General features: G+C 65.0%; 432 protein-coding genes, 7 tRNA genes, 1 other RNA gene and 2 pseudogenes (2 of these 442 cut by a window edge). 227 read left to right on the top strand and 215 right to left on the bottom strand.

Translation table 11 applies throughout. The annotated features are described in order from the left end of the window. From dxr to HNQ08_RS06365, 3 genes are all read left to right on the top strand, one after another. Window positions 1-1,025, top strand: the 3' portion of a protein-coding gene (gene dxr / locus HNQ08_RS06375) for a 1-deoxy-D-xylulose-5-phosphate reductoisomerase (protein ID WP_184128617.1). Its footprint begins 136 nt before the window's first position; only the last 1,025 of its 1,161 coding nucleotides appear in the window; its start codon lies off the left edge, out of view; the stop codon is at window positions 1,023-1,025. Beyond that, a complete protein-coding gene (locus HNQ08_RS06370) occupies window positions 1,022-2,152 on the top strand; it encodes a M50 family metallopeptidase (protein WP_184128615.1) in 1,131 nt (376 codons plus the stop codon). Before dxr ends, HNQ08_RS06370 begins: the two co-directional genes overlap by 4 nt. A 218-nt stretch (window positions 2,153-2,370) precedes the next feature. After that, a complete protein-coding gene (locus HNQ08_RS06365; RefSeq protein WP_184128612.1) occupies window positions 2,371-3,213 on the top strand; it encodes a hypothetical protein in 843 nt (280 codons plus the stop codon). A gap of 112 nt (window positions 3,214-3,325) precedes the next feature. On the opposite strand, the gene HNQ08_RS06360 is transcribed toward HNQ08_RS06365, so the two are convergent. After that, the gene (locus HNQ08_RS06360; protein ID WP_184128609.1) at window positions 3,326-3,889 is read right to left on the bottom strand and encodes a peroxidase-related enzyme; all 564 of its coding nucleotides are present in this window, start codon (window positions 3,887-3,889) and stop codon (window positions 3,326-3,328) included. Window positions 3,890-3,939: 50 nt separating this feature from the next. Here HNQ08_RS06360 and HNQ08_RS06355 point away from each other — a divergent pair, with 50 nt between their 5' ends. After that, window positions 3,940-4,578: an MBL fold metallo-hydrolase gene (locus HNQ08_RS06355; protein ID WP_184128607.1), complete on the top strand. Its 639-nt coding sequence runs from the start codon at window positions 3,940-3,942 to the stop codon at window positions 4,576-4,578. A 344-nt stretch (window positions 4,579-4,922) separates the two neighbouring features. Here the strand turns inward: HNQ08_RS06355 and HNQ08_RS06350 are convergent, their stop codons facing one another. From HNQ08_RS06350 to ahbA, 4 genes are all read right to left on the bottom strand, one after another. Next, window positions 4,923-5,411 carry a PaaI family thioesterase gene (locus tag HNQ08_RS06350; protein ID WP_184128605.1) on the bottom strand — a complete coding sequence of 163 codons (489 nt, stop codon included), beginning with the start codon at window positions 5,409-5,411 and terminating at the stop codon, window positions 4,923-4,925. 28 nt (window positions 5,412-5,439) lie between these two features. Continuing rightward, window positions 5,440-6,027, bottom strand: coding sequence for a DUF2231 domain-containing protein (locus HNQ08_RS06345; RefSeq protein WP_184128603.1), 588 nt, complete (start codon window positions 6,025-6,027; stop codon window positions 5,440-5,442). Window positions 6,028-6,096: 69 nt separating this feature from the next. Further along, window positions 6,097-7,065, bottom strand: a complete 969-nt coding sequence (locus HNQ08_RS06340) for a CobW family GTP-binding protein (protein WP_184128601.1) — start codon at window positions 7,063-7,065, stop codon at window positions 6,097-6,099. A gap of 363 nt (window positions 7,066-7,428) precedes the next feature. Next, on the bottom strand, window positions 7,429-8,502 hold the full coding sequence (gene ahbA / locus HNQ08_RS06335; protein ID WP_184128597.1) for a siroheme decarboxylase subunit alpha: 1,074 nt from the start codon (window positions 8,500-8,502) through the stop codon (window positions 7,429-7,431). Window positions 8,503-8,620: 118 nt separating this feature from the next. On the opposite strand from ahbA, the gene HNQ08_RS06330 reads away from it, so the two are divergent. The 3 genes from HNQ08_RS06330 to HNQ08_RS06320 all read left to right on the top strand — a co-directional run bounded on the left by HNQ08_RS06330 (window position 8,621) and on the right by HNQ08_RS06320 (window position 10,856). Further along, a complete protein-coding gene (locus HNQ08_RS06330; protein WP_184128594.1) occupies window positions 8,621-8,884 on the top strand; it encodes a hypothetical protein in 264 nt (87 codons plus the stop codon). A 287-nt stretch (window positions 8,885-9,171) separates the two neighbouring features. Continuing rightward, window positions 9,172-9,474, top strand: a complete 303-nt coding sequence (locus HNQ08_RS06325) for an Lrp/AsnC family transcriptional regulator (RefSeq protein ID WP_184128589.1) — start codon at window positions 9,172-9,174, stop codon at window positions 9,472-9,474. Window positions 9,475-9,677: 203 nt separating this feature from the next. Continuing rightward, window positions 9,678-10,856 carry a M20 family metallopeptidase gene (locus tag HNQ08_RS06320; RefSeq protein WP_184128586.1) on the top strand — a complete coding sequence of 393 codons (1,179 nt, stop codon included), beginning with the start codon at window positions 9,678-9,680 and terminating at the stop codon, window positions 10,854-10,856. 97 nt (window positions 10,857-10,953) lie between these two features. Here HNQ08_RS06320 and HNQ08_RS06315 read toward each other — a convergent pair whose 3' ends face one another. After that, window positions 10,954-12,063, bottom strand: a complete 1,110-nt coding sequence (locus HNQ08_RS06315) for a LacI family DNA-binding transcriptional regulator (protein WP_229789686.1) — start codon at window positions 12,061-12,063, stop codon at window positions 10,954-10,956. A gap of 139 nt (window positions 12,064-12,202) precedes the next feature. Here HNQ08_RS06315 and HNQ08_RS06310 point away from each other — a divergent pair, with 139 nt between their 5' ends. The 4 genes from HNQ08_RS06310 (at window position 12,203) to dnaX (ending at window position 17,537) form a co-directional block, all read left to right on the top strand. Next, complete coding sequence (locus HNQ08_RS06310) at window positions 12,203-13,429, top strand: MFS transporter (RefSeq protein ID WP_184128583.1); 1,227 nt, start codon at window positions 12,203-12,205, stop codon at window positions 13,427-13,429. A 249-nt stretch (window positions 13,430-13,678) separates the two neighbouring features. Continuing rightward, window positions 13,679-14,653 carry a ferritin-like domain-containing protein gene (locus HNQ08_RS06305; protein WP_184128580.1) on the top strand — a complete coding sequence of 325 codons (975 nt, stop codon included), beginning with the start codon at window positions 13,679-13,681 and terminating at the stop codon, window positions 14,651-14,653. A gap of 230 nt (window positions 14,654-14,883) precedes the next feature. Continuing rightward, window positions 14,884-14,968 (top strand) — tRNA-Leu (locus tag HNQ08_RS06300). Between the two features lie 259 nt (window positions 14,969-15,227). Then, complete coding sequence (dnaX, locus tag HNQ08_RS06295; RefSeq protein WP_184128577.1) at window positions 15,228-17,537, top strand: DNA polymerase III subunit gamma/tau; 2,310 nt, start codon at window positions 15,228-15,230, stop codon at window positions 17,535-17,537. 10 nt (window positions 17,538-17,547) lie between these two features. On the opposite strand, the gene dtd is transcribed toward dnaX, so the two are convergent. From dtd to HNQ08_RS06275, 4 genes are all read right to left on the bottom strand, one after another. Further along, entirely contained in the window at window positions 17,548-17,988 is a 441-nt protein-coding gene (gene dtd / locus HNQ08_RS06290; RefSeq protein ID WP_184128574.1) for a D-aminoacyl-tRNA deacylase, read from the bottom strand. After that, window positions 17,988-18,260, bottom strand: a complete 273-nt coding sequence (locus tag HNQ08_RS06285; protein WP_184128571.1) for a DUF1844 domain-containing protein — start codon at window positions 18,258-18,260, stop codon at window positions 17,988-17,990. Before HNQ08_RS06285 ends, dtd begins: the two co-directional genes overlap by 1 nt. A 161-nt stretch (window positions 18,261-18,421) precedes the next feature. Then, a complete protein-coding gene (locus HNQ08_RS06280) occupies window positions 18,422-19,123 on the bottom strand; it encodes a uracil-DNA glycosylase (RefSeq protein ID WP_425321335.1) in 702 nt (233 codons plus the stop codon). Beyond that, the gene (locus HNQ08_RS06275; RefSeq protein ID WP_184128568.1) at window positions 19,092-19,481 is read right to left on the bottom strand and encodes a hypothetical protein; all 390 of its coding nucleotides are present in this window, start codon (window positions 19,479-19,481) and stop codon (window positions 19,092-19,094) included. Before HNQ08_RS06275 ends, HNQ08_RS06280 begins: the two co-directional genes overlap by 32 nt. Window positions 19,482-19,869: 388 nt before the next feature. On the opposite strand from HNQ08_RS06275, the gene HNQ08_RS06270 reads away from it, so the two are divergent. The 6 genes from HNQ08_RS06270 to HNQ08_RS06245 all read left to right on the top strand — a co-directional run bounded on the left by HNQ08_RS06270 (window position 19,870) and on the right by HNQ08_RS06245 (window position 25,598). Continuing rightward, on the top strand, window positions 19,870-20,496 hold the full coding sequence (locus tag HNQ08_RS06270; protein WP_184128566.1) for a C40 family peptidase: 627 nt from the start codon (window positions 19,870-19,872) through the stop codon (window positions 20,494-20,496). 129 nt (window positions 20,497-20,625) lie between these two features. Next, window positions 20,626-21,618, top strand: a complete 993-nt coding sequence (gene galE / locus HNQ08_RS06265) for a UDP-glucose 4-epimerase GalE (RefSeq protein ID WP_184128563.1) — start codon at window positions 20,626-20,628, stop codon at window positions 21,616-21,618. Between the two features lie 9 nt (window positions 21,619-21,627). Continuing rightward, complete coding sequence (locus tag HNQ08_RS06260; protein ID WP_184128560.1) at window positions 21,628-22,998, top strand: M20/M25/M40 family metallo-hydrolase; 1,371 nt, start codon at window positions 21,628-21,630, stop codon at window positions 22,996-22,998. A gap of 264 nt (window positions 22,999-23,262) precedes the next feature. Continuing rightward, a complete protein-coding gene (locus tag HNQ08_RS06255) occupies window positions 23,263-24,837 on the top strand; it encodes a 2-isopropylmalate synthase (protein ID WP_184128557.1) in 1,575 nt (524 codons plus the stop codon). Between the two features lie 114 nt (window positions 24,838-24,951). After that, window positions 24,952-25,245, top strand: coding sequence for an antibiotic biosynthesis monooxygenase family protein (locus HNQ08_RS06250; RefSeq protein WP_184128554.1), 294 nt, complete (start codon window positions 24,952-24,954; stop codon window positions 25,243-25,245). Beyond that, window positions 25,242-25,598 carry a low molecular weight protein tyrosine phosphatase family protein gene (locus HNQ08_RS06245; protein ID WP_184128551.1) on the top strand — a complete coding sequence of 119 codons (357 nt, stop codon included), beginning with the start codon at window positions 25,242-25,244 and terminating at the stop codon, window positions 25,596-25,598. Before HNQ08_RS06250 ends, HNQ08_RS06245 begins: the two co-directional genes overlap by 4 nt. A 54-nt stretch (window positions 25,599-25,652) precedes the next feature. Here the strand turns inward: HNQ08_RS06245 and HNQ08_RS06240 are convergent, their stop codons facing one another. The 4 genes from HNQ08_RS06240 to HNQ08_RS06225 all read right to left on the bottom strand — a co-directional run bounded on the left by HNQ08_RS06240 (window position 25,653) and on the right by HNQ08_RS06225 (window position 29,487). Further along, a complete protein-coding gene (locus tag HNQ08_RS06240) occupies window positions 25,653-26,093 on the bottom strand; it encodes a hypothetical protein (RefSeq protein ID WP_184128549.1) in 441 nt (146 codons plus the stop codon). An 88-nt stretch (window positions 26,094-26,181) separates the two neighbouring features. Then, complete coding sequence (purU, locus tag HNQ08_RS06235; RefSeq protein WP_184128547.1) at window positions 26,182-27,066, bottom strand: formyltetrahydrofolate deformylase; 885 nt, start codon at window positions 27,064-27,066, stop codon at window positions 26,182-26,184. A gap of 201 nt (window positions 27,067-27,267) precedes the next feature. Then, window positions 27,268-28,113, bottom strand: a complete 846-nt coding sequence (locus HNQ08_RS06230; protein ID WP_268239997.1) for a phosphotransferase family protein — start codon at window positions 28,111-28,113, stop codon at window positions 27,268-27,270. 153 nt (window positions 28,114-28,266) lie between these two features. Next, window positions 28,267-29,487, bottom strand: coding sequence for a toxic anion resistance protein (locus tag HNQ08_RS06225; RefSeq protein WP_184128544.1), 1,221 nt, complete (start codon window positions 29,485-29,487; stop codon window positions 28,267-28,269). A 336-nt stretch (window positions 29,488-29,823) separates the two neighbouring features. On the opposite strand from HNQ08_RS06225, the gene HNQ08_RS06220 reads away from it, so the two are divergent. The 3 genes from HNQ08_RS06220 to HNQ08_RS06210 are packed head-to-tail and all read left to right on the top strand — an operon-like array spanning window position 29,824 to window position 31,225. Next, entirely contained in the window at window positions 29,824-30,285 is a 462-nt protein-coding gene (locus HNQ08_RS06220) for a DMT family transporter (RefSeq protein WP_184128542.1), read from the top strand. Next, a complete protein-coding gene (locus HNQ08_RS06215; protein WP_184128539.1) occupies window positions 30,282-30,734 on the top strand; it encodes a DMT family transporter in 453 nt (150 codons plus the stop codon). Before HNQ08_RS06220 ends, HNQ08_RS06215 begins: the two co-directional genes overlap by 4 nt. Then, window positions 30,731-31,225: a MarR family winged helix-turn-helix transcriptional regulator gene (locus tag HNQ08_RS06210; RefSeq protein WP_184128537.1), complete on the top strand. Its 495-nt coding sequence runs from the start codon at window positions 30,731-30,733 to the stop codon at window positions 31,223-31,225. The genes HNQ08_RS06215 and HNQ08_RS06210 overlap by 4 nt, the downstream gene beginning before the upstream one ends. A 4-nt stretch (window positions 31,226-31,229) precedes the next feature. Here the strand turns inward: HNQ08_RS06210 and HNQ08_RS06205 are convergent, their stop codons facing one another. The 12 genes from HNQ08_RS06205 to HNQ08_RS06150 all read right to left on the bottom strand — a co-directional run bounded on the left by HNQ08_RS06205 (window position 31,230) and on the right by HNQ08_RS06150 (window position 44,184). Further along, window positions 31,230-32,357 (bottom strand): PQQ-dependent sugar dehydrogenase, encoded by a 1,128-nt coding sequence (locus tag HNQ08_RS06205; protein ID WP_184128534.1) that lies wholly within the window; start codon window positions 32,355-32,357, stop codon window positions 31,230-31,232. 82 nt (window positions 32,358-32,439) lie between these two features. Next, entirely contained in the window at window positions 32,440-33,765 is a 1,326-nt protein-coding gene (aroA, locus tag HNQ08_RS06200) for a 3-phosphoshikimate 1-carboxyvinyltransferase (protein WP_184128531.1), read from the bottom strand. A 70-nt stretch (window positions 33,766-33,835) separates the two neighbouring features. Then, complete coding sequence (locus HNQ08_RS06195; protein WP_184128528.1) at window positions 33,836-34,825, bottom strand: 3-oxoacyl-ACP synthase III family protein; 990 nt, start codon at window positions 34,823-34,825, stop codon at window positions 33,836-33,838. Beyond that, entirely contained in the window at window positions 34,822-36,144 is a 1,323-nt protein-coding gene (locus tag HNQ08_RS06190; protein ID WP_229789690.1) for a F390 synthetase-related protein, read from the bottom strand. Before HNQ08_RS06190 ends, HNQ08_RS06195 begins: the two co-directional genes overlap by 4 nt. After that, window positions 36,137-36,982 (bottom strand): MBL fold metallo-hydrolase, encoded by an 846-nt coding sequence (locus HNQ08_RS06185; RefSeq protein ID WP_184128525.1) that lies wholly within the window; start codon window positions 36,980-36,982, stop codon window positions 36,137-36,139. Before HNQ08_RS06185 ends, HNQ08_RS06190 begins: the two co-directional genes overlap by 8 nt. Before the next feature lie 10 nt (window positions 36,983-36,992). After that, window positions 36,993-37,955, bottom strand: a complete 963-nt coding sequence (locus tag HNQ08_RS06180; protein WP_184128522.1) for an NAD-dependent epimerase/dehydratase family protein — start codon at window positions 37,953-37,955, stop codon at window positions 36,993-36,995. Window positions 37,956-38,040: 85 nt separating this feature from the next. Then, entirely contained in the window at window positions 38,041-38,604 is a 564-nt protein-coding gene (locus HNQ08_RS06175; protein ID WP_184128519.1) for a DUF1572 family protein, read from the bottom strand. Further along, window positions 38,601-39,023: a hypothetical protein gene (locus tag HNQ08_RS06170; protein ID WP_229789692.1), complete on the bottom strand. Its 423-nt coding sequence runs from the start codon at window positions 39,021-39,023 to the stop codon at window positions 38,601-38,603. Before HNQ08_RS06170 ends, HNQ08_RS06175 begins: the two co-directional genes overlap by 4 nt. Beyond that, on the bottom strand, window positions 39,020-40,195 hold the full coding sequence (locus tag HNQ08_RS06165) for an amidase (RefSeq protein ID WP_184128516.1): 1,176 nt from the start codon (window positions 40,193-40,195) through the stop codon (window positions 39,020-39,022). The genes HNQ08_RS06170 and HNQ08_RS06165 overlap by 4 nt, the downstream gene beginning before the upstream one ends. Window positions 40,196-40,296: 101 nt before the next feature. Next, window positions 40,297-41,091: an FAD binding domain-containing protein gene (locus HNQ08_RS06160; protein ID WP_184128513.1), complete on the bottom strand. Its 795-nt coding sequence runs from the start codon at window positions 41,089-41,091 to the stop codon at window positions 40,297-40,299. A 115-nt stretch (window positions 41,092-41,206) separates the two neighbouring features. Further along, window positions 41,207-43,603 (bottom strand): xanthine dehydrogenase family protein molybdopterin-binding subunit, encoded by a 2,397-nt coding sequence (locus tag HNQ08_RS06155; protein ID WP_184128510.1) that lies wholly within the window; start codon window positions 43,601-43,603, stop codon window positions 41,207-41,209. An 83-nt stretch (window positions 43,604-43,686) separates the two neighbouring features. Then, window positions 43,687-44,184: a (2Fe-2S)-binding protein gene (locus HNQ08_RS06150; RefSeq protein ID WP_184128507.1), complete on the bottom strand. Its 498-nt coding sequence runs from the start codon at window positions 44,182-44,184 to the stop codon at window positions 43,687-43,689. Between the two features lie 404 nt (window positions 44,185-44,588). Between HNQ08_RS06150 and HNQ08_RS06145 the strand changes: the two genes are divergently transcribed. Further along, a complete protein-coding gene (locus HNQ08_RS06145; RefSeq protein WP_184128972.1) occupies window positions 44,589-45,728 on the top strand; it encodes an NAD(P)/FAD-dependent oxidoreductase in 1,140 nt (379 codons plus the stop codon). 60 nt (window positions 45,729-45,788) lie between these two features. Here the strand turns inward: HNQ08_RS06145 and HNQ08_RS06140 are convergent, their stop codons facing one another. After that, window positions 45,789-45,935, bottom strand: coding sequence for a hypothetical protein (locus HNQ08_RS06140; protein ID WP_184128504.1), 147 nt, complete (start codon window positions 45,933-45,935; stop codon window positions 45,789-45,791). 72 nt (window positions 45,936-46,007) lie between these two features. On the opposite strand from HNQ08_RS06140, the gene HNQ08_RS06135 reads away from it, so the two are divergent. After that, complete coding sequence (locus HNQ08_RS06135; RefSeq protein WP_184128501.1) at window positions 46,008-46,376, top strand: DUF202 domain-containing protein; 369 nt, start codon at window positions 46,008-46,010, stop codon at window positions 46,374-46,376. Window positions 46,377-46,505: 129 nt separating this feature from the next. Here HNQ08_RS06135 and HNQ08_RS06130 read toward each other — a convergent pair whose 3' ends face one another. Beyond that, complete coding sequence (locus HNQ08_RS06130; protein ID WP_184128498.1) at window positions 46,506-46,952, bottom strand: TlpA family protein disulfide reductase; 447 nt, start codon at window positions 46,950-46,952, stop codon at window positions 46,506-46,508. Window positions 46,953-46,995: 43 nt separating this feature from the next. Here HNQ08_RS06130 and HNQ08_RS06125 point away from each other — a divergent pair, with 43 nt between their 5' ends. Beyond that, on the top strand, window positions 46,996-47,763 hold the full coding sequence (locus HNQ08_RS06125; RefSeq protein ID WP_184128495.1) for an ABC transporter substrate-binding protein: 768 nt from the start codon (window positions 46,996-46,998) through the stop codon (window positions 47,761-47,763). 92 nt (window positions 47,764-47,855) lie between these two features. Here HNQ08_RS06125 and HNQ08_RS06120 read toward each other — a convergent pair whose 3' ends face one another. From HNQ08_RS06120 to hisB, 6 genes and pseudogenes are all read right to left on the bottom strand, one after another. Continuing rightward, entirely contained in the window at window positions 47,856-48,563 is a 708-nt protein-coding gene (locus tag HNQ08_RS06120; RefSeq protein ID WP_184128492.1) for a hypothetical protein, read from the bottom strand. Between the two features lie 90 nt (window positions 48,564-48,653). Then, entirely contained in the window at window positions 48,654-48,920 is a 267-nt protein-coding gene (locus HNQ08_RS06115; RefSeq protein WP_184128488.1) for a hypothetical protein, read from the bottom strand. Window positions 48,921-49,702: 782 nt separating this feature from the next. Continuing rightward, window positions 49,703-51,568: pseudogene (locus HNQ08_RS06110) on the bottom strand (1,4-alpha-glucan branching enzyme); the annotation flags it as partial. Window positions 51,569-51,676: 108 nt separating this feature from the next. Next, window positions 51,677-52,729: a branched-chain amino acid aminotransferase gene (locus tag HNQ08_RS06105; protein ID WP_184128485.1), complete on the bottom strand. Its 1,053-nt coding sequence runs from the start codon at window positions 52,727-52,729 to the stop codon at window positions 51,677-51,679. Window positions 52,730-52,798: 69 nt separating this feature from the next. Further along, window positions 52,799-53,440: an imidazole glycerol phosphate synthase subunit HisH gene (hisH, locus tag HNQ08_RS06100; protein ID WP_184128482.1), complete on the bottom strand. Its 642-nt coding sequence runs from the start codon at window positions 53,438-53,440 to the stop codon at window positions 52,799-52,801. Then, window positions 53,437-54,042 carry an imidazoleglycerol-phosphate dehydratase HisB gene (gene hisB, locus HNQ08_RS06095; RefSeq protein ID WP_184128479.1) on the bottom strand — a complete coding sequence of 202 codons (606 nt, stop codon included), beginning with the start codon at window positions 54,040-54,042 and terminating at the stop codon, window positions 53,437-53,439. Before hisB ends, hisH begins: the two co-directional genes overlap by 4 nt. Window positions 54,043-54,258: 216 nt before the next feature. Here hisB and ddrA point away from each other — a divergent pair, with 216 nt between their 5' ends. Next, window positions 54,259-54,861 (top strand): single-stranded DNA-binding protein DdrA, encoded by a 603-nt coding sequence (gene ddrA, locus HNQ08_RS06090; protein ID WP_184128476.1) that lies wholly within the window; start codon window positions 54,259-54,261, stop codon window positions 54,859-54,861. Between the two features lie 142 nt (window positions 54,862-55,003). Here ddrA and HNQ08_RS06085 read toward each other — a convergent pair whose 3' ends face one another. The 3 genes from HNQ08_RS06085 to HNQ08_RS06075 form a co-directional block, all read right to left on the bottom strand. After that, window positions 55,004-56,173 (bottom strand): serine hydrolase, encoded by a 1,170-nt coding sequence (locus tag HNQ08_RS06085; RefSeq protein WP_184128472.1) that lies wholly within the window; start codon window positions 56,171-56,173, stop codon window positions 55,004-55,006. A gap of 52 nt (window positions 56,174-56,225) precedes the next feature. After that, window positions 56,226-57,065 (bottom strand): DegV family protein, encoded by an 840-nt coding sequence (locus tag HNQ08_RS06080; RefSeq protein WP_184128471.1) that lies wholly within the window; start codon window positions 57,063-57,065, stop codon window positions 56,226-56,228. Window positions 57,066-57,166: 101 nt separating this feature from the next. Further along, window positions 57,167-60,382, bottom strand: a complete 3,216-nt coding sequence (locus HNQ08_RS06075; RefSeq protein ID WP_184128469.1) for a heterodisulfide reductase-related iron-sulfur binding cluster — start codon at window positions 60,380-60,382, stop codon at window positions 57,167-57,169. A gap of 297 nt (window positions 60,383-60,679) precedes the next feature. On the opposite strand from HNQ08_RS06075, the gene HNQ08_RS06070 reads away from it, so the two are divergent. The 5 genes from HNQ08_RS06070 (at window position 60,680) to HNQ08_RS06050 (ending at window position 65,673) form a co-directional block, all read left to right on the top strand. Continuing rightward, window positions 60,680-61,705, top strand: coding sequence for an ATP-binding protein (locus HNQ08_RS06070; RefSeq protein WP_184128467.1), 1,026 nt, complete (start codon window positions 60,680-60,682; stop codon window positions 61,703-61,705). Between the two features lie 147 nt (window positions 61,706-61,852). Further along, window positions 61,853-62,971: a vWA domain-containing protein gene (locus tag HNQ08_RS06065; protein ID WP_184128465.1), complete on the top strand. Its 1,119-nt coding sequence runs from the start codon at window positions 61,853-61,855 to the stop codon at window positions 62,969-62,971. Beyond that, window positions 62,971-63,819 (top strand): NAD(+) diphosphatase, encoded by an 849-nt coding sequence (gene nudC, locus HNQ08_RS06060; protein ID WP_184128463.1) that lies wholly within the window; start codon window positions 62,971-62,973, stop codon window positions 63,817-63,819. Before HNQ08_RS06065 ends, nudC begins: the two co-directional genes overlap by 1 nt. Further along, window positions 63,803-65,206 carry a hypothetical protein gene (locus HNQ08_RS06055; protein WP_184128460.1) on the top strand — a complete coding sequence of 468 codons (1,404 nt, stop codon included), beginning with the start codon at window positions 63,803-63,805 and terminating at the stop codon, window positions 65,204-65,206. Before nudC ends, HNQ08_RS06055 begins: the two co-directional genes overlap by 17 nt. Next, the gene (locus HNQ08_RS06050) at window positions 65,203-65,673 is read left to right on the top strand and encodes an NUDIX hydrolase (RefSeq protein ID WP_184128458.1); all 471 of its coding nucleotides are present in this window, start codon (window positions 65,203-65,205) and stop codon (window positions 65,671-65,673) included. The genes HNQ08_RS06055 and HNQ08_RS06050 overlap by 4 nt, the downstream gene beginning before the upstream one ends. A 45-nt stretch (window positions 65,674-65,718) precedes the next feature. Here the strand turns inward: HNQ08_RS06050 and HNQ08_RS06045 are convergent. The 5 genes from HNQ08_RS06045 to HNQ08_RS06025 all read right to left on the bottom strand — a co-directional run bounded on the left by HNQ08_RS06045 (window position 65,719) and on the right by HNQ08_RS06025 (window position 68,843). Further along, window positions 65,719-65,794: transfer RNA gene (locus HNQ08_RS06045), tRNA-Phe, on the bottom strand. A 27-nt stretch (window positions 65,795-65,821) separates the two neighbouring features. Then, window positions 65,822-65,897 (bottom strand) — tRNA-Asp (locus HNQ08_RS06040). Window positions 65,898-66,048: 151 nt separating this feature from the next. Beyond that, a complete protein-coding gene (locus tag HNQ08_RS06035) occupies window positions 66,049-66,810 on the bottom strand; it encodes a metallophosphoesterase (RefSeq protein ID WP_184128455.1) in 762 nt (253 codons plus the stop codon). A gap of 154 nt (window positions 66,811-66,964) precedes the next feature. Beyond that, window positions 66,965-67,450: a pyridoxamine 5'-phosphate oxidase family protein gene (locus HNQ08_RS06030; protein WP_184128452.1), complete on the bottom strand. Its 486-nt coding sequence runs from the start codon at window positions 67,448-67,450 to the stop codon at window positions 66,965-66,967. A 118-nt stretch (window positions 67,451-67,568) separates the two neighbouring features. After that, entirely contained in the window at window positions 67,569-68,843 is a 1,275-nt protein-coding gene (locus HNQ08_RS06025) for an MFS transporter (protein ID WP_184128451.1), read from the bottom strand. A 159-nt stretch (window positions 68,844-69,002) separates the two neighbouring features. Between HNQ08_RS06025 and HNQ08_RS06020 the strand changes: the two genes are divergently transcribed. The 3 genes from HNQ08_RS06020 (at window position 69,003) to HNQ08_RS06010 (ending at window position 72,665) form a co-directional block, all read left to right on the top strand. Next, complete coding sequence (locus tag HNQ08_RS06020; RefSeq protein ID WP_184128448.1) at window positions 69,003-69,950, top strand: aldo/keto reductase; 948 nt, start codon at window positions 69,003-69,005, stop codon at window positions 69,948-69,950. A gap of 68 nt (window positions 69,951-70,018) precedes the next feature. After that, a complete protein-coding gene (locus HNQ08_RS06015; protein WP_184128445.1) occupies window positions 70,019-72,259 on the top strand; it encodes an ATP-dependent helicase in 2,241 nt (746 codons plus the stop codon). Window positions 72,260-72,335: 76 nt separating this feature from the next. Next, the gene (locus HNQ08_RS06010; RefSeq protein ID WP_184128442.1) at window positions 72,336-72,665 is read left to right on the top strand and encodes a cyclic-di-AMP receptor; all 330 of its coding nucleotides are present in this window, start codon (window positions 72,336-72,338) and stop codon (window positions 72,663-72,665) included. Window positions 72,666-72,687: 22 nt separating this feature from the next. Here HNQ08_RS06010 and HNQ08_RS06005 read toward each other — a convergent pair whose 3' ends face one another. Beyond that, the gene (locus HNQ08_RS06005; protein WP_184128439.1) at window positions 72,688-73,287 is read right to left on the bottom strand and encodes an HAD family hydrolase; all 600 of its coding nucleotides are present in this window, start codon (window positions 73,285-73,287) and stop codon (window positions 72,688-72,690) included. Between the two features lie 240 nt (window positions 73,288-73,527). Between HNQ08_RS06005 and HNQ08_RS06000 the strand changes: the two genes are divergently transcribed. Continuing rightward, window positions 73,528-74,850 (top strand): Nramp family divalent metal transporter, encoded by a 1,323-nt coding sequence (locus HNQ08_RS06000; protein WP_184128436.1) that lies wholly within the window; start codon window positions 73,528-73,530, stop codon window positions 74,848-74,850. Window positions 74,851-75,028: 178 nt separating this feature from the next. Here HNQ08_RS06000 and HNQ08_RS05995 read toward each other — a convergent pair whose 3' ends face one another. From HNQ08_RS05995 to HNQ08_RS05985, 3 genes are all read right to left on the bottom strand, one after another. After that, window positions 75,029-75,502, bottom strand: coding sequence for a hypothetical protein (locus tag HNQ08_RS05995; RefSeq protein WP_184128433.1), 474 nt, complete (start codon window positions 75,500-75,502; stop codon window positions 75,029-75,031). A 186-nt stretch (window positions 75,503-75,688) separates the two neighbouring features. Continuing rightward, window positions 75,689-78,454: a DNA polymerase I gene (gene polA, locus HNQ08_RS05990; protein WP_184128430.1), complete on the bottom strand. Its 2,766-nt coding sequence runs from the start codon at window positions 78,452-78,454 to the stop codon at window positions 75,689-75,691. A gap of 45 nt (window positions 78,455-78,499) precedes the next feature. Continuing rightward, complete coding sequence (locus tag HNQ08_RS05985; protein ID WP_229789694.1) at window positions 78,500-78,991, bottom strand: hypothetical protein; 492 nt, start codon at window positions 78,989-78,991, stop codon at window positions 78,500-78,502. A 275-nt stretch (window positions 78,992-79,266) separates the two neighbouring features. On the opposite strand from HNQ08_RS05985, the gene glgP reads away from it, so the two are divergent. From glgP to HNQ08_RS05970, 3 genes are all read left to right on the top strand, one after another. Beyond that, window positions 79,267-81,792, top strand: a complete 2,526-nt coding sequence (glgP, locus tag HNQ08_RS05980; RefSeq protein ID WP_184128426.1) for an alpha-glucan family phosphorylase — start codon at window positions 79,267-79,269, stop codon at window positions 81,790-81,792. Between the two features lie 101 nt (window positions 81,793-81,893). Further along, complete coding sequence (locus HNQ08_RS05975) at window positions 81,894-82,634, top strand: alpha/beta hydrolase family protein (RefSeq protein ID WP_184128423.1); 741 nt, start codon at window positions 81,894-81,896, stop codon at window positions 82,632-82,634. 98 nt (window positions 82,635-82,732) lie between these two features. Beyond that, window positions 82,733-82,921: a hypothetical protein gene (locus HNQ08_RS05970; RefSeq protein ID WP_184128420.1), complete on the top strand. Its 189-nt coding sequence runs from the start codon at window positions 82,733-82,735 to the stop codon at window positions 82,919-82,921. Window positions 82,922-83,014: 93 nt separating this feature from the next. Here the strand turns inward: HNQ08_RS05970 and HNQ08_RS05965 are convergent, their stop codons facing one another. Further along, window positions 83,015-83,488 (bottom strand): OmpH family outer membrane protein, encoded by a 474-nt coding sequence (locus tag HNQ08_RS05965; RefSeq protein ID WP_184128417.1) that lies wholly within the window; start codon window positions 83,486-83,488, stop codon window positions 83,015-83,017. 96 nt (window positions 83,489-83,584) lie between these two features. Beyond that, window positions 83,585-84,073, bottom strand: coding sequence for an OmpH/Skp family outer membrane protein (locus HNQ08_RS05960; RefSeq protein ID WP_184128414.1), 489 nt, complete (start codon window positions 84,071-84,073; stop codon window positions 83,585-83,587). Window positions 84,074-84,213: 140 nt separating this feature from the next. Here HNQ08_RS05960 and HNQ08_RS05955 point away from each other — a divergent pair, with 140 nt between their 5' ends. Continuing rightward, window positions 84,214-84,837, top strand: a complete 624-nt coding sequence (locus tag HNQ08_RS05955) for a CBS and ACT domain-containing protein (protein WP_184128410.1) — start codon at window positions 84,214-84,216, stop codon at window positions 84,835-84,837. Between the two features lie 84 nt (window positions 84,838-84,921). On the opposite strand, the gene HNQ08_RS05950 is transcribed toward HNQ08_RS05955, so the two are convergent. Next, a complete protein-coding gene (locus tag HNQ08_RS05950; RefSeq protein ID WP_184128406.1) occupies window positions 84,922-86,082 on the bottom strand; it encodes an aminotransferase class V-fold PLP-dependent enzyme in 1,161 nt (386 codons plus the stop codon). A 121-nt stretch (window positions 86,083-86,203) separates the two neighbouring features. Here HNQ08_RS05950 and HNQ08_RS05945 point away from each other — a divergent pair, with 121 nt between their 5' ends. Then, on the top strand, window positions 86,204-86,959 hold the full coding sequence (locus HNQ08_RS05945; RefSeq protein ID WP_184128404.1) for a M23 family metallopeptidase: 756 nt from the start codon (window positions 86,204-86,206) through the stop codon (window positions 86,957-86,959). Continuing rightward, window positions 86,956-87,918: a TolB-like translocation protein gene (locus HNQ08_RS05940; RefSeq protein ID WP_229789696.1), complete on the top strand. Its 963-nt coding sequence runs from the start codon at window positions 86,956-86,958 to the stop codon at window positions 87,916-87,918. The genes HNQ08_RS05945 and HNQ08_RS05940 overlap by 4 nt, the downstream gene beginning before the upstream one ends. A 239-nt stretch (window positions 87,919-88,157) precedes the next feature. Here HNQ08_RS05940 and HNQ08_RS05935 read toward each other — a convergent pair whose 3' ends face one another. The 8 genes from HNQ08_RS05935 to HNQ08_RS05900 all read right to left on the bottom strand — a co-directional run bounded on the left by HNQ08_RS05935 (window position 88,158) and on the right by HNQ08_RS05900 (window position 94,026). Then, window positions 88,158-88,436: a hypothetical protein gene (locus HNQ08_RS05935; protein ID WP_184128401.1), complete on the bottom strand. Its 279-nt coding sequence runs from the start codon at window positions 88,434-88,436 to the stop codon at window positions 88,158-88,160. Between the two features lie 235 nt (window positions 88,437-88,671). Then, window positions 88,672-89,241 carry a DUF2726 domain-containing protein gene (locus HNQ08_RS05930; protein WP_184128398.1) on the bottom strand — a complete coding sequence of 190 codons (570 nt, stop codon included), beginning with the start codon at window positions 89,239-89,241 and terminating at the stop codon, window positions 88,672-88,674. A 417-nt stretch (window positions 89,242-89,658) separates the two neighbouring features. Further along, window positions 89,659-91,116, bottom strand: a complete 1,458-nt coding sequence (locus tag HNQ08_RS05925; protein WP_184128395.1) for a recombinase family protein — start codon at window positions 91,114-91,116, stop codon at window positions 89,659-89,661. Next, entirely contained in the window at window positions 91,113-91,985 is an 873-nt protein-coding gene (locus tag HNQ08_RS05920) for a DUF6414 family protein (RefSeq protein WP_184128392.1), read from the bottom strand. Before HNQ08_RS05920 ends, HNQ08_RS05925 begins: the two co-directional genes overlap by 4 nt. Beyond that, complete coding sequence (locus tag HNQ08_RS05915) at window positions 91,939-92,160, bottom strand: hypothetical protein (RefSeq protein ID WP_184128388.1); 222 nt, start codon at window positions 92,158-92,160, stop codon at window positions 91,939-91,941. Before HNQ08_RS05915 ends, HNQ08_RS05920 begins: the two co-directional genes overlap by 47 nt. 73 nt (window positions 92,161-92,233) lie before the next feature. Beyond that, window positions 92,234-92,845: a hypothetical protein gene (locus HNQ08_RS05910; protein WP_184128385.1), complete on the bottom strand. Its 612-nt coding sequence runs from the start codon at window positions 92,843-92,845 to the stop codon at window positions 92,234-92,236. 25 nt (window positions 92,846-92,870) lie between these two features. Further along, the gene (locus tag HNQ08_RS05905) at window positions 92,871-93,536 is read right to left on the bottom strand and encodes an ImmA/IrrE family metallo-endopeptidase (RefSeq protein WP_184128381.1); all 666 of its coding nucleotides are present in this window, start codon (window positions 93,534-93,536) and stop codon (window positions 92,871-92,873) included. Continuing rightward, complete coding sequence (locus tag HNQ08_RS05900) at window positions 93,523-94,026, bottom strand: helix-turn-helix domain-containing protein (protein ID WP_184128378.1); 504 nt, start codon at window positions 94,024-94,026, stop codon at window positions 93,523-93,525. The genes HNQ08_RS05905 and HNQ08_RS05900 overlap by 14 nt, the downstream gene beginning before the upstream one ends. A 99-nt stretch (window positions 94,027-94,125) precedes the next feature. On the opposite strand from HNQ08_RS05900, the gene HNQ08_RS05895 reads away from it, so the two are divergent. The 16 genes from HNQ08_RS05895 to HNQ08_RS05825 all read left to right on the top strand — a co-directional run bounded on the left by HNQ08_RS05895 (window position 94,126) and on the right by HNQ08_RS05825 (window position 101,273). Beyond that, window positions 94,126-94,377 carry a helix-turn-helix transcriptional regulator gene (locus tag HNQ08_RS05895; RefSeq protein ID WP_184128374.1) on the top strand — a complete coding sequence of 84 codons (252 nt, stop codon included), beginning with the start codon at window positions 94,126-94,128 and terminating at the stop codon, window positions 94,375-94,377. After that, on the top strand, window positions 94,374-94,547 hold the full coding sequence (locus HNQ08_RS05890) for a hypothetical protein (RefSeq protein WP_184128370.1): 174 nt from the start codon (window positions 94,374-94,376) through the stop codon (window positions 94,545-94,547). The genes HNQ08_RS05895 and HNQ08_RS05890 overlap by 4 nt, the downstream gene beginning before the upstream one ends. Window positions 94,548-94,604: 57 nt before the next feature. After that, the gene (locus HNQ08_RS05885) at window positions 94,605-95,030 is read left to right on the top strand and encodes a hypothetical protein (RefSeq protein ID WP_184128367.1); all 426 of its coding nucleotides are present in this window, start codon (window positions 94,605-94,607) and stop codon (window positions 95,028-95,030) included. Further along, window positions 95,027-95,218 (top strand): hypothetical protein, encoded by a 192-nt coding sequence (locus HNQ08_RS05880; RefSeq protein ID WP_184128364.1) that lies wholly within the window; start codon window positions 95,027-95,029, stop codon window positions 95,216-95,218. The genes HNQ08_RS05885 and HNQ08_RS05880 overlap by 4 nt, the downstream gene beginning before the upstream one ends. Continuing rightward, complete coding sequence (locus HNQ08_RS05875; protein WP_184128361.1) at window positions 95,215-95,382, top strand: hypothetical protein; 168 nt, start codon at window positions 95,215-95,217, stop codon at window positions 95,380-95,382. Before HNQ08_RS05880 ends, HNQ08_RS05875 begins: the two co-directional genes overlap by 4 nt. Further along, window positions 95,379-95,675, top strand: a complete 297-nt coding sequence (locus HNQ08_RS05870; RefSeq protein WP_184128358.1) for a hypothetical protein — start codon at window positions 95,379-95,381, stop codon at window positions 95,673-95,675. The genes HNQ08_RS05875 and HNQ08_RS05870 overlap by 4 nt, the downstream gene beginning before the upstream one ends. A 68-nt stretch (window positions 95,676-95,743) precedes the next feature. Continuing rightward, the gene (locus HNQ08_RS05865) at window positions 95,744-96,169 is read left to right on the top strand and encodes a hypothetical protein (protein ID WP_184128356.1); all 426 of its coding nucleotides are present in this window, start codon (window positions 95,744-95,746) and stop codon (window positions 96,167-96,169) included. Next, on the top strand, window positions 96,166-96,414 hold the full coding sequence (locus tag HNQ08_RS05860) for a hypothetical protein (RefSeq protein ID WP_184128353.1): 249 nt from the start codon (window positions 96,166-96,168) through the stop codon (window positions 96,412-96,414). The genes HNQ08_RS05865 and HNQ08_RS05860 overlap by 4 nt, the downstream gene beginning before the upstream one ends. A gap of 2 nt (window positions 96,415-96,416) precedes the next feature. Further along, window positions 96,417-96,695, top strand: coding sequence for a hypothetical protein (locus HNQ08_RS05855; protein WP_184128350.1), 279 nt, complete (start codon window positions 96,417-96,419; stop codon window positions 96,693-96,695). After that, complete coding sequence (locus HNQ08_RS05850) at window positions 96,692-97,723, top strand: hypothetical protein (RefSeq protein ID WP_184128347.1); 1,032 nt, start codon at window positions 96,692-96,694, stop codon at window positions 97,721-97,723. The genes HNQ08_RS05855 and HNQ08_RS05850 overlap by 4 nt, the downstream gene beginning before the upstream one ends. Continuing rightward, window positions 97,720-98,643 (top strand): ATP-binding protein, encoded by a 924-nt coding sequence (locus HNQ08_RS05845; protein WP_184128344.1) that lies wholly within the window; start codon window positions 97,720-97,722, stop codon window positions 98,641-98,643. Before HNQ08_RS05850 ends, HNQ08_RS05845 begins: the two co-directional genes overlap by 4 nt. A gap of 4 nt (window positions 98,644-98,647) precedes the next feature. Further along, complete coding sequence (locus tag HNQ08_RS05840) at window positions 98,648-99,019, top strand: VRR-NUC domain-containing protein (protein WP_184128341.1); 372 nt, start codon at window positions 98,648-98,650, stop codon at window positions 99,017-99,019. A gap of 31 nt (window positions 99,020-99,050) precedes the next feature. Beyond that, window positions 99,051-99,380, top strand: coding sequence for a hypothetical protein (locus HNQ08_RS05835; protein WP_184128338.1), 330 nt, complete (start codon window positions 99,051-99,053; stop codon window positions 99,378-99,380). Window positions 99,381-99,382: 2 nt separating this feature from the next. Beyond that, window positions 99,383-99,505: a PDDEXK family nuclease gene (locus HNQ08_RS27855; protein WP_268239998.1), complete on the top strand. Its 123-nt coding sequence runs from the start codon at window positions 99,383-99,385 to the stop codon at window positions 99,503-99,505. Between the two features lie 44 nt (window positions 99,506-99,549). Further along, window positions 99,550-99,915, top strand: coding sequence for a hypothetical protein (locus HNQ08_RS05830; RefSeq protein ID WP_184128335.1), 366 nt, complete (start codon window positions 99,550-99,552; stop codon window positions 99,913-99,915). Then, window positions 99,912-101,273 carry a hypothetical protein gene (locus HNQ08_RS05825; RefSeq protein WP_184128332.1) on the top strand — a complete coding sequence of 454 codons (1,362 nt, stop codon included), beginning with the start codon at window positions 99,912-99,914 and terminating at the stop codon, window positions 101,271-101,273. Before HNQ08_RS05830 ends, HNQ08_RS05825 begins: the two co-directional genes overlap by 4 nt. On the opposite strand, the gene HNQ08_RS05820 is transcribed toward HNQ08_RS05825, so the two are convergent. From HNQ08_RS05820 to HNQ08_RS05805, 4 genes are all read right to left on the bottom strand, one after another. Then, a complete protein-coding gene (locus tag HNQ08_RS05820; RefSeq protein WP_184128329.1) occupies window positions 101,254-102,309 on the bottom strand; it encodes a hypothetical protein in 1,056 nt (351 codons plus the stop codon). The two genes, HNQ08_RS05825 and HNQ08_RS05820, sit on opposite strands and share 20 nt — an antisense overlap. Before the next feature lie 269 nt (window positions 102,310-102,578). Further along, window positions 102,579-103,589, bottom strand: a complete 1,011-nt coding sequence (locus HNQ08_RS05815; RefSeq protein ID WP_184128326.1) for a DUF4365 domain-containing protein — start codon at window positions 103,587-103,589, stop codon at window positions 102,579-102,581. 257 nt (window positions 103,590-103,846) lie between these two features. After that, on the bottom strand, window positions 103,847-104,269 hold the full coding sequence (locus HNQ08_RS05810; RefSeq protein ID WP_184128323.1) for a hypothetical protein: 423 nt from the start codon (window positions 104,267-104,269) through the stop codon (window positions 103,847-103,849). 177 nt (window positions 104,270-104,446) lie between these two features. Continuing rightward, a complete protein-coding gene (locus HNQ08_RS05805) occupies window positions 104,447-104,854 on the bottom strand; it encodes a hypothetical protein (protein WP_184128321.1) in 408 nt (135 codons plus the stop codon). A gap of 105 nt (window positions 104,855-104,959) precedes the next feature. Between HNQ08_RS05805 and HNQ08_RS05800 the strand changes: the two genes are divergently transcribed. Further along, window positions 104,960-105,256: a hypothetical protein gene (locus tag HNQ08_RS05800; protein ID WP_184128317.1), complete on the top strand. Its 297-nt coding sequence runs from the start codon at window positions 104,960-104,962 to the stop codon at window positions 105,254-105,256. Here HNQ08_RS05800 and HNQ08_RS05795 read toward each other — a convergent pair. Beyond that, the gene (locus HNQ08_RS05795) at window positions 105,253-105,786 is read right to left on the bottom strand and encodes a YfbU family protein (RefSeq protein ID WP_184128314.1); all 534 of its coding nucleotides are present in this window, start codon (window positions 105,784-105,786) and stop codon (window positions 105,253-105,255) included. The genes HNQ08_RS05800 and HNQ08_RS05795 overlap by 4 nt on opposite strands. A gap of 101 nt (window positions 105,787-105,887) precedes the next feature. On the opposite strand from HNQ08_RS05795, the gene HNQ08_RS05790 reads away from it, so the two are divergent. Together HNQ08_RS05790 and HNQ08_RS05785 are read left to right on the top strand one after the other, a co-directional pair. Next, window positions 105,888-106,103, top strand: a complete 216-nt coding sequence (locus HNQ08_RS05790) for a hypothetical protein (protein ID WP_184128310.1) — start codon at window positions 105,888-105,890, stop codon at window positions 106,101-106,103. Window positions 106,104-106,389: 286 nt separating this feature from the next. Further along, entirely contained in the window at window positions 106,390-106,944 is a 555-nt protein-coding gene (locus HNQ08_RS05785; RefSeq protein WP_184128307.1) for a hypothetical protein, read from the top strand. 70 nt (window positions 106,945-107,014) lie between these two features. Here HNQ08_RS05785 and HNQ08_RS05780 read toward each other — a convergent pair whose 3' ends face one another. After that, window positions 107,015-107,242, bottom strand: a complete 228-nt coding sequence (locus HNQ08_RS05780) for a hypothetical protein (protein WP_184128304.1) — start codon at window positions 107,240-107,242, stop codon at window positions 107,015-107,017. Window positions 107,243-107,277: 35 nt separating this feature from the next. Here HNQ08_RS05780 and HNQ08_RS05775 point away from each other — a divergent pair, with 35 nt between their 5' ends. From HNQ08_RS05775 to HNQ08_RS05585, 39 genes are all read left to right on the top strand, one after another. Then, the gene (locus tag HNQ08_RS05775) at window positions 107,278-108,720 is read left to right on the top strand and encodes a hypothetical protein (protein ID WP_184128301.1); all 1,443 of its coding nucleotides are present in this window, start codon (window positions 107,278-107,280) and stop codon (window positions 108,718-108,720) included. A 14-nt stretch (window positions 108,721-108,734) separates the two neighbouring features. Then, entirely contained in the window at window positions 108,735-110,120 is a 1,386-nt protein-coding gene (locus HNQ08_RS05770) for a hypothetical protein (protein WP_184128298.1), read from the top strand. A gap of 111 nt (window positions 110,121-110,231) precedes the next feature. Beyond that, the gene (locus HNQ08_RS05765) at window positions 110,232-110,762 is read left to right on the top strand and encodes a hypothetical protein (RefSeq protein ID WP_184128295.1); all 531 of its coding nucleotides are present in this window, start codon (window positions 110,232-110,234) and stop codon (window positions 110,760-110,762) included. 75 nt (window positions 110,763-110,837) lie between these two features. Then, window positions 110,838-111,008 carry a hypothetical protein gene (locus HNQ08_RS05760; RefSeq protein WP_184128292.1) on the top strand — a complete coding sequence of 57 codons (171 nt, stop codon included), beginning with the start codon at window positions 110,838-110,840 and terminating at the stop codon, window positions 111,006-111,008. Between the two features lie 10 nt (window positions 111,009-111,018). Next, complete coding sequence (locus tag HNQ08_RS05755) at window positions 111,019-112,320, top strand: hypothetical protein (protein ID WP_184128289.1); 1,302 nt, start codon at window positions 111,019-111,021, stop codon at window positions 112,318-112,320. A 55-nt stretch (window positions 112,321-112,375) separates the two neighbouring features. Then, window positions 112,376-112,750 carry a hypothetical protein gene (locus HNQ08_RS05750; RefSeq protein ID WP_184128286.1) on the top strand — a complete coding sequence of 125 codons (375 nt, stop codon included), beginning with the start codon at window positions 112,376-112,378 and terminating at the stop codon, window positions 112,748-112,750. An 82-nt stretch (window positions 112,751-112,832) separates the two neighbouring features. Then, window positions 112,833-114,035 (top strand): phage major capsid protein, encoded by a 1,203-nt coding sequence (locus HNQ08_RS05745; RefSeq protein WP_184128283.1) that lies wholly within the window; start codon window positions 112,833-112,835, stop codon window positions 114,033-114,035. 41 nt (window positions 114,036-114,076) lie between these two features. Continuing rightward, entirely contained in the window at window positions 114,077-114,574 is a 498-nt protein-coding gene (locus HNQ08_RS05740; protein ID WP_184128280.1) for a hypothetical protein, read from the top strand. Window position 114,575: 1 nt separating this feature from the next. Further along, window positions 114,576-114,950 (top strand): hypothetical protein, encoded by a 375-nt coding sequence (locus HNQ08_RS05735; protein WP_184128277.1) that lies wholly within the window; start codon window positions 114,576-114,578, stop codon window positions 114,948-114,950. After that, a complete protein-coding gene (locus tag HNQ08_RS05730) occupies window positions 114,947-115,285 on the top strand; it encodes a hypothetical protein (protein WP_184128274.1) in 339 nt (112 codons plus the stop codon). Before HNQ08_RS05735 ends, HNQ08_RS05730 begins: the two co-directional genes overlap by 4 nt. Before the next feature lie 2 nt (window positions 115,286-115,287). Further along, window positions 115,288-115,722: a hypothetical protein gene (locus HNQ08_RS05725; RefSeq protein ID WP_184128271.1), complete on the top strand. Its 435-nt coding sequence runs from the start codon at window positions 115,288-115,290 to the stop codon at window positions 115,720-115,722. A 2-nt stretch (window positions 115,723-115,724) separates the two neighbouring features. After that, window positions 115,725-116,396: a hypothetical protein gene (locus tag HNQ08_RS05720; protein WP_184128268.1), complete on the top strand. Its 672-nt coding sequence runs from the start codon at window positions 115,725-115,727 to the stop codon at window positions 116,394-116,396. A 167-nt stretch (window positions 116,397-116,563) separates the two neighbouring features. Next, on the top strand, window positions 116,564-117,181 hold the full coding sequence (locus HNQ08_RS05715) for an SUKH-3 domain-containing protein (protein ID WP_184128265.1): 618 nt from the start codon (window positions 116,564-116,566) through the stop codon (window positions 117,179-117,181). Between the two features lie 179 nt (window positions 117,182-117,360). Beyond that, on the top strand, window positions 117,361-117,792 hold the full coding sequence (locus HNQ08_RS05710) for a hypothetical protein (protein WP_184128262.1): 432 nt from the start codon (window positions 117,361-117,363) through the stop codon (window positions 117,790-117,792). Beyond that, window positions 117,792-118,118, top strand: a complete 327-nt coding sequence (locus HNQ08_RS05705) for a hypothetical protein (protein ID WP_184128259.1) — start codon at window positions 117,792-117,794, stop codon at window positions 118,116-118,118. The genes HNQ08_RS05710 and HNQ08_RS05705 overlap by 1 nt, the downstream gene beginning before the upstream one ends. Then, on the top strand, window positions 118,115-118,576 hold the full coding sequence (locus HNQ08_RS05700) for a hypothetical protein (RefSeq protein ID WP_184128256.1): 462 nt from the start codon (window positions 118,115-118,117) through the stop codon (window positions 118,574-118,576). The genes HNQ08_RS05705 and HNQ08_RS05700 overlap by 4 nt, the downstream gene beginning before the upstream one ends. 678 nt (window positions 118,577-119,254) lie before the next feature. Then, entirely contained in the window at window positions 119,255-119,803 is a 549-nt protein-coding gene (locus HNQ08_RS05695) for an HNH endonuclease (RefSeq protein WP_184128253.1), read from the top strand. Window positions 119,804-120,022: 219 nt separating this feature from the next. Then, window positions 120,023-121,231 carry a hypothetical protein gene (locus HNQ08_RS05690; protein WP_184128249.1) on the top strand — a complete coding sequence of 403 codons (1,209 nt, stop codon included), beginning with the start codon at window positions 120,023-120,025 and terminating at the stop codon, window positions 121,229-121,231. A 113-nt stretch (window positions 121,232-121,344) separates the two neighbouring features. Continuing rightward, window positions 121,345-122,196 carry a toll/interleukin-1 receptor domain-containing protein gene (locus HNQ08_RS05685; RefSeq protein WP_184128246.1) on the top strand — a complete coding sequence of 284 codons (852 nt, stop codon included), beginning with the start codon at window positions 121,345-121,347 and terminating at the stop codon, window positions 122,194-122,196. A 406-nt stretch (window positions 122,197-122,602) separates the two neighbouring features. Then, complete coding sequence (locus HNQ08_RS05680; protein ID WP_184128243.1) at window positions 122,603-128,716, top strand: hypothetical protein; 6,114 nt, start codon at window positions 122,603-122,605, stop codon at window positions 128,714-128,716. Beyond that, complete coding sequence (locus tag HNQ08_RS05675) at window positions 128,716-129,102, top strand: hypothetical protein (protein WP_184128240.1); 387 nt, start codon at window positions 128,716-128,718, stop codon at window positions 129,100-129,102. Before HNQ08_RS05680 ends, HNQ08_RS05675 begins: the two co-directional genes overlap by 1 nt. Next, window positions 129,102-129,455 (top strand): hypothetical protein, encoded by a 354-nt coding sequence (locus tag HNQ08_RS05670; RefSeq protein WP_184128237.1) that lies wholly within the window; start codon window positions 129,102-129,104, stop codon window positions 129,453-129,455. The genes HNQ08_RS05675 and HNQ08_RS05670 overlap by 1 nt, the downstream gene beginning before the upstream one ends. 3 nt (window positions 129,456-129,458) lie before the next feature. After that, entirely contained in the window at window positions 129,459-131,711 is a 2,253-nt protein-coding gene (locus tag HNQ08_RS05665; RefSeq protein WP_184128234.1) for a hypothetical protein, read from the top strand. Further along, window positions 131,701-131,925, top strand: a complete 225-nt coding sequence (locus HNQ08_RS05660; protein WP_184128231.1) for a hypothetical protein — start codon at window positions 131,701-131,703, stop codon at window positions 131,923-131,925. The genes HNQ08_RS05665 and HNQ08_RS05660 overlap by 11 nt, the downstream gene beginning before the upstream one ends. Then, window positions 131,922-133,937, top strand: coding sequence for a hypothetical protein (locus HNQ08_RS05655; protein ID WP_184128228.1), 2,016 nt, complete (start codon window positions 131,922-131,924; stop codon window positions 133,935-133,937). The genes HNQ08_RS05660 and HNQ08_RS05655 overlap by 4 nt, the downstream gene beginning before the upstream one ends. A gap of 7 nt (window positions 133,938-133,944) precedes the next feature. Then, window positions 133,945-134,391 (top strand): hypothetical protein, encoded by a 447-nt coding sequence (locus HNQ08_RS05650; protein WP_184128225.1) that lies wholly within the window; start codon window positions 133,945-133,947, stop codon window positions 134,389-134,391. Continuing rightward, window positions 134,391-135,095, top strand: coding sequence for a hypothetical protein (locus tag HNQ08_RS05645; RefSeq protein WP_184128222.1), 705 nt, complete (start codon window positions 134,391-134,393; stop codon window positions 135,093-135,095). Before HNQ08_RS05650 ends, HNQ08_RS05645 begins: the two co-directional genes overlap by 1 nt. Before the next feature lie 71 nt (window positions 135,096-135,166). Further along, window positions 135,167-135,580 (top strand): hypothetical protein, encoded by a 414-nt coding sequence (locus HNQ08_RS05640; RefSeq protein WP_184128219.1) that lies wholly within the window; start codon window positions 135,167-135,169, stop codon window positions 135,578-135,580. After that, a complete protein-coding gene (locus HNQ08_RS05635) occupies window positions 135,577-137,532 on the top strand; it encodes a hypothetical protein (protein ID WP_184128216.1) in 1,956 nt (651 codons plus the stop codon). Before HNQ08_RS05640 ends, HNQ08_RS05635 begins: the two co-directional genes overlap by 4 nt. Window positions 137,533-137,624: 92 nt before the next feature. Beyond that, complete coding sequence (locus HNQ08_RS05630; RefSeq protein ID WP_184128213.1) at window positions 137,625-139,217, top strand: right-handed parallel beta-helix repeat-containing protein; 1,593 nt, start codon at window positions 137,625-137,627, stop codon at window positions 139,215-139,217. Further along, a complete protein-coding gene (locus tag HNQ08_RS05625; RefSeq protein WP_184128210.1) occupies window positions 139,218-139,559 on the top strand; it encodes a hypothetical protein in 342 nt (113 codons plus the stop codon). An 11-nt stretch (window positions 139,560-139,570) separates the two neighbouring features. Next, window positions 139,571-140,092: a hypothetical protein gene (locus tag HNQ08_RS05620; RefSeq protein ID WP_184128207.1), complete on the top strand. Its 522-nt coding sequence runs from the start codon at window positions 139,571-139,573 to the stop codon at window positions 140,090-140,092. A 1-nt stretch (window position 140,093) separates the two neighbouring features. After that, window positions 140,094-140,414, top strand: coding sequence for a hypothetical protein (locus HNQ08_RS05615; RefSeq protein WP_184128204.1), 321 nt, complete (start codon window positions 140,094-140,096; stop codon window positions 140,412-140,414). Beyond that, on the top strand, window positions 140,411-141,184 hold the full coding sequence (locus HNQ08_RS05610; RefSeq protein ID WP_184128201.1) for a glycoside hydrolase family 108 protein: 774 nt from the start codon (window positions 140,411-140,413) through the stop codon (window positions 141,182-141,184). The genes HNQ08_RS05615 and HNQ08_RS05610 overlap by 4 nt, the downstream gene beginning before the upstream one ends. Window positions 141,185-141,447: 263 nt before the next feature. Beyond that, entirely contained in the window at window positions 141,448-142,119 is a 672-nt protein-coding gene (locus tag HNQ08_RS05605) for a hypothetical protein (protein ID WP_184128198.1), read from the top strand. A 4-nt stretch (window positions 142,120-142,123) separates the two neighbouring features. Beyond that, window positions 142,124-143,272: a helix-turn-helix domain-containing protein gene (locus tag HNQ08_RS05600; protein ID WP_184128196.1), complete on the top strand. Its 1,149-nt coding sequence runs from the start codon at window positions 142,124-142,126 to the stop codon at window positions 143,270-143,272. Between the two features lie 145 nt (window positions 143,273-143,417). Then, entirely contained in the window at window positions 143,418-143,822 is a 405-nt protein-coding gene (locus HNQ08_RS05595; RefSeq protein WP_184128194.1) for a hypothetical protein, read from the top strand. Further along, window positions 143,819-144,043, top strand: coding sequence for a hypothetical protein (locus tag HNQ08_RS05590; RefSeq protein WP_184128191.1), 225 nt, complete (start codon window positions 143,819-143,821; stop codon window positions 144,041-144,043). The genes HNQ08_RS05595 and HNQ08_RS05590 overlap by 4 nt, the downstream gene beginning before the upstream one ends. Further along, on the top strand, window positions 144,040-144,417 hold the full coding sequence (locus tag HNQ08_RS05585) for a hypothetical protein (RefSeq protein WP_184128189.1): 378 nt from the start codon (window positions 144,040-144,042) through the stop codon (window positions 144,415-144,417). The genes HNQ08_RS05590 and HNQ08_RS05585 overlap by 4 nt, the downstream gene beginning before the upstream one ends. Before the next feature lie 186 nt (window positions 144,418-144,603). Here the strand turns inward: HNQ08_RS05585 and HNQ08_RS05580 are convergent, their stop codons facing one another. The 4 genes from HNQ08_RS05580 to HNQ08_RS05565 form a co-directional block, all read right to left on the bottom strand. After that, the gene (locus HNQ08_RS05580; RefSeq protein WP_184128187.1) at window positions 144,604-146,532 is read right to left on the bottom strand and encodes an NACHT domain-containing protein; all 1,929 of its coding nucleotides are present in this window, start codon (window positions 146,530-146,532) and stop codon (window positions 144,604-144,606) included. Between the two features lie 193 nt (window positions 146,533-146,725). After that, on the bottom strand, window positions 146,726-147,508 hold the full coding sequence (locus HNQ08_RS05575; RefSeq protein ID WP_184128185.1) for a hypothetical protein: 783 nt from the start codon (window positions 147,506-147,508) through the stop codon (window positions 146,726-146,728). A 380-nt stretch (window positions 147,509-147,888) separates the two neighbouring features. Beyond that, window positions 147,889-148,785, bottom strand: coding sequence for a YDG/SRA domain-containing protein (locus tag HNQ08_RS05570; protein WP_184128183.1), 897 nt, complete (start codon window positions 148,783-148,785; stop codon window positions 147,889-147,891). A 30-nt stretch (window positions 148,786-148,815) separates the two neighbouring features. Further along, entirely contained in the window at window positions 148,816-149,565 is a 750-nt protein-coding gene (locus HNQ08_RS05565; RefSeq protein ID WP_184128181.1) for an HNH endonuclease, read from the bottom strand. Window positions 149,566-149,856: 291 nt separating this feature from the next. Between HNQ08_RS05565 and HNQ08_RS05560 the strand changes: the two genes are divergently transcribed. Continuing rightward, complete coding sequence (locus tag HNQ08_RS05560) at window positions 149,857-150,024, top strand: hypothetical protein (RefSeq protein ID WP_184128179.1); 168 nt, start codon at window positions 149,857-149,859, stop codon at window positions 150,022-150,024. A 151-nt stretch (window positions 150,025-150,175) separates the two neighbouring features. Next, window positions 150,176-150,769: a restriction endonuclease gene (locus HNQ08_RS05555; protein WP_184128177.1), complete on the top strand. Its 594-nt coding sequence runs from the start codon at window positions 150,176-150,178 to the stop codon at window positions 150,767-150,769. Between the two features lie 192 nt (window positions 150,770-150,961). Here HNQ08_RS05555 and HNQ08_RS05550 read toward each other — a convergent pair whose 3' ends face one another. Next, a complete protein-coding gene (locus HNQ08_RS05550; protein ID WP_425321334.1) occupies window positions 150,962-151,630 on the bottom strand; it encodes an NADPH-dependent F420 reductase in 669 nt (222 codons plus the stop codon). Window positions 151,631-151,846: 216 nt separating this feature from the next. Here HNQ08_RS05550 and HNQ08_RS05545 point away from each other — a divergent pair, with 216 nt between their 5' ends. From HNQ08_RS05545 to HNQ08_RS05525, 5 genes are all read left to right on the top strand, one after another. Beyond that, window positions 151,847-152,968 carry an acyltransferase family protein gene (locus HNQ08_RS05545; RefSeq protein WP_184128173.1) on the top strand — a complete coding sequence of 374 codons (1,122 nt, stop codon included), beginning with the start codon at window positions 151,847-151,849 and terminating at the stop codon, window positions 152,966-152,968. A 234-nt stretch (window positions 152,969-153,202) separates the two neighbouring features. Further along, window positions 153,203-153,478: a DUF3006 domain-containing protein gene (locus tag HNQ08_RS05540; RefSeq protein WP_184128171.1), complete on the top strand. Its 276-nt coding sequence runs from the start codon at window positions 153,203-153,205 to the stop codon at window positions 153,476-153,478. A gap of 110 nt (window positions 153,479-153,588) precedes the next feature. Further along, window positions 153,589-153,963, top strand: a complete 375-nt coding sequence (locus HNQ08_RS05535) for a hypothetical protein (RefSeq protein ID WP_229789699.1) — start codon at window positions 153,589-153,591, stop codon at window positions 153,961-153,963. Window positions 153,964-154,249: 286 nt separating this feature from the next. Continuing rightward, a complete protein-coding gene (locus tag HNQ08_RS05530) occupies window positions 154,250-155,035 on the top strand; it encodes a hypothetical protein (RefSeq protein WP_184128169.1) in 786 nt (261 codons plus the stop codon). 12 nt (window positions 155,036-155,047) lie between these two features. Then, window positions 155,048-155,149, top strand: a complete 102-nt coding sequence (locus HNQ08_RS05525) for a DinB family protein (protein ID WP_229789700.1) — start codon at window positions 155,048-155,050, stop codon at window positions 155,147-155,149. 256 nt (window positions 155,150-155,405) lie between these two features. Here the strand turns inward: HNQ08_RS05525 and leuS are convergent, their stop codons facing one another. After that, complete coding sequence (gene leuS, locus HNQ08_RS05520; protein ID WP_184128167.1) at window positions 155,406-157,883, bottom strand: leucine--tRNA ligase; 2,478 nt, start codon at window positions 157,881-157,883, stop codon at window positions 155,406-155,408. A 259-nt stretch (window positions 157,884-158,142) separates the two neighbouring features. Here leuS and HNQ08_RS05515 point away from each other — a divergent pair, with 259 nt between their 5' ends. The 3 genes from HNQ08_RS05515 (at window position 158,143) to crtI (ending at window position 162,150) form a co-directional block, all read left to right on the top strand. Beyond that, window positions 158,143-159,645: a serine hydrolase gene (locus HNQ08_RS05515; protein ID WP_184128165.1), complete on the top strand. Its 1,503-nt coding sequence runs from the start codon at window positions 158,143-158,145 to the stop codon at window positions 159,643-159,645. Window positions 159,646-159,737: 92 nt separating this feature from the next. Beyond that, window positions 159,738-160,316: a flagellar hook assembly protein FlgD gene (locus HNQ08_RS05510; protein ID WP_184128163.1), complete on the top strand. Its 579-nt coding sequence runs from the start codon at window positions 159,738-159,740 to the stop codon at window positions 160,314-160,316. Window positions 160,317-160,419: 103 nt separating this feature from the next. Next, a complete protein-coding gene (gene crtI, locus HNQ08_RS05505) occupies window positions 160,420-162,150 on the top strand; it encodes a phytoene desaturase family protein (RefSeq protein WP_184128161.1) in 1,731 nt (576 codons plus the stop codon). Between the two features lie 449 nt (window positions 162,151-162,599). Here the strand turns inward: crtI and HNQ08_RS05500 are convergent, their stop codons facing one another. Both HNQ08_RS05500 and HNQ08_RS05495 read right to left on the bottom strand, forming a co-directional pair. Continuing rightward, entirely contained in the window at window positions 162,600-163,517 is a 918-nt protein-coding gene (locus HNQ08_RS05500) for an aldo/keto reductase (RefSeq protein WP_184128158.1), read from the bottom strand. Window positions 163,518-163,559: 42 nt separating this feature from the next. Continuing rightward, entirely contained in the window at window positions 163,560-164,492 is a 933-nt protein-coding gene (locus HNQ08_RS05495; RefSeq protein WP_221284006.1) for a hypothetical protein, read from the bottom strand. A gap of 127 nt (window positions 164,493-164,619) precedes the next feature. On the opposite strand from HNQ08_RS05495, the gene HNQ08_RS05490 reads away from it, so the two are divergent. After that, window positions 164,620-166,266, top strand: coding sequence for a methylmalonyl-CoA mutase family protein (locus HNQ08_RS05490; RefSeq protein ID WP_184128156.1), 1,647 nt, complete (start codon window positions 164,620-164,622; stop codon window positions 166,264-166,266). A 48-nt stretch (window positions 166,267-166,314) separates the two neighbouring features. Here HNQ08_RS05490 and HNQ08_RS05485 read toward each other — a convergent pair whose 3' ends face one another. The 4 genes from HNQ08_RS05485 to HNQ08_RS05470 all read right to left on the bottom strand — a co-directional run bounded on the left by HNQ08_RS05485 (window position 166,315) and on the right by HNQ08_RS05470 (window position 169,052). Continuing rightward, the gene (locus HNQ08_RS05485; protein WP_184128154.1) at window positions 166,315-166,719 is read right to left on the bottom strand and encodes a DUF4259 domain-containing protein; all 405 of its coding nucleotides are present in this window, start codon (window positions 166,717-166,719) and stop codon (window positions 166,315-166,317) included. An 80-nt stretch (window positions 166,720-166,799) separates the two neighbouring features. Continuing rightward, window positions 166,800-167,231, bottom strand: a complete 432-nt coding sequence (locus tag HNQ08_RS05480; RefSeq protein ID WP_184128152.1) for a hypothetical protein — start codon at window positions 167,229-167,231, stop codon at window positions 166,800-166,802. Next, complete coding sequence (gene ispG, locus HNQ08_RS05475; RefSeq protein ID WP_184128150.1) at window positions 167,206-168,432, bottom strand: flavodoxin-dependent (E)-4-hydroxy-3-methylbut-2-enyl-diphosphate synthase; 1,227 nt, start codon at window positions 168,430-168,432, stop codon at window positions 167,206-167,208. The genes HNQ08_RS05480 and ispG overlap by 26 nt, the downstream gene beginning before the upstream one ends. A gap of 32 nt (window positions 168,433-168,464) precedes the next feature. Next, the gene (locus HNQ08_RS05470) at window positions 168,465-169,052 is read right to left on the bottom strand and encodes a TetR/AcrR family transcriptional regulator (RefSeq protein ID WP_184128148.1); all 588 of its coding nucleotides are present in this window, start codon (window positions 169,050-169,052) and stop codon (window positions 168,465-168,467) included. A gap of 53 nt (window positions 169,053-169,105) precedes the next feature. Between HNQ08_RS05470 and HNQ08_RS05465 the strand changes: the two genes are divergently transcribed. Both HNQ08_RS05465 and HNQ08_RS05460 read left to right on the top strand, forming a co-directional pair. Then, complete coding sequence (locus HNQ08_RS05465; RefSeq protein WP_184128146.1) at window positions 169,106-169,438, top strand: YrdB family protein; 333 nt, start codon at window positions 169,106-169,108, stop codon at window positions 169,436-169,438. Next, window positions 169,435-170,160, top strand: coding sequence for an MBL fold metallo-hydrolase (locus HNQ08_RS05460; RefSeq protein WP_184128144.1), 726 nt, complete (start codon window positions 169,435-169,437; stop codon window positions 170,158-170,160). Before HNQ08_RS05465 ends, HNQ08_RS05460 begins: the two co-directional genes overlap by 4 nt. Window positions 170,161-170,202: 42 nt before the next feature. Here the strand turns inward: HNQ08_RS05460 and HNQ08_RS05455 are convergent, their stop codons facing one another. From HNQ08_RS05455 to HNQ08_RS05425, 7 genes are all read right to left on the bottom strand, one after another. Next, window positions 170,203-170,958, bottom strand: coding sequence for an ABC transporter ATP-binding protein (locus HNQ08_RS05455; protein WP_184128142.1), 756 nt, complete (start codon window positions 170,956-170,958; stop codon window positions 170,203-170,205). 123 nt (window positions 170,959-171,081) lie between these two features. Further along, window positions 171,082-171,855: an ABC transporter ATP-binding protein gene (locus HNQ08_RS05450; RefSeq protein WP_184128140.1), complete on the bottom strand. Its 774-nt coding sequence runs from the start codon at window positions 171,853-171,855 to the stop codon at window positions 171,082-171,084. Beyond that, on the bottom strand, window positions 171,852-172,859 hold the full coding sequence (locus HNQ08_RS05445) for a branched-chain amino acid ABC transporter permease (RefSeq protein ID WP_184128138.1): 1,008 nt from the start codon (window positions 172,857-172,859) through the stop codon (window positions 171,852-171,854). Before HNQ08_RS05445 ends, HNQ08_RS05450 begins: the two co-directional genes overlap by 4 nt. Continuing rightward, complete coding sequence (locus HNQ08_RS05440) at window positions 172,856-173,743, bottom strand: branched-chain amino acid ABC transporter permease (protein WP_184128136.1); 888 nt, start codon at window positions 173,741-173,743, stop codon at window positions 172,856-172,858. The genes HNQ08_RS05445 and HNQ08_RS05440 overlap by 4 nt, the downstream gene beginning before the upstream one ends. A gap of 92 nt (window positions 173,744-173,835) precedes the next feature. Next, window positions 173,836-174,996: an ABC transporter substrate-binding protein gene (locus tag HNQ08_RS05435; RefSeq protein ID WP_184128134.1), complete on the bottom strand. Its 1,161-nt coding sequence runs from the start codon at window positions 174,994-174,996 to the stop codon at window positions 173,836-173,838. Between the two features lie 79 nt (window positions 174,997-175,075). Continuing rightward, window positions 175,076-176,245: an ABC transporter substrate-binding protein gene (locus HNQ08_RS05430; protein WP_184128132.1), complete on the bottom strand. Its 1,170-nt coding sequence runs from the start codon at window positions 176,243-176,245 to the stop codon at window positions 175,076-175,078. Between the two features lie 43 nt (window positions 176,246-176,288). Next, the gene (locus HNQ08_RS05425; RefSeq protein WP_229789701.1) at window positions 176,289-176,909 is read right to left on the bottom strand and encodes an FCD domain-containing protein; all 621 of its coding nucleotides are present in this window, start codon (window positions 176,907-176,909) and stop codon (window positions 176,289-176,291) included. A 290-nt stretch (window positions 176,910-177,199) separates the two neighbouring features. Between HNQ08_RS05425 and HNQ08_RS05420 the strand changes: the two genes are divergently transcribed. Further along, a complete protein-coding gene (locus tag HNQ08_RS05420) occupies window positions 177,200-179,017 on the top strand; it encodes an alpha-amylase family glycosyl hydrolase (RefSeq protein ID WP_184128130.1) in 1,818 nt (605 codons plus the stop codon). Here HNQ08_RS05420 and HNQ08_RS05415 read toward each other — a convergent pair. Further along, a complete protein-coding gene (locus tag HNQ08_RS05415; protein WP_184128128.1) occupies window positions 178,974-179,525 on the bottom strand; it encodes a EutP/PduV family microcompartment system protein in 552 nt (183 codons plus the stop codon). The genes HNQ08_RS05420 and HNQ08_RS05415 overlap by 44 nt on opposite strands. A 79-nt stretch (window positions 179,526-179,604) precedes the next feature. Here HNQ08_RS05415 and HNQ08_RS05410 point away from each other — a divergent pair, with 79 nt between their 5' ends. Continuing rightward, on the top strand, window positions 179,605-179,982 hold the full coding sequence (locus HNQ08_RS05410) for an NADH-quinone oxidoreductase subunit 15 (RefSeq protein ID WP_184128126.1): 378 nt from the start codon (window positions 179,605-179,607) through the stop codon (window positions 179,980-179,982). Window positions 179,983-180,054: 72 nt separating this feature from the next. Here the strand turns inward: HNQ08_RS05410 and paaD are convergent, their stop codons facing one another. From paaD to HNQ08_RS05385, 5 genes are all read right to left on the bottom strand, one after another. Continuing rightward, the gene (gene paaD / locus HNQ08_RS05405; protein WP_184128123.1) at window positions 180,055-180,555 is read right to left on the bottom strand and encodes a 1,2-phenylacetyl-CoA epoxidase subunit PaaD; all 501 of its coding nucleotides are present in this window, start codon (window positions 180,553-180,555) and stop codon (window positions 180,055-180,057) included. 31 nt (window positions 180,556-180,586) lie between these two features. Then, window positions 180,587-181,366, bottom strand: a complete 780-nt coding sequence (gene paaC, locus HNQ08_RS05400) for a 1,2-phenylacetyl-CoA epoxidase subunit PaaC (RefSeq protein ID WP_184128121.1) — start codon at window positions 181,364-181,366, stop codon at window positions 180,587-180,589. After that, window positions 181,363-182,016: a phenylacetic acid degradation protein gene (locus HNQ08_RS05395; RefSeq protein ID WP_184128119.1), complete on the bottom strand. Its 654-nt coding sequence runs from the start codon at window positions 182,014-182,016 to the stop codon at window positions 181,363-181,365. Before HNQ08_RS05395 ends, paaC begins: the two co-directional genes overlap by 4 nt. 80 nt (window positions 182,017-182,096) lie before the next feature. Further along, window positions 182,097-183,062: a 1,2-phenylacetyl-CoA epoxidase subunit PaaA gene (paaA, locus tag HNQ08_RS05390; protein WP_184128117.1), complete on the bottom strand. Its 966-nt coding sequence runs from the start codon at window positions 183,060-183,062 to the stop codon at window positions 182,097-182,099. Window positions 183,063-183,242: 180 nt separating this feature from the next. After that, window positions 183,243-184,232 (bottom strand): polyprenyl synthetase family protein, encoded by a 990-nt coding sequence (locus tag HNQ08_RS05385; RefSeq protein WP_184128115.1) that lies wholly within the window; start codon window positions 184,230-184,232, stop codon window positions 183,243-183,245. A gap of 117 nt (window positions 184,233-184,349) precedes the next feature. Here HNQ08_RS05385 and HNQ08_RS05380 point away from each other — a divergent pair, with 117 nt between their 5' ends. Continuing rightward, window positions 184,350-185,333, top strand: coding sequence for an alpha/beta fold hydrolase (locus tag HNQ08_RS05380; RefSeq protein ID WP_184128113.1), 984 nt, complete (start codon window positions 184,350-184,352; stop codon window positions 185,331-185,333). 78 nt (window positions 185,334-185,411) lie between these two features. Here HNQ08_RS05380 and HNQ08_RS05375 read toward each other — a convergent pair whose 3' ends face one another. From HNQ08_RS05375 to HNQ08_RS05360, 4 genes and pseudogenes are all read right to left on the bottom strand, one after another. Then, entirely contained in the window at window positions 185,412-186,647 is a 1,236-nt protein-coding gene (locus HNQ08_RS05375; RefSeq protein WP_184128958.1) for an ABC transporter permease, read from the bottom strand. A gap of 31 nt (window positions 186,648-186,678) precedes the next feature. Continuing rightward, window positions 186,679-187,413, bottom strand: a complete 735-nt coding sequence (locus tag HNQ08_RS05370) for an ABC transporter ATP-binding protein (protein WP_184128955.1) — start codon at window positions 187,411-187,413, stop codon at window positions 186,679-186,681. 398 nt (window positions 187,414-187,811) lie between these two features. Further along, a pseudogene (locus HNQ08_RS05365) lies at window positions 187,812-187,997 on the bottom strand (helix-turn-helix transcriptional regulator); the annotation flags it as partial. A gap of 5 nt (window positions 187,998-188,002) precedes the next feature. Further along, window positions 188,003-188,440 (bottom strand): hypothetical protein, encoded by a 438-nt coding sequence (locus HNQ08_RS05360; protein WP_229789702.1) that lies wholly within the window; start codon window positions 188,438-188,440, stop codon window positions 188,003-188,005. 539 nt (window positions 188,441-188,979) lie between these two features. Here HNQ08_RS05360 and HNQ08_RS05355 point away from each other — a divergent pair. The 5 genes from HNQ08_RS05355 (at window position 188,980) to HNQ08_RS05335 (ending at window position 193,398) form a co-directional block, all read left to right on the top strand. Beyond that, a complete protein-coding gene (locus tag HNQ08_RS05355; protein ID WP_184128111.1) occupies window positions 188,980-189,486 on the top strand; it encodes a transcription initiation factor IIE subunit alpha family protein in 507 nt (168 codons plus the stop codon). Between the two features lie 133 nt (window positions 189,487-189,619). Next, window positions 189,620-189,799 carry a hypothetical protein gene (locus tag HNQ08_RS05350; RefSeq protein ID WP_184128109.1) on the top strand — a complete coding sequence of 60 codons (180 nt, stop codon included), beginning with the start codon at window positions 189,620-189,622 and terminating at the stop codon, window positions 189,797-189,799. Between the two features lie 8 nt (window positions 189,800-189,807). Continuing rightward, the gene (locus tag HNQ08_RS05345) at window positions 189,808-190,578 is read left to right on the top strand and encodes a monofunctional DNA glycosylase (protein ID WP_184128106.1); all 771 of its coding nucleotides are present in this window, start codon (window positions 189,808-189,810) and stop codon (window positions 190,576-190,578) included. Between the two features lie 144 nt (window positions 190,579-190,722). Continuing rightward, window positions 190,723-192,258 (top strand): B12-binding domain-containing radical SAM protein, encoded by a 1,536-nt coding sequence (locus HNQ08_RS05340; RefSeq protein WP_184128104.1) that lies wholly within the window; start codon window positions 190,723-190,725, stop codon window positions 192,256-192,258. A gap of 111 nt (window positions 192,259-192,369) precedes the next feature. Continuing rightward, on the top strand, window positions 192,370-193,398 hold the full coding sequence (locus HNQ08_RS05335) for a GNAT family N-acetyltransferase (protein ID WP_229789703.1): 1,029 nt from the start codon (window positions 192,370-192,372) through the stop codon (window positions 193,396-193,398). Here the strand turns inward: HNQ08_RS05335 and HNQ08_RS05330 are convergent. Next, window positions 193,367-194,866, bottom strand: coding sequence for a CHASE2 domain-containing protein (locus HNQ08_RS05330; protein ID WP_184128102.1), 1,500 nt, complete (start codon window positions 194,864-194,866; stop codon window positions 193,367-193,369). The genes HNQ08_RS05335 and HNQ08_RS05330 overlap by 32 nt on opposite strands. Then, complete coding sequence (locus HNQ08_RS05325) at window positions 194,850-196,457, bottom strand: FecR domain-containing protein (protein ID WP_184128100.1); 1,608 nt, start codon at window positions 196,455-196,457, stop codon at window positions 194,850-194,852. The genes HNQ08_RS05330 and HNQ08_RS05325 overlap by 17 nt, the downstream gene beginning before the upstream one ends. Before the next feature lie 61 nt (window positions 196,458-196,518). Between HNQ08_RS05325 and HNQ08_RS05320 the strand changes: the two genes are divergently transcribed. Further along, window positions 196,519-198,435 (top strand): ABC-F family ATP-binding cassette domain-containing protein, encoded by a 1,917-nt coding sequence (locus HNQ08_RS05320; protein ID WP_184128098.1) that lies wholly within the window; start codon window positions 196,519-196,521, stop codon window positions 198,433-198,435. A 78-nt stretch (window positions 198,436-198,513) separates the two neighbouring features. Here the strand turns inward: HNQ08_RS05320 and HNQ08_RS05315 are convergent, their stop codons facing one another. From HNQ08_RS05315 to HNQ08_RS05305, 3 genes are all read right to left on the bottom strand, one after another. Further along, window positions 198,514-199,452 carry an Ig-like domain-containing protein gene (locus HNQ08_RS05315; RefSeq protein ID WP_184128096.1) on the bottom strand — a complete coding sequence of 313 codons (939 nt, stop codon included), beginning with the start codon at window positions 199,450-199,452 and terminating at the stop codon, window positions 198,514-198,516. A 412-nt stretch (window positions 199,453-199,864) separates the two neighbouring features. Further along, window positions 199,865-201,271: an MDR family MFS transporter gene (locus HNQ08_RS05310; RefSeq protein WP_229789704.1), complete on the bottom strand. Its 1,407-nt coding sequence runs from the start codon at window positions 201,269-201,271 to the stop codon at window positions 199,865-199,867. Between the two features lie 205 nt (window positions 201,272-201,476). Continuing rightward, the gene (locus tag HNQ08_RS05305; RefSeq protein WP_184128094.1) at window positions 201,477-201,863 is read right to left on the bottom strand and encodes a hypothetical protein; all 387 of its coding nucleotides are present in this window, start codon (window positions 201,861-201,863) and stop codon (window positions 201,477-201,479) included. A gap of 33 nt (window positions 201,864-201,896) precedes the next feature. Here HNQ08_RS05305 and HNQ08_RS05300 point away from each other — a divergent pair, with 33 nt between their 5' ends. After that, window positions 201,897-202,637 (top strand): carbonic anhydrase, encoded by a 741-nt coding sequence (locus HNQ08_RS05300; RefSeq protein WP_184128092.1) that lies wholly within the window; start codon window positions 201,897-201,899, stop codon window positions 202,635-202,637. Between the two features lie 280 nt (window positions 202,638-202,917). Here the strand turns inward: HNQ08_RS05300 and HNQ08_RS05295 are convergent, their stop codons facing one another. From HNQ08_RS05295 to cobA, 3 genes are all read right to left on the bottom strand, one after another. Continuing rightward, the gene (locus HNQ08_RS05295; protein WP_184128090.1) at window positions 202,918-204,153 is read right to left on the bottom strand and encodes an aminopeptidase; all 1,236 of its coding nucleotides are present in this window, start codon (window positions 204,151-204,153) and stop codon (window positions 202,918-202,920) included. A gap of 105 nt (window positions 204,154-204,258) precedes the next feature. Next, a complete protein-coding gene (gene rpmF, locus HNQ08_RS05290) occupies window positions 204,259-204,441 on the bottom strand; it encodes a 50S ribosomal protein L32 (RefSeq protein ID WP_039684420.1) in 183 nt (60 codons plus the stop codon). Between the two features lie 175 nt (window positions 204,442-204,616). Continuing rightward, the gene (gene cobA, locus HNQ08_RS05285; protein ID WP_184128088.1) at window positions 204,617-206,146 is read right to left on the bottom strand and encodes a uroporphyrinogen-III C-methyltransferase; all 1,530 of its coding nucleotides are present in this window, start codon (window positions 206,144-206,146) and stop codon (window positions 204,617-204,619) included. A 56-nt stretch (window positions 206,147-206,202) separates the two neighbouring features. Between cobA and HNQ08_RS05280 the strand changes: the two genes are divergently transcribed. Continuing rightward, complete coding sequence (locus HNQ08_RS05280; RefSeq protein ID WP_184128086.1) at window positions 206,203-206,934, top strand: GNAT family N-acetyltransferase; 732 nt, start codon at window positions 206,203-206,205, stop codon at window positions 206,932-206,934. Window positions 206,935-206,937: 3 nt separating this feature from the next. Here HNQ08_RS05280 and HNQ08_RS05275 read toward each other — a convergent pair whose 3' ends face one another. Genes HNQ08_RS05275 through HNQ08_RS05260 form a run of 4 tightly spaced genes read right to left on the bottom strand, consistent with a single transcriptional unit; the run spans window position 206,938 to window position 210,602 of the window. Beyond that, window positions 206,938-207,393, bottom strand: a complete 456-nt coding sequence (locus HNQ08_RS05275) for an NUDIX hydrolase (RefSeq protein WP_229789705.1) — start codon at window positions 207,391-207,393, stop codon at window positions 206,938-206,940. Then, window positions 207,390-207,839 carry an NUDIX domain-containing protein gene (locus tag HNQ08_RS05270; protein ID WP_184128082.1) on the bottom strand — a complete coding sequence of 150 codons (450 nt, stop codon included), beginning with the start codon at window positions 207,837-207,839 and terminating at the stop codon, window positions 207,390-207,392. Before HNQ08_RS05270 ends, HNQ08_RS05275 begins: the two co-directional genes overlap by 4 nt. Before the next feature lie 9 nt (window positions 207,840-207,848). Then, window positions 207,849-208,751 carry a P1 family peptidase gene (locus tag HNQ08_RS05265; RefSeq protein WP_184128080.1) on the bottom strand — a complete coding sequence of 301 codons (903 nt, stop codon included), beginning with the start codon at window positions 208,749-208,751 and terminating at the stop codon, window positions 207,849-207,851. Between the two features lie 45 nt (window positions 208,752-208,796). After that, on the bottom strand, window positions 208,797-210,602 hold the full coding sequence (locus HNQ08_RS05260; RefSeq protein WP_184128078.1) for a M3 family oligoendopeptidase: 1,806 nt from the start codon (window positions 210,600-210,602) through the stop codon (window positions 208,797-208,799). Between the two features lie 171 nt (window positions 210,603-210,773). Here HNQ08_RS05260 and HNQ08_RS05255 point away from each other — a divergent pair, with 171 nt between their 5' ends. From HNQ08_RS05255 to HNQ08_RS05240, 4 genes are all read left to right on the top strand, one after another. Next, window positions 210,774-212,015 carry an ABC transporter substrate-binding protein gene (locus HNQ08_RS05255; RefSeq protein ID WP_184128076.1) on the top strand — a complete coding sequence of 414 codons (1,242 nt, stop codon included), beginning with the start codon at window positions 210,774-210,776 and terminating at the stop codon, window positions 212,013-212,015. A gap of 128 nt (window positions 212,016-212,143) precedes the next feature. Next, window positions 212,144-213,082, top strand: coding sequence for a carbohydrate ABC transporter permease (locus HNQ08_RS05250; protein ID WP_184128074.1), 939 nt, complete (start codon window positions 212,144-212,146; stop codon window positions 213,080-213,082). Then, a complete protein-coding gene (locus tag HNQ08_RS05245) occupies window positions 213,079-213,933 on the top strand; it encodes a carbohydrate ABC transporter permease (RefSeq protein ID WP_184128072.1) in 855 nt (284 codons plus the stop codon). The genes HNQ08_RS05250 and HNQ08_RS05245 overlap by 4 nt, the downstream gene beginning before the upstream one ends. Window positions 213,934-214,115: 182 nt before the next feature. After that, window positions 214,116-215,243 (top strand): LLM class flavin-dependent oxidoreductase, encoded by a 1,128-nt coding sequence (locus tag HNQ08_RS05240; protein WP_184128070.1) that lies wholly within the window; start codon window positions 214,116-214,118, stop codon window positions 215,241-215,243. 81 nt (window positions 215,244-215,324) lie between these two features. Here the strand turns inward: HNQ08_RS05240 and HNQ08_RS05235 are convergent, their stop codons facing one another. The 4 genes from HNQ08_RS05235 to HNQ08_RS05220 all read right to left on the bottom strand — a co-directional run bounded on the left by HNQ08_RS05235 (window position 215,325) and on the right by HNQ08_RS05220 (window position 218,926). Continuing rightward, window positions 215,325-215,840, bottom strand: a complete 516-nt coding sequence (locus HNQ08_RS05235; protein WP_184128068.1) for a hypothetical protein — start codon at window positions 215,838-215,840, stop codon at window positions 215,325-215,327. 86 nt (window positions 215,841-215,926) lie between these two features. Continuing rightward, on the bottom strand, window positions 215,927-217,300 hold the full coding sequence (gene glmM, locus HNQ08_RS05230; protein ID WP_184128066.1) for a phosphoglucosamine mutase: 1,374 nt from the start codon (window positions 217,298-217,300) through the stop codon (window positions 215,927-215,929). 55 nt (window positions 217,301-217,355) lie between these two features. Next, window positions 217,356-218,447 (bottom strand): DNA glycosylase AlkZ-like family protein, encoded by a 1,092-nt coding sequence (locus tag HNQ08_RS05225; protein WP_229789706.1) that lies wholly within the window; start codon window positions 218,445-218,447, stop codon window positions 217,356-217,358. 2 nt (window positions 218,448-218,449) lie between these two features. Continuing rightward, window positions 218,450-218,926 carry a peroxiredoxin gene (locus HNQ08_RS05220; RefSeq protein ID WP_184128063.1) on the bottom strand — a complete coding sequence of 159 codons (477 nt, stop codon included), beginning with the start codon at window positions 218,924-218,926 and terminating at the stop codon, window positions 218,450-218,452. Window positions 218,927-219,045: 119 nt separating this feature from the next. On the opposite strand from HNQ08_RS05220, the gene HNQ08_RS05215 reads away from it, so the two are divergent. The 3 genes from HNQ08_RS05215 (at window position 219,046) to rpsI (ending at window position 221,238) form a co-directional block, all read left to right on the top strand. Continuing rightward, entirely contained in the window at window positions 219,046-220,173 is a 1,128-nt protein-coding gene (locus tag HNQ08_RS05215) for a deoxyguanosinetriphosphate triphosphohydrolase (RefSeq protein WP_184128061.1), read from the top strand. A 202-nt stretch (window positions 220,174-220,375) separates the two neighbouring features. Then, complete coding sequence (gene rplM, locus HNQ08_RS05210) at window positions 220,376-220,834, top strand: 50S ribosomal protein L13 (RefSeq protein ID WP_184128059.1); 459 nt, start codon at window positions 220,376-220,378, stop codon at window positions 220,832-220,834. Between the two features lie 2 nt (window positions 220,835-220,836). Further along, window positions 220,837-221,238, top strand: a complete 402-nt coding sequence (gene rpsI / locus HNQ08_RS05205) for a 30S ribosomal protein S9 (protein WP_184128057.1) — start codon at window positions 220,837-220,839, stop codon at window positions 221,236-221,238. Window positions 221,239-221,324: 86 nt separating this feature from the next. Here rpsI and HNQ08_RS05200 read toward each other — a convergent pair whose 3' ends face one another. Then, window positions 221,325-221,795 carry an NfeD family protein gene (locus HNQ08_RS05200; RefSeq protein WP_184128055.1) on the bottom strand — a complete coding sequence of 157 codons (471 nt, stop codon included), beginning with the start codon at window positions 221,793-221,795 and terminating at the stop codon, window positions 221,325-221,327. A gap of 2 nt (window positions 221,796-221,797) precedes the next feature. Further along, window positions 221,798-222,718, bottom strand: coding sequence for an SPFH domain-containing protein (locus HNQ08_RS05195; RefSeq protein ID WP_184128053.1), 921 nt, complete (start codon window positions 222,716-222,718; stop codon window positions 221,798-221,800). 75 nt (window positions 222,719-222,793) lie between these two features. On the opposite strand from HNQ08_RS05195, the gene HNQ08_RS05190 reads away from it, so the two are divergent. Continuing rightward, window positions 222,794-224,218, top strand: coding sequence for an ATP-binding cassette domain-containing protein (locus HNQ08_RS05190; RefSeq protein ID WP_184128051.1), 1,425 nt, complete (start codon window positions 222,794-222,796; stop codon window positions 224,216-224,218). 51 nt (window positions 224,219-224,269) lie between these two features. On the opposite strand, the gene HNQ08_RS05185 is transcribed toward HNQ08_RS05190, so the two are convergent. Continuing rightward, window positions 224,270-225,205 carry an SMP-30/gluconolactonase/LRE family protein gene (locus HNQ08_RS05185; protein ID WP_184128049.1) on the bottom strand — a complete coding sequence of 312 codons (936 nt, stop codon included), beginning with the start codon at window positions 225,203-225,205 and terminating at the stop codon, window positions 224,270-224,272. A 157-nt stretch (window positions 225,206-225,362) separates the two neighbouring features. Between HNQ08_RS05185 and HNQ08_RS05180 the strand changes: the two genes are divergently transcribed. The 4 genes from HNQ08_RS05180 (at window position 225,363) to HNQ08_RS05165 (ending at window position 230,321) form a co-directional block, all read left to right on the top strand. Beyond that, window positions 225,363-225,938: a hypothetical protein gene (locus HNQ08_RS05180; protein WP_184128047.1), complete on the top strand. Its 576-nt coding sequence runs from the start codon at window positions 225,363-225,365 to the stop codon at window positions 225,936-225,938. A 358-nt stretch (window positions 225,939-226,296) separates the two neighbouring features. Further along, a complete protein-coding gene (locus tag HNQ08_RS05175) occupies window positions 226,297-227,982 on the top strand; it encodes a bifunctional metallophosphatase/5'-nucleotidase (RefSeq protein ID WP_184128045.1) in 1,686 nt (561 codons plus the stop codon). Window positions 227,983-228,170: 188 nt separating this feature from the next. Further along, a complete protein-coding gene (gene malQ, locus HNQ08_RS05170; protein WP_184128043.1) occupies window positions 228,171-229,727 on the top strand; it encodes a 4-alpha-glucanotransferase in 1,557 nt (518 codons plus the stop codon). A 114-nt stretch (window positions 229,728-229,841) separates the two neighbouring features. Next, on the top strand, window positions 229,842-230,321 hold the full coding sequence (locus tag HNQ08_RS05165; protein WP_184128041.1) for an FKBP-type peptidyl-prolyl cis-trans isomerase: 480 nt from the start codon (window positions 229,842-229,844) through the stop codon (window positions 230,319-230,321). A gap of 173 nt (window positions 230,322-230,494) precedes the next feature. Here the strand turns inward: HNQ08_RS05165 and aspS are convergent, their stop codons facing one another. Next, a complete protein-coding gene (gene aspS, locus HNQ08_RS05160; RefSeq protein WP_184128039.1) occupies window positions 230,495-231,844 on the bottom strand; it encodes an aspartate--tRNA(Asn) ligase in 1,350 nt (449 codons plus the stop codon). Window positions 231,845-232,081: 237 nt separating this feature from the next. Beyond that, window positions 232,082-232,657 (bottom strand): ankyrin repeat domain-containing protein, encoded by a 576-nt coding sequence (locus HNQ08_RS05155; RefSeq protein ID WP_184128037.1) that lies wholly within the window; start codon window positions 232,655-232,657, stop codon window positions 232,082-232,084. 174 nt (window positions 232,658-232,831) lie between these two features. Here HNQ08_RS05155 and HNQ08_RS05150 point away from each other — a divergent pair, with 174 nt between their 5' ends. Then, on the top strand, window positions 232,832-235,375 hold the full coding sequence (locus tag HNQ08_RS05150) for a U32 family peptidase (RefSeq protein WP_184128035.1): 2,544 nt from the start codon (window positions 232,832-232,834) through the stop codon (window positions 235,373-235,375). Window positions 235,376-235,454: 79 nt separating this feature from the next. Then, a complete protein-coding gene (locus HNQ08_RS05145) occupies window positions 235,455-236,006 on the top strand; it encodes a DUF402 domain-containing protein (protein ID WP_184128033.1) in 552 nt (183 codons plus the stop codon). Between the two features lie 187 nt (window positions 236,007-236,193). On the opposite strand, the gene HNQ08_RS05140 is transcribed toward HNQ08_RS05145, so the two are convergent. The 6 genes from HNQ08_RS05140 to HNQ08_RS05115 form a co-directional block, all read right to left on the bottom strand. After that, entirely contained in the window at window positions 236,194-236,874 is a 681-nt protein-coding gene (locus HNQ08_RS05140; RefSeq protein WP_184128031.1) for a TetR/AcrR family transcriptional regulator, read from the bottom strand. 228 nt (window positions 236,875-237,102) lie between these two features. Continuing rightward, complete coding sequence (locus HNQ08_RS05135) at window positions 237,103-237,453, bottom strand: hypothetical protein (RefSeq protein WP_184128029.1); 351 nt, start codon at window positions 237,451-237,453, stop codon at window positions 237,103-237,105. Between the two features lie 363 nt (window positions 237,454-237,816). Continuing rightward, window positions 237,817-238,302 (bottom strand): MaoC family dehydratase, encoded by a 486-nt coding sequence (locus HNQ08_RS05130; RefSeq protein ID WP_184128027.1) that lies wholly within the window; start codon window positions 238,300-238,302, stop codon window positions 237,817-237,819. Continuing rightward, the gene (locus HNQ08_RS05125) at window positions 238,295-239,164 is read right to left on the bottom strand and encodes an HpcH/HpaI aldolase/citrate lyase family protein (protein WP_184128025.1); all 870 of its coding nucleotides are present in this window, start codon (window positions 239,162-239,164) and stop codon (window positions 238,295-238,297) included. The genes HNQ08_RS05130 and HNQ08_RS05125 overlap by 8 nt, the downstream gene beginning before the upstream one ends. Before the next feature lie 100 nt (window positions 239,165-239,264). Continuing rightward, a complete protein-coding gene (locus HNQ08_RS05120; RefSeq protein ID WP_184128023.1) occupies window positions 239,265-240,839 on the bottom strand; it encodes a hypothetical protein in 1,575 nt (524 codons plus the stop codon). Then, entirely contained in the window at window positions 240,836-241,621 is a 786-nt protein-coding gene (locus HNQ08_RS05115; RefSeq protein ID WP_184128021.1) for an ABC transporter ATP-binding protein, read from the bottom strand. The genes HNQ08_RS05120 and HNQ08_RS05115 overlap by 4 nt, the downstream gene beginning before the upstream one ends. Window positions 241,622-241,699: 78 nt before the next feature. Here HNQ08_RS05115 and HNQ08_RS05110 point away from each other — a divergent pair, with 78 nt between their 5' ends. The 5 genes from HNQ08_RS05110 (at window position 241,700) to infB (ending at window position 246,436) form a co-directional block, all read left to right on the top strand. After that, on the top strand, window positions 241,700-242,317 hold the full coding sequence (locus tag HNQ08_RS05110; RefSeq protein WP_184128019.1) for a septum site-determining protein MinC: 618 nt from the start codon (window positions 241,700-241,702) through the stop codon (window positions 242,315-242,317). A gap of 196 nt (window positions 242,318-242,513) precedes the next feature. Then, window positions 242,514-243,029: a ribosome maturation factor RimP gene (rimP, locus tag HNQ08_RS05105; RefSeq protein ID WP_184128017.1), complete on the top strand. Its 516-nt coding sequence runs from the start codon at window positions 242,514-242,516 to the stop codon at window positions 243,027-243,029. Window positions 243,030-243,081: 52 nt separating this feature from the next. Next, window positions 243,082-244,269: a transcription termination factor NusA gene (gene nusA / locus HNQ08_RS05100; RefSeq protein ID WP_184128015.1), complete on the top strand. Its 1,188-nt coding sequence runs from the start codon at window positions 243,082-243,084 to the stop codon at window positions 244,267-244,269. 3 nt (window positions 244,270-244,272) lie between these two features. Further along, the gene (locus HNQ08_RS05095) at window positions 244,273-244,593 is read left to right on the top strand and encodes a YlxR family protein (protein ID WP_184128013.1); all 321 of its coding nucleotides are present in this window, start codon (window positions 244,273-244,275) and stop codon (window positions 244,591-244,593) included. Further along, complete coding sequence (infB, locus tag HNQ08_RS05090) at window positions 244,586-246,436, top strand: translation initiation factor IF-2 (protein WP_184128011.1); 1,851 nt, start codon at window positions 244,586-244,588, stop codon at window positions 246,434-246,436. Before HNQ08_RS05095 ends, infB begins: the two co-directional genes overlap by 8 nt. 77 nt (window positions 246,437-246,513) lie before the next feature. Here infB and HNQ08_RS05085 read toward each other — a convergent pair whose 3' ends face one another. Continuing rightward, complete coding sequence (locus tag HNQ08_RS05085) at window positions 246,514-247,092, bottom strand: hypothetical protein (RefSeq protein ID WP_184128009.1); 579 nt, start codon at window positions 247,090-247,092, stop codon at window positions 246,514-246,516. A 170-nt stretch (window positions 247,093-247,262) separates the two neighbouring features. On the opposite strand from HNQ08_RS05085, the gene HNQ08_RS05080 reads away from it, so the two are divergent. The 5 genes from HNQ08_RS05080 to HNQ08_RS05060 all read left to right on the top strand — a co-directional run bounded on the left by HNQ08_RS05080 (window position 247,263) and on the right by HNQ08_RS05060 (window position 254,108). Continuing rightward, window positions 247,263-247,625 carry a hypothetical protein gene (locus HNQ08_RS05080; protein WP_184128007.1) on the top strand — a complete coding sequence of 121 codons (363 nt, stop codon included), beginning with the start codon at window positions 247,263-247,265 and terminating at the stop codon, window positions 247,623-247,625. A gap of 112 nt (window positions 247,626-247,737) precedes the next feature. Then, on the top strand, window positions 247,738-250,050 hold the full coding sequence (secD, locus tag HNQ08_RS05075; protein WP_184128005.1) for a protein translocase subunit SecD: 2,313 nt from the start codon (window positions 247,738-247,740) through the stop codon (window positions 250,048-250,050). A gap of 251 nt (window positions 250,051-250,301) precedes the next feature. Then, on the top strand, window positions 250,302-251,297 hold the full coding sequence (locus tag HNQ08_RS05070) for an aldo/keto reductase (protein WP_184128003.1): 996 nt from the start codon (window positions 250,302-250,304) through the stop codon (window positions 251,295-251,297). A 179-nt stretch (window positions 251,298-251,476) separates the two neighbouring features. Beyond that, window positions 251,477-252,703 carry an MFS transporter gene (locus HNQ08_RS05065; protein ID WP_184128940.1) on the top strand — a complete coding sequence of 409 codons (1,227 nt, stop codon included), beginning with the start codon at window positions 251,477-251,479 and terminating at the stop codon, window positions 252,701-252,703. A gap of 130 nt (window positions 252,704-252,833) precedes the next feature. Then, a complete protein-coding gene (locus HNQ08_RS05060; RefSeq protein ID WP_229789707.1) occupies window positions 252,834-254,108 on the top strand; it encodes a S41 family peptidase in 1,275 nt (424 codons plus the stop codon). A gap of 7 nt (window positions 254,109-254,115) precedes the next feature. On the opposite strand, the gene HNQ08_RS05055 is transcribed toward HNQ08_RS05060, so the two are convergent. After that, window positions 254,116-254,373, bottom strand: coding sequence for an NAD(P)H-dependent oxidoreductase subunit E (locus tag HNQ08_RS05055; RefSeq protein ID WP_184128001.1), 258 nt, complete (start codon window positions 254,371-254,373; stop codon window positions 254,116-254,118). Between the two features lie 96 nt (window positions 254,374-254,469). On the opposite strand from HNQ08_RS05055, the gene HNQ08_RS05050 reads away from it, so the two are divergent. Beyond that, entirely contained in the window at window positions 254,470-255,447 is a 978-nt protein-coding gene (locus HNQ08_RS05050; RefSeq protein WP_229789708.1) for an EamA family transporter, read from the top strand. Window positions 255,448-255,478: 31 nt separating this feature from the next. On the opposite strand, the gene HNQ08_RS05045 is transcribed toward HNQ08_RS05050, so the two are convergent. Both HNQ08_RS05045 and HNQ08_RS05040 read right to left on the bottom strand, forming a co-directional pair. Next, the gene (locus HNQ08_RS05045) at window positions 255,479-256,084 is read right to left on the bottom strand and encodes a TetR/AcrR family transcriptional regulator (RefSeq protein WP_184128000.1); all 606 of its coding nucleotides are present in this window, start codon (window positions 256,082-256,084) and stop codon (window positions 255,479-255,481) included. 163 nt (window positions 256,085-256,247) lie between these two features. Continuing rightward, window positions 256,248-258,092, bottom strand: coding sequence for a 30S ribosomal protein S1 (locus HNQ08_RS05040; protein WP_184127999.1), 1,845 nt, complete (start codon window positions 258,090-258,092; stop codon window positions 256,248-256,250). 317 nt (window positions 258,093-258,409) lie between these two features. On the opposite strand from HNQ08_RS05040, the gene HNQ08_RS05035 reads away from it, so the two are divergent. Both HNQ08_RS05035 and treS read left to right on the top strand, forming a co-directional pair. Then, a tRNA-Gln gene (locus HNQ08_RS05035) sits at window positions 258,410-258,483 on the top strand. Window positions 258,484-258,826: 343 nt separating this feature from the next. Continuing rightward, window positions 258,827-260,485 (top strand): maltose alpha-D-glucosyltransferase, encoded by a 1,659-nt coding sequence (treS, locus tag HNQ08_RS05030; protein WP_184127998.1) that lies wholly within the window; start codon window positions 258,827-258,829, stop codon window positions 260,483-260,485. A gap of 131 nt (window positions 260,486-260,616) precedes the next feature. Here the strand turns inward: treS and HNQ08_RS05025 are convergent, their stop codons facing one another. The 3 genes from HNQ08_RS05025 to HNQ08_RS05015 all read right to left on the bottom strand — a co-directional run bounded on the left by HNQ08_RS05025 (window position 260,617) and on the right by HNQ08_RS05015 (window position 264,547). After that, window positions 260,617-261,939 (bottom strand): Glu/Leu/Phe/Val family dehydrogenase, encoded by a 1,323-nt coding sequence (locus HNQ08_RS05025; protein WP_184127997.1) that lies wholly within the window; start codon window positions 261,937-261,939, stop codon window positions 260,617-260,619. A 91-nt stretch (window positions 261,940-262,030) separates the two neighbouring features. Further along, a complete protein-coding gene (locus HNQ08_RS05020; protein WP_184127996.1) occupies window positions 262,031-263,275 on the bottom strand; it encodes a Glu/Leu/Phe/Val family dehydrogenase in 1,245 nt (414 codons plus the stop codon). A 297-nt stretch (window positions 263,276-263,572) separates the two neighbouring features. Continuing rightward, window positions 263,573-264,547 carry a polyprenyl synthetase family protein gene (locus tag HNQ08_RS05015; RefSeq protein WP_184127995.1) on the bottom strand — a complete coding sequence of 325 codons (975 nt, stop codon included), beginning with the start codon at window positions 264,545-264,547 and terminating at the stop codon, window positions 263,573-263,575. A gap of 191 nt (window positions 264,548-264,738) precedes the next feature. Here HNQ08_RS05015 and HNQ08_RS05010 point away from each other — a divergent pair, with 191 nt between their 5' ends. Both HNQ08_RS05010 and HNQ08_RS05005 read left to right on the top strand, forming a co-directional pair. After that, entirely contained in the window at window positions 264,739-265,338 is a 600-nt protein-coding gene (locus tag HNQ08_RS05010) for a hypothetical protein (RefSeq protein ID WP_184127994.1), read from the top strand. A 368-nt stretch (window positions 265,339-265,706) separates the two neighbouring features. Then, entirely contained in the window at window positions 265,707-266,399 is a 693-nt protein-coding gene (locus HNQ08_RS05005) for a Bax inhibitor-1/YccA family protein (protein WP_184127993.1), read from the top strand. A 94-nt stretch (window positions 266,400-266,493) separates the two neighbouring features. Here HNQ08_RS05005 and HNQ08_RS05000 read toward each other — a convergent pair whose 3' ends face one another. Next, window positions 266,494-268,065, bottom strand: a complete 1,572-nt coding sequence (locus HNQ08_RS05000; protein ID WP_229789712.1) for a phospholipase D-like domain-containing protein — start codon at window positions 268,063-268,065, stop codon at window positions 266,494-266,496. A gap of 72 nt (window positions 268,066-268,137) precedes the next feature. On the opposite strand from HNQ08_RS05000, the gene HNQ08_RS04995 reads away from it, so the two are divergent. Next, window positions 268,138-268,812, top strand: a complete 675-nt coding sequence (locus HNQ08_RS04995) for an MOSC domain-containing protein (protein ID WP_184127992.1) — start codon at window positions 268,138-268,140, stop codon at window positions 268,810-268,812. Here the strand turns inward: HNQ08_RS04995 and HNQ08_RS27095 are convergent. The 3 genes from HNQ08_RS27095 to HNQ08_RS04985 all read right to left on the bottom strand — a co-directional run bounded on the left by HNQ08_RS27095 (window position 268,802) and on the right by HNQ08_RS04985 (window position 269,703). After that, the gene (locus HNQ08_RS27095; RefSeq protein WP_221284004.1) at window positions 268,802-269,017 is read right to left on the bottom strand and encodes a VOC family protein; all 216 of its coding nucleotides are present in this window, start codon (window positions 269,015-269,017) and stop codon (window positions 268,802-268,804) included. The genes HNQ08_RS04995 and HNQ08_RS27095 overlap by 11 nt on opposite strands. Window positions 269,018-269,070: 53 nt before the next feature. Next, window positions 269,071-269,223: a VOC family protein gene (locus HNQ08_RS27090; RefSeq protein WP_221284003.1), complete on the bottom strand. Its 153-nt coding sequence runs from the start codon at window positions 269,221-269,223 to the stop codon at window positions 269,071-269,073. A 66-nt stretch (window positions 269,224-269,289) separates the two neighbouring features. Then, window positions 269,290-269,703, bottom strand: coding sequence for a hypothetical protein (locus HNQ08_RS04985; RefSeq protein ID WP_184127991.1), 414 nt, complete (start codon window positions 269,701-269,703; stop codon window positions 269,290-269,292). A gap of 144 nt (window positions 269,704-269,847) precedes the next feature. On the opposite strand from HNQ08_RS04985, the gene recO reads away from it, so the two are divergent. Next, entirely contained in the window at window positions 269,848-270,597 is a 750-nt protein-coding gene (gene recO, locus HNQ08_RS04980; protein ID WP_184127990.1) for a DNA repair protein RecO, read from the top strand. A gap of 81 nt (window positions 270,598-270,678) precedes the next feature. Then, complete coding sequence (locus tag HNQ08_RS04975) at window positions 270,679-272,463, top strand: sensor histidine kinase (protein WP_184127989.1); 1,785 nt, start codon at window positions 270,679-270,681, stop codon at window positions 272,461-272,463. On the opposite strand, the gene HNQ08_RS04970 is transcribed toward HNQ08_RS04975, so the two are convergent. Continuing rightward, window positions 272,460-273,161 carry a 16S rRNA (uracil(1498)-N(3))-methyltransferase gene (locus tag HNQ08_RS04970; protein ID WP_184127988.1) on the bottom strand — a complete coding sequence of 234 codons (702 nt, stop codon included), beginning with the start codon at window positions 273,159-273,161 and terminating at the stop codon, window positions 272,460-272,462. The two genes, HNQ08_RS04975 and HNQ08_RS04970, sit on opposite strands and share 4 nt — an antisense overlap. Before the next feature lie 22 nt (window positions 273,162-273,183). Beyond that, window positions 273,184-273,987, bottom strand: a complete 804-nt coding sequence (locus tag HNQ08_RS04965) for a 50S ribosomal protein L11 methyltransferase (protein WP_184127987.1) — start codon at window positions 273,985-273,987, stop codon at window positions 273,184-273,186. Window positions 273,988-274,179: 192 nt separating this feature from the next. Here HNQ08_RS04965 and proC point away from each other — a divergent pair, with 192 nt between their 5' ends. From proC to HNQ08_RS04945, 4 genes are all read left to right on the top strand, one after another. Then, on the top strand, window positions 274,180-274,971 hold the full coding sequence (gene proC, locus HNQ08_RS04960) for a pyrroline-5-carboxylate reductase (RefSeq protein ID WP_184127986.1): 792 nt from the start codon (window positions 274,180-274,182) through the stop codon (window positions 274,969-274,971). Between the two features lie 82 nt (window positions 274,972-275,053). After that, on the top strand, window positions 275,054-275,629 hold the full coding sequence (locus HNQ08_RS04955; RefSeq protein ID WP_229789714.1) for a hypothetical protein: 576 nt from the start codon (window positions 275,054-275,056) through the stop codon (window positions 275,627-275,629). A 110-nt stretch (window positions 275,630-275,739) separates the two neighbouring features. After that, window positions 275,740-276,309 (top strand): orotate phosphoribosyltransferase, encoded by a 570-nt coding sequence (gene pyrE / locus HNQ08_RS04950; RefSeq protein WP_184127985.1) that lies wholly within the window; start codon window positions 275,740-275,742, stop codon window positions 276,307-276,309. A gap of 103 nt (window positions 276,310-276,412) precedes the next feature. Next, on the top strand, window positions 276,413-277,288 hold the full coding sequence (locus HNQ08_RS04945; RefSeq protein WP_229789716.1) for an EamA family transporter: 876 nt from the start codon (window positions 276,413-276,415) through the stop codon (window positions 277,286-277,288). Window position 277,289: 1 nt separating this feature from the next. Here HNQ08_RS04945 and HNQ08_RS04940 read toward each other — a convergent pair whose 3' ends face one another. Further along, a complete protein-coding gene (locus tag HNQ08_RS04940) occupies window positions 277,290-278,063 on the bottom strand; it encodes a methyltransferase domain-containing protein (RefSeq protein ID WP_184127984.1) in 774 nt (257 codons plus the stop codon). 112 nt (window positions 278,064-278,175) lie between these two features. Here HNQ08_RS04940 and HNQ08_RS04935 point away from each other — a divergent pair, with 112 nt between their 5' ends. The 3 genes from HNQ08_RS04935 to HNQ08_RS04925 are packed head-to-tail and all read left to right on the top strand — an operon-like array spanning window position 278,176 to window position 279,940. Continuing rightward, entirely contained in the window at window positions 278,176-278,883 is a 708-nt protein-coding gene (locus HNQ08_RS04935; protein WP_184127983.1) for a 5'-methylthioadenosine/adenosylhomocysteine nucleosidase, read from the top strand. Beyond that, complete coding sequence (locus HNQ08_RS04930; protein WP_184127982.1) at window positions 278,870-279,274, top strand: CidA/LrgA family protein; 405 nt, start codon at window positions 278,870-278,872, stop codon at window positions 279,272-279,274. The genes HNQ08_RS04935 and HNQ08_RS04930 overlap by 14 nt, the downstream gene beginning before the upstream one ends. Next, window positions 279,275-279,940 (top strand): LrgB family protein, encoded by a 666-nt coding sequence (locus HNQ08_RS04925; RefSeq protein ID WP_184127981.1) that lies wholly within the window; start codon window positions 279,275-279,277, stop codon window positions 279,938-279,940. Here HNQ08_RS04925 and HNQ08_RS04920 read toward each other — a convergent pair. Together HNQ08_RS04920 and HNQ08_RS04915 are read right to left on the bottom strand one after the other, a co-directional pair. Continuing rightward, window positions 279,937-280,497, bottom strand: a complete 561-nt coding sequence (locus HNQ08_RS04920) for an MOSC domain-containing protein (protein WP_184127980.1) — start codon at window positions 280,495-280,497, stop codon at window positions 279,937-279,939. The two genes, HNQ08_RS04925 and HNQ08_RS04920, sit on opposite strands and share 4 nt — an antisense overlap. An 86-nt stretch (window positions 280,498-280,583) precedes the next feature. After that, window positions 280,584-281,189 carry a DoxX family membrane protein gene (locus HNQ08_RS04915; RefSeq protein WP_184127979.1) on the bottom strand — a complete coding sequence of 202 codons (606 nt, stop codon included), beginning with the start codon at window positions 281,187-281,189 and terminating at the stop codon, window positions 280,584-280,586. Between the two features lie 138 nt (window positions 281,190-281,327). Between HNQ08_RS04915 and HNQ08_RS04910 the strand changes: the two genes are divergently transcribed. Beyond that, window positions 281,328-281,912 carry a TetR family transcriptional regulator C-terminal domain-containing protein gene (locus HNQ08_RS04910; protein ID WP_184127978.1) on the top strand — a complete coding sequence of 195 codons (585 nt, stop codon included), beginning with the start codon at window positions 281,328-281,330 and terminating at the stop codon, window positions 281,910-281,912. Here the strand turns inward: HNQ08_RS04910 and HNQ08_RS04905 are convergent. After that, window positions 281,909-282,715, bottom strand: a complete 807-nt coding sequence (locus HNQ08_RS04905) for a helical backbone metal receptor (RefSeq protein ID WP_184127977.1) — start codon at window positions 282,713-282,715, stop codon at window positions 281,909-281,911. The two genes, HNQ08_RS04910 and HNQ08_RS04905, sit on opposite strands and share 4 nt — an antisense overlap. A 117-nt stretch (window positions 282,716-282,832) precedes the next feature. On the opposite strand from HNQ08_RS04905, the gene HNQ08_RS04900 reads away from it, so the two are divergent. Together HNQ08_RS04900 and HNQ08_RS04895 are read left to right on the top strand one after the other, a co-directional pair. After that, on the top strand, window positions 282,833-283,549 hold the full coding sequence (locus HNQ08_RS04900) for a c-type cytochrome (protein ID WP_184127976.1): 717 nt from the start codon (window positions 282,833-282,835) through the stop codon (window positions 283,547-283,549). A gap of 131 nt (window positions 283,550-283,680) precedes the next feature. After that, complete coding sequence (locus HNQ08_RS04895) at window positions 283,681-285,291, top strand: S49 family peptidase (RefSeq protein ID WP_184127975.1); 1,611 nt, start codon at window positions 283,681-283,683, stop codon at window positions 285,289-285,291. A 92-nt stretch (window positions 285,292-285,383) separates the two neighbouring features. Here the strand turns inward: HNQ08_RS04895 and HNQ08_RS04890 are convergent, their stop codons facing one another. From HNQ08_RS04890 to HNQ08_RS04875, 4 genes are all read right to left on the bottom strand, one after another. Beyond that, window positions 285,384-285,983 (bottom strand): single-stranded DNA-binding protein, encoded by a 600-nt coding sequence (locus HNQ08_RS04890; protein ID WP_184127974.1) that lies wholly within the window; start codon window positions 285,981-285,983, stop codon window positions 285,384-285,386. 84 nt (window positions 285,984-286,067) lie between these two features. Then, entirely contained in the window at window positions 286,068-288,416 is a 2,349-nt protein-coding gene (locus HNQ08_RS04885) for a penicillin acylase family protein (protein ID WP_184127973.1), read from the bottom strand. Window positions 288,417-288,752: 336 nt separating this feature from the next. Beyond that, a complete protein-coding gene (locus HNQ08_RS04880; RefSeq protein WP_229789718.1) occupies window positions 288,753-289,460 on the bottom strand; it encodes a response regulator in 708 nt (235 codons plus the stop codon). Beyond that, a complete protein-coding gene (locus tag HNQ08_RS04875) occupies window positions 289,457-291,070 on the bottom strand; it encodes an ATP-binding protein (RefSeq protein ID WP_184127972.1) in 1,614 nt (537 codons plus the stop codon). Before HNQ08_RS04875 ends, HNQ08_RS04880 begins: the two co-directional genes overlap by 4 nt. Window positions 291,071-291,272: 202 nt before the next feature. Here HNQ08_RS04875 and HNQ08_RS04870 point away from each other — a divergent pair, with 202 nt between their 5' ends. From HNQ08_RS04870 to HNQ08_RS04860, 3 genes are all read left to right on the top strand, one after another. Then, window positions 291,273-292,229 carry a Bug family tripartite tricarboxylate transporter substrate binding protein gene (locus tag HNQ08_RS04870; RefSeq protein ID WP_184127971.1) on the top strand — a complete coding sequence of 319 codons (957 nt, stop codon included), beginning with the start codon at window positions 291,273-291,275 and terminating at the stop codon, window positions 292,227-292,229. 136 nt (window positions 292,230-292,365) lie between these two features. After that, window positions 292,366-292,878, top strand: coding sequence for a tripartite tricarboxylate transporter TctB family protein (locus HNQ08_RS04865; RefSeq protein WP_184127970.1), 513 nt, complete (start codon window positions 292,366-292,368; stop codon window positions 292,876-292,878). Further along, window positions 292,878-294,368, top strand: a complete 1,491-nt coding sequence (locus HNQ08_RS04860) for a tripartite tricarboxylate transporter permease (protein WP_184127969.1) — start codon at window positions 292,878-292,880, stop codon at window positions 294,366-294,368. Before HNQ08_RS04865 ends, HNQ08_RS04860 begins: the two co-directional genes overlap by 1 nt. A gap of 139 nt (window positions 294,369-294,507) precedes the next feature. On the opposite strand, the gene HNQ08_RS04855 is transcribed toward HNQ08_RS04860, so the two are convergent. Then, complete coding sequence (locus HNQ08_RS04855) at window positions 294,508-296,898, bottom strand: transglycosylase domain-containing protein (RefSeq protein ID WP_184127968.1); 2,391 nt, start codon at window positions 296,896-296,898, stop codon at window positions 294,508-294,510. Window positions 296,899-297,051: 153 nt separating this feature from the next. Here HNQ08_RS04855 and ttcA point away from each other — a divergent pair, with 153 nt between their 5' ends. Together ttcA and HNQ08_RS04845 are read left to right on the top strand one after the other, a co-directional pair. After that, a complete protein-coding gene (ttcA, locus tag HNQ08_RS04850; RefSeq protein WP_184127967.1) occupies window positions 297,052-297,921 on the top strand; it encodes a tRNA 2-thiocytidine(32) synthetase TtcA in 870 nt (289 codons plus the stop codon). 171 nt (window positions 297,922-298,092) lie between these two features. Continuing rightward, window positions 298,093-298,632 carry a hypothetical protein gene (locus HNQ08_RS04845; RefSeq protein WP_184127966.1) on the top strand — a complete coding sequence of 180 codons (540 nt, stop codon included), beginning with the start codon at window positions 298,093-298,095 and terminating at the stop codon, window positions 298,630-298,632. 125 nt (window positions 298,633-298,757) lie between these two features. Here HNQ08_RS04845 and HNQ08_RS04840 read toward each other — a convergent pair whose 3' ends face one another. The 5 genes from HNQ08_RS04840 to HNQ08_RS04820 all read right to left on the bottom strand — a co-directional run bounded on the left by HNQ08_RS04840 (window position 298,758) and on the right by HNQ08_RS04820 (window position 302,480). Beyond that, window positions 298,758-299,195, bottom strand: a complete 438-nt coding sequence (locus tag HNQ08_RS04840; RefSeq protein ID WP_184127965.1) for a hypothetical protein — start codon at window positions 299,193-299,195, stop codon at window positions 298,758-298,760. 5 nt (window positions 299,196-299,200) lie between these two features. Next, complete coding sequence (gene ygfZ, locus HNQ08_RS04835) at window positions 299,201-300,073, bottom strand: CAF17-like 4Fe-4S cluster assembly/insertion protein YgfZ (protein ID WP_184127964.1); 873 nt, start codon at window positions 300,071-300,073, stop codon at window positions 299,201-299,203. Window positions 300,074-300,158: 85 nt separating this feature from the next. Continuing rightward, window positions 300,159-301,277: a glutamyl-tRNA reductase gene (hemA, locus tag HNQ08_RS04830; protein ID WP_184127963.1), complete on the bottom strand. Its 1,119-nt coding sequence runs from the start codon at window positions 301,275-301,277 to the stop codon at window positions 300,159-300,161. After that, entirely contained in the window at window positions 301,274-301,834 is a 561-nt protein-coding gene (locus HNQ08_RS04825; protein WP_229789720.1) for a bifunctional precorrin-2 dehydrogenase/sirohydrochlorin ferrochelatase, read from the bottom strand. Before HNQ08_RS04825 ends, hemA begins: the two co-directional genes overlap by 4 nt. An 85-nt stretch (window positions 301,835-301,919) precedes the next feature. Continuing rightward, window positions 301,920-302,480, bottom strand: a complete 561-nt coding sequence (locus tag HNQ08_RS04820) for a DUF2721 domain-containing protein (protein ID WP_184127961.1) — start codon at window positions 302,478-302,480, stop codon at window positions 301,920-301,922. Between the two features lie 220 nt (window positions 302,481-302,700). Here HNQ08_RS04820 and HNQ08_RS04815 point away from each other — a divergent pair, with 220 nt between their 5' ends. Beyond that, window positions 302,701-303,123, top strand: coding sequence for a hypothetical protein (locus HNQ08_RS04815; protein ID WP_184127960.1), 423 nt, complete (start codon window positions 302,701-302,703; stop codon window positions 303,121-303,123). A 95-nt stretch (window positions 303,124-303,218) separates the two neighbouring features. Here the strand turns inward: HNQ08_RS04815 and HNQ08_RS04810 are convergent, their stop codons facing one another. From HNQ08_RS04810 to HNQ08_RS04800, 3 genes are all read right to left on the bottom strand, one after another. After that, window positions 303,219-303,956 carry a metallophosphoesterase family protein gene (locus tag HNQ08_RS04810; RefSeq protein ID WP_184127959.1) on the bottom strand — a complete coding sequence of 246 codons (738 nt, stop codon included), beginning with the start codon at window positions 303,954-303,956 and terminating at the stop codon, window positions 303,219-303,221. Window positions 303,957-304,123: 167 nt separating this feature from the next. Continuing rightward, window positions 304,124-304,627, bottom strand: coding sequence for a flavin reductase family protein (locus HNQ08_RS04805; RefSeq protein ID WP_184127958.1), 504 nt, complete (start codon window positions 304,625-304,627; stop codon window positions 304,124-304,126). A 35-nt stretch (window positions 304,628-304,662) separates the two neighbouring features. Next, window positions 304,663-306,531, bottom strand: coding sequence for a glycoside hydrolase family 10-like protein (locus HNQ08_RS04800; protein WP_229789728.1), 1,869 nt, complete (start codon window positions 306,529-306,531; stop codon window positions 304,663-304,665). Between the two features lie 300 nt (window positions 306,532-306,831). On the opposite strand from HNQ08_RS04800, the gene HNQ08_RS04795 reads away from it, so the two are divergent. The 4 genes from HNQ08_RS04795 to serA all read left to right on the top strand — a co-directional run bounded on the left by HNQ08_RS04795 (window position 306,832) and on the right by serA (window position 310,754). After that, window positions 306,832-307,929 (top strand): LysM peptidoglycan-binding domain-containing M23 family metallopeptidase, encoded by a 1,098-nt coding sequence (locus HNQ08_RS04795; protein ID WP_184127957.1) that lies wholly within the window; start codon window positions 306,832-306,834, stop codon window positions 307,927-307,929. A gap of 34 nt (window positions 307,930-307,963) precedes the next feature. After that, on the top strand, window positions 307,964-308,395 hold the full coding sequence (locus tag HNQ08_RS04790; protein WP_184127956.1) for a PaaI family thioesterase: 432 nt from the start codon (window positions 307,964-307,966) through the stop codon (window positions 308,393-308,395). Between the two features lie 38 nt (window positions 308,396-308,433). Next, window positions 308,434-309,054: a leucyl/phenylalanyl-tRNA--protein transferase gene (gene aat / locus HNQ08_RS04785; protein WP_184128916.1), complete on the top strand. Its 621-nt coding sequence runs from the start codon at window positions 308,434-308,436 to the stop codon at window positions 309,052-309,054. A gap of 77 nt (window positions 309,055-309,131) precedes the next feature. Then, entirely contained in the window at window positions 309,132-310,754 is a 1,623-nt protein-coding gene (serA, locus tag HNQ08_RS04780; protein ID WP_184127955.1) for a phosphoglycerate dehydrogenase, read from the top strand. A gap of 94 nt (window positions 310,755-310,848) precedes the next feature. On the opposite strand, the gene HNQ08_RS04775 is transcribed toward serA, so the two are convergent. Beyond that, window positions 310,849-311,472 carry a superoxide dismutase gene (locus tag HNQ08_RS04775; RefSeq protein ID WP_184127954.1) on the bottom strand — a complete coding sequence of 208 codons (624 nt, stop codon included), beginning with the start codon at window positions 311,470-311,472 and terminating at the stop codon, window positions 310,849-310,851. 208 nt (window positions 311,473-311,680) lie between these two features. Here HNQ08_RS04775 and HNQ08_RS04770 point away from each other — a divergent pair, with 208 nt between their 5' ends. Next, complete coding sequence (locus tag HNQ08_RS04770) at window positions 311,681-313,363, top strand: chloride channel protein (RefSeq protein ID WP_184127953.1); 1,683 nt, start codon at window positions 311,681-311,683, stop codon at window positions 313,361-313,363. A 57-nt stretch (window positions 313,364-313,420) separates the two neighbouring features. On the opposite strand, the gene HNQ08_RS04765 is transcribed toward HNQ08_RS04770, so the two are convergent. The 3 genes from HNQ08_RS04765 to HNQ08_RS04755 form a co-directional block, all read right to left on the bottom strand. Further along, window positions 313,421-314,152: a DUF4388 domain-containing protein gene (locus HNQ08_RS04765; RefSeq protein ID WP_184127952.1), complete on the bottom strand. Its 732-nt coding sequence runs from the start codon at window positions 314,150-314,152 to the stop codon at window positions 313,421-313,423. Window positions 314,153-314,189: 37 nt separating this feature from the next. Beyond that, entirely contained in the window at window positions 314,190-315,698 is a 1,509-nt protein-coding gene (locus tag HNQ08_RS04760) for an NAD(P)H-hydrate dehydratase (protein ID WP_184127951.1), read from the bottom strand. Between the two features lie 108 nt (window positions 315,699-315,806). Continuing rightward, entirely contained in the window at window positions 315,807-316,667 is an 861-nt protein-coding gene (locus HNQ08_RS04755) for a tetratricopeptide repeat protein (protein ID WP_184127950.1), read from the bottom strand. Between the two features lie 160 nt (window positions 316,668-316,827). Here HNQ08_RS04755 and HNQ08_RS04750 point away from each other — a divergent pair, with 160 nt between their 5' ends. Beyond that, complete coding sequence (locus HNQ08_RS04750) at window positions 316,828-317,196, top strand: hypothetical protein (RefSeq protein ID WP_184127949.1); 369 nt, start codon at window positions 316,828-316,830, stop codon at window positions 317,194-317,196. A 66-nt stretch (window positions 317,197-317,262) separates the two neighbouring features. Here the strand turns inward: HNQ08_RS04750 and HNQ08_RS04745 are convergent, their stop codons facing one another. From HNQ08_RS04745 to HNQ08_RS04730, 4 genes are all read right to left on the bottom strand, one after another. Next, window positions 317,263-318,957 (bottom strand): VanW family protein, encoded by a 1,695-nt coding sequence (locus HNQ08_RS04745; RefSeq protein WP_184127948.1) that lies wholly within the window; start codon window positions 318,955-318,957, stop codon window positions 317,263-317,265. A gap of 158 nt (window positions 318,958-319,115) precedes the next feature. Beyond that, the gene (locus HNQ08_RS04740) at window positions 319,116-320,378 is read right to left on the bottom strand and encodes an aspartate aminotransferase family protein (protein ID WP_184127947.1); all 1,263 of its coding nucleotides are present in this window, start codon (window positions 320,376-320,378) and stop codon (window positions 319,116-319,118) included. An 86-nt stretch (window positions 320,379-320,464) separates the two neighbouring features. Then, window positions 320,465-321,343, bottom strand: coding sequence for a DMT family transporter (locus HNQ08_RS04735; RefSeq protein ID WP_184127946.1), 879 nt, complete (start codon window positions 321,341-321,343; stop codon window positions 320,465-320,467). Beyond that, a complete protein-coding gene (locus HNQ08_RS04730; RefSeq protein ID WP_184127945.1) occupies window positions 321,340-321,969 on the bottom strand; it encodes a pyridoxamine 5'-phosphate oxidase family protein in 630 nt (209 codons plus the stop codon). Before HNQ08_RS04730 ends, HNQ08_RS04735 begins: the two co-directional genes overlap by 4 nt. Before the next feature lie 61 nt (window positions 321,970-322,030). Here HNQ08_RS04730 and pdxR point away from each other — a divergent pair, with 61 nt between their 5' ends. Next, complete coding sequence (gene pdxR / locus HNQ08_RS04725) at window positions 322,031-323,518, top strand: MocR-like pyridoxine biosynthesis transcription factor PdxR (RefSeq protein ID WP_184127944.1); 1,488 nt, start codon at window positions 322,031-322,033, stop codon at window positions 323,516-323,518. A gap of 21 nt (window positions 323,519-323,539) precedes the next feature. On the opposite strand, the gene HNQ08_RS04720 is transcribed toward pdxR, so the two are convergent. Next, on the bottom strand, window positions 323,540-324,112 hold the full coding sequence (locus HNQ08_RS04720) for a cob(I)yrinic acid a,c-diamide adenosyltransferase (protein WP_184127943.1): 573 nt from the start codon (window positions 324,110-324,112) through the stop codon (window positions 323,540-323,542). A gap of 79 nt (window positions 324,113-324,191) precedes the next feature. On the opposite strand from HNQ08_RS04720, the gene HNQ08_RS04715 reads away from it, so the two are divergent. Beyond that, window positions 324,192-325,382 carry a molybdopterin molybdotransferase MoeA gene (locus tag HNQ08_RS04715; protein ID WP_184127942.1) on the top strand — a complete coding sequence of 397 codons (1,191 nt, stop codon included), beginning with the start codon at window positions 324,192-324,194 and terminating at the stop codon, window positions 325,380-325,382. Between the two features lie 21 nt (window positions 325,383-325,403). On the opposite strand, the gene HNQ08_RS04710 is transcribed toward HNQ08_RS04715, so the two are convergent. From HNQ08_RS04710 to HNQ08_RS04700, 3 genes are read right to left on the bottom strand one after another with little or no spacing between them, the layout of a single operon-like run. Further along, window positions 325,404-326,306 (bottom strand): adenylyltransferase/cytidyltransferase family protein, encoded by a 903-nt coding sequence (locus tag HNQ08_RS04710; RefSeq protein WP_184127941.1) that lies wholly within the window; start codon window positions 326,304-326,306, stop codon window positions 325,404-325,406. A gap of 13 nt (window positions 326,307-326,319) precedes the next feature. Beyond that, window positions 326,320-327,783 carry a nicotinate phosphoribosyltransferase gene (locus HNQ08_RS04705; RefSeq protein WP_184127940.1) on the bottom strand — a complete coding sequence of 488 codons (1,464 nt, stop codon included), beginning with the start codon at window positions 327,781-327,783 and terminating at the stop codon, window positions 326,320-326,322. Beyond that, window positions 327,780-329,147: an MFS transporter gene (locus tag HNQ08_RS04700; RefSeq protein WP_229789736.1), complete on the bottom strand. Its 1,368-nt coding sequence runs from the start codon at window positions 329,145-329,147 to the stop codon at window positions 327,780-327,782. The genes HNQ08_RS04705 and HNQ08_RS04700 overlap by 4 nt, the downstream gene beginning before the upstream one ends. 141 nt (window positions 329,148-329,288) lie before the next feature. On the opposite strand from HNQ08_RS04700, the gene nadE reads away from it, so the two are divergent. From nadE to HNQ08_RS04675, 5 genes are all read left to right on the top strand, one after another. After that, entirely contained in the window at window positions 329,289-330,134 is an 846-nt protein-coding gene (gene nadE, locus HNQ08_RS04695; RefSeq protein WP_184127939.1) for an ammonia-dependent NAD(+) synthetase, read from the top strand. 64 nt (window positions 330,135-330,198) lie between these two features. Then, on the top strand, window positions 330,199-331,119 hold the full coding sequence (locus HNQ08_RS04690; protein WP_184127938.1) for an Ig-like domain-containing protein: 921 nt from the start codon (window positions 330,199-330,201) through the stop codon (window positions 331,117-331,119). 130 nt (window positions 331,120-331,249) lie between these two features. Beyond that, window positions 331,250-332,017 (top strand): sulfite exporter TauE/SafE family protein, encoded by a 768-nt coding sequence (locus tag HNQ08_RS04685; RefSeq protein ID WP_184127937.1) that lies wholly within the window; start codon window positions 331,250-331,252, stop codon window positions 332,015-332,017. After that, window positions 332,014-332,277, top strand: a complete 264-nt coding sequence (locus tag HNQ08_RS04680; RefSeq protein ID WP_184127936.1) for a hypothetical protein — start codon at window positions 332,014-332,016, stop codon at window positions 332,275-332,277. Before HNQ08_RS04685 ends, HNQ08_RS04680 begins: the two co-directional genes overlap by 4 nt. A gap of 288 nt (window positions 332,278-332,565) precedes the next feature. Continuing rightward, window positions 332,566-334,230 carry a VOC family protein gene (locus tag HNQ08_RS04675; protein ID WP_184127935.1) on the top strand — a complete coding sequence of 555 codons (1,665 nt, stop codon included), beginning with the start codon at window positions 332,566-332,568 and terminating at the stop codon, window positions 334,228-334,230. A 6-nt stretch (window positions 334,231-334,236) separates the two neighbouring features. On the opposite strand, the gene HNQ08_RS04670 is transcribed toward HNQ08_RS04675, so the two are convergent. Beyond that, window positions 334,237-334,932 carry a DUF2259 domain-containing protein gene (locus tag HNQ08_RS04670; RefSeq protein ID WP_184127934.1) on the bottom strand — a complete coding sequence of 232 codons (696 nt, stop codon included), beginning with the start codon at window positions 334,930-334,932 and terminating at the stop codon, window positions 334,237-334,239. Window positions 334,933-335,094: 162 nt separating this feature from the next. Here HNQ08_RS04670 and HNQ08_RS04665 point away from each other — a divergent pair, with 162 nt between their 5' ends. The 3 genes from HNQ08_RS04665 (at window position 335,095) to HNQ08_RS04655 (ending at window position 337,791) form a co-directional block, all read left to right on the top strand. Next, complete coding sequence (locus HNQ08_RS04665; protein WP_184127933.1) at window positions 335,095-337,038, top strand: heavy metal translocating P-type ATPase; 1,944 nt, start codon at window positions 335,095-335,097, stop codon at window positions 337,036-337,038. Window positions 337,039-337,215: 177 nt separating this feature from the next. Then, window positions 337,216-337,425, top strand: a complete 210-nt coding sequence (locus tag HNQ08_RS04660; protein WP_184127932.1) for a hypothetical protein — start codon at window positions 337,216-337,218, stop codon at window positions 337,423-337,425. Window positions 337,426-337,461: 36 nt separating this feature from the next. Beyond that, complete coding sequence (locus HNQ08_RS04655) at window positions 337,462-337,791, top strand: hypothetical protein (RefSeq protein ID WP_184127931.1); 330 nt, start codon at window positions 337,462-337,464, stop codon at window positions 337,789-337,791. Between the two features lie 58 nt (window positions 337,792-337,849). Here the strand turns inward: HNQ08_RS04655 and HNQ08_RS04650 are convergent, their stop codons facing one another. The 4 genes from HNQ08_RS04650 to HNQ08_RS04635 all read right to left on the bottom strand — a co-directional run bounded on the left by HNQ08_RS04650 (window position 337,850) and on the right by HNQ08_RS04635 (window position 341,218). Next, entirely contained in the window at window positions 337,850-338,911 is a 1,062-nt protein-coding gene (locus HNQ08_RS04650; protein WP_184127930.1) for a type III polyketide synthase, read from the bottom strand. A gap of 102 nt (window positions 338,912-339,013) precedes the next feature. Continuing rightward, window positions 339,014-339,919: an aldo/keto reductase gene (locus HNQ08_RS04645; protein ID WP_184127929.1), complete on the bottom strand. Its 906-nt coding sequence runs from the start codon at window positions 339,917-339,919 to the stop codon at window positions 339,014-339,016. 100 nt (window positions 339,920-340,019) lie between these two features. Then, window positions 340,020-340,838: a nitroreductase family protein gene (locus HNQ08_RS04640; RefSeq protein ID WP_184127928.1), complete on the bottom strand. Its 819-nt coding sequence runs from the start codon at window positions 340,836-340,838 to the stop codon at window positions 340,020-340,022. Window positions 340,839-340,900: 62 nt separating this feature from the next. Then, the gene (locus HNQ08_RS04635) at window positions 340,901-341,218 is read right to left on the bottom strand and encodes a hypothetical protein (RefSeq protein ID WP_184127927.1); all 318 of its coding nucleotides are present in this window, start codon (window positions 341,216-341,218) and stop codon (window positions 340,901-340,903) included. A gap of 57 nt (window positions 341,219-341,275) precedes the next feature. Here HNQ08_RS04635 and HNQ08_RS04630 point away from each other — a divergent pair, with 57 nt between their 5' ends. From HNQ08_RS04630 to HNQ08_RS04615, 4 genes are all read left to right on the top strand, one after another. After that, window positions 341,276-341,764 (top strand): hypothetical protein, encoded by a 489-nt coding sequence (locus HNQ08_RS04630; protein ID WP_184127926.1) that lies wholly within the window; start codon window positions 341,276-341,278, stop codon window positions 341,762-341,764. A gap of 203 nt (window positions 341,765-341,967) precedes the next feature. Next, the gene (locus tag HNQ08_RS04625; RefSeq protein ID WP_229789738.1) at window positions 341,968-342,675 is read left to right on the top strand and encodes a YqjF family protein; all 708 of its coding nucleotides are present in this window, start codon (window positions 341,968-341,970) and stop codon (window positions 342,673-342,675) included. A gap of 111 nt (window positions 342,676-342,786) precedes the next feature. Next, a complete protein-coding gene (locus tag HNQ08_RS04620; RefSeq protein ID WP_184127925.1) occupies window positions 342,787-343,308 on the top strand; it encodes a MarR family transcriptional regulator in 522 nt (173 codons plus the stop codon). Beyond that, on the top strand, window positions 343,301-344,554 hold the full coding sequence (locus HNQ08_RS04615; RefSeq protein ID WP_184127924.1) for a cytochrome P450: 1,254 nt from the start codon (window positions 343,301-343,303) through the stop codon (window positions 344,552-344,554). Before HNQ08_RS04620 ends, HNQ08_RS04615 begins: the two co-directional genes overlap by 8 nt. A gap of 55 nt (window positions 344,555-344,609) precedes the next feature. Here HNQ08_RS04615 and HNQ08_RS04610 read toward each other — a convergent pair whose 3' ends face one another. Together HNQ08_RS04610 and HNQ08_RS04605 are read right to left on the bottom strand one after the other, a co-directional pair. Beyond that, a complete protein-coding gene (locus HNQ08_RS04610) occupies window positions 344,610-345,617 on the bottom strand; it encodes a GNAT family N-acetyltransferase (protein ID WP_184127923.1) in 1,008 nt (335 codons plus the stop codon). A gap of 64 nt (window positions 345,618-345,681) precedes the next feature. Beyond that, window positions 345,682-346,680 carry an asparaginase gene (locus tag HNQ08_RS04605; protein WP_184127922.1) on the bottom strand — a complete coding sequence of 333 codons (999 nt, stop codon included), beginning with the start codon at window positions 346,678-346,680 and terminating at the stop codon, window positions 345,682-345,684. Between the two features lie 99 nt (window positions 346,681-346,779). Between HNQ08_RS04605 and HNQ08_RS04600 the strand changes: the two genes are divergently transcribed. Both HNQ08_RS04600 and speA read left to right on the top strand, forming a co-directional pair. Then, window positions 346,780-346,855: transfer RNA gene (locus HNQ08_RS04600), tRNA-Asp, on the top strand. Window positions 346,856-347,392: 537 nt separating this feature from the next. Beyond that, a complete protein-coding gene (gene speA, locus HNQ08_RS04595) occupies window positions 347,393-349,321 on the top strand; it encodes a biosynthetic arginine decarboxylase (RefSeq protein WP_425321333.1) in 1,929 nt (642 codons plus the stop codon). 88 nt (window positions 349,322-349,409) lie between these two features. Here speA and HNQ08_RS04590 read toward each other — a convergent pair whose 3' ends face one another. Together HNQ08_RS04590 and HNQ08_RS04585 are read right to left on the bottom strand one after the other, a co-directional pair. Continuing rightward, entirely contained in the window at window positions 349,410-350,219 is an 810-nt protein-coding gene (locus tag HNQ08_RS04590) for a metallophosphoesterase (RefSeq protein WP_184127921.1), read from the bottom strand. Further along, window positions 350,216-350,482 carry a hypothetical protein gene (locus HNQ08_RS04585; RefSeq protein WP_184127920.1) on the bottom strand — a complete coding sequence of 89 codons (267 nt, stop codon included), beginning with the start codon at window positions 350,480-350,482 and terminating at the stop codon, window positions 350,216-350,218. The genes HNQ08_RS04590 and HNQ08_RS04585 overlap by 4 nt, the downstream gene beginning before the upstream one ends. Before the next feature lie 92 nt (window positions 350,483-350,574). On the opposite strand from HNQ08_RS04585, the gene HNQ08_RS04580 reads away from it, so the two are divergent. Further along, on the top strand, window positions 350,575-351,468 hold the full coding sequence (locus HNQ08_RS04580) for a metallophosphoesterase (protein WP_184127919.1): 894 nt from the start codon (window positions 350,575-350,577) through the stop codon (window positions 351,466-351,468). Window positions 351,469-351,530: 62 nt separating this feature from the next. Here HNQ08_RS04580 and HNQ08_RS04575 read toward each other — a convergent pair whose 3' ends face one another. From HNQ08_RS04575 to HNQ08_RS04565, 3 genes are all read right to left on the bottom strand, one after another. Continuing rightward, window positions 351,531-352,478 (bottom strand): acetyl-CoA carboxylase carboxyltransferase subunit alpha, encoded by a 948-nt coding sequence (locus HNQ08_RS04575; protein ID WP_184127918.1) that lies wholly within the window; start codon window positions 352,476-352,478, stop codon window positions 351,531-351,533. Then, window positions 352,475-353,329 (bottom strand): acetyl-CoA carboxylase, carboxyltransferase subunit beta, encoded by an 855-nt coding sequence (accD, locus tag HNQ08_RS04570; RefSeq protein ID WP_184127917.1) that lies wholly within the window; start codon window positions 353,327-353,329, stop codon window positions 352,475-352,477. Before accD ends, HNQ08_RS04575 begins: the two co-directional genes overlap by 4 nt. Window positions 353,330-353,462: 133 nt before the next feature. Next, complete coding sequence (locus HNQ08_RS04565; protein ID WP_184127916.1) at window positions 353,463-353,960, bottom strand: LapA family protein; 498 nt, start codon at window positions 353,958-353,960, stop codon at window positions 353,463-353,465. A gap of 141 nt (window positions 353,961-354,101) precedes the next feature. Here HNQ08_RS04565 and cutA point away from each other — a divergent pair, with 141 nt between their 5' ends. Beyond that, the gene (cutA, locus tag HNQ08_RS04560; protein ID WP_184127915.1) at window positions 354,102-354,413 is read left to right on the top strand and encodes a divalent-cation tolerance protein CutA; all 312 of its coding nucleotides are present in this window, start codon (window positions 354,102-354,104) and stop codon (window positions 354,411-354,413) included. Between the two features lie 66 nt (window positions 354,414-354,479). Here the strand turns inward: cutA and HNQ08_RS04555 are convergent, their stop codons facing one another. From HNQ08_RS04555 to HNQ08_RS04545, 3 genes are all read right to left on the bottom strand, one after another. After that, window positions 354,480-354,818: a cupin domain-containing protein gene (locus HNQ08_RS04555; protein ID WP_184127914.1), complete on the bottom strand. Its 339-nt coding sequence runs from the start codon at window positions 354,816-354,818 to the stop codon at window positions 354,480-354,482. Window positions 354,819-354,917: 99 nt separating this feature from the next. Beyond that, on the bottom strand, window positions 354,918-358,424 hold the full coding sequence (locus HNQ08_RS04550; RefSeq protein ID WP_184127913.1) for a diguanylate cyclase domain-containing protein: 3,507 nt from the start codon (window positions 358,422-358,424) through the stop codon (window positions 354,918-354,920). A gap of 188 nt (window positions 358,425-358,612) precedes the next feature. Next, complete coding sequence (locus HNQ08_RS04545; RefSeq protein ID WP_184127912.1) at window positions 358,613-359,041, bottom strand: hypothetical protein; 429 nt, start codon at window positions 359,039-359,041, stop codon at window positions 358,613-358,615. Between the two features lie 328 nt (window positions 359,042-359,369). Here HNQ08_RS04545 and HNQ08_RS04540 point away from each other — a divergent pair, with 328 nt between their 5' ends. Then, window positions 359,370-360,521 (top strand): AI-2E family transporter, encoded by a 1,152-nt coding sequence (locus HNQ08_RS04540; protein ID WP_184128904.1) that lies wholly within the window; start codon window positions 359,370-359,372, stop codon window positions 360,519-360,521. A 189-nt stretch (window positions 360,522-360,710) separates the two neighbouring features. On the opposite strand, the gene HNQ08_RS04535 is transcribed toward HNQ08_RS04540, so the two are convergent. The 3 genes from HNQ08_RS04535 to HNQ08_RS04525 all read right to left on the bottom strand — a co-directional run bounded on the left by HNQ08_RS04535 (window position 360,711) and on the right by HNQ08_RS04525 (window position 363,578). Beyond that, window positions 360,711-362,168, bottom strand: a complete 1,458-nt coding sequence (locus HNQ08_RS04535; RefSeq protein ID WP_184127911.1) for a HAMP domain-containing protein — start codon at window positions 362,166-362,168, stop codon at window positions 360,711-360,713. Window positions 362,169-362,295: 127 nt separating this feature from the next. Further along, complete coding sequence (locus HNQ08_RS04530; RefSeq protein ID WP_184127910.1) at window positions 362,296-362,700, bottom strand: DUF8082 domain-containing protein; 405 nt, start codon at window positions 362,698-362,700, stop codon at window positions 362,296-362,298. Next, window positions 362,697-363,578 (bottom strand): hypothetical protein, encoded by an 882-nt coding sequence (locus HNQ08_RS04525; protein WP_229789739.1) that lies wholly within the window; start codon window positions 363,576-363,578, stop codon window positions 362,697-362,699. The genes HNQ08_RS04530 and HNQ08_RS04525 overlap by 4 nt, the downstream gene beginning before the upstream one ends. Window positions 363,579-364,041: 463 nt before the next feature. Between HNQ08_RS04525 and HNQ08_RS04520 the strand changes: the two genes are divergently transcribed. Further along, complete coding sequence (locus HNQ08_RS04520) at window positions 364,042-364,458, top strand: organic hydroperoxide resistance protein (protein WP_184127909.1); 417 nt, start codon at window positions 364,042-364,044, stop codon at window positions 364,456-364,458. Window positions 364,459-364,519: 61 nt separating this feature from the next. On the opposite strand, the gene abxC is transcribed toward HNQ08_RS04520, so the two are convergent. Next, complete coding sequence (gene abxC, locus HNQ08_RS04515) at window positions 364,520-365,173, bottom strand: monothiol bacilliredoxin AbxC (protein ID WP_184127908.1); 654 nt, start codon at window positions 365,171-365,173, stop codon at window positions 364,520-364,522. A 127-nt stretch (window positions 365,174-365,300) separates the two neighbouring features. On the opposite strand from abxC, the gene HNQ08_RS04510 reads away from it, so the two are divergent. Next, entirely contained in the window at window positions 365,301-365,522 is a 222-nt protein-coding gene (locus HNQ08_RS04510) for a hypothetical protein (RefSeq protein WP_184127907.1), read from the top strand. A 4-nt stretch (window positions 365,523-365,526) separates the two neighbouring features. On the opposite strand, the gene HNQ08_RS04505 is transcribed toward HNQ08_RS04510, so the two are convergent. The 5 genes from HNQ08_RS04505 to HNQ08_RS04485 form a co-directional block, all read right to left on the bottom strand. Next, window positions 365,527-366,465 carry a class I SAM-dependent methyltransferase gene (locus HNQ08_RS04505; protein ID WP_184128898.1) on the bottom strand — a complete coding sequence of 313 codons (939 nt, stop codon included), beginning with the start codon at window positions 366,463-366,465 and terminating at the stop codon, window positions 365,527-365,529. A gap of 37 nt (window positions 366,466-366,502) precedes the next feature. Continuing rightward, a complete protein-coding gene (locus HNQ08_RS04500) occupies window positions 366,503-367,420 on the bottom strand; it encodes an MraY family glycosyltransferase (RefSeq protein ID WP_184127906.1) in 918 nt (305 codons plus the stop codon). Window positions 367,421-367,577: 157 nt separating this feature from the next. Continuing rightward, window positions 367,578-368,039, bottom strand: coding sequence for a hypothetical protein (locus HNQ08_RS04495; protein ID WP_184127905.1), 462 nt, complete (start codon window positions 368,037-368,039; stop codon window positions 367,578-367,580). A gap of 83 nt (window positions 368,040-368,122) precedes the next feature. Beyond that, window positions 368,123-368,737 (bottom strand): GNAT family N-acetyltransferase, encoded by a 615-nt coding sequence (locus HNQ08_RS04490; protein WP_229789741.1) that lies wholly within the window; start codon window positions 368,735-368,737, stop codon window positions 368,123-368,125. 147 nt (window positions 368,738-368,884) lie between these two features. Continuing rightward, window positions 368,885-369,325 carry a 23S rRNA (pseudouridine(1915)-N(3))-methyltransferase RlmH gene (locus HNQ08_RS04485; RefSeq protein ID WP_184127904.1) on the bottom strand — a complete coding sequence of 147 codons (441 nt, stop codon included), beginning with the start codon at window positions 369,323-369,325 and terminating at the stop codon, window positions 368,885-368,887. 152 nt (window positions 369,326-369,477) lie between these two features. Here HNQ08_RS04485 and HNQ08_RS04480 point away from each other — a divergent pair, with 152 nt between their 5' ends. The 4 genes from HNQ08_RS04480 (at window position 369,478) to pfkA (ending at window position 372,175) form a co-directional block, all read left to right on the top strand. Then, window positions 369,478-369,906 (top strand): hypothetical protein, encoded by a 429-nt coding sequence (locus HNQ08_RS04480; protein WP_184127903.1) that lies wholly within the window; start codon window positions 369,478-369,480, stop codon window positions 369,904-369,906. After that, entirely contained in the window at window positions 369,903-370,163 is a 261-nt protein-coding gene (locus HNQ08_RS04475; RefSeq protein ID WP_184128994.1) for a hypothetical protein, read from the top strand. The genes HNQ08_RS04480 and HNQ08_RS04475 overlap by 4 nt, the downstream gene beginning before the upstream one ends. Continuing rightward, window positions 370,156-371,106, top strand: a complete 951-nt coding sequence (gene rsmI / locus HNQ08_RS04470) for a 16S rRNA (cytidine(1402)-2'-O)-methyltransferase (protein WP_184127902.1) — start codon at window positions 370,156-370,158, stop codon at window positions 371,104-371,106. Before HNQ08_RS04475 ends, rsmI begins: the two co-directional genes overlap by 8 nt. 61 nt (window positions 371,107-371,167) lie before the next feature. Next, window positions 371,168-372,175, top strand: a complete 1,008-nt coding sequence (gene pfkA, locus HNQ08_RS04465; protein WP_184127901.1) for a 6-phosphofructokinase — start codon at window positions 371,168-371,170, stop codon at window positions 372,173-372,175. A gap of 64 nt (window positions 372,176-372,239) precedes the next feature. Here pfkA and HNQ08_RS04460 read toward each other — a convergent pair whose 3' ends face one another. Further along, on the bottom strand, window positions 372,240-373,394 hold the full coding sequence (locus HNQ08_RS04460; RefSeq protein WP_184127900.1) for a branched-chain amino acid ABC transporter substrate-binding protein: 1,155 nt from the start codon (window positions 373,392-373,394) through the stop codon (window positions 372,240-372,242). A gap of 710 nt (window positions 373,395-374,104) precedes the next feature. Between HNQ08_RS04460 and ffs the strand changes: the two genes are divergently transcribed. The 9 genes from ffs to HNQ08_RS04415 all read left to right on the top strand — a co-directional run bounded on the left by ffs (window position 374,105) and on the right by HNQ08_RS04415 (window position 385,029). Then, an RNA gene (ffs, locus tag HNQ08_RS04455) (signal recognition particle sRNA small type) lies at window positions 374,105-374,203 on the top strand. Between the two features lie 178 nt (window positions 374,204-374,381). Next, window positions 374,382-375,455 (top strand): N-acetyl-gamma-glutamyl-phosphate reductase, encoded by a 1,074-nt coding sequence (argC, locus tag HNQ08_RS04450; protein ID WP_184127899.1) that lies wholly within the window; start codon window positions 374,382-374,384, stop codon window positions 375,453-375,455. Between the two features lie 221 nt (window positions 375,456-375,676). Then, on the top strand, window positions 375,677-376,864 hold the full coding sequence (gene lysS / locus HNQ08_RS04445; RefSeq protein WP_184127898.1) for a homocitrate synthase: 1,188 nt from the start codon (window positions 375,677-375,679) through the stop codon (window positions 376,862-376,864). Window positions 376,865-376,886: 22 nt separating this feature from the next. Next, entirely contained in the window at window positions 376,887-377,684 is a 798-nt protein-coding gene (locus HNQ08_RS04440) for a PhzF family phenazine biosynthesis protein (RefSeq protein WP_229789743.1), read from the top strand. A gap of 62 nt (window positions 377,685-377,746) precedes the next feature. After that, the gene (gene rlmN, locus HNQ08_RS04435; protein WP_184127897.1) at window positions 377,747-378,787 is read left to right on the top strand and encodes a dual-specificity RNA methyltransferase RlmN; all 1,041 of its coding nucleotides are present in this window, start codon (window positions 377,747-377,749) and stop codon (window positions 378,785-378,787) included. A 116-nt stretch (window positions 378,788-378,903) separates the two neighbouring features. Further along, on the top strand, window positions 378,904-380,559 hold the full coding sequence (locus HNQ08_RS04430; protein ID WP_229789745.1) for a tetratricopeptide repeat protein: 1,656 nt from the start codon (window positions 378,904-378,906) through the stop codon (window positions 380,557-380,559). Window positions 380,560-380,922: 363 nt separating this feature from the next. Further along, on the top strand, window positions 380,923-382,083 hold the full coding sequence (locus HNQ08_RS04425; protein WP_184127895.1) for an SPOR domain-containing protein: 1,161 nt from the start codon (window positions 380,923-380,925) through the stop codon (window positions 382,081-382,083). Then, window positions 382,083-382,811: a redox-sensing transcriptional repressor Rex gene (locus HNQ08_RS04420; protein WP_184127894.1), complete on the top strand. Its 729-nt coding sequence runs from the start codon at window positions 382,083-382,085 to the stop codon at window positions 382,809-382,811. Before HNQ08_RS04425 ends, HNQ08_RS04420 begins: the two co-directional genes overlap by 1 nt. 289 nt (window positions 382,812-383,100) lie before the next feature. Then, window positions 383,101-385,029: a phage tail protein gene (locus tag HNQ08_RS04415; RefSeq protein WP_184127893.1), complete on the top strand. Its 1,929-nt coding sequence runs from the start codon at window positions 383,101-383,103 to the stop codon at window positions 385,027-385,029. A gap of 69 nt (window positions 385,030-385,098) precedes the next feature. Here the strand turns inward: HNQ08_RS04415 and cpdB are convergent, their stop codons facing one another. The 5 genes from cpdB to glcF form a co-directional block, all read right to left on the bottom strand. Then, window positions 385,099-387,021 (bottom strand): 2',3'-cyclic-nucleotide 2'-phosphodiesterase, encoded by a 1,923-nt coding sequence (cpdB, locus tag HNQ08_RS04410; protein ID WP_184127892.1) that lies wholly within the window; start codon window positions 387,019-387,021, stop codon window positions 385,099-385,101. Window positions 387,022-387,130: 109 nt separating this feature from the next. Further along, a complete protein-coding gene (locus HNQ08_RS04405) occupies window positions 387,131-388,399 on the bottom strand; it encodes a lactate 2-monooxygenase (RefSeq protein ID WP_184127891.1) in 1,269 nt (422 codons plus the stop codon). Window positions 388,400-388,481: 82 nt separating this feature from the next. Then, window positions 388,482-389,147 carry a DUF5639 domain-containing protein gene (locus tag HNQ08_RS04400; RefSeq protein WP_184127890.1) on the bottom strand — a complete coding sequence of 222 codons (666 nt, stop codon included), beginning with the start codon at window positions 389,145-389,147 and terminating at the stop codon, window positions 388,482-388,484. Then, window positions 389,140-390,570 (bottom strand): FAD-binding oxidoreductase, encoded by a 1,431-nt coding sequence (locus HNQ08_RS04395; RefSeq protein ID WP_184127889.1) that lies wholly within the window; start codon window positions 390,568-390,570, stop codon window positions 389,140-389,142. Before HNQ08_RS04395 ends, HNQ08_RS04400 begins: the two co-directional genes overlap by 8 nt. Window positions 390,571-390,622: 52 nt before the next feature. After that, entirely contained in the window at window positions 390,623-391,900 is a 1,278-nt protein-coding gene (glcF, locus tag HNQ08_RS04390; protein WP_184127888.1) for a glycolate oxidase subunit GlcF, read from the bottom strand. Between the two features lie 194 nt (window positions 391,901-392,094). Between glcF and HNQ08_RS04385 the strand changes: the two genes are divergently transcribed. Together HNQ08_RS04385 and HNQ08_RS04380 are read left to right on the top strand one after the other, a co-directional pair. Continuing rightward, on the top strand, window positions 392,095-393,135 hold the full coding sequence (locus HNQ08_RS04385; protein ID WP_184127887.1) for an LLM class flavin-dependent oxidoreductase: 1,041 nt from the start codon (window positions 392,095-392,097) through the stop codon (window positions 393,133-393,135). A gap of 441 nt (window positions 393,136-393,576) precedes the next feature. Then, a complete protein-coding gene (locus tag HNQ08_RS04380; protein ID WP_229789753.1) occupies window positions 393,577-395,115 on the top strand; it encodes a sensor domain-containing diguanylate cyclase in 1,539 nt (512 codons plus the stop codon). 341 nt (window positions 395,116-395,456) lie between these two features. On the opposite strand, the gene HNQ08_RS04375 is transcribed toward HNQ08_RS04380, so the two are convergent. From HNQ08_RS04375 to HNQ08_RS04355, 5 genes are all read right to left on the bottom strand, one after another. Further along, entirely contained in the window at window positions 395,457-396,260 is an 804-nt protein-coding gene (locus tag HNQ08_RS04375; RefSeq protein ID WP_184127886.1) for a CPBP family intramembrane glutamic endopeptidase, read from the bottom strand. A 107-nt stretch (window positions 396,261-396,367) separates the two neighbouring features. After that, window positions 396,368-397,342, bottom strand: a complete 975-nt coding sequence (locus HNQ08_RS04370) for an alpha/beta hydrolase (protein WP_184127885.1) — start codon at window positions 397,340-397,342, stop codon at window positions 396,368-396,370. Between the two features lie 241 nt (window positions 397,343-397,583). Continuing rightward, window positions 397,584-400,469, bottom strand: coding sequence for a PAS domain-containing protein (locus HNQ08_RS04365; protein ID WP_184127884.1), 2,886 nt, complete (start codon window positions 400,467-400,469; stop codon window positions 397,584-397,586). Beyond that, on the bottom strand, window positions 400,462-401,112 hold the full coding sequence (locus HNQ08_RS04360) for a response regulator (RefSeq protein ID WP_184127883.1): 651 nt from the start codon (window positions 401,110-401,112) through the stop codon (window positions 400,462-400,464). Before HNQ08_RS04360 ends, HNQ08_RS04365 begins: the two co-directional genes overlap by 8 nt. Window positions 401,113-401,115: 3 nt before the next feature. Continuing rightward, window positions 401,116-401,511: a VOC family protein gene (locus tag HNQ08_RS04355; RefSeq protein ID WP_184127882.1), complete on the bottom strand. Its 396-nt coding sequence runs from the start codon at window positions 401,509-401,511 to the stop codon at window positions 401,116-401,118. Between the two features lie 378 nt (window positions 401,512-401,889). On the opposite strand from HNQ08_RS04355, the gene HNQ08_RS04350 reads away from it, so the two are divergent. From HNQ08_RS04350 to HNQ08_RS04335, 4 genes are all read left to right on the top strand, one after another. Next, window positions 401,890-402,555: an NAD(P)H-dependent oxidoreductase gene (locus HNQ08_RS04350; protein WP_184127881.1), complete on the top strand. Its 666-nt coding sequence runs from the start codon at window positions 401,890-401,892 to the stop codon at window positions 402,553-402,555. 193 nt (window positions 402,556-402,748) lie between these two features. Beyond that, the gene (locus HNQ08_RS04345) at window positions 402,749-403,699 is read left to right on the top strand and encodes an ABC transporter ATP-binding protein (protein ID WP_184127880.1); all 951 of its coding nucleotides are present in this window, start codon (window positions 402,749-402,751) and stop codon (window positions 403,697-403,699) included. Then, window positions 403,696-404,514 carry an ABC transporter permease subunit gene (locus HNQ08_RS04340; RefSeq protein ID WP_184127879.1) on the top strand — a complete coding sequence of 273 codons (819 nt, stop codon included), beginning with the start codon at window positions 403,696-403,698 and terminating at the stop codon, window positions 404,512-404,514. The genes HNQ08_RS04345 and HNQ08_RS04340 overlap by 4 nt, the downstream gene beginning before the upstream one ends. A gap of 224 nt (window positions 404,515-404,738) precedes the next feature. Then, window positions 404,739-408,047, top strand: coding sequence for a BTAD domain-containing putative transcriptional regulator (locus HNQ08_RS04335; RefSeq protein ID WP_184127878.1), 3,309 nt, complete (start codon window positions 404,739-404,741; stop codon window positions 408,045-408,047). A 59-nt stretch (window positions 408,048-408,106) separates the two neighbouring features. On the opposite strand, the gene HNQ08_RS04330 is transcribed toward HNQ08_RS04335, so the two are convergent. Next, entirely contained in the window at window positions 408,107-409,483 is a 1,377-nt protein-coding gene (locus HNQ08_RS04330) for a fibronectin type III domain-containing protein (RefSeq protein ID WP_184127877.1), read from the bottom strand. A gap of 222 nt (window positions 409,484-409,705) precedes the next feature. Here HNQ08_RS04330 and HNQ08_RS04325 point away from each other — a divergent pair, with 222 nt between their 5' ends. Continuing rightward, window positions 409,706-410,323, top strand: a complete 618-nt coding sequence (locus HNQ08_RS04325; protein WP_184127876.1) for a hypothetical protein — start codon at window positions 409,706-409,708, stop codon at window positions 410,321-410,323. A 297-nt stretch (window positions 410,324-410,620) separates the two neighbouring features. Here the strand turns inward: HNQ08_RS04325 and HNQ08_RS04320 are convergent, their stop codons facing one another. Both HNQ08_RS04320 and HNQ08_RS04315 read right to left on the bottom strand, forming a co-directional pair. Next, on the bottom strand, window positions 410,621-412,021 hold the full coding sequence (locus HNQ08_RS04320) for a hypothetical protein (RefSeq protein ID WP_184127875.1): 1,401 nt from the start codon (window positions 412,019-412,021) through the stop codon (window positions 410,621-410,623). Between the two features lie 194 nt (window positions 412,022-412,215). Beyond that, window positions 412,216-414,318: a tetratricopeptide repeat protein gene (locus HNQ08_RS04315; RefSeq protein ID WP_184127874.1), complete on the bottom strand. Its 2,103-nt coding sequence runs from the start codon at window positions 414,316-414,318 to the stop codon at window positions 412,216-412,218. A gap of 1,223 nt (window positions 414,319-415,541) precedes the next feature. Here HNQ08_RS04315 and HNQ08_RS04310 point away from each other — a divergent pair. The 3 genes from HNQ08_RS04310 (at window position 415,542) to HNQ08_RS04300 (ending at window position 423,908) form a co-directional block, all read left to right on the top strand. Next, window positions 415,542-416,210 (top strand): hypothetical protein, encoded by a 669-nt coding sequence (locus HNQ08_RS04310; protein WP_184127873.1) that lies wholly within the window; start codon window positions 415,542-415,544, stop codon window positions 416,208-416,210. A 130-nt stretch (window positions 416,211-416,340) separates the two neighbouring features. Next, window positions 416,341-418,278: a hypothetical protein gene (locus HNQ08_RS04305; protein WP_184127872.1), complete on the top strand. Its 1,938-nt coding sequence runs from the start codon at window positions 416,341-416,343 to the stop codon at window positions 418,276-418,278. 95 nt (window positions 418,279-418,373) lie between these two features. Beyond that, entirely contained in the window at window positions 418,374-423,908 is a 5,535-nt protein-coding gene (locus HNQ08_RS04300) for a DNA repair ATPase (RefSeq protein WP_184127871.1), read from the top strand. Between the two features lie 669 nt (window positions 423,909-424,577). Here the strand turns inward: HNQ08_RS04300 and HNQ08_RS04295 are convergent. From HNQ08_RS04295 to HNQ08_RS04280, 4 genes are all read right to left on the bottom strand, one after another. Continuing rightward, window positions 424,578-424,652, bottom strand: a tRNA-Val gene (locus HNQ08_RS04295). 29 nt (window positions 424,653-424,681) lie between these two features. Continuing rightward, window positions 424,682-424,757, bottom strand: a tRNA-Ile gene (locus HNQ08_RS04290). Between the two features lie 124 nt (window positions 424,758-424,881). Then, entirely contained in the window at window positions 424,882-425,532 is a 651-nt protein-coding gene (gene hisG / locus HNQ08_RS04285) for an ATP phosphoribosyltransferase (RefSeq protein WP_184127870.1), read from the bottom strand. Then, entirely contained in the window at window positions 425,529-426,686 is a 1,158-nt protein-coding gene (locus tag HNQ08_RS04280) for an ATP phosphoribosyltransferase regulatory subunit (protein WP_184127869.1), read from the bottom strand. The genes hisG and HNQ08_RS04280 overlap by 4 nt, the downstream gene beginning before the upstream one ends. A gap of 159 nt (window positions 426,687-426,845) precedes the next feature. On the opposite strand from HNQ08_RS04280, the gene HNQ08_RS04275 reads away from it, so the two are divergent. From HNQ08_RS04275 to HNQ08_RS04265, 3 genes are all read left to right on the top strand, one after another. Then, a complete protein-coding gene (locus HNQ08_RS04275; protein WP_184127868.1) occupies window positions 426,846-427,442 on the top strand; it encodes a hypothetical protein in 597 nt (198 codons plus the stop codon). A 5-nt stretch (window positions 427,443-427,447) separates the two neighbouring features. Next, window positions 427,448-428,074 carry a YczE/YyaS/YitT family protein gene (locus tag HNQ08_RS04270; protein ID WP_184127867.1) on the top strand — a complete coding sequence of 209 codons (627 nt, stop codon included), beginning with the start codon at window positions 427,448-427,450 and terminating at the stop codon, window positions 428,072-428,074. Window positions 428,075-428,158: 84 nt separating this feature from the next. Then, window positions 428,159-428,740: a hypothetical protein gene (locus tag HNQ08_RS04265; RefSeq protein WP_184127866.1), complete on the top strand. Its 582-nt coding sequence runs from the start codon at window positions 428,159-428,161 to the stop codon at window positions 428,738-428,740. Window positions 428,741-428,762: 22 nt separating this feature from the next. Here the strand turns inward: HNQ08_RS04265 and HNQ08_RS04260 are convergent, their stop codons facing one another. The 7 genes from HNQ08_RS04260 to glnA form a co-directional block, all read right to left on the bottom strand. Further along, entirely contained in the window at window positions 428,763-429,782 is a 1,020-nt protein-coding gene (locus HNQ08_RS04260; RefSeq protein ID WP_229789757.1) for a lipocalin family protein, read from the bottom strand. Window positions 429,783-429,879: 97 nt separating this feature from the next. Next, complete coding sequence (locus HNQ08_RS04255; protein WP_184128883.1) at window positions 429,880-430,590, bottom strand: ABC transporter ATP-binding protein; 711 nt, start codon at window positions 430,588-430,590, stop codon at window positions 429,880-429,882. 64 nt (window positions 430,591-430,654) lie between these two features. Beyond that, a complete protein-coding gene (locus tag HNQ08_RS04250; protein ID WP_184127865.1) occupies window positions 430,655-431,506 on the bottom strand; it encodes an ABC transporter ATP-binding protein in 852 nt (283 codons plus the stop codon). After that, complete coding sequence (locus tag HNQ08_RS04245; RefSeq protein WP_184127864.1) at window positions 431,503-433,146, bottom strand: branched-chain amino acid ABC transporter permease; 1,644 nt, start codon at window positions 433,144-433,146, stop codon at window positions 431,503-431,505. Before HNQ08_RS04245 ends, HNQ08_RS04250 begins: the two co-directional genes overlap by 4 nt. After that, window positions 433,143-434,156 (bottom strand): branched-chain amino acid ABC transporter permease, encoded by a 1,014-nt coding sequence (locus HNQ08_RS04240; protein ID WP_184127863.1) that lies wholly within the window; start codon window positions 434,154-434,156, stop codon window positions 433,143-433,145. The genes HNQ08_RS04245 and HNQ08_RS04240 overlap by 4 nt, the downstream gene beginning before the upstream one ends. Window positions 434,157-434,353: 197 nt before the next feature. Then, on the bottom strand, window positions 434,354-435,511 hold the full coding sequence (locus tag HNQ08_RS04235) for a branched-chain amino acid ABC transporter substrate-binding protein (protein WP_184127862.1): 1,158 nt from the start codon (window positions 435,509-435,511) through the stop codon (window positions 434,354-434,356). A 452-nt stretch (window positions 435,512-435,963) separates the two neighbouring features. Continuing rightward, window positions 435,964-437,310 (bottom strand): type I glutamate--ammonia ligase, encoded by a 1,347-nt coding sequence (gene glnA, locus HNQ08_RS04230; RefSeq protein ID WP_184127861.1) that lies wholly within the window; start codon window positions 437,308-437,310, stop codon window positions 435,964-435,966. Window positions 437,311-437,473: 163 nt separating this feature from the next. On the opposite strand from glnA, the gene HNQ08_RS04225 reads away from it, so the two are divergent. Beyond that, window positions 437,474-439,708 (top strand): ATP-binding cassette domain-containing protein, encoded by a 2,235-nt coding sequence (locus HNQ08_RS04225; protein WP_184127860.1) that lies wholly within the window; start codon window positions 437,474-437,476, stop codon window positions 439,706-439,708. Window positions 439,709-439,991: 283 nt separating this feature from the next. Then, the gene (locus HNQ08_RS04220) at window positions 439,992-442,166 is read left to right on the top strand and encodes a glutamine synthetase III family protein (RefSeq protein ID WP_184127859.1); all 2,175 of its coding nucleotides are present in this window, start codon (window positions 439,992-439,994) and stop codon (window positions 442,164-442,166) included. 75 nt (window positions 442,167-442,241) lie between these two features. Here HNQ08_RS04220 and HNQ08_RS04215 read toward each other — a convergent pair whose 3' ends face one another. The 5 genes from HNQ08_RS04215 to ligA form a co-directional block, all read right to left on the bottom strand. Beyond that, window positions 442,242-442,700 (bottom strand): divergent PAP2 family protein, encoded by a 459-nt coding sequence (locus tag HNQ08_RS04215; RefSeq protein WP_184127858.1) that lies wholly within the window; start codon window positions 442,698-442,700, stop codon window positions 442,242-442,244. Beyond that, window positions 442,684-443,574, bottom strand: a complete 891-nt coding sequence (locus tag HNQ08_RS04210) for a bifunctional 5,10-methylenetetrahydrofolate dehydrogenase/5,10-methenyltetrahydrofolate cyclohydrolase (protein WP_184127857.1) — start codon at window positions 443,572-443,574, stop codon at window positions 442,684-442,686. The genes HNQ08_RS04215 and HNQ08_RS04210 overlap by 17 nt, the downstream gene beginning before the upstream one ends. Continuing rightward, the gene (gene nusB, locus HNQ08_RS04205; protein ID WP_184127856.1) at window positions 443,571-444,140 is read right to left on the bottom strand and encodes a transcription antitermination factor NusB; all 570 of its coding nucleotides are present in this window, start codon (window positions 444,138-444,140) and stop codon (window positions 443,571-443,573) included. The genes HNQ08_RS04210 and nusB overlap by 4 nt, the downstream gene beginning before the upstream one ends. Next, on the bottom strand, window positions 444,137-444,529 hold the full coding sequence (locus HNQ08_RS04200) for an Asp23/Gls24 family envelope stress response protein (protein WP_184127855.1): 393 nt from the start codon (window positions 444,527-444,529) through the stop codon (window positions 444,137-444,139). The genes nusB and HNQ08_RS04200 overlap by 4 nt, the downstream gene beginning before the upstream one ends. 210 nt (window positions 444,530-444,739) lie before the next feature. Continuing rightward, window positions 444,740-446,806 (bottom strand): NAD-dependent DNA ligase LigA, encoded by a 2,067-nt coding sequence (gene ligA / locus HNQ08_RS04195; RefSeq protein WP_184127854.1) that lies wholly within the window; start codon window positions 446,804-446,806, stop codon window positions 444,740-444,742. 208 nt (window positions 446,807-447,014) lie between these two features. Between ligA and HNQ08_RS04190 the strand changes: the two genes are divergently transcribed. The 3 genes from HNQ08_RS04190 to HNQ08_RS04180 all read left to right on the top strand — a co-directional run. Next, window positions 447,015-448,112: a BMP family lipoprotein gene (locus tag HNQ08_RS04190; protein ID WP_184127853.1), complete on the top strand. Its 1,098-nt coding sequence runs from the start codon at window positions 447,015-447,017 to the stop codon at window positions 448,110-448,112. Window positions 448,113-448,210: 98 nt separating this feature from the next. Next, entirely contained in the window at window positions 448,211-449,014 is an 804-nt protein-coding gene (locus HNQ08_RS04185; protein ID WP_184127852.1) for an N-formylglutamate amidohydrolase, read from the top strand. 36 nt (window positions 449,015-449,050) lie between these two features. Then, on the top strand, window positions 449,051-449,086 hold the start of the coding sequence (locus tag HNQ08_RS04180) for a hypothetical protein (protein WP_184127851.1). It continues 1,482 nt past the right edge of the window; only the first 36 of its 1,518 coding nucleotides appear in the window; the start codon lies at window positions 449,051-449,053; its stop codon lies beyond the right edge, outside the window.

Raw genomic sequence — 449,086 nt, 5'->3', positions numbered from 1 at the left:
TTCGTCCCGCACTGGTCAGCGTGGACCCGGCGGTGTACGGCGAGGCCAGGGCGCTGTTGCCCGACGTGCGCCTGAGTGCCGACGTCTGCGAGGTGGCCGCCCGCAAGACCGATGTGGTGGTCAACGCCATGAGCGGCCTGATTGGGTTGGCCCCCACCCGCGCCGCCCTTCAGGCGGGCCGGGCGGTGGCGCTGGCCACCAAGGAAGCCATGGTCACGGCGGCAGAGCTGATGTGGGAGGCGGCGGACGAGGGCGGTGGGCGCGTGGTGCCAGTGGACTCGGAACACACGGGCGTCTTCCAGTGCCTGACCGGTGAGGACATGGCTGACGTGGCCGAGGTGATCTTGACCGCTTCAGGCGGCCCATTCCGTGATGGCCCCGCCGATCTGGGCAGTGTTACGCCCGCGCAGGCACTCAGGCACCCCTCGTGGAGCATGGGGCCGAAAGTGACCATCGACAGCGCCACCCTGATGAACAAGGGACTGGAGGTCATGGAGTGCGCCAGCCTGTACGGCCTGCCGCTGTCACAGGTGGGCGTGGTGGTGCACCCCCAGAGCCTGATCCACGCGGCGGTGCGCTTCCGCGACGGCAGCCTCAAAGCGCAGTTTGGCCCCACCGACATGCGGCTACCTATCGCCTACGCCATTGACGCAGCCCCCACCGGAATGCAGCGCCCCGGCGACGTGCGCGGCGCCAGACGTGGGCCGGAGGTGGCCGGGCATCTGTCCTGGCCCATGCGCGGGACATGGGACTTCCGGGAGCCGGACTTTGACCGCTTTCCCTGCCTGGGCCTGGCCTACCGCGCCGGGGAGGCTGGCGGTGTGTTCCCAGTGGCCCTGAACGCGGCGGATGAGGTGGCGGTGGAGGCGTTCCTGGCCGGACAGCTGTCCTTCACGGGCATTCCGAAGCTGCTGGAGCGTGTGCTGGACGAGACACCCGCTGGAGCGCTGACCTGGGACTCGCTGGCCGAAACCGACGCCTGGGCACGGCTGCGCGCCTGGGAACTGGTGGAGGTGCGGGCGTGAGCGTATTGCAAAGCATCTCGGCGGCCCTGACGCCACTGGGCCTGGTCTGGACCCTGCTGATCATCAGCGTCGCCACCTTTCTGCACGAGCTGGCGCACTACGCGCTGGCCAGAGGGCAGGGCGTACGGGTCAATTCATTTTCCATCGGGATGGGCCCCATCCTCTTCCGGCGACTGTGGCGCGGAACCGAGTGGCGCCTCTCGCTGCTCCCAATTGGCGGTTACGTGGAAATCGACGGCATGGCCCCCGAGGAGGTCCGGAGCGGTGAGGGAGAGGTCAGTTACCGTCAGGCCACCCGTGGCTTTGCCGCCCTGTCTGCTCCCGGCAAGATCGCTGTGCTGTTGGCCGGGCCGCTGATGAATCTGCTGCTCGCCATCGGCCTGATGACCCTGACCTTCACCTCGCAGGGCATTCCGGCCTTGGACCGGGCGCGTATTGAGTCCGTGCAGCCCAATTCCCGCGCGCAGGCGCTGGGACTGCAGACCGGAGACGTGATCACCGCCATTGACGGGCAGGACATCCCCGATACCCTGGAAGTCGCCGGGCGCAGCGTGACGGGCTGGGAAAACCTCCGGAATGTGCTGGGCACGCCAGGACCGCACACCTTCACGCTGGAGCGGGCCGGAGGGACGCAGGAAGTTACCTTCGACTGGACGCCCACCGTGGACGGCAAACGGCAGCTGCTGGGCATCGGTTACGGCCCCGACATCGTACGCGCGGACCTGGGGACGGCCTTTCAGACTTCGCTGACCACGACGGCTGAGGCGGTGCCGCAGGTGCTGCGGGCTTTCGGCAATCTGTTCGGACGCTTCTTGACCCTGAACTTCACGCAGGACCAGAACGTGACTGGCCCCATTGGCACCACCGAGATCGTGGGGCGCGCCGCCTCGGCTAGCCCGTGGGCGCTGGTGCAGGTGGCGACCCTGCTGAACCTGTCGCTGGCCTTTTTCAACCTGATCCCCATCCCCGGCCTGGACGGCGGGCGCATCCTGCTGGTGCTGGTGGGCGTGCTGCGCCGCCGTCCCCTGAGCTTCTCGCAAGAACAGGCCATCAACGTCGCGGGCTTCGCCTTCGTGCTGCTGCTGATGACGTTCGTGGTGGTGCGCGATGTGAGCCGCTTCTTCTGACCCGGCCCGGGAAAAGTTAAGAGACGAGAGGGGATCTGAGTGGTCACTAAAAACGCGTCTCGGGGTGAACGAAACTGGTTCAGGGTTAGACCAGACTGGAAAGGTTGGAATTCAGGCAAGACAGCGTGAAAAAGAAATTACCCCATGCCCATCAAAAGCCTGACTTTTCACGTGGCATTTCGCGGCGCTGTGTTAAAACGTTCTTCATGATTGGAAAAATGAGGAAGTTGCTCGCGTTGGGATTGGCCGTGGCTGGACTGACCGCAGTGGCACCGGCGGGCGCGGCAGACGTCCGTCTGGGTCTGAACAGCAGTGCGGGCCTGGGTTGTCAGATCGTGGGCGGTCGCGTGGGCTTTCAAGAGGGCCGTTTCGGCCTCTATGGTCAGGGCTCCTACTGCACCAGCAATGTGGAGGGCAAGGGGGGCACCGGGGCCTTCGGCGGCCTGATTACAGGGGACCTGCTCACGTTCGGCAATGTGACCACCTACGCCCTGCTGGGCGCGGAGATTCAGGGCAGCAACACCGCCGTCCAGGGAGGACTGGGGCTGCGCTACGGCCTGGCCCTGCTGCCCGTCGAAGCGTATGTGGAAGTGGGCGCGCAGCGCATCAGCACGGCGCTGCAACCGGTCATCGGACCGCGTCTGGCGGTGGGCGTCAATTACCGCCTCAACGTCGCCAATCTGCAAGGTGACATCCCCGCGCCGCTGGTGTTCGAGGACGGCGAGACCGTCCAGTATGCGGGGAGCGCCCCCGAGGAATGCAAGCTGACGCAGGAGCAGGACATCGCCAGGGCACGCGGCGCAGCCCGGGCAGCGGCGAATGAAGGACTGGGAGCGGCGGCCAGTGCCTACGGCGCGGCCTACTCCAACGTGTCGTACAAGATCGAGATTACCAGCGTGGGCATCAACGGCAACGTGGGAAGTGCGGGCGGCAAGGTGACCATCACCGCCACCCAGAACAGCAACGGTCAACGGGTCAGCGGCACCTACGGCGGCACCATCAAGCTGGTGCGCTCCGGCTGTGGCTGGCAGGCCACTGGCTTTACCCGCAGCGACGGCTAGCGCTGGGGCTTCGCCGAGCAATCTTAAGGAGAACCGCTGGACCGTCACGCTGGATTGTGACTGTTCAGCGGTTCAACCATATTGGTGGTCCGGCTGCCTGACTGGCCTGCCCTTACCGCGCCCGCCCGTGGTACTCCGGATTGGGAATGAACCCCAGCGCGCTGCTGATCCGATTGGTCATGTTGAACATGCCGATTACCTGCACGGCCTCCAGAATCTGGGCGTCGTCCAGGCCCGCGTCCCGCAACGGGTTCAGGTCCGTCTCCACCATTCCCGCAGGGTGCAGGGTCAGCCGCTCGGCGAAGGCACAAAGGGCCGCCTCGCGCATGGACAGGTCAGCGTGGCGCCAGTTGACGGCCACGGTGTCCGCCTTCCTGGCCTCCATGCCGTATTCCCGCAGCGCGGCGCCGTGCGAGACCGCGCAGTACACGCAGCGGTTCAGGCCGCTAACCACCACCGCCATCATCTCGCGCTCCATGTTGCTCAGGTGGCCCGGCTTGTTGACCAGCAAGTTGAAGTAGTTCCACCACGCCAGGAACTGCTCGCCGTTGAGCGCCTGGGCCTGAAAGACGTTGGGCACGAACCCCAGATTCGCCTCCGCCTTGCTCCACAGTTTGCGAACACCCTCGTGCGCGTCTTCACTCGTCGGCACGGCCAGCCAGGAAATTCTATTCATGAGACAGTCAGCTTATCCTGCGCGGACCAGCGGGTGAAATCATCACTCCAGTGCCAGTTCTCACCCCCAACGTCCGTGTCCATTCGCTGTACGCCAACGTCTATCTCCTGAGCAGCCCGGCAGGCCGCCTGCTGGTGGACACTGGAGCGTGGCCCTACGCCGCCCGTTTTAACCGTCTGCTGCGCGACTTCGGGCCGGACGCCGTCCTGCTGACCCACGCCCATGTGGATCACTCGGGGGGCGCATGGCGGGCGGCCCGACGCGGTCTCCCGCTGCTGGCGCACCCGTTGGAACACCCACAGCTGACCGGCGAGATCCATAGCCTCCCCTATCTAGCCGGAGGCCCGGGCCTTGGACAGCTGGTCCCCAGGGTGCACCCCAAGGTGACCGCAGACGCCCTGCACGCGGTCCACCCCGGCGAGACCGTGCTGGGCTGGGAAGTCGTTGCCCTGCCGGGCCACACCCACGGCCAGATCGGCGTGATGATGGACGGTGTGCTGGTGGCCGCCGACGCCGTGATCGGGGCCGCCGATGGCGCGCACCTGCCCAGAGCCACATACAACGCCGACCACTCCCAAGCCCAGCACACCCTCCGGCGAATCGCTGAGATGGATCTGCGGGCTGTCCTGCCCGGCCACGGAGGACCGCTGTCACCCGAGCAGGTGCGGCGGCGCGCGGGCCGGACGTAGCAGCGTGCTTGACAGCTAAATAATCTTAGAAAGAACTGGTTTCGCTGTGACGAAAATGCATGCACCCCTGAACGGCCCGGTGGCGCTGCTGTGCTGGAGGCCGCATCTCTGGTTGACCTTCTCTCAGTTCGTCGGTTCAGCACACCCGGAGGGCGATGCACCCAGCTTTCATAAGCCGTTACGAACTCCCTGAACGCTTGCGGGAGCTTGAGGACGGTTGCTGTGGCTGATGCCGCTCAGAGGGGCCTGAACATTCCTCCACCACAACAAGATCGGCCTCCCACCATGACGCCGTAGAACCACCTTCAACCACTAATTGAAAGTGCCGCTGGTTTGAAGACGGCTTATCCCCGTGAGCTGCCCACCGAAATCACGGTGCAGGTGCAGCGGGCCAGACTGGTGAGCCGTCCGCGCTCGTCTTTGATTTCTACCGTCCAGACCAGCACACTGCGACCCCGGTAGGCCAATGCCGCCTCGCCGGTCACGAAGCCGCCCGACACGCCCCGGACATGCGTACCGCTCAGGTCAACACCAACAGCCACTTGCTTGCGGGGATCGAGGTTAATCCATGATCCCACGCTGGCCAGTTCCTCGGCCAGCGACAGGTTCGCCCCGCCGTGCAGCCGTCCGGCAGGCTGCAGATTGCCCTCCACAGGCATGCGGGCGCTCAGTCGCTCACGGGTAATGCTGAGAAACTGAATGCCGAGGCGTGCGCCAAGGGTGCCGCGCAGCCCGCTGCCCTGCGGGCCGTTCATGCGCCCGGCCACTTCCTCTGGCGTCAGGTGGGCCAGATCCTCGGGGGTGGGGAAATTGAGATCGGGGTGCAACGTCATGCGACGAGAATAGGGTGCATAGGCCGCCTCAGCCTTGCGGATGGTCCATGGTCTGTCCCACGCCCAGCCCATGCCGGTACACCAGCTCGCCGCCCAAGAAGCCGCTCGCCAGCGCCAGTCCCAGCGCCGTGCCCGACAGCAGCTTGCCCAGCCCACGCTTCTGCCTGCGCCGGGCCACGATGGAACCGATGTTCAGGAAAAAGGCGGTCTCGTTGAGCAGGCCATGAATCAGGCCGGTGCGCCGCGCTTCACCCCGCGCGCCGCTCCAGTCCGTCCAGCCGGTGGCGATGGTGGCGACGGCGCCCACCGTGCCCAGCGTCAGTGCCAGATCGGCGGCCTGCTCGCTGGCTTCCGACTTCTGACCGGGGAGGAAGTCCAGGATTCCGGCGATCATCCAACCGCCCAGTGGCAGATGCACCAGGATCGGATGAAGTGGGTGGCCCAGCGGCACGCCATGCAGGGCGTCGGTCACGCCGTCCGGCAGCGCCCCCTCCACACCGCGCAGGGCCAGTTGCAACTTCTCGGCCAGCTCATCGATGGCATCGTGGTTGACAATGGCATCCTCAATGACGTAGCTGGGCTTGTCCTGATCGGTCTGCCAGGGAAGAAGACTCATGTCTCGACGATAGGCGCGGCGCCGACGCTGGCGTGCCGCGCCCGCTAAAGGCAGATTCATGGACGGCGCTCAGTCTGGGATCAGTTCTGCCGGATCAGAGGTCAGGCAGGCGGCAAAGGCCGAGGCGTACTCCTCCCGGTCCAGGCCGCGCCCGATGAAAATCAGCTCACTGCCGCCATTACCCCCGTCCCAGGCGTCGGCGGTGAACAGGTCACGTACCGCCTGAAACAGAATGCGCTGCGGGTAGCCGTGCAAATCGAGCCAGCCCTTGACGCGCAGCACCTCGGCGGGTCGCGCCAGGATGAATGAGGTCATGAAACGCTGCCACTCGTAGGGATCAAGTGGGCGATCCCCACGCAGGGTAAAGGTCTTCAAGTCCGGCGTGTGGGCGTGTTCCGTGGTGTCTTGGTCATCCAGCACCCGCGGATCGAAGTCGTCGCGGGCCAGCAGGGCGTCGGCGTCGATCTGACCGCGCTCCACGCCAACCACACGGGCCAGCGGGTTGACGCCGCGCAGGGTGGCCTCGGCCCGCTCGAGCGCCCCGGGGTCGGCCAGATCGGTCTTGTTCAGCACCACCACGTTGGCGTAGGCCAGTTGCCGCGCCGCCTCCGGGTGTTCGCGCAGGGTCTGCAGGACGTGGCGCGCGTCCACCACCGCCACCAGTGTTGTGATGCGGAACGCGGCCCGCACCCCACGTTCCAGCAGCGTCGCCAGCACGGGTGTCGGATCGGCCACTCCAGACAGTTCCACGATCACGGCGTCAGGCTTCTGTTCGCGCATGGAGATGGTCACCAGCGCCCGCAGCAGATCGTCACGGCCCGTGCAACACAGGCAGCCCGCCGTCAGTTCGGTCACATCGTCCTGTAACCGCTCAATCAGGCTGCCGTCCACCCCGGCCTGACCGAACTCATTGACGATCACGCCCAGCCGGTGCGGCAGGCTGCGGATCAGGTGGTTGACCAGCGTGGTCTTGCCCGCCCCCAGAAAACCACCGATCACGATGATGGGAATGCGGGAATCAGGGGTTGGATGGGTCATGGGAGGGAGGATACGTGATGTCAACCTCTGAGGCTCCACGCATAAGAGGGGCATGATGAGAGTTTTTCCTGACCAGACGATCTCTATCAACGGTGTGACCCTCCAAGCCGAAGCCACGACGAAGAACGGTGAGCCGTACTCGGGGGCAAGGCCAGCGGTTTGAACCACATCGAAACCATCATTACTGGGGGCGTCGTGCCAAAGATCGAGGCGGTCAGAATCTGCGTGAGCGACTCCTGTTCAACGGAGTGTGGGCAGTACAGCTCATCAGGGGTGGGAACGACATGATCCTGGCTCCGTAAGGAGTACAAGACCAGGGGCAGAATTTTCCCGAATTTGGGAAAGCTTTGCTACAGGTGCGGCTCAGGAATTCAGCGTGTCAGCGGTGCCCAAATGGGTTTCCTGCCACTCGTAAAACTCCGGCTTGTAGAACTCTAGGCGAATTTTCTTGTATTCCTTCGTGGAGTAGAGAATGGCGTGAGTCACGCCGTTGGCCACTTCTTCCTCAATCGCCTTGATCTTCCCGAAGGCCTCTTCCTTGCTGCGTCCGTGAACCATCGTAAAGATGGTGTAAGGCCATTCCGGATAGGTGGGGCGCAGGTAGCAGTGCGACACGGCCTTGAACTCGGCCATCTGGCGGCCCACCTCGGCCACATTGTCCTGCGGGACCGCCCACACCCCCATCGCGTTGAAGGTAAAACCCGCCTTCTGGTGACGGAACACGGCAGACACGCGCCGCAGGGCTCCGGCGGCCTTCATCTTCTCGGCGTGGGCCGCCACCTCGTCGATAGTCAGGCCCAGCGCGGCACAGGCGTCGGCGTAAGGTTCTTCGGTCACGGGCAGGTCTTTCTGAAATTCCACCACGAAGGCGCGGTCCAGATCGGTGACCTTGTAGCCGATGTTGCGCTGTTCAGAGGTGTACTGGGGCGCCGCCTTGGCGTTCCAGTCCTCCTTACCGGTCATGTCGAATTCCACACCGATCTTGAACAGGTGCAGCGTGGGCATCAGCCGCGTCAGGCGCGCGCCGCTCAGCTCATGCAGCTTCTGGACGTGGGCCTCCAGATCGCTCTCGGGGGGTACGGCAATCGTGTACCACAGGTTGAAATCGTGGTTGCGCTTGTAGTTGTGGCTGACGCCAGGGTGGCCGTTCACGATTTCGGCGCCCTCGTCCAGTCTATCCTCGTCGTAGACAGCGGCCACCAGGCTGCTCTGATAACCCAGCGTGCGCGTATCGAAAATGGCGCTGACCTGCCTCAGTACACCGTCGGCCTTGACCTCGCGCAGGATGGCCAGGGCCTCGGCCTCGCTCAGGCCCACTTCCTCCGCGATCACTCTGTAGGGGCGCTGGACGATAGGAATGTCCTTCTGGATGCGGTTAAGAAGCTGCTCACGCGCCGTGGGGAGCGTGGTTTCCGGAGCGGGCGAGGTGGCGGTCATGGGGGTAGAATAGGCCGTCCTGAGCGGCGAAACGTCCCCGAACGAGCGGTCAGGCGTGGGCGAATCAGTCCCACGCACTCCGCCCAGCTTGCAAACTGTGGGAATCGCAGGAGGCTGGATGACAAAAAAAGGCATTGCAGAGCAGGCGCTGGCCCTCGCCTGGGCGACGGACCTTCAGTTTCCCGCCGTTGAGCAGTTGCTGGAAGAGTGGGCCACCCGGAAACTGTTCGAGCCTGACGCCTCCCTCGTCGAACTCAGTGAGGTACTTGGCAGATTCCCACATGAGAGAAGGCAAGCACTGATGCGATTGGCCCATAACGCTATGCCAGATGAGGCGGCTCCACTTCTCCTTAATCTACTTCAACAGTGGCCTCAAAATTGACAGCAGCTTCCAGTGCCTGAGCGTTTTCTACAATCTGGAGCGTTTTGTGCGAGCTTCCGATGGTGCTGGGCCGCTTCCACGTCTACCACTCAGTCGTACGGCAACAGAAGCCATTTTCAAAAGTTATGGCTATGGACGTGACGATTGGGATGCCAGCTGGGATGTAGAGCCAATCCGTGGGTCTGAAGCTTGTGATGCCATCGCCAAATTACTCAACGCATTGAAGTCTGGAAGCGCGGTTGAAATGCTCCGGGGTGCGTCACAATGTCCTCCATGAGGAACCCCAAATGGTAACGGCCATTGTGATGGTGCAGGCAGACCGCCAGCGCGTCCAGGAAACGGCCGAGGCGCTTTCACGCATCCCCGCTGTACGCGAGGTCTACAGCGTCACCGGCGAGTGGGACATTGTGGCGATTCTCAAGCTGGCCGAATATGACCAGCTCGACGACGTGGTGACCGGCCACCTGAGAAAAGTGGAGGGCATTGCCCGCACGCAGACCATGCTGGCCTTCCGCACCTACAACGACGCGCTACTTGATCAGGGGTTCGGCGTGGGGCTGGACGAGGGCAAGGCGAACGGAAACAGCTGAGGCGCTTCCGCCTCGAACATCAGCACGCTCTTTGCGCCCTGAGCGACGGCCAAGGAATCGGGCGTGATACTGCGCGGCCCTGCTGGGAACGGCAGTGGCCTGTTCGCTGGGATGTGGCCGTCCAGGCTGGCGCGTCCCAGATGAATGAATGGTTTCCAGACGGAATGAAGCCTTCGGCCGGGTACCCGCGCTAGGCTGACCCCATGACAGCAACCCAGGAGAGGACAGCGGCGCTGCGCGAGCAGCTCGTGGCGTGGCGGCGGCATCTGCACATGAACCCCGAGGTAGGCTTTCAGGAGCACGAGACCTCTGCCTACATCGAGGCGGAGCTGAAGAAGATGGAGGGCCTCACTGTCACGCGGCCCACCACCACCAGTGTGTTGGCCGTGTTGAAGGGCGGTCAGCCTGGACGCACGCTGCTGCTGCGGGCCGATATCGACGCGCTGCCGATCACCGAGGAGAACACCTTCGAGTTCGCCTCCAGGAACGTGGGCGTCATGCACGCCTGCGGTCACGACGGCCACACCGCCATTCTGCTGGGGGTCGCCAAACTGCTGTCCGAGAATCCCGCCGAGGTGCCCGGCGAAGTCCGCATGATCTTCCAGCACGCCGAGGAAATCGGCCCCGGCGGCGCGGAGGAACTGGTCATGGCAACCGGGCTGATGGACGGCGTGGATCTGGTGACGGGCCTGCACCTGAACAGCCAGTTGCCCGCCGGAATGGTGGCGGTCAAGCCGGGGCCCTTCATGGCAGCGCCCGACACGCTGGAGCTGACCATCCGGGGCCGGGGCGGACACGGGGCACACCCGGAAGAGGCCATCGATCCTATCGCTGTGGGCGCGCAGGTGGTGACCAACCTGCAGCACGTGGTCAGCCGGGGCGTGGCGGCGCTGGAACCCCTGGTGGTCAGCATCACCTCGTTCCATAGCGGTACCACCCACAACGTCATCCCGGACCGCGCCGAGATCCTGGGCACCGTTCGCAGCTTTGATCCGGACCTGCGCCAGCGTGCGCCCAAGCTGATCGAACGCATCATCAAGGGCGTCTGCGAAGCCCACGGTGCCACCTACGAGTTGAAGTATGAATTCGGATACCGCGCCCTGATCAACACCGACTGGGTGGCCGAGCAGCTCAAGGAAATTGCGTTGGAGACGGTGGGGCCAGACCATTTCCGCGATGCCAAACCCACCATGGGCGGTGAGGACTTCAGCGCCTACCTGGAAAAAGCTCCTGGCGCCTACTTCAACGTCGGCTCTGGCAGTGATGAGGAGGACAGCCGCTGGCCGCATCATCACCCGCGGTTTACCCTTGACGAGGCCAGCCTGGAAACCGGCGTGAAGATGCTGCACGCCGCTGCCTTGCGCCTGACGCTGCCAGAATAACGCTAGGCCCCCAGCTAGAACGCTGGTAAGACCCTCGCCAAGACCATGTCCAAAACGACAAAACCGCGCCCCTAACTCAGTGGGCGCGATTTTGTCGTCAGCCGGTGGTGGGGCACTGGGCCGTACTGCCACGCACCACCAAACGGGTCGGGAGCCGCACGTCCGATGGCGTCTGGCCGCTCAGCAACGCCAGCATGGCCTGCCCTACCTGCCTCCCCTTATCGGAGGTGGGTTGCCACACGGTGGTCAGGTTCAGGTCGGCGCTGCCCGGCGAATCGTCGTAGCCGATGACGCTCAGGCGCTGCGGCACCGGCCAGCCCAGGGTCAGGGCGGCGCGCAGAGCGCCCTGGGCCAGTACGTCGCTCATACACAGCAGGGCGGTGATCTGCGGTTCGGCGCCCAGCAGTTCCAGCGCGCAGGCCTCGCCCTCGGGCACAGTGTTGCGCTCGGCCTCAGTCAGGTAGAGCCTGACCCCTGCGCCCTCAATCGATCCGGTCACCGCGCCTACCGTCTCCCGGTAACCGCGTAGCCGCTCAGCGCTGGGGTGATAGGCAACCTGCTGTTCCCGCCCCGGCGCGACCCGTCCACCGCCCTGACGTGGACCGAGTTCCAGACACAGCACGCCGATCTGGGTATGGCCCAGTTCCAGCAGGTGCCGCGCGGCCTGCGCCGCTCCCCCGGCGTCATCGATACCCACACCGGCGGCCTGGGCGTGGTGGTCCTGGTCCACCAGCACCGTCGGCAGGCCGCGCAACAGCACCGCGCGCAGCAACTCGCTGTTCTGCGCGGCGCTGTACACGATCAGGCCGTCCACGCTGGCGCTCTGCACCGGGGACAGCGGGTCGGCCTGGGGATCGCCAGGACTGGCCAGCAGCAGCAGGTTCAGTGAGGCCGACTGCAGCGACTGCGCCAGACTGCCCAGAAACTGCGCGGCGGCGGGGTCAGCGAAGGCGTACTCCAGCGGCGCGTCGTACACCACGCCAATGACGCCGGTCCGGCCCCGCCGCAGGCTACGCGCCAACGGATCAGGCCCCCCGTAGCCCAGCGAGCGGGCCGTTTCCAATACCCTCTCCCGCAGCGTCGCCGAGAGCTGATCGGGGCGGTTGTAAGCGTTGCTAACGGTCGCCACACTCACCCCCAACGCCCGCGCGACCTCCCGCAGGGTGATGCGCCGGCTGGACTCTGGAGGAGGGTCAGGCGGCATCATGGGAGAATGGTAGCGCACTTGAGGATCAACTGAATCGTTTCAGAGTCGAAACAGCCTCTGTCTTTTCCAAGGGGAACGGAGACAAACTGCCCTTCGTCCGCAGATCCCGCTTCTCCATCTCATCCGCCAAGGAGTTCACATGACCGCCCTGCACACCCATCCTGACCACGCCGAATCGGCCCGCCGCGCCGTCAGCCTGATCTTTCTCGTCAACGGGGCCTTCTTTGCCACCTGGGCGGTCAATATTCCCGGCCTGCGCGACGCCCTGACACTGAGTGAGGCGCAGATCGGTGGGGCCTTGCTGGCCATTGGCCTGGGTGCCCTAATCACCATGCCGCTGACCGGCGGCTGGACGGCGCGGTACGGCAGCGGGCCGGTGACGCGCGTGGCGGTGGTGATGTGCATGCTGTCATTGGCCGTGCCTTTCCTGGTGCCCAATTACCTGGGATTGGTGCTCACGTTGACGCTCCTGGGGGCGGCCAACGGCAGTCTGGACGTGGCGATGAACGCCCAGGGAGTGACGGTGGAACAGACTCTGAAACGTCCGGTCCTGAGCCGCCTGCACGCCTACTTCAGCCTGGGTGGGGTGCTGGGGGCGGGGCTGGGGACGCTGCTGGTCGGCCGCGTGCCGATGCTGACGCATGTCTTGCTCGTGGTGGGGGTCACCACGCTGGCGGGCATTCTGGCAGGCCGCTTTCTGATGCCGGACCAGCCCGTCGCAGCCACATCGGCAAAGGAAACCTCGCCCCAGCCGTCTCGCCGACGCGTGGGCATCAGCTCCGCCGCGTTGCTGCTGGGCCTGCTGTGTTTTCTGGGCATGCTCTCCGAGGGTGCCAATTACGACTGGGCCGCACTGTATTTCCGCGACATCCTGAAACAGGAGGGCGGCAGCGCCGGTATCGGCTACACCGCTTTCGTCGTCACCATGACCCTGGGCCGCTGGTTCGGGGACCAGGCTCGCGGACGGCTAGGCGACGAGGCCATCGTGCGGGTTGGCTCGGCGGTCACAGCATTGGGCTTGGGCCTGGCGCTGCTGGCGCAGGGACCAGTCTTCGCGGCCTTCGGATTCGCCCTGTCGGGCCTGGGGCTGAGCAACGTCGTGCCGGTGCTGTACGGCGCGGCTGGGCACGCGCTGGCGGGGCGTGGCATCGCACAGGTCGCCACCATCGGTTACGGCGGCTTCCTGCTGGGGCCACCGCTGATCGGCTTCGTGGCCCAGCACGCGGGTTTGCGGGCCGCCCTGGGGGTAGCCCTGGCCGGGGCCTTGCTGGTGGCCTTGCTGGGAGGAGGGGCCTTCGCGCTACTGCGTCGGCGCGCGGCCACCGCGCAGGTCCACCCAGCAGGGGCAGAAGGACCAGCATCTTAACACTGCGCGTGGTGAACCCAGATGAGCACCATGCGTTGCAGCCCCTACCCAACGGGTTCGAACGTGAGGCTTTACCCAATCTTTAGTTTTGTGTTCATGTTGATCCAACCGGAAAGGGACTGCTTATAGCTGGGCAGAAGGACAACACGGTAGGAGGGGCCGCTTCCCGTTGACCGAACAGGTTCACCCCTCCTGCGTCCTTACTGTGTGCCCTCTGTCCCCCGTCTCTCACCCCCTGGAGGAAGACCCATGAGCAACAAGCCCGCGAACAACGAAGTCAACGAGAAACTGCTGAACCGCCGTAAATTCCTGGGTGCCGCTGGCGCCGTCGGCGCAGGCACCCTGCTGGCAGGCTGCGCTCCCGGCATGACCGGCGGCGCGATGGCCCAGGGCAGCATGGACAAGAAGCCCAACCTGGACGGGACCATCTTCAACTTCGCCCTGAACCTGGAATACCTGGAAGCCGCCTTCTACCTGGCCGCCGTGGGCCGCCTGGAAGAATTGGACGCGGTGGGCGGTGACAGCAGCAAGGTCATCCTGCCAGCCGGATTCACCGGCAAGGGCGGCGCGGGCATCAAGTTCGAATCGGCAGATGTGGCCGCCTACGCCAACGAGATTGCCTCCGACGAGCTGAACCACGTGCGGATCATTCGCACGGTGCTGGGTAAGGGTGCGGTGGCGCAGCCCATGATCGACCTCGGGCCAGCCTTCCTGGCCGCGGGCAACGCGGCCTCGGGCGGCGCGATCACCGGCTTTAATCCCTTTGCCAATGACCTGTTCTTCCTGCACGGCGCGTTCATCTTCGAGGACGTGGGCGTCAGCGCGTACAAGGGCGCGGCCCGGTTGCTGACCGATACCTCGGCGGGCGGCAACCTGGAAAATGCCGCCGGCATCCTGGCCGTCGAGGCGTACCACGCCGGGCAGATCCGCACCCTGCTCTACCAGCAGCGCAACACCCAGGTGACCCCTGCCCTCAAGGTCAGTGACGTCGTGGCTGCCATCAGCAACCTGCGCGACGCCGTGGACGGGGCCAGCGACGTCGATCAGGGCATCCTGAATGCGGCGGGCGGCGCGAACATCGTGCTGGCCGACAACAACTCGATTGCCTTCAGCCGCACCCCCCGTCAGGTGGGCAACATCGTCTTCCTGAAGGTGGACGCGGTCAAGGGTGGTTTCTTCCCCGAGGGCCTGAACGGCGACTTCGCCGCGATCCTGGCACTGTAACCCTATGACCTCGCGTCTCCCAATGCCGTGAGCCTCCCCTGACGTCCCTCACGGAACCGAACGCCCTGGCCCCACTGCGGGTTGGGGCGTTCGTCTGACGTGGTGTGTGATGGGCTGGGGCCACAGACCTATTGACAGTTTCCGAAGTCGCCAGTAAAGTAACCGAGCCTTCCGAAACGCCCCCACGGGCGCGGCTACCAAGCGGAAGAGCAGCACCGGATCAGCAGCATGCCGAGGTGGCGGAATTGGTAGACGCACTAGTTTCAGGGACTAGCGCCGCGAGGTGTGTGGGTTCAAATCCCATCCTCGGCACCACAGGACAAAACACGAAAAGCCCCCGGCAGAGATGCTGGGGGCTTTTCGTGTACCTGGCGCGAACCAAGAGATCTGTCCCTGCCCCTTAGCTACCCCGAATCCGTCCCTCCCTCACCCCGCGCCGGACCGCCCCGCCCTACACTGGGGGGGTGAAGAGGTTTGCGGTGAGCGGTGCGTGTTCAGCAGTCCATCAATCGGTCTTTTTTCCTGTCCTGCAAGCCAGCTCCCGCACGTCCTCCCTCACGTTGGAGGCACGGGCATGAGCGCCATCTACCAGCGTGCCCGCCCCATCCGCTGGGATCAGGTGGTGGGCCAGGAACACATCAAGGATGTGTTGAAGGCTGCGCTGGAAGCCGGGCGCGTGGGCCACGCCTACCTGTTTTCGGGGCCGCGCGGCGTGGGCAAGACCACCACGGCCCGCCTGATCGCCATGACCGCCAACTGCACCGGTCCTGCTCCCAGACCCTGCGGAGAGTGCGAGTCGTGCCTGAGCGTGCGCGCCGGCTCACACCCCGACGTGATGGAAATCGACGCCGCCAGCAACAACAGCGTGGACGACGTGCGCGACCTGCGCGAGCTGGTGGGGCTGGCGGCCATGCGCGGCGGCAAGAAGATCTACATTCTGGACGAGGCGCACATGATGTCGCGGGCGGCCTTCAACGCCCTGCTCAAGACGCTGGAGGAGCCGCCGGGCCACGTCATCTTCATCCTGGCGACCACCGAGCCGGAAAAGATTATTCCGACCATCCTCTCGCGCTGCCAGCACTACCGTTTCCGCCGTCTGACGCCCGAGGAGATCGCCGGGAAGCTGGCCGGACTGGCCACGCAGGAGGGCATGACCGCCGAGCCGGAAGCCCTGAACCTGATCGGGCGCCTGGCCGACGGCGCGATGCGCGACGGCGAGAGCCTTCTGGAGCGCATGCTGGCAGCGGGCAGCGCAGTCACGCGGGCCGGGGTGGAGGAAGCGCTGGGTCTGCCTCCCGGCGAACGCGTGCGCGCCGTGGCAGCGGCGCTGGTGACGGGCGACGCGGGCGCAGCCCTGCAGGGGGCCGGGCGGCTGTACCGCGACGGCTTCGCGGCCCGCACGGTGGTGGAAGGTCTGGTCTCGGCGCTGGGGACGGCCCTGCACGCCGAACTGGGCCTAAGCGATGAAGGAAGGCTGGACGGCGCGGACGTGCCACGGCTGCTGAAGCTTCAGGCTGCCCTGGATGAGCAGGAAGCCCGCTTCGCCCGGTCCGCCGATGGGCAGAGTCTGGAACTGGCGCTGACCCACGCCCTGCTGGCCGCCGATGGTGGTGCGGGCGGCGCCGTAACGGCCGGAAACGCAACGGCCATGCCAGCGGACTTGATACAGCGCCTGAACCGGATGGAAAAGGAACTGGCGGGGTTGCGGGCGGGTGGCGGCGCAGGTAGTGGAGCGGCGGCCCAGGAACGGCGTGGCCCGGCCCCGGCGCGTGAAGTGGTGCGCGAGGCGGTGGCGGCGATTCAGGGCGAGGCCGGGGCTCATGATGAGGCCCCACCGCCCCAGCAGGGCAACTGGGCCGACGTGGTCCGCGCGGCCAGCATGCAACTCCGGGCTTTCCTGAAACCTGCGCGGATGCACGCCGAGGCGGGGTATGTCAGCCTGACCTACGGCGACAACGGCTTCCATGCCAAGCAGGCGCTGAGCAAATTCGACGACATCGCCGCCCTGGCCCTCAAGGTGTTCGGGCCGGTCACCTTCGAGCTGATCACGGCGGAGGCCACGAAAAAACAGAAACTGGGAGGCGGCGGCGGGACCCCGCCCGCTGGTCCTGCCCTGGCGCCCCGGCCCGCGCCCGTCGTCCGGAATGCCCCTGAGCAGACCACCCCAGCCGCCGAAATCGAGATTGCCCCTTTCGATCCCACCCCACGCCGCACCACCCGCGCAGCTGAGGGACCGGGACCGCAGGCGACGGCTGCACCTTCGGCCCAGGCCACGCCGCCGCAGGCCAGCCTGCCTCCGCGCCCGGCAGCAGTGGCGACGCTGGAACCGCCCACCAGCATGCCTCCGCCCCGGCCCCAGACGCGGCCCCCGGAAACCCGGCCGCCCGAGACCCGTCTCCCCCGCCCCGCCAGCCCCGATGACGTGGCCCCCGCTCCGCTCCCAACGATCGCTGCGGACCCCTGGCAGGCCGAGCATGTGGCCGACGCGCCTCCACCACCATCAGGCACGGCTCCGACAGGGGACCGCGCCGCCTCGCGCGAGCTGTACGTCGTGGAGCCCATCGACGTGGAACCTGACTGGGACGATATTGGCGGGCCACTGGACGCATCGGGTCCGTCCGGCCTGCCCGATCTGGAGGACGCGCCGTACGCCGATCTGGCGGTGGAGCGGCCCACGCCTGCCCCACGTCCGTCAGCGCCCCCCCAGGCCAGCCAGTCGCGGGCCAGCGCCGCTCCGTCACGCCCCGGCGATATTCGTGCGCACCCGATGTACGAGGAGATCAAGGGCCGCTTCAGCGGACGCGTGCGCGAGATCGGCAAGAACCGCAATCCGGTGGCCCCGGCAACCGAGGGTGAGGCCGACGACGAGGACGCAGAGAGCTGACCCGGCCGCTTCAGCTCAGGTCGAGCGTGATGGTCACCGGACCGTCGTTGCTCAGGTCAATGACCATGTGTTCGCCGAAACGGCCCTCTCCCACCGTCAGCCCCAGTTCACGCAGGGCGGCGTTGAATTCACCGTACAGCTCGCGGGCCTGTGCCGGCGGGGCCGCGCCGACGAAACTGGGGCGGTTGCCCGCGCGGGTATCGGCATACAGCGTGAACTGGCTGATGCTCAGGATGCCACCACCCGTATCTAGGACGCTGCGATTCATCTTGCCCGCGTCGTCGTTGAAGATTCGCAGCTTGGCGATCTTGGCTGCCAGCGCCCGCGCGGTCTGCGCAGTGTCGGCGGGCGCGACCCCCAGCAGCACCATCAGTCCCGGCCCGGTCTGCCCGGTGACCTCGCCTGCTACGGTGCAACTGGCGTGAGCCACGCGCTGAACGACCGCCCGCACTAGTTGCCCGGCGTGCCGCTGCCCAGGCGCTCGCGCAGGCTGGAAATCGCCCCGGTCAGCAGGTCCGCCTCGGCAAAGTCGAGGTTGCCGCGCGTCTTCTCGGCCAGCATGGTCAGCAACTTCAGGCTGCGCTCGGCGGTCTGTCGGGCGCGTCCCTCTTGCAGCAGGCCGTCGCGCGCTGCACTGGCGGTGGCGGCGTTCAGATCACCCAGCGCGGCCTCGGCGGTGGCCTGCAGAGAATTGACGAGTCCAACGAATTCTGGATGGGGCATGGGACGTAGTGTATGCGGATTTGCCGGATGGACGGATCTTCTCCGGCTTGAAATTGGCTGAATTGTCAGAGACCTCTGAAGGTCCGAGCTCAACGGAATCCGGCGTGAAGTGGACACCTCCGAGTTCTCCCGACCTGTGCCAGCAAGGAGCGGAATCCGGGTCAGAACAATCCAGGTTGACCGTCCATGTCGAGCGGCACCAGCTGGGCCACATGCTCCGGCTGCTTCTCGCCGTGCAACACGGCGGCCACCTCGCGGATGTCGCGCCAGGTCAGGGCCTTGGGAGTGCCGGGAGTCCGCGCGGGATTGCGCAGCAGGTAAGCGGGATGAAACATCGGCATCAGCAGCGCCTGTTCCGCCTCGCCCGGAGCAGCGTCGTAATTAAGACCAAACCACTGGCCGCGCAGGCTGGCGACGCCGCGCCGCGTCCTCAGCAGATGCTGGGTGGCCGTGTTGCCCAAACTCAGGATTACGCGCGGGCGCAACAGGGCCAGTTGAGCGTCCAGCCACAGCGCCGTGCAGGTTCCAATCTCGTCGGGGCGGGGCGGGCGGTCCGCAGGCGGGCGACACCTGACGGTGTTGGTGAGGTACGCCTCATCCCGGCCGATGCCTGCGGAGGCCAGGATGCGGTCCAGCAACGCTCCGCCCTCTCCCACGAAAGGCCGTCCCACCCGGTCTTCCTCGCGCCCCGGCCCCTCCCCGACGATCACCAGACGGGCCGCCGGATTACCCTCGGCCACCACCACGCCCGTGCAGCCGGGGCGAAGGCGGCAGGCGATACAACCCATACTCCGTCGTTCCAGCGCCTGCAGGGCAGCAAGCCGGGCGGCGTCAGCTTCCAGCCGCGACTTCCCCAGCAGCACTCAATTTGGGGCGGCGGCTGCGAGCCTCTCGGCGGGTCTTGGGGTCCACGCCCACCAGCAGGAAGAAGTTCTCCAGCGCATTCTCACGGCCTTTCAGGTCCGGGTGCTCGTGCTCGGGTGTGCCGGTGGAAAACGGGATGGCCTCGTACAGGGTCAGGGCGTGGGCGATCACGTCGTCGGGAGCGTGCGTTTCGGCGTAGGTGCCCAGAGCCACGTACACCTCGCGGCGGCATTCGGCGTGTTTCAAGAACGCTTCCGGCCACGGGGTCTCTGGCGCGCGCAGCATGTCCTGGCGGGCGATCCGGCGGTAATGCTTCAGACCTTGCAGGAGCTGATCGGTGGTCATGGGTTCCTTCATCGGTCCTCCAGATCAGGTGTCTGATCGATGGGCTTTCGGGGCAGACGGCTGTTCCCTGTCACTGAGTATAGGCGGCGCTTCGCAGAAGACCTGTGAAAACCGCCCATGGCCTGCGCGCAGATCCCCATTCAGAATCCTGCGTCAATTTGAGAGATGAGTAAAATGAGATACACCCAAAATGGATAAGGATGTTTGGGCTGTGACTGACGCCACTTTCACTACCTCTCAAAAAATGAGCTCAACTCTGAGAAGATTGAGCCAGAGGCCAATTTTTCATTCTGTTCACGCGGGCCTGCGGCGCATAAAGAACGTATAGGCGCATAACCAGAGCGTTTAAGTTCGAGAATTAAGAGCGAATAAATAAAGCTGCGCTAAACTTCTGAAGTCGATGAATTACTCCCGCCTCCTGTTCCCTCTCGTTTTCGCCGCCCTGACCAGCACTGCTGCTATGGCCTCCACCTACACCGTCAAGAGCGGTGACACCCTGTCCGCCATTGCGCGCGCTACGGGAACGGATGCCGGCACGCTGATGCGCCTCAATGGCCTGAACAGCAGCACCATCCAGGTGGGTCAGAAGCTCAACCTCGGTGGGGCGGCCGTCAACGCACCCGTCCGCAATGCCGCGCCCGCCGCCACCAACACTGGCGGCGCTTACGTGCGGACCGCCGCCGCCCGCTTCCTGGGCGTGCGGTACGCGCTGGGCGGCAGCGGCAGAAACGGCCTGGACTGCTCCGGCTTTACCCAGAGCGTGTTCAGGAACATGGGGATCAGCCTTCCGCGCACCGCGGCCGGGCAGTGGAACACGGGCCGTGCGGTCAACCGGCGCGATCTGCGGGCGGGCGATCTGGTGTTCTTCAACACCATGGGCCGCGTCGCCAGCCACGTGGGCCTGTACGTGGGCGACGGCATGATGGCCAACGCCAACAGCTACAAGGGCCGCACCATCATCGAGCCGCTGTTCGCCAATGCGTACTGGGCCAGCCGTTACAACGGTGCGCGCCGCGTCATGAACTGAACGAGAGAACCAGACGGAAGGCGGGCGGATGACATCGACTCATCCGCCCGCTTTCATTTCTTTTGGAAACCGTTCTCCGGGACGGCGAGTGGACACCCGTGTGGACTCTGCCTGCTACCCTGAACGGCAATGAAACTTCTGGTGGTCGGCGGCGCGGGCTACATCGGCTCACACACAGTCCGGCAGTTGCGGGCAGCGGGACACAGCGTGGTGGTGCTGGACAACCTCTCCAGCGGGCACGCCGAGGCGTTGCCGGGAGACGTGGAGCTGGTCAGGGCGGACCTGCTGGACCTTCCCAGCGTCAGGGCTGCGCTGGAAGACCATCAGCCCGACGCCATCATCCACTTCGCCGCGATGATCGAGGTGGGCGAGAGCATGCGCGCTCCGGCCCGCTACTACCGCAACAATGTGGTGGGCAGCCTGAACCTGTTGCAGGCCATCGTGGAGACCCGCAAGGTGCCGCTGGTGTTTTCCAGCACTGCCGCCGTCTACGGCACCACCGACGCCGTGCCCATTCCCGAGAACGCCGCCATGCAACCTGAGAGCGTATACGGCGAGACCAAGTTGATGACCGAGCGCATGATTCACGCCTTTCACACTGCGCACGGCCTGCCCTACGTGGTGTTGCGGTACTTCAACGTGTGCGGCGCGGCCCCTGGCGGGGACATTGGCGAGGCTCACCGCAGCCAGAGCCACCTGATCGAACTCGCGTGCATGACCGCTCTGGGCCAGCGCGAGAAGATGCTGATTTTCGGCGAGGATTACGACACACCGGACGGCACCTGCATCCGTGATTACGTGCATGTGCAGGACCTGGCCGACGCGCACGTGCTGGCCGTGGAGTCGCTGCATGCCGGGAAGACCGAGGCCGCCACATACAATGTCGGCCTGGGCCACGGCTTCAGCGTCAAGCAGGTCTTGGACGCAGTCGACGCCGTGGTGGGCACACCGCTGGAGCGCGAGATCGCCCCCCGCCGCGCAGGCGATCCACCCCGGCTGGTGGCCGACGCCACGAAAATTGTGCAGGAGCTGGGCTTCACGCCGCAGTTCACCGACTTGCAGGAGATCGTGCAGACCGCCTGGAACTGGCACAGGGAGCACCCACACGGCTTCGAGAAGTAGATTGGTAGCATGACCACAACCGACACTCCGGATCTTTCCGCCCACATCGAACGCGGTCTGGCTGACTTGCGTGATCTGGTGGCGATGCAAAGTGTCTCCGCCCAGGGCCGCATGCTGCCGGAGACGGCAGCCGCCGTGACCACGCTGCTGGAGGCCGAGGGCTTCACGGTGGCTCGCTACCCCGGTCAGGTGGCCCCGGTGCTGGTGGCCGAGGCCGGGGACGGCCCGTTCACGCTGCTGATCTACAATCATTACGACGTGCAGCCGGAAGACCCGCTGAACCTGTGGGACACACCCCCCTTCGAGCTGACCGAACGCGACGGCCGCCTGTATGGGCGCGGTGCATCGGATGACAAGGGCGAATTCGTTTCGCGGCTGGCGGGCCTGCGGGCGCTGCGCGAACGGCACGGCGGCCGCCTGCCCCTGAAAGTCAAGTGGCTGCTGGAGGGCGAGGAGGAGGTGGGCAGCCCCAGCCTGGAAGCCTTTGTGAAAGACCACGCCGCCGAATTGAAGGCCGACGGCGTGTGGTGGGAGTTCGGAAGCGTGACCCCCGAGGGCCGGCCCATCCTGTACGCGGGCCTGAAAGGCATTGTGTGCCTGGAACTGCGCTGCCGGGTGGCCGCCAGCGATCTGCACAGCAGCACCGGGGCCGTGGTGGACAATCCGCTGTGGCGACTAGCGAAAGCAGTGGCCAGCCTGCGCGACGAAGGCGGGCGCGTCACCATTCCCGGCTTTCACGACGACGTGCGTCCGCCCAGTGAAGCCGATCTGGCAGCCATCGCCCGGCTGCCCGGCCACGGCGAGGCGCTGTACAGCGCCTACGAGGTCACCCGTCCGCTGGGAACGCCCGAGGACCACCATACCCGCCTGAACCTGATGCCCGTGCTGAACGTGAACGGTTTTCACGGCGGCTACGGCGACGGCGGGAGCAAGACCGTGCTGCCCGCCGAGGGCTTCGTCAAACTCGACTTCCGCCTGGTACCGGATCAGCATCCTGACAAGATTGTGGAACTGCTGCGCGCCCATCTGGACGCCCAGAATCTCCAGGATGTGGAAATCGTCGAGCTGGAAAGCCACCAGCACCCCGCCCGTAGCGATCTGAACGATCCCTTCGTGCAGACCGCCGTGGGGGTGGCCAGAGAGGTCTACGGCCAGGACGCCATCCTGAACCCCAGCAGCGGCGGCAGCGGCCCGATGCACCCCTTCATGGAATATGTCGGCGCCCCCGTGATTGCCCTGGGCATCGGCAACGTGGCGGGTCGTGTCCACGCCCCCAATGAAAATGTCTTGCGCCGTGACTTTGAGACGGGCGTGCGGTACGCGCTGGAATTCATGGACGCTCTGGGAGGCACAGACTCCCGTTCGCAGACGGAGCACTGATCGAAGGGGCGACGGCCCCACCCCGTCCGGACCAATGGCATTTCCGGACGGGCCAGGGGGCTAGACGACTCCCCTTGCCCCTGAGCCCCCGCATCCGTTACAGTCCAGCCATGATCCGCTTTGGCCTCCTTCTTATCCGTCCTCCGGTGGAGTGAACGGCTCAAGAAGGTTGTGGCCGCCCGATCCCCCGGAGGAGTTCCCTTCGGGGGATTTTTCGTGCCTGCCCACGCTCAACTCGCGCCTCAGCCCCCCACAGGAGAGACCATGTCCCAGCCGCAGAACAATCAGCCACAAAGCACAGACCGCATCCGCATCTTCGACACTACCCTGCGCGACGGCGAGCAGTCCCCCGGCGTGGCCCTGAACCACGCTCAGAAGCTGGAGATCGCTCACCAGCTGGCGCGGCTGGGCGTGGATGTGATCGAGGCAGGCTTTCCCATCGCTAGCCCCGGCGATCTGGAAGGCGTGTCACGGATCGCCCGTGAGGTGCGTGGACCGATCATCGCAGGGCTGGCGCGGGCCGGGCGGGCAGATATCGAGGCGGCGGCGCGGGCCGTGGAAGCCGCCGAGAAGCCCCGCATCCACACCTTTATCGCCACCAGCCCCATTCACATGGCGAAGAAGCTGAACCTAGAACCGGACGCTGTGGTGGAACGCGCCGTGCAGGCCGTGACGCTGGCCCGTTCCTTCGTGGACGATGTGGAATTCAGCGCCGAAGACGCCACCCGCAGCGACTGGACCTTCCTGAGCCGGATTTTTAAGGCGGCAGTGGAAGCGGGAGCCACCACCGTCAATGTGCCCGACACCGTGGGCTACACCACCCCCGACGAGATGCGGGAGCTGTTCGCGTACCTGAAGGCCGCATTGCCCGCCCACGTCATCCTGAGCAGCCACTGTCACGACGATCTGGGCATGGCCGTGGCGAACTCGATTGCCGCAGTCGAGGGCGGCGCGCGCCAGATCGAATGCACCATCAACGGCATCGGCGAGCGGGCCGGAAACGCCAGTCTGGAAGAGATCGTGATGGCCTTTCATACCCGTGCCGATCACTACGGGTACCGAACTGGCATCCAGACCCGCGAGCTGTACCGCTCCTCCAGACTGATCAGCCGCCTGAGCGGCATGCCGGTGCAGCCCAACAAAGCCATTGTTGGCGACAACGCTTTTGCGCATGAATCGGGCATCCATCAGGACGGCGTCTTGAAGGCCCGCGAGACCTATGAGATCATGAACGCCGAGCTGGTGGGGCGCGAGGCCGCCGTGCTGGTCATGGGCAAGCACTCGGGCCGGGCCGCCTTTCGCAAGGCGCTGACCGATCTGGGGTACGCCGACATGCCCGACGACAAGGTGCAGCATCTGTTTGGCCGTTTCAAGGACCTGGCGGACCGCAAGGGCCAGATCTTCTCCGATGATCTGCGCGCGCTGGTGGACTCCCGCAGCGACGTGCCGCAGACCTTCAGCCTGGAAGGTTTTCAGATCACCAGCGGCATGAACATGACTCCGGTGGCCTTTGTGCGTCTGCAAACCCCCGACGGCCCGGTGGACGCTACGGCCCACGGCGACGGGCCGGTGGAGGCCGCCTTCCAGGCCATCAACAAGATTACCGGGCTCTCGCCCACGCTGGAAAGCTACCGCATCCAGGCCGTCACCCAGGGCGGTGACGCGCTGGGCGAGGTCAGTGTCAGCGCCCGCCACGGCGAAACGCTGCTGCACGGCCTGGGCGTCGCCACCGACGTGGTGGAGGCCAGCGCCCGCGCCTGGATTCGCGTCCAGAACATGATTGTGGCGGGCTTAGGCGCCGAGCGGCGTCAGGGCGAGTTTGCACCAGGGCGGATTTAAGGGCCGACGGGGTGGGTCCCGGTATTCCTCCTTTGTCAGGCGGGTTCAGGGGAGGATTAGGTGGGGGTTGGTGACATTGACTGGCCTCACACCGTCAGCAATGAGGCCGAAGGCATGATCCACGAAATTGCCCTGCTGCGCATCCGCCCCGGCCAGACCGCCGAGTTTGAGGTCGCCTTTGCTGGGGCGCAGCGTATCATCGCCGGCATGAACGGTTACCTACGCCACGAGTTACAACGCTGCCTGGAAGATGACCACAAATACGCCCTGCTGGTGTGGTGGGAGAGGCTGGAAGACCACACCGAGGGCTTTCGCGGCAGCCCGGAATATGGAGAGTGGCGCTCACTTTTGCACCACTTCTACGATCCGTTCCCGACAGTGGAACATTACGTCCGGGTCCTGCCATGACCCGGCCCCTGCGCGTGGTGTTCGTCTGTGCCCAGAACAAATTGCGGAGCCCCACCGCTGAGGCGATTTTCCGCGACACGCCCGGCTGGGAGGTGGCCTCAGCAGGCACCAACCGGGATGCCGAGACGCCCGTCAGCCGTGACCTTCTGGAGTGGGCTGATGTGGCTGTATGCATGGAAAAACGTCACCGCGACATCTTGTGTCAGCGCTTCAAGGGGGCGCTGCCCGATGAGCGCATCCTGACGCTGGGCCTTCCTGACGACTATGAATTCATGGATCCAGAATTGATCGTCATACTGCGCCGACTGGTACCGCGGCGACTGGAGGGGGCCAGGCCACGGGGCAGCACTTAGACCATCGAATAGCGGCGGTGACCCATCCCATTCATGCTCGCCTATAGGACTCCACTACAGATTGAAGAAACGCAGCAGCGGCCTCCACCACGGAATGCCCGCCAGCGCCACGACCAGGCTCAGCACGGTCCAGATGGTCATGGCACGGAACCTGGCCGGATTGCCCGTGGCCCGCTTGCTCAGCGCGGAGGCAAGGGTGGCAAAAACGGCGGCCAGCACGCCCAGACCCAGGTGTTCCCACTGGAAGCTGGACCGTGCGCCGGCAAAGACCGGCATGTTCTGCGCGCCCATGAAACCGAACAGCAATAGCCCCAGCACCAGTTGCAGGCTGACCGTGCCCACGAAAGCCACCACCGGGCGACGATCCGCAGCGGTATAGGCCCGTCCCGAACTGAGACCAGAAAAACCTCGAAAAAGGGTCCACATCCCGGCCAGCAGGACCAGCCAGCGGTTGATGTTGTGGAGCGTGAGCAGAATCACGTACAGCGTTGCCATGCGCCCAGCCTACGGTGTGCCTAGCGCCGGGTCAAAGGCAAAGGCTGAGAGTTGATGAGCACGGTCTTTTTCGTGTATCTCGCAGCTTTCAGAAGACCACGGTCTTGTTGCCGTGAACCAGCACACGGTCCTCCACGTGGGCCTTGACGGCGCGGGCCAGCACCTGCCGTTCCACGTCGCGGCCCAGGCGCATCAGGGTGTCGGGCGTTTCGCGGTGGGTCACGGGAATCACGTCCTGCGCGATGATCGGTCCGGCATCCAGTTCCTCGGTGACGTAGTGACTGGTGGCTCCGATCAGCTTGACGCCGCGGTTAAAGGCGGCGCGGTAGGGATTCGCGCCGACAAAGGCGGGCAGGAAGCTGTGGTGGATGTTGATCACGGGCCGCCCGTAGCCGTGCAGGAAATCCCCCGACAGGATCTGCATATAACGGGCCAGCACAGTGAATTCGGCGTCAGCGTCACGCAGCAGCCGAACCTGTTCGGCCTCGGCCTCGGCCTTGTTGTCCTTATTCACAGGAACGACGTGGAATGGGATGTCGAACATCTCCGCGTCCCGGCGCAGGTCCTCGTGGTTGCTGATGATCAGGGGAATCGTCACGTTCAGCTCGCCCCGGCGTTTGCGCCATAACAGGTCCAGAAAACAGTGGTCATAGCGGCTGACCAGAATCGCCATGCGCTTCGGCTCGGCGCGGTAGGCCAGCGTCCAGTCCATCTCGAAGGGACGGGCCACTACCGTGGAAAAGGCCCGCTCGAGGCCATTGCGGCTCAGATCCAGGCCGTCCAGATAGAATTCCATCCGCATAAAAAACGTACCGCCCGCTGGATCGGTGCTGTGCTGGTCGCTGTGGATGATGTTCGCACCGTGGTTGTGTAGGAATTGCGACACGGAAGCCACGATGCCGCCGCGGTCCGGGCAGGTGATGGTCAGTGTCGCCGTGTTCAGCGGATCGGGAACGGTGGCAGGCGCGGTCATGGGGTGCAGCATACGGGAGCCGTCCCCCAGGCCCCGCGCCCCGGTTTAGGTCAGCAGCCCGAAAGACAGGGGAGCCAGAGGCCGCCCTCCAGTGTCCAGTCCTGATCCAGCATGGGAACGCCAAGCAGCGCCTGAGCGGTCAGTCCTCCCTTGATCAGGCCATTAACGCGCTTGCGTCTCCCTGCCCCAGGGCTGGGGTGTTCAAGGCAGCCGATTCAGGCAGCTCCGGGCGAAGGCGACAGCTTCTGCGATCCGCCGTGGCCCGCCTTGCTCCGCGGCGCGGCCCGCACGGTGAAAGGCGAGGAACAGGCCGAACAGCGCTACCGGAGGGTCACAGCGCAGGCTAGCCCCGTGGGCGATCTGCTCCGCCGCGCACCAGCCATTGAAATAGGCCGCGCTGGCAAGATCCCAATCAGGCGGCCCGATGGCAGCGTCCCCAAAGTCCAGCAGCGCCGCAAGGCGGCCTCCCTGCCAGCGAAACTGCCCGCCGTGCAGATCGGTATGACAGACAGCGGACGGCAGTTTAGCCACCTGCCACAGCTCTGGTTCCAGCGCAGTTATGGCTGCGGTGAGGTCCGGCGCGTGCTGGATCAGCGGCTGGGCTTCCAGCGGACGTCCATCAAAGGGCCAGGTCTTCAGGCGGGTGAGGAGGCCAGTTGCCGCATCCCTGGCTGTCCCCCGAAACCTCTCCGTTCCCTCCCGCAGGAGGCCAGATCCACTGTGCGGGAGCGTATGCAGTGCCTTCAATGTTCGGCCCAGATCAGCCCAACCTGCCACCGACGGCCCTCCACCGTCACCGGCCACGAAGGTTTCCAGACTGAACGTTCGTCCATCTGGCAGCCGCCCCACGTCCAGAATTTCTGGAACTGGCACGCCAGCCCGGGTCAGTGCCCGCATGATCTCGGCCTGCAAAAAGAAGCGCGCCTCTACAGAGGTGGTCATCCTCAGTACCCGCTGGCCGTCTGTGTAGACCGTGCAGGTTGCCCCAGTCGTCAGAAACCGTGCTGACGGGCCGAGGATCGCCAGGACCTCAGCGTCACATTGCATCAGAAATGATCAACGGGACGTACAGCAGGTTGTCATCCACCACTCCAGCCCACTGCTGGAGAGCGGCTTCCTGAACAGACACGCGGTTGCCCCCGAGATGACGCCGATTCTCCGGCCTTGCGGCCAGACTGACCAGCAAGACTTGTCGGGTGTTCAGAGCTTCAGCTCACCCTCTTTGCTCACATTCAGGCCCTGGGCCACCTCACGCGCCACCTGCTGGCGTTCGCGGTCCAGATACGTCTGGGCCTGGGCCACCTCCTTATCCAGCACCTGCATGGTCTCGCTGAAGCGCTCCAGCGCCTGCTGGCGGTAGGCGCTGATGGCGTCCAGTGCACCGTACACGTCCCGGAAAGCCCCCTGAATGATCTGTGGGTCCACGGTGGCGCTGCCCGCCTGACGCTGAATCTCAGTGGACTGCTGCTTGAGCAGGCTGGCCGTGCTGCCGATCATCTTGCCGGTCGTGTCGTTGATGGCCGTGATCTGTCCCAGCACGGCGCCCTGCGTCCCCAGCGCCTGCGAGACCATCAGCGCGGTCTTGAGGGCACTGACCGTGGTGGTGGTGGCGCGGTCCACCCCCTTGATCAGTTCCAGATTGTTGCGCCGCACCAGATCAAGGGCGAGGTAGCCCTGGATGCTCACCGCCAGCTGGGTCAGCAGATCGGTCACGCGCTGACGTACTGCGAACAGCAATTCCTCACTGACCATGCGGGCCTTTTCGGGGTCGGTCTGCGCCAGTTCAGACAGCCGCTCGGTCAGGGCCGCGTCCACTGCCTTGCCGACGTGAGCGTACTGCCGCAGCTTCTGCATGGTCTCCCACAGATGCAGCTTCTCGGTTTCAATGGTGGCGTTGTCACGCCTCAGCTCGTCCTGGCCGCGGTACAGCGCTTCCAGAATGCCGTTCAGGTGCGACTGGGCACTTTGATATTTGTCCATCGCACTCTGGACTTTTTTAGCCCCCGGCAGGATGCCGAACAGGCGGCGGGGCGTGGGGGCGCGGCTGGGGTCCAGGTCCTCCACAGTGCGCCGCAGGTCCGTCAGGCTGTTGAGAATCTCGCTGCCCTCGGCCAGTGCCCCGCTGCGGGTGGCGCGCAGGGGGCGGTCCAGCATGCGGTTGCTGGTCTGCGCCGCCGCGCGCTGTTCGGGCAGACCCAGGTCATGCACGGCGTCGAGTTTGCGTTTGAATTCCGGCGTGTGCGCTCCAGCATTCAGTACGTCCACCGCGAAGGCGCGGGCCATGCCATCCAGACGGGCGCGGTCCTCGTTCGAAAGCGGCACCATTTCCGGCGCGTCCACCGGGGCCACGTTCTTGACGGCCTCCGGCGCGCTCAGGGAAGTTTCGGGTGGGGTCAGCGGGCCGGGCTTGCCATCGGTCATGCTCCTTATTACGCAACATCGGGGTGAGGGGTTGCATCCGGCAAAAGGCGTAAGGGGTTAGGCAACGGTGACTGCGACTGCCCGGGGTAGCCGAGGCGGACCCCAGGTCAGCCCCGCATTGATGCCCTGCCCAGGGTATGTCGCTGGATGCACGTCATTCCCATGCCAAAGCGAAACGCTGAAACGGCCCCTGCTTCTAAATTGATGAGGCACCCAGACCGCTCACGGCATTTACAGCACATGCCGCAGACAGGGCACCCTCAGCCCAAAGCGCATCGGCACTAGGCGATCATGCCTACTTCACCTATAAACATTTTACCGGTGTACTATTTTTGTATGGCTCTTGAATCTGGACGTGCCCCTTTTCTCCTGTTAGCTGTGGCAGCGGGCAGTCTGTTGCCCATGCAATTTGCCGTGAACAGCGCGTTGGCAGGTGAACTGAAGTCTGTGACGCTGACGGCAGGCACCTCGTATCTCGTCGGAGCGGTGGCATTGGGGCTGGTGCTGGCGATCGTACAGGTGAGACCCACCTGGACGTCGGCTGGGGTGGCCCCGCGCTGGGTGTGGCTGGGCGGGGCGGTCGGCAGTGCTTACGTGGTGGGCAGCGTCGTCCTGACCCGCTTGCTGGGCGCGGCCCTGGCAACAACGCTGGTCATTGCCGCGCAGGTGCTGACCGCACTGGCGCTGGACCATTTTGGCGCGCTGGGTCTGCCGCGCAGGCGGCTGAACCGGGCGCGTACCCTGGCGGCCGTGCTGGTGCTGGCGGCGCTGGGCCTGCGGCTGTGGGGGCTGGCATGAGTCTGGTGGCCCTGATGGCCACTGTCGGCGCAGGGATCGGGCTGTCGGCAGGACTGGCCTTCAATCTGCGGCTGGCCGCCCTGCTGGCGTCGCCGCTGGCGGCCACCCTGGTCAATTTCGGGGTGGGAGCGGGGCTGCTGCTCTCGCTGTGGGCGCTGGGGCTGGACGGCGCGCGTCCCACGGCCTGGCCGGAGTTGTGGACACTGCTGGGCGGCCTCCTGGGTGTGACGTATGTCAGCCTGACCCTGACCGTGGGCGCGCGGCTGGGGGCTGGGGCCAGCACGGTGGCGGCCACGCTGGGTCAGGTGTTGGGGGCGGCCGTTATCACCGGCCTGGGCTGGCTGGGACAGACCCCGCAGCCGCCCACTGTGGCGGGCCTGCTGAGCGCGGCATTGCTACTGGGAGCGGTGAGCCTATTGGCGGCCGACCGGGAACGGAATCGGGGATGAAAGACGCCTCCACCCCCAAGCTGCTGTCCCGCATCGAACAGGACTGGCGCATAGCCCGGCCCGATCTGGACCCGGAGCCGATGCTCACCGTGATCGCCGTCCAGCGCACGTCGGGACAGCTTCAGGCAGAGCTGGAGGCTTTTTTTGCCGGACATGACCTCACGCCCTCGGCTTTCGACGTGCTGGCGACGTTGCGCCGTTCGGCCCCCCCGGAGGGACTGACCCTGGGTGAACTGAGCGCCCTCATGGCAATCACTCCACCCGCTGTAACCAAACGGGTGGACGCTCTGAGTGCACGGCAGCTGATTGAGCGACTCCCCGACACCTCGGATCGCCGGGCCATCCGCGCCCGGCTGACAGCAACGGGCCGCACTTTGATTGACAGTCTCTTGCCCCAGCATCTCGCCAATGAAGAACGGTTACTGGCGGCCCTAAGTGTCACAGAGCGGCGAACCCTCAGGGCATTGCTGGGGCGCATTGGAGTGAAGTAGAGCGCTATTTCCCCACGTACTGGATCCGCCAGACTTTGCCGGCGCCGTCGTCGCTCAGGAGCATGGCGCCGTCGGCGGCCACCACTGGATCCACTGGGCGTCCATTGGCCTTATCGTCCTTCAGAAAACCGCTCAGGAAATCGGCCACCTTCCCAGTCTTGGGATCGACGGTGATGACCTTGTAGCCACTCTTCTCGCTGCGGTTCCAGCTGCCGTGCAAGGCCACGAACATCTGGCCAGCGTAGGTCTGGGGGAAGGTTTTCCCGGTGTAGAACGCCAGCCCCAGGGGAGCAGAATGCGCGGTGGTCAGGGCGAAGGCAGGGGTGGCGTCCTTGCAGACATCGGCGTTTTTCTTGCCGAAGTCCTTGTCCCAGACCTGGGCTTCGCCGGCCTTGGTGGTATAGCAGTAGGGCCAGCCAAAGAAATTGCCGCTGTTCACCTTGTAAAAGCCTTCCGGCGGCATGTCGTCACCCAGCTGGTCTCGCCCGTTGTTGGTGGAATACAGCTGACCATCAAACCACTCGATGCCCACCGCGTTTCGCAGGCCGCTGGCGTACTCCTTGCCGTTCTTGCCGTCGGCGTCGTACACCCAGATGGCGGCCCGTTTCGGATCGCTTTCCTCACAGACGTTGCACGAGCTTCCGGCAGACACATACATCTTGTCGTCCGGGCCGAAGACGACCGTCCGGGTGGAGTGGCCGCCGCCGCTGGGCAGATCAACGAGCTTTTCAGCCGCCGCACCCGCCTTCAGGTCACCCGACTTGTACGGGAAGCGCACCACGCTGTCGGTGTTGGCGACGTACAGGTAGCCCCCATGAATGGCGAGGCCGTGCGGCTGGTTCAGGCCGCTGGCAAACAGTTCCTTGCTGTCGGCCTGTCCGTTCTTGTCGCGGTCCGGCAACACGTAAACCCTACCCGCCGAGGTGTCGCTGAGCAGTACGTCCCCGTTGTCGGCCACCACCATCATGCGCGGTTTCTGAAAGCCGTCGGCGTAGGGCGTGACCTTGAATCCTTCGGGCACCGTCAGACCGGAGGTTTCCAGCGGCGGCTTTGAGGCCTCATTCCCAGCACTCGTCTGAGCGCAACCCGCACAGGCCAGAGCCAGGGTGCCGATCAACAGCATTCTGTTCATTCTGACAGTGGAGCATCCGGGGATGAGGACGTGAGGACAGGCAGCTTAAGGCTGGGACAGGTCCTGTTGCGCTGGTACGCTCCTAATGCCCCTCGGTGGGCAGGTAGTCGAACCTCGCACCCAGCGCTTCCAGATGGCGGAAGAACAGCGGGTAACTCTTGCGGATGTGATGCGCGCCCGTAATGCGAATGGGCGCCTCGGCCCGCAGGCCCAGCAGCGTCAGCAGCATGATCATGCGGTGATCGCCATGTCCGTTGGCGGTGGCGCCTCCGGCGATTCGGCCGGCGCCGGTGACGCTCAGACTGTCCGCCGTTTCCGCCGCGCCGATGCCCAGTCCCTGCAACTCACGCCGGGTATCGCTGATGCGGTCGCACTCCTTGAGCCGGAGGGTGGAGACGTTCTCCCAGGTGGTGGTGCCTTCTGCCAGAGCGGCAGCAGCCGTGAGCGCCTGCACCGCGTCGGTGAAGCCGTCCCCGTCGCGCGTCACCGCATGCAGCGGTTGGCCCCCGCGCACCAAGAGTGTGTCCCCCTCGCGCACGATGTCCGCGCCCATCTCCCGCAGGACGGCCACCGCCTCCCGTTCGCCCTGGAGGTCGTTTTCCCGCAGGTTGCCCAGACGGACCTCGCCGGGCAGCAACGCCGCCGCCACCAGAATGGCCGCCGAGCCGGGATAGTCGCCGGGGACAGAGACGCGCCCCGCCCGGTACGCCTGCCCGCCGGGAATGGCCACGCGAGTGAGGTCCTCGCTGGCGCTGAACCCCACCCCGAAGGCGCTCAGCGTGTCCAGGGTCTGCCGCAGCGGGGCGTGGCTCTTGATCTGCCCGGTCAGGCGCAGCTCCAGCCCACGGGGCAGCAGCGGCCCCAGGAACAGCAGGGCGCTGGCGTACTGGCTGGACCGCTCGGCGCTGACCTCCACGGTGCCGCCCTGAACGGGACCGGAGATGGCAAGCGGCAGTCGTCCCCCGGCGCTACTCACGCGTGCGCCCAGGCGTTCCAGGGCGTCAAGCAGATCGCCCTGGGGACGCTTGCCCAGCGAATCGGGGTAATCGGTGACCAGGGTGGTATCTGTGGTCAGCCCCGCCACGCCCATCAGGAAGCGGGCCACCGCGCCCGCGTTGCCGGGGTTAAGGGTCACGCCCGCGCGGGGAGAAGCGCCGAAACCCCGGATCACGGCGTCGTCACCCACCAGCGTCACGTCCGCACCCCAGTCCTCCAGGCAGCGCAGCATGGCCCCGGCGTCCTCGCTGGTGGCAATGCCCACCACGCGTGTCTCACCCTCCGCGAGCGCTGCCGCCAGCAGGTACCGCGTGGTGTAATTTTTGCTGGGTTGGGCACGCAGCTCGCCGCTCAGGCCGGAGACCGGATGGACGAGGACGTCGAACGTTTCGGGCAGGCCGTCGGGACTCATGCGGGCAGGCTAGCGCCGGACGGGAGCAGGGGCAGGGGGCTGTCTGGGCGATGGGGTCACCCCCGCAGGCCTACAACCGCAGAATCATCCCGCCAGCGATCAGTCCTGCCCCGGTGCCCACCAGCAACAGCGTGTCCCCCTCCCCTGCGCGGCCACTGGAAAGCGCCTGATGCAGCGTCAGCGGCAGGCTGGCTGCGATCACGTTGCCCAGGCGTGTCAGCGTCACCTCGATTCGCTCCGCAGGCCAGCCGTAGCGGCGCATCAGGTCCAGGCCCGCCGCGCTGGCCTGATGCGGCACGACACGGTCAATGCCGGGCAGACCGCTGCTCAGGCCAGCGCGCAGCCCTTCCAGAAAACCGGGAACCACCTGTGAGGCCAGCCTCAGCACCGAGAGCCCATGCATGTCGAAGGTGAAGTCCTCCAGCACGGCGGCGGGGTTTCTGGGCGTCAGGAGCGAGCCACCGCCGCGAATGCGGGTGTGGTCCGCGCCTTCCGGGTAGGTGGCAACCCGCATGGCGTGAATGCCCTGACCGTCATGGGTGGCCGGGCCGACGACCACGGCCGCCGCACCGTCACCGATCAGCAGGGCGCTTTCCGGCTGGGCAAAGTTGAGGCCAGGGCTGCCTGCCTCGCTGCTGACGATCAGGACATGCCGGGCCTGCCCCGCGCCGATCAGCAGGGCCGCGTGGTTCAGCGCCAGCAGAAAGCTGAGGCAGGTGCCGTGAATGCTGTAGGTGGCCGCGCCGCGCAGCTCCAGCTCACGGGCCAGCAGCGCCCCGCCGTCCGGAATGGGTTGAAGCTGGCTGCCGCTGGCGTTCAGCAGAGTGTCGATCTGCGCCACTTCAAGCCCCGCTGCCGCCACTGCCTCCCGCGCAGCCTGCGTGCCCAGAGTCAGGGCAGTCTCATCACCGGACAGCCAGCGCCGTTCGTGAACGCCGGTGCGCTTGAGGGCCACCTCTGGCGCAACACGGCACAGAGCAGCCGCCTCGGCGGTGGGCACAATGCGGGCGGGCAGAGCCTGGGCGGTGGACAGGATCCGCAGACCAAGCGGCTGGTTCATGGCAACGCTCCTTTCCAGAGGCGGCGAACCCGGCGGCGCTTGACCCCCGGCGGCGTGGCAGGCAACGGTCCAACCGTGATCTGCACCCCCGTGGCGTCCGCCCCACTCCGTTCCAGCGCGCGGCGAACCTGGGCGCACGCCTCCTGCCGAAGCTCGGAGTTCAGCGGTTCGAGCAGCACGCGCAGGGCGGCCGCGCCGGTCTGCTCTACCCGGTACTCGCGCAGGCCGGGCACCCGGTTCATGGCCCCCCGCAGAAAATCGGGCCACACCGTGACGCGCCCCGCGCTTCCCGGCAGCTCCAGCGCGTCGTCCTGTCGGCCGGCCACGCGCAGCACGCGGCGAGAGGCCAGCCCGCACGAACACCCTTCCGCGAGCACCAGCAGGTCATCCAGGCGGTGGCGGACCATCGGCTGGGTGGTCCGGCGCAGATCGGTCAGGACCGGACGCAGGTAGCCGTCCCCCACCGCCTCAAGGTCAAAGTGAACGTGCGCCTCATTCAGATGCAGGTGGCCGTGCGGACACGGCAGGCCCAGCAGCCCCTCGGTGGCCTGGTAGACCTGCACCACCGGGCCGAAACCGCGTTCCAGCGCCGCCCGGTCATCGTCCTCCAGCACCTCGGCCACGCTGACCACGCGCTCGGGGCGGGCCGTGGCTCCGGCATCCAGCAGGGCACGCAGCACACTGGGCGGGCCGATCAGCAGCGTGGGAGCATACGCACTCAGTTCTGCGGCCAGTTCGCCTTGCGGGCGCAGCAGGTCCAGAAACCGGAAGTCTAGCCGGGAGCTGCCCACACTGCGGTACAACCCGCCGTCGGCCCGCAGCAGAAAGGCGACGCGCTGCTTTTTCAGCAGTCCCAGCGGAAACGCGGGCAGCAGATGGCGCAGCACCACCCCGGCCCACTGCAGCCGCTCGGCGCGGGACACCACGAATGCGCCTGCGTTGCCCCCCGTGCCGCTCGATAGTCCCACTGTCACCGGCCCGCGCATGGTGGGCAGCGTGGGCGTGAAGTCGCGGGTGTCCTCGGCGCGGCGTGCAACGGCCAGCACGTCGGCCAGGCGCAGTCTGGCGGTGTTGAGCGTATCGAACTGTGCCATCATTTCCGGCTTGCCCACGGGCGGCAGTTCGCGCCACTGCTCCAGGGCCAACCCCGCGCCTAGGAAACGGCTGGCCGTAAAGGCGCTGTGTGCCGCCACCCAGCGCAGGTGGTGGGCGGCAAGCCGGTCCTGGTGGCGTTCCAGAGCTGCGCGGTTCCGGAACAGCACTCCACTCTCGCCCAACGCGTGACGCAACACGGTCAGGCGGTCCAGGGCCTCAGCCATTTTCACCCTCCGGCGCATCGTGACTGACGATCACCCGGGCGCGGGGATGGTCCAGCAGCCACTCGCGCAGGTGTGCGGCGCTGCGGCGCTCGGCGGCAGCATCGTCGAACACCACCCGGGCCAGCGGATGCACCTCCAGCCCTTCACGCAAGGCCCGGACGCTCCAGGCGGCGTCGCTGGCAAGCAGGGTCAGGCCCGCGCCGTCGCCGTCCAACCCAGCCCCGGCGCTGGTCCGGACGATCAGCGCGATCATCCCTGGCGCGTGGCCCGGCACCTGCACCGCGTAAGCGCTGCCGTCCCCGAACACGTCGGCAGCCACAGCGAAGGGCGAGAGTCCTGCAGGAGCCGGCAGAAACTCCATAGGACGCAGCCTCGCTCCAAAATCCCAGGGCAGCAGCTCGGGCATGAACGCCTTGCGAATGGCCGCCACGCCGCGCAAATGCCGCAGAGCCGTGTACGTTCCAGCGTCCAGGGAGAACTGGGCCGCCCCAAAATCGCGTAGGCCGCCGACATGATCGGCGTGCAGGTGGGACACGATAATCTCTCTCACCTCATCTGCCGCAAAGCCCAGGCGGGCCAGCTGCGCCGCCGCTGTCTGGCGCGCGTCCAGGCGCACCGGAGTCAGCAGGCCGTACAACACGCCGGGCCAGCGCCGCATGGAGGCCACCACGCGCGCCGAATACCCGGTGTCGAACAGCACCGGGCCGTGCGTGGGGTGCAGCAGCAGCGCGAACCCCGCCGGATAGGTCTGGACCCGCCACGCTGCCCCCCGTTCGGTCAGCGCCCGCAGATTCAAACACTCGCCCGCGACCAGCGGAACCACGCGCAGATGGGTCATGGCCGCCCCATTATGCCCGCACCACCGCCAGCACCTCGGCCAGCCCTCGCCGAGGGTGGACGACTGGAACGTACCCCAGCCGCGTCCGGGCGCGGGTCAGGTCCAGGGTCATCGGGCGGGTCAGAAGCCGCACCCCGCTGGCGGTCAGCGTCGGCTCGGGCCGCGCGGGGTGCAGGTGAGCGGCAAGTTCGGCCACGCGGGCCACCCGTTCCACCAGAGGAGCAGGCACGTACCGCACTGGACGGCGCACCCCGAGCGCGTCGGCCAGCGCGTCCAGGGTGGCCCAGATCGGCACCGCTTCACCGTCAGTGACGTTGTAGATGCCGGGTGCACTCCCCTCCAGCGCCAGCCGGGCGGCGTGGGCCACGTTGCGAACGTGGGTGAGTTCGGTGTGGACCTCGCCCCGCACCAGACGCGGCAGACGCCCCGAACGCAGCGCGCGCGTCAGCCGGGGAATGATGGACGGATCGCCGATCCCGTAGATTCCGCGTGGGCGCAGGATGGTGGCTTCCGGATGGGCCAGCGTGACCTCCAGCTCGGCCAGGAACTTGCTGTGGGCATACGGGCTGTCGAAGCGCGGACCGACGGGGGTGGATTCGGGGACGTTCTGCCACAGGCCCGTGGCGTTGTACACGCTGGGTGTGCTGATGTGAACCAGCCGCAACCCGCGTGCGGCGCAGGCCTGGGCCACCGTCCGGCTGACCGTGATGTTGTCGGCCTCGAAGTCTGCCCAGCGTCCCCACAGCGTCGAGCGTGCAGCGGCGTGCAGCACGGCGTCGGCATTGTTCAGGACGGGCAGCCAGTCGGGCTGATCTCGCAGATCGGCTCGCACGAACCGGACCCCGCCCCTTTCCAGCGCCTCCCCTCTCTCCACATCCCGGCCCAATCCCGTGACCATGTGACCGCGTCCTGCCAGCTCACGGGCCGCGACGCCGCCCAGAAAACCCGTCGCGCCCGTCACCACGATTCGCATGGGAAAAGCTTAAAGAAGGAAGAGGCTGGGCTGTCCCGATTGGTACACCGTCCAACTGGCCGGTTGAGGTGCGGCAGCGCCCACCTTAACCCTGCCCGTCCGGCGGCAGCATGGCCGCGTTGAACGCTGCCGACCCGCCACGCGGGATGCTGAGAGTCTGCCACTCCTGGCCGCGCAGCGTTTTAACCAGCAGAATCAGTTGATAGACGTGCCCGCTGTAGTGCGCCACCTGCCGTTGAATAGCTTCCAGCACGGTGTGGATTTCTCCCCGGATGGTCAGCGGGCGGGTCAGATCGTCCGGGGACAGATGGTCCAGCACATCCAGAAAGACCCGCCATCCGGCAGCCCAGACTGCCAGCAGGGCGGCCCCGTTCAGCGCCCCTTCCTCGAACTCGGCGTCCCGGTTGCGGGCCGCACTCTCCCCCTCCGTTCCAGCGCGGTAGCCCTCCTGCAAGCTCCCCCAGCGCGAGTGCATATTGCCCGCCAAATGCTGGACCAGCACGGCGGCAGAGTTGCCGTCAGGGGCCAGCGGCGTGTGCCACTCGCTGTCCCGGAGCTGCGCGAGCGCCCCTTCCCCCAGTGTCCGAACGCCACGCATCCGCCCGCGCACGTCTGACAGGTAGAGGGCAGCGACAGCCTCGCCACTCACTGGACGCGCCTCAGGGTCAAGGGGTAGCGAAGGCCGTTGACCCGCAAACTGCCCGCGAAGAGCTCACCCGTGATCTGTCCGCTCAGCATGGCTTCGGCCTTGAGCGACAGGCCGCTGATCCCGAAGCCCAGGATCCCCGCGTTCAGGCGCGGCGCACTCCCCGGCGTGACCTGCGCGGTCAGTTCCGCAGCGTCGCCGGCAGGCAGCAGTGTCCCACTCGCCTCGAAACGATCTCCGCTACTCAGGTTGGCCAGGGTGCCGCTCAGGGCGTGGCTTACCGGATCGACGGTGAAGGTCAGGCGGTACTGCTGCACGCTCAGCAGCACGCGCGCCGAGCCCTCCCAGGTCTGTACCGGCTGGGGCCGCACGGCGGGCGCACAGGCGGCCAGCAGCAGGGCCAGAGGAAGGAGCCGTCTCAAGCCCCTGCCCCCCAGGCCAGCCCCAGGCCCAGCAGGCGGTCATCCTCGCCATGCCGCCCGACAAGTTGCACGCCGACATCTGCCGTGCTGGTAGGCAGCGACACGGTGGGCACCCCCAGCAGGCTGAACGGCGCGGTGAGTCGCAGGACGGCCCGGCGCAGGGGCACTGTGCCCTCGCCCACCTCCACCTCGTCCTGACCGATCAAGGGGGGCGGGGTGGGGACGGCAGGGGCCAGAATGACGTCAAAAGCGGTAAGGAGGCCGTTGAGCAACCAGGCGTAGTCGGCACGGCGGTCAAAGGCGTGCTGCACGTCCTCGGCACTCAGGGCCGCTCCCTGGCGCAGGGCCGACAGCGTGAACGGCTGAAAGCCCGGATCGGCCAGCTGCAACGCCTCCGCGTGGACCTGTGCCGCCTCGCTCAGGACGATGGGCGAGTAGGCGTCGAGCATCTCGGGCAGGTGGACCTGAGTGACCACTGCCCCGCGCCCCTCCAGATCAGTGGCAGAAGCCAGCGTCGCCGCCCGCACCGTCGCGTCGGTCCAGCCGTCCGGCAGCCACAGTCCCACCCGCACACCGTTCCAGTCCTGCCCCCTGATCTGCCCTCTGTTCAGCGCCCCGTGGACCCTTGCAATCGTCCCCAGGTCACGCGCCAGCGGGCCAGCGTGGTCACAGGTCCACGACAGCGGTAACACCCCCTGCGTGCTCCAGTCGGGATGTCCCTTGGTGGGCTTGTAACCCGCCACGCCACACCACGCTGCCGGAACCCGGATGCTGCCGCCGGTGTCGGTGCCCAGCGCGAAATCAGCCTGTCCCAGGGCCACACTGACTGCCGCGCCCCCGCTGCTGCCGCCCGGCACGCGGGCCGGATCGTGCGGGTGCGTGGTGCTACCGTAGCCGTTCAGGCCGGTAATGCCCAGCGCCACCTCGTGCAGGTGGGTCTTGCCCACGGCGGAGGCCCCGAGTTCCAGCAGACGGCGCACCAGCACGCTCTCCCCCACCTCCGGCACCGGGGCGCGGGTGCTGGCGGTCAGCGGCCAGCCAGGGACGCCGAACAGGTCCTTGACGCTGAAGGTCAGGCCCGCGAGCGGCCCACCGGGTGCACCCTCCAGAGCTTCGGAAGGACGGTAGGCCCAGGCACGCTGGGGGTCCGGGAAATCTGGCGGGGTGGGCATGGGGACAGAGTAGAGCGTGCGGGCCACCGACTCGCCGCAGTCCGGCAGAAGGTCAAAAAACCTCCTCCCACACCAGCAGGAGGAGGCCACGGGAGAGGTGTTTAACCCAGGCGTTTGGCCGCGCGATCCGACAGCACGTCCACCAGATGCGCGCGGTACTCGGCGCTGGCGAAACGGTCCCCCAGCATATCGGCGCCCTCTACCAGCCCGGTTCCGGCGTCCTGCCCGGCGTTCAGGCGCTCTTCGAGCCTGGTCAGCCGCGCCGCCTTTTCCGCCGCCCCGGTATAGGCCGCGCGAATCTGGCCGTCCGCGTGGCGGGCCATCGCCACCCCCACGATGGCGTAATGGCTGGCCGGGTGACGGTATTTCTCGTAGACGCTGGCGGTGATCCCCCTTGGAATGCGGATGTGGGTCAGCAGTTCGCCGGGCTGCACGGCGCTCTCGAACATGCCCACGAACATGTCGTCCGCGCCCACAGTGCGCTCGCCGCCCATCCCACGGATGACGAACTCCGCTCCCGTCGCCAGCGCCGCCGCCGGATAATCGGCGCTGGGATCGGCGTGGGCTAGACTGCCCCCGATGGTCCCCCGGTTGCGAACCATCGGATCGCCCACCCAGCCTGCCACCTCCGGGAAGAGGGGGAGAGAGCTGCGCAGGACCTCCGCGTGCGTGGTCATCGCGCCGACGACGTAAAAATCGCCGTCCTCCTGGATGCCCTTGAGTTCTTCCAGATTAAAGATGTCCAGCAGCGCGGGCGGCTGGGCCAGACGAAGTTTCATGGCGGGCAGCAATGAATGCCCCCCGGCGATGATCTTCAGATCGGGATTGTCGGCCATGGCTTTGAGGGCGTCATCGACGCTGGCGGCTTTCTGATAGTCGAAAGGGGCTGGATACATGTGTGCCTCCTGCTGGTCGGCGTGTAAAGGTCTGAGTGTCGAATCGTCTGACCGCTGAGAAGCCCGGTCCTTCTGTTGCGGTCAGACCCCTCGGCGGCTGAATGCCAGGGCCGCTTCAGTCGTCCGCGGCCTGGCCCATCCCCGCACGCGAGGCGCGGATGGCCTTCCAGACCTTCTCGGCGGTGTAGGGCATGTCCATGTGCTCGATGCCGCACTCGTGCCACAGCGCGTCCATTACGGCGTTGGCGACGGCGGCACTGCTGGCAATCGTTCCAGACTCGCCGATGCCCTTGACCCCCAGCGGGTTGTGGGGACTGGGCGTCACGGTGTGATCGATCTGGTACATCGGCAGATCGTCGGCCCGCGGCATGGTGTATTCCATGTAGGAGGCCGCCAGCAGGTTACCGTCCTCGTCGTAGGCCCCCTCTTCCCACAGCGCCTGACCCGCGCCCTGGGCGATGCCGCCGTGGACCTGGCCCTCCACGATCAGGGGATTGATGAGGGGACCGCAGTCGTCCACACAGCCGTAATTGCGGAGATCCACCTTGCCCGTATCGGTGTCGATCTCCACCACGGCCATATGCGTGCCAAAGGGATACACGAAGTTCTTGGGATCGTAGAAGGCGGTGGCCTCCAGCCCCGGCTCCATGCCATCGGGCAGACTGTGGGCGAGGTGCGCCATCAGCGCCACGTCAAAGAAGGTCTTGGACTGGTCCGGGGCACCCTTGATGCGGAACACACCGTCCGCGTGCTCCACGTCCTCCTCGGAGGCCTCCAGCAGGTGCGCGGCGATCTTCTTGGCCTTGGCCGTGATCTTCTGCAGAGCCACTTTAAGGGCGCTACCGCCCACCGCCGCCGAGCGGCTGCCGTAGGTGCCCCACCCGTAGGGCATCCGGCCCGTGTCGCCGTGAACGAGGTCAATGTCCTCGATCGGAATCTGGAGTTCGTCGGCGGCGATCTGCGGGAAGGCCGTTTCGTGACCCTGTCCGTGGCTGTGCGAACCGGTGAACAGTTCCACTTTCCCGGTGGGATACACACGCACCAAGCTGCTCTCCCACTGTCCGGCCTGCGCGCCCAACTGGCCCACCAGGGCGGACGGCGCGAGGCCACAGGCCTCCACGTAACTGATCACGCCCACGCCCAGAATCTTATTGCTCCCCTTCATGCGCTGCTGCTCGGCGCGCAGCTCCGGGTACTTCATCATGTTCAGGGCCATGTCCAGCGCGGGCTCGTAATTGCCACTGTCGTAGACCAGGGCCACCGGCGTCTGGTACGGGAAGTCCTCGGGCTGGATAAAGTTCTTGCGCCGGAACTCGGCAGGGTCCTCACCCAGCGCGTGGGCCGTGGCGTCCACCGTGCGCTCGACGGCGTAGGTGGCCTCCGGGCGGCCAGCACCACGGTAAGCGTCCACCGGCACGGTGTTGGTCATGACGCCCTGCACCTTGACGTGAATGGCGGGCAGCTTGTACACGCCGTTGCAGAGGGTGCCGTACAGGTAGGTGGGGACGGCCGGCGCAAACAGCGTCTGATACGCGCCCAGGTTCGCCAGCGTATTCACACGCAGGGCCAGCATCTTGCCGTTCTCGTCGACCGCCATCTCGGTCTCGGTCTCGTGGTCACGGCCCTGCATGTCGCTGACAAAGGCCTCGGAACGCCGCGCCGTCCACTTGACCGGACGGCCCAGCATGCGGGCGGCCAGCAGCATGATGACCTCTTCCTGATACTGGAAGATCTTGGAACCGAAGCCCCCACCCACGTCGGGGCTGATCACGCGCAGCTTGTGCTCGGGGATGTTCATGACGAAGGCGGCCAGGATCAGGCGGTGGATGTGCGGGTTCTGCGAGGTGGTGTACAGCAGGTACTCACCGCTGGCCGGGGTGAACTGCGCGAGCGAGGCGCGCGGCTCGATGGCATTGGGAATCAGGCGGTGGTTCCTGAGTTTGAGCTTGACGGTCTTATGGGCCACATTGAAGGCTTCCTTGACAGCCATCTCGTCGCCGATTTCCCAGTTGAAGGCCACGTTGCCGGGTACGTCGTCGTGCACCGTGGGCGCCCCCTCGGCAAGGGCCGCGCCCGCAAAGGCCACCGACGGCAGCGGCTCGTAGTCCACCTCCAGCATGGACGCGGCGTCCTCGGCCAGCGCGCGGCTCTCGGCCACCACGACCGCCACGATGTCGCCGACATGGTTGGCCTCGTCCAGGGCAATCGCGGGGTGCGCGGGCGTCTTCAGTTCAGGCAGCAGCCAACCGACCGGAATGCTGCCAATCCCGGCATCCTTGACATCCTGCCCGGTCAGCACGGCCACCACGCCGGGCATGTCAGTCACGCTCTCTTTGTTGATGCCGTTGATCTTCGCGTGGGGGTAAGGGCTGCGCACCATCGCGGCGTGCAGCATGCCCGGCAACACGATGTCGTCGGTGTAATTGCCCGCGCCGGTGATGAAACGCGGGTCTTCCTTACGCTTGAGGGCCTGGCCGAAATACTTGTCGGTTCTGGATTCGGTGTCGGTCATTGTGTTTGCCTCCGGGAAGCTGATGGTTGAAAGTGGACAGGCGGCGTCGTTCCACCACCCGTCAACCGTTGACCATCAAGCTCCTAATCGTCCGCGGCCTGTCCGCCAGCCTGCCCACTGCCGTCCATGATCTCCGCAGCGTGCTGCACGGCCTTGACGATGTTGTGGTAGCCGGTGCAGCGGCAGAAGTTTCCCTCCAGGTGGTAGCGGATCTCCTCCTCGCTGGGATGGGGATTGTGCTTGAGCAGTTCGGCGCTCGCCATGATCATGCCGGGGGTGCAGAAGCCGCACTGCAAGCCGTGTTGCTCCCAGAAGCCGGTCTGCAGCGGGTGCATCTCGCCGGGCGTGCCCAGGCCCTCAATAGTCCGGACGTCCATGCCGTCAACCTGCACGGCCAGCACGGTGCAGCTCTTGACCGCGTGACCATCAATGTGCACGGTGCAGGCCCCGCACTGACTGGTGTCGCAGCCGACATGCGTGCCGGTCAGCAGCAGGTCATCGCGTAGAAAGTGGACGAGGAGGGTTCTCGGCTCCACATCGCGGGTGTAGGGTTTGCCGTTGACGTTCACTGTCACGTTCATGGGTGCCTCCTGAACTGGGGTGACCGGGGCTGCGGGTCCGGCGCGCTGGACCCCGCACCTTTACCTCGGACGCTGCTGTCTGAAAAGAGAAAACGCCGGACGCCGACTGGCGTCACCTCACAGATTGTCTGACCGTTCATATTCAAGCACACAACAGCTCGGCTGACCTGTACTTCAGCCCTTACCCATCACTCCGGCAGGCGCTCCCTGCTCAAACGCACGGTGTTCAGTAGCGGCAGGTTAGTTCGGACCCTTATCACTAGGCAGCCCGGCCTGATCACTTGGTAAATGGTCAGACAACGGTTGGTAAGGGTACAGCTGGACCGCAGGGACGGTGTACACTAGTTAAAAGCTGGTTTGCTGTCCAGCACTTCACTCGTGAATTCGTTCACAGGAGCATGACGATGAAAACCCTGATTCTCGGTGCCGGCTACGCTGGTCTCGCCGTCGCCACCAAAATGAAGCCCCACGCTGGTTTGGAAGCCCTGCTCGTCGAGCAAAACGCTTTTCATACCTTCGAAACCCGTCTGCACGAGGCCGCTGCGCACAACACCCGCGTGACGTTGCCGCTGGCCCCGCTGCTGCGCGGCACCGGCGTGGAACTGGAGCAGGCCAGCGTGGAAGGCGTTGACCTTGACGAGCGTGAAGTGACGCTCAAGGACGGGCGCGTGCTGACCTACGACACCCTGGTGGTGGGCCTAGGCAGCGTGACCAACTTCTACCGCATCCCCGGCCTGGCCGAAAACGCCAGCGAGCTCAAGCAGCTCAGCGACGCCGACGAGATCTTCAACTTCGTCAACCGCGCCTACAGCGGCGAGTTCCAGGGCGTGCGCGACATCGTGGTGGGCGGCGCGGGCCTGACCGGCGTGGAACTGGTCACCGAGCTTGCCCAACGCGCCGAACTGCTCAGCAAGGCGCGCGGCCTGCCGCCCATGAACATCTATCTGGTGGAGGCCGGCCCGAAGATCCTGCCGGTGCTGGACGACGCCCTACGCGGCAAGGCCCAGCGCACGTTGGAGGACTACGGCATCCACATCCTGACCGGCCACCGCCTGATGCAGGCCACCGCCGACAGCGTGACCGTGCAGACCGCTGATGGCGAGCAGAAGATCATCCCGGCAGGCAAGATCATCTGGACCGGCGGGATCCAGGCCCGCGACATCTTGAAGGGCGGGAAACTGGAAAAAGGCCCCGGCGGGCGCGTGGCCGTGGACGACAAGCTGCGCGCAAAGGGTTACCCCGAAGTGTTCGTGATCGGCGACATGGGTCTGGCGCTGAACCAGGAAGGCAAGCCGGTGCCCACTACCGCCCAGCACGCCGGGCAGCAGGGCCGCCTGACGGGCAAGAACATCATGCGGCTGGCCAAGGGCGAGGAAATCGAGCCCTACGAACCCACCACGTTGGGCGAATTCGTCTCACTGGGCGGCCTGATGGCCGTGGGCTGGATGAAGCTGCCGTGGAACCAGAAGCTGGCGATCACGGGCGGCATCGCCCACGTCATGAAGCGTGCCTCCGAGTGGCGCTGGCGCGCCAGCATCGACTGAGCGGTACATTGAAAACGAGGGCCGGAGGCAATTGCCTCTGGCCCTCTTTCAATGTTTAAGTCAGGGGAAGCCCCAGGGATTGGCCTCGGCCCGCCGGTCCACCCGCGCCGCGTCGTACATTCTAATAATCGGGGGTGTCACGCGCAGGCTCCACAATGGCTCAACTTCAGGAGTGACCCAATGCAGCTCCAGCATCCACGGCCGCATGAGGCCAGCATAACGGCACTGGGAAGACTTTTTGAGGCCAGCGCTGGACCAGTCTGCCTACACTTGGAGAAGATGGCAGACGACCGAGACCAGCACCGCAATCTGGGTCAGGCCCGCACCGACTGGGCCGAGCGCCGCACCGCGCTGTCCTCCGAGCGGACCTTTGCCGCCTGGGGCCGCACCGCGCTGTCCTGCATCGGCGTGGGGCTGGCGGCCACCAAGCTGTTCGGCGACCTGCAACCGCAGTGGCTGCTGCGGGTGGTGGTGGTGGGTCTCGTGGCTCTGGGCGTGCTGGCGCTGGCTTTCGGTTATTACAGCTTCAATAAATCGGCCCGGGATCTGGAAGAGCGGGGCGAACACAGCCTGCCGCTGGGGTGGATCGGCGCGTTTGCGGTGATTCTGGCCCTGCTGGGCATCGCCGGGCTGTTTCTGGTCTGGTGACCCCCAGGCAAGACTCTTAACACCAGCAATGTAAAGGAATGGCGGGACGCCCCTCCACCGGTTCGCGTCTTCCATCTCCCGTTCAACAACCTCACCCTGGCTCGAAGCACATACTGCAATCACTGAACCCTAAACCAGACCCGTCCACTCCTCCAGCAGGTAGCGCAGGCGGGTCTGGGCGTTCTCCTGGCTGCCGTACACGCTCCGCAGCAGCTCTCCGCCAGGGGCAAAAGCCAACCAGTGTGGCGTGCCCTCGGTCTGCCAGGCGCGGGCCAGATCGCCGGATACGTCCAACGCGACGGGAAATGGCAGCCGGGCAAAGTCGTGGGCGAACTTGACCAGCGTCGGCTCCACGTCCTCACGTGGCAGGGGGCGGTGACCGTGACTGGTGTGGACGGCCACCAATTGAACCCGTTCTCCAAATTCGGCATGCAGCTTTTTCATGAACGGAATGCCGCGTGAGACACAGCCCGCACATTCCAGGTTAAAGGTCATGACCAGTCCTGGGCGCGTCCACCCGGCAGGGGGCGGTACCGGTTCACCGTAAACGAAATCAGTCAGTCCAGGCCAGTCCATGCAAAAGAGGGTAGCGTCCTGGCCCCGGCTCTATGCTGGACCCATGAAACGGACCCTTCTCCTCGCCGTAGCTCTCGCTGCCGCCGCCCAGACTGCTGCCGGGGCCACCACCGTCGCCGAGGTCAAGAAAAAAGGCGTGTTAATCCTGGGCACCGATCCCACCTTCTCCCCGTTCGAGTTCAAGGATAAGACCGGTCAGATTACCGGCTTCGACATCGACATCGCGCTCGCTGTGGCGAAGGATCTGGGCGTCAAGCTCCAGATTCAGGCGGTGGGCTTCGGGGCACTGATGCCGCAGTCGGTCACGTCCGGGCGGGTGGACATGGCCATGAGCGGCATCACCATCACGGATGAGCGGGCCAAAGTGGTGTCATTCAGCGCGCCGTACTACCGCAGCGCCCAGGTCTTTATCGTGAAGGGCGGCAACCCAGACAAGTTCAACTGGCCCAGTGACGTCAAGGGCAAGACCATCGGTGTGCAGGCCAACACCACCGGGCAGTTCGTGGCCGACGACGTGCTCAAGTCCAAGGGCGCGGTTTTAAAAGTCTACGATGACTTCGCGGCAGGGCTGGCCGACATCCGGGCGGGCCGGATTGCCGCGCTGGTCGGTGACGCCCCCACCGTCACGGACCTGCAAAAGCGCCTGCCAGGGCAATTTGCCAGAGCCGGCAAGGATCTTGCAGCAGAAGACTACGGCATGGTGTTCGCCAAAAACAGCGATCTGGCCGCCGCGGCCAATAAGACCCTGGCCCGTCTGAAGGCGAGCGGCGAGTATCAGAAGCTGCTGGATCGCTGGATCGTGCAGAAGTAAATCTGTACAGAAATTTCCTGTATCAGACAGGGAAAGTCACCGGACCAGAACGCTCCCGGTGACTTTTCCCCTTCAGGGATTCGGGATCAGCGCTAGAACGCCACCTGGGCCTGAAGCTCCTTCGTGGTGCGGAAGGTGGTCTGACCGCCGGCCGCGACGAAGTTCACCAGCGAACCGGAGGCGCTGACCTGCGCCAGAATGTTGGCGGTGACATTGATGTTCAGGTCAAGGACATTCCAGCCAGGTCTGGCATTGACCGCCACCGTGACTGGCAATTCTGGAATCTGCGACAGGCTCAGGATGGCCGCGCAGTTCACCGTGCCGCGCAACTGGGTCAGGCTGTCGCTGTACAGCCACACGCGGGCGTTGACGCGGCGGCTGAGCAGGCCGGATTTGCTGCCGGTGACGGCACTGGTCTGGCGCCTGCCGGAGGTATCGCTGGCATCCAGGGTCATGACCGCGAAGGCCTGGGCATCCGGATCACTGCTCTGGGCGGTGCCGCTGCAGTCCAGTTTGTCGGTGATTCCAGCTGCGGGCACGACGTTCTTTGCGAGATCGGCTTCTGCGGGCAACGTCAGGGTAAACGAACCGTCGCTGTGGACGCTGGACGAGATGTCAGGCAGACCGGGCACCGCCACGCGGCCTTCGCCCTTCCAAGCGGAGACCTTACCCTCAAGGGTTTCAACGGTGGGCTGATCGGACGCCTGTGGCGTGGCGGGTCCGCCACAGGCCACCAACGCCAACGCCACACCGCCCAACAGACCCCACTTGGCCCACCCCGGCCTGACCATACTGTTCATGGGTTCAATTTAACCCGGCGCTCCTGACTGACCCCTGACAGAAAATCAGCGCTGGCGCGGCATTTGTCACAAAGAGGGGGCGGGGGTGGGTCAACCCGGCTGATTGCCCGCCACATAGAAGATCAGGCCGATCAACAGCAGATCAAACGCCCAACTGGCAGGTCGGCGCAGTCGCTCGTCTCGCCGAGAGCGCAGAAACTGCACCCCCAGCCGCAGCAGCAGCAAGCCCGCGATCAGATAGGGGCTGGGTGGCGCCCCGCCCGTCAGCAGCGGAATTAGGAGAAGCACTGCCAGGACCCCCAGCAGCGCAAAGCTGACAATGGTCAGGGGGTCAGGAGTGGGGCGGGGAGCGGTCATTCTTCTGTCGGGGTGTCCTGAACGTCCATCCCCTGGACAGGATTGTCCTGAAGCGGAGTCTCCACACTCTCCACGGCCGTTTTCTTGGCCCTGGACTTGCGGGGCTTTGACGCAGGCTTGGTCTCCGCGGGTGTGGGGTCCGCCCGCACCTCCGCCACTGTTTTGGGTTTACGCGTCCGCTTGGGCTTGGGAGCGGGTTCGTCCCCTTCAGCTCCCACCGCAATCTCCACTTTGGGTTTTTTGGCGCGGCTGGCCCTGGGCTTGGCAGCTTTGGGCACTTCCGACTCTGCGCCCGTCGGCGTGGTGTGGGCCGGCTCCGCCTCATCGGATTCGGTAGCCTGACGGCTGGCCCGCGCCGTCAGGGTCCGAATGGATTCCAGTTCCACCGGAATGGACTGTTCTTCAGTGCTGGCATCAGCCACTGCAGGCCCGCTGGACAGTCGCCCTTCGGCGGACAGCTCAGGGGTGGGCGCCTGAGGAGTGTCCACCAGCTCCACCCCCACGTCCGCTTCTGGTGCGGAAACCTGGTCCATTCCCGTCCACCCGCTCCCAGTCTCCTCGTCGGCCAGCTCCAGTTCGGGCGTGAGATCGCGGGCCTCCTCCGGCTGAATCAGGCGGGCCTCAACGTCGTCAGTATGCGTGGGCTGAGCCTGGGTTTCTGTGGCCGCCCCCCCCACCCACTCACGCTCGGCACTCTGGCTGGGAAGATCCGCTTCAGACTGAGCTTCCGAAGCTTCAGCAATGTCCGCGATGCCGACCAGTTCATCCGGCGACAGGAACGACACCGGCTCCAGCACCAGCACGCTGTTGGGGGGCAGGTTCAATCGCAGGTGGTAGGTCTGGCCGTTCCAGCCCACTTCCTTGGCGGTCAGGTCGGGCTGCTGGGTGCCGAAACCACCGAACTCGCCGTCATCGGTGGACAACAGCAGACGGTAGTCACCGGCCTGCGGCACGCCGATGGGGTACAGGTCACGGTACACCGGGGTCAGGTTGGCGACCGTCAGGCTCCAGGCGTTGCTGTTCGGATCCCGGCGCAGATAGGCATACACGCTGTGCTCAGCGTCGTCGGCGCTGATCCACAGCATGCCCTCCTCGCGGGTGTCGGCCACATGCCAGTCGGGGCGAGCCACGTACAGTTCGTTCAGGCGGCGCACCAGATTCATGATCCCGCGATGGTCCGGCTGATCGGCCATGTACCACGGCAACCCGGTGTCGTGGTTCCACTCGGTGGACTGCCCAAACTCCTGGCCCATGAACAGGAGTTTCTTGCCGGGGGTGGTCCACATCATCGCCAGAAAGGCGCGGTACTGGGCACGCTGGGCGTACCACTCGCCGGGCATCTTCATGACCATGCTCTTTTTCAGGTGGACGACCTCGTCGTGGCTGATCGCCAGCACGTAATTCTCGCTGGTGCGGTACACGTTGAAGAAGGTCAGGGCATGGTGGTGGTGGGCGCGCCACAGCGGGTCTTCCTTGAAGTACCCGAGGTTGTCGTTCATCCAGCCCATCGCCCATTTGTAATCGAACCCCAGCCCGAAGGGGGCAGGAGTGGTCACGCCCGCGAAGGAGGTGCTCTCCTCGGCGATCATCATGACGCCGGGGGCCATGTGGTGCGTGACCTCGTTCAGGCGCTTGAGAAAGGCGATGGCCTCCAGGTTCTCACGCCCGCCGTGAATGTTGGGAATCCATTCGGTGCGCGAGAAGTCCAGGTACAGCATGGAGGCCACCGCGTCCACCCGCAGGCCGTCCACATGAAAGTCCTGTAGCCACTTGACAGCGCTGCCGATCAGGAACATCACCACCTCGTTGCGTCCGTAATCGAAGATCAGCGTATTCCAGTCCTGATGAAAGCCTTTACGTGGGTCGGCGTATTCGAACAGCGGGCCGCCGTCGAAGGTGGCCAGCCCCGCCGGATCGGTGGGGAAATGCCCCGGCACCCAGTCCAGGATCACGCCGATGCCCTTGCGGTGCAGGTGGTCCACCAGATACTTGAAATCCTCCGGGTTGCCCATGCGACTGGTGGGCGCGTAGTAGCCCGTGACCTGATAGCCCCACGAACCGTCGAAGGGGTGCTCCATGACGCCCAGCAACTCGACGTGGGTGTAGCCCATGTACTCCAGATAGTCGCCCAGCCGGTGCGCTAGGTCGCGGTAGTTCAGGAACCAGCCGTCGTCGCGCTTGCCCCAGCTGGGAGCGTGGCACTCGTAGATGCTGACAGGCTGGTCAAAGCCCGCCGAGCGCCCCTGCATCCACTCGCCGTCGCTCCATTCGTAGGGCTGATTCCAGACGATGCTGCCGGTGGCCGGACGGGTCTCGAAGAAGGTGCCGTAAGGGTCCATCTTGTCCTGGGTCTGCCCGTGCTGTCCGGTGATGCGGAATTTGTAACGCTGACCGTGGTGGGCGGCTGGCACAAAGACACCCCAGCAGCCGAAATCCAGGCGGTTCATGGCATGGGCGAAGCCATTCCAGTCATTGAAGTCGCCCACCACGCTGACGTGGGTGGCATTGGGGGCCCATACCGCAAAGCGCACACCCTCCACACCGTTTTCGGTGGTGGGGTGTGCGCCCAGCAGGTGATCGGGCCGGACCAGATCAGCGGTCGCCAGCTTCTGGAGATGTTCGTGGTCAAGGGGAAGCGGGGGAGTCATGCCCGGAGTCTAACGGGGTCCGGTGAACGGAACCGGAGGCGGTCCAGACGAACATGGGGCCGCCGATCCGGAATTTCGCGCTGCCAGGGGCAAATTCAGCCCTCTAACTCAAACCTTCACGATCCAGCCGTCCGGGGCAGGCACGTCGCCGTACTGGATGCCCACCAGTTCGTCGTACAGGCGGCGGGTCACTGGGCCAGCCTCGGTTTCGCTGTGGAAGACGTGGAAGGTGTCGCCGTACTGGATGCCGCCGATCGGGGTGATCACAGCGGCGGTGCCGCACGCGCCCGCCTCGGTGTAGCCGTCCAGCCGGTCAATGTACACGTCCCCTTCCTCCACGGACAGGTTCAAGCGGTGCTCGGCCAGCCACAGCAGGCTGTACTTGGTGATGCTCTCCAGGATGCTGGGCGACTTCGGGGTCACGAAACACCCGTCCCCGGTGATGGCGAAGAAGTTGGCCGCGCCCACCTCCTCGATCTTTCGGTGCGTTTCGGGGTCCAGATACAGGGCGTCGGCGAAGTGGTGGCCGTCGATCACCGTGTCCTTGGCCAGTTGGCCCGGCATCAGGCTGGCGGCGTAGTTGCCCCCCACCTTGGCCGCCCCGGTGCCGTGCGGCGCGGCGCGGTCGTAGTCCGACACCAGGAAATTCTGCGGGGTCAGGCCGCCCTTGAAATACGGCCCCACCGGCACGCAGAACACGCCGAAGATGAATTCTGGCGCCGTCCGCACCCCGATGTTGTCGCCCACTCCAATCATGTAGGGGCGCAGGTACAGCGAGCCGCCCGTGCCGTAGGGGGGGATGAAGCGCTCGTTGGCCCTGACCACCTGAGTGACCGCGTCGATAAACTGCTCATCGCTGATCTCGGGCATCAGCACGCGGCGGCAACTGCGGCGCATGCGAGCGGCGTTCTGGTCCGGGCGGAAGATGTTGATGGAACCGTCCTGGCAGCGGTAGGCCTTGAGGCCCTCGAAGCACTGCTGGCCGTAGTGCAGCGCCGTGCTGCCCTCTGCGATGTGCAGCACGTTGTCCTCGGTCAGGGTGCCCGCGTCCCAAGCGCCGTCCTTCCAGTGCGACAGGTAACGCAGATCGGTGCGGATATAGCTGAAGCCAAGGGTGGCCCAGTCGATGTTGGGAGTGTCTTTGGGAGCGGTTTGGGTCATGCCCCGATTGTCGCGCAATTGGGACCCAGTTGAAAGGCGGGGGAACGCGGTTGGTCTAGCGGGGCGCCCCTAACCCAGCACGTTCCGCCGGAAACGCTCCAGCAGCGCCAGCCCCACCGCGCCGCTCTTTTCCGGGTGAAACTGGGCGGCGTGAAGATTGCCCACGCTCAGGGCCGCCCAGAAGGGCACGCCGTACTCGCCCAGTGCCCCGTGCTCCACGGCAACGTCGGCGGGAACGTAGTAGCTGTGGACGAAGTAGGCGTAGGCCGGACCGTTCAGCTCACGCAGCAGCGGCGAGTCGCCCACCCGCTCCAGCGCGTTCCAGCCCATCTGCGGCACCTTGTGGCCAGCCCCGGCGACAAACCTGCGGACAGTGCCGGGGATCAGGTTCAGGCCCGGCGTCCCTGGAGCCTCCTCGGAATCGCTCAGGAGCATCTGCATGCCCACGCAGATGCCCAGGAGCGGCACCCCGCCCCGCGCCGCGTCCGTGACCGGGCCGTGAAAGCCGCCCGTGTCGAAGGCCTGCATGACCTGCCGGAAGTGGCCCTGACCTGGCACCACTAACGCGGAGGCATGCGGCACGTCGGCAGGACTATCCGACACGCGCACCCGCATCCCGGCCCGCTCCAGCGCCTTGGCCGCGCTGCGGATATTGCCCGCGCCGTAGTCGAGCAGCAACACTTCCGGTCTGGCCGACGCCGGAGCACTCACAGGCTGCCCTTGGTGCTAGGCATCTCGCTGGAGGTCACGGCCACGGCGTCGCGCAGGGCACGGGCCAGCGCCTTGACCACCGCCTCGATCACGTGGTGGGCCTCGCGCCCCGCCAGCAGCCGGACGTGCAGGGTCACGCCGCCGTGGTTGCAAAAGCCGCGCAGGAACTCGCGCAGGTGGTAGTGGGTCATGCCGCCCGCGTCGCCCCACACGTCCAGCGTCTCCGGCTCGAAGGCCAGGTGGGCACGGCCCGACAGGTCCACCACCGCGTGGGCCAGCGTCTCGTCCATCGGTACGAAGGCGCTGCCATAGCGCTCGATGCCCTTGCGGTCCCCTAGCGCCTGCGACAGCGCCTGCCCCAGCGTGATCCCGGTGTCCTCGATCAGGTGGTGCGGCTCGATGTGCAGGTCACCTGTGGCGGTCACGCTCAGGCCCAACCGGCTGTGACGGGCCAGGGCATCCAGCATGTGGTCAAAAAACCCATGGCCGCTCTGCCCCGCTTCATACGCCGGGGAATCGAGGTCCAGACGAACCGTGATGTCGGTTTCTGCGGTCTTGCGGGTCACTGTCGCTGTGCGGGAGGGAGGGGCCGTGCGGCTCATGTGGGGAAGTGTAGTGGAAGAAGGGAAGCACATTTCGAACGGCGTCTACAGGTCTCGCCCTAATTGAAGGGAGAATATGTGACAGCTAGATCAGTTGACTCCTGACGCTTGCGCCTCCGGCACCGTCCCACACGCCATCCAGCCGTTTCAAGAGCCAGTCTTTATGCTTCCCCATTCTGTCTTGACCGTAATTGTATTCTGTTATAGACTAAATGCATGAAGCTCAGCGATGTTCAGAAACGACTCCAGGCTCCGTTTCCGTCCCATCTGGTGGGCTGGAAACCCCAGACATTCACGAAGGACCGCAGCCGCGCGCTGATCCTGTCTTACGTGGATGCCCGTGCGGTGCAGGACCGACTCGACGCCATCTGTCCCGACGCCTGGAGCTTTGAGATCGAGGTTGTTCCGGGCACGGCCGTCGCCACGGTCAAGGGCCGCCTGACCGTCTTGGGTGTGACCCGCGAGGATATCGGCGAGGCCCCCGAGGGCAACCTGGGTACCCTTAAAGCCGCTTCCTCTGACGCCCTCAAGCGCTGCGCCGTGCAGTTCGGGATCGGACGCTACCTGTACGATCTGCCCAAGCAGTGGGTGGAATGGGACGACGTCAAACGCCAGCCCAAGGTGACCCCTGAGCTGCCCGACTGGGCGCGGCCCGATCACGAGCGCAGCCCCGGCGGCGCACACCTGGTGCAGGCGATGGAGCAGCTGCGCTACGAACTGCCCGAGGATCTGGAACTGCAACGTGAGGTCTACAAGCACCTCAAGGCCGCGCTGGGCAGCATTCACCCGGCGCCCGTGAGCCAGGGTCAGGCCGCGTGAATCCGTCTCCCAACGCCCGCAACCTGCTGACCGTCACGCTGGGGTTGCTGGTCCTGATGCTGATGAGCGGCGCACTCGCCCAGCTGCTCTAAACCCACATTCAGATGCGCCACCGGGAGATTCATCCTCGGCGGCGCCTTCTTTATGGCTTCGGTTTCGGCAATTGGGACTTTGAACTGGTCCGAATCGAAACCTTGGGCAGCGGTGGCACTGGCCCCAGCACCGCCTCAATTCCGGCGTTGATCCAGGCGAAGGCGCGGCGGGTGTTGGGCATGGTGTAGGTCTGGTTTGCGCCGTGCTGCATGAAGGCGTACACGACCCGCCGCCCGTCTTTTGTCTGAAAGTAGCCACTATAGGTCAGGATGCCCCAGCCGTTGCCGCCCTTGCCGCCAAACCAGTGGATCTGCGGCCCCCAGGTCAGTGCCGCCCTGCCGAAGCCCAGGGCCATGGCCTCACGCTGCCACTTCACCGCGCGCGGCGACAGGCCGGGACGCAGGAATTCATGGGCGAGCAGCGTGCCCCATTCATACGGCGTGCTGAGGTTGTGCACCCGCAAATCATCGGCGGGGTCATGTCTAGTGTCCAGATACACGTCCAGGCGGTGCTGGATGTCATCAGCGCGGTATTTGCGGGCGTCGGCGTCGATGCTGGCAGCCAGCCGTTCGCGACTCTTGCCCGTCGCCGATGCCCAGCGCGCGGTGCTGTTGAAGGTGGAGGACAGGCCCGCCTGAGCCACCCACCAGTCGCGGGTGGGCAGGATCAGGCGGGTGCGGCACAGGCCCAGCCCGTCGGCCACCGCCTGCACGCGCTGCAACCCTATGCGGCGGTGCAGGATATCGGTGGCGGTGTTGTCACTATTGGCGATCATGCGGAGGCTGAGGGTCTTGACGTTGCTGCCATCAAAGGGATAGCTCCCCAGGCTCTGGTTCTCGCGGGTCACATCGAAACGCTCGGTGGGGCTCAGGCGGCCCGCATCGAACTCCCGCAGCAGTGCCCACAGCACAGCCTGCTTGTAGGTGCTCGCCAGCGGGAAGACGCTGTTCGGATTGGTGCCGACGGCATTTACGGGTTCCAGCGTGACGGGGTCGATCTGTGCCACCCACAGGCCCAGCCGCCCGCTCAGGGGCAAGGGCGGCGGCGGCGCTTTGCCGACGGCAGGCGCGGCACTCAGGCAGCCGCCCGAGCGGCTTCTCATCACAGTGCGCACCCCGGCATCGGGGCGAGGCGTGACGGGTTCCAGCACCACGTCAGGCTCGCTGGTGTCGGCCCGACCCACCTCCGCAGGCACCCTGTGGCAGGCCGTCAGCAGCATCAGTGCACTGCACGCGGCCACAAGGGACCGGGAGACGACCCTATTCATCGCCTCAGAGGGGTTCCAGGGTCACGCCCATCGTTCCTGGCCCGGCGTGCGTGGCCACCACCGCGCCGATGCCGTGATCTCCCAGGTCCGTGAATCGCAGCCCCGCCAGTCCGGCACGAACCTCCTGCACGTAATCCTCACCCCCTACCGTGGAGAGAAATGCCACCCGGGCACCGCCATGCGTTTCAACGTACTTGCGGGTGTAGTCCACCAGATCCTGAACGGCCTTCTTGTGGCCGCGCACACGCCCACCGCTCTCTACCCGTCCTTTCTTAACCACCAGAATCGGCTTGATGTTGAGCAACCCACCCAGCAGCGCCTGCGCCCCGCCGATCCGCCCGTTGATTTTGAGGAAATCCAGCGTGTCGACCGTGAAGCGGATGTCGGCTTCCCTGCCGACCCGATCCAGTTCGGCCAGGATTTCGGGAACCGTTTTTCCAGCCTGAGCCAGTTCGGCGGCGCGCAGCACACGCATGCCCAGACCCATGCTGACCGACCCGGTATCCAGCACGGTCACCTTCTCGCCGAAATCCTGCGCCGCCAGCCGGGCGCTGCCTACGGTTCCCGACAGTTGCCCGCTGATGTGAATGCTCAGCACCTGATCCACCGTTTCCAGCGCCTTGCTGTACACATCGGCGAATTCAGCGGGGCTGGGCTGGGAGGTGCTGGGGGTCTTCTTGCCCGCCCGGAGACCCGCGAACAGTTCGGGCGGCGTGATCTCAATGCCGTCCTTGTGCATCTTGCCATCGAACAGCACGTACAGGGGCACGCTGAAGATCCCGTGCTGGGCGCAGAGTTCCGGATTCAGGTCACTCGTGGAATCGGTGACGATGGCGATGGTCATGGGCCGATCTTAGCGTGACATTGAATTCTGGCAGACATTAGACCCAGTGCAAAGGAAAACGCCGCCCCCTACAGGCGGCGTTTAAGCGGGAGTTGCAGGACTCAATCTTTCTTCTTCGGCACCCACTTCTTGCGTCCACTCGCGCTGGGTTCACTGCGCTCCGGCTCAGCGGACGCCCCCTGGCCTTCTTGCAGCGCGCTCTCGCCCACTTCGAACCGCTGGACGTGCTCGGGGATCAACGCATCGTCAACAGGCCCGGCGACCGGGGCGGCTTCCACCTTGGTTTTCGGCTGCCATTTGGGGCGCCCGGTAGTCGTGGAGTCGGCTGGGGCTGCGGCCGTCTGGGGTTCCGGAGCGGCCTCTGGAGAGAGACTGTCGGCAACTGACGTGTCTGCACCCGCACCGCTGGCTTTCGGCGTCCACTTCTTGCGCTCTCCCCCACTGGGCGCGGGCTCAGGCTGGGTGGGAGCCTCAGGGGCGGCTGACTGAACTGCTGTGGGTTCCGCCGCTTCCACTTTCGCCTGTGGCTTCCACGCCTTACGGACGGGCGCACCTTCGGATGTTTCAGGGGCGGGGGCAGGTCCCTTGGCCACAGGCTCGGCACTCACGTCATCGGCCTTGCCTTTGGGCTGCCACGCCTTGCGGGCGGGGACCTCAGCAACGGATTCGGGGAGGACCGGGGCAGCGCTCACGTCGTCCGATTTGCCCTGCGGCTTCCAGGCTTTGCGGGCAGGGGATGGAGTGGGCGCCGTTTCTTCCACCCTGGCCTCGGCAACAGGAGCCACATCATCCGCACCCGCCTTGGGCTTCCAGGCTTTGCGGGCTGGCGTCTCCCCGGCGCCGGCCTGAGCAGGCTCGGCGCTCACGTCATCCGCCCCGCCCTGCGGCTTCCAGCTCTTGCGGGCAGGCGCGGCGCCGCTCTCAGCCGGTACGGGTTGAGCGGGAGCAGCCTCGGCTTTCGGCTTCCATGCCTTGCGCTCGGTAACCCCTTCGGGGTGGGCAGCCTGCGGCTCCGGCTGGGTGTCGGCATTTTCCACCGGGCTGCCTGGCTGGGCATTCGCCACGTCTGCAGCGGTTTCGCCCACCACGTCGTCCGGCGCGTCGGCAGAGCGCACCGCGCCCGGGCGTGCCATGGGTGCCTCGGCGTTGGGCACCACCGGCTGGTCCGACTCGGCCAGGGCATTGTCGGGCGCGGCGGTAGGAGCCACCCACTCGCCGGTGGCGCGCTGCATGCTTTCCAGCATCAGCTCGGCCACGTCCTTGACCACGATGTCGTCGCGTTTCTGCTTTTCCGGCGTGCTGTTGAGCATGGCCTTGCAGAAGGGGCAGCCCACCGCCACCACCTTCCCGGTCTGCTCAAACTCTTCGGAGGCCTGTTTCGCCCCGTCCAGCCGCGCCTGCAACTCACGGAACCGGTTGTCGGAGACGCGCTCGCGGCCCTCCTCCTCCTCCTTCCAGAATTGCGCGCCACCTGCGCCACAGCAAAAGGAATTCTCGCGCTCACGTTCCAGTTTCAGGACCTCGCCCGCCATCCTGGTGATCAACGTGCGGGGCGCATCGTATACCCCGTTGTGGCGGCCCAGGTAGCAGGGATCGTGGTAGGTCACGTTGTCCGCAAGTTCGGCCAGCGGGAGCTTGCCAGCGGCCACCAGCGTCTCCAGGTATTCGGTGTGGTGGATCGTCTTGTAATGCCCACCAATCTGCGGGTACTCGCCCCCAATGATGTTCATGCAGTGCGGGCAGGTGGCGACGATCAGCTTGGGCCGGACGCTGTTCAGCGTCTCCACGTTCTCCTGCGCCAGCGTCTGGTACAGGAATTCATTCCCGGCGCGGCGGGCGCTGTCCCCGGTACACGCCTCCTTCTTGCCCAGCACGGCGTAATTGACCCCGGCTTTGTCCAGCAGTTGCACGAACGAGCGGGCCACCTTCTGCGCGCCCGGATCGTAGGCGGCGGCGCAGCCCACCCAGTAGATGACGTCGGGTTCGGGGTTCTCGTCGATGGTGGGCACTTTCAGGCCCTCGGCCCATTCCATGCGCTTGTCACGCGAGATGCCCCAGGGATTCGACGCGCGCTCCATGCCCCGGAAGGCGGTCTGGAGCTGCTGCGGGAACTCCCCGGCGACCATCACCTGCTGGCGGCGGATGTCGATGATGTCGAGCATCTGCTCGTCCTGCACCGGGCACACCTGCATGCACGCGCCGCAGGTGGTGCAAGCCCACACCGCTTCCTCGCTGATGGCGTATTCCAACAGGGGATGCGCGGTGCTGGCCCCGGACTCGAACGGCGCGGCCTTGAGGGTGAACGGACTGGGATGCGCGGCGATCACGTTCAGTTCCATGCGCTTGTTAATCTCCAGCGCGGCAGGAGACAGCGCCTTGCCGGTGGCATTGGCCGGGCACACATCTTGGCAGCGGTTGCACTGGATACAGGCGTAGGCGTCCAGTAGGCGCGGCCATTCCAGCTCTTCGAGCTTTTCTACGCCCAGGCGCGGCTCCTCGGCCTCCATCGCCTCTTCCAGGCCCTTCATGGGCGGCAGCACGCCGCTGCCCACCGGACGTTTGAAGGTGTAGTTCAGGGGAGCCATGAAGATATGGATGTGCTTGGTGAACGGGAAGTACGCCAGGAACAGCAGGACGCTGCCCAGCGCGCCCCAGAAGCCGAAGATGCGCCAGCCGAGCAGGCTGGATTCGCTCAGGCCCGCAAACAGCGCCGAGCCCACCGCATTCGAGAACGGCTGAAACGCGTCGCCGCCCTCGGCCACCACCTTGGCCGCATTTCCCAGCACCCGGCTGCCGACGTGGAAGAAGATGAACGCCGAGACGATCAGGCTGTCGCGCTGGATGTAATTGTTTTTGAGCAGGGGGTGCAGCAGCGTCTTTTCACTGAAGCGGAAATCGCGTCTGCTGGGAGTGAACAGGCGGCGAATCACCAGCGCCACCACACCGAACAGCACCAGGAAGCTCAGGACGTCGGCGAGCAGGTTGTACGCCGCACCCAGCGGATTTTCCGAGGAGATGGTAAACCGGAGATACCCTTCGAGCCCATCCACAACGTTGACCAGCAGGTAGAACACAAAGCCGTAGAAAATGAAGCTGTGCAGCACGCTGATGACCGTGCGGCGACGGAAAGTGCGCTCCTGGGTCAGGCTCACCCGGACGGCGTCCAGGATGCGGCGGCCCGGAAGATCAAAGCGGCGCTCCGTGGCGGGCGCTCCCCGGCGAACGCGGAGGTACAGGCGGTAAAAGCCCCACAGGCCAAACGCCCCGGTGATGACGGCAAAGACGAGAAACAGAATCTGATGGGTAAGGGGCAGCACGGCGGGAAAACCTCCGGTGGAATCGAATCGGGTGTGGGGCCGTCTGCCTTGCGCCTCCGGCCTGTCACAAATATTGAACCGGGTGCAAGTATAGCGGGGTCTGCCCGGTGGGAGGGCAACGGCGGGAGCGACGTGCAGCACGAAAAGGAGACGGTCCCAGCATACGTCACGGCGGCATGGGTCACGGCGTGAGCCGGACCACCGGGGTCCTTGGGCGCACCATTGCCCGGCGGTCCGGCACGCTAGCCTCTGAATCCTGACCGTTCCCTCTCGCATTCCTCCAAAGGAGCTTTTCTCTTGTCCTTAACTGCCAATGAACTTCAGACGTACCTGTCGGCCCTGATCGCGGGCGAACTCAAGCTGTCCACCATGATCTGGGGACCGCCCGGTGTGGGCAAGAGCAGCGTGGTGGCGCAGGTGGCGCAGGAACGCGGGCTGGATTTCGTGGACGTGAGACTGTCGCAACTGGCCCCCACCGATCTGCGCGGCCTGCCGGTGCCGCAGGCGGACGGCCAGGGCAGCGGCGTGAGCAAGTGGTATCCGCCCGAATTCCTGCCACGCGGCGGCCAGGGCATCCTGTTTCTGGACGAGGTCAATATGGCTCCGCCCACCATGCAGGGCATGGCCCAGCAACTGATTCTGGACCGCCGGGTGGGCAGTTACGTGCTGCCCGACGGCTGGTTCGTGTGGGCGGCGGGCAACCGCAAGGAGGACCGCGCCAGCGTCTTTGACATGCCCGCTCCGCTGGCCAACCGCTTCCTGCACCTGACGGTGCGGCCCGATTTCGACTCGTGGCGCAGCTACGCGCTGGGACGCAACCTGCACGAGCATGTGATCGCCTTCCTCACCTTCCGGCCGGAGTTGCTGCACCGCCTGGACCCCCAGCAACCCGCGTGGCCCAGCCCACGTGCCTGGGAGATGGCATCGGGATTGCACCGCGCCGGATTGGACGTCGCCCCCGCGATTGGCGAGGCGGCGGGGGCCGAGTTCAGCGCCTTCGTGCGGCTGTACGAGCAATTGCCCGATCTGGGCATCGTGCTGGAGGGCCGGGGCGGCGGCCTGCGGCTGCCCGACGAGCCCAGCGTGCGCTACGCCGCCGTCGTCGGGCTGGCGGCCCGGGCACAGAGCGCCGACGCCGCGTACCACGCCTTCACCTGGCTGGCCGACAGCGCTGGACCGGAGTGGCTGCAACTGTATGTCGCCACCCTGGTCAGCAAGTTCCAGGCCATTGGCCAGCTGGGCGAACTGGCCGCGCTGGTGGCCCGCGACGAGCGACTGGCCGCGCTGGTGGAGGGCACGCTGGCCATGTCGGAGGGGGGATGAGCGGGCGGGCAGACCTCCATTGGTGGCCTGTAGAGAGGCCGCTACGACGCAGAGGGGAAATGGGCGAAGACGAGAACCCAGGCCAGGCAGCCCCCCCTCTGTCCACAAGCCATCAGCTCTCCACCACTGGCTGCGACAGAGGGCCGTATGCCTGACTTCCAGCACCTGATCTCCGGCTCAAGATTACGGATTCGCGGCAAGTCGGCCTTCTTCGCCACGCTGCTGCTGCACGCGGAGTTCGTGCCGTCGCGCGAGGTGGCGGCGGCAGGTACGGACGGCGAGCGGGTCTACGTGAATCCGGAAGTGGCGGCCTCGCTGCCCTCCGACGTGCTGGACGGCCTGCTGCTGCACGAGGTCCTGCATGCCGCGCTCTCGCATGTGGAACGGCGCGGCCCGCGTGAGAAGAAGCGCTGGAACAAGTCGGCCGACCTGATCGTGAACGGCATGGTGGACGCGGCGGGCTTGCCCACGCCGCCGAGTTCGCGCCGCGATGACCATCTGGAAAAGCTGAGCGTGGAGGAGGTCTACACCGCGCTGCTGGCCGAGGGTGAGGAGGACGGCGAGGGTGATGAGGGCGGCGACGACCTGCTGGACGGCCCCCCCAGCGACGCGCCCCCGAAAAACGGCCAGAAGTCATCCAACGCCGCGAAACAATGGCAGCAGGCGATGGCCAAGGCCCGCAGCATGGACGCCATGAGCGGCGGCCAGGGCGACGATCCGCTGGGCGCACACCGCGAGCTGGCGCGGCTGGCCCCGGCGCGGCTGGACTGGCGGGCGCACCTGTGGCGTTTTCTGGCCCGGACTCCAGTGGACTTCGGGGGCTTTGACCGCCGCTTCGTGGGACGCGGGCTGTATCTGGAAGCTCTGGACGACGAGAGCCTGAGTGCCTTAATTGCGGTGGACACCTCCGGCAGCGTCGACGACGAGGCGGTCAAAGCGCTGGTGGGCGAGGTCCAGGGCGTGCTGGGAGCGTACCCGCACGTCCGCGCCACCCTGTACTACGCCGACACCGAGGCGTACGGGCCACACGAGCTGTCACCCGGGGGCGCCATTCCCGCGCCGCAGGGGGGCGGCGGCACAGATTTTCGCCCCATTTTCAGGCTGCTGGATGACCACGAGCCGGACGTGCTGATCTACCTGACCGACGGCTACGGCGACTTCCCCGACGCCGCGCCGCGAATGCCGACACTATGGGTGGTGCCCCCCGGCGGGCTGGAGGACGAGGGTTTTCCCTTCGGTGAGGTCCTGCGGCTAGAGGAGGGCTGATGGTCTCCCGTCCCATACGCTTCGAGGACCTGACCGAGTTGCCGGACGGCCCGGCCACCTGGTTCATCTTCCAGGGCCACAAACTGCTGCTGCGCGGGGATCACACGCTGCCAGTGGGCCGCGCGGAAGACTTCGCGGTCGATCTGGTCCGCCCGCTGGGCCTGCTGGACGGTCAACCCTACGTCTGTGCGCAGTTGCAGGGGGACCCGCCGGACGGGTACAGTCTCACGCCGTTGCGGGCGCTGCTGGGACGACTGGACGACGATCTGTCCGGGCTGGCCGGATACGCCGCCCAGGTGCTGGACTTCAACCGCACCCACCAGTTCTGCGGGCGCTGCGCCACGCCGCTGATTTTTGCGGGCTACGAGCATTCCAAAGTGTGCCCCAGTTGCAGCCTGAGCGTGTATCCACGCGTGGCCCCGGTGGCGATGGTACTGATCCGGCGGGGCAGCGGTCCGGACACCGAACTGCTGCTGGCTCGCGGCCCGAATTTCGCGCCCGGCGTCTATTCGGCGCTGGCAGGCTTCGTGCAGCCCTCCGAGACGCTGGAACACGCCGCTGCGCGCGAGGTTCAGGAGGAGGTGGGGGTGGAGATCAGGAACCTGCGCTACGTCCTGAGCCAGCCCTGGCCCTTTCCCCACTCGTTGATGATCGGCTTCGACGCCAAATGGGACGGCGGCGAGATCGCCCTGCAGCCCGAAGAGATCGAGGATGCACGGTGGTTTCCCATCGCCAGCCTCCCGCACCTTCCCCCGCCCTTCAGCATCGCGCGCCAGCTCATTGACCGCGCGGTGTCCCTGGGACGACGGGTAGACCCCTATCCTGTTTCCCATGACCACTCCTTCTGAACTCGACCCGCGCACGCTGACCTCCCTGGGGGTGGACGGGGCGCTGGAGGCAGCAGCGCACCCGCAGGCCACGGCGTCGGTGCTGTCGGGCCTGAGCGCCCACCCGGACGCGCGGGTACGCTCACGGGTGGCCCGGCATCCCAACGCGCCGCTGGAGGTGCTGGGCGCGCTGGCCGCGGCCTACCCGCAGGACGTGATGGACAATCCGGGCCTGCCCTTGCTACGTCTGGCCCGTCCCGGCTTTCTGAATGTCTTTCCTGGCGAGGGTGTGGCGGCGCTGCTGTCCCTGCCCGAGGTGCCCGACTGGGTGCTGGACGGCGCCCTGCGCCATGAGGACTACAGCGTGCGAACGGCGCTGGCGGCCCGCCCGAAGCTGAGCGAGAACCGGGTGGCAGCCCTTGCAGGCGACGCGGGCTGGCAGATTCGTGAGATGGTGGCAAAACGCGGGGAACTGTCGCTGGCCCTGACCCGTCAACTGGCCGCCGACGATGATTACGACGTGCGAAAGGCGGTGGCGGCCCGCCCCGATCTCCCCGGCGACATCCTGCGGACAATGGTGGAAGACAGCCACGGTCTGGTGCGGGCCAGCGTGGCCCGCCGCCTGGATCTGCCGCTGGACTGCATGCTGACGCTGGCGGCGGACAGCGACACAGACGTGCTGGCCACGCTGGCCCGCCGCGTAGATCTGCCGCGCAACGTGCGCGAGTGGCTGTCCAGCAGCGACGAGCCCTCCGTGCGGGCCGCCGCGCTGCAAGGCTGGAAAGTGCCGGCCAGTTGGTTGGAACGCGCCCAGAACGACGCCGATCCGGATGTGCGCGCCGCCCTGGCCCGCCGCCCGGACGCCTCGGTCAGCGTGCTGGAGCGGCTGGCCCACGATGAGGCTGAGTCGGTGCGCCGCGCGGTCCTGGAGCGCGACGACCTGCCCGAGGGCGCGGTCCTAGCCTTGGCCCGCGCCCCGGAGCAGGACATCCGACTGCATGTGGCCAGTGCCGACAACCTGCCCGGCAGCGTGCTGGACGTCTTGCTGGGGGACGCAGACCCCACCATCCGCACGATTCTGGCCGTGCGGCCCGATCTGGGGCCGGAGCGACTTGCCCGTCTGGCGGTGGACGACAACGCGGAGGTCCGCCGGGCAGTGGCCTATTCCGCTGCGCCGGACGGCGACACGCTGCGGAGGCTGGCCCAGGACGCGAATACTGGGGTGCGCCGCGCCGCCGCTGCTCACAAGAAGCTGCCATCCGAACTGCTCCAGGCGCTCAGCCACGACGCGGACGCAGGCGTGCGACTGGCGGTGGCTGGCCGGGATGATCTCTCCCCCGCCCTGCGCGAGCAGTTGCGCCAGGACGAGGACCCCAGCGTCCGTGCGGAAGCCGAGGCTCTGGCATGACCGACATACGGCTGCACCTGGGCGGCCTGAAGTTCAGCGTACGCGTGGTCATCGTGTGTATCCGGAATGGAAAGCTGCTGGCCAATACCGAACAGGGTATCGGCTTCTGGTATCTGCCCGGCGGCGCACTCGCCACCGATGAGGACGTGCGCCGCTGCGCCGAGCGTGAATGGCTGGAGGAAACTGGCGTCTTGCCGGGACAGATGAGATTGCTGGGCATTGTGGAGAACTTCTTCGGGCCGGCACATCGGCGTCAGCATGAGATCGGCTTTTATTTCCACATGGACCCCCCCGCCGAACTGCCTGACGAGCCGTTCTCCGTGTTGGACGATGCCAACGTGCTCAGCGAATGGATTCCAGTCGACGAGATTGAATCCCGCCCCGTCTATCCTCTCGCTCTCCGTGAGCTGCTGGGCGGAGACTCCGGGGCGGTGCGACACATCGTGAACCGGGAAGACCTGGCCTAAGACCCGTATAACGAAAAAAACCCCGTCAGAGACGAGGTTTCTATTTGGTGGCCAGAGCCGGACTTGAACCGGCGACCCAACGATTTTCAATCGTTTGCTCTACCAGCTGAGCTATCTAGCCTTGCTCTCTCCGCAATGGAGAGGGCGGTGGCGGTCCGGACGGGATTTGAACCCGCGACCTTCTGCGTGACAGGCAGATATGCTAACCGCTACACTACCGGACCCCATGCTGGCGCTTGAATTTTCATTCCTGCCGCTGCCTACGAAAAGCAGCGGGGTTAAGGATAGCCGCGCCCTGGGAACTTGTCAACAAGGCGACAATTCTGCCGCACCGAGCGCGCGCTAAGGCCTGGGCACAACCGGGCCTGCCCGAAGTCAGAATGGCACCGCACGGACCGCCTGCAACGGCACCGGATCGGAGTTGTCGATCATCAGTTCCAGGTACTCGCGGGCGTGAAGGGCGTCAATCATGGCGAACCGGTGTTCCTCGTCCAGGAGGATGCCGTCGTCAATCTGGGTATGGCCGTAGACGCCAAACGCCAGACCAGCCATCTCCACATACTCCGGCGTGTCCCGGAACCAGTGCTTGGTGCTGCGGTCGCCATAGAACAGATCGTCGTATTGGGTGTGGGCGGGCAACGGCGAGACGTGGGCGAACTGTACTGCACCGACCCGCAGTTCGCGAGGGAACTGGCCGATCCAGGTTCGCAGGTGTTCGGGCAGCAGCACACCACCGCGCTCGGGATCAAATTCCAGGTGAACCAGACCGCCGCTGGTGCCCAGGGTATAGCTGCCGTTCAACACAGCGTCATCGTGGTTGCCCAGCAGGATATGGACCGCGTGCGGCGCGGCAGCCTGATAAAGGCGGAGCCGCTCCAGCCCAGCCGCCTGATTGCGCGCCGCCAGCAGCAGATGATCCGGATCACGCATGTGAAAACGCGGCAGGCCGATCAGGCGGGCATATTCGCCCTCGTTCTTGGGATGCACCAGATCGCCGATGAGGACCACCTGAAACAGACCCGAGCGCACTGGAGGCGTCGGCATGAACGAGCCGTCCACACAGCTCGCGGCGCGCAGGGCGGCCCACAATGTCTCAAAATCAGCGTGCACGTCGCCAAAGGCCATAAACTTGAGCATCTGCCCGACAGTGTACTGGGCATGGAGAGCGGACGCGCAGTCAGCCGCGTTGGGCCTGTCGGAGCCATCCAGAGGCGCACGGCATGGACAGCCCCCACCAGCTCATCCAGTCACTGGTGGGGGCTTGGGGCGGATCTTGACGCGGAACGCCGAATTACAACTTAACCGTCTCGTTGTTGCCCATGTCGCCGCGCTTGCCCGTTACTGCCCCTTTTGCCATTTCGTAAAGGGCCTTGACCTTGCCGGGACCTTCCCACAGTTCCGCGCCGTGCGTGCTGATCTTGATCAGCTGGACGTTGGGATCGTCCTTGCCGCCTTCAAAATAGGTCTTGTAGAAGTCACTCCACAGCTCGTCGAGCTTGGCGCGGTCCTCCACCAGTTCGGCGGTGCCAGTCAGACTGACATAGTTGCTGCTGTCGACATCGACGTAGCTCACGTTGACCTGAGGGCGCTGAGCCATGTCATGAACGCTCTCAGTGTCCTTGCCGCCGATGAACCACAGGTCACCGTCGAACTCGGCCTGCTGGGTGGTCATGGGCCGCGCATGCATGTGGCCCGCGTCGGTCACGGTGGTCAGCATGGCGAACTTGACGTCCTTGATGATGCCGGCAATATGTTTGATGGATTGTTCACGGGTCATGTCGTCGCTCATGGTTCAAACCGTGTCACGGCCGGGCATGGACCTGTGGAAGCCACCGCACCGTCTTAATGGGAAGACAAGATTTCCGGCAGATCGGGTGAGTCCCGCTTCCGCGCCGCTACGCCGCCACCTGCTGCGTGCGGTGCGCGTTGTCGGGGACCTTGCGGACCAGCAGCACACCCGCGATAAAGAACACGGCTGCGATGCCAAACACCAGGGTGTAGCCAAAGTTGCCCCCACGCGCGTTGCCCCAGTCCAACAGCGCTCCCTGCGGCGCGCTGGTCATCTGCGGCGCGACGAAGGCCACATGCCAGATGCCCATGTCGCGGGCGTAGCTACTGGCACTGGGCATGGCGTCGCTGCCCAGTGCCCAGTCCACGCTGGTAAAGGCCCCGAAGCCCAGCCCGAAGAACAGCGCCAGACCCAGCGCCACTGTGTAATTGGGCGCGATCAGCAGCAGCAGCGCGGCGGCGGCCATGGCCCCACCCGCCACGTAGATCACCGGCTTGCGCCCCACCCGGTCGCTGATCCGCCCGCCGATCAACGCTGAGACGATGCTGCCCACGATGATGCACGCCAGCATGATGCTGGTGCTGGTGCCCGCATCGGTCTGACGCAGCACGTCGCGGTTGTAGTACTGCAAGAACGGCTGCACGCTGTATTGCCCCAGCGAGAAGAGCACCCGCGTCAGGAAGACCCACAGGAACGCCTGATGGGCGAACAGCTGGGCGATGCTCAGCGTCCGCCCACCTGCAGGGGCCAGGGGCTGTGCCGAAGACTGGGGAGCGGTGGCCTCAGGAATGCCGCGCATGGTGATCAGGGCCGGGACGAGCAGAACCACGGCGATCAGCACAAACGACACGGCGACGGGCAGTTTCAGAATGCCGACGGCGAACGCCGCCACCGCGCCCAGCAATTGCCCTGACGCCTGCAGCAGCGCCATGACGCCGCTGTAGCGCCCACGCTGTTCGGGCGGCACCAGTTGCGGAATCAGGGCTGAATACGGCGCGGTGGCGTAGTTGTTGCCGAACTGCACCAGCAGAAAACCAACGACATAGACCCAGAACCCGTTCATGCCACTGAGCGTCATGGCCGCGAAGCCCATCACCGCCAGACCCACCAGATTCACGGCCACGCCCAGTCGGAGGTACGGCAGCCGCCGCCCGCTGCGGTCACTGCGGGCTCCCACCAGGGGCGGCAGGATCAGGGCCATCACCGCGCCAATCGCCACCAGAGCGCCCAGCGAGGTGCCCTTGCGCGCCTCGCCCACGAAAGTTTCCACGTTGGCGGGCATCAGGATCAGCAGCAGCACCAACCAGTGGAACGCCGTGCCGAACCAGAAGGCGGACAGCACCCACGGATGGGGCGGACGGGCTGAAACTGTGGTGGTCATTGCGGGAAGTATAGGCGTGCGGGCCGGAACCCAGACCCAAACGGGCGCCGAGATCCGGTCCGGGCAACCGCCCCTGAGTCCGAAACCACACTCCACAGCCAACATTTGCCCGACCCCGCCCTCATGCGGGCCGACACGGGCCGGAACAAAATGGGGGCCATGCAAAAACGCCAACTTGGACAGAACGGCCCCGACGTTTCCGTGGTGGGCCTGGGATGCAACAATTTCGGCGGCCGGCTGGATCAGGCCGCCACCAACACAGTCGTGAGGGCCGCGCTGGATCACGGCATCACCCTGTTCGACACCGCCGACATCTACGGCAACCGGGGCGGCTCGGAAACCATGCTCGGGAAGGCGCTGGGCGCGGAGCGGCAGAACATCGTGCTGGCAAGCAAATTCGGTGTCGACATGGGCGAGGCGGGCAAGGGAGCCAGGCCCGAGTACATTCGCAAGGCGCTGGCCGCCAGCCTGAAGCGCCTGGGGACCGACTATCTGGACCTGTATCAGCTCCACACACCTGACCCCACGACGCCACTGGCCGACACGCTGGGGGCGTTGCATGAGCTGGTGCAGTCTGGACAGGTTCGCGCCATCGGCTGCTCCAACCTGGACGCGGCGGGGGTGCGGGAGGCGGCGCAGATTGCCCGGGAGCACAACCTCACCTCGTTCACCTGTGCCCAGGACGAGTACAGCCTGCTGGTGCGCGACGCCGAGAGCGAACTGCTGCCCACCCTGGAGGACCTCAGGATGGGCCTGCTGCCGTACTTTCCGCTGGCGAGCGGGCTGCTGAGCGGCAAGTACGGGCCGGGCAACATCCCCGAAGGCACCCGCTTCGCCTCGTCGCAGGGCGCACAGGACAAGTACATGACGCCGCAGAACTGGACGAAGGTGCAGGCGCTCGAAGCGTTTGCCAGGGAACGCGGCCACACCCTGCTGGAACTGGCCTTCAGCTGGCTGGCCGCCCAGCCCACGGTCAGCAGTGTGATCGCCGGGGCCACCAAACCAGAGCAGATCGCCCAGAACGTTGCAGCCGTGGGCTGGGCTCTGGATGAGGCGGAACAGGCAGAAGTAGACCGCATCACGCGGGGTGAGGCCAGCACGGCCTAGCCAAATATCCCAACAGGCGCCCGCCCCCATTACGCCCTCAGCAGAATCAGGCCTGATAGACTCGTTCGGTGACTTCCGCGCCGGACCAGACTGACCCCAACCAAGTAGACCTGCTGAGCCAGTTGAACGAGACCCAGGCACAGGCCGCCGATCATTTCACCGGCCCCGCGCTGGTGATCGCAGGAGCGGGCAGCGGTAAGACACGCACGCTGATCTACCGGATTGCCCGTCTGATCACCCACTACGGCGTAGACCCCGGTGAGATTCTGGCCGTGACCTTTACCAACAAGGCTGCCGCCGAGATGCGCGAGCGGGCGGGTCACCTGATGCCTGGGGCGAACCGGCTGTGGATGAGCACCTTCCACAGCGCGGGCGTGCGCATTTTGCGGGCTTACGGCGAGCATATCGGGCTACGGCGCGGCTTCGTGATCTACGACGACGACGATCAGCTCGACATTTTCAAGGAAGTCATGGGCAGCATTTCCGGGATCGGCCCGGACACCAGCCCGCGCGTGCTGCGCGGCATCGTGGACCGTGCCAAGAGCAACCTGCTGACCCCGGACGATCTGGCCCGCAGCGGCGATCCATACATCAGCGGCCTGCCGCGCGAGGCCGCCGCGGAGGCGTACCGGCGCTACGAGGGCCGCAAGAAGGGGCAGAACGCCATCGATTTCGGGGACCTGATCACCGAAACGGTGCGGCTGTTTCAGGAAGTGCCGGGGGTCCTGAACGCCGTCCAGAACCGCGCCAGATTTATCCACGTGGACGAGTACCAGGACACCAACAAGGCACAGTACGAGTTGACGCGTCTGCTGGCTTCCAGGGACCGCAATCTGCTCGTCGTTGGCGATCCGGACCAGTCGATCTACAAGTTCCGTGGCGCGGATATTCAGAACATCCTCGACTTCCAGAAGGATTACCCCGACTCCAAGGTCTACATCCTGGAACACAACTACCGCTCCAGCGCCAGCGTCCTGAATCTGGCGAACAAATTGATCGAGAACAACACCGAACGCATGGACAAGACCCTGCGCGCGGTCAAGGAGCACGGTCACGCGGTCATGTTCCACCGCGCCACCGACCACCGCGCCGAGGGCGATTTCGTGGCCGAGTGGCTGACGAGACTGCGCCACGAGGGCCGCAAATTCGCTGACATGGCGATCCTGTACCGCACCAATGCCCAGTCGCGCGTGATGGAGGAGTCGCTGCGGCGGGTGCAGATCCCGGCCAAGATCGTGGGCGGCGTGGGCTTCTATGACCGCCGCGAAATTCGCGACATCCTGGCCTACGCGCGCCTGTCGCTCAACCCGGCAGACGACGTGGCCCTGCGCCGCATCATCGGACGGCCCCGACGCGGCATCGGCGACACGGCGCTGGAAAAGCTGATGGAATGGGCGCGGATCAACGGAACGTCGCTCCTGAACGCCTGCGCTCAGGCCGATGAGGACCACATCCTGGACCGGGGAGCGCAGAAGCCCGTGGAGTTCGCCAGATTGATGGCCGCCATGAGCGAGGCCGCCGAGAACTACGAACCTGCCGCCTTTCTGCGCTTTGTGATCGAGACCAGCGGCTATCTCGATCTGTTGCGCCAGGAGGGGCAGGAGGGACAGGTCCGCATGGAGAACCTGGATGAACTGATCAACGCCGCCGAGGAGTGGTCTGGCGAGAACGACGGCACCATCGGCGACTTTCTGGACGAGGCAGCCCTGCTGTCGAGCGTGGACGACATGCGCTCCAAGACCGAGAACAAGGACGTGCCGGAAGACGCCGTCACCCTGATGACCCTGCACAACGCCAAGGGCCTGGAGTTCCCGGTGGTGTTCATCGTGGGCACCGAGGAGGGGCTGCTGCCCAGCAAGGGCGCCCTCACCGAGATCGGCGGCATCGAGGAGGAACGGCGGCTGTTCTACGTGGGGATCACCCGCGCGATGGAGCGCCTGTTCCTGACCGCCGCGCAGAACCGCATGCAGTACGGCAAGACCAATGCCGCCGAGGACAGCCGGTTTCTGGAGGAAATCGAGGGTGGCTTCGACACCGTGGACCCGTACGGCCAGACGATTGAATACCGCGCCAAGACCTGGAAGCAGTACCGACCCACCGTCCCCCTGCCGTCCGCCGTCAAGAACACCAGCCCGATGACGTCGGGCATGGCCTACCGGGGCGGCGAGCGGGTCAAACACCCCAAGTTTGGCGAGGGACAGGTGCTCGCGGTGGCCGGGACCGGCGACAAGCAGGAAGTCACGGTGCATTTTCCGACAGCAGGGACCAAGAAATTGCTGGTCAAGTTCGCCAATCTCAGCCCGCTGTAAGCACTCCCCGTGCAGGAAAAGCGCTTATAACCCGCTCCGAGTGCCCGCCCATAGCGCATTTGCTATTCTGAGTCTTATGAAGCTCGTACTCGCCGTCATTCAGGACGCAGACGCCACAGCGTTGATCCGCGTCCTCTCGGAGAATGCCTTCGAGGTCACCAAGCTCGCCAGCACCGGCGGCTTTTTACGCGAGGGCAACACCACCCTGATGATTGGCGTTTCGGATGAACGTCTCGACGATCTCAAGCGCTTTGTTCGCCAGACCTGCCGTACCCGCAGCCGCTTGGTGGCCCCCAGCGTTCCGATGGGCGAGCAGAACGAGGGCCTGGTCAGCGATCCTGTAGAGGTCCCGGTGGGCGGGGCCGTGATGTTCGTGATGGGCGTGCAGGAGTTCGTCAAGGTCTAGAGCGTTTCGCGCTTCGCCCAGCTCAGCGCACCCCCAGCGCCGCCAGTTCCTCCTGGAGTTGCGCGGCGTCGCGGTAGTGCACGGCGTTCATGCCCACCGAGCGGGCGGCCTCAGCATTCTGGGCGCGGTCATCGATCATCACGGCCTCCTCGGGGCGCACGTTGGCCAGTTGCAGGCCAATGCGGTAAATCGTGGGGCTGGGCTTCATGACCCCCAGGTAGCATGAGGTAAAGAAGCCCAGCAGAAAATCGTGCAGGCCAAAGGTCCGGATCCGGTGATCGTTCAGGTCATGCCCCTCGTTGTTCAGGGAGTACATGCGCCACCGGCCCGACAGCTCACGCGCCAGTGCCAACGCATCGGGGTGCGACTTGCTCTCGGCCTCCATCGCGGCGCGGAACTCGTCGGGCGTAAAGTCACGCGGGGCGTAGAACAGGGTCTGTCCCAGATACTCGGCCAGGGTCATCCGGCCCAGTTCCAGTTCCGGTGCGGCCAGTTTGTGGCGCTCCGTGAACTCCGTGATGTCCAGACCAAACCGCTCCAGCACGTCCGCACGCTGTTCCCGGTCCCAGCCGTTGGTGAGCAACACGCCGCCGATATCCCAGAACACCGCTTTGATGGTCATGCGCCCCAGCTTAGAGGATGAATTTCTCTGCGGCCTCCAGCTGTCCTTTCTGCTAGGACTCACATTTTGCGAGCCGCCCATCCCAGTGCCTCCGCCGAGGAGATGGCAGGACACTTGCATTTCGTTTTAGGTGGACCTAAGGTACGCCATGATTGTTGTGGTTGCCTTTCCGCCCACTCTCCCCGGTCCCGTCTCCCCCTTCTGCGCGCCCGACCTCAGCCACCTTCCCGGTACGTGCGAATGATCACCGACAAGGGGTGGCGGCAGGAGAATCTGGGCGAATCGCTGAGCGATGTCAAGCGCATCAGGATCGATTACAGCAAACCACCCTGGCGGCGCTTCCTGGCCTTCCTGGGACCGGGAGCACTCGTTGCGGTGGGCTACATGGACCCGGGCAACTGGGCCACGTCAATCGCGGGGGGCAGCGCCTACGGCTACACCCTGCTGAGCATGGTGCTGATCTCCAGCCTGATGGCGATCTACCTGCAGGCCCTGACCGCCCGGCTGGGCATCGCCACCGGGCGCGATCTGGCGCAGGCCTGCCGTGACCACTTCAGCAAACCTGCCGCCATGGCCCTGTGGATCTCCGCCGAGATCGCGATTATCGCCACCGATCTGGCCGAGGTGATCGGCACGGCCATCGCCCTCAACCTGCTGTTCGGCCTGCCCCTGCTGATCGGCGTGATCCTGACCGTCGCCGACGTGCTGCTGATCCTGCTCTTGCAGAACAAGGGCTTCCGCTACGTGGAGGCGCTGGTCATCACCCTTATCGCCACCATTGCCGTGGCCTTCCTGTTCGAGATGATCTTTTCCAAGCCCGAACTCGCTCCCCTCCTGGGCGGTCTGGTGCCCACCCGGCAGTTGCTCGACCCCGCTGTGCTGTACGTCGGCATCGGTATTCTGGGCGCGACGGTCATGCCGCACAACCTGTACCTGCACTCGGCCATCGTCAACACGCGCGGCTACGACAAGTCGCCCGAGGGCAAGCGCGAGGCGATCAGGTTCGCCACCTGGGATTCCTCAATTGCCCTGACCTTCGCCTTTTTCATCAACGCCTCGATCCTGATCCTCGCGGCCGCCGCCTTCCATTTCGCCGGGCGCACCGACATAGCCGAGATCCAGGAAGCTTACAAGCTGCTCTCCCCCATCCTGGGTGCGGGGGCCGCCAGCGTGCTGTTCGCTGTGGCGCTCCTGGCCTCGGGGCAAAACAGCACCCTGACCGGGACCCTGACCGGACAGATCGTGATGGAAGGCTTCGTGAACATCCGCCTTAAGCCGTGGGTGCGGCGGCTGGTCACGCGCCTGATCGCCATTATCCCCACCGTCATTGTGGTGCTGATCTACGGCGAGAAGGGAACCGGGCAACTGCTGATCCTGTCGCAGGTAATCTTGTCCATGCAACTGTCCTTCGCCGTCGTGCCGCTGATGATGTTCAGCGGGGACAGGCGCAAGATGGGCGAGTTTGTGATCAAGCCGTTCTGGAAATGGGTGGGCTGGGCCATCACGGTGCTGATCATTGGCTTGAACGTCTTTTTACTGGCCCAAACCTTCTTCGGCGGCTGATGTTCAGGCCAGGAGGGGCCGGGTCAGTTCAGCGATGACGCCCGGCCCCGTTTTCAATGGCTGTCAAGCAGGGCGTATCGGCCAAGTCGATGTACGTCCCGGGAGACGAGGCGAACGGTTCCAGTGGGTCAGGGACGTGCCCGAACATGCGCTGTGCGCCCCAGGTCCAGACTGGACGTCATAAAGCGATCCGTATGATCCCCGGGGGAAGCAGCACCACGCTGACCTCAATCGGGGTTTCCTTGTCCCATTGCACGGTCGTCACATAGATCGTCCGGTCCTCCAGCAGCCAGCTTGCGCCTCCCCGCTCCTCACTGGGCTCGCCGAAAACCTGCGCGGCTTCAGCGACCACGGCCTGCAACCGTTCGCCCGCCTCATCGTGATGTCGCGCGATAGCGATGTCAGGGTTATCCCGCTCCTCATCGGTGAAGTCGCCATCGCCGTCCTCGAGTTGCGTGTAGAAGGGCTCGGATTCAAGAAGGGTCAGATATAGGCAGAAGATGTCTTCATTCACCTCGAGGCGTATGAAGCGCAGGCCGCTGGGGAGCGTCACGCCCTCTGCGGGCAGCGCAGCCCAATCCCAGGTGACAGGCAGGGCCAGAAGGGCGGCCCACAGGGCGGCGCGGTCATCAGGAGCGACAAGAACGTTCATCGCCTCATAGCCTACGGCGTGTCGCACACGGGCCCATCAGACAGGCTCAACCCCATTGCGTGCACGCCCTGGAGAGACGGCCTGACAGCGGAAGACGGCCACGACAGCACGGGCCTGGATGGGTCAACTGCACCCGAACACTGACTGGCCAGAGGAAAAGTGTTCAGCTTATGAGCAGCACAACCTCTACTTCGCGTCGTACCAGTTCGGCCCCACCCCAGCCTCCACGGCCAGCGGCACACTCAGGGTGGCCGCTCCCTCCATGATCTGACGGGTGATGCGGGCCACCTCGTCGGAACGGTGCTCGGGCGCCTCGATCAGCAGTTCATCATGCACCTGAAGCAGCAGGCGGGCGCCGAGCGCGTCCAGTTCCTTGTCCAGTTTGACCATCGCCAGCTTGATGATGTCGGAGGCCGTGCCCTGAATGGGCATGTTGTAGGCCAGCCGCTCGCCGGCCTCGCGCACGTTGCGGTTGGTGGACGTCAGTTCAGGGACGTAGCGGCGGCGGCCATACATGGTTTCCACGTAACCGTGCGTGCGGCCAAACTCCAGCGTCTCGTCAATGTACTTGCGGATGCCCGGATACGTGCTGAAGTAGATCTCGATAAACGAGGCTGCCTCCACGTAGGGAATCCCCAGATCGTTGCTGAGGCGGTGGGCGCTCATGCCATACAGCACGCCGAAATTGACCGTCTTGGCGGCGCGGCGCTGATCGGGGGTAATGCCACCCTCGTCCAGCCCCAGCACCTGCGCGGCGGTGCGGCGGTGAATGTCCGCGCCCTCTTGAAAGGCCCGCTGCATCAGGGGATCGCTGGAGATGTGGGCCAGCAGCCGCAACTCGATCTGCGAGTAGTCGGCGGCAATCAGGCAAAAGCCCTTATCCGCGATAAAGCCCTTGCGAATCTCACGTCCCACCTGCGAGCGGATGGGGATGTTCTGGAGGTTGGGATTCAGGCTGCTCAGGCGCCCTGTCGCCACCGCCGTCTGCGCGAAGGTGGTGTGCAGGCGCCCCGTGCGTGGATTGACAAGGCTGGGCAGCGGATCAAGGTACGTCCCCCGCAGCTTGTCCAGCTCGCGGTATTCCAGCAGCAAGGGGATGACGGGGTGTTCGTCGCGCAGCGGCTCGAGGGCGCTGATCGCCGTGCTGCGCTTGCCCGTCAGTTTGGTCTTCTTGCCGCTGGCAAGGCCGAGTTCGTCGTACAGCACGGTCTCAAGCTGCTGCGGACTGCGGATGGAGAATTCACGTCCGGCGTGCGTGTGGATCTCGGCCTCCAGCGTCTGCAGGCGGGCAGCGGTCGACGCGGCCAGCCCACGCAGGTACTCGGAGTCCAGGCGCACGCCGCGCACTTCCATACGGGTCAGGACGGCGGCCAGCGGCTTTTCCATGTCCTCGTACAGTCTGGTGCGGGCCTCATCCAGTTGAGGCGGCAGGTCCCGGAGCAGCCGCGCGGTGATGGACGCGCGGGCGGGGGCGTCGTCCGGCCAGGCCACGTTCAGGTAACGCTTGGTCACCACCGCCATGTTCATGTTGCCCGGATCCAGCAGGTAGGCCATGAGCAGTGGATCCTCACCCGGCTCCACCACGGTTCCGCGCACGCTCAAGTGGGCGGCCAGGGCTTTGGCCGCCGCCGCATTGACCCGGCGCTGGCCCACGAACTCCGTGTCGTCCACGGTGGCGGGAAACTGGGCACGAAGTTTGGCAAGGGCTTTTTCCGCGTCCTTGACCGCCTTCTCAGCGGCCTTCTGTTCCTTCTTGGTGGTAGGGCCGTCTGTGTCGAACAGGTTGGGCGTGGAGGACATGGCCCCAGCCTTCTGCCACTCCTCCGGTTCCTGGCTGGGGGCCTCGCGGGTGATCCCGGCCCCGTCCTTTGTCGGCTCGAAGGTGGCGGCCCCGGTCAGCGCCGCCGTCAGGTCATCCTCACGCGACAGAACGTAGCCCCAGATCACGCCCTCCTTCGGGGTGCGCCACGCCTCGGTGCGAGGTGCCTCAAAGGCGGCGGGCGCGGCGGCCTCGTCGTCGGGATGAAGTTCTGTGTCGGGGGCCACCTCCTCCTGAGCGTCCAGCCCGGCAATATCGCGCCCGATGGCATGCAGTTCCAGTTCCCCGATCAACTCCGCGAGACGCGCGGGGTTGCCCGGCAGGCGGCCCGTCCCGAATTCCACGTCCAGCGGCAGATCGGTCACCATGCATGACATCTGGTGGCTGAACTGCACGTCCTTTTCGGAGGCCAGCAGCTTCTCGCGCGTGCCCTTCGGCTCCAGTGTGCCAGCGTGGGCGGCCTCGTAAATCTTGTCCAGCGTGCCGTAGTCCTGCAGCAGTTTGGCGGCAGTCTTGGGACCGATTCCCTTCGCGCCGGGGATGTTGTCGCTGGCGTCCCCCGTCATGGCGCGGTAATCCACCCACTGACGCACGGTCACGCCGTATTTTTCCAGCACCTCGGCGGGCCCGATCAGCCGGAAATCATTGGTGATGACGCGCACATGGTCATCAAGCAGCTGGTAGGCGTCGCGGTCACTGGTCACGATACGGACCTGCATGCCGTTGCCCTCGGCCTTGCGGGTCAGGGAAGCGATTACGTCGTCGGCCTCGTAGCCGGGTTCTTCCAGACGCGGAAAGCCGATGGCATCGACGATTTCGCGAATGCGGTTGATCTGCCCCGGCAGGTCGGAGGGCATCTCGGCCCGGCCCGACTTGTAGCCGTCGAACTGCTCGTGCCGGAAGGTTTTGACCGGCGGATCGAAGAGGATGATGATCTGGTTGCTGCGCTGCCGGGCCAGGCGCAGGGTCAGGCGCAGAAAACCGACGATGGCATTGGTGGCCTCGCCCTTGGAGTTGCTCAGCGGCGGCAGCGCGAAATACGAGCGGAACGCCAGCGCGTGTCCGTCGATCAGCACCAGCGTGTCGGGCTTCGGGGCGTCCGGCGCAGGCTTGTCGGTGGCGGGAGAGGTCATGAGGGTAATTCTACTCTGAGCGTAATGCCGTATGGTTCGCCAGGATCAGCGGCCCTGCCGCTCTCCCATCCAGCCGCGAATCTGTCGTCCCATCGCGTCCAGCACTGGGCGGCTTTTCAGGCAGGCGACCAGGGCGCGGGTGGCGTGGTGTTCGTCGCCACGCACAGCCTCTTGCAGATGTGACCTGACCACCGGATTGAGCAGACCACTTACAAAGAGGAGGTCACGGAGCAGGTCGTCCACGGGAAGAACTGCGTTCAGCTCCCCATCCCCCGTAACCGTCTGCACCACCACCCGCCCACGTTCGTCCAGTTCCAGGAGCGCGTGCAGCGGCTTTCCGGCCCGCCCGGTGACGTGTTCCACGGTGGGCAGGAAGGCGCGCACTAGATTCAGGGCAAGGCTGCGCCCCAGGAAGATCAGGCGCGGCTGGTCATGCAAGGTGGCGTCCAGCGTCTGCGCCAGATGGCGGGCCAGCCGGTCCCCCTCGTCCATCAGGGCCTGGGTCTCGGGGTCCAGTCCGGCGTCGGGTACGGTCACGTCGCAGAGGTTAGCGCCGCAGGGTGTCCAGCGTCAGGGTGTGGCCGTCGCAACCACAGGCGTCGCTGGTCCCATCTCCCCCTCGTTTGACTGCCCATCCGCGCGGCAATTCACCACAGTCTGCTGGAGCCCTGTCGGCAGGTTGCGGGCGGCCTGTGCCAGCGGAAGCGCTCCCACAGCGCTTCCGCCCCGCTCGAACTTCTGTCTGGACAACCTCTATTTTTATCGTCCACAGCGCCGTCTTCAGCCGGGTCTGTAGGATAAGCTCAGGCGATATGAACGTCATTGGCAAAGTCACCGTACTCCCCCAGCTGCCGCCCTCCATCGCGCGGCTCTCCGAATTGGCCTACAACCTGTACTGGTCCTGGACCCCCCACGCGCAGGCGCTGTATCAGGATCTCGATCCGCAGGTGTGGGAGACGTTCGGGCAGAACCCGGTGCGGACTCTGCTGGAAGTGCCGCAGGCGCGGCTCGATACGGTGGCCGCCGACAAGACCTATCTGGCCCGCTACACCAGCGTTATGGCCGATTTCGACGCCTACATGGGCAAGAAGAAGACCTGGGCCAGTCAGAATGCGCCGGACATGAAGCCGGTGGCGTATTTCAGCATGGAGTACGGCTTCCACGAGTCGCTGCCCATTTACAGCGGCGGCCTGGGCGTGCTCGCCGGGGATCACTGCAAGAGCGCCTCGGACCTCGGGCTGCCGTTCACGGCGGTAGGCATGCTGTTCCATCAGGGTTACTTCCGGCAGCTGTTCGACAGGGACGGCTGGCAGAACGAGGCCTACGACGAGCTGGACCTGACCACGCTGCCCATCACCCCGGCCCGCACGCCGGACGGCCAGGAAGCGCGGGTCTCGGTGCGAATCGGCAACCGCGACATTGTGGTGCGGGTGTGGAATCTGACCATCGGACGTATCCGGGTGCTGCTGCTGGACACCAACGTCCCTGAGAACAGCGAGGAGGACCGCAAGCTGACGGCCCGGTTGTACGGCGGCAACCAGGAACTGCGCGTGCAGCAGTACGTGTTGCTGGGCGTGGCGGGCATCCGGGCGCTGCGGGCACTGGGCGTCCCTGCCGCCGTCTACCACATGAACGAGGGCCACGCCGCCCTGCTGGGCCTGGAACGCATCCGCGAGTGTGTGGACTCGGGCCTGGATTTCCGCACTGCGCTGGAAACCGTCGCCAGTTCCACGCTCTTTACCACGCACACCCCGGTGGCCGCCGGAAACGACGCCTTCGCCTATGACCTGATGGACCGCTACCTGGGCCAGTGGCCGGGCCTGCTGTCGGTGTCGCGCGAGGAGCTGTACGAGCTGGCCCGCCACGATCAGAACTGGGACGGCCAGACTGTTCCGGCCTTTTCCATGACCGTGTTTGCGCTGCGGATGAGCCGCGCGGCCAACGGCGTCTCGGAGCTGCACGGCGAGGTCAGCCGCGACATGTGGAAGTTCCTGTACCCCGGCGCAGAAGCCGAGGAGGTGCCGATCGGACACGTGACCAACGGGGCGCATAACCTGACCTTTACCAGTCAGGCCATGCGTGACCTCCTGGCGACGGTGCTGCCGCAGGACTGGACAGAGCGCCTGGAAGACGAGGAGATGTGGAAGGCGGTTGAGGAGCTGAGCGACGCGCAGCTGAGCACCGTGCAGTTGGAGACCAAGCGCGAGATGATCACGTTTATCCGTGCCCGCATGCGCGAGCAGATGCTCCGTAACGGGGCCAGCGCCGCTGACGTGGCCGCCACTGATTCGCTGATGGACGCGCAGACCCTGACCATCGGCTTTGCACGGCGTTTCGCCACCTACAAGCGCGCCACGCTGCTGTTCCGGGACCGCGAACGCTTGGCCCGGATCGTCAATCACCCGGAACGTCCGGTGCAGTTCGTTTTCGCAGGCAAGGCACACCCCGCCGACAATCCCGGCAAGGCCTTTATCCAGGAAATCTACAAGATGTCCCAGGAGCCCGAATTCCTCGGGAAGATCGTCATCCTGGAAAACTACGACATGAACGTGGCCCGCCATCTGGTGCAGGGCGTGGACATCTGGCTCAACAACCCACGCCGCCCGCTGGAGGCCTCCGGGACCAGCGGCATGAAGGCCAGCTTTAACGGCAGCCCCAATTTCAGCGTGCTGGACGGCTGGTGGCGCGAGGGATACGACGGAACCAACGGCTGGCCGATTGGCGAGGAGCGCGAGTACGCGGACCTGAACGTGCAGGACGACGCCGACGCCTACAGCCTGTACCAGACGCTGGAAGAGGACATCGTGCCCCGCTACTACGGCAGTGCCACGGGTCAGGACTCGTGGGCCTACTCAGTGCGCCGCTCGATTGAAACCGTCAGCCCGCGCTTTTCCATGCAGCGTCAGGTCATTGACTACGTGCAGAAGTACTACCTGCCGCTGGGCACGCGTGGTCAGGCCGTGGCCGCCAACAACAGCGCCCAGGCCCGCGCCATCGCCGGATGGAAAACCTGGGTGCGTCAGCAGTGGCCCTACACCAGCGTCAGCGCCCAGGCCGAGCTGCCCGCCACCTGTCACCCCGGCCAGACCGCGCCGATCAGCGCCCAGGTCAACCCGGCAGGCATCTCGCTGGACGAACTGCGCGTGGAAGCGGTGCTCAACCGTGCCGGACATCTGACGCGCTTTCCTCTGGAGAACCGGGGCGACGGCACGTTCAGCGCTGACGTGCCGCTGGCAGAAAGCGGACTGTACTCGGTGGGCGTGCGAATGATCCCCGAGATTGACGGCCTGAGCAACGAGTTGGAAGCCGGACTGATCAAGTGGGCCACCGCACGCTGATCCGGCTTTGAACCTGTGGGAGGCGGGCCACACCGACGTGGCCCGCCTCCTTCGTGCTGCCAGCGGGAATCCCCCTGCCCCGATCTGCGAGAATTCCCCGCATGGAACAGTTCGCGCAATTCTCGGTGGACGGACAGCGGCTCTACGGAATGCTCCACACCCCGGACGCCACCCCTCCTGCCCAGGGCTGGCCGTCGGTGGTCATGGTTCACGGCTTTACCGGCAACCGCATCGATCACCACCGCCTCCTGACCCTGCAGTCGCGGGTGCTGGCCGAGCGCGGCATCGCCAGCCTGCGCTTCGATTGCCGGGGCAGCGGCGATTCGCAGGGTGACTTCAGCGAGATGACGGTCTCGCGCGAGGTGGAGGACGTGCGGGCCGCCGCCGACTACATTCGCGCCCAGCCCAACATCGATCCGGAGCGGGTGATGCTGCTGGGTTACAGCATGGGCGGAATGGTGGCCACGCTGGCGGCGGAGGCCGTGCGCGCCCATCGGCTGCTGTTGTGGGCCCCCGCTCTGCCGGAACTGTGGCTGCCCCTGCTGAGCGGCGGCGTGCTGCCCAGTGGCGTGACCGACAGGGACGGCTGGCCGCTAGGCCGCGCCTTCCTGCAAGAAATGTCCCGCCTCCGTCCCCTGCAGGCCGCCGCCGGGTGGGGCGGGGTGGCCCACGTCATCCACGGCGACGCCGACACCACCTGCCCGCCGGAATGGGGCGTGCGCTATGCCCAGGCCCTGGGCTGCGACGCGGCGGCGATTCCCGGCGGCACCCACAACTTCACCAGCCTGGAAACCACACAGATGCTTTACGCGGAAACGCTGCGTTTTCTGAGCGGCGGCTGAGGCGCAGGAGGCGGGGCGCGAACCCTGTGCCTGACAGATGAAGTCCTGTTGTCCGAACGTGCATCCGTCCAGAACGTCGATCTCCTAACCTGTAACGCATGACCTCCGACGACAGGACCAGCCCCGATCAGCGCGGCGAGATCGTGCAGAGCACCGTGCCCGAAGCGCATCCCGAGGTGATCGACGTTCCCCAGGACGATCCCCAGAACGAGACACCCACCGACAAGTCCGCAAAATTGCAGCAGGAAATGACCAGCGGCATCATCCCCGACAACGAGGACGGCTAGCCTCAACGTCGAACGCCACAGACAAAATCAAACAGCCGTCTGGGAAGCGCTCCGGACGGCTGTTTGATTTTGTGCTTTTCAGGCGGGCAGGGCCTATTTCAGCGCCTTGATCACGGCGGCCGTCAGGTCGGTGGCGCTGGCGTTGGCGTAGATGACCAGTCGGTTCTGGGCGGCCACTCGCTGATCCATGACCACGCTGTACCCATTGGCCTTAGCGACCTTGGCGACAGCCGCATTCAACTTGGCCGCCAGGGGTTCAAAGGCCGTCGCGATACGCCCCTGGTACCCGCTCTGGGTGCTGTTATACGACTGCTGGGCGTCGAGGAGCGCCTTACGGTCTGCAGCGCTGCCAGAGCTCGCCACCTTGGCGGCCAGCTCGTCGATCTTGCCGCGCCGAGCCTTGAGATCAGCGTCGACACGGGCGGAGAGGTCCAGGTAGGCCTTGCTGGCGGGCAGGGCCTTGACGGCAGCCTGCACGTCGACCAGGCCCAGCCGGTTCTTGGCGCTCTGGGCGTGTGGCACCGTGGCCAGCAGCGCCAGCGGCAGGAGAATGAAAAATTTATTCAAGGGAAAGCCCTCCAATTGTTGGTGCCAGTCCCGTGGGCATCAAAACTGCCCCGCCATCAGGATATGCGGGGCAGTTCTTCAGCCTGGGGGCGGGAATCAGGGTTTGACAGCCTTGAGGGCCGCGTCGGTAATTTCGGTGCTGGGATCGGCGTAGATGACCAGTCCGTTGGCGGCCACCGACTTGTCCATAACCACCGAGTACCCGTTGGCCTTGGCCACGGAGCTGACAGCCGCGTCCACAGCCTTTTCAACCGCCGTGATCTTGGGGTCAATCTGCTTGTCGTAATCGGCAGCCTTGCTCTGGATGGTCTTGACGAGGGTCTCGCGCTGCTGCTTCTCGGCGGCCGTAGCATTGGCCCCCTTGGCGTCAATGGCCTTGACCTGCTTGTCCAGAGGGCTGAGTTCCGCGTCAGCCTTGGTCTGAATGGCCTTGATATCCTTATCGTTGGGATGCGCGGCCAGCAGCTTGGAAACGTCCACGAAACCGATCTTCTGTGGGGTGGTCTGGGCGTGCGGGGCGAGGGTCCCCAGGCCGAAAGCGGCGACGACGGCAAAGGGAGCCAGGGTTTTGGCGGTGATCTTCATGAAACGAAAGCTAGCACGGTGTTTTCTGAGCGGAATGAACCCCCTCACAGCCGCTTCACATGCGCCGTCAGCTCCTCATCAGACCGAGTCAGTGATGGCCTGGGGACATCCGGCCAAGCGTAATCCAGTAGACTTTTAGCATGCTCGTACGCGACTGGATGACCCGTGACCCCGTCACCGTAACCCCCAACACGCCTGTCATGGACGCCTTGAAGATCCTCAAGGAGGGCAATTTCCGCCGTCTGCCGGTCATGGACAAGGGCAAACTGGTGGGGATCACCACCCGTAAGGACCTCAAAGACGCCATGCCCAGCAAGGCCACCACCCTGAGCGTATGGGAACTCAACTACCTGCTGAGCAAGCTGACGGTGGCCGAGATGATGGCCCGGCCCGTGATCACAGCCGCCGAAGGCGAGTATATGGAAGACGCCGCGCTGCGGATGCAGGAGCACCACGTGGGCGGTCTGCCTGTGCTGGACGACAGCGGCAAACTGAGCGGCATCATCACCACCATGGACGTGCTGCGCGCCTTCACCGACATTCTGGGCATGCGCGAGGGCGGTCCGCGCATCACGCTGGAGATGCCCGATACCCCCGGCAGCCTGGAAAAAGCCACGCGGGCGATCATGCCCAGCAACATCATCAGCGTCGCCACCTACGATGGCCGGGAAGACCGCCGCCGCTTCGTGATGCGCGTCAGCGGCGAGGGCACGAAGGATGTCAAGCAGCGCGTGCGCGACTCGGGCATTACCGTACTGGACTGAGCAGGCTCTGATTCACAAACCGTCCAGCCGCCCAGGATGTTCTCTCCTGAGCGGCTGGACGGTTTGATCTTCCGAAGTCCTCCCCTATCTCAGGGCTGCCCACGCGGCAGCGACTGCCGTGCCACGCTCGAAATCGTGTCCCAGGGACGCGAAGGCATCCTCCAGCATCCCCGCCACACCCAGAGCGTCGTAACGGTCCGCGTACCCCATGGTGCTGACGCGGAACACAGTGTCCTCGTGGGGAGCCTGACCGGCCAGGGCGCGCTGGCCCAGTGCAGTCAGGGCAGCGGCGATCTGGCGGCCTGTCAGTCCGTCGGGGGCTTTCAGGACGGCGACAGCAGGGCTGGGGCGGGCGGACCACGCCGGGCAGCCCAGAGCGGTCCCGGCGGCGATCAGCGCGTCTACCTTGCGCTGCTGCTCGGCCCACAGCACCTCCAGCGGCACGCTCAGCGGGCGGTCCAGCGCGGCAGACAGGGCGTAGATTAGATTGATGGCTGGAGTCTGCGGCGTGTTGCCCGCCTTCTGGCCCTTGAGTTCCCGGGTCAGGTCCAGGTAGTAACCGTGGGCGGTGTTCTGGACCAGGCGGGCCTGCACTTCGGGACTGAACAGCACAAAGCCCAGACCCGGCGGGGTGGCCGTCCCTTTCTGGCTCCCCGACACGATCACGTCCACACCCCACGCGGCAGGGCGCAACTCAGCCACCCCGTAGGAGGTCACGCAGTCGGCAATAACGATCAGATCGGGATTCTGGGCTTTAGCAGCCTGCGTGATGGCCTCCAGATCATGCAGCGCCCCGGTGCTGGTCTCGCTGTGGGTGATCAGCAGGGTGTGGGCGTCGCGGCAGGCCTCGGCAATTTCGCCCGCATCCAGCAGCTCGCCCCAGGGGCGGGCCACGATCTGCACGTCGTAGCCGAAACGCCGCGCCATGTCGCCCCAGCGCTCGCTGAACTTCCCGGCCTGGGCGTTGACCACCCTGGCGCCAGCAGGGGTGGTGCTGACCAGTGCGCCCTCGAAGGCCCCGGTGCCGCTGCTGGTGGTGATGACGGCCTCATAGGGATCCCCCAGCAGGCGGGTCAGCTTCTGCCGCGCTTCCAGCAGCTTGTCCACGGCGGCGCGGCTGCGGTGGTGCATCTGCGGCTGCGCCAGTTCCAGCAGCACGCGGGGGTCCACCTCTACCGGGCCGGGCGCGATCAGGCGTTCGCGGTTCAGCGGGACGTGGGCAGCAGTCTGGGGCGGGAGGGTCATGGGTCCAGAGTAGCCCCGCCACATCAGCACGCTGGGCAGAGGTCTGAACCGCCCCATCCCGCAGCCGCCCAACCGTAGCCGCTGGCACGTCTTGAACCGCCGGAGTGCGGCAACATCACGTATGCCCTCCCCTATCCCGGCCCATTGGCGGAGCCAGCCAATCCGACGGGCCATCTTGACCCTGTGCGGTCTTCTGCCTCTCTCCCTGGCCGCCGCCCACTACGTTCCGGCCCTGCCCTTGAGTGCCATCGCCCCCCCGGCCCGACAGTTCGGACTGCCCTTCGCGGGCGCCCCCGGCCCGGACACCTGGCTGCTTGGCCAGGGCTACGGCAACACCACTGGCGCGTATCGTCAGCGGCGCAGCACCTACGGCAACCTGCAGGGCATCCACGCCGGGCTGGACTTCAGCGCTCCATGCGGCACCCCCGTGCTTGCCATTGGCGATGGTGTGGTGGCCGAGGTGGATGGCCCGCACGGCAGCCCCCCGCACAACGTGGTCATCGATCACGCGGGCAACCTGAGCAGCCTGTACGGACACCTGCTGAAACGCGCCTCGCTGCGCCCCGGTCAGAAGGTCACGCGCGGGCAGGTCATCGGACAGAGCGGCGACTCGCAGGGGACGTGTATCAGCGCGCCGCATCTGCATCTGGAACTGCGGGACCGATCTCACCAGCGCTTCTTCAACCCGCTGCCCTACATCGCTGCCGACTGGAACACGCTGGCGCTGGCGGGCAGTTTTGGGCGCGGTTACGAGTATGACCTGAATGCCCCGCGCAGGTGGCAGACGCCGGACTCGCAGCCGGCCGCCCTGCGTGGAGGCCGATTGCTGAACGAGTACGCAAAACCCTGGCCTCTGGCTCCGGGAGGCTCACGGTGAAGAGGCTCCTTCTGACCCTGGTTCTCGTGGGCACATCCGCCCTGGCCGCCACCCTGCCTTCCCGCGCCGTCCTGAGTGGCGAGTGTTGCCCCGGCACGGTCTGGACACCAGACTCAAAGGCGCTGCTGTTCCTGGACGGGCCGCCTGCGCGCGCCAGTACCGGATTTTACGAAGTGGCGGCCACGGGGGGCACAGTCACACGGCGGTTTTCCAGCGTCGCCTACTTCTCGCCCAGGTTGCGCTGGGCGGTACGCCCCAGTACAGGAGAAACGACGGTGCTGGAGCGGCTGGTCGATGGCAAGCGCTTCACGCTGCCCACCTACGGCGCGGACGTGACCTGGAACGACGACGAGACGCGGCTGGCCTACACCCGCAGTGACACCAGTGGCAACTATGACCGCCGCGCCACACGGGTCTTTGTGGCCGACGCTTTTGGCTCCCCCCGTGCCGTCGCTACCCTTTACGGCGGTGGGGTCAGCGGCTGGGTGGACGACGACACGCTGCTGCTGTCGGGCAAGAGCGCGCCCGGCAACCGGGACCGGGACCTGTTTACTCTCAATCTTCGCAATGGAGCGAAAAAGACGCTGCGGACGGCGCTGGGCTTCCGGGGCATCAGCCTCAGCCCGGACGGGAAGAGGGTGTTGTACACGATTTCTTTCGACAGCGCTGCGCGCAACGGGCTGTGGCTGCAAGCGACGGCAGGCGGCTCTCCCACTGAGATCAACGATTACGGCGCCTATCGCTGGCGCGATGCGGGCCGTTTCCTGCTGATTCCCCTTAAATCTGCCGGCGACGCCCACGTTCTGCGGCAATACGATGTGAAAGCGAACGGTTGGAACACGCTGGGCGATCTGGGGCATCAGGTCCGCCAGGGTGACTGGAACATCAGTCCAGACGGCAAATTGCTCAGTTTCCTGAGCGCGAGGGACGGCAACGTGCGGGTGCTGACGCTGCCGTGAACTGAGGGCAGTGGCAGAGCGCTGCCCTCATCTATTCACATCACGATCTCTATTCGCTGCCATCCGAGAGCTTCTCTAGCGTCAGGAAGATGGAAGGAGTCTCGCTTTGCTCTTGAATGAGCCACATGCTCTTGAGAGAGGATAGGCAACCGGCAGTGGCTCACTCCCTGCATTCTGCAAGTTCTTTATGTCATGGCAGGTGGCGAACGCGCCGGGACCCCTCGACCACGGTGAATTCCTCAGGCCGCAGGAGAGACGACAAGAGACCTTTCCTGTTTCCGTAGCGCTCGCGCCCGCTGCAATCCCTTCTCCACGAGGGCGTTCGCGGATGGCTCATCGTCCGTGGCCTCGACAAAATCGCTCCAGTCCGTGAGCTGACCGTCAAACTTCAACCCGTAACGAACTTCGATCCCGAGTCTTGGTTCAAGCTTCGAGATCGCCGGTAGATTTCTGCGCTGCCTGATGATTTCAATGTCGTAATCCAGGTAAGAAAACTTGCGGATCGAACTTTTTCCCATGAATTTAGGGTAGTCAGGCGGTGATTTCATCCACGTCACAACGTTCTCCAGTTAGCCTCCGCTGAAGCTTCGTTCAAGGAATTCTGAAGGAGAAGCCCAGCAAATGATCTGTTAACTGCGCTATTTAGCTTGAAGCCAGCTCCTTACGTCTTTATTGTCCTTCCGCTGCAACGAGTACACGGCGTTCGCATTCCCCGGCCCAAGACGTTCAGCCGGCCAACGGCAAGCCACGCGATTACAGGAGAGGATTCTGCTCGGACCTGAGGTAGCGCCACAGCAGCGCCTCCAGACCCTCCTGCGTGTGATCCTCCTCGGCCCTGAGACGCAGCAGCAGCAGGCCAGCACTGTGGAAGGCCAGGTCTTTGGCCTTATCGCTGCGGCTCTGTTCCGCGTGGTTGGCGGTCTTCCCACTGAGTTCGATGCCTGCTACTGGATGATGGCCGTCCAGACTGACGATCAGAAAATCAACGTGCTCGTCCCGCAAGCGGGCGAGGACGGCCTGTTGCGGAGGCAGGGCAGCGATGATCTGGAACACGTCATACAGCCGTACGTTCGGAAACGCCCGGTAACCGGGGGGCAGCGCCTGCTCGAGTGTGCGGAAGAAAGCTCCCTCAGCGAGGCTGAAAAAGGGGGTGTGGAGCTTGACGGCCAAGTGCTCGGGCAATACCTCTGCCGGTGGATCAGACGCGCTGCTCGGCGGCTGGATCGCCCGACGCGGTGCGGTCTGCCTGCCCAGGAAAAACGCACCCCCTGCCAGCGCCGCCGCTGCGACGATGATCAGTAAGTCAAGCACAAGCGCATCCATCCCCGCAGCATAAAGGGTGGCCATGACAGGGGTCTGGCAGATGGCGCATCTCAATATCACAGGTCACGGAAAAAGCGGCCCGCAGGCCGCCTTGATTCCCTGAATATAACACCGTATACAGCCCTCGTCAAACTATGCGCTCCGATTCACAGACCAGATTTGGCAACGCACCTTTTGAGCGTCAAAACTTCGATTAGCGAACACGTACCTCCCGGGTGTCGCCCTCAATTGCCTGTGCGCGCACGTCGAACTGAAAAGGCATCCTGATTAGATAAGCACGCGGAAAGTTCGATTCAGACGAGGAAATCTTCAAACTGCCGGCGAGAAAGGCAGAGTAGAGTCGGAAAAGATTTCCAACTCTGAAATTGTGTCTCTAGCGGACCACAATATTGATGATCCGCTCCTAGTGACACAATTTCACCGCCGATACACCGTCACCTCCACCCGCTCAATCCCCTCCGGCCCCAGCACCAGCCGCGCCGCCCAGGTGTCCAGCGCTTCCCGCCGCTCCTCGAGGCCGCTTAGCCCCGCAAGGTGACCAGTCATCTGCGCGGCCAGGCCGGTCATGTCCGGCGCAGGCTGGGCAGGCGGCGGCAGACTGTCACGCTCCAGCCGCCGCATCTCGTCTCGCAGCGGTTCCAGAGCAGAGGTCAGCACATCGTCCGGCAGGTGGTGGGCCACCGCGCGCCGCACGGTCTCGGCCATCTGGGTGCGCAGCTCGGCCAGGCGGGCGCTGTGGTCCGGCCCGCTGGCCTCCGCGGGCAGGGAGGCCACCAGCACCGCCGGATCCGTCATAGCCTGCACGAAGAGCTGCCATCCAGCCTCATCCACTTTCGTGTGGTTGTGGACCCGACGATGATTGCAGTTCTTCGCCCCGGCGAGTAAGGCGCTTACACCGGTGTTGTAGGTGTTGCGGCAGCGGTAGTTGATGTAGTGGGTCTGCTCTCCGGCCTTGTTGGTGTTGTAATTGCTGAACACCGACATGCTGCCGCCGCACAGGCCACAGCGCAGGTGCCCAGCCCACAGCGCCGGGAAGCGGGTGCGCGCGGCCCGGTTGGTGCGCCGGCCACTGACCAGCTGTCGCACCTGGCGGAACTCGGCGGGTGTCACCAGGCCTTCAAAAGTCACAGTGGACGTCTCGCCGCCTGGGCCGGTAAAGACCCGGCGCCCCGTGTACGCCTCGTTGTTCAGGATGTACAGCACATGGCGCTGGGTCCATAGTCCCTGTGAGGATTTGTGGGGACGGGGCACGGTCACGCCCGCCTGGATCAGATACGCGGCGATCGTGGGGCTCCCCTGCCCGGCCAGCGCCCGGTCGAAGATCTCGCGGACCACCGGGCCTGTCTCCGGGTGCGGCTCGATGGTCAGCGACTTGCCTCGGTCATCGCGCACAATCCGGTACCCGTAAGGCGGCTGGCCGTGCGGCCACAGGTTGCGCGCGGCCTTGCTGGACTTGCCGCGCTGGAGGCGGTCCACAATATCGGCGTGATCGGATTCGGCCTCGGCCGCGTCCCGCAGGAAATTCTTCCAGTTGCGCCGGTCTCTCAGGTTGCCGGTGCCGGCGATCCAGACAGTCCCGCCCAACTGGTGGATGGTGCGCGCGATGCCCACCGTCACCTCGACGTGCCGCCCCACCCGGTTGGGATGCGAGAACACAACGTTGACGCCCTGGTGCTGGCGGGCCAGCTGGTAGTAGCGGTTCTCAGCAGCGCGCGCATGATCCGTGCCGGTGATCGACTCCTCGACCCAGTCGGTGATCACCAGGCCCGCGCGCTCGGCCTCGCGGGTGATGTCCTCACGCTGACGGTCCGGCCCGTAACGGTCCGCCTGCATATCCGTACTGACGCGGATTCCACCAATGGTGGGCGGCGTCATAACTCGATATAGAGGGCAATAGGCTGAACAGAGTAATCCGGCGCGCCCGTCAGTGTCCTGAAGACCTCGGCGAAATCGACAGCGCCACCGAGACCCATCGTGGCCCGATTGTGGGAACCAGTAGCCGATGGAGGACTGAAGGCCAGCAACGTCGCCTGGATGTCATTGGTGAGATAGATGGCTCGCATCTGCTCTAAGGTCAACGTCAGGTGCTCAGGATTCAAAGGCGCAATGACCGATGCACCTTCCGAGGTCATGTGGGCCGTGATGTCGCTGAGCGATAAAATCTTGAGCATCTTGGCGAGCCCGGATGCCTCTTGAGGTTTCAGCGGCTTTTCAGGGCCGGAAAAGGTCACAAGGGTTTTCGTATCCAGCAAAACGCTATGTAAGATCGTCCAGTCCACGAAAGACATGACGCCGCGAAAGCGGATCAGACCTGACGACTGCTCACCTGTAAAGTCTGTCAGATGTCCACGCGCTTCCAGCTCTCGCTCAACGACCAGGAGAACGTTATCCAGTTCCGCCTTGTCTTCCAGCAGGGCATCGTAAGAAATATTTAGCGCCTGATCGCCGCCGGTGGTGATGGTCGTGCGGGTGCCCTCTGAGCTCTCCGCTTCTCCCCTGAGTTCTGCGCCAAAGCTGACTCCGGCGCTCCCTGTCCGCCGGGCATCTTCAAACGTTTCACGTTCCCGCTTGATCTTGGAGATGATGTCACCGTGCTTGGACGCTTCCAGCAGACGGCGCATTACCGTTACGCCATCGAAAAGCTGCGAGGCATACGACAACAATCTGCCCCGGTCCAGGTAGATGATTTCGCGCGGATCAGTACCGCTGCCATTTCCGCTGGATGGCCTGACGTCGCCGCTCATGCCGCGACTCCAGTTCGGCCACCCGCGCGGAAGTCTCCGACTCCTCTTGCGCTGCCAGCTTTTCCAGATCGGCCAGCTCTACGCCAGCCTGCGCCACACCGCGCTGGACCGACTTGAGCAGTTCGGTGAGCGCTTCGCTGATGCGCGCATTGGCTTCGGCCACGTGCGAGTCCATGTCTATTCACTTTACTCCTTCGGTCCAGCAACACCATGGCTGTTGCTCCTAAATGAATTCAGTGCGGAATGGGTCATCTCAATTTCACGATGTCGTAGACCTTCCCGACATACGGGTACTCGCAAGTCACGCGCACCATGTTTCCAGTCTCAGGCTTGACGTCGCAGCCTACCGCCACCAAGGAAACCAGCGGGATCAGAGGCCCATTGACGGGGGCGCTCTGGCCTTGACGAATCACCTTCCCACTGTTGGTCCATACCAGCATACGAAGGTCAAAAGAGGCCACAGAATTTGTGCCAGTACTGGGCGCAGTATTGGCTGCTGGCAGGGTGGCCGCGGGCGATACCACGATCAGAGTCTTAAACGGTGCCAGGGCGAATAACGCAATACCGATAAGCTGACCATCCTGCTCGACGAAAGTTTGAACGCTTCCCCCCACGAGCTGCCGCCACGGCTTAGTCAGCATCTTGCGCGGGTCTATGTCGATCAGGCGCCGCACAATATCGATCGACATATCTGCCATAGAGCATTCAGACCCAGCTGATACCTGCACTGGGCAGGAAAGACGCACGGCCCGCGTGACCAGCGCCAGCTCGTCAGCAATGTTGGCAGGAGTAGAAGCGGCAGAAGCAAGCGAGAGAGATAGAAGGGCAAGGGCAACAAGTCTCTTCAGTGACTTCTTCATTCATAACCTCGTTTTTGACACCTCATCAAGCGATGGTCCCCATGACGCGCCCGCCTCCCAGCGAGATCAGGGACACGTCTGGGTGCAGGATGTGCAGCTCTGGCACGCGATCATGCCGGCGAAACGGCACCTTGGCACGGCACGCCGTGACGTCCTGGATGTAATTCTCAGTGGCCGTAAACGCGCCCCGGTATGCAGTCACGTCCTGCCAGGTCCAGCGCCGCATGGCCGCCGGCTCGCTGGCCCCGCTCAGCTTCATCAGGTGCAGCACCGCGTCAGGCCGATCGCGGTACAGCTCCCAGGCCTCCAACAGATCAGGGGCGGGCATCAACAGACGGCCCGCCGCGTAATTGATGATCAGCTCGATGTGCCGCCGCATGTCCGGCACCGAGGCGTGGTAGTGCTTGATCAGCCGGACATATCCACCACGTTTGGCCAGAATGTGGGCCATTTCGTGAGCCACCGTGAACAGGTAGCGACTGCCGTAATCGTCGGCCGTGACGGTAATCAGATCATTGGCCCGGTCCTGGTCACGGCTGCGCGCCATGTAGCGGGGGCCGATCTCGTACCGGATGCCCCAGAGCTGGCACAGCTTGACCGGATCCCGTTCCCACTTTGTCTCAGCATGTTCGCCCTCGATGAATTCCAGGGTGTCTGCAATCAGGGCGTCGAGCACTTTACTTGGGATCAATGAGCTTCGAGAGTCGAACGTAGATGGCCAGCCAGTCCTCTGGACTTTCCGGTTCCTCTCGGAAGTCCAGATCCGACAGCTCCAGCAGCCAACGCCGCTCGGCCAGGGGGGCGTTCTTGCCGTGGCCATACAGCTGGGCAGCTTCCAACAACATGTCAGGGATCTCAGGTTCGACTTCTGGAGGCAGCGTCCAGCCCCGGCGCTCGGCGTCGGTGAGCGGGGCGTTGATTACAGCCGCCGGATTCAGTTCTGCAATCTCAGCATCCGATAAGCGAAGAATGGTTGCAATTTTCCCAAAATAGCGGCCATGCACCCAGCCGATCCGGTCATTGACCATTCGGCTGATGTAACTGGGTTCCACGCCAAGCTGCGCTGCCAGCTCCTTCTGCTGCATCTCAGCGCGAAGGAGAAATCGTTCTAGTTTCTGCCCGGGCGTCTCGATAGCAGCCATTAAAAAAGTTCTGTCATAGCGCTGAAATGCGACTTGCATGACCCTCCCTACGACACACGGTATACAAAAGTTTCATATGTATAAAGATCATATGCGTCATGTGTTGATTGAAACATTACACCTGTGTATATTCAAGGTATGAGGCAAACCACCGGGCAGTTGTTGAAAGAGGCCAGGGCAGCCTGCGGCCTTACCCAAAAAGAGGTTGCTGAGCAGGCTTTTGGGGATGCGTCGTATCAGAGCCTAGTGTCGCGCTGGGAGGCGGACATGGTTGAGCCGTCTCTGCCAAACCTTCGCAAACTGGCTCCTCTTCTCCGTCTTTCGCTCGGTGACTTTACACTTGTGTCTTCTATAATCCACCCGACACCCGACCTGCAGGCCATTGCATGAACCGCCCCTCCCCTACTGCGCCCTACGTGATCCGCGAAGCCCACGGCAACCGCGTAATGGCAGACCGCCAATGGGCCTGGCTGATCGACCTGGCCACCCGCACCCACAACCCCACTCCCCCCGCGCCCGTCGAGGCGCGTCAAGAGCGGCCCGCTCAGAAGACGGGCTGAAGCAAAAGAAGAGGCACGCGTCTCTCACCTCGCGTGCCCACACAAAGGGGTTCCTGCATGAGTATACACCATCCTACATCCACCCTGGTAGACCCTCGCGCCCAGCAGGCCGCTCGATTCGCCTTTAACGTCGCCTTGGCCAGCGCGCATAGCTATGCGCGCCTGCACCACATTCCCTTCAACCCGGTCAACGTGGACGCGGTGATCACCTTTGAAGGCGAGGATTACGCCGTCGAGGTCAAGGGCGTCGGGCAGACCAGCAAGACCGAAACACTGGCCTTCACGGTCACCCACCGTAGCACCGGCTTTTCTTTCACGTTTGACACGGTGATCCGCAGCGAGCGGCGCAACAAGGCCGGAAACGTCAAGGTCCGCTACAACCTGACCGGCAAGGGCAGCTGGACCACCCTGGACGAGGCGAGCGCCGGACTGGTGGCGCTGGCCGCAGGCTGGCTGGCGAAGTTCAAAGGGATGGCAGGATGACCTGCCCAGAACAAACCGCCCGCCTTGCCTACGAGCGTGCCGTGCAGAAGCGGGACGCGGCGCAGTACGTCATGACCAGGGTGCCGCTGGAGCTGGCCCTGGACGCCCACCGCCAGTATGCGGCCCGCGCTCAGGCTGTGCTTGTCGCCTCCGATGCCTGGATGAGGCTGCGGGCGGTGGCTGCGTGACTCGCACCGATGCCCTGCTGATCCTCGCCATCGTGGTCCTTGCCCTAGCCGGTGTGGCCGACTCGCCCGTGTGGTCACCCACCCTGATCGTGTTGGGCGTGGGCACCGCCGCCTGGGGCTGGAAACGGGCCGATGTGGACGATCTGCTCAGGCTGTTCGCGTGACCGCCCCTGTTCCCCTCTCCGATCAGCAGTGGGCCGCCTTCCTGGATGCCGCTGGCGCCTCCCTGACGCGCTGGGGTTTCCGGGTCCGGCCTGTCGGCATCCCAATCCCCACGACTCCAGAGGCTGCTGCCCTGGTCGCCGATGGTCGCGGCTGCCTCGTGGTCTACCGCGCTGGACACGTCGAGTACATGGCGGATTGGCCAACTCGCCTGTGCGACTGCACCAACGGCCGACGCAATCAGCCCCTGATCAACTGCCCTCACTGCCGGGGCGAAGGAACGGTCACGACATGATTGACGCCACACCTCAACCTGCCCACCTGAAACGAGTGCGTCCGCAACGCGGAGAGGGAGCCTGAGCCATGAAGCAGACCCTGAAGGTGGCCGTGGACGCCATCAAGCACGAATACAACCTAAAAGGTACGCCCATGACGGTCCTGCACCTGGAACTGCCCAGCGGCGCGGACCTGAAATTTCTCCAGCGTGCCCACCGCATCAGCCATAAGGACGACGGGTGGGTGAGCGCGACGTTCACGCTGCGAATTTATGGCGGTGGGGACCGGCGCACCTGGCGGCTGGAGAGCCGGGGCAGCAAAACGAAGGACTTCAAGGTGGTGGCCGTCGTGGAGCTGTACTTCAGCCCAGGCAGCCGCTTCGAGCAGTACTTCAGTCCAGTGGACCCGGACCGTTTCGACATCGAGCTGGACGTCGAAGTGGAGGAAGCGCAGGACAACACGCCGCTGTTTCCAAAGACGCAAAAAGACGAGGACGAGGGGCTGAACGCATGAAGATCGGTTACAAAGTGGCTTACATGATGACCGGCCCGAGTGGGCTGATCACGCACAACTCGGAGCGCTTCACGACTAAGAAATTCGGCAGCCTGGGTGAGTGCCGTGAAATGGCTGGGTGGTTCGCGGATGAGTTAAAGGATGCCGATCACATCGGTCCGGTGGTCCTTCAGGAACTGGATGACCAGGATGACGATGGGCAGGATTCCATCAGTGTGCCGCTAGGCCGCGAGCGGGGCTCGTGACCGTGAGCCGCTTGACGTTCGTCCTCACGGACCTGATCAGCCGCGCTCAGCCAGGGCAGTCCGTTCCTTTCACACGGCTGCCCTCTGGCCTGCGGGTGGCGGTGCGGTGCCTGCCTTCGGGTGCACGGCAGCTCAGCCTGACCCGCACCGCCAGCCAGAAGCCCAGCGTCAAGGAGGCCGAGGTCTGCCGCGAGCATGCCAACTGGCCTTTGGCAAGCATTGAGGAGGCCAGAACCGTTTCGGGCTTGCCCTGTCTGCTGGTTACTGAGGCACGGCCGTGAGCAGGAACACCGCGATGGACCTGGTGCTGCAGTTCATGGGCCGCCAGAACACCATTCCCACCCCCGTGCCGTTCATCCGCATCCTGGGGGACCACACTGCCGCCGCGTTCCTGGCCCAGTGCCTGTACTGGGGAGACCGCACTACCAACCCCGAGGGCTGGTTCCACAAGACCCACGAGGAGTGGCACGACGAGCTGGTGCTGACCCCGGATCAGGTGCGCCGCTGCGTGCGCACCTGTGGGGTGATGGTGGAAGTCAAGCGTGCTGGAATCCCAGCGCGTAACCACTACCGCGCCAACCGTGAAGAGGTGGCCGCCGCGCTGGAACGCCTGGCAGTTGAAAGCCAGAACGCCACAGCAAGTTGTGGGGAAACCCAACAACTGGAAACGGACAAACCCCACAACAGTGCGCGGACAAAGCCCACAGCTAGGCGCACGGCGAACCCCACAACTAAGTCAGAACCTACTTCAGAACCTACACAGAACCTACAAAAGACAGCAGCAGCAGACGAAAGCGAGATGACAGGCCCCGAAGAACATCTCGGCGGTCTGCGGTCCGGGCAGAATCTGAAACAGGAGTTCACTCAGCAGGGCGGCGCGGAGCGCGCCGACGCCCCTCACGGGGCGGATGGAGTGGACGCTCTCACCGTCTCAGGAACTGAGCAGGGCGCAGCAAATGCCGAAATCGATCACGCCACGTCCCTTGAAAAAGGTCCGCCGGGCGCGGCGCTGGCGGCCCTGACCGCCGCGCTGGCCGGCATGAAGAAGGGCGTGGCCGCCCTGATCGGCGAATACCCGGACCGGCAGGGCTGGCTGGAACTGGCCCCGGCCCGCATCCGTGAGCTGCTGGCTGCAGCGAGAGCGGCGAACGGCAAGCACTACCGGGGCGCGCTGATTGAGGCGCTCGACGAGGAAGTCCGGCGGCGCAACCTTCCGCCCTCATCCAGGCAACCGCAAGACGACGACATCGACATGGCCGCCCTGATGGCCGCCGCCCCCCTGAATCCCATCCCCGGAGGCCGCAAATGACCGCAACCACGCCCCCCCTGACCACTGAACTGGCCGAGGCCGCCCACGGCTACCTGACACAGACCCGCGCCAATGCCCGCTCCGGAATGCCCACTCGCCGTGAGGGTTCCAGCCTGGACGTGATGCTGGGCAAGCTGGCCGCCTCTGGCCACCGCGCCCCCGTCCTGCCCACCGCCGCCGATCTGGAGCATTGGAAGGCCGATCCCACCTCGCTGGCCGACGAACAGCACACCCGCTCCTGCGCCGGTGGCCTGATCGAGGTGCAGATCGAGCCGGGCCGCACCGCCGCCGTCCCCTGCCCGCGTTGCACAGCCAGCCGCCGCGAGATCACCCTGCGTGAACGCCTGAGTGCGGCGGGCATTGCCGCGCGCTACCTGGAGGTGGAATGGGCCGGGCTGGATCTTGCGCTGGACCCGTTTCCGCGCCTCCAGCGGGCCACGGCGAATATTGCCCAGATCATCGCTGGCAACGACAGCCTGGTGCTGACCGGACCGCCCGGCAGCGGGAAAACCCAGGTGGCCGTGCTGGCCGCCAAGGCAGCGCTGGCAGCCAACTTCAGCGCCCTGGTGGTCAATCTGGGGCGGCTGGCCCTGGACGTGCGCGAGAGCTACCAGGGCGGCGGCGCCGGGATCACCGAGCGCCAGGCGCTGGAGCTGCTGATCCGCCCTGACCTGCTGATCCTCGACGATCTGGGGGCAGGTGAAACCGATACGGCCGCCGTGGAACGCCGGTTGCTGTACCTGGCGCTGGAAGACCGGCAGAACGCCCGCAAGCCGTGCATCGTGACCACCAACCTGGACGCCGCTGAGCTCGCCCGTCACCTGGGAGCGCGCAACCTGGGGCGGCTGCAACCGCTGGAGATCGTGGGGATGCACCACGGGCGCAACTTCCGGGTAAGCGAGGAGAAGAGCCGGTGGTGAGCTGATGCCCCTCACCGAAGCGGAGACCGAGGCGCAGATCAGCGACATCCTGAAGCGCCATCACTGGTATCCCGTCAAGACGGACGCCGCCCTGGTCATTCGTGGCCGGGGCCGTGTCCCTCGTTCGCACATTCCTCTAGGCTTTCCAGACATGACCTATCTGCTCGCCCTGCCCGGCACGTCGCTGTGTCTGGCCGCGCTGGTGGAGACCAAGACCCTGAAGGGCAAGCTGCGCGATTCCCAGACCGCTAGGCATGCCGAACTGAAGGACCTGTACGACCTCCACGTTCACGTCCTGCGCGATCCAGCCCAGGCGTTGGCGCTGGTGACCGAAGCACAGCGGGTGCTGGGGATGCTGAAAGCGGGGCTGCCGTGAAAGCCCCACCACCCCGGAGGGTGCAGCACCGATGACCACGGCCCACCGCTGCCCCAGTCTTCCTCGCCCCGCTGATCTGGCCGCCTGCACCACCGACGCGGCCCTGCTGCAGCTGACCGGCCAGGGTGCGCTGCCCCTGCTGATGGTCTACCAGCAGTCGCGCCGCCCCCGGCATCTGCCCTGCCGGATCCTGCTGGGCCTTGGGCTGCGCTCCCTGGTGTCCGGCGATCTCCTGGACAACGCCCGCATTCACATCAAGGGGGACCCCCCACCAGTCATGCGTGTCCTGCGCACTGCGCTCCCCGAGGCTACCCTTGAATTCTGGCCGCCTGCGCGGCGACGTCGACGGCGGACCGTTTGACCATGAAGCCAGAAACGCGCTGTCTCTGGTTCGCCGAACTCAAACAGCCGGGCAACAAACCCAGCGCCGCCCAACTCGATTGCCACGCCCGCCTGTGCGCCGCCGGGTTCTGGGTGGTGGCCTAGACCCTAGAAGACCTGCTGGCCGTAGAGCAGGAGGAGAGAAACGCATGACTGAACCTAAGACCAGCCCCCTGCCTGACGTGTACCGCTTGCTGGCCGTGTTCAGTGGCGTGCCCAAAACCACCATGAGTGCCCTCTTGGATTCCGGCCTGTGGACCCAGGAGGACGGCGCGGCCATCAGTGACCACCAGCGCGGTCTGCTGCGTGTGCTGGCCACCGACGGACGCATCCAGTGGGTTACCTGGGGACCGAACGGCCCGGGCTACGTGCTGACCGGCTTCGGCGAGGCGGCCCTGGACACCTACGCCCAGCGTTACGGCCCGGCCCACGCCCCCCGGCGTGGCCGCAGCCTGGGCGAGATCGCCCGCGAGCGCCAGCAGGCCGAGCGCGAAGCGAAGGAAGGTGCCGCTTGAACACCCAGAAGGCCCTGCTGAACCTGAAGGTGGGTGAGACCGTGTACTACCTGCCGCCCAGTGAGCGCCCCCACTCCGGCAGCCGGGCCACGGTGCAACGGGCCCCACGCGCTGATGTGAAGACCCCCAGCGTGCGCCTGGAGTTTCCAGATGGCACGCTGCTGACCGCACCGCTGAGCCATGTTCGCCGTACGTCGCCCAAGGCAGATACGCCCGCTTTCCTGACCGACGCCCGCAGCCGCCCCGCCTGGACACGCCTGGTGACCGCGCTGCGGGGGGAGGCAAGTCCAGCACAGCAGCAGGACGGCGAGGCCCGCGCGCGCCAACTGGCTGGGATGGTGGCCCCCAGAGGTAGCGAGAAGGCGGCCAAGCTCGATGTCGCCCGCGTCCTGCTGGAGGCGGCGCAGGCAGAAGCCCAGACCGCTGACGCCCAGCAGCCGGGCCGAGGTGGGAAAGGTCAGCCGAAGGCGCAGCCCCTGTCCCCACCCACGCTGAACACCAATGTGGAGCGTCTGGATCAGGACCAGCGGGCCATGATCAACAGCATTGCCAAGTGCATTCACCGCCGATACTTCCTCTCGGACCGTGAAGTGCGGGACTTAAGCGAGGCCGAGCGCGAGGCCGCCGGGGTGCGCAGTGTGATCGGGCAGCTCATCGGTCTGGGCCTGCGCGACGTCGGCGGGGCGGAGGGAGGCAGCCGTTCCGCTCCCAAGCCTAGTGAACTTCATGCCCTGGCCCAGGACACCCTGACCCGGGCCTACCCACTGTCGCTGGAAGCCTGCCAGATGCTGCTCTCCGGCAAGGCGGACCACGCCTTCACGTTGGCCACGCAGGTGCAAGAGTTGCGTCTGACCGCACTGGCTGCTCAGCGTGAACTGGACCGGACCCGGACTCAATACCATACCGGGCGCTACTTCCACGGTGACGTCTTAAGCGTCCGCGAGGAGCACGAGGACGGCGGCATGACCCAGTACTACGTCCGGCTCACGATCATTTACGGCGAGGACGGCCACAGCGTCCTGGTGGCCAATGCCGCCGAGATCGAGTCATTGACTGGACTGCGCGTCGGGGCGCACGGCTGGGCCTCGCTTTGCCGTTGGATCGAGGACCACAGTGAACGGGCTGGGGGACGCAAGCAGGGGCGGCGGCAGGCAGACGACGAGCGCATGATCTACCGAGATGATCGCAACTATCTGGTGCTGCGAGAGGGCATCAATCAGGATCTCGTTCGCGCCTTCGACACCATTCGCTGCGCCATGGTGCTGGACGACGTGAATCCTTTGGACATCCCAAACACCCACCCCACACCCGGCCTCCATCCCGCGAAGCGACGGGACACTAAGACAGAAGGTCGTTGATCGTCGTTAGCACAACGGTGCGGGCCATATCCACAACTCCCTCGTCGATTTTTTCCTCTTGGGCGTGCTCCTCGCGAGGGTGAACGTAATTCCGGTACTCACGCAGCACTTGGCCGAATCTCATACGGGAGGGATGAATCCATCCAGCTTGCTTTGCTACTTGAATCAGATCGTTGAGCGACCATTCGCGCAGAGGCTTGGCTTTGCCCTCTGAGTCCTTGGGGGTCGCATCCTGGGTGTTGGCCGTCTTGAGGTTGGAGTGCACCTTCGCATACAGCACGCCCTCCAGCAGGCTCCCGTAGGCGATTAGGGCAAAGCGGGGTGCCTTAGATTGCGTCAGCCGCTCTGCTTCTTGCCAGCGGTCTTCCAAAATGACGATTAGGGCAGTATCTGAGGTCAAATGGGAAAATTCTGGCGCTGGAATAGGACTGGACGGCGGCGTCGAAGGAGTATCGCCAACAGTGCGCCTTTGATAGACATCACCACGCATTCGGTAGAGCACATCCGAGTGAATTTCAAGGATGCCGGCGCGCCGCAGATCAAACATGGTCTGTACCACAGCACGCATGTTCAAGCCTGTTGCCAAGGCTACACCATCAGCGAGAAACCAATCTGCCTCCTCAGTAGCTCGTGTATTGCGATAAGCCTCATAGAAGAATTGTTCTACCGCCTCACGTACCTCTTCATTGGAGCTGGCGTAATCAATAATACCTTGCACCTGAAGGCTCTCTAGGCGTAGAGACGCTGCTAGTGGCGGTGGATAGTCTCTGGCATATATATAGGCGAGGCGTGCTGCCAGAAGAGGAATTTCTCTGTCTCGATCTTCCTCTGGAATAGTCATCACAGCTTCGCCTAGGACTTTCACTTTGGTGACTTTCTTATAGCCTCCATTGACACGCGACCTGATTTCAAGTGATTGAATGTATCCCTGAGGATCCGAGTCCATTGGCCGTTTTGGATAAAGCGCCAACGTTACCACTTGCTCGTTTAATACTGTGCTGACAACAGGGGGCGGCTGGGTTGGGGCGCGGGTCACGTCCACATGATTGCAGAAGGTCCGGGAGTGCTTGACAAACTTCACGCAGAATTAGCAAATTACTTTTTAGGCTGGCCGCATTGATCCATTTTCAGCGCACGTGCCCTTGCCGTAGCAGGGGTCACGTCGTTCGAGCGGAGCTTGCATGTAGTCGAGCACGGGCTGACGTAGGAGCAGGTCATAGTCCGCTGCGGCATGGAGAAGGATAAGGTGGAGCCCCTGTGACCGAGACGCTATGACCGAGCAAGGAATAACGGGAAAGGAAGGGTTTAGTCAGGGGTGGTTTCTGAAGTGATCGTTGGGCTGATTACCTCTCGATAGATTTGTTGGAAGCGATTTATTCTCGGAATTCTACTCGCGTATGAAGTAAAATCCATGCCCACAAACCCTTCCTGCGCAACCCTCAATCCATCTCCATCATCTAAAAGCTTATTCTCCACAAAATGTGTCTCTAGTCGTCCTATATAAGTTATTAAACTTTTACCCCTGCTACTTAACGTAGCAACGAAGAAAGGCTGAAGTCCGTAATCATTCCAGTCACTAAGACAGTCAGAAAAATCGAAGGACGCTAAGTTTTGTGCGGCGATAAATCTGACAAAGCTAAACACAAATTCATGATAGGACGGAGTCAAAGCAACCAATCTCGATTCCCCTTTATGAGCTACGTTATAACTAGCAGCCTCGGCAGCAATTTCAATACCAAAATATAGAGATCTGCACATATTCGTAAGTCCATGTGTAAATAAATCAAGATATGAAACATCAAATTCTCTTCTAACAATTCTCTTAAATGCCATCTCTCTCAAGATCTCTTCGATGCTCTCTATGAAAGGTTCACTACCTGACCCAGTGTTCTCGAATATTCTATCAACAGTAGTATTTTGTAAAATACTATTCCTAGGTATTAATATTTCTTTTGTTCCAGATCTCAGTTGTTGCCTTGCATCGGTCCAATAACTAATCTTCTCTTCAGTATCGTGGAGAACAAGCAAGACGGGCATTGGATACATCTCCCAATACAGCTCGTGCTTCTTCTCGGGTTTATACACCCAATACTCTTCTCCACGCTTTCTTAGATAGCTTGTGCCCGCTTTTACTTGAACTGCAACCGTTCTGCCAGTCGCATAACCGCTGGCATTCACAAGTTCAAGCTGACCATCAATGCCCACATCTCCGGTTGAGGTTTCACGCCAAATCTGTCCAATTTCAGCAGCAAAGCTTTGTACTGCTGCAATTCCCCTTCGTTCTTGCGCCTGAGAGACACCAGGTTTTGGAAGCATTGAGGAAGTATAGAAGGTGACTACCCATGCCCAGCCCCGCCAAGAAGCAATCCACTCCCAAAAAGACCGACAGCAGTGGGGTGAAGCCCTAGACGATTCGAACGGCAGAAATCGAAGGCTGCTGTCCTAGGCGGCAACGCATCTCGTGATAGGACGGCAAAAATCCCGATTTGTGGTGCTTAGAGACCCAGAGGGCAATCACTTTTTTATGGTTCAGAGGTAGCAAGTGGAGATTTGCTAAGGCATCAGGACGAAAGTCAATTCATAGCACTAAGGCGAGCGCGTTCTCTTGCTGCCACTTCTTTGGCAGCTTTCATCAACAGGAATAGAGCATCAATACCGACATAAGCAGCGCCAAGTAGAAGACCTCCAACGACACTGGTCCAGCTTGGTATTAATCCAGAGAATGTTGCCCAGAGAGAAAGTATTCCTAAAGCGAGAGAGATCGACGAAAGAACCACGCACAGAATCGTACCTACAAAGGCGAGCATCCTCTGAGTGTCGCTCGCTATTCGCTGGGCCACCTCGGTATTGGAATCTGATTGACGTGTACGTTGTAGGGATACCCAGGACTTTCCTTTTCTGAGCAGCCATAATCCCCCCGTCAATAAGAGGCCGAACACAAGACCGACAATCTCCCCACGCAAGTCTCCAAGAATTTCATTCAGCATATTGCTCACTACGTGACATCACCTTTTTTGTTCCCATTTTGGCCACTAGGAGGTGACCCGCCGATGCCCGACAAGCCACCCCGCAAGGAGCCTGTACAGAAGCGGGGAAAGAATCTCACCACTGGATCGAGAGGCTATGGCCCGGAAAGCACGCCTGGTGGACAGGTCTGATGCGGACTTGTCGAATCACCGGAACGGCTGTAGTGCGTCGGAGGCAGCCCGCATGGTTCCCGGACTCCCACGCAGGATGGTGCGCGTCGAGCCGGACGAAACGACAACAGCAGCGCGCTGGACAGCGAAATAAAGACCGGTGGCGATTGCGGAGGCCAGCACCCACCAATACCAGTCCACGATTTCGTATTCACCAATGGCAGGCCTGGGATCTGAAGTTGCCAAAAAAGCAAACACAAACAGGATCACTGCGAGCCACAGGAACAGCGGATTCCGGGTCTGCTGGAAGGCCACCATGTTGATGTTTCGCAGTGGAATCGAGAGGCGAGAACCACCGGACTCCAATAGCGCCACCTCATTCCCCACCGACAGTTGATAGCCGCCCATCCCGTTGACCGTCAGACCGCTCATCACGCTTGCCATGACGTGCATTCTTCCAGCTTCTTGTCTGCGCTAAGACCGCAAATGCCCAGGAGGTGACCTGCCAATGTCCATCCCCCATGAACGGTGCACACCTTAGGGAACCCCATGAAGGATGCACCGAAACGCCAACCGCGTCAGCAGACCACCACCCGCGCCGAGCGTGCCGCTCTTCCCAAATGCACGGGCACCAACCAGGCGCGTGGGGAACACGGCGTCCTACCGATGGCGGCCATCGTGCGCTGCCTGCGAGACGAGGAAGGCCTCACCGCCGAAGAAGTAATGCAGCGCTGCGGGATGGAGAAAGAAGAAGTCACCCGCCTCTACGAGCGAGGCGGGATGACTGAAAGGGGAACGCAGGGGAAGGAGAGCTTTAGTAAGGGCTGGACGCCAACTCGGTCCTAACGACGTTCAGGGAAAATTGCTACCGACTTCAAGCGCTCCAAACCTTCGACCCCCGCCGCCTGTAGTCCGGAGGCTCCACCAATCGCCCGGAACTCCTCAAGCATGCGCTGGTGCAGCTCCCTGGATGGGGAATGACTGTTTGGGAATCGGTCGCTCACTAAAAACTCGCTATAGGCACTTCCGTCCTCGCGGGCGGCGAACAGGGCGAACGACAGCAGTTCGGATTCGTTGTTCCCATCAAATCCTCTCATGGTCAAAGCCCAATTGCCGTCTGCGTTGATGTCTACGCCTTCAGTTTCCGCCACTCCCCTAATAGCAAGATGCATGTCGAGCACGTCGTAGACGAATTCGCTGTCCTCTGCACGCATCCCCTCACTCAACGACATGTCTAATTCGTCATAGAGTGCCTCATAACCATTCGTGAGGATGTGCACCATTCGCCGGTAATGCTCCTGCTCATCTTCGTCAAGGAAGCCGAGAATTTTGAACTGGTTCACGAGGATCAACCGTTCCGTGGTCGTCAGTTTCATGTACCCTCCAAGGCTAGTATCCCAAATGCCCATAGAGGAATGCTGTAACGCTGTCGGATAGGGCCGAACAATGTCACGCATTGAAACGGATAAGCTGGGTCATGGCTCGAATGATGAGTACACCCAACTTGGTCGAGAATGCAGATGGTACGTTTTCCCCAAAAAAGGCGTCTAGCATTCGCTTTCGTGCTCGCATCGTAGAAGGCCTCGGGCAAGTGGAACTCTTGTTGGGGGAAGATGTCATCATCATTCACAAAGGCATGATGAGCGAGGAAAGCGCGCTGGAATTATTGAATGCCCAGTTGAACCGCTGGTAGGCATGTCCCACTTCATTCAAACTCCCGACAAGAATCGCTACATCAATCTGGACCTCGTCCTCCAGGTTCGCCTCGTCGGTCGGTCAATAGTTGTATCAGGCAGAAGTTCAGCTAATCTCGCAGGAATGGGTGGCAATTTGCGAGCCTGGAGCTCAACACAACGTTGCGCAGTACCTCAAGATTGTGCAGGACCCCGATAAGTGGCTGCCCAATCCTGCTTGATCCTCTGTCAGGCCCCCCGCCCAAGAGGCGGGGCTTTTTTTTTGCAACTAGGAGGTGACCAACCATGCCCAGCCCCGCCAAACCCAAGAAAAAGACCGACAGCAGCGGGGCGAAGCCCCAGAATGACAAGCGCGTCAAGCACGACTGGAGCGCGATCCGCCGCGAGTACATCCGTGGCGAGGACACTGTCACGTTGGCGTCCTTAGCCGACAGAGACGGTGCGCCATCCGAGAGGCAGCTTGAACGCCGCTGTGCTGCCGAAGACTGGCCTGAGCTGCGGCTCCAGATGCGTCGGGAAATTGACGGGAAGCTCAGGCAACTCGATCTGGACCTGAAGACCGAGGTGCGGATGCGGCAGGCCAGGGTGGGCAAGTCCTTTATCCGCCTGGCCGAGGACGCCCTGGAGTACCAGCGCCCCGAGTCCCTGGACCCCATCGACATCGCCCGCTTCGCCAAGATCGGCGCGGAGTTGGAGCGCAAGAGCCTGGGCATGGAAGAGGTCAACATCAAGATCGGGCGCATCAAGTCTCCGGATGACCTGGACAAGCACAGCGAGGCCGAGCTGTGGCAGCTGGCCGGGATGCTGCCGCCGGATGAAAACGAAGATGACGACTTCTAGCGCGTACAGGCCCACCCGCCGGGACGTCATGCAGGCTATTGCCCGCAAGCGCCTCCAGGAGATGGGCAAACTACAACCGCAGCAGCAGCAGGGCCGCAATGAGCAGCAGAAGTGGACCGAGCGCTATGGCCGGGACCTGATCGGCTTCTGCGAACGTGTCCTGGGCATGACCCCCTGGCGCGGGATGAACGGGAAGCCCGGCCAGCACGAGGTGCTGAAGGCCATCCAAGACAGTGTCTGCCGCCAGCTCGACGGTGAGCAGAACGTCCCTTACATCTTCGTGGTGGAGGCGGGCCACGGCCTGGGAAAACTTATGGGCTGGAAGCGCCCGTCATGGCGTGGTTTTACCGCTGCTTCCAGCCCTCCGTTGTCCAGTCCACCGCCAACAGCGTCCAGCAGGTGCGCGACACCCTCTGGAAGGATGTCCGCACCCACGTCACCAATGCCCGCGCCCGGCGGCGCAACGTCATGCCAGGCCTGCTGCCCCGCGACATGCGCGCTGAGCAGGCCGCCAACCACTTCGCCATGGGCTTTACCACCAACGACGCCGGGGGCAGCGGCACGGAGCGTGCCCAGGGTCAGCACAACGACTTCCACCTGTGGGTCTTTGAGGAAGCCGAGGGCATCCCCGAGTTCATGTATGACGCGGTCAAGCGCCAGTTCACCGGCAACACCGTGCGGCTCTGGCTGCTGATCGCCAACCCCAAGACCTCCTCGTCCACCTTCCAGGAGATGAAGCTTCACCCCCTGGCGCTGTCCTTCCGCCTGAGCCTGCTGGACTTCCCGAACGTGTGGAACGGCACCTCGGAAGTGCCTGGCGGCACCGGGCGCGACACCTTCAACGCCTGGATCGAGGACCAGCGCACCTTCGGCTGCGAGGTGGTACCTGACCACGACGAGGCCCGCCATACCTTCAGCGTGCCGTGGGCCGTGCCCAAAGCTGGGGGCGGCGAGCACCCGCCCGGTACCGTCTTCGCCCCCAAGCGCGGCTTCCTGTATGGCGCCCTGGGCATCCCGCCCAGCGGTGGCGGCGGCGACACCTTCATCAGCGCTGGGCGCTTCGATGCGTGCCGGGACCGGGAGATCGTCCCGGCGCCGCTGATTGAGGGAGACCCACCCCGCGAGATCTGGGCCGCTCAGATCGGGGTGGATTGCAGCCGCTTCGGTGACGATGCTGGCACGATCTACTCGCTGGCCCGCCGCGTGCTGCGCTTTGAAGAGGCGATCCAGGGCGCGCAGGAACTGGACGAGATCACCCGCACGGACCGCTACGTCCAGGCCGTGGCGAAGGCCGCCCGGCGACTGGCCGCTCAGGGCGTGACCCGTCTGAGTGTGCGCGTCGCTGCCGGGTACGGCGGCGGCATCATTGACGGCCTGCGAAAGCTGGTGGACCTTGCGGCCCTCTTCCCGGACGGCTACGTGGTGCACGAGGTCGCCTTTGGGAGTGCGCCCAAGGACGCCGAGCAATACGCGGATCTGGTCACGGAGATGTACGCCGTGACCGACGAGGTCTTGAGCGTGATCCGTATCGAGCACCCACCGCTTCTGCTCAAGCGGGACCTCACCGAACGCAAGTACGGCTACGTCACGAAGGGAGACCGCGACGTCCGCAAGCTGGAGAAGAAGAGCGACTTCAAGAAGCGCACGAAAGGGCAGTCGCCCGACGACGGGGACGGCGCAGTGCTGGCCCTGGCCCCGGAGCGGTTGTTCAAACCTAAGACCCTGTCGAGCGCCATCGCCGCACTCGACGACTACGCGCCCATCGGGCTGGACTGATAAGGAGGTGAAGCATGTTATTCGGACCCAACGGTGAACCCCTGGAGGAAAGCGGCAGTACCGAAACCACCCTCTCGCAGGGCTGGCGCGAGGGACTGCCCTGGCAGGACCTGGGCACCAGCGGCCGGGTTTACGGCGTAGACCGCGACACCGTGCGGCGCCAGACCCGCACCGCCTTCTTCACCAACCCGCTGTTCGGCGCGGCCGTCGAGATCGCCGTGGCCCTGCTGATCGGCGACGCCTTCACCTATGCCGAACTGAACGCCGACAAGAACGCCCAGGCCGCCCTGGCAGACTTCTGGGACACCAACGATCTGGGCCAGCTGATGAGCAGCCGCCTGGTCACCGAGTACCTGCTGGATGGCGAGCTGTGCAGCGTCTTTCCGCTGGAGGACATTGGCGATCAGGCGGCCCGCATTGCCCACCTCGACATGGACCGGGGCGTGCGGATCAAGGCGGACGTCTCATCGGGCGTGACGCAGGTGACAGCACCTGGGGCAGAGAATCAAACCCTGACCTGGGAACCTGGGCAGTTCGTCTTCACGGCGCACAACGCGCTGTGGAACGACGCCCGAGGCTGGCCGGTGGCCATGCGGGCACTTGCCCCCGCCGACGCCTACGTCACCCTGCTCCAGCACCGCCTGAACACACACGATCTGCAAGGCCGCATTCTGGGCGTGCAAACCGTCTTCGTGGACCGCAAGGACCCCAGCAGCCGCGCCACCTATCAGGCCAAGGCGCAGGCGTACCGGACGATGCCCAGACGCGGCGGCATTCTGACCCTCGCCAAGGTGCTGGCCGACGACGGCAAGACCGTGATCAGCGACGAGATCAACTTCATGACCCCCGCCGCCGGGGCCGCCAACGCCGAGGCTGACGCCCGAGCTTTCGTGCGCCTGACCGCGCTGGGCGTGCTGGGGCTCCCCGAGCACTACCTGGGCGAGGGGGGCACGGTCACGCGCACGACTGCCGACAGCATGACCCTGCCCGCCATCCGCAGCGTCCTGCGCATCCACGCGGCACTGCGCAGCCATCTGGACCGGCTGTACCGCGCCGAACTGCGGCGGCGCTACGGGCCCGACAAGGTGTACACCATCACCACCTTCGACGTGAAGGACGGCGGCAAAACGCGGGTCAGCCGCAAGAAGAAGGTCAGGGCTGGACAGATCGAGGTGCCGTGGGTCTTCCCGACGATCACCCAGGACAGCCTGGCGGACCTGATCACCCGCGCTGAGGCCGCCGCCCGCAACGGCTGGGCCAGCCCGCAGACCCTCAGCGGCTCCCTTTCCTTCGATCCAGCCGAGGAAAATGATCGAATGGCCGCTGTTGGCCTGGACTTCGGACAGCCGAGCGCACGCGCCGCCACACCCCCAGGAGGTGAAGGCCAAGGGACCGCGTAGGTCATGACCAACGACTGAAACGGAGGAACGGAAACGATGACCCACCTCTGTTGGCCAACAGTTGTGCGCTGCCAAGCCCTCAGAGCCGCAACACCCGTAATCTTTGGATCAATGTCACACCGCTGCCATGTCGCGCTGATTTCGGATCACCAGGTGCAATTCCACTCCGACAAATGGGGGGCGCTCGGTTTGGCTCACGTTCTGATCTCTGGTCCGGACGGGTTCAGAACCTGGTTTGAGCAACAACTTGAAATCTGGCCGGATGCGGTCGGGCCCAACACCTTGGGAGTTATTCCTGAAGACTTTGCCGTGGTCAACGTGGATCAACAGCACCTAAAAATCTCTGAGTGTGCTGGGTTCGAGCATTGGGCAGAGCAGGTGCTGGGCCGGGCTCCTGAGCTTGCTGATCAGCTCATCCACATGACCCCACAGGGGCGCAGCGCTGCGTTGATGGTTTTGAAGGACCTCTGGCCGGGCTGGCAGGTCTCATTTGCGGCTTCACCTAGGCCGCAGCTGGACTGGGGGCACCTCCCGGATTTGTCGGCCGATGAGGTGTGGAACGCGTTCAAGGTCATGCCTCCACCCAAGGTGCAGGGCAAAGCGGCCGCCCGGCTCGCACAAAGCCTGAAAACGCTGATGTGATCAGACATTCTTTCGAAGAATTGTGGCGTGCTGGGAAGATCACACCCGCTTACACGCCCCCAGGAGGTGACCCCCGTGCCGGACAAGCCCCCGCAGACCCCACCACCCCGTAGTCCCATGAGCAAGCAGCAACGCCTCGCCCAGCGCGAGGCGATTTTGTTGCAGCTCTCGAAAGGAGAGCTCACACAGACCGCCGCCGAAGCCGCTCTCGCCCACCTCGACAGCCCGCCCGCACTGCGTGGCTGAAGGAGACCTCATGGACCACCGGAACCGCTCGCCCTGCATGTCCGCCCTCACCCGCCGCCTGTGCTTACAGGAAAGCGCCGCCCCCCGCACCGAGGTGGATCTGGACCTGCGCGAGACCCGCGCCCCCGAGCGCACCCACGCCGCCCTGCGCGAGGAGACCCGATCAGGCAAGACGGTCACGTTGGTGGACGTCACCGTCGCCACCGCTGGCCGCGTCAACCGCAACGGACGCCTCTACAGCCGCGAGGTTTGGCAGACGGCCATCACGGCGGCCCAGCAGGACCTCACGGACGGCAAGCTCTGGGGCCTGCTTGAACACCCCGATGACTGGTATGACCCGGCCAAGGGACGGCTGGCGGCCATCTGCCTGCGCTACGAAACGCTGGAGCTGGACGGCGACACGGTCAAGGCCACCGGTGTGGTGATCGACACCGCGGCCGGTCAGGACCTGACCGCCCTGCTGGGCGGCGGCGTGGCGGTGGGCGTGAGCAGCAACGGTCACGGCAGCGCCAAGTGGCTGCCCGCCCGCGAGGTCCTGCTCGACTTTCCAGATCCCGAAGCGTACATCCAGGTCATTCAGGACGACTACCGGCTGCTGACCATCGACGTCGTGTCCGATCCCTCGGACGTCAGCGGCACCGCCCGGCGGCGCGAGCGTAAAGCGCCACCCGCCCCCACTCCCCCACGCCCACAGGAGGGCACCATGCACCCCAAGATCAAAGCCCTGATGGAGAAGTACGGCTGCAAGACCCTCGAAGAGCTCAAGGCCAAGCCCGAGGCCCAGGCGGAATACCTGGCCACTCTCGAAGCCGTCATGCAGGAGAGTGTCAACCACCCTGCTCCCGCGCCCACCAACACAGAGGCGGGTACCGTCAGCCTGTCGGACTACCGCGCGCTGGAGCAGACTGTGGTGGAACTGCGCGGGCAGGTGGGTACGCTGAACACCGAGAACCACAATGCCCGCCGCGACACCATCGCCGTCACGGCCCTGGAAGCGGCCCGCCTGCCCAGCGCGGGGACGGTCAAGCATGGCGACACCGAGATCGATCTGGACGCCAGCTTCCGCGCCGAGCTGATCGGGGTGGCCCGCACCGCCGAGAGCGAGGACGTGGCCCGCAGCGCCGTTGAACGCAAGATCGTCGAGCGCAAGGCTGCCCTGGGCCAGCGCGAAAGTGCGCCGCGCCCCACCGGCCAGAACCGCGTGCCCCTGCCCAGCGGGGACAACAGCCGCACCCGCACTGAAGCCGAACAGACCCGCAGTGGCGAAACCCGCCAGTTCGAAAGCACCCGCAGCCGCGCCGGCCTGATCTGAGGCCCAACCAGCCAGGTTCCTTTCTCGCCACCTCAGCCCCTAGGAGGGCCATCCCATGAAGAACAAAAAGCACTGGGCCTACACGGGCGGCAGCATTTCTGTCGCTCTTCTTGTTCCTGCCGGCACCAAGAGCGGCGATCTCGTCAAGCTTGGAGCGGACGGCCTGTACGGCCACGCTGAGACCGATCAGGCCACCGCCGACATGGTCTCCAAGGGCACCGCGCCACAGGGCCTCGTCGAGAACCAGGCCACTGTGTTCCTGCCAGGAATCGTAGAGAGCATCGGTGTGCCCGCCGCAGCCATCGCCGCTGTCGCCACCTTCGGCAAGGTCTATCTGAAAGCCGACAAGACCTACGGGGCCGCGCCCGCCGATGGCCTGCACATCGGGTACAAGCTCAACGCCACCACCATCGCCCTGCGCGCCAACTGAGCAGCAGTCTCCCGTCCCTACAGGCCCAGCCCTCCAGCGTGAGGCGCGGGCCTGTTCCCTTTGCACTGCCCTGGAGGGCCGCATGAGCATCAAAGAGATCCGCTTCGAACTGACCCGCCTCGCCGATCGGGGCGTCATCCCCGAAAACCGCGTCATCCCGCTGACCATCCAGACCGTGCTGGAGGCGGCCCAGCAGCACTTCCAGATGGGCTACTTCGGTGGGTTCCTGGACAAGGAGCTGGACAACGTGCGCGCCATGGACGCCAGCGCCAAGGAAGCTGCCCTGATCCGCATGGAAGGGATGATTCTCGATTTCGAGAAGACCCGCCGCGCGCACCGTGAGACCCTCACCACCAGCGACTTCCCGCTGGCCGTCGCGCAGGTGCGCCAGGCCGCCAGCCGCCCCGGCTTCACCTTCCCCGAGAGTGACTTGCCCAAGTTCGCGGCCCGCCGCACGGCTACCGACTTCAAAGCGCTGAAGGGCACTCGGCCCGGCGCCATCGGCCACCGCTTCCTGCCGGTGCGTCCCGAGTCGGCCAACATTGAGTACACCAAGTTCTTCACCAGCGAGGAGGGCTACACCGTGGCCGACTACGCGCTGGCGCTGACGTTCACCTTCGAGGCGTACATCAACGATGACCTGGGCGACTTCACGGCCGCTGCCGCCGACCTGGGCAATGTGGCCCGCCGCACCCGCGCCAGCGTGATTCTGGACGTGATTCTCCGCAAAGCGCCGCGCGTGCCCCTGCTGGACGGTGAGGAAGGCCCGACGCCCGCCAACCTGGACCAGCTCGCCGCCTTCATGAGCGCGCAGGTGGACACCGCCACAGGCCGCCGGGCCAGCCGCCGCCCCACCGATCTGTTCGTGCCCACCATCTGGGAGCGCAAGGCCGCTGCCAGCATGGCTAACGAGTACCTGGTGCCGGTGGGCGGCGCAAGCGGGGCGCTGGCGATGGTGCCCAACCGCAACCCGGCGTACATGCTGGGCAACATCCACGTCGAGGACATGATCGCGGACCTGCTGGCCGAGTACCCGGACCGCTACGCTGCCAAGGGCGTGGGCGACGACGACTACCTGGTGGTGGACGGACGCAACAACCCCTTCGAACTGGCCGCCCTGCGCGGTTACGAGGGTGGGCCCAAAACCTTTACCCGCATGGTGAACATGGACGAGACGGATCTGGAAGGCGACTTCGAGAACCGCAACTTCGCGCTGAAGGTGCATGACGTGGTGGGCGCGGACTTGCGCGATCCGTACGGCGTGGTTATCGCTCAGGGCGACTGAGCCCTACCCGCCGTCCAAGCCCTTTCCTGGAGGACCGTACCGTGAAGAACCTGAAAACCGTGACCCCGGTGTTCGCTGGGGGAAAGTGGTTGCCTGCGGGCAGCCCGCTCCCCGGTGACCTGTCAAATTTTGATTACGAGAAACACGCTGCCAGGGGCCTGATTGAGGACACCGAGGGAGCTGAGATCCGCAATCCCAGTGCCCAGATGGAAGCGCTGGAGTCTCTTGCTGACACCGAGCTGGACACCTTGCGCCAAAAACTGGCGGAGGCTCAGAAGGAACGCGACGCCTTCGCCGCTGAGAAGGATCGGCTGATCGAATCGGCGCAGAGCCTGGCCGCCCACGTCCATACGAACGAAAAGGCGCTCGCTGAGCTGGGGACCGAACGCGACGCCCTGACCAGCCAACTGGCAGCAGCGCAGGCCCGTCCCATGCTGCCTGAGGACGCTCTCGCACGATTGATTGATGTCAAGGGCGTGGGTGAAAAGCTGGCCCCGGTCATTCTTGACGCGCTGACCGCTCCCGCGAAGGCGGACTAGCGTGGACCCGGCCGCCCGCTTCCTGCTGGATCCGGAACCGCTGACCCCAGCCATGCTGGGCGTGGCGAATCAGGAAGCTCTGGAAGCCCGTATCGCCCAGTATCTGACCTTGCGCGGCGTGGCAGAAAACGCAGAGCCCACCGAGCAGCAGCGGCAGGGAGTCCTGGCGCTGATCTACGGGGCCAGGATCGTGGTGCTGGAGGGTGAGGTGGAGAAGTTCCGCGCCGAGGGTGAGGTCACCATTGAGCGCGATCTTCAAAGCCGCATTGCCCGGCTGGCCGCCGCCCGTGACGTGGCCCTGGCACGGGCCCATCCAGAGGTGAGCACCGAAGGGGCGGACTTCGCGCCGTTCTTCGGCGAGTGGGGTGTGCAGTGAACCGGCTGCCCGGCCTTCAGGCCACCGCCCAGCGGCTGCTAAACCAGAACGCTGACCTTCTGTACCGTCACACCGATACCTGGAGCGACGGCACGAGCTGCCGCTTTAGCGTCCAGGACCCCAACCAGACGGATCAGGGCACCCGCCTGGCTCAGCGCCTGACGGGAGTGCCAGATGTGCTCGACGTGCGTCTGCTCAAGACCCATCCCGCAGACCCGCCGCCTGGTGAAGGGGCCAGTCTGACCTGGGACGGCGGCACGCTCACCCTGGTGAATTGGGGGCAGGTCAGCGACTTCACCGGGCTGGCCGTTGGAGTCTGTCGGCTGGTGCGCTAGCCGTGTCTTCCCTGATCACCGACATTCACGCGCGGCTGGTGGCTGCCCTGCCTGCTGGAACGCAAGTGCTGCTGCCAGAAGACCGGGAGCGGGCCCTGGCCGGACGCAGGCCGGGACAGGCGGGCGGGCTGAGCGGGTACCTGGCGGCGCATCCAAACGGCTACGTTCAGGTAGAAGACCCGCTCTCGATCAGTTCAGACGGCGTGACGGGCGTGTTCTGGGTGCCGGTAGCCGCATTGGCGCTGACCGCCGACGCCTGTCTCGATTTGGCCCGACTCGTCAGCCGCGCCCTGTGTGGGTTCCCGCATGATCCTGGGCCTCACCGCGAAGTCACGCCGGCGCAGCCCACACTGCTCCAGCCCGGCGTCTACATCTGCCGCCCCACCTATGACGCCCTCATCATCGACGGCACCCACACCGGGGCCGTTCAGGAGTAACCATGGCACTCGTAGCCAAGAACAGCACCACCGCCCGCCAAGCCGCCAACCTGACCCGCGAGGGCCGTCAGGTCCTGCTCAGCCCCCTCGCAGCGTTCGGAGCCATCCTGGCCGCGACGGACTGGGCCGATCTCGGCCTGTTCCCGCCTTCCGAGAAGGTTGCGATCAACACCAACGTGACCCGCGAGAGCATCAAGGCCCAGGATCCCAACGGCGGCCCGGATCTGCTGCTGGTGGAAGACACCACCGAGGTCACGGCCACCTACGACAACATTCCCGTGCTGACCCCGGACGAAACGGTCCGCGCCCTGCACGTCGGCAGCATCCCGGTAGCGATGACCGACGCGCTGGCGGGCGGCACCATCAGCCCGTTCGCGCCGGGGGCTAGCATCCCGGCCCGCATGATCGTGATTCGCCGTCACCAGGGCGGCGCTGACCCGCTGTACAAGGTCTACTGGCATCCAAGGGTGGCCATCCAGAACAACGGCGAGGGCGACAACCAGAACCGCGAGACGCTGCAGTTCCGCGTGCCGGTGCAGTCCTACCTGGGTGGACTCAGCGACGCGCTAGACGCCTACAGCGCGCAGGTGGGGCCGATGGGCGCGATCTTCACCATCCCGGCCAGCAAGCTCGACGCCCTGCTGGACATTCTGAAGGCCGAGGCCGCAGCTTAATTCCATTAGCCCGCCTCCGTTTGGAGGCGGGCTTCTACCGATCACGATATAGGTTGGCGTCATCATGGACCTTTGCGGAGGCATCGAAGTAGTGTCTGGCAGGCTTCAGACTCAAGGCAAATTACCTGGTTCTCAATCACGCCAGGAGCACGATCAATACTGTCTACATGACGAAAGCCCACGAGGTGCCCTGGAGTGAACGCCTAAAGACTTACTTTCAGAACCTCGGCTGGTCCGAAGGTCGTCGCGTGGACCTCACAGCGCTCCTCACTCGCCGGACTCAGCAGGGCTGGACGCCGTTCCCAGCAGCCATCGCGTTCCTTGAACAGGTCGAAGGGCTCGGCGATCCAGCGACCCAGTACTTTTCAGCGACCTGCGGCCCAGACTTCCATCAGGAGGTTCGGCCGCTCGAACGACGGATAGGCGCCCGCCTGTTCCCCATCGGTGCGGAAGATGGCTGGATGGCCTTCCTGATGGATGAGCATGGCCGGTGCTACGCCTGTGACCTCCCGTATGAGGTCACGGCATTCGACTCCCTGGATGATCTGCTGTTCAGTAGTGGTGGAGAAGAGCTGATCTTGCGTCATCCAAGCCCAGATCAGGTGGAATACAACGAGTTGCTTTTCCGGATGATTGAGTTTCGCCACGCAGGGTGCGCTTGGCATGACCCGGCGTACCAGGCGATGCTGCGTCGTCGACTGGCACTGGAGTTGAGCATCTATCGGTGGGACCATCCATTCGTCGAATTCAAAACCCCATACTCCCGCCCTCGGTTTGGGATGTGACGCGTTTTGAGAATTCTCGTCATCAAGCTCAGATCCGGGTGGCCCTACTTGATTACGGCGTTCTCTGGCCTTCAAGGAGTGCTCCAGAGTCAGCACTGATCAACTGGCCGGTTTCAGGTCCAATACAAAAGCAGTTCGTTCTCAATAACACAAGAGATCCTTTTTGATCTGGAGGCGGCATGCTCTACCCCATTCGTAAGAACGTCCGCCTGAGCGGCGGCACCGTGACCCTGCGCGCCTGGCCCGCCACCGTGGCCGACGCGCACCTCTCTGACCTGCTGACCCTCACCGTCACGCTCGGCACCCTGCGCGACGAGTGGGCGAACTTCCAGCGTAGCGATCTGGAGCCGGGCGTCTGGGCGGCCTTCTGGAGACTGGTTCACGCCAGTCTGGAAGCGGGCAGCCCCTTGCCCCAGCCCGTGACTTGGGATGATCGCCTGAAGCTGCTGACGGCCATGTGGGACCTGAACGACGTGGAGGAAACGGCGGGAAAACTGATGGCCCTGACCCAGCGCTCAGCGAGGCTGCTGACGAGGATTCAGGGCCAGACGACACCACCCTTGACGAGTTCGTTCTCCGCGAGTTCGGGCCGCTCGCGTATGCCAGCGTGATGACCTGGCCCTACCGCCTGATCGTGCGTGGGGTCCAGATCGAGCGCCAGCGCGAGGCCGCCGCTCAACTGGCCCGGCTGCGACTCTCGGCGGTGGCCGACAGCACGGACCTGGGCCGCGAGTACGTGGACCCGGACAATCCCAGCGGGCAGGCCGACACCAGCAAGCCCCACCACACCCTGCGCCCTTACCTCCAGACAGAGCAGGCCCTGGAGCGCACCGCCGAGCCGTGGCGGTATACCGAGGACGCCTTGATCCGCCGCCGCATCCGCGAAGAGGACGCGGATTTCGCCCGCTTCGAGCAGGCCATGGGGTTGCAGGCATGATCACCTTCGACGACCGCGAGCTGCTGGCCGTCCTGGCAAAGCTGGAGGCAGCCTGCGACGAGCTGCCGCAGATTGCCGAAACAGTGCGGGGCGAGGCCCTAGGGCACGCTCAGCTCCAGAGTGATCTGAACATCTATCGAACGACGCCCGGGAAGTACGTCCGCACAGGTGCTTTCAGACAAGGAATTCAGGCACGACAGACCGCAGCGAAAAACTCTGCCTCTGTGACCATCATCAATGCTGTGGATTACGCGCTGTACGTGGAGGTGGGACGGCAGGGCATGGACCTGGGAGTTTTGCAGACCATGGCTCTGGCTAATCCAGGTCAGCTGCTCACGCTGGGCCGCAGTGGGCAGAACTGGACAATCGCAGCTCCAGTGGTCACGGCGGCTCAGGCCTTCGCGCTGTACCGACTCCAGCAATTATTCGTCCTAGCGGTCAAAAACGCGGTAAAATAGAAACGTCAAACCCCCGCTACCTTTCTGGGGAGTCAGGTACGGGGCGCGACGAAAGCACATTGGAGGTGCTAACGCATGGAGAGCATAACTGCTAAGCGGTGCAGTAAGTGCGGTCAAGAGAAGCCAGAGACACTGGAATTCTTTGGCCCTAGCAAGCAATCGGCAACGGGGCTCAAGCATCGGTGCCGGGTTTGCCTGCGCGCTCAAAAGCGCGAGTGGGACGCACGAGCGGAAGAAAGCAAGCGTCAGAATGCCGACGCGAGGGCCGAGCGTGACAGGCTGGCAAGTCAGGGTTCTAAGCGCTGCGACGATTGCCAGGAGGTCAAGGCTTTTGCCGAGTTCGCAAAAGAAAAACTAGCCCCGAACGGGAGAACCAACATCTGCAAGCTCTGCAAAGGGGCAAGGTATGCGACGCGGAAGCTTTCGGCTGCACCCGATTTTGGTACTGCTAAACAGTGCGGAAAGTGTGGTGGAATCTTCCCGCGCTCGCCAGAACATTTTGTTCGTAACAACCGAGCTGCTGATGGCTTAAATCTTCATTGCAAAGAATGCACACGAGTAGCAGCGCGGGCTTTCTATGCAGAGAACACGGACCATGTCAGGGCAGCGAACCGGGCGAGTCGGCAGAGGCATCTAGAGCAGCGCCGACAGGATGTGCGGGACGCCTATCGCCAGCGAATGGCCATTCCCGAACTGGCCGAGAAAGAGCGGCAGAGTAAACGGGAGTCACAGGCAAAGCGTTTGCGCGAAGATCCGGCCTTTCGCCTGCGCCGCCGCGAAGAGTCTCGTCTTCGTTCACAAAGAGCCTCTGCCGATCCAGTGAAGCGGCAAGTTCTGAACGAAAGATCGCGAAATTACTTCCAGCGAAATAGGGAAACTCAGCTGGCGAAGCAGCGGGAGTACAATCGCCTGAATCCCGAAAAAATCAGAGAACAGAATGCGCGTACCAGGGCGCGGCGGCAGAACCTGGAAGGCGAGTACACGGGTCATGACTTGAAGCGCATCTTGCTGGCCCAAGGGTTCAAGTGCTTCTACTGTGGTGATGTCATAAGGAATGGGCCACGCGCTTGGCATGCAGACCATTTCATCCCAGTGGCACGCGGGGGCACGAATCACCCTGAGAACATCGTGATCGCCTGCGCTGGATGCAACCTGAGCAAGCACGACAAATTGCCGTGGGAATGGATGCCTGAACGCTTCAGCCCTGGTCCATCCCAGATGTCCTGAATCAATCCGGCGAGAGAAGCGAGAGGCCCGCATCTACGCGGGCCTCTCGCTATGGACTCAGGGACCGTCTAGCAGACACCCGCAGCCACAGAAGAGCAATAACAAACAGGGCCACAGAGAAGAGCAACCCTCAAGGTCTACACGCGTACAGCGGGCCTGCCGCCCTAGCTGCACCAGTTCCCACCTCAACTCATTCTTGCAAGCGACTATAATTAAAATATGTCAACACCCAGCCGATTGCAGATAAGAAGAGTAGGCGACAAAAGGGTGATATTCATTGATGATGTTCCCATCTCAGATCAAAAGTATAATTTTAATCTTTTTCGTCAGCGCGTTGTTGAAGATAGTCTTCCAGTTAATATTTCAGATACAAAACACAGATATGTAATTGAGCTCTCTTCTATTGAAGATGTAGAGATGTTCGGAGACTTAAAATTTTTTGAATTGGACGATATAGTGGTTTCCTTAAAGAAGGATGCCTTGATGTTCAAGGCACCATTTATTATATTACAGAATTTAACAATTTTAACCCATAAGAGAGAATCGACATATCCCATTGGCTACAGGTACTTCGATTGGTCTGGTCCTTTTACTTTGAGAGATTTTAGCGAGGAGGTGCGAAGGCTATACAATGAATCTTTTGATGAACCACATGACGAATCGGTAAGAGACTTGGGCATACTCTTTGATGAAGATGCAATTTTTAAAGATGCTTTTACTGATGCCAAGGAATTAGTGAAGGATATATTCGACAATGCTTTTGATAATTTATATGATCAGAGATCGCACAATGTAGCCAAATTTGAATTCGACTTTCCCGAACATGTTAAGTTTGCATGCGAGCAATATCTAGTATATTTTGGACAGTTTTTGAAAGATATAGGAGAAAACGTCAACGTAGAATTGAGACATGCTGGTGACAAAACTCTTTTCTCGGTAATTCCGGAAGATCAAGATATTGGTCTATCGAAAATCCATGAAGCGCTTTCTATCTATTTGAAAATTAGCGAGAGCAGAGATGATTCTGGAGCGCTCTCTTTGGCTGAAACAAGAATGAGGGTCATAATTTCCGGCTATCAATCTCAGATCATATCGCTACAGGCTGAAAATCAGGCCAGAAATATGGAAGTGCAAGCTGCCAAGTTAATAGCCCTTAACCAGCAGCAACTGATATCTAATCAGAGTCAGATTTTATTGCAGCAAGGGGAAATTATAGCTACTCAAGCCAAAGCTCTACTCGAATCGTCAAATTCCCAGGGAATTCTTGTGGAGTCCTTGAAGAGCGAGCAGGAAGAGTCTGAGGATGTTGTGGCCGGTTTGGTGAAAGTAAAGCCCTATGACTTGGGACCAATCCAGCTTGATATTCCCTCTGCATTTCGCAGGCTGAAGGAAATTTTTGGGAAACAAGATGATGTGGAACAGGAATAGAGAAGTTGACTAGCAGAAGCCCCCGCATTTGGCGGGGGCTTGTTATTACCCACTTTGGAGGTAGACCACATATGGGGTACGCAGGCAGCCACCGCTGGCTACACTGGAGGTCAATGAAAGTTTTCCTGAGCTGGTCCGGTGAGCCATCCAAAGCCGTTGCACAGGCACTACGCGATTGGCTGCCCGATGTAATCCAGAACTTAAGACCCTGGATGTCACAGCGAGATTTAGGCGCGGGCGTCCGCTGGTCAGCTGAGATCGAGGGGGAGTTGAGGGCCAGCGCCTTCGGCGTCATCTGCGTGACAGCCAACAACCGGCACGCACCCTGGCTGAACTTTGAGGCGGGAGCCATCTCCAACAATCTGGAAGGCTCCCGTGTCGTGCCCTACATCTTTGATATGGGCTTCGCCGATATCGAGGGGCCGCTCACCCAGTTTCAGGGGAAGGAAGCGACCAAGGAGGGAACGCGTGAACTCATCCATGCGCTCAACACGGTGGCGGGGGAGCAAGGTCTAGAAGCAACCCGCCTCCAAACAGCGTTTGAGCGGATGTGGCCGGACCTGCAAGAAAAGTTGCAGGCGATCCCAAAGAGTGAAGGCGCTACGGAACAGCCTCAAGCTCAACAGCGAACGGCAGATGACAAATTAGACGAAGCCTTGTTGCTGCTGCGGAATATGTCGGTTTTTAATACCGAGAGAACTCAAACGCGACGCAAACCCGGCTATGATTTTTTAAATATGTCAGATATAGATGATAATCTGCATAAGATTAGAGAGGAAAGGCTCCTTAGGATTATTAAAGACACGGTGGGCGATATCGCAATTGGTTTTCGTCTCTTATTAGATGCGGGTGTGGTTGAAATCATTCCTGTTAGCGACAGAGGCCTGAGTGAGGAGCTAAGGAGAAAGCTGACCGATAAAATCACGCTTGAGTATCCTTCATTCACTGTAATTTTTATCTCGTAAAGACAGATTCAGGAACTGCCGACTACTTTCATCCCCATCGATAACCCCCGCATCTGCATCTTGCGGGGGTTCGTCATTGGAGAGCATGGACAGGGGTAGGGGCAGATCGCCCGGGTCAAGATGGGCAGCGCCTTCAGCGCTGGACACCAGCTCTCCGCAGAATGAGCACACCTCAATGAACAGCGAGCTGGTAGCACCGCCAAGGCCCTCAGCAACGGCCAGAGGCTGTTGGGGAAGTCGAACTGCCGGTGCGGGGCGACGTGAGGGTATCGTTTAGCAGATAGAAGCTCCTAAAATCCATAAGGAATGAACGGACGCTGGAGCTGAAATTTAAAACATCAACAAGGCCCGCATTTACGCGGGCCTCTTACTTTATCTATCCACTTTTCGCTGACAGGAGTTGCCCATGACCCTCCCCAACCTCTCCGGCAAGGCCACGTTGGACATTACCGACTTCCGGCAAGGCATCAAGACCGTCCGCGCTGATCTGGCTACCGTGCAGGAGCTGGGCAAGCGCATGGGCACCATCCGGATCACTATTGATCTGAGTGCCGCAAAGGACGTCCAAAAAGCCACCCGTGCCATCCGCGACGCCATTCAGGAATCGCTGCCCACCGACATGCAGCGCCGCATTGACGACACCTTCGGGGCGTTCAGCCTCGGGGCGAACAGCGCCAAGCAGAGCGCTGCTGTTTTTGAGGCGCAGGCCAGCGCTCTGCGCGCCAGGATTGACGAGCTGGACCGCGCCGTGAAAATTACCCGCGCCGATTTCCAGGCTGGATTCGGTGACGCCACGCCGCAGGAAGTTGGCAAGCTGTCCGTGGAGATGGCCCGGCTTTCCCAGGAGTTGGAGCAGGTGGGCAACACGGCCCGCAGGGAGTTCGGCGAGTACTCGCGCGAGGCCCAAAAAGTCGCCAACGCCAACCGCCTGGCCCAGACCACCGCCGCCGCCGCCAGAGGTGAAATCACCCGTCTGGGGCTGGCCTCTCAGGTCAAGCTGGGCGTGGGCAGTGCGCTACAGCAATACGGCTCCCAGGCCGGATTTGCCGCCAACAACATCTTCAGTCTCGCCAAATCCAGCGACAGCGCCCGTATCGCCCAGGGTCTGTTTGGCAAAACCATCGAGAAGACCGGGCAGGACGTGGGCGTGGCGGCAGAGACGGTGAATCGTCTTCAGGACACCCTGGCCTTGACTGCCGACGCCGCCCGCGAGGGCATTCGCGGCCTGTTGCGGCAGGGTTTCACGCTGGAACAGGCCTACACCTCGCTCGAAGGGGCAGGAGCTTCGGCGCTGGCCGCCGGACGAAGCGCCGCCGATGGGGTCGACGCCCTGGTGGACGCCGTGACCAGCGGCACGTCCGCGAGGCTTGGCGAAATCGGGGTCAGCGAGAACCTGAGCACTTTCCTTCAGCAGGAAGCCAAGGCCAGAAACACCACGGTGGATGCGCTGGACAAACAGGCCCGCGCGCAGGCCGCTGTCAACTTGATCACCGCTGCCACCTCTGACGAAGTGGGCGATCTCTCGGCGCTGCTGGGCGGGGTGTCGGGCAACCTGAGCAGCACCAGCCGGGCCTTCGACGAGGCCGGTAAGAAGCTGGGCGAGGCCTTCATTCCCCTGCTGACCAGCGGCATCCGCATCGTGACCAAGTTTGTGGACGTGTTCAACGATCTGCCTGAAGTGGGCAAGAACACGGTGGCGATCCTGGGTGCGTCCGCCATCGCGGTGGGCTTCCTGGCCGGTCCGGTGTCCAATCTGGCACGCGGCTACGCCACCATCCGCGATGGATTGAGGGGCGTCAAAGCGGCGTCTGATGGGCTGGCCGCAGGTGCACAGGCAGTGGGCGAAGGCGTCGACAACATGGCGCAAAATGCCGACGTCTACACCAACCTGGCAGAGAAAGCACGAGCATTCTATGCCAGCGCGTCCGTTCGCATCACCACCTACATCAGCAACACCCTGCTGGCGAGCGGCGCCACCACCGTGTTCAGCCGGGCCTTTCTGACCGCCGTCTTGAACACCAACCTCTTCACCACAGCCATCGGCACCCTGACTGTCGGCGTGGCGGCGTCGGCCCTCGGCGTGGCGGCACTTGCCGCTGGCGTGGGCTACTTCTCGGTCAAGCTGATCAAGGAAACACAGGCGATCTACGACCAGATTGATCAATCGAACAACGACAGCTTCAACGCCACCATGAAGCGCGTGGCGGCCCTAACCAAGGAGGGAACCGAGCTGAGCCGCGCCCAGGCCCGTGTGCTGCTTATCCAGCAGCAGCTTGGCGACGCTCAGCAGGGCGACATCGTAGGTACCAAGCTGCTCACCGGTGAGCGCATCTACAAGGTCAATGAAGAGGCCGTCAAGCGCTATCAGGGCGCGTTGGTGGAGGCCCAGAGCGAAGTCGTTCGCCTGTTCACGGAAACGCAACGCCGCGGCCAGCTGAACCTCAAGCTGACCGAGGATCAGACCAAGGCCGTGCGCGAGTTGCAAAGGGCCCTGGAAGGCCGCGCCTTCAATCTCAAGATCGAGGGGCTGTCCGACATGCAGGCCGATCTGGCCCGCGCGGGCCGGGATTTTGCCCAACTGCGCGAAGAACTCAAAAAGCCTTTCGTGGTGGCGGGCAAGCTGCTGGACCCGGGCCAGACGCCGGCACTGCGGCAGGGGCTGGCTCAGCTCGACGCCGGGCAAGAGGCCGAGCGGGCCTCGATTCGCAAGCGCTACGCCGACGAAGCCCTAGCCGTCGCCAAGCGTTCAGCAGTCGAGGTTCAAGACGCCGAGATTGCGGCCATGCGCGAAGGGCAAGCCAAGAAAACCGCCCTTCGGCAGCAGGAACTGAAGGCCGTGCAGCGGGACGCCGACGAGCGGATTGCCGCCCTGGCCGATTTCCCGGAGCAGCAGCGGCAGCTCGAAGAAGACACCCGCCAGATCATCGCGGCCAAGCGGCGCGGCTGGGCCGAGGAGGATCGCCAGCTGACCGAAGGGAACGCCCGGCGGGTCGCAGAGGCAGAGGACCGCGCCGCAGCGGCCGTCATTGAGGGCATGAGAGACGGTCTGGCCAAGCGGGAGGCCTTGCGCGCCCAGGAGCTGACCAGCCTGCGCCAGGATGTGGCGGACCGTGTCGCCGCCCTGGCAGGCGACACGGGCGCGCAGGCCGACGTACAGGCGGCAGGCGAGCGCGAGATTGAGGCCAAGATTGAGGAGCAGAACCTCGCCCGTCTGGCCGAGGCACGCGAGACGGCCCAACGGATCGTGGACGCTGAAAAGGGTGCCCGCGACGGCACCATTGCCGCCATGGCCGATGGCCGGGTCAAACGGGAAGCGCTTCGTGCCGCCGAGCTCCTGGACCTGAAAGCCAGCATCGCTGAGAAGGTGGCGGCACTGGCAGATGACCCCGAGGCACAGGGGCGCGTGCAGGCCGCAGGTGACCGGCAACTCGCCGCCAAACGGCTGGAGCAGGATCGCCAGCGCGTCGCCGAGGTGCGCGAGACCGAGAAGCTGGTGCAATCGGCCCGCGACACGGCCCGCGCCGCCGAGATCGCGGCCATCGAGGACGAGGGCCAGAAGCGCCAGGCCGAACGCGAAAAAGAGCTGGCTGACTTCCGGCAGACGCTGGCCGATCGACTCGAAGCCTTGCGCGACTACCCGGCCCAGCAACAGGTTGTGTTGGAGGCCGCCCAGCAGCAGACCCGCGCCATGGAGCAGCGTTACGCCCAGGAGGATGCCCTGGAGGCCACCGCACGTGCCCAGCGCATCGCCGACGCCTACCTGAAAGCGCAGGACGCCCAGTTCGCTGCCGAGCAGGCCGGGCGCGACAACCAGGCGGCCCGCTACGAGCTGGATCTCGCGCGGCGGCTGGCTGGCGTCAGGGACAATGCGGTCCAGACCGCTGAGATCGAGGCGGAAGCGCTGCGTGAACGTGCCCGATTGGTGGAGGCCGCGGCGCAGGCCCAGTACCTTCAGGACCAGCAGCGCCTCGTGAACACCCGTGACCGGGCGTTGAGCGACACCAAGCTGAGTGCCGACGAGCGGACGGCTGTCTGGCAAGAGTTTTACGCCAACCTGAATCAGCTGAGTGGCACCTTCCAGGCCGGGGAAAAGCAGCGCCTTGCCCAGCAGGAAAACGACGCCCGTCAAGCGGCAGAGGCTATACGTGCGGCCCGGCTCGTGGAAGCCAACAGACCAGTGGAGCAAAGTCGATCACGCCTGCAGGAGTTGCAGCAGTCGCGCGAGCTGGCCGCCTCGGACGCCGAGCTGTTCATCATCGCCCAGCGGATCAGTGCCGAGCGTGAAAAGCAGATTGAGCTGCTGCGAGAGCAACTCGCCGGTTCGGGGGGTGTAAGCCTGAACGACCGGGAGCGCGTCGCTGTGGAGGAAAAAATTAGAGGCATTCAACATGAACAGGCCCTCGCTTTAAAGGATCAGCAGGCCACGCAGCAGGCCCTACGCGAAAGTGCCCTGGACCGCCTGGACGCAGAGGCGCAGTACGCCGAGAAGGTAGCCCACACCTCCGCAGAATTGGAGGCCGCTCGCCAGAAGCAACTGGGCGTGGCGCAGGCCCGCCTTCGGGAGCTGGACGGCCAGATCGTCGCCGAGGGCCAGGAGCAGAAGCGTAACGCCCTCGTGGCGCAGCGTTTCACCCTTCTGGGGCAGATCGCGGACCTGACGCTCCAGGAAGCAAATGCCCCCATCGACGCCGACGAGCGCCGATTGAAGCTGTATCAGGCCCAGGCCCAGACCCGGTTGATCGCCAACGGCCTCGCTGACAATGAGGCGGCCACCGCCCAGCTCACCCTGCAAATCGCCGCGCAGGAACTGCTGATCGCCAACCGGCGTGTAGAAGCTGCCGGGAATCAACTGTCCCTGGAAGCCGCCCAGACCGAGCAAGCCCAGGCCCGATTAGCCTTTGCCCAGGCGTATGCCGCGTCTCAGGTTAAAGCCGCCCAGGCACCCGCCGCACAACCGCAACCCCTCACCGCTCCCACCATCAGCGCGCCCCAGGACCCGCGCAAGCGGCAACAGGAGCTGCGTCAGCAGGCCCTGGACGATCTGGGCCGCGAGCTGGAGTTGCAGAACAAACTGCAGGACGTGGCCGAAGCCCGCGCCCGAGGTCTGGCCCAGCTTGCTGGAAGTGCCGACGACGCAGTGGCCAGCGCCGCGCTGGAGCTACGACTCACCCGCGAGCGCCTGGACCTGATCGACACCCAGCTGAGCCGGGAGGGTCTGGGGGCAGCAGGCCGCGCCGCCCTCACCCAGAAACGCCTCGAACTGCTGCTCAAGGAGGAAGACCAGCAGCGCAAGCTGAATGAAACCCGACTGGCCGCAGCCCGGCTGACCGAGGAACTGGAAGTGGCCGAGGACAACCTAGCCACGGCGTTGGCCGGGGGCAACGCCGAGTCGGGTAGGATCGCGGCGGCTACCCGTCAGATCACCGAATCGCGCCGGGTGCTGACCGCCGCCGAGCGGGACTATGCCCAGGCCAGACGGGAGGCCGAGCAGGTCGGCAGCTCGGCCAACCTGGAGAAACTGAAGACAGCCACCGACGCGGTAGCGGACGCGGTGGGCAACCACCGCACCGCTGTCCACAATCTGGCGAGCGAATACCGGACCTTGATCGGGCAGATGGACGGCGTGCGCGACGCTGGCGACAAGCTGCGGCAGGTGGCGTATGGGGACGCGCAACCCTTTGAGGCAGCCAGGGAGCGTGAACGCCTGTCGGCCATCGCCCAGCGGCGCGACGCGGCCCAGCGCGAACTGGCGCAGGCATTATCGGGCGGTCAACCCGAACAGATCGCCCGCGCCACCGAGGAGTTGACCCGTCAGCAGGAGCGTTACACCCGTCAGATCGAAGTGCTGGGCAAGAACGGCGTCCGGGTCTCGGACCTCGGCCAGCGGGAAACCCAACGGCTGGCCGACGCGGTGGACGCTCTGGGCATCCAGTATGACCGTGAGGCCGTGGGGCTGGCCGAACGCGCCCGGATCACCGATCAGGAGGCCGAGAACGCCCTAACGCTCCAGGGGGCCGCCGAGACGTTCAACGCAGGAACGGGCCGGCTGGTGGCCGCGCTGGAAAGCACCGTGGCCAGCCTGACCGCCGCCCTGCAACAGGACAGCCTGGAGCGGGAGCAGCAGACGCTGGTGGACCGGGAGCTGGCCGGCAGGGTGGCCGCCCCTGCGGTGCCCACCCTGCCGCCGCGTGTTGCGACCGCCTCGGCCACCCCTTTCACGTTTGACCTTAGGGCGCTTGACCAGCTCGCGGCCAGGTTCGCTCCGCCCAAGCTGCCGGAGGCGCAGCCCGTCACCGTCACGGGTGACGCGGCCAGATCCATCGGCAGGGAGGTCGGCAGAGAAGTGGTCGGCTCCCTGGCCAACACCAAGCCAAACGCCATTGCCCCCATCACCAACTACGCCGGAGACACGTACTACATGACCGTAAACGGTGCGCCTGGCCAGTCGCCAGAGGCAGTGGCCGACATGGCCATCCGCAAGCTCGAAGACCGTGCCCGGCGCGCTGGGCGGGGGTGCTGATGGCCCGCTATCAACTGAACATTGGCGGCACCGAACTCAACCCCACGGTGCCGCCACAGGCCGTCAGGCGCACGGGCGGTGGGCGCAGCGTGGGTGAGGCCGTGAGCATCAACGGCACGGTCATTCACACGCAGGGCCACCGCACCGCCCGCCGCGTTCAGATCACCTCTCCTGGCCCGGAATGGGTGCTGCTCGAAGAGCAGGTGGCCGCGCTGCGGGCGCTCGCCGCGTCCGGCGCATCCTTCACGGTCACGTTCGGAGAGGGCTACGAAACGGCGGGCACGTTCACGGGCTGCCTGTTCGACGGCGACGCCATCTTCGAGCCCAAGCGCCAGAGCGCGTACGCCAACTACAACTTCACCCTTTATCTGCCCCAGGAGGCCTGATGCCCAGAGCAGTTGAACTCCAAGCCGCCGACGGTACGCCGCTGGCGGCTTTTGACTTCGGGACCGTGCTGCCCGGCACCAGCAGCGCGCCCGTCCCCATCCGCTTCAAGAACACGGGCACCGTGGCGGTCAACGTCAAGGTGTGGGTGGAGAATGCCGCCAGCACCGACGGCACCCTGAACCTGAGTTTCGGCGGCGGGATAGGCGTCACGGCCCTCACCGAGGCGGACGCCGAAGACCTGGGCATCCTGCCCGCCGGCCTGGCCCTCGCCGCCACCGTCAGCTACGTCGTGCCCGCCGGGAGCCAGGGCGTGATGCAGGCGCGCTCCGTTCTCAAGTTCAAGTACGGCTAAGCCATGCCGATTCTGATTCTCTCCGGCAACAGCGGAGCCCCGCAGACGCCACCGGCCTTTCTCCCCGGCGTGCCGGCGACATTCACGGCGACGACGGTTCAGGTGGTCACGCGCGCCGCCCTGTTTGTGGCGCGGTCCAGCCCGGACTACATCATCGGCAGCGTCGCCTTTCAGGCCCAGAGCCTGCCGCTCCCCCTCACGGCGGGCGGGACGGAGACCCTGTACCACGCGCAACTGAGCGGACTGCCCGGGCTGGTCCTGTCCTGGGACTACAGCCACAACGGACAGGACGAGGAACTGTCTGCCGTGGTGCGCGGCCTGTTCGGCACGTCCACCCCCACCGTCACCCTGAATGCCGAGGCGCAGACCGGAGGCGGCAGCCTGCTGGCCCGACTGCCCACCCGCACCTTCAGCACAATGGGACAGGAACCGCAGGAGGACGTGGGCGCGTTTCAGACCACCTTTCGCTTCCGCGAGAGCGTGTCCACCGTCCTCAAGCGCGCCGTGCTGCCGGAAAAGATTGCCTGGAAGATCAGCCCGACGCCGGACCCCTGCCTGAGCGTGCGCCAGCGTCAGAACGTCAGCGTCCTCGTTCACGACATTATGCGGAACTTCGGACGCTTCTTTCTGGAGGTCGACCCACTGATTAGCGCCTATTTCGAGGAAGGGCGCACCGATTTTTCCACCGAGGACTTGACCCCGCTGGAGGTCTGGGACGCCACGTATGGGCAGCTTGGCATGGTCCTGGCCCTGTCGCCGGACGGGCAGCCGGACCGTTTCGTGGGACGCTTCCCGAATCCGCTGGACACGCGCGGCGGGGCGTTCATTTCCCCCGACTGGATTACTGCTTTGTCGCAGGGGCGCGAACTGCTGCAGACGCCCGTGCGGCTGACCCTGAAGGGTGCCGATCAACCACTCCCGCTCAAGCCCGAGGTCATCCTGGGCCTGCTGGCGGGCGATCCGGGGCTGGACGAAGTGAGCCGCGAACTGCTGCCTGAGCAGGAATGGTATGACCCCGTGGAAAGCGCGGGCACGGCGCGCACCCAGCGCGGCTATCGCAAGAGCGGCGGCCAGATGGTTTCAACCCTTGAAATCACGACGGACGACATTGAGGTGCGCGAGACGGTGGACGACAAACCGTTCTTCAAGCTGTGGCGCGGCGTGGCCACCGGGTACAAGCGCAGCGACACCGCCTATGACCCGCTGTGTCCGGGGCGGCCGCTGCGCGAGGTCACGGAGAGCAAATCGTGGGGATTTGACGCGCAGACCGCCCCGGGCACCTTTTACGCCTACGGTCCAGCGCTGTACCACACCCTGAACGTCGGGGATCTCGTCTCGGACGAGCGCACCGTGACCACCTACCGCTACAGCCCGCAGGGGTATCTGGTGGCCAAGACCACCGCGACGCGCCGCCTCGCCAGCTTGAAACAGGAGGCCGCCGAGGACACGCCGGACAAGCGCGGTCCGCTGGAGGGGCGCGAGTACGTGGTCACAACGCAGACCGAGCAGTGGCAGCCTGCAGGCGGAGGGCGCTGGCTGTATACCCCAGGGGTCAGCGGGCAAACGCTGGTGCCGGTTTACGACGCCGAGAGCGGCGAGGCCATCAGGACGGCGAGTGTGGCGCGGTCCAGCCCGGACGCGCCGCGTATCACCGATCAGGCACCGCCCAACTACGACTGCAACACCTGTGACCTCAAAGAAATCCTTGACCCGACGGGCGCGGTGTTCCGCCCCGGCGACGCAGGATTTGCCGACGCGCAGGAGGTCACGATTGCCTTTCTGCCGCCCGAACTGCTGGTGGACACCGGCACCCTGATCCTGGCGCGCGACTGGGGCCGCCTGGTCACAAGCCTGGACGTGCCGCTGCCGCTGGGCCACCTGCCAGGAACGTGGGTGTCGTTTGGCGAGGGGCAGGACTCTGGACGGGTGCGCGAGTTGCGGATGGGTCAGGCCGAAGGCGACGTCAAGATCATCACGCAACTGACCCTCGTGCGCCCGGACTACCTGCTGGGCAAGCCGAATCAGGCCGCCCGCGACAATCTGCTGGCCGAGTACGGGTCTGGGCGGGCGGTGATGCTGGCAGGCAAGCCGGGTGGGGCGCTGGCCCGGATCGTGCGCGGCTGGGATCCAGTGGCGGTGCAGCCGATTGTGGAACCGGGCTTTATCGCCTTCCGCACCGGCTTCCCGCCGCGTCCTGGAGACGAGATCGAGTGGAAGCTGGTCAGAGGCCAGCGGGAGGCCACGGGTGCGCGATGACCTGATCGGGCTGATCCTGGGGTGTGGGTGCCGGAAACGCTGCTGCTGCGACAAACCGGAACCAGACCCCACGCCCGAGGGCGGCAACCTGTTCGCGCAGAAGGGGCGCGGCACGCCGCCGCTGCGGGTGGCCGAGGACTCTCCCTTCATCCCGCCGCCGCCGCAGTTTGACTCGCCGCAGCGCCCTGGCAGCTGGACTGGCAGGGTGACATGAGCCTGCTGTTCAGCTGGGAGCCCCGGATCCTGATGGTGGGCGAGGGCGAGGGCACCGGAGGTGGCGGTGGCCTGCACATCCCCAGGACCATCCCTGACGGCATCTTCGCTGGGGAAACGGGGATACCAGACGCAGACGCGGCCATCGTGCTCGATGACGCCTCCCTGCAGCCGTTCGGCCTGTCCACCCGGGTAGATCACGACGCCCGGGTGCTTCACCTGTTCAAATACTCCGAACAGGACTTCCCGACGTTCACGCCGGACGCGGTGTTCATGGGGTTCAACGCTGCACGCCGCGCCGTTCAGGAACCGCTGGACAGCTTCAGCCAGACGCCACGGACCGCCTGGGTGTTCACGGCGGGGTTTGAGCGGGACGTGGTGGACCGGGGCAAGGTGTACGCCTCGCGCTTCTGGTCGGAGGACGTCGTGCCCTACGCGGGCGGCAGTCTGCCGGATAACCCGGTGCTGTATCAGGAGCGCTCGCTGCAGGCCTGGGACTTCAAGTGGACGGTCAACACCGCCGATCAGGGCAGCCGGGAGGCCACCATGTACCGGCAGGCGCGTTTCTCCTACCCGATTGACAACGCCGTGATCACCGACGACACCGTGCAGGCCCACATCGAGGGCGTGTTTCTGCCCGGTGAGTGGTCAGTGGGCCGCAGCCGATTTCAGGGTGGCCGGGAAGTGCATGTCACGGAAGTGCTGGCGGTGGAGGTGGACGCTAACGGCAACATTCTTCGCACGCTGGTCAATCAGTGGTACACGATTGCGCGGCTGAGTCAGGTCGTCCGGTATCCCGGCCAGGTCTTTGACGGCACCGTACCAGAGGGCGCCGACCCGGAATACCGCATCCTTGACGGCTACGAACGCCTGACCGGATGGGTGCGGTACATCCCTTATGTGCCGGTGGACGTGTTGCGAGATTTTGAGTACACGTCGTTCCCGGGCATCCCGACCGAGGCGCGGGTGAACGTCTTCACGGCCGCGGAGGGACAGGTCAAGGTGTCCGGCCCACGGACCGGCAACATCGCGGCGCTGACCACCAAGAGCGGCGTGACCGCCATCCTGACCGCCTACGGGCATGAGTTCACCGGGGGAAGTTGGGCAGCTTTAAGAGACACGCCGGTGCGGCTGGAGGACACGCCGGAAGGCGAACCGGTATGGGACTTCACGCCGCACATCATCCTGCACGCCAACGCCAGCACGGTCAGCGCGGTGCGCCCGGACGGCGAGCTGCTCAGCATTCCGCTGTACCTGTTTGAGACGGAGGTGCTGCGGGTGGATCCGGGCAGCTTCACAGGCTTTTCACCCGTCGGCACCCTGTTCAACACCTGGCCGCCGCAGTGGGCCTGGGCCGATGTTCAGAATGAAGCCATCGGCGTCCAGTCACGCGCCCTCGCCGCTTACGACGTGTGGCGCGACACGCAGAAACGCGGGGCCGCTCTGGGCAGCCCGCCCCGCTGGACCTGGGGCTCAAGGCCGGGCAAGCGCCCCAAGCTCCTCCCCGAGACTGCCCCCGTCGCGCCGCTTGGCGTGACGCTAGCAGACGTGACAGCGCTGGTCAGCCAGGACGAGGTGCTCGCTCGCGGCGAGGGACCGCTGCTGCTGCCGCTGACGGCGGTGGCGGTGCGCGATGACGGACCCGTGGATGTGATGGCCGCCGTCGCCAAGCGGATCTTGTATCAACCCGCCGAGTGGCCACAAGAAAGGGATGACCGCAAGGCCACCGCTGGCCCGCTGGTCCTGACCTTCCCCGAGACGCCGCGCCCAGGCGACGGGCAGAGCAGGGCGGCGGCGTTACTGCTGCGCCTGAAGACCACCAAGCCCACGATCAAGGTCAACGATCAGGAGATCGAGCTGATCCGGCTCGGCCACAACGCCAGTGAGAAACGCGGCTGGCACCCATACACCGTTCCCGTGCCTGTCGGCACCACGTACACGCTGGAGTTCACCGGGCAATGCTCACGCGCCTTGCTCTGCGTCAGAGTTTTTGACGTCCCCGCTACCCCATAGGAGAAGCATGTACACCCCGACACCGATCCTGCTGGGCGCCACCACCGAGGATGGCCTCACCCTGTCTGTCACCGCCGACGAGGGCGGGCTGAGCGGCTATGTCCTGACCGGGCAGAGCGGTCCAGCCGTCAGCATCGAGAAAAGCCCGAATGCTGGCGCAGCCTGGACGGCGGTGGTCTTCCCGTACACCGTGCCGGCAGGCAGCCTGTTGCGCCTGACCCGACTGGACCCCTCAGTGGAACTGACCACCATCCGAGCGCTGGCCCCGGTGATCGACAGCCCGGCACCGGGAGGGGGAAGTGCGACGCTCTACGCCGTCACAGCGGACGCAGAGGGCTTTCAGACCATCAGCAACACCAATGCCACCACCGACGCGGAGGGCTTTCAGACCTTGCCCGACGCCACCGCCACCCCCGACCCGGACGGGTTTGAATCCGTGGAAAGGACTGCCTGATGCCCGCTGGACCCTACCCCACGAAAGCCATGCACAACGCACTCAAAGGCCGCGTGTCCACCCTGGAGAATGCCTCGGGCGGCGGGGGCGGCAGCGCTGCGCCGTTGTTTGTCGGCCTGCCGAGCATGGGCCTCCCGACGGCGCCGCTCTTCCCACTGTTCAATATCCGACTCCAATGGCAGCGCCGCAGCGTCAGCGTGGCGGGCTTCCGGCTGGCCGGGACGGTGCCCGCCGATGTATTGGCTGGGGTCAGCCTTCAGCGCGGGACCAACGGCAACGAGGCGGTATCGGCAGGAAACAACCTCACCTTGACCCGGGTGGACACCACCATAGACGGGCAGGCCTACACCGATTATCTGTTTGACCGGTCCTATGTCGCCACCGACACGACGCTGAACATCAGTTTTACGGATGCCCAGCAGTATCCGGTCAGCCCGGTTGCCCAGGTCGCGCTGGCAGGGGTGATCAATCCCGACGGCGGCGGGTTCCCTTTTATCGAGATCCTGTCCGATCAGCACTTTGAGGTGCCCCTGGTCCCTGTGCCCACTCCCGGCGACCATGAACCGTTTGTGCCCCAGCTGAGCTACACCGAAGTCGTGTGGCCTGCGTCCGACGCACCGTACCTGCATGTGTTCAAGGCAGACAGCGACGGCATAGGCGGCAGCCATTACCACGTGCCGTTGACGGCTGGCCTGCCGGTCTAGCCCTTCCCCTATTCACTCTTTCTCCGCCCCCCGCCCTGACCCGGCTGGGGGCGTTCGCCTGGAGGTCAACCATGGGATTCCTGGACAAGCTCAAAATGAAAGACCCGGCCAACGTGCGCCAGGCCCCCGCGCGCAAGGCCGTGCTGTACATCGTGGACGACGCGACGGGCGCGGCCATCCCGCTCACGGCTGGGCAACTGGGCGGCGCTGGTGCGGCCTCAACAGTGACTGCCACCTATTCGCCGGAGAGTCTGGCAGTGGGAGCAGACGAGGTCAGCCTGAACGTTCCGGCAGGGGCCAACCGCGCCCTGGTGACCGTCACTGTTGGAACGGCCCGCCTGGGCCTGAGCAACGCGGCCACCGCCCCTGGCTACAGCGTGGGCGAGGGTGTGGAAATCAACGGGGCGCAGCTCGCGGCGCTGCGGCTGGTGCGCGACGGCGACGCGGACGCAACCGTGCGCGTGGACTACTGGAGAGTGGAGTGATCCCTATTCGCAGGCCCACAGGCGGCACTGGACTGCCCGCAAGTGGCGTGGCCGCCCTGCCCCATGTCAGCGGCAGCCCAGCCCAGACGACCGGCAGCATCGGCGCAGGTGGCACCGCGCTGACCGTGGCCGACGCCAGCACCTTTGCCGTCGGCCACGGGGTCTTTGTCCTGGGGGCGGGCGGGGGTATCACGCCACTCGTTACGGTCATCACCGCTGTGAACGGCGCGGTGCTGACCCTGCGCGACGCGGCCGTCCAGGGCGTGGCGGGCGCACGGGTCCAGCACGACGACACCGAGGCACTCCAGGCCATCATCACGGCGCGGCTGGCCACCGGCAACGCGGAGTTGGACCTGCCCGCCGGCACCTTCCGGATCAACCGGCAGTGCGCTCCCGGCGCAGGCGGACTGCTCAGCCTGCCGCCTGAGTACAAGCAGGCCAACAAGGTGCTGACCCTGCGCGGCGCGTCCAGGCCGCCGAATTTTTATTTTGAACTGCCCGCCCGTGCTGGGCTGACCATCCTTGAAACCGAACTGACCGGGATTGACAACACCATCCTGTACGGCATCATCGGCGCGCCGTACGCGGGCAGCGACGTGCCCGACGGCAACAGCGTGCTGAGCATCGAACTGCACGCCGAGAACCTGCTGATGATCGTCCCGCCCAACGGGAGCATCGGCGGCATTCAAGGCCTGTGGATGGGCGGCTTGAGTGCCAGGAACGTGCAGGTGCAGACCGGGCGGCGCTGGCTGGACATGGTGGCCCTGAGCAACCCCGCCAGCTTCGGCATCGCCTTCCCGACGCAGGGCAACTACGGCATGACGCACGCCCAGACCTGCGTGGTGTTCAACGTGTACGCCGGGTACATCGTGGCCGAGCATTCCACCTTCGACTACTGCGCGGCGGGCAACTGCCACTACGGCGTCTTTGCCCGCAGCGGCGGCCATCTGTCGTCTGGCTCGCTGAACCTGTACCAGTGCCGGATCAACGTCGGCGCGGCCAGCGGGGCTGGCTGGCACGGCAACGCGCCCCGCCTCGCGGTGGACTACACCGTGTCCTTTGAGAACACTGGCACCCAGGGCAGCGGGAACTTTGCGCCCATCGTGGACCTGGACGACCCGGACGGGCACCTGAGCGGCGTGCTGCGCTACGAGGCCTATCCAGACGTGCCGCTGACCCGCAACGGCGGCCCACAGGTGTTCGCCGTGCCGCTGTCTGACCCGGGCAGCGTGTGGGGAGCAGTCGCGCCAGCCCCCCTGGCCTGGGACGCCAGCGGTCCGAGCATTCAGACCGACGTGGCGCTGTGGCTGCGTGCCGACCGGGCGCCAGGTGCAGCGGGCGATCCCGTCTCCGACTGGCCCGACGCCGCGAGGGGCATCCACGCCACGCAGGCGACGGCGGGCGCGCGTCCGGTCAAGCGTGCGGGTGGACAGGGCGGGCAGCCGTACCTGGAGTTCTCCGGGGCGCAGGAGCTTGTCACCTCGGCGCTGGACGCACTGGCTGGACGCGGCAGCCTGACCGTGCTGGTGGTCCTCGCGGCGTCGGGGGCGGCCACGGTGGCACTGGAAACGGGGGACAATTCCAACAACGTTCCTGGCACCTGGGGCGTGGTCTACGACACCGGGAAAATTCAGTCCATCCTCAACATGGGCAGCGCGGGCACCGTGGCCGCTGCCGAGGCTCTGCACAACACCGTCTCCGCGCAGATCATCACCGTCAACTACGCTGCGGACCCGCCAATTGCCATGCGCGGCGGCAACACACTGATTGTCCAGCCCCCCGCCCCTGCCCAGACCCTTGTGGGGGACGTGTTGCATCTGGGGCAACGGAGTGGTGGCGTGGCACCGCTGACCGGGCGCATTTACGAGGTGCTGATCTTCAAGCGTGAACTGAGCGCAGCCGAACAGACGGCGGCCTACGACAACTATCTGAAGGTCCGCTACGGCCTGTAATTGACAGAGACTTTCCTGGTCCCAGCTCAATCCCTGTGGCCCTCGCTTTCGAAGCGGGGGCTTTCCCTTTCTCCTGTCCCGAAAGGAAATCCATGATCAAGACCACCCGCGCCTGCCTGCTTTTGCCGCTGCTGCTCATGGCCTGCCAAGGTCCACAGAAACAGGCCAGCACACCCCGCACCCTGCTCCCCCAAAGCCTGGAGGTCCGTCCGCCCACCGTGCAGGTGAACGGCCAGCCCCTGACCAGCGGCGTCACCTTGCAGCCCGGCGACACCATCACGATCACCGTGCCGTCTGCCCCGCCGGTGGTGGTCACCCCGCCTCCGGTTTCTGTGCCCACACCTCCAGCGCCTATCCCTGTGCCCCCTACGCCCAACGTGGCCGGCACCTGGGCGCCGCTCGCCACCGAAGGGAAGACCTTCACGCTGAGCAATCCCAGCCGTGTGCGTTACGGCCTGGGCGAGGTCTGGAACGTCAAGGACAATCTGGTCGGCACCTTGACCTGCGGGAACGGCGTGTTCGGCGATCCCGCCGTCGGGCAGACCAAAGTCTGCGAGCTGTTCGTGCCCAGCGTGACCGAGGCTGCACCCTCCGCCCCATTGGTCTATAACCCGCCCCTGACGATCACGAAGGGCGGCACGTACACCGGCGCGTGGGAATCGCTGGACGCCAACACGCCTGCAGTACTCGTCAAGACGGGTGAGCCGGTGACCATCGAGAATTGCACCCTGCGCGGCAAGGGCATCCTGATCAAGGCCCCCTGGGTATCCGCCCAGCTCACCGTGCGGGGCTGCACCGGTCTTGGCCTGAATCCGGACGACGTGACCCGCATCCCGGGCCGCTTCGTGCACGCCGAGGGCTTCAATTCCGTCACCATCGAGCGCAACGCCCTGATCAACACGGCTGGGATCTACCTGAACGCCTGGGCGGGCAGCAACGCGGCCCCGGTGATCGTGCGGTACAACCGGGCGCGAGATATCGAAGGCCGCTACAGCGATGGCAAGAGTGGCTTCCAGGACAAGTTCTACCGTGTCCAGTTCCTGCAGCTGAACGCGGTGAAGAACGCCGTCGGCGTGGACATCGGGTGGAACCGCATCGACAACACAGCGCGCAAGTCGCACGTCGAGGACACCATCAACCTGTACGCCTCCAGCGGCACGGCGGCCTCGCCCATCCGGGTCCACGACAACCTGATCAACGGGGCCTTCGGCACCCCACCATCAGGCAGCTACAGCGGCGGCGGCATCATGCTCGGCGACGGCAAGGGCGAGCACCAGGAGGCCGTGAAGAACACGGTGCTGGAAGCCAGCAACTACGGCATTGCTGTCGCGGGCGGGAACAACATGCGCGTGCTGGACAACGTGGCCCTGGGGACCGGTCAACTGCCCGACGGTACCCTGCTGGACGCCGATCCCGACGCGGGCTTCTACGGCAGGAACTACTCGAAGGAAACCCGCGACGCAAGCACCGTGCTCTTCCAGAACAACTATTCAGGGTGGGGCCGTCCCAAGAAAGGGCAGCCCGACGCGCGCTGGGATTACAGCTTGAACCCCAAGCTGGTCACCAGCGTCAACAATCTCAGCGCCCCGAAAGGTCCCATCACGCCGGGCATGCTGGCGGAGGCGGTGGCCAACTGGGAAGAGCGGGCCAGGGCGGCGGGGCTCAGCGACGTGGGGGGGCTGTAAGTGGGCCGCTCCTTTCGCCTGCGAGCTGCCCTGCTGATGGGGGCGGCGCTGTCGCTGCCCGCACTGGCAGCCCTGAATGTTCCAGCCAATCCACCCAGCGACTTCTTCTGCCAGCCGCTGGTCTTTCGTGATCAGGTGCTCGGCATCGGGTATCAGGCCGTGATCCGCGCGGCCCCTGGCTGCCAGAAACCAGCGCTCGTGCGCAAGGAAAATTTCTTCACCGGCTCCACTGAGCCCCCTCTCCTGATTCCTGTGGGCGAGGTCCGGCGGGTCTGGCTGTTCACGCACCGGCTGACCTACACCCTCGACAGGCAGACCTGGCGGCGGGCGGTGGTCCGGTAATGGAGCGCCCCATGTACAGCCGCTGGGATCTGATCAATCCCACCAACATCCTGGCCCTCCTGCTGTTCGGGATGGCCTTCGTGGTCTACCACCGCCCTTCCATGCCCTTCCTGTACCAGGGGTACTCGCAGTTCACGACGATCATGCCCTGGGCGTGGTGGGGCTGGGCAGCCGCGGGTATTGCTGTCCTGCTGCTGCTCTCCCCACGAGCTGGACCGCTACGCCTGCTGGCACACGCCATGTGCGGTACGTACCTGCTGGCGGTGGCCGCGTCGTTCGGCGGCGCGAACGGCATCGCCTTCGGCGTCACCACGTTCACCATCCTGGCCGGGGCCAGCGGGCTGTTGTTTGCCCGCACGGCAGTGCACTGGGCCGCGCAGTCCAGCTGGTGGGCGCGAGTGGTTCGCCGTCCGCCCCGTTGGCTGCGCCGACTGGCCGGGGTGCCAAGGCGAACGCGGCCGCGAGGGCCTTCATTCAGACAGAGGGTGGCGCGCTGGTGGCGGCGTGCGCCCAGAAAGGGACGGGATGGATAGCGTGGACCTGACTCCCGTGATCGGTTTAATCACCAAGGGCGGACCGGCAGCCATCGTGCTGAGCGTGCTCTACGGCCTGGCCATGCTGGTGCGCGAGATCCGGGGCGGCAAAGTCTCTGCGGTCCAGAATGCCGATCTGGTCACCCGTGTCGGAGTGCTGGAGGCGGAAATGCAAAAGATTAAAGACCTGTTGGAAGAGGCGCAGGGCGAGAACCACCGGCTGCGCTACCAGCGCGATCAGGCGCGCATTCGCGTGGAATACCTGGAGCAGCTGCACGACATTCAGCCGCGCACGAAATGGCCGGAAGAGGAGGACTCGTGACCAGCGACTTCGAGCGTGCTCACGAGTTCACGGCCCGTTGGGAAGGCGGCCTCGTCGATCACCCTGCAGACCCCGGAGGCCGCACCGCTTACGGCGTCACTCAGCGCGTGTATACGGCCTGGCGCACTGGCCAGAAGCTGCCGGCACGCGACGTGTGGCTGATCCGCGAAGACGAGGTGTTGACCATCTACCGCACCCGTTACTGGGAGGCCTACCCGTTTCCCAGTCGCCTGCCCTGGCCACTGTCTGCGGCCATCTACGACATGGCCGTGAACCACGGCGGCGGGCGCAGCGATGGTAGCAACGGGGCAGGCGGCCTGCTCCAGCGGGCCATGACTCATCTCCCGAACGGGGCGCCGGTGGACGTAGCGTTGGCAGCCTGCGACGAGCGCGAGACGTTCTACCGGGCCATCGTCAGGGAGCGACCCAGTCAAAGCGTGTTCCTGCGCGGCTGGCTGCGGCGCGTGAATGCCCAGCGCGTGTGGCTCCGCGAGAACGCTGCGCCCGCCTTGCCGCCCCGCGTGATCCTGATCGACATGGCGGGGCAGGAGGTGGACTGGAGTGGCCGTCCGGACAAGTACGGCGGTGTGCTGCTTGATGACGCCCTGATCATTCAGCTGAGAACCGTCTACGCCTCGCCCGGTGGGCCGTGGAACTATCCCGGCCTGCGGGTGTGGGTTCGCCGCAATGGGGACATGGTGCTGGAGCGTGCCCCGCTTAAGCCTAAAGACCACACAGAAGCACCCTCTCTGCCATCACAGGCGCGTTAGTAGGCCCATGGCGAGCATGACACTGGAGGGGTGGCTGGATTGACCTGTAAGCCTAGTTGAAGAGACAGAAGAACACTGAAAACGCCCCCATCTCTCAGATCCGGCCGAGAAGTGGATTTTTCATTAAGGCACACTCTGCATCAGCCTTTGCGTTCGGCCTACACGCAGAAAAACAAGGTGGATCTCTCAAATTGAGCCTTTTCCGTTTCTGTTTCCGCTATACGGGACTGTGCAATCTAGGAAAAAAGTTATACGCTGGTTACGTGACGGGCGAAACGACTGAAAAACTGACCGCCGCGCAGGAGCTTATCCAGCGCTTCCTTCCCGACTCTGTTCTGGCTGTGATCGGGCAGGAGCTGTACGCAGCCTACGTAGGCGCCACAGCCATCATGCGGGAGAACATTGATCGCTCGGCATTCCGTGAGACAGCGCCTCATCTGCTGCGCGGAATGATCGAGACCGCATTGAAGAATCTGGGACAGAATCTCTCGGGTGCAAACTGTGTCACCGAAACAAATGCCAGGAAGACCAGCAGCCACAACGAGCTCCAGATCGGCAATCGTCTGATATTGTCGGCGGCCCGCTGTAACAAGCGGACTGGCAAGTCCCGGCCTGCTGGCTACCGGCGCGCGCACTCGGTGCAGAACTCCCCGTTTATGTATCCGGAACTTCTCGAAATCCCGGATGTAAAAGCTGGGGCAAAGCTCAATGGCTACCTGGAACACCTACCCAATCTCAAGAAACCGGATGAGGTGTCGATCCTGAGGATCGTTTTCCCCACGCCGGACTACTTGAGCGAGATTGCAGTGATTGATCTTGAGCCGTACTTCCTGGCAGCCATGGGCAATGCGAAGCCTGCTGAAGCGACACGTAGTGTTCCCGAAATCGAAGAAGACCATGTTCTCGAGCTGGTCGAGGTTCAGAAGACAGAGTGATTTTGTGAAACAACCATCCAGCTTTGTAGGCGCTCGTCTGAGTGAAGTGAGGGAGGCATACGGCATGGCCGTGGGCACCCTCGCAACACTCGTTGGCGTCCACAGAAATACTATCGGCGAATACGAAAATGGCGCTCAACCCGACGGACCGACCTTGGACCGGATTAGCAAGGTTCTTGGCGTGCCAGCCCACTACTTCTTTGTGCCCATTGTCCGAGAGGCGCATGCCCCTCCTCTGTTTAGATGTAAAAGTAAAACAACAGAGACAGAGAAACGGCAAGCAGAGGTTCATCTCGAGTGGGTCCAAGAAATTGATCAGTTTATCTCAAAGCATGTAGCACTGCCAAAGCCGAATCTTCCTGATCTATCAGATATCCCCGCCCATCCTCGACTAATCAGGAGCGAGCATATTGAAGAAGTGGCAGTAAGAGTAAGGAATCAATGGGGACTGGGAGAGGCACCCCTAAATAACGTTGTCCATGTGCTAGAGAAAAATGGTTATATTGTTAGCCACTTTTCTCTTGGTTTTGATAATGTTGAGGCATTATTTTTCAAAACGCACAGAGAAAGAGCATATATCCTTGTTAATAAGGATTACGACTCAGCTGCTCGACTGAGGTTTACCGCGCTACATGAAGCGTCTCATGACATCCTTCACGGCCGTCTGCCTACAAACTTCGAAATCGACAAGCCCATGAAGAAGCTTATTGAACAACAGGGCAATGAGTTGACTCTAGCAATCGCTCTCCCTCAGGCTTTTATTGATGAAGTAAAGTCAGTATCACTAGAGACTCTTCGGATTCTCAAGCCGCGCTGGAAAATGTCGATACAAGCAATGCTTCGTCGTCTACTGAATGTTGGAAGAATTGATAAAGCACGGTTTGCGTCTCTAATGGTTCATCTCTCCAAACGTGGTTGGCGCATGACTGAACCTCACGATGACGCGCTCCCCATCGAGCGCCCTACCCTCCTGAAGTCTGCAATTAATGCCCTAGTAACCAAAGCAGGAATGCAGAAGAGTGCTTTAGGAGCTGTGCTTCCCCTGCCTGTTGGGATTGTAGAGAAACTAGCCGGACTCCCTGCTGGGTATTTCGTGCCAGATCCGGAGGATTTTAACTTGTCAGTGCCAAAGAATATTCAGCTCTTTGGCTAAGGCGCACAAAGAAGCATTTACGACCTTGGAGATTACGGTTCTTCAAGGTCGTTACGTTTAGCTATCGGTCAACTCAATCCGCCGCTCGTCTCTACGCCAGGCCCGCCAATGTGCGGGCCGTTTTCATTCCGCCGGAGGATCCATTTTGAAGAAGTACGGACTGTCTCTCCTCGCCCTGCTGCTGATCAGCTTGGCCCTCGCCCAGGACGCCATTCCCGGCGTGCCTACCGAATATCAGTCCATCGTGACGCTGATCGTCAGTCTGGCCACCGGCTACGTGGTGCTTGCTCTGACCGCCATCTGCAAGAAGTGGTTCGGCACAAAAGGGCCAACCACCGTCGGCGTCAGCGCGGTGCTGTCCCTACTGGCCGGATTTGGTTTCACCGCTTACGCCGCTCTGGCCGTGCGGGGTGACCTGCCGTGGACGCAGGCCCTAATCTCCGCCGCTCTTGGCTTCGTCGGCGCGAACGGTGCCTACATCGCCCGCGTGTTCGCCGCCAGCAGCGCCCTCAAGACAGCCGCCGCCGAAGGCGCAAAGGACCCCACATGAACAAGATTGATCTCTCCACCCTCCAGCAGCTCGCGGGCGTTCCGGACCTCATCAAGGAAGTGGTGACCTCATTCAAGAAGGCGCCGGAGGTCTTTAGCAATCCCAAGTTCCTGCTCAGCCTGGTCAAGAGCGTCGTCGAGGTGGCGGCCGCCCCGGACGACGAGAGCCGCCGCAAAGTCATTCAAATTCAGATCGCCCGGATCCAGAAGGAATTCGCATGAAGAAATCACTGCTGTTGTCCACCCTGCTGCTCTCCGTCACCCTCGTCGCCTGCGCCCCCACTGCCCTCGTCGGCACTGCTGCCGGCGTCGCCCAGTCCACCCAGGCCAGCTACACCGTTGCGGGCGGCTTATTCGTGCTGAAGAACGCAGACCCGGTGCCCGCCCTGAAGATCGTCCTGGTGCTCGACGGCGTGACCACCACAGATTCACGCTGCAAGGTCACTTCGGACGGCATCACGTCGTGCAGCCTGGGCGACGTGCCCGCCAATGAAACCACCCAGGCGCTGGCCTATACAGGCAAGATTGCTAGCGGCTCGATCACCTGGCGTACGCCAGACGGCGCATTGCGAGCGCTGCCGGTGGTGCCCCAATAGCGTACTACTCAGGCAATTGAAGCCCCACGCCGGTGTCTCTTAAATTAGTGATCCACAGCCTATGTTCTAGGCTTCTGGATCACTTTTTTCACCACTGGCTATCCTCTGTGGTCGGACTTGTATTCTCAGTAAAATTCTAATCCCATTTTATTTATTAATTTGAAGCCATCTATAGAATTTAGAGTTTCAGAACTCTTCCTCTGCATTCATTGAATCAATTTTTAACTGGATTGCGATTGTTATCTCTTTAACACGCTGATTATCTATCTCGAAAGCACTGATAGTCAGAATATCCTCTCCCCTATTTGAGAACGCCCGGACTACTTCTTCAATGGCTTTTGCGCATTCTTTTTCCCCTCTTAAAGCGGATGCATGTCCAACACATATATCTGCAGATGACCTTCTAAATGGCGAGGTCTCTTTATTTTCATTTGGTATATTAATAAATATTCCTTTATATTTCTTACTGATGAAATCCAGAATCCATCGCTTAGGACGTTCAGCTATGAGAAAATGAGTGGTAGTACTCGAGCTATATATTGCTTGTCTTCGAATCCTTGGCTCCACTTCACCAATTTCTGCCTTAATTCTATGCATATTGGCAGTAATGGATTGTTTGAATCGATCTTTATCTGAGTGGTTAAAATTAGTAATATCGAACTTCATATAAACTCGCTGATAAAGTCTGTCACTTACGGATTTATGCAAGTTATTATGACCGCAATTATCCGAATAAATTAAGTAGTCAATTAGATAAGGTAGTATTATTACTTCTTCTATGATATGGGGTTTCATATCATATGATAATTCAATTATATTAGCATAGAAAAAAGACTTGTCGCTATGGAACATTTTTTCAAATGTTTTCTTCTGATTATCAGATATTATAAATACTGCATATGAAGCAGCAAAATAATCCTGCAACGATTTATGTATCCATCTAATTTCAACATTCTCATCACTAAACAAGGGGACTGATTGCAATAGATCTGATATAAACGCTGCCGGCCTGGCCCGCGTATATCCAAACTTTTCGAACGCCTTATTGATCTTGTTCACAAGATCATCCCGGGAATAAGAGGGACCACTTTTAGCAGATTGAAATGCTATGGACCTAAGGACGTTCTGAAATTCATCTATGTCTAGATTACTACTCTTATTTCTTCTGAATCCCTCCTTCGTTAAGTCATGACCATTGTATAATGCTTCGTATACTTGCTTATAAAATTGGTATTTTTTTGATGGTAATTCACCAGAGTAGCCAAACGATCTAAATAATAAGGTGACCATCATAGGAACTTGGAGTATTTCATGGAATGATTCATCATCAATCCGTCTAAGTTCCTTAATTATTTCACCCGATAAATTTCCCTGAGTGTCATATCGCTTAAGAAGTGATTCTACATCATCTCTATCTAAAGGCTTAATAGTAAATTTTTTAAACTCCACGAAATTACTTAATTCTGAATCGGAGCGCGACGTAATAACATATTTTAAGTCTGGGTATCTAACAGTGAAATCAATTATATCTCTTATTGCAGTCTCTCTTGCGTCTAAAGATATTTCGTCGAAACCATCGAAAAATATTATTATATCAGACAAATCTAGAATATCACTTAATGACTGCGTTGAGAGCGGCGCTGATATATCTCCAAAGTCTTCTTTCAGGAGATCGAATAAGCTTTTGTCGCTCTTAATCCTCCGCAATTCAATAAATATCGGAAGTTTATCACCTTTTTCCCTGAGAGTAAGATACATAAACTTAGATATCGTAGATTTTCCCATTCCAGCATAATCAGTAATCAGAATTTTATCATATTTATCCAAAAAGAATATGCAATTGGAATTAATCTCCGTAGTCTTTTTAGATCCTAATTTCGTAACTTTTAATGGATGATATAAGTCAAGCAATGGTATTGAGTTGTCCTGATGAATTATTGTCTTCAAGAAATACAATTTTTTATAAGTTCTATGACTATAATTTGCAACATTAGTAGCAATTTCTAATTTTCTTTGCTTACTAATTTTTAGCTTATCTATTTTTTTATCAATGAATGACTCGATTTGGCTCGTTATTACAGTAGTTAGGATAGCGCCTATTTCTATCGGTGTCATACTTTCCGTCTCCTACTATTTATCGATCCGATCTAATGGAAATCGACTTCTTGTTAATTGTATAATAAAATAGATGTATTTACTGATCCATGCTTTGCCTTGTAGCGTTAACGGCGCAGAGATGCCCCTCCTGGAAAGAGTTTTGATCACCGCAGCGCTACCGACTTACGCTCGGATCGGTAATAAGCGAATTTCAACAGCGGCAGTAATACCCGCTGACACGGATGCCATCTTTGCGGGTATAGCCGCTGACGTAGCACTGCCCCCCAGACGATGTGCTGGGTATTGCAGGTGATGAGTATGTGGATGAAGATGGGGCGAACGTTGAGGACGACGAAGACTCGAAGGCACTATTGAATCTAAGATTGCTCAATTGGCCAGCTTGGATTAGCTGCAGACTGGCCAGCGGTCCCGCTTCCCCCAACTTATAGCTGAAGATGTCGTAATAACCGGGTGCCAAAGTTGAGAGATCGGTGACCAGGCCTCCGCTGGCGGTAAAAATCAGGAAGATGTATTCCGAAGCCTGGGGCAAGATCAATCTGCCTGTTGCTTTTAGAGACGACTGAATAGCTAGCTTGGGCACTTTAAGCGTCTTCAGACCTTGCTTGTCCACATTTAAGGTCTGTATTCGGGTAACTCGGTTGTAGTTGCCGACAATCACTGTGTACGTGCCGTCCAGTACGCTAGCCCAGTCGCGAATGGGTTGATTGGCAGCGTCAAGGATCACGACGTCGTTGTTCTCGGGATTCTCGACGATCAGATCTGTGAGTTCAGAAGCAGTTGTGGCAGGTGGAGTGACACTGCTACGCGGCTGTAGAACCACGATCACCTGATTCTCTGGCTGAGGAAGCAGATGAATCAGGGCGTCATCACCAGGAATGTCGTTATTAGTTCCACTTTCTGGCCCGTTGTGCCAGAGAGCGGGGGGAATCAGTCCTGGATTCACGGCATCGATCCGGGCAGCCGTCTGAACCACGGTGCCGTCAACGCGCAGGCAAATGCCCTACGCATAACCGTCTGGACAATCCCACCCAAACTAGTGGTTAGGCGCTGGGCTGCCGAATCAATGGAGGCTACAGCCTGACCGCCGAAACCGAAGACTGCTGACATGAGCAAGGCAAGCAGGCGCATAGGGGAAGTGTGACATGAACGTAGGCATCTCAGGGAGAGATTTGATATTCGGTGCACTCCCTTGCTTTTCGACGTCTCCATCTTCGCCACCCTGCTTTCTGGAGTAGTGCACATGTTGAAGTTGCGAGTGATGTAACGGATGGCATTGTCAGTCAGCGGGGCTGCCGCTGGAATGGATACGGCTGGATCTGGCCTACCGTGTGCTAGGCCGTTTGGACACGCTCCTCACCTTGATTCCGCCTGAAAAAACGGCACAATCTGGCCACAGGTATACCTCTCACGGTGGTACTGGATGTGGACTAGGTCAACTAGATGACGTCGGTGGCGGCGCAATATACCGTCCATGCCGATGAGGGAAAAATCGTCTTGAATGGACACCGCGCCTAAGTCGAACAACACGTGGTGATTCGGACATAGGCAGAGCACATTCGTCAAGATGTCGGGCCCATGGTGCGGGGCACCAAGCGGCCGGATGTGGGCAGCCTCTGCATAGGCGCCGGCGGGGCTGGTCAACCGTTCACCACACATCTGACAGGCAAAGGCATGTATTTCCTTGACTTGCCTGGCCACGGCCGTGTCCCGGACCAACCTTTGCACCGTCACCAACTTGCGTGCCGCCGGCCCCAGGGATTCACTGTCTTCTCTCGTCGCTGGACCGAAGAGGTCTGCAGTGAGCTTCACTAGCCGGAACCGATAGATGCCAAGGCCCGAGCGCCCGGTCTCATACCAGTGGTCTTCGACACGGTACAGGCCGCCATACCGGTAGCCCGAGGTGGGAGACAAGAGCGACGGGTGCTGGTGACCTCGGCTCACCCTCACAGGCAGGCCCAACACTTGACTCCGGGCCAAGGCCATGTTGCCTCGAGTCAGTGTTTGATGGCGGACTTGTCGTTCGGTGGCCGGATCTCGGCCCCCATGGCCGGTGTACACGATGACGTCGCCCAGGTCGGAATCATCCTCGTAGCCCCCCGACAACACGATCGAATCGGCACCCTCATTGGCTGTGCCGCTGATGCCCGCCTGCAAGGGAGGGTGAATGCCCACGTCATGCAGGTGTTGCCGATCCTGGAACTCGTCGCCTTCAACCACGCCTGGGATGTCTCCAAAAATTCGTGTGGTCATAGGTTCTGGGCAGTCTAGCGGACGTGGATTTTATTCCTCTCCATCTGCTCCGAATTCATCTTCTTGATCCAAAATGGCTGCTTGAGTTTCAACGATCAGACGCAGGCCCTCTACAGACAGCATCATTGGACCTCGGTGCAACATTCGGTGGCAGTTTGAGCACACCACGGCCAGATCATCGAGCGTCGTGGTGACGCCCTCATCATCTGGAAGTTCCCCCAGCGGTTGGAGATGGTGACATTCTGCAAACCCTTCCCCAAGTTTCCCGTAAGCGGTATTGAAGTTGAATCCACACACTTCGCAGAGCAGTTGACCTTCTCGTTCCAACGTACTTTGCAGCTTTTCGCGAACGATGCGCGGCTTACGCTCGCGCTTGTAATGCTCTTTCAACAGCCGGCGACCCTCTTCAAGGTCCAGCGGTTGACCCACCCCCCGGGTATCCTGAAAAACAGATTCAGGAACAGCACCATATCTACGCCAGAAGTCCGTATAACTCTTTAATCTTACGTAATCTCCAGCAAATTCCAAGATAACTTTTCGATCCAGATGTCCTGATCCAGGAGCAAAGTCATAATCTAATTTATTTGACTCTATCTCCCCAACTGTTTGCATCAACCCCTTGAGTTTAGTTGTTACACTAGATTCACTCCGAAAGTTTTCGTGAATCATCGCCGGTGGATGAAAATCCAGGCGGCGTAATACATCACTAAGTTCGCGTATTGCAACCCTGTCCCACACAGAATGGTCTTTTAATCGCAAGGAATGTTCTAGTACGAGCATCACCTCTTCTCGAGTCCACTTGGGTTGTTTGGGGGTAGCCACACGGCAATATCGCTGATGCAGTCTCTAGCGTGAGTGAACTTGCCGAGAAAAGAGACCGGGGACTAAGCTCGCCCCTCCGGATGGTGAGCGTTTACCCGCGAATTTCGTATGCGCTATCAAGCGTCAAGCCGTCAATGACACGATAGAAGCGCGATTAGAGATTGGTGCTTGGTGATTTACCGTAGCGTTACGCCTTACTGGCACCCGATGTTCTCCAGTCCGCATACGCGCTAGCCCTCCTCTTCAAGGTTGACGTGCGATCAGCTTGCCCGCCTGTATGCCGCCGATCACGGCGACTCAGATGACCTGCCCAGTCCTGATGAGTGGACCGCCCTGGCGGACTACCTGGGCTGCCACGAGGAAGCAAGGGCCGCAGCCTGGAGCGCTTGGGCCGCCGAACTGAACCCGGCAGAGTGAGATGAGGCCGAGTACTGGCTCGACGTGGAATTTATTGAGCCCTGCCCGGAGTATCAGATCTCACCCTAAATTGAGATGTGTCTCGCTGACACAAAATTGGGAAATAGCCGTGTCAGAGCGTAGTAACCGTTCCCCACCTACCCTGACTCGCATGGCTCGACGCAAGCGTAAGCGAAAAAGTGAAAATCCCCTTCCATTCATCATCATTTTGGGGGTCGCCGGCGTTATCAGTGCGGCCGCCAATGGCTTTTGGTTGCCGCTGATCGCCGTGATTGCCGTGGGGGCCATCATCATCTGGATGAAGGTGCAGCAGCAGCAGAGCCGTCGACAGAAGGCCCTGGCGCTGGCGGACCTCCGTTCCTTGGATCCTAGAGGGCTAGAACTGCACGTCGCGCAGGTCATCTCGGCGCTGCCCGGCTGGACCGCTACCGCCAACCGGGGATCGGCGGACCAGGGCGCAGACGTGATCGCCAGCGGACCGAAGGGCAAAAAGGTGGCTGTGCAGGTCAAGCACTACCCCACCAGCAACGTCGGGAACAAGGCCGTGCAGGAGATCGTGGCGTCCAAGGCCATCTACCACTGCGAGTACGCCGTCGTGGTCACCAGTGGGCCTGGCTATACGCGCGCCGCACAGGAACTGGCCCGGGCCAACCGCGTGGTGCTGTGGCACCCTGGTGACCTGCTGCGACTTCAAGAGCTGGCGAAGACCGGGCAGGTTCCGCCAAGAGAGCTGCTCCCCGCCTGACCCTGGCCTAGACGCCCTGTGTGGGCAGCGGCGTACATTTACCTGTCTTCGCGGGCGATGAGCTGAATCCGGCCTTGCCACAACTAGAGGCGCTAGATTGAATCTGAAAAGCCCCCACTTCCCTGAGCTTCGGCGTGGGCGGGTGGGGGTTCTTGTCGCTTCAGGCGCTATGTGCCAGCGGCTTGATCTGCATCAGTGGAGTCCCAGCAACTCGCGCGCCTTTGCGGCCGTCGCCTCCCGGCCGTAGATCGGCGTGCCTGGCTGCTGGGTCTTGCTCTGTTCCAGGTTCCCGTTGTCCACCGGCGCGAAGCCGATCTCCTCGATCAGCCTGCTGACAACCGCTTTGGCCTCGTCATCGTCACTGGCGATGGGGATCGCACGGCGCTCCTCGAGCGGCTGACTGACATCTCCCTGGCTTTCCAGGTGGGCGGCTTGAATCGCGTTGAACGCTTTGACCACCCGTGCTCCACCCAGATGACGGGCCATGAAGGCGCTTTCCGAGAGCCCGCCAAGATCGATCTGGCCGTCGCGTTCAGGATAGTAATTGGCGGTGTCGATCACGATCTTGCCGTTCAGCTGCGCGGTGGGCAGGTCGTTGTAGTGGCCGAAGGGAACCGTCTCGATCACGAGTTCGCCGAAGCGGGCGGCGTCCTCGCTGCTGTAGGCCCGGATGCCATGGCCCAGACGCTCAGTAAGGTCCTGGAGGGTCTCCGGGCCGCGCGAATTGCTCAGGCCGACGTCGTGTCCAGCTTCAGCCAACAGCCGGGCCAGTGCCTGTCCGATGTGTCCCGCCCCCAGGATTCCGATTTTCATCCTGGCACTGTAGACCCCAAACGTCAGGAAAGCTGTCAGGGGGCGCACTAGTCAGTCCCACCTCCTTGCGCTTCGGCGTGAGCGGGTGGGGGCTTTTTTTGTTCAGTCCTGCGCCCCAGCCACCCACCATCCGCTGATCTCCTGTGGCAGGTCTGTCACGTCAAAACGGCTCCTCCATCAGTTAGCGGCTCCCGCAGGGAAGCGGTCGAGCCGCTACCTGCAGGAGTAAGGCGGCGGCAAGAGGATGCTCAATAGCGTAGTGATATGAAAGCTGAACTACGCACGCTAACGGGGTTACGATTCATGGCTGCCTTGTGGGTATTCCTCTTTCATGTGGATCTCCGCTGGCCACTAGATCTCCCGCCTTTTCTGGCAGGAGTGGTAGGCGCTGGCGATGTGGGGGTGACGCTGTTCTTCATGCTGTCAGGCTTTATCCTTGCCTACGCGTACTCCGATGGGTTTGGTGGTCCCCGATTGGAGAGAATGGCTTTCTGGCGAGCACGATTCGCACGTATCTACCCCTTATATGCTGCGAGTTTGCTGCTGGCGCTGCCATTGTGGGTGGCAATGAGCTATCCAGCGGGACTCCAGAGCCTACAACAGGTCATCCAGGTGATTCTAACGACTATGACGTCGTTCGGCCTGGTGCATACTTGGTTTCCTTCGATGGCCTTTATGCTGCATGGCGGTGCGTGGTCGCTGGCCTGTGAGGCGTTTTTTTACCTCTGCTTTCCATTTCTCCTTCCCCATCTTCTACGGCTTTCCAGCAGGCAGTTGTGGATTGGCCTGGGGGTGCTCTGGGTGGCCTCTGCTCTAGCAGGAGCTGTTCTATACGCGTTTCCCTCTGAGGAAACCTGGAAGATGGCCTATACGAACCCTGTTCTTCGGTTACCAGAATTCGTGGCCGGAATGGTGTTTGGTCTGATGTTTCTGCGACAGCCTCAGGGCCAGGACGCCGGGCAGAAGGCAGTTCTCTGTGTGTTGCTGGCGTTTTTCTGGCTGGGACTCAATGGATCGCGCTACAGTGCGCCACTGCACAACGCTGTTCTGGTTCCACTGATCGGATTCATGATCATGGGATTCGCCCGAACGACAGCAACGCAGGCCGCGGGACGGATTCTTGGCCATCCTGTCATGGTGTCGCTGGGGCAGGCTAGCTATGCCTTCTATCTTCTGCAACTGGTTCCGCTGGAGGGTGGTGTGCTGCTCACCCGGCAAGGATGGGCGCATTCTCCTACCACTTGGCTTGCCATGACGTTCTTGTGCACGGTGGCCCTAGCTTACGCTGGGCACCTCTTGATTGAGGAACCCGTACGCAGGCATCTACAACAGCTCTGGCGCAGGCGGGCAGCCCATCTCGTCTATCTGGAGCGGCGTAACGTCTGATAGGTACCGCCCCTTCGGGTAAGCGCTCCTGCTCCTCACGGGACTGTGACGAGCCTAAATCCACCATGGGAGGTGGTAATAGCTTGCGAACACGCCACCTCGCCAGGATTCCGCCAGTGCAGCGAAATCGGCTTCCCCTGTTCATTGAGATCCACACCGCACCGTTCCTGGACTGCCCGCATGCTTCACGCTACCCAAATTCAGTGCAGAAGCGCCCATGGATTACTTTGGGGCATGGCGCAAAGGCGGAGGGAGCTGGGAGTCAGTTATGTCGTCATTGAGAGCATCGCGGGCCACTTCGCCCGCGTTGTGCTTTCAGACGGCACCCCCGCGGACTGGCGCCTGTCGAGTCTGCCTGCGGGAGTGAAAGAGGGCGACATCGTTCTGATCGACGTGCGGAGCGGCGATGTCGAGATGGAAGTTGGTTACAGGGCAACGGAGCGGCGCCGTGCCCAGCGCCAGACCGATAGCTTCAACGACGAGAGGGCCGAAAGAGATCCGGGGCTGTGAACCCGGCCCCGTCGCAGCGCTATGGGCGCAGGATCGAAGGCGCCCTCCCGGTGCTTCGGCGTGGCGAGAACAGGCATTCTCGTGTTTGCCAGAGCAATTGACCTGTCATGATGACCCGCACCATGCAGAGTGATGCCCACGCCAGCGCCAATGCGGAGCAGCTCCGCCTCCTTCTGGAAGATCTAGAACTGGCCGCTGCTCTGGCCCGGCCTGGGTACACTGCCCCCATGCGTCCCGCTGACCTCACGCCTGACGAGATCGCCGATCAGCTCGCGCGCATGTATGACGCTGATCAGGGCGACTCAGATGACCTGTCCAGTGCACAGGAGCGCACCGCCCTAGCCGATTACCTGGGCTGCCATGAGGACACCCGAGCAGCTGCGTGGGCCGCATGGTCTGTGGAGCTGAATCCTGCGGACTGGGACACCGCCCAATACTGGCTGGATGTCGAATTCATCGAGCCCTGCCCAGAGCATCAGATGTAACCCTGTCAGTGGTCTATCAACTGAGGCCCATCGGCCGATATCCGCTGAGGCCCTCACCGGGCCGGGAAGTCCTGCCAGCACATCTGCAGTGCAACTGCTGCACTCCACCGTGTCCAGCATCCTGAAGAAGCGCTGCTGGTGCTCGCGCTCGGCGCGGTTGTCCTGTCCCGCGAGTAGCGTCACCAGCACCACGGTCCCGCGTAGGGGCTCGCACGCCCCAGGCATCCCGATCAAGCGCGAGGCGGTGAGATTGACGAGCTGCCCGCCTCGTATAGTGCGGCTATCCATGAACCGATCCGTGACCCGTGGCCTGCTGCTCGTGACACTCGCCATCTCCGCGTGTGACCGCACGTCGGCGCCTCAAGAACCCACTTCAGAGCCAGTGCTCACCAAGCAAATGACCGGCCACGTGCTTGTGACCTTCCCCAACCCTCCGGAAAGGCCCAGCGACCTGCTCATCGGCCGCACCCTGACCCTGGAAGTGGGCGTCCGTGGCTGGAACGAGAACCTCGGGTCCACTGCGTTCTACGGCTTTGGCGCGCAGCCAGTGGCCAGCACGGTCATTGACACCGCCTCCCGCTACGCTCTGACGCTACCTGATCAGGTGTCTGCGTCGTCCCTAGCCCCGGTCACAGAGTTCTGGACCACCACGCCGTTTACAAGCGGGACGTGTAGCGTTCAGACCCAGCAGTACAGCGATCCGGCCATGAACCTGGGTCTGGGCACGCTGCGTGTCCTGGCAGGCGGCGCGCTGACAAAGACAGGCAATGTCGGGTGGCCGGTGGATTCCCTGTCCACTCCTGTGCGTGATGAAGTCACGCAGGCCTTGGTCTACGCCGACCGGGCGGGCACCGTGAAGGTGCAATACGATTGCATCAGCGAGTTTGACTTCAGGAAGAAGTCCGACACGCAGTTGACCTTGCAGGCGGGGTGGAACGTGCTGGTCAAGCACAGCGTGGAAAGCGGCGGCCCAGGAGCGGTGTACGCCTACGAGGTGCGCTCACGCCCAGTGGCGGCCACAGGTGAGTCCCTGGTCTATCTGGGTGACGCGGTGTACTTCGACGCTCCTTGATAAGGCCCTCTGGTGTGGCGCGGCGTCTTGGAGAACGAGATTCATCATCGTGGGCAAGGGTATGTGTACTTCCGGGCTTTGGGAATCATGCCGCCAGATTTCCGAGCGCGTTGACCTCCTGGGGGCCAATCCACTACTGAGCCACCGTCATGTTAGAACGTCGTTGGTAGAGCTTTCTGATGTCTTGCTTCTCGACTTGATTCGTGCCTCAGCCTCTAGGAGAAGCCTCAGCTCGGCAGGACGTGTTGGAACAAGACGTCTCGAATTTAAGCCGTTATCAATAAAAGCTCCCACCCGCTCACGCCGAAGCGCAGGCAGGTGGGGGCTTTTTTTGCTTTAAGTGGTGAGGGCCGGACCTAAAATTGTGTCACTAGGAGACGACGATATTGATAATCCGCCCTGGTACGTAAATCTCCTTGACCACCGCCTTGCCCTCCAGAAAGCGGGCGACATCCGGCTGGGCACGGGCGGCAGCCAGCGCGTCGTCCTGAGCGGCGGTCTTGGAAATGCTGATCTGGCCGCGCACCTTGCCGCCCACCTGCACGCCTATGGTGACGGTGTCACGCGTGGCCGCCGTCTCGTCGGTGGCGGGCCAGGACTGGACATGCACGCTGCCTTCCATGCCGCGCTCATGCCAGATTTCTTCGGCGATATGCGGGACCACCGGCGCCAGCATGCGGTTGAAGATATCCAACGCCTCGTCCCACTCGGGTGTGGCGTAGGCGGGCGAGCGGCGGGCACGCACCAGCGTATTCGTCAGCTCCATCAGCGCGGCGACGATGGTGTTGAAGCTCAGGCGGTCAAAGTCGCCGGTGACCTTCTTCAGGGTGCTGTGCACCGCGTAGCGCAAGTCGGCCACGCTCACAGCCTCGTCGGGGCCAGCGGTGCGTTCGCCAAAGAACAGCGTCCACACGCGGCCCAGCCATTTGGACGGACCGTTGATGCCCTGGGGGTCCCATGGGCCGCCCACCTCCCACGGCGCGATGAACATCAGGTAGGTTCGCACCGTATCCACCCCGTACTCGCGGACCAGATCATCCGGGTCCACGACATTGCCGCGCGACTTGCTCATCTTCTCGCCGTCCTCACCCAGGATGATGCCCTGATTTCGCAGCCACGCGAACGGCTCGTTCTGGGTGGTCAGACCCATGTCACGCATCACCTTGGTCCAGAACCGGCTGTACAGCAGGTGCAGAATCGCGTGTTCGATCCCCCCGGTGTACAGATCGACGGGCAGCAATCCTGCCTTGGCCGGATCAAACGGGTGCTGATCGTCGTGCGGCGACAGGAAGCGGTACATGTACCAGCTGCTGTCGACGAAAGTGTCCATGGTGTCGGTGTCGCGCTCGGCGGGGCCGCCACAGACCGGGCAGGTGGTCTGCATCCACTCGTGATCCAGCTTCAGGGGACTCTGACCGCTGGCGGTAAAGCCCTTGAACTCGGGCAGCCTGACGGGCAACTGGTCTTCGGGCACAGGCTGAGCGCCGTGATCGGGGCAGTACACAATGGGCACGGGCGTGCCCCAGTAGCGCTGGCGGGCCAGCAGCCAGTCGCGCAGGCGGTAGGTGGTCTTGGCCTTCGCCACGCCCGCCGCCTCCAGCTTTTCAATGACGGTGTCGATGCTGGCCTTGCCGCCGGGCAGGCCATCAAATTCGCCGCTGTTCACGATCATGCCGGGGCCGCTGTAGGCCGCCTCGGTCTGGGCGTCCATAGGCTGGGCCCCCTCGGCACGGATGACCTCGGTGATGTCCAGGCCAAATTTGCGGGCAAAGGCGAAGTCGCGCTCGTCGTGGGCAGGAACGGCCATGATCGAACCGGTGCCGTAGGTGACCAGCACGTAATCCGCCACCCAGATCGGCACCTGATGGCCACCGATGGGATGGGTAGCGAAAGACCCGGTGAATACGCCGGTTTTCTCACCCACGTCCTGCTGGCGCTCCACGTCGGTCTTGCGGCCTGCCGCCTTGATGTAAGCCTCGACGACCTCACGCTGCCCGTCGGTGGTCAGTTCGGCCACCTTGGCGTGTTCGGGAGCCAGCACCAGAAAGGTGGCGCCCATGATGGTGTCGGGGCGGGTGGTGAACACGGTCTCCGGTCCGGCAGGAGTGTCGAAGACGATCTCCGCGCCCACCGACTTACCAATCCAGTTGGTCTGCATGGCCCGCACGCGCTCGGGCATATCCGTGTCGGAGAAGTCCAGCAGTTCGTCGGCGTAGTCGGTGATTTTCAGGTACCACTGGTTCAGGTTGCGGCGTTCCACCGCCGTGCCGCAGCGTTCGCAGTGGCCGTTCACGACCTGTTCGTTCGCCAGGACCGTCTGGTCCTTGGGACACCAGTTGACCAGCCCGCCCTTCTTGTAAGCCAGACCGCGCTTGAAGAACTCGGTGAAGAACCACTGGTTCCAGCGGTAATACTCCGGATCACTGGTGGCGAACTGACGGCTCCAGTCGATCATGGTCCCCATCCGCTGAAACTGCGCGGTCATGGACGCGATGTTGCTGTACGTCCACTTCGCCGGATCGACATTGTTCTTGATCGCCGCATTCTCGGCGGGCAGCCCGAAGGCGTCGAAGCCCATCGGAAACAGGACGTTGTAGCCGCGCATCCGCATCCAGCGCGCGCGGGCGTCGGGGGCGACGTTGGCGTACCAGTGGCCGATGTGCAGGTTGCCGCTGGGGTACGGGAACATGGTCAGCGCGTAAAACTTCTCGCCGGGGCCATCCTCGTCGAAGCGGTACAGTCCTTCTGCGGCCCAGCGATCCTGCCATTTCTGCTCGATGGCGTGAGGGTTGTAACGCTCGGCGCGGGGTTCTTGAATGTTGATGGGGTGTTCGTCGGTGTGGGTCATGACAACTCCTGTGGAAATTTGAAGGTCTGAAAGTCGGTGGCAGTGGGGCCGTGGTGGGAACCAAAAAAAGCCCCGGCCAGACACAGCCGGGGACGCGCGGACAAGCCTCGGGCTAGTCGCGTGGTCCCCTGGTGGTAAGCGCAGAGCGGATCATGCGATCAGTCTAAAGCATGGGCTGCCGGGAGGGAAGGCAGGCCGTTAAGGCCGCGTGAAGTGTACGCGGGGCAACCTTTCCGGCGCCCGCCCCATATCGGAGAGCATGAACAGACCACTTCTGACCCTGACGGCCAGTGTCCTGATCGCCTCTGCTTCGGCGCAGGCGCAGGCCATCACGCAGACCGAGGCCCTGACCCGCCTGCTCTCGGCTCCTGAGCTGAGGGCCGAGTGGTTCTCACCAGACTTTCTGGCGCAGGTGCCGTTCGAGACCATCGCCGCCCAGCTCCGCAGCCTGCCCACGCAGTTCGGGAGGTTCGTGCGGATGGACACCTTGCAGGGTCAACCTCTGGCCGTTTACGGGCGCGGCACGCTGGTCGTCACGGTGGCCTCGCTGGACGATCAGGGGCGGCTGACCGCTTTCGGCGCGGTGCCTGGCCCGGCGTCGGCAGCGGCTGATCCGGCGGCGGCGCAGAGCGAGCAGGCGAAGGTGGCGTCGCTCCTCGAGGGCCTGTTCAAAGTTGAGCCGCTGGATCTATCGCTGATCAGCCCATCGTTTCTGGAACAGGTCAGCGCCGACGAGCTGAGCAAGACGTTTGCAGCCATTCGCGCGGGGTCGGGAGCGCTCCAGAACGTCCAGATCATGAACGCGGGATACCGTCTGACCTTCGAGAAGGGAGCCTGGGAAGCGTCCGGCGTCGGCCTGGACGATCAGGGCCGTTTCACCAGCCTGCTGTTGCGGCCCGCCGCACCGGACATCTCTTACGCCAGCCTGGACGAGGCCCGCGCCGCCTTTGCCGCCCTGCCCGGACAGGTCAGCCTGCTCGTGCAGGAGGTGGGCCAGCCTCAGCCGTTGGCCGATCTGAACAGCCGCAAACTCCTGGCCGTCGGCTCGGCCTTTAAGCTGGCGATTCTGGGAGAATTGCAGGCGCAGGTCACGCGCGGCGAGAAGCAATGGACTGATGAGGTTACGCTGACCGACGCGGACAGGAGCCTGCCCAGCGGCACCCTACAGGACGCGCCGAGCGGCAGCAGATACACGCTGCGCGATCTGGCGGCCCGCATGATCTCGCAGAGCGACAACACCGCCACGGATCTCCTGCTGAAAGCTGTGGGCCGCCAGGGGGTGGAGGCCCGGCTGGGCCAGACCGCCATGCCCAGTACCCGCGAAGCCTTCGCTTTGAAGAATCCGGCCAACATTGAATTGCTGCGCGCCTACCGCTCGGCAGGGCTGGACCGGGACGCACGGCGCGAGGTTCTGGAGCAGGCTACCGCTGCGCCGCTGCCCAATGCCGGGCTCTTCGCGCAGGGCAAGACAGTCGCGCAAGACGTGGAATGGTTCGTCAGCGCCCAGCGCCTGTGCCGCCTGATGGCCAATGTGGCGTCATTGCCCGAGACCCAGCTGAACCCTGGCGTGGCCGCGCCCGCCGACTTCGAGAGGGTCAGCTTCAAGGGTGGCTCCGAGATCGGCGTGATCAATCTGACCACCCAGGTCACCACAAAAGCGGGCCGGACGCTGTGCGTCAGCGCCACCTGGAACCGTCCCGAACCACTGGAGGAACAGATCTTTGTCGCCATGTACGCGGCCGTGCTGAAGCTGTTGCGCTGAGCAGCGCACTGCTGAAGGTTGTCTGACGGTTCGGTGGGCGCATCTTGAACTGTCCTCACCCCGGGTCAGGTCTAGGGCTTCAGGCTGGGAGCATGTACAGACCCCTTCTCCTGACCCTGGCCCTGCTGGGCGGTTCCGTGATTCACACCCAGGCCCACGCGCAGGTCAGCGTGGCCGACATTCCCGCCCTGCCCCTGAGCGGCGGTGCCCGTCCCAGCACGCCAGCGGCTCCCGCCCCAGCCACCCCGGTCACCCCCTCGACGGTCACGACATTGCCTGCGATCAACCCACCTCTGAATCAACCCCACACGGCCAGACTGGAAGGCCCTCAAAGCGTGCAGGCTGGACAGACGAACATGTGGACCGTGTTGCTGACCAACACGGGTGACGCCCCCATTTCATTGCAGCACGGCGCGTGTGACGTGAAATTTGAGGTGCTGAACGCCGCCGGACAGGTGGTTCGAGCTGCCCCGCAGGACACCATCTGCACGCTGCAAATCGTCCCCACCAACGTGGCCCCCGGTGAGACCGGGGAACTCCAGAAGATCCGCTGGGAGGGCAGGAACGATCAGAACCAGCCCGTTCCTGCGGGGACGTACACCATCCGTTCGGTCTTCAACGGCGACGGCGTGCTGATTCGGCCGGCAGATTTCATGGTTGCTGTACGCTGACCTCAACAGCGGACAGCGGCCCTTGAATGTGGCCACCGCCTCTGCACGCCTTTGACCTCTTGCTACAGACCCGCGCTCCTCAACGTGCTGTAGTGGGCACAGCATGACTGCCACCTCTTTCGCTTCCAGCACTCCTTCTTCCAGCAGGCGCAAGACCGCCCTGATCATCGGCTCGGGCATCGGCGGGCTGTCGCTGGGCATCCGGCTGCAAAGCCTGGGCTTCGACACCACCATTCTGGAGCGTCTGGACGCGCCAGGGGGCCGGGCGTATCAGAAGCGCACCGACGACGGCTACGTGTTCGACATGGGGCCGACCGTGATCACTGTGCCGCACTTCATTGAGGAACTGTTCGCCCTGGAACGCGACCGGGGGATGCTGGCCGAGCCGGACTACCCGCCCCACACGCTGGCGGAGGACGCCCGCGTCAAGTCCGGCGAGAGCGGAGGCCCGCGCACCCGTGAGTACGTGAAGCTGGTGCCGATTCTGCCGTTCTACCGGATCTATTTCGACGATGGCACCTATTTCGACTATGACGGCGATCCCGAAAGCACCCGCCGCCAGATCTCCGAACTTGCCCCGGAAGACCTGGAAGGGTATGAGGGCTTCCACGCCGACGCCCGCGCCATCTTCGAGCGCGGCTTTCTGGAACTGGGGTACACCCACTTCGGCGACATGCCCAGCATGCTGCGCGTCGTACCGGACCTGATGCGCCTGGACGCGGTTCGCACGCTGTTCTCGTTTACCAGCAAGTATTTCCAGAATCCCAAGATGCGGCAGGTCTTCTCCTTCGAGACGCTGCTGGTGGGCGGCAATCCCCTGAGTGTTCCGGCCATCTACGCCATGATCCACTTTGTGGAGAAGACCTGGGGCATCCACTACGCGATGGGCGGCACCGGAGCGCTGGTCCGCGCCCTCGTGCAGAAATTCGAGGAGCTGGGCGGCCAGATCCGCTACGGCGCGGGCGTGGACGAGATTCTGGTGACGGACGGACGCGGCCAGCCCGTGAAGCGGCCCATCGGCACACGGACGGCGCGTGGCGTGAGACTGGAAAGTGGCCAGGAAATGCACGCCGACATCGTGGTAAGCAACGGCGACTGGGCCAACACCAACCTTAAGCGCATCCCCGCCGCCGCCCGTCTGGTCAACAGCGACGTGCGCGTCCGGGCCGCCCGCCAGAGCATGAGCCTGCTGGTGATCTACTTCGGTTTCCGCGACGACCCGGCCCGCCCGCTGAACCTGCGCCACCACAACATCATCCTGGGGCCGCGCTACGAGGAGCTGCTGACCGAGATCTTTGGCCACAAGGTGCTAGGCAACGACTTCAGCCAGTACCTGCATGTGCCGACACTCACCGACCCGTCGCTGGCTCCCGCCGGACACCACGCCGCGTACACGCTGGTTCCAGTCCCACACAACGCCAGCGGCCTGGACTGGCAGACAGAGGGGCCGAAGCTGGTGGAGCGCGTCTACACCTTTCTGGAGGAGCGCGGCTACATTCCCAATTTAAGGGAACGCCTGACCCACAGCGAGTACATCACGCCCGACTATTTCGAGGGCACCCTGGACAGCTACCTGGGCAATGCGTTTGGTCCCGAACCGGTGCTGGTTCAGAGCGCGTACTTCCGCCCGCATAACCGCTCAGAGGACATCGGCAACCTCTACATGGTGGGCGCGGGTGCGCAACCGGGGGGCGGTACCCCCAGCGTGATGATGTCGGCCAAGATGACGGCGCGGCTGATCGCGCAGGATTTCGGAATTCACAAGGACATCCGGGACGGCACACCCGAGAGCGTTGAGCAGAAGGTTCCGGAAGCAGCAGGCGCAGCCGACTGAAACAGTAGAAGAAAAGGCGCTGACCAATAGCAGTCAGTGCCTCTGTAATTTGGGCAGTCCGGACCGGGGCCGCCTGGGCGTCAATCTGTCACGAGATTTAGATGACAGACTATAAGTGTCAATTTCCTCGTGCCCGGTGGGCAGGTTGCTGGTTGTACCCAAGCACCTCCGCGCAGATTGGGGTCTCACCCAGGATCCAGAAAGTTTTGCTCAAGCTCCGGTGTTTGTGCAGCTTCGGCCATTTTTGGCAGTCCCGAAGTCGGATGCATCTTCATACTTAAGCCAAGAAGAGCCTCCATCCGCGGTTCACCTGCGCTCTATTCGGTGCTCCCAAAGAGATCAGGGAACGCACTATGGGCGCTGAACAGGATGCCTGCAGCGGACCCGCAAGTGTGGTCCAGCAGGTCTCCGTGATTGCTCCGAACCGGAGGGCGGCCCCACAGATCAATTCAGGGCAGCGTGTTTCCTGCCGCCAGCAGAATCGCGTACCACTCCTCACGGGTCAGGTGAACATCTGCCGCTTTCAGGCAATCAGCCAGGCGCTCCGGCGTGGTGGTGCCGGTCACCGGCTGCATCTTTGCGGGATGGCGAAGAATCCAGGCAATCGCAATTGTTGTGTTGCTCACTCCGTATTTAGCGGCAATCTCGTCAATCTTGGCATTCAGCTCGGGGAACTTGGGATTGTCCAGAAAGACCCCCTCAAAAAAGCCAAACTGGAAGGGGGACCAGGGCTGGATGGTGATGTCGTGCAGGCGGCAGTAGTCCAAAACTCCACCGTCGCGATTCACGGCCTCGTCATTTTCCATGTTGACGTTGAAGCCCTGCGTGATCATGGTGGCGTTGGTGATGCTCAGTTGCAGCTGGTTGGCGACCAGGGGCTGCCTGACGGACTTCTTCAGCAGCTCGATCTGGCGCGGGTGCTGGTTGGATACCCCGAAGTGCCGCACCTTGCCGTCCTGCTCCAGCTGATCGAAGGCGGCGGCCACTTCCTCGGGCTCCACCAGGGCGTCGGGGCGGTGCAGCAGCAGGATATCCAGATAGTCGGTCTTCAGACGCTTCAGGATGCCGTCCACTGACGTGAGGATGTGTTCCTTCGAGAAATCGAACATGCCTTCCCGGATGCCGCACTTGGATTGCAGGATCATCGTCTCGCGCACGCTGCTGTCCATGCCCACGGCGTCGGCAAAGATTTCCTCGCATGCGCCCTTGCCATAGATGTCGGCGTGATCGAAGAAATTGGCGCCGTGGTCCATCGCGGTACCGATCAGCGTCTGCACTTCTGCCTTGCTCATAGTGTTGATTCGCATCATGCCCACGGCGACGACGGGCACATCCAGAGCGCTGGTTCCAAGTTTGATGGTTCGCATGACCTGCATTGTGCTCCACAATCGACCCGTGCGGGATAATGCTCAGTTCACTGTCGGCACCCACCACCAGCCGCCGATGTCGTGCCGCCCGGCCCGCCGCGCCGCCGTCTGTGCGCCCCGGTTGTCGCCGTGGATGGTGCCGCTGAGCACCCGCACGTCTGTGGGCAGGTGACGGGCCAGCAGAACCGAGAGCGAGGAACCGAGGCCATGCCCGCGTGCGTGCGGAGCGAGGAGCATTTCCTGAACAGACTGGGCTGGCAATCCGTTCTTGGTTTTGGCCAGCGTGCCCGCATAGCCACTCCACTCACCCTGCCAGAACACGTCGAACATGGTCCCGGCTTCGATAGTCTCCTGCAAATCCTCCTCGGACAGCAGGCCGGCCTGGCCCGGATGCTCCGGATGAGCGGCGTCCACGGCGGCGTAGGCCGCCTGAGCAGCGGCATAGTGCGAGAGATCGGCAGTTCGTCTCAAGCTGATGTCAGGGGCCACCTCTCCCCCACTCAATTCGGCCAGCGGCGCAGCAAGCACCCGCTGATCGGGGCGCAGACCGGCGAACGTCCCATCGGCACTCCAGATCCGGATTCTGGGCGCGTTGAAACCACGGTATTCACGCGCGGCCACCTCAACCAGCGCCGCCAGATCACCGGTTCCCACTGGGCGCGAAGTCACGCTGACATCGACAAATGGCTTGCTCACGTCCAACCCCTTGAAACGGATACTGAGCATGGCGTCCAGACCGGGCGAGGCAATGACCCAGCGGTTCAGATACGCCTCAGCGGGCGGCCCGACGTTGATGAAGGCGGCCCGCTGTTCCGCCAGCTCCAGATCGGTGGCAAGCTGCAGGTCAAAGGCATGTTCCTCGGTCAGATTCGCCAGCCGTTCCGACTCGGGGCACCACTCCAGGGTCCGCAGGTGCTGGGCCGCCAAGGCGAAGCGGGCCAGATCGGCGGCAGTTGGCAGGTTTTCAAAATCCACTGATCCCAGCGTAAATCACAAGCGACGCCGAAGGGATGGGCCGCATGGCTTACATGGCTTCTGCTACTCTGGAAGCCAACCTAACGAGCGTTAGTTTCCAGAGCCTCACCGACTGCCGGAGGACCATATGAAGACGAAAAACGAGTGGATGAGCAGCGTCTACGGGCCTGCCACGCAGAAATTTCCAGAGCGCAAATACAACTTCACCAACCTGTCCGACATGGACCCGGAGCCGATCTACACGGCGGACGACCTGAAGGACTGGGACGCCGAGCGCGATCTGGGTTACCCCGGCGAGTTCCCGTACACGCGCGGCGTGCAGCCCAGCGTGTACCGGGGGAAGTTGTGGACCATGCGGATGTTCGCGGGCTTCGGCAGCGCCGAGCAGACCAACGAGCGCTTCCACGCGTTGCTGCGGGCCGGCCAGACGGGCCTGTCCACCGCCTTTGACCTGCCCACGCTGATGGGCTACGACTCGGACCACCACTTTTCACGTGGCGAGGTGGGCAAGTGCGGCGTGGCGGTCAGTTCGCTGGCCGACATGGAGATTCTGTTTCAGGGCATCGATCCTGAGACCGTCACCACGTCCATGACCATTAACAGCCCCGCCAATGCCATCTGGGCGATGTACATCGCCAACGCGCAGAAACAGGGCAAGGACCTGAACAAGATCGGCGGCACCATCCAGAACGACATTCTCAAGGAATTCATCGCTCAGAAGGAATTCATTTACCCGCCCGCGCCCAGCGTGAAGCTGGTGATCGATACCTTCGAGTGGGGCCCGAAAGTGGTCCCCAAGTGGAACTTCATTTCCGTCAGCGGCTATCACATCCGTGAGGCCGGGGCGACGGGTGTGCAGGAACTGGCCTTCACGCTGGCCGACGGCTTCCATTACGTGGAGAAGGCGCTAGAACGTGGGCTGGACATCGACGAGTTCGCGCCGCGCATCAGCTTCTTCTGGGACATCCACAACGACTTTTTCGAGGAAATCGCCAAACTGCGTGCGGCCCGCCGGATCTGGGCGCGGCAGATGCGGGACCGCTACGGTGCGAAGAACCCCAAGAGTTGGATGCTGCGGACGCACTCGCAGACCGCCGGGGTCTCCCTGCCCGCTCAGCAGCCGCTGAACAACATCGCCCGCGTTGCCATTCAGGCGCTGGCCGCTGTGCTGGGCGGCACGCAGAGCCTGCACACGGACGCCTTCGACGAGGCGCTTGCCCTGCCCACCGAGGAAGCGGCCACGATCGCCCTGCGGACCCAGCAGATCATCGCTTACGAGACGGGTGTGGCCGGGGTGGTGGACCCGTTGGCGGGCAGCTACTACGTCGAGAAACTGACCGACGACATCGAGAGCGCCGCCATGGGTTATATCGAGCAGATTCGCATGATGGGCGGCGTGGAAGAGGGCATCGACAATGGCTTCTTCCAGCTGGAAATGGCCGAGGCCGCCTACCGCTACCAGCGCGAGGTGGAGACCAAGGACCGCATCATCGTGGGCGTCAACGACTTCGTGCAGGACGCCGTGGAAGTGCCGATCCAGCTGATCGACCCTGAAGTGGAACGCGTGCAGGAAGCGCGGCTGGCCCAGGTGCGGCGCGAACGCGATCCGGCACGGGTGGACAAAGCCCTGGCCGAGTTGCGCGACACCGCCGTCACCGGGGCCAACTCCATGCCCGCCTTCCTGGAATGCGCCCACGCCTACGTCACGCTGGGCGAACAGATGGACGTGCTGAAGACCGTGTATGGCGAATACGTGGAACCCGCCGTGGTTTAATGCCGACTATGAAAACGGACCGTGGCAATAATCCCACGGTCCATTTCTTTAGCCTTCCAGCCGCATCTGCAGGCCCTGAACCGTGCCCAGCCACTCGTCGGCATCGGCATTTTCGGCCCACAGGTCCGGCAGTTCGCTCTCCGGGCCGACAACGCGCCCTACAGCGTCGCGCGCCACGTCGCGCAGTGGGGCGAGGTCCACTGCGTCCGCCTCCTGCACCCAGGACCGTAGTCGGGCGCTGACGATGTTCTGTGTGTCACCGTCCAGCACGGCGGCCAGGATCTCGGCGGCGGCCAGGGTGCGGTGCCCTTCCTCGGCGGCCAGAAAATCGGTGTCGGGATCCAGGGCCACGTCGAAGGCCTCGGCCAAGGCAAACTCACCGTCCTGCACAACCTCGTCGGCGAAGGCCGCCCCCGCCTCGTTTTCAAATGGTCCAGTACCCCAGATGTCCATGCCCAGAGCTTAACGGGCGCGGGCGCGAACGTGCTCAGGGTGAAGGGAGCGCAAACGCAGATCTTAAGGCGCAAGCCAACTCAGTTCACAACCTGCCGCAAGTCCAAACCGCAGCCGGAAAACACCATCCGAAATTGGTCCGCCAGTTGCAGATTAACCGTTTCAAGATGCACATCAGATTCATGGCAGCACAGAAGCTCGAAAGGCGCAGAGCTACAGCCACGGATCCACCAATCATCACGTCCCAGGGTAAAACCAAGTGCTTCCCGCTGGGCGATCACGTTGATTAAATCGGCGGGCATGACCCATACATCCACCCATTGCAGACTTTCAAACTCGGGGCAATCTGCAAATTCAGATTCTGTCCAGCCATGCATGGTGATCACGTCGTTCACACCGCACAGCTCTAGCGCTTTGACAACAGCGCCCGGCACAAGTATCCATTGTTCTGGCGACAGGATCGGCGTCACCCATTGAGGATTAACCTCAGACGGAGAGGGTTTGCTGTCCATACCGCCGCTCCACATATGCCTCCAGCAACTCCTGAAACTCCTCAGCGATCCTGGGGCCTTTCAGGGTTTTGAGTAGCTTGCCATCCTGATACACCGGGGCACGTGGGTCCTCGCCCGTGCCGGGCAGCGAGATGCCGATGTTGGCGTGCTTGCTCTCGCCGGGGCCGTTGACGATGCAGCCCATCACGGCCACCTGCATCTCCTCCACCCCTGGATACTTTGCTTTCCAGCTGGGCATGGTGTCGCGAATGTAATCCTGGATCTTCTGCGCCAGTTCCTGAAAGAAGATGGAAGTGGTGCGCCCGCAACCCGGGCAACTCGTGACCTGCGGCAGAAATTGACGCAACCCCAGGCTTTGCAGGATCTGCTGGGCCACCTCCACTTCCAGCTTGCGCGAGGCTCCGGGTTCAGGGGTCAGAGAGACCCGGATGGTGTCTCCGATGCCCTCGGTGAGCAAAGGAGACAGCGCCACCGACGAGGCCACGATACCCTTCATGCCCATGCCCGCCTCGGTGAGGCCGAGGTGTAGGGGATAGTCGCACTTAGCAGCCAGCTGGCGGTAGACCTGCCACAGCTCCGGCGCACTCGACACCTTGACCGAGATCAGGATCTTGTCGTGGGCCAGGCCCAGCCCCTCGGCGTAGGCCGCACTCTCCAGCGCCGAGACCACCATGGCGTCGATCATCACGTCGGTGCCCGACTTGGGGCTGCCCTTCACCGCGTTCTCGTCCATCAGCCGCGCCAGCACCTGCTGGTCCAGGCTGCCCCAGTTCACGCCGATGCGGACGGGTTTATCGAACTCCTTGGCCACCTCAATCATGGTGGCGAAATTGGCGTCGTGATGCTGCCCGGCTCCGACGTTGCCCGGATTGATGCGGTACTTGGCCAGCAGGCGAGCGGTCTCGGGAAACTCACGCAGCAGAATGTGGCCGTTGTAGTGGAAGTCGCCCACGATGGGGACATTCAGGCCCACCTCTTCCAGCCGGGCGATCAGTTCGGGGACGGCGGCAGCGGCCTCGCGGGTATTGACGGTCACGCGCACCAGTTCGCTGCCCGCACGGGCCAGTTGCGCCACTTGAATGGCGGTGGCTTCGGCGTTGGCGGTGTCGGTGTTGGTCATGCTCTGCACGACGATCGGGTGGGCGCTGCCGATCAGGACGCCTCCCACGTTGGCAGTGACGGTCTGGCGACGGGGACTCATAGACGCAGTGTACGCGGGGCCGGGCGGGATGTTCAGGAAGACGGCTTACGGGTGGCATGGGCCGACTCCATCGCGTCCAGCAGGGCCGTCAGGCCAACCTTCAGCCCACCCCTGGGGCCACTGGCACCGAACATGCCGCTGCGTTCTAGCGCCGCGAAACCATGGAGAAAGGTCCAGAGAGCGACGGCGTGATCTGTGTCGTCGAGGTTGCCGCTCAGCTGCCCCACCACCTCCAGCAGTGCGCTCCAGAGTCGCTTGCCCGCCGTGCCCGCCAACCCTGCTGGGGACTGCTCCTCCCCCTTGGTCAGCAACAGTGCATAGAGGTGTGGATGCTGCCGGGCGTAGTCCAGATAGGCGTGTGAGGCGGCCTCGGCCCCGGCCCTCGCCGTCCTGTCGGCCGTGGCGCGCAGGAGTGCCTCCTGCAACGCTCCGGCTGCTCGATCCCCCAGCGCCACCAACAGCGTTTCACGGCTGGCGTGGTGGCGGTAGAGGCTGCTGGGCCGGACCGAGAGGGCGTCGGCCAGGGTCCGCATACTTAGTCCATCCGGGCCTGACGTTTCCAGCAACGTCTGGGCGGCATCCAGAATCTGTTCGGGGTTGAGCTTGGCGGGATATGGCATTGAGAACAGTGTACGTCTTGACAGCCTCCCTTCACAGACGTACAGTGTTGATTATGAATACGAACAGTGTTCGCCTAGAGATCACCCCCTGGGATGGGCTGGCTTTCTGTCTGGAACTTGCCGCTGTCGTCGCCGTCGGCGTGTGGGACCAGCAGACTGCGGGCTGGCCTGGACTGATCGCCGCGCCGCTGGTTCTGACCGTCTTCTGGGGAGCGTTCCTCTCCCCACGCGCCTCCCGTCCTGTTCGGGGCCTCGCCTGGCAGCTGGCCAAACTGGCTGTCTTCATGCTGGCCTGCGCCGCTCTCCTCGCCACCGCCGGGCTGCTGCCCGCTGCCGCATTCCTTGGTCTCGCCCTTCTCAGTGTTCTTCAGGGAGGAACCCGATGAATCAGGCGCCCATTCGCCTCGCCCAGTTCGGAATGGTCAATTCGTATCTGGTGCCGGAGAAAGACGGCCTGACCCTGATCGACGCGGGGATTCCGGGTCTGGAAAAGCGTGTTCTGGCAGCGGTCAGGCGCACGGGCAGACCACTGCGTCGCGTGGCCCTGACCCATCCCCACCCAGATCACGTCGGCAGCGTCGACGCCCTGAAAAAGGCAATGCCGGACCTGGAAGTTCTGGTGGGCGAGAACGACGCGGAGCAGCTGGCCCGTGGCGGCGTCCGCACCGCACCCTCGAGGTTGTTGCGCGGCGGCGACAGAGTGGAAAGTCTGCAGGTGCTGAACACGCCCGGACACTCGCCGGGCCACCTCGCCTACTTTGACGAGCGCGACGGCACACTGTACGCCGGGGACACTTTCGTCAACATCCCGGGGTTGCGGGTGGCCAGCGTCGTGAACGCCGTGTTTCCATTACCCTCCTTCGGCACCGAGGATCTGGCCCGGACGGTTCACAGCGCCAGATTCTTGCTGGACCTCCCAGCGCGTTTTCTGGCGGTTGGGCATGGCCGGGTGCTGCCTGATCCGCTGCCGGCCATGCGCCGGGCCGTGGAGCTGGCCGAGAAAAACGCCCCGCCCCATCCTGTGACCCTGCGGGTCGCCGCAACGATCAGCCGCCTGTCTGGCATGCCCGCCGAACTGGCTGATCCGACCCGCTGGCGCACAAAATAAGAAGGAGAGGCCCAGAAGCCTCTCCTTCCCGACCAACGCCGGCTAAACGCCCAGATACGCCTTGATGATCTCCGGGTCTCCCATCAGTTCCCTGCTCGGCCCCTCCTTGACCAGGCTGCCCAGTTCCAGCACGTAGGTCCGGTCCGTCACCTTCAAGACCTGCCGCACGTTCTGCTCCACCAGCAGCACGGTCAATCCCAGTTCACGCAGGCTGCCGATCACGCGCATGACCTCCGAAACGACGAGTGGGGCCAGCCCCAGCGACGGCTCGTCCATCAGCAGCACTTCGGGCTCGCTCATCAGGGCGCGGCCAATCGCCACCATCTGCTGTTCCCCACCGGACAGGGCGGCGGCGGCCGAGCGGCGCTTCTCGGTCAGTCGGGGAAAGAAGTCGTAGACCTTTTGCAGGTTCTCGGCGCGGTTCTTCTTGGTGCGCGGCAGGTACGCGCCCATGATCAGGTTTTCCTCAACGGTCATCTGCCCGAACAGTTGACGGCCCATCGGCACATGCGCCACACCCATATCGGTAATGCGGTGCGGCGGCACGGCGTTCAGGTTCTGTCCCCGGTAGGTGGCGCTTCCCGATCTGGCCTTGAGCATGCCCGACAGCACCCGCAAGATGGTGCTCTTGCCGCTGCCGTTGCCGCCCACCAGGCCCACCAGCTCGCCCTTGTCCACATGCAGCGACACGCCGAAGACCACCTGCACCTGACCGTAGGCAACTTCCAGATCGGCGGCTTCCAGCACGCGTTCTCCGGGAACGTAACCGACGCGGGTGGGGTGAGTTTGGGTGGTCATGGGTGGCCTCCGGGGGGTTGAGTTGTCAGCCCGACCGGCAAACCGGCGAACTGGACAATGGCAAAAGACAGAGCGGCGAGAAGGTTAAACCATTTGAAGGTTTGACGCGGCGTCTTCCACCCTCTAGTCATTGTCATCCCCCAGATACGCCCGGATCACGTCCGGGTGCGCGGCCACCGCGTGCGGGTCGCCCTCGGCCAGCAGCTCGCCGAAAGCCATGCAGATGACGTGATCGGACAGGCTCATGATCACGTGCATGATGTGTTCCACCATCACGATGGCGAGGCCCGACCCTGCCAGCGTGCGGATCAGCGCCACCATCTCCTGCTGCCCCGGCGGGTTCAGGCCCGCGATGCTCTCATCCAGAAACAGAACCTTCGGCTCCAGCGCCAGCACCTTCGCCAGTTCCAGGCGGCGGCGACGCGCGAGGTTCAGCTGCGAGGCAGGCTGGGTGGCACGGTCAGCTAGGCCCACACGCTCCAGCACGGCGTAGGCGTGGTCCTCGGCCCGGCCTCCCCTGTATTTCAGGAAGGCCGCCACCAGCACATTCTCCAGCACGCTCAGGTCCTCGAAGGGGCGCTCGACCTGAAAGGTACGGGCCATCCCCAGCTTGGCGCGGGCCTGCGGCGGCATGGTGGTGATGTCCCGCCCGTTGTACAGCACCCGCCCCTCGCTGGGACGCACGAAGCCGGTCAGCGCGTTGAAGAGGGTGGTCTTCCCCGCCCCGTTCGGCCCGATCAGGCCCAGGATCTCGCCGGGCCGCACCGCCAGCGAGATGTCCTTAACCGCCACCACCCCGCCGAAACGCACGGTGATGTTCTCGGCCTTCAGGATCGGCGGGCCGGAGGACGCGTGAACGGGCTCGCCCGGAAGCTTCGTCAGGGAAGGCGCCGTCATCGCGCCGTCCCCAGCTTGCTGCCGGCGCGCTGAAACAGACCCATGATGCCGCTGGGCGCGAACAGCGTCACCAGCAGGATCAGCACGCCGTAGATCAGCAGGTTGGCGCTGCTGAACACGTTGCGGAAGACCTCACCGAAGATGCTCAGCACCAGCGCCCCGATCAGCGGCCCCTGGATGGTGGTGCGCCCGCCGATGATCGCCAGCAGCGCGATCTGGATGCTCAGGGGCAGTTCCAGAATGGTGTGCGGTTCGAAGGCCTGCAGGTACAGGGCGTACAGGCTGCCGCCCAGGGCCATCAGCGCGGCGCTGAGCATGAAGGCCAGCAGTTTCATGCGGGCCGGATCGATCCCCAGCGCCCGCGCGCCGTCCTCGTCCTCGCGCACGGCCTGCAGCGCGTACCCCATGCGCGAGCGGCGGATCAGGTGCGTGATGACCAGGGTCAGCAGCACGAAGGCGAAGGCCAGCCAGTACTCCACCTTGCGGTCAAACAGATCCAGGCCAAACGGGCGCGGCAGATCCGGCATGAACAGCCCTTCCGCACCACCGGTCCAGTTGGAGTTGATGGCGATCAGACGAATGACGAGCGCCACCGCAATGGTCGATAGAGCGAAATACGAACCCTGCAGCCGGAAGGTCAACCAGCCCCACACCGCCGCCACCGCTACCGCGACCACCATTCCGACCAACGTGCCCCACCACGGGGCCAGCGGCGAGGACAGGAACGGGGGCAACCGTTCGGGCGTCGCCAGCAGCGTCATGCTGTAAGCCCCGATGCCCAGCAGGGCCGCGTGGCCCAGGCTGGTCTGCCCGGCCCAGCCACCCAGAATGTTCCAGCTCATGGCGAAACCGGCGAACAGCAGCGTGGAAATCCCGAAGTTCAGGGTCTTGCCGAACACGAACGGGTAGATGAACAGGATGGCGACAAGCACGGCGCTCAGCCACACGTTGCCAAAGGTCAGCGCGCGGGGACGCGCGGCGGAGGTGGGCGCGAGGGCGGTCATACCCGCTTCACCGTCCTCCCAAACAACCCTTCAGGCCGCAGCAGCAGCACCAGCAGGAACACGATCAGACCGTAGGCGTCGCGGTAGTTGTTGCTGATGTAGAACGCGCCCAGCGACTCGATCACGCCCAGCACCAGCCCGCCCACGACGGCCCCCGGCAGGTTGCCCAGGCCGCCCAGCACGGTCACGATGAACGCCTTGGTCACGTAATTCTCGCCCACTGTGGGAAAGGTGTACAGCAGCGGCATCAGCAGCACGCCCGCGATGGCGGCGAAGGAGACACCTACGCCGAACACGATGGCCTGGATATTGGAGGTCTTGACGCCCTGCAACTCTGCGCCCAGGGGGTTTTGCGCCGTGGCGCGGATGGCGCGGCCCAGTTCGGTGCGGTACAGCACCAGATTCAGCGCCGAGATGGCCAGCACCGTTCCCAGTCCGGCGATCAGCAGCGACACACTGACCTGCACGCCCGCGAACTTGAGGGTGTTGATGGCGTACGGCACGTTGATGCTCTGCGGCTGCGCGCCAAAGCCCAGCAGCAGCGTGTTGCTGATGATCAGCCCCAGTCCCAGCGTGGCGAGCAGGCTGCCCTCGCCCAGCCGGTCCCCCAGCCGCGCCAGCACGAACCGCTGGATGAGGTAGCCCAGGGCGAAGCCGAACGGGGCGGCCACCAGCAGGCTCAGGTACGGATCAAGGTTGAAGGCCTTGAACAGCGCCAGCGTGATGAACATACCGATCGCCAGAAAGTCGCCGTGCGCGAAATTGATAATCTTCATGACGCCGAAGATCAGGCTCAGGCCGGTGCCGATCAGGGCGTACAGCCCCCCGGTCAGCAGTCCCTGCACCAGGGTTTGAAAAAACGCCGTGACGGCGACTTGATCCATTGGTTGGGCTCCTTGAGTGGAATGTGGGCGGTCATGAGGGCTGGGGGAATGGGAGGGAGCCACCCGGCAGGCCAGAGACTGCCCTGTCCCCCCTACTTCCTGGGCAGGACGACTTTCCCGGTCGCCGCGCTGGCCGGGCCAACGGTCACGAATTTGCCGCCCTGCACCTGCGTGATCAGCCCAACAACGCTGTTCTGGTTCTGGTAACCCGCGTAGTCGCGGAAGGTGACGGGACCGAAAGCTGTATTGAGCTTGGTGCTCTCCAGCGCCGCCCTCACCTTCTCGGGATCGCTGCCGCCGCGTTTGATGGCGTCGGCTGCGGCGAGCACCGCCGCGTAACTTTGCGCGGCATGTTGTGAGGGCTCCTCGCCGCCCAGCGCCGTTTTCAGGCGGGTGTACAGGCTGGCGGCGCCCGGATACTTCACGTCGGCGTTCCAGACCATGGTGACCAGGAAGTTCTCGGCGGTGCTGCCCGCGCCCTTCAGGAAGTCGGGGAGGGCAAAACCGGTGGCAATTCCAGCGATCATCCTGGGGGACAGCCCAGTTTCCCTGACCTGCTTGGCCAGGGCCACGGCGTCCTCCTCGTAGCTGGCGAAGATCACCACGTCGGGGTTCTGCCCCTTGTAGCGGTTCAGCAGCGGGCGGAAGTCGGTCAGGCCCTTGTCGTAGGTGTCCTTGCTCAGCACGGTAAATCCGGCGGCAGGCAGCAGCTTGGTGGCGTCGGTCAGCACACTTTTGCCGAAGGCGTCGTTGCTGGTCAGCACCACTGCCGTCTTCATGCCGCCGATGCGCTTGAGCTCAGTAATCAGGCTGCGGGTATAGACGCTGCTCTGGTTGTTGACGCGGAACGTGTAGGCGTTGCCCGGTTTGGTGATGGTCTCGTCGATGGCAGTGGCCACGAGCAGCGGCACCTTGACCCGCGCCATGTACTGCGACAGCGGCTTGGTGACCCCGCTGCTGTACGCGCCGATCACCAGCGGTACCCTCTCGTTGACCAGTTTCTCGGCGGCGTTCAGCGCCTTGTTGGTGTCGCTGGCATCGTCCTCCAGCAGCAGTTCAAGCTTCTGACCGTTGATGCCGCCCTTGGCGTTGATCTCGTCTACGGCCACCTTGAAGCCCGCCTGCTGCATGGCCCCGAAGGTGGCAAAACGCCCCGACAGACTGGTGACGGCCCCGATCTTGATGGTGCCCTGCGCGGAGGCAAGAGTGAAAGAAAGAAGGGCGAGGGCGGTCAGGGTCTGGATTGGACGCATAGGATTCCTCCTCAAAGAACGGTCAATGGTCCGTGGGGAAAACGCCCGGCCCTCCACCACGGACCACTTCCGGTTGACCTTACTTGCGCTCGAAGGTCAGCGCGCGCGGAACGACCGACTTGGGGTACACCGGCACGAAGGCTCCCTTCTGCACCTGCTGCGCCACCATTTCCAGCGGGTTCTGGTTCGTGAACCCGTCGTAGTTCTTGAACTGGATCGGGCCGAAGGCGGTCTGAAGGTTGACCGTGCCCAGCGCGGCCTTGACCTTCTCGCGGTCGGTGCTGCCCGCCTTGTTGATCGCGGCGGCAGCGGTCAGCACGCCCGCGTAAGCCTGCGCCGCGTGGTAGCTGGGGTCCTCGCCGCCCAGCGCCTTCTTGAGATCGACGTTCAGTTTCTGCGTTCCGGCGTAGCGCAGCTGCGGAATCCAGGCGGTGGCGGTCACGACGTTCTCAGCGGCGGCGCCGCTGTCCTTGATGAAATCGGGCAGCGCGAATCCAGCCGCGCCGCCGGCGAACAGGCGTGGCTTGACGCCCACCTCGCGGGCCTGACGCATCAGGGCGACGCTGTCCTCGGCGTAGCTGACCATCAGGATTCCGTCGGGGTTCTTGGCCTTGATGCGATTGAGCACCGGGCGGAAGTCGGTCAGGCCCTTGTCGTAGCGCTGGTCTTCCACCACGGTGATTCCAAAATCCTTGGCAATGCGGTTGGCGGCGTCGGCCACGCTCTTCTCAAACGAGCCCGTCCCGGCGATGATCGCCATGCTCTTGAACTTATTGGCCTTGAAGAGATCCAGAATCACCTGGGCATATGCGCTGGCCGGCTGGTTCAGGCGGAAGATGTAGTCGCTGCCCGGCTTGGTGATGTCGTCGCCGCTGGATGTGATCACCAGGTTCGGCACCTTCTGGCGGGCCAGGTACTGCGCCTGCGCCTTGACCAGGCTGGAGGAGTACTCGTTGAGCACCAGCGGCACCCCCGCGTTCACCAGGCGTTCGGCGGCGGCCAGCCCCTTGTTCACGTCGCTGGCGTTGTCCTCGATGATCAGTTCCAGCTTCTTGCCCAGCACGCCGCCGCGCTTGTTCACTTCCGCCACGCCCACCTTGAAGCCCGCGAGCTGCATCTTGCCGAACTCTGCGAAGCGCCCGGTGACCGAGGTGATCGCGCCCACCTTGATGGTGTCCTGCGCACCCGCAGTGGCGGCCAGGGTGAGGGCGAGGGTGAACAGAACAGTCTTTTGACTCAATGGACGCATGTGGTTCTCCTTGTGAGGCCGAGCTCAGTGTCGGCAGTTGAGGTCAGGGATTTGGTGGAGTGTGGTGGTGACGCACGCTTTGGGCCACGCGGCTCAGGTGATCGCGCATGGCGCTCTCGGCGGCGGGGCCGTCGCGCTGGCGCAGGGCGCGTTCAATGGTGCGGTGTTCCTCGTGACTGCGGCGCAGGTGCCAGGGCTCGTTGACCAGCAACGGACCGGCCAGCCGCATCTCGCGGGCCAGCATGGCAGCGTGGCGGGCCAGCCGGGCGTTGCCGCAGGTCTGCGAGACGATCTCGTGAAAGCGCAGGTCCAGCTCGCGGTAGCGGCGGGCGTCCCCCACCGCCGCCGCGCCCTGGGCGTCCAGCACGCCGCGCAGCGCCGCCAGATCGGTCTGGGTCATGCGCTCGGCAGCGTGGCGAGCGGCCAGACTTTCAAGCGCCATCCGTAATTCGTAGAGCTCCAGAACGTCAGACAGTTCCAGCCGCGCGACCTCCACGCCCCGGCGCGACTGCTCCACCGCCAGTCCCTCGCCCACCAGCAGCAGCACCGCCTCGCGCACCGGCGAGCGGCTGACGCCCAGCTGGCGGGCAAGTTCCGGCACGCTCAGGCGGGACCCCGGGGCGAGCTCTCCGGCCAGGATCGCGGAACGAAGCTGATCTCGCACCACGTCCACAACACGGGCGCTGGCAATCGGTTGGAGCAGAGGCAGACCTCCTTTCAGCCGTCAGGTCTGACCTGCGAACGACTGCCACCTGTAGAGTTTTTGAACAGAGAGAGTGTTACATGTAGAAAGCAGGATTGCAAGCTGAAGCAGGCTTGACCTGTGGCGCATACGCCGCCAGACTGTTGGGCAGACGGTACACAACCCACAGGCAACGCTTGCCCGCCGCGCGGCACGACCTCTTCCCCAGACATCCGGGAAAGGCCGTGCCGCGCGGTCCATTCGGAGGACACATGACCCCTATGACGCTCAACGCCCAGCATGACCACACCCCTGCCTACACCGAACGCCTTGGCGCTGCCAAGGGCGAAACCGTCCGGCTCAGGCTGAGAACCACCCTGCCCGTGCAGTCCGTGGGCCTGCGCTTCGTGCGCGTGGGTGAAATCGAACTGACCGGGGCACATGAAATCACGGGTATGGAGGGCGAAGGACGCTGGTTTGAGGCCGAACTGCCCGTCCACGACTCACGGGTGCGCTACGCCTGGCAGCTGAACCTGCCGGACGATCATCTGAATCTGACGGCGCTGGGCCTGCACCACACCCGCCGGGGCTTCCGCAACTGGTTCCAGTATCTGGCCGGCTACGTGGCCCCCGAATGGGCCTGGAAGTGCGTCTTCTACCAGATCTTCCCGGACCGCTTCCGCAACGGCGACCCGGGCAATGACGTGCAGACTGGCGAATACATCTATGCGGGGCGCGAGGTAGAACATGTGCCCTGGGACCAGCCCGTGGACGCCTGGGGCGACATTCACGGTCACTACGGCGGCGATCTGAACGGGGTGACACAGGCGCTGCCCTACCTGAGCGATCTGGGCGTGAATGCGCTGTGGCTGACGCCCATCTTCGTTTCGCCCAGCAACCACCGCTACGACATCACCGACTACCGCCACGTCGATCCGCATCTGGGCGGCGACGTGGCCTGGGATGAGCTGACGGCAGCGGCTGACGCGGCGGGGATACATATCGTGCTGGACGGCGTGTTCAACCACATGGGCAACGAGAATGCGCTGTTTCAGGCGGCGCTGGACGATGAAAGCTCGCCGCAGCGTGCCCTGTTCAGCTGGCGCGACGAGGCGGGCAAGCCTCCCTATCATTCGTTTTTCGACGTGCCGACGCTGCCCAAGATCGACTACCGCAACGAATACGCGGCGCAGGAGTTTCTGGACGGCGAGGAAAGTGTGGTGCGCCACTGGCTGCGGCGCGGCGCTTCCGGCTGGCGACTGGACGTGGCCCACATGATCGGGGCAGGCGGCACCGACGAGGACAACCTGCCGCTGCACCGCATCCTCAAGCGGGCGGCGCGCGAGGAACGGGCCGACGCCTACGTATTCGGCGAACGCTTCTACGACCCCGAACATGCGCTGGACGGCACGGGCGAGGACGCCAGCATGAACTACCACGGCTTCGGTCTGCCGGTGGTGCAGTGGATCGCAGGCGCCACGTACTACGGCGAACCCAGCCGCCTGGACGGCACCGAACTGGCCGACATCCTGTGGGACGCCTACCACGCGTTGCCGCCGCAGGTGGCGCTGAGCATGTTCAACCTGCTCGAATCCCACGACATCGGCCGGGCCATGTTCCGCGTCGGGAATGACCGCACCAAATTTCTGGCGGCCTGCACGCTGCTGATGGGCTATGCGGGCGTGCCGTGCACGTATTACGGTTCAGAGGTAGGCGTGACCCAGAGCCGCCCCGGCAACATGCCGTGGTGCCGCGAGCCGATGCCCTGGGACGAGGCAAAGTGGGATGCAGAGCTGCGCGCCAGGGTGCGGGCGCTCATCCACCTGCGCCGCCAGACCCACGTCTTGCAGGAAGGTTCGCTGAGCTTCCTGCACGCCGAGGCTGACGCTATAGCCTTTCTGCGCGAGTACACGCACCGCGACGGGCGCACGGAGCGGGCCGTGGTGCTGGCCAGTCGCCGGCCAGAGGCCCATCACGTCAGCTTGACCCTGCCTGCGGGCGAGTGGCGCGATGCCCTGAGCGGACAAGGTTTACGCGGCGGTAAGGTCACGCTGGACGCGGCGGGCGGGCGGATTCTCCTGCAGGAGTGAGGCTCTGGAGCCAGCGCTGCGCCTCGCGCGGGGAGCGCAAGCGGATCAGGGTCAGATTCGAGTAACTGGCGGCCAGCCCCGGCGTTTCCCGGCGCCGGCGCCAGTGCGTTCTGAACAGCCACCGCAGCGGCGCGTCGGCCTGCACGGCTCCTCGCCAGGTCTCGCGGTTACCGTTCCACAACTCCTGTCGGCCCAGCACCCGCCGGAACGTTCGGCTGAGCACGCGCCAGAACACCACCTGCCCAGGGTAATCCAGCCACACCAGCGTGTCGGCCCGCGCCCAGCCTATATCCCGCGCCTTGGTGTAGTTGCCGTCCATCACCCAGGCGGGCTGGGCGGTGAAGGTCTCCACCGCCGCGCGGAACTGGGACAGCGGCGCCTCCTGCCAGCCGGCCAGATGGTTCCAACTGTCCTGCTCGCCGTGCGGCAGGCCGAGTCTGGCGGCAACAGCCTGCGCCAGGGTGGTCTTGCCACTGCCGGTGGTGCCGATCACGATGATTCGCCGCATGGTTTCCTCTTGCGCCTCCGTTCCTTTTTCCTTCGCCTCTGCAGAAACGCCTGGTGGCTGCGCTATGCTGCCCCACAACATGGCACACGTATCCGATTCGGCGCTGTATACGCAGTGGATGGAATTGCTCGGCTGGCTGGAGGCCGGAGCCGCCGCACGTGGGCTGACCTTCGAGAAGGTGGCCGACTTCCCCGACTACATCTACCGCATGGAGCGTCCCTACGACCTGCCCACCACTGTAATGAGCGTGAGCGTGGGTGTGGCCGGACAACCCCTGATCGTGGCGGCGGTGAGCCCCCGGCACGCAGACCTGAAAGGGGTCAGCCTGCGCCTGATGGGTGGCAGCAAGCACTGGCACCTGCATGCCGGGCAGAACGGCCTGGTGGAAGGCAAGCGTCCCTTTACCGAGCAGCGGCTGGATCTGTTGCTGGACGGGGCTTTGAAGGGCGTGGCCTGAGACAGGAGCACAGAATGAATGCGCCCTCCTCGCAAATGAGGAGGGCGCATTCATTCTGTGCCTTCAAAGGTCCTACATGCTCTTGAAGCCCTCAAATGGTTCCTTACACGCCTCGCAGACATACAGCCGCTTGCACAGGGTTGGGCCGAAGCTGCCAGTCATCCGCACATCGAAACTTCCGCACCGGGGGCAGCGGGTGGCGTCGGCCTGGAGCTGAATCAGGCCGTCCTCGGCAGGGGCGGGCGGGGCGATGCCGTACTGGCGCAGGCGTTCGCGGGCGTCGTCCTTGATCCAGTCCGTCGTCCACGGCGGCGTCAGGGTGCTCCTGACCTCCACCGCCGACGCCCCCAGCTCACGCACCGCCTGCCCGATGCTGTCGCGGATCACGTGCAGGGCCGGGCAACCGCTGAAGGTGGGGGTGAACGTCACCGTCACCGCGCCACTCTCCCCGATCTGCACGTCCCTGACCATGCCCATGTCGGTCACGGACACAACGGGGATTTCGGGATCTGGGACCCCGTCCAGCGCGGCCCAGATGGCTTGCGGGGTGAGTTGGGATTGGGGGGCAGTCATGTTGACTCCTTTAGATTGGCTCAGAGGGCGCTTACCACAGCTCCGCGTCGGGGTGGGCGCGGTACACCCGTTGCATCTCCTCCAGCAGTGGCACGAGATATTCGGTGTGGCTGTCACGTCCGGGTTGCTCGGCTCCAGCGGGTGGCAGGCTCAGGCCGCACTGAACGGTCAGGTGAGGAAGAACCAGACCGTCCCAGCGGGTCTTGACGGCATCCAGGTCAGGCAGCACACCCGCCGCCAGCAATTCGTCCTCACCCGTCACCGGCTGAAAGAGCTGTCCGACAAACGGCCACAGGGCATTGAGGGCGGCCTGCGTGCGGCGCATGCTTTCCGGGGTGCCCAGCGCCAGCCGTTCCACCCACAGAGCGGTGTGCTGCAGATGGAAGCGTTCCTCGCGGAAGGCCTTGTTCGCTACCTCGGCCAGCGGCTCATAGCTGCTCTGGCGGGCCGCGTCCAGCCACAGCGCCTCGTAGGCGTCATATAGATACTGGCGCAGCATGGTGAAGGCCCAGTCACCCTTGGGCAGTTCCACGAAGCGGGCACATGTGAACTCGTCGGCGCTGCGGGTGAAGGCCAGCGCGTCCGGATCATGGCCGTCCAGCGCACGGCGCAGTTCCAGATACAGCCCCGCGTGACCCAGCTCGTCCTGCGCGATGTTCGCCAGCGCAATGTCCTCTTCCAGAATCGGGGCGTGGCCGGTCCACTCACCGCCGCGCTGCGCCAGGATGATCTCATCGTCGGCCAGGGCCGTGAGCTTGCGGATCAGGACCACCTGCTGCGTGTCAGAAAGGACGGGGACGGACGCGGTCATCGCTTCACCTCATGCGCGGTCTGTTCGGCAGGGAACGCGTCGTGTGGATGGTCATCGCCCCTGTGACCGGCCCCAGGTGCTTCCTCGGTGGCGCGGCCAGGCATGCGCCCACTGCGTTTCAGCTCGCCAACGTGCTTGCCGATCACGCCGTAATACTGCTGTTGCTTGTAGGTTTTGTCCCTGGCCGGAGCAAACCAGCTTTCCACAGTGCCAGGATCGTCATCTGTGCGGACGATCGCCGAGGAGGGAAAGACCAGCCACGCCAGAGCGTCGGCATGTTGTTCCTTTGCCTGTCGCAGGGCGTCGCCGGGGCCGCTGGCGTCCACCGTCCCCACCAGATCGACGAAGGTCATGCTGCGCTTGTGGGACTTCTTGACACCCACGTGGTAGGTCTCGGCCTCACCTGGCGTCTGAAACAATTCCGGACGAGACGCGGCCTCTTCCGGCGTGGCGATCAGGATGTCGGCCTCGCGCACCGCCCACAGGCTGACGGCGGCGGGGCGACGCACGAACACGTTGCGGGCAGTCAACAGGGCATGATCAGGATCGCCGGCATGGACGCTCCCCACTGCCTGATACGGACGTTTCTCGCTGTCCTGCTTGAAAATTTCCCAGCGTGGCCACTGGGTCTCGGGATGAACTTGGGTCATGGATGTCCTTTGGTTGGGCGTGTGGAGCGAGGCAGAAGGGTCGAACAGGAAGGGGCTGGTGGCCCCCCCACCTCCCGGTTTCAGTCCGCCGCCACGGCCCGCTGCCGATCCGTGTACGCCTGCAACGCCTCGCGGACCCAGGCCCCATCATCATGGGCGGCCTGACGGGTGGCCAGACGTTCCTGACCCAGACCACGCTCGCCCTTGATCACAGCCCAGAACTCGTCCCAGTTGATCGGGCCGTGTTTCCAGTTGCCGTTCTCGTCCTGATGCAGGTCGGGATCGGGGATGGTCAGCCCGGCCTCCAGCAGTTCGGGAGCGTGTTCGTTGATGAACTCCTGCCTCACCTCATCGTTGGTCTTGAGCTTCACGCCCCACCGGCTCATGATGCCGGTGTTGGGGCTGTCGGCGTCGTGCGGCCCCAGCATCATCAGTGCGGGCCACCACCAGCGGTTCAGGGCGTCCTGAGCCATCTCGCGCTGGTCAGGCGTGCCCTGAGCGTAGGCCACAATCATCTCCTTGCCCTGCTTGTGGTGGAAGGTTTCCTCGCTGCAGATCCTCACCATGGCGCGGCTGTAGGGACCGTAGCTGGCGCCGGCCAGCATGGTCTGGTTCTTGATGGCCGCGCCGTCCACCAGCCAGCCGATCATGCCCACGTCGGCCCAGCTCATGGTGGGGTAGTTGAAGATGGAGCTGTACTTGGCGCGGCGGGTCAGCAACGCGTCGATCATGTCCTCGCGGGTGGCCCCCAGCGTCTCGGCCGCGTGATAGAGGTACTGCCCATGCCCGGCCTCGTCCTGCACCTTGGCCATCAGAATGGTCTTGCGTTTGAGGGTGGGGGCGCTGGTAATCCACTCGCCCTCGGGAAGCATGCCCACCACCTCGCTGTGCGCATGCTGCGAGATCATACGAATCAGCTGACGACGGTACTCGGCAGGCATCCAGTCGCCAGCCTCGATCTTCTCACCGCGCTCAATGCGGGCCTCGAAGGCGGCGTGCTGCTCGGCGGTTTCATTCGGTGCAATGTGGCTGTTGGATTGGGTCATAGGAAGTACCTCCTGAGATACCCCCAGTTTACCTAACGAGCGTTAGGTTGGTGGTGAGGTCTGTAAATACTGGACGCGTGGCCCTGTGAGAGCCGTGCGTTAAGAGCTGCTTCAACGCTGTTCCAGCCGATAAATTTCCGGTCCCACGATTCGCGTCGCAATTGACAGGGTCTTTATCTTTCAGGCCTCACGCGTGGCCAGTTCGCGCATGGCAGCCAGCATCTCGGCTGCAGCCACCTGGTCTGGTGCGTGCTGGAAAGCCTGCGACAGCAGCGCCAGCCCCTCCTCAGCCTGGGCATGAGCGTAGTCCTGGGCATAGTTCACACTGCCGCTCTCCAGCAGCCAGCGGTGAATGTCAGCAACCATCTGAAGATCCTTGTCCGGGCGGTTGAGGCCCATCTGGGTGAGAAAAGCCTGCCGCTGGGCATCGGGGGCCGTTCGGAGCCAGTGCAGCACGATCATGGTCCGCTTGCCCTCCAGCAGGTCGCCACCGATTTCCTTGCCGTACTTGGCCGCGTCGCCCGCCAGATTCAGGACATCGTCCCGGATCTGGAAAGCCGTCCCCAGGGCCAGCCCTGCCGGAGTGAACTGTTCGGACGGCGCCACACCCGCTGCCAGTGCCCCCAGCCGCAACGGAATGACCACCGTGTAGTAGGCGGTCTTCTGGCGCACCATCTCCAGATAATCGTCTTCCACCAGATCCCAGCGGCGGTCCTCCACCCAGCACAGATCCAGGTGCTGACCCTGGGCGGTGTGGTGGATCATGTTCAGGAACTCAGGCATGGTGCCGGGCACGTCCGCGCGGTGGACGGCGGCCCACATGTAGGCGTGCAGGGCGTCCCCGGCGTTGATCGCCAGAGGCACGCCGTGCAGTCGGTGCAGCGCGGGCTGACCTCTCCTTTCTTCCGAGTCGTCCTCAATGTCGTCGTGGATTAGCACCCAGTTCTGGAACAGTTCGAGCGCGGCGGCCAGCCACAGGGCCGCCTCCCACTCCGGGGTCTCCTGGCCAACGCCGTGCGCGCGGGCACTGGCCAGCAACAGTTCGCTGCGAATGCCCTTGCCACCGCGCTGGGGGTAATCGCGCAACATCTCGTGGTACTGCTGGTATTCGGGGCGTGTCCCGGAATCGGGCAACAGCGACAGCACGCGGGACAGCAGGTCAGGACGCATCAGGCCGCAGTCTAGCGGCCCGGAACACAGACGGGCCGAAACAGCAGTGGCCGAACGTGAAGGGAACCGTACGGCGGCAAACAGACAGTTTCTCTCCCCGCCGATCAGGATAAAAGGATGAAGATCAACCGCAAGACCGTCGCCCTGATCCTGCTGGCCGGAGCGGTGGCCGTCGGCCTGGCCGCCTGCGCTCCCACGGCCACCACGGCGGCCGTGCCAGACGCCAGGGCCACCGCCGACCTGCGGCCTGCCGTGAGCGGCGAGCGGAAATACCTAGAGTTGCCTGGCTTCGGACAGGTGGCGTACTACGCCGACACGCGCGGTGAGGGCCGCCCGCTGGTGCTGACCCCCAGCGTGAACGCCGCCGCCAGCGCCTACGAGATGAAACCGGTGTGGGACGCCTACGTGGGCACCCGCCCGGTCTACGCGCTGGAGTGGCCTGGATTTGGCAGCAGCGCCCGCCCGGACACGACGTACACCAAGGAGCTGATGACCCGTTCCCTGAATGCCTTGGTGGCGCAAATCGGGACAGAGGTGGACGTGGTGGGCCTCAGCCTGGGCAGCGAGTTCGCCGCCCGCGCCGCGCTGAGTGAGCCGCGTATCCGCAGTCTGGCGCTGATCAGCCCCAGCGGCCTGGGTCAACCGCGCGGCGGCACGCAGGAGGCCAATGCGGAAGACGGCGGCAGGAAACTGTATGACCGGCTGAACGCGGTCAGCACGCCGCTGTACGCTGCGCTGCGGACGAAACCCAGCATTGAATTCTTCCTGAGTCGCTCGTTCCGGGGACCAGTGGAGAGCGGACTGGTGGCGTACTCGCTGGACACCAGCCGCCAGCCGGGTGCGAAGTACGCCCCGGTGTACTTCATCAGTGGACAGCTGTTTACTGATGACGCTTACGGTGAGCTGTACAGCAAGCTGACCATTCCGGTAATCGTCCTCTACGACCAGGACGGCTTCGTCAGCTTTGACCGCCTGCAACAGTTCACGCAGCAGGACGGCGTGAGGGCCGTACGGATCGAGGGCACTGATGGCCTGCCGCAGTTCGAGAAGATGCCGGAGGTCAAGGCGGCGCTTGACGCTTTCTGGGCCGGGCAGCGGTAAAGTCCGCACCCGAAAAGCGGGCCGCCTCCCGCGCGTTCAAGCTGAAGTGCGTGGGAGGCGGCCCGAGCTTTCGTCCATTCAATTCCTGAAGATCACTTCCTCCCGCCCGAACGAGCGCAGGGCCAGCAGCGACAGCAGGGCCGCGCCGATCAGGTTGGCGAGGATGGCGAGCAGGATCTGGTCCGCCTGCGCCGCGCCCTTGACGATGTTTAGGATGGAGACCATCGACCCGAACAGCGGCACGGCGTACACGGCGGTGTTCAGGGTTAGGAAATCGGCGAATTGCAGCATCACGGCGGGCAGCACGATCACCAACGTCAGCGGGGCGATGTACGTCTGCGCCTCCTTGAAACTGCGGGCGTAAATGCCAATGGCGATCAGGACGGCGCTGATGATCAGGGCGGCGCTGGCGGCCAGCCCCAGCATGCCCAGCGTGCCACCGGGGGTCAGGGTCAGCTGTCCACCCATTGAGCTGGTGATCTCCGCCCCCAGGCCGTCTCTGTTGTTCACGAACATGGCGGCCACCAGCCCGCTGATCACGAAGCCCACCACGCTGAAGCACGCGCTGGTCAGGGCCGTGATGGTGGTCGCCAGCAACTTGCCGGTGACCACCTCGGCGCGGCGCACCGGAGAGACCAGCAGGCTTTCCAGGGTGCCGCGTTCCTTCTCCCCGGCGGTGGCGTCGATGGCGGTGGCCATACCGCCCGACAGGATGAACTGGAGCATCAGGAAAGGGATCAGGAAGGCCAGTTGTCCGCTGCGCTGCTCCTGCGCGGGGCTGGCGTCAATGGATTTGATGGTCACGGGCGTCAGGGTGTCCGCGCCGAGGCCCAGGCCCTCCAAGCGGTCCAGGGTCAATGTGCGGTTGTAGCTGTCTACCACGTCCTGCACTTTGCCGTAGGCCCCGGCCTGAGCCCGCAAGCTGCTGAGCTTGGCGTAGACCTCCAGCGCGGCGCTGCCCTCTCCGGCGCGGGTGGGCAGCGCTGTAGGCGCCTGGATCGCGGCCTCCACATCGCCGGACTGCACCGCCTGTGTCGGGTCCTTGACGGAAACAAGGGTGACGCCTGCGCGCACCGTCTTGCCATTGACCTTCTCATCCTGCTCCAGTGCGGTGCGTAACTCCTGGGGCAGGGTGCCCACCACGCCCACCTTCTGCCGCTCCTGCTGCTGCCCACCGATAAAGCTGCCCAGCAGGAGGGGCAGGCCGAGCGACAGCGCTGGAATCAGGATCAACGGCATGAGAATGGTGGCGCTCAGGGTGCGGCGGTCCCGCAGGGTAGACAGCAGATCGCGGGTGGCGATCCGCCAGACCATGTTCGAGCGGATGCCCTGAGAAGGGCGCCCCTCAGACCGCACGCTGCTCACCCCCACGCACCAGCGAGAAGAAGGCGCGTTCCAGATTGGCCTGCCCGGTCTGCCCGAGAATGTCAGGGATGCGGCCCACCGTCAGCAATTGCCCCTCGTGCAGGATGGCCACGCGGTCACAGACCTCCTCGGCCTCGGACATGACGTGGGTGGAATACAGGGTCAGCCGCCCCGGCGCACGGGTGGCGAGGACAAAATCGAGCAGCGTGCGCCGGGCGAAGATGTCCAGGCCGCTGGCCGCTTCGTCCAGAATCAGCACGGGTGGGTCCTGAATGACGGCGCGGGCGATCACCACCTTCTGTTTCATTCCGGTGCTGTAGTCCCCGGCGCGCACATCCAGGGTGCGTCCCAGTTCCAGTTGCGCGTCCAGCTCGGCAATGCGGGTCTCGGTCTGGGCGCGGCCCATGCCGTACAGCCCGGCAAAAGAACGCAGAACCTCGCGCCCGGTCAGGCGGGCGGGCAGGCCCATGCCGCCGTTGACCACGCCCACGCGGCGTCGCACTTCCTCGGGCTGGCGCAGCACGTCGTAACCGGCCACCGCCGCCGTGCCGGAAGTGGGCTGCAACAGGGTGGCGAGAATCCGCAGCAACGTGGTCTTACCGGCGCCGTTGGGCCCGAGCAGGCCGAACACTTCGCCTTCCGGGGCACGCAGGGACACACCCTTGAGGGCCGTGAACTTGCCGTAGGTCTTGGTCACGTTATCGATATCCAACATGGTCTGGGGTTGGGTCATGGGTCTCCTGTGGAGCAATACGCGCATGGAGGAAAGTGGGTTGCCGCAGACCTTTACGGCAGGGGCCGCTTGAAGTAATGGACGGCGCCCGGCGAGCCGTCCACTGGCGTCCAGCCCTGCTGCAACAGTTCATTGCGCTGGCCGACGCTCAGCGCCCCACTGAGGCGCTGGTACAGCCAGCGGGGAGGAGCGTCAGGCAGGCTGGCAGCGCGGCGGAAGGACAGTTCGCCCAGTTCTACCCCACTCAGTTCCCAGCCCTGTTCGCCCAGCTCACGCAGGATGTCCAGTTCGTTCAGGGCGGTGGCGACGCGGGTCTGGTGGTCATAGCCCGGTTCCTTGACGGGGGGGGCAGGCGCGGTGGATTCTCTGGGCCGGTCCGGGTCCGTGAAAATCTCCTCGATGGTCCTCCCGAACAGCCGTGCGATGCGGAAGGCCAGCGGCAGGCTGGGATCGTACTTGCCGGTTTCCAGCGCGTTGACGGTCTGGCGGCTGACATCGAGTTCGGCGGCCAGGTCCGCCTGGGTCCACTGCCGCGCCGTACGCAGGCGGCGAATGTGGTTGTCCACAGTCCTTACGCCTCCCGGTTTCGCAGGCCTAACACCGCCGAGACCACGGCCCAGCTCAGCATGCCCACGGCGTAGTAAACAAAGGAGGGGGTCTGAAATTTGAAGGCCGCTTCCATGGCGATCAGTCCGCCCGCCACCACCATCGTGATCAGGAAAGCGATGCTGGTGGCCTGCATCTGCAGGGCGCGCATGTACTCGTCCATCAACAGCACGGCCCGGACAGTCAGCGCGGCGAAAAACAGCGGCAGCGCCGAGAGGATGCCGAAGCCCATTCCCTTGACCAGGCTGAACAGTTCGCCTTGCCCACCCTGGCCCACGGCCACCAGCACGGCACCCAGTACGGCAAGCCCCCCTCCAGTCAGGGCCATGACGAGCGACAGGCGCCCCACCTGCTGCTCCCGGGTGCCCCGCGGAAGAAGGGAGCGAGAGGGCTGTGGGGTCATGTCAAGCCTCCTTGATCTTGGAATGCGGTGCTCTGTCGTAATCTTTTGACGACCTGAAAAGGTGGAACGGTTGACTTGTGGAGGCATGGGGTTAAAAAAACACCGTGCAACATTGTCAGAGCCACACTCTTGGTGGCTGCTGCGACGGCAGAAAAGAGCCGGATCACCTTTTCCGAGTGAGGTGAAGCCGGACCACCGCGCCGTGAGAGCGGTTCAGACGAAGACAGAATGAGCGTCATGTCAATCCTCCTTGACTATAGAGTATGGCTTCCTTGACTCAACTGTCAATTGGCATTGCCGCCTTATCGCTCCATGGCACCCCAATGTCTCAAGGTCATCACCCCTAACCCTCATCCAAGATGAGAAAAAGTATGTGACAATAGGAAAGTTGCGCCCAGGAGCGCATCCACGCCGCCATCATTGACGACTAGTGTTGTATTGGGTCGATCCACACGAAGAACCGCTTCTTTGGAATTTGTGACGGTGCTCTGGGAATGGTTGATGCGCCGCTGCTGAAATTCCCGTCCGGAGGACACTGAATGTTTAATCCCCCCACCCTCGAAGATCTGCAGGAAACCCGCCGCGCCAACGAAAAGCTGGTGCTGAGCGCCCTGGACAGCAAACCTGAATGGGTTGAAACCGAACTGGCCAAGACCACCGGTCTGGCCCTTTCTCACCTGCGCGCCGCTCTGGCGAGCCTGCTCGATCAGGGCCGGGTCCGTCGCTTGCCCGGGACCGGCACCCGCGCCGTGTACGGTCTGGCCGATCCCGGTCTGGCCGACGTGCCTGCCACTCCGCTAACCAGTGACGCCAAGAAGGTCCGCGATTATCTGGAAGGCCGCGCCGACAGCGCCCTGTATATGAGCGAGCAGCTGCGGATGACCCGCGAAGACGTGATGAGCGCTCTGAGCCTGCTGAATGCGCACGGCATGGTCACCTGCACCTTCGTGGGCAGCCTGGTCATCTTCCGCATGAAGGAAGTGCAGGCGTTGGGCCAGGATCAGAATGCCGCCGCCGCGACGGGTAAGAAAAAGCAAGTCGCCTGAACGATTCAAGCGAAACAACGCTCCGGGCCTCCTATCACTGGGAGGCCCGGTTTTTTGCCCCCACGCCTCTGCCTAAAGTCCTCTTTAGCCCGTTCGCGCTCAGGGGCAGGGCCAGACGCGCAGATTGGACGGCATGAGCGACGACGTCAAGCCAGGTTACGATCCCGCCAACCAGTCTCCCGCCGAGGGCCAGAGCCAGCCGATCCCCGAGCAGGACCGGGGCAAGGCCCCCAATTTTGATCCTGCCGACAAGGACGGCCCCGCCGAGGGCAGCCGGGACGCAGTCGAAGAAGATGAGACGCCCAACAGCTGACAGGGACGATGACAGCCGAACCCGTCCTGAACGCGGCCCGCCCTGAAGAAGAGCGGGCTGAACTGCTGCGCTGGATGAAGAGCGAGTTGCATGCCGAGTACGGCGACCGGCACCTCGATCCCCGGCGCGAGCCGATGCATGAGTTGATCAGCACCATCCTGTCGCAGCGCACGACCTGGCAGGACGAGGCCGCCGCCTACGACGAGCTGTGCGAGATCGGCGACTGGGACGCCATCATCGCCGCGCCAACCGAAAGGGTGGCTCATGCCATCCGCCGCAGCAATTACCCCGAGAGCAAGGCTCCGCGTATTCAGGAAACTCTGCGCCGCATCCGTGATTCGCCCGGCGGCTACAACCTGGAATTCCTGCGCGACATGCCCAGCAAGGACGCCCTGAAATGGCTGACCGATCTGCCCGGCGTCGGGGTCAAGACAGCCAGTCTGGTGCTGCTGTTCAATTACGCCCACCCGGTCTTTCCAGTGGACACCCACGTCCACCGCATCACCACCCGTGTCGGGGCCATTCCGCTGATGGGTGAGCAGGCCGCCCACCGCGCGCTCCTGAAGGTGCTGCCCGGGGAACCGCCATTCCTGTACGAACTGCACCTGAACCTGCTCAGGCACGGCCAGCAGGTCTGCCAGTGGAGCCGTCCCAAGTGCGGCGTGTGCGTTCTGCGCGAGCGCTGTGACGCCTACGCTCTCTTCGGGGACAGGGTCCCGAGTTTCAGTGAGACGGTGAAGGCAAAGGGGAAAGCCGGGACCAAGAAAGCTCAGGAGTAACCCCTTTCCCAGGCGCCCGCCATTCACGGTCCAGGCCCCATTTCCCAGGTCCAGACGCGGTATACTGTGCGGCTGTGACGCGCCCGTCTCTGTGCTGACTCCGAGCCATTTCCGGGGCCGCTGCGCGCACACCCCGGAGGAGTTTTGAGTTACTGGCGCAATACGATTAAACCTTTGCTGGACGATGAAACGGGCACGATGTTCAAGCATGCCCCGGTGCGGGTCACGCTGGCCTTTCCCAATCGCTACAGCGTGGGCATGGCCTCGTTGGGGTATCAGGTCATCTACCGCATGTTCAACAACGAGGAAGGGGTGGCCTGCGAGCGGGCCTTCCTGCCCGAGGATGTGGAGGCCTTCGAGAAGCTGGGTCAGCCCCTCCCCACGGTGGAAACCGGGCGCGAGGCCGGGGACTGCGAGCTGTTCGCCATGAGCGTGTCCTTCGAGCTGGACCTGACCAATATCATCCGCATGCTCGATGTGGCGGGCCTGCGTCCGCTGCGCGAGGAGCGCGACAATACCGACGCCATCGTGATGATCGGCGGGCCGTTGACCTCCTCCAACCCGTATCCCCTGACCCCCTTCGCCGACGTGATCGTGATCGGCGACGGCGAACAAATTGTCCCGGTCGTTTCGGACGCGCTGCGCGAGGCCAGTTCCCGCGAGGACTTCTACGACCTGATCGACGGAATGCCCGGCATTTTTCTGCCCGCGCGGCACACGCACGAGCCGACGTGGGCCACCGCGCCCAAGGAACTCCTGCCGGCTTACAGCCAGATCGTTACGCCGCACAGCGAGCTGAGCAATATGTTCCTGGTGGAAGCCCAGCGCGGCTGTCCGCGCCCGTGCACCTTCTGTCTGGCACGCACCATGTACGGCCCCAACCGCAACAACGGCGGTCAGGAGCTGCTGGACGTGATTCCCGATTGGGCGCAGAAGGTGGGCCTGGTGGGCGCGGCCCTCTCGGACTTTCCGCACACCAAGTTTGTGGGGCGCACGCTGACCGAGCGCGGGGTCAAGCTGGGCGTGTCCAGCATCCGTGCCGACACGGTGGACGCCGAGCTGGCCGAGATTCTCAAGGCGGGTGGTCTGCGGACCTTCACGGTGGCGTCCGACGCCCCCAGCGAACGCCTGCGCCGCTGGCTCAAGAAAGGGATCACCACCGAGGACCTGCTGAAGACCGCGCAGATCAGCCGTGACCTGGGCTTCTCGGGTCTCAAGGTCTACATGATGATCGGACTGGGGCCGGAAAACGACGACGATATCAGTGAACTGATCGCATTCACCAAGGAGTTGGCGGGCATCAACCGGATCGCCCTGGGCATCTCGCCCTTCGTGCCCAAGCGTCACACGCCTCACTTTGCCGATCCCTTCGCAGGCGTGGGGGTGATCGAGGCGCGGCTCAAGCGGATTCAAAAGGAACTGCGCCGCACCGCTGAACTGCGAAACGTGTCGGCCAAGTGGGCTTGGGTGGAGAGCGTGATCGCGCGTGGGGGGCCTGAGATCGGGATGGCGGCATACTCGATCTACCGCAACGAGAGCATCGGCGCGTGGAAGAAGGCCCTGGACGAGGTGGGCTGGGTGGACGAGTTCGGCGAGAACGACGCCTCGCTGATCACCCTGCCTCCCGGCAAGTACGCCACCCGGGCGGTCAGCGCGCATGCCGAGGGGCTGGCCGTCTAGGAAACCTGCCGTTCCCCTTGAGTCCCTCTCCGCAAATAGGAGAGGGTTTTTTCTGCCGCGTATCCGCCGATTGGCTGATGTACGCCGGACGCCCCTGTGTTCTCTTCACGCATGGAACACACCGACCCCTTCTCCGCACCCAGCTTGCCAGACCTGCACTTCCGAGAGGGAAGCGCCGCCGATTTCCCCCAGCTGGCCGACTTTCTGAGTGCCGCCCACCCCGACGCGCCCAGATCGGTGGAGGATCTGGAGCGCCTGGAGGCCGGCCGGACACCCGGCGAACCGCACCGTCAGCTGTTGGCCCTGCGTGGCGGCGAGATCGTGGGCCTGGCTGAAACAGGCGTGCCGCGCATGGACGGGCATCCCGGCTGGCTGGAAGTCCTGATTCGCACCCGTCCGGACGAGGCGGGCGGTGAGCTGGCCGCAACGCTGCTGAGACTGGCAGAGGAACACGCTCTGACCCACGGCGCCAGCGTTCTTGTCTCGCATGTCCATGAGGACTGGTGGGAGCACCGCTTCTTGCGGGCACGCGGATACGCCGAGCATGACCGCATGTGGCACAGCACGCTGGATCTGCGGACACTGGACTTTGCCCGATTCGCCGAAACCGAGGCGCGGGTGGCAGCGGCGGGCATCACAATCCAGCCCCTCTCGGAGTTGGGGAGCTTCGGGGAGGCACAGCAGCGCCGCCTCTACGCCCTGGTGGCCGCCCTGCTGCGCGATGTGCCCAGCACCACTCCTATCAATGTGTGGCCCTTCGAGGTCTGGCAACGCCGCGCGGGCGTGCAGCTCTTGCCCGAGGGCGTTTTTATCGCCGTGGCCCCGGACGGCGAGTGGGTGGGAATAAGCGAATTGCATGTCCCCATCCCCACCCGTCCCGGCATCCTCCACAACGGCCTGACGGGCGTCCTGCCGGAATGGCGTGGGCACGGCGTTGCGTTAGCGCTCAAGCTGGCCGCCGCCCGCGCCGCGCTGGAACGGGGATTCACGGGCTCACGCACCGGGAACCACAGCATCAATCGGCCTATGCTGGCGGTGAATGAGCAGCTGGGATTCGTCCGCGAGGGCGCACGCATCACGCTCCGGCGCGACGTCGGTACAGAAGTCGTTACTCCCGCCACTGCTCGCGCTGGTACTTGATGCGGTAACGGCTGCGGCTGGCGGCCTCAATCAGGTCGGTGGGGCTGTTGATTTCAGGGCCGGTGCTGGCTCCGCCGACGCTGGCCCGCAGGGGCAGGTCACGGTAGGACATGGCATCCAGCGAGAGCTGCACCCGGCGGGTCAGGTCCGCCAGTTCGGCCGGGGGCATGTTGTAGAGCAGCACGGCGAATTCGTCCGGCCCCCAGCGGAAGATCAGGTCGCCGCGGCGTTTGTGTTCCATGATGCGCCCGGCCAGTTCGCGCAGCAACTCGTCCCCGGCGGCGTGGCCATACGTCGCATTGACCTTACGAAACCCACTGAGGTCCACCAGCAGTAGGCCCAGCGGGCGGTTGTGACGACCCTGCCAGCGCCCCTCGATGGCGCGTGTGAAGGCCAGGCGGTTGCCGAAGCCCGTGAGGGGGTCGCGTACGCCGGAATGGCGAAGTGCCCACCAGCGTTCCAGCATGACCAGCCCGCTGCCCAGTACCGCGCACATCGACAGCGTGACGCCGGGCAACAGCGTGTTGAACAGCCAGTAGGGCACAGACAGAGCCAGGGCCAGGAGCGCGATCCAGAAGCCCCACAACCCCCCGGCCAGCGCGGCGGAGACAGCGGCCAGTACCCCGACCAGCGCGATGGTCCAAAGCGGCATCGAGGTAAACGGTGGGCTGAGCAGGCTTGAGACCGCCCGCGCCTGCAATTCCACACCAGACACGGGTTGACCGGTCACGTCGCGCACCGCTGGCCCGGGCACGCCACTGGCAGTCAGGCCCAGCACCACCACCCGGTTCTGAATATCGCCGTAGCGAATGGTGCCGTTCACCACGTCCCGGAAGGGAATCACGGGCAGGCGCTGCGGATCAGGTGCGCTGTAGCGCAGGATGCGCGAGTGCGTATCAAGCGGAACGCTGCGTCCCGCCGCCACGGCCAGCTGTCGCGCGAAGCTGGGGGCCAGCCCGTTCGGCGCATCGGGGGCCGGGTAGGCGGTCTGGAACGAGCGCACGATCCCGTCCTCACTCAGGTTAAGGGCGCTGACACCGGTGGGCGAACGCCAGTCGGGACGCAGGGTCGTGGCCTCACCCGGCGCGGTCGCCAGCACCACATTGGGGCGGCTGAAGACTGCGGCCAGGGCGGCGTCGTTACGCGCCGGGTCACCCAGCAACACATCAATGCCGATGGCGGCGGCCCCGGCCTGTTCCAGGGTATTCAGGGCCTGCCCGTACAGTTCGCGCGGCCAGTTGCCGATGCGTCCATAATCGCGCAGCGTCGCGTCGTCGATGCCCACCACCACCACCCGGGCGTCGGGGGGACTGGGCAGGGCACGGTTCAGGGCGTCCCACAGCAGAGCGTTCGTGGGCATCGTCCAGACCAGCACCACCGCCAGCAGCGCCGCCAGCGGCACGGTGTAGCGCCGGAGGGGACGGGTCAGGCCCGGACGGCCCGGTGTGGCGTCAGGGAAGCTGAACATGACTCCGGTTGTCGGCGCTGTCCCGAAGGGTGAGCGAGGCGGGGGCGCCGGAAGACGGCAGCGGCACGGACCAGGAAAAATGGCCACCATCACGGGTCTCTACAGTGCGGGTGTACCGCTCGCCCCCAATGTCAAGGCTCAGGCTGACGTGGGGCTCAGCCGCGTCGGTCACTGCGCCGCTCAGGGTCAGGATGCGGCCCACACGGCTCACCGACAGCCCGCTCAGTTGTGGAGGTGTGCGGTCCACTGTGAGGATCTGCCGGCGCGTCAGGGTCTGCCCGTAACGCTGGGCGCGGACGGTTACGGTGTATTTGCCCTCGGGAAGTGACGTTTTCAGACGTTCCAGACGGAAGGTGCCGTTCTCGCCAGTTAAGGGGACAGTCTGGCCAGCCACGGTCAGCGTGACCTGCGCGTCAGGTAGGCTGCGGGCCGAGAGCGCTAATTCCTGCAGGCTGCGGCCCGCCAGTTCCAGGGTCAGGCTCAGCGGCTGCGCCCGCAACGCGTCCTGCGCGATGTTGAAGCGGTCCAGGGCATCCAGTTGCAGCGGCGCGAGTTGGCCGCCGGAACCCCGCTGCTGACCCGGCGTGACCAGCCCCTCGACCCGCCCCGGCGCCGCCGCCTGACCGGGCAGTGCCACCTGACCGTCGAACACTTTGACCAGACCGTTCGCATCCAGCCGGAAGACCGTGCCGCGCACAGCGGTACTGATCACCGGCGTGTCGATGCGGTAGCCGCCCTGACCCTTTTCCACCACGTTCCAGGCGGTACCCTTCTGCAATTTGAGCAGCACCTCGCGGCCCGCGCCCGTGCGCTCAATGCTGACCACGCTCAGTTCGCTCTGGGCATTCAGCCGCAGGTAACCGCCACCCGTGAACCCGATCTCGGCCCAGGCGTTCGCTCCGGTGTTCAGCGCGGCGCCGGGTTTCAGGTCGTCCCCCAGACCTGCCGGCCGCGAGTTTCCGCGTTCCAGCAGCCTGACCTGACCCCGGACGGCCTCTACTGTCGCCGCCCCCACGCCCTGGAACGAGGCGGCATACCACGGATCGGTCTCCCTGAAGACGCTGAGCCTGCCGCTGTCCAGCGCGACCTGCTGCCCCGTACCCACCTCCATCGCCTGTCCCCTTAGCGCGATCCGCAGGCGTCCGGCGATCACCGCCACTCGCCTTTCGGTGCCCCCCAGATCGACGCGAAGTTCTCCCGCACCGTCCATGACTAGGTGGCGTCCGGCGACATGCACGCTCACCGGCCCACGCAGATAGAACCGACCTGAAAGCAGATCGGCCTCGTCGCGGTAGCGCCGCAACTCGGAAGCACTGCCGACGATTACCTGTCCCAAGCGTCCCTCTTTCAAGACCGCGCGTCCCGTCCCTGTCCGCAGCCGGGTGGTAATCTCAGCGGGAGCATTCTGGGCCTGCCAGATCCCGCCCGGACCACTGATCTCCACCCGGCCCTGCGCGGCCTGCAAGCTGGGTGGCGTCTGCTGCGCACCCGCCAGGCTTCCCAGACACAGCCACAGTGCTAGAACAGCTGGGGCTTGCCCCGACGTCCTCTGGCCCTGACCGGCAGGAACACCGGGAAGCGTTTTCACCATCTCGCCTTCCAGTTTACGAGAAAAACCAGACAGAAGACCAACCCAAGGTATACTAAAGGGCGTGCTTGTTGCTGTGCAGGACGCCATCAAAGATTACGGTCCCGCCACCGTACTTTCAGAGGTCACTTTCGCCGTCAGGGGCGGCGACCGCATCGGTCTGGTGGGCCGCAATGGGGCGGGCAAGACCACCTTGCTGCGCCTGCTGACCGGCCAGATCCTCCCCGACGGGGGCAGTGTGCGCCGGGCGCCTGGGGTGCGCGTGCGCTCCTTACAACAGGACCCGGTCTTTGAAAGGAACTCGACGGTGGACAGCGTACTGAACGCAGCCTTCCACGATCTGGACGCGCTGGAAGCCGAGCTGGCCGAGGCCGCGCAGGCCATGAGCGCCGGAACGCCCGAGAGTATCCTGCGTCACGAGGAAATCCTGGAGCACTACGTCCGGCGTGGGGGCTTCGAGCGCCGCAGCCGTAAGGAGGCCGTCACGCTGGCGTTCGGCTTCCGGGGGCGCGAAAGCACGCTCGCCGAGAGCCTCAGCGGCGGCGAGCGCACCCGCCTGGGTTTGGCAGCGCTGCTGGTGGAAAACCCGGATGTGCTGCTGCTGGACGAGCCGACCAACCATCTGGACATTGTGATGGTGGAGTGGCTTGAGAACTTCCTGGGACGCTACCCCGGCGCGGTGCTGGTAATCAGCCATGACCGCACCTTTCTGGACCGCGTAACCAACGAGACCGCCCATCTGCGCGGCGGCACCCTACGGACGTATCCGGGCAACTACAGCACCTTCCGCGCTGCGCTGGACGCAGAACTGGAACTGCAGGCGGCGCGCGCCGCGCAGGACGCCCGCCAGATTTCCAGCCTGCAGAGCAGTGCGGACCGCATGAAAATCTGGGGCCTGGGCATGAGTAAGCTGGCCCGCCGCGCCAAGGCGATGCAGGCCCGGGTGGACCGCATGCAAGCCCGCGCCACTGCCGCCCCACCCCCGGAGGAGCGCAGCGCCCGCATCACCTTTCATGCCCCTGGTAGCGGCGACATCGTCCTGGATGCCCGTCACCTGACGCGGCGCATTCCCCTTGAGGACGGTCACACCCGCACCCTGTTCGAGGACGTGAACGTGCAGGTGCGCTGGGGCGAGCGCATCGCAATCATCGGGCGCAACGGGGCAGGCAAGACCACCCTGCTGCGGACGTTGCTGGGCCAGGAAAGCAGCGATGATCCCCGCGGACGCGTGCTGACTGGTGCCCGCGTGGGCGTGGGTTACTACGATCAGGCCCTGCGCGGCGTCTCCCCCGACCAGACCCTCTACGACGTGGCCCGCGAATACGTGCAGAAAGATCCCCAGGCCCACGATCTGCTGGGCACCTTCATGTTCCCCTTCGATCAGCACGACAAGCCTGCCCGTATCCTGTCCGGTGGCGAGCGGGCACGGCTGGCGCTGCTCAAGCTGGCGCAGGAGGACCGCAACCTGCTGGTGATGGACGAGCCGACCAACCACTTGGACATGGAAATGGTGGAGGCCCTGGAAATTGCCCTGGAGGACTTCGACGGCACACTGCTGATGGTCAGCCACGACCGCGCCTTTATCGAGGGTCTGGCGGACCGGATCTGGCTGATTGAGGACGGCCATTTCCACGAGTACCCTGGCTGGGAGGACTACCGGGCCAAGCACCGCAGCTTGGCCGAACTGGAAGCCGAGGAAGAAAGGCAGGCAGCACACGCTGAGGCTAAAGCGGCCCCAAAGGCCACGGCCCCGAGGGCCAAGGGTTTGTGGCACCTGAAGCGTGAAGTGGAAGCCATTGAGGCTGAGATCGCCCGCCTGGAAACCGAGCTGGAAAACGCACAGGCTGCCTTAAACAGCGCCCCCCCTGACGCCGATTTCACTGCGCTGGGCCAGACTGCCCACGATCTAGAGCTGGCGCTGGAACGCAAGATGGAGGAATGGAGTAAGAAGGGCGAGGAGATTGAGCAGAGAGAAGACTAAGAATGCAATGTAAGCACAAGAAAATGTCCCCGTTATGGGGACATTTTCTTTGTCGAGCTCAGGCGTCAACGGACAGACTTAGTTTGCCGGAGCTGGGATGATGTCAACGTAATTGAGCTTGGTGTTCTTGCCACCCTTGGCGTCAATGGTCATTTTGCCGTCATTAACGGTCACCGTCACCGTGGCCGTCTTGAACTGGGTGCCGGCCATTGGGACGAAGTTGGTGATGGCGGCCACGCCTTCCACATTGATGGAGTGCGAGCTGTTCAGGTTGCGCTTGTCAGCGTCACCCACCCCCACGGTCACGTTGTACTTGCCGTTGACAACCTTGTATTCGAACGCGCCCGAGGTATTGACCGAGGGGGAGACGCAGGTGTTGCCATCGGTAGAAGTGCCACACTGCATCTGGATCTGGGTGTACTGACGAGCATCGGCACCCGCCAGAACATTGGTCCCGTCAACAACCCGGGTGCGGGCGTTGTTGGTCAGGTTCAGAGGCACGGGAGTAGCAGTTCCGGCGCTGGCCTCGGTAACCCAACCAATCATGCTGTCTTCAGTGTAAGCGGCGCCCGTGTTGGCCGTGTAGCCTGCAGGTGTCGCAGCTGCACTCGTCTGGAAATTGATCTTGGCAGTGGTCAGCGTGGGGGGCGTCACCGTGTCAGTCACGGTGACCTTCGCGCTACCCTTTTTGGTGTTATCAACCGTAGAGGTGGCAGTGATGTCTGCCGTACCGGCGGACACGCCAGTCACTTTACCGTTGGCGTCCACAGTCGCGACCGCAGGGGCGCTGCTGGTCCACGTGACCGTTTTCGCGGCGTTGTTGGTCACCACGACAGCGGCAGTGGCCTGAGCAGTGCTGCCCTTGGCAATGCTCGTTGGTGCCACGCTCACAGTCACACTGGTGATGGTACCCGTGGGCTTGGGCGTTTGCTGACCATTACAGGCCACCATGGCGACAGAAGAGGTCAGGGCCAGGGCAATAGCAACAGGACGGCGGACAGAGGAAAAGTTAAACATAATTCATCCTACCTTTAATGAAAAAGTGTGAGGGGCGGAGGGAAATTTGACTGCAGTTGGTATCCTAACATGCATTTCTAACGTACTGTGCTTCATTAAAACTGCATCCTATACATCAACTTCAGTCAGACCAATCAGATCGAAGCCATTGTCTCAGCGCTCATGAAACTTGCACTGAGCAGCAGCGACGGCATTATATGGTATCCAATCTCACTGTTAACAAATAAATGCGGGCCGGGCGGGAACAGGAGGTGCGGCTAGCGCATCTGGTGCAACAGGGTGATGAACAACAATGATGCTTGTTCACCATTCTGCTGTTGGGGCGTTACTGAAACGTGAAATACAGGCTTTAGCAGCCGAACAGGCATCAGGCCTCACCAGTAGGGATGGACTACGGCCGAAGCTTCTAAGCCTATGGCGCAGTGGGCGTGCTCTGTTCGACCACAGACCGTGCCCGCAAAGTCAGGGTGAAGACAAAGGCTACCGCCACCAGTCCTAGCGCCAAGAAATACGCGGACCGCAGGCCCTCAGCCAGCGCTGCGCCGCCGTTTTCAATGGCCGCTTCCCCGATCAGCAGGGCCATGACCGTGACTCCCAGTGCGCCGCCCATCTGCCGGGCAAACAGCACACCGCTTGTCACTGCACCCAGTTCTCCCTTGCCTGCCGCTCCCTGCGCAGACAGTAACAGGGTGAGCATAGAAAAGCCCATGCCGCTACCGACAACGAAGCCCAGCACAGAGGTGACCCACAGCGGCGAATGGACTGTAAACGTCAGCGCGGCAAAGACCACTACCAGAACCGCAAAGCCCAGTTGCGAGATGCGCGCCAGCGGAATGCGGCGCATGAGCTGCGCGGCCAGGATGCTCGCCAAAGTCCAGCCCACCAGCGCCGGCGTCAGGATCGCGCCTGCTGCCGTCGCGCCCCGGCCTGTCACCCCCTGGGCATACAGGGGTAAGTAGGCAATCACGCCGAAATACGCTGCACCCGCCAGCAGATTGCCCGCAAAAGCCACGCGTGGAACACGGTCATTTAGGGACGACATGGGCAGCAACGGCGCGGAGTGACGGCTTTCCACCCACAGCGCGCCCGCCAGAATCAGAATACCGGCCCCCACCGCCCACCACTGCTTTAACTCCAGTCCCCAGATCAGCATTCCGCTACCAGCAGTAAACAGCGCTGCGCCGCCCCAGTCCAGTTTCGCCTCGCGTCGCTCGCCCGACTGGCGCAGGTAACGCGCCACCATCCAGAACGCGGCCACACCAAACGGCAGCGATACAAAAAAGGTCCAGCGCCAGGACCACGTCTCGGTCAGCCAGCCGCCGAGCAGCGGCCCCACCAGACCGCTGATACCCCACACGCCGCTGAAGAAGGCCTGCACCCGCCCACGCTGTTCCAGGGTGTACAACTCACCCACAATGGTCAGTGCGATGGACAGCAGCGCCCCCGCGCCCAGCCCCTGCAGAGCCCGCGCGCCGATCAACCAGCCCATGTTCTGCGCCGCGCCGCACAGGACGCTCCCCAGCAGGAACAGGGCCATCCCCGCCAGATACAGTTTCTTTCGCCCCACAATATCTGAGCCCCGGCCCCACAACGGGCTAGAGACGGTGCTGGTCAGCAGGTACGCCGCGAAGGGCAGCGCGTACAACGCCTGGCCGCGCAGGTCCTGAATGACGCTGGGCATGGCGCTGGCCACCACGCTGGATTCCAACGCGTTCAGAAAAACGCCCAGGATCAATCCCACCGTGGCCAGCTTACGGGCCCGGTCCAGCGCGGCCTGGTTCGAGGAGGAGGAAGCAGCAGCGGTGGTGGGCGGAGTCACGCGGGTCAGGGTACGCCTGCGCCAGGATCAAGAACATGGGCAGAAGAACACGCGGCGGCAGATGAAGGATCACGCAAGCCAGTTCCCTGAAAGGTACAGGCGTCATGAGAACAGCGGGTGAAGTCCGCCCGACTCTGGATTTGGGTGAGCCGGTCAATGTAACGCTGCCCCAAACAGCTCAAATCGCCAGTTGTAACGGCCCGTCTCAGCGCGTTTTGGGCTGCAGGTTCAACACCTGAATCTCACGCACCACAGCGAGTTCACGCAAGCGTTCCGCGTCCAGATCGCCGGCTCCGGCCAGGGCATCGGCCTTCTTGCGGTCCACCGTGGAAACTTCAAGGGCGGCGGCGTCGCCGAAGACCTCACGAAAACGGTCCAATGGGTACTCGACGCGGCGCGACACCTTCAGCACCGCGCGGTACAGCTCCGTCTCCGCACGTTCACCGCCGGCCAGGGCCGCCTTGAGCTGCGCGCCCAGCGCCTCCCGCTCGGCTTCCAGACCCTGGATGGTGTCGCGCAGCATCGCGTAGCGTTCGAGCAGTTCCCCCAGGTCCATTTCCTGAGCCGGCAGGGTGTGGGACGGATCGGTCATGTTCCAAGAATAGAGCGGATAAGATCAGGGGCGATGACCGATTCAACTGTTCCGCAGGCCACCGAGCTGTCCACCGCCCAGCTGGAACGGCGCATCCTGGATGCCATTCGCCGGGGTGCCAGCATGGCGGATATCGCGGCCCTGCGCCATCACACCGACATCCAGACCCCTGCTGGGGCCATTGAGGCCCTCAAGGATGGCAATGCCCGTTTCTTCAGTGGCAAGAGCGGACGCCCTGAGCTGGACGTCAACGAGCGCCGCGCGCAGATCATGGGTCAGACGCCCTACGCGGCCATCCTGGCCTGCAGCGACAGCCGCGTGCCTGTTGAGCTGGTCTTCGACGTGGGGCTGGGCGACCTGTTCGTGGTTCGCGTGGCGGGCAATGTGGTGGGCGAGACAGGACTGGGGACGCTGGAATACGCCATCGAGCACCTGGACGTCCATCTGGTGATGGTCATGGGTCACGAGTCCTGCGGCGCGGTAGCCGCCGCCCTGCTCTCGCCCGAGGAAATTGCCCAAGAGCCCGAAAATCTCCAGGGCATCATCCACAAGATCGCTCCCAGCCTGCAGGGCCTACCCCGCATCCGCGACAAGAAGGCCCGCATGCGCGAGGCGGTACTGAACAACGTGCGCCATCAGGTTCATGCCCTGCGCCAGGAACCGGTCATCCGGGCGGCCGAGGCCAGAGGCCAGATTCAGGTGATCGGCGGCTACTACGAGATCGGCAGCGGCGCGGTGGACTTCCTGTTAGACGAGGCAGACCTGCTGCCTTAAACACTGTGCATATGCCAGCCTGAGCTGCATTGGGTGCCACTGCACCCTCAAGACACGTCGAAATTGCTGCCCAGAGCTGGGACACGGCTGGACCTTCTCGTGAACTTGACTAGGCGCTGCCTGGAAGGTCAGGCAACGGACGCAACACAGCCTCACCCATACTGACCGTGGAACCAAGGTCTGGCCCCGGCAACTCGAACAAGCCAGGGCAGGCAGACAGTCATGCAGACCGCTTCAAATCAGGCGGTCTGCATGGTTTTGAATTCGGACTGTTGTCAGCTCAGATGACGAACTCGCCTGCCCGCATCACGGGCTCGCGCGTCCCGTCCTTGGCAATGCCGTCCACGTCAATCTCGCCGCTGCCGATCATCCAGTCCACGTGGGTCAGGCTGTCGTTGCCGCCCTTTGCATTGAAGTCCTCCACATTCATGTCCACACCGCCCTGCACGTTGAAGCGGTAGGCGTTGCCAATCGCAATATGGCTGGCGGCGTTCTCGTCGTACAGGGTATTGAAGAAGAACAGGCCAGACCTGGAGATCGGGCTGCTGTTGGGCACCAGGGCCACTTCACCCAATCGGTGGCTGCCCTCGTCGGTGTCGATCATCTTCTCCAGGGTGGCCTGCCCAGTGCTGGCGGTGGCGCCGGTAATTCGTCCGTCCTTGAACGTGATGCGGATGCCGTCGAGCAGCGTGCCGTTGTACGACAGCGGCTTGGTACTGACCACCACGCCGTCCACGCGCTCACGGTGCGGAGCGGTCCACACCTCTTCGGTGGGAATGTTGGCCGTGAAGGTGATCCCACCGGGGGTGTCTGCCGCACCGCCACCCCACAGGTGATCGTCTGCCAGGCCCACGGTCAGATCCGTCTCGCCGCCCCTGAAATGCAGGGCGGAGTACTGCTTGGCGTTCAGCACCTCGCGGCGGCGCTGCAGAGTCGCCAGATGCTCCTGCCACGCCTGTACCGCGTCTTCCCTGTCAGCGCGGGTGGCGGCAAAGATCGCGTCCCACTGCTTTTCCACGGCTTCGTCGGCGGCAGAGTCGGGGAACATCAGTTCCGCCCAGTCGGAAATCGGGGCGCTGATCAGGTTCCAGTTCAGGCGGTTGGTCATCACCTGCTCGGTGTAGGGCTTGCGGTAAGCGGCCAGCGCCTTCTGGTGCGTCGCGACGCGCTCGGCATCCACGCCGCCCAGCAGGTTGGGGTTGGTGGCACGAATGGCGATGACCGCGCCGCCGTCACCCGCCGTCTCGATCTCGGCGTCCACCCGCCACTTGCTGATGGTGCCGAAGGTGCCGTCCGGCGCCAGCTCAAAGCGGGCCAGCTGAACAGCGTCGTCGTCCCAGCGCACGTCCACGAAGGACGCGCCCGCCGCGTAGGCCTCGCGCACCACCGCGCGGGCCAGCGGGGCCGTGTCGACCGGGGCTTGCACCAGCACGCGCTGGCCTTCATGCAGACCCAGACCAACGCGGACGGCCAGCCGCGCGTAATTCTGCAACTTCTCCTCGAATGTCAGACTCATGATGGGGAGCATAACGCGCCGCCCGCAGAGTACGGATGGCAGAACGCTCAAGGAAGAGACGAAAAAAGCTCCCACGTGGGGAGCCTCTTTTCAGGTTTTTCCTGCTTAGACGGCCAGCACCTGACGGCCATCGTAGTAGCCGCAGCTGGGGCAGATGTGGTGGGAGAGCTTCTTGGCGTGGCACTGGGGGCACTCGGACAGGTTGGGAGCGGTCAGCGCATGGTGGCTGCGGCGCATGTCGCGCTTGCTCTTGCTGGTCTTCTTCTTGGGAACGGGATGTTTAGCCATGTCGTTATTTCTCCTCTTGCCACCGTGACGTTGAACGCTGTGGCGTGTGCCGCCGGGGCCTCTTCTGCCCGCCGCGTCGTCAGGGACAGACCTGAGCGGCGGACGAGACAACAGGCGGGAGTATAGCACGTCTCAGGGTTTTGGCGGGCGTGAGGCTGACAGGAACGGACACCTCTTACTCGGCCCTGCCCTGCACCGCCCGTTCCGCCGCATCGGCCAGGGCGTCCAGGCTGGCGGTGTCCGCCACCGTCACACGGGTAAAGCCTGCCTCACGGGCGGCGTCGGCGGTCTGCGGCCCCATCGCAGCGACGGGCATGTTCAGGGGATCGAAGTCTGCGCCGGCCAGCTGTGCCAGGTGCCGCGCCGCACTGCCGGAGGCCAGGGTCAGAACGGCAGCCGTCTTCAGCCGCTCCAGCTTGTTCTTCTCTGGCGTGGCGGCCTCGGTGCGGTACAGCTCGGCGCGTGTGTAGCCGATGCCGCGTGCCTCCAGCTCCCTTTGCAACTCGTCCTCCGCCAGCTGAGAGGTCAGGTGCAGGGTGGCCTCTCCTGCTTGGACCGGCAATTCCGCCCCCAGGTGGCGCGCTCCGGGGGTGGACGGGACGAAATCGGCACGCAGGCCACGCTCGGCCAGGCTGCGGGCGGTGCTGGGACCGACGGCGGCAATCCTGACCCCCGCCAGGGCGCGGGCGTCCAGTCCTGCGCTGTCCAGCAACGAGAACAGAGCTGTCACCGCCCTGTTGCTGGTCAGCAGCAGCCAGCCTGTGAAATCGCGCAGGGCGTTCAGGGCCGCCTCTCCCCCATCGGAGGCCGCCTCAAAGCGGATCAGCGGCACCTCCAGCACGTCCGCGCCGCGTGCCCGCAGCACGTCACTGAGGGCACTGGAGCCGTCGCGGGTGCGGGTCACGGCCACGGTTTTGCCACTCAGGGAACCGCCGAAGGTCGGTGCGTTGTCGAACCAGCGCAGGGTGCCGCGCAACTTGACCACCTCGCCCACCACCGTCACGGCGGGAGCTTCCAGGCCAGCGTCCCTGACCACCCCAGCGATGGTTTCCAGCGTGCCCGTCGCCACCCGCTGCTGGTGGGTGCTGCCCCACTGCACGGTGGCGGCGGGGGTCTGCGGGTCACGGCCGGCGGCGATCAGTTCTGCGGCAATACTGTCCAGATTCCGTACACCCATCAGCAGCAACAACGTGTCCACACCGGACAGGCGCTCGTAGTGTGCTCCACCTTCTCTCGTGTTGCCGGTCAGCACCGCGAAGGAGCGGGCCACGTCACGGTGGGTCACGGGAATCCCGGCGTAGGCTGGGGCAGCGATGGCACTGGTCACGCCGGGGACGATCTCGAAGGGCACGCCCGCCAGCGCGCACGCCTCGGCCTCCTCGCCGCCACGCCCGAAGACAAAGACGTCTCCACCCTTCAGCCGGGCCACCCGCTGCCCGCCGTTCTCCTGCGCTGACCTGACGATCAGTGCGTTGATCTGCTCCTGGGTGATGTACTCGGAAAATCCCTTTTTGCCCACGTAAATGGTGTGGGCGTCCGGGCAGTGCCGCAGCAACTCGGGATTGGCGAGGTAATCGAAGAGCACCACGTCCGCCTGCTGCAGTGCCTGTTGACCGCGCAGGGTCAGCAGGCCGGGATCGCCTGGACCAGCCCCGATCAGGGAGACGAAGGCGCGGGAAAGACTGGGGGCTGAGGCGTCGGTCATGCTGCCTAAGCTAGCGGGCGGAGGCGGGGACAAATGCGGGGCGCTACGCTGGAGGGATGAATACAGCAGTCTTGACCCGGCTGGCCCATGCGGAGGCCACAGCGCACAGGCGTTATGGGCGAACGGGCGAGGCGGCGCAGTTTGGCCCGCTGGTGGCGGTCCACGCCGGGCCGAATCTGCCCCTGGACTCCGCCTGGCACGACGGCACTCGCCCGCCCACACACCAGGAGCTGGACGCGTTCGAGGCATTCAGCACCCGATACGGGCAGCCCGCTACCCTTCAGCTGCTCTCGGCCTTCGTCGCTCCAATTTTGCCACTGCTCAAGGAGCGCGGCTACGCGCTGGATTATGTGCTACACGCCTATATTCACGATCTGACCAACCTGCCCGCCGTTCCTGACACCGACATTCGGGAGGAAGAGGCCGACACCTGGGCCGCCCTGGCCGCTCAGGGCTTCGGGCCGGGGACGGAAGAAATCATGTCGGTGGTGGCGCAGGCGCCCGGAACACGGCTTTTCGTGGCAGAACTGAACGGCAGGCCAGCCGCCACCGCCGCAATGAGCCCCAGCGAAGGCATCGCCGCCTTTCACGGCACCGCCACGTTCCCCGAATTTCGTGCCCAGGGACTCCAGACCGCGTTGCTGGCCCACCGCCTGCAGTCCGCCGCACAGGGGGGAGCGGACCTCGCCAGCGTCTTCGTTACCCCCGGCACAGGCAGTGAGCGCAATGTGGAGCGGGCGGGCTTCAGGCTGGTGGGAGCGCGGCTGACCTTGAGCCGGAGTGGATGAGGCTCAACCAGGCGACGCCCGCAAGAGGCCCAGGGCTTCCCGGTCCACCGGCCCGAGCGGAGCGGGCAGCAGGTCATCGAGAGTAAAAAATCTCAGCTCCGTGCCTTCCTCGCCGTCCGCCACCGGAACGCCTTCCCACTCGCGCACCACGTAGACGGCCACCACCTGATAGAACTCGTCGCCATTGAGCAGTTTCTGGTACGTCTGCGGCCCGCTGATCACGGTCAGGAACTCAGAGCGGATGGGCGCGATGCCTGCCTCTTCCCGCAGTTCGCGGCGCAGGGTGTCGGGCAAGGCCTCGCCCAGTTCCGCAATGCCGCCCAGGGTCCCCCAGTCCCCGGTGTCAGTGCGGCGTTGCAACAGAACCTCATGGTGAGCATTGAGCACCAGCGCGCAGACCCCCACCCAGTTGACGGGCGCGTGACCGATCAGGGCCCGCAGATCACGGACGTAATTCACGCCAACCACTCCTGAGCCTTGCGGCCCAGCCGATTGAGAGGGGGCAGATCGGCGAGATTGAAGAACCGCGCCTCCGCGATTTCCACCCCGTCGGGCACCGGGGTTCCACTCCATTCAGTCACACGGAACAGGGCGGTGTAGCTGTAGAACTGATCGCCGTTCGCCACCTGGGCCAGTCCGGCGGGACTGAGCATCTCAAGCAACCTCACCGCACCAATGCTCAGCCCCGTTTCCTCCAGGGCCTCACGTCTGAGTGTGTCTTCCAGTGCCTCGCCCAGGTCGCTGATGCCGGTGATCAGGCCCCAGTGCCCGGCCCCCACGCGCCGCAACAGCAGGGGTTCGCCGCGTGGGTTGACCACAAGGCCTGCGGCACCGACGAAATTGACAGCTCGCGTACCAATGACCCGGCGCAGCCCACGGACAGCATCACGCTGACTTGTACTCACATGAGTATCCTACACACCCAAGCTATTGGCCATCCGCACCGCGTCGCGCACGGCCGCACAGACAGCCTCCTGCACCAGGGCGCCCAGCAGCAGAGGATCGGCGGGTGGCAGCGTGCCGCTGCTGAGCACAAAGGCCGCGTCGCCGTCCCAGTAGGTGTGGCTGGGGTGGATAACGCGGCCCAGCGCGGTCTGCGCGGCGTCGGCCAGCCGGCGGCAATCAGCCTTGCTCAGGGTGTGTTCGGTGACGACGGCGATCAGCGTGGTGTTCTCCACGTCACCGGGGGTAAACGACACGGCGCCCGGCCCCGTTCCCGGCCCCACCAGGACGCCGCCATGTTCGTCCAGCACATCGCCGATCGGATTCACCACAGCCAGCGCACCCACCGAGACGCCGTAGCGCTCCAGCATGACGCTGCCCAGGCCGCCGGGCACCGCGCCGGGGCCACCCAGATATTTGCCAGCCGTCGTTCCGGTGCCTGCGCCCACCCGGCCACGCGGCACGGGTTCAGAGGAGGCAGCACGCGCCGCCGCCTCTCCCTCCTTCTCGCCCGGACGGGCCAGCGGATCGCCCACCCCCAGGTCGTAGACCACCGCCGCCGGAACGATGGGCACGCGGGCAAACGGGGTCTGGTGGCCCACCCCGCGCTCCTCCAGCACGCGCACCACGCCGGACGCCGCCGCCAACCCGAAGGCGCTGCCGCCCGTCAGCAGCAGGGCATGCACGCGCTCCACCTTCTTCTCGGCAGACAGCAGCACGCCCTCGCGCGTTGCCGGACTCGGCCCCAGAAACGACGCGGAGGCCACGGCACCCGCGTCCGGGCACAGGATCACGGTGCAGCCCGTCGACCCGACTGAATCGGTCCAGTGACCGACGCGGAAACCGGGAATGGCCGTCAGGGTGGTGTTGGTCATGGACGCATGGGCATGAGGGGAGAAGCCAGAATCACGGCCCACCCTCTAAGCGCCACGGTCCACCGTTTCAATGTAGGCATCGATCTGCCGCCGGATCACGTCCAGACTGCCCTCCCAAAAGTCCGGGGCGTGCAGGTCGATGCCGAAGCGGGCGGCCAGGGTCAGGGGACTCTCGCGCCCGGTAGAGGCCAGCAACTCGTCGTAACGGCTCTGGAAGGCTGCCTCGGTGCCCGCCTCGCGCGCCGTCACGTACTGCGCGTACAGGCCCAGGCCAAACAGCAGCCCGAAAGTGTAAGGGTAGTTGTAGAAGGCCAGGCTGTAGTAGTGCGGCTTGACCGCCCACATGTACGGATGCAGCGTGTTCAGCGCGTCGCCATAGGTCTCACGCTGCGCCCAGGTCATCAGGTCGTTGAGCTCCTGCGGGTTGAGGTCACCCTGCTCGCGCCTCTGGAAGACGGCCCGCTCGAACAGGAAGCGGCTGTGGATATCCACCACCACCTGCGCGTGACCCATCAGGCTGGTCTCCAGCACGTACAGGCGTTCGGCCCCTGTCGCCTCGGCCAGCGCGGCATTCTGCACCACCGTCTCGCAAAAGATCGAGGCGGTCTCGGCCAGGGTCATGGGCGTCTCGCGTTGCAACGGGTGGGCGTCGGCCAGGCGGGCATTGTGATAACCGTGGCCCAGTTCGTGTGCCAGCGTAGACACGCTATCGAGGCTGGGGGCGTGGTTCATTAAAATGCGGCTCTTGCCGCGCGTCCAGCGCATGCAGAACGCCCCACTGCGCTTGCCCTCGCGCGGGCCAGCGTCCACCCAGTCGCCTTCAAAGGCCTCAGCGGCGAAGTCGCCCAGCTGTTCGGAGTAACCCCGGAACTGCCGCTCGACGAACTCGGCTCCCGCCCCGTAGGTCCACTCGGTCTCACTGTGGCCCAGCGGGGCCAGGATGTCCCACCAGTCCAGCTTGTCCTTGCCCAGCGCCCGCGCCTTGGCCGCGAAGTAGCGCCGGAAGTCGGGGAACGAGCGCACCACCGCGCCCTGCATGGCGTCCAGCGTCTGACGGTCAATGCCGGAGGTCAGCAGGCTGGGGGCCACGGCGTCCGTGAAACCGCGCCGCCGCGCCAGCGTGCCTTCCTCGCCCTTGACGCCGTTCAAGGCGGCGGCAAAAACCACCTCCGAGGACTTCCAGGCGGCAATCTCGGCCTCGAAAGCCTCGCGGCGCACGTCCTCGTCCGCCTCACTCGCCAGGGCACGTAGGGCCGTCACCGGGAGGCGCTCACCCCGGAACTCGCCCTTCAGCTGACTGCTGATGTTGCCCTGGAGTTTGGACCAGCCCCCCGCCCCGCTGGGCCGCAGACGGGCGGCCAGATCTTCCTCCAAAGGCGACATCTGGTGGCGGGCCAGCTGAACGGCGCGGCGCAGGAAGTGTTCATGCTCCCGCGCCGTCTCGGAGGCGGCCAGCAGATCAGAAAGTTGCGCGTCGCTCAGGCCGCCCAGCCACGCGGTCAGGCGCGAGCGCAGCGGTCCCAGCGGCAGCGTCAGGGTGGTGAAGGCGGCCACACGACTCTGCGCCAGCTCATCGCGACTATCGGTGGTAAAAAAAGCATTCAGGTAAGCGCCAATCGGGCCAAGGGTATCGCTCAGGACGTTCATGTCGTCCAACACGCTCTTCAAAGTTCCCGGAGTGGCGGCGGGGCCGTCCTCGCGGACCTCCATCTTGTCAAACAGCGTTTCAAGAGCCGCAATCCCAGCACGCAGGCCCTCTAGGTCCTGGTCCAGCCTGGGATCACTCAGACTGGCGTACAGGTCATCGGTGCGCCAGCGGGGCATGGCCGGGGCTTCTGTCGTGGGAGTCATGGCCTTCAGTCTAGAGACAATAAAACGGCGCCATACCATACGGGGTCTTGATCGATTCAGTTGTGCATGGTGACGGCATTTGCGCTCCATCCACCCCACCTGAAAACGTGGTACTTTAAATAAACTGTTAACTGAGCTGGCGTCCTCCCGACGCCCCTGGAGGTTCCACCTATGCGTACCCGCATCGTTCTATCCGCCGCCGTGACCGTCGCTGCCGCTCTCTCGGCCAGTGCCAGCGCTGTCACCACCCTGAACGTGTTCATGGGCACCCAGCAGCGCCCGGAAATCTTTCAACCGCTGTTCGACCGCTTTGAGGCCGCCAACCCCGACATCAAGGTCAAGATCGAGACCGGCGGGGCCACCAGCGAGGCACAGAACCAGTATCTGACCACCGTGCTGGCCGCCCGGGACGACACCCTGGACATCTTTCTGATCGACGTGGTACGCACCGCCACCTTCGCCGCCGCCGGATGGGCCGAACCGCTCAACAGCTACATCACCGGGGTCAACAGTTACCTGGGCAGCTTCCTGCCCGGCCCGGTCAGCGCGGCCACCTACAACGGCAAGCTGTACGCCATGCCCGCCTTCACCGACGCGCAGTTCCTGTACTACCGCAAGGACCTGCTCGCCAAGTACAAGTTGCCCGTGCCCAAGACCTGGGACGAACTGTCTGCCACCGCCGCGAAAATCCAGAAGGGCGAGGGCGGCAAGATGCAGGGCTTCAACTTCCAGGGCGCGCCCATCGAGGGTACGGTCTGCAACTTCCTGGAAACCCTCTGGACCGGCGGCGGCGACGCCAGCAACGTGAACAGCGCGGCGGGCAAGCAGGGCCTGAACTTCCTGGTCAATTCGGTCAAGTCCAAGCTGTCCCCCGCCGCCAGCGCCGAGATCAAGACCGACGACTCGCGTCTGCAGTTCCAGGCCGGTGACGTCGCGCTGGGCCTGAACTGGAGCTACGCCTGGGCGCACTTCCAGGGCAACAGCCCGCAGCCCACCCAGGTCAAGGGCAACGTGGGCGTGGCCGCCCTGCCATCCTTCGGCAAGAACCCCACCGCCACCTGCACCGGCGGCTGGGAGTGGGGCGTCAACGCCTACGGCAACCACAAGAAGGAAGCCGTCAAGCTGCTACAGTTCATGTCCAGCGTGAACGTCCAGCGCGAGATGGCCGTCAAGGGCGCGTATCTGCCCGTCCGCAAGAGCCTGTACAGCGACAAGGCAGTGCTGGCGGCCAATCCACACTTCAAGGCGCTCTACCCGGTGATCCTCAAGGCCCGCCCGCGCCCGGTCACGCCCAACTACCCCAAGGTCAGCGAGATCATTCGCAACAACGTGTCCGCCGCCGTGGCGGGCAGCAAGACCGTGGACGCCGCCCTGAGCGACATGCAGCGCGATCTGGCCCCACTGCTCAAATAGGCCCTCGTCGTCCCCGTCCCCCACATCTGGCGTTCCCTTCGACCTGGAGTGGGGGCTCCCCTTTTTAAGAGGCGGACAGCCCCACACGACGTTCAGTTCTCTCGCCGCCACTCCTGCAAGGAGGTCTGATGACCCAGAAGAACATCGCCGTTCCGGTGCCCAGGCGTAAGGGACGCAGCAAGGGCGATACCAGCGAGGGCTGGCTGGCCTTCTGGCTGCTGATGCCCGCCGCGCTGCTGCTGTGCGGCGTGCTGCTTTTCCCCATGCTGACCACCATCCGGGACTCCTTTTTCTTTAACAAGCTGACCGAGCCGTTCAATGGGCAGCCCTTCGTGGGCCTCAAGAACTATGTGCAGATGTTCGGCGACCCACGGTTCGGCACCTCACTGCGAAACACGCTGTTCTTTGCCGTGCTGACGGTGGGCGGTTCGTTCCTGGTGGGCATTCCAATGGCGCTGGCCGCCCACAATCCCAGCCGGGTGCGGGGCATCGCGCGGGTGGCCCTGCTGCTGCCGTGGGCCATGCCGCCCGTGATGACCGGTCTGATCTTCGCGTGGCTGTTCAACGCGCAGTACGGCGTGTTCAATGACATCCTGGTACGGCTGCACATCGTCCAGGCACCGCTGCTGTGGCTCAGCACCCCAGGGCTGGCGGTGGTGGCGATGGTGGTCACGATTGTCTGGAAGACCAGTTCCTTTGTGGCGTTGATCGTGCTGGGCGGCCTGCAGGGCATCCCACGCGAACTTACCGAGGCGGCAGAGGTGGACGGAGCAACCCGCGTCCAGTCCTTCTTCCGCATCATCCTGCCGCTGCTGGCCCCCAGTCTGGCGGTGGCGTTCATCTTCCGCTCCATCAGCGCCGTGCAGGTCTTCGACATCCCCTATACCTTTATTCAGCAGGCCCCGGCCCAGGGTCTGCTGGAAACGCTGGGAGTCTACATCTACCGCACCAGCATCGAGTTTCTGGACTTCGGTTACGCCGCCACCCTGAGTGTGGCGCTGTTCGCCGTGAGTCTGGCCGTGACGGCCATTTACGTGCGCTTTGTCCGGGACGGGGCCAGCACATGAGCGGTGAGACGGCGGCCCCCGAACGCCTGAGCGCGGGGGACAAGGCGGTGCGCTGGGCTGGCCTGACCGCGCTGATCATCGGCGGTTTCTTTCCGCTGGTCTGGATGATCCTGACCAGCCTCAAGACCGAGGCCGAGTTGCAGAAGTTCCCGGTGCAGTACCTGCCGGGCGCGCTGGACGCCGCCAATTACGCCCGCGTGTTCAGCGAGCAGCCCTTCGCCCGTTTCTTCTTCAACTCCATGACCGTCAGCCTGCTGAGCACGCTGCTGTGCATCGCGGTGGCGGTGCCGGCGGCCTATGCGCTGGCCCGCCTGCAAGTGTGGGGCCGCAGCGCCCTGCTGACCGCCGTGGTGGCCTTCTCGATGTTCCCGGTGGTCAGCCTGCTGGTGCCACTCTTCCGCCTGTTCCGGGGGCTGGATCTGCTCAACAGTTACCCCGCGCTGATCCTGCCCTACGCCGCCCTGAGTCTGCCGGTGGCAATTCTGACGCTGGTGGCCTTTTTCAGCGCCATTCCACGTGATCTGGAAGCAGCGGCCATGATCGACGGCACCTCCCGCGTGGGCGCGCTGTGGCGCGTGGTGCTGCCCCTGTCGGCCCCTGGCGTGGTCACGGCGGCGCTGCTGATCTTCGTCAACTCCTGGAACGAATTCCTGCTGGCCTTGAGCTTTAACACCAAGCTGGACATGCGAACCGTCAGCGTGGGCGTCACGCTGTATCAGGGCGAATTCGCCTTTCCGTGGCCGCTGATCGCCGCCGCCGTGGTCATCGCCACCATTCCGGTCGTGGCGCTGATCGCTATCTTCCAGCGCCGCTTCGTGGCCGGACTGACAGCGGGTGGGGTGAAGGCTTGACCGGGCTTCACGGTCAGTTCCCCTCAAGAAGAAATTGGAAGCGTGACTGGAAAGGCAGTTCAGCCACCCTTATCGCCTCTTTGAAGGGAGGTGGGCCGGACGGGTAAAACTGTCCTAGTCTCTTCCGCATCTGCACCAATGACCCGACGTTTCTCTGCTTGGCCTCTCAAGGAGCCCGCCCCATGACCCAGCCTTCCCAGTCCGAATTCCTGTGGTTCCTGCAACTGTCTCGCGACGGTGAGTTCATCGGCACGAAGAACAAGATGCCGCGTCAGCCCACGCTGCCGTATCTCCAAAGTCTCATTAGCACGGCGGGCGAGGCCGGTTTCGATGCGCTGCTGACCGCCACCAACTACCATAGTGAGCACGAGAACTACACGGCGGCGGTGGCGGCGCTGGCCAAAACCGCACCGACCGATCCCGCGCTGCTGATCGCCGTGCGGCCCGGCATGTTCCAGCCCGCCATGTACGCCAAGATGCTCGCCACCCTGCAAAACCTGTTTCCGGGGCGAGTAAGGTTAAACATTGTGACTGGCAGCAGTCCCGCCGAAAACGCCATGTATGGCGACTTCGAGGACCACGCTAAACGCTATGAGCGCACGCGCGAGTTCATCCAGATCCTGCGCCAGTTGTGGACGCAGCCGCCGCCACAGTCCTTCAAATCCGACATCTACGCCTTTGACAATGCGGTGCTCGATCCCGCACCCGTCCAGCCCATCCCGATCTACTTCGGCGGCGCATCCCCAGTGGCCCAGCAGATCGCCGCCGAGCTGGCCGACGTCTACCTGATGTGGGGCGAGCGCGAGGACATGATCCGGGAACGCATGGCCCAGATGCAGGCCCTGGCCGAGAAGACCGGGCGCAACTTGCGTTACGGCCTGCGAACCCACGTCATCGTCCGCGAAACCGAGGCCGAGGCCAGGGAGGCGGCCGAGCGACTGATCAGCCGCGTGGACCCGGAAGTGCGCGCCGCCTTCGTCGCCAGCCACGCCCACGTGGACGGTGTTGGCCAGCAGCGCCAGATCGAGATGATGAAGGGGCTGGACGCTGACCTGATGGTGGAGCCGGGGCTGTGGGCTGGCGTGGGCATGGCCCGCAGCGGCGTGGGCGTGGCGCTGATCGGTGACCCACAGCAGGTGGCCGACAAGATTCGCAGGTACGAGGACATGGGCTTCAGCAGCTTCATCTTCAGCGGCTATCCGCATCTGGAAGAGGCCCGCCGTTTCGGGGAACTGGTCATGCCGCTGCTCAAAGGCAGGAATGAGGACAGCCGCGCGATCTACACGGATAAGGTGGCCCCGGTGGCGTAAGCCCGCAACGGGTCAGGGGAGGCGGGCATCCCAGCCGCGCCTCCCCTTTTCAATTTGAAGGACCCAACCTGCCTGGAGTCCTTACTTGACGGTGGCCCGGATAAAGCAGGTGACCACGCCGCCGCCCTTGAGCTCGGGCAGCTGCCAGCGGACATTGGTGTACTCGCTGGGGTTGACAGTCACTTCCTTCTTCACGTCCTGACCGTTCTCGGTCACGGTCACGAACTTCTTGAGCGGTTCGGCGGCGTAGGTCCTGCCGTCAATGCTGAACAACGCGGTCACGCCCTGGACATCGCACTGCTGCCCCAGGAAGGTCGTGGCCGCCGGCACCGCCATGTTCAGCTTGAGCTGCCTGACAGCCCCCCTGCCCGTGTTCTCGACGCGCTGCTGCAACTGCAGCAGGTCGCCTGGCGACACCCCCCGGTTGGCCGTGTCGGTCAGCTTCTCGACTGTCTTGCCGTCAGCCTTGACCTCGGTTACCAGCAGGGTGGAAGCGGTGACCTTGAGGGGCGAGTTCTGCGCGCCCGCACTCCCGGCCAGGGCAGGGGCGGCCAGCAGGGCGGCCACCAGTGCCTTTGTCATCTGGGTCTTGTTCATGGGGGTACCTCCTGCCGCCATTGTGCCGAGAGTCAATGAGAGCCATGCGCGGCGGAACTGACGAAAACGGTCAGGAATCGGGGGGATTAGTGGCCCGCCGCCACGCCCCCCAGGCCACGTTCCTCGACGACGGCGGCCAGCACGCGGGCAATCTCGTGGATCTCGGCAGCGTCCTGACCCTCCACCATCACGCGGATCAGATTCTCGGTGCCGCTGGGACGCAGGTTGACGCGGCCCCGCCCGGCCAGCTGGGCCTCTGCCTTGGAAACCGCCACCTGCACCGCCTCGTCACGGGCAATCGCCTTCTTGTCGGCCACCCGCACGTTGACCAGGGTTTGCGGGTACATGGTCAATTCGTCGAACAGCACATCCAGCGTGGTGTCCATCTGCTTCATGCTCGCCAGCGTGAGCAGCGCGGTCAGCACGCCGTCCCCGGTGGGCGAGACATCCAGGAACAGGACGTGCCCGCTCTGTTCGCCGCCCAGCTGCAACCCCTTGGAATGCAGCCGTTCGTGGACATAGCGGTCTCCCACGGCGGTACGCTCCAGCGGAATCCCGGCTTCCTGCAATTTCACTTCCAGCGCCATGTTGGTCATGATCGTGGCCACCACCGCCGCCGCCGGACGGGCGCGGGCGTTCAGCAGCAGCATGTGGTCGCCGTGGACCACGTTGCCGCGCGAGTCCACGAACAGCGCCCGGTCCGCGTCGCCGTCAAAGGCCACGCCCAGGTCGTAGTCGCCGTTTCGGACGATGGTCTGCAGATGATCCATGTGGGTGCTGCCGCAGCCCCGGTTGATGTTTCGCCCGTCGGGGGTGGTGTACACCGCGAACACATCGGCCCCCGCCGCCTGGAACACCTTGGGGGCCACCCGGTAAGCTGCGCCGTTGGCACAGTCCAGGGCAATTTTCAGGCCGCTCAGGTCCGGCGCGTGCGAGGTCAGGTACTGGATGTAGACCCGCTCCGCCTCGGTGGAGTTGGTCACCCCGCCCAGGTCCACGCCGGTCACGGGAGCCAGATTCGGTACGTCGTCAATGGCCGCCTCGATCTCGTGCTCGGTGAGGTCACTCAGCTTCTGTCCATCTGGGCCGAAGAACTTGATGCCGTTGTCCTGGTAGGGATTGTGCGAGGCGCTGATCACCACGCCCGCGTCCGCCCCCAGCTGCCGCGTGAGGTAGCTGACGCCAGGGGTAGGCAGCACGCCGACGTGGATCACGTTCACGCCGCGTGCGGTCAATCCGGCGGCCAGCGCAGCTTCCAGCATGTCGCCGCTCTGACGGGTGTCCTTGCCGATCACCACACTGACCTTGCCCGTGCCACCCGGCTTTGCCAGCGAGCGGCGCATCAGCACCTCGCCCGCCGCCGCGCCCAGATTCATCACCCAGGCGGGGGTCAGGGGAAATTCGCCCGCCACAGCCCGCACACCATCGGTGCCAAAATACTTTCTTTCGCCGTCACTCATATCGCTCCAATCATAGCGCCATGAGTGCTTTACACACTTCACTCATGCCCAGGCGTCAGGTCGCGCCGAGAAACGCACGGTAGCGCTCCAGCTCGGCCTCCAACCCCTTATTCAGGGCGGCGGTGTGCCGCAGGCCGGGAACGAATCCAAATTCGGCCTCCAGTTCTCCCCCATTCACCTTCAGATTGGCCCAGCCGACCGCTCGCCCAGCCTGGAAGACTGGCAGGGCGTAATAGCCCATCGTTCGCCTGGGGGCGGGCGTGTACGCCTCGAAGCGGTAGGGCCAGCCGTGCAGGTGTTCAAAGCGGCGACGGTCCCATACCAGTGGGTCAAATGGCCCCACGATCCGCACGCCGCGCGGGGCCGGTGAATCGGCAGGAGACCGGTCCGCCGCCCAGACGTACGGCACCCCGTCCACCCTCGCGCCCGCCAGCTCCTCCCGGAGAGCCACCCTGAACGCCGCCTTCAACTCGCCGCGCAGGTGCGGCAGGCCGAAACCGGACAGGGAGACCAGATAGCGCAGACTGGCCTCCGGCAGCGGGCCGTACAGGGCAGCGAGCAGGTGGACGGTGCGGCGCAGGCGTTCCTCCTGGGGCAAAGGCGCGGCGCGCCATGCAGCGAGATGCGGCGCGGGGCCATACACGCGCACGCCGCCCACCCGGCGCGTCACGCGGGCCTCGCCCCGGTAGTGCAGCGCACCCAGAATGCGGGTGGTGGCACTGGACTGACCGCCCCAGGCGTTGACGGTGCGGCCCTGGCCCAACCTTGCCGCCAGCTCGCGGGGATGCAGTTCCGCGTTCGCGTTTAACTGGGCGCGGACCTCGCCCAGCAAATCGGGATGTTCCAGTTCCACCCGGCCCGGCGGAACCTCCCGCGGGTGCAGCAGCGCCTGAACGGCACGCGGCACGAAGCCGTAATTGGGAATCATGTCTTCCTCGACATCCAGTTCGGCGTAACGGCGTTCCAGTTCGCCCGCCTGATAACCACGCACGCGGGCCAGCAGCGTCAGGTCCTGGGCACGCGCCGGCGCGCGAATGGGATCGGCCTGCAGGAAGCCCATCTCGTTCAGCGCCGCCTGAAGCGAGGGCTGTGGGGTCAGGGTCCGGAACGCCGCCGCGCGCAGATCGGCGGGCGTGAGAGCGGCCACCTCTAACCCTCCCGCACGGTGCCGGCCCGCCGTTCCAGTTCGCGCAGCATGACCGAGGCGTGGCTGGCCGGATTCCCACTGCGGTGCTCAAAGACCAGCAAGCCCTGCGGATCAATCAGGAAGGTGGCGCGGGACGCCACGCCCAGCAGGCTGCCCAGGCCGCCGATAACGCCATACGCCCGGCACAGTTCCCTGTCGCCGTCGGGAATCAGGGGGTGAGTCAGGCCGCAGGTGTCGCGGAAGTGGGCCTGGTGGGCCTCTGTGTCGGTACTGACGCCGACGACTGCCGCGTTCAGGCGCTCGAATTCAGGCAGGGCGGCCTCGAAGCGCCGGGCCTCAATGGAACAGCCCACCGAACTGGCGCGCGGGTAGAAGTACAACACCACCCATTGCCCACGCAGGGCCGACAGGCTGACGGTGCGCCCGTCGTCACTGCGGCGCGTGAACTCGGGGGCCGGTTGATGGACGGCGGGCTTCATGCGGGCATTTTAGGGGTGGAACGGTGGGAGTGCGGCGCGGGGAGGGCACCGCAGGCCCTGAACTTGATGGTCCGTGAAGGAAGACTTTTGCAGCCCTCACCCTGCCCTACACTGCCCCCATGCTCAGCCGCGCCGACTTGGAGGCCCGCGAGGCGCAGACGCTCGCGCCGTACGCGACCCTGAGCCGCAATGCGCGTGGGCGCGAATACGCCGAGGCTGAGAGTGCCACCCGCACCGCCTTTCAGAAGGACCGGGATCGGGTGCTGCACACCACTGCTTTTCGCCGTCTGGAGGCCAAGACGCAGGTCTTCTTGAATGCCAGCGGGGACCACTACCGCACCCGTCTGACGCACACGCTGGAGGTGCAGCAGGTGGCCCGCTCGGTGGCCCTGAACCTGGGCCTTAACGAGACCCTGGCCGAGACGGTGGCCCTGGCGCACGATCTGGGCCACCCCCCCTTCGGCCATGCGGGGGAACGCGTGCTAAACGCGCTGATGATCGGCCAGGGCGGCTTTGACCACAACACCCAGGCCCGGCGCATCGTGTCGGTGCTGGAACAGCCCAAGCCCCACTATCGGGGGTTGAACCTGACGCTGGACACGCTGGACGGACTGAACAAGCATAGCCGGGCCGGACTGGGCCCACCCAGTCTCGAGGCCCAGCTGGTGGACGCCGCCGACGCCCTGGCATACACCGCCCACGATCTGGACGACGGTTTGCGGAGCGGGCTGCTGACGCATCCGCAGTTGCTGGAGTTGCCGCTGTGGTCCGAACTCGCAGGCCGGGTCGGCATCACGGGCCCGGTCCTCTCCGAGGGACAGCGGCGGGCCATGCACCGCGAGTTGCTGGGCTGGTTGATCTCCGATCTGACGGCAGCCAGCGACGTGGCCATCACTGACAGTGGCGTGGACAGTGCCGCTGCCGTGCAGGCACTGCCAGCGCGACTGATCACCTACAGCCCATACCTGCGCGGCCTGCTGCAAGAGACGGGCGTTTTTCTGAGAGACAACCTGTACCGCCACTGGCGCGTGGAGATGCAGGTGGAGCAGGCCAGTCGGGTGCTGACCACGCTGTTTCACGCCTTCGTGGGGCGGCCCAGCATGTTGCCGCCGCAGTTCCGGGAACGCACCGAATCAGAACAGCTGACCCGCGTGGTCTGCGACTATCTGGCCGGCATGACGGACCGCTACGCGCTGGACATGCACGGCAGCATCGTGCCGCCCACACATCACACCCCGCAGTTCTAGCCCCATAGACGGGAACTTCCAATCTGGTGCCCCACACAGTCCTCTTGCCCAGGCCAGCCGAAATCTGATAGCCTGACCTTTAGTGTCTTGCGCTTGGTAGGGCGCAGATAGCCGGGCAGGCACCCGGACACGCACGAACCTTCCCCCATGAGGCCGGGGCGTGTCGCCGCCAAATCCCACATTCTCTGTACGGAGTAGCACCGTGAAAACCTTTGTTCCTAAAAACGACGAGCAGAACTGGATCGTGGTGGACGCCACCGACATCCCGCTGGGCCGCCTGGCCACCGTAGTGGCGAGCCGCATCCGCGGCAAGCACCGCCCCGACTTCACCCCCAACATGATTCAGGGCGACTTCGTGATCGTGGTCAACGCCTCGAAGGTCGTCCTGACCGGTGGCAAATTGGACGGCAAGGTCTACACCCGTTACACCGGCTACCAGGGCGGCCTGAAGACCGAAACTGCCCGCCAGGGTCTGGCCAAGCACCCCGACCGGGTCATTGAGCACGCGGTCTTCGGCATGCTGCCCAAGGGTCGTCAGGGCCGTTCCATGCACAACCGCCTGAAGGTCTACGCTGGCGAGCGTCACCCGCACGTCGCGCAGAACCCCCAAAAGCTGGAAATCACCAACACCGCCCGCACCAAAACCAACGAGGTCAAATAATCATGGCGATTCAGCAACCCGAACAGTTCTACGGCACGGGCCGTCGCAAAACCGCCGTGGCGCGTGTGTTCCTACGCCCCGGCGAAGGCAAGATCATGGTCAACGGCAAGGAGTTCCAGAGCTACTTCCGTGGCCTGTTGCGCGCCGTTCACGCCCTGCAAGCCTTTCGCGAAACGGGCACGGCGGGCCGCTATGACGCCCTGATCACCGTGACCGGTGGCGGCCCCAGCGGTCAGGCCGACGCCATCAAGCTGGGCATTGCCCGCGCGCTGCTGAAGGTCAACCCTGACTTCCGCGCCCAGATGAAGCCCTTCGGTCTGCTGACCCGCGATTCCCGCGAAGTCGAGCGCAAGAAGTACGGCCTCAAGAAGGCTCGCCGCGCACCTCAGTTCAGCAAACGCTGAAACCAGACGGTAACGAAAGACCCCTCCTATTTCTGGAGGGGTTTTTTTGTGGTCTCAGCTGGTTGGATAGGCCGGGATGCACGGTCCTACACCCATGTCCCGCTGATCTCGCGCACGGCCAGCGTGGTGCCTTCGGCACTGACGATCAGCACCTGCGCGCCCACCGGGGTATCCGGGCCGGTGGCCCGCCATTCGCTGTCGCCCACACGGACGCGGCCCGAGCCGTTGTGGATGGCGGCGGTGACCACCACCGTGCGGCCCACCAGACGGTGCGCCCCGGTGTTCAGGCGATCGCCTTCCTGGCCGCCCAGGGCCAGTTTGCCCACGTAGCGCTTGCCCAGAAACACGGCGACGATGCTCAGGATGGCGAATAGGGCCAGTTGGAAGGGCACCGCCAGTGGCAGCACAAACACGACCAGGCCCAGCGCGAAGGAGGCCAGGGCCAGCCACACGAAGAAAACCCCTGGCGCGGCCACCTCCAGCATCAGCAGCACCGCGCCCAGCACCCACCAGTGGCCGGGCAGGATGCGGTCCAGAGACGGCAACAGGTCTGACATACCTACCTCTTGCTCCCGCCGAAGGCTTCTTTCGCCACCTCCGCGATGCCTTGCAGGCTGCCCAGGATGCTGGTGGCCTCGATGGGCAGGATCAGGGTCTTCTGGTTGGGTGCCGTTGCGACGTCCTTCAGCGCGTCCACGTAGCGCTGCGCGATGAAGTAGTTGATGGCCTGCGCGTTGCCACTGGCGATGGCTTCACTGACCAGTCGGGTGGCCTCGGCCTCGGCGGCAGCCTCGCGCTCACGGGCCTCGGCGGTCAGGAAGGCAGCCTGACGGCGGCCCTCGGCGTTTAGAATCTCGGCCTGCTTCTCACCCTCGGCCTTAAGGATGGCGGCCTGACGGAAGCCCTCGGCGTCCAGAATGTTGGCACGCTTTTCACGCTCAGCCTTCATCTGACGGCCCATGCTCGCCACCAGATCGGCGGGCGGCTTGATATCCTTGACCTCAATGCGCGTAACCTTGACCCCCCACGGCTCAGTGGCCTCGTCGACCACCGCCAGCAGCCGCGCATTGATGGAATCGCGGTTGCTCAGCAATTCGTCGAGATCCATACTGCCCATCACCGTGCGGATGTTGGTCATGGTCAGGTTCAGGGTGGCCTGCTCCAGATTGCGGACCTCGTAGCTGGCCTTGGCCGAATCCAGCACCTGATAGAACACCACGCCGTCCACCGTGATCAGGGCGTTGTCACGGGTGATGACCTCCTGGCTGGGGACGTCCAGCACCTGTTCCATCATGTTCACGCGCCGCCCGATCTTGTCGATGTACGGGATAATCAGGTTCAGGCCAGGACGCAGGCTGCGCTGGTACTTGCCAAAGCGTTCCTGCGTCCATTCGTATCCTTGCGGAACGCTCTTGACCCCAGCCAGCAAGGTGATCAGCACCAGTAGAACGAGGACGACGATAACGATAAGTGGGCCCATGAAGTTCCTCCTGACCCCATTACGCGGCCGCGCGGCGCAAGGTTCCCGCGCCAGCAGGGGCTAGACTCGGCGGCAATGACGCTGGTGGAATTAAGGGACGTGACCGTGAGGGCGGGGGGCCGGACGCTGCTAGAAGGTGTGAATCTGTGCCTGAAACAGGGTGAGGCGCTACGGCTGTTCGGCCCCAATGGTGGCGGTAAGACCACGCTGCTGCGGCTGCTGGCTGGTGAGGTTTCACCCGTGAGTGGCCAGCGCAGCTACGTCCTGAACGGCATGCGTCAGACTTCGGCAGTGCGGGCGCGGCGGAGCCTGTCGGTGGTGGGGCCGGATGCGGAGGCCTTCTACCTGACCCGCGACTGGGCACAGAGCGTGCGGGACGTGCTGCTCGCCGCCTTCGAGGGCGACACCCTGAAGCTGTGGGAAGCGACACCGGAAGCCGGGGCGAGGCTGGCCGAAGTCGTGGCACTGACCAGTCTGGAGCCTCTGTTAGACAGAGATTTCCGTACCCTCAGTCACGGGCAACGGCGGCGCGTGGTGCTGGCCCGTGCCCTGATGCCCCGCCCCGAGGCGCTGCTGCTGGATGAATTTACCGATGGGTTAAGCGTGGGCGCACGTCGTGACCTGGGCCGCGTGCTGGAGGACGTTCACGCCTCCGGCCTCGCCATCGTCCTCGCCACCCACCGGCCCGAGGAAGCACCAGAGTTGCCGTGGCGCACCGTGCGGGTGGAAGGAGGGCAGGTGCGCGAGGAGCAGGCGACCTCTCCCCCACTCTTCCCCGCCCTGCACCTGCCCATCGCGCCGGGCACGGGGGACCTGGTCCGCTTGAACGAAGTGGAGGTCTGGCGCAACGGGCAGCGCGCCCTGGGGCCGCTGAGCTGGACGTGGGAGGCCGGGCAGCACTGGCTGGTCACTGGTGAGAATGGCAGCGGCAAGAGCACGCTGGCCCGTTTGATTGCCGGGGAGTTGCATCCCGCGCTGGGCGGCAGCGTCCAGCGTCCGTATCTGCGGCGCGATCTGCTGACCGAGCGCCGCCGCACCGTGGGTCTCGTCGGGGCCGAGTTGGGCATCCGGCAGCGGCGCGACTGGACGGGACAGGACATCATCGCCAGCGCGTGGCACGGCACTGAGGGCTTTGTCCCGGAATTGAGCGCGGACGAGCGGGAACAGGTGCGCGAACTCGCCGCGCAGCTTGACCTGCTTGATCTGCTGCCCCGGCACGCCGAGACGCTGTCGCAGGGACAACTGCGGCGGCTGCTGCTGGCCCGCGCCGTCGCCCACGCCCCCACGCTCCTTATTCTGGACGAGGGGCTGGATTTCGTGGACGCCGGGAGCCGTGCCCACTTCCTGGCGCGGCTGCCTGCTCTGGTGCGCGGCGGCACACACCTGATGGTGATCGCGCACCGCAACAATGACGCACCGGACGGCCTGACCCACCACCTGCACCTGGAGGGGGGACGGATGGCGAACGTGTCGCGTCTACCCACGGTTTCCACTCACTAAGAAGGAGGGAGCCGGTCTGCGGCCCCCTCCCCTGCCAGCTGTCGAGAACGTTTACTTGATGGCGATGTCCGACACCGTGAACGGCAGTTCCGGTGTCAGACCCTCACCGCGCTTGTTGAACTGGGCATTGACCACCAGCAGGCGCTTGCCCTCCTGCGCGATGGTGGTGGGGTAGCGCAAGCTGTCGTCGCTGAACGGCGTGCCCAGCGTGCCCGCGCTGAAGTCGGCGGACATCGTGATGGGCACGATAATCACGTCCTGGTTGCGGACCACGTACAGCGTCTGACCGTCCAGAAGAATGCCGTCACCGTTCTTGACGGTAGCGCCGCCAGTGAGGCTGATCTCCGCCACAGACTTGTCGGCCACAGTGATGCGGAACAGCTTGCCCGTATTGCTCTGCACCACGATCAGGTACTTGCCGTCGGGGGTGGAAGCGATGCCGTTCAGGTTGAAGCCCGTCTGGTACTGCAGCGCGGTTCCGGTGAAGTCCAGCCAGCTCTCGATTTCGCCCAGACTGGAGTCGCTGCGGCTGACGCGGAACAGGATGGGACGCTGCGAATCGGTGATGTAAGCGGCGTCCGGAGTGAGTGTGATGTCGTTGAGGAAGGTGGCGCTGGTGGTAGGCGTGGTCAGGGTCTTGAGCAGGGTCTTGGCGACGGTGTCGTAAACGAAGACCTTGCCGCTGCCACCACCTGCGACGTAGAGTCGGTTCTGCGCGTCCACTTTCATCCCTACAGCGGTGGGGCGCTCGGCGACGGCTGGAAAGAAGACCTCGGTGTTCTTCTGCCCCAGGGTGCCCCTGAAGATCGTGCCGTCGGTGGTGCTGCCCACGTAGAAATTCTTGCTTCCGTTCAAGTGGGCGATCCCTTCAGGGAACACGGCAGTGCCCGGCAGGGTGTAGCTCGTTACACCACCAGGCGGCAGCCCAAACATGCTGCAGGAGGCGAGACTGACAGTCAGGGCGGCAGCGGTCAACAATTTTTTCATGCTTCCAGTTATATGGACCCTAGGTCAGGTGAGGGTGCGCTTTTCCTACAAACTCGTTTAGGTGTGATTCAGAAAAAAGCCGTCGGCCATCTGTGCAGCCGCGTCATCGGCGCCCCCTCGTCAGACTCGCCTCACTTTCAGACACTAGCCTCCGCCCATGACGCGTTTTGCCCTCACTCTCGCCCTGCTCGCCCTGCCTCTCCTGCCCTCCGCACTGGCCCAGACGGCACCCGCCACTTCACCAGTCCCAGCGACCGCGCCTGCAGATGAGAGGGTTATTGAGGCCATCACCGTAACCAGCAACCAGGGCTACAGCATTAGGGTGCCGGGAGGCTGGACGCCGCTGAAGAACGTGCCCGGCGCAGACGTGGCCTTCGTGAACAAGACCGTGGGCCAGCTACGCCCCACTGTGACGGTACTGGTGCAGGACATTCCAGCTGACCTGAAAGCCACCCTGGCCGATATCCGTGATCTGAACGCCCGCAAGATTCCCGAGCTGGTGCCAAACGTGAAGATGCTGGGGGAAAAGACCATCCGGGTGAGCGGTCAGAACGCCATCCTGTGGAGCTATACCGGTGACGGCGACGGCGGCAAGGTGCGCTGGACCCAGGTTTTCACGCTCAAGAACAACCGCCTGTTCACCGCGACGCTGGTCACCCCCACCGGCACCCCTCAGGAGTTGCTGGACAGTGGGCGCGGGATTCTCGACAGCTTGGCACTGACAGCCAAATAAGGTAAATCAGCGTCTTGGGACATCCTGCGGCAGCTTTCTGGACAAGTCTGGGACGTCTTCTCTCCGGCAGGGCTTGATCAGGTTCAATGAGAACTGGTGTCAGTTCATGCTAGCGCCCCAGGCTTCCATCTCTATGGAGAGGGAAGTTTCTCGTTCGCAGATGACAGGCGTCGGTCATCACGTCTGCAGACGTGTGGCCGCCCCTCTATCCAGAAGTGCGACAAAAGAAAACAGGCTGGGTCCAACAGCCCGCGCGGTCCAGCAAAAGCGGACGCCTCTGACAGCAGGGCCAACAGGCGAAGTCCGCTCCCCGTACGCATGGCTCCTCCCTGACAAGAGGCGCTTATGATAGACATCCATGAAAAGCAATCTCTTCCTGATCGGCGCGGCCCTGACCCTGTCTTCATGCAGCATGATGTCCAAACCTGCGGACCCGGTTGCGGTCACCGTGGTCGGCCTCAACGACTTTCACGGCAACCTTGAAGCGACCAACTTCAGCGGCGTGATGATCCCCGATCCCAAGGACCCGACCAAGACCGTGCGCCTGCAGGCCGGCGGCATTGAGGCCATCGGTGGTTACCTGGCGCAGGAACGCGCCAAGAACCCCAACCTGGTGTTCGTGGGGGCAGGCGACCTGATCGGCGCCTCGCCGGTTACAAGCAGCCTGCTGCGCGACGAACCCAGCACCATCGCGATGAGCAAGCTGGGCATGAAGTTCAGCTCGCTGGGCAACCACGAGTTCGACCAGGGCCTGAAGGAACTGTTGCGCATGCAAAACGGAGGCTGTGACAGCAACGATACGGCCAAGGCCTGCAAGTTCCAGAACCCCTATCCCGCCGCCGACTTTCAGTGGCTGGGGGCCAACGTCGTGGACAAGACCTCCGGTGAGCCGGTCTTCAAGCCCTACGCCATCCAGGAAGTGGGCGGCGCCAAGATCGGCTTCATCGGCGCGGTGCTACAGGGCACGCCCAGCATCGTCAGCCCCGACGGCATCAAGACGCTGGACTTCCTGGACGAGGCCAGCTCAATCAACAAGTACGTTCCCGAACTCAAGCGGCAGAACGTGGACGCCATCATCGTCCTGATCCACCAGGGCGGCACGGCCAAGGACGGCTTCGCGCAGCCCGCCTGCGGCACCCTGGCCGGCCCGATCGTCGATATCGTGAACAAGCTCGACCCATCCATCAAGGCCGTGATCAGCGGGCACAGCCACCAGGGCTACAACTGCCTGGTGGGCGGGCGCGTGGTCATTCAGGGCGATTTCTACGGCCACCTGCTGCAGCGCCTGGACCTGACCGTGGACAAGGCCAACCACAAGCTGCTGGCCGTCCAGGCCGCCAATGTGGTGGTTGATACCCGCACGCTGCCCAAGGACCCGGCCATGACCGCCATCCTGACCCGTGCCAGGGAACTGACCGACGCCGTGAAGCAGACGCCGGTGGGCACGCTGGGCGCCGCCAGCATCAGCCGGACGGCCAATGCGGCGGGTGAGAGCGCGCTGGGCGACGTGATCGCCGACTCGCAGCTGGCCGCCACCCAGGACAAGGGAGCCGTCATCGCATTCATGAACCCCGGCGGCATCCGGGCCGACCTGAACGCCAGCGTAGCGGGCAACACCGCTACCTTCGGCGACGCTTACACCGTGCAGCCCTTCGGCAACACCCTGGTGGTCATGGACCTGACCGGCGCGCAGATCAAGACCCTGCTGGAGCAGCAGTTCGACAATCCCGAGGCGGGCAGCAGCCGGATTCTGCAGGTCAGCAAGGGCTTTACCTACAGCTACGACTCCACGGCCGCCAAGGGCAGCCGCGTGGACGCCGCCAGCATCAAGCTGAACGGTGAGGCCCTGGATCCCGCCAAGACCTACCGCGTCACCATGAACTCCTTCCTGGCTGGCGGCGGCGACTCGTTCCTCGCCTTCAAGGACGGCGTCAATGTGTTGCAGCTGCCCAACCTGGTGGACGTGGACAGCTTCGTGGCCTACCTGAAGGCCAACCCCAACCTGGCGGCTGGGGCGCAGGACCGCATTATCAAGACCAAGTAAGCCTGTCCTTCGCTGCCACGCGTTCCATTCCCCGGAGGGAATGGAACGCGTTTCCTGCTGGGTCCTTGACGTTCCGTTCAGGGCTGCGCTCTCAGAGTCGGCCCGTGTACTATCCTCGGCAATACCGGAGTGCCCACCCTGGAATCACTTCCAGACCCTTCATTTCTCTCCTCCCAGGAGGCCCCCCTATGACCCAGCCCCCCCCTACACTGGCCCGTTCCAGCGGCGTTCTGCTGCACCCCACCAGCCTGCCCGGCCCTTACGGCATCGGCGAGCTGGGCACCTCTGCCCGCAACTTCATCGACTGGCTCGCGGACGCTGGGCAGAAATACTGGCAGGTCATGCCGCTGGGGCCGACCGGCTACGGCGACAGCCCATATCAGGCTTTCAGCGCGTTTGCGGGCAACCCCTACCTGATCGATCTGACGACCCTGCGCGACGAGGGCCTGCTGCACGAGACGGACTTCGCCGGCACCCCGGTCTTCTCCGAGATCAAGGTGGACTTCGGTCTCCAGTACATCTGGCGCAACCAGATGCTGGAGCGCGCCTACATCTCGTTCGTGGGCGGCAGCGCCGAACACTTGACGCCGGAATTCGAGGCATTCAAGACGGAAGAGGCGAGCTGGCTGGACGATTACGCCCTGTTCACCGCCCTGAAGGCCGCGCACGGCGGACTCCCCTGGAACGCCTGGCAACCGGCGGTGCGGGACCGTCAACCTGAGGCCCTGGAGACTGCCCGCAACGACCTGAACGTGTCCATCGAGCGCACCAAATTCATTCAATTTCTGTTCTTCCGCCAGTGGGAGGCCCTGCGCGCCTATGCCCGCGAGCGTGGTATCGAGGTGATCGGCGACATCCCCATCTTCGTGGCGATGGACAGCAGCGATGCCTGGGCCAACCGCGACCAGTTCTACTTTGACGATCAGGGTCAGCCGACAGTGGTGGCCGGGGTACCGCCGGACTACTTCTCGGAAACCGGGCAGTTGTGGGGCAATCCGCTGTACGACTGGAAGGCCATGCAGAAGGACGGCTTCTCGTGGTGGATCGAGCGGTTCAAGGGCAGCATGAAGCTCTTTGACCTGATCCGTATCGACCACTTCCGGGGTTTCGCGGCGTCCTGGGAAATTCCCTTTCCCGCCGAGACCGCCATGCATGGGCGTTGGGTCCCGGCCCTGGGCCACGAGATGTTCCAGGCCGTGCGCGACGCCTTGGGCGTGCTGCCGATCATCGCCGAGGATCTGGGCGTGATCACCCCAGACGTGGAAAAACTGCGCGACGACTTCAGCTTTCCGGGAATGGCGGTACTGCAGTTCGCCTTCGGCGGGGGTGACTTTGCCGTCAACGATTTCCTGCCCCACAATCTGCGCGAGAACCAGGTGGTCTACACCGGGACCCACGACAACGACACCACGCGCGGCTGGTGGGTCCACGCCGAGGAGCAGGAGAAGCATAATTTCCGGGTCTACACGTCCTCTGATCCCAGCGAAACCACCTTCGTGCCGCAGCTGATGCGCCTGGCCTTCGAGAGCCGCGCCGCGCTGGCCGTGGTGCCGCTGCAGGACATCTTCAATCTGGGCAGCGAGGACCGCATGAACCTGCCCGGCACCACCGGGGACCAGAACTGGACCTGGCGCTACCGCGAGGGCAATCTGCGCCCCGATCTGGCGGCAGGTCTGCGGACGCTGACCGAGGAAACCGGACGACTGGTCAGCCGCGAGGCGGACCGCAGGGTACAGAACAGCTAAACTGCGCAGCCACCGCACGGGGCCCAGCTCTCACCCCAAAGCGTTACACTTCTCAGGCGAGAAAACTCGTCCCGAAATGCTGGCATCTGCCGCCGGGCGAGCCATGGAGGCCCTATGAACATTACCCAGGACAAGGTCGTTGACCTCGATTACAAGCTGACCGTGAACGGCGAGGTCGTGGACCAGAGTGAACCCGGCGAGCCGCTGACGTATCTGCACGGCCACAGCAACATCATCCCGGGGCTGGAAAAGGCGCTGGAAGGCAAGTCGGCCGGCGAATCCATGCAGGTCACTGTGCAGCCCGAAGACGGTTACGGCGAGCGCGATGAGGACAACACCGAAGAACTGGCCCGCGAGGACTTCGAAGACGACATTGAGATCGGCGAAACGTACTACGCCCAGGCCGAGGACGGCAGCGTTATTCCGTTCACCGTGATGGAAGTCAACGGCGACACCGTGAAGGTGGACTTCAACCCCCCTCTGGCAGGCATGGTTCTGAACTTCGACGTGAACGTGGTCGGCGTCCGCGACGCCACTGCCGAGGAACTGGAGCACGGCCACGCCCACACCCCGGACATGCACGAGCACGAGTAAAGACTGAGCCTACAGAGAAGCGGAGCAGAGACTGGCCATTGTGCGGCCCAGCTCTGCTCCACTTTTTTTGTCGGGCGGTCTGGGGAGGACTAGCCTCAGTTCAGGGGGTGCCACAACGGAGAGAACGAGAAGCCCAAAAGAGCTGTGCTTCTCGTTCTCTCACCCTGAAGAGCTCAGGGGGTCAGCCGGTTCCGGTCGCGCGGGAAGGCGCGGGCATAACGCACATTGGCAATGCCCAGGAGCTTGGCCGTCAACCTCTCGGCCCCAATGGCAAAACCGCCGTGGGGAGGCATGCCGAACTTGAAGACCTCGGAGTAGCCGGTCATGGCGTCGGGGTCCATCTTGTAGGCGCGGATCGAGTCCATCAGCATGGCGTAGTCGTGGATGCGCTGCCCACCGGAGGTGATCTCGATGCCCCGGAACAGCAGATCGTAACCGCGCGTGAGATCGGGATTCAGGCTGCCGTCGGCATTGTGGTCGGCGTGGGTGTAGAAGGGCCGGGCGGCGCGCGGATACTTGGTCACGAACACGAAATCGCTGCCCTGGGTTTCGGCGAAATGCTGACTCAACAGGCGTTCGGCCTCCGGATCCAAATCCTTACCGCCCACCTGATGGCCGTACTTCTCGGTGACGAGCGCGCGGGCCTCCATCAGCGGGATCCTCGGGATGCGCGCCGGGACATCGGGAATCGTCGCGCCCAGCAGCGTGAATTCGGCGGCGCAGGTCTCGCGCAGCCGTTCCATGATGGACGCCAGCAGATTGTTCTGGAGCGTCATCACGTCATCCTCGTCCTCGATGAAGCCCATTTCCACGTCCAGCGACAGAAACTCGTTCAGGTGACGGCTGGTGGCGTGTTCCTCGGCGCGGTAGACGGCAGCTACCTCGTACACGCGCTCGAAGACGCCCACCATGATCTGCTTGTACAGCTGTGGACTCTGGGCCAGGTATGCTTGCTCGCCGAAATAGTCGAGCTTGAACAGGTTTGCGCCGCCCTCCGCCCCCGCGGAGACGATCTTGGGCGTGCTGATCTCGGTGAAGCCCTGGGAGCGCAGGTAGGTGTGGAAGCTGTAGACGATCTCGCCGTTCACCCGCAGCGCGGCCCGTTCACGGAGTCCGCGCAGCGAGACGTAACGGTAATCCAGCATGGTCTCGGGGTTGACGTTCCATTCCATCTTGGGAATTTCCAGGGGCGGCGCTTCCACAGCTGCGCTGACCACACGGAACTCCTCAATCTGCACCTCGTACCCGCCGGGCGCTTTGGGGTGCGCCTTAACCTTGCCCAACACCTCCACGCTGCTCTCGGGCAGGGGGAGGGTCAGGCCGCTGCCCACGCACTGGGTGATGCCGGAGACGTCGCGCAGGACCACGAACTGCACGCCGCCCAGATCGCGCCGGGCGTGGACGAAGCCTTGAAGACGCACGGTCTGGCCATCGTGCTGGGCAAGGTCACGGGTCAGGGTGCGGGGGAGTTTCTGCGTGGTCTGACTCTGGGCCGATTGCGGGGGCTGGGTTTCGGTGGTCATGGGGTCTCCTGTGGGGGCGGGCGCGACGTGGAATCAAAAGAATGTCGATCTAGAACAGTGTTGGCTAAAAAAAGCCCCCGACTCCGGCGAGGAAGTCGGGGGCGCAACGGCTCAGGCGTCCCCTAGCGGGGATCGTTGTCGCTGTTGTTGTCATTAGCCGCGAACATGCGGGCAAGTCTAGCGGGCGCGCGGGCCAGATTTCAACGTGGAAACTAGTCAACGTGGTGGCCCGGCGGTCTACTCCGCGCCCTCCTCTGCTCTGCCGGAAGGCCGCGACGCCAAAGCGTCCAGGCGCGACGCCGCGTCGGATGCACCCATCACGCGGGCGGCATCTGCGGCGGAGGCTCCGCTGGCGTCGCGCAGGCTGGGATCGGCCCCCAGGTCCAGCAGCCAGTCCAGCATCTCGATGCGGTTAAACATCGCCGCCATCGTCAGTGCCGTCCTGCCTCCGGGCGCGGCCACGTCCAGCCCGGCGCCGCGCTCGACGAGCAATTCGGCAGTGGCCGTGTCGCCCCGGAAGGCCGCGCCCATCAGCGGCGTCTGCCCCTGATCGTTCAGGATGTCGGGATCGGCCCCGTGGTCCAGCAGCGTGCGAACGGCCTCCGTATGACTGTGGTAGGCCGCCAGCATCAGCAGCGTGTCGCCGCGCGTGTTTTGCAGATTGGGTGGCAGACCACGCTCCAGCCAGGTCTTTAGAAATTCGGCGTCTCCATTCCGGGCTGCCTCGAAGGCTGATTGCAAGATGTCCAGCACCTCAGCGTCGGTCGGTCCGGTGGTCTGCGGATTGGTCTGTGACTCTTTGTCGGTGGACATGGTGGCACTCCTTTGAAATGGGGAGAGGGGGCGAATTCAGTCAGGCCCATTTTGAGGGACGACGCAGCCCGGCGGGTTCCAACCAGCCCAGGTGTCTTGAGTAATGGGTGGGGCAGCCCGCTTTGTTCCCCCCGCCCATATGACCTGCCGCCCCATCCCTTACACTGCCCTGTTATGCTGCGCCCCCGTATCAAGCCCGAAGTGATGAGTCCAGTGGGAGGCTTTCCCCAGCTGAAAGCGGCGGTGGAGGCCGGAGCCGACGCGGTCTTCTTCGGCGTCAATCCGGTCAGGGGAGCCGGACGGGCGGACGGCGCGGGCTTTCACGCACGGGCCAAGGTAGGCTTCGACATGGAAGCGCTGCCGGAGATTATGCGCGGCCTGCACGCGCGCGGGGTGCAGGGCTTCGTGACTTTTAACGTGCTGGTCTTTGACCGTGAACTGCGCGACGCCGAGCGCCAGTTGATGGCCCTGGCCGAGGCCGGGGTGGACGCCCTGATCGTGCAGGATCATGGGGTGGCCCGCCTCGCCCATCAGATCTGCCCGGACCTGCCCATCCACGGCAGCACGCAGATGAGCATTACCAGTGCCGAGGGCGCCGAACATGCCCGACGCTTCGGGGCCAGCCGCGTGGTGCTGGGCCGCGAGCTGAGCCTGCGCGACATCGAGCGCATTGCCGCGCAGACCGACATAGAGCTGGAAACTTTCGTCCACGGGGCGCTGTGCGTCAGCTACTCCGGGCAGTGTTTCTCCTCTGAGGCCTGGGGGGGCCGTAGCGCCAACCGGGGGCAGTGTGCCCAGGCGTGCCGTCTGCCCTATGACCTGCTGGTAGACGGTGAATACCGTGACCTGGGCGACGCCCGTTACCTGCTGTCGCCGGGTGACCTCTACGCGCTGCATCAGGTGCCGGAACTGGTGCGGATCGGCGTGAATTGCCTGAAGATCGAGGGCCGCTACAAGGACGCCGAATTCGTGGCCCTGACCACCGCCGCCTACCGTCAGGCCGTGGATGAGGCGTGGGCGGGGCAGCCCCTGAGCATCACGCCGCAGCAGGAGCAGGATCTGGAGCAGGTCTACTCGCGCGGACTGGCCCCCCATTTTATGGCCGGAACCAACCACCAGACCGTGGTGCGCGGGCGGGCGCCCAGACACCGGGGCGTACGCGTCGGCACCGTGCGCGGCGTCACTGAACGCGGCGTGCTGGCCGAGCTTTCGGAGCCGCTCAAGCCCGGCGACGGCCTGGTTTTCGATCCCGCCAACTGGCGTGCCCCCGAGGGCCGCGAGGAAGGTGGGTTCCTGTACGGCCTGTGGCACAACGGCCAGCAGGTGGGCGACGTCCGGGCCGGAGGCGTCTACGAACTGCGCTTTGGGCGCGGCGCGGTGGACGGGTCCCGTGTGCGCGTGGGTGATCCGGTATGGCGCACGCACGATCCGGGCCTCAACGCCCGCGTCAAACCACTGATTGAGGCCAGCGATCCGGTCTACACCCGGCCAGTCAGCGCCCGGTTCGTGGGCCACGTCGGGCAGCCCCCCCAGTTGACCCTGACCGACGAGGCGGGCCGCAGCTTCACCGCCCGCCTGCCCGAACCGCTGTCGCCCGCCCGCAACCGCGCGCTGGACGAGGCAAATCTGCGCGAGCAACTGGGCAAGCTGGGCGGCACCGGCTATCACCTCTCAGACCTGAAGGTGGATTTGCGTGGCGAGGGCTTCCTGCCAGTCAGCGCCCTGAACGGCCTGCGGCGGGAGGGGGTCGACGGACTGACGGCGCTCCGGGCGCAGACTCCATCACGGCGAATCGAGCGTGTGCTGGATGTCGTTGCTGCGGACTCTCCCACTGTACAGGGTGAACCGCGCCTTCACGTTCTGGTGCGAACCCCCGAACAGCTCGACGCTGCCCTGGCCGAAGCGCCGGATTCCATCACCCTCGATTATCTGGAGCTGTACGGCCTAAAACCCAGCGTGGAGCGCGTGAAGGCGACTGGAATTGACGTGAGGGTGGCGAGTCCGCGCATCCTCAAGCCCACCGAGCAGAACTTGCAGAAATTCCTGCTGTCGCTGGAAGCAGGGATTCTGGTCCGGAGCGGTGGCCTGCTGGAGGGCTTGCAGAACGCAGGTCAAACTGAGCTGACCGGGGACTTCTCCCTGAATGCTGCCAATGTGCTGACGGCCCGCGCCCTGCTGAACCTGGGCCTGGACCGCCTGACCCCCACGCACGACCTGAACGCGCAGCAGATCACCGAACTGGCCGGCCTGGTGGGGCCGGAGCGGCTAGAGGTCATCGCCTACGGTCACCTGCCGGTCTTCCACACTGAGCACTGCGTGTTCTGCCGTTTCCTGAGCGACGGCACGGACTACACCAACTGCGGTCACCCCTGCGAGTCCCACCGTGTGGCCCTGCGTGACGAGCGTGGGCGCACCCACCCGGTGATGGCGGATGTGGGCTGTCGCAACACCGTGTTTGAGGGCCGCCCGCAAATTGCCGCGCCTCACCTGAAGGACTGGCTGGCAGCGGGCCTGCGGAATCTGCGCCTGGAATTCGTCCACGAATCCCCTGAGACGGTGCGCGAGGTGATCCGCGCCCACCGCGCCTTCCTGAACGCCGCGATCGGTACCCCCGAACTGGAAGTCATTCTCTCCGGCCTCAGTGACGGCGGCACCACCGAGGGCAGCCTGTTCGTACCGCACGACTTCGGGATGCTGGACGCGCTGCCAGTGGTGTAATTTGCAGGCCGTTTCAGGACGCCGAACAGGATGTTAGATTTCTCCCGGCCAGCCGACACGGTTTCGGGTACGCTGTCCCATGCTTGCTGACGCGCATCCTGTGAAGGTGGAACGGCACGACACGGCACACCACTGTCATCACACCAATACCGGGCAGCGTGCGGTGAAAACGTACCAAGAGACAGATGCGGGCCTGTATGTGGCCCGCGATTTCGTTGGCCACCCACGCATTCGCCACTGGCAGGCGCATCTGCTGCCCGCCCTGAATCTGGTGGTCTGTCACTACGCCTTCCACGGCCACCGCGAACATGACTTCTACATTGACGTGGCCCAGATCAGCCGGGAGGGCGCAGTCTGGACGGTTCGTGACCTGTACCTGGACATCGTGCTGCACGACGGGCTGGGCGCGGAAATTGCCGATACCGACGAACTGCTGGCGGCCTGGGAGGCGGGTTTCCTGACCTCGGAGGACCTTCAACTGGCCATCGAGGTGGCCCACCACACCATGTCAGGGCTGGCGCGCGCCCGCTACTCCCTCAACCACTGGCTGAGCGAGCAGGCATTGCCGCTGGAATGGCAGAGCGATGCTCAGATGGAGATGGACGACTCTGCCCGCATGAGCGTGGCCTAGGTCTGAATCTTTTCAGGCCCCCGCTAGTTGATGAACCCGACCTAATAGAGCCGTAGGCAAGAAAAAATGCCCGGCCTGAGTGGCGGACTCAAATGAAATGGCAACAAACTGACTCTAAGAGCGCCCTGCATCGAGCATGCCCGATCAAAACGTAATCGGACATGCTCAATGCAGGGCGCCGTGGGAATCAGACTGGGCCGGGCAGGGAGGTCAGACGCTCGAACACCGCTCTCACAGCCAGCTTGAATTCTTCATCAGCGCCATGCTCCATGAGATCTGGCGTGTTCAGGCCGTCTGGGACAGACACGGTGCTCTCGCGCCCGATTCCCCAGAGGTTCGGCTGCTCTGCCAGATGCTCCCAGCCAACGGACAGCGCGTACAGGTGGGTCAGGGCACGCTGCGCCTGCCGCCGTTCCAGAGGCATCAGCGCGAGCAGGCTGTCCAGACGGGCGTTGATGGTCTGACGGAATTCCTGGAGCAGTTCCGGGCGGACCCGGCGCTGCAGCACCGTGCCCAGCAACACCAGCAATCGGCGCAGCGATCTGGCATCCTGCCCAGCCTCCAGCAGCACGTCGGCCAGCTGGGATGGCGTGCCGGGGCGGCGCTCGTTGAGCAGCGTGGCCGCCCGGTCAATCCAGGTTTCCAGATGTCCTTCCATCAGCGCCAGGAACAGTTCTTCTTTGGTGTCAAAGTATAGGTAGAGCGTACCTTTCGCCAGGTGTGCCGAACTGGCCACCTGGTTCATGCTGAGGTCCGCGTAGGGAGTGGTGGCCCACAGGTCTTCGGCAGCGCGGAGAATATCAGCCCGCCGCTGCCTCTTTTCCGTCAGGCTGCGCGCACGCATGGGGCGAGATGAATGAGTGGTCATGGGGGCCGACCATAGGTCAATGGCCGCCCAAACGCTGTTAAGAGCTTCACGGGCCGCCGCGATGCTGGGGATTCGCTCAATGAAACTGAGAAATAACCCAATGTCTGGGCGCCTGTTGTCGCAGCACTAACTTTCCAGACGGAACTCGACAAGGTATCAGGTCCGTCTGCACTCTGACGAGAGCTGGCGCTGTCCCTCACGGCAACCATTCGTGCCCTTCCGACAGGCTTAGAAGGTCTCTTGCAGTAGAGCCTCGTCCGCCTCAACCAGTCGGGGATGGCGGGGCAGGCTTTCGGTCTCGATCAGCAGCCGCGTCAATGCGGCGAGATCCAGGCCAGTCAGCACCTCAGAGGCCACCGGCGTTTCGAAGGTTGGCTGGGGTGCCTGGAAGGTGCAGTCCAGGACGCAAAAGCCGTCGCGGTGGCTCAGCGCGGCTCCGTAACCGTTGCTGAACTGGAACACCAATAATTCGCCGTCTGGCAGAAGATGTCGCTCGGGCTGGGCCAGCACGCCGACAAAAGAATCGTGTCGGGTCGGGGCCGGCGGTGGGGTATAGGCGGGTGAATGAAGCAGCGTCATGCAGTCACACTCCAGAAACAGAAGTTTGGCCTGTTGGCGCGCTGGCTGTCTGGGGAAACACCATGAGCATCCAGCGCAAGTCCACCCTAGAGGCCAGCCCCTTACCAATTGCTTACGCCCGGTGACCTCAGCATGGCGAGCGAAACGTGAAGGGCAGACCGCGGCAGGAGCGTTCATATGACGGTTGGTCCATCAGGAATCAAGCACCCACTGCGCTTCTGCAGCGCTGGGTGCACCCCGGCTCAGCCTTTCCCGAAGCCAGCGAAGGCACAGGCATGACACAAGCCAGCACGACCTGTGACCCTCGCGGAACGGTTACAGGGGACGGCACTCTTTTCGCAACTGGTGTGAGGCCGTCTCCTCTTAGCCTTCACCCACCGCAGACCGCTTCTGCATCAGCATGGTGCGCTTGCACTGGGCCACGATCTCGCCCCGCTGGTTGATTGCACGGTGCTGCACGGTCACCAAGCCCTGGTTCGGGCGGGATTTGCTGTCACGGGCTTCCAGCACCTCGGATTCGGCGCGAATAGTGTCACCGTGGAAGACCGGACGGGGGAAAACGACATCGGTCATGCCCAGATTGGCCACCAGCGTTCCCAACGTCAGCTCGTGGACGCTCAGGCCCACCAGCAGGCTGAGGGTCAGCAGACTGTTGACCAGCGGCTGCCCGAACTCGGTCTGCGCGGCGTACTCATGGTCCAGGTGCAGCGGTTGCGGGTTCATGGTCAGGGTGGTGAACAGCACGTTGTCGGCCTCGGTCAGCGTGCGGGTGACGCGGTGCCGGATCACCGTTCCAGGGGTCAATTCCTCGAAATAGCGGCCCTGCGGGCGGTTCAGGTCTTCATTCATGGTCAGCCTCCGGGAGCTGGGCCAGCACAGCGCGGGCGGCGCTCAACATGGGTTCGTCCACCATCTGGCCCTCGAAACTGAAGGCCCCGTGGCCCCGTTCGGCAGCGGTCCGCGCGGCCTCCAGCAGGGCGCGGGCGCGGGCAGCCTCGGCGGGGGTGGCCCCGAAGACATCGTGCGCCAGCGTTACCTGCGCGGGGTGAATGCACAGTTTACCCGCGTACCCCAGCGCGCGTCCCTGTTCGGCATCCGCACGGAAGGCAGGCTCGTCGTTCAGGGCCGTCACCACGATGTCCAGCGCCGCAACCCCTGCCAGCCGCGCCGCCAGCGCCACCCGTGAGCGGGCGTACAGGACTTCCAGATTTCCAGGTGTACGGCGTCCGCCCAGATCCGTCGTGTAGTCCTCCGCGCCGAAGTAGGCCATTGTCACGGCCTCTTCCTTGAGGATGTCCAGCGCGTTCCAGACGCCTGCCCCGGTTTCCAGCCCAGCCAGAATGGGGAGATTCAACCCATGCGAGCTCAGCGCGTCCACCACCAGCCGGACGTCTGCCGCAGCTTCCAGTTTGGGCACCACCACGCCTGCCAGTTCGGGGGTCAGCACGGTCAGATCATCGGCAAAATACGGCGAGTGCGGGGCATTGATGCGCAGGAATACGGCCAGATGTGGCGCAGCGGCGATCAGCTCGCGGGCAGCGTCGCGGGCCGTGGGGCGGGCAGCGGCCTTGGCCCCGGCGTCGCCCGGAATGGCGTCTTCCAGATCGATGACCACGGCATCCGGTGAACGACGCGGCAGCTTGGCGATCAAATCGGCACGGTTGCCAGGGGCGAATAGCATGGAACGGGGACGCAGGGCAGGTGCAGACATCAGCGCCCCCGCCAGGCAAGGGTCAATTGGGCAAGCATGGGGTCAGCATAGCCGCCGCGCAGGGGTGGACGGGCGGCTGCCCCCCTGACTGAGCAGGTCTTCACCGCACGTCGCTGCGCCGCAGGCTGTAGGCCACCCCAAGCGCGATCAGGGCGACAGCCAGCGTTGCCAGTCCCCACAGCGCACCGCTGCTGGCCGCGTAGGCGGTCGCGGACAGGCCACCCTGAAAGACCAGCGTCAGCACCGTGTTGACGAGGGGGGCACGCTGACTGCGCTTGAAGGCATCGGAGCGGCGCACTGGCAGGGGCTGCCACAGCACCATCAGGGCGGTGCCGCCGGTGCCCAGCAGCAGCAACGGAATCAGGGACAGCCAGTGGGATGTTCCCAACGCCCCCCGCAGGGCCAGCACCGTCAGCGCCACCAGACCGATCAGCACGGTGGGGATCACGGCGGCCAGCCACTTGTCACGCCTCAAGGCCGCTGGGCTTCTGGGGGCGCTGACCAGCAGATCGGGGGCGTCCTCGGCGTTCAGGGTCAGGTGGGCCAGTGCTGCCGTCAGACTGGCGGTCAGGAGAACGACGCCTGTGCCGCCCGCCGCCCGCAGGCCGCCGCCACGCGTGACCGAGAACAGGAGGGGCAGTAGATAGACCACCTGCAGTAGCGTCCGCGACAGCAGTTCCGGATCCCGCCAGATCAGCCGCCATTCCTTGAGCAACGTAGCGCGCGAACCGGAGGCGAAGCGCAGACGGCCCACCCCGAGACGCGAGTGTCGAACGCGTCCTTCCACAGCGGCAATCTCCTGAGCGCCGTTCACGAACTGCCGGGTCAACGCGGGAACCGTGACGGCAAACACCGCCAGCGAAAGCAGCAGCAGCACCAGCGCGGGCAGCGGTTCGAGCCAGACAGCGCGGGCGGGCAGCCACAGCCACTCCTCCCGCCCGGGCCAGCCGCCCTGTCCCGGCGCGAAGGAAGCCAGGGCATCGAAAACGGCGTTGGAGGGCCGCCCCCGTTCCCCACTGAGGTTGGCCCACTGGCTGGCCAGGAAGATCCCCGCCCCGAACAACGCCCCCAGCACCGCCGACACCGTGCGGGTGCGGCGCACCCCCAGCACGCGCACCAGACCCAGGGTGAGCCACAACCCCGCACTGGACGCCACCAGCGAGGCGCACAGCCACCACAGCAGCAGACCCAATCCACCCCGCCACACGCCCAGCACCAGCAGCGCCAGGGTCAGCGGCACCACCAGCAGACCAGCGGGCAGCGCCGCCGACAGCGCCACCCCCAGCGCCCGCGAGGCCAGCACCACGCGCGGCGGCAGCGGCGAGTGCAGCAGCAGGTCCAGATCACCGCGCGTGAACAGCGTGACCAGGGCCGCCCGCACCGCTGCCGAGAGCATCAGCGTCAGCAGGAAGGCCTGGGCCAGCAGCACCGGCCCCAGTGCCACGTCCGGCAGCGGCGCATTCAGGGGCAATCCCGCCAGGACAGAGCGCAGAGCAAAATAGCCACCGACCACCGCCAGAACCAGCACTGCCAGCGCGATGTACAGCCCGGTGCGCTGCCCTCCGGTCAAGGTCTGCCACTGCCAGCGCAGTTGCTTGCCCAGCAGCCACGGCAGGCTGCCCGGTTTCGGGCCTCTGGCGTGGGGAATGGGCGATCTGACGCCCTCGGTTCTCACAGGCCCGCCACCACCTCAGTCTGCGGCGCGTCCAGCCCGGTCAGCGACAGAAAGGCGTCTTCCAGCGTCCCGGTGCCGGTGCGTTCCAGCAGTTCCTCTGGCGTGCCCTCGGCGATCAGCTTCCCGGCCGCGATGATGCCGATGCGTTCAGCCATGCGCTCGGCCACTTCCAGAATGTGGGTGGTCAGAACCACCGCGCCGCCGTCATCCACGTACTGGCGCAGTGCGTCCTTGACCTGGCGCGAGGCCGCGGCGTCCAGTCCGGTCAGCGGCTCGTCCAGCAGCATCAGGCGGGGGCGGTGGATCAACGCACCGGCCAGCGCCAGCTTCTGCTTCATGCCGCGTGAGAAACCCTCCACACGCTCGCTGCGGTGGTCCCACAGGTTCAGCCATTTCAGCAGGCGTTCGGCCTCGGGCGCGGCCTGTGCAGCGTCCATGCCCCACAGTCCCGCCACGAATTCCAGGTATTCGGGTGCACTCAGTTTGCCGTACAGCAGCGGATCGTCGGGCAGATAGGCCAGCGCCTGCTTCGCGGCCTGGGCGTTGTGCTGAACGCTGTGGCCGTAGATCAGCGCCTCGCCGCCGTCGGGGCGGGTCAGGCCCGCGATCATGCGGATGCTGGTGGTCTTCCCCGCCCCGTTCGGCCCCAGCAGCGCGTACATCTCGCCGGGCCGCACCCGCAGGTTCAGGCCGGCAACGGCTGCCCGGCCCGCGAACGATTTGTGCAGGTCACGCAGTTCCAAAGCGGCGACCTGGGTTTCGGCGGTGGTGGGCGCGGACATGCCCCCTTATACGGGTGCGGGGAGTGAGAGGTTGCGCGCCCCGGAACCTCGGGCAAATGTGACGCTAGATTGAGGGTCATGAAGTTACGCGGCACGTTGGGCGGTCTGAATCTGCTCCTGGAACCGGGCGACACTGCCGAGAGCGTCTCGCGCGGACTGGTGATGCCCAACCTTTCGGGCAGCAGCGTAACCATCGAGATCAACGGTGACGCCGATCCGGGCGCACTGGAACGGGTTCTGGAACTGATTCGCGAGGCCGGGGGGCTGCCGGGCCGCCTGCGGGCGCCGCGTGTCACGGTGGCCTCGCCTGCCCAGACCGCCGCGCCCGAAGCCCACCCCATCGACAGCGCCCGCACCGTGATCGTGCCGCACACCATCCGGGCGGGATCGCGCAACGAGTACCGGGGCAGCGTGATCGTGCTGGGCGACGTGAATCCCAGCGCCGAGGTCATCGCAGGCGGCGACGTGATCGTGATTGGCGCGCTGCGCGGCCTGGCACACGCTGGGCAGGGCGGCTACAGCGACGCCATCGTGTGGGCCAGACCCATCGCCAGCACCCAGATCCGCATCGGCGACGCCGTGGCCCGCGCCCCCGAGGGCAGCAGCCTGAGCAACATGCGCGTGCGCGACGGCCAGCCAGTGGCCGAACTGGCACGGTTGCAGGACGGGGTCATCGTGATTGACGCCCAGAAGTAGCGGCAGGTCTCAGGCAATGCAGGGAGAAGAAGCGTGCCCTCCAGGACGACTTTGTGACCCCACCCGTCGCCCAAATCGGTCCATCGGTTATACTGGGTCTTGAAATTCCTCGAACTGGGGGGTGGGTGCACCAAGCCCACCTTTTTTCGTGGAGGGGGTGGTCAGGTGGGCAACCCGGACGGGAGGCCCCGACAATATGAATAACAACGCAACCGACAACTCAGACGGCCAGACGGCCCACAAATCGAGCAAGCAGGCAGATGGGCAGGCGGCCCGCCTTCAGGCCATCGCGCAGGCCGGGGTTGAGCCGCTGGGCTTCGAGGTGCTGGAAGTCCAGCTCCAGAATGCAGGCGGAGAAACCATCGTGCTGGTGCGAATTGATCGCCTGGACGAGCAGCCAGTGACGATGGCGGACCTGACGGGCGCGAGCCGCGCCGCCGAAGCGGAGTTTGACCGGGTGGACCCGATTGCGGGCGAGTACCGCCTGGAATTCGAGTCGCCGGGGGCCAAACGTCCGCTGCTGCGCGCCCGGCACTTCGAGCGCATGGTGGGCCTCAAGACCCGCGTGCGTGGTGAGGGGCAGGCATTCACCGCCCCGATCAAGACCGTGAACGGCGAGGACGTGACCTTCGACGTGAACGGCGAAGACGTGACGCTGCGCGCCGGAACCTTCACAGCCAATCTGGCCGAGTTCCCGGACCGGCACCGATGACGCCTGAGCGTCTGCACAACGCAGCAGCTTCTACAACCAAAGGAAGAGTGAGATGACCCAACCCGAATTTAATTTCGCCGACGCACTGCGCGAAGTCGCGCAGGCCCGCAACATCAACGAACTGGCCCTGATCCAGGCTTTTGAGGAGTCGCTGGCCCAGGCCTACACCCGCAACGTGGAACCCGACAAGCGCATCGAGGTCCACCTTGACCCCGTCAGCGGCGAACTGGAAGTGCTGGTGGTGCGTGAGGTCGTGGAAGTAATCGAGGACGAGCACCTCCAGATCTCGCTGGCCGACGCGCTGGAGCTGGATCCTGGCGTGGAACTGGGAATGGAGATGGAGTTCCCGGTGGACCGCGAGAAGTTCTCCCGGATTGCCTTGCAGGCAGCCAAGCAGACGCTGACCCAGAAGATGCGCGAGACCGAGCGCAACGTGGTCTTCAACGAGTACAAGGACCGCGAGGGCCAGGTGCTGACCGCCCAGGTGGTCCGCAGCGACAACAAGGGCAACTGGTTCGTGGAACTGGGCGCCGGCGAGGCCATCCTGCCCCCCCGCGAGCAGATTCCCGGTGAGAAGCTGACTCCCGGCAACCGCGTCAAGATTTACCTGAAAGAAGTACGCAAGACCCCCAAGGGGCCGACGATCCTGGCGAGCCGGGCCGACGAACGGCTGCTGGACTACCTGCTGCGCCAGGAAATTCCCGAAGTCGCCAACGGCATCGTGGAGATCAAGGCGATCTCGCGTGAGGCCGGGCAGCGCTCCAAGGTGGCGGTGTTTTCCCACAACTCCAACGTGGACCCCATCGGCGCGTGCATCGGCCACCGGGGCAACCGCATTCAGGCCGTGACCGGCGAACTGGGCCGCGAGCGCGTGGACGTGATCCTGTGGGACGCCAACCTGCGCGATTTCATCCGCAACGCGCTGTCTCCGGCCAAGGTAGGCCTGATTGAGGTGCTGCCGGACCGTCAGGAAGCCACCGTCACCGTCACCCCCGATCAACTGTCCCTCGCCATCGGCAAGGGCGGGCAGAATGTGCGGCTGGCGGCCAAGCTGACCGGCTTCAAAATCGACCTGCGCGAAACGGCGGCCATCAGCGATCTGGACGCCGCCATGCAGCAAGCCCTTCAGGACGAGCAGGAGGGCCGCGAGGCCGACGTGGCACAGTCCGCCTTCGACGCACTGTTCAAGGACAGCAAGTCGGTGGCGACGGCCAGCCCGGAAGACGTCGGGGAGCAGTAAGCCTTGACCGCTGCCCCGCTCACCCCCAGCCGGCATGTGCCAGAGCGCACCTGCGTGGCCTGCCGCCGCAAACGCCCCCAGCAGGAATTGCTGCGGGTGACGCGGGAGGCCGGCAGATGGAGCGTGCGGGCTGGCAACCGAGTCGGACGGGGGGCGTATGTCTGCGCCGATACCCCTGAATGCTGGCAGGAAAAGCGGCTGCGGCGGGCCTTTCGTGCACAGGCTGCCGAGATCGCGGAGCAACTTCAGACCCATCACAAAGACCCAAATCAGAACCATTCCGCGCCTGGGGCGCGGGTCTCACCGGAGGTGAGTCATGTCTAAAGTTCGAATCTACACGCTGGCCAAAGAGCTGAATCTCGAAAATGCCAAGATGCTGGAAATCCTCGATGGGCTGGGCGTCTCTTACAAGAGCGTCAGCAGCACGATCGAGGAAGACACGGTTGAGTTGATCAAGCAGATCGTGGCCGAGGAAAGCACGGGTGCCGGGGAGGCCCAGGCTGCCGCGCCCGCCGAGGCTCAGGACGCGCCGAAACAGGAACCCGCGGCTCAGGCAACCCAGACCCAGCCCACGGCTGCCGCGCAATCCGCTGCGCCGGCCTCAAGCTCGGCGACTGCCACCCAGACCCGCGACGACGTTGTGACCGAAGCTCCCAAGACGGACATTCCGCACCGCGCGCCCGTCGTGACCATCATGGGTCACGTCGATCACGGCAAGACCTCGCTGCTGGACTACATCCGCAAGACGCGGGTGGCGGCCAAGGAAGCCGGGGGCATCACGCAGCACGTTGGCGCCTTTGAGGCGCAGACCTCCAAGGGCAAGATCGTGTTTATCGACACGCCCGGCCACGAGGCATTTACCACCATCCGGGCGCGCGGGGCCAACGTCGCCGACATCGCCATCATCGTGATCGCCGCCGACGACAGCCTGATGCCGCAGACCCGCGAGGCCATCGCACACGCGCAGGCCGCCAAGGTCCCGATGATCATCGCGATCAACAAGATGGACCTCCCGCAGGCCAACCCCGAGAAGGTCAAGACCGATCTCACGCAGCTCAACCTCGTGCCCGAAGAGTACGGCGGCGACCTGATCGTGGTGCCGGTCAGCGCCAGGACCGGTGAGGGCGTGGAAGACCTGCTGGAATACATCAGCCTGAATGCCGAGCTCGAGGACCTGCGCGCCGATCCCAAGGGAACGTTTGCGGGCGTGGTCATCGAGGGTAAGGTGGACAAGCAGGCTGGGGTTCTGGCCACCGTGATGGTTCAGGAAGGCACGCTGCACGTGGGCGATTTCCTGGTGGTGGGCGAGAGCTACGGCAAGATCAAGGCCATGACCGACAGCGCAGGCGGGCGCATCAAGGAGGCCGGCCCCAGCACCCCGGTACAGATCCTGGGCTTCAGCGAAGTGCCCACCAGCGGCGAGAAGGTCAGCAGCGCCAAGAACGAACACGCCGCGCGTGACCTGATTGCCGCCCGTGCCAGCAGCCGCCGCGACACTGAGAACGCCCAGGTCCAGCGCAAGTTGACCCTGGAGGAGATGATGGGGCCGCTGAGTACCGTGCGCACTGTCAACCTGATCCTGCGCGCCGACACCCAGGGCAGCGTGGAGGCCATTCAGGGCATCCTGGCGCGCAAGGAGTCCGAGGACCTCAAGATCAACGTGATGCTCTCGGGCATCGGCGCCCCCACCGAGGGCGACGTGCTGCTGGCAGGCACCGCCGAGGCCACCATCCTGTGCTTCAGCGTCACGGCCCCCGGCAGTGTGACCAAGATCGCCGAGAACAAAGGTGTAGACATCAAGTCCTTCCGCATCATCTACGAATTGATCGACGAGGTGGACCGTCTGATCAAGGGCAACGTGGAACCGGTGTTCGAGGAAAAGTACCTGGGTCGCGCCGAGGTCCGCATGGTGATCAAGCACCCGCGCTTCGGCAATATCGCCGGCTCGTACGTCACCGACGGCAGCCTGAAGCGCAATGCGAGGGCCAAGGTTACGCGCGGCAAGGAAACTGTCTACGAGGGCACGCTGGTGGGCCTCAAGCGCCTCAAGGACGATGTGCGTGAGGTCCAGACCGGTTACGAGTGCGGGATCAACCTGGACTGGGACGGCGCGGAGGTCGGCGACATCATCGAGGCCAGCGAGATGGTGGAAGTCGAACAGGCGTAAGCCTGAGCGCCAGCAATTAAAGGGGGCCGCTCCATTCGGGGCGGCCCTTTGTCTATTGCGTCAGGTTTGAACGAGCCTCAGCTTCCGCCATCAACGGCGTTCGGATCCACGGGGCCGCTGTCGGTCTGTCCCTGCGTGCCGTCTGGAACATCCATAGCCCCACGCGGGCCGCCACCGCGCCCACCGGGACCGTGCATCCCTCGCCCGCCGGGGCCTCCTGGCCCGCCCATGCCCCGTCCGCCCAGCATGCCGAAGGGATTGTCCTTGAGACGGGTTTTCATGTCGGTGGCGCGGTTGGCGGCAATGTCGCCGTTTTTGACACCCTGGTCAATGGTGGCATTTCCGGCAGCCAGCGCGGCAGCTTTGAGCCTGTCCAGGCTGATGCCCAGCCCCGCGGCCAGCTTCTGAAGGTAGACATCGGCGTAATTGGTCCCGCTCTGGACGCCGGGCGCGGTCTGCGTCCCTGTGCCCCCCTGATTCCGCTGACCCGGCTGCGTGGGCTGGACACGCTGGGGCTGCTGCGCCTGGGTGGTGGCGTCGGTGGCAGCTGACTGCTGGGCCAGGACCGCTCCCACGGTCAGCGGCAGGGCAGCCAGAGCAATCAGGGGCGTCTTGTGGAAGATGGTCTTGATGCTGGTGGTCTTGAATCGGCTCATGCGGAGTCCTCCTTGAATGTCGCGGGCCAGAACCGGCTTCCGGCCCTGGGTCCAGCCTCCCAGCAGGCTCCCAACAAACGGCGCACAGACCGCGAAGAATCGGCGAAGGCAGCGCGGAAGGTGCCGACAGTCATCTCCCCGTCAGTCCGGTCTTGGTATGCTGTGGCGCTTTGCACCCCTCCCCCACCCCTGCCCCCACCTGGCTGACGCGGCCCTGGCTTTCCCGGCTGCGCACCTGGCCGGGCGTGCTGACGCTGCTGTCGGTGCTGGCGGTGGTGCTGGGGACCCCTGTCCGTCCGCCGGAGGTGGGCCAGCGCCTCAGCGCCAGCAACGTGGCCCCAGCCCTGCCCGAGGTCCGCGCCGCGCCGCAGCCGGGAGCGGGTGTGTCGGTGCTGATGCCGCCGCCCCCGGCTGAAACCTTCCGTGTGGGGCAGGAGCACAAAGAGGCTCAGGTCGTCGGGTGGAGCTGGCAGCAGCCTGCTCCCCTGAGCGACCTGAATGTCCTGGGACGGCGGCAGACGGACGGCGGCTGAGGCCAGAACGTCCACAAAGAACAGCTCAACATCATTTTCCCCCTCTTTCCCATGGAAGAGGACCGGGGTGAGGGACACGGCACCCACGTTTCCACCCGACAGGAGTTCCACCGTGACTTACGGCAACAACCGCAACAAGAACACCGGCGGCAATGACCGCCGCCCCCCACCCCCCAGGCGCAAGGCCGCGCCGAGTACCAGCAGGCCCAATCCCTGGACCGCGCTGCTGCTGCTCATCACCCTGCTTGGCAGTCTGGCCTACATCTGGCGGCCCTGGGAGCACCCCAACAATCTGGGCAGCATCTGGAACGACAAATTCCAGTTCATCACGCTGGGACTGGATCTGAAGGGTGGCCTGCGCATTGAGCTGGCTCCCGAATCCGGTACGGCCACCAAGGACGAGCTGGACCGCGTCAAGACGGTGATCGAGAACCGCGTCAACGCCCTGGGGGTGGCCGAACCCACCGTGACGGTGGCAGGCGGCAAGCGCGTGGTGGTGGAAATTCCTGGCGCGACGCCAGCCATCCAGCAACGCGCCCGTGAAATCATCCAGCAGACGGCCAAACTGGAATTCCGGATTGTCCAGGACGGCGCGCAACCTGACCCAACATTGAGGACGAGCAAGCCCGGTTCTGGCGGCTACACGCTCGCCCAGCTCGGGCCGATCCAGGCCACCGGTGAAGTGGTGGAGAGCGCCACTTCGGGGACCAACTCACAGACCGGGCAGTGGGTGGTCAATTTCCAGACCACCGACAAGGGCGCGCAGACCTTCGGCGACTTCACGGGCAAGAACGTGGGCAAGCTGATGGCCGTGGTGCTCGACGACCAGATTCAGAGCGTGGCCACCATCAACCAGCGCCTGTTCCGCGACATTCAGATCAGCGGCTCCTTCACGCCGGAAGAAGCCAATCAGCTTGCCCTCGTGCTGAAATCCGGCGCACTGCCGATCAAGATCAAAACGGAAGCCGAACGCGCCATTGGGCCGACCCTTGGCGCGGATGCCATCCGCAGCGGCGCGATTGCCGCCGTGGTGGGTATTGCGCTGGTCTTCGTAATGCTGTTCGCGTACTACGGCCTGTGGTTTGGGCTGGTGGGCGCCCTGGGTCTGCTGTTCTCCAGCATCCTGATCCTGGGCATGCTGGCAGGCTTCGGGGCCACGCTGACGCTACCGGGAATTGCAGGGCTGGTGCTGACCATCGGGGCCGCCGTGGACGGCAACGTGATCTCCTTCGAGCGCATCAAGGAAGAGCTGTACCGGGGCAAGGGCATCAAGAACTCCATCGATGCCGGGTACAGGCACTCCACCGCCGCGATTCTGGACGTGAACGCCTCGCACCTGCTGGCCGCCGCCGCGCTGTACAACTACTCCACCGGGCCGGTTAAGGGCTTCGCCGTGACGCTGATGATCGGCGTGATCGCCGCGACGTTCTCTAACCTGGTCTTCGCCAAGTGGTTCATCGCCTGGATCGCCGAGCGTCATCCCAACATGAATGCCCGGCAGTGGGTCAAGAACACCCACATCGACTTTATTAAGGCCGCGCCGTACATCACCACGGCCAGCGTTCTGCTGGCCATCATTGGCGGCAGCATCCTGGCGACCAAGGGGCTGAATTACGGCGTGGACTTCACGTCTGGCACCACCCTGACCCTGCGAACCAACGCCACCACCAACACCGAGCAGGTGCGGGCAGCGGCGGCGGCGGCGGGCATTGCGAAGGTCAACGAGCAGAGCGCGGCCATCCAGCGCGACGTCAATCCCACCCAGGAGGGCGTGCAGTACAACGTCAAGGTGCCGGAACTGACCGCCGCCGAGACCCAGACCCTGGGCGCGGCCCTGAGCAAGCTGCCCGGCGGCGAGATTCAGGCCAGCGAGACCGTCGGCCCCGCCGTAGGCAAGGAGCTGACCCAGAAGACCATCTACGCCGTGCTGCTGGGACTGGGCTTGATTCTGGTGTACGTGGGCTTCCGCTTCGACTTCGTCATGGGGCTGGGCAGCATCATTGCCGTGCTACACGACGTCGCGATCGTGATGGGTCTGTATTCGCTGCTGGGGCTGGAGTTCGGCATCGCCAGTGTGGCCGCGCTGCTGACCCTGATCGGTTACTCGCTGAACGACTCGATCATCGTGTCGGACCGAATTCGCGAGAACATCAGGGAAATGCGTGGCCGCAGCTTCCGCGAGATCGTGAACACCAGCATCAACCAGACGCTGTCGCGCACCATCATGACCTCGGTCAGCACCATGTTGCCCCTGGTCAGCCTGCTGGTCTTCGGCGGGCCGGTGCTGCGAGACTTCAGTCTGGCGCTGCTGGTGGGCATCATCATCGGGACGTACAGCAGCATCTACATCGTCGCGCCGCTCGTGGTGTACGTCGAGGAATGGAACAAGAGGCGCCAGAGTGGAGGCAGGGCGGCCAAGGCGTAAGCCTTCTGCCCTCCCCTTCCTGATGGTGGGGTCTGAGTAGAACTTCAAACCACCACTACACTACCCGCGCCGCCTGACCCTCAATAAGGTCAGGCAGCGCTTTCGCTTTACCTGCAAGCAAGAGACTGGGCGGTGAGTGAACGGCTCTTCCTCGCTCACCGCAGGTCTCCCACCATTGCAGCCTCCACCAACGCTTGAGCAGACCTGAAGACAAGCCCCGGCGACACGGCTGCGGGTCTACCCTGAACCACATGACCACGCAATCACCAACCATACAAATGCGGAATCTGGGGGCCACCGGCCTGGGCGTCAGTGAGATCGGCTACGGGGCCTGGGGCATTGGCGCAGACATGTGGAAGGGCGCACAGGACGACGAGAGCCTGCAGGCCCTGCGCCGCTATTTGGAACTGGGCGGCAATTTCATCGACACGGCGATGGGCTACGGTGACGGCCACAGCGAGCGGCTGGTGGGGCAGGCCGCCCGAGAATTTCCCGGAACGGTCATCGCCACCAAGATCAGCCCCAAGAATGGGCAATGGCCCGCGCGCCCCGGCGTTCCCGCCAGCGATGCCTTTCCCGCCGAACATGTGATCGCCATGACCGAGGCCAGCCTGCAGCGCCTGGGGCTGGAGAAAATCGACGTGCAGCAGTTCCACGTCTGGAACGATTCGTGGCTGGGGCAGGGCGACTGGCAGGACGCGGTGGCGCAGCTCAAACGCGACGGCAAGATCGGGCATTTCGGAGTGAGCATCAACGACCATCAGCCGGACAACGCCGTGAAGGCCGTGGAGGCGGGCGTGGTGGAGACAGTGCAGGTGATCTACAACGTGTTCGATCAGTCGCCGCAGGACCGCCTGCTGGACGCCTGCCTGGCCAACGGCGTGGGCGTCATCGTGCGCGTGGCGCTGGACGAGGGCAGCCTGACCGGGAATATCACCGCCGGGACCGAATTCCCTGAGGGCGACTGGCGCCACCGCTACTTCGGCGGCAACCGCAGGGCAGAGCTGCAACCCCGCCTGCGGGCCATCGAGCGCGATCTGGGCATCAACAGCTCTCAACTGGCCGAGACCTCCCTGCGTTTTGTCCTCAGTCACCGCGCCGTCAGCACCGTGATCGTGGGTATGCGCAGCGTGCGGAACGTAGAGCGCAATGTCGCCATCGCCGACGGTCAGGGCCTGCCCGCCGACGATGTGGCCCGTCTGTACGCGCACCGCTGGGACCGCAACTGGTACGAGGCGGCGGAGTAAGCAGAGCTTCAAAGGACTCTCCACATCCCCCATTGCAAAAGGGCCTGAATTTTGAGCGGCAGGCTGGCAAGCAACAACGCTCTATCTCTAGGCCTTCAAACTGCTCTCGCGGCAACGTCCCTCCATGCCGAACCGTGCCCTGAAGGAACGCGGATAATGCCCGCGTGAGCAGAAGGCCCATGGACAGGTGGCACGGCTGGGATCGCGACGAGCGACTGGGCATTCTCAACGGCTGGGGCGTCTTCGTTGGCGACGGGTTCCTCAATGTGACCGTGGTGATTTCCGGCTTCGCTTCCAGGTTGGGAGCACCCAACTGGGTGATCGGTCTCCTGCCCGCCATTGCCGGGGGCGGCTGGATGCTGCCGCAACTGCTGGTGGCCGCGCGGGTTCGCAGCCTGCCTCACAAGTTGCCGGTCTACCGTTCGGCGGCCACGATCCGGACCCTGACCTATGTGGCGATGGCCCTGATCGCCGCGTTCCTGGCTGATCAGCCTGCCCTGTGCCTGACGCTGTTCGTGCTGGCGATGCTGCTCAACTCGCTGGCCTCCGGCGTGGCGGGCCTGCCCTTTCTGGAAGTGGTCAGCAAGATTGTCAGCGCCGAGCGCCGCCCTCGGTTTTTTGGAACGCGCAACCTGTACGGCGGGCTGCTGGCTTTCGGGGCCGGGTTATTGGTGCGCTGGATCCTGGGTTCGGACCTGCAGTTTCCCCTCAACTACGCCCTGATCTTCGGCCTGGGTGCGGCAGCCTATACCTACGGGTACTGGATTTTTGGCCGAGTCACGGAGCCGCCAGATCCCCCACAGGAAGCACAGGGCTTCCGCGCCGAATTTCGGGCTATTCCCGAAACGCTGCGCGACCCGCATTTCCGCGCCTTTCTGACCGTTCGGCTGCTGCTGGCCGGAGCAAGCATGAGCGACCCCTTCTTCGCGGTCTATGCCCTGCGCGTGCTGGATTTTCCCCCGGCCATCCTGGGAGCCTTCGTGATGGCCCTGACCGGAGCCGCGCCTCTTTCGAACATCGTGTGGCAGCGGGTGGCCGAGCGCAAAGGATCACGGCGGATCATCCGCTACGCCTCGGTCTTCTACGGGCTGGCCCCGCTGTATGCCGCGATGGTGGGTCTGCTTGGCCTGGGCAAATGGGCGTATCTGGGCGTCTTCCTGCTGACCAGTGTGGCCGCGCAGGGCTTCAACCTGGGTCACACCAACCATCTCCTGAACATCGCCCCGCCCAATGCCCGCAGCCGTTATATCGGCACCCTCAACACGCTGGTGGGCGCGGCCCTGTTCACGCCGGTGCTGGGCGGCCTGATCGCGGACCGCTTCGGCTACCTTCCGGTGTTTGCCATCAGCCTGCTGCTGTGTGCCGGAGCGTGGTGGCAGTGCGGCAAGCTCCGGCGCGACGCCTGAACGCAACGGCCCGAAGCCACCGCAAGATTGGACAGCTCTTCCAGTTGCTGGGTGGCCCGCTTAGCCCTGCGGTTCCCAGATTGAAACCGTGCTCCTCACGCCTGTCACCTGCAGGAGATTACGCTGAGGTGTGTCCCCTTCCTGCTCGTTTCGCGCGCTGCTTCCAGCCCTGCTGCTCGCCCTGCCCGTGGCGGGCGCCAGTCCGGCGAGTGACCTGTTCCAGTCGGCCACGCAGCAGGTCACGCGCGAGTATTACGGCTGGTCCACGGCAGATTTAAAGGCGCTGAGCGAGAAATACGACGCCCTGCTGCGCGTGAAGTGTTCCCAGGAAGGCGAGGCATGTTCCTATGCCACAGGCCGCAACGTGCTGCAGGACATGTTCAAGGAATTCGGCGACGCCCACACCAACGTCCGCGACGCGGAAGGAGCCGAGCGGCTGCGCGAGGTCACGCAGGATCTGGCCGTCCAGCGCACCGGGGCGCGGCTGGCGCGGGTTGAGGGTGGCCTGCTGGTGGTCTCGATCATTCCTGGCAGCCCCGCCGAGACCGAGGGGTTGCGCGTCTTCGATCTGGTCACCACCGTAAATGGACAGGCGGCGGGCAAGCGCGGCGGCGAGAATGCTGCGGTTGGCCCCAACGAGTTCATCCGGCTGGAAAGAGCGGCCCAGCCCATCCGCGTGACCGTCAGGCGGCACGCCAGCCCGGAGCTGAACTTGACCGTCCCCACCCAGGCTCTGCTGGCCCGCGACGTCCCCACCCTGGCCTGGACTGGCGCGGACGGCAAGGTGGCCGTCATCACATACCCCACGTTTCTGCCCAGCGACGCTTCTCAACTGTTCCTGGACCGTTTGACAGAGGCGCAGGCGGCAGGGGCCCGCGAGTTGGTCGTGGACCTGCGCTACAACGGCGGCGGCAGCCTGACCGAATGCGTGGCCGCCGCCAGCGTCTTCGCTCCGGTGGAGTACCGGTCCCAGACCCGCTACAACGGCAAGCTGTCCACTTACAGCTATACCGGCGTGAACGGCACGCGCGGTCACTTTCTGAACATGAAGACCGTCCCTGCAGACAGTGCAGTGTGGAAAGGACCTACCGCCGTGCTGGTGGGGCCTAACACCGCCTCATGCGCTGAAGTCTTCACCTATTACGCGCAGCGTGCCGGGGCCATCGCAGTGGGCGAGAAGACGCGCGGCGTGGGCAACAGCGGGGTCATCTTCGATCCACTGCCCGACGGCGGCGTCGTCTCGGTGACGGTCCTGCGTGCCTTCAACGAGAAGAACGAGGCCCTGCCCGACGCCATCACACCCGATGTGCTGGCCCCCGGTGACATCGGGGCGCTGATCGAACAGGGCCGCGACGTGACGCTGGAAGCCGCCTTGCAGGCGTTGGCGGCGCGAGCAGCGAGATAAAAGACACTCACCGCGTCCAGCGGCGCAGCAACGACACCAGCGTCTGCGGCGTGACGTTGCGGTAGTCCTGCCCGTCCACCCGCACCAGTGGGGTGTCCTCAGCCTTGATGCCCGCGCCGCACTGCGACAGGGCCAGTTCCACATTGCCGTCTGCCGTGACCATGCCGGGGCTGATGCGCAGGCTCTCCCATACGGCGTCCAGCAGGGCCTCACGCTGATCGACGGACAGGTGTTCGGTGCAGATTTCCAGACGGGTGACGGGCATAATTCAACTCCTTAGTCTTAGGCGTGGGGGGCGAAAACGTGCTGGAGCATGCTAGCGGCTGAGGCAATGAGGCGTCTGGAGCGTATGCTCGGGTTCGTGACGGTTGCCACTTCCCCCTCCCCTGCATCCGAGCGTCTGGCCCTCGCGGGCGTGCTGCTGACCGTCTTTCTGTGGGGTGCGAACGTGGTGGCCCTGAAAGCCGTCCTCGGGGTCCTGAACGCCGAAACCACCAACACCGTGCGGGTGGTCATCGCCGGGACAGTGCTGGTGGCACTCGCAGTTCAGGCCCACGGCTGGCCACGCTGGAAAGCGAGAACGTGGCTGGCCGTGGGCGGGGTGGGCCTGCTGGGCAACACGCTGTTTCAGGCCTTTTTCCTGACCGGGATCGAGCTGAATCCGGCAGGGGTGGCGGGCCTGGTCAACGGCCTGGTGCCGGTGCTGGTGCTGCCGCTGGGATTGTTGCTGGGCCAGCGCTTTACCCGTTGCCAGGGACTGGGAGTGGCGGTGGCTTTTGCTGGCTTGCTGGGTCTGCTGGCCCTAACCCGGTTGCCGGGGGTGTCCGTCACGCCCACCGGGCTGCTGTGGCTGCTGGCCGCCGGTCTCGTGTGGGCACTGTACACGCTGTTCAACCGTCCGCTATCGGCACGGCTGGGTACGCTGCCCTTCGTGGCCTTCAGCCTGACGCTGGGCAGCGTGCCGTATCTGCTGTATGCCCTGCCGCACCTGCAGTTTTCAGGCCCTACCGGAGCGGGTGTACCAGGGGCGGTGTGGCTGGGTATTGGTTTCAGTGCGCTGGGGGCCAACGTCGCCGCGTACCTGGCCTGGGCCGGGGGCGCGCAGGTGCTGGGGGCCGCCCGCACCAGCGTGTGGCAGGCGCTGGCCCCCGTGATCACCATTCTCCTGAGCGCCGCCCTGCTCCGCGAGCGCCTGCCCATCAGCGTGTGGGGCATGGCCGCCGTCATTCTGATCGGAGCGACGCTAGCGAACTGGCCAGAACCGGGCCGGGCCAGCAGGTCGCTGAAGACGGAAGGTAGATTCCAGAACACCGATGAAAAAGCCCCACCTCTGCAATGAGGCGGGGGCAGATCACAGGCTCAGGCCACGGTCAGCGCGGCCTTGCCCCGTCCAGATACACCGAGAGCAAGGCCCGCGCCGTGCCCTGCGGATCGGCGGGCGGCGTGCCCGTGACCAGTGGGTAGATCAGCGCCAGAAACGCCCGTGTCAGCACGGGCGGCGGCAGGTCTGCGCGCAATTCCCCACGCGCTGCGGCCTCCTCAAACAGGGCGCTCAGACCGCCCATCCAGACCCGGCGATACTCGCTCTCGAAGGCCTTGCGGCGTTCCGGCGAAACGTGGCGCAGTTCAGAGGCCAGTTGCAGTCCCACGCGCTGTTCGGGGGCACTGGCAGCCAGTTCGCCCACCAGCGTGTCCAGTTGGGCCGACAGCCCACGCTGTGCCGAGGCATGTTCGATCAGCCGTGCCAAACCGGCCAGGGCACCGTCCAGCATTGCTAGGAACAGAGATTCCTTGTCGGCGTAGTGGTGATACAGCGCGGGCTTGGTCACGCCCACCGCCTCGGCCACCTCGCGCATGGACACGCCGTGGTAGCCACTCGCCACGAACAGCCGAGCCGCCTCCTGCCCGATGCGGGTGCGGGTGGTGTCGGGAGTGGGGGCAGCGGCAGGAGGCAGGGACACAGTCACATTCAGCATGATACCTGCCCGTTCGCCCTGTTGGGGTGCGCCCAACCCCGCACACCGACGTTATGGATGGCCTGAGCCGCGCTGATCCCCCACCGCAAGTCCTAGAAAGAAGGCAGCCCGGACACTCAACGCGTCCGGGCTGCCTTCAATTCGACTTCAACACTGCAGGCGTTTAAGCCTGGGTGTCCTCGGTCTGGGTGCTGCTACCCGTGTCGGCGGATTCGGTATTGGCCGTTTCCGTAGTGGCGGCATCGTCCTTCTTGTCGCCGCCCAGACCGAACTGCGCGAACAGGTCGGCGTACACGTCGCCCAGCTTGGTGCTGATCTTGCCACCCTGGCTGGCATCCTTGGCGTTGTAGTTGTAGTCGGCTCCGCCGCCACGTCCACCACGTCCACCGGCACGCCCACCAGCAGCGCCGCCGTAACGGTCACTGCGGCTGCCGCCGCCCTGGCTGACGTAATCGCGCTGTCCACCGCCCTGGGCAGGAGGTGCGCCTCCACCCAGGAAGCGGCGACGGCTCAGGCTGGCGCGCTGCTCGACAGGATCGATGTTCAGGATCATGGCTTCGATCTCATCGCCCTTCTTGAACAGGTCTGCCGGGTTGTTCACGCGCGCGGTATCGAGTTCGCTGATGTGGATCAGGCCCTCGATGCCTTCCTCGATCTCCATGAACACGCCGAAGTCGGTCATACCGGTGATCTTGCCCTTGACCGGCGTGCCGGGCGGGTAACGGTCCGGCAGCGCGCTCCATGGATCGTCAGTGGTCTGACGAATACCCAGGCTGATGCGGCGGTCCTTGGGATCGATGCGCAGGATGATGGCCTCGACCTCGTCGCCTTCCTTCATGACCTCATTGGGGTGACGCACGCGCTTGGTCCAGCTCATTTCACTGACATGGACCAGCCCTTCCAGACCCGACTCCAGTTCCACGAAGGCCCCGAAGTTGGTGAGGTTGGTGACCTTGCCCTTGACGCGCTGCCCAACGCTGTAGCGGTCAATCGCCCCTTCCCAGGGGTCCTGGGTCAGCGACTTCATGGACAGGTTGATGCGCTCGCGGCCCTCGTCCACGTCAATGACCTGAACCTGAACCTTGTCGCCCACCGCAACCACGTCGCGGGGGTGATTGAAGCGCCCGTAGGTCAGTTCGCTGCGGTGAACCAGGCCGTCGATACCGCCCAGGTTGACGAACACGCCGAAATCGGTGATCTCGACCACTTCGCCTTCAAACTGCGCGCCCGGCTCCAGCTGACCCACCGTCTCTTCACGGGCCTTGGCCTTCTGGGCCTCCATGATGGCGCGGTGGCTGATGATCACGCGATTGCGCTTGCGGTTCAGCTCGATCAGCTTGACCATCAGCGGCTTGCCCACGTAGGGATCAAGCTCGTTGACCCGGCGGGTGTCCACCTGGCTTGCAGGCAGGAACGCACGGATGCCCTCGACCTGGGCCACCAGACCGCCGCGCACCTTCTCCAGCACCTCGACTTCGAAAGCCTCGTCGGCCTCCTGCATCTTCTCGAGGACGCGCCAGCCCTTGTCCTGATCGGCACGCTTCTTGCTCAGCACGATCTGGCTGTTGGACAGATCCACGCGCACCACGTACGCCTCGATCTGTTCGCCGGGCTTGTACATGCCCTGGGCCTCTTCCAGCGTCACCGGCTCATCGCCGAGCTGGTTGAGGGGAATGATGCCCTCCACCTTCGCGCCGATGTCCACGGCAATGCCTTCCTGGCCGATGAACACGATCTGGCCGTCCACGATGTCCCCGCGCGTGACGCTCTGGGGTTCCTGCGCCTCACTGGCGAGGATGTCCTCCATGGTCATGGCCGGGTATTCGCGTTCCTCGGAGGCAGCGGGGGCGCTGCTCTGCTGAGGAGCAGCCGGAGCTGCACTGGTGGCGGTCTCCACGTTACTGGCAGCGGGGGTCATACCTTCCGCCTGGGTCTCGGTGGCCGTCTCGTTGCCCGTCGTGGGCTGAGTCCCGTTTTGTGTCACGGGGGTCTGGGTGTTGTCTTCCATGAACTCCTGTCCTCCTGGGCTGGCAGAATTTCGCCTGACAGCCAGCTTCTGTAAACTGCTGCCGTGCGTCCTTCGGCCTGCTCCGCTGAAGGCTTCATTCAGTGGGGGCAAACACGGGCGCTACGGCGCGGCAACATTGATCAGTGTACCAGAGTCGGAGTGTGGGCAGCAAGCACGCTCTGAACGCGGTCCATTCATTTCTGACCGGACGCGGAAGACGGCACACCAGAATGACCGGCACCGCCGCACCTTGACGGCCCTGGAACAGCCCGTTATACTTCCTGTCGCCTTCCCCTGTGGGAAAGCGCTTTCCCCGCTGGGGCATCGTCTAATGGCAGGACAACAGTCTCTGACACTGTCGATCAAGGTTCGAGTCCTTGTGCCCCAACCAGAATCAGAAACCTCGCCTCATGGCGGGGTTTTTTGTTGGGTGTGTGGGGCTGGAGTGCGAGGTGGGCCTCAGTCCGGTCTGGAGGGCATGTCGGCGCAGGTCAGGCCGAACCCATGAACCTCTAGCACACGGCTGATCTTCTGGAAACCGTGGCGCTCAAGCAAGATGGGGATGGGGCGTTCGAACAGGCCAAGCAAGCGCTCCGGGCCAGAAGGGCGACAAGCACGCTCTAGACAGGACGGAGAACTCCTCTGTTGTCCCATTGTGAACCCTCCTGTTTGACGGCTTTAACACTCCAGACTGGCAGCGCTTCTAAAGCCGCCGTCCTTTACACTTGAGGGCAATGACTCAGCACACCCCTCCACAGTGGTACAAGAGCGCCGTCTTCTACGAGCTGTCCGTTCGCACTTTTGCCGACGGCAACGGCGACGGCAAGGGCGACTTTCCTGGGCTGACCGGTAAGCTGGATTACCTGCGAACGCTGGGCGTGGACTGCCTGTGGCTGCTGCCCTTCTATCCCAGTCCGCTTCGCGATGACGGTTACGACGTGGCTGATTACACCGGCATCCACCCGGACCTGGGAAGCATCGAGGACTTCCAGTTTTTTCTGGCCGAGGCCCATTCACGCGGTCTGCGGGTAATCGCCGATCTGGTCACCAACCACACCTCCAGCGAGCATCCCTGGTTCCAGGCCGCGCGGCGTGGCCCTACCCTGCCCGATGGCAGCCCCAACGAGTACCACGACTATTACGTCTGGAGCGACACCGGCACCGAGTACCCCGGCGCGCGCATCATCTTCACCGACACCGAGACCAGCAACTGGACGCGTGACGAGGTCTGCGGACGGTACTACTGGCACCGCTTCTTCTCGCATCAGCCGGACCTGAACTTCGACAACCCCAGGGTCATTGAAGAAATTCTCGACGCCGCGCGCTTCTGGCTCAACACCGGCCTGGACGGCTTCCGGGTGGATGCCGTACCGTATCTGATCGAGCGCGAGGACACCAACTGCGAGAACCTGCCCGAGACGCACGAGATTCTCAAGAAGATGCGCCGCATGGTGGATACCGAGTACCCGGGGCGACTGCTGCTGGCCGAGGCCAACCAGTGGCCCGAGGATGTGGCGGAATACTTCGGCACCGAGGAAGACCCCGAGTTCCACATGTGCTTCAACTTCCCGGTGATGCCCCGCCTGTACATGAGCCTCAAGAAGGAGGACACCACCAGCATCCGCGAGATCATGGGCCGCCTGCCGGAGATTCCCTCGTTCGGACAGTGGGCCACCTTTCTGCGCAACCACGACGAGCTGACGCTGGAGATGGTGGATGACGACGAGCGCGCCTTCATGTACGCGGCGTATTCGCCCGACACGCGCATGCGGATCAACGTGGGCATTCGCCGCCGCCTGGCCCCGCTGCTGAACAACGAGCGCCGCCGCATTGAGTTGCTCAACAGCGTCCTGCTGGCGTTGCCCGGCAGCCCGATCCTGTACTACGGCGACGAGATCGGCATGGGCGACGATCTGGGCCTGGCAGACCGTAACGGCGTTCGGACCCCCATGCAGTGGAACGCGGGCATCAGCGGCGGCTTCTCCAGCGCCTGGCCCTCGGACTGCTTTTTCCCGCCGATCAGTGATCCGGTTTACGGGTACCAGCGCGTCAACGTGCAGGCGCAGGAACGCGATCCCGGTAGCCTGCTCCAATGGACGGCCCGCCAGCTTGAGGCCCGCCGCCAGCACCCAGCCTTTGCCCACGGCGATCTGAAATTCGTGGAGACCAACAACGCTTCCATCCTGGCCTTCACCCGCAGCCACGACAATGAAACCCTGCTGATCGTCTGCAATTTCGCCGCCAATGCCCAGGCCGCCACACTGGACCTGAGCGACTACGTGGGCCGCACCCCGGTCACGCTGTCCGGCGCCAGTCCCTTCCCGCCCGTGACCGAGGGGCCGTACACCATCATCATGGGACGTCATGAGTATTACTGGCTGCGTCTGAACTGAGGGGAACCTTAGAAGCAGAAGTCTGAAAAGTGCGGTGGGAGAAAAGTGACTCTTCTCCCACCGCTACTCTTGAGGCCTAAACAAAAAAGCCCCCTCCGCGGTGGAGAGGGCCAAGACAGCGGGGACGACGTTCAGGGGTACAGTCCGCGCATGGCTCGCGCTTCGAGTACCCGTGTGCAGGACACGATGTATACGGCGGTTCGCAGGGTCACGTTGTGCTTTTCCTTCACTTCCCACAGGCTCAAGAAGGCCTCGGACATGATGCGGTCCAGACGGTTGTTGATCTCTTCTTCCGTCCAGAAGAATGAGCTGAAATCCTGCACCCACTCGAAGTAGCTGACCGTCACACCGCCTGCGTTCGCCAGCACGTCGGGCACGATGGTGATGCCCTTGCCTGCCAGCAGGTCATCGGCGGCAGGGTTGGTGGGGCCGTTTGCGCCCTCGACGATCAGTTTGGCCCGGATCTTGTCTGCATTGGCCAGTGTGATCTGGTTTTCCAGTGCGGCCGGAATGAGGACATCACAGTCCACGCTCCAGAACTCATCCTTCTGGATTTCCTCGCTGCCGGGGAATTCTGTGATCTTGCCGGTGCGGCGCAGGTGTTCGAGCGCGGCGGCCGGGTCGATGCCCGCCTCAGAATGAATGGTGCCGGTCACGTCCTGAATGGCGACGATCTTCGCGCCGTGCTGGTGGAAGATGCGCGCGGCAGCCTCGCCCACGTTGCCGAAGCCCTGAATGGCGATACGTGCGCCCTCCAGCGACAGGCCCAGCTTCTTCATAGCCTCGGCACCCGTCACGAACACGCCCCGCCCGGTGGCGTCCGCGCGCCCCAGCGAGCCGCCCAGGCTGACGGGCTTGCCGGTCACGACGCCGGTAGAGGTGCGTCCCACGTTCATGGAGTAAGTGTCCATGATCCACGCCATCGTCTGCGGGTTGGTGTTCACGTCGGGGGCGGGAATGTCCTTTTCCGGCCCGATGATCAGGCCGATCTCGGTGGCGTAGCGGCGGGTCAGGCGTTCAAGCTCCCCGGTGCTGTACCTGCGCGGATCGATTCGCACACCGCCCTTGCCGCCGCCATAGGGCAGGTTGACCGCAGCGTTCTTGATGGTCATCCATGCCGAGAGCGCCATCACTTCGCTCAGGGTCACGTCCTGGTGAAAACGGATGCCGCCCTTGGCCGGACCGCGCGAGGTGTTGTGCTGCACGCGGTAGCCCTCAAAGTGCGCCACGGTGCCGTCGTCCAGATGGATCGGCACATCCACCACCAGAATCCGTTTGGGCCGCTTGAGGGTCTCTACCCAATAGGCCAGCTTGCCCAGGTACGGCGTGACCCGCTCTACCTGCTCCAGGTAGATCTCGTACGGCCCGATGTGGTTGGGGTCGAGGTAGCTGGGAATGTCGTGCGCGCCGTATTTCTTTTGGTTGATGTGGTCGGGATCCTGGGTGGCGGTCATTCGGAGGCTCCTTTGGAGGTCTGTGGTGCGTGGCTCGTGGCTTGTGGGATTGGAGAAGGTGAAGGGGCGCCGCGTGAAAGGCCCGCCCGGCTCATGGATAGACTCCACGCATCACCGTGGCGTTGTGCAGGCGGTTGAGGGCCACGGCGTAGGCGGCGGTGCGTAAATCCAGATCGTGCGTCCGCATGAATGCCATCACATTGTCCACCGCAGCGTCCACGCGCTCGTCAATGGCCGCCTCAATTTCCTCTTCTGTCCAGAAGAAGTTACTGGCGTCCTGCACCCATTCCAGATAGTTAACCACCGCGCCGCCCACACTGGCGACCAGATCGGGCAGCACAGTCACGCCGCGCTCCTTGAGGAAACGCTCGGCCTCGGGCAACACGGCGCGGTTGGTGGCCTCCACCAGGTATTTGGCACGCACTGCGTGGGCGTTGCCAGCGTTGATGGCCCCGTAGTCGTAGGCCAGCATCAACACGTCCACATCCAGCTCCAGCAGTTCGTCCACGGTGATGTCGGTGGCGAAGCCCCCCACGGACCCGAACATCTCGCGGTGCTGCGACAGAGCGTCGAGATCCAGACCGCCGCTGGCAAAGGTCGCCCCGTTCTGGTCGCTGACGGCGATCACCATCGCGCCCTCGGCGGCCAGGGTCTGCGCCGCCTTACGTCCCACGTCTCCAAAACCGTAGACGGCGCATGGAGCGCGGTGCAGGCTGCGCCCGGCCTCCTTCAGGACGCGCGTCGTAACCAGGGCGGCGCTGCGCCCGCGCGCGTCCTTGCTGGCGTAGCTGCCACCCAGCGGCAGAGGCTTGCCCACCACCACACCGTTGACCGTGGTGTCTGTGTTCTGGTTGTAGGTGTCCATCATCCAAGCCATGATCTGGGCGTCGCTACCCACGTCGGGAGCCAGGATGTCGGTGCGCGGCCCGATCAGTTCTACGATCTCGGAGGTGTAGCGGCGCACCAGCCCCTCAGTCTCATGCGGGCTGAGGGTCAGGGGATCGACGTCCACGCCTCCCTTGGCGCCGCCCAGCGGCAGATCGGCCACCGCTGCCTTGAGGGTCATGATGGCGGCCAGGACCTCGCATTCGTGCGCGTTCAGGCCCGCCTTGAGACGCATCCCGCCCATGCTCGGGCCGCGCGCGGTGCTGTGGACCGTGCGGTAGCCCTTGAACACCCTGACAGAGCCGTCGTCCATGTGCACCGGCAGGTTCATCGTGACGGTGCGTTTGGGATACTTGAAATATGCCAGCGACTGATCGGTCACGTCGCAGTGGGGCAGTGCCTGCTGAAGCTGTTCCATAAGGCCCTGCCAGTTGAGTCCTGATGCCCGCATGTGGGGTCTCCTTTATAGGGTGAGCCGGGAAACGACGAAGTGTGTCATTGGAGGATACACGCATAGACAACAGCGCCGCCAAGACATGGTTTGTCGGTGAACGGTCAGCCGGGGAAATATTGTCTCCCCGTTCTAACCTTGCCCGTGCGGCCCGTCAACCCGCAGAAATGAGGTCAGGACAAAGGCTGGGACTGAAACGATTCCAGTCTCCACACATGCAGGAATCGGGAGGAAGACTTTCCAATTGCAAGCCGCTTTCTGATCATCTGTCTATTCGATCAGGACAGTGTGGTGGGATCAGCGCGCCCGTTCAATCTCACGGCGGGCCAGATCCTCCAACGCGTGTCTGGCCTCAGAGGGGGCAAAGCTTTGCAAGGCGTCTACTGCCAGCGCGGCGCGACGGCGGATCTCCTCACGAGTCCGTTCAAAGACACCGGTCTGCAGGGCCAGCGCGCGCACACGCTCCACGTCGCCGTCCTGCGCGGCGCGGCGTTCCAGGATGTGGCGCACCTCGGGGCCGTGCGGTCCATCGAGCAGCAGCAGCGACGGGTAGGTGGCCTTGCCCTCGCGCAGATCGCCGCCCACCGGCTTGCCGATCTGCGCTTCTGTTCCCGCCAGATCGAGCAGATCGTCCTGCAACTGAAACGCCAAGCCGTACTCGCGTCCGAAGGTGCGTAGCGCCTCGTGCGGGCGAGCGCCTGAATCGAGCAGGGTGGCCGGAGCGCTGGTGGCCAGTTCGGTCAGGGCGGCTGTCTTGCCATGAATCACGGTCAGGTAATGGGTGAGATCGTATTCCTGGTAGGCCGCCACCTGGAATTGCAGCACCTCGCCTTCGCAGATCACGCCCGCTGTCTCGCCGAAAGCGCGGACCAGGGCCGGGCCGCCGCTCATCCCGGCGAGAAGCGTGAGTAACCGTGCCAGCATGAAGTCGCCGCTCATGACGCTGACCACGTTGCCGAAGCGCCGGAAGGCCGACTGCTGCCCACGCCGGGTGTCGGCGTCGTCGATCAGGTCATCGTGCAGGAGCGAGGCCGAGTGCAGCAGTTCCACGCAGACCGCCAGATCAAGCACGGCGCTCCAACCGGGACGGGCGGGCGAGGCCCCAAGCAGTTGGGCCGACAGCAGCGTCAGCAGGGGCCGGATTCGCTTGCCGCCGGCGGCCACCAGATCGTCGCCAATCAGCTCAATGAACTCTACGCGCGAGCGCAGCACCTCACGCAGACGCGTCTCAAAAGCCGCATCGGGAACGCTCAGGGCCAGCACGCCGGTCATGTCCCGCAGTATAGAAGGGCGCAGGGGGGCAAAACGTACCGCAGGGCGCAGGGCAGGATGCACTCAGGTACGGCTAGTCCTGGGCACCCACCCAACGATTATCTACCCTGTGGCCGCCGGGGCCGGACCTAAAGGGTTTTTACCTTCCCGTCCCTCCCCAAAAGCCCCACATACATGGTAAAAATGCAGGCATGGAAAGCGTCGTTGCCCTCTTTCGTGAGCCGAGCCAGGCCAAGGTGGTTCTGGAAGCCTTGAAATCCCGTGGTTTTGACCGTGATCACCTGGGCTTTGCCCTGAACGACGCCGTGGCCGAGGACGATCTCGCACAGGCAACTGGCATCAGCCCGGAGGCCGGAGCCCCAGCAGGGGCGTCAAGCGTCATTCGCGGAGCAATCGTGGGTTTGCTGGCCAGTCTGGTGCTGACTGTGCCCATCTGGCTGCTGCTGCTGGCCTTCCCGATCACCCGTATCTATCAGGAGGGCGGCCTGCTGGGCATCATGTACGGTGTCATCGGCGGCCTGTTCCTGGGGGGCATGTTCGGGTCTCTGGCAGGCAGTGACCACGGCGATTATGTCAAGCTGCTGCGTCGTATGGGCGTTCCTCCGGTGCAGGCCGAGCGCTTCAACGCGGGCATCGGCCAGGGCCACGTCATCGTGATCGCCCGCGACGCCAGCAGCGCCCGCGCCGATGAGGCGCTGAGCCTGATGCGCCAGCACGGCGCCGTCAGACTGGAGGACGCCGTGGGCGGGGGAAGAATGCAGAGCGAACGCGCGGGCCAGAGCGGGCACTGAGCGGCAGGGCAAGAAGAGACGGGCGCTGAGGATTTCTCCCAGCGCCCCGTCTCTTCTTGCCCGCCGCAGGCTAGCCGTGACAGTTCCGCTGCGTCACAGCCCTGCGCGGTGCGGGCTCCAAGTCGATCAGGCGCAACTGGTACATGAAGCCTGAGCTGACCATGAAGGCAGTCAAAAGGGACATGCTCCCTACAGGCCCACCAAGCTGACTCGGTGCAGGCTTGGTTCTTGGTGCCAACGCGCTGTGGATCATGCTCGTAGCGTGTCAGACAGCTTCCAGCATGGCTATGACCCAGGTCAAGATTAGGTATCAGAGGGAGCAGGAACTACGGGAACTCTTCTGTGCCGTGTCTCGTATCATGGAACGTATGCAGACCTATCCTATGCCCCAATCGCAGGCCCGAACGGCAGAAATTGTCCGCACGTTCATGGCCCGCACGTATTCCTGGATGGCCGCCGGACTGGCCCTGACAGCCGGAATCGCTTACCTCACTGCCCAGAACGAGGCTTTCGCCTACCAGATCATGCAGATTCGTATGCCTTTGCTGCTGGTGCAACTTGGTCTGGTCTTCGGTCTGAGCCTGTTTGCCGATCGCCTGAACAGCGCAGTGGCCGGCATGCTGTTCATCGCCTACGCCGCGCTGACCGGCCTGACCTTCAGCGCCCTCCTGTTCGCCTACAGCCCCAGCGCGGTGATCAGCGCCTTTGCCACCACCGCCGGCACCTTCGGCGCGATGAGCGTGGTGGGTTACGTGATCAAGAAGGACCTGAGCGCGATGGGCCGCTTCTTCATGTTTGCGCTGATCGGCCTGATCGTGGCCATGATCGTGAACATCTTTGTTGCCAGCAGCGCCCTGACTTTCGGGATCAGCATTATCGGCGTGCTGCTGTTCGCGGGCCTGACCGCCTACGACACGCAGATGCTACGCAATATGGCCCTGAGCGGCGTGAGCGGCGAGCAAGCCGAACGCGCCGCCATCAACGGTGCGCTGCGCCTGTACCTGGACTTCATCAACATGTTCCTGTTCATCCTGCGTCTGTTCGGCGGCAGCCGGAACTAAAGCGCTAGACACCGAATTCCGCTTCAAGCACCCGCAAGGGTGCTTTTTTGGTTCTGCGTCACTACTCCTCCGGCAGACGAGGGTAGGGACGAGGTCAGGGCCGCAGCCAGTACGGCAACGCGAAGGCCTTGCCCCGCGCCCACTCGAAATCGAAGTCCTGCCGACCAGCTTTCAGGGCGGTGAGATCGCTGGTCGCCAGCGTGTACTCGTTCAGGCCACGGCTGCCAAACGACGAGAAATGCAGGTTGAGGCTGCCCACCGCCAGCATGGCGTCGTCCACCAGGGCGGCCTTGGTATGCATGCCGCCCACCGTGCCGGACCAGCGAACCTGCAGGTGGTCCTCCAGGCCCAGCGGCTTCAGGTAGGCCCGGATACCCGAGATCAGCGCCAGCGGCTCGACTTGCAGGAGCGAGTCGTAATCCAGCAACAGACGCACGCGTACGCCCCGGTCCCTGATAGCGCCCACGATGGCCTGCCAGACCGGAAGGGCCTCCTGCGGAAAGGGACAGCCTCCCGGCGCGGTGAGGCTCAAACTACACTGCACCGTCCCGCTGATCTGCGACTGCATCAGGTCAATGCTGGACTGGGCAGCCGCAAACAGGGCGGGCAGGGCCGCGTCCTGGGTCTCGTATCCGGCGCGGCGGTACAGGCCATAGGCACGCGAATTCCCCTCAGACTCAGGAGGGGCCGTGTAGAACAGCGGGTAGGGACTCCCGGCGTCCACCAGCGCACAGTCCCGGCGCAGGGCGGCGACGGTGACGCCCTCCTGACACCGTAGGGAACGGCTCAGGAGCCAGGAATCGCGAAAGGCGGCCACCGTATTGCGGGCCACCGGCCCCCTGAGCGTCAGCAGCAGGTCGGTCAGGTCCAGGCCGCCAGGGCTGCTGGCCGGCAGGTGAAAGAAGCTGATGTTAACCCCACCCGCCGCCGTTTCCTGCCCATCGATCACCAGGAGCTTGAGGTGATTGTGCGGATAGGCGTAGGTGTAGTTGGCGAGTTCCAGGGTGAAGCCCTTAACCGGGTCGTTCGAGAGCGGCACCCCGGCCTCCAGCAACTGCCGCGCAGCGCTGTAGACGCTGCTGGTGGGATCAAGCAGGGTGTCCAGCCGCACGCTGTTGCCGAACATCAGGCGGACGGTCATGCCCTGCGGGTAGCGTTCGGGATGCTGGGCCACCGCCTGCCTCAGCTGGGCGACGGCGTGGGCCAGCAACACGCCGGGGGAATCGGCCCCGTCGTCCCACAACATGTTCGCCAGCAGAACCTCGTGCCGCGCGCCCTCGATCTGGCGGGCCATCACGGAAAAGCCGCCCATGGGGTCTGGAGCCTGACCGCTCAGGCCGAAGTCGTCGTTGGGAAAGTGGATCAGCCGCACGAAGGCGTTGCCGCAGCTCAGCGCCGCCCCCTGGCCGCGCAGGTGGTCGTACAGCACGCGGTCAAGCGGAGCCTGGGGCTCGGGGCAGTCACGCTCCAGTTCCTTCTCACCTGCGCCCCTCAGCCCATCCAGCGTGGCGAGATCCGGGGGCGACAACGGACCACTCAACAGGGTCAGGGGCGGGGCATTCGGTGCCAGCCGGGACACCCCGACGCCTGCGCCCAGCGTTAGCATCAACCCCAGCAGCGCCACCACGCCGAAGACCCGTAGAAACAGCAGTATGCCCATGCCCATCAGGTCCAGCTTAGGCGGCGTGCCGGGGCGGTGCCTGACCCTGCCTTTAACACTCCTGATACCTTGAAAAGCATGACCGCCCCAGATTGTCAGGTCCAGAGCGTCAACGTCGGCCAGCCCAGTGCCCTCCACATCGGCCCACGTCCGCAGGTCAGCGGCATCGACAAGCGCCCGCTGCCGGGCCGCGTGCGGGTCAGCGTGGATGGGCTGGCCGGAGACCATGTGGTGGACACCGAGCATCATGGCGGTCCAGATCAGGCCGTGTACATCTATACCCATGAGGACTACGCCCACTGGGAGGCAGAACTGGGCCGCTCACTCCCTCCCGGCATCTTCGGCGAGAACCTGCTGGTGAGGGGGCTGGAATCTGCCGCCATGCGGGTGGGAGACCAGCTGAACATCGGGGGGCCGGGCGGCGTGCGGCTGGAAGTCACCGCGCCGCGCATTCCCTGCGCCAAGCTGGCGGCCCATGTCGGCCAGCCCACGCTGGTCAAGCAATTTGTGGCGGTGGGCCGCCCCGGCTTCTACACCCGTGTGCTGCGCGGCGGCGAGGTGGGGCCGGGAGACCATGTGCAGCTGACCCCCGGCCCCACCGATGCCCCCAGCATCCGCGACCTGTTTGAGCTGTGGTACGACCCTGCTCCCGACCTGGCGAAGCTGGAACGGTATCTTGAGTTCCCTGTGGCCGTGCGCGTGCGCGCCAGGATGCAGCAGCTGACCGACAGGCACGGGGCGCTCAGCCCGTGAAGCGCAGCAGGTAACCGTCCGGATCCTGCACCAGAAACGCACGCTGGAGGTGTTCGGTGTCACCCTCCAGATACGCCGTGGTCTTCAGCGGCACGAACATGGGATAACCCCGGGCCAGCAGGTGGTCATAGAGCCCCTGCACGTCCGGCACCTCCAGCTGAAAGTTAAGGCCACGCCCGTAGGGCCGTTCCAGAGGGCCAGTCAACCAGAGCTTATGGTCGTGGGCCTGTTCCAGCATCCACTGAACACGCCCCAGGCTCAGGTGGCAAAGCCAGGGCGAGTGTAGTTGAGGGTGAATCCGAACAGCCGGCTATACACGTCCAGACTGTGCGCCAGATCGCTCACCATCAGCTCCGGCACCAGCGCGGCCCACTCGGTCACGGGAACGTGGGAGACGTTGGCTTCGGTCATGCAGGCAAGCTAGCAGCACGGGTGCCCAGGCGGCGTTTCCCCAGCCTCCTGCTCTTCGATATGGGGCTATTCCGTGTACGGCAGTTCCAGCGGAAAGATGCGCCCGGCCAGCGCTTCCAGCCCCTTTCTCCCAGCGCGACCCTGGCAGGCCTCGGTGGCGGTGCACAGGGTCACGTAACGGCTGCGGCGGGCAGCCACCACCACGCGGTACAGGGCGGCCTCGCTGCGGCTGCGGGTGTAGTGGCACAGGTCGCAATGCAGGGCGTTCTTGCCTTTGGGATCCAGCGGGGTGAATTCGGCCAGCTGATCACCGTGCACCAGGGCAAGCCGTCCGTCGGCCACCGGGTACAGCCCCAGCGTGGGCTGGGTGTCACCCTCGTGGGGGCCGACATGGGGGCCGAACAGTTCGCGGTGCGTTTCGGGAAAGAGTTCTCGCAACAGGTCGCGGACACTGTGCTCCTGTGGGCGCGGGTCGTTCATTGCCCTCCAGTTTACCTGCCCGGCACGTTCCGGAACGTGGACACTGGCACAGGCAGCAGCCCGCAGAGCGCCTAGACTGCGGAGCGTGACGCCGCCTCCAGCGCTTGAAAAAACGGTGCAAGACAACACCATGAGCGTCGGCCCATGAAGAGTCGCACCGCCAACCGCAGCGGCATCGTGATCCGCCGCCGAGTCCTGCCGTCCGGCGACATTATCGTGACGCTGCTGACGCCGCAGGGCAAGCTCAAGGCCATTGCGCGCGGTGGGGTCCGCGGGCCGCTGGCGAGCCGCCTGAACCTGTTCCACCACGTCGGCGTGCAGACGTACCAGACCCCCAACAATGATCTGGCCACCGTCAAACAGGCCGTGCTGGAGGGCGCTTTGCCCACGCTGGCCGAGCCGGAGCGGCACGCCTTCGCGCACCTGATGGCCGAATTCGCCGACGCGCTGTTTCAGGAAGGAGAGTTCAGCGAACAGGCCTTTGAACTGTTCGCGGCGGCGCTGCGCGGCGTAGCACACCAGCCGGACCCAGAGTGGGTGGCGCTGGTCATGAGCTACAAACTGCTGGGACTGGCCGGCATTGTGCCGCAGACGGCCCGCTGCGCCCGCTGCGGCTCGCCGGACCCCGAGCACCCGGATCCGCTGGGTGGCCAGCTGCTGTGCGCGGCGTGTGCCAGCCTGAGTGCCTACCCGCCCGAATCGCTGGACTTCCTGCGCGGGGTGGTGCGCCGCACGGTGCGGGCCAACATGGACACGCCGGTGCCCCCTGCGGAGCGCCCGGCGCTGTGGCGCGCGCTGGAACGTTTCGTGACCGTGCAGGTGGGCGGCGTCCACAGCTGGCGGCAACTGGTCCCCAGCACGCCGGAGATGGCCGCCACCGGGGCCTTCCATTGAAGGCTGTGCTCTTTGTCCGGCGCGGGACCTTTCGCCCGTTTCCCTGTGTTTGTGCCGTCCCGTCTCCTTCATGGGGGACCCTTGTCGTCTGAGGAATTGCGCTGGACCCGACAGGCGCTGGCCGAGGCCCAGCAGCAGGTCAGGGTTCTGTCCACCTTCGCCAAGCTGACGCAGGCAGCTTCCAGAACTTCAGATCTGGAAACGCTGGCCCAGCACGCGCAGGAGGTATTGCAGGTCAATTTCCCCGGACTCCAGGCAGCCTTCTATCGGCACCTGAATGGACGCTGGGTGGCGCAGGTGACGACGGACGGCCTGTCGGAGCAGCTGCGGGCCGTTCTTCAGCAGGGCCTCTCGCTGGAGACCCCGAGTTTCGTGCAGGCGGTAGAGGCCGGGGAGCCAGTTTTCTTCGAGGACTGGAACGCCGAGGAACAGCAGATTCCGTTCGCAGGGGACTTCCGGGGCGTGGCGCTGGCTCCGTATTTCCGGGACGGAGAGCCTCACGCCATGCTGACCGTGGGGTGCGGCAGCGTGGAGGTATGGACCGAACAGCAGCGGCAACTGTTTATCTCGGTTTATCAGGCCCTGGCCAACGCCCAGCAACGTGAGATCCAGTCGGACTTCGAGGAGCGTGAGCTGGGGCTGCGCGCCTTCGTGCAGATGACCGAGGCCATCGGCGTGGGAACGGACCGTCTGGAAGCCGCCGGGCGCGCCCACGATCTGCTGATGGAACTGCTGCCCGGCTGGTCTTTCGGCTACTACGAGTTGCAGGGTGAGCTGTGGAAGGCGCTGCTGGCCGATGTCACGGACCCCGTGCTGCTCCAGTCGCTGTATGACGGTCTGCCGGCGGACACGCCTGCCTATCAGGCGGCGGTGCAGGCGGGCGGCCCAGTCTTCTTCGACCACTGGAACGCCGTAGAGCAGCGGTTCGATCACACCGAGTCCTACGGCGCGGCAGCGTTCTACCCGTATCTGCGCCGGGGCCGTCCCGTCGCCATGGTGGTGATCGGCTCCCAGCAGGAGCGGGTCTGGAAACCGCAGGACCGTGCGGTCTTCGGGGCGGTGGGCCGCAGCTTGGAATTGGCGCTGGAACGGGCCTGGGCCGCCACTGAACTGGAGAACAGTTACCGCCTGCTGCAGCGCAGCAACCTGGAACTCAAGGCCGCCAACCAGGAGCTGGAGGCCTTCGCCTACAGCGCCTCGCACGATCTGCGGACCCCGGTACGCCACGTCAAGGGCTTTACCGAGCTGATTCGCCGCGCCCTGAAGGGGGGCCAGCCGGAAAAGGCCGCGCGACCCCTGGAAGTGCTGGACGAGGCTGCCGACCAGATGACCCGCATGATCGACGCGATGCTGGAACTGTCGCGCAGCACCCGCCAGCCGCTGCTGCGTCAGGACGTCTCCCTGAGCAGGCTGGTGCAGGACGCCCGGCACGACGTCCTCGACGAGCTCGAAGGACGCCAGATCGAGTGGCGTCTGGGTGCCTTGCCCACCGTGGCGGGAGACCGCGCCACACTGCGCCAGGTCATGACCAACCTGCTGAGCAACGCCGTCAAGTTCACCCGCCGCACCGAAAGCCCCGTCATCGAGGTCTGGGCCGACGAGGACGACGACGGCTGGACGGTCTGGATCAGGGACAACGGTGCGGGCTTCGATCCAGCGTATCAGGCCAAGTTGTTCGGTCCCTTCCAACGCCTGCACCTGCAAAAGGATTTCGAGGGCACTGGCATCGGCCTGGCCACGGTGCGCCGCATCATCCTGCGCCACGGCGGACGCGTTGCGGCCAGCAGTTCACCAGGGCAGGGGGCCACCTTCAGTTTCACCCTGCCCCGGGAAGTGCAGGACGAACAGCTGACGCTGGGAGGCTAGGCCTCTCCCCCGCCTGCCGCCGCAATGGCTCCCAGGAGCGCCACCGGGGCCGTTTCCGCCCGCAGGATGCGCGGTCCCAGCGTGACCGCATGCGCGCCGCGCCCGATCAGGGCCGTGGCCTCCTCGTCGGTCAGGCCGCCTTCCGGACCAGTCAACACAGCCACGGGCGCGGACCAGTCCAGCAAGGTCATCATCCGGCCCGCCGAACCGGGCTGGGCCACGAACAGCTGGCCCTCCCAGCGGAAATCCGTCAGGCGCACGGGCGCCAGGACTGCGGGCGTGACCGCGCGGCGGGACTGCTTGCTGGCCTCCTCCGCCACCCTTTGCAGGCGCATCAGTTTCTGCACCCCGATCTCGCGGGCGTCAGCACGGGCGGTGACCAGCAGTTGCACCTGCGCCACGCCCAGTTCAGTGGCGGCCCGCACCACGTCCGAGAGCTTGTCGCCCTTCAGGAGGGCCACCGCCAGCGTCAGAGGAAACGGGGTTTCCGCGGCGCTCCTGACCGCCTCACCCAGCGTCAGGACGGCGTGGCCAGCGTCCAGCTCGGCAATTTCCGCCTCCGCCTCGCCACCCCCCCCATCAAACACACGCAGCGAGTCGCCCACCTTCAGGCGCAGGACGTGCAGATGGCGGGCCTCCCGCGGGCCGAGGTCCATCTGGGGGGTCAGGGCCGCGACCCGAATACGGGTGTCGGTCATGCCGCGCCCCCTATCGGACGGTTCACTGGGAGGGCGCGGAGGCTGTGACAAGCACCCACTCGCCGTCCTCGCGCACGGTGACGCCGCCGAAGCCTTCGCGGTCCAGAGCGGCGCGGACCAGCTCCAGCTTGCCCATCAGGATGCCCGTTAGGATCAGCGGACCGCCAGGGCGCAGCGCGGCGGCGTACTCGCCCGCCAGCAGATCATGCAGTTCGGCGTACAGGTTGGCGACCAGCACGTCGAACACGTCTCCAGACTCGTCGCCTAGGCCCAGGCTGCCCTCCGCAAAGGCCACGCGGCCCGGCGGAACGCCATTGATCGCCGCGTTCTCCACAGCGATCGGAATGGTCAGCGGATCGATGTCCAGCCCGGTGGCATGGTCCGCGCCCAGCAACGCCGCCGCAATGGCAAGGACGCCGCTGCCCGTTCCCACGTCCAGCACCCGTCTGCCGCTCAATTCCAGCTCCGACAGGGCCTCCACGGCCATGCGCGTGGTGGCATGGTGGCCGGTCCCGAAGGCCATGCCCGGCTCAATGATCAGCGCCACCTGTTCATCCTCCACCTCATGGCGTAGCCACGGCGGCACGATGGTCACGCGGCCCGCACGCACCGGCCTCAGCGTGGCCTTGAACTGGGCCTGCCAGTCCTGTTCGGCCTCGTCACGCCACTCGCCGTCGGCGATTTCAGGGTCCAGGTCTGCGCGGGCATCGAAGTAGGCACGGATCAGCCCAGCGCGTTCCTCCAGGCCCGTCGCCCCGGCCTCCCACAGCAGATCCAGGTGCGCCTCGCGCGTTTCAAAGGTTCCGGGCAGATGGTAAACCAGCATATGCACGCAGTCTAAAGGGCAGAAAGTCCAGCCGTCTCATCGCTGCCCCGGACCGATCTGAAGAGAACAGGAGCCGCGTCTGCCCCTGGTCTCCCGACCTTCCCACTTTCAGGACTGCAGCCCTTTCCACACGGCCCAGGACAGTTAGACGGTTGGCCCGGGCGTCCTGACCCTCCCCCTATACTGCCGCGCATGGAACTTGCCATCGTCGGCGTCGGAAAACTGGGCCTGGCCCTGCTGGAAGGGGTGAGTGCCCGCGGCGGGATCGCGCCCGCGCAGATCGGCCTGATCGACGCGAATACTGCGCGCGTGCAGGACATTGCCGCGCGCACCGGGGCGCGGGTCATCGCTCCGGCAGAGCTGGGGCAGGCCCAGCGCATTCTGATCAGCCTGCAGCCGCGCGTGTTTCCCGAAACCAGCGAGTGGCTGGCGCAGGAAAATGCCGGGTATATCAGCACCATGGCCGGGGTCAGCGTGGCAACCCTGGCGCGGCGGCTGGGCACCCAGCGGGTGGTGCGCGTGATGCCCAATCTGGCGGCCACCATCGGCCTGTCGCAGACCGCCATCACCGGGCCGCGCGAGGCCACCGACGCGGGCGATCTTGCCTTCGCACACCATCTGTTCGGGTCGGTGGGCGACGCCTACGACCTCCCCGAACACCTGTTCAATGCCTTTACTGGCATGAGTGCGTCGGGTCCCGCCTACGCCGCCGTGGTGGCCGAGGCGCTGGCCGACGGCGGCGTCCGTATGGGCCTGCCACGCGTCCTGGCCAACGAACTGGCCGCCAAACTGCTGGTCGCCAGCGGCGAACTGCTGCAACGACGGGCCCACCCCGGCATGCTCAAGGACGAGGTGGCCTCGCCCGGAGGCACCACCATCGCGGGCCTGGCTGCCCTGGAAGCGGCGGGCGTGCGCGGCGGCCTGATGCGCGCGGTGATCGAGGCCACCCGGCGCGGCACGGAACTGGGCCTGGATCAGGAATAGCCTGGGTGCTGTGGGACCAGTCACCGCCCCCGCCGTTCGGAGTCAGAACGCCGTCAAGGCCCGCACTCTAGGCTGACCTCCTATGCCCGCCGACCAGACTGCTGCCCGCTTTCGCCGCCTGCCTGCGCTGCTGCTGCTGGGCAGCCTGGCCTGGGCCGCCGCGCAGGGCAGCGGCTCTCCCAGTTACTACCCGCACACCCCCGGCAGACACTGGACCTACAGCAACGGCGAGACGCAGGTGGTGGGGCCAGCGGTGACGCACCGGGGCGTCCGGGTGGTGCCAATAAGCCACCAGTTTGGCGGCAAGACCTTCACCCAGGACCTGCTGGAATTCCGCGCTGACGGCAGCGTGTGGCTGCGTGGTGTGCACGCGGGCGGACGGCTGGGCTGGTACCCCGCGCCGCTCAACGTCTATCCGCCTGCGCCGCTCACTCCCGGCCAGCGCTGGACCAGCGTGAGCGGCACCCTGAAATCCAGCAGCGCCGTGACCGGCGTGGCCGCCATCGACACGGCGGGCGGCAAATACAACGCCCTGAGCATCCGGACCGAGACCAGTGTGGGTGGGCAGATCAGCGTGCAGACCGTGTATCTCGTCCCTGGACTGGGTGTGGTGCGCTACGAGACGGCGGATGGCAGCAGGATCGATCTGCTGCGCTAGCTTTTTTTATAGGAGAACTCAGGACTGAGTGACGCCTTGCCTTATCCGCAGGGCATGAACAGGCCAGCCACCCGCACCGCTCCTCCCACCGGGAATGCGATACTCCCGGCATGGACGTTCTCGCGCTGTACCGTCAGGCCGGGGCCTACCACGAGGGGCATTTTCTGCTCGCCAGTGGCCGCCACAGCCCCAAGTTCCTGCAAAGCACCACCGTGCTGCAATACCCCCATCTGACCGGCAAGATCGCCGCCGCGATGGCACAGAAACTCACGGACGCGGGTGTGGAGGCCAGCCTGCTGATCGGTCCCGCGATGGGAGGCGTGGTGCTGGCCTACGAGGTGGCTCGGCACTTCGGCGGGGATGATGTCCGGGCCATCTTCGCCGAGAAGGACGGCCAGGGCGGCATGAAGATCCGGGAGGCGTTCACGGTCGCGCCGGGTGAACCGTTCATCGCTGTGGAAGATGTCCTGACAACCGGCGGAAGTGTCCTGAAAGCTGTGCGCGCCGCCGAGGCCGCCGGGGGCAAATGCGCGGCCATCGCCTGCATCGTGGACCGCCGCGCCGTGGACGGACCGCTCCAGGGCTATCCGCTGGTCTCGCTGACGCGTCTGGTCTTCGACACCTACCCGCCGGATGAAGTGCCAGACTGGCTGGCCGCCATTCCGTTGCAGGAGATCTAAGCCGAGAGACGGGAGTGCGGCCCAGTCCCGCCCGTCTGCCGCACGGCGGGGCTGTCCAGAAGGGGCGACAGGCCCGGCGCATCCGGCCCCATAATGGCCCCGGATGCGCCGTTTTTCCCTCCCTCCCATTCCGGCGCTGCTGCTGTCCATGCTGAGCATCCAGGCGGGCGCGGCCTACGCCAAGACGCTGTTTCCCCTGATCGGCCCGCTGGGAACCACCGGCCTGCGCGTGGGGTTGGCCGCCGCGATCCTGATGCTGATCTTCCGGCCCAACCTGCGGTTGCTGACCCGCGCCGACTGGCAGGCCGTGGTTCCGTACGGCGCGGTGCTGGGCCTAATGAACCTGACGTACTACCTCTCGCTGGAACGGTTGCCGCTGGCCATTGCCGTGACGCTGGAGTTCCTGGGACCGCTGCTGCTGGCGGCGGCCCTGTCGCGGCGAGCGCTGGATTTCCTGTGGGTGGCGCTGGCCGGAGCGGGCATCTTCCTCATTTCACCCCATGGCACGGGCACTGCCGGGGCCCTCGATCCCATCGGCGTGACGCTGGCGTTGGTGGCGGGCGGGTTCTGGGCGGCGTACATCCTGCTGGGCGGCGCGGTGGGGCGGCGCCTGCCAGGCACGGCGGGCGTGGCGGTGGGCATGCTGGTGGCCGCCGCCGTGTGCGTACCGATGGGGGTGGCGCAGGCGGGCACGGCGCTGTTGGCTCCGGGGGTGCTGCTGACCGGGCTGACCGTGGCCGCGTTGTCCAGTGCGCTGCCCTACAGCCTGGAAATGCGCGCGCTGCGGCTGGTGCCTCCCCGCGTTTTTGGCGTAATGATGAGCGTCGAACCCGCGATGGGTGCCGTGTGCGGCTTGCTGTTTCTCGGCGAGGCGCTGGCTGGGCTGCAATGGCTGGCGATTGCTTGTGTGATCCTGGCGAGTGCGGGCATCAATCTGACCACACCGCGCCCGCCCCCCGTGGCAGAGCCCGTGAACTGAGTCAGGCTGGGCGCTCCGCTACGAACAGGACCCGCGTGAAGGCGTAGAACACCCGCTCGCCCGGAAACGCGTCCGACAATTTCTGGAGATACGCGGCCTCAAAGCGGCGTGCATCCCCACCATCAAGCCGCGACAGGTACGGAACGAGCGCCGTGCCGCGCGTCCATTCCAGCAGGCCTGCGGCGCCGCTCAGGACCACCGGGTAAACCTTACTGATGGCCGTGATCTCCCCTGCCCCCAGCGCGTCCAGCGTCTCGGCGTAGGCAGCGGGCGTCAGCACCGGCGACGAACCATGCGCCGGGCCGAAGCGCGTAAAGCCGCCGAGTTCGGCGCTGAACTCATCTGCCGTTTCGGACAGCAGGCGGTGAGATGCGTGATTATGATTGGCGGGCACCTGCACGGCCAGCATGCCACCGGGACGCAGACTGCCCCACAGCCGGGCCAGCAAGGCCCCATGATCGGGCAGCCACTGCAGCGCCGCGTTGGAATAGATCAGATCGAACTCACCGTCCAGATCGAGAATGTTTCCCTCCTCGAAGCGGAGGTTGGGAGCGCTGTGCTGGCGTGCCCGCGCCAGCATCTCGGGGCTGCTGTCCACTCCCAGCACCCGCGCCGCCGGAAAGCGGGCAGCCAGTTGCGCGGTCTGCTCACCCGTGCCGCACCCCAGATCGACGATCTCGCGGTAAGGCTTTTCCGGGATCATTGCCTGAAGATCACGGGCGGGGGCGCTGCGGGCGTCTTTGAAGCGGTGATACTGGTCAGGATTCCAGGTCATACCCTGAGCTTAGATCTGCATATCCTCGCGGTGTGCGTACTTCCGTAGTGACACGAATCTTTTCTTCTTTTCATCCGCTCAGGACAGAGGCGATGCTCTAGAATCCGCAGCAATGTTGGCAATTATCGGCGCGATGGACGAAGAAATCGAGTTGTTGCTGAGCGACCTGCAGGGCCGGCAGGAGCTGGCCTATCCCGGCGCCACCCTGTACCGGGGGCAGCTGGACGGGGTGACCGTGCTGCTCACGCGCGGGGGCATCGGCAAGGTCAACGCCGCGCTGACCACCGCGCACCTGCTGGCGGCGGGCGCGTCGCGCATCATCTTTACCGGGGTGGCGGGCGGCGTTCATCCGGAGCTGCGGGTGGGCGACATCGTAGTCAGCACCGACTGCGTGCAGCACGACGTGGACGTGACCGCCCTGGGCTACCCGGTGGGCACCGTGCCTGGGGAAGCGCCCGCCTGGGCCGCCGACGACACCTTGCGGGGCGCCGCCGTCCAGGCCGCGCAGGAGGTGTCTGGGGTGCGCGTCATCGAGGGGCGCGTCGCCAGCGGAGATCAGTTCATCGCGTCCCCGGAGGGTGTCCGGCGGCTGCAAAGTGTTTTCGACGCCGCCTGCGCCGAGATGGAAGGGGCGGCCGTCGCTCAGGTCTGCGCCAAGGCGGGTATTCCCTTCGTGATTATCCGCAGCGTCAGCGACACGGCGGATGGCAGCGCGAGCGTGGATTACCGCGAGTTCATGCCGCAGGTGGCCCGCCACGCCAAGGCCGTGGTACGCGGCATGCTGGCCCGGCTGACGGCGCAAGACGATGACCGCACCTGAACTGTCCCCCATCGCCCGCCTCGCCGCTCCGGTGCGCTTCGTGCTGGGTCTGGGCGTGCTGGTGGGCTTCGCCGCCGCCGGACAGGCGCTGGTGACGGTCACGCACCTGCCGCTGCCGGGTTCGGTGGTGGGACTGGCGCTGCTGTGGGCCGCGCTGGGACTCAAAGCAGTGCGTCTACACTGGGTTGCAGACGCTGCCGATGGCCTGCTGGGTATCCTGGGCCTGCTGTTCGTGCCGGCGACAGTGGGCTTTATCGGCTACCTGTCCGCGGGGGCCGGGTGGGGGCTGTGGCTGCTGGTCATGACGGCGGGACTGCTGTTGGGCGGCGGCGTGGCCGGGGTGCTGGCCTCCCGCCTGGCCCAGTCTGAACAGCATGGCGCAGAGGTTTAGGTGGCCTGGATCGCCCTGACCCTGATCGCCTTCGCGCTGGGTGTGGTCCTGCAGGCGCGGGTGGGGCGCTCACCCCTGGCCAATCCAACGCTGATCGCCACGCTGCTTGTCGCCGGGGTCCTGCTGGTGGGCGGCGTCTCGCACGCCCGCTATCTGGAGGAGGTCAGGCCGCTGACTGCGCTGCTGGCCCCGGCCATCGTGGCGCTGGCAGTGCCGATGTATCGCCTGCGGGCGCTGCTCTCCAGGCAGTGGCGTTCGCTGGTGATCGGCGGCCTGAGCGGCACCCTGGTGGGCGTGGGGACCGACGTGCTGTTCTCCCGCCTCCTGGGGCTGAGCGGCGAGGCCCAGCGCTCGCTCCTGACTGCCCCCGCCACCAGCCCGGTGGCCCTGCAACTCGCACAGTTCACGGGAGCACCCCCGGCGCTGGCCGCCACGCTGGCGGTGCTGTCGGGGCTGGTAGGCGCGCTGATCCTGCCGGGGTTCCTGACGCTGATCGGCGTGAGGCATGCGCTGGCGCGGGGACTGGCGATAGGTTCGGTATCCCACGGCGTCGGCACCGCGCGCGCCCGCGAGGAAGGGGAACTGACCGGGGCGGCCAGTTCGATCGGTATGGGGCTGGCCGCACTGCTCGTGACGCTGGTGGTGGCGGGCGTGGGCCGGGGCTAGCGGCTGGCCTCCGCCTGTCCGGCGAAGAAGGCTTCAAAGTTGTCGAGGACCGTAGGCGCACTCTCGGCCACGCTGCCGACGAGGGTTAATAGATCGCCCGCCCGCACCTTGCCCTCCTGCAAGACGCGGGCGTACAGGCCGGGCCTGCGGGCTTCGCGGAATTGCTTCACGAAGCCCGGATCGCCCATACGCTCGGCCAGGGTCACGCAGGGGATGCGGGCGAAGGTGGCCTCCAGCAGCGCGCCGCCCACCCTGAAGCGCTGGCCCAGACGGATGGAAGCGGATTCCAGACCGGAAAACAGCAGGTTTTCCCCAAACGTTCCCGGCTCCAGTGACCGTCCAAGCTGGGCTGACCAGACCTCATAGTCCGGCTGCGTGTAGATGTAGACGGCCTGATCGGGTCCGCCGTGGTTTTCGGTGTCCAGGATGTGATCGCCACTCAGCCCCAGCCGTCCAATGAACACCGCACCGGCCACAGGCTGCTTGTGAATGCCCGTCCAGCCGGATTTGCTCCGCACGGCACGCGGCGTGCCGACGCAGACGCTCAGCAGCTTCATGTCCATGAGTATGGCAGGCTGCCGCGCCCAGGACAGACAGAAAGCACCCGGACAGGCTTTGTCCGGGCGCCGACGGGATTTCTCCCCTACCTGACGGGCTGACCCTGTCGCCGGTTCACAGGATCGGCGGGGAGGAGGGCTGGCTGTTCCATGACGCCGAAGCGCGGCAGCACCCAGCGGTCCAGGCCCCACCATCCGGCCACGCGCCAGCCCAGCACCAGCCATGTCGCCAGGATGAACAGCAGCGGGTTGCTGCTGACTGTCCCGGCCAGCAGGAAGTTGGCGTTCAGGAAGCCGCCGAAAAAGGCCGCGATGCCCGTGAACAGGCCCAGAACCAGCGCGGTGCCCACCAGCAGTTCGCCGTAGGCCACCATGTACGAGAAGGCAGCGGCATTGGGCAGGGCCACATGCTGCACAAACCACGCGTACCAGCCCGCGACATCCGGGTGATCGCCGCCGGTCTTAGCCAGCGCGCCATTCAGAAAACCACTGACGGCCACCCCGGCTTTCTCGCCGACCCACACTCCAGCGGGGTTGGTGACCTTGCCCCACCCCGCGCTGAGCCATTCGTAACCCACGTACAGGCGCAACAGCAGCCACAGCGGGGCTAGTCGTGGATCGGCGAACAGCATGCGCGAGATGGCGGGTTCCTTCAGGGTGGCGGGAGTGGGCGTGTACGGAAGGGTGGTCATGGTGGGCCTCCTGGGCAGGGAGGGGTTTGTCGTTGCCCCCTCCTGTATCCATAGCCTCTTCCCGACGCATTACGGCGGCATTACCAGAAAACGGCGCAGTTGACTCCCCCTGCCCCAGACACGATGCTGGGAGGTCCTATGGCCCGTACCGTCAACCCTATTCAGGACCGCGCCCGGCGCTCGGCGCTGGAGCAGGCAGCGTATCTGGCGCTGTACGAGCGCGGCTATGCCGGGGTGACGCTGGCGAATATCGCCGAACATGCCGGAGTCAGCCGGGGCACGCTGGTCTACCACTTCGGCAGCCGGGCGGGCCTGCTCTCGGCGGTGATGCGCCGTTTTACGCGCACGATCACGGTCGCAACGCGCCGCGCCCTGCGTCTGGCCGACACCCCGGACGCCAAACTGCGCGCCTTTGTAGAAAATCAGTTCTACGGTGTCCAGAACACCCGGCGCTTTTACACCGTGTCGCTGGATTTCCTGGCGGCGGCCACGCGTGACCCGGCCCTGATGGCGGTGCAGCGTGATTTCTTGCGGCAGACGCTGGAACTGGACCTGGAACTGGCGCGGCTGGCCGGCGAGGACGGCGCGCAGACGCGGGCGCGGCAGCTGCGGGCCTTGGTGGAGGGGCTGAGCGTGCGCTTTCTGGCCGACGCCACCCCCGATCTGGACGCCTACCGCGCCGACTGCCTGAGCGGCTTGCGGGCGATCCTAGGCTGGGATTAGGCGATCTGACTGGCGGCTGTGCCTGCGCCACACAACCGGGTTTGAGTCAGGTCCAATCCTTCCAGCGCCGCCGCGATCTGCCGTGCCCCCTCCAGCAGGCGGGGACCGGGGCGGCCCAGACCGCTCTCGGCCACCGCGATCACCGGAACGCCCAGTCCACGCGCCTCAATTACCTCTGGCCGCAGCTTTTTCGCGCCACACCACGAACACACGATCAGGTCCGGCGCTGCGTCACGCACCTCGTTCAGCGTCAACGGCGAGCTGCGTCCGGGGCGCGTTGCCAGGGCATTGACCGCGCCCAGCCCCGAGAGCAGCTGGGTTACCCACGATTCGCGCGTGGCGGCGATGATCGGGCGGGGCCACCATTCCACCAGCACGCGCGGCGGACGGGCATACGTGGCGCGCAGACGGGCAAGATCCGCCCCAAGCTGCGCCGCCACCTCTTTGCCCCTCTGCTCCAGCCCGATGGTTTTCCCGATCAGCCGGATATCGTCCAGGGTGTTGGCCACCGTGACCGGATCGAGGACCAGGGTGGGCAGGCCGCGCTCATACAGTCCGTCCACAACGCGCTCCATGCCCGGCACGCTCAGGCTGGCAAGCACCAGATCGGGCCGGGAGAGCGCCACCGCGTCCAGATCGATGTTCAGGTCCGGCCCCACCCGGATGGCGGCCGACAGTCCTGGCGCGTCACTGTGCGAATCGGCGGCCACCACCCAGCCGGTGGCCCCCAACGCTGCCAGGATGTCCGAATTGCTGGACGCCAGTGAGGCCAGCCGCAGTGGAGGGGGCGAGGAGGAAGTCATGCTGGACAGTCTAGCGGCCAAGGTGCGGTCAACGGGCGGCCAGGATTGTGGATTGGACAAGATTCGGCGCGTGCAGCGCGGTCAAAAGCCCCCTGACCGTGTGGTAACCTCAGGGCCATGAAGAACACGTTCGCCGTCACCATCACACTGCTGCTGGCCCTGACGCTGGCGGGATCGATTGCCGGCTACCGGATCGCCACCACCCCGCACGAGGAAAAGGCTGCCGAAACCAGTGCGCAAACCACCACCCAGGAAGCCGCCGCAGATGCGAGCGAGGCGGCCACGGCGCAGGTGCCACCCGAGCAGGCACCCAGCGCCAACGTCGCCGCCACGGGCGCGGCCGGCGCACCCGGCGCGCTGGGCGACGTGAAGCCAGACGAGGCGGGCGGCACCACCAGCGGCCCCAATGGAGCGGTGGCCCGTCCCGGTGGGCAGCTGGGCGGCGAAGGTGCGCCCACTCAGAACGCAGAGCAGGCCCAGGCTGGCACCCCCACCGATCCCGACACCCGCAGCAACGAGCAGTCGGCCACCGGCAATCCTCCCGCCGCGACGGCCGTGGCCGCCGAAATCCAGGGGGATTCCTCGACGGGCGAGGAACTGTACGCGAGCAACTGCGCGGGCTGCCACGGCGCGGACGGTGGCGGCGGCGTCGGCGCGAACCTGAAACTGGCCGACGGTCCCAAGTCCTGGACACAACAGCAGTTCCACACCGTGTTGCGTGAGGGCAAGCTGCCCAACGGCGAGGAGCTGAACAACATCATGCCCCGCTTCTCCGACAGCCAGCTCACCGACGCGGACATCGCCAATATCTACGCTTACGTCAAGACCTTCTGAACCGTTCCCTCCCCTTCCGGCCTGCCCGCGCGGCAGGCTTTTTTTGGCCTGCCTAACCAGATTGAGCGTCAATCAAGACTGGTAATCTCCTGACGGGAACCCTCTCACCGTGAAGAGCGTAGTTTACGGGTATGGCCCCCCTCAATATTCCCTTTCTGAACAAGGCTTCCGACTTGCCCAGCGGCGTGACCCACCCCACCTGGATCGTGCTGGACGTAACCGGCCCGTACCCGGAACGCAATCCCAGCAACCCGATTGCGGCGCTGCTGAACCGCACCGAAACGCTGGAGGCCTTAGAAGCCCGCATTCAGAAGCTGAGCGACGCCGAATGGCTGCACGGCGTGCTGGTCAAGATCTCGGAGTTCACGGCCTCCCCCGCTGCCGCGCACGCCATCCGGGGCATGCTGGGCCGCCTGTCGCAGCACAAGCGGGTGATCGCGTACCTGCCGCAACTGACCATGACGGCGCTGATCGCCGCCAGCGGCGCCAAGGAGATCGCCGCCCCCGAATCGGCGGACGTCCTGCTCGGTGGTTTCGGGCTGGAGCAGACCTACCTGGGCGAATTCCTGAAAAAGCACGGAATCGAGTTCGAGAACCTGCGCATCCGCGAATACAAGGCTGCGCTGACCCGCTTCTCGCAGGACCACATGGATGACGCCAACCGCGAGCAGCTTCAGGCCTACATTGACGGACTGGAAGCCGCCTGGGCCGACGATCTGGCCACGGCGCGCGGCGTGGAGCGGGAGGTGGCCGCCGCCTGGCTGGCCGGCGATCTGACCAGCGCGCAGGGAGCGCTGGAGGCCGGCCTGATTACCAGAGTCGCCTACGAGGACGAACTCGTCGGCCCCGGCACCCGTCCGCTGGCTGCCGTGATCGATCTGCTGATGCCACGCAAGTTCGGTAATCCGAAAGGGGGCAAGGTGGCCGTGGTTCCCGTTATCGGGACCATCGTGACCGGCAAGAGCCGCAACAACCCGCTGCCCCTGCCGCTGCTCGGCGGCCCGATGGCCGGGTCCGATACCGTCGTGGCGGCGCTCAAGCGGGCCAGGGAGGACAAGGACACCCGCGCGATCGTGCTGTACGTCAACAGCGGCGGCGGCTCAGCGCTGGCCTCGGATCTGATGTGGCGCGAGGTGTCCACCAGTGAAAAGCCCGTGGTGGTGGTCATGGGCGAGTACGCAGCCAGCGGCGGGTATTACGTTGCCACGCACGCCAGACACATCATCGCCTCGCCCTACACCCTGACCGGGAGCATCGGCGTGGTGAGCGGCAAACCGATCCTGCGGGAATTCAACGCCCGCCAGGGCCTCAATCCCGAGCGGGTGGGCCGGGACAGTGCCCTGATGTACAGCTCCAGCCGACCCTACAGCGACGACGAGCGCCAGCACGTCGAGCGCAGCATCCTGGAAGTGTATGACCGCTTCACCACGCGCGTCGCCCAGGGCCGCAAGATGAGCAAGGAACAGGTCAACGAGCTGGGGCGCGGGCGCATCTGGAGTGGCAGGGACGGCCTGGAACGCGGTCTGGTCGATGAACTGGGCGACCTGCGAACGGGCATCGAGCGGGCCTGCGAACTGGCCGGGCTGCCCTACGACGCGCCGGTGTACACGTCCACCCCGAAAAACACCGGCCCCCTCCCCGAATTCATGCAGGAGGCAGGCCGCGCCGCGCAGGTGGGCGTCTGGCCGTTTGGCCGCGAGCGGGTGCTGACGTGGTTTGATCAGGAAGTGAAGGTGCGCTGAGGGCAGACACCCGATCCTGACGAAGGGGGCCTCTCGACCAGACTGGTTGAGGGGCCTCCCGGTGCTCTAGGTTCTCCCCGGCAGGGCAATACTCAGCTTTTCAGGATGGCGTGCAATTCCTTGTAGATCGCGCGGCTTTCCTCAAGTGTCTCGCCGTAGCCGCGCATCAGGATGCGGGCGGCGTCTCCCCCCCGCCCTGCGGCCTTGAGCTGATCGAGCAGATCGTCGATGTGGTTGCGGGCCTTTTCCATCTGCGGATCGCGCGGCGGCTCCGGGGGCAGCGGCGCGGGGGACGGTGGCCCTGGCAATGGCGTCACCTCGTCCAGATCGGTGGTGTTGGGGCCGTCCTCGGCGTCGTACTCCACCCAGGGGATTTCCCCGGCGGGGGCCACGCCAAAGGTGCGCGCTGCGTCGGCCAGAGCGGCCCATTTGGCGTCGGTCAGGGTATGGCCGCCGGACAGGCCCTCGCGGGTCACACCCAGCAGGGTCAATCGGGCGCGGACCACCGGGGGCTGCACGCTGTCGCAGGCCCAGGTCAGAGCCCAGTGCGGATCGGCGGCCTCCAGATGCACGGCCAGTTGATCGGGATCGGGAGCGGGAATCACGCGCGCCTGGTCACCCCGTACTTCCAGGGTGGCCCAGGCGCTCATGCTGGCGCGCAAGGCTTCGCGCACGCGGTCAAATTCAGGCATGTCAGGAAGTCTAAGGGGCCAAACGGCCAAAAGTCTAAGGGAACGTTTCGCCTTTGTTGGCAGCGCGCACCCGGCGCCTTTGCCCTACTTGCCTGGCGTCAGTGTCAGCGTTTTCACTTTGCCCCAGTCTGCCGCGTCCGTACTCATGGGCAGATACTCGCCTTCGGTCCACATCGACTGCTGGTCGCTGACGTGGTTGCCCAGCGGATTGCCTCCCTGGCCCAGGCTGCCGATGAACACGCTGTTGTTCAGGTCACTCAGGTCGATGATCTGGCGGTAGCTGGGGCCGTGGGTCTGGTTGAAGGTGCCCTGCTCAGGGCGCGCGACGTTCACGGTGTTGGTGCCTCCGCCCGTGGGCGCACCGTGGTTGAACAGCCAGGCCAGCGCCCCCACGTTCCCGAAGGCGCGGTGGTTGCTGGCGACGTGGTGCAGTTTGCCGTAGGTCCAGGCCGAGGGATCGCTTCCCAGACGGGCACTCAGGTCATCCACCGCTCGCCCCAGGCTGGCGCTCAGTTCGGCGGCGCAGTTCTGAACCTGGGCGGCCGCGTTGCGGCACAGTTCACTATCGGCCTGAAGCTGCCTCAGCACACTCAGGCTGTTGAGGGTGGTGCTGTTGCCCAGCTCGTCCTGCGCCATCTTCTGCAGTTGCATCAGCCACGCCTCGAAGATGCTGGGAGCCACGGCGTCAGCGCGTTCGTCGCCGTCCCAGCCGCGCAGCAGCTCCAGCGCCTGGCGGCTGAGATCGCCGTCGGGCTGGGTGGCGAGCAGTTCTTCCTTCAGGTCCCGCCACACCAGGCTGACGGTGTCTAGCTGCACGGCCTTCACGTCCTGCACAGTCAGGCCGTCGGGCCGGGCGGTCAGCAGCTGGGTGATGCGTTCGGCACGGTACGGCTCGGCCCAGTTGCGGCTGTTGCCCAGGTTGTAGGCGTAGCTGTCCGGCACGACCTTGTTGTTGGCCGTGACCACCAGCCCATCGGCGGGGTTGTAGGTGTGCGGCAGGCCCTCAAAAGGAATGTAGCCCGTCCACTCGCGGCTGCCGTCACCGCTGACCGGAAGGCTGCCGTCCCAGCCGTTCCGCAGCGGTACCCTGCCCGGCGCGTAGTAACCGGTGTTGCCGTCCACATCGGCGTAGACGAAGTTCTGGCTGGGGGCGACGTATTGGGACAGCGCCGTCTTGAAGTCGTCCCAGTTGCGCGCGTAGTTCAGGCCCATAAAGGCGTCCATCGTCGTGTCGCCGGGTTGCAGGGCCGTCCATTTGAGGGCCACACGCGGCCCCACGTCGGCGGCGCCCGCATCGCTGACCACCGGGCCGTGCCTGCTCTCGCGCACGGTCAGGGTCACGTCCGCTCCACCCTTGACCTTGATGGTCTCCTGCCGCTGGGTGAACGAGGCGTCGGCGGGTTCGATATACAGGTCCTGCACATCGGGGTTGGTGTTGGTCACGCCCCAGGCCACGCGCTCGTTGCGCCCGATCACGATGGCCGGCAGGCCCGGAATGCTGGCCCCGATGGCCTTCAAGGTTGGCCCCTGGATGTCGGCCAGATACCACAGCATCGGGCTGGTCAGCGCCAGATGGGGATCGTCGGCCAGGATCGGCTTGCCGCTGGCGGTGCGGCTTCCGCCGATCACCCAGTCGTTGCTGCCCTTGCCGGGCACCGCCTGCAGGCCCAGTTCGCGCGCAGCGTTCAGGTGCGCTTGCAGCGCGCCCAGGGCTGATGTGGAGAGGCTTGCGGTGTCCAGGCCACCTGCGGGCCTGACGCCCGTCTTTGCCAGTTCATCGCCACTGAGGATGGTGGGGCCGTCTGCCGGGTAGGGGGCCGTCACCTCGTCCAGCCCCTGCTGGCCCAGGCGCTGCGTGACGCGGGTGTTGAGCACCTCGTCTTCCATGTTGCCGCCCAGATCGTAGGCCATCAGCTTGCTCCAGGACACGCTGTCCACCTCTTTCCAGGCTTCAGGCGTGTACCCCAGGATGCGGAATTCGGGGGCCACCTTGCCCTGCCCCATAGCCGCGTTCACCCCCGCCGTGTACGCCCTCACCAGACTGCGCGAGCGCTCGGAGAGGGCGGGCAGCACCGATTCGGCCGCCTGCTGAAACCCCCAGGTCCGCAGAAACCGGTCCTGCGCCAGCGCGGGTTCGCCCAGCACCTCGGACAGGCGGCCCGCCACCACGCGGCGCTGGAAATCCATCTGCCAGGCGCGGTCCTGCCAGTGGACGTAGCCCAGAGCGTACACGGCGTCCTCGTCGGATTGCGCGCGGATGTGCGGCACACCCCACGCATCGCGGGTCACGGTCACGGGGCCGCTCAGGCCACCCAGCGTCACGTCCCCGCTCACCTGCGGCGCTGAGGTCGCCCTGGCCCACACCACCACGCCCAGTACTGCCGCCAGCACAAGCAGCAAGGTCCACAGCAGTCCCCGCCCTATTCCGGCCATAGCATGTCCAACTGATCCCCGTCGCGCCATTGATCCTCCCCTGTGAATTGAATGCTTGGATTGAGTGCAAATTGATGACGTGCAGCATAGCGACTGCCGGGAGAGTGAGGCCGCAGATGGGGAGGGCGTCCTCGTGAGCAACGGTCCATTTTCCACGCCGAGAGTCTTTCGCGGGCCAGGGCGAGAACGGGCGACGGATTCCACAGACCGCAAACACTTTTGCCTGAGCGCGTCCCAGACAGAGATTCATCCGGTGTCCACCGCCCCGCAGGATCCTGAGAACGCTTCTTATTCGAGAGGTTGAAGATCAGGAGAACAGTCTTTCAACCGTATGGGTTACTGCTCCTCAGACTCGCCTGCTCCCGCAGACCGGTACAGCTTGGCAGGCCGCCCGGATTGGCCATAGTGGTGGTCCAGACTGGCCTCGCCCACCCGGACCAGGTGCTCCAGGTAGCGCCAGGCGGTCACGCGGCTCAGGCCCACACGCTCGCCCAGGTCCTCGGCGCTGACGCTGCTCAGTGCCCCACGCAGCGCGGCGACCACCCGTTCGAGCGTGTGCGGATCGATGCCGCGGGGCAGGCTCTCGGCGGCGCTAGGGACCACGCCCAGCACCCGGTCCAGCTCGGCCTGATCCAGGCGCGGCCCGCCCCCGTGTGCGGGGCGGCGGGCGCGGTGACGGGCGACCAGTTCGGCCAGCCGCGCCCCCGTGAACGGCTTGATCAGGTAATCGAAGGCCCCGTGCGCCAGCGCCAGCCGCACGCTGGCCTCGTCGTCGGCGGCGGTGATCAGCGCCACGTCGGTGAGCAGGCCCGCCGCGCGCCAGTGGTGCAGCAACCCCAGGCCGCTGCCGTCCGGCAGATGCACGTCCAGCAGGATCAGATCAGGGAGCAGGGCGCGGGCCAGCGCGTCGCCCTGGGCGCAACTGGCCGCACTGCCCACCACATGAACGCCGGGGTCCCGCTCCAGCAGGTCACGGTTGACGCGGGCCACCCGGATGTCATCCTCGACCAGCAAGACGCGCACGGGCAGCGGCGCGGGATTCACCCTCCCACCTGCTGGGGCGGGGCGGAAGGGGTGGATAGCGCGGCCAGGGGTGCAGGCAGGCTGACCTCGAACACGGTCTGCCCGCCGCGTCGGTGGTGCCGCACCTGTCCGCCCAGCGCGTCCACCCGGGCCAGCACTCCGGCCAGCCCATGTCCCCGGCCCTCGCCCTTGCTGCTCACGCCGCGCACGAAGACCCCCTCGCCCAGGCCCTCCGGCACGCCGGGGCCGCTGTCCTCAACCTCGATCTGCAGCCCGTCGGGGTCCTCACCGATGGACACCGTCACGCGGCCAGCCTGCCCCGCCAGCGCCTCGAAGGCGTTCTCGGTCAGGTTGCCCACCGCCGTGACCAGCGTGTCGGCATGCCGCTCCCAGATGGGCGACAGACTGCTGCCCTCGGCCACCGCGAAATCGATGCCCAACTCCTGCGCCCGCTCGCGCTTGCCCGCCAGCAAGGCCACCAGACGCGGCACCTGCACGTCACGCAGCAGTTGCCGGAACTGGGCGTCCGAGCGGATCTCGGCGTTCAGCACGCGCAGGGCCTCTTCGGGCCGGTCCAGTTGCAGCAGGCCAGAGATGACGTGCAGGCGGTTCTGATACTCGTGGGTCTGGGCGCGCAGCACGTCCACAAAGCCGCGCGCGTGGGTCAGCTCCTCGGCCAGCGCCAGCGCCTGGGCGCGGTCCCGGAAACCCGAGACGAAGCCGCCGCCCTCCAGCGGTTCGAGGTTCGCCAGCAACGGCTCGCCGCGCAGGGTCAGTTCCAGGTTCTGCTGCCGGGCCGCCACACCGCCGCGGGTGAGCCGGGCCAGTTCGGGCCAGACCATGTTCAGGGGGTAGGGGGTGGGGCGCTCGCCCAGCACCTCGGCGGCGCGGTCGCTGACCAGCGTCACCAGTCCTTCCGCATTTACCGCGATCACTCCCTCGCGCAGCGCAGCCAGCACGGCGCGTTGCTGGCGGGCCAGGGCGGCGATTTCCTCCGGCTCCAGATTCAGGATCTCGGCGCGCAGTCGGCGCGCGGCCCACACGGCGCCCAGCGTCCCCAGCCCCAGTGCCAGCACGAACCACGGCAGCAGGCCGATCAATGCGTCACCCACCAGGGACCACACCTGCGGCATCAGGTAGCCGGTGCTGACCACACCCACGACGTCCCCGGCCTGCCACACCGGCACCTTGCCGCGCACGCTGACGCCCAGACTGCCGCGGGCCACGCTCACGATCTCGTGGCCCGCGAAGGGCCCGACATTGTCCCCGCCTTCCATCGGCTGGCCCAGCCGCGCCGGGACCGGGTGCGCCAGCCGGATGCCCGCACGGTCCCCTACCACGATGAAGTCGGCCTCCGCGGCCCCGCGCAGCGAATTTATGCGGGCATTCAGCGCCGGATTCGGCTGGCCGGAAGCCGCTCCGCCTACCACATCGGGCAACCGCGCCACCAGCCGGCTGGTGGTCAGCGCCCGCTCGCCCAGCCGCTCGCGGGCCTCACCGTACAGTTGCCACGACTGCACGCCCACCAGCAGCACGGTCATCGCACACAACACGGCCAGGTGCCAGCGCACCAAACGGCCCTGAAGACCTCCACCGGGGCGATGGGACTGGGAGCGGGGTGCAGGGGTCATCAGCGTTGGACCATTGTAGAACCGCAGGGGGTCCAGCCCGGACCAGTTGCGTGCATTGCGTTCACGGCTGTGCATTGCGATCACCAGAAACCGCGTGTCAGACAGCGTCTTCCGCTTGCTTAGTTCTGGGTGAGAGGCTAGCCTGAAGGGCAAGCACAATTCCATAATCGCGTCCCACGGCGCACCCCCTGGAGGTTCCACCATGAACACCAAACGTATCGTCCTGACCCTGTCTGCCCTGATGCTCGCTGCGCCCGCCCCACTGGCCCAGAACGTCAACAACCTGCGCATCATGGCGCCGGCCAGCCCCGGCGGCGGCTGGGACCAGACCAGCCGCGCCATTCAGACCGTGTTGCAGGAGCAGGGCATCGTCAAGCCGGTGCAGGTCTTCAACGTCCCCGGCGCGGGCGGCACGATTGGTCTGGCCCAGTTGTACAACGCCAAGGGCGACGGCAGCCTGCTGATGACCATGGGCCTGGTGATGGTCGGCGCGATCCTGACCAACGGCTCCAAGGTAGACCTCAGCCGCGTGACCCCGATTGCCCGCCTGACCGGCGAGTACGAGGTCGTGGTGGTGCCCGCCGCCAGTCCCTACAAGAACATGACCGATCTGGTCGCCGCGTGGAAGGCCGATCCCGGCAAGACCGCCTTCGCGGGCGGCAGCGCGGGCGGCACCGATCATATGCTGGTGGGTCTGCTGGCCAAGGCAGCGGGTATCGACCCCAAAAAGATCAACTACGTTCCCTTCAGCGGCGGCGGCGAGACGCTGGCAGCGCTGCTGGGCAACCAGGTCGCGGCAGGCGTGGCCGGCTACGGTGAGTTCGAGGCCCAGATCAAGGCGGGCAAGCTGCGCGCCATCGGCATCAGCTCGGCCAAGCCGCAGGCTGGCATTCCAGTCCCCACCATCAAGTCCCAGGGACTGAACGTGGAACTAGCCAACTGGCGCGGCATCGTAGCGGCCCCCGGCATCAGCGCCAGCGAGAAGGCCGCGCTGGTCTCCGCACTGGACAAGATGCACGCCAGCAAGGAGTGGAAGAACACCCTGGCCACCCGCAACTGGACGGACCTGTACCTGAGCGGCAGCAAGTTCGACGTGTACCTCAAGCTGGAGGCGGCGCGCACCAAGGATGTGCTGCAAAGCATCGGCCTGGTGAAGTAAACGCCAGACAGGGGGTGAGGCGAGGAGGAAGTGTCGCGGCCTCTTCGCCTCACCCTTTTTGGCCCCCAAAGACCGCGAAACACCCCTGGACCTTTTGACCTCTGGTCAACCACAGACCCTCCGCAGGAGAGACCCCATGACCCAACCCCCGCCCACCCCTTCCGCCCGCCCCGGCATCAGCATTCCAGACCTGCTGGTGGCGCTGGCCCTGACCGCGCTGGGCGTAGCGCTGTTCATCGGCAGCCGCGAGATCCCCTTCGGCATCAACGCAGTGGTGGGGCCGCGTGTGTTCCCCCTGATCGTCAGTGTGGGGCTGACCGCGCTGGGCGTGCTGCTGACCGTCAGCGTGCTGCGTGGAGACCGCGCCGAACCCGCCGCCGAAGAGGACACCGATCTGAACGCCCCAGTCAATCTGGGCGCCCCCGCCATCATCCTGGGCGGCTTCGTGCTGGGCGCAGCGGTGCTGACCTGGGCAGGCTTCGTGATCGGCACCGCCATCATGTATTTCAGCGTGGCCTGGGCTTTCGGTGAACGGCGCGTCGGGCTGATGGCCGGGGTGGCGCTGGCCGTGGCCCTGGTCACCTACGTGGCCTTCACGCGGGGCCTGGGGTTAAGCCTGCCGCCCGGATTCCTGAAAGGGATTCTGTAATGGACGCCCTGACCTCCCTGTTCGCGGGCTTCGAGACCGCGCTGACGCCCCTGAACCTGCTGTGGGCCCTGATCGGCGTCACCCTGGGCACGCTGGTGGGCGTGCTGCCCGGCATCGGCCCGGCGCTGACCGTAGCGCTGCTTCTGCCGGTGACGGCCAAGCTGCCGCCTGTGAGCGCTTTCATCATGTTCGCGGGCATCTATTACGGCGGCATGTTCGGGGGCAGCACCACCTCGATCCTGCTGAACACGCCGGGCGAGTCGGCCAGCATCATCACCGCACTGGAGGGCAACAAGATGGCCAGGAAGGGCCGCGCCGCCGCCGCGCTGGCCACCGCCGCCATCGGGTCGTTTATCGCCGGCACCATCGGGACGCTGCTGCTGACTTTCGCCGCGCCCGCAATTGCCGACATCGCTGTGCAGATCACGCCCAGCGCCAAGTTCGCGCTGATCATGCTGGCCTTCGTGACCATCAGCGCCACCTTCGGCGGCAGCCCGTTGCGCGGCTTGCTGAGCCTGTTCGTGGGTCTGGCGATTGGCCTGGTGGGCACCGATCTGCAAAGTGGGCAGGCCCGCTTCGCGCTGGGCCGCCCGGAACTGCTGGACGGGATCGACTTCATTACCGTGGTGATCGGTCTGTTTGCCATTGGGGAGACGCTGTACGTCGCCAGCCGCCTGCGAAAAGGCAAGGGCAGTGTGATCAAGCTGGAGGGCGGCGCAACCCTGTCCAAACAGGACTGGCGCCGCAGCTGGGGGCCGTGGCTGCGCGGCACGGCGCTGGGCTTCCCCTTCGGCGCGATTCCGGCCGGCGGCGCGGAAATCCCAACCTTCCTGAGCTACACGCTGGAAAAACGCCTCTCAAAACACCCCGAGGAGTTTGGCCAGGGTGCCATCGAGGGCGTCGCCGGGCCGGAGGCCGCCAACAACGCCAGCGCGGCGGGCGTGCTGGTGCCCCTGCTGACGCTGGGGTTGCCCACGAGCGCCACCGCCGCAATTCTGCTGGCCGCTTTCCAGCAGTACGGCCTGCAGCCGGGGCCGCTACTGTTCCTGACCAACGGTGATCTGGTGTGGGGGCTGATCGCCTCGCTGTACATCGGCAACGTGATGCTGCTGGCACTGAATCTGCCCCTCGCTCCTGTCTGGGCACGGCTGCTGCTGATCCCGCGCCCCTTCCTGTACGCCGGGATTCTGGTCTTCAGCACGGTCGGGGTGTACTCGCTGAACAACAGCGTCTTCGATCTGGGCCTGCTGGCGCTGTTCGGCGTGATCGGCTACGGCATGCGCCGTTTCGATTTTCCGGTCACGCCCGCGATTATCGGCGTGGTGCTGGGGCCGACGGCGGAGGCGCAGTTCCGCACCGCCCTGCAGCAGAGCAACGGTGACTTCTCGATCTTTGTTCGTCAGCCCTTCACGGCCTTTTTGATGCTGTGCGTGCTGGCCGCGTTGGTGGTGCCGCAGGTCTTGAAATTCAGGGCGCGGCGGGCGGCGTAAAGTCCAGTCTCTACTGCTCCACAACCCTGTCACGTCACATCGCCCTCTCCACTACGGAGGGGGCTTTTTCGGACTTTCGGCAAGGAGAGGTTCGCCGCACAGCGCCAGTCTCCGGTTGTGGGGAGCGAGTACGAACTGCTCAATCCAGTGGGGGGAACTCATCCACCGTTGAATTGTCCGGCTCAGTGGGAGCGAGTTCAGGCAATGGCTCTGGCCCCTCGATCACCCCACCATCGAAAGTGTCAGCTGGAGCGGCGTCGGGCAGCGGTTCGGGCGGTGCCACCTCTTCCCCACCGGTGACGGGTTCTGCAGGAATTTCCTGAACGTCAGGCGCAGGCTGGAGATCCGGCAGCGGCTCAGGCTCGGGGGCAACAGGAGTCGGCTCCGGCTGGGTTCCAGTCTGCGAGGCGGGCTGCACGGTTTCCGGCGGCGCCGTCTCCTGTTGTGCAGTCTCCGGCGGCGCTGCCGGGCGGCGGCGAAAGAAACTGCTGCCGCTGTTGCCGGTGCCGTCGCGGGCGGTGGGTTCGTCATCGGCCTGCGCGGTGCGGAAGGCCATCTCCACCTGACGGACCACACGGTATGCGATGCCGTCCGGCTCTTTGAAGGTCTGGGGGGTCTGCCCGGAGAGCGCGCCGGACACGGCCTGCTGCCAGATCGGCGTGGGAATCTCGCCGCTGTAGGCCCAGGACGGCAGCGCACCCCCCTCCTGCCGTCCTACCCAAACGGCCCCGGCGATGGTGGGGGTCACCCCCACGAACCACAGGTCCTTGATGTCATTGGTGGTGCCGGTCTTGCCACCCACCTGCCGTCCGTCAATCTGCGCGCGAGTGGCCAGCCCGCCCTGGTACTCGGTCAGATCGTTGACCACACCCCGGATCATGTCCAGCCCCAGCCAGGCCGTCTGGGGATCCCAGACCCGCTTCGGGGTGGGATTGGGACGGGTGTACAGGTTCTGCCCACGCGCGTCCTCCACGCTGCGGACCAGGGTGGGCGTGTAGTACAGGCCGCCGTTAGAGAAGGGGACGTAGGCGGCGGCCATCTGCAGCGGGCTGGCCTCCAGCGTGCCGATGCTGAGGGACAGTCCGGCCTCCGGCGGCGGCGTCAGGCCCAGCTGCCGCAGTTTGGCCTCGAAATTCTGGACGCCCAGTTCCTGCGCGATTCGCACGGTGGGCAGGTTGAGGCTGTGGTCCAGCGCATACCGCATGGTCACGTAGCGCCCCGTCCAGCGCCCGTCGTAATTCTGCGGCTGGTAGGAGGTGTTCACCAGGGGCGAATCCAGCACCGTGTCGCTCTGTTTCCAGCCGGTTTCCAGTGCCAGGGTGTACAGCAGAGGCTTGATGGAACTGCCCACCTGCCGCCGCGCCTGCAGGGCATTGTCCCAGTCGCTGGGCCGCCCGCCGGTCAGCTTCTGGCCCACCAGCGCCAGCACCTCCCCGTTTTGTGGGCTGACCAGTGCGACGCCCAGGGTGGCCCCGTCCGGGAGCCTGGCCTCCAGGCTGGCCCGTTCGGCGGATTGCTGTGCGCTCAGGCTCATGCCGGTCACAATCTTGCCGCCGCCGTACAGCGCCTTGCGCCCGATGATGGGCAGCAGTTCCTTCTCGACTGCCTGAAGGTAATACTGATACGCGTAGCGCCCGGTCCCCTGCGCGGCCTCCAGCGCGTTCATGTTCTCCTGCAGGCGGCCCGGATTTTCCAGCGCTGCACTCCGCAGGGTGCCGTCGGCGTTCCAGCCGATGCGCCAGCCTGCCGGGTAGATCGGCGTTTTCCACGCGGCGTCTGCCTCGGCCTGCGTCACGCGCCCGTCTTCCACCATGCGGCTCAACAGGTCCTTCATCAGCGGACGGAAGGCGGCAAACTGCTTGTAGCGGCGGTTGGGGGCGGGAATGATCGTCGCCAGGTACACGCTCTCGGCCAGATTCAGGCTGGCGGCGTCCTTGCCGAAGTACGCCCGCGCCGCCGTCCCGGCCCCCACGATATCGTCGCGGCCCCCGTCACCCCAGTAGACGATGTTGAGGTAGGCGTTCAGGATGCGTTCCTTGTCATAGTTGCGGTCCAGCTGATACGCCAGCACCGCCTCCTTGAACTTGCGCTCCGCCGTGCGGGCACTCTGGAGATCGGAGAGCAGCGTGTTCTTGACAACCTGCTGGGTGATGCTCGACCCTCCCTCCAGGTCATTCCTGAGCAGGCCCTTGAGCAGACCGCGCGCGATGCCGATGTAATCGACGCCGTGGTGCTCATAGAAGCGGCGGTCCTCGCTGGTCACCACGGCCTTCTGCAACCATGGACTGATCTGGCCCAGCTTCAGGAGGTTGCGGTTGGTGCCTCCGGAGCTGCTCAGACTGGGCGTCAGCGTGCCGATCAACGCATCCTGGCGGTCATACACGCGGGTCTGGCCGCTGACTTCCAGCACGTCCAGATCGGTCACGCTGGGCAGGTCGCGGCCCCACATCCACCACAGGGCCAGCACGCCCAGTGCCGCGAGGAGCAGCACAATCGCCACAAAGCGGCTCAGACCGACTAGAAACCTCATCTCCCGTACTCTACCGGGGCGGGGGGCAGGACGCCGAAAGAGGGGTCACGGTCTTGGGACAGGGGCACACCGCTCATCAACGCCCAGTGTGCCGCACGGGGGCAGTCTGCCACGTCCGTCATAAGGGTGAGGCGCTACCATGGGACACGCGTCATGAGCCACCTGCCCTCCACCCATCCGCCCGCTGACCCCTTCAGGCCCATCGTCAGGGGAGCGGCGCAGGCCATCGCCGACTTCGCCATGATCGAGAACGGGGACCGCGTGATGGTCTGCCTGAGCGGGGGCAAGGACAGCTACACGCTGCTGGACGTGCTGCTGCATTTCCAGAGGCGCGCGCCCATCGGGTTTGAGCTGGTGGCGGTCAATCTGGATCAGGGCCAGCCAGGGTTTCCAAAACATGTCCTGCCTGCTTACCTGGGGACGCTGGGCGTGGAGTTCAGCATTCTGGAGCGTGACACCTATAGCACGGTGCAGGCCAGGACCAGACCCGGCCAGACCACCTGCACGCTGTGCAGCCGCCTGCGCCGGGGCCACCTGTACGCGCACGCCCGCCGCCTGGGGGTCAGCAAGATCGCGCTGGGCCACCACCGCGAGGACATTCTGGAAACGCTGTTCATGAACATGTTCTTCGGCGCACGCCTGAAAGCGATGGCCCCCCGCCTGACCAGCGACGACGGCAGCAACGTGGTGATTCGCCCGCTGGCGTATGTCGCCGAGGCAGAGATCCAGCGCTACGCCGACGCCCGCGCCTTTCCGATCATCCCGTGCACGCTGTGCGGCTCGCAGCCGAACCTTCAGCGCGTGGTGGTGGGCGAGATGCTCTCCAGCTGGGAACGCGAGCATCCGGGCCGCCTGAACAACATTCTGCGCTCGCTGGGCCGCGTGACCCCCAGCCACCTGCTGGACCGCGAGTTGTACGACTTTGCCGGGTCTGGGCCAGATGGGGATACGGCCTTCGATTCGGAGGACTTCGCGGAGCGGGAGTTTCTGGTGGGGCTGCAGGAACTGGCGGTGATGGACTGAACCCGGTCTCACTGGCCGTCGTCGCCTTCGAGATCCTCAGGCACGGGTGCAGGAGCAGGTTAGGAGGCTGGGCTCAGCCCTTGCAGTCGGCTCGCCGGATGGGTTGACCCCCTCCCTGGCATAGAGAATGCGCCGTCACCACCCGCCCGGCCAACGGCTTATGCTTGACCCATGTTCTACGTCATCAGCGGAGCCTCCGGCGCAGGGAAATCCACGGTGCTGCCGCTGCTGCGCCGGTTCCGGCCCGACGTACAGTGGCATGACTTCGACGAGCGCTGGACGGGCGGCAGCAAGCGGGAACGGCAACAGCTGACCGAGGACTGGATTCAGACAGCGCTGGGAGCAGGCGGGTATTTCGGCCTGCTGGGTCAGTGTCCACTGGGCGAGATGCTGGCTGCCCCCTCTGCCCCCAGGCTGGCTGGCATGAGTCATCTGCTGCTGGATGTGGACGATGTGGAGCGCATTCGCCGTCTACGGGAGCGTGGCGACGGTCAGGCCACCCAGGACCTGCTGAACTGGGCGGCGTGGCTGCGTGCCCACCAGACATTTCCGGACTGGCAGCCCGACGTGCTCACGGAAGGAGCGTGGACGGAGATGCGTTGGGACCGTTGGCTGGAACACGACACGGCGCTGTGGCCGGGCCGCACGCTCAACGCCACGGACCTGACGCCGCAGGAAACGGCCCTGCAGATCGTCACCATGTTGGGCTAGGCTCCGGACCCCTCAACTGCCACATGGTGAGGGCTGGGTCCCTGCGACAGAGTGGCCATTGAGCAGCACAATGTCAGGGTATTTTGCCGCCCATACCGTCAGGTTTGCAGCCAACTACTCTGGCCTCAACTCTCAGCCTCCGGCTCACGGACCCATCCGGGCACCTGTGTCCAGACGACGGCGTGCATCACCGCCGCCAGGATGAGGAACAGACCCACCGACAACCCCTGCGACAGCGTGGCGTAGGCCAGCAGCAGCGGCACCCCCGGCGCGGTGGCGGCCTGGATCGCCCCGGTCAGGGCGGCCTGCCGGGCGGGCAACTCGGTGTTGCCGGCAGCGCTGCGGGCCAGGCGCAGGGCCACCAGGGCCAGGACCAACGCCAGCACCAGCAGCGCCAGCACGGCAGGAAACGGCATGGGCGCCGGGCGAGCCAGCAGCAACACCACGCCCAGCACGGCGCCGGGCAGGGTCAGCGCCACCAGCCCCAGCAGATAGGCCCGGCGGGCGGCACGGACCAGGCCGACGCGATCAGAGCGCATGTCGCGCACGAAACTATCGAGCATGGGCTTCAGGTGCGGGCAGTCAGGGACTGTACGCGGGCCGGAGTCTCGCCCACCTGCACTTCCGCGTCCTCTGGCAGGTCCTTGCGCAGTCGGGCCAGACCCAGACCACCCATGTTCAGGCCCACCTGACCCACCACTTTCCCGGCATGACTCACCTCCGTGCCGACAGCCCAACCGTCCCCGGCCACCCGGGCAAGGTGATAGCGTGTCTGCCCGCGAGCCTCCAGCCGGGCCATAATTTCCTGCCCCACATAGCAGCCCTTGCGGTAACTGATGGACGGCAGCGGGCCGCCTACGTCCAGCCCTACCTCCTGCGGCAGCACGCCCACAAAGCCGTCGCGGGCGATGTCGGGAATCCCGGCGCGGATGCGGGCGGCGTCCAGCTCGTCCAGCTCAACTTCCGCCCCCTTCAGGGCGGGCAGCACCTCCGCCTCATGACGGGCCAGATAGTGAAGGTCCACCCCGGGCGTGCCGCTGCGATTCACCCGTCCCGCCAGAACCGCACCCCCTCCGAGTTCAAAGGTCTGCACGTCGGGACCGTCAGCCGTCCAGCCAGGGAGGCTCTCCGCCTCCCAGACATGCACCGTGCGCAGGGTGTCAGACACGTCCTGCACCTCCACCTGATCGAAGATGATGTAGCGCTTGAGGCGGGCCATCAGCGGCGCGGCCGCCGCCGCATCCAGGTGCAGATACACGTCGTCGGCGCGCTTGTAGGCCCGCGCGAACTGCTCAATCTGACCACGCACGTTCAGGAAGGCGCAGGCCACCATGCCGGGGGTCGCCGCGCCGCGCAGATCGCCGGTCATCTGCCCCTGCACGAAATCCACCCGGTCCGCGCCGGTCACCCGCAGGCCGCCTGAAGGAAGAAGGGTCCACATGTGGTTCAGGGTACGGGAATCGGGGCGGGAGGAATAGGAGGCAGGGGGCCAGACCGCCCTGTTCACTCAGCGGGCGCTGCCTAGCCTAGTCGCTGGCCACGGCCAGTTCCCGCCGCCCTCGGCTCAAGTCGTGGGCGGTGCGCTGGGCCGTGCGGGTCAGATGCCAGCGGCTCAGGTCCGAAGCAGCCTCGCGGATGATGGCCCCGGCCTGCGGCAGCGCGGCGCGGCGGCCCTGCAGGTTGTGGTGGACCACGGCGGTCAGGTCATCCAGATTGAGCAGGTGCGCGCCTGGTACGGCGGCAATGTCCGGGTCCAGAATACGGGGCACGCTGATGTCGATCAGGAACATGGCGCGGTCTCCGCGTGCGGCCAGGGCTGCGGCCACCGACTCGCCATTCAGGACGTAGTGCGGCGCGGCGCTGGAGGCGATCACCACGTCGGCCTCGGGCAACGCTTCATGCAGGAACTCGGCGGCGCAGACGCGGCCCCCCAGTTTGGCGGCCAGCTGGCGGGCGCGCTCGGCGGTGCGGTTGACCACGATCACGTCCTCGATCCCGGCGGCGCGCAGGTGGGTCAGGGTCAGTTCGGCGGTCTCCCCTGCGCCGATGATCAGGGCGGTGCGGCCCGCCAGCCCACCCAGCGCCAGTTCGGCCAGCTCCACGGCGGCGCTGGACACGCTGACCACGCTCTCGCTCAGGCCGGTCTCGGTCCGCACGCGCTTGCCAGCGGCCAGCGCGCCCTGGGCGATCTTGTTCAACAGTGCGCCGCTCAGGCCGCGCGCGTTGGCGGCCTGCCAGGCCCGCTTGACCTGACCCTGGATCTGGGTCTCGCCAATAACCAGGCTGTCCAGGCCGGCGGCCACGCGGTACAGGTGGGTCACGGCTTCCTCGCCGGAATAGCTGTACAGATGGTCTTCCAGCGCGTGGCCCCAGGCCCCCTGGAACGCCGCCAGCGGATCGCCGCTCAGGCCGGCCATGTAGACCTCGGTGCGGTTACAGGTTGAGAGCAGCATGACCTCGCGGGCATGGCGCGACAGGTGAGCGAGCAGCGCGTCCTCCTCGCCAACCCGCACCGCCGCACGTTCACGGACCTCGACGGGCGCGGTGTGGTGATTCAGGCCCACCACTGCGAAGTCCAGTGGATCCGGGGCGGGCAGCGGCGAATGGGCCACGAAGCGCCGGGCGGTCGGGCAGGCCAGCGTCATGCCTGCCCCCCCAGCGCGGCCCAAATGTCCGTTTTCAAGCCCTGCAGGGCAGTGGCACGGCCCGCCCCGTCCAGCGTCAACGCATGTTCGCGCGCCGCGATCCAACCATCAATCTGTGCCTCTGCGGGCAGCAGGGCCGCGACGCGCCGGGTCAGTGCCTGAGCCAGCATCGGCAGTTCACGTCCAGTATTGACGGCCACCTGCACACCCGCACGCTGCGCCGTGGCCGCAAAGCGCAGGTTGCCCTGTCCCGCCTCGCCTGCGTGGTTGACCAGCGCCCCCCCCTGCCGGGCGGCGGCCACCACAGCGTCGTTGATCTCGGGCTGATCGGTCGCCGCGACAACCACCCGCGCCCCCACCAGATCGCCGTCCCGATAGCCACGCCGCTCAATGTTCAAGGGCAGCGTCAGCAGTTCCTCGCAAACTTCGGGCGCGATCACGGTCACAGCCAGTCCGGCCTCCAGCAGGGTCCGCGTCCGGCGCAGGGCCACCGTGCCGCCGCCAACCACCACGGCCCGTTCACCACTCAGATTCAGGAAGGCGGGCAGCAGACTCACAGGGCGCAGCATAGCGCCGAAAGGCAGGGTCAGGCGTCCCAGACCGAACGGTCAGAAAGGCCGCCAGGACGGGATTTTGGACCTGCTAGGAGCGACGGCTGGGGGACGCGGCTACAGGCACAGAGGCCCGGTCCTGATCGGGATAGGTGTCGTCGTACAGCGCCGAGTAGTGCTCGCCCAGGCCGACCAGAAAGTCCATTTCCTCGCGGGTGGTCCGCGCACTCAGGCGGGTCTCGAAACTGAGCAGCAGGGCCGCATAAGCCAGTGAGGCTGACCCCGCCACCGCCAGCAGCACCGGCAACAGACCCGAGGGCTCGCCCAGCAGGGCCGCGCCGCCGATCAGGATACTGGTCAGCACCAGCAGGGCCACCGCCACATACAGCGCGGTCATGGCCCGCACCAGCAGCCGCGTGCGCCGGGCCAGACGCGGCAACTGGCGCACGATCATCTGCTTTTCCTGGCGGGCGCGGGGCTCCTGCTGCCCTTCCGCCGACACCAGCAGGCGGAAACGCGCGGTCAGATGGCGCACCCGGTCCGTGGCCCGGCCCACCCGCGTGCTGGTACTCATAAGCAGCGTGCCTGCCCCGCTGATCAGCACGGCAGGCGTGATCATGGCGCTCAAGACGCTCAGGCTGGTGTCGGCCATGCGGGCAGGCTAGCGCCTGAAATGCCGCTCGCCCTCGCCGTTCCTCCACATTTCAGGCCAGGACAGACTTTTCCGCTGTTCTAGACGGCGTTTACAGTCTCCGGCCACCTTGACACGATCTGCACGAAGCCTGAACTTGCCCTGCACACGTTGAGCGGACACTGGTCTCAAGAGGGGAAGCAGAGGCCACCGGGCCGAACCCGCCCCCGAGGAGAACCCTATGAAAAAGACCATCCTGTCCGCCGCCGTCAGCCTGAGCCTGATCCTCGCCCCCGCCACTCTGACCAGCGCCTTCGCCGCCCCGAGCACCGTCCGGGTGAGCGCCAGCGATGGCAGCGGCGACCTCAGCTACCCCGCTCTATACACCGAAAGCTCGTGGATGTCCCTCGAAGTCCCGGTTGACGTTCTGGGCGGCACCATTCCCAGTGACCTGAGTCTGGACGCCGGAGCCCTGGCTGCGGGGACCACCATTACCCTGGACGGCGTGAGCCGGCAGGGCAACATGGCGCTGCTGCACGTTACGGTCAGCCGCGCAGACACCGGCGTCAGCATCGATCAGCTCGCCAGCATCAACGTGATCTCCGGCGGCCAGACGCTGGCGACGCTGAGTATTCCGGTGATCGGCGCGGCCACCGGCGATTGAAGCCTCGACAGGAACGAACTCCCAGAGCCCCTCTCCCCACTGGAGGGGCCCCCTCTATTGTCAGGGAGACAGAAGAGCCTGCCGCCCTTGGCCCCTCAGCCCTCTCCGGTTCGCGCTCGGCGCTTCTGGAAGGCGCCGGTCAGCAGTTCAGTGACGTACTCGCGGGTAAACGGCATGCCGCTGGCCTCGGCAGCGCGGATCTCCTCGTCGCGGTTGTAGGTCAGCCGGACGTAGGTGGCGCTGTAGCCAGGGCCGTTCTCCTCGAATTCCAGGATCAGGTAACACGGCAGCGTGCTGTCGAGCGGATTGCCCACAGAGCCGCAGTTGATCAGCGGACGGCCCTCCACATCCAGCAGCAATGCCTCGTGCATGTCGGCGTAAACCAGGGCGTCGGCGTAGTGGGTCAGCCCGAACTGCGGATTGGGCGCGAAGGCCTCGATCTGGTCCGGAAGGCTGCTGTGCGGGTACAGGCGGTGGAACAGGCCCCGGCTGCTGGCATGGACAAAGCGCCACCACGCGCCGCCGAACTGTTCCTCGATGCCGTAGGGCAGTGCCTCCAGATAGCCCAGTTGTTCGGGCGACAGCTTGCTGCGCGGCCAAAGGTCCTGGGGGCGGTGGCTGGCCCCGGCGACGCGGGCGTCCCAGTTGCCCTGGATCACGCGGCTGGCGTGCGCCTGCGTCCACTCCAGGACCTCGCGCGGGCGTGGGCCCTTGCCCACCACATCGCCCAGCACCCAGAACTCGGTGATCCCGCGCCGCGCCGCGTCCTGGTGCACCGCGAGCGTGGCCGCCAGATTGGCGTGCAGGTCCGCGAGGATGGCGAGACGAATCATGTCCGGAAGTCTAGATCACCCCGGCTGACCGCTTTCGCACAGTGCGTAAGGAGGTCTTTAGGTGGAGAGGGCGGAGACCCTGTCGCGCGGCAGAAATGGCCAGGAGGCAGGAAGCCGCCCACATCTGCGCAGATGTATTCAGCCCTTCAGCGCTCTCCACAGGACTCCTACCCCAGCTCGTGGTACTGGCCCCGGAAATACAGCAGCGGATCGTCGTCGGTGTAGCGGCTGTACTCCACGAAGCCCAGGTACAGGGTGTGGTCCCCGGCGGGGATGACTTGCTGCTTGCGGCAAACCAGTTGAGCCACACTGCCGCCGATCAAGGGCAGGCCCTCGTGGGCGAACCACGGCACGGCTTCCTCCGGGCCGGGGCGTCCGGCGAAGTGGTCACTCAGGTGGCGCTGAGCGCTGCTCAGGACATTGACGCCGAAATGGGTGACCCGGTCCTCGGAGAGCAACCTGTACATCTGGGCGCGGTGATCCACGCTGACCAGAATCAGCGGCGGCGTCAGGCTGACCGACACGAAGGCGCTGGCCGTCATGCCCCGGCGGATCTCGCCATCGGTGGCGGTGATCACGGTCACGCCGCTGGCAAAACGCCCCAGCGTCTCGCGAAATTCAAGGGGGGTGACACCCGGCTGCGCGCCGGCGGTTGAATCGGTGGAGGTCATGGGGCGAGTTTACCTGCCTATGGGCGGGAAGATGCTCAGGGCTTGGACGGCGTCAGGACCGCCGGGGCGACGGGAACAGGCGAAGCGGTCACAGGCTTCAGGTCACGCACTGTCAGGTCCGGCAGGCGCACCACGCCGCGTTCGGGCACGGTGTCCACCCAGCGCTGGCCACTGACCCGCACTTCCGTCTTGCCGGGTGGCAGGGCCGCGAAACCGTAGTAACCACTACCGTCGGTCATGGCATAAGCCACCACCTGACCGTTTTGCAGGGCCTCGACCACCCGGAATCCCGGCACGGGCGTGCCGGTAATGCGTCCCATCAGACCGCGCGAGGTGGGCGGCTTTTCCTTCCACGGGGCGGGCGAGGCGAGCACCGCTCCGGGGGCGCTCAGCAGCTTCTGAACGGTGTTCAGGCCCTGCGCGGTGGTTTCCTTCGCACCGTAGACGTCCAGGGTGGGGGTCCGGTAGGAGTAGCCCACCCAGCCCAGGCCCGCGCCCACGCTGCGCTGCGCCTGATTGGCGGTCACGGGGGCGCCATTCAGGTACATGGCAGTCCCGGCGGCCACGCCCGCGCTCAGCCCGTCGGGACGGGCCTGGATGCCGCGCGCAAAGGCGTTCCAGCCGTCGAACCACTGGCCCTGCTCGCCTACCGCGTCGCGCTTGTAGTTCATCAGGACGTTCAGATCGATCAGGCCGCTCTGCATCCAGGCGGGCCAGTCCTGCAGCACGTCACCGTAGGTGCGAGTCCGCCGGAACGCCACCAGATCGCCGGGGGCAGGCGGCTGACCGTAGGTGATGGTAGCGGCCGTAATCCAGGCGTCTGGGCGCAGCGATTTGATCTCCAGCGTGATGCGCCGCACCACGTTGGTCACCTGCTGCCGTTTCCAGTCCTGCCAGACCGTGTCGGTCACGGCAGGCGTGCCCGTTCGCCCTGTCTCGGCGCGGTAACGGGCCAACACCTTGGGATCGTAACCCCAGACGTCACCGTCAGGATAGCGGATGCGGTCCAGTTGCACGCCATCGACAGCGTAATTCTTGACGAGACTGACGACACCCTGAATGACGTACTCGGCGGCCTCGGGAATGCCCAGGTCCAGCCAGCCGTCATTGCCCTCCAGCCAGCTGCCGTCCGGACGGCGGGCCATCCATGACGCTGCGCCGGAGTTCGGACCGTGCGTGCGCGAGATGTGCGCCGGGTTGGTATTGGGGGCCGCTGCGTTGGCGATGCCCGTCACAGCGACCCAGGCGATGACCCGCATGCCGCGCGCGTGGGCCAGCCGCACCGTGAGGCCCAGCGGGTCCAGTCCCTTTTCCAGATCGGGATCGGTCGCCTTTGGCACGCTGGCTTTCAGGCACAGGCAGTCAGCCCGGCGGATGGCCTGCACGAACAGCGTATTTACGCCCATGCGCGCGGCATCGTCCACCATCTGTGTGACCTGGGCCCGCGTCTTCAGGCCCGGCCCGAAGGCGTCGACCCACAGCCCACGGACCCCGCTGCCCACGGGCGGCTTCTGGGCCACCGGCTTCAAGACCGGCGGCGTTGCCCCGGCCTGACCCTGGGCCGGCGGCGCAGGCGGGGGCAATTGCGGCTGGGGCTGAGACGGCTGCGCCTGAGGCGCTTCGACGGGCGGCACCGGGGCAGCGGGCGGCGCGGGCACAACAGGAGCGGGATCAGGCTCGGGCGTCGCGGGGACCACGGGCTGTTCAGGCGCGGGGTCCGGCGTCACCACCGGAGGCACCTCGGGCGACGGCTCGGGCAAAGGAGTGGGGCTGGGCGGTGACGTCATGGGCGGGACAGGCATGACGGGAACGGCGGTGTCCTGCGCGCCTCCCTGTCCTCCCCAGCCCGTTGCGAGGGTGAGCGTGAAGGTCAGCAGCGCCGTGCGGCGAGAAGATAAAGGCATGATATCGCCCCGCAGGCTAGCGCACCGCAACCGGAGGGACATGAAGGCGGCCTGGAAGCGGGTGGCGGGATGCCGATGAATCGCCCACACCAGCAAGAAGTGAATAGGAATCAGGGCCGTCCTGCTTGAAACGAAAACCTCAAGTCTGGCGGCATCTCTTGTGATTGCCGACTCCGCCGCGCATGAAACCACCTGACTCCAGGGTTCAAAGCCTCTCTAGCAGAAGCTTAGAGGTGGTCACGCACCTTAACCCTGACCACCATGCCAGCTTTCTCACATCCTCCCCTTATGCTGCCGGACATGAAAGACCGCGCCGCCGTGCTGCTAGCCTTTTCCCTGCTGTTCAGCGTGGCGGGGGCCTACACCGTCCGGAAGGGCGACACCCTGTACTCCATCGCGCGGGCCAACAACACCAGCGTCAACTCCATCATCCGCCTGAACAATCTGAAGGGCACGACCCTGGAGATCGGGCAGGAGTTGCGGATTCCTGGCGTGGCTCCGGCCTCCAGCACTCCCGCCGCCAGCAAGCCTGCCCTGCCTGCGCCGCTGCCCGCCGATCAGCTCACGCCCACCGCGCCGACCTCCAGCATCGCAGGCGTGACGGTGCGGGTGCCACAGAGCCTGCGGATGGGCGAGGCATTTGTGGTGCAACTGTCGGGGTCACGGGCCGGGCAGGCCACGGTGCGCTTTCCGAGCGAGGTGGGCGAGGACGTGCGGATGCCCAACGAGATCCTGAAACCCATCGGTGCGGCGGGCGAGTTCATAGTGCTGGGCCGCGTGGTGCTGGGCAAGACCACGCCTGTGGTCTACGAGGTCAATCTGGGGGGTGAACTGATCCGGGGCCGCATTCCGGTGGTGGGCCTGGACCAGCCGATCCAGCACCTGAACCTGCCCCCACGTGTCAGCGGTGTGCTGCAGGACCCCGGCAAGGCCGTGGAGGACGCCGCCGTGAACAAGGCGTACATGCTGCGGACCCCGCAGGTCTGGACCCGGCCTTTTGCGCCCGCACTGGCGAAGGCCAAGGCGACCAGCAGCAGCTTCGGACAGCCGCGCACCTACGTGCCGGGCGGCGAGGTGGCGTACCACTTCGGCACCGACTACCCTGCCCCAGTGGGCACGAGCGTGCTGGCGGTCAACGACGGCAAGGTCATTCTGGCGGACAAGTATCCGGTACGCGGCGGTCTGGTGCTCATCGATCACGGCGCGGGCGTGACCAGCCTGTACTTCCACCAGAGCAAGATCGTGGTCAAGCCCGGACAGATCGTGAAGCGCGGCCAGAAGCTGGGCGAGGTGGGCACGACGGGCCTCAGCGCCGGACCGCACCTGCATCTGGAAATGCGGGTGCGCGGCGAGGGCACCAATCCGGCCAACTGGATGGACCGACTGTGGCCCAAATAGGCCGGAAACGGGCTAGACTGCTACCCTGAGCCCCATGGCTGACCCGACTTCGCGCCCCCTTCCCACGCTCGACGAGCTGAACCGGCAGGGCGAGGGCAAACTACCTGGGCTGATCGGCATTCGCTTCACGCATGTGGAACGCGGCCTGATCCGCTCCGAGCTGACGCTGCGCCCCGAATTGCTTGCCCCCAACGGCTTTCTGCACGCGGCGAGCGTGGTGGCACTGGCCGATACAAGTTGCGGCTACGGCACCCGGTTGTTGCTGCCGGAGGAGGCCACGGGTTTTACCACCATCGAACTCAAGAGCAATCACCTGGGCACGGCGCGCGAGGGAATGATCATCTGCGAGGCCCGTAGCGTTCATGCCGGACGCACCACCCAGGTCTGGGACGCAGAAGTGCGCGGACCACATGGCAAGGTCATGGCACTGTTCCGCTGCACGCAGGCGGTGCTGTATGGCCGGTGAGCCCGCACCGGCCGCGCCCGCCCGGCACCTGCGCTGAGATGCCCACCGCCGCCCATTTCCTGAACCACCCGGACCCCCTGACCCGCGAGGTCGCGAGGGGCTACGCGGGCGGCGCATTCCTGATGGACAACGGGGACGGCGTGCAGTGGTACGGTGTGGCAACCCGCGCTCTGGTGCCGTTGACCGAAGAGGACGGGCTGCATGTGGCGCGCAGACTGCGCCGGGAGCTGCCGCGTTTCGAGGTCCGCGTGGATACTGCTTTCGGTGAAGTGATCGAGGGCTGCCGGGGGCGGTTGCCGGGAGCGCCAGCACGGGACGGCGAGTGGATCAGCCCGGAACTCACGGACCTTTACGGGCACCTGCATGAAACAGGCCTGGCCCATTCTTTCGAGGTCTGGCGCGACGGGACACTGGCGGGCGGTGTCCTGGGACTGGCGCTGGGCGGCGCATTCATTGCCGAGAGCAAGTTTCACCGGGTCACGAATGCCAGCAAGGTGGCCGTGATCCGTCTGGCCGAACACGTCCGGTCCAGAGGGTTCATCCTGCTCGACGCCCAGATCCAGAACCCTCACCTGGCAACGCTGGGCGCCTACGAAATCGACGCAGAAGCGTACGCCCCACTGCTGGCGGCGGCGCTGGAGTTAGAGGCCGCACTGTAAGGGCGCCTCAGCCTCTGCCCCACCTATGGACTAGATCAACTGCCCCTCACCTGCCCTGCGCGGCTTACCCTGCGGACATGAGCGCCCCTGCCTCCGCCCAGACCGATCAAGCGCCCACCACCCTGCGCGTGCTGATCTGCGACGAGATGAACCCCGGCAATCTGGACCACGACGGCTTCCAGATCGATTACCAGGGGAATATGGACCGCGCCGAGACGCTGCGCCGCCTGCCCCAGTACGACGCCCTGATCACCCGCAGCCGCACCAGGGTGGACCGCGAACTGATCGACGCCGCCGGGCCACGCCTGAAAGTCATTGGGCGCGGCGGCGTGGGCGTCGACAACATCGATCTGGAATACGCCAGCCTGCGCGGTCTGCTGGTGCTGAACGCCCCCGAGAGCAACAACGTTTCGGCGGCGGAACTGGCCGTGATGCATCTGATGGCGGCGGCCCGCGGCCTGACCCGCTCGGACCGCAAGACGCGGGCGGGCGAATGGGACCGTAAATTTCTGGGGCTGGAACTCAAGGACCGGACGCTGGGAATCGTCGGGCTGGGCCGGATCGGCAGCATGGTAGCGGACCGCGCCCAGGGACTTCGCATGAACGTGGTGGCCTACGATCCCTACGTCCCGGAGAGCAAATTCGAGCGGCTGGGCGTGACGCGCGCCACATCGCTGGACGACCTGCTGGGGCAGGTGGACTTCCTGACCGTCCACACCCCGCTGACCGAGGAAACAACCGGCATGATCGGCGCACGTGAGCTGGCGCGGATGAAGCCGGATTCCATCGTGGTCAATGCGGCGCGCGGCGGCATTATCGAAGAACAGGCGCTGGTGGACGCCCTGCACAGCGGTCATCTGTTCGGAGCCGGGGTGGACGTCTTCGTGGACGAGCCGCCCACGCCGGATCACATTTTTCTGGGGGCGCCCAACCTGGGCATCACCGCCCATCTGGGCGCCAACACCCGCGAGGCGCAGGAGCGTGTGGGGGCGGAAATCGTCTCACGGGTGCTGGCCGCGTTGCAGGGTGACGTGAGCAAGGGCGCCGTCAATGCCCCGGCGCTGGACCCCAAGACCCTGGAAGCCCTGGGCGGCTACCTGAACCTGGGCGAGAAACTGGGCCGCATTCAGGCTCAGCTGCTGCCCGGCGCCTACGACATCGAGGTCACGTTCCGGGGCGAGTTTCCCACCGATCCAGCTCCGGTGGTGTCCAGCGTGCTGGTGGGCTACTTGTCGGGCAGCACCGACGAGCGGCCCAACATGATCAACGCACGCGCCCTGGCCAGGGAACGCGGTCTGAATCTGGCGGTGCGCGAGCAGACTGACAGTCCCGACTACCAGACCGAGGTGATCGTCAAGGTCAGCACCCAGGGGCCGGACAAGATCCGTACCCGCACGGTGGGCGGCACGGTCTTCGGCCGGAGTCCGCGCCTGACCCGTCTGCGCGACTACCGCGTGGAACTGGAACCGGAAGGTTACATCCTGATCGCCAGCAACCAGGACAAGCCGGGGGCGGTGGCGCAGCTCAGCACGCTGCTGGGCACCTGGGGCGTGAACATCGCCGGGATGGCCCTGGGCCGCGCCACACGGGGCGGGCAGGCGTTGTTCACGCTGACGCTGGACGAGGGCCTGAGCGCCGAGCAACTGCAGGCGGTGCGCGATCTGGACGTGATCGACAGCGCTTATCTCGTGCGGGTGTAGGCAAGGTTTCAGACTACGCCCTGTTCTCAGCGTACAAGGACCGTAAAGAAATGCCCTCCAGCCACGCGTGGCTGGAGGGCATTTCCCCTAGGGCTTACTTCGCTTCAGCGTAACGCCTGGCGACCTCGTCCCAGTTGACGACATTCCAAAACGCTTCCAAGTAGTCGGGGCGCTTGTTCTGGTAATTCAGGTAGTAGGCGTGTTCCCACACGTCGACACCCAGAATCGGGGTACCGCTCGCGCCGGCAATCGCCTCGCCCATCAGCGGGCTGTCCTGGTTGGCGGTGCTGACCACAGCCAGCTTGCCATTCTGCACGACCAGCCACGCCCAACCGCTGCCGAAACGGGTCTTGGCCGCGTCCTCGAACTTCTTCTTGAAATCCTCGAAGGTGCCGAAGGTCCCCTCAATGGCGGCCATCAGTTCGCCACTCGGCTGGCCGCTGCCCTGGGGACCCATGACCGTCCAGAACAGGCTGTGGTTGGCGTGGCCACCCGCATTGTTGCGCAGGGCTGTCTTCTTGTCGGCAGGCACACTGTCGAGTTTGGTGATCAGTTCTTCGACAGGCATGTCCGCAAATTCAGTGCCTTCCAGCGCCTTGTTGGCGTTGTCCACGTAGGCCTGGTGGTGCTTGTCATGGTGAATTTCCATGGTGCGGGCGTCGATGTGGGGGGCCAGGGCGTCGAAGGCGTAAGGCAGGGGGGGAACTTGGTAAGCCATAACAGTCTTTCTCCTTGCAAGGCAAAGCCGGAGACGCGCACGGTGCGCGCACTCCCTTCGCAAAAACTGCCCTCAGCTTACGCCACCCTCCCGAATCTCCCAAGACCATGAAGCTTTAGGCGGCCCTAAGATGAGAGATAGCGCCGCACAGCTTGGGGGAAGGAACACAGGGGCGCCCACCGCCACTTTGCTCTAGCATAGGCCACGTATGCGTTCACCATTGCCCCGCGCCGTACTGACCCGTCTGGAAACGGGACGGGTGGTGGTTCTCAGTGTCCTGGTGGGAGCGCTGGTGGGCGGCCTGAGTATCCTCCTGCGCGTGTTGCTGGAGGCCCTGTTGAGGTTGGGCGCCCTCGTGACGGGCTACGCCCCTCCCGGCACCCCCGGCGAGGGCGGCCTGTTGATGGCCTTCGGCGACGCACTGCCCTGGGGGCTGCTGGCGTTGCCGGTGGTGGGCGCGCTGTACACCTGGCTGGTGCCGGCGGCGGCGGGGGACGCGCTGGGTCAACTGGTGCGCGGCTACCACGCGCGCGGGCAGTGGCCCACCCCCCTTGTTCAGCTGCGGACGCTACTGGGGACCGTCCTGGCTTACGGCACGGGCTTACTGGTGGGGCGGGATTCGGCCCTCACGGTCACTGGTCAGCTGGGCGCGCGGCTACTGGGGCGTTTCACTCGGCTGGACGCAGTGGAGGTCCGCACCCTGACCCTGGCCGGGGCGGCGGCAGCCCTGGGAGCGGTGTTGCATGCGCCGCTGGCAGCTGCCGTGCTGATCGCGGAGGTGCTGTACCGACGCTTTGAATTCGAGTTCGAGGTGGTCATGCCGTGTGTGCTGGCTGCCGTGGCCGGAACGGCAGTGTATGGCCTGGCTTTCGGGTTTACGCCGCTGCTGAGCGTGCCAGTCCTGGGGGTTCCGGCGCTGGCCCAGCTTCCGGCGCTGCTGGGGGTGGCGCTGGCCACCACGCTGGCCGGGTGGCTGTCGCTGCTGGCCGTGCGCGGCGTTCCTGAAGGCTGGGCCAGTGATCGGCTGCGCCCGGTGCTGGGCGGGCTGTTCGGGCTGGTCACGGCGGCCATCGCCTTTTACAGCACCCCTGCCGTGCTGGGCGACGGCAGCGGCTGGGTGCAACTGGGCGTCTCGGACTTTGTGGGGGCGGACGGCGGCCTGGCCGGCGCGTGGCGCTGGCTGTTGCTGGCGCTGGGGGCGCGGCTGGCCTTCGGGGGTGGTGTGCTGCCCTCAGTGGGGGTGGGCGGGCTGCTGGGTGCCGGACTGGGCAGCGTGCTGGGCGTGGACCCCGCGCTGTCTACGCTGATCGGGCTGGTGGCGTACCTGACCGTGACCCTGAACGTGCCTCTGGCGGCCGCGCTGCTGGCGGTGGCCTGGGGCGGTGAGGCGCTGCTGCCCAGCGCGCTGGTGGCTGCCGGCCTGGCCCACGTCCTGAGTGGCACGGACGGTCTGGTCCCAGGGCAGGTCAAGTCCCGCGCCCAGAGCGGCGTGCATCAGGGAGGGCCGGGGCTGGTCGGCGGGCTGGCGCAGCTGCCGGATTCGGTGCGCTTCATCCCACGCCGCGCCCTGGAGCCCTCGTCGGAGGCGACCCAGGACACGCCTGCGGTCCCCTATGACGGGCCTTTCTCGCAGGAAGGCACCATATCCGCCGACTCCCTGGCTAGCGAACGCGAACTGTACCGCCGCGGAGTCCCGCCGAGCTGGCGTGGGGCCCGTCTGAAGCTGCTGAGCCTGCCGCCAGGGGTGGAGGTGGTGGGCATCGTCCGGGACGGCACAGTACGGTTGCCACACCCGGAAGTGCGCCTGACCTCCGACGATGAACTGGTCTTTCTGGCGCGCCCGGACGCCTACGCTGCGCTGGAAGGCCTGCTGCGACTGCCCGGAATCTGAACGGCCAGGCCGCAGGCCTTTGACCCGTGTGTCCGGGCCTTTTTGATCGTTGCCGCCTTACAGTTGGTGCTGAAGGAGCGCACCGGGAGAGGGGACGCCGTACTTCTGCTCCCAGACCAGATCGCGGAGCACCCAGCCGCTGCCGGGGAAACGCAGGCCCAGCCGCAGTTCATTCAGGAGATAGTCGCGCACGGCGTGCTGGGGAAGACCGGCCACGGTGGCCTCACCCAGCGTGCGTTTGCCGTTCAGGTGACGCGCCACCGGGTGCGTCCTGGCGCGCGGCCCGGCAGGCTGGAGCCGCAGCCGGTACCATTCGTAGCGGTCCAGTGGCTGCAGACGGCCTTGTTTGAGCGCTCCCACCACCAGCTGGGCGGCCTGGAACACCGGCACATCCAGTTCCCGGGCAGCGCCGCGCACTGAAGAGCTACCCTCAAACGGAAACAGGTCTCCCTGGAAGCAGCGGCTGGGGCTGGCGATAACTTCGCAAACTTTTTCCCACTCATCGCTGACGCGCGCCCAGTCGGTGGTCAGGTGCCCGTACGGTCCCAACGGCGGCCCTGCCACAGGACGGTGCGTGAAGTCGAAGGTGCCGCTGTCAGGCAGCAGCGGGCTGGCGTACAGCGCGTCCAGGCCCATCCAGTCCAGGATCCCCCCCGAGATGATCTCGCCGGCAACGAACGTGACCGTGTACGGCACCTCGGCCTGAACATCCAGCACGCCGGTCTGCCGGGTGGTGTGAATCAGCTCCAGAATGCCCAGCAGTGGAAGGTCCTCAAGAAGTCCCTGCATTAATGTGAACAACTTAGCACCGGGTTTCTTACCGGAGTCACACATTTCCCGGCGGCCCAGAACGTGAGCGAGTCGGCCCCGAGGACGCTTTGAGCGCCTGCCAGGCCGCGCCCAGCTGATCCGAGACATCGGTGGCGATCAGACCATAGCCGTGCGTGTCGGCGGCAAGTTCACCTGCGCGGGCGTGCAAGCGTACTCCTGCAACCCCGGCGTCGGCTGCGCTCAGCCCCTGCCCCAGGAGCGCGGCCAGGAGGCCCGACAGCGTGTCCCCCATCCCCCCAGAGGCCATGCCAGGATGTCCGCCGCGCGACACGCTCAGCGCGTTCGCTGACGCGACGACGCTGGGGCCGCCCTTGAGCACTACAGTGCCGCCTAGCAGCTCCTGCAAACGTCGCGCCGCCGCCAGGGGATCGCGGATGACCTCTGCCGTCCCGGTTCCCAGCAGCCGCGCCGCCTCGCCGGGGTGCGGGGTCCACAGGCACTCGGAATGGCCGTGGCCCGCCAGTTCGGGGTGCAGGGCGTCGGCGTCCAGCACGGTAGGGATTCCCCAGGCCAGCACCTCACGGGCCACCCGCACGGCCTCCGGTCCCAGGCCCATGCCCAGCGCCACGGCGTCGGGCAGACCGGAGGCGCGCAGCTGGGGCAACGTCTGGTCCCAGTCCGCATGCCGCTGAACCATCAATTCAGGCGTCACGAGCGGCACATCCGCCAGCGAATGGACGGTCACCAGCCCAGCCCCCGCCCGCAGCGCCCCCAGTCCTGCCAGCGCCGCCGCCCCCACCGTGCCAGGATGCCCACCCACGATCCAGACCCGTCCTGCCGTCCCCTTGTGCGCGCCGGTGGTGCGGACGGGCAGCCGCGAGGCCACCTCGGCGTCCTCGGTGCGGGTGGCGAGGGCCTCCTCTCGCACCCAATCGGGCGGCACGCGCAGCGGCACCAGCGTCACCCGGCCTGCCCGCGTGGCGGCCTCGCCGAACAGCACGGCGGTCTTGAAGCCCATCAGGGTCACGGTCTCGTCAGCACGCACACTCCCTTCTGCCCTCTCCGCGCTGGAGGCATCCAATCCGCTGGGCAGATCGATGGCCAGCACAGGAAGCCCAGCGCCGTGGGCGGCGTTCATTGCCTCGATCACTTCTGCCATGGCCGGACGCAACGGCGGCACGAATCCGGTGCCCAACAAGCCGTCCACCAGCACCCCGGCGGAAGCGGCGGCGCGGCGCAGGGCGGCCACATTGAGGGCCTGCGTTTCCCCACCCACCGCCCGCAGGCGTTGGCGGTTCAGGCGGGCCAGCGGATGCTTGGCAGGTTGCGCCAGCACGCGCACCACCCGGCCCAGCGCCAGCAGGTGCCGGGCCGCTACCAGCGCGTCCCCACCGTTGGCCCCGCCACCCGCCAACAACACAACCGGGCCCTCCGGAAACGAGGCCTGCACGGCGTCGGCCACTGCGCGCCCGGCCTCCTCCATCGTCAGGTCCAGCAGTCCGGCACGTTCCAGACGGGCGTCTACCCGCCGCGCACCCCCGGGACTCAGGATGAATTCGCTCATGCCCGCTTATAGCGCACCAGTCTGCCGTTCAGCTCACCCCTGGCCAGCAGTGAGTCGGCGGCGCAGATCAAGCCGACGCCCGCCCGGAGGACTGTTCTTTCAGGGTTCTCAGGTCACCGCGCCGCGCAGGGCCAGGAACAGGATCAGGATTACCACCGCGATCAGCACCCAGCGCATGCCCTTGAACAGCGGGTTGCCCGCGAACTGCGCCTTGACCTCGGCGTCCGCGTCCTCGCGCGAGCGTTTCATGCCCAGGCGCTGACCGCGCCGGATCGAGCGTACCGCCTCGCCCATCTTGCCCTGACGGCGCAGCGCCACGCCCAGGTTGTGGTGCCCACCGTCGTACTCGGGGTTCAGGCGGATAACTTCGCGGTAGCGGGCCTCGGCCCCGGCGTGGTCACCACTCTCGATGTCCAGATTGCCCAGGTTGGTCAGCGCGCGGTAGTGCCCCGGATCAGCTTCCAGCGCCTGCTCGAACAGCGCCCTGGCCCTTATACTCTCCTCTTGCAACGCCAGCAGGACGCCCTGAATGTTCAGCGCCTCGGCGCGCGTCAGCGGCTGGGCCAGCGCCGGGGCCAGCCCGGCCGCCAGCACTTCCGGGTCCGGCTCCTTCAGGTGGGCGACCAGAGCGTTCAGCGCAGTCTCCAGCGCGTCGGGATCGGCAGCGCGGCGCAGCACGCTCAGTTCGGCGGCTGCGGCCCCCCCGGCCAGCGCCTCGCGGTAGTCGGTCAGGGCCCGGCGGGCCGACGGGTAGCGCCGCGCCCGCACGGTCTCCTGGAAGCGGAAGACCGCCTCCAGCGCCTCCTGAATGTCGGGGCCGGCCCCGTTCAGGCGCGAGACGGCCAGCGCCCGGCGCCACTCCCCGGCGCGAATGACCTCGCCCAGATCGGGCAGGGCGGCGGGATCGGCGGCGGGCAGCCCCGCAGGCTGGGCCGTGGACTTGGCCGGAGAACGGGCAGGATCAGACATCTGGCCCGATGATAGGCCGGAACAGGCCACATGGGGGTGCGGGCTTCCCATTCTTATGGGGATGGATCGGTGGCGGCCTCTTCAACAGGCGGGGCACCGGAGAGGTCATTTCCGTGTCGCCGGACAGTTGCCACCCGCCCGCTGTGGCAGCATGGCAGGCGTGAATCCTTCCTTTCTCCCCCGCACCGCCCTGATCACGGGTCTGGTCATCGGCGCGCTGAACATCATCTTCGGCGGCGTGGAATACGGCTTTGCCAGGTTGCCCATCTGGTTCTATCTGGCGCAACTGCTGCTGATCCCGGCCATGCTGGTGCCGATGTTCTACTTCCCCCAGGCCGCCGTGGCGCGCGACTTCATGCGCCGCGCCGCGTACTTCGCAATGGGATGGGCGGTGCCTTTCGCCATCTACAAGTTCTCGTTGGACGTGCTGAGCCCCACCTTCAGCCCGGCCGCCTCGCTGATCAGCTACATCTTCGTGATCGCCGCCTTCTCGCTGATCATGGCCGCCGTCCGCAAACCCACCAGATAATCCCGCTTATCGAAGCAGCGTGGGCCAGAGATAACCTCCGGCCCACGCTTGCATTGTGTTGCTCGTTCAGCTCGGCCCCACCTCGTACACCGCCTGCCAGGGCTTGTAGACCGTGCTGGTCCTGTCGATCCGCACGCCACTGGCGTCCTTGATGGTGCGGGTGATGTAAAGATCGAAGCCGTCTGCCGCCCAGTCCACCTGCCTGCTGGAGCCGGGGCGCAGCTTGGGGTTGACCACGTACTTGGGGGCGGGATGCGGCGTGCGCTTGAGGATGACGGCGGGGCTGACGGTCACGGTGCGCGCTTGCTTGAGGCCCCAGACCTGCACCTTCAGGGTGCTGGCCGCGTCGTCGTTGATGGTCTTGATCAGCAGCGGGCCGCCCGTGTCATTGGCGAATTTGAGGTCCAGTCCCGGATCGTAGACGGCGGCCTCGAAGCCCACCTGCGGCTCGTAGTAGCCGACGCGGTAGCTGTGCTGATTGCGTTCCTCGACGGGCAGCCCCGCGCCGTACAACGCACGGAACACAGTGGTGCTGACCTGACACACCCCGCCACCCAGGCCGTCCACCGTGCGCCCGCCGCTAATGATTAGGCCGCCCACGAAACCATTGTCGGCGGTGATGCCGCCCAGAGCTTTCAGAAAACTGAAGGTACCGTCCACCGGGACCACCGCACCGTTGACTTTGGCGGCGGCGTTGGCGACGTTGGTGCGGCGCTCGGGGCTGCTGTGGTAGTAGGTGCTGACGCCGGTGTGGATCAGACTCAGCTTGCTGGCGTCGGGCAACTGCGCGGCGGTCAGCTCAGGCTGGACTGTCTTGGAGGCGAACACCATGCTCGTCTTGGCCGGGTCCAGCACCGTGGCCCGGAAGGCCGCGTAGGCCGATTTCTGGGTCACACGGCCCGCCTGCTCTGGCACCTTGACCGGTTTGTTGCCCTCGAAAGTAAAGCGGGCATTCTGCGCGGGCTGATCGATAAATTCCGTCAGCAGGGTGAAGGCCCGCTTGAGGGCAGCCTCGTCCGCGACGATGCCCTGCGGCTTGACCCAGTACAGGTTGGCGACTTGCAGCGGGGTCAGCACGCCCTTGCGCGCCGTACCCGCCAGCGTTGCGCCGAAGGACCGCATCAGCGCATTGCCCTGATCCACGTAGCCCTGCAGAACTTCGGCGGTGTGCTGCGCTTTCCATTCCTTGACCGGAATCTGGATGGTGGTGGCGGTGGGCGCGGAGGCGTAGGTCGTGGCTGCGGCAGCAGCGTCGTATTGACGGCCCGGCGTGTCCTTGGCCGTCACGGCGTACCGCAGGGTCTGCTTGTCAAAGGCCACCGTGGCGTTCTTAGGCTGCGCGTTCAGGCTGGCGGTCAGGGTGGACAGCGCCGCCTTGGCCGCGGCAGGATCGACGGCGGCGATCAAGGGAAAGCTCTGCGGCTGCGGCTGGCCGATCATGCCCTTGACGCGCTCCATCAGGGTGCGGGCAGCGCTGACCTTCTCGGCGGCGGCCACGCTGGTCTCGGCGTCGGCGTGCCAGCCCAGCTGGTCTGCCGCCAGGGTCCACGACTGGTCTCCCGCCCGGACGGTGACCTGTGGCGCCGTGGCAGCGCGCTCGCCGAGGGCGGCGACCGCCTGGGCACGGGTCAGGCCGCCCACATCTACACCCGCCACCGTCAAGCCCGGCGCGAGCTTCTCGTCGGAGCTGGCCGCCACACCCATCGCCAGTGCTCCGCCCAGCAGCACTGTCGCCGATACACCCATCAACCAGAACTTCACGGTTCCAGTGTAAGGAGCTTCACCGTGGAGGGTCTGAGGGATTTTCACACTCTGACGCGTTTCTTTCGACCGTTACCGCCCGTGTTCGCCCCAGCCGGACACGGAAAAAGGCAGGCGGCCGGTGCGTGCACCGGCCGCCTGCTTCCCGCGAAGCGGACCTACTCGCTCTGCTTCTCCTCGGCCTGCGCGGCCAGTTCGGCTTGGCGCTCGGCACGGGGGTTGACGCCGTTTAACACACGCTCGAAGGCGTCCACCACCGAGTCGATCTGTTCTTTCGTGATGGTGATGGGCGGCAGGAAACGCACCACCAGCGGGGTCGCCTGCAGGGCCAGCACACCCTCGTCGTGTTCCAAGGCGGTGATGTACGGCGCGCTCTTTTCCTTGAGTTCCACACCGATCATCAGGCCCATGCCGCGCACCTCGCGGATCTTGGGGCTCTGGATGGCACGCAGCCGGTCCATGAAGTACGCGCCCTTCTCGCGGGCCTGCTCGGCCATGCCCTCGCGCTTCATGGCGCGGAGGGCGGCGATGCCGGCGGCCATGCTCAGCGGGTTCCCGCCGAACGTGGTGCCGTGGCCGCCAGCGGGCATGCGGTCGGCCACCGCGCCAGTCATCACGAACGCGCCGATGGGAACGCCGCCGGCCATCGCCTTGGCCAGCGTCATGCCGTCGGGCGTCACGCCGAAGTGTTCGGTGGCGAACATCTTGCCGGTGCGGCAGAAACCAGTCTGGATCTCGTCCATGATCAGCAGCGCACCCTTCTCCCTGGTGATGCGGCGGGCCTCCTGGATGAATTCAAGGCTGCCGGGCCGCACCCCACCCTCGCCCTGCACGGGTTCCAGGATCACGGCGGCGGTCTGATCGGTCACGGCGGCACGCAACTCTTCGATGTTCCCGTAGGTCACGAAGTCCACGTTCTTGTTGTCCACGGCGTCGCCGAAGGGTTCGCGGTACTTGGGTTCCCAGGTCAGGGCCAGCGCGCCCAGGCTGCGCCCGGAGAAGCCGCGCTTCATGCTCACGAAACGCTTGCGGCCCGTGCCCGTGATGGCGAACTTCTTGGCCGCCTCCATCGCCTCGGTGCCGGAGTTGCACAGGAACACGCGGTCCAGACCCTGCGGAAGCACGCCCACCAGCTCCTGCAGAAACTCGGCGCGTTTGTCATTGGGCACGCTCTGGGGCATGATCATCAACCGGCCCGCCTGCTCCTGAATGGCCTTGACGACGTCCGGGTGGCTGTGGCCAATGTTGGCGACGCCGTAACCCGCCACGCAGTCGATGTACGAGCGCCCGTTCTCGTCCCACACCGTTGCGCCCAGGCCGCGCACCATCACGACTTCATGCTTGTTGTACACGCCGCTGTCGTACTTCAGCTCGGCGTCCAGCCATTTGCTGTGGGTCTTGTTGTCAGGGATTGCAGTCATACAGGCCTCCGTTTGCCCTCAGTGTAGGCGTCGTGGGGGGAAAAGTCGGTAAGGTGTCCAGCCTATTGGACAGCCGTCCGCCGGGATCAGACGGGCGCAGGCTGACGGGTCCGTCTGGGACGCAGGTTCAGCAGCGCCAGCCCGGCCAGAATGACGCCCACGCCGATCACCGAGAGAACGCCCACACGCTCTCCCGCCACCGCTCCCCAGAACAGCCCCCAGACGGGCAGCAGGTACGTGACCGCCGTGACCTGCGTGCTGGAGATACGCGACAGCAGCCCGTAATACAGCAGGTAGGCCAGGCCGCTGCCGAACACGCCCAGGAACAGCATGGACAGCGCCGCCTGGGCCGTCAGGGCAGACGGCGCGGGGCCGAGGAGCGCGCCAGGCAGCAGCAGCAACCCGGCCAGCGTCAACTGGGTGGTCGCCAGCCCCACTGGATTCAGGCCCTTCAGCGTGCGCTTGGCGATCACCGTCGCCAGCGCGTAGCCCAGGCCCGCTGCCGCCAGCACCGTCACCCCCAGCGCCGAGGCATGACCACCACTCAGGCCGCCGAACACGGTCAGGCCCACACCGCCCAGACCGATCAGCACGCCCAGGATCACGCGGACACTGGGGCTGACCTCACGCACGCCCAGGCTGATCATCAGCGTGAACAGCGGCGTGGTGGCGTTCAGGATGGCGGCAATGTTGCTGGATACGCTCTGCTCGCCCCAGGCGAAGAACGTCCATGGCACCACATTGTTGAAAAAGGCCACCAGCAGCAGCGGCTTCCACAGGCGGGCAGGCGGCAGCGTGTGACGGCCCACCCGCAGCGCCATCCACAACACCGCCGCACCGAACACGCAGCGCAGCAGCGCCATCCACAGCGGCGGAAAGACCTCGCCCCCCCACTTGATCAGCAGGAACGAGATCCCCCACACGGCAGAAAGCAGAAAAAGCTGGAAGGCGTCCTGACGGGTCACGGCCTGCTCCCGGCGGCATCGGGCACGGCGGGGCGGAGACGGGCCAGTTCTGGCGTCAGCGCAGGCCAGTCGTCGGTCTGCTCGGCCCCAGGCTGCCAGTTCTCCTTGCCGCTCCAGCGTTCCACTGCCAGCGAATAGACGCTGGTGCGCGCCAGATCGCTGTCCAGAATCGGACGGGTCTCCTGACCGATCTGCAGGGCGGGAAACACCCGTTCGGAGAGGATGCGCAGGGCCTCGCGAGCCTCCTCGCGCTCCGTCAGGAGCCGGGCCGTGCCAAACGCCACGACGCTGCGGTACTGCACCGAGAGTTCCAGCGGCGAATTGCTGGGAAGCAGACACCCGATCTCGCACGCCTCGAAGGTGGCTGGATGCCCCTGCCCGGTGTTCGCCCACAGCCGCCCGGTAATGTTGGTGTGGTACACGATGTCGTGCTCGCCTGGGCGGTAGGCGAAGGCCAGCGTGGTGATAAAAGGGAAGGGCTGCCCGTCCACCGATTGCCACACGGTGGCCACCCGCCCGATGCTCACGCGGGCCAGCAGGGCGCGAATCCATTCGTCGCCCTGGCGGTTCTGGGGGCGGCGGCTGATGGACGGGTCGCGATGCCGGGGATCGTAGAAGTCGGTCATGGCTGGGGAAAGCTCACAGGGAGACGGCGAGTCGAAGCGTTCATGCCCGTAGACTACCGGGATGGTGGCCCCCCGCGAAGATCCACTTCTGCCCAAACAGAACAGTCCACTTGCGGGCACTCTGCCGATTGCCCTGAACCTGAGTCGCGGCGCGGTGAAACCGCTTCACACACAACTGGCCGACGAATTGCGGGCGGCGGCACTGGCGGGCACGTTGCCTGCCGGCCTGCTCCTCCCCGGCTCGCGCACGCTGGCCGCTGAACTGGGCGTGACACGCGGCGTCGTGGCCGACGCTTACGCCGAACTGGTGACCGACGGCACGCTGGAAGCGGCGGTGGGGCGGGGCACACGCGTTTCAGAAGGGGCCACGCAAACGGGTGCTGCACGGATGAATGTTGCACAGCCAAACCACACGGGCGGCGCACCCGGCTGGTTCTCTCCCCCACTGCCCGCCCCGGTGGAGGGGCCGAACCGATCGGCAGGCATCCACTTCCGGGTGGGGGTGGCGACGACCGCCACGCTGAACACGCGGGCCTGGCGGCAGGCGTGGGCGGCGGCGGCGCGGACACTGGTAACAGGCGACTACGGCGATCCGGCGGGGGAACCAGAGCTGCGCGCGGCACTCTCGGCGTTCGTGGCCCGGTCACGCGGGCTGAGCGCCCCGCCGGAGCGCGTGCTGGTCACGGCGGGTTCACTGCAGGCGCTGAACCTGATCCTGCGTGCCCTGCCCCCCGGCTCGGGGGTGCTGTTCGAGTTCACCGGCTACCGCGCCGCGCGGCAGGCCATCCTGGACGCTGGACACGTCATCGTACCGCTGGAGCAGGATGTGGACGGCCCGGTCATCAGGCCCGACATACCACCGGCGCGGCTGGCCTACGTGACCCCCAGCCACGGCTTCCCGCTGGGTGGACGCATGAGCGTACCGCGCCGACTGGCCCTGCTGGAGTGGGCAGCCAGGCACGACGCCCTGATCGTGGAAGACGACTATGACGGCGAATTCCGTTACGGTGCGCCGCCGCTGCCCACGCTGGCGAGCCTGGACGCTCAGGGCCGAGTCCTGTACCTGGGCACGCTGTCCAAGGTTCTGAGCCCCGGATTGCGCACCGGCTTCCTGATCGGCCCGCCCGCGTTGATGCCCTCGCTGGTGCGCGCCCGCACGCTGCTGGACTCGGGTCATCCACTGCCCGTCCAGCACGCGGTGCTGCACCTGCTCCGCACAGGCGAGGTGGACCGGCACATTCGCCGCACACGCCGCTGGCACGCCGGGGTGCGCGATGCCCTGGCCCGCACATTGGGGCCACTCTCGCCGCAAGCCATGCTGGGCGGCATCGAGGCTGGGCTTCACGTCTGTCTCCACCTGTCGCCACCGCTGGAGGCACAGGCGGTCAGCGGCGAACTGGGTCGGCGCGGCGTCTTCGTTTCCACGCTGGACAGCTACACCTTCGCGGGGGCCGTGCCCAATGCCCTGCTGCTGGGGTACGGCGGCCTGACCATCCAGCAGGCGCAGACCGGGGCACAGGAGATTGTCCGGGTCATCTCCGGACGGTAGAGCGAACTTTCCCCTGCGTTGCTAGCGCCGCCCCTTCACCAGCCAGGCGTGTTCCTCGATGCCCGCCGCCTGATTTGCCGCGCGGGCCATCACGAACAGCAGGTCCGACAAACGGTTCAGGTAGATCTGCACTTCCCGGTTGGCCTCCTCCACCTCCAGCAGGCGGATGACCTCGCGTTCGGCGCGGCGGGCCACCGTGCGGGCGACGTGCAGGCTTGCGGCGGCGGGCGTGCCGCCAGGGTGGACAAAGCCGGTAAACGGCGGCGCGGCCTCCTGATAGCGGTCGATCATGGCCTCCAGAAAGGCGGAGTCCTCGGCGTCGATGCGGCTGATCTTCTTCTCGTAGGTGGTGCCGGGCCGGGTGGCGAGGTCCGCACCCAGATCGAACAGCGCGTTCTGCAGGTATTCCAGATCGGCGTCGAGCGCGGCGTCGGGCTTGTGGCTGCGGGTGTTGTGCGCGCGCGCCAGGCCCACGGCACTGTTCAGTTCATCCACGGTGCCGTAGGCCTCCACGCGCGGGTGCGTCTTGCTGACGCGGTCCGCGCCGTACAGTCCAGTGGTGCCGCCGTCGCCAGTCTTGGTGTAGAGCTTCATGAGGACAGGGTAGTGGGTTCTGGGCCCGGGAGGGTGGGAAGGGCTTCCCCGCCTGACGGAGCCCTCTATGCTGTGCGGCATGTCCCAACCCACCTTTCCCATGCACGTCAGCGTGGCCGAGGCCCGCGACATGCTGGCCGCGCTCCTACCCAGGCTGGAAACCGAGACCGTGCCCGTGAACAGGGCGCTGGGCCGGACCCTGGCCGCCGATCTGGAGGCTCTGGTCAGTCACCCCAGCGCCACCGAGAGTGCCCTGGACGGAATCGCCGCCCGCGAGGCCGACACGCTGGGGGCCAGTCCTGGGACGCCGGTGCGCCTGAAGCTGGTGGGGGAAAGCCGCGCCGGGGTGCCATTTGGGGGCCAGGTCAGCGCGGGCGAGTGCGTGCGGATCTACACGGGCGCGCCGCTGCCCGCAGGCGTGGACGCCATCTGCCCGGTCGAGGAACTGGAGGACAACGGTCCCGAACACGTTCTGCTCAGGCGCCCGGCCTTTCCCGGCGACGTGCGCCCCGAGGGCGGCGACTTTCGTGCGAGCGAGGTGATCATGCGCGCCGGATTGCGTCTGAGCGCCCCACGGGTGGCCCTGGCCGCCGCGTTGGGTCACGCGGAGGTGCCGGTGCGGCGCAAACTGCGCGTGGCGCTGCTGTCCACCGGCGACGAGGTGATCGAGCCGGGCGCAGTCCTGCAGCCGGGTCAGGTCTACGACAGCAACCGCGCCGGGCTGTCGGCCATGCTGCGTGAGAGTGGCTGCGAGGTCAGCGAACTGGGCCACGCCCCGGACAGCCCGGCGTCCTTGCAGGCGGCCATCGCGGGCGCGGGCGGCGCGGACGTGCTGCTCACCAGCGGCGGCGTCAGCATGGGCAAGTACGACTTCATGCGGGACCTGCTGATCGAGCGCGGTAGGGTGGCCTTCTGGAAAGTGCGGATGCGCCCTGGCGGTCCGGCGATCCTGGGCGGCTGGAACGGGCTGCCAGTGTTCGGCCTGCCTGGGAATCCGGTCAGCAGTCTGGTGGTCTTTCACGTCGTCGTGCGGCCTGCGCTGACCGGGCAACCGGTGCAGAGCCTCAAGCTGCGCGCCGCCACTCCCTTCCGAGGTCTGAAGGACAAGACCGCCTTCTGGCGCGGCGTGATTCGGGACGGCGAGGTCCACGACTACGGGCAGCAGGGCAGCGGCATCCTGCGCTCGCTGAGTGACGCCGACGCACTGGTCATCGTGCCGGAAGGGGGGGCGGTGGAGACCGGTGACACGGTGGACGTGGTGTTGCTGTAGACGCGCTGAGCCTCAACCGCCCTATCCAACCCCCAGCAGCCGCGCCAGAATGACGTGATGGTCCTCGAAAAACCGGCGGGGACGGGCCAGTGCCGTGGTCAGCGCAACGGGGCGGGAGGCAAAAGCAGGTGGCGGCGCGCCCGAGTAGATATGCGCGGCAGTCGGGGCCACCAGCGCGCGGGCCGGATGATCGAACACCGCCTGCGCTCCAGGGCGGGGGCGTTCGCCGGGCGGCAACACCTGTCCCGGCAGTTCCCACAGCCCCGCCCCAATGGGACCGGTGCGGGTGTGAAGGGCAACCCTCTGCCCGGTCCGATGGAGCCAGCGCTCCTCTATCAGCCGGGCGCCGGGCGGCAGGGCGGCGCGGGCCGCCGTCACCGCCTGCCATTCGGCCTGAAGGCGGGTAAAGGCAGGGGTGCGGGTGAACGTTTCCAGGAAATCCTGAACGGTCTCAGGAACCCCGGCGGGGAGCGGCAGGCCCTCAAACAAGGCGCGGCGCAGATCCGTGGCGTTCAGTCCCGCCGTCTGAGGCACGTTCAGCCGGGACCAGCCGGGAAACCAGCGCAGGTAGGCGCTACTCACATCCTTCTCGAAGCCCACGAGGGCCAACGCCGCTGCCGGGCCGAACACGGCGGCAGCCTGACCTCGGACCGCCGCCGCCCAGCGTTCGGCGTCGAAGTGATCGCGCAGCGGGCGGAAGGTCACGCGTCGAAGTTCGGCCCCACTGGCGTGCAGGGCGGCGCGGAGCATGCCCATGCGTTCAGGGGCGCTCCAGGGATTGTGGACGCTGCGTGCCAGATTGGCGCTGCCCATCAGGACCAGCACCTGCGGGGCGCGGTTCAATGCCTGCAGAACGCTGCCGACATGCGCGGCGTGTGGAGGCTGGAAACGGCCCACGTACACCGCGCCGTCCATCCCAGTCATCCCACAAGCCCAGTCATCCCGCCTTGCCCCGCAGGTGCGCGCTGACCGTATCGCGCAGCTCCGACACGTCCGCGCCCAGGCTGACGCGGTAGACATGAGGGTTGAGCAGACGGCGCGTCTCGGCGGGCAGGCGGGCCAGTTCCTGACGGGCGCGGGCCTGAATATTAGTCAGCGGGGCCGTAGGCTGGGTGCGCTTGCCCGCCCGCATCACAGGCTGGCGGGCGTCCTCCCATTGCAGCGTGGCGGGCAGGCGGGCCGCGCGCAGCGGATTAGTGGGGTCGGTGACGGTCTGCCCCGGCTGCGGCTCGTCCCCCAGGGTCAGCACGTCCCAGGCAAAGGTGCTGTCCCCATCCCGGGTGCCGTCCACCCCGCGCCACACCCGCTTGACCCCGGGGAGACTGGATTTGACGGGATCACCGGTCAGCTTCATGCGCGGCTGGCCGTTCAGTTGCGTCAGCTTGTACACGCCACCCAGCGCCCCGCCCCCAGGCCCGCCCGCCGTCACCAGTTGCGTCCCAACGCCGTACACGTCCACCCGTCCACCCTCCGCGATGATCCCGGCAATGACCCCTTCGGACAGATCGTTGCTGGCGACAATCTTGACGTCACCGAATCCGGCTCCGTCCAGCGCGGCACGGATAGTCCGCGACAGGTAGGCCAGATCGCCGCTGTCCAGCCGCACGCCGCGCAGTTCGTGGCCCGCCGCGCGCAGTTCGCGGGCCACCGTCAGGGCATTCGGCAGGCCGCTGCTCAGGGTGTCCACGGTGTCCAGCAGCAGCGTGGTGCTGTCCGGATAAACCCGCGCATAGGCCCGGAAGGCGCTCAGCTCGTCCTCGAAGCTCTCCACCCAGGCGTGGGCGTGCGTGCCGGTCAGGGGAAGGCCGAACCGCTGGCCGGCCTCCACGTTGCTGCTTCCCGTGGCCCCGCCCACGAAGGCCGCACGGGCCGCACTCAGCGCGCCGTCCGGGCCCTGGGCGCGGCGGGTGCCGAACTCGATGACCTCGCCCCCAAATGGGCTGGCCGCCGCCACCAGCGCGCAGCGGGCCGCCTTGGTCGCCACTAGGGTCTGAAAATTGAGGGTGTTGAGCAGCATGGTCTCGATGAGCTGCGCCTCCCACAGCGGGGCCGTGACGGTCAGCAGGGGCTCGTGCGCGAAGACGACGCGGCCCTCAGCGAAGGCGTCGATCTGACCGGAGAACCGCCAGTCACGCAGGGCGGCCAGAAAGTCAGGGCGAAACAGGCCCAGGGTGTCCAGGTACGCCAGTTCGTCCTCCGTAAAATGCAGGGTCTCCAGGGTGTCCAGCATCTCCTCCAGCCCGGCCCAGACTGCATAACCACCCTGGTAGGGCAATTTTCGGAAGAACAGATCGAACACCGCCGTCTGCGTGTGCAGTCCGCTGGCAAAGTAGCCCTGCATCATGGTGAGCTGATAGAGGTCGGTCAGCAATGCGGAGGGGCGGACGGGTGCCGGGATCATCCCACCACCTCGGGCAACTGCTGGCCACGCGTCTCGGCGCCGATGGCCCACGCACAGGCAGCGGCTACCGCAAACAGCGCGGCGAACAGGCCCAGCGCCGCCTCCAGGTTGCCCGTGAGCAGCAGCGCCCCCACTCCGGGCGACAGCACGCTGGCTACCCGGGCCATGCCGCTCACAAAGCCCATCCCGGTGGTGCGCAGCGACGTGGGAAACAGCTCGGGGGTGTAGGCGTACAGCGCTCCCCACGCCCCCAACAGGGCGGCGGAAAGTAGCGCCAGCGCCAGCAGCACGGCGGTGGGTGTGCTTGCGATCAGGAACAGCAAGGCCCCCAGAGCGCCGAACGCCAGAAAGCCGCTCAGCGTGACGCGGCGGCCTACCCGCTCCACCAGCCACGCCGCGAGCAGGTAGCCGGGCACCTGCGCCAGCGCCAGCAGCAGCGTGGTGCGGTAGACCTCACCCAGTTCCAGCCCCCCGGCCTTCAGGAAGCTGGGCAGCCACGAGAAGATGCCGTAGTAGCCCAGGCTCAAGCCGAACCAGATCAGCGCCAACAACCCCGTGCGGCGGGCCAGGACACCCGAAAACAGGGCGGCGGGCGTAACGCGATGGGTGGGCGGCGGCGCCAGGAGCGGCGAGGCCGCCAGCGCGACGCCATTGACGCGGGCCACCCGCTCCAGCGCTCGCCGCGCGCCCATCGTGTCCCCGCGCGCGAGCAGCGAGCGCGGCGAATCCGGCACGCCCAGCCGCGCCAGCAGGCCCAGCACACCGGGCAGCGCAGCCAGCCCCAGCAGCCAGCGCCAGCCCTCGGCGGTGGGCAGGGCGGCGCTCAGGAACCACGCCAGCGCCGCCACCAGCACCGTGCCCAGCGCCCAGAAACTCTCCAGGTACACCAGAAAGCGGCCACGCCACGCGGTTGGAATGAACTCGGCCATCATCGCGTAATCCACCGGTAGCGTGCCGCCGATGGCGAAACCGGTCAGGAAACGCAGCGCCGTGAGCAGCGCCACCGACGGCGCAAAGGCCCCCAGCACCCCGAACACCACGCCCAGCGCCACGGTGGTCAGGAAGACCGTGCGCCGCCCAATACGGTCCGCCAGCCAGCCCCAGAACAGCGCTCCCAGCAGCATGCCCGCGAAGGTAGCGCTCAGCAGGCCAGTGGCCTCAGCGGAGCCGCGCTCCAGCCCGAAGGCCACGCTGATCCCGGGCAGAGCGAAGCCCACCAGCAGCACCTCCATCGCGTCGGCGGCCCAGGTCAGGCCGCAAATCGCCAGCAGACGCCACTGGAAGCGGCCGAGCCCCAGGGCGTCGATTGCGCTGTCGATGGTCTGCCCGGCAGACGCAGCGCCCGAGGAAATAGAGGAGGTCACGGCGAGAGTCTACGGGGTGCGCCCCACTTGTCCGTTGCCCTGATTCACACCGCGCCCCCAGCGTGAAGATTCTCTGAAAATGACGGAAGCCTCAAGCCCGGCCATCTGGCTTGCACCCGGCCCCTCCCCGATACTCGGGCCATGACCAGGACGGATCCCGCCTCCTTACGTGAGCGCATTCGCCGCGAATTGCACGTGCAGCCCGAGATCGATCCGGCTGCGGAAATTGAGCGGCGCGTGGCCTTCCTGGCCGACTACCTGCAAAGCACGCCCGCATCCGGTTTCGTGCTGGGCATCAGCGGTGGGCAGGACAGCACGCTGGCCGGGCGACTGTGTCAGCTGGCTGCCGAGCGGCTGCGGGAGGCGGGGCAGGAGACAACGTTCACCGCGGTGCGCCTGCCCTACGGCGTGCAGGCCGATGAGGCCGACGCTCAACTCGCGCTGAAATTTATCCATCCGGACCGCTGCCTGACCGTGAACATCAAGGCGGCGGCAGACGCCAGCGCGGAAGCCGCCCGCGCCGCCACCGGGGAAACCCTGCGGGACTTCGTGCGAGGCAACATCAAGGCGCGCGAACGCATGGTGGCCCAGTACGCGCTGGCCGGACAGGAAGGGTTGCTCGTGGTAGGCACCGATCACGCCGCCGAGGCCATCACCGGCTTCTACACCAAGTACGGCGACGGCGGCGTGGACGTGACCCCGTTAACCGGCCTGAGCAAACGTCAGGGCGCGCAGCTCCTGCAGCATCTGGGTGCGCCGGAACACACCTGGCGCAAGGTGCCCACGGCCGATCTGGAAGATGACCGCCCCAGTCTGCCTGACGAGGTGGCCCTGGGCCTGACCTACCCCCAGATCGACGACTACCTGGAGGGCCACGAGGTGGCCCCGGAGGTAGCCCAGCGTCTGGAACGAATGTACCTGAACACCCGCCACAAACGGGCCATGCCGGCGGCACCGCAGGACGGATGGTGGCGCGCGGAAGACTAGACAGGCCCAGCACAGGAATGCAAATCTTCTCCTGCCCGCGATCAAGCCACCCTAGTCTGCGTCAGTGAAGAAACTTTTTCTGCCCTTGATCGGCTCTGCCCTGTTGCTCGCCGCCTGCGGCGGCAGTCCCCAGCCGGCCAGCGATCTCACTGCCCCCACCGTCACCCTGACCGCTTCGCAGAGCGGCACGACGGTTAATCTAAGCGCCACCGCCGCCGACAACGTGGGCGTGACCAAAGTGGAATTCTACCGCGGCAGCACGCTGGTGAATACCGATAGCACTTCGCCGTACACCACCGCCGATACAGTCAGTACGGCGAACAACGGCAACGTCACTTACACTGCCAAGGTTTACGACGCTGCCGGAAACGTAGGGCAGGACAGCAAGACGATCGCGGTGAATGTCACTCCATCCGGCGAGACGCTGTATCAGGGGGTCTGGGGCTGGGGGATCGGTAACGCAACCACTGGAGAACTCATCGATAACGGCGTGGTGGTCTTCGATGACGAGGTGGTCAATCAGGGGCGAACCGTGGCTACTGGCGCGTATGTCAACCTAGTTGCCGGCTCTGATCAGCCTGGCGACAGGTTGGGCTTTGCATTGCTCGGTCCCATCTCAGCGGCAGGCAAGCTCGAGACAGGCTTCACGCTGAACACCAGCGGGGACGACAAAATCTACTTTGTCGGCGCGGACGACAATGACGCGCTGGAACTGTACGAGGGAAGCCTTGCCTTTGAGGGTGTGGGGGCCATTTTCACTGCCAGCAACCAGCCTGGACAGCAGGTGGAGGTGATCCTGATTCAGGTCAGCGACACCGTTCCCTCCGGGGCGACGTGGGAAGCCTTCAAGGTCAGGGCCAAGACCCTGGCCGCCACCGCTCTGAAGGCTTCGTTTAAAGAAGGTCATGCCGCCAGCCGGACAACAAATCAGGTAACGCCCGGCCTGTTCGACGTGGCGCAGCACATCTTCCAAATCAGCCGCTAGGAAACCTGTTCTGACCAGCGCGGCCCCTGCACAGGACATCGGGCCGCGCCCTTATGATGGAGTTGAGGTTGATCGCATTTTGCACGCCCGCGTCCCCTGCCCGTGTTAGCCTCTGGCCCGTGAGACAACGATGATTTCTGCCGTGACGCTGGCTGTGATCGGCGTGGGCCTGCTGGCCGGGGTGCTGGGCGCAATTCTGGGCCTGGGCGGCGGCGTGGTGGTGGTTCCCGCACTGGAATTTGTACTGCCGCGCTTCGGGCAGGAGATCACCATCGGGCAGGCGGTGGCCATCAGTCAGATCGGGGTGCTGGCAGTGGGCCTCAGTGGGGCCGCCGCGTACTTGCAACGAGGTCTAGTACGCGCCCGCACCGGCTACCTGCTCTCGCCATACACCATCGTGGGCGGGGCAGTGGGCAGTTTCCTGGGGCTGGTGCTGCCCGCACAAGCCGTGGCTACCGTGTTCGCCGCGCTGCTGCTGTACTCAGCCTACAACCTGTTGCGCGGCCTCAAGCGGGTGGAAGTCGAACGCGAACCCAGCCGCATGGTGCCCCCTGCCATGACCTTCGCCGGAATCATGAGCGGTCTGCTGGGCATCGGCGGCGGCACGGTGCAGGTGCCCGTCCTGAATCTGATGGCGGGCCTGCCGATCCGTCAGGCGATTGCCACCAGCACCTTCATCATGGGCCTGACCGCCGTGGGCAACGCGCTGGTCTATCAGGCGGGGGGACTGCTGGATCTACGTCTGGCCGCCGGTGTCGCGCTGGGCGTGCTGATCGGCGCGCGGGCGGGGGCTGGCCTGCAAAGCCGTATTCCGGCAGACCGCCTGAAACTGGTGTTCAGTCTGCTGCTGATCTTTACCGCTGTGCAATTGCTGTGGAAATACTGGGGTAACGCATGACCGGGCCGCAATCTGAAATTGCTGGATTGCCGTCCTGGCTGTATCCCGCTGGATTCTGGGTGGGCGTGGCGCTGTTGGCTGTCGGCGTGCTGTTTCCTGATCTGGCGGCTGCCGGTGTGGCCTGGATCGGCGCGGTGCCGGTGCTGGCGGCCCTGTGGGTGGCAGTGGCAGCCTGGAACCGTGACCGTCGCCTGAGCGTGGCCGCGCTGCTGGCGCTGGCGGGACTGGTGGCCGTGTTCCTGGCCAAGGGCCTGGTTTAAGGCAAGAGGCTTGCACTTATGAGTCCTGGGATCATCAGCGCAACTTGACGAACGCCGTCTGGAACGTCAAATAAATGTAGGTCATTAAGGAGCCGCTGGGGACGAGTCGAATCCTCCGGCAGCTGTCCTGGGCCGTCATACGACCTCCTACAACAAATGCCTCGAAACGTGCTGCCCCCGGATGGGAAAAGCCGGATGATCCGTCTTGGACAGGCCCTTCCTCCGCGTCCCTCAGGAAATGCCCGGACTGCGCTTGAATATCGTTTAACGTTAATCTATTATCTGACCATGAACCCTTCCCCCTCCGGCTCCATTTCCCCGGTGCAGGGCCTGCACCACGTCACGGTGATGGCCAGCGATCCGCAACGCAATATTGACTTCTACACCCGCGTGCTGGGGCAGCGCATGGTCAAGGTGACGGTGAATTTTGATGATCCTGGCACCTATCACCTGTACTACGGCGACCGCACCGGACAGCCGGGCACGATCATGACCCATTTTCCCTGGCCTGATGCCAGGCGCGGCGTGCGCGGCAACGGCGAGGTGGTGGCAACGGCTTATAGCGCGCCCACTGCCTCCTACGACTTCTGGCTGGGCCGCCTGACCGGGCTGGGGTTGGAAGTCCGCGGGAGCCAGCGCTTCGGGCACAAGGTGCTCACCGTGGATGACCCGGACGGAACATGGGTGGAACTGGTGTTCGAGGACGGCGCGCCCGTCGAGGACTGGCCCGGTTCTCCGGTTCCCCACGAGCACGCGCTGCGCGGCTTCCACTCGGTCACCGGCTGGGTGCGCGACACCGGGGCCGTGCGCGAGTTGCTGGTGGGGCAGCTAGGCCTCACGGAGGTCGGTACGGAGGACGACGCCCAGGGACCGCGCACCCGCTTCCGGGGCAGCGGCGATGACGACGGGGGCACGGGCGTGGGCCTCTACGTGGACGTGGTGGAACGGCCCACCGGGGCACGTGGCTCATTCGGGGCAGGCAGCGTGCATCACGTCGCGCTGAGGACCCGTGATGACGAGCAACAGGCAGCGTACCTGGGGCAACTGACGGCGGCAGGCTACCGCCCCACACCCGTCCAGGACCGCCAGTACTTTCATAGCATTTACTTCCGTGAGGGCAATGGCATTCTGTTCGAGATCGCCACCGACGCCCCCGGCTTCCCCGACGACGAGCCTGTGGACGAGCTGGGCAAGCACCTGCGGCTGCCCACGTGGTACGAGGCCCGCCGCCCGACCATTGAGGCCCACCTGCCGCGCATCGTCAGCCCCGAATACGGCGTGACGCTGGGGACGCGCAACCTGGAAACGGCTCCGGCAGGAGTGGAAGAAACACCAGCCTCGGGCATTCAGGTCTTCACCGCCGGACGCCCGTTGGGACAGGCACGCGTGGCGGCCATCCTGCTGCATGGGCGGGGGGCGTCGGCGCAGGACATCCTGTCGCTGGAAACAGAATTGAACCTGAGCGCCTTTACCTACCTGGCCCCGCAAGCCGAGGGGAACAGCTGGTATCCACAGTCCTTTCTGGCGCCAGTGGAACAGAACCAGCCGCAGCTGGACGCCGCGCTGGCGACGATAGACGCCCTGCTGGCCGAATTGGAAGCTCAGGGCATCGGGGCGCAGAACGTGGTGCTGGGCGGCTTCAGCCAGGGCGCCTGCCTGGCGCTGGAATACGCCAGCCGCAACCGGGCGAGGTTAGGCGGGGTGGTGGCCCTCAGCGGCGCGCTGATCACGCTGGGCGAGACGGGCGATCTGGGTGGCCTGCCAGTCTTCATGGGCAATGCCCCGGACGACGCCCACATTCCGCTGGACCGTTTTCAGGCCAGCGCGGAGTTGCTGCGTTCACGCGGCGCGGCGGTGGACGCCCGTGTGTTCCCTGGCCTGGGACACGCCATCAATGCCGAGGAACTGGACGCCATGCGGGCGCTGATGCAAGGGGTTGCGGGGCAGGTGTAGCCGTTTTTAGTTCAGCGTCGCCGCAATGAAGATGGGGGTAGCGTCCGGCCCCTCGAAACCCGGCCCGTAGGCGCGCACGGTGACCAACACCCGGTTGCCGCGCACGTCCACGCGCTCCAGCGAGTAACGGGCGGCGCACTGGCGGTCTGCGGGCAGGGTCACGTCACGGTGAATGGTCTGGGTGTTCACGGTCAGGCTGAACCCGGCAGGCACGTCCCCCGGCCCCAGCAGATCGCCGTACGGGCAGGTGGAGGGCAGGGCATACACGCGGAGTTTGATCGGCACTGGCACGGACCACAGCGCCACCGGCGTGGTACCGACCTGCCCCGCTCCCAGACCGTCGCTCCACTGCGGGAAGGGCTGGGGGTAGACCTTGTCGTACTTCGCGGAAGAGACCGCTCCAGGCGTCAGTCCATACGCTGCTAGGGTGACCGGGGTGGGCGGCGTCACCAGCAGCTTCCAGCGCAGCGTGTTGGGTGCGGCGTCCGTCGTCTGCTGGCGGCTGTAGAGCTGCGCGCCTGTCACCGTGCTGAACACCTTCAGGCTGGCCGTCCCGAAGCCGGAGCCGTCCCGCACCCCTGAACTCAACACCATGACGCGCGCCGAGTGGGTGGAGAAACGCACCTGATCAATCCCAACCCGCTCGTTGGCCGCCGCCCAGGTGACGGCAGCAGCCAGGGTCAGCGTCAGCAATCGTCCCATGACTGAGCGTACACCCTGAGCAAAGCAGCAGGCCAGCACGCGGAAAACAACGTCTCATCCTGACTTCTCCGCTCAGGATGGGGCGTTGAGTTTGGGAGAGTCGGAGGATAGAATGGCTTATTGAGAATTATTCCTGTTAAGGATTCTCTGTCAGGAGGCTCCATGACCACCCCCCATTCAGCCACGTCCACTCGTCTTGCCACGGCCACCCGCCAGCCCCGGTTCAATCTTTCCCCTGAACTGCGCTTCGCCATCGTCATGACCGGTCTGACCTTGCTGGGCCTGCTGGTGGGCGCAGCGGACCAGTCCCTGATCAACAATTCCTTCGTGATGTGGGCCGGCTACCTCGTCGCCTACCTGGCCGGGGGCATCCCTGCCGGGCGCGAGGCCCTGCGCAGCCTGTTCGTGGAAAGAAAGCTGGACGTGGACCTGCTGATGGTGGTGGCGGCACTGGGCGCGGCGAGCATCGGGCAGGCGGCGGACGGCGCGATCCTGCTGTTCCTGTTCTCCCTGAGCAACACCCTGCAGGACTGGGCGATGGGCCGCACCAAACACGCCATCAGCGCCTTGATGGACCTGAATCCGGCAGGCGCAACGGTGCGCCGCGACGGGCGCGAGCGCTGGTGCGAGCTGGGTGAGATCCAGATCGGCGACGTGCTGGTGCTCAAGCCCGGCGAACGCATTGCCGCTGACGCGCGGGTGACCCTGGGGCAAACGGCGGTGGACGAGTCGCCCATCACCGGGGAGAGCCTGCCCATCGACAAGGCGGTGGGCGCGGAACTGGCCTCCGGCACCGTCAACCTGAACGGCAGCGTGGAGGCGGAGGTGCTTCGTCCGGCGGGAGACAGCACCCTGGCCCGCCTGGTGGCCCTGATGGAACAGGCGCAGACTGCCAAGAGCCGCACTGAGACCGTTACCGAGCGCTGGAAGAGCCCCTACGCCACCGCCGTGCTGGTGCTGGTGCCCCTGGTGTTCGTGCTGCTGCGCTACGGCTTCAAGCTGTCGGTGGACGACTCGTGGTACCGCGCCATGACCTTCATGGTGGTGGCCAGTCCCTGCGCGGTGGTCATCAGCACGCCCGCCGTGATGCTCAGCGCGATGGCGGCGGCGGCGCGTGGCGGGGTGCTGTTCAAGAGCAGCGCGGCGCTGGACGCCCTGGCCCGCGTGAAGACGGTGGCCTTCGACAAGACCGGCACGCTGACCCAGGCGAGGATGACCGTGGCCCGCGTGGTGGCCGACGACGAACTGGGGGTGCTGGCCCTGGCCGCCGGGCTGGAACGCCACAGCGAGCATCCCATCGCGCAGGCGGTGGTCACGGCGGCGCGGGCACGGAGCGCTGCCCCCATCCCCGTTCGTAACGCGCAGGCCATCCCAGGCATGGGCATCGAGGCCGAGGTGGACAGCGGCGAGCGCGGCAGTGTTGAGCGGGTCTGGGCCGGCAACCTCCGCCTGATGGAACGGGAGGGGGCCCGCCTGACGCCCGTTCAGGACACGGCACTGCGCGAGCTGAATGCCGCGGGCAGCAGCACTGTGATCGTGGGCAGGGGCCAGCGGGTGGTGGCCGTCATGGGTGTGTCCGACACCCTGCGCCCTGGCATTGCCGACGCCATCGCGGGCCTGCGGAAGGCGGGCGTGGCCCATCAGGTGATGCTGACCGGAGACCGGGCCGAGGTGGCCCGGGCCGTGGCCCACGAGACCGGCCTGAGCGAGTACCGCGCCGAACTGCTGCCGGAGGACAAGCTGCGGATCATGAGCGAGCTGCCCGGCCCGCTGGCGATGGTGGGCGACGGCGTGAACGACGCCCCGGCCCTGGCCCGCGCCGATCTGGGCATTGCCGTGGCGAGCGGCACCGACGTGGCGATTGAAAGCGCCGACGTGGTCCTGATGAAAAACGATCTGGGCAAGCTGGCCGGGGCCGTGAGGCTGGCCAGGGACGCCCGCCGCACCGTGTTCATGAACCTGGCCTTCGCCTTCGGGGTTATTTTGATCATCGCGCCGCTGGCCGTGGCCGGGCATATTCCGCTGCCGCTGGGCGTGGTGGCACACGAGGGTGGCACGGTCTTTGTGGTGTTCATGGGGCTGCGGTTGCTGGGACACCGACTGTAAGTGCCCGCCTGCGTCACTGGCCCTTTCCGTTCCGAATCGGGGAGGGCTTTTGTGATTCAGGTCCTCACGGCGCTGGGAACATCTCGCCAATTCGCCAACGCCTTCTAAACCCGCCTCGCACCACCGCCCCCTCTGCCTCCCCTAGCCTGGAGCCACTCAACTTCAGGAGGTTCCATCATGGGAGAAGGGAAACCCGAGAGTAGTCAGACCGCGCACCCCGCCCAGGAAGGCCACAGCCCGCAGGGCGGCGTCAAGGACACCAATGATCTGAGCGACATCAAAGATGTGCAGAAAACGGGCATGCAGGAAAAGGCGAAGCAGGTAGAGAATCTGCCGGAGAGCGTCATCGGCACTGACACCCTGAAAAACCCCAACCAGCGCTCGTAACTGCCGGTCTCAGCGCGCCACCAGGGAGGAATCCAGATGGGAGAAGGCAAGCCACAGTCACAGGCCGAGGCAAACGTTGCACAGACCGATGTGCAGACCAACGACAAGTGGGACACTGGAACACCCAAGACCCCCAGCAAATCGGAATCGCAGGGTGTGGTAGACGCCATGAGCGACAGGCATGCCGGGGACGGCGCCACCACCGCCACCACGCAGCAGGTGGCCAGCACTCTCGATCCCCGCGCCCAGTCGCAGGGCGGCGACGCGATCAATCCCAGCAGCTTCGGCGGCCTGAAAGACGGCCTGCCCGCCAGCGGCGCTCCAGCTGACCCGGATAAAACCGTGGATGCGGACGAGAAAATCTAGAGCACGGCAACCACGCTGAGGACCCCCGATAGCTTGAGAGTCTCGGGGGTCCTTCTTTTTACAATTCCATGAGCACATGTTCCGCACTGAAGCCTGGCCCCATTGCGCTCAGGATCACCCTGCCCTGCGCTCCGGCCTTCAGCGTTTCTTCCAGCACGAACAGAACGGTGGCGCTGCTCATGTTGCCGTGATGGCACAGCACCTTGCGGCTGCTGTTCAGGGCACCCGGCGGGAGGCTCAGGGCTTCCTCGTAAGCGGCCAGCACCTTGACGCCGCCCGGGTGGACCACGAACGTGTTCACGTCCTCCCGCATCCAGCTGTGGCTGGCGAGCGCACCAGCCACGTTTTCCCGCATCATGCCGCGTACCAGGGTGGGAATATCACGGCTGAAACGCACTTTCAGACCTTCATCCACCACGTCCCAGCCCATGATGTCCTCGCTCTTCTCAATCAGGGTGCTGTACGCGCCGTGCAGGGACAGAAGCGCCGTTGGGCCGGGCACGTCCGGAGCCGTGACGACCAGGGCTGCGCCGCCATCGGCGAACAGGGCCGTGCCCACAAAATTGCTCTTGGACTCGTCCCCCTTGACCAGCGTCAGGCTGCACAGTTCCACCGCCACATACAGCACCCTCCGGAAACCTGCGCGCACCAAATCGGCGGCCCGCGCCAGCCCCGCCGCGCCGCCCGCACACCCCAGGCCCCAGATCGGCAGCCGCACAGCCTGACGGTTCAAGCCCAGCGATTCGATCAGCCACGCGTCCAGGCTGGGCGTGCTGAGGCCGCTGGTGTTGACCACGATCACCGCGTCAACGTCTGCTGGCCGAAGCTCGGCCCGCGCCAGCGCCTCCGCTCCCAGGCGGGTGATCAGTGCGCGGGCTTCCTCGATGAACACCGCGTTCTTCTCACCGAAGCCGCGTGGCTGCAGATACCACTCCAGTGGACGGGCCAGCGCACGCGAGCTGATCTGCGCGTTGCTGAACACGTCCAGCAGATGGGGGCGCGCCGCCATGCGGGGAAACAGGGTGCGTGCGGCAGCCTGAATCTCTCTCTGGGGAACGCGGTACGGGGGTGTCCCGGTCACCAGGGAACGCAGAACGGGCAGTGAGGCGGCAGAACTCATCCGGGCATTGTGGCGCGAAAGGTCAGGGGGAAGTGTCTATGGGTGAGCAAAACGTGGAAGCTGACCCACACCACGCTCTGACCTTATGCGCCGGGCTCGCCCCTACTTCTGGTTCTTCTCCCACTCGGCCTGCCCCACCTCGTCGAGCTTCCTGAAATCCTCGTCGGTCAGGGTCAGGCTGGCCGCGGCCACGTTTTCCTCCAGGTGGCGCAGCTTGCCGGTGCCGGGAATGGGCAGCATGACGGGGCTGCGCTTCAGCACCCAGGCCAGCGCCACCTGCGAGGGCGTCGCGTTCAAGCGCCTGGCCACCTCGTCCAGCACGCTGCCTTCCTTGGCAAGATTGCCCGCCGCCAGCGGGAACCACGGCAGAAAGCCGATGTTCTCGCGCTCGCAGTAGTCCAGCACGTCCTCGGATTTGCGGTTGACAAGGTTGTAGAGGTTCTGGACGGTGGACACCGGAAAGACCTCGCGGGCGGCCTCGATTTCCTCCACACTCACTTCCGAGAGTCCAGCGTGGCGAATGACGCCCTCGTCCATCAGCTCGCGGATGGCCCCAAACTGCTCGTCACGCGGCACGTTGGGGTCAATGCGGTGCAGCTGCCACAGGTCAATCCGGTCCACGCCCAGGCGGCGGCGCGAGATGTATGCCTGCTGCTTGAGGTACTCCGGGCGGCCCACCGGCGTCCAGACGTTGGGGCCGGTGCGGGTCAGCCCGGCCTTGGTGGCGATGACCACCGTGTCATAGGGATGCAGCGCCTCGCGGATCAGTTCCTCGCTGACCGCAGGGCCGTAGCTGTCGGCGGTATCGATCAGGTTCACGCCCAGTTCGGGCAGGTGCCGCAGGGTCTCCATCGCGCCCTCGGGGTCGGCGGGATCGCCCCAGATGCCGTCGCCGGTGATCCGCATGGCGCCAAAGCCCAGGCGATTGACGCTCAGGTCACCGCCGATCTGGAAAGTGCCGCTGTTGGCCGCGCTGGGTTGTTCGGTGGTGGTTGATTTGTCGGTCATGGGTGATTCCTCCGTTCGGGAGTCTGCGCCTCTTGAGGTCAGCAGGGATAGGGCCGGGTTGAGCATGTCCAGAGAATTGGTCCGGACCGGTTTGAAGGGTTCAGGCCGTTTCCACCTCTGGCACCGCACAGCTTTCGCGGGACACGAACTGCTCCAGGCGTTTGCGGTGGCGGCTGCTCCAGTCAATGGTGGGGCGACTGTGCTCCTGGGGCAGATACCCCAGACGGTACAGGGCCATCAATTCCAGATCGTCCGGCACGGCCAGCAACTCCTTGACTGCCTGCCAGTGGCGCGGAATCTCGGCGGGTGTGCTGACGAACTGGATGCCCATGTCCAGCGAACCCACGGCGTTCCAGATGTTCTCAATGGCCGCGCCCAGCCCGAACACGCTGTAAAACCCCGAAAGCTCGCCAGGACGGTATTCGGTCTTGTCCAGCAGCGCGGCCAGTAGCAGCGGGCTGCCGGCCACCAGCTTGCGGTTGTCCTCGCCCAGTTTTCTGGGGACGCCCAGCTGGCGCATCATCTTGAGGCCCGCGTCGCTGAACACCTGACGGGTAAAGGGTTTGAGAGGCCCCGGCAGGTGATCGATGTGGATGCCGTCGCGCTTTTCCTCCATCTCCGCCTGCGAGAAGCGGAAATAGCGGCGGTAACGCTCGAAGAACAGCCCGGCCTCGATCAATTCGGTCATGCTCTGGCCCGCCAGTTCGGCCACCCGGGCGATGGTCTGGGGGTTCTCGATCAGCACGAAGCGCCACGGCTGGGAGTTGAAGTGACTGGGCGCGGCCTGCGCCACGCGCATCAGCAGATGCTGGTGTTCACGGCTGACCGGATCGGGGCGAAAGGGGCCGTTGGTGGTGCGCCGCCGCAGCATGCCCTCGATCACCGGGGGCGGCGGGGCAGAAGAGGACGAAGAGATCATGGGGGCAGGCTACCAGCCCAGGCAAAGACCTCTGCCCCACCTGACGGCGCCGACGCGACACCTCACCACGCCGCCCACGCTCCCACGGCGTAGGCAAACGCGCAGACCAGTGCCAGCCGCCAGTGGCCCGCGCGGCCCGGACGGGTGCGCGGCATCAGCAGCAGCAGCGCCAGCGCGGGCAGCAGCGCCCACCAGCGCTGGCCCACGGCAAAGGCCAGCGCCCCGCAGATCAACACGCCCGCACACACGATGAAGAACAGCGCGTGATGCGGCCAGCGTGCCGCGTCCCTGCGCCAGCCCACTTGCAGGGACAGCCCCAGCAGGCTCAGCGCGGCCAGCAGGAGGCCGGTCAGCACCAGAGCGACGTGATGAACACCCACAGCGCCTAGGATATTCGTCTGGACGTTCCGTTCACCATGGGCGTATGGTCTGGAGCGATGAGGCTCAACCCCGCTCCCACCCTGCTGGCCGCCCTGATGTTGTGTTCGCTAGGGGCTTGCCGCAGGGCCGGTCAGGTAGGGGGCGGGGCCGAGGATCTGGTGTCGAAAGTGCTATTTACCGCCACCGGTTCGTACGACGCGCAGGCCGACCTGAAAGAACGCATCCCTGGCGGGCTGCGCCGCACCACGTGGACCACGAAGCCGCCGCTGCCCGTCCAGAAGATCGTCCTGCAATACGACAGCGATGCCCGGCCCCTGGCGTGGTTCCTGAATCTGAGCGGCGCGCAGTTCACGGCGCAGGCTCTGGCAGGGGACGGGGCGGCGCAGGTGGACACCCCACAGGGCCAGGGCTGGCGGCCCGCGAAGGGGACTCGCCTGGAAGACGTCCTGATCCTGCCGACAGGCCAGGACAGCATGAACATCCTGACGCGCTCCTTTATCACCCAGAACGAACCCAGTTTGCTGGAGGCGTTCAGGGCACGCTGAGAAAACCCAGTCATGTCCGGAGTTTGAGGTCGGATCGAGGCTGGATTCCGACTGGCCCCATGCTGTAGGACAACTTACGGGTCTGAGCATGGACGGTAGAGACTCAAAGAAGGCTGCCCCACCATCCATGCTCAGACCTTAATCGCTGTGGACGGCAAGCTTTGAAGAAATCCACCAGCCACCCCCGCGCTAGCCTCTGGACCATGTCGCCCACCGCAAGCTCCTGGATTCTGAGGATGGCCTGGCATGACCTCTGCTTCATGCACTGGACTGTGGACGCGGACGCCCTTGCCCGCACCCTGCCGCGCGGTGTGACCCTCCAGACTTACGGGGGCAAGGCGTACCTCGGCGTCGTGCCCTTCCGCATGTCGGACGTGGCCCCGCGCCTGGTGCCGGGCGTGCCGGGTCTGAGCCATTTCCCCGAACTGAACCTGCGGACCTATGTGGAGGCGGGCGGCGAGAGCGGGGTGTGGTTCTACAGCCTGGACGCCGCCCAACCACTGGCCGTGAGGCTGGCGCGGCGGTTCTTCCATCTGCCGTACTTCGACGCGTGGATGTGGGTCTCGCGCCAGCAGGGCGTCACGCGTTACGCCAGCCTGCGCACCCATCGGGGCGAGCCGCCCGCCCGCTTTGCCGCCGCCTATCGGCCCATCGGCGCCCCCATTGCCGCGCCCCCTGGGGGCCTGGAGGACTGGCTGACCAACCGCCTGAATCTGTACAGCGCCGACGCGCATGGGCAAGTGTACCGGGGCCGCATTAAGCACCACGCCTGGCCCCTGCGGCGCGCCGAGGCCGTCATCCGCGAGAACACGCTGGCCGATGCGCTGGGCCTCACTCTGGACAGTCCGCCTCATCTGCTCCACGCCGAGGAGTTGCGGGTCTACGCCCACTGGCTGGAGCGGGTGACGTAACAGCCCATCATCAACCGGCGGCCCTCACCCAGCCTTTACTATCGCACCCAACGCGCCCAATTGTGTTGATTGCAGTTTGCAATCATTTGAGGTGATGGGCATCATGGCGGGGTGAGCTTGCCGCCCCCCTCTCCACGTGCCGACGATGAACTCAACAGTTCGGAACTGCAGTTCCTGACGGCGATGTGGGATATCTGGCAGGCTCTGACCACTGTGGGCGAGGCCCGTCTGAGCGCCCAACACGGGCTGGATCTGCGGGGCTTTATCGCACTGTCCTACCTGCAGGAGCGGCCGCAGCAGCCCGCCGATCTGGCCCGCGAACTGGGCGTCCCACGCTACGAAATCAGCCGGGTTCTGGCGGCGCTGGACGCGCAGGGCGCCGTGACCCGTGAGCGTCGCACAGGGTCTCCTGGGGGGGACGGACGCGGCGTGATCATTCAGATCACTCCGCTGGGCTGTGAGCGCTGGGCCGCAGCCCTGCAGACCATCCGTACCCTGACCGGCCCACCCCTGGCGCATCTGGGACCCGCACGACAGCTCAGCCTGATCCAGACCCTGCAGGGCGTGGCCCACGTCGCGCGGCAGCAGACCGCAACCTTGCCCCACCCCGACAGGAGCCAACCCCATGACTGAATACTCTGAACGCAAGATCCCGCAACCTGCCTCCGGCTGCCCCTTCGGTTACGGCGAGCCGCTGACACATGAGGCCAGGGACGTGGCGGCGCTGCCTGCCCTGACGCGCGACGAGGAGGGCCTGTACCACATTCACCGCTTCGATCTGGCCCGCGAGGTGTTGAAACAGGACGCCGTTGTCCAGGCCGGATTCATGTCCGAATCTGCTGGCAGCCGGGGAACTTCACTGACCAACCTGCCAGTGCTGTTCGCGGAGGGAGACCACCACCACGACATGCGCCGCCAGACCGCCAAGTACTTCACCCCGGCGTCGGTGGCGGGCTACCAGCCCATGATCGCCAGCCTGGCCGACAGGCTGATCGCCAGACTGGCGCGTGACGGTGAGGCCAATCTGGACGACCTGAGCCTGGTGCTGGCCGTGGAGGTGGCCGCGCAGGTGGTGGGGCTGACCAGCAGTGTGTTGCCAGGCCTGGAGAAACGGGTCATGAGCTTCGTTGAACACGGCCTGGACAGTCAGCCGGGGGCCGCGCAGAACATGAGCAAGGGCCGCCAGACCCTGCTGCAGACGAACGTGGCGTCCTTCTTCCTGCTGGATGTGAAACCCGCCATCGTCGCCCGCCGACACAAACGGCGCGACGACCTGATCAGTCACCTGCTGGACCGCGACTACAGCGACACCGAGATCGTCACCGAATGTCTGACCTACGCCACGGCCGGCATGGTCACCACCCGCGAATTCATCAGCGCCGCCGCGTGGCACCTGTTGCAGCACCCCGACCTGCGCGCCGATTACGTCCACGGCACCGAGAAGGAACGCCACGCCATCCTGCACGAGATCCTGCGGCTGGAGCCGGTGGTCCGTACGCTGTACCGCCGCGCCACGCAAGAATTGACGCTGGACGGGCAGACCGTTCCGGCGGGCAGCGTTATGGCCCTGCACATCACCGGGGCCAACACTGATCCCGAGGTGGTGGGCGCCCCGGCCAACGCCCTGTGTCCGATGCGGCCACTGCCGCGTGGGGTGCAGGCCCCGGTGCTGGCGTTCGGCGACGGCCACCACCGCTGCCCCGGCGCCTTCCTGGGGATCCGCGAGAGCGACGTTTTCCTGCGCCGTCTGCTGATCTGGAACGACGTGGAAATCGTGACACCCCCCACGGTCAGCACCAACGAGACGGTCAAGGGCTACGAGATCCGGGGGTTCAGGGTTCGGCTGGGCCAGCAGCGCAAGGACATCGCGAGGGTCTGAGCGCGAATTGATCAGGGGAGGCGCAGTCGTTACGGACTGCGCCTCCCGTTTCCGCTCACTTCAAGCGGAGCTGCCATTCGGTGATCGCCACCCAGGGCTTGAAGCCCAGCGCCACGTTGATCCCCAGCATGGCAGCGTTCTCCTCGGCATTGTTGGTCTGGATCACCCGCGCATCCGGGCAGTGCTGCGCGACGTAATCCAGCATGGCGGCCTTGAGCCATTTGCCCAGCCCCTGACCGCGTGCCGAGGGACGCACCGCCGTCGCACCCTGGTAGACGATGGAGGCGCGTTCAGGTCTCCAGAGCACGTCGGTATACCCCACCACTTCTCCACTGCGGGTGTCCTCCACGGCCATCAGCGGATGATGCTCGCCGCTCTCCACCGCGTGTGCCTCCCAGGCCCGGATCATTTCGGGGGTCACGCGCCAGTCGTCCATCTCCAACTCGCCTTTCGGGGCCGTGTTCATGACCATCATCATGTCGGCCATGCGCTCCAGATATTCACCAGGAATGGGGCCAGCCCAGGTGTGCAGGAGATAGGGATCATTCGCCGGTCTGCGCAGCCAGTCCTGAACCAGTTCCCCGTCCACCGCCGCCAGTTCAAGGCGGCTCTGACGCGTGGACAGGGCTGCCTCTGCCCCCAGCAGCCGCGCAAAGGGCTCTCCACCAGACTGACGGTCAGAGGTCATGAACAGGACCGTGCGCCGCGCTTCACGGCGGGCCACCCCTTCCAGGGAGGCGGCCAGGGCGCGGCCCAGCCCCTCACGGCGACTTTCGGGGTGAACGATCAGCCGGGCGTGGGCCAGATGGGTGTTCTGTTCGGTGTCGTAATTCAGGCTGCCCCACGCCACAGCGCGCCCGCCGTCCCACACCACGACATGCTCGGTGCGGTCATTGGGCATCCGCTGGGTCAGTTCCAACGACTCCTTCTCAGCGCTGAGCGGCGGCTCGGCTGGATACGCGAAGGCGAAAACATCGGCCCTGAGTTGCCCTATGGCCAGCCGCTGTTCAGGCAGGGCGGTCAGTGGTTCAAAGGCTGTCACGGTCACGTCGGTGAGGGTCACGCCTCAGTCTGGAGCAGTTGCGTCAGGAACGCATAGGCTGAATGGCGCAGCAGCTCCGGGCGTCCTAGCTAAAGGCCAGTGGCAGCTCAACCCTGACCCCGCCCACCTCGCGCCCGGCCCAGTTGTGCAGGGTGGCGGGGGCCAGGGCGCGCAGCTCTGGCGTCAACGGGATACCCAGCGCCTCCAGCACCGCCAGGGCCACGTGCGCCCGCGCCCGCTCGCCGCCGTCCATGATCTTGAAGGCCATGCCCAGCGGCCCGTGGGGGCTGTGGCGCAGCCCCATGCCGTAGAACGCCTCGGCTCCCATCTTGGTCACCAGACCGGGCACCAGCGGCATCAGGGTGGTGTCCAGCCGCCCCGGCCCCGCCACCAGCACCGGATGGACGGTCATGGCCGCGAAGATGCGCTCCAGCGCCTGTACATACTCGCCCGCAGGCCGCGCCAGCCCCACGAAGATGCGCGCGGCGGCGCTCAGCGGCAGCGCAAAGGCTGGGACGCTGCAGCCGTCGGTGCCGGCTTCCACCTGTTCCAGATTTACCCCCCCCAGTTCGGCGTGCAGCTCACGGATGCGAAGTTGCAAGGGGTGGCCGTGTTCGGTATAGCCTTCCTTCGGCCAGCCGTTCAGCGCGCAGGACAGCAGCATCCCGGCATGCTTGCCCGAGCAGTTGTGGTGGAGCGGCGTCGGGGCCTCACCCCTGCGAATGAGTTCCGCCGCCACCGCCGCGTCGAAGGGCGGGTGCGTGCCGCAGCGCAGATCGTCCACCGTGCTCCCTGAACGTTCCAGCAGACGCAGGACCACCGTCAGATGCTCCGGCGTTCCGGAGTGGCTGGCGCAGGAGATAGCAAGCTCATCAGACGGCAGTTCGGGGGCAGCCAGCGCCAGGGGCAGTGCCTGCACCGGCTTGCTGCTGCTGCGCGGGAAGGTGACGAGTTCGGGGTCACCGCAGCTGGCGAACGTTGTTCCGTCCCCGCCCACCACCACCAGATGAACGGCATGAACGCTCTCGTCCACGTCACCGCGCGTGAAGACCACTCTGGCCGCCTGTGTCTCGGTCTGTGTCATGCCGCCCAGACTAGCCCCAGGAGGGGCCCAACTTGAATCCTCCGGGCTTGACTTCTCCGGCCCTGGCCCTTAACCTTCTGTCCGCTGGTCCGCCAGCAAGGTCCGGTAGTGTAGCGGTTAGCATATCTGCCTGTCACGCAGAAGGTCGCGGGTTCAAATCCCGTCCGGACCGCCAGAAAAGAGAAGCACCCCCCGAACAGGTGGGGGCTTTTTTTGTGCTACACGAGAGATGCACATGTTGCGAGGTTCCTCGGGAAGAAGGCCGAGGTTTTTCACCGACGGACCCACTGACCTGCATCTCCTCCGTGCTGAGATCGAGGCCAGGATTCTAGGACACCCCGTTCGGGTTGGCGTTCGGTGAGGCTGCCAACTAAAGTTTGCCGGCGCACGTGCGCTTACCACAGTACGCACTTAGCGCGACTCTGGAGAGGTGTCGGCTGCACCTGACCAGGACTACACCCTCGCCTGAACGGCTTTTTCCGCTGAGTGGCGTGACCCGACCCCAATGTAATTGACCCTGAGTGCAGCGCTTAAGGTTCTGTCCCAGACGGCAGCCTACATAAACCGAACTTCCTGACACTCTTGGCCCGCGCTTTGCCCTATCATGCGCCCCGGTTTCGCACGGCGTCCGTGAGCAAATATCCGCCCTTCCACTGCTCCGAACCCCGCGCACGGCGAGCCTATCCCCAGCTCCGGAGGAGGACGCCCGAACGTGACTGCCACAAAATCCCCCCTGAATACGACTGCCTTTAGCACCACCGACGCCGCCGAGCTGTATCAGGTGCCCAATTGGAGCGGCGGCTGGTTCCGCGTCTCCGAGAAGGGCGAGATGGAAGTGACCCCGGGTCCTGGCCTGCATGCGCCGCTGCGTGCGATTGTCGACGAGATTGTGGAGCGCGGCGAGAGCCTGCCCGTGATTCTGCGTTTCCCCCAGGTGATCGCCGGGCGCGTCCGGCACCTGAACGAGGCTTTCCAGAACGCCATCAGCGAGTACGGCTACGGCAACCATTACCAGGGCGTGTTTCCCATCAAGGTCAACCAGCGCCGCGTGGTGGTGGAATCGGTGGCCGCTGCCGGATACGACTACGCCCATGGCCTGGAGGCGGGCAGCAAGGCCGAGTTGGCGCTGTGCCTGGCCCAGCGGATGCACCCGGACGCGCTGTTGTGTTGCAACGGCTTCAAAGATGACGGCTTTATCAAGCTGGCGCTGTGGGGCCGGACCCTCGGCAAGAATGTGGTTATCACCATCGAGAAGTTCAGCGAGCTGGACCGGATTCTCAAGCAGGCCCGCGCCCTGGGCGTCAGGCCCGCCATCGGCGTGCGCTTCAAGCTGCACGCACGCGGTTCGGGGCAGTGGGAGGAATCCGGCGGCGATCAGGCCAAATTCGGCCTGAATGCCTACGAGCTGCTGCGCGTGGTGGAACGCCTGAAAGAAGAGGACATGCTCGACAGTCTGGTGATGCTGCACACCCACATCGGCTCGCAGATCACCGACATCCGGCGGGTCAAGGTGGCGGTGCGCGAGGCCACCCAGACCTACGCGGGCATGATCGCGGCGGGCGCGCAGCTCAAGTACCTGAACGTCGGCGGTGGCCTGGGCGTGGATTACGACGGGTCCAAGACCACCTTCTACGCCTCCATGAACTACACCGTGCGCGAGTACGCCGCCGACATCGTGTACACCGTGCAAGAGGTATGCAAGGCGCGCGAGGTGCCCGAGCCCGTGATCATCAGCGAGTCGGGCCGTGCCCTGACCGCCCACCACGCCGTACTGATCATGCCTGTGGTGGACGTGACCGGACCCACCCGTGACCTCGAGGACCTGGCCCCCGCCGATGAGGGCAGCCACCAGATCGTCAAAGACATGGAAGACATCCTGGGCAACATCACGCTGCGCAACTACCGGGAGTCCTACAACGACGCGGTGGGCGACAAGCAGACGCTGCACAACCTGTTCGATCTGGGTTACGTGACCCTAGCAGACCGGGCGCGTGGCGAGGCGCTGTTCAACGCCATCCTGCGCCGCATCGCCAAGTTGATCCAGAACGAGAAATACGTGCCGGACGAGCTGGAAGACCTACAGAAGGTGCTGGCCGACAAGTTCATCTGCAACTTCAGCCTTTTCCAGAGCCTGCCGGACAACTGGGCCATCCAGGCGCTATTTCCCATCGTGCCCCTGGACCGCCTGAACGAGCAGCCGACGCGTCAGGCCACCATCGTGGACATCACCTGTGACAGCGACGGCAAGATCGACAAGTTCATCGATCTGCGCGACGTGAAATCCACGTTGCTGCTGCACGAGCCGGGGGACCGTCCGTACTACCTGGGCACTTTCCTGATGGGCGCGTATCAGGACGTGCTCGGCAGTGCCCACAACCTGTTCGGCAAGGTCAGCGAGGCGCACGTGACCGTCAAGCCAGGGGGCAAGTTCCACATTGACCTGTTTGTGCGCGGCCAGAAAGCCAGGCGCATGATTGAGTCAATGGGCTACGAAGAGCCCATGCTGCGCGACGCCATCGAGGACCAGGCTGACGCGGCCATCAAGGGCGGCATCCTCACCAACGAGCAGGAAAACGAACTGCTTGACGACTACGGCGAGGAGCTGCTGGGCTACACCTACCTGGAGTACGAGGAGGGCTGACCCCCAGCACCGTGGAATGGCAGACGGCGAACCCTGGAATTGGTTCGCCGTCATGTTCTGTCAGTTCGCTGGCTCTCGCGACGACGCCTCAGCGTGGGGGTGCACCTGGTAGATCGACGGCCCGCACAGGTACCGGTTCACCGAAGCGCGGGTACTTGCTGCCCAGGCTGGGCTTGCCGCGCCCGCACAGCACGGTGATGCTCGGCAGGCCACTGCCCCGGATCTCGGCCAGGGCCAGCCTGCCGGTCTCATAGGCCCCCATGTCGATGTACAGGTGTCGGCCCAGCCGCGCGGGCACCGGGACGGGGGTGTGCCCGTGGATGCTGTACACCACACCCTCGGGCAGGGCGAACGGCCCCTCGAAGGGACGCAGCCACAACGCCGCCGTCAGGGGATCGGGGTACTGCTGGTGGCGCACGGGAGGCGAGGCGTGGGCGATCAGCACGCTGGGCTGGGCTGGAGCCTCGTCGTGGACCGCGCCGTCCCCGGTGACGTAGACCACCCGGCCCAGGTCCTGTAGGTATTCCTCGAGCAGCGGCGGGAACTGTTCGAGCGTCAGACCGCCCAGTTCGCTGCGGACGGTCTCGCCCCCGGCCCGCATCCACGAGCGGAAGCCCTCGATGGCGCGGCGGTAATCGCCCATGTCGTGGGTGCCCAGGTACTGCCGGTACCAGCGCAGCCCAGAGGCGGCCATCAGTTCATGGTTGCCCATCAGCAGCGTGGCGCGGCCTTCCTTCTTCAGGGCCAGCAGCTTTTCGATCACCTTCATGGAGCGCGGCCCCCGGTCGATGGCGTCGCCCAGGCTCACAAAATACGCGTCCGGGTACGTCTCCAGCGTGGCGTCCAGCAGGTCCGGCCTCCCGTGCAGGTCCGGAATCACCACCACCTGACGGGTCATGGCTGTTCCCCCTCCGGCTCATCCGAAAATTCCAGCAGCGTCTGCTTGCTGCGTTCGCGCAGGAGCCGCGCGCCTTCCGGGGCAATCACGAAGGTCACAGCGCCGTCTGTCACACTGACCCGGTACGCTGCACCGTCGGCGGCATCAGGGAGCCACTCGGCAGGCAGCTGAAAGATGCGGCCCCGCGTATCCTCCACGTCGGCCAGGCCCGCGTCCTCGTCCAGCACATCGATCACCAGCAGTTCTTCGGCGTTCACGCTCATCCGGGCCAGTCTAGCGTTCCCGTTCCGACAGTTCCCTGACCTGCACCCTTCGGAGGACGATTTGCCCCCAGCAGGGGGGTAGGCTGCATGCCATGTCTGCCTCCCGCCTGCGTGGCCCCAACTTGACCCGCCGCCGGGTGCTGCGCGGGCTGACGAGCGTCGGTCTGGGCCTCGGGGCGCTGGGGGGCATGGGCGCCGCTCAGGCGTACCTCTTCGACGTGACGCGCCACACGCGCCCGCTGCCAGGGCTGACTCGGCCTGTGCGGGTGGCCTTTCTCACCGATTTGCATTTCGGGCTGTTCATCTACGGGGGCAGCGTACGAACCTGGGTGAACGCCACCAATGCACTGGACGCGGACCTGATCGTGCTGGGGGGCGACCAGATGGATTACCGTGCCGACGAGACGCCCACTGGCCTGTTGACTGAACTGAAGCGGCTGAAAGCTCCACTGGGCGTGTATGGCGTGTGGGGCAATCACGATTACGGCAGTTTCGGCAAGTATTACAGCCCGCACTACGGCCCGGCCCGGCCCGACTGGCCACAGGTCCGCGAGAACCTGCGCGCTGCCTACGGGGAGGCGGGCGTGACCATCCTGAGAAACGAGGGGCGCAGGGTGCGCGATGACCTGTATCTGGCCGGGGTGGACGACCTGTGGGAGGGACAGGTGGACCTGCCGGCGGCCCTCGCCGGAACGCCCACCCAGGGAGGGACGCTGCTGGTCAGTCACAACCCGGATCTACTGCCTGAACTGCCCGCAGGTATAGGCATAGTGCTGTGTGGACACACCCACGGCGGGCAGATTCGTCTGCCGCTGCTCGGCGCGCCAGTGGTACCCAGCAAGTACGGGCAGCGCTACGCAATGGGCTGGGTCACTGGCGCGCACGGCACGCCCGCCTACGTCAGCCGGGGCCTGGGCCTCAGTGGCGTGCCGCTGCGCAACCTGTGCCAGCCGGAAGTGGCCGTGTTCACACTGATGCCCGAGTAAAGAGGGGAACGCTCAAAAAAGCCCTCTCCGATGGGGAGAGGGGCAGTTGCCGGGAACCGTTCCTAGGTTTCGGTAAAGGCCCCCAGCGCCCGGAAGCGCGCCGCCCGGCTCCTCTTCAGTTCCTGAGGGGACTGGGCCATCAGTTCGGCCAGGTGGCGCGCCACAGCCTCACCCACGGCAGCGGCGGCCTCATCCATATTCAGGTGCGCGCCGCCCTTCGGTTCAGGTATGACCTCTTCCACGATGCCCAGTTCCAGCAGATCGGGAGCAGAGAGTTTCAACGCTTCGGCGGCCAGCGGGGCTTTGCTGGCGTCCTTCCAGATGATGCTGGCCGCGCCTTCCGGGGAGATCACGCTGTACCACGCGTTCTCCTGAATCAGCACGCGGTTGCCGACGCCCACGGCCAGCGCGCCGCCGCTGCCGCCCTCGCCGATCACGGCGCACACCACCGGCACGCGCAGGTTCAGCATCCGGCGGATGCTCTCGGCGATGGCCCAGCCCTGACCGCGTTCCTCGGCCTCCAGGCCCGGATACGCGCCCTGCGTGTCCACCAGGGCCACCACCGGCAGGCCAAATTTCTCGGCCAGATCCATCAGGCGCATGGCCTTGCGGTAGCCCTCCGGGTTGGCGCTGCCGAAACGGCGCTTGATCTTGGACTTGGTGTCGCGTCCCTTCTGCTGCAGCAACAGCATCACTGGAACACCCATCCAGCGCGCCGGGCCACCGATGAGTGCCGGATCGTCACCGAAGCGGCGGTCCCCATGCAGTTCAGTAAAGCCGGTACACAACCGGTCCACGTAATCCAGCGCGGTGGGCCTGCCAGGAGCGCGGGCCAGCCCCACCCGTTCCCAGCGGCTGGGCGGGCCACCCGCCTCACGCAGGCGCTGCACTTCCACTTTCAGCGGAGAAATAGAGGCGTCCAGGTTCTGTCCAGTGCGCTCGGCGGTGGCCTCCAGATCGCGCACCCGCTGTTCGAGTTCGCGCAGGGCCTCGGGGGGACTGCTGGTCATGCACTCGCCCCCTGGCGGGTCAGGATCCCCAGTAGGTTCGCCAGGTAGGGGCGCTGTTCGCGGCGGTCCACCACAGCGTCCACCATGCCGTGATCCAGCAGAAACTCAGCACGCTGAAAGCCCTCGGGCAGATGCTGGCGGATGGTCTGCTGGATCACGCGCGGCCCGGCAAAGCCGATCAGCGCCCCCGGCTCGGCCACGATCACGTCGGCGATGGTGGCAAAACTGGCGGTCACGCCCCCGGTGGTGGGGTCTGACAGGATGCTCACGTAAGGCTGACCGGCCTCGGCTAGGGTTTCCAGGGCCACCGTGGTTTTCGCCATCTGCATCAGCGACAGTGCACTCTCCTGCATTCTGGCCCCGCCGCTGGCGGTCACGATCACCAGCGGCGTGCCGCGCTCGGCGGCGTGCTCGGCGGCGCGGGCGATTTCCTCACCCACCACACTGCCCATGCTGCCGCCGCTGAAGGCAAAGTCCATGACTGCCAGCGTCACCGGCAGGTTCAGGATGGTCCCGCTGCCAGTCAGGATCGCGTCGGGCCGTCCGGTCTTGGCCTGCGCGCGTTTCAGGCGGTCCGTGTACGCCTCGGTGTCGTGGAAATTCAGCGCATCAACGGGCTGAACACTGCCCGACAGCTGCGAGAAGCTACCCTCATCAAGCAACACGTCCACGCGCTGCGCGGCGTTCAATCGCAGGTGGTGGCCGCACTTGGGGCAAACGTAGGAAGCGGCCATCAGATCGCGGTTGTAAATGCTCTCCTTGCACTGAGGGCATTGGGTCCAGAGCTCTGGCACGTCCGCGCCCGACTGTTGCTGTGGGCGGCGGCGGCGGAAAAATCGGTCAAGCGCCATGCGGTTCAGTCCTCCAGGGGTCCATCTTTACTGGCGCATTCTAGCGGCGCGGCCCCAGAACAAATACACCGGGTCCAGCAAACACCGTGGACGCTGGGCAGGCCTGCAGCGAGGTGTCCTGAAACCGGATGGATCAAGGCTTCTTGTCGAGCCGAATTTCGCCCGCTGTGGTGCGGCTGGCCGGGACTTCACCCAGTCTGGTCTTCAGGTAGTCGTCAAGCTGTGCCAGTTGCAGATTCAGATCACGCTGAAGCTCGTCGATCCGGCTGTGGACCGCCCGCAGTTCGGCTCCCGTCTCGCCCGTGCCCAAGGCGTTCAGGCGGGAATCGAGGTGGCTGCGCAGCTCGGCGAAACGGCTGCCCTCCTGGCTGTCCAGGCTAACGCGCAACGTCTCCATATCGCGTAGCAGTTTGGCCGTGTCGGCCTGGGCGCGCAGGTTACTGATGCCCGCCCAGAAGTAGAACAATAGGGCGGCGAAGACGGCCGTGAGCAGCATGATCAGCCCGATGGGCGCAGTGACGTACTGGATAAAGCCCAGATTCATGGGTTGCAGTGCCATCAGCGAGCCGAAGTTCAGCACGGCAAAAATCAAGAGCAGAACCAGACCGGCGACCAGGACAATTGTCCGCATGAATGGAGCTTAACACCGCGCTCCCCCTCTACACGAGTGGTCAGCTTGGCAAGACTTTTACACTCTGCCGCCGAACCTCAATTCCCGGCTCTGGCGGACATCACGGTCCTCACATTGACCCAGGCGGTATTCTGGGCCCCTATGTCCCTCGTCGTGTTGGTTACCCTCCCCCCCGAACGGGCACATGACATGGCCCGCACGCTGGTCGCCGAGCATCTGGCGGGCTGCGTCAACATTCTGCCCGGCATCCAGAGCGTTTACCGCTGGCAGGGCGACGTGGCCGAGGACCCCGAGAGCATGCTGCTGATCAAGACCAGCGGCGAGAAGTACCCGGAACTGGAAGCCCGCATCAAATCCCTGCATCCCTACGAGGTCCCCGAGATCATTGCGCTGCAATACGACCGCGCCCTGCCTGAATTCCAGAGCTGGCTGCGGGAAGCGCTCAACTCCTGATTCAGGCGGGGCCACATTCACCTTTGCGTGAATGTGGCCCCACTCTTCTTTCCTGCTGGCGGAGCGTCAGCTCCCCTGGCCCGGCGTCGTGACCTCCACCGCAGTTAAGGTTTCTGTGACGCGGTAAGTGTGCGACACCCCTCTGGGTACACAGTAGCTGTCGCCCTCGCTCAGCATCAGGGTCTGGCCGTCCAGCTTCAGTTCCACACTGCCACTGATCACGTAGCCCAAAGTCTCGTAATCGTTGGCGTGGGGCTGCTTGTCGGCGGTATCACTGGGCTGCTCGTTGTGCCACAGGCGCATACTACTGTCCTGGCCGGCTACCAGATGGTGCTGGCCGTCCTGGCCGTGTCTGGTTTCACTGCGGCTGACTTTATACTGCTGGCTGTCGCTGTTCTGGGTCATACCTCCACTTTCACCCCTGTCCGGACATGCGGCGTGATGGGGGGTTAAGTGGGCCTTCACCGGGACTTCGCCAGGGCTTTATCTGATCCGGCCCTCAGCTCACACCACCACACTGTCCAGGGCAACTCCACCGTTCCGAGCCGGCGGGTGATCCTGTTCCAGCACCGACTGCAACGGGGCGAAGAAGCGCCGTACCTCGGCGTTGGCCCCCGGATGACCCAGCGCCCGTGACAGCAGTCTACGAGCCTCGGCATGGTCACCCTGAGCGTGGGCGCAGGCGGCCAAGCCGCCCAGCAGTTCGGCGTGCAGCGAGGGCGCGTCGTGATCGTCGACGAGTTCGCCGGCTTCCAGATAGTGGGCGCGGGCCATCTCCACGCGTCCACACAGGTGTTCGGCGTGGCCCAGATTCAACAGAATATTGGCGATTTCCCAGACCTGGGCCGCATCCTGTGCCTCTCGCAGCAGCTCCCGGCCCAGCCGGACACTGTCCTCGCCCTCGCGGCGCAGCAGCCGCACCCAGGTCAGGCCCATGCGGTTGAGAATTTGGCCCTCACGGTCACCGTGCTCCTCGTGCAGGCGCAGGGCCGAGCGCAGGCCAGCCTCAGCCGCCTCCAGCCGGCGGTCTTCCATATCAATCAGGGCAGCGGTGTTCAGCAGCAGCGCGCGAGTCAGCGGCCCGTGGGTCATCCCCAGCATCGCCAGCCCACGGGTGTTCAGGCTGCGGGCCTGCGGCAGCCGGTCCAGATAGATCAGGCTGCGGGCCTGACCGCCCAGCGCCAGGGCTAGCAATTCCGGGGCGCGGCGGGCAACGCGGCTGCGCTTCAGCAGGACCTCTGCCTGACCGTAGGCCTCCAGTGCCGCCGCATACTCGCTCCGGCGGTGCAGGATGCGTCCCCGGACCAGCAGTGCTCCCGCGTGCTGCCGGGCGGCGAGGCGCAGATCGTCCTGGACCGCCGCCGTCAGTTCGCTGGCCCGTGCATACTCGCCCAGATGCTGCAGCACCCGCGCCAGGGCCAGCCGCACCTCGGCCAGCTGGCTGGGAGCCAAGCGTGCGGAACGCGGTTCTGAAGGCGCCGGGGCATGGACAGTGGACCGCAACACCAGTTCCAGATCGGCGCGGGCGTCCAGAAAATAGGTGCGCGAGATCCGGTAGGCGTTCAGGGCGACCACGGCGTTTACCAGCGCAGGCTCCGGGCCAGTCTCCGGGACGCCGCGCCGCAGCAGGCCGGTCAGCAGCGAGCGCAGCGGGACATAGACCGTGTCCAGCTGCGTCAGCCACTCGCAGTGTTGAACTGGGCCAAGCCGGGTCAGGGCGCGGTCCAGCGCCGTGAGCGCACGGCGGCGAGCCGGCCGCATCGCAGGCGATAGAGGGGCGGCGTCCGGGTGATCCGTGTCCCACACGTTCTGGTCCAGCCCTCCGGCCAGACGGTACAGCCCCTGTCCCACGGACACCAGATACCCGTGTTGAGACAGGCCCGCCAACATCAATGGCGAGGCCCCGGTGACCGACTGCGCCCACGGCAGACTGAACAGGTCGCCGAACAGCCTCAGGGCCGCAAGGGCGTTACGTTCCACCGCACCCAGTGGCAAGCCACCCGCCCACCCGGAGCGCGGCGCCGGGCGGGAGAGCAGGCCCTCAAGCAGCCCGCCGGACGGGTCGATGGTCAGGAGCCGCAATGCGTCCTGCAGGCGTGCTGGGTCTCCCCGGACCCACTCGGCTCCGCGTCCCACCAGACCCACTGCCAGTGTGGGGGCACATGCGTGCAGCGCCCCGCGCACCACTTCCGGCTCCAGCAGTGGCAGCGCCAGCACCTGCTCACCGCGCAGGCCCAGTGGATGCGGCGCAGTGACGATCACACGGGTATCGGGCGCGAAACTGAGCAGGCGCTCCAGGGCGGCGCTGCCCACGCCCGGGGGCAGATCGTCCAGCAATAGCAGGACGGGTTGCCGGGCCAGCACTCGCCCCACACTTTCCAGACCGCCCAGGTCCGCCGGTTGCCCCAGCAGGGTCTGGGCCAGCCGGCTCAGCAGTTCCTCGGTGCGGCCTATTCCAGCCAGGGAGACTGCCCACGCCCCACCTGGAACGTCTCGGCCTGCTTCCATCAGCAGCTGCTCTGCCAGCCGGGTACGGCCCCTTCCGGCTGGTCCCGTCAGCACGACGACTGCGCCACGCTGCAGGGCATACGCCGCCTTCTGGAACAGCCCGCAGTGGCCCCACAGGTAGGGGCGGTTATAAGAAGGGGGCCGGGTCAGGTGACGCGCCGCACTCCACTGCCAGTCGCCCTCTGCTGCGGCACCGTCTGATTCGGTGTCCCCCGCCCCAGCGCGTGCTAGAGAAGCGCGGTCCAATCCAGCCCGCTCCAACTCCCCCTCGACCAGCCGCAGCGGGTCCTCGTGGCGCAGCCGGGCTTCCAGCAGGAGCGCGCCCAGCCAGCGCCCGATCTCGGCGGGCACACCCCTGGAGCGGTGGGCCAGCCAGGTCTGCACTGGCCCGGCCAGCGGCGCGCCGCACAGCAGCCCACCCACCATCCCCACCGCGCCCTCCGACAGCGGCCGCAGTTCAATGGCCGGGCAGACCGGGTCATCACCGGCCGTGGCGAGCGGCCCACGGGGCGGTAAGACGCGGCCCAGCACGCAAATCCGGGCAGCCGCCCGCAGCGGCCCGATGGCCTCCAGGGTATGGGGATCAAAATCTTCGGCCCGGTCCAGCAGCAGCGCCAGCGGCCGATCCGAAGGGGGCAGCGTCTCCGGCAGCTGCCACGGCTTGTCCTCGCCGACGGCCAGGTCAGCGGGGCCCAAACTGCTCGCCGCAGGACCGTTCACCGGGTGGCCATCAAGGGTGGCCGTCGACCATGCGCCGTACTGCCTGAGCCGGCGACTGCGGTTGCCCTGTATGTGCAGCGTCCGGTAGCCCAGCAGCTGGGCAGCCCGGTCGGCCACCTGGAGAAAGGCACTGAGGCCACCGCCGGGGCCGCTGCGAACCTCCACCGCCGCCGCATCGTGCGAATCGCTCAGCGCAGCCTGCAAGTATGTGGTCAGCTGCCCCAGCGCCTCATCACGCTCCAACAGTCGGTGGTGTTGGCCCGTCTGGGCAGAGTCTTCATCATCGTCCACCAGGCGGCCCCGTCCCCGCCGTTTGGCCGCGTACAGCCGCCGGTCCGCGCCGGCCAGCAGGCACTGAGGCGTGCTCTCAGGCGTGACCCCAGCCAGACCGCCGCTGAGCCGTAAAGGGTGGCCGGGCCGGGCAGCCAGCGCAGCCATCGCCGCTGTGGCCCACCCCCCCAATCGGGCCGCGTCCACCGGGGCCAGCACCGCGAACTCGTCCCCACCCAGCCGGTAGGCCTGCCAGCCGGGGTGAAGTCGGTCCCGCAGGGAGCCGGCCACGTCCGTGAGCGCCGCGTCTCCCGCCGGGTGCCCCAGGGTGTCGTTGAGCAGCTTGAGATAGTCCAGATCGCACAACAGCAAGCTGCCCCGGCCCCGCGCGCACAATGCCTCAAGCTGCTGAAAAAAAGCCTGCCGCATCGGCAGTCCGGTCAGATCGTCAACGTTCTCCGCCGCGTCGGAGCGGAACTCAGGCAGCGCGCCCGTTGCGCCGTCCTCAGTCATGAGCAACAGACTCCTGCCCAAGGCAAACAGAAGGCCGCACGGAGAGCAGAGCGGGTCCGGGTGACAGACTTCATAATGTCTTCATTTTAAGCGACGCACCTGCACCGGAACGTGATAGGGGCTGGCGTGAAGGAAACGGAGACCGTTCAGCCGTCGCGATGGCTCTGTCTGACCAAGGTCATGAACCCTCAGCCCTCCCCCACCGGACGGGTCAACCACGCCAGATACACTGAATACATATTTAAAACGCCCGCTGCCAGATGCCATAGCGGCAGCTCGCCACCAATAGCCCAGGCCAGCGCCGAACCTGCCGCCAGGGCATTGAGGCCGACACCCACGCGATAGGTCAGATCCTCATGAGGTGTGTTGTACATGGGTGTGCGCGCGTGCGGATCCTGCATGGAAGTAACCGCCTCCGCGTAACGGATCAGGGTCAGAATGCCGTAGACCAGCAGCAAGCCCGCCAGCAGCATCACGGCAAGGCCCAGATAGCGGCTGACGTGTTCGTAGTCCAGCGCCCCCAGGGTAAAGTGCGCCAGCGAGCCAAGAATGCTGGTCAGCGCCAGCCCGAGTGTCCTGGGCGTGCTGTAGTTGGGGGGATCGCCGAGAGCGGGCATGGCCGTTTCCCAGCTTGCCGCCTGTGCGCGCCGCTGGGATGAGGAGAGGCACCATGCAACTTGTAGAGAGAGCAGACACACGGCCCAGCGTTCATGGCGAGTGGCGCCACAGGAAAAGTCCGGCTGCAGCCGTGAAAGAGGCAACACCTGTGCCGGAGGGATCAGCGACGTGCACCCACGATCCGGTGACGTACAGTAAGCGGCAGTGAATGCCAATGGACTTCCCCCTGATCCCTCCGGCCCGGCCCGGCCAGACCCCCGTCGGCCCGGAAGCGAGCCGTCGGTCCTGACGACGCGCGTATCGGTCCAGGACACGCCCCCCCCCACAGTGACCGGCGCTCCGGCCAGGCCTGTCGGCTCACCGCCCCAGGCCCCAGGTCCGAACGCTTTCCAGTTCCTGTGGCGCAACCCCTGGGTGCGGGCCGCCGTCTTCCTGCTGGTGGGCTATCTGGCGTACCGGCTGGCCGGAGAAATCCATACCGTGATCGTGGATTTTCTGGTGGCGTTCCTGATCGCCTACCTGGCCAATCCATTGCTCAACTGGCTGCAGCGCGGGCGGGTCAAGCGCGGGCTGGGCGTGTTCTTCGTGGTGCTGCTGTTTTTCGGGTTGTTCGCCCTGGTGGGTCTGCTGCTGGTCACGGTCTCGGGGCAGCTGATCATGCTGTTCAACAAGCTGCCAGAACAGATCGGCACGCTGGGAGACATTCTGGACCGCATGACAGCCTGGCTGACCGAACGGGGTGTGGGCGGCCTGACCAACGCCCGCGAGCAGATCATCACGGCGGCACAGGGCTACGTTCAGAACATCGGCGACAATCTGGTGCCCCTGCTGAGGAACGCCCTGAATTCCACCGGCACGCTGTTCAACAGTGTTGTTCAGATCGGCGGCGTGGTTGGACAGGTCGTGCTGATCTTGCTGCTCAGCATCTACCTGATGGCCGATTACAGCCGGGTCAATGCCACGCTGCTGGGCATCTTCCCGCGCCCGTGGCAGCCACGCGCCCTGGAGATCAGCGGTCTGCTTGGCACGGCGGTGGGGGGCTATGTCCGCGGACAATTATTGATCGCGCTGTTTATCGGCGTGTTCGTGTGGCTGGGGCTGACCCTGATCGGCGTGCCCAGCGCCGCCGCCATCGGCTTTATCGCCGGGGCCTTCAACATCGTGCCGTATCTGGGGCCGATCATCGGGGCCACGCCCGCCATCCTGCTGGCCCTGACCATGCCCAACGTGCTGCTGACCGTCATTCTGGTAATTGCCGTATTCATCATCGCCAACCAGATCGAGGGCAATTTTCTCAGCCCGTACATCCTGAGCCGTACCACCGATCTGCACCCAATCACGGTCCTGGTCGCCATTCTGGTGGGCGTGTCGCTGCTGGGCTTCGTGGGCGCGCTGCTGGCCGTGCCGCTGGTGGCGCTGGGCAAACTGGCCCTGCAAAAGTATTACTACCCCAGTCGGATCTATTCTGAAGGGCCGTAGGCGGGTGGGAAGGCACAGGTGACCTCACGGGCACACGCGTCCGCTACTGCCGAGCCCGCAGGCATTTGAACGGCGTGGCCGCGCTTTTCGTCCTGGGCGTGAGCTGACGAGGAGGGCCTTCCCGCCTCACGCACCGTAGTGGGGAAGCAAGAAGGCCTAGAGGAGACGGTCAGGAGTTCTGTCTCGGTCTTAGCCCTTACGGCGGCGGCGCAAGCGGTCCATGGCGGCCTCCAGACTCTGGCGCATGCGCTCCAGGGCCTGGGCCAGATCGCCGATTTCGTCGTTGTGATCAGAGTGCACCGGACGCGACAGATCGCCCATGCTGATGGCGTCTGCCGCCTTGACTAGACGGTCGATGGGATCGGTGATCTGCCGGGCTGAGCGCCGGGTGAGCAAGGAGGCCAGGAACAGGCCCAGCACGGCGGCGAGCAGCACCAGCAGTAGAGCCGTGTTCAGAACAGCTCCAGCCTGACGCCCCGGTACACCTACCGCCACCCGGCGCAGCGCTCCGGCCTCCGCGGCCGCCCCTGCTGGAACCACCTCTATTTTTCCAGCAGCGGTTTTACGGAAGACGGCCTGGGCAACCACATACTGGCTGCCACCCAGTTTCAGGGTGCCCCCGCTTGGATGGCTGCCCAGCCAGGCCAACAGTTCCTTCGTCTGCTGGCCCACGCCGGCGTCCTGGGCGCGCAATGTGGTCTGCCCGCTGGGCAACTCCGCACGCACGAATGCCACGCCCGGCGCAGCAACCACCGCGCCAAGCTGGGCGTTGACTTGCTGGACACTCAGCTGCGCTGAGCTGCCCATGCCGGCTGCCACGGCAACGGCCAGCGTCTGGGCCTGAGCTTGCGCGACCTGACGCTGCACGGCGGGCAAGGTCACAGCCAGCAGGCCCAGAGCAACGACGCTCGACAGCGCCAGCGGGGCCATGGTATTGAGCGTGAGCAGACGCGTCAGGCTGCGACGCGGCGTGCTGGGGCCAGCCTCTGCGGCCACTGCCGGAATAACCACCGGCACCACCGCCGTGGGCACCGGCTGATCTGCCCCGCTGCTGACTGTCTCAGCAGACACAGCGTCGGTCAGGGTCAGCGAACCGGTGAAGTCGGACCAGACGTCAGTCGACGGGCTGGCAAACGGATCACCAGGCGCCACGGCTGGCACGGCGGCCGTGGGGATGGCAACAACCGCCCCGCCACCTGAAAAGGCGCCAGGGGCCGCCCCGAAGGCAGTGACGGACAGGGGATCAGAAGTAAAAGGAGCGGGTATGGCGTGATCGGTGCTCGCCTCCGGCGTGCCGGGCCAGGCGGGGGCAGGCAGCAACGGGGCGAGGAACGCCTCGTCCTGCGGCTCGCTACGCCCGAAGGGAGACGCGCTGGCAGACGGGGCCACGCCCTGGAACGGTTCCTGCATCATGCGGGTTTCTTCGGGCACTTCCTCCAGGGCCACTGCCGCGCCCATCAGCTGGAACACGTCAAGCAACAGTTCGGCGCGGCTGCGGCTGGTGGGTTTCATCAGGCGCCCGGTCCGCCGGCTCGCCAGCCGCGCGGCCTGTTCGGCGCTGAGGTTGAACCGCTCGGTAAGTTGTTGTTCCAGGCCGCGCCGCCGCTCTTCCTGAACGGGCTGCTGGATGGTCACGGTGTATTTCATGGTCTTCCCCCTTCCCCTCGTTCGCTGCCCTGAACTCCAGCGTGCCGCCGCTGTTCATGGCGCTGGCACGGCCCCACGTCCCGCCCGGTATTCGTGCCAGCACCCGTACCTGTGCCAATCTCCATGCTCATGCCAGGCCCCGTGCGCGCAGGTGCTGGGCAAAGCGGCCCATCTGCTCCGGGGTCAGCTCGGCGGCCAGGCCAGCCAGCAGCGCGTTTAGGGTGGCTGCCCCGCCCAGATCTTCCAGCGTCTCGTCAACCATCAGCTCGGCCACCGGACCGACAACCTGAAGCAGACAGGCAGTAATCGTCCGGGTCGCCTCGTCCGTTACCGGGCGCTGATGGTCCTGGGCACGCTCCACCCACTGCTCGGCCTCGCGCAGCTGACGGCGCAGTTCGGGAGCGCTCAGGCCAGCCAGACGCGCCACATCTGCGGCGCCGCGCTTGCCATCGATCAGGTCTAGCGTCCGCCACAGCGCGAAGGGCAGGGCCATCTCAGCCCTCAGTCCCTCCGGCCACACCAGCCCGTTCATCGGCCCACCGGACGGCGCAGCGGCGCGGCCCCTGCCACCGGGCCGCCCAGGCCGGCGGCGGCCCATTCCGGACGGTTGGGTAGATCGCCCAGCGCCAGGTTGTCCAGGCCAACGCCCAGGCCCAGCAGGACGGTGCGCAGGGCCGTCTGCAAGGCCGGACGGAATTCACCGACCGCCACGCCAGGATCGACGTTCAGAACGCCGCCGCGCAGGGTGACGTCGCGCACGAACGGGTCTAGACAGGGATACTCGGCGCTCAGGCGCACGCAGGTCTGCTGCCAGACCTCATCCAGCGCGACGTTGTTGTGCACCGCCGCCAGCAGATCGCGCCAGAACCGCAGCAGGCGCTCGCGGTTTTCCGGTGTATTGGGCGAATAAGCTACGCACAATGCCCCGCTGTCTGGCAGGTGCCCGGCCAGCACCTGCCCCGATTCCCACACGCTGCACAGTTCCTCCGAGACCAGCAGGCCGTAGAACTGTTCGTGCTTCAGGATCAGGTGCGTCTCCGGCCAGCGCCCCGGGAGTTGGCCCGCCCGCGCCGCGCGGCTGGTCCAGATCACCGCGCTGACTGGGGGAGAACACTCGCCTAGACGCACGCGAGCGCGCGGCAGGCCGCCGTGGGCCTGGGCCCAGCCCACCGCCTGCCCGCCGCTGGTAAAGCCGCCCAGACACTGCCCGCGCGCCCACACGAAGCGTGCCCAGCGCTCGCCCTGAACAGCGTCCAGTACACCGCTAAATCCCGCAGCCTGGCGGGCCTCAAGGTCCACCATGATCTCGGTCCAGGGATAGTGGTCCGTGCAGAGGTCTGCGTAGATCATGCGGTCCAGCGGCAAAGGAGGCGGGGTGGTGGGCAGCGGCATGGCAGGGGATTCAGTCATTGGCAGGTTCCGGGGGAAGCAGCAGAGGCGGGCGATGAGAAGAGATGAAGAGACGGAAAACAAGACCATGACACCTCATCCCCTCTTACTTCCCGCTTACAGGCATTCAGAAAGTCACTGATCATTCGGCGCTTCAGGCGGCTGCCGACAGTGAGGAGAGCCATCAGACCCCAGCGGCTCTCCAATTCAGAAGAGTCAACCGAGGAACAACTACATCTCTGTGACTGTGAGCGCCATCATCGCCAGCGTGATACTTATCGCAACCCGGGTTCTGAAGGCGAAAGGGACACTGTTCCGGCGGCCAACAATTGAGGTTCAAGACACTCTGGCTGACACTGCATTCGTAGAGCGGGTTGTCCCTGCTGTCTTCCCACCGCAAGTCAGACCGGAGGCTGACCGCCTCTTCCCGTCACGTCCAGACGGGTTTTCCCTGGCCTTGCCCAGCCTGTGACATGCTGAGCCCATGAGCAACCTCTACACCGCAAAGGCCACGGCCACCGGCGGACGCGCCGGGCACACCAAGAGCGACGATGGACGCATCGACCTGAACCTGAGCGTGCCCAGGGGCATGGGCGGCGACGATGGACCCGGCACCAACCCCGAACAACTGTTCGCCGCAGGTTACGCGGCGTGCTTCCAGGGGGCGCTGGGCGTGGTGGCGCGTCGCGATAAGATCGAGCTGAGCGGCGATCAGACCATCACCGCCCTCGTCGGCCTGAGCAGGGACAGCGGGACCTTCGCCCTAGATGTGGAACTTCAGGGCCACTTTCCCGGCCTAGACGAGCAGCAGGCCATGAACCTGATGAAGGCGGCCCACGAGGTCTGCCCCTACAGCGCTGCCACGCGCGGCAACGTGGACGTGCGTCTCAGCGTCAAGTAAACGGGGAACAGAAAAGAGCGCCAAGAGTATCCCGGCGCTCTTTTTAGTGTAATGAGGCTACTTAGCCCAACTCAGTCAGGAGTTGCTGAACCCGGTCCTTCAGGTTCCCGCGCTCCTGCGGCTGGCCGAGCTGGTGCAGGCCGCCGTGGTAGGCGTCGGGATCGCCGAACAGGCGTGAGAGCAGCTCGAATTCGCGCTGGCTGCGGAGGCTGGCGTCATCGCGGAACATGGTCACGTACTGGTCCTGAAAGGCCCAGTCACTGATCTTGCCGTCCACGAAATCGCGCATCAGGCGACGGTACGGCTCGATGTTGTCGTCGGTCTGCACGCCCGCCGGGGCGCTGCGGGCAGGCACCTGTGCGAACACTGGCTCCAGCGCCTCGGGAGTGATGTCCCAGTTGTTGACCTCGAACTGCACCTGACCGTCCTTGAAGATCATCAGCTGCGGGCTGTGGTGAACGATGCCGGTCAACTGCGCGACATGGTTGCTGGCGGGGCGCCAGTCCACCACGCGGATAAAGCCCACCGGCAGCTCGTGATCCTGCAGGAAGGTTTCCAGCACGCCGAAGCCCTGCATGGTCTTGTGGCAGGTGCCGGCCTTGAACACAGCGGCCAGCGGATAGTCCGTCAGGAACTGATCGACTTCTTCGGGCGTGGTCAGGGGAACCAGCACTTGCTTCTCGGCCTGGCTTTCGGAGGGGGCAGATTGCGTCATGCCTCCAGCATACCCGCCGCTTTACAAAACGAAGTGAGGCGGCGCACAAGTGGGAGCAGGAGAGGTGGGGTTGGTGGACAGTTCAGCATGCGGCCCACAATCGCCCGGACTGCCCTATCCTTGAAGCATGTCCAGTCCGCCCGAAGCCACCGAATTCTTCAGCATGACCTACGGCGAAATCACGGTCAGCGGCTGGGTCACGCCGGACGTGCTGCGGCGCGTGGAGGCTGGCGAGGTCGTCCGTTTCACGGTCTACGGGGCGATGAGCGCCGACATCAACCTGGGCGATCTGACCTGCAGTTTCGCGGGCGGCGAGATCGCTCCCTTCGGGCTGTCCGAAGAATCCTGAATCCCTAATCCAGCCACCAGACCACGGCTTTCAGGTGCGTGGCTCCTGGAAAATCCTCGCCCGCGTCCAGCCGCACAGCGTCTTGCTTCTGCCGCCCAGCCTCCTGCAGGCCCAGCCGCACCATCCGCTCAAAGTGGGCCGCAGACACGCCGGCGTGATTCAGCAACGTAAGCACCTGACCGCCCGGTGCGGTTACCGCCGCCGCCATGGCCGTCAGCCGGGCGTAGTCCCGCTCCGCGCGCCAGATTCCGGCCTTGCCGCGCGCGAAACTGGGTGGGTCCAGAATGACCAGATCAAAGATGTCGCCTCGCCGCGACAGCCGCCGGAACCAGTCGAACACATCGCCGTACAGGAAATCGCTGTCCGGGGCAGCCAACCCGCTCAGCGCGTAGTTCTCCTGACCCCAGGCCAGCACCTTGCGCGACAGGTCCACGTTCTTGACCGTGGCCGCGCCGCCCAGCACCGCATTCAGGCCGAAGCCGCAGGTGTAGGCAAACGTGTTCAGCACCCGCGCCGGTGGGTGCTGCCTGACCCACTGCCGCGCCGGACGGGCATCCGCGAACAGCCCCAGACTCAGGTCCGACCCGGGACGGATCACGAAGGGCACCCCGTTTTCCAGCACCGTGACTTCACCGCGTGCCTCACCCCAGACGGGATCGGGCGGTGAGAGCCACTCGCGGGCCACGTTCGCCGCGTGCCGCGCCTCGGGTGGACGGCGCTTGAGGTACAGACCCACCAGCTCCGCCGCCCCGGCACATGCTCCGGCCAGTTCCATCTCCTCCTGCGGCGAGAGGTCGGCGTACAGACTCAGCACTCCGATGGCCCCGGCGAGGTCCAGCGCGAACTGCCCCTGGGTCTCGGTGGTATGAACGCCCCGGTAAAACGTGGTCCCCTGGGCAGACAGATGGGCGCGGCGCGCCAGCAGGGAGGCAAGGGGGGCAATCACGAAACAGACAGCTGAAGGGGCAGGGAACCGGCCACTATGGTCTGCCGCCCAGAATCCACCAGACCGCTGCCGTCGCCACTGCCGTGACCACCCAGAAACGCAGGGTGACGTGGGTTTCTGGCCAGCCGCTCAGCTCGAAATGGTGCTGAATGGGGCTCATTTTGAAGACGCGCTTCTTGCGGGTGCGGAACGACAGCACCTGAATAACCACGCTCAGCACGGCCACCACAGGAATGATGGCGGCGATCGGCAGCAGCCACACGTCGGCGTACAGCACGTATGCGCCCGCCGCGATGGCCCCGATGGCGTGACTACCCATGTCGCCCATGAACACACGGGCCGGGTGCGCGTTGAACCACAGGAAGCCCAGAATCACAGCCACCAGCAGCGCGGAGACGGGCGAAAGCGCCAACAGGGGCAGCAGCACGATGATCGCCACACCGCCCAGCAGACCATCGAGACCGTCGGTGAAATTAAAGGCATTCACGCTGCCGATCATGACCAGGGTCAGCAGGATGGTGTCCCCGATCTGCCCGAAGCCTGGCACCAGTTCGTGTGCGGCCAGCGGCGCAGCAAACCACCCGAACAGCAGCCCCACCAGCAATTGCAGGGGCATCTTCTCGCGGGCGATCAGTTCCTTCTTGCCGCTGCCCCGCATACGCGAACGCACCTTTAAAAAATCGTCGGCCCCGCCGATCAGGCCCATGCCCAGTGCGGTCAGCATGATTAGCAACTCACGCGGTCCGCCCGCATACCCGGTGAAGTACAGCGGGAAGAACACCAGCGCCAGCGCCAGGACGAAGGGCACGCCGCCTGCCGTGGGTGTGCCCTCTTTGATCAGGTGCGTCTGCGGCCCCTCCTTGCGGACCGGCTGCCCCCACCCCCGCGCCTTGCTGGTCCGGATGAACAGCCACACCAGCAGCAGGGACAGCAGCGCGGCGACAACCATCACAGCCGGGTCCTCGGAATGGCGCTAAAGGCGGGCGGGAAGAGCAAGCGGGGGTCACACATCAATTGGCGAGGGTAGCACGCGAACGCTGTCGGGCCGGACTTCCAGACCTGCCTTGCGGTGCCAAGACACTTGGGTCCCGAAGCGCTTTGCTGACCCCTCAGTTGGCGAGATAACGGATGAATTCCCGCATGGCATTTACACACGCGCCCTTCTCGCCCTCGGCGCTGCTGCCGGTGACGGTGCGCAGCAGACCCGCGTCGTTGAGGTACAGCTGAGAGACCTTGTACGTCGCGCCGCCCTGCTTGTAATCGTAGGCGGCCAGCACCGCCCAGAACCCAGCGCGGTCCACGGGCTGGATCACCACCGGCCCCATCGTTTTACTCAGCTGTACACGCAGCTTGGCGGCAAAGGCCAGCGCCTCGGGCTGCGAGGCCAGGGCCGGAAACGCCTGGCCCGTCCGCTCCTCGCGCATCAGGCAGGCTCCGCTGGAGTCGGTCCAGACGCTGGCGTCGCCTTCCACCGGCACCCAGCCGCTCATCGGCACGATCAGGGCGGAGGCGGAAGTCCCCAGCAGGGTCAGGGCGAGGGTAGACACGAGGACAGGGCGCGGCAGGGACATGATGTCCACGAGGCTAACAGGTTGGTCTCTGGCAATCGTTAAGGCTGCTCTCAGCCAGATGAGGACCCCAGGAGATGGGGGAACTAGCCCAGGGCAGCGAGGCGGGCTTCCAGCCCGGCCCTGACGGCGGGCCATTCGCCGCGCAGCACACTGAACATCACGCTGTCGCGGGCATAGCCGCCGGACACCACCTGATACTGCCGCAGGGTGCCTTCCTGCACCGCGCCCAGCTTGTGCATGGCGCGCAGGCTGCGGGCATTGCGGGCATCCACCTTGAAATGAACGCGGCCCGCGCCCAGCACCTCAAAAGCGCGGGCCATCAGCAGCAGTTTGGCCTCCGGATTGACAGCGGTGCCCTGCGCGGCAGGCAGCAGCATGGTTCCAATTTCCACCCAGCGGTCTGCCCACTTGATCTCGCTGTAACTGATGCGGCCCACGCATAGACCGCTGCTCCGCAGGCACACCGCGAAATTGATCCGGTTCGGCAGGGCATTGAGCCGCCCGATGTACTCGGCCCAGGCCTCAGGCGTGGCAGCCGAAGGCCCGCCCCGCGCCAGCAGCCGCACCGTCTCCGCGTTGGCCCCAGCGCACATGTCAGCGGCGTGCGACTCATTCAATCCTTCCAGAAAAATGTGTTGCCCCCGCAGGGTGGGTGTCTGGAACCACTCAGCTTCGGGGGCAGGTGCGTCGGGAATCACGCCGGAAAGTCTAGGACATGCAGAGGACTAACCGTCGAAGGCTGCAATCCGGTTGGTTCAAGAAATGTCCGTCTGAACGTTTGTTCATCACCGATGCAAGAAGGAAACCAGCGGAGTCTGGAGTTGAAGGCGACGAGCGGGTGCTTCCTAGCCCCGGTGATAGGGCTCGCCTGCACTGATGGTGGCTGCGCGGTACAGCGCCTCGGCGAGCACCACCATCGCCAGATCGTGCGGCAGGGTCAGCTCGCCCAGACTCCACAGGGCGTCTGCTCCGGCGCGCAGTTCGTCGGTGTGGCCCTCGGGACCGCCCACCGCGAGCGCCAGTTCTCCGGTGCCGCCCAGCGCGCGGGCATCAAGGTAGGCGCTTAGTCCCTCGGAGGTGAATTGCCGCCCACGCGGGTCCAGCAGGATCAGGGGCGCTTTTCCAGCCGCCTTGCGAATGGCCTCACTCTCGGCAGCCTGCGTCTTGCCGGACACGCGGCTAACTTGCAGCTTGTGGTAGCGCCGCAGCCGCGTGGCGTATTCGTCCCAGCCCGCGCGGGCGTAGGCCAGACGGGGTTCTCCGACAGTGATCAGGTGCAGCCTCACGTTGCCCAGACTAACGCTGCTGCCCTGCCACGAGGGCAGCGTGAGCCGACTGACGGCCTGCGAGCGCCGCCGACCGCTAGACTGTGGAACATGGTTCTGTCCGCCACTCCCCAGAGCGGCACGCCCTCCAACACCCCCCAGCAGGGCAGCGCATGAATTACGCGGCCACGCTGGCGGTGATGGTGGTGCTGGCCTTCTGTTTTCCACTGACCCTGCGCCTGGGCGCGGGGTTTGGGGTTTCGGAAACCATTTCGATCTCGGTGCTAGGGGCGCTGTTAACCTTTGCACTGGCGCTGTATCTGGTGCGCTGGCAGGTGGGCCGTCACCAGCACGCGCTGCTCAATCTGGAAAAGGCCCGCGCGCAGATTCTGGCAGACCCGGAAAATCCCCGCTCATACTTCGTGGGCGGCGAGCATCTGGGAGCGCTGCTGCTGCGGCTCGACCGTCGGCGCGAGGCCGCTGAAGTCATTGACCGCTACGCCCGGTTGGGCGGAGCGCGCGAATCGGAAATCGTGGCACTCCAAGAAGCATTGTCCAGGGCACAGCGGCGGCAACGCCGCGCCCAGGGGAGGGAAGCATGAGAGCCTACAAGGGCGTCGTCGAAAACGGGGTGGTGGTGGTGCTGGGCACCCGCCTGCCCGAGGGCACGCTGGTCACCGTCACCGTGGGCGAGGGCGAATTGCTCCGTGCCCGCATCACCAACGTGCTCAAGCGCCCCCAGAAGGTGAAGGTGAGGATCAAGCCCAACGTCGGGCTGGCCGCCACGGGAACGGACGGCGCGGGGCTGATGGGCCCGAACCTGACACTGAACGGGGCGCCGCCTGGAGCCGATGACTGACTTGCCCGGCACCGAGCCGCCCGACGCCGGGACAGCCGACACTGAATGGGTCAATGACGGCTCGTCCGGCACTGAACCTGCCGGACAGCCCCATGGTCCACACGTCTGGCTGGTGCCCACCCCCGTGGGCAATTTGGGCGACATCACCCTGCGCGCCGTGGAGGTGCTGAAGGGGGCGGACGCTGTGGCCTGCGAGGACACCCGCCGTAGCGGCGCGCTGCTGTCGCACCTGGGGATTCAAAAGCCCCTGGTGCGCCTGGACGCCCACACCATGCGCCGCGCCCCCGCCGTACTGGAGCGGTATCCCCGGCTGGCCTACGTCTCGGACGCGGGCACCCCCGGCGTCAGCGATCCTGGCGCGGAACTGGTGGCGGCGGCCATCGCGGCAGACATTCCGGTGGAGGTCCTGCCTGGAGCCACCGCCTTTGTGCCTGCGCTGGTGCTGTCGGGGCTGGACACAGGCAGATTTACTTTCGAGGGTTTCCTGCCCCGCAGTGGCCGCGAGCGCAAAACCCGCCTCGTGGCCCTGGCCGCCCGTCCGGAAACCAGTGTTCTGTACGAGAGCCCGCACCGTCTGGGGGCTACGCTGAGCGATCTGGCGGGCGCGTGCGGTGACTCGCGCCCCGCCAGCGTGACCCGCGAACTGTCCAAGCGGTTCGAGGAAACGGTGCGCGGGACCCTGGATGAACTGGCACAGAAGTTTACCGCGGGCGTCCGGGGGGAGATCGTAGTGGTGGTGGCAGGCCGTGCGCCCGGCGAGGCCGATTCAGACGCCGATACCCCCGATCACGAGGCGCAGGCAGGAGCGTGGGCCGCGCAGGGGAAAACGGCCAGGGATATACGTGATCTGTTGATGGCCCAGGGTTTGCGTAAGAATGACGCTTATGCCCTGGCCCTGCGGGCAACGGAACAGGCGGGACCTTCCGCCTCTGACCCGTTCTAAGCCTGATGGCCTCCACCCGCCCACAACTCCCTTCCCCAATTCCAACAAAGCGAGACTCACCATGACTGAACCCACCCCCACCCGGCACCCCAATCCCGCAGGCATCCAGCGCGTGGCGGTCCTGACCAGCGGCGGCGACGCGCCCGGCATGAACGCGGCGATCCGCGCGGTGGTCCGCACCGCCGCCTTCGAGGGGCTGGAGGTCATGGGCGTGCGCCGGGGCTTCTCGGGCCTTCACCGGGGCGAACTGAAGCTCATCGGGCCACGGGACATGGCGAACACCATCCAACGTGGGGGCACCATTCTGTTGACCGCCCGCAGCGCCACTTGGCGGACCCCTGAGGGACGGGCCAGGGGCGCACAGCACTTACGCGACAACGGCGTTGACGGCCTGATCGTGATCGGCGGTGACGGCAGCTTCCACGGCGCGGACCTGTTGCAGAAGGAACATGGGATCCCGGTGATCGGCGTGCCCGGGACCATCGACAACGATCTGTACGGTACTGACCACACCATCGGCTACTTCACGGCTGTGGAGACTGCCCTGGACGCCGTCGACAAGCTACGCGACACTGGGGCCAGCCACGAGCGCATCTTCGTGATTGAGGTGATGGGCCGTCACGCCGGACACATCGCCCTGGACGTGGCGGTGGCAGGCGGGGCTGAAGAAGTCTTTATCCCTGAAGACGACAAGCCCATTGAGGATGTGATCGAGATCGTCAAGGACAGCGTTGAGAAGGGCAAGATGGGCAGCATCGTGATCGTGGCCGAGGGCGTGCCGGGCGGCGCGCAGGGCGTGGGCGACGCCATTCAGGCCGGGACGGGCCTGGAAACCCGCGTCAGCATCCTGGGCCACATCCAGCGCGGCGGGACGCCGGTCTCCAGTGACCGCATCTTGGCCAGCCGTCTGGGCGAAGCCGCCGTCTACGCGCTCATGGACGGTGTCAGCGGCGTCATGGTGGGGCGACACGGTGGGGACATCATCCACACGCCGCTGCACGAGACCTGGGAAAAGCGAAAAGACGTCAACCGCGATCTGTACCGCTGCGCCAAGAAACTGAGCGTATAAAGCACAAAGACAGGGAAGAGGGGCGCAGGGAAATCATTCCCTGCGCCCCTCCTTGTGCTGACCCTTACTGCTTGGGCGGTTTGACCGTCGACTGCGCCGACAGGCTCTGCTTGCCCGCATCCATCTTCATGATGTACAGCGTGACCGAGTTACGGTCCCCAACGCTGTTGAAGGTCACGTCGCCCGACAGCAGACCCTTGAAGCTGCCCTTGCGGATGGCCGTTTCCACCTGCGTGCGGGTTGGCAGCTTGCCGCCATTGGCTTTGGCGGCGTCCAGAATGCCCTGGGCAATCACGTTGGCCGAATCGTAGGCAAACGCGGCGTAGCCGGCGGGCACGGTCTTGTACGCCTTGCGGTAGTTGGCGGTGAAAGTTTTGGCGGCGGGCAGCGACTCCAGCGGCGCGACGATGGTGGTGTAGTAGATGTTGTTGGCACCCTTGGCTGCGATGGTCGCCAGCTCGGTGCTGTCCAGACCGTCGCCGCCAACCACGGGAATATCAATGCCTGCGTCGCGCAACTGCCGGATGAAGATGCCAATCTGCGTGTAGATGCCGCCGAAGTACACCGCGTCCGGCTTCTGCAACTTGATCTTGGCGATGATGCTGGAGAAGTCGCTCTTTTCCTCGGTCCCCTCGTTGGCGATCACCTTGGCACCGCCGGCCTTGAGGGTCTTCTCCACTTCGGCGGCCAGCCCCTCACCGTAGGAGGTCTTGTCATTCAGGATGTAGACCGACTTCGCCCCCAGCTCGTCCATCATGAACTTCGCGCCTGCCGGTCCCTGGGCGTCGTTGCGGGCCACGATACGGTTCATGTTCGCCAGCCCACGGTCTGTGACCTCGTTGGCGGTCACCGCCGGGCTGACCATGGTGACGTGACTGGCCTTGAGCGCCTCACTGGCCGGAATGGCCACACCGCTGTTCATGGTCCCCACCACGCCCAGGATTGCGCGGCCCGAGGCGATCTTGCGCGCTGCCGCTGTCCCGGTGGCCGGGTCCGCCTGATCGTCGTAACCGACAAACTGCAGATCAAAGCCCATCTTCTTGAAGGCGGCTTTCTGCTCCTCAACGGCCAATTGCGCGCCATTCTTGACCAACGTGCCGGTAAAACTCTGGCTGCCCGACAACGGTGAGAGACTGGCGATCTTGACAATGGTCTGTGCGCCCGCTACACCAGCAGAGAGTAGGCCTAGAGTCAACACGTTTAGGATTATTCTCTTCATTGGTTTCTCCTGTAAATTTGCAAGTATTAAGAGAAGTTCAGCTCATTCTACACAGTGAACTGAATTCTCTAAATTTTGTCCGTTCCAAATCGTATTTTTTCAGGCTATCAATATCTGACTTCCGTGTCAAATATCGACCGCATTTTGGAAAGAAGTTCTCAGCTTCAAATATGCATTCTCTTAATCACGCACAGCTGCTTCTGACCGCCGCAAATGGGCTGTGATGCGTGAGCAATCTATTCTTTTGTTAGAACGTTACTGCTCTACAGTCTGCCCTGACCACATCAGTTTGATCAGCACAGTCTGAGGCAATCTCATGCTCGTCCGTCCACTGGAATATCCGCCTTCCTTTGCATCAGTAGGGGCAACCAGCCAGGAACATGACGGGCTGACGCTCAGTTTTGGCGGGCCTGTTTGATTCAGGCTTGCAGCGCAGGGCGAGGGCGTGGCGGCGCGTAAAGCTGCTGTGCAGTAGCCCGAGCAGGCTCAGCTGGGCCAGAACCGGAGCATCTAACGCCACTCTGTATCTCGCCCCCGATGAACGCTCCGGGGCTCAAATCACAGGCTGCCGCTGCTCACATCGGAATTGACGGTGTGTCAACCAGGCTCACGGTCAGCAGCGGGGTGTTGGGGCGCTGTAGGCGAACTGGACTGCAGGGTTCCAGGCGCATTTTGCCTTTACGGAAGGCTGTGCTATCTTCTACGGCGCATTGCTGGCGCAGCGCAGCGCGAACGCTCGAACCTGGTCAGGGCCGGAAGGCAGCAGCCATAAGGGATGATTCGCGGGTGCCGTTGCTCACCGGCAATGCTTTTTTGGTCGTTGGCAGATCGGACTGGCCCAATGACCTCAATCCAACAGCGAAAGCCCACAAGTGCCCCCTCCAATTGGATCGGGGCGTTTTGTCTTACCTCTCCCCCACTGACGCACGCGCCTCCCCTAGCCACTTCACACCTGCCCCCTCCCATTTCCGGCAGAGTGGACAGCGTATGAGCGCTCAAGCATCGGAACAACTGGCAACTTCCCGGCAACTAACCGTTGCCATCGTGGGCGGAAGTGGATATGCGGGTGGGGAATTTCTGCGGCTGGCGCTGGGGCACCCGCACCTTAAGGTCACTCAGGTAACCAGCGAACGCAGCGCTGGAACACCTGTCAGCATGGTGCACCCCAACCTGCGCGGGCGCACCACCCTTAAATTCCGCAGGCTGGCCGAGCTGGAAGAGGCGGACATAGTGGTGCTGGCCCTACCGCACAACTCGGCCGCCAAACGACTGGCCGAATTCGAGGGCAAGGGCCGCATTCTGATCGATCTGTCGGCCGACTTCCGGTTGAAAGATCCAGAGGTGTACGAGAAGGTTTACGGCGAACCACATCCCGCGCCCGAAAAGCTGGGCGAATGGGTTTACGGCAACCCTGAGATCCACCGTGAGGAACTTGTCGGCGCGACCCGCATCGCGTGCGCGGGCTGCTTTGCCACGTCCGTGATTCTGGCGCTGTACCCGCTACTCAAGCTGGGCGTGCTGCTGCCCAAGGACATTATCGCCACCGGTCTGGTGGGCAGCAGTGCGGCGGGGGCCAGCCCGTCGGAGTCCTCACATCACCCGGAACGGGCGGGCAGTCTGCGGGTCTACAAGCCCGTCGGCCACCGCCACACTGCCGAGGCGCAGCAGGAACTGCCCGGCCACTTTCCGCTGCACCTGACTGCCATCAGCACGCCGCGCGTGCGGGGCATCCTCACCACCGCGCAGGCCTGGATTCCCGACGGCTACAGTGACCGCGACGTCTGGAGCGCCTACCGCGAGGTCTACGGCGCGGAGCCATTCATCCGCATCGTCAAGGTGGCCAAGGGCATCCACCGCTATCCCGATCCCATGTTGCTGGACGGCACCAACTACTGCGATATCGGTTTTGAAATGGACCAGGACACTGGGCGCGTGGTTCTGATGAGCGCCATCGATAATCTGGTCAAAGGAACGGCAGGCCACGCCATTCAGTCGCTGAACATCGCGCAGGGCTGGCCCGAGACGACGGGGCTGGAGTTTGCGGGATTGCACCCGGCCTGAGCGAGCAGCACAAGGGAGAGGCTCCATTTTCAGGAGCCTCTCCTCGCGTTTTTGCCTGAATCAACAGCTTCAGTCGATCTCTGACTGAACACGCAGGGCTTCACCACACAGGTGATGCTATAGACCGTGCGCTATCGACATCACTTTTAATATGACAACTTTTAGACAGATTTTTTTGACATTTAGTAAGGATATGGGCACAATAGCTGACAGAGGCCTCCATGACCCAGCAAATTCCTTCGCCCGCCCAATCCAGTGTCCCCCCGATTCCCGCCCGTTCGTGGGCCATCATCGATTCCACCCTGCGGGAGGGCGAACAGTTTGCGCGCGGCAATTTCAAAAGTGACGACAAGATTGAGGTGGCCCGCGCCCTGGATGCCTTCGGCGCCGAGTACATCGAACTCACCACGCCGATGGTCAGCCCCCAGACGGCGTGTGATATCCGCAAACTGGCCGATCTGAACCTGAACGCCAAGTTGCTGACGCATGTGCGCTGCCACATGGAAGACGTGCAGCGGGCGGTAGACACCGGGGTGGACGGGCTGGATCTGCTGTTCGGGACTTCCAGCTTTCTGCGCGAGTTTTCACACGGCAAGAACATCGGCCAGATTATCGAGTCGGCCCAGACCGTGATCGGCTGGATCAAGGCGCATCACCCGGAGCTGGAGCTGCGCTTCTCTGCCGAGGACACCTTCCGCAGCGAGGAGGCCGATCTGATGGCGGTGTACCGGGCCGTCTCCGATCTGGGGGTCCACCGCGTCGGGCTGGCGGACACGGTGGGCGTGGCCACGCCCCGGCAGGTCTACGCTCTGGTCCGCGAGGTCCGGAACGTGATTCACGAGGAGTGCGGTATCGAGTTCCACGGCCACAACGACACCGGCTGCGCGGTGAGCAACGCCTACGAGGCCATCGAGGCGGGCGCGACACACATCGACACCACGATCCTGGGCATCGGCGAACGCAACGGCATCACGCCGCTGGGGGGCTTTCTGGCTCGGATGTTCACCTTCGATCCTCAGGGGCTGGTGGACAAGTACAACCTGGAACTGCTGCCCGAACTCGACAACATGATCGCCCGTATGGTGGGCCTGCCCATTCCCTGGAACAACTACCTGACCGGTGAATTCGCCTACAACCACAAGGCCGGGATGCACCTCAAGGCCATCTACCTGAATCCCGGCGCCTACGAGGCCATCCCCCCGGGAGCCTTCGGCGTGGGCCGCCGCATCCAGGCCGCCAGCAAGGTCACGGGCAAGCACGCCATCGCCTACAAGGCCCGCGAACTGGGACTACACTACGGCGAGGACGCCCTGCGGCGCGTGACCGACCACATCAAGATGCTGGCGGAAAACGACGATCTGGACGACGCCCATCTGGAAGCGTTGCTGCGCGAGTGGGTCAGTGCCTGACGGAGTGGGGCACAATACTGTGGTGACTGTTTCCGATAGAGCCACCCTCTACCTTGTGCTGGCCGATGCAGGCAAGGGTGGCAAGCTCGTCGCCGTCTTTCCCGATGCTCAGGGCGATTTGCAGGCCAGGGCGGCGGTGGCAGGCGCACCGCTGAGCGTCTTCACGCAGTCGCTCAGCGTCTCCGAGGTGGCGCTGCAGGTGTTTACACCGGACCGCGAGAAGGGCTCTTCCGAGAGTGCGGCGGTGGCAGCCCTCGCGCAGATGCGCCCACACCTCCTGGACGTGGCCGAGGTCCGGATGGGCGGCGAGACCGTGCCTGCCCAGCTTTGCGGCGGCGAGTGGCTGCTGCGTCAGGGCGTGCCCCAGGTCAACGAAGTGAGCGTGGACCTCTCCCCCATTGGCCTGCAGGGGGAGCGAGGCTGGATCTCCAGTCTGGGAAGGCCAAATCTGGTGGTAGAGATTGTCGATCTGGCCGCACTGGACGCCCTGACGCTGGATGGGGAGGCGATTTCAGCGCTTAACCGCGCCACTGGGACGACTGGACTGATCGTGTTCACAACTGGCGGCCCAGGCCGCGCCGACCTGAGCTTCCGGGCCTTTGGACCCCTGAGGGGCTTTCCAGAGGACGCCGCCAGCAGCAACATGCTGGCCTGCGCGGTGGGCGCGCTGGGGGCGTCGGGCCGACTGCCGGGCGACACCAATTTGCTGCGGGTCACCCAGAGGATGCCGGGGCAACCCGCGCGGCTGAGCGTGCAATTCGGGGAGGTGGCCGGGGGAATCGAGATCTGGGTGGGCGGGGCCGCCTCACCCGTGACTTGAAAGCTGCAGCCTGGCAGCGCAACGTCACGTTGCCATCTGCACCGAGCCTCTAAACTATCCGGATGCAGCTCCTCCTTGACCTTCACCCCGACGCTTACCCCCTGGGGGGATTCCGGCGCACCCAGTTGCTGGAATGGGTCTACGTGCAGGGGGTGGGAACCTTTGACGGCATGACCAACCTGCCGTCAGAGCTGCGTGAGGAATTGGCACAGCAGTACCATCTGAACCCCTTCCGCGAGATCGAGACCGTCCGCAGCCATGACGGCAGCGTCAAGTATCTCTTTACCCTGCAAGACGGACGCCAGATGGAAGCGGTGTACATGCCGTACCTGGACCGCAAGACGGTGTGCGTGTCCACGATGGTGGGCTGCCCGGCCAGATGCTCGTTCTGCGCGACGGGGGCGATGGGCTTCGGGCGTAACCTGACCCCCGGCGAGATCGTGGGGCAGGTGCTGGCGGTGGCCGGGGGCGAGGGTCTGGCCCCGCGCGACCTGCGCAATCTGGTGTTCATGGGCATGGGCGAGGCGATGCTGAACTATGACCACACCATGGCAGCGGCACGCATCCTGTTGCACCCGCAGGCGCTGGGCATGAGCAAGCGCCGCATCACGCTGTCCACGGTGGGCATTGCCAAAGGCATTACCCGCCTGGCCGCCGAGGACGACCTGGGCCTCAAACTGGCCATCAGCCTGCACGCCCCCGATGAAGAGACCCGCCAGCGCATCATTCCCACCGGGGCGGCCAACTCGATCAGCGAGATCATGGCGGCGGCCCGCGAGTATCAGGGCGTGACCGGGCGGCGCATCACCTTCGAGTACACCATGCTGCGCGGCGTCAACGACGCGGTGTGGCAGGCCGAGTTGCTGGCCGATCTGCTGCGCGGGCTGGTCAGCCACGTCAACCTGATTCCCATGAACCCCTGGGACGGCAGCGGCTTCCAGAGCACATCAGAGGCCGACATCCAGGCGTTTTACGACACGCTGGAGTCTCGTGGCGTGGACGTCAGTGTGCGCCGCTCACGTGGCAAGGATGCGGGCGCGGCCTGCGGGCAACTGGCCCTCAAACGCCCCGGCGCGGTAAGCGGCATGGGAGCGGCGCTCTAAACGGACAGTCAGGACAGGAGAGATCGGGGCTACCCCTCACTCCGGATGCCGTAAGAGTTATGGAAAAAGCCGGGTGCTACTTTGGGGGCGTTTTAACGACCTCAGGAGGCTCTCAGGTGAAGCAAACAACGCGCTCCAGCCGTTCCAGACGCGCCGCACTGACCGGACTGTTGCTGGGACTTGCCGGCGTCAGTTCGGCCCAGACCATGGTGGAGACCGTCACGTCCGTCGGCATCCAGAACACTTTGAATTCGGCGACCACTGTTCCCAAACTTCCGACGCTGCCCACAGCGGCACAGAACACGGCTGCCCCGGCCCAGAACACCCCGGCTGCCGCCCCAGCGCAGGCGTCCCCAGATCCGGTTACCCCGCCCATTCCCCCACTGACCCCAACGCAGCAGGCCAGTCTGGAAAAGGCGCAGGCGGCCTACGCAGCCGGGCAGTATGCCCAGGCCCGCAGCAGCTTCGAGGCGCTGGTGGCCCAGAACTACGGGCATCCCGAGCCGCATTTTGGGCTGGCCCTGGCGCTCCTGGCGCTGGGCAACGACAAGGGTGCAGCCTTCGAGCTGAGGCAGTTCATGGCGCTCGCTCCGGACCGCTACGAGGGCCCCTACAACCTGGGCGTAATTGCGGGCCGGGCCGGGGACCACGCCGGAGCGCTGCAACTGTACGGACAGGCGGCCACGCTGATGGCAGGCAAGGCCCCTGCCGCCACCCAGCGTCAGATCCTAGAGGCGCTGGCGGCCGAACAGACCCGTCTGGCGGACTTCAGCGCCCTGAGCGCCACCCTGAGCCAGATTACGGCCCTAGCACCGGGGGACCTGGACGCCGCGTACCGGCTGGCCCAGGCCCGCACCCTGTCCGGGAAGGGGGCCGAGGCGCTACCCGACCTGTATGCCCTGCTGCAGGCCGACGGCACCCGGATGGACGCCGCCCTGCTCCTGGCCGACATCTACGTGGCCCAGGAGTTGCCAGACCGGGCCGTGCGCGAACTGGACGCCGCCGTGAAGCGGGTCAGAAAAGCCAGCGAACGCTCGTCGCTGCTGTTGCGCAAGGCCAGCATCCTGGCGGCCGGGGGCGACACCCGCGCCGCCCTGCTGGCGGCCAGCGCAGCGTCCAAGGCCGACAAGTACAACGCGGTGGCCTTTGCACGTGAGGGCGAACTGCGTGTCCTACGCAATGACCGGCCCGGCGCACTGGCCGCTTACCAGAGCGCTGTGCGGTTGGCCCCGGACAATGCCGCCTACCGCACCGCCCTGGCCGGCGTTCGCCTGACCCTGGGCCGTTTCGACGAGGCCGCCGCCGACACCGCCCTGGCCCTGAAATTGAAGCCAGATACCGCCACCTCGGCGCGGGCGCTGTACGTGCGGGGCATCGCCGCCTACCGCCAGAACCGTCTGCTGGACGCCGTGATCGCCCTCAAGGAAAGCCACAGACGCCGCCCCGACGCCGACACCGCGCTGTGGCTGGGCCTGAGCCACTACGCCCGGCAGGATTATCCGGCGGCGGCCAGTGCGCTGGCCGACAGCGTACGCCTGAACCCCACGCCCACAGCGCGGCTGAACCTGGCCTCCGCCCTGCTCGCCAGCGCCCGCTACCCGGAAGCGGAGGCTGTGCTGCGCGGTCTGGTGACCGAAGACCCCAAGGCCGCCGAGGCGTGGTACATGCTGGGGCTCGCCCAGCGTTCACAGCGCCAGGATGATCAGGCCCAGGTTTCGCTCAAGATGGCCGCCAACCTGGGCAGCAGCAAGGCCAAAGACGCTCTGAAGTAGCCAAAATAAAAGGGCAGCTGGAATAGCGGCGGGAAGGACCAAAAGGCTCCTTCCCGCCGCTATTTGCTGACAGAGACCCCTGCCAGGGCCACCTGCGACTCCCACACAGGAGTCTATGAGGGCCGGAGGGCCTTACCCACACGCTTTTTTTGTAAGCTGAGGCACGGCATACACAACATGGCCGTCGCTGTTTAGCTCAACTCCTCACAGCGACAGCGCAGGGCCGATGCTGAAATGATCGAGAAGGGTTCAAGGGGGTTGTATGCGGGCAAACACGACAGAACACGGTCTCCCACAGGGAAAAGAGAACACCACAGCGCATCATCTTCATCTCAGGCCGTGGATGACGGCCAGGAGAGCATCATGAGTAAACCTGCAGCCACCCGCCGCTGGCCCGACATCCTGATCGGGGTCTTGGTGCTGCTGCTGCTGGCAGGGTTCACCGCGCTGCTGCTCGGCCAGCGCAAGACGGTCACCACCACCACGCCCACCACCACCGCACCGTCCACCTCCAGTATTCCCGCCGCGCCGGGCACGACCGACGACACTACCGCGCAACCCGCTGAAACCACCACCACAGCTCCCGAAACAGCGACCGCACCGAGCACCGACGCGGTCCCGGAGAGTGCGGAAACTGGCAGCGCCCCTGCCCCCACCGCCACCGCACCCGCCGAGACCACGCAGACCGCACCGTCTGCCGACGCGGCCACAGAGGCGGTCACCGAGGCCCCCATCATCCCCGCCGCGCCCACAGAGTCGGCAACCACCACGCCAGAGACGGCTCCGGCTACGGCAGACAGCGCCGCTCCCTCAGCCACCGAAACCCCGGCGGCCGAAGCCCCGACTCCCCAGACGGAAACCCCGCAAGCCCAGATCACCGAGGCGCCAGCCACCCCGGCCGAGACCCCCGCGACCACCACCGTCGCGCCGCGCAGCGGTGGAGCCGTCGCCACCAGCGAGAGCCGTACGCCGCTGCGCAGCGACTACCGCATCAGCCTGGGGACCTTCGGCAGCGTAGGCACGGCCCAGAGCCGTACCGCACCGGTCAGCAGCCTGGGCTACACGGTCTACCCCATTGATCTGGGCAGCCAGGTGGTGGCGCAGGTAGGTCCCTTCGCCGACGAGGCCAGCGCCCGTCAGGCCCTGGGCGACATTCAGCGGGCCTACCCCGGCGCCTTGCTGTATCCCCCACGTGCCAGCGCCAGCAACGCCGCCACCTCCGAGAGCAGTTCGGGCACGACTTCGAGCAGCAGTGCCAGCAGCGACTCTGACGCCAGCCCAGCCCCGGCTGCTGCTCCCGCCGCGCCCAGCGGCCCGGTCTACCTGCAGGTCGGGGCTTTTGACCGCGTGGAGAGCGCCCAGAAGCTGGTGGATCAGCTGCGCGACCTCGGCTACGTGCCCACGGTCAATGCCCCTGAGGGTCGCAAGGTCACGGTGGCGGTCGGTCCCTACACCGGCGAGGCCCTGACCCGCACCGAGAAGCGGCTGGACGACAACAATCTGGACCACTTCCGGGTGCGCTGATGGCCGAGGTTCCCACCGCCGCCATCAGCCGCCTGGTGACCTACCTGCGTATCCTGGAGCAACTGGAAACGCGGGACGTCAGCCGCACCAGCAGTACGGATCTGGCCGAACGCGCCGGAGTCAGCGCTTTTCAGGTGCGCAAGGACCTGGCCTACTTCGGGCGCTTCGGCACACGCGGCATGGGCTACACCGTGCCGATTCTGAAACGAGAGCTGGTCCGGGTACTGGGCCTGAACCAGACCTGGAATGTGGTGATCGTCGGCGTGGGGCGGCTGGGGCAGGCAATCGCCAACTATCCGGGAGCCAGCGACTATCAGTTCCAGTACGTGGGACTGTTCGATGTCAGCCCTGAGCTGGTGGGGCGACAGGTCCGGGACCTGACCGTGCAGCACATCGAAGAATTGCGGGACTTCGTGCGCGCCAACAAGGTGGACATGGGTTTTCTGGCCGTGCCGCCCGACCGTGCCCAGGACGCCGCACAGGCCCTGGTAGACGCTGGAGTGCGCGGCATTCTCAATTTTGCCCCAGTGGTTATCGGGCCACGCGCGACAGATGAACGCATGGCAGATCAGCGCTCCGTTGGCGGAAACGTTCAGCAAGAAATTGGTGATGAATGGCGTGGTGTCATCGTCGAGAACGTTGATTTCCTGGCTGGTATGAAACGGCTCGCCTTCTACACCCTCAATCCTCATCTGAAAGATTCGACCGTACCCGAGGACTCTGAGTAAGGATTAACAGGGCCCTGTTCGCCCGTCCACAACGAAGACGCCGCATTGACTCTGGTGGAAGCCAGGGGATGCGGCGTCCCTCATTCCCATCCAGTGGTCATCGAACCGCACTCGCCCAATGAACGCATCGCAGAGCAGCGCTCCATTGACGGGAACTTTCAGCAAGAAATTGGTGATGAATGGGATGGTGTAATCGTCGGGAACGTCGCTTTCCTGGCTGGCATGAAACGGCTCGCCTTTTGCACCCTCAATTCCACCTGAATGATTCATCCGTCCCGGAGGACCCTACATGAAGAAACTGGCCCTGATTTCACTTCCTCTGCTTCTGGCCGCCTGCGGTGGGCCAGGGGCACCTGGCACGTCCTCGGCCACGGTGAGCGCCAGCACGCTGAATGTCAATCTGAGCAGCGTGAGCGACACGGGATCGACGACCTATACCTTTACCAACAGGGCAGGGGCGCACGAAACAATCATTAATACGGCCACGCTGACCTGGACCGACGAGGCAACCAAAACAGAGAAGTCGGCCACCGTCAACATTCCTTCTCTTACCCTGCCGGCGGGTCTGACGTGCCCGGCTGCGACCACCCCCACCGCCGCTTGCAACTTTAACGACCCGGCCACAACGTATGCAGACCGCACCCTGACGCGCACCATTGACAATGGGGAACTCTTCCGGAAGGTATTGGCCGACAATCCCAGCGTGACCAACCTTCCTGTCGACGTGAAGTTTGGCAATACGGCCAACACCCTGGGCTTCAGCTTTACGTCCACGGCCAGCACCACCGGAGGGGGAACAGGCGGTCCCGGTACTCCTACAACGCCAGTTGCCAAACCGCCGGCACCCGTGCTGACCATCAATACCCTGGGGAGTGGCCCATTCAGTGGCACCCTCAGCGTCACAGTATCAGGCAATTTCGATGCTGTCAGCACGGTGGACAAGGTCATTCTGGAAGTCACCGATCCCTCGGGCAACATCAACAACACCAGCTATGTCAGCACCTCGGCCTCGGCGACCTTTAGCCTGGATACCAGCAAATACAAGGACGGCAACCTGAAGTTGAAGGTAATCGCCCTGAGCAAGGAGGGCCTGCGCGGTGAGACCTCTTCCCAAACAGTTCAGATCAGCAACATCTCCGCGCCAGCCTTTGAGATTCTGAGCCCGAGTGCGGGCGCCATCATCACGGGTCCGACCACAGTGCGCGTCCAGGTTCGCGAGGGCAACACGCCTTTCACTCTGCAGACCCTGTCGGGCAATGACAATGTTCGGCTGGACGTCCGTGATTTCCGGGGTCAGATCATCAAGACCGACTACGGCACAGTTCAGCAGACCAGTCCTGGCGTTCTCGAAGCGTTTATTCCACTAGATCTGATCGGCCCAAACTTTTCCAGCAACAGCTATGCACTGGAGATCTCGGCGGTCGCCCAGCTGAGCAACGGAGCAAACATTACGCTCAGCGCTGGCACCCAGATCAGCACCCAGGTGAATGACAACAAGCCGCCTGCCCTTCAGGTGCTGATGCCCGCGTACATTAATGATCCCTATACCAATCAGAATGTTCGTGGCATCCTCTCGCGTTTTTCTGCCCTGATGGTTCAGGCCAGCGATGACAACAGCGTGTCAAGCCTGCGGATCGACTTTACCTGCGATGAAGCAACCAAAACCAGCACACAGGTATGCCCGCGCGCGCCTTACAGCTTCAATTTTCCTGTAAGACTCGCAGGGATCATTCAGCGGGTCTTTGACATTGGGGCCCTGATGGACGCGCAGCCCTACGTACAAAACGGCAACTACACACTGCGCGTAACTGCCTTCGACGGACAGAACGCCAATATTCAGGAGTTCCCAGTCCGCGTGTCGCGCGACGCCGTCGACAGCACCATTCCTGGCCTGGGCACCATGGTCGAGACCACCACAGTGCCCGATCTCACGTCAGGAGCCCTCAATCCATCGTCTGCCACCTGGGCCATTCCTGGCGCCCCCACCCATCCCTATCGTCTGGCCGTCCTGGCATATGATGGCGCGGCCAATCAGGCTGTAGAAATCCCAACCCGGACCAGCCTCTCGCCGGAAGTGCCCGCTGGCACCCCCATCACCAGGACCCAGGGGTTTTCAGACGTCGGAATCTACCGCATTGACTACATCGTCGAAGACCTCACGACTGGTGTGACTCGCTATTACCAGGGCGGGGCTGTAGCAGTCAAGAAAAACCCATAAATCCGGTCCACGGCAGCAAAAAGGAGGTGGAAGCCAGTTGTGGCTTCCACCTCCTTCATTGTCCCAGGATCAGAACTTGATGGTGTACTCCGCGAAGCCGTCATCGCGTGTCTTGAGCAACGTCGCACCCGCCGGGGCGGACTTCTGGGCGTTGGGGCTGCTGACGTACAGCAATGTTGCGCCGGGAATAGGCGTCAGTTTCCAGTTGCTGTCGGCGCTGGGGTTGACCGTCTTCTGCTCGGTGAAGTAGGCGATCAGGGCTTGACGGGTCTCATCCGGCGATTCGAGGACGATGTTCTTGCCGTTCAGACCGGGGAACTTACCACCGCCGCTGGCGCGGTAGTTGTTGGTGGCAACGACGAACTTCTGGTTCGGGTCAATCGGCTTGCCCGCGTACATCAGATTCTTGATGCGGTGGGCGTCGGGGTTCACCAGCTTGGCGTCCATGTCGTAGCGGCTGGGCTGGGACACATCGATCTCGTAGGTCACGCCGTCAATGACATCGAAGTTGTAGGTGGGAAAGGCGTCGTTGACGAGCGCCTGAGGCTCGGTCTTCTTGGGGTCAATTTGATTGAACTGCCCGGCGCTGCGCTCCAGCCATTCCTGCAGTTGTGCACCCGTGACCTCCACGGCCTGCACGGTGTTGGGGTACACGTACAGGTCCGCCACGTTCTTGATCGCCAGCGTGCCGGCGGGAATGTCGGTGTAGTAGCTGGCCCCACCGCGTCCACCGGCCTTGAAGGGCGCGGCGGCGCTCAGCACCGGCAGGTCCTTGTACTCGGTGTTCGCCAGCGCGGCCTTGACATACGCGGTCTGGGCGTTGCTCACCAGTTGCACACTGGGGTCATCCTGCACCAGCGCCCAGTAAGAGTTGATGGGCGTCGCCAGGTCGGCCACCTTGCCGCGCACATACGCCAGGGTCCCCTCATGGGCGGCCTTCACGGCGTTCGCAATGGCAGGATCCGGGGTGACCAGGCTCTTCTTGGCGGCCGCGTCCCAGATCGGGCGCACGGCGGCCTGTCCGGATTTGACCATCCAGTTGTTGCCCTGGCGCTCCAGCGTCAGGTCCACGATGCCCAGGTCGTTGCCCCAGAATCCGGCCATGACCACCGGCTTGCCGTTGATGGTGCCGCCCTTGATGTCCGCGCCGGGGATGTCCTTGTAGACCGGTCCAGGGAAAACCTGGTGGCTGTGACCGCTGAGGACCACGTCAATGCCGTCCACCTTGGTCAGCTCGGTGGCGGCATTCTCCTGGCCCGGCTGGTAGTCGGCGGCGATGCCAGAGTGGGCCACGGCCACGATGATGTCCGCGCCGCGTGCCTTCATTTCGGGCACGAACTTGCGGGCGGTCTCCACGATGTCGCGGGTGGTGACCTTGCCTTCCAAGTTCGCCTTGTCCCACTGCATGATCTGGGGAGGCAGCAGGCCGATCATCCCCACGTTGATGTAGTACGGACGGCCGTAAGTGTCGTACATCAGCTTGCGCTGGATCACGTACGGTGTGAAGGCGTTTTTGTCGTTGTCGGGGTTGCCGTCGCCGTCATCGACGTAGACGTTGGCGCTCACGATGGGCATGGGCGAGGCGGCCGCCACCTGTTTCAGAAATGGCAGGCCGTAGTTGAACTCGTGGTTGCCCAGGTTGCCTGCGTCGTACTTCAGCAGCGCCATCGCCGCGTGCAACGGATGCATCTGCCCCGCCTCCAGGGGCTTGACCTTCGCCACGTAGTCGCCCAGCGGCGTGCCCTGGATCAGGTCACCGTTGTCGTAGAGCAGCGTGTTGCGCTTTTCCTCGCGGGCCTGCTTGATCAGGGTGGCCGTGTACTCCAGGCCGAACTCGCCGGTGGGCTTGTCCTGGTAGTAGTCGTAACCCAGCGCGTTGGTGTGCAGGTCGGTGGTTTCCAGAATGCGGAGGTTGACCGTCTGCGCGCCCGCTGCGCCCAGTCCGCCCAGCAGCAGCGCTGCCATCAAAGCCAGAGAATTGTGTTTGTTCATGCCCTTCAGGATACCCCTACCAGTCAGGGGAATGTCTGTAACGCCCGGCAAGTCGGGGGTGGTAGCTGGCCCAAAAGCCTGGACAGACTACCGGGTGCGGCTTCTCCCTTTACGCCAGATGTTCCGGCCTCAGGTCCCGCGCCGCGTGAACGCCCAGCAGGCCCAGTGTCAGGTCGAACTCGGCCACCACGTTGCGGACGACTTCAGCCACACCCGCCTCTCCGGCCAGCGCCAGCCCATAGGCGTAGGGGCGGCCCAGCAGCACGGCCCGCGCGCCCATGGCCAGCGCCTTCGCCACGTCCGATCCGGTGCGGACCCCACTGTCGATCAACACGGGCAGTTCGCCCGCCGCCTCCACCACGCGCGGCAGCACCGTCAGGCTGCCCACCTCACCGTCGATCTGGCGTCCGCCGTGATTGCTAACGATCAGGCCGTCCATGCCGCGCCGGACAGCTTCACGGGCGTCGTCCGGGTGGAGGATGCCCTTGAGGACAATGGGCAGGTCCGTCCACCCACGCAGGCGCGAGAGATCATCCCATTGCAGGTCAGGGCGGGTGTAGCTGGCGGTGAAGTGGGCCGCCGCCGCCCGCATCTGTGACAGCGACAGGCCGAACTTGCGTCCATGTGCGCCCAGGCTGGCCGCCGTTCTGAGCAGGGCGGGTGAGGGCCGGGGCGAGGTGGCGGGCAGCGGCGCGCCTGCGAGCCTGGAACGGAAGTACTCGTCCGTCAGGTACTGCGCCAGCCCCTGCCCGCGCAGAAACGGCAGATGGCCCAGGTCCAGATCGCGGGGCCGCCAGCCCAGCAGCGTCGTGTCGAGGGTCAGGACGATGGCCTGCGCGCCGCACTGCTCGGCCCGGCGGACAAAGGAGCGCGTGACCTCCTCGTCGGTGCCCCAGTACAGTTGAAACCAGCGGGGGGCGTCGCCCATAGCGGCGGCCACCTCTTCCATGGGTTCGGACGCCTGCGAGGAGAAGATGAACGGCACGCCCAGAGCGGCGGCGGCGCGGCCCACCGCCAGATCGGCCTCTGCGTGCGCCAGTTCCAGCACGCCCAGCGGAGCCAACAGCACGGGGGCGGGGTAGGTATGCCCGAACAGCTCCACGCTCAGGTCACGTGAGGCCGAACCGCAGAGCCGCCGGGGCACTAGTTTCACCGCCGCAAAGGCGTCCAGGTTGGCCCGCATGGTTCGCTCCGCGCCCGCACCGCCCGCCAGATACGCGAAGGCCGGAGCGTCGAGCTTGCGCCGGGCGGCCTCCTGCAAGCGCTCTGGGGCCACTGGGACCAGCGGGCGGGCGCCGCCCAAGCCATCCACGAAAATCTGCGTCTGGCGGCTGCGGCCAGGGCCGGGAGCTGGAGCCGTCGATCCGGGTTGTGACATGACCGGAGTGTAGAGGGTCAGGACTGGCAATCAGGCCGCCTGGGCACCAGACAGGATTATGGATGTGGGGATCAGACCGCTACTACAGACTTGCCGCCACCCGGGCGAACAGCTCTGGCACCGGCGGAACGGCCCCGCCGTCCACCCAGCCGAAACGGCGATCCCGGACGCCTCCACCCGCACCCACGCCCATGCCATTCGGAAATGCAGGGGTCAAATCGAGCGGTCCCTGTCCCTCCACCGCACCGGACAACACCGCCAGCGCGCGTTCCACCTGCCGTGCGTGTCCGAAGTGCATCAGGTGAAGGGTGCCGTCCACTTCCCAGGCAAAGCGGGCCGACAGTTCCGGCAGATCGTCCAGCGAGCCGGGGGCCGAGACATGGCGGGCGACAAGGCCGGGGCGCAGGCGCAGCGTGACCTCCAGCGCCTCGCCCAGCGCACCGAAACTGCCCACGAAGGGACGGGTCAGGTCATAGCCCTGCACATTCTTGACCGTTCGCCCACCCGCCCGCACCACCCGCCCGGATGGGGCGCGGAACGTCACACCCAGCACCTCCGCGCCGAAGAAGAAGGTCTGCCCGAAGCCGCCACGCGAGACCAGACCCGCCACGCCGCCGGGCAGTTCTACCGGGGGAAACGGCGGGTAGAGGCCGGGGGGCAGCGCCGCATAGACCTCCAGCAGGCGGGTATCGCCAGAGACGGTCAGGGTCTGATCGCCGGAAGACAGGTCCATTCTGGTCTCAGGCATCGGTTTGCTCCGGCAGAATTTTGCCCGGATTCAGGGCAACTGCGGGGTCAAGGGCACGTTTGACATTCCACAGGGCAGTCATGGTCTCAGGGTCCACCGCGTCGCGCATGAAGTCGCGTTTCATGGTGCCGATGCCGTGTTCGCCGCTCAGGACACCGCCGTGCCGAATCGCCACCAGGGCAATTTGATGTGCCAGCCGGTGAACGGCCTCGCTGGACTCCTGGCGCGGATCGAACAGGATGTTGGGATGCAGGTTGCCGTCCCCGATGTGCCCGAACTGCACCAATTTGAGACCAGAAGCGTCGCCCAACGCGCGAATCTGGCGCACCACCTCGGGCAGCACGCTTCGCGGCACCACGATGTCCTCGTTCATGCGCTGCGGGCGGATGCGCCCCAGCGCGGGCGAGACGCTGCGGCGGGCCTGCCACAGCGCCGCAGCCTCGGCCTCCCCCTCGGCCCGGCGGACCTGCCCCCCGGCGTCCAGGCAGGCGGCTTCCACCAGAGCGCGTTCCTCCTCCACGGTCTCCAGATCGTCGCCGTCGGTGTCCACCAGCAGCACGGCCCCCGCTTCGCGCGGCAGGCCCAGCTGCAGGTAATCCTCGACGGCGTTGGTACACGCCCCGTCCATGAACTCCAGCTTTGCTGGCACGGCCCCGGCGGCAATGGCGGCGCTGACGGCCTCGGCAGCCTGTCCGACCTCGTCGAAGTGGGCCATCAGCGTGCGTGTGAACCTGGGCGGCGGCGTCAGGCGCAACGTGGCAGACGTGATCAGGCCCAGCGTGCCCTCCGAGCCGATCAGCAGACCCGCCAGATCGTAGGCGTCACGCCCCAGGGTGTGCAGTTCCCCCTCCGCGTCCACGAAGTCCAGCGCGGTCACGTAATCGCCGGTCACGCCGTACTTGAAACACAGCGGGCCGCCTGCGTTCTCGCCCAGGTTCCCGCCGATGGTGCTGGTGCGGAAAGACGCCGGGTCAGGCGGGTAGATCAGTCCGTGGGGTCTGGCGGCCTCGGTCACCGCCAGCGTGATCACACCCGGCTGGGCCACCGCCTCGCGCCGTTCGGGGAAGATGTCCAACCGGGTCAGGCGGGTAAAGGAGATGACCACACCGGGCTGCATCGGGGCCGCGCCGCCGCTCAGGCCACTTGCCGCGCCGCGCCCCACGATGCTCACCCCCGCCCGCCGCGCCGCTTTCACGGTAACGATCACATCCTCAGTGCTTTCCGGCAACACGACCGCCAGCGGGGTCACGCCGAACTGGATCGCGTCGAAACGGTAGCTCAGGCGCTCGGAGAGGTTGGACAGCACCTTCTTTGGGCCCAGCAGGCGCGTCAGCTCGGCGGCCAGCGGGTTGCCGGCCCCGCCCTCTGAGCGGGGTTTGCGGGCAGGTGAGGTGGTGGTCAGGGCCAGCTTTTCGGTGGTCATGGGCGGCCTCCGCCGGGGTCAACCACCGGGCTGGCTTTGCTGGTCTGAGCCCTCACAAGTCTCCCCAGTACGCCCGGTCCAGCACTTCCACCGTGTGCATCACTGGTACGGCGCTGCCCGCTCGGCGCACATGGCTCTGAATCTGGGTGTGGCAGCCGATGTTGCCGCTGGCGATCAGATCTGGCGCAGTGGACAGGATGTGCCCGGCCTTGCGCGCGCCGAGTTGCCCAGCCAGCTCGGGCTGTTCAAGGTTGTAGGTGCCTGCCGAGCCACAGCACAGGTCACCCTCGGGAATCTCGACGACGCTTACGCCCGGGATCATGCGCAGCAGTTCGCGCGGCGCGGCGCGAACCCCCTGCGCGTGGGCCAGGTGGCAGGCGTCGTGGTACGCGACCTTGAGGGGCTGGGCAGTGGGCATGAACGGCTCCAGCCCGCCGTCCCGCGCCAGCCCGGAGAGATACTCGCTGATGTCCTGCACCTTGGCAGCAAAAGCCCTGGCCCGTTCCCCGTCATGAAGACCGTGCAGAATCACCGGGTATTCCTTGAGGCCCGCTCCACAGCCCGCCGCATTGGAGAGGATGGCGTCGTAGTCGTCGGGGTTGAAGGCGTCCAGATTGGCACGGACCAGCCGCAGGGCCTCGTCCCGCGCCCCGGTGTGCAGCGCGGCGGCCCCGCAGCAGCCCTGACCTTCAGGCACGACGACCTCGATGCCGTTGCGCGCCAGCACACGTAGGGTGGCGGCGTTGAAATTGGGTGCGAGGGCCTGCTGGGCGCAGCCGATCAGCAGGGCCACCCGGCCCCGGCGCTGCCCCCGCGCAGGCGTGACCCCCGGGCTGGGTTGCATGGCCGGAACATGCTCGGGCAGCAGATCCAGCGGGCCACGCAACGCGGCAGGCAGCGTGGGCGCCAGCGGCTTGGCGTACTGGCCAACGCGGGCGGCGAGGCTGAACAGTTTCGGTGCAGGCAGGGCTTTCAGGATGGCGTAGCGCTTGGTCCTGTCAAACGCCGAACGCTGGCGCTGCGGTTCGCTCCAGCCGCGAAAGCTGGTGATCAGTTCGCCGTAGGGCACCCCACTGGGACAGGCGGTCACGCAGGCCTGACAGCCCAGGCAGCGGTCTAGGTGGGGGACGGCGTCCAGCAGGTCCAGGCCACCCTCCAGCACCTCTTTCATCAGCACGATGCGTCCGCGCGGGCTGTCCATCTCGTCGCCCAGCAACGCGTAGGTGGGGCAAGCGGGCAGGCAAAAGCCGCAGTGCACGCAGGCGTCCACGGCGTGCGCCATTACCTCGCCCTGCGGTCCCAGCTCGCGCACGGGGATATCGTTGTTCACCGGATGTGCCTCACCCCGACAGGATACGGGGGTGGGCGAGGGGCGAAGGTCACGCGGGAATGGATTGGGCTAGAGGGGAAGCGGGGCCGGGGTCAGCGGTCCACCAGGCCACCAGCCGAGCTTCAATTCCCTGTGAAGACCGCTTCGTGACGCAGTTCAGCGTCACTCCTCCGCTACAGGCGCACACTCGGCCCATGACCTCGTCTCCCCTGCCCCTGTCTGTGCTGGATCTGGTACCGATTCCCTCCGGCTCGGACGCCACCGAAGCGCTGCGTGAATCCCTGCGGCTGGCGCAACACGCCGAGGACCTTGATTATCAAAGGTACTGGGTGGCCGAACACCACAACATGGGCGCGGTGGCGTCCAGTGTGCCGCTGGCGGTGCTGGCGGCGGCCTCGCAGGTCACCCAGCGGATCCGCCTGGGTTCCGGCGGCGTGATGTTGCCCAACCACGCGCCGCTGGCTGTGGCCGAGGGCTACCGTCTGCTCTCGGCGCTGGCCCCGGACCGCGTGGACCTGGGCCTGGGCCGTGCGCCGGGTACGGACGGGCGCACCGCCAGAGCGCTCCGGGGCGCGTCCGGCCTGCTGGAAGAGCCGTTCGAGCGGCAGCTGGCCGAGCTGATCGCCTTTGGCACCGGCCAGTTCCCAGCGGGCCATGCCTTTGCCGGAACGGTGGCTGCCCCGGCAGGCGACGGGCTGTTTCCGCCGCTGTGGCTGCTGTCCAGCAGCGGTTACGGCGCGCATGTCGCCGCCCGCATCGGCGCAGGGCTGGCCTTCGCGTGGCACATCAACCCCGATACGGCGCAGGCGGCGGCGGCGGCCCAGGCATACCGGGCAGCGTTCCAGCCGTCGGCGGCATTCCAGCAACCACACGTGATTGTCGCCGCCAACGTGATCTGCGCCCCCACCCGGGCGGAGGCCGAGGAACTGGGGCTGTCCGCAGGGCTGATGTTCCTGCGCCTGACCCGCGGCGAGGTGGCCTCCTTCCCCAGCGTGCAGGAGGCCCGCGACTACCCCTACACGCCACAGGAACGTGCAGTGGCCGAGGCGTCCCGTGCCCGCATTGTCGCGGGCGATCCAGCCGAGGTAGCCGCCCGCCTGCAGCGGCTGGCCCGCGAAGTCGGGGCCGACGAGCTGATCCTGACCACCATGACTCACGATCCGGCGGCCCGGCGGCGCTCCTACGCGCTGGTCATGGAGGCGATGCGCGAGGGGGTGGCGGTGGCGGCAGACTGAGAGACACCTGGCCCCTCGCCTTCCATGGACGAGGGGTGCGTTGCGTCAGCAGGGTGTGACCGGGTCAGCTGGTCGAACATTCTGCCGCTCCACCTGACTGGCCGGATCAACGAATGTATTCAGCGTAGCCCTTGCCCTCAGTGCCGTCACGGCGCCGGTTTCCGCTTCCAATCGGGCGCTGAAAGCAGAGATGCGGCTCAGGGAGGCCTATTCGCCGGGTTGCTCACCCGTGATTGCAGCGAGCCATTTACGCTGCTCCAGCCCCTCGGGCAGATGTGGGACTCTTGCGACGTCGTAAGTCGCGCCATACGCCCCCGAGCGCCGCTCGAACGTTCATTTCCTCAGGGACAGGAGCCGGCGCGTGGCGCAAGCTGGCCATAACATTCCTCCATGTTCTTGCCTGTCAGACCCTCGCAAGAGCGGGACTGACAACCTGCATCCATGACCATGATCGGCGCGCCCTCCGCCCCCGACGAGCCCGCCCGTCTCCTGAACCTGGAACAGTACGAGATCCTCGATACACCCTCCGAGGAAGGCTTTGACCGGATCGCCCGCCTGGCAGCCCACCTGCTCCGTACCCCTTTGGCCTGTATCAACTTCATTGACGGGTCCCGCCAGTGGACCAAGGCGGCCTACGGCCCAGGCCTGACTAGCGGCCCGCGCCGCGACTCGCTCTGCGCCTGGACCATTCTCGGGACCGTACCGATGGTGATCGAGAACACCCACGCCGATCCGCGCTTCGCCCACCACCCGGCGGTCGTGGGCGAGCCGTACATCCACACGTACGCCGGGGTCCCCCTGATCACCCCGGAAGGTCACTGCATCGGGACGCTGTGTGTCGCGGACCACCAGCCCCACCCCTTCATTCCGCGTGAGCTGCAGGACTTGCAGGATCTAGCCGGCCTGGTGGTGAACGAACTGGAGCTGCGGGCTCACAGTCTGGCATCAGACCGCAGACAGCCCTCCCCACAGCGCCGCGACGATGAGCTGCGGCGTGGGCTGGACCAGGCGTGGGTGCTCGACGGCCTGACGGGTCTGATAGGCCAGGAGCTGAGCCCCGAGGACATGACCCTGAAGGCCGCTGACGTGCTGGGCGGGGCACTGAACGCCGACTACATTGGCCTGCTGCAGTTCAAGGGAGAGGAGCTGAGGGAGACGGTGGCGTACCACACACCACAGGTGGCCCTGGCCCTGGACGCTCTGTCCGCCCCGCTGCCCGAGTGGGCCAACTCGGTCACGATGACCTTGAAAGATCTGAACCAGCCCATGTATCTCGACGACTATCCACTCGTCTCCGGCGCGCTAGGCGCGATGGTGGCCGCCGGGGTCCAGCAGATCGCCTGGCTACCACTGGGAACGCGCAACGGGGTCACCTCCTTGCTGCTGATCATGCGGCTCCAGAGCAATCCAGTGATGCGCTGGCGGGGCGGTGACCAGGGCCTGCTGACGGCGGCGGGACGCTGTGTGCGCGCCGCCCTCGACCGGCAACAGGAACTTGAGCGGGCACACCAGGAATCCCGGCGCGACGCGTTGACCGGGATTCTCAACCGCCGGGCGATGTACCAGGACCTGATCCAGCGGCATCTGAACAAGGGTCCTTTTCTGCTGGCGGAACTGGATCTGGACGGCTTCAAGTTGCTCAATGATCAGGAAGGCCATATCCAGGGCGACAAGCTGTTGCAGGTATTCGCCCGCACGTTGAAAGTGGAACTGGGCGCGACGGGGGAGGTCTACCGCATGGGCGGTGACGAATTCGTGGTGCTGGGGGACACCGACGAGGAGACACTCCACGACGCGGTAGACGTCGCGGTGCTGGCCGCACGGCAGGTGGGCGCGCTGCGCGGGGCCAGCGTGGGGATCGCGTACAGCAGCGAGGGTGCAGGAGAGACCCTCCTGGTTCTGGCGGAAGAACGTCTGTACGCAGTGAAATGCCGGCGACTGGCGGTGCGCCAGCAGGGTGTCGCGTCAGGGCTGCACTGAGAGGCCAGGGAAAGTGCCGACAGCGGTCCACGGTTCTGTCTTGAACGCAGGGCCGTAGATCGACAGGGCGAACGGTCATTGTTCCTCTCCTGCTGCACAGCCCAGACGGCTCTACCTTGATCCAACTCCGAAGCAGTGACTCTCTGGTTCGAACCAGAGCACTACGTCCGGTCCATCTGGGCGTCGCTCGAAAGGCCAGACGAAGGTTTTTTCGATGATCCAGCCGAAAATTCGGACGTGGGCCGGGAACCAGTCATTTGAGCGGCCACCCATACAGGCGTTCGTTTCGCGCGGCCCCTGCATGGGTGGCATCAATTGCGGCGCAATCTCCAACCGTGGGACTACTGCGGCGCAGCGGCGCCTTTCCCCTGGACAGGCCACCACCGAATGGCCAGACCGCGAAGCAAGAACAGGCCGTAGAGGGCCATCACCGAGGCGATGCCAAGTTTCGCGATCAACAACACCGGCGAGGCCTGCTGCACCGCCAGTCCCTGCGCCGCGCTGAACTGGACAAAGTCGTTCAGTGTATGGAGGGCGATGAGCGGCCAGATTGATCCCAGACGGAGACGCAGCGCGGCAGAGCCGATTCCACCCAGCACCGACGCAATCACCTGAACGGCGACAAATGCCGGGTCCCGCCCTACCAGCAGCGAGTTGGCGTGAATCATACCGAACAGCAGTGCAGATCCCATGACGGCCTGCAGGGTCCCGAGTGGGGCCAGGCCATGCAAGATGACGCCGCGAAACATCGCTTCCTCCTGAAATGCAATCAACAGGATCAGAACGAGCAGAATCAAGGCCTTGCCAGGCGGTGGGCCATCGACCCCGACGAGCAGCGCAGGAACAATGAGAAGAGCCACGGGCAGCACCATCAGGGCCCAGTTGCGGGGACGGTTGATCCTCTGGAAGCCAGCGGCGCGCCACCAGCCAAGGCGAGTGAGGAGAACCGCAGCGAAGACGGCATTCAGTAGCAGGATCGGCAGGTCGAGCGCAAGGAGGGGCACGTTCGGCAGGAAGAACCGGGCGGCGCCAAGGCACAGCAGCAGCAACACCTCAAGGGCGAGCATCACAAGCAGGACAAAACGCCAGGAATGCCAGGTCGTGGACAGGGTGCGGCGGGTAGGTTCTTCTGGACGGGTCGTCATAAAGACTCCTGATGAACGCGAAAGGGGCAGAAGCGATGTGCTGGTTCCAGCACGGGGTCACATGCCCGCACAACCCGAGTGCGGTGACGTTCTGGAGAGCTAGGAGTTCAGCGCAGCGTCTGTTGCAAGAACTGCACGATCGCCGTCACCAGCCCGCGCTCGAGGGGAAGCTCAGCGTTCGCGTACGTGGCGAAATTTGCTGCTGGGTCCAGCAGTGCCGGAACCAGCACATGATTGACGCTACTTGCAAGGTGAAGGCGCGCGCCCAGCTGAGCAGCGGCCAGCAACCGGGCATCCTCCGGGCGCACCTGAAGATCGCGGTCGCCCTGCACGATCAGGGTGGGGACGTTCACGGCGCCAATCATCCGGACCGGGTCGTACTTCAGGCTGCTGATCAGGTAGGGCTGGACACTGGGCCGGAACAGCGGTGCCAGGGCGGGCAGCACCTCGGTGACCCGCTCACCCCGGCTCAGGGCATCCAGAATCCGGTTTGTTTCCTGCACCAGTGCAGGCGGATTGGCCGGATTCTGGGCGATCTGGCGACGGATGGTCGTGCCGATGTCCTCACCGGGTGCCGCCAGCAGCACCAGGGCCTGCGCGGGCGCGGGCGCAGCTCCGGCCCTCTTCTGGAGGACGGCCAGCGCGACAGTCCCGCCCTCACTGTGGCCGATCACCACGACGGGGCCCAGATCGGGCTGCGCCGCGAGCCACGCCAGCCAGGCGCGGGCGTCGGCGATCAGGTCGTCAAACGTCAGGGCCTCCTCGCGAGGATCAGCCGCGGTGCTCGCTCCGATTCCCCGCTTGTCGGGCCGCAGGGACGCAATGCCATGTGCGGCGAGGTCGGATGCCAGTTTGCGGTAGGTCCCAGCGGGGCCGGCCGCACTGTCTCCATCACGGTTGGTGGGACCGCTTCCGGCAAGTATCAGCGCGACGGGAGGGCGTGGGTGTCCGGGACCGTCAGGCGTCTGGAGGGTGGCGGCCAGTCGGGCCCCCGGTACGTCCAGCGTCACGTCACGGCTGGCGGCGAGCGCCGGGGTCATCAAAAGGGCAGCGGTCAGGGGAAGCAGCAGTCGAGTACGCATGGGGTCTCCTCATGAGGCGGGTGACCTGTCGGGCGACACAGCGGAAATTCGCTGTGTCAGCCGCGCAGGGCCTGTCAACTCCGAAGGGTTACTTCGGTTGCACTCATGCTCCGAAGGTAGGGGAGGCACCTGGCCCCCAACGTCAACCGTTCGGTGGACATGACGGCCTGCCAAACGGTGGATAGACCCCTTCCAGGCCGGTCCAGCGGGGTGAGGCTGCCAGACGACGGGGCCAGTTTCCTCAGGTGGAGGGCACGCGGACACAGACCAGTGTGCCCCGGCCCCGCTCGCTGGTGACCGTGCACGTCGCCCCCACGGCCTGGGCGCGTTCACGCATGGTCTTCTGGCCCAGGCTGCCTTCGCGCGGCTGAGACGGATCGAAGCCTTCGCCGTCATCCTGGATAACGAGTTCCACCCGGTCCGCATGGCAGTTGAGGTGAAGATCAATGCTCGACGCAGACGCATGTTTGACGGTGTTGTGTGTTGCCTCCTGGGCGATCCTCAGCAGCGCCACCTTGGTGTCGATGGTCAGGGCCGGCTCCTCACACAGGTCCAGCGAGACCACCAGACCGTGCCGCGCCTGTAACGCCGAGGCCAGTTTCGCCAGGGCCATGCTGAGGCCCTCCTGCTCCAGGGATTCCGGTCTCAGCTCGAAAATCAGTGCCCGCATTTCCGCGAGGGCCGCTTCGGCCAGCGAAAGCATGTAGCGCACCGACTCCGGCGCCCGGTCGGGCGTTCGTTCCAGCTGCCGCAGGGTTGTCCGGCCACCCAGGGCAATGCCGTACAGCGCCTGACTGACGCTGTCGTGCAGATCGCGTGCCAGCTTCTGACGCTCCTCCACGGCTGCGTGGTCCCGGGCGCTGGCGAACAGGCGGGCATTCTCCACCACCACTGCCGCCTGACCCGCAATGCCCTGCAGCAGTTGCCGTTCGGTGTCGTCCAGCACATGCTCTACCGGGTAGGTGGCGTGGAGCGTCCCCAGATGCCGGCCCCCGTAGACCAAAGGCACGCTGATGACCGAGTCCTGCGTCGGCGTGGCTGGCAAGTTGGCTCCCTGGCTGGCTTCCCAGTTCTGGAGCGCCGCAGCTTCGGACGCCTCACCAGGCTCCTGCACCGTCACCGCGTGGTCCGGCAAGGCCCCCCGTCCACCGACACTGGGCCGTCCCGTGGAGTCCGCCAGCAGGACCGTGGCCGTGACGGCCCCAGTGGCCTGCACCACTCCCTGCGCGAGGCGGTCGAGGTTGTCCTGAAGACTCGCGGAGTACGTCAGATCCCGGGTCACCGCCAGAAGCGCTTCGAGGTCACGGGTGCGGGCCACGACGCGCTGTTCGAGCAATTGCAAGGCCTCCACCCGCTCAGTGATGTCGGTGTGTGATCCGGCCAGCCGCACGGCCCGACCTTCCGCATCGCGCTGGGTGGCGGCCCGCGAATGAATCCACCGATACGTGCCGTCCCTGTGCCGCAGACGCCCCTCAAATTCCAGCAGGTCCCCGGGGCCCTCCACATGCTGGGCGATATGACGCAGAACGCGCTCGCGGTCATCGGGGTGCAGCAGCCCTTCCCAGGTGCCGAGGTGGTCCTCCAGGTCCTGCGACCCGTAGCCCAGCATGCCTTTCCAGCGCGGAGAGTAGTACACGTCTCCACCGGCAACGTTCCATTCCCACAGGCCATCGTTGGAGCCCCGAACGGCGAGTTCGTACTGATCCTGGCTGCGACGCAAGGCGCGTCCGTGCTGTTGCAGGGTGGCCAGCATGGTGTTGAAGGTCCGCGAGAGGATGCCGAACTCGTCGTGTGCCTGCTCTGGCAAGCGCACGTCCAGGTTGCCGGAAGTGACCTGCCTCGAGGCGCGGGTCAGCCCGGAAATGGGCCGGATGATCCCGGCATGCGCGAGGCGCTCGGCAACGACTAAGCCCAGCAGAAAGCAGATCAGCAGCGCGCTCACCGTCCAGCCCAGGGTCTGGTCCGCATCCCGGGTAATCGCCCGGACCACGCTGGCATGCTGCGCCACGATCTCGTCGCGCGGCGACAGCATGATCAGGGTCCAGCCCAGGGCCTGAAGCGGCGCGTGGGACAGCAGGTAAGGCGTGCCGTGGGCGTCAAGCGGCCGCACGCCACTCTGGCGCTGCGTCAGCTCGACGCGCAGCGATCTCAGCGCCGAGGCGGGGTGCTGGAACAGCGACAGACCCAGCCGGGCTTTGACACTCTGCGGCGCCGCCTGACCCAGCAACACCCGCAGCGCACGTGGGGGTGCGGCAATCACCCGTCCCTGAACGTCGAGCAGCACCACGAACCCGCCGGGAGTCGGTTTCAGGCTGCTCAGGTGTGCCGATAGAGAGGTCAGGGAAACGTCGGCGCCGATGATGCCGCGGAATTCTCCTTTCAGGTACGCTGGAGTACTGGCCGTGACCAGCAGGCCATGTCCGGCGTCATCGAGATAGGGCGGAGACCACACAGTTCGGCGCTCTCCCGGCGTGGTGGGCAGCGCCCGGGTGTAGATGGGCTGCCGGGTAAACTCCAGGGTGGCGGACACCAGCCCTTGAAGACCGATGGGCGGGGCGTAGCGCACCACGTTGTGTCGGCTGAGAAAATACAGGGCCGCCGTGTCCGGAGTCTCCTGGACCAGCGGAAGCAGGACGGCGTCCAGCAGCTGAGAGTCCCGGACATCGCGCATCGCTCCGGAGTCCTGCGCCATCCCGCGCCGGATCCAGACATCGGCCTGCCGCGAAGGCGTGCCGTCATAGCTCGCTCCCGAAGCGGTGCGCAGGAGACCGGGCCCCTGCGGCGCAGCAGTGCGCTGCAGCAGGCTGTCCCAGGATCGGGCCACCACCCGGGTTGCAGCCGCCGCCTGCAACAGCCGGGTTTCGCTGAGATCGGCTTCCTTTACGGTCAGGGCGGCCAGGCGCTGCTCGATCTGATGCTCGACGCCACTGCTGGCGAGGCTGGCTGCATGGCGCTGGGTCTCCTGGAACCCGCGCATGACCGCGACGGTCACCGCGATGCCCAGCAGCACAATCAGCAGGGCTACCGCCAGCACGATTCGTGTGGCGAGCGAGAAGCGCAGGCGGCCAGTCAGCAGGGATTGACGCGGCTCCAGCGAGGACGGTGGGCGGGAGGCGGCCTCACTCAAGTCCCACCAAACCTTCCTTGTACGCGAAGATGGCGGCCTGCGTGCGGGACGCCAGACCGAGTTTCGACAGAACCCGGGTGACATGGGTCTTCACGGTCGGTTCCTCGACGTTCAGTTCACGGGCGATTTCCTTGTTGGCGCGGCCCCGGGCCACCAGTTTCAGGATTTCCGTCTCACGCGGCGTGAGGTGCTCGCGCATGTCCGGGGTGCGAACTTCGCGGGCGAGCCGCTTTGCCGCTTCGGGATGCAGCCGGACCTCGCCCCTGGCCGCAGCGTGAATGGCCTCCTCCAGCGCGTCCGCATCGGTGTCCTTGAGCAGATACCCTGTGGCTCCGGCCTGGACGGCGTCGATGACCTTGCGGTCTTCAAGGACGCTGGTCAGCGCAATGACCTCCACCTCCGGAGAGCGCTGTCGCAGTTCACGGATGGCGGTGATGCCGTCCATAACCGGCATGTTCAGGTCCATCAAGATCACATGCGGCTCAAGCTCGCGCGTCAGGTCAAGGGCTTCCTGGCCATTCCTGGCTTCACCAATGATGTCGATGTTCTCGGCGGTCCCGAGAAACATGTGGATGCCCTGCCGGACGACGGCATGATCGTCGACCAGCAGGACGCGAACCGGTCCGGATGAGCGCATGGCCATATCTTAATCGTCCCTTAAAGCAGACAAGGGCTCTTCGGCCAGGATCAGCACGTTGCCGTCTGGACCGCGCAGCGTGGCCTGTCGTCGCTCCCCGGCGTCATGCGGCGGTTGCAGCCACATCACGGTGGGCTGACGGCTGAGGAGGTGGTAGGCCTGATCGAGCTGACTCACAGTGACCTGCACATCGGTGAACTGCTGCCGGGCGTCCGTGTGCAGTTCCAGGTAAGCCTCTCCTTCCGGGAAGAACAGGCGAGCACGGTGCGCTTCATTGGTGTCCGGCAATGTCACCAACTCGGCCCGTAAGCCTGCCTCCTGGTAGTACGCCACGGCGGCCTGGAGGTCGGGCACGTACAGCTTGACGTGACTGAGACGGCAATATTTGAAGTCATCCTGCGGCACATCTCCAGCCTGAACGACGGATGCGTGTTTGCCGTTAGACCAAAGTTGAACACCACGCCCGAACCACTGCCACTCTGGAGGGGCTGGGGGCCGCATCGTCCGAAGGGTTGACGTCCAGGCTGGGCCGGGCAGCTTAGCGTCAGGGTGTGCTCAGGCTCAGCGCTGCGCCACACAGGATGATCCTTCCCAGAGTTCTCTGCCCCGGCAGGCCTCTCCACCCATGACGCCCTGTCAGACCAAACACAGGCCAGCATCCGGGCATTTGCCGTCCCATAGGCCCGCAACAGGAACAGTTAGATCGTGTCGCCCTCATCTCTTCACAGAGCTTCCTCGTCCCCTTCCACTGTTCTGGCCCAGGCGGCCCGTACCGGAGGTTCCATGCATGTTTTCATCGTCCACACCCATCCTGAGCCTCAGTCCTTCAATGCCGCCATGACCCGAAGGGCTGTCGAAACCCTCGAAGCCATGGGTCACACCGCCGAAGTCTCAGATCTGTACGCCATGCAGTTCAATCCGGTGGCGGGATGGCACGATTTCCCAGCGGTCACTCAACCGCGTTTTCTCCAGTATCAGCGGGAGCAGAAAGAGGCCTTCGAGCACCGGAGCCACACGCCGGAAATCATCCTCGAGCAAGAGAAACTGGCCCGCGCGGACCTGGTGATCTTCCAGTTTCCTATCTGGTGGCGTTCGTCTCCAGCCATGCTGAAAGGCTGGTTTGACCGTGTGCTCAGCGTGGGGTTCGCCTATGGATCTGGCCGGGTCTATGGCACGGGAGGATTGCAGGGCAAGCGGGCCCTGCTCTCCGTGACCTTTGGCGGGCCTACCAGTGCCCCGGAAGCTTCAGAGGTCCTTCATCAGCTTCAAGATGGCGTCCTGGCCTTCGTGGGCTTTGAGGTTCTGCCGCCATTTGTGGTGGGCGGCCCGCGGCAGCTCACGGAGAACGCCAGGCGAGCCGAGCTTCAGCGGTATGGCCAGTTCCTCGCGGGCCTCACCTGCGAACCCATGCGCATGCAGACATCATGCGACGTATGGAGACCGTCATGACAGCTGTGATGCGTTCGACAGGGCACGGCCTCGGCCCTACGCGGGAGAACAGTCTCGTGTATCGCGCACGGTTAGCGAAGGCCTGCTGCGATTTGCCAGACCCCCTTGGTCCCGTTCAGGTTCCGCTGGGCGGTCCGGCCACCGGGTTCCTCATCAGACCATCTCGCCAGCATGGACCGTGCGTGGGGCGGCCATGAGCGACCTCGTGATCTCCACTTCACAGCTCACCCGCCGCTTCGGCGCCACCACCGCCGTGGATCACCTGGACCTGAATGTGCACCGTGGCGAGATCTACGGCCTGCTGGGGCACAACGGCGCCGGGAAAACCACCACCGTGCGGCTGCTCAACGGCGTCCTCCGCCCAGATGAGGGCACTATCCGTGTGCTGGGCCTCGACCCGGTGCATCAGGCCGACGCAATCCGGCAACGCACTGGAGTGCTGACCGAAACTCCCAGCCTGGAAGACCGCTTGACAGCCACCGAGAACCTCGAACTGTACGCCGATCTGTACAGCGTCCCCATCCCTGCCGTTCAAGCCAGAATCCATTCGATGCTGACGACGTTTGATCTGCTCGACGCCCGTCATGGGCGCGTTGGAAATTTCAGCAAGGGGATGAAACAGCGTCTCGCGCTGGCTCGGGCACTGCTGCATGACCCGGAATTGCTGTTTCTGGACGAGCCCACCAGCGGGCTGGATCCGGTCAGTGCACGGAGTGTCAACGCGACGATCACCCGCCTCGTCCGTGAGGAAGGCCGCACAGTGGTCCTGTGCACCCATGATCTGGCGGATGCTCAGCAGTTATGTGACCGGGTCAGCATCCTGCGCCACGGGCAGGTCGTGGCGAGCGGCTCCCAGGAACAGTTGATCGCGCACCTCGGGTTGAGGCGGCGGTTGACCCTGGAGGTGGCGAGGGGTGAGGCCCGGCGGGCGAACACCCTGATTCAGACTCACTTTGGGACCGCTAGAGCCGTTCAGGGAGACCGGATTGAGCTTGAGCAGGTCCGTCGCGAGGACATTCCCCGCCTGCTGGCCCTTCTGCACGAGGAGAGCATCGACGTGTTCGCCGTCATTCCACATCTACCCACGCTGGAGGACGTGTACTTCCGCCTTCATGATGGCCGGACCCCGGCGGTGACCGCATGAATGGCCGTGCGGTCCGGGCCGTGATCCGCAAGGACCTGAAGATGCTGCGGCGCAGCAAGCCCGTGCTGCTGCCGCTGATCCTGGTGCCGCTCATGTTCTATGTGCTGATACCGCTGGCGGTGGGCCTGGGCGGCCCGGCCCTGATTCAGGGAGGCAGCGCGGTGACCGGGGTCACGGACCTGCTCGCCCAGGTCTCCCCCGCCCTACGCGCTGAACTCTCGGCGCTCACTCCGGCGCAGCAGCCGGTGGTGCTGCTCGGGCTGTACCTGCTGGCCCCCATCTACCTGATCGTGCCGATCATGGTGTCCAGCGTGATCGGGGCAGACAGTTTTGCTGGAGAGAAGGAACGCCGGACCTTCGAGGCGCTTGCCTACAGTCCCATCACGGACCGGGAACTCTTCCTGGCAAAGGTGGCCGTCGCGTGGGTCCCGGCGGTGCTGATCGCCCTGCTGGGCTTCGTGGTCTACGGCGTCACCCTCAATGCTGCGGCCTGGCCGATCATGGGGCAGGTGTTTTTCCCCAATGCCACCTGGGTGGTGCTGGCGCTGTGGGTTGCCCCTGGCGTGGCCGCGCTGGCGCTGGGGGCAACCGTGCTGGTGTCGGCCCGGGTGCAGACCTTCCAGGAAGCCTTCCAACTGGGGGGCGTCGTGGTCCTGCCGCTGATCTTGCTGGTGGTGGGGCAGGTGGCCGGCGTGGTGTACCTGGGGGTCACGCTCGCCGCTGTCCTGGGTCTGGTGGTGTGGCTGCTGGCGCTGGCACTCTTGTGGTTCGGTGCCCGCAGCTTCCAGCGCACGGGGATGCTGGCCTCTCCCTGACGGCCCTCCCACCGCCCGGCCCCGTTTGATGCCTGTCTGTTCAACAGGCAGAACACAGGGCAGTCGCCGACGCAGATCGGTTCCACCATGACCCCTTTGCTGCCGGCTCATCCTGCGGCCAACTTCAATCGGACCGGCATCTCACAGTCAAACCGTCACCTCGCCTCTTCGCTCTTTCGCTATGCTGGAAGCACATGGCACACGGGGAGACTTGGCAGCTACGCGTGCTTGGCCCACCGGCTCTCGTTCATCCGAGCGGCTCGGTGGTGCGGCTCGAGGGGAAGGCGCTGGCCCTGGTCACCTATCTCGCACTCGAAGGTTCGGCCTCCCGGTTACGCGTGGCCAGCCTGCTGTGGCCCGACACCCTGGAGGGGGCCGCCCGCAACAACCTTGTGCATCTGATCCGCCGCATCCACAAGCTGACCGGAGAGAAGCTGGTCCTCGCGGACGACAGGGTGTCGCTCTCACCACAGGTTACGGTGGACGCCACAGTGTTTCTGGAGAGCAGTCCAGGTAGAGGCGATCTCAGTGCGGTGGGGCCACTTCTTCAGGATGTGGACTTCGACGATTGTCCCGACCTCGCCGACTGGCTGCTCACCTGGCGTGAGCGCCTCGATCACCGGCAGACGGTGGCGCTGACGGACCGCGCCACGCAGCAGGAGGACACCGGCAACCTGACAGGTGCCCTCACAACCACCCTGCGTCTGCTGGACCTCAACCCCGTCTCCGAGGACGCCTACCGCCGGCTGATCCGGCTGCACTACCTCGCCGGGGACCGCGCCGCCGCCCTGCGCGCCTTTGAGCGCTGTCAGGAGGTTTTGCGCCGCGAAATCGGTGTAGACCCTCTGCCGGAAACTGTGCAACTGGCGCGGGAAGTGGAGCGGGGCGAGGTCAGATCCCCGGCGCCCCTGCGGCGGCGCCTGCCCGTGTCGGTGCTGCGCCCACCCCATCTGGTGGGGCGGGAGGACGCATGGGCCCGCATGGAAGAGGCGTGGGAGGCAGGGCAGTTCATCATTCTGGCGGGCGAGGCAGGCGTGGGCAAGTCGCGTCTGGCCAGGGACTTCGCCGCCAGCAAGGGGGAGGTGCTGCACCTCGAGGGCCGTCCGGGCGACGCGGTCGTTCCATACGCCACGACTGCGCGCAACCTGCGGCGGATCTTCGCGCGCACCCCTGACCTCGTGCTCGAGCCGTGGATGCGCGCGAGCCTCGCATGGCTGCTGCCCGAACTGCGGACCGACACCGAGATGCCCGCAGCGCCTGCCCCATCCCTACACGCCGCCATCCGGCACGTCTTCCAGGTCGGGCTCGCGGGCGTAAGCTCATTCATCTACGACGACCTGCACCTGGCCGACCCGGCGTCCATGGAAGCGGGCTTCGTGCTGATCTCCTCCTCCTTCCCGCTGGGACAGCCGGGAGGCGTGCCGCACCTGATCTGCACGGTCCGGCCCGCCGAGCTTTCCAGCGCGACCACCGACATTTTCCGGCGGGGCAATGCCGCCGGGCACAACCAGCGCATTGACCTGAAACCGCTGCCGGAGGCGGCGGTGGCCGAGTTGCTGAGTGACCTTGGCGTGCCGGAGGTCCTGGGGCGGGCCGGGCAACTCACCCGCTTCACCGGCGGCAATCCTTTCTTTGTGCTGGAGACGGTCAAGCATCTCCTCGACCAACCAGACGCGGGCGGTCCACTGCCTGTGGCCGAACGAGCCACGCAGCTGATCGCCGAGCGCCTCTCCCACCTCCCGGCCCTCGCGCTGAGTGCGGCGCGGGCCGCCGCCATCTTGCAAAGCGACCTGCGCGTCGAACTGGTCGCCGACGTTCTGGGGGCGCCGCTGCTCGACCTGGCCTCGGCGTGGGAGGAGCTGGAGGCCGCAGGGGTCATGAACGGTGAGCGGTTCAGCCACGACCTGGTGCAGGAGACCGTGATGGCGGGCATTCCGCCGTCCGTGGGCCGTCTGCTTCACCGGAGCGCCGCCCGGGTCCTGGGCCGGGAAGCGGCCAGCCCGGCACGGCTGGCCCGGCACTGGCAGGAGGGCGGTGACCTCAGGGCAGCAGCGCCGCTGTTCGTGCGGGCAGCCGAGGAGGCGCTGGGGGCCTTGCGGCCCGTGGAGGCGGTGGGCTTCTTCGGGCAGGCGGCCGACCTCCACGACGCTCTGGGCGAGCATGACGCGGCCTTTGAGGTGCGTCTGCGCGCCGTTGAGAGTCCGTGGCGCACCGAGCAAGTTGCGTCTCTGCATGCCCTGATCGAGCAGCTCGCGGCAGGCGCACGCACGAACGAGCAACGCGCGTGGGTGAGCGCCCTGCGTGCCGGACGGCTGCTCGGCCAGGGACAGGCTGCGGCTTCGGAGGCAACGGCGCTCGAAGGCCTCGCCCTGTTGGGCAATCTGCGGCAATCGCGCGTGCGGGCCGCCCTGCTGCGTGAACTGGTGCAGGCGATGGCGCGACAGGGCAAGGTGGACGCCGTGCGGAGCATCCTGGAAGAGGTGCAGACCCTCCACGAGGCACTGGCAGACGAGCGGGAGCGTGCCCTGGGCGAAATTGCGCTGGGTGGGGCCTACCTGCGGCTGGGGCTGAACGAGGAGGCTGAGCCGCATCTGAGGCTGGCCACCGAGCTGTTCGGGATGCTGGGCGACACCTACCGCTCCGCCTGGGCCACACACAATCTTGCCGTCACGCTCCACGCCCGCGAGCACTTCCAGGAGGTCATCCGGCTGCGAGAAGACCTCGACGTGCAGCTTGGCCGTGCAAACGCGCCTTCCCTCTACCGGGCCAACCTAACCGAACTCGGCATAGCCCACACCCGGTTGCGCCAGTACGATCAGGCCCTGTCATGGCTGCGCCGTGCCGAGGCCCACGGAGACGAGGTCGGCGAGCCGCGTGGGTCCCTCGACCGCGCTTTCACCGACCTGTTCTGGGCGCTGGGGGCCCACGAAGAGTGTCTGGCCGCTGCCGAGCGGGCGCTGGCGCATCCCGACCCGCGCGACGCTGGCGCGTTCCTGCCGTGGCTGGCCGTGGGCCGCGTCCGGGCGGCGCAGGGGGACATGGGCGGCGCACTGGCAGCGTACAGGCACGTTGAGTCGGGTCTGGGCACGCACGACTTTCCGTACTCACGTGGCCTGCTGCTCCTCGCTCAGGGGGCCCACGGCGCGCCGCAGGCGGCGACCGAACTGGCCTCCCGCGCCCTTGAACTCGCCCGGACCCACCGCTTCCCCGATCTGGAAACGGCGGCGCTCGCCGCCCGCGCCGAGGCTCTGCTGGCACATGGGGACACGGAGGCAGCGCGGCGGGACAGCGAAGCCGCCATCCTGCGCCTGCCCACCCACGCTCCACGTGACGACTTTGCCCGGCCGCTGCTGGTGCATCACCGCGTTCTCGTGGCAGCGGGGGACGCGGCGGCCAGAGTGCCCCTGCAGCAGGCGCTCGCGTGGCTTGCGGAGACGGTGCAGCGCGTCCCCGACGAGTACCGTCACGCTTTCCTGAACACCCACGTCACGCATCGCGCCCTTCAGGTGCTCGGGGGCCGGGCGCCACAGTGAACAGAGGGGAGCGGGAACCCTGGGGCCCCGCTCCGACTGTCCCACTCCTCGCTAAAGGTTCAGAAGTTCAGGAACCTGCCGAGCAGGGCGTTGGCGTCCGCCTGCGCGACATCATTGATCTCGAAGCCTGCCACAATCACTTTCGACGAGCCGCCCGCACCGGTGGTGGCCTTCCCCGTTGCGATGACCTGATCATTTTCCTTGAAGAGCGTCTGCGTGCCCGCTGCGGGCGTCATGTAGCTGCGGAACGACCGAGCGGCGACAGGCACGTTGAGCCCTTGCGTCACGGTGTTGGCCTGACCCGTCAGCGTGTACGCGGGCATCGTGATCGTTTCCCCCGATGCCGTTTGCGCGAGCCCCGCGCGCGCCACGAGCAGCGGCCTGAAACGCTCGTCCGGCACCTGCAGCTGGTTGCGCCCGCCCACAGAGTTCCTCAACACTGCTGAGGACAGCAGGATCAGCTTGCGGCCCGGCGCATCCACGAAAGTGCTCATGCTCGCGAGGTCATCATTCGTCATCGCTGTCGCGAAGCTGCTGCCCGAGTAATACACGACGCCGCTGTACTTGCTGAGCTGCGTGGCACTTGGACCATCGGGAATATCGGGTTCATAGCCCCCCGTGCCGTGCGGTACGACAAACACATCGAAGGGACGGTCCGCAGCGTTCATGGCGGCGCGGATGGCCTTGTCGGCCACCGAGTCGGGCACGTAAGCGGGGTTGGTGGCGTTGCTGTTGTTGCTGCTGTCGTCATCGTCCACGATCGCCCAGCGCTCGACGTTCACAGTGATTTGCACGGTCTTCTCGATGCTCCCGTTCTTGCCGCGCACGGTCAGCGTATGGGGTCCAACCGGCACCTCCGCGCCGACATTCAACATCAGCAGGGTGCCCGCCTCTCCGCCAAAGGCCCCCTGAATCTTGCTCGGGCCGCTGCCCGCACTTGCTCCTTCCAGCGACAGGGTGACGCTGCCCTCGGAGTTGGCGGGACGGGTCACAGCGATCTGCGCTGAGCCGCTCCTCCCGGCTGTCACGGTGAGCGCGGTCGGCTGGGCACTCAGGGTGAACTCGGGGTTGCCGGGCGCGGGGGTCGTCACGTCGCGCTCGACACCCGAACTGGTTCCGGCGCTGTTCACGGCTTTGAGGCGATAGGTGTACGCCGTGCTCGGCGTGAGGGCGGTGTCCGAGTACGAGAGGGTATTGCCGGGCACGCTCGCGGCGACCATCGCGTACTCTCCGCTGTTCGTCTTGCGCTCCAGCGTGAAGTTTGAGGCGTCCGGGACGGCGCTCCAATTCAGCAGGACCGCCGTGCTGTTGGTGGCGGTGGCCGTAAAGGTTGTGGGATTGCCCGGGGCAGTGACCGGTACCGGGTTGCCTGGCCCACAACTGGCGAGCGAGAGGGTGAGGGCCAGCAGGCCCAGGGTCAGTTTTTTCGTGTGCATACTTTTGACCTCCTTGTGCTGAGGAGGACACTACCCAGCACAGGATGACAAATGGATGGCATCGCCGCCGCAGGGAAAACACGTCCCTGGACCTGCCCCGCACGTCCAACGCTGACGTTTCCGTCAGCATCCGGCGATGTCACCAGCGCCGGCATCATCCGCCCGCCATCCTGTGCTGGCTACGGTGGGGCACACACGATTGAGTGTGCTCAGGAGGCTCCCATGCAAACCCAGGAACTCGTCCGTACCCCGGCCATCCCCTCCATCTCCTCCCTGCGTGTCCTCGGTCTGGCCGCGCTGCTCGGCTCGCCCGCCATGCTCATTGAGGTCTACCGTCACGGTCTGGAAAAGGTTTCCAACGAAAACACTGACCCGCTGGGCGCCGTTCTTTACGCTGCCTTTTCGATTGGCTGGCTGTGCGCTTTGGTGGGCCTGCGTGAGTTGCGTGCCGCTGGGCGCAGCAAGGCCGCAAGCATCCTGATGAATGTCATCCTCGTGACCGTGACGCTCGCCATCCTGCAGTCGGTCATGGACCTGCTTAAGGTGCCGACCACGCACCCGCTGTATCTGATCACCGATATCGCCTGGCCCCTGAGTATGGTGCTGACATTCGTGGTGAGCGTCGCCGCGCTTTTCGCACGGGTTCTGCCGATGTGGGGACGGCTCGTCCTCGTGTTCTGCGGCATTTCCCTGCCGATCAATATCCTGGCCATGGTGCTTTCCGGCGAGATGCTCGGAGGGGCCGCCTTCGCGTGGCACACCTTCCTCGGCTGGGCAGGGCTTGGCCTCGTGCTGCTCTTGGTGCGGCCCGACCCGGCACAACCCTCCAGGCAGGTCTGACGGGTTGCAGGGATCAACCTCCGGAAGGCGCACCCACGATTGGAGCGCCTTCCGGAGGACTTTTTGATTCGCCCCTGGCCTCAATGGTCTGCGCTTAAAATCCCGGCGTGCCGATCAGAATCAAGCTGCTGGCCTCTCGGCGTAGGGTGAATCTACAAAGGGGTGGGCAGAAAGAGCGAGCCAGAACAGTGGGATGCAGACTCCCCACGCCCTGACAGAGGTCAAGCGCACACCGGAACCGCAGAGTTTCCTCCGCGACTCCGGTGTGTGTTGGGCTGCTTCAGTGGCCGGGTGTGTTCAGCGATTGCCCTGGCGGCGCGTCATGGTGATCGTGCCGCCAGCCAGGGTCTCACCGCTGGCGTTCGTCGTCGTGAAGCGTCCGCTGTACGAATCGCCGTCGAACTTTCCAGTGACATTCAGTTCGACCTCACGTCCCCCCTCGACTTCAAGGCCGATCTTCAGCGCTCCGGTCTGACTGTTGCCCTGGATCCAGCCCACCGCGTCGTCCCCCGAGAACCCGCTGCCGAGGATGCGCGGATCGTCGTCATCCATGCTGAAGCGCGTGCGGATGGTCCCCGCCGGAGTGGTCATGACGGCGTCCCATTCTCCCCGCGCGTTCCATTTCGTGGGCAACGAGGCATTTGGGGTGCTGCGGTCCGGCGTGGTGGGCCCTCCCGCTCCCGGCGGAGGCGGAGTCACGGTTCCCGGCCTGCCTGGCTGGCTCTGGGGTGCGGAGCCGAGGGGACGGTTGAACAGCGTCTCGCCGCTGCCGGACATCAGGCTGAGTGTGTGCTGGCCGCGTGTGTCCACCTTCACGAGCGCCCGCTCGCTGTATGGTTTGATGTGGTTTTTCTGGGTGGAGACCTTGTCCGGCGTACAGGTGTACCCGGTGGCCGAGCTTGTGGTGGGCGTGAAGGTCAGGGTGGCGCCGTTCGCCTTGACCGTTCCCTTCTCCTGGACCAGCAACTTGGAGGTGCAGTTGTAGGTGGTGACGACCATCAGACCGGTGCGCTCATAGGTTGAGTTGGCGTTCATTTTGAGAATGACACTTGTGCCGCTCGCCTCGGCCCATTTGCCTGTGGCAGTGTTGTAGTACTCGATGGGCGACACAGCGCCGTTGTGCCACTCGCCGCGCAGCTCCGTGGGGAGACCCGTGGGAGCTGGGGTCTTCGCTACCGGGGTGCGCCGCACATACTTCGCCGAGCCGTCCCCGGTCTTAAATGTAAGTTCCCCGGACGCCACGCTCCACGTCATTGTGTCTGAACCCGACTCTGCCTTCGACGACCGGATGCCCGAATTGCGCTTGCAGCCGTTGTTCAGGCGATCGGGCGAGTAGGCGCCGACCCGATCTACCTTGGCGGTCTTGAAGGTAATCTTGCTCCCCGAGACGGTGAAGGTCCCGCGCTCGACGGTCACGTCCATCATCTGGCAGGTGATCGGATAACCCGTCGTGCCGAATGAGCTTGGATAGTAGGTGGACTCGAACTCGGTGAAGACGTAACTGCCGTCCGTGTTCAGCAGCAGGCGGCGTGCGTCCGAGTTGGCGCCGCCAAATTCCGTGGTGTAGACGCTTGCGGGCAGTTGCGGGCCGCTGAGCCACTCGCCCGCCAGAGTGGCGGGCACCGCCGCAGCGGACGCAATGGAGGTGGGCAGCGCCAGGAGCAGGGCCGACAGGAAAAAGTGCGTGGGCAGGGTCATGGTGGGTGTCCTTTCGGGGAGCGTGGAATGTGGTTGGGGGCTTTGCACCCTCAGAAGGTACGAAAGGGCAGATGGCTCACGGATGTCAGGCATGCCGCACCGAAGTTCAGCTGTCTCGCCACCTTGCCCGAGGTCGTCAGGAATGCGGCGAATCGGTCAGAGTGCGGTGGGGGGACGAAACGGGCTGACGCGGCTCATTGCTCCCGCCAGTACGCGGCGGCGGCGGCAATGCCGAACTCCTGCTCGAACTTGCCCTCCCACAGGGCCGCCGTCCTGTCCGGCCCGGCACCCACCGCCGCCTTCGCCTCGACCCGCATGCCTGCGTCGGCAATCCCGTCCTTGTCAAACTTGAGGTAGACGCCTTCCTTGACGCTCAATCCAGACTTGTTGTACTGGGCGAGGGGGGTGTCCTTGGGCTGTTTAAGTTCGGCCTTGACGCCAGCGAATACCGTGGTGGTGCCGTTCCAGCCCAGGCTGAGCTGCGCGAAGGGCCCCACGTTGAAGGCGGTCTTGAAGCTCGGTGCAAGTTCGATGTCCAGGCCCTTGCAGCTCACGCCGAAACTCAGGCCGTAGTTCTCGAATGGCAGCGATTCCTTAGGCACTTTCGACTTCAGCTTGCCACCTGTCGTCAGGCCGCCGCAGGGGTCAGCCGAGAGTTCAGGCAGGGAAGCGAGGTCGAGTGACCCCTGCGCGGCTTGCCCCTGACACACCTCGTCGGGCACCTCCGACATGATGAGGGCCGCGTCTACCACTGGACCGTAGAACAGCGCCTTCGCCCTCGACTCGGTGCCCAGCCTCAGTGCAAGGCGTTCGGTGGGGTCAGCAATGTTGGCAGCAAGCGCCGTTTCGTGCTTCGTTCTGAGGGACACCCAGCGCGCCATGGCCTGCTCCTGCCCCCGCACGAAGGGCCGCAGGCCCTCCATGTAGGCCCGCGCTGCCTCGTCGTACACGGCGGCCCGCTGCTCACACGTCGGCAAACCACGCGCGCGTTCGCTGATCTCATTGCGGATCTTCGCAAAACGCGGCACAGCGTCCAGAAAGGCGTAGTGCGTGTCCCACGCAGCCTTGTACGTGCTCCACAGCTCGGGCTCGAAGTGTGAATAGACGATTGCCTCACGCACCAGCCGCATCCACCGTTGCTCGCCAGCGTCGAACCTGTTCCAGTTCGATAGGTTTGTCGCCTTGTCGTTGAGCGCCATCGCTTCTGCACCCCCGGTGCGCTCGAGGGCTTCGTACTGATCGCTCAGGGCAATCGCCTCCAAGCGGGTTCTCGGCAACTTCAGCTGCGGAAACTCGAAGGCCGCCCCGCGCGAGAGGTCGAACAGGTCCCGCGCGGGGCGGCGACGAGGGGTCGCCTCGACCGGCTTCACTCCGGCACCGTGCCGTCCTGGCGTCGTTTCCTCCAGGGCGTAGTCCTTGCTCGCCTGAGGATCGGGCGTGCGGCGCAGTCCAAGACGCAGTTCGCGCGTTGCCGCATCGAGCTGTCCCTGGCACAGCAGGGCCTGAGACAGGTTGGTGTGCGCCTCCGCGAGGTCCGGGGCAAGTTTCAGCGCGGCGCGAAGCGGCGTTTCGGCCTCCTTCCAGCGCCCCAGCCCCAGAAACGCGTGCCCCCGGTTGGACAGCGCGATGGCCTGTCCCGGTACGCCCGCAGGTGCAGGCAACGCGCCGCCCAGCCGAGCGGCCTCATCGAGAAAGGCGAGCGCCTCATGCGGGAAACCGGTCATGGACAGGAGCCCGGCAGCGTTTACAAGCGTCCAGCCACTCCTGGGCTGCGCGCGGTGCGAGGCGAGCAGCAACGCGAGGGCCAGCTTTGGCTCTCTGCCTGCGAGCGACGCAATGACGTCGTCGCTGCTGGCCAGACCCTTCACCTTGCTTGCCTGGGCGCCGAGAACCTTCTCAACATTGGCCAGAGCTTTCTGGAAAGTGAGGGCACCAGGAGCGCTGCCCACCGGTAACGGCGGGGAACCCTTCTTCTTCTGTTCCTTGAGGCTCTCGATGCTCTGCTTGACCCCCTCATAGCCCTGAACACCCGGCTTCATGGTGGCGAGGAGGGCTTCAAGGCGCTTGATCATCTCATCGAGATCCTGTCCGCCGCCGACGGCCAGACCCGGAGTGGCGTAGTCCCGCACCTGGGGTTTGCACGCCTGGTCCCGGGTTTGACCCACCTGCTTCTTGTGCTCGTCAAAGGTGGGCAACTTCGTCTGGTCGCTCCACGCGCGCCAGGAACCGCCCGCCAGGGCGGACGAGAGGAACAGCGAGGCACTGAACGACAGGACAGACACAGCAGTTCTATTCATGCGCCGACCTTGCCGGGGAGCGGGTGGCAGACGGATGGCAGAGGGTCTGAAGTCTCACCAGCGAGAGCGGTGGCAACCGCTCAGAGGGACAAGCCCAAGAGCGTAGAGGTCAACGCGGTGCCCATGCTCGCCAGAAAAAGAGGAGCAGGCGCATTGCGGAATGCATGAGGCCATTTGGAGGCAGCCAACCTCAGAGGATGTGGCGGATACTGCTAAGTAACGACAAATCTCTCGGAACTCGTGGGGGCAAATTCAGCCGTGACGCATGCGTTACGCACGTAGCACTCCGGACCCTTGTGGCTAAAATGAAAAAGACCCGCGCTGGGCGGATCTTTAATTGGTGGGCGGTATAGGACTTGAACCTACGACCTCTCGCGTGTGCAGAATCAGAAATGCTCTCTAAGTCGTGGAAACTGCCCTTGAACTCGCGTTTCCAAGTGGCGGGTTGTTCCTGAGTCGCTACAGGTCACCTCCGTATTCACGCGCTTAATCGAGATCGCTGGCTGTCAACGCGCCATCAAGAGAGAACACTGCTTTGCGACCCGGGGGCAGCTTTACGGTCTGGAGCGACGCCCCCTCGGCTATCCTGGACCGAGACAAGGTCACCTTCAGCCTCACGGGGGATTTATCGATCGGCCCTGTCCCAGGGCAGCAGGCCCGGGCAGGCTGGTCCGGTGACATCGCTCAAGGTGGCGCTGTTCAGCACGGCCGTTCTGATCAATTCCGCCCAGTCTGTGGGGTTATTTTCCGGACCCAGCCGGCCGGGGTTCCAGCGGCACAGATCCCAGAGGTGCCAGCTGTCCTTGGCGCGCCGCGTGTGGTTTCGGTGGTCCCAGGGCTGGGGCTGGGTGCGAGGAGTGCCGCTGGGCCAACCGTGGGCTGGTCCGTGGGCATCCACCCACGACGCGCTCAGCTCCAAGACACTGCGCAAGCCGGTCTCAGGGCTTCGGAGGCGCGCCCGCACCTCGCTATGCTCAACAGTGCATAGTTTGCGGCGGCGCATCTTGGACAAGCCCTGACTTTGGGCTTGGTCTGTCTTAATCTATGCGAGGGTACCCCCCTGACAAGTCGAAAATATTGCTTGCAGAGGTCGTCTGACACATTAGAATTCTGAAATTCTATGAAGACATTTCTCTTGCTCTCTACCGTTCTTAGTCTGGAAATGCTGCTCACCGTCTGCGAAAGTGCTGGAACGTGGACCTCGCAGGCCGCGTATTCATGACATGAACGACTTCCTGATCACAGCACTGAGCTTCCCCACACTGCTGTGGAGCGTGATGCTGAGCCTGTGTGCCGCGTACTGGCTGATGGCCGCCAGCGGACTGGTGGACGCCACACACGTTCATTTGGACACCGGACATGTGGATGGTGGGCACGGACATCTGCATCCCGGACACCTGGATGCGGACCACCAGAGCTTCGCAGGCATGGTAGCCGGACTGGCCGATCGGCTCGGCCTCGGCGGCGTGCCCGTGATGCTGAGCGTCACGCTGCTGAGTCTTTATAGCTGGATCATCTGTTACATGGCCGCGCTGCTGCTCTTGCCCATGCTGGACGGACGCTGGCAGGTGGTCGGCGGCATGATCACGCTGGTGGCGGCCACTATGCCCGCCGTCCTCGCCTCGGCGCTGAGTCTGATCTGGCTGCGCCCGGCGCTGGGATGGCTGAGTCCGCCTGAAGCGCCGTCGCTGATCGGCCGCGCCGCCCGCGTGATCACCCCCGGCGTGGACGCCCGCTCCGGGATGGCCGAGCTGGCCGACGGCGGGGCCGGACTGCGGCTCCAGGTGCGCTCACCCCTAAAGGAACACTTCGTGCGCGGCGACGCTGTGGTGCTGCTGGAGTATGACCCGGCAGACAACAGCTACGTGGTCATTCCCGCCCCAGACGTTTGAGAACCGAACCTGTGAAAAGCAGCGTTGAGATCCCTCAGCAACAGACACCCTGCATGCCCCGCACCAGCCACACCACACAGAGCGCTGCCCTCGGCGGAACATCCCCCGCGCCGGCAAGCAAGGAGACTGCATGACCCTCCCGATCCTCATCCCTTTCCTGATCGCCCTCGGGATGGTTCTGCTGATCATCTTCGGCCTGATCGGCCTGGTCAAAGCCTTCTACATTAAAGTCGACCAGGGCACCGCGCTGATCGTCAACGATCTGAGCTCCTCGCCCAAGGTGCGCTTCACCGGAGCGCTAGTGATCCCAGTCCTATACAAGGCCGAGATCATGCAGATCAGCCTGATCACCCTTCAGGTGGACCGGCGCGGCCGGGAAGGACTGATCTGCAAGGACAACATGCGTGCGGACATCGCGGTGGCGTACTACCTGCGGGTCAACGAAACCAGCGAGGACGTACTCAAGGTGGCAAAGTCCATCGGGGCGAGGCGCGCTTCTGACCGTGAAGCGGTCGACGAGCTGTTCAACGCCAAGTTTTCCGAGGCTCTCAAGACCGTGGGCAAGAAGTTCGACTTCATCGAACTGTTCGAGAAGCGTGATGAGTTCCGCGACGAGGTGGTCAAGGTCATCGGGCGTGACCTCAACGGGTATGTCCTCGAGGACGTGGCGATCGACTACCTCGAGCAGACCCCTAAGACCCTGCTGGACCAGAACAACATCATGGATGCCGAGGGCATCCGCAAAATCACCCAGCTGACCGCCGCCCAGAACATCGTGACCAACGAGCTGGAGCAAAACGAGCGGCTGGCGGTTACCAAGAAGAATGTTGAGACCCGCGAAGCCACCCTGTCCCTTGAACGCCAGCAGGCCGAGGCCGAGGCGCGCCAGCGCCGTGAGATCGACACCATCGTCGCCCGCGAGCAAGCCGAGACCCAGAAGGTCAGAGAGGAGCAGCGTCTGCTCTCCGAACAGGCGCGCATCGACACCGACGAGAAAGTCGAGATCCGCGAACAGGAGCGTAGCCGGCAGGTTGAGGTCGCTGAACAGAACAGGCTGCGTGCCGTGGCCATCGAGATCGAGCGCGTCACCCGTGCAGGGAAGATGGAGGCAGTGACCACCGACCGCGAGGTCAAGTTGCAGGAAGTCGACCGCGATAAGATCGTCGAGCAGGGCGTGATGGAGGTGGCCAACATCACCCGCGAGCGCATCGCCATCCAGAAGACCGTGGCCCTCGAGGAGGAACGCATCAACGAGGTACGCCAGGTCTCTGCCGCTGACCGCGACAAGCAGGTCCGCGTCCTCGGCGCCGAGGCGGCCGCCCAGGAGACGCTGGTCAAGCAGATCAAGGCCGCCGAGGCTGCCGAGACCGCCTCGCGTCACCGCGCCGCCGAGATGACCAACCTAGCCCAGGCCGAATCAGATTCGGCAACCCGCAAGGCCGATGCCGTCAGGGTCATGGCCGCCGCCAAACAGGTGGAGATTGCCGCGCCCGGCCTCGCCGAGACCCAGGTCCTCGAAGCGAAGGCAGAAGCCAGCTACAAGCAGGGCAACGCCGATGCCCGCGTGCTCGCTGAGCGCATGGCTGCAGAAGCGCAGGGACAGGCCGCTGTCGGACAGGCGCTTGCCAGCATCACCAGCGCCCAGGGCAGCGCGGAAGCTGGGGCCGTGAGTGACCGCATGATGGCCGAAGCCAGAGGCCTGACCGCCAAGTTTGGGGCCATGGACTCGATGAGTGACCGCGCTCGCGACCACGAGGAATTCCGCATGACTCTGGAAACCAACCTCAAGGAAGTCACGGCCTCCCTGGAAGCCGGGAAGGAAGTGTCGAGGGAAACCGCAGGCGTGCTTTCCAGCGCACTGAAGAACGCTCACATCGACCTGGTTGGCGGTGAGGGCGGGATGTTCGATGCCCTGAGCCGCTCAGTGTCCATGAGCAAGGCCGTCGAGGGCTTCGCCGCACGCAGCCCGATGGTCCAGGCGTTGCTAGACCGTTTTGCAGGCGTGCGTCTCGGACGCGAGGAAACGGGGTACGGAACCACTACAACAGGAGCCATCGACAAGAACTGAGCGCGGCACACAGCTGGTCGGCGGGCGCGTGAGGCAGTGACGCGCCCGCCGGTTGCCGTTCAGAAATGCAGCGCCGTCCACACAGGGAGATTCCGATGACCGAACCCACACCCTCCAGCATGCCCAAAGACCAGACCACAGCAGAAGTGATCCCTGCCCCTGACCAAATCACGGGCACGTACCCAACACGCAACCCAGAACAGAACACAGCCGAACAGACCCCAGCCGAAGAAACCAGCGGGGCCTACGCAGTGCTCAGCGCCCGACTCGCTGCACAGGGCGCAGCGCTGCAGAGCATGGTCGCAGACCTGAATGCCCAGCGCATCGCTGAATTTGGCGAGGGGGAGATGACCCTGCTGGGACGCGTGCGCATCCACACTCCCTTTATCGCCCTGGGCCGTGATCTGGTCGAGGCTGGGCCGTGGCTGCTGTTCGGCTTCAACGCCGCGTCAGCGCGCAAAGGGGAAACCGCCGTCGGCGACGTCCTCAGCCTGTACCAGCTCATCGAGACTGGCGGAACCTACGACGTGCAGCCCGTTCCCACCCTGGGCACCTTTCTCGCAGACCCAACTTTCGTGCGCGACTTCGCCGAGCTGTACGCCTACTACAAAGACGCCCGACTGCTCCAGCTGCTCACGCGCGGCACCAAACTGCTGGCCGTTTTTCAGATGGGGCAGACCATCGCCGATGTGCGGGTGTTCCGCTGGGAGGTCAGCCCGACAGGCGAGATCAGCTATACCGACGCGCGCGGTGAACGCGACGCTGCGCCGCCGCCCAGATTCGACTTCGAATGGATCCGCGCCGGACGCGAGCTGGAAGTCAGCGGACGTCACCCACACCTGAACATCCTTGATACCCTGTACGTCGAGACGCGCGGCGGCACGCTGACGGTCAAGACCGAGAACGACACTGAGACCGGCGAGGGCGTGTATAGCGAGCCGGTAGACGACGCCACCCAGTCCCTGGACGACGCTAGATTCGAGTACGCGCGCGTGGGAACGCTGATCCTGCTGCGGGTGCTGCCCTACCGCGAACAAGCGTGGCGCGGGTTGATCTACAACACCCTGACGCGTCGGGTGATACGGAGCGACGCCATGCTGCTGTCGTGCATCAGCCTGCCTGAAGACCACGGCATCATCTTTCCCGGTGGCTTCTACACCCAGAGCGGCGAGTACCGTGAATTTGACGCGCAGGTCCAGGGCATGACCCTCAGCGGCGTGCAGCGTTCCCCCAATGGTGAGGACGTGCTGTACACCTTCTACGAGCCAGTCAGCGGGGAGAGCGCGCTGTTCGTCTATAACCTGATCCGCCGCGAACTGGCCGCGCCGCTGTTCGCCCACGGTGAGGCCCTCCAGGAGGGTGGCATCCTGACGCTGTTCCAGGCCGAGAGTTCTGTGCCCACACGGGTGCATCCGATGCAGGTGTGGAAGACGCCTTTTTATAGCGACGAATTTGCCTCAAGAGCACCGCAGAGCAAGAGCGCACTTGGGCGGCTGGGCAACGCCGAACTGGTGCGCGGAGTCTCCAATCTCACCCAGGTGGCGCGCACCACTGGCCAGCGGGCACAGGACTCCCGACACTACACCCGGCTGACGGCCAGCGCCCGGCGGCTGTTCGAGGTGCACCACTGGCTCGCCGATCCCGCCAACGCCGCGCTGGCTGGCCTGCTTCACGAGATCATCGCCAGCAGCGAGGCGGTGCTCGACGAATTCGAGAAGGTGCAGAGCATGCGCTTGGCGGCCCGCGAAGCCCTGGATCAGGCCCGCAAGGAACACCGCGCCCTGCTCACCGACCTTGCCAGCCGCGCCCATACCGAGGTGCAGTCCTTTGTCGACGCCCTGGAGCTGCTGGTGGCAGAACGCGGCAAACTGCTGAGCCTGCGGGATATGCGCGGCATCGACGTGGCCGCTGTAGATGCGATGGTGGGCGAGACCACAGCGGCGCACACCCAGACCGGAGAGGCCACCGGCGCTTTCCTGACTGGTCCGGAGGCGCTGACCCCGCTGGCTGATGAGATTATGGCCCTGGAAACCGGGCTGTCCTCGGCAGACGCGGCGTCCAGCCGGGAGCTCAACGCGCAGCTCACGAAGATCGCCGGAGTGGCTGGATCACTCGACACCTTGTCCGAACTGCTCTCCGGACTCCCGGTAGAAGACGCGCAGGCCCGCACGGCGGTGATCGAGAGCATCTCAGGGTTGTATGCCAAGCTCAACGCGCTGCGGGCCAGAACAGAGCGCCGCGCACGGGACGTGGGCGAAGGAGAGATGGCCGCCCAGTTCGCCGCCCAGATGAACCTGTACCGCCAGTCGGTGGTCGGAGCGCTGGGACGGGCGGACTCCCCGGAGCGGGCCACCGAGGAACTGGCCCGCCTGACCCTGGCCGCCGGGGAGATCGAAAGCCGGTTCGGCGAGTCCGACACCTTTGTGAGTGCCTTACTGACCCTGCGCCAGGAAACCCAGCTGGCCTTCGAGGAACGCCGCCAGGTGCTGTTGACCGCGCGTGAGCGCCGCAACCAGACCCTGGGCGACACTGGCGCCCGTATCGTGGACGGCCTGGGAACCCGCCTGGGGCGCCTCTCAAGCCCCGAGGAGTTGCAGGCCTTCTTCGCGGGTGATCCGCTGATCCTGCGCCTGCGGCAGGTCGCTGGACAACTCAGCGCCCACGGTGACGTGGTTCGCGCCGGAGACCTGCTCTCTCGCCTCGCCGCCGCCAGGGACGGGGCCGTGCGGCAGTTGCGAGACCGCTCAGACCTGTTCGAAGACGGCGGAAAGGTGATCCGCCTGGGGCCACGACACCGTTTCAGTGTCAACACCCAGCCGCTGGAACTGACCCTGCTGCCCAGGGACGGCACACTCAACGTGCATCTGACCGGCACGGGATTCATGCAGCCGCTGCACGACCCGGTGTTAGACAGCCTTGAGGAATTCTGGGACGCGACCCTGGAATCCGAGTCACCGCAGGTCTACCGGGGCGAATACCTCGCACACCTAGTCATGCAGGCGGCCCGGACAGATGCGGCAGCACAGACTGCGGCAACACTGGACGCTGCTGAAACCCACGGAGCGCAAGTCACGGAAAATGAGAGACAGGCGGGCCTGACCATGGACACCCTGCGCTCGCTGTTGGATGATCCGCGAGCCTTAGAGGCGCGAGTACGCGCCTTCGCCGCTCCACACTACCGTGGCGGCTACGAGAAGGGCGTCCACGATCACGACGCGGCCCTGATCATCACCGCGTTGCTGCCCCTTGAGGATGCCGCCGGAGCACTGATCTACCCAGCAGAGTCGCGTGCGCTGGGAGTGCTGTTCTGGGCCAGCTGGAGTGAGCTGCGCGCAGAATGGGCCGAGCGGGTGCAGAGTGCGGTCACCATCGCCAGCATGTTCGGAACACGTGGTGCGATGGACACTGCGCGCGATGAACTCGCCGGCGAGATCAGCCTCCACCTGGGGAACGCCGGCATCCCTGTGACCACCAGCCAGGCCCATCAGGCCGCCGAATACCTGTGTGCCGCCATCGAGGCCACCTCCCAGGAGCCCAGCACGCCAGCTGAGAGCGTCAAACTCAGTTTCACCCGGCGGGCTGTCGACCTCGCAGACGCGCTGCGTGCGGACGCGGAGCTGATCGGCAAGGCCGATCAGCTGAGGGCATCGCTGGATGCGGGTAGAGGAAGGTCACTCGCCCAGCGCTGGAAGATGGCGCTGGCCTGGACAGCGGCGCTGACACAGACTGAGGCGTGGACAGGTCACGTCGGTGAAGTGCCGGAAGCGGCGGCGTGGCTGCTGTTCGGTGAGGAGCTCAACACGGAGACCCAGGAAACCGCGCTGATCACCCATGTGAGCGGTCTGATCGGCACGCACCCCAGGATCACGGGCGGCGCGCTGACCCTGGACGTGGGCGAAACCGCAGCCCGGCTCGAACAGCACCGCACGGTGTACGTGCCGGGGATGCGCCGCTATCAGGAAGCGCGGACCGCCGTGATGGAACGCGAGGCCGCAGCGCTGCATCTCTCCGAGTACCAGGCGCGGCCGCTCACCTCGTTCGTGCGCAACGGCCTGATTGACGGCGTGTACCTGCCGGTGATTGGCGACAACCTCGCCAAGCAGATCGGCACCTTGGGCGAAGGGCGCCGCAGCGATCTGATGGGCCTGCTGATGCTGATCTCCCCGCCCGGCTATGGCAAGACCACCCTGATGGAGTATGTCGCCAGCCAGCTGGGACTGGTCTTCATGCGGATCAACGGACCGTCGTTGGGGCACCACATCACCTCGCTTGATCCCGCACTGACCGGAGACTCCGGATCCAGGGCGGAACTGGAGAAGCTCGGCTTGGCGCTAGAAATGGGCAACAACGTAATGCTTTACCTCGACGACATCCAACACCTCAGCCCCTCGTTTTTGCAGAAGTTCATCTCGCTGACCGACGGCACGCGCCGCATCGACGGGGTCTGGCAGGGGAAACCGCGCACCTACGACCTGCGCGGACGGAGATTTGCGGTGGTCATGGCAGGCAACCCCTACACTGAGTCCGGCGAGGTCTTCCGGGTGCCAGATATGCTGGCCAACCGTGCCGACGTGTACAACCTCGGCGACGTGCTAAGCGGGATGCAAGGTGCTTTCCTGATGAGCTACATCGAAAACAGTCTCACCTCCAACCCGGTACTGGCCGCACTCTCGGGTCGTGACCCGGCAGACTTGGCGCTGCTGGTGGAGCGCGCACAGGGACGCGAAGTGAGTCTGTCGGGGCTGAAGTCCGGTCTGGGCGAGGCTGAGGCCGGGGAGATGGTCGAGACCTTGCGGCGCCTGCTGCGGGTGCGTGACGTGCTCTCGGCGGTCAACGCGCAGTACATCGCCAGCGCCGCGCAGGATGACCGCTACCGCACCGAGCCGCCGTTCCGGCTGCAGGGCAGCTACCGCAACATGAACCGTCTGGCCGAAAAAATTCAGCCGGTGATGAACGACACCGAAATTGCAGGTCTAATCGCGGACCATTACCTCGGCGAGGCCCAGCTGCTGACCAGCGGCGCCGAGGAAAACCTGCTCAAGCTCGCCGAGATCCAGGGCACGTTGACCCCAGACCAGGACGCGCGCTGGCAGCAGATCCGCACCGGCTTCCTGCGGGACCGGGCGATCGGCGGGGCCGGGACCGACGTGGGTGGACGGGTGGTGGCGCAGCTGGCCGACATCGCTGCCGGGATGAACGCTCAAACGGCGGCCCTCAGGGAAGGGGTCAGGGAAGCGGAGGTGCGCGGTCACTCCGCCGGATGGAATGCGGCCACGCAGGCCAGCATTCTGGCCGCGCTGCAGTCCGTAGAACAGGAACTCTCAACAGTGCGTCAGAGGGAGGCCGCACCAAGCACAGCCACAACCGCACACCCAGAACCTGCACTGGTGACACTCGAAACCCTCATGGGCGCGCTGGAGGGGGCCCTCGCGCCGCTGCTGTCCATTGTCGCGTCATCCAGCGTGCGTGACAGGGAATTGAGCGACTCGCTCGGTGACATCGCCGACGCGCTGAAAGGAGCGCAGGCACACGGCCGGACGCTGAGCCTTGGACGGCACCCCCGAAAGCAGGACGTGGCCTGGGGGGAGACGGATGTGAAAGAACCCGGTCAGGAAGATGAGAAGCTGTAAAGAGATGAAGTCGGGCAGCCGGGAGGAGTGATGACCAGTCTGCCAGTCACAGTCCTGGGAACGTTCATGCCCTGCCCACGCCAGTATCTAGTCCCGCAGCCTGTGTCTCACGGTCCAGATCCAGACCGCTAACCCCAGCCAGCATCTAGTCCATTACGGCGAGGTCGTGGGCTGGTTGCCCAGGGCGAGGTTACGGGGTTGAAGGCGCTTCACGGCCTTTACAGCGCGGAAGAGGGCTTGTATCTCGGTGAGAGTTAGGCTGCGCTTAGGCTGAAACACCTGCTTGATCCGCTTTCTTCCTTTGAACGGATCGCGGGACAGTTCCTCCACCCCACGAGCCAGCTACAGAAGGCCCGAAGTGATCTCTCGTAATTAAAGAGAGTGTTGGGCTTAAGGTCTTTAGCGAGGGCTTGAGAGACAGTGAACACAGAAAGGGATGAGGCGTCGGCGTCGGCCTCTAATAACGGCTTGAGAAGATAGTTGAGGGTGTAACGATGCCATTCCAAAGTTCTAGGACGGCTACCTCTTGCCCGGTGGTCCAACAGAAATACTTCTAGTGCTTCACTGAGTTTCATACCTACCTCCTGAATCTATGACCGTCAGACTAGGTATGTCGATAAGAAAGCGCCCCAGACAGCTAAATGCCATCTGGGACGTTCTTTTTCCTCTTGGTGGGCGGTATAGGACTTGAACCTACGACCTCTCGCGTGTGAAGCGAATGCTCTACCACTGAGCTAACCGCCCGAACATCAAGCTTTCCTGCTGGCCGAGGATGGTGGGCCTTGCCGGATTTGAACCGGCAACCAATCGGTTATGAGCCGACTGCTCTGACCGTTGAGCTAAAGGCCCGGGGCCTTTGCACGCGCCCCCAGATCGCCACGGGGACGGCTGGTCATCAGGCGAGGGGAAGTGTAGCAACGGTCCCTGTGCTTGTCAAATGCCTGTCCCCGACTTCTGGAGAGCTGCCCGCTGTTCAGGACTGAGGGTCATTCTCTTCCACGAGTTCCCGCAGGCGCCCGATCAGGGGGCGCAGCCGCTCACGCCGCAGCTTCAGGGCTGCGCGGTTGACGATCAGCCGGGCACTGGACTCGAACAGCACGTCCAGCTCTTCCAGATTGTTGGCCTGAAGGGTGCTGCCAGTCTGCACCAGGTCAATGACGGCCTCGGCCAATCCGGTCAGGGCGGCCAGCTCGATGTTGCCGCTGAGTTTGACCACCTCCGCAGGGATGCCCCGTGCGTTCAGGTAAGCGCGGGCGGCACGAGGATATTTGGTGCCCACACGCACGATGGGCGCGGTGGCCCCTCTCTCGCGGATTAACGACAGACGACAGGCGGCGAACCTTAAATCGACAGGTTCGTAGACCTCGCGCCCGGACTCGATCAGCACGTCCTTGCCCACGATGCCAGCGTCGGCCACGCCCAGATCGACGTACACCGGTACGTCCTGATTTCGCAGCTCCAGCACGGTCACGCCAGGAAATTCGTGGCGCAGGGCGCGGGACTTCTCAGGCAGCGTCAGCGGGAGGCCCGCCTGTGAAAGCAGCGCGATGGCCTGCTCCAGAATGCGGCCCTTGGGCAGCGCCAGCGTCAGGTGATCCGGGCCATGCAGGGGAACGGGAGTCACGCTTCCCCCCCTGCCTCGAACAGCCCGGAACCCCGCGCCCAGCGCCGGATACCCCTTGCCGCGCTGTAGCGCCTGAGTTCGGTCAGATCGTCCGTCCAGGCCAGTTCGGCACACAGACCCTGTCCACGCGCGGTCTCGGCCCCTGCCGCGTCCAGCGCCAGCACCACCTCGGGCTGGGGGGGCAACTGGGGCGCGGCAGCCCGCAGCAGACGCTCCAGACCCATCGCGAACCCCGCGCCGGGCAGCCCGCCCTCCAGTGTGTAGCGGCCCCCGCCCAGGACCGGCTGATTCAGGCCCGCCGCGTAGGCGCGGAAGGTCAGGCCGGTGTAATAGTCGTAGCGGCGACTGGCCCCCAGGTCATACAGCAGGCCGCCGTCGTACAGCTCCGAGACCTCGCGCAGGTGGGCCACCGCCGCCTGTGCCCGCGCGCCCTGTGCCAGTTTCGAAGCAGCGTCCAGGACCTCCGGGCCGCCGTACAGATCGGTCAGGGCGTGCAGGGTGTGGGTGACCTCGTGTGATAGCCCATGCTGGCGCGACAGCAGATCGATGTCCGCGCCGCTCTTGCGGTCCACCGCGCCGTGCAGTGCCTCCCGGGCGGGGCCGTGCAACACTGCGTCCTCCAGCACGGCGTCCACGAAGCCGGGAAAGCCGACTTCCAGCTGGGCCTCCACCGAAACTGCGGCCAGCGCCGCCGACGCCAGATGCAGCAATTCGGCGTCGGCGCGTGCGCCCAGGGTGCCGATCAGCTCCACGCCCGTCTGCCCGAATTCACGCAGGCGCCCCAGTTCACTGGTCAGAGCACGCAGCCACAGCCGCCCGCTGTAATGCAGGCGCAGCGGAAACGGCCCTTCCGGAAACTGGGTGCGCACCAGCCGCCCAATCGCAGTGGTGAACTCGCTGCGAAGAGCCAGTACCTGTCCACCCGAATCGATCAGCTTGAAGGCCCGCGCGTCCTGCGGATGGCGGGCGTCAGCGTATTCCAGAGCCGGGACCTCCACCCCACGGTAACCCCAGCTTCCAAAAAGGTGGGACAGCCGGGCCCGGAGGGCCTCGCGCTGTTCCCACTCGGGCGGCAGCACATCACGCGTCCCCTCGGGGACAGGGGCAGACGGCAGGACAGGCAGGGTGCGGGCGGGCGAACTCACGGGAGGCATTGTAGGGGCTGGACGTGTGGTGCAGCGGCAGAAGAACTGAGCTGGCCCGTGTGCGTCCCCTTGACGCTGGGCTTCAACACTGCGCTTAACCGTTTTCTGCACGGCCCGGCCCATTTGACGCGGCTCAGCCCAAGCGTCCTGCCCGCTATACTTGGGGTCATGCGCCGCCCGTCCTTCCCACCCGCCGCAGCGCCGCTGCCCGTCCTGGGATTGACGCTGGGGCTGCTCCTCAGCGGCTGTGCCCGCACCACCGATACGTTCAAACCGCGCATCACCATCAGCAGCACCACGGGGGGCGAGGTCACCCGCGAGAAGTCGTTCCTGGTGCAGGGATACGTTCTGGACGACATCGGGGTCACACAGGTCACCGTGGACGGCAAACCCATCCCGATCCTGCCCGGCAGCCGCAAGCTGGCGCGTTTTCAGTTCAAGACCCTGATCGAGGGTTCACAGGGCAAATACACCATCGCAGCGCGCGACGCGGCGGGCAACGAATCCACGCTGGTGCTGCCGATCAGCGTGGACACCGTCAAACCCACCATTCAGGTCACGCGTTTCGAGAAGAGCGGCAACAACATCCGGGTCTCCGGCGTGGCCGGCGACAACACCGGGGTGGCACAGGTTCTGGTGGACGGCAACCGCCTGAATATCACGCCCGGCCCGCGCGTGGAATTCTTCGCCGAGACCACCGGTATCTGGGCAGACATCACCGTAATTGACGCCGCGGGGAATCAAGCCACCCAGCGCGCCCGCTGATCGCGGTGACCGCCTCTGCCCCACTGGCCACGCTGGTGCGTCCCTCATGGACAGCGCGCCTTGTCCTGTTGCTCTCGGGGCTGTTCCTGTACGGCCTGAGCCTGCGGCTGATGCTGGACGCCCATGTGGGCACCGCCCCCTGGGAAGTCCTGCATGTGGGCGTGACCCGTCACCTGCCGCTGACGGTGGGCGTGGTCAGCATCCTGACCGGGGCAGCCATCGTGGCCTTCACGGCCCTGCGCCTGCGCGAGCGCATCGGCGTGGGCACGCTGCTGAACGTGGTGCTGATCGGCGTGTTTCTGGACGTGCTGGCCCCGCTGATTCCCGATCCCACCATGCTGGGCTGGCGCTGGGTGCAGTTTCTGCTGGGCGTGGGACTGCTGGGCTTTGCCACCGGAGCCTACGTGGCGGCGGGCCTGGGCGCCGGCCCACGCGACGGCCTGACGCTGGCGCTGAACCGGCTGACCGGCTGGCCCGTGCCGCGCATCCGCAGCGGCGTGGAATTACTGGTCCTCCTTCTCGGCTGGGCCCTGGGTGGACCGCTGGGCTGGGGCACGCTGGTCTTCGCACTGACGGTGGGGCCGGCGATGGGCTGGGGTCTGGGGTTGTTCGGGGTGGGCAAGAAGGCTTGAACAGAAGCGCTCTGACGTTCGAGGCCTTCCGGCCCGGTGCCCCGGATTTGCGCCGCGCAGGAGCGATTGGTTACCTGGCCTGACATGCCCCCCACCCCGCTGACCTCTGCCCATCTGCGCGGCGCGGCAGCGTCCGTGCTGATCAGTGCAGTTTTCGCCGTCATCTGGGGCCTGAACGGCAGTCTGGCCCTGGCAGGCACGTGGCGCCTCCTCGCGTTGCTACTGGTGGCCGGGATCACAGCAGCACTGGCCGGAGTGGCGCTGAAGCTTCGTTGTGAAGCGGCCCATGCCCCAGCTCCTCCAGGGAAAGGGCCGCCCAATCCCTTTCTGACGACGGCCTACCGGGTATCCGTGATCGCCATGGTTCTCGCCTTTCCTGTCGCGGCCAGACTCCTGACCGCCAACGGTCTGGAAGACGCCATCATGGCCGCAATTGCCATCATCGTGGGCCTGCACTTCTTCGGCCTCGTCCCGGCTTTTCGCAACGGCGCCTTCGCGGGGGTGGGCGGGGCACTCTGCGTGCTCGGCGTGGCGGCACTGTTCCTGCCGGTTGGCATCAGAACCGCCGTGCTGGGCCTGGGCTGCGCCGCGATCCTGTGGCTCGGCGTCACGTCGCCGGCGCTGCGGAGTCTGGGGCAGCTTCGGCGGGGCCACACTTCTGCCTGACGTCACAGAGCTGTCCAGGGGCCTACTTCGCTGGAATGGTGAATCGGCCGCCTTCCTCGCGGGTCAGCACGCCGCCCACGAATTCACCCATGCCTGACGCGGTGACGGCCTGACCGTTCAGCGTGCCTGTGCCGCGCACCGGCCCCTCCCAGTACGCCACCGAGGTCGTCTTGCTCAGCAACTCCTGATTGTCACGCAGGGGGGCCAGTTCCAGCGCCAGGTTCTCGCCACTTACCGTCCAGCCCAGGGTGTAATTGCGCCCGCTGGGACTCGTCCAGACCCGTCCCGGCGTCATGGTCACGTCTCTGACCTCGCGGGCCACGCCCTCCGAACTCACGTGCGAGGCCGCCACCTGCACGACTTCATTTCTGGCATTCTTGACCCGGTACAGCATCAGGTCCGAGCCGTCTGAGAGGTGCAGGCCGAACCAGTCCCATTTTGCCGCCGCGCCGGGCTGCTGATCGCCCCACTGATGGTCCAGCCACGCCTGCCCGCTGGCCTGCCGTGTTTCATCCCCCACCCTTATGGTCCCGCTCACATCCAGCCGCGTGACGCTCTGGTAGTACAGGCGCCCAGTTTCGGCAGTGCCGGAGTAGCCGGGGGGATGGACCACCGCATTGCGTGCGGGCCTGAGGGTCAGGTTCAGCGGGCCAGCCGTCAGCTTGAATGGGGCCTTGTTTCCTGCCTCCTGCACCAATTTCCAGTCGCCCTGCGAAACGCTCAGGGGGGGAAAGCCAAACGCGGCTTTCTGATCGCCGTTCTCTACAAAATACAGGTTGTTGTTCTTCAGATCGGTGACGGCAATGTGCGAGGCATGGTAGGGCAGGCCCCTGTAATTCACCTTGAACTGCGCCCAGTGAAAGGCCAGCCCAGCGTCCGGGAGCACGCCCGACACGTACCACCACTCGGTCCCAGCATTCCTGGCACCCAGATCGTCCGCAACTGGAATGATGGACGGATCGAAAGCCAGGGGTGCGGGCGCACAGGCGGTCAGCAGGGCACTGCCCACAACCAGCGCGGCAGCAAGACGCATTTTGTCCATACTCCAAGTTAAGCACCTCGGGCCATCCAGACTTCAGGAATTGATCCAAAAAAGCGGGCCGGAGCATTCACCCCGGCCCGCTGCTGTCTGTCGTCCCTTAATCGTCGCCCAGATACGCCTTGCGCACACTCTCGTCCTTGGCGATCTCGCTGGCCTTGCCGCTCAACTTCATTTCGCCAGTTTGCAGCACGTAGGCGCGGTGGGCAATCGCCAGCGCCATGTTGGCGTTCTGCTCCACCAGCAGCACGGTGGTGTTGTGCTCCCTGTTCAGCTTGACGATGATGTCGAAGATCGCTTCCACGAACAGCGGCGACAGGCCCATGCTTGGCTCATCCAGCAGCAGCAGTCGGGGGTTGACCATCAGCGCGCGGGCGATGGCGAGCATCTGCTGTTCGCCACCCGACATGGTGCCGCCCAGCTGGTTCTCGCGTTCCCTCAGCCGAGGAAAGTACGCAAAGCCCTCCTGCACGCGCTCCTCGATCAGCTTCCTGTCGGTGATGGTGTACGCACCGACTTCCAGGTTCTCGCGCACGGTCAGTTGCGGGAAAATCCGGCGGCCCTCCGGCACGTGGCTCATGCCCATCTGCATGGTCTGGTGCGCGGGTTTCCCGGCGATGTCCTCGCCCAGGTAGGTCAGGGTGCCGCCTCTGGGCTTCATCATGCCGCTGACCGTGCGCAGGGTGGTGGTCTTGCCGGCCCCGTTGCCGCCGATCAGCGCGACGATCTCGCCCTCGTAAGCCGTGAGGGTGATGCCCTTGAGCGCGTGAATGTGATCGTAGTACGAGTGGACGTCGTTAAGTTCCAGCATTGCCGCCCCGGTGGTGCTGGGCGCAACAGGCTGGTGTACCGCTGCTGAACTGGACGCGGCGCTGTTAACCATTGGCCCTTTCCTCCTTGCCGTATTCCCCGGCGGCGGCCCCACGTCCCAGGTACGCCTCCATCACGGCGGGGTCGTTGCGGACCTGATGCGGCAGGCCCTCGCTGATCTTGGTGCCGTAGTCCAGCACGGTGATGTACTCGCTGAGGGTCATGACCAGCCGCATGTCGTGCTCGATCAGACACACAGTAACCCCCAATTCGTCGCGAATGCGGCGGATCAGCGCCTTGAGGTCCTCGGTCTCGCGGGGGTTCATCCCGGCGGCGGGTTCGTCTAGCAGGATCAGCTGGGGCGTGGTCGCCAGCGCGCGGGCGATTTCCAGCTTGCGCTGATCGCCGTAGGGCAGATTGGTGGCGATCTCGTTGCGCCAGCGCGACAGACCCACGAAGTCCAGCATGATGCGGGCGGCCTCGCGCGCCTCGTGCTCGGACTCGTGAAAGCGTCGGGTCCGCAGCACGGCGTCCACGAAGGTGCTCTTCAGGCGGGCGTTGCGCCCCACCATAATGTTTTCCTCGCTGGTCATGCTGGAGAACAGACGGATGTTCTGAAAGGTCCGCGCGATCCCGGCTTCGGTCACCTGATCGGGACGCAGGCCCACGAGTTCGCGTCCGTCCAGCCGAATGCTGCCGTGCGTGGGCGCGTAGATGCCGGTGATCATGTTGAAGAAGGTGGTCTTGCCGGCGCCGTTGGGGCCGATCACACTGACGATAGACCGTTTGGGAACGTGCATGGTCACCGCGTTCACGGCAGTCAGTCCACCGAATTCCTTGGTCAGCCCGTCCACTTCGAGAATGCTGCTGGTGCTGCCCGGAACCGCCGGGCCAGGATGGACCGTGGTCTTGATCATCGGTTGCCTCCGGGCTTGTCGTCTTCCTTGATGGTGGCCAGTCCGGCGCTGTACACGTCGCCGCCCTGGTTCAGGCCGCTGGCGTTGCCGTCCTTGCTCTCATCTTCCTGATCGTCCTCGTGGTGCAGTTCGCGGGCCACGCGTTTGTTGGGCAGCAGGCCCTCGGGGCGCAGCAGCATCATGGCCACCAGAATCGCGCCGAAGATAAAGCGGTTGAAGTTTGCAGGGTTGACCTCTTGTGGAATCCAAGGCACGTTGGCACTTGCCTCGCCCAGACCCGGCAGAATCCGCAGGTTGAGCAGCGTGACCACTGCGGCCCCCAGGATCACGCCGCTGAATGAGCCCATGCCGCCCAGTACCACCATGCTCAGCACGGTGATGCTCTGCAGCAGGTTGAAGCTCTCGGGGCTGATAAAGGTCTGCTTGGCCGCGAAGAGCATGCCCATCACGCCGGCAAAGCTGGCGCCCGTGGCGAACGCGATCAGCTTGGTCTGCATCAGAGGCACACCCATGGCCTGCGCCGCGATTTCGTCGTCGCGGATGGCGATCCATGCGCGCCCGATCCGGCTCTTGTCCAACCTGACGTTGACCAGCAGGATCACAGCGATCACGATCAGCACCAGCACGTAGAGGAACAGCAGGTAGTACTGATCTTGACCGAACCCCAGCGCCCCGACCAGGCTGTTGAACCACGGCACTGAGGCCGACTCAATCGGGGTGATGCCCTGCGAACCTGCCGTGTACAGGCCCAGGTTGTTGGCCAGCACCCGGATGACCTCGCCCAGGCCGAGCGTGATGATCGCTAGATAGTCACCCTTGAGCTTCAGCACCGGCAGGCCGATCAGCACGCCCACGATAGCGGCGGCCATGATGCTCAGAGCCAGGAACAGCCAAAAGAAACCGGGGTTGATCCCGTTGGCGAGTGCCGCCGCCGAGCCAGAGGCCAGCACCAGGATCGAGCGCCCCACCAGCAGGATGCCCGCAAGCAGACCAAAACCGGCCAGAAGGAAGCTCAGGTTGCTCAGCCGGGTGGGGGCAACCCGTCCGTGCAGTCCCCGGATATAGATCATGCTGCCTGCCGTAATCGCCGTCAGCACCAGGCCGAGGGCCAGGGTGCCGCTGCCGGTCGTGCCCGGATTGCTGCCGTAGTACTTAAGGACCTCCCCGAAGCGGGGGCTGGCGAAGATGCTCCAGGTGTACGCTCCCACTGCGAAGAAGGCCACGTAACCCAGGTCGAGCAGCCCGGCCAACCCCACCACGATGTTCAGGCCCAACGCCAGCGCGGCGAAGATCATGACCTGGATGCTCAGGTCCAGCAGACTCGTATCGGCCTGCCCCGCCAGCGGCAGCACGAACAGCAGGCTGCCAACGCCCACGATCAGCTTGGCCCAGTTGGCAGCCTTCCACAGATAGGCGAACAGGACGTTCGCCAGGAACAGCGAGACGACCAGCGCCTCCACCACCTTGTTGCGAAGGACGCTGCCGAGTGGCCCCAGGTTCCTCAACACGTCGGGTTCGTGAGAAACCAGCAGCAGGACGGAGGTGACGATGAAGAACAGCATCAGCCAGACGGTGCGGTCTGGCTTGACCACGGGACGGCGAACGGTGGGGTTCGCCTGCGGAGGAGTGGCAACCGTCATACCTTCTCCACGTTGCTCTTGCCGAGCAGGCCGGTGGGCTTAAAGATCAGGATCAGCACCAGCACGATGAACGGGCCAATCTTCGAGTAACTGGCGTCGATGGTACTCAGGTTGGCAAAACCCAGCAGGTTCCCGAAGATGTTCATGACGCCGATCAGGTTCTGGATCACGCCCAGCAGCAGGCCGCCCAGCACTGCGCCGGGAATGCTGCCGATACCGCCCAGCACCGCCGCCGTGAAGGCGATGATGCCCGGATCGAAACCGCTGTAGGCATTGACCGTGCCGAACTTCAGCCCGAACAGCACACCGCTGACGCCGCCCAGCGCCCCGCCGATCAGAAAGGTGGCGCTGATCATCAGGTTGGAGTCGATGCCCATCAGTCCGGCGGTCACCCGGTCCTGGGACACGGCGCGGATGGCCTTGCCCAGCCGGGTGCGGTTGACCACGTAATTCAGCACCGCGAGGCTGACCAGCGACACGACCACGAGAATCACGTCTTTCAGCTGCACGTCCACGCCAATCGTGCGCAGGAAATCGCCCACCGGGGCGCAGGTGCTGTTGGTGGAGCAGAACTTGTCGCCGAAACCAGCGGGCAGCGTGTAGGTCAGGTCAAATCGGCCCTGCAGACCCTCCAGGAAGCGCAAGGTGTCTTGCAAGATCAGCGAAACACCGATGGCCGTGATCAGCGGGACCAGCCGGGGCGATCCGCGCAGGGGCCGGTAGGCCAGCCGCTCAATCAGCACGTTGAGCAGACCCGAAACCAGCATCGCGGCGATCAGCGCGATCAGCAGCTTCAGATAGCCGTTCATGGTCGAGTCCTGCAAGATGCGGAAGACCTCGAATCCCACCACCGCCCCGGTGATAAAGACCTCCGAGTGGGCGAAATTGATCAGCTGCAGCACGCCGTACACCATGGTGTAGCCCAGCGCGATGATGGCGTAGACGAATCCCAGAATCAGGCCGCCCACGATCACGTTGACGATAAAGGGCAGCAGGACAGAAAGTTCCAAAGAAATCAGCTCCTTTCAGTAGATGAAGGGGGAACGGCAGGGCGTCAAAAACAATGGTGACAGTGAAATCGACGGCATTCTACTCTTGAGGGGCGGGTTTTCCGTGGAATCATTTCCAGCTTCTCCCCACGGTCCCTGATGTCTTAAAAAAGGGGCCAGGCACGCAGCCCGGCCCCATGGTCAAACGGGTCGCTTACTCAGTTCTTGGGGGGCTTGACGGGCAGGCTGGTTTCCAGGTCTGCCTTGCCGTCCTTGACCTTGATCACGTACAGGGTGGCAGCCTTGCGGTCCCCGACGCTGTTGAAGCTCACTTCACCCGACAGCAGGCCCTTATAGGTGCCCTTGCGAATGGTGTCCTGAACCTGCTTGCGGCTGGGGACCTTGCCACCGTTGGCGCGCGCGGCGTCCAGAATGCCCTGCAGCGTCACCTTGGCGGCGTCGTAGCCGAAGGCGCCGAAGCCCTGGGCGGGGGTGTTGAAGGTCTTCTGGAAGCTGGTGGCGAAGGTCTTGGCCGCGGGCAGCGCCTCGAGCGGGGCAGCCACGGTGGTGTAGTAGATGTTGTTGGCGCCGGCCTTGCCGACGATCACCGGCAGCTCGCTGCTGTCCAGGCCGTCGCCACCGACCACGGGGGTGTCGATGCCCGCGCCGCGCAGCTGCTTGATGAACACGCCGATCTGGTTGTAGATGCCGCCGAAGTAGATGGCGTCAGGCCGGGTCAGCTTGATCTTGGCGACGATGCTGGAAAAGTCGCTCTTCTCTTCAGTGCCTTCACTGCCAGAGATGGTCACGCCCTTGGCTTTGAGAGCCTTCTCGACCTCGGCGGCCAGCCCTTCACCGTAGGCAGTCTTGTCGTTCAGGACGTAGACCTTCTTGGCCTTCAGGTTGTTCATGATGAAGTTCGCGCCGGCCGGACCCTGCGAGTCGTCACGGGCCACGATACGGTTCATGTTCGCCAGGCCGCGGTCCGTGACCTGGTTGGCGGTGTTGGCCGGGCTGATCATCACCAGGTTGCTGGGGGCGAGAGCCGCGCTGGCAGGAATCGCCACGCCGCTGTTCAGGGTGCCCACCACGGCCAGGATGGCGCGGTCCGAGGCGATCTTGCGGGCAGCGGCGGTGCCGGTGGCGGGATCGGCCTGGTCGTCGTAAGGCACGAGCTGCAGGTTGAAGCCTGCCTTCTTGAACAGCGGGGCGTACTCGTTGACCGCCAGCTGCACGCCGTTGCGAATCTGGGTGCCCAGGTTGCTCTGGCCGCCGGACAGCGGGCTGATGGAAGCAATCTTGATGGTGGTCTGCGCGCTGGCGGTGCCGAGCGCCATCGCGGCGAGTACAGAAAGGCTCAAAGCGGTCTTCTTCATAATTCCTCCGGATATAGATGCGCCGCAGATCCTGGGTTCTGGGTGCGCTGTGGTTGCGATAGCGAGATTCTAGGGACGAGTTAAGGTGAAGTCAATGCGCCCCTCATGTGACCTTTGGAACTCAAATGTGAAAAATGCAGCTATGCAAGAAGATTTATTGCTGAAATGAGGTGATTTTGGCAATAAACAAGCGTTCTCGAGGGGCCGTGCGGTCTTCCGAGGTACCACCTTAATAAAGAGAGGGGGCCAATCCCCTCCCAATTGGCTGGCTCCATTGTTAAACCGCGTGTTCTTCTCTGGAGTTATCAGGTTGTCCATTGACGGTTCCTAAGAGCCAGACAGCTATTGATTTGCGGCACTGTTGCAGACCGTGATCAGAGGAACATAACTCTGCAAGAGTCAAAAGGTAGCCTACAGACAGGGCTCGACTTTCTGGCTGAAACCTGATTGGCTTAGACCAGATCGAGGTAGCGTTCCAGTTCCCAGGCGTGGACGGCAGAGCTGTACTCTCGCCACTCGGCCCGCTTGGCGGCCATGAAGTGATCCAGGACGTGTTCGCCCAGCGCCTGCCGAAGGATCTCGTCCTTGCCCAATTCCTCCAGGGCCTCACGGAGGTCGGTGGGCAGTTCCTTGACGCGGTGGTGGCGTTTCTCGCGCACGGTCATCTTGAAGATGTTGCGTGCAATCGCGGGCGGTGGCTCCAACCCCCGCTCGATGCCGTCCAGTCCGGCGGCCAGCATGACCGCCAGCGCCAGGTACGGGTTGCAGCTGGGGTCCGGCATCCGCAGCTCGGCACGGGTGGAGTTGCCTCGCTTGGCCGGAATGCGCACCAGCGCGCTGCGATTACTGGTGCTCCAGGCAATGTTGACCGGGGCCTCAAAGCCCGGCACCAGCCGCTTGTAACTGTTGACCAGCGGGTTGGTGATGGCCGTCATCCCTTCGGCATGATCCAGCAGGCCGGCGATAAAGCCCTCAGCGGTCTTCGAGAGACCGTACTGGCCCTTCTCGTCGGCGAACGCATTCTTGCCGTCCCTGAACAGGCTCAGGTGACAGTGCATCCCGCTGCCACTGACGCCCGCCAGTGGCTTGGGCAGAAAGCTGGCCAGCAGTCCGTACTCCAGTGCCACCCGCTTGACCACGAATTTAAAGGTGGCAATACGGTCCGCCGTTTCCAGGGCTGGGGCGTACCGAAAGTCAATTTCGTGCTGACCGGGGGCAACCTCATGGTGGGCGGCCTCGATCTCGAAACCCATTTCGACAAGTTTGTTGGCGATCTCGCGCCGGATGCGCTCGCCCTTGTCGATGGGCGCCAGATCGAAATAGCCGGCCCGGTCATGCGTGACCGTGCTGCCCAGCCCAGCAGGGGTGCGCTCGAACAGGAAGAATTCAGGCTCGGTGCCGACAAACATCTCGTAACCCTTGTCCCGCGCCCGCTCGATCTGACGCTGCAGAACCCGGCGGGGGTCACCCGTGAACGGCGTGCCGTCGGGCAGGGTCACGTCGCAGATCAGCCGGGCCACTGCCCCGCGCTCTCCTTCCTCGCGCGAGAACGGCGGGTAGATCAGGAAGGTGCCGAGATCGGGGCGCAGCAGCATGTCGGACTCCTCGACGCGAGTAAAGCCCTCCACAGCGCTGCCGTCGAAGGTCACGTCACCGCTCAGCGCCTTCTCGAACTGCGAGCGCGGGACCTCCACGTTCTTGGTGGTGCCCAGAATGTCGGTGAATTGCAGCCGTAGAAACTTGATCTGGGCGTCTTGCAATTGGGCCAGTATCTCGGCCCGCTGGGGTGCTGTGGTCATGAGTGATTTGCCTCCGGAAATGGTCTGTACTCAGGGTAACGGCCTGGCAGCGTGTGCGAGGAAACACATGATGGGTCATACAAAATTAAGACGAAATTAAGGTCTCCCGTGGGGTGTTTTCACATAAAGCTCAGGGAATCTGAAGTGGTCAGGAGGTTCAGAGATGACCCAGCAGCAGTCCATTGAGGTGTACGGCGCACGCGAGAACAATCTGCAGGACGTTTCGCTCCATATTCCTAAGGGGAGGATCACAGTCTTCACTGGCGTTTCTGGTTCTGGCAAGTCCTCGCTGGTCTTCGATACCATCGCCGCCGAGGCGCAGCGTCAGCTCAACGAGACGTTCACGGCCTTCGTACAGGGGTTCCTGCCGCATTATGGTCAGCCGGACGTGGACCGGATCGAACACCTGAACGCGCCGATCATCATCGATCAGAAGCGGGTGGGCGGCGGCGCACGGTCCACGGCGGGCACCTACACCGACATCGCCGCGCCGCTGCGCCTGCTGTTCTCGCGCTTCGGCCAGCCCTCTGCGGGACCGGCCTTCGCCTACTCGTTCAACACACCGCAGGGGATGTGCCCGGAGTGCGAGGGGATCGGCAAAACCACGCAACTGGATCTGGATCGCCTGCTGGACCGCCGCCTGTCGCTGAACGGCGGGGCCATCCTGCATCCCGAATTCAGGGTGGGCAAGTGGATGTGGAAGATGTATCCGCTCTCGGGGTTGTTCGACAACGACAAACCGATTGAGGACTACACCCCGGAGGAACTACACGCCCTGCTGTACGGCGCGGACGTAAAGGTCTCGTTTGGGGAGTTCGGCTCCAAATACGAGGGCCTGGTGGAGCGCATGACGAGGATGTACCTCAAAAAGGACGCCGCCGCCATGACCGAGCGGGGCCGCAAGGTCTTTGAAGACTTCACCACCTCCCAGACCTGTCCGGTCTGCCACGGCGCACGGCTGAACGCGGCAGCACTGAACTGCCGCATTGACGGGCAGAACATCGCCGACGTGTCGGAACTGGAAATCACCGGACTGATCGCCTTTCTGGAGCGCCTCAGCGACCCGGCGGCGGCGCGGGTGGCCGGCCACCTCAAGGAGCGCCTGCAGCATCTGGTGGACATCGGGCTGGGCTACTTAAGCCTGAACCGCGAAACGGCCACGCTGTCCGGGGGCGAATCGCAGCGCCTCAAGATGATCCGGCACCTGGGCAACAGCCTGACCGAGATGCTGTACATCCTCGACGAGCCCAGTGTGGGCCTGCACGCCCGCGACGTGGCGCGGCTGACCGGGCTGCTGCGGAAGTTGCGGGACAAGGGCAATACCGTGCTGGTGGTGGAACACGACCCGGACGTGATTGCGGTGGCCGATCACGTGGTGGACATCGGGCCAGGGGCCGGAACGCACGGTGGGCAGGTGGTGTTCGAGGGAAGTTACTCCGCGCTGCAGCAGGCCGACACCCTGACCGGGCGGTTTCTGGGTCAGCACCTGCCGATCAAGCAGGAGGTCCGCCAGCCGACCGGCCACCTGACGGTCCGCAATGCCAGCCTGCACAACCTCAAGAACGTGACCGTGGACATTCCCACAGGGGTGTTGACGGTGGTGACCGGCGTCGCAGGGTCGGGCAAGAGTTCCCTGATCAACGACGTTTTTCTGGCACAGCACCCCGAGGCCATCGTGATCGACCAGTCCCGTGTAGGCGCCAACAGCCGCTCGGCCCCGGCCACCTACACGGGAATCATGGACGACATCCGCAAGGCCTTCGCCAGAACCAACGACGTGAGCCCCTCATTGTTCAGCTTCAATTCAGAGGGCAGTTGCCCCGAGTGCAATGGTCTGGGCGTGATCTACACCGACCTGGCTTTTATGGAGGGCATGACCTCCGTGTGCGAGGTCTGTGAGGGCAAGCGCTTCAAAGAAGAGGTGCTGACCTACCACTTGCGCGGTCACTCGATTGCCGACGTGCTGGAAATGACGGCGGAGCAGGCGCTGGCCTTTTTCACCGAGAAGAAGATCGCCGCCGTCCTGAAGGCCATGAATGACGTGGGCCTGGGTTACCTGAAACTGGGACAGCCGCTGAGCACCGTGTCGGGCGGCGAGGGCCAGCGCCTCAAACTCGCCACGGAACTGCACAAGAAGGGCAGCGTCTACGTGATGGACGAACCCACCACGGGTTTGCATCTCTCGGACATCGGCATGCTGATGCGCCTGATCGACCGGCTGGTGGAGGGCGGCAACACCGCCGTGCTAATCGAGCATCATCTCGACGTGATCCGGCAGGCCGACTGGGTAATCGACCTGGGACCCGAGGGCGGCAGCGCAGGCGGAGAGGTGCTGTACGAGGGACCGCCGCAGGGCTTGAAATCCTGTGCGCGGAGCCTGACCGGGCAGTTTCTGTAAAACAGGGGCGCATGACGAGGGACGACAAGTTGTAAAATGCCGTCAGCAATCTGGACAGAAAACCAGATTACGGAGAACAGATTGCACAAACGGGGAGCAGAAAAATAAATCAGGATGCTTTTCCAGTCCACCTGTTCAGAGAAGTGCGTTGACCCAAATTTGGCGCGGCGGCTATACTCCATGCCGATGACAGGGCCAGGTGGGACGGCGAGAGGGAATGGCACGCGACCAGCGCCCTCTCGCGCCGTTTCGGTTGCGGTCTGCCAGCCCAAGAGGAGCGATTATGACTCAGGCCAGTAACACCCAGGATTTCGATGTCAACTCGGCGGCCCGCAACTGGCGGGTAGAGGCCACCGCGCAGCCCACCCCCAGCGAACTGGTGACCGAGAAATTCGCCAGCGACGTGCTGACAGCCGACCAGCTCAAGACCCGCATGAGCAAGAGCGCCTTCAAGAGCCTGCAGGCCACGGCCGAGCGCGGCGAGAAGCTGGACCCCAGCATTGCCGACACCGTGGCGCTAGCGATGAAAACCTGGGCGATGGAGAAGGGCGCGACGCACTACACCCACTGGTTCCAGCCCCTGACCGGCGGCACGGCCGAGAAACACGATTCCTTCCTGAATCCCGCCGGGGACGGCGTGGCGATCATGTCCTTTTCCGGCAAGGAGCTGATCCAGGCCGAGCCGGACGCCTCCAGCTTCCCCTCGGGCGGCCTGCGGGCCACCTTTGAGGCGCGCGGCTACACCGCCTGGGACCCCAGTAGCCCCGCCTTCATCGTCAGGCATGCCAACGGCGCGACCCTGTGCATCCCCAGCGTCTTCGCGTCGTGGAAGGGCGAGGCACTCGACCTCAAGACGCCGCTGCTGCGCTCCATCGAGGCGCTGAACAAGGCGGTGACACCGGCCCTCAAGCTGTTCGGTGCGTCCGAAGGCACCCGCGTCACCAGTAGCCTGGGCGCCGAGCAGGAATACTTCCTGATTGCCGAGGAGTACTACTACCGCCGTCCCGATCTGGTCATGAGCGGGCGTACACTGTTCGGCGCGAAGCCCCCGCGCGGGCAGGAGTTGGAAGACCACTATTTCGGCGCAATTCCCGACCGCATTCTCAGCTTCATGACCGATGCCGAGATGCAGCTGTACGCGCTGGGCATCCCGGTCAAAACCCGCCACAACGAGGTGGCACCCGGGCAGTTCGAAGTGGCCCCGATCTTCGAGCACTCCAACATCGCCGCCGACCACCAGCAGCTGATGATGCAGGTGCTGCGGACCACCGCCCGCAAGTACGGCCTGGTCTGCCTGATGCACGAGAAGCCTTTCGCAGGCATCAACGGCAGCGGCAAGCACTGCAACTGGAGCATGGCGACCGATGCGGGCGAGAATCTGCTCGATCCCGGAGACACCCCTGACGAGAACATGCAGTTCCTGTTCTTCACCTCCGCGGTCCTCAAGGCTGTGGACGAGCATCAGGACCTGCTGCGCGCCTGCGTGGCGAGCGCCAGCAATGATCATCGTCTGGGAGCCGCCGAGGCCCCGCCCGCGATCATCAGCATCTTTCTGGGCAGCGAGCTGAGCGACATCTTCGAGCGTCTTGCCAGCGGTCAGGGCGGGCGCGGCAAATCGGCCGGCCTGATGGGGCTGGGCAGCCGCGTGCTGCCCGAAATACCGGTGCACGCCGGGGACCGCAACCGCACCAGCCCGTTTGCCTTTACCGGCAACAAGTTTGAATTCCGCGCGGTGGGCAGCTCCCAGAGCATTTCCTTTCCCATCACGGTCATGAACGCCATCGTGGCGGACTCGGTGGGCGATCTGATGACCGATCTTCAAACCAGGCTGGACGGCGGCATGGAGCTGAGCACGGCCCTGGCCGAGCTGGTGCGCGAGACGTACAAGACCCATAAACGCATCGTGTTCGATGGCGACGGCTACAGCGACGAGTGGCACCACGAGGCCGAGCACGAGCGTGGCCTGCTGAACCTGCGCACCGCCCTGGACGCCCTGGAACACCTGCACAGCCCCAAGAACATCGAGCTGTTCGGCAAGCTGAAAATCCTGAATGACCGCGAACTGGCGGCCCGGCAGGAAATCATGTACGACATTTACTTCAAGACCGTGAACATCGAGGGCGAAACCACCGAATACATGGCCCAGCGTCAGATCCTGCCTGCGGCCCTGGCGTATCTGGCGGCCCTGAAGAACGTGCCGGAAAGCAGCCGCGCCGCTGCTGGCGTGAGCCGTGAAGTCAGCGACATGACCGACAAACTGTACGACGCCCTGCAGGTTCTACGTGAACAGAACGCGGCCCAGGGCGGCGAGGAAGTGCATGAAAAGGCCTACCACATGCGTGATCATGTGCTGCCGGCCATGCGCGAGGTGCGCACCGTGGCCGACCGGCTGGAGAACATGATCGACTTCAAGCTGTGGCCGCTGCCGACGTACCGTCAGATGCTGTTCGTGAAGTAAAACGGCCCACACTGCTGCCCCCGCCCGAAGACGGCGGGGGTTTTGTGGTGTTCTCTGCGTCAGGCTCCGGGAGACTTACAGCACCCGGAAGGCCAGAACGCCCGCGCCAACTCCCAGCAGAATGCCTATCAGGACCTCCAGGTAAGTGTGGCCCAGCAGCACGCGCACCGGCAGGGGCGCGAAGCCTGCGCGCACCACGTCGCGCAGCTCGCTGATCAGTTCGTTGAGTAGGGCACCCTGTTGACCACTGGCATGCCGGACCCCGGTGGCGTCGTACATGACGATCAGGGCGAAGACGGAACTGATGGCAAACGGCGCGCTGCCGACGCCCTCAGAGAGTCCGACGCCCGTGGTCAGGGCCGCCACCATGGCGCTGTGACTGCTGGGCATGCCGCCCGTTTCCATGAAGGCGGCAGGGCGCCAGCGCCGCTCGATCAGCAGGATCAGAAAGACCTTGAAGAGCTGCGCGCTCGTGGAGGCCAGGATGGCGGTCCACAACCAGCGGTTGCTCAGTAGCTCAGCGAACGAATTCACCGGCAGCCTCAAGGTCAGCGCGGGCGGCGTGTTGCAACTCAGCGGCCCGGACGGTATTCGCCAGCAGTTGCGCGACGGTCATGGGGCCGACGCCGCCGGGCACCGGGGTCAGCGCCCCAGCCACACCCGCCACGTCCGGATGAACGTCGCCCACCAGATGGCCCTTGCCGTCCGGCTTCAGCACACGGTTGATGCCCACGTCGATGACCGTGGCCCCAGGTTTGACCATGTCCGGCGTGATCAGCCCGGGGGTTCCGGCAGCGGCAACGAGGATATCGGCCTCGCGCGTGACACTTCCCAGATCGCGGGTCCGGCTGTGGGCCACTGTGACGGTGGCGTCGGCGTTCAGCAGCAGTGCGGCCAGCGGGCGGCCCACCAGATGGCTGCGGCCCACGATCACCGCCCGCGCGCCCGCCACCGGAACCCCGTGGTGCTCCAGTAGGAACATGATCCCGGCAGGGGTACAGGGCGTCAGCGCCGGGCGCCCCGCCCACAGCTCGCCCACGTTAAGGGGATGAAAGCCGTCCACATCCTTGCGCGGATCGATGGCGTGCAGCACGGCGGCCTCGGCGATCTGCGCGGGCAGCGGCAGCTGGACCAGAATGCCGTTCACGTCATCGTCACGGTTGAGGGTATCGATCAGTGTCAGCAACTCGGCCTGGGTGGTGGTTTCCGCAAGCGCGTGGACCGTGTTTCGCAGGCCCACCTCGCCGGCCTTGCGCGACTTGCCGCGCACGTAACTGAGGCTGGCGGGATCGTCACCCACACTCACGATCACCAGATTGGGCTGGGCGGGCAGGCGCGAAGCCCGCGCCGCGGCGTCCGCCAGCAGCGCCGCAGCGACGGGTGGCCCGGCCAGCACCCGTGCGCTCACCCGCGCTCCTCTGGCCCGCTCTCCCCCGCCTCCTGTGCGGACGCCTCCTGTCCAGGCAGTCCCTGCTCCTCGGACTCCTGTTCGTCCAGCTGCGGCGCGACAGGGGCTGTTTTCATGCTGCGGCTGAGGCCCGCCAGCACGCCGTTGACGAACCGTCCCGAATCGTCGCCGCCAAATTTGCGCGCGATACGGACGGCGCTCTCGATCACCGGGGGGTGAGGCTCGCCGGTGTACCCCATCTCGAAGGTCGCCAGCCGCAGCACGTTGAGGTCCGTCTGGGCCATCTGCCCGAAGCTCCAGCCACGAATGGTCCGCTGCAGGGTCTCGTCGATGTCGGCGCGATGTGCCCCGATGCCGTCCACCAGTTCGCGGGCGAAAGTCAGCGCTTCCTCGTTCAGGCGGGGGAAGGTGTCGTCGCCGTCGCGCATCTGGCCCTCGGCGCGGGTGAACACCGTGTCCAGTGGCAGATCGCCCCGGTCGGCCTCGAACAACACACGGAAGGCGAATTCGCGGGCAGCGCGGCGGGTGCCGACGGGCTGGGCAGCCTTCTCACGGCGGCGGGTCAAGGCTGGCTCCTAGTGGCAGGCGCGGCGGGCACGCACACCCCCTGCACGGTCACGTTGACGGCGCTGACCTTGAGGCCGGTCATCAGCTCGATGTTCTCGCACACAGCGCGCTGCACCTGCCGCGAGACGTTCACCAGATTCTGCCCGAAATTGATGTTCAGGCCCACGTCCACGCTGACGCTGCCGCCGTCGCGGGTCACGCGCAGGGCGCGGGATTTGCGGGCACCGCTCTGGTTGCGCAGCACCGCGCCCATGTTCAGCGGCGCAGAGGCGACTTCGGTGCCCTCAATGCCGGTGATGGTGGTGGCGGCGATCTCCATTAGAACGTTCTTGCTGATCTCGACGTCTGAGCTGGGGGCGGGGATGGACTGAGTGGGGTTGCTTGCCATGATGAGAATGCCTCCGCGCGCGGGCCGAGTGGGGCGCCGCGCCAATACCGGACAGTTTAGAGGCTGAGCGCGACGATGTGGGGCGAGCGGCCAGGAAAGCCGTACTGGAAGGTCAGGCCCCGCAGGGGCAGCCGGGAACACGGTCCGCTTGCTGCCCCGGAGGCTGAGCTCCTCGAAGGGATGAGGTAGATCTACCATCCTACCTTCCGCCTACACCACCCCTTTTTCGGCCAGCAGCGCGGCCAGCCCGGCCTCGTCCAGCACCGCCACTTCCAGTTCCTGGGCGCGGGTCAGCTTGCTTCCGGCATCCTCCCCGGCGATCAGATACGAGGTCTTGCCGGTCACGCTGCCAGTGACGCGCCCTCCGGCAGCTTCCAGCTCAGCCTTGATGACATCGCGCGGGCGGCTCAGGCTCCCGGTGATGACGAAGTTAAGGCCCTTGAGCTGCTCGCCCCGGCGGACTTCCTCCCCCCGCGGATTGACGCCAGCCACCTTCAGCTTGTTGAGCAGCGTGACGTAGCCCTCCTCCTTAAGCGCCACTGCCACACTCGCGCCGATCACCTTGCCCAGTCCGGGGACCGCCTCGATTTCTTCGGGAGTAGCGGCCATCAGCGCGTCCAGCGTGCCAAAGGCGTTCGCCAGCGCCTGGGCGTTGCGCTCGCCCACGTGGTCCAGGCCCAGCGCATTGATCAGGCGCCACAGCGGACGGGACTTGCTGGCCTCCAGTTCGGCCAGGATGTTTGCGGCCTTCTTCTCGCCGCCGCGTTCCAGCCCGGCCAGCGTCTCGGCGTTCAGCGCGTACAGGTCCGCCGCATCGTGGATCAGTCCCAGCGTCAGCAATTGAGCGATCAGCTTGCCGCCCACGCCCGCGATGTCCATCGCGCCGCGCGACACGAAATACTCCACGAGGCGGAAGGTCTGCGCCGGGCAGGCCGGGTTGACACAGTAGGTGTTGGCGTCGTCTTGGGCGCGCACGACCGGCTGACCACACTCGGGGCAGGTGTTCGGGAACACGAAGGGCTGCGCGTCCGCCGGACGCTTTTCCATCACCACGCGCATGATCTGCGGAATCACGCCGCCGGACTTGCGGACCACGACGGTATCGCCAAGGTGAAGATCCAGGTCACGGACGAAATCCTGGTTGTGCAGCGTGGCTTTACTGACCGTGCTGCCCTCGATCAGGCGGGGCGACAGGTGCGCCAGCGGCGTCAGCTTGCCGGTGCGGCCCACATTGACACTGATGCTCTCCAGCACCGTTTCCACTTCCTCCACCGGGAACTTGTAGGCAATCGCCCAGCGTGGGGCCCGGCTGGTGAACCCCGCCTCCTCCTGCAGGCGCAGCGGGTCCAGCTTGAACACCGTACCGTCGGCGTCGAATTCAAAATTCTGACGGTGGGCGGTCATGCGGGCGTGGTAATCGGCGGCGGCGGCAATACCCGTCAGCTGCTCGCTGTAGGCGCTGATGGAAAAGCCCTGGGCCTGCAGCCAGGCCAGCACCTCGCCCTGGGTGGTGACGGGCACGCCGTCCCGCTTGCCCAGCGCGTAGAAGATGGCCTTGAGGTTACGGGTGCGCGTCACTTCCGGGTCCTTCTGACGCAGCGCACCCGCCGCGCCGTTGCGGGGATTCTTGAGCAGAGGGGTGCCCAGTTCTTCGGCCTGAGCGTTGTAGGCGGCAAAGTCGGCGCGGCTCATGTAAACCTCGCCGCGCACTTCCAGTTCCCCGCTCAGGCCCTCCAGGACCGTGGGGATGCCCGGCACCGTCGCCACCTGCGCGGTCACGATCTCGCCGGTCACCCCATTGCCGCGCGTGGCGGCCCACTGCAATTGACCGTCCCGGTAGTACAGATTGACGCTCAGGCCGTCAATCTTCAGTTCTCCGGTAAAGACAAACCCATCATGCTCGGGCGGTAGGTTCAGCGAGCGGGCCAGCTTCTCACGCCACTCTGCCAGCTCGGCGTCGTCGAACACGTTGTCCAGGCTGGTCATCGGGGTGGGATGATTCACTGGCTGAAAGGCCGTGCTGGGCGCGCCGCCCACCGCCTGCGCTGGGCTGGTGTCGGCCCCCATCTCCTGCGCGGCCCGTTCGACCCAGTCGGGGTGGCTGGACTCCAGGGCGCGCAACCGCTTCGCCAGAGCGTCGTACTCATTGTCGGGAATGGTAGGGGCATCCTCTTCGTGGTAGGCGCGGTTGTGGCGGGCCACAGCGGCGCTCAGGGCCAGGTACTGCTCGTATTCACCGGGGCTAGGCTGCACGGAGGGGGTCTCGGCCTGATCCATGCCAAGAGCGTAGCACTCCTGCCCGGTTCGGCTGGAGGCGGAATCACCGCAGTGGCCTGCGTACCCCCCTTTTGTGTCCCCTGTGGCGTACCCCCATCAGGTGAACGTCACCCTGGCATGATCAGATGATGCCGCAGTTTTCGTATACTGTGTTCAAGCAAACCACATGCCTGCTGTCCAAGTACAGCTTCAAACTGGAGGATTCACCATGAAGAAATTTCTCACGCTGGCCCTGGCCGTTTCCGTTTCTCTCGCTGCCGCGCAGAACGTGCGCGTGGGCATTGCCTACGACGCGGGCGGCAAGTTCGACAAGAGCTTCAACCAGAGCGCCTACGAGGGCAGCCAGCGCGCCAAGCAGAAGCTGGGCGTGCAGGTCAAGGACTTTGAACCCAGCGATCCCAGCCAGGTGATCCAGGGCGTCCGCTCCTTTGCCAACGAGGGCTTTGACCTGACCATCGGCGTGGGCTTTGCCAACAACGCCAGCATCAGCCAGGTTGCCAAGGAAAACCCGGACCTGTACTTCGGCCTGGTGGATGACGTCTCCGACGTCAAGAACGTCGCCAGCCTGACCTTCTCCGAGCAGGAGGGCAGCTATCTGGTGGGCTACATGGCCGGCCTGAACAGCTCCACCGGTGTGGTGGGCTTCGTCGGCGGCATGGACATCCCGCTGATCCACAAGTTCGAGGCCGGCTACACGGCGGGCGTCAAGGCCGCCAACCCCAAGGCGCGGGTCATCGCGCAGTACGTGGGGACCACACCTGACGCCTGGAACAACCCTGGCAAGGCCAAGGAAATCGCGGGCAGCATGCGGGCCAAGGGCGCGGACATTATCTTTGCCGCGGCGGGCGCGTCCGGCAACGGCGTGATCGACTACGTCAAGCAGACCCAGTGCATCAAGGCAGGCAACCTGCCCAGCGGCGTGAAGTTCGCCAGCGACAACTTCAAGAGCATCAAGAAGAGCGCGGACTACACCAAGGCCTGCGCGGGCAACACTCGTCCGATGTTCTTCATCGGCGTGGACAGCAATCAGAACTACCTCGGCGACTTCGACAAGAACCCCGCTACCATGAACCACGGCCTGACCAGCATGGTCAAGCGGGTGGACAACGCGGTGTACCAGCTCATCGCATCCGTCAAGGACGACGAGTTCAAGGGCGGCCCCCGTGTCTTCGGCCTCAAGGACGGCGGCGTGGGCTACGCGGTGGACCAGTACAACAAGGCCCTGATCAGCAGCGCCCAGGTGGCCAAGGTGGAGGGCATCAAGGCCCAGATCATCAGCGGCAAGATCAAGGTGCCCACCAAGTAAATCCTTTCTTTTGAACAGAGGGCGGTCCCACGCGGGATCGCCCTCCTTTTTTTGTGGTTGCTTTGAATCCTGCCCCGATGCCGTGACATCCTGACCGCATGACAGACCGCTCTCCGTCCCCGCGCGACCAGCTTCTGATCGTCACGCCCCATCCCTCCGGGCAGCTTCCGGCGCATATCCTGCGGCAGATGCTGGGAGACGACCTGTTCGACACCCCGAAACGAGAGGCCTTTCTGCGGCGCATCTTTCTGGACGGCGACGCCTACACGGACCTGCTGTACTCGTTGCCCGGCGCGCGGCATGTCCAGGCCCCCTGGAGCCGCTTCGCCGTCGACCTCAACCGGAACCGGGATGACCGGGTGGACAACGGCGTCATCAAAGAGACGGACTTTGACCGCCAGCCGCTGTATCCGCCCCACACACAGCTTTCGGAGGACGAACGGGAGGAACGCCTGCGGCGCATCTGGGACAGCTTCGATGACGCGGTGAGCGCGGAACTCCCAGGCGCGCGGCTGATGATCGTGGGCCACAGCATGGCCTCGCATGGCCCCAAACTGGGCCTGGACACCGGTACGCCCCGTCCGGCCATCTGCCTGATGCCCGGCACTCAGGCCGTGCCCACCTTTCCACATGACCGTTGGGACGCCCTGAAAAGCGCTGCCGAGGAGGCTTTCGCCCAGGTGATCGCCGCCAGTCCCTTCGAGCGGGTGACCATTGGCGAGCCGTGGAGCACCGACACCCTCAGTCTGAACCACAGCCGCAGAAGTGGCGTTCCCGCTTTCGGCATCGAGTTCAACGCAGGTCTGCACCTCAAGGACGGACAGCCGATGGACGGGGCCATGCGCCAGATGAACGCGGCGTTCGCGGTGTTCGCCGAGGCGGCCCTGGCCCTGGTGAACTGATCTGCACCTGCCCTTTCCCACTTCAGGAGTAATTCCATGCTGAGAAGCGTCCTTGTCGCCGCCATTCTGGCC

Origin of the sequence: Deinococcus humi (assembly GCF_014201875.1) — a bacterium.
GTDB classification, from domain to species: domain Bacteria; phylum Deinococcota; class Deinococci; order Deinococcales; family Deinococcaceae; genus Deinococcus; species Deinococcus humi.
Note: the sequence above shows the minus strand (reverse complement) of the source record. Positions and strands in the feature narration are given on the sequence as shown.

What these genes read in the sequence shown, in the direction of transcription:
- HNQ08_RS06365 (WP_184128612.1), top strand. Translation starts at nt 2,371, where the DNA reads ATGAGGAAGTTGCTCGCGTTGGGATTGGCCGTGGCTGGACTGACCGCA.
- HNQ08_RS06360 (WP_184128609.1), bottom strand. Translation starts at nt 3,889, where the DNA reads ATGAATAGAATTTCCTGGCTGGCCGTGCCGACGAGTGAAGACGCGCAC.
- HNQ08_RS06350 (WP_184128605.1), bottom strand. Translation starts at nt 5,411, where the DNA reads ATGACGTTGCACCCCGATCTCAATTTCCCCACCCCCGAGGATCTGGCC.
- HNQ08_RS06345 (WP_184128603.1), bottom strand. Translation starts at nt 6,027, where the DNA reads ATGAGTCTTCTTCCCTGGCAGACCGATCAGGACAAGCCCAGCTACGTC.
- HNQ08_RS06340 (WP_184128601.1), bottom strand. Translation starts at nt 7,065, where the DNA reads ATGACCCATCCAACCCCTGATTCCCGCATTCCCATCATCGTGATCGGT.
- ahbA (WP_184128597.1), bottom strand. Translation starts at nt 8,502, where the DNA reads ATGACCGCCACCTCGCCCGCTCCGGAAACCACGCTCCCCACGGCGCGT.
- HNQ08_RS06330 (WP_184128594.1), top strand. Translation starts at nt 8,621, where the DNA reads ATGACAAAAAAAGGCATTGCAGAGCAGGCGCTGGCCCTCGCCTGGGCG.
- HNQ08_RS06325 (WP_184128589.1), top strand. Translation starts at nt 9,172, where the DNA reads ATGGTAACGGCCATTGTGATGGTGCAGGCAGACCGCCAGCGCGTCCAG.
- HNQ08_RS06320 (WP_184128586.1), top strand. Translation starts at nt 9,678, where the DNA reads ATGACAGCAACCCAGGAGAGGACAGCGGCGCTGCGCGAGCAGCTCGTG.
- HNQ08_RS06315 (WP_229789686.1), bottom strand. Translation starts at nt 12,063, where the DNA reads ATGATGCCGCCTGACCCTCCTCCAGAGTCCAGCCGGCGCATCACCCTG.
- HNQ08_RS06310 (WP_184128583.1), top strand. Translation starts at nt 12,203, where the DNA reads ATGACCGCCCTGCACACCCATCCTGACCACGCCGAATCGGCCCGCCGC.
- HNQ08_RS06305 (WP_184128580.1), top strand. Translation starts at nt 13,679, where the DNA reads ATGAGCAACAAGCCCGCGAACAACGAAGTCAACGAGAAACTGCTGAAC.
- dnaX (WP_184128577.1), top strand. Translation starts at nt 15,228, where the DNA reads ATGAGCGCCATCTACCAGCGTGCCCGCCCCATCCGCTGGGATCAGGTG.
- HNQ08_RS06285 (WP_184128571.1), bottom strand. Translation starts at nt 18,260, where the DNA reads ATGCCCCATCCAGAATTCGTTGGACTCGTCAATTCTCTGCAGGCCACC.
- HNQ08_RS06275 (WP_184128568.1), bottom strand. Translation starts at nt 19,481, where the DNA reads ATGAAGGAACCCATGACCACCGATCAGCTCCTGCAAGGTCTGAAGCAT.
- HNQ08_RS06270 (WP_184128566.1), top strand. Translation starts at nt 19,870, where the DNA reads ATGAATTACTCCCGCCTCCTGTTCCCTCTCGTTTTCGCCGCCCTGACC.
- galE (WP_184128563.1), top strand. Translation starts at nt 20,626, where the DNA reads ATGAAACTTCTGGTGGTCGGCGGCGCGGGCTACATCGGCTCACACACA.
- HNQ08_RS06260 (WP_184128560.1), top strand. Translation starts at nt 21,628, where the DNA reads ATGACCACAACCGACACTCCGGATCTTTCCGCCCACATCGAACGCGGT.
- HNQ08_RS06255 (WP_184128557.1), top strand. Translation starts at nt 23,263, where the DNA reads ATGTCCCAGCCGCAGAACAATCAGCCACAAAGCACAGACCGCATCCGC.
- HNQ08_RS06250 (WP_184128554.1), top strand. Translation starts at nt 24,952, where the DNA reads ATGATCCACGAAATTGCCCTGCTGCGCATCCGCCCCGGCCAGACCGCC.
- HNQ08_RS06245 (WP_184128551.1), top strand. Translation starts at nt 25,242, where the DNA reads ATGACCCGGCCCCTGCGCGTGGTGTTCGTCTGTGCCCAGAACAAATTG.
- HNQ08_RS06240 (WP_184128549.1), bottom strand. Translation starts at nt 26,093, where the DNA reads ATGGCAACGCTGTACGTGATTCTGCTCACGCTCCACAACATCAACCGC.
- purU (WP_184128547.1), bottom strand. Translation starts at nt 27,066, where the DNA reads ATGACCGCGCCTGCCACCGTTCCCGATCCGCTGAACACGGCGACACTG.
- HNQ08_RS06230 (WP_268239997.1), bottom strand. Translation starts at nt 28,113, where the DNA reads ATGCAATGTGACGCTGAGGTCCTGGCGATCCTCGGCCCGTCAGCACGG.
- HNQ08_RS06225 (WP_184128544.1), bottom strand. Translation starts at nt 29,487, where the DNA reads ATGACCGATGGCAAGCCCGGCCCGCTGACCCCACCCGAAACTTCCCTG.
- HNQ08_RS06220 (WP_184128542.1), top strand. Translation starts at nt 29,824, where the DNA reads ATGGCTCTTGAATCTGGACGTGCCCCTTTTCTCCTGTTAGCTGTGGCA.
- HNQ08_RS06215 (WP_184128539.1), top strand. Translation starts at nt 30,282, where the DNA reads ATGAGTCTGGTGGCCCTGATGGCCACTGTCGGCGCAGGGATCGGGCTG.
- HNQ08_RS06210 (WP_184128537.1), top strand. Translation starts at nt 30,731, where the DNA reads ATGAAAGACGCCTCCACCCCCAAGCTGCTGTCCCGCATCGAACAGGAC.
- HNQ08_RS06205 (WP_184128534.1), bottom strand. Translation starts at nt 32,357, where the DNA reads ATGAACAGAATGCTGTTGATCGGCACCCTGGCTCTGGCCTGTGCGGGT.
- aroA (WP_184128531.1), bottom strand. Translation starts at nt 33,765, where the DNA reads ATGAGTCCCGACGGCCTGCCCGAAACGTTCGACGTCCTCGTCCATCCG.
- HNQ08_RS06195 (WP_184128528.1), bottom strand. Translation starts at nt 34,825, where the DNA reads ATGAACCAGCCGCTTGGTCTGCGGATCCTGTCCACCGCCCAGGCTCTG.
- HNQ08_RS06190 (WP_229789690.1), bottom strand. Translation starts at nt 36,144, where the DNA reads ATGGCTGAGGCCCTGGACCGCCTGACCGTGTTGCGTCACGCGTTGGGC.
- HNQ08_RS06185 (WP_184128525.1), bottom strand. Translation starts at nt 36,982, where the DNA reads ATGACCCATCTGCGCGTGGTTCCGCTGGTCGCGGGCGAGTGTTTGAAT.
- HNQ08_RS06180 (WP_184128522.1), bottom strand. Translation starts at nt 37,955, where the DNA reads ATGCGAATCGTGGTGACGGGCGCGACGGGTTTTCTGGGCGGCGTCGCG.
- HNQ08_RS06165 (WP_184128516.1), bottom strand. Translation starts at nt 40,195, where the DNA reads ATGCCCACCCCGCCAGATTTCCCGGACCCCCAGCGTGCCTGGGCCTAC.
- HNQ08_RS06160 (WP_184128513.1), bottom strand. Translation starts at nt 41,091, where the DNA reads ATGTATCCAGCCCCTTTCGACTATCAGAAAGCCGCCAGCGTCGATGAC.
- HNQ08_RS06155 (WP_184128510.1), bottom strand. Translation starts at nt 43,603, where the DNA reads ATGACCGACACCGAATCCAGAACCGACAAGTATTTCGGCCAGGCCCTC.
- HNQ08_RS06150 (WP_184128507.1), bottom strand. Translation starts at nt 44,184, where the DNA reads ATGAACGTGACAGTGAACGTCAACGGCAAACCCTACACCCGCGATGTG.
- HNQ08_RS06145 (WP_184128972.1), top strand. Translation starts at nt 44,589, where the DNA reads ATGAAAACCCTGATTCTCGGTGCCGGCTACGCTGGTCTCGCCGTCGCC.
- HNQ08_RS06140 (WP_184128504.1), bottom strand. Translation starts at nt 45,935, where the DNA reads ATGCGGCCGTGGATGCTGGAGCTGCATTGGGTCACTCCTGAAGTTGAG.
- HNQ08_RS06135 (WP_184128501.1), top strand. Translation starts at nt 46,008, where the DNA reads ATGGCAGACGACCGAGACCAGCACCGCAATCTGGGTCAGGCCCGCACC.
- HNQ08_RS06130 (WP_184128498.1), bottom strand. Translation starts at nt 46,952, where the DNA reads ATGGACTGGCCTGGACTGACTGATTTCGTTTACGGTGAACCGGTACCG.
- HNQ08_RS06125 (WP_184128495.1), top strand. Translation starts at nt 46,996, where the DNA reads ATGAAACGGACCCTTCTCCTCGCCGTAGCTCTCGCTGCCGCCGCCCAG.
- HNQ08_RS06120 (WP_184128492.1), bottom strand. Translation starts at nt 48,563, where the DNA reads ATGAACAGTATGGTCAGGCCGGGGTGGGCCAAGTGGGGTCTGTTGGGC.
- HNQ08_RS06115 (WP_184128488.1), bottom strand. Translation starts at nt 48,920, where the DNA reads ATGACCGCTCCCCGCCCCACTCCTGACCCCCTGACCATTGTCAGCTTT.
- HNQ08_RS06105 (WP_184128485.1), bottom strand. Translation starts at nt 52,729, where the DNA reads ATGACCCAAACCGCTCCCAAAGACACTCCCAACATCGACTGGGCCACC.
- hisB (WP_184128479.1), bottom strand. Translation starts at nt 54,042, where the DNA reads ATGAGCCGCACGGCCCCTCCCTCCCGCACAGCGACAGTGACCCGCAAG.
- ddrA (WP_184128476.1), top strand. Translation starts at nt 54,259, where the DNA reads ATGAAGCTCAGCGATGTTCAGAAACGACTCCAGGCTCCGTTTCCGTCC.
- HNQ08_RS06085 (WP_184128472.1), bottom strand. Translation starts at nt 56,173, where the DNA reads ATGCTGCTGACGGCCTGCCACAGGGTGCCTGCGGAGGTGGGTCGGGCC.
- HNQ08_RS06080 (WP_184128471.1), bottom strand. Translation starts at nt 57,065, where the DNA reads ATGACCATCGCCATCGTCACCGATTCCACGAGTGACCTGAATCCGGAA.
- HNQ08_RS06065 (WP_184128465.1), top strand. Translation starts at nt 61,853, where the DNA reads ATGCCTGACTTCCAGCACCTGATCTCCGGCTCAAGATTACGGATTCGC.
- nudC (WP_184128463.1), top strand. Translation starts at nt 62,971, where the DNA reads ATGGTCTCCCGTCCCATACGCTTCGAGGACCTGACCGAGTTGCCGGAC.
- HNQ08_RS06055 (WP_184128460.1), top strand. Translation starts at nt 63,803, where the DNA reads ATGACCACTCCTTCTGAACTCGACCCGCGCACGCTGACCTCCCTGGGG.
- HNQ08_RS06050 (WP_184128458.1), top strand. Translation starts at nt 65,203, where the DNA reads ATGACCGACATACGGCTGCACCTGGGCGGCCTGAAGTTCAGCGTACGC.
- HNQ08_RS06035 (WP_184128455.1), bottom strand. Translation starts at nt 66,810, where the DNA reads ATGCTCAAGTTTATGGCCTTTGGCGACGTGCACGCTGATTTTGAGACA.
- HNQ08_RS06030 (WP_184128452.1), bottom strand. Translation starts at nt 67,450, where the DNA reads ATGACCCGTGAACAATCCATCAAACATATTGCCGGCATCATCAAGGAC.
- HNQ08_RS06025 (WP_184128451.1), bottom strand. Translation starts at nt 68,843, where the DNA reads ATGACCACCACAGTTTCAGCCCGTCCGCCCCATCCGTGGGTGCTGTCC.
- HNQ08_RS06020 (WP_184128448.1), top strand. Translation starts at nt 69,003, where the DNA reads ATGCAAAAACGCCAACTTGGACAGAACGGCCCCGACGTTTCCGTGGTG.
- HNQ08_RS06010 (WP_184128442.1), top strand. Translation starts at nt 72,336, where the DNA reads ATGAAGCTCGTACTCGCCGTCATTCAGGACGCAGACGCCACAGCGTTG.
- HNQ08_RS06005 (WP_184128439.1), bottom strand. Translation starts at nt 73,287, where the DNA reads ATGACCATCAAAGCGGTGTTCTGGGATATCGGCGGCGTGTTGCTCACC.
- HNQ08_RS06000 (WP_184128436.1), top strand. Translation starts at nt 73,528, where the DNA reads ATGATCACCGACAAGGGGTGGCGGCAGGAGAATCTGGGCGAATCGCTG.
- HNQ08_RS05995 (WP_184128433.1), bottom strand. Translation starts at nt 75,502, where the DNA reads ATGAACGTTCTTGTCGCTCCTGATGACCGCGCCGCCCTGTGGGCCGCC.
- polA (WP_184128430.1), bottom strand. Translation starts at nt 78,454, where the DNA reads ATGACCTCTCCCGCCACCGACAAGCCTGCGCCGGACGCCCCGAAGCCC.
- glgP (WP_184128426.1), top strand. Translation starts at nt 79,267, where the DNA reads ATGAACGTCATTGGCAAAGTCACCGTACTCCCCCAGCTGCCGCCCTCC.
- HNQ08_RS05975 (WP_184128423.1), top strand. Translation starts at nt 81,894, where the DNA reads ATGGAACAGTTCGCGCAATTCTCGGTGGACGGACAGCGGCTCTACGGA.
- HNQ08_RS05970 (WP_184128420.1), top strand. Translation starts at nt 82,733, where the DNA reads ATGACCTCCGACGACAGGACCAGCCCCGATCAGCGCGGCGAGATCGTG.
- HNQ08_RS05960 (WP_184128414.1), bottom strand. Translation starts at nt 84,073, where the DNA reads ATGAAGATCACCGCCAAAACCCTGGCTCCCTTTGCCGTCGTCGCCGCT.
- HNQ08_RS05955 (WP_184128410.1), top strand. Translation starts at nt 84,214, where the DNA reads ATGCTCGTACGCGACTGGATGACCCGTGACCCCGTCACCGTAACCCCC.
- HNQ08_RS05950 (WP_184128406.1), bottom strand. Translation starts at nt 86,082, where the DNA reads ATGACCCTCCCGCCCCAGACTGCTGCCCACGTCCCGCTGAACCGCGAA.
- HNQ08_RS05945 (WP_184128404.1), top strand. Translation starts at nt 86,204, where the DNA reads ATGCCCTCCCCTATCCCGGCCCATTGGCGGAGCCAGCCAATCCGACGG.
- HNQ08_RS05935 (WP_184128401.1), bottom strand. Translation starts at nt 88,436, where the DNA reads ATGGGAAAAAGTTCGATCCGCAAGTTTTCTTACCTGGATTACGACATT.
- HNQ08_RS05930 (WP_184128398.1), bottom strand. Translation starts at nt 89,241, where the DNA reads ATGGATGCGCTTGTGCTTGACTTACTGATCATCGTCGCAGCGGCGGCG.
- HNQ08_RS05925 (WP_184128395.1), bottom strand. Translation starts at nt 91,116, where the DNA reads ATGACGCCGCCCACCATTGGTGGAATCCGCGTCAGTACGGATATGCAG.
- HNQ08_RS05920 (WP_184128392.1), bottom strand. Translation starts at nt 91,985, where the DNA reads ATGAGCGGCGACGTCAGGCCATCCAGCGGAAATGGCAGCGGTACTGAT.
- HNQ08_RS05915 (WP_184128388.1), bottom strand. Translation starts at nt 92,160, where the DNA reads ATGGACTCGCACGTGGCCGAAGCCAATGCGCGCATCAGCGAAGCGCTC.
- HNQ08_RS05910 (WP_184128385.1), bottom strand. Translation starts at nt 92,845, where the DNA reads ATGAAGAAGTCACTGAAGAGACTTGTTGCCCTTGCCCTTCTATCTCTC.
- HNQ08_RS05900 (WP_184128378.1), bottom strand. Translation starts at nt 94,026, where the DNA reads ATGCAAGTCGCATTTCAGCGCTATGACAGAACTTTTTTAATGGCTGCT.
- HNQ08_RS05895 (WP_184128374.1), top strand. Translation starts at nt 94,126, where the DNA reads ATGAGGCAAACCACCGGGCAGTTGTTGAAAGAGGCCAGGGCAGCCTGC.
- HNQ08_RS05890 (WP_184128370.1), top strand. Translation starts at nt 94,374, where the DNA reads ATGAACCGCCCCTCCCCTACTGCGCCCTACGTGATCCGCGAAGCCCAC.
- HNQ08_RS05885 (WP_184128367.1), top strand. Translation starts at nt 94,605, where the DNA reads ATGAGTATACACCATCCTACATCCACCCTGGTAGACCCTCGCGCCCAG.
- HNQ08_RS05880 (WP_184128364.1), top strand. Translation starts at nt 95,027, where the DNA reads ATGACCTGCCCAGAACAAACCGCCCGCCTTGCCTACGAGCGTGCCGTG.
- HNQ08_RS05865 (WP_184128356.1), top strand. Translation starts at nt 95,744, where the DNA reads ATGAAGCAGACCCTGAAGGTGGCCGTGGACGCCATCAAGCACGAATAC.
- HNQ08_RS05860 (WP_184128353.1), top strand. Translation starts at nt 96,166, where the DNA reads ATGAAGATCGGTTACAAAGTGGCTTACATGATGACCGGCCCGAGTGGG.
- HNQ08_RS05845 (WP_184128344.1), top strand. Translation starts at nt 97,720, where the DNA reads ATGACCGCAACCACGCCCCCCCTGACCACTGAACTGGCCGAGGCCGCC.
- HNQ08_RS05840 (WP_184128341.1), top strand. Translation starts at nt 98,648, where the DNA reads ATGCCCCTCACCGAAGCGGAGACCGAGGCGCAGATCAGCGACATCCTG.
- HNQ08_RS05835 (WP_184128338.1), top strand. Translation starts at nt 99,051, where the DNA reads ATGACCACGGCCCACCGCTGCCCCAGTCTTCCTCGCCCCGCTGATCTG.
- HNQ08_RS27855 (WP_268239998.1), top strand. Translation starts at nt 99,383, where the DNA reads ATGAAGCCAGAAACGCGCTGTCTCTGGTTCGCCGAACTCAAACAGCCG.
- HNQ08_RS05830 (WP_184128335.1), top strand. Translation starts at nt 99,550, where the DNA reads ATGACTGAACCTAAGACCAGCCCCCTGCCTGACGTGTACCGCTTGCTG.
- HNQ08_RS05815 (WP_184128326.1), bottom strand. Translation starts at nt 103,589, where the DNA reads ATGCTTCCAAAACCTGGTGTCTCTCAGGCGCAAGAACGAAGGGGAATT.
- HNQ08_RS05805 (WP_184128321.1), bottom strand. Translation starts at nt 104,854, where the DNA reads ATGGCAAGCGTGATGAGCGGTCTGACGGTCAACGGGATGGGCGGCTAT.
- HNQ08_RS05800 (WP_184128317.1), top strand. Translation starts at nt 104,960, where the DNA reads ATGAAGGATGCACCGAAACGCCAACCGCGTCAGCAGACCACCACCCGC.
- HNQ08_RS05795 (WP_184128314.1), bottom strand. Translation starts at nt 105,786, where the DNA reads ATGAAACTGACGACCACGGAACGGTTGATCCTCGTGAACCAGTTCAAA.
- HNQ08_RS05790 (WP_184128310.1), top strand. Translation starts at nt 105,888, where the DNA reads ATGGCTCGAATGATGAGTACACCCAACTTGGTCGAGAATGCAGATGGT.
- HNQ08_RS05785 (WP_184128307.1), top strand. Translation starts at nt 106,390, where the DNA reads ATGCCCAGCCCCGCCAAACCCAAGAAAAAGACCGACAGCAGCGGGGCG.
- HNQ08_RS05775 (WP_184128301.1), top strand. Translation starts at nt 107,278, where the DNA reads ATGGCGTGGTTTTACCGCTGCTTCCAGCCCTCCGTTGTCCAGTCCACC.
- HNQ08_RS05770 (WP_184128298.1), top strand. Translation starts at nt 108,735, where the DNA reads ATGTTATTCGGACCCAACGGTGAACCCCTGGAGGAAAGCGGCAGTACC.
- HNQ08_RS05765 (WP_184128295.1), top strand. Translation starts at nt 110,232, where the DNA reads ATGTCACACCGCTGCCATGTCGCGCTGATTTCGGATCACCAGGTGCAA.
- HNQ08_RS05755 (WP_184128289.1), top strand. Translation starts at nt 111,019, where the DNA reads ATGGACCACCGGAACCGCTCGCCCTGCATGTCCGCCCTCACCCGCCGC.
- HNQ08_RS05750 (WP_184128286.1), top strand. Translation starts at nt 112,376, where the DNA reads ATGAAGAACAAAAAGCACTGGGCCTACACGGGCGGCAGCATTTCTGTC.
- HNQ08_RS05745 (WP_184128283.1), top strand. Translation starts at nt 112,833, where the DNA reads ATGAGCATCAAAGAGATCCGCTTCGAACTGACCCGCCTCGCCGATCGG.
- HNQ08_RS05720 (WP_184128268.1), top strand. Translation starts at nt 115,725, where the DNA reads ATGGCACTCGTAGCCAAGAACAGCACCACCGCCCGCCAAGCCGCCAAC.
- HNQ08_RS05715 (WP_184128265.1), top strand. Translation starts at nt 116,564, where the DNA reads ATGACGAAAGCCCACGAGGTGCCCTGGAGTGAACGCCTAAAGACTTAC.
- HNQ08_RS05710 (WP_184128262.1), top strand. Translation starts at nt 117,361, where the DNA reads ATGCTCTACCCCATTCGTAAGAACGTCCGCCTGAGCGGCGGCACCGTG.
- HNQ08_RS05705 (WP_184128259.1), top strand. Translation starts at nt 117,792, where the DNA reads ATGACCTGGCCCTACCGCCTGATCGTGCGTGGGGTCCAGATCGAGCGC.
- HNQ08_RS05700 (WP_184128256.1), top strand. Translation starts at nt 118,115, where the DNA reads ATGATCACCTTCGACGACCGCGAGCTGCTGGCCGTCCTGGCAAAGCTG.
- HNQ08_RS05695 (WP_184128253.1), top strand. Translation starts at nt 119,255, where the DNA reads ATGGCCATTCCCGAACTGGCCGAGAAAGAGCGGCAGAGTAAACGGGAG.
- HNQ08_RS05690 (WP_184128249.1), top strand. Translation starts at nt 120,023, where the DNA reads ATGTCAACACCCAGCCGATTGCAGATAAGAAGAGTAGGCGACAAAAGG.
- HNQ08_RS05685 (WP_184128246.1), top strand. Translation starts at nt 121,345, where the DNA reads ATGAAAGTTTTCCTGAGCTGGTCCGGTGAGCCATCCAAAGCCGTTGCA.
- HNQ08_RS05680 (WP_184128243.1), top strand. Translation starts at nt 122,603, where the DNA reads ATGACCCTCCCCAACCTCTCCGGCAAGGCCACGTTGGACATTACCGAC.
- HNQ08_RS05675 (WP_184128240.1), top strand. Translation starts at nt 128,716, where the DNA reads ATGGCCCGCTATCAACTGAACATTGGCGGCACCGAACTCAACCCCACG.
- HNQ08_RS05670 (WP_184128237.1), top strand. Translation starts at nt 129,102, where the DNA reads ATGCCCAGAGCAGTTGAACTCCAAGCCGCCGACGGTACGCCGCTGGCG.
- HNQ08_RS05665 (WP_184128234.1), top strand. Translation starts at nt 129,459, where the DNA reads ATGCCGATTCTGATTCTCTCCGGCAACAGCGGAGCCCCGCAGACGCCA.
- HNQ08_RS05655 (WP_184128228.1), top strand. Translation starts at nt 131,922, where the DNA reads ATGAGCCTGCTGTTCAGCTGGGAGCCCCGGATCCTGATGGTGGGCGAG.
- HNQ08_RS05650 (WP_184128225.1), top strand. Translation starts at nt 133,945, where the DNA reads ATGTACACCCCGACACCGATCCTGCTGGGCGCCACCACCGAGGATGGC.
- HNQ08_RS05645 (WP_184128222.1), top strand. Translation starts at nt 134,391, where the DNA reads ATGCCCGCTGGACCCTACCCCACGAAAGCCATGCACAACGCACTCAAA.
- HNQ08_RS05640 (WP_184128219.1), top strand. Translation starts at nt 135,167, where the DNA reads ATGGGATTCCTGGACAAGCTCAAAATGAAAGACCCGGCCAACGTGCGC.
- HNQ08_RS05630 (WP_184128213.1), top strand. Translation starts at nt 137,625, where the DNA reads ATGATCAAGACCACCCGCGCCTGCCTGCTTTTGCCGCTGCTGCTCATG.
- HNQ08_RS05620 (WP_184128207.1), top strand. Translation starts at nt 139,571, where the DNA reads ATGTACAGCCGCTGGGATCTGATCAATCCCACCAACATCCTGGCCCTC.
- HNQ08_RS05590 (WP_184128191.1), top strand. Translation starts at nt 143,819, where the DNA reads ATGAACAAGATTGATCTCTCCACCCTCCAGCAGCTCGCGGGCGTTCCG.
- HNQ08_RS05585 (WP_184128189.1), top strand. Translation starts at nt 144,040, where the DNA reads ATGAAGAAATCACTGCTGTTGTCCACCCTGCTGCTCTCCGTCACCCTC.
- HNQ08_RS05580 (WP_184128187.1), bottom strand. Translation starts at nt 146,532, where the DNA reads ATGACACCGATAGAAATAGGCGCTATCCTAACTACTGTAATAACGAGC.
- HNQ08_RS05570 (WP_184128183.1), bottom strand. Translation starts at nt 148,785, where the DNA reads ATGACCACACGAATTTTTGGAGACATCCCAGGCGTGGTTGAAGGCGAC.
- HNQ08_RS05565 (WP_184128181.1), bottom strand. Translation starts at nt 149,565, where the DNA reads ATGCTCGTACTAGAACATTCCTTGCGATTAAAAGACCATTCTGTGTGG.
- HNQ08_RS05555 (WP_184128177.1), top strand. Translation starts at nt 150,176, where the DNA reads ATGGCTCGACGCAAGCGTAAGCGAAAAAGTGAAAATCCCCTTCCATTC.
- HNQ08_RS05545 (WP_184128173.1), top strand. Translation starts at nt 151,847, where the DNA reads ATGAAAGCTGAACTACGCACGCTAACGGGGTTACGATTCATGGCTGCC.
- HNQ08_RS05540 (WP_184128171.1), top strand. Translation starts at nt 153,203, where the DNA reads ATGGCGCAAAGGCGGAGGGAGCTGGGAGTCAGTTATGTCGTCATTGAG.
- HNQ08_RS05535 (WP_229789699.1), top strand. Translation starts at nt 153,589, where the DNA reads ATGACCCGCACCATGCAGAGTGATGCCCACGCCAGCGCCAATGCGGAG.
- HNQ08_RS05530 (WP_184128169.1), top strand. Translation starts at nt 154,250, where the DNA reads ATGAACCGATCCGTGACCCGTGGCCTGCTGCTCGTGACACTCGCCATC.
- leuS (WP_184128167.1), bottom strand. Translation starts at nt 157,883, where the DNA reads ATGACCCACACCGACGAACACCCCATCAACATTCAAGAACCCCGCGCC.
- HNQ08_RS05515 (WP_184128165.1), top strand. Translation starts at nt 158,143, where the DNA reads ATGAACAGACCACTTCTGACCCTGACGGCCAGTGTCCTGATCGCCTCT.
- HNQ08_RS05510 (WP_184128163.1), top strand. Translation starts at nt 159,738, where the DNA reads ATGTACAGACCCCTTCTCCTGACCCTGGCCCTGCTGGGCGGTTCCGTG.
- crtI (WP_184128161.1), top strand. Translation starts at nt 160,420, where the DNA reads ATGACTGCCACCTCTTTCGCTTCCAGCACTCCTTCTTCCAGCAGGCGC.
- HNQ08_RS05500 (WP_184128158.1), bottom strand. Translation starts at nt 163,517, where the DNA reads ATGCGAACCATCAAACTTGGAACCAGCGCTCTGGATGTGCCCGTCGTC.
- HNQ08_RS05490 (WP_184128156.1), top strand. Translation starts at nt 164,620, where the DNA reads ATGAAGACGAAAAACGAGTGGATGAGCAGCGTCTACGGGCCTGCCACG.
- HNQ08_RS05485 (WP_184128154.1), bottom strand. Translation starts at nt 166,719, where the DNA reads ATGGACATCTGGGGTACTGGACCATTTGAAAACGAGGCGGGGGCGGCC.
- HNQ08_RS05480 (WP_184128152.1), bottom strand. Translation starts at nt 167,231, where the DNA reads ATGGACAGCAAACCCTCTCCGTCTGAGGTTAATCCTCAATGGGTGACG.
- ispG (WP_184128150.1), bottom strand. Translation starts at nt 168,432, where the DNA reads ATGAGTCCCCGTCGCCAGACCGTCACTGCCAACGTGGGAGGCGTCCTG.
- HNQ08_RS05470 (WP_184128148.1), bottom strand. Translation starts at nt 169,052, where the DNA reads ATGCCATATCCCGCCAAGCTCAACCCCGAACAGATTCTGGATGCCGCC.
- HNQ08_RS05465 (WP_184128146.1), top strand. Translation starts at nt 169,106, where the DNA reads ATGAATACGAACAGTGTTCGCCTAGAGATCACCCCCTGGGATGGGCTG.
- HNQ08_RS05460 (WP_184128144.1), top strand. Translation starts at nt 169,435, where the DNA reads ATGAATCAGGCGCCCATTCGCCTCGCCCAGTTCGGAATGGTCAATTCG.
- HNQ08_RS05455 (WP_184128142.1), bottom strand. Translation starts at nt 170,958, where the DNA reads ATGACCACCCAAACTCACCCCACCCGCGTCGGTTACGTTCCCGGAGAA.
- HNQ08_RS05450 (WP_184128140.1), bottom strand. Translation starts at nt 171,855, where the DNA reads ATGACGGCGCCTTCCCTGACGAAGCTTCCGGGCGAGCCCGTTCACGCG.
- HNQ08_RS05445 (WP_184128138.1), bottom strand. Translation starts at nt 172,859, where the DNA reads ATGACCGCCCTCGCGCCCACCTCCGCCGCGCGTCCCCGCGCGCTGACC.
- HNQ08_RS05440 (WP_184128136.1), bottom strand. Translation starts at nt 173,743, where the DNA reads ATGGATCAAGTCGCCGTCACGGCGTTTTTTCAAACCCTGGTGCAGGGA.
- HNQ08_RS05435 (WP_184128134.1), bottom strand. Translation starts at nt 174,996, where the DNA reads ATGCGTCCAATCCAGACCCTGACCGCCCTCGCCCTTCTTTCTTTCACT.
- HNQ08_RS05430 (WP_184128132.1), bottom strand. Translation starts at nt 176,245, where the DNA reads ATGCGTCCATTGAGTCAAAAGACTGTTCTGTTCACCCTCGCCCTCACC.
- HNQ08_RS05420 (WP_184128130.1), top strand. Translation starts at nt 177,200, where the DNA reads ATGACCCCTATGACGCTCAACGCCCAGCATGACCACACCCCTGCCTAC.
- HNQ08_RS05415 (WP_184128128.1), bottom strand. Translation starts at nt 179,525, where the DNA reads ATGCGGCGAATCATCGTGATCGGCACCACCGGCAGTGGCAAGACCACC.
- HNQ08_RS05410 (WP_184128126.1), top strand. Translation starts at nt 179,605, where the DNA reads ATGGCACACGTATCCGATTCGGCGCTGTATACGCAGTGGATGGAATTG.
- paaD (WP_184128123.1), bottom strand. Translation starts at nt 180,555, where the DNA reads ATGACTGCCCCCCAATCCCAACTCACCCCGCAAGCCATCTGGGCCGCG.
- paaC (WP_184128121.1), bottom strand. Translation starts at nt 181,366, where the DNA reads ATGACCGCGTCCGTCCCCGTCCTTTCTGACACGCAGCAGGTGGTCCTG.
- HNQ08_RS05395 (WP_184128119.1), bottom strand. Translation starts at nt 182,016, where the DNA reads ATGACCCAAGTTCATCCCGAGACCCAGTGGCCACGCTGGGAAATTTTC.
- paaA (WP_184128117.1), bottom strand. Translation starts at nt 183,062, where the DNA reads ATGACCCAATCCAACAGCCACATTGCACCGAATGAAACCGCCGAGCAG.
- HNQ08_RS05385 (WP_184128115.1), bottom strand. Translation starts at nt 184,232, where the DNA reads ATGCGTCCTGACCTGCTGTCCCGCGTGCTGTCGCTGTTGCCCGATTCC.
- HNQ08_RS05380 (WP_184128113.1), top strand. Translation starts at nt 184,350, where the DNA reads ATGAAGATCAACCGCAAGACCGTCGCCCTGATCCTGCTGGCCGGAGCG.
- HNQ08_RS05375 (WP_184128958.1), bottom strand. Translation starts at nt 186,647, where the DNA reads ATGGTCTGGCGGATCGCCACCCGCGATCTGCTGTCTACCCTGCGGGAC.
- HNQ08_RS05370 (WP_184128955.1), bottom strand. Translation starts at nt 187,413, where the DNA reads ATGTTGGATATCGATAACGTGACCAAGACCTACGGCAAGTTCACGGCC.
- HNQ08_RS05360 (WP_229789702.1), bottom strand. Translation starts at nt 188,440, where the DNA reads ATGACCCCACAGCCCTCTCGCTCCCTTCTTCCGCGGGGCACCCGGGAG.
- HNQ08_RS05355 (WP_184128111.1), top strand. Translation starts at nt 188,980, where the DNA reads ATGTTTAATCCCCCCACCCTCGAAGATCTGCAGGAAACCCGCCGCGCC.
- HNQ08_RS05350 (WP_184128109.1), top strand. Translation starts at nt 189,620, where the DNA reads ATGAGCGACGACGTCAAGCCAGGTTACGATCCCGCCAACCAGTCTCCC.
- HNQ08_RS05345 (WP_184128106.1), top strand. Translation starts at nt 189,808, where the DNA reads ATGACAGCCGAACCCGTCCTGAACGCGGCCCGCCCTGAAGAAGAGCGG.
- HNQ08_RS05335 (WP_229789703.1), top strand. Translation starts at nt 192,370, where the DNA reads ATGGAACACACCGACCCCTTCTCCGCACCCAGCTTGCCAGACCTGCAC.
- HNQ08_RS05330 (WP_184128102.1), bottom strand. Translation starts at nt 194,866, where the DNA reads ATGTTCAGCTTCCCTGACGCCACACCGGGCCGTCCGGGCCTGACCCGT.
- HNQ08_RS05325 (WP_184128100.1), bottom strand. Translation starts at nt 196,457, where the DNA reads ATGGTGAAAACGCTTCCCGGTGTTCCTGCCGGTCAGGGCCAGAGGACG.
- HNQ08_RS05315 (WP_184128096.1), bottom strand. Translation starts at nt 199,452, where the DNA reads ATGTTTAACTTTTCCTCTGTCCGCCGTCCTGTTGCTATTGCCCTGGCC.
- HNQ08_RS05305 (WP_184128094.1), bottom strand. Translation starts at nt 201,863, where the DNA reads ATGACCGATCCGTCCCACACCCTGCCGGCTCAGGAAATGGACCTGGGG.
- HNQ08_RS05300 (WP_184128092.1), top strand. Translation starts at nt 201,897, where the DNA reads ATGACCGATTCAACTGTTCCGCAGGCCACCGAGCTGTCCACCGCCCAG.
- HNQ08_RS05295 (WP_184128090.1), bottom strand. Translation starts at nt 204,153, where the DNA reads ATGAGTCTGACATTCGAGGAGAAGTTGCAGAATTACGCGCGGCTGGCC.
- rpmF (WP_039684420.1), bottom strand. Translation starts at nt 204,441, where the DNA reads ATGGCTAAACATCCCGTTCCCAAGAAGAAGACCAGCAAGAGCAAGCGC.
- cobA (WP_184128088.1), bottom strand. Translation starts at nt 206,146, where the DNA reads ATGACCGACGCCTCAGCCCCCAGTCTTTCCCGCGCCTTCGTCTCCCTG.
- HNQ08_RS05280 (WP_184128086.1), top strand. Translation starts at nt 206,203, where the DNA reads ATGAATACAGCAGTCTTGACCCGGCTGGCCCATGCGGAGGCCACAGCG.
- HNQ08_RS05265 (WP_184128080.1), bottom strand. Translation starts at nt 208,751, where the DNA reads ATGACCAACACCACCCTGACGGCCATTCCCGGTTTCCGCGTCGGTCAC.
- HNQ08_RS05260 (WP_184128078.1), bottom strand. Translation starts at nt 210,602, where the DNA reads ATGACTCCCACGACAGAAGCCCCGGCCATGCCCCGCTGGCGCACCGAT.
- HNQ08_RS05255 (WP_184128076.1), top strand. Translation starts at nt 210,774, where the DNA reads ATGCGTACCCGCATCGTTCTATCCGCCGCCGTGACCGTCGCTGCCGCT.
- HNQ08_RS05250 (WP_184128074.1), top strand. Translation starts at nt 212,144, where the DNA reads ATGACCCAGAAGAACATCGCCGTTCCGGTGCCCAGGCGTAAGGGACGC.
- HNQ08_RS05245 (WP_184128072.1), top strand. Translation starts at nt 213,079, where the DNA reads ATGAGCGGTGAGACGGCGGCCCCCGAACGCCTGAGCGCGGGGGACAAG.
- HNQ08_RS05240 (WP_184128070.1), top strand. Translation starts at nt 214,116, where the DNA reads ATGACCCAGCCTTCCCAGTCCGAATTCCTGTGGTTCCTGCAACTGTCT.
- HNQ08_RS05235 (WP_184128068.1), bottom strand. Translation starts at nt 215,840, where the DNA reads ATGAACAAGACCCAGATGACAAAGGCACTGGTGGCCGCCCTGCTGGCC.
- glmM (WP_184128066.1), bottom strand. Translation starts at nt 217,300, where the DNA reads ATGAGTGACGGCGAAAGAAAGTATTTTGGCACCGATGGTGTGCGGGCT.
- HNQ08_RS05220 (WP_184128063.1), bottom strand. Translation starts at nt 218,926, where the DNA reads ATGAAGCCCGCCGTCCATCAACCGGCCCCCGAGTTCACGCGCCGCAGT.
- HNQ08_RS05215 (WP_184128061.1), top strand. Translation starts at nt 219,046, where the DNA reads ATGCTCAGCCGCGCCGACTTGGAGGCCCGCGAGGCGCAGACGCTCGCG.
- rpsI (WP_184128057.1), top strand. Translation starts at nt 220,837, where the DNA reads ATGGCGATTCAGCAACCCGAACAGTTCTACGGCACGGGCCGTCGCAAA.
- HNQ08_RS05200 (WP_184128055.1), bottom strand. Translation starts at nt 221,795, where the DNA reads ATGTCAGACCTGTTGCCGTCTCTGGACCGCATCCTGCCCGGCCACTGG.
- HNQ08_RS05195 (WP_184128053.1), bottom strand. Translation starts at nt 222,718, where the DNA reads ATGGGCCCACTTATCGTTATCGTCGTCCTCGTTCTACTGGTGCTGATC.
- HNQ08_RS05190 (WP_184128051.1), top strand. Translation starts at nt 222,794, where the DNA reads ATGACGCTGGTGGAATTAAGGGACGTGACCGTGAGGGCGGGGGGCCGG.
- HNQ08_RS05185 (WP_184128049.1), bottom strand. Translation starts at nt 225,205, where the DNA reads ATGAAAAAATTGTTGACCGCTGCCGCCCTGACTGTCAGTCTCGCCTCC.
- HNQ08_RS05180 (WP_184128047.1), top strand. Translation starts at nt 225,363, where the DNA reads ATGACGCGTTTTGCCCTCACTCTCGCCCTGCTCGCCCTGCCTCTCCTG.
- HNQ08_RS05175 (WP_184128045.1), top strand. Translation starts at nt 226,297, where the DNA reads ATGAAAAGCAATCTCTTCCTGATCGGCGCGGCCCTGACCCTGTCTTCA.
- malQ (WP_184128043.1), top strand. Translation starts at nt 228,171, where the DNA reads ATGACCCAGCCCCCCCCTACACTGGCCCGTTCCAGCGGCGTTCTGCTG.
- HNQ08_RS05165 (WP_184128041.1), top strand. Translation starts at nt 229,842, where the DNA reads ATGAACATTACCCAGGACAAGGTCGTTGACCTCGATTACAAGCTGACC.
- aspS (WP_184128039.1), bottom strand. Translation starts at nt 231,844, where the DNA reads ATGACCACCGAAACCCAGCCCCCGCAATCGGCCCAGAGTCAGACCACG.
- HNQ08_RS05155 (WP_184128037.1), bottom strand. Translation starts at nt 232,657, where the DNA reads ATGTCCACCGACAAAGAGTCACAGACCAATCCGCAGACCACCGGACCG.
- HNQ08_RS05150 (WP_184128035.1), top strand. Translation starts at nt 232,832, where the DNA reads ATGCTGCGCCCCCGTATCAAGCCCGAAGTGATGAGTCCAGTGGGAGGC.
- HNQ08_RS05145 (WP_184128033.1), top strand. Translation starts at nt 235,455, where the DNA reads ATGCTTGCTGACGCGCATCCTGTGAAGGTGGAACGGCACGACACGGCA.
- HNQ08_RS05140 (WP_184128031.1), bottom strand. Translation starts at nt 236,874, where the DNA reads ATGACCACTCATTCATCTCGCCCCATGCGTGCGCGCAGCCTGACGGAA.
- HNQ08_RS05135 (WP_184128029.1), bottom strand. Translation starts at nt 237,453, where the DNA reads ATGACGCTGCTTCATTCACCCGCCTATACCCCACCGCCGGCCCCGACC.
- HNQ08_RS05130 (WP_184128027.1), bottom strand. Translation starts at nt 238,302, where the DNA reads ATGAATGAAGACCTGAACCGCCCGCAGGGCCGCTATTTCGAGGAATTG.
- HNQ08_RS05125 (WP_184128025.1), bottom strand. Translation starts at nt 239,164, where the DNA reads ATGTCTGCACCTGCCCTGCGTCCCCGTTCCATGCTATTCGCCCCTGGC.
- HNQ08_RS05115 (WP_184128021.1), bottom strand. Translation starts at nt 241,621, where the DNA reads ATGTCCGCGCCCACCACCGCCGAAACCCAGGTCGCCGCTTTGGAACTG.
- HNQ08_RS05110 (WP_184128019.1), top strand. Translation starts at nt 241,700, where the DNA reads ATGAAGTTACGCGGCACGTTGGGCGGTCTGAATCTGCTCCTGGAACCG.
- rimP (WP_184128017.1), top strand. Translation starts at nt 242,514, where the DNA reads ATGAATAACAACGCAACCGACAACTCAGACGGCCAGACGGCCCACAAA.
- nusA (WP_184128015.1), top strand. Translation starts at nt 243,082, where the DNA reads ATGACCCAACCCGAATTTAATTTCGCCGACGCACTGCGCGAAGTCGCG.
- infB (WP_184128011.1), top strand. Translation starts at nt 244,586, where the DNA reads ATGTCTAAAGTTCGAATCTACACGCTGGCCAAAGAGCTGAATCTCGAA.
- HNQ08_RS05085 (WP_184128009.1), bottom strand. Translation starts at nt 247,092, where the DNA reads ATGAGCCGATTCAAGACCACCAGCATCAAGACCATCTTCCACAAGACG.
- HNQ08_RS05070 (WP_184128003.1), top strand. Translation starts at nt 250,302, where the DNA reads ATGACCACGCAATCACCAACCATACAAATGCGGAATCTGGGGGCCACC.
- HNQ08_RS05065 (WP_184128940.1), top strand. Translation starts at nt 251,477, where the DNA reads ATGGACAGGTGGCACGGCTGGGATCGCGACGAGCGACTGGGCATTCTC.
- HNQ08_RS05055 (WP_184128001.1), bottom strand. Translation starts at nt 254,373, where the DNA reads ATGCCCGTCACCCGTCTGGAAATCTGCACCGAACACCTGTCCGTCGAT.
- HNQ08_RS05045 (WP_184128000.1), bottom strand. Translation starts at nt 256,084, where the DNA reads ATGCTGAATGTGACTGTGTCCCTGCCTCCTGCCGCTGCCCCCACTCCC.
- HNQ08_RS05040 (WP_184127999.1), bottom strand. Translation starts at nt 258,092, where the DNA reads ATGGAAGACAACACCCAGACCCCCGTGACACAAAACGGGACTCAGCCC.
- treS (WP_184127998.1), top strand. Translation starts at nt 258,827, where the DNA reads ATGACTCAGCACACCCCTCCACAGTGGTACAAGAGCGCCGTCTTCTAC.
- HNQ08_RS05025 (WP_184127997.1), bottom strand. Translation starts at nt 261,939, where the DNA reads ATGACCGCCACCCAGGATCCCGACCACATCAACCAAAAGAAATACGGC.
- HNQ08_RS05020 (WP_184127996.1), bottom strand. Translation starts at nt 263,275, where the DNA reads ATGCGGGCATCAGGACTCAACTGGCAGGGCCTTATGGAACAGCTTCAG.
- HNQ08_RS05015 (WP_184127995.1), bottom strand. Translation starts at nt 264,547, where the DNA reads ATGACCGGCGTGCTGGCCCTGAGCGTTCCCGATGCGGCTTTTGAGACG.
- HNQ08_RS05010 (WP_184127994.1), top strand. Translation starts at nt 264,739, where the DNA reads ATGGAAAGCGTCGTTGCCCTCTTTCGTGAGCCGAGCCAGGCCAAGGTG.
- HNQ08_RS05005 (WP_184127993.1), top strand. Translation starts at nt 265,707, where the DNA reads ATGCAGACCTATCCTATGCCCCAATCGCAGGCCCGAACGGCAGAAATT.
- HNQ08_RS05000 (WP_229789712.1), bottom strand. Translation starts at nt 268,065, where the DNA reads ATGGGCATGGGCATACTGCTGTTTCTACGGGTCTTCGGCGTGGTGGCG.
- HNQ08_RS04995 (WP_184127992.1), top strand. Translation starts at nt 268,138, where the DNA reads ATGACCGCCCCAGATTGTCAGGTCCAGAGCGTCAACGTCGGCCAGCCC.
- HNQ08_RS27090 (WP_221284003.1), bottom strand. Translation starts at nt 269,223, where the DNA reads ATGACCGAAGCCAACGTCTCCCACGTTCCCGTGACCGAGTGGGCCGCG.
- HNQ08_RS04985 (WP_184127991.1), bottom strand. Translation starts at nt 269,703, where the DNA reads ATGAACGACCCGCGCCCACAGGAGCACAGTGTCCGCGACCTGTTGCGA.
- recO (WP_184127990.1), top strand. Translation starts at nt 269,848, where the DNA reads ATGAAGAGTCGCACCGCCAACCGCAGCGGCATCGTGATCCGCCGCCGA.
- HNQ08_RS04970 (WP_184127988.1), bottom strand. Translation starts at nt 273,161, where the DNA reads ATGACCGACACCCGTATTCGGGTCGCGGCCCTGACCCCCCAGATGGAC.
- HNQ08_RS04965 (WP_184127987.1), bottom strand. Translation starts at nt 273,987, where the DNA reads ATGCTGGTTTACCATCTGCCCGGAACCTTTGAAACGCGCGAGGCGCAC.
- proC (WP_184127986.1), top strand. Translation starts at nt 274,180, where the DNA reads ATGGAACTTGCCATCGTCGGCGTCGGAAAACTGGGCCTGGCCCTGCTG.
- HNQ08_RS04955 (WP_229789714.1), top strand. Translation starts at nt 275,054, where the DNA reads ATGCCCGCCGACCAGACTGCTGCCCGCTTTCGCCGCCTGCCTGCGCTG.
- pyrE (WP_184127985.1), top strand. Translation starts at nt 275,740, where the DNA reads ATGGACGTTCTCGCGCTGTACCGTCAGGCCGGGGCCTACCACGAGGGG.
- HNQ08_RS04945 (WP_229789716.1), top strand. Translation starts at nt 276,413, where the DNA reads ATGCGCCGTTTTTCCCTCCCTCCCATTCCGGCGCTGCTGCTGTCCATG.
- HNQ08_RS04940 (WP_184127984.1), bottom strand. Translation starts at nt 278,063, where the DNA reads ATGACCTGGAATCCTGACCAGTATCACCGCTTCAAAGACGCCCGCAGC.
- HNQ08_RS04935 (WP_184127983.1), top strand. Translation starts at nt 278,176, where the DNA reads ATGTTGGCAATTATCGGCGCGATGGACGAAGAAATCGAGTTGTTGCTG.
- HNQ08_RS04930 (WP_184127982.1), top strand. Translation starts at nt 278,870, where the DNA reads ATGACCGCACCTGAACTGTCCCCCATCGCCCGCCTCGCCGCTCCGGTG.
- HNQ08_RS04920 (WP_184127980.1), bottom strand. Translation starts at nt 280,497, where the DNA reads ATGAAGCTGCTGAGCGTCTGCGTCGGCACGCCGCGTGCCGTGCGGAGC.
- HNQ08_RS04915 (WP_184127979.1), bottom strand. Translation starts at nt 281,189, where the DNA reads ATGACCACCCTTCCGTACACGCCCACTCCCGCCACCCTGAAGGAACCC.
- HNQ08_RS04910 (WP_184127978.1), top strand. Translation starts at nt 281,328, where the DNA reads ATGGCCCGTACCGTCAACCCTATTCAGGACCGCGCCCGGCGCTCGGCG.
- HNQ08_RS04905 (WP_184127977.1), bottom strand. Translation starts at nt 282,715, where the DNA reads ATGACTTCCTCCTCGCCCCCTCCACTGCGGCTGGCCTCACTGGCGTCC.
- HNQ08_RS04900 (WP_184127976.1), top strand. Translation starts at nt 282,833, where the DNA reads ATGAAGAACACGTTCGCCGTCACCATCACACTGCTGCTGGCCCTGACG.
- HNQ08_RS04895 (WP_184127975.1), top strand. Translation starts at nt 283,681, where the DNA reads ATGGCCCCCCTCAATATTCCCTTTCTGAACAAGGCTTCCGACTTGCCC.
- HNQ08_RS04890 (WP_184127974.1), bottom strand. Translation starts at nt 285,983, where the DNA reads ATGCCTGAATTTGACCGCGTGCGCGAAGCCTTGCGCGCCAGCATGAGC.
- HNQ08_RS04885 (WP_184127973.1), bottom strand. Translation starts at nt 288,416, where the DNA reads ATGGCCGGAATAGGGCGGGGACTGCTGTGGACCTTGCTGCTTGTGCTG.
- HNQ08_RS04875 (WP_184127972.1), bottom strand. Translation starts at nt 291,070, where the DNA reads ATGACCCCTGCACCCCGCTCCCAGTCCCATCGCCCCGGTGGAGGTCTT.
- HNQ08_RS04870 (WP_184127971.1), top strand. Translation starts at nt 291,273, where the DNA reads ATGAACACCAAACGTATCGTCCTGACCCTGTCTGCCCTGATGCTCGCT.
- HNQ08_RS04865 (WP_184127970.1), top strand. Translation starts at nt 292,366, where the DNA reads ATGACCCAACCCCCGCCCACCCCTTCCGCCCGCCCCGGCATCAGCATT.
- HNQ08_RS04860 (WP_184127969.1), top strand. Translation starts at nt 292,878, where the DNA reads ATGGACGCCCTGACCTCCCTGTTCGCGGGCTTCGAGACCGCGCTGACG.
- HNQ08_RS04855 (WP_184127968.1), bottom strand. Translation starts at nt 296,898, where the DNA reads ATGAGGTTTCTAGTCGGTCTGAGCCGCTTTGTGGCGATTGTGCTGCTC.
- ttcA (WP_184127967.1), top strand. Translation starts at nt 297,052, where the DNA reads ATGAGCCACCTGCCCTCCACCCATCCGCCCGCTGACCCCTTCAGGCCC.
- HNQ08_RS04845 (WP_184127966.1), top strand. Translation starts at nt 298,093, where the DNA reads ATGTTCTACGTCATCAGCGGAGCCTCCGGCGCAGGGAAATCCACGGTG.
- HNQ08_RS04840 (WP_184127965.1), bottom strand. Translation starts at nt 299,195, where the DNA reads ATGCTCGATAGTTTCGTGCGCGACATGCGCTCTGATCGCGTCGGCCTG.
- ygfZ (WP_184127964.1), bottom strand. Translation starts at nt 300,073, where the DNA reads ATGTGGACCCTTCTTCCTTCAGGCGGCCTGCGGGTGACCGGCGCGGAC.
- hemA (WP_184127963.1), bottom strand. Translation starts at nt 301,277, where the DNA reads ATGACGCTGGCCTGCCCGACCGCCCGGCGCTTCGTGGCCCATTCGCCG.
- HNQ08_RS04820 (WP_184127961.1), bottom strand. Translation starts at nt 302,480, where the DNA reads ATGGCCGACACCAGCCTGAGCGTCTTGAGCGCCATGATCACGCCTGCC.
- HNQ08_RS04815 (WP_184127960.1), top strand. Translation starts at nt 302,701, where the DNA reads ATGAAAAAGACCATCCTGTCCGCCGCCGTCAGCCTGAGCCTGATCCTC.
- HNQ08_RS04810 (WP_184127959.1), bottom strand. Translation starts at nt 303,956, where the DNA reads ATGATTCGTCTCGCCATCCTCGCGGACCTGCACGCCAATCTGGCGGCC.
- HNQ08_RS04805 (WP_184127958.1), bottom strand. Translation starts at nt 304,627, where the DNA reads ATGACCTCCACCGATTCAACCGCCGGCGCGCAGCCGGGTGTCACCCCC.
- HNQ08_RS04800 (WP_229789728.1), bottom strand. Translation starts at nt 306,531, where the DNA reads ATGCCTTTATCTTCTCGCCGCACGGCGCTGCTGACCTTCACGCTCACC.
- HNQ08_RS04795 (WP_184127957.1), top strand. Translation starts at nt 306,832, where the DNA reads ATGAAAGACCGCGCCGCCGTGCTGCTAGCCTTTTCCCTGCTGTTCAGC.
- HNQ08_RS04790 (WP_184127956.1), top strand. Translation starts at nt 307,964, where the DNA reads ATGGCTGACCCGACTTCGCGCCCCCTTCCCACGCTCGACGAGCTGAAC.
- aat (WP_184128916.1), top strand. Translation starts at nt 308,434, where the DNA reads ATGCCCACCGCCGCCCATTTCCTGAACCACCCGGACCCCCTGACCCGC.
- serA (WP_184127955.1), top strand. Translation starts at nt 309,132, where the DNA reads ATGAGCGCCCCTGCCTCCGCCCAGACCGATCAAGCGCCCACCACCCTG.
- HNQ08_RS04775 (WP_184127954.1), bottom strand. Translation starts at nt 311,472, where the DNA reads ATGGCTTACCAAGTTCCCCCCCTGCCTTACGCCTTCGACGCCCTGGCC.
- HNQ08_RS04770 (WP_184127953.1), top strand. Translation starts at nt 311,681, where the DNA reads ATGCGTTCACCATTGCCCCGCGCCGTACTGACCCGTCTGGAAACGGGA.
- HNQ08_RS04765 (WP_184127952.1), bottom strand. Translation starts at nt 314,152, where the DNA reads ATGCAGGGACTTCTTGAGGACCTTCCACTGCTGGGCATTCTGGAGCTG.
- HNQ08_RS04760 (WP_184127951.1), bottom strand. Translation starts at nt 315,698, where the DNA reads ATGAGCGAATTCATCCTGAGTCCCGGGGGTGCGCGGCGGGTAGACGCC.
- HNQ08_RS04755 (WP_184127950.1), bottom strand. Translation starts at nt 316,667, where the DNA reads ATGTCTGATCCTGCCCGTTCTCCGGCCAAGTCCACGGCCCAGCCTGCG.
- HNQ08_RS04740 (WP_184127947.1), bottom strand. Translation starts at nt 320,378, where the DNA reads ATGACTGCAATCCCTGACAACAAGACCCACAGCAAATGGCTGGACGCC.
- HNQ08_RS04730 (WP_184127945.1), bottom strand. Translation starts at nt 321,969, where the DNA reads ATGACCGACTTCTACGATCCCCGGCATCGCGACCCGTCCATCAGCCGC.
- pdxR (WP_184127944.1), top strand. Translation starts at nt 322,031, where the DNA reads ATGGTGGCCCCCCGCGAAGATCCACTTCTGCCCAAACAGAACAGTCCA.
- HNQ08_RS04720 (WP_184127943.1), bottom strand. Translation starts at nt 324,112, where the DNA reads ATGAAGCTCTACACCAAGACTGGCGACGGCGGCACCACTGGACTGTAC.
- HNQ08_RS04715 (WP_184127942.1), top strand. Translation starts at nt 324,192, where the DNA reads ATGTCCCAACCCACCTTTCCCATGCACGTCAGCGTGGCCGAGGCCCGC.
- HNQ08_RS04710 (WP_184127941.1), bottom strand. Translation starts at nt 326,306, where the DNA reads ATGACTGGGATGGACGGCGCGGTGTACGTGGGCCGTTTCCAGCCTCCA.
- HNQ08_RS04705 (WP_184127940.1), bottom strand. Translation starts at nt 327,783, where the DNA reads ATGATCCCGGCACCCGTCCGCCCCTCCGCATTGCTGACCGACCTCTAT.
- nadE (WP_184127939.1), top strand. Translation starts at nt 329,289, where the DNA reads ATGACCAGGACGGATCCCGCCTCCTTACGTGAGCGCATTCGCCGCGAA.
- HNQ08_RS04685 (WP_184127937.1), top strand. Translation starts at nt 331,250, where the DNA reads ATGATTTCTGCCGTGACGCTGGCTGTGATCGGCGTGGGCCTGCTGGCC.
- HNQ08_RS04680 (WP_184127936.1), top strand. Translation starts at nt 332,014, where the DNA reads ATGACCGGGCCGCAATCTGAAATTGCTGGATTGCCGTCCTGGCTGTAT.
- HNQ08_RS04675 (WP_184127935.1), top strand. Translation starts at nt 332,566, where the DNA reads ATGAACCCTTCCCCCTCCGGCTCCATTTCCCCGGTGCAGGGCCTGCAC.
- HNQ08_RS04670 (WP_184127934.1), bottom strand. Translation starts at nt 334,932, where the DNA reads ATGGGACGATTGCTGACGCTGACCCTGGCTGCTGCCGTCACCTGGGCG.
- HNQ08_RS04665 (WP_184127933.1), top strand. Translation starts at nt 335,095, where the DNA reads ATGACCACCCCCCATTCAGCCACGTCCACTCGTCTTGCCACGGCCACC.
- HNQ08_RS04660 (WP_184127932.1), top strand. Translation starts at nt 337,216, where the DNA reads ATGGGAGAAGGGAAACCCGAGAGTAGTCAGACCGCGCACCCCGCCCAG.
- HNQ08_RS04655 (WP_184127931.1), top strand. Translation starts at nt 337,462, where the DNA reads ATGGGAGAAGGCAAGCCACAGTCACAGGCCGAGGCAAACGTTGCACAG.
- HNQ08_RS04650 (WP_184127930.1), bottom strand. Translation starts at nt 338,911, where the DNA reads ATGAGTTCTGCCGCCTCACTGCCCGTTCTGCGTTCCCTGGTGACCGGG.
- HNQ08_RS04645 (WP_184127929.1), bottom strand. Translation starts at nt 339,919, where the DNA reads ATGACCGACAAATCAACCACCACCGAACAACCCAGCGCGGCCAACAGC.
- HNQ08_RS04640 (WP_184127928.1), bottom strand. Translation starts at nt 340,838, where the DNA reads ATGATCTCTTCGTCCTCTTCTGCCCCGCCGCCCCCGGTGATCGAGGGC.
- HNQ08_RS04630 (WP_184127926.1), top strand. Translation starts at nt 341,276, where the DNA reads ATGAGGCTCAACCCCGCTCCCACCCTGCTGGCCGCCCTGATGTTGTGT.
- HNQ08_RS04625 (WP_229789738.1), top strand. Translation starts at nt 341,968, where the DNA reads ATGTCGCCCACCGCAAGCTCCTGGATTCTGAGGATGGCCTGGCATGAC.
- HNQ08_RS04615 (WP_184127924.1), top strand. Translation starts at nt 343,301, where the DNA reads ATGACTGAATACTCTGAACGCAAGATCCCGCAACCTGCCTCCGGCTGC.
- HNQ08_RS04605 (WP_184127922.1), bottom strand. Translation starts at nt 346,680, where the DNA reads ATGACACAGACCGAGACACAGGCGGCCAGAGTGGTCTTCACGCGCGGT.
- HNQ08_RS04590 (WP_184127921.1), bottom strand. Translation starts at nt 350,219, where the DNA reads ATGACCCGTCAGGTGGTGGTGATTCCGGACCTGCACGGGAGGCCGGAC.
- HNQ08_RS04585 (WP_184127920.1), bottom strand. Translation starts at nt 350,482, where the DNA reads ATGAGCGTGAACGCCGAAGAACTGCTGGTGATCGATGTGCTGGACGAG.
- HNQ08_RS04580 (WP_184127919.1), top strand. Translation starts at nt 350,575, where the DNA reads ATGTCTGCCTCCCGCCTGCGTGGCCCCAACTTGACCCGCCGCCGGGTG.
- HNQ08_RS04575 (WP_184127918.1), bottom strand. Translation starts at nt 352,478, where the DNA reads ATGACCAGCAGTCCCCCCGAGGCCCTGCGCGAACTCGAACAGCGGGTG.
- accD (WP_184127917.1), bottom strand. Translation starts at nt 353,329, where the DNA reads ATGGCGCTTGACCGATTTTTCCGCCGCCGCCGCCCACAGCAACAGTCG.
- HNQ08_RS04565 (WP_184127916.1), bottom strand. Translation starts at nt 353,960, where the DNA reads ATGCGGACAATTGTCCTGGTCGCCGGTCTGGTTCTGCTCTTGATTTTT.
- cutA (WP_184127915.1), top strand. Translation starts at nt 354,102, where the DNA reads ATGTCCCTCGTCGTGTTGGTTACCCTCCCCCCCGAACGGGCACATGAC.
- HNQ08_RS04555 (WP_184127914.1), bottom strand. Translation starts at nt 354,818, where the DNA reads ATGACCCAGAACAGCGACAGCCAGCAGTATAAAGTCAGCCGCAGTGAA.
- HNQ08_RS04550 (WP_184127913.1), bottom strand. Translation starts at nt 358,424, where the DNA reads ATGACTGAGGACGGCGCAACGGGCGCGCTGCCTGAGTTCCGCTCCGAC.
- HNQ08_RS04545 (WP_184127912.1), bottom strand. Translation starts at nt 359,041, where the DNA reads ATGCCCGCTCTCGGCGATCCCCCCAACTACAGCACGCCCAGGACACTC.
- HNQ08_RS04535 (WP_184127911.1), bottom strand. Translation starts at nt 362,168, where the DNA reads ATGAAATACACCGTGACCATCCAGCAGCCCGTTCAGGAAGAGCGGCGG.
- HNQ08_RS04530 (WP_184127910.1), bottom strand. Translation starts at nt 362,700, where the DNA reads ATGAACGGGCTGGTGTGGCCGGAGGGACTGAGGGCTGAGATGGCCCTG.
- HNQ08_RS04525 (WP_229789739.1), bottom strand. Translation starts at nt 363,578, where the DNA reads ATGACTGAATCCCCTGCCATGCCGCTGCCCACCACCCCGCCTCCTTTG.
- HNQ08_RS04520 (WP_184127909.1), top strand. Translation starts at nt 364,042, where the DNA reads ATGAGCAACCTCTACACCGCAAAGGCCACGGCCACCGGCGGACGCGCC.
- abxC (WP_184127908.1), bottom strand. Translation starts at nt 365,173, where the DNA reads ATGACGCAATCTGCCCCCTCCGAAAGCCAGGCCGAGAAGCAAGTGCTG.
- HNQ08_RS04510 (WP_184127907.1), top strand. Translation starts at nt 365,301, where the DNA reads ATGTCCAGTCCGCCCGAAGCCACCGAATTCTTCAGCATGACCTACGGC.
- HNQ08_RS04495 (WP_184127905.1), bottom strand. Translation starts at nt 368,039, where the DNA reads ATGTCCCTGCCGCGCCCTGTCCTCGTGTCTACCCTCGCCCTGACCCTG.
- HNQ08_RS04480 (WP_184127903.1), top strand. Translation starts at nt 369,478, where the DNA reads ATGAATTACGCGGCCACGCTGGCGGTGATGGTGGTGCTGGCCTTCTGT.
- HNQ08_RS04475 (WP_184128994.1), top strand. Translation starts at nt 369,903, where the DNA reads ATGAGAGCCTACAAGGGCGTCGTCGAAAACGGGGTGGTGGTGGTGCTG.
- rsmI (WP_184127902.1), top strand. Translation starts at nt 370,156, where the DNA reads ATGACTGACTTGCCCGGCACCGAGCCGCCCGACGCCGGGACAGCCGAC.
- pfkA (WP_184127901.1), top strand. Translation starts at nt 371,168, where the DNA reads ATGACTGAACCCACCCCCACCCGGCACCCCAATCCCGCAGGCATCCAG.
- HNQ08_RS04460 (WP_184127900.1), bottom strand. Translation starts at nt 373,394, where the DNA reads ATGAAGAGAATAATCCTAAACGTGTTGACTCTAGGCCTACTCTCTGCT.
- argC (WP_184127899.1), top strand. Translation starts at nt 374,382, where the DNA reads ATGAGCGCTCAAGCATCGGAACAACTGGCAACTTCCCGGCAACTAACC.
- lysS (WP_184127898.1), top strand. Translation starts at nt 375,677, where the DNA reads ATGACCCAGCAAATTCCTTCGCCCGCCCAATCCAGTGTCCCCCCGATT.
- rlmN (WP_184127897.1), top strand. Translation starts at nt 377,747, where the DNA reads ATGCAGCTCCTCCTTGACCTTCACCCCGACGCTTACCCCCTGGGGGGA.
- HNQ08_RS04425 (WP_184127895.1), top strand. Translation starts at nt 380,923, where the DNA reads ATGAGTAAACCTGCAGCCACCCGCCGCTGGCCCGACATCCTGATCGGG.
- HNQ08_RS04420 (WP_184127894.1), top strand. Translation starts at nt 382,083, where the DNA reads ATGGCCGAGGTTCCCACCGCCGCCATCAGCCGCCTGGTGACCTACCTG.
- HNQ08_RS04415 (WP_184127893.1), top strand. Translation starts at nt 383,101, where the DNA reads ATGAAGAAACTGGCCCTGATTTCACTTCCTCTGCTTCTGGCCGCCTGC.
- cpdB (WP_184127892.1), bottom strand. Translation starts at nt 387,021, where the DNA reads ATGAACAAACACAATTCTCTGGCTTTGATGGCAGCGCTGCTGCTGGGC.
- HNQ08_RS04405 (WP_184127891.1), bottom strand. Translation starts at nt 388,399, where the DNA reads ATGTCACAACCCGGATCGACGGCTCCAGCTCCCGGCCCTGGCCGCAGC.
- HNQ08_RS04400 (WP_184127890.1), bottom strand. Translation starts at nt 389,147, where the DNA reads ATGCCTGAGACCAGAATGGACCTGTCTTCCGGCGATCAGACCCTGACC.
- HNQ08_RS04395 (WP_184127889.1), bottom strand. Translation starts at nt 390,570, where the DNA reads ATGACCACCGAAAAGCTGGCCCTGACCACCACCTCACCTGCCCGCAAA.
- HNQ08_RS04385 (WP_184127887.1), top strand. Translation starts at nt 392,095, where the DNA reads ATGACCTCGTCTCCCCTGCCCCTGTCTGTGCTGGATCTGGTACCGATT.
- HNQ08_RS04380 (WP_229789753.1), top strand. Translation starts at nt 393,577, where the DNA reads ATGACCATGATCGGCGCGCCCTCCGCCCCCGACGAGCCCGCCCGTCTC.
- HNQ08_RS04375 (WP_184127886.1), bottom strand. Translation starts at nt 396,260, where the DNA reads ATGACGACCCGTCCAGAAGAACCTACCCGCCGCACCCTGTCCACGACC.
- HNQ08_RS04370 (WP_184127885.1), bottom strand. Translation starts at nt 397,342, where the DNA reads ATGCGTACTCGACTGCTGCTTCCCCTGACCGCTGCCCTTTTGATGACC.
- HNQ08_RS04360 (WP_184127883.1), bottom strand. Translation starts at nt 401,112, where the DNA reads ATGGCCATGCGCTCATCCGGACCGGTTCGCGTCCTGCTGGTCGACGAT.
- HNQ08_RS04350 (WP_184127881.1), top strand. Translation starts at nt 401,890, where the DNA reads ATGCATGTTTTCATCGTCCACACCCATCCTGAGCCTCAGTCCTTCAAT.
- HNQ08_RS04345 (WP_184127880.1), top strand. Translation starts at nt 402,749, where the DNA reads ATGAGCGACCTCGTGATCTCCACTTCACAGCTCACCCGCCGCTTCGGC.
- HNQ08_RS04340 (WP_184127879.1), top strand. Translation starts at nt 403,696, where the DNA reads ATGAATGGCCGTGCGGTCCGGGCCGTGATCCGCAAGGACCTGAAGATG.
- HNQ08_RS04330 (WP_184127877.1), bottom strand. Translation starts at nt 409,483, where the DNA reads ATGCACACGAAAAAACTGACCCTGGGCCTGCTGGCCCTCACCCTCTCG.
- HNQ08_RS04325 (WP_184127876.1), top strand. Translation starts at nt 409,706, where the DNA reads ATGCAAACCCAGGAACTCGTCCGTACCCCGGCCATCCCCTCCATCTCC.
- HNQ08_RS04320 (WP_184127875.1), bottom strand. Translation starts at nt 412,021, where the DNA reads ATGACCCTGCCCACGCACTTTTTCCTGTCGGCCCTGCTCCTGGCGCTG.
- HNQ08_RS04315 (WP_184127874.1), bottom strand. Translation starts at nt 414,318, where the DNA reads ATGAATAGAACTGCTGTGTCTGTCCTGTCGTTCAGTGCCTCGCTGTTC.
- HNQ08_RS04310 (WP_184127873.1), top strand. Translation starts at nt 415,542, where the DNA reads ATGAACGACTTCCTGATCACAGCACTGAGCTTCCCCACACTGCTGTGG.
- HNQ08_RS04305 (WP_184127872.1), top strand. Translation starts at nt 416,341, where the DNA reads ATGACCCTCCCGATCCTCATCCCTTTCCTGATCGCCCTCGGGATGGTT.
- HNQ08_RS04300 (WP_184127871.1), top strand. Translation starts at nt 418,374, where the DNA reads ATGACCGAACCCACACCCTCCAGCATGCCCAAAGACCAGACCACAGCA.
- HNQ08_RS04280 (WP_184127869.1), bottom strand. Translation starts at nt 426,686, where the DNA reads ATGCCTCCCGTGAGTTCGCCCGCCCGCACCCTGCCTGTCCTGCCGTCT.
- HNQ08_RS04275 (WP_184127868.1), top strand. Translation starts at nt 426,846, where the DNA reads ATGCGCCGCCCGTCCTTCCCACCCGCCGCAGCGCCGCTGCCCGTCCTG.
- HNQ08_RS04265 (WP_184127866.1), top strand. Translation starts at nt 428,159, where the DNA reads ATGCCCCCCACCCCGCTGACCTCTGCCCATCTGCGCGGCGCGGCAGCG.
- HNQ08_RS04260 (WP_229789757.1), bottom strand. Translation starts at nt 429,782, where the DNA reads ATGGACAAAATGCGTCTTGCTGCCGCGCTGGTTGTGGGCAGTGCCCTG.
- HNQ08_RS04255 (WP_184128883.1), bottom strand. Translation starts at nt 430,590, where the DNA reads ATGCTGGAACTTAACGACGTCCACTCGTACTACGATCACATTCACGCG.
- HNQ08_RS04250 (WP_184127865.1), bottom strand. Translation starts at nt 431,506, where the DNA reads ATGATCAAGACCACGGTCCATCCTGGCCCGGCGGTTCCGGGCAGCACC.
- HNQ08_RS04245 (WP_184127864.1), bottom strand. Translation starts at nt 433,146, where the DNA reads ATGACGGTTGCCACTCCTCCGCAGGCGAACCCCACCGTTCGCCGTCCC.
- HNQ08_RS04235 (WP_184127862.1), bottom strand. Translation starts at nt 435,511, where the DNA reads ATGAAGAAGACCGCTTTGAGCCTTTCTGTACTCGCCGCGATGGCGCTC.
- glnA (WP_184127861.1), bottom strand. Translation starts at nt 437,310, where the DNA reads ATGACCACAGCACCCCAGCGGGCCGAGATACTGGCCCAATTGCAAGAC.
- HNQ08_RS04225 (WP_184127860.1), top strand. Translation starts at nt 437,474, where the DNA reads ATGACCCAGCAGCAGTCCATTGAGGTGTACGGCGCACGCGAGAACAAT.
- HNQ08_RS04220 (WP_184127859.1), top strand. Translation starts at nt 439,992, where the DNA reads ATGACTCAGGCCAGTAACACCCAGGATTTCGATGTCAACTCGGCGGCC.
- HNQ08_RS04200 (WP_184127855.1), bottom strand. Translation starts at nt 444,529, where the DNA reads ATGGCAAGCAACCCCACTCAGTCCATCCCCGCCCCCAGCTCAGACGTC.
- ligA (WP_184127854.1), bottom strand. Translation starts at nt 446,806, where the DNA reads ATGGATCAGGCCGAGACCCCCTCCGTGCAGCCTAGCCCCGGTGAATAC.
- HNQ08_RS04190 (WP_184127853.1), top strand. Translation starts at nt 447,015, where the DNA reads ATGAAGAAATTTCTCACGCTGGCCCTGGCCGTTTCCGTTTCTCTCGCT.
- HNQ08_RS04185 (WP_184127852.1), top strand. Translation starts at nt 448,211, where the DNA reads ATGACAGACCGCTCTCCGTCCCCGCGCGACCAGCTTCTGATCGTCACG.